Here is a 340116-nt window from a genome sequence, read left to right as displayed (position 1 = left end):
GCGGGTTCGTCCGCGAACACTTCTTCGGCAAGGACCCCGCCACCAAGGACCTCGTCGCGGACCTCACCGATGACCAGATCTGGAACCTCAAACGCGGCGGCCACGACTACCGCAAGGTCTACGCCGCATACAAGGCCGCCACCGAATTCAAGGGCAAACCCACCGTCATCCTCGCCAAAACCGTCAAGGGCTACGGACTCGGACCCCACTTCGAAGGCCGCAACGCCACCCACCAGATGAAAAAGCTGACCCTGGATGACCTGAAGAAGTTCAGGGATCACCTGCGGATTCCGGTCACCGACGAGCAGCTTGAGAAGGATCCGTACCAGCCGCCGTATTTCCACCCGGGTACGGACGCGCCGGAAATCAAGTACATGATGGAACGCCGCGCCGCTCTCGGCGGGTCTGTTCCGGAGCGCCGCTCGAAGCACCAGGACATTGCTCTTCCGGACGCGAAGACGTATGAAGTGGCCAAGCGCGGTTCGGGCAAGCAGCAGGCGGCCACCACCATGGCCTTCGTGCGTTTGCTCAAGGACCTTATGCGGGATAAGAACTTCGGCAAGCACATCGCCCCGATCATTCCCGATGAGGCCCGGACGTTCGGCATGGACGCGTTCTTCCCCACGGCCAAGATCTACAACCCCAAGGGCCAGAACTACCTGTCCGTGGACCGGGACCTCGTCCTGGCCTACAAGGAATCCGCCCAGGGCCAGCTGATCCACCCCGGCATCAACGAAGCCGGCGCCGTCGCAGCCTTCACCGCCGCCGGCACCGCCTACGCCACCCACGGCGTACCCCTGATCCCGGTCTACGTGTTCTACTCCATGTTCGGCTTCCAGCGCACCGGCGACGCCTTCTGGGCAGCCGCGGACCAAATGACCCGCGGCTTCATCATCGGCGCCACCGCAGGACGGACCACCCTCACCGGCGAAGGACTCCAGCACGCCGACGGCCACTCCCCCATCCTCGCCGCCACCAACCCGGCAGTAGTCACCTACGACCCCGCCTACGGCTACGAAATGGGCCACATCATCCGCGACGGAATCGAACGGATGTACGGACCCGACTCGGCTGACCGGAACCTGATGTACTACATCACCGTCTACAACGAGCCGATCAGCCAGCCCGCCGAACCCGACGAGCTTGATGTTGAAGGCGTCCTCAAGGGCATCTACCTGCTGGCTCCGGCCAAGATCGACGGTCCCCGGACCCAGGTCCTGGCGTCCGGTGTCTCGGTGCCCTGGGCACTGGAAGCCCAGCGCCTCCTCGCGGAGGACTGGGGCGTTTCGGCCGACGTCTGGTCTGTCACGTCCTGGAACGAACTGCGCCGCGACGGCATGGCCGCCGAGGAAGACGCGTTCCTGAACCCGGGCCAGCCCGCACGGGTTCCGTTTGTCACCCAGCAGCTTGCTGGTGCCACCGGACCGATTGTGGCGGTCTCGGATTATATGAAGGCCGTCCCGGACCAGATCCGCCAGTTCCTCCCGAACGAGTTCGCCTCGCTCGGCGCGGACGGCTTCGGCTTCTCCGACACCCGGGCAGCAGCACGCCGCTTCTTCAAGAACGACATCCACTCCATCGTGGTCCGTTCCCTGGAGATGCTGGCGCGCCGCGGCGAAGTGGACGCCCAGGCTCCGGCGAAGGCAATCGAGAAGTACCGCCTGCACAACGTCAATGCCGGTTCCACCGGCAACGCCGGCGGGGATTCCTGATCCACCCCCGCTGACTGCTCATGGCAATTGGTCCGACGACGGCGGCCCTCACCTTTTGGTGGGGGCCGCCGTCGTTGTTCCTGGCTGGCCGTTGCGGCCGGCGGGGAGGACTGTGACCCACAACCTCGCCCGTTGTAGCCTTCGCACAAATGGAGCTTGCGGGGCAGGCACCGTATGCTCAAAGGATGCCAGAGCCAAGTTCCCCGCCCGTGAAGCGCAAGCCGTCCTCGCGCAGCATGACTCCGGAGAAATCCGAAACCCTGAAAAAGCTCCGGGCGAGCGTGGGCCAGCTGTCCACCACAACCCTTCGGCAGCTCGAAAAATCACTGCCATGGTACAGCCGGCTCAGCTCAGACGAACGGTCCGCGCTGGGCATGGTGGCGCAAAACGGCATCGCTGCCTTCGTCACCTGGTACGAACGTCCCAGCTCGCCGTCGTGGATCCTGTCCGATGTCTTTGGCACTGCCCCGACGGAACTGACACGCTCCATCAGCCTCCAGAAAGCGCTCCAGCTCATCAGGATCGTGGTTGAAGTGGTGGAAGACCAGGTTCCTGTCATTGCGCCCGAGGCCGACCAGCCCTCGCTCCGCGAAGCTGTTCTGCGGTATTCGCGCGAGGTTGCCTTCGCTGCCGCCGACGTCTACGCCAGGGCGGCTGAATCCCGCGGCTCGTGGGACACCCGGCTGGAAGCGCTGATCGTGGACGCCATCCTCCGCGGCGAAAACACCGATGCCCTGCGCTCACGCATTGCAGCCCTGGGCTGGAAAGCCCAGGAGCGGTTCACTGTAATGGTGGGCAATTCGCCGTCGGAACCCAGTGCCAGCTACGTCAGCGAACTGCGGCGACTCGCCGGGCGCTATGCCGAGGACGCCTTGGTGGGGATCCAGGGTGACCGGCTGATCCTGATCCTGGGCGGCGTGCACGACCGTGAAACGGCTTACCTCAAACTCAGCGAAATGTTTGCCCCGGGGCCCGTGGTTTACGGGCCCGAGGCGAGTTCGCTCCTGGAGGCCAGCGGATCCGCACAGTCCGCCTTTGCCGGCCTGACGGCAGCCCGGGCATGGCCGTCGGCTCCGCGTCCTGTAGCCGCCGACGATCTGCTTCCCGAGCGGGTAATTTCCGGCGACGACGCGGCCCGGCGGTCACTCGTCAAGAACATCTACCGTCCGCTCGTGGCTGCCTCCAACGGGCTCGTGGAGACGCTGGGAACGTACCTGGAGCTGGGCCATTCGCTGGAGGCGACCGCCCGGGAGCTCTTTGTCCATGCGAACACCGTCAGGTACCGGTTGAAGCGCGTGTGTGACGTCACGGGCTGGGATCCGCTGCTCCCCCGGGAGGCGTTTGTGCTGCAGGCCGCGCTGGTGGTGGGCCGCCTCGCGGCGCCCCCGAAAGCACCGGCCGAGCGTCATCCGGCGCGGAATCAGACCTGAGGCGTTGTAGACTTCCTACAACCTGACCCCGTGAGCTTGGTGCAGAGAAACACCGCTGGATCACACAGTAATTTGGAAAGCTGGATACGTGCTTGCAATAGTCTGCCCTGGACAGGGCTCACAGACCCCGGGTTTTCTGGCCCCCTGGCTGGAACTGCCTTCGGTAGCAGGCCAGCTGGCCTCCCTGAGCGAAATCGCAGGCATCGACCTGACAGCCCATGGGACCACCTCGGACGAGGAAACCATCAAGGACACCGCCGTGGCGCAGCCGCTCATTGTGGCGGCCGGCCTCGTGGCTGCGAAGTCCCTCTTCGACGTCGAACTCAGTTCCCTCCCGGTGATCCTCGCCGGCCACTCGGTCGGTGAAATCACCGCTTCCGCGCTGGCCGGAGTCCTCACCGAGCAGGAAGCCATGGCTTTTGTCCGGGAGCGCGCCAACAGCATGGCCGCCGCCGCGGCCGTCACCCCCACCGGCATGAGCGCCGTGGTGGGCGGCGACCCGGCCGAGGTCCTGGCCGCGATCGAAGCGTCCGGCGCCACCCCGGCCAACGTCAACGGGGCGGGCCAGACCGTGGCCGCAGGGACCTTTGACCAGCTCAAGGCGCTGGCCGAGAACCCGCCGGCCAAGGCCCGCGTTATTCCGCTCAAGGTTGCCGGGGCGTTCCACACCTCGCATATGGCGCCCGCGGTCAGTGCCCTTGAAGTGCTCAAGCCGACGCTGAAGCCGCAGAATCCGCAGGTGCCGCTGCTCTCCAACTTCGACGGCAAGGAAGTTACAGGCGGAACCGCCGGCGTCGAAAGCCTGATCGCCCAGGTCTCCCGTCCTGTCCGCTGGGACCTCTGCATGGATACCATGGTGCAGCGGGGCGTCACAGGCGTCATTGAACTGGCACCCGCCGGCACGCTTGCAGGGCTCGCAAAGCGCGGCATGCCCGGAGTCAAGACGGTTGCCGTCAAGACGCCGGACGACCTCTCGGCCGCACTGGCACTCTTCGCAGAATTGGAGGGCAACGCATGAGCGTTCCCACACTGAAACAGGCCCCGGTCCAGGAGAACACCCGCATCCTGGGCCTCGGCGCCTACCGCCCGGACATCATTGTCACCAATGACGACGTCTGCCAGTGGATTGACTCCTCGGACGAATGGATCCGGCAGCGTACCGGCATTGTGACCCGCCACCGCGCGCCGGCTGACGTCAGCGTCATCGACATGGCAGAAGGGGCTGCACGGGAAGCTCTGGCGAAGGCTGGCATCGAGGCCTCCGAGCTCGGCGCGGTCATCGTCTCCACCGTCACCCACCCCTACGCCACGCCGTCGGCGGCGGCCAGCCTGGCTGACCGGCTGGGCGCAACCCCGGCCCCGGCCTTTGACATCTCGGCTGCCTGCGCCGGCTACTGCTATGGCATCGCCCAGGGTGACGCCCTGGTCCGCTCCGGCGCGGCCAAGTACGTCCTGGTCGTTGGGGCGGAGAAGCTCTCCGACGTCATCGACAACCATGAGCGGACCATCTCCTTCCTGCTGGGCGACGGCGCCGGCGCCGTCATTATCGGCCCCTCGGATACGCCGGGCATCGGCCCGTCGGTATGGGGTTCAGACGGCAGCAAATGGGACGCCATTGGCATGACCCGGTCGATGCTCGACGTCCGGGCCCTAAGCCAGGCGGCACGCCAGTCCGACGAGTCCGGCGATTTCGCGCTGATGGAAGAAGCCCAGGACCTGTGGCCGACCCTGCGCCAGGACGGCCAGACCGTCTTCCGCTGGGCCGTCTGGGAAATGGCGAAGGTGGCACAGCAGGCACTGGAGGCCGCCGGTGTGCAGGCCGAAGACCTGGTGGCGTTCATCCCGCACCAGGCGAACATGCGGATCATCGACGAAATGGTGAAGAAGCTCAAGCTTCCCGAAACCGTCACCGTGGCCCGGGACATTGCCGACGCCGGCAACACCTCGGCCGCCTCCATCCCCCTGGCCACGCACAGGCTGCTCCAGGAGAATCCGGGCCTCAGCGGCGGTCTTGCGCTGCAGATCGGCTTCGGAGCCGGCCTGGTCTTCGGTGCCCAGGTAATCGTCCTTCCTTAGGAACACCCAACACGGACAGCATCCGCTGTCTGAACCATTTCCGGCAGCCCCTGCCGGCAATAACAAGAAAAGGAGCCATCAATGGCTAGCAACGAAGAGATCCTGGCCGGCTTGGCTGAAATCGTCAACGAAGAGACCGGCCTCGCCCCCGAGGCTGTGGAGCTGGACAAGTCCTTCACCGAGGACCTGGACATCGACTCCATCTCCATGATGACCATCGTGGTCAACGCTGAAGAGAAGTTCGGCGTTCGCATCCCGGACGAAGAGGTCAAGAACCTCAAGACCGTCGGCGACGCAGTCAGCTTCATCGCCGGCGCGCAGGCTTAGCCTAAGCTCCAGCCGCTTACGGCTTGGCTGGGCTGCCGGCCCGGATTCCCGGACCGGCAGCCCAGCCGCATTCACCCGGCAGCCACCTGCCTACACCCCACACGCGGGACCCCGCCGGAGAAAACCGGAGCCGGGCTGCCCACCGACAGAGAGTGATCCCATGACACGCAAAGTAGTCATTACCGGTCTGGGTGCCACCACGCCCATCGGCGGCGACGTACCCACTATGTGGAAGAACGCGCTTAAGGGGGTCTCCGGTGCCCGCACCCTGGAAGACGACTGGGTTGCCAAGTACGAACTTCCTGTACATTTTGCTGCGCGCTGCAGCACCCCCGCCCTTGAGGTCCTGAGCCGCGTCGAAGCCAAGCGCATGGACCCTTCCACGCAGTTCGGCGTCATCGCCGCGCGCGAGGCCTGGGCCGACTCCGGCATTACCGAGATCGACCACGACCGCCTTGCAGTTGCCTTCGCAACCGGCATCGGCGGCGTCTGGACCCTGCTGGACGCGTGGGACACGTTGAAGGAAAAGGGGCCGCGCCGTGTTTTGCCGATGACGGTTCCCATGCTGATGCCCAATGGCGTCGCCGCGGCCGTCAGCCTAGACCTTGGCGCCCGTGCCGGCGCCCACACCCCGGTTTCCGCCTGCGCGTCCGGCACCGAGGCCCTCCACCTTGGCCTGGACCTGATCCGCTCCGGTAAGGCCGACGTGGTTATGTGCGGCGGCGCCGAAGCTGCCATCCACCCGATGCCTCTCGCGGCGTTCGCCTCCATGCAGGCACTCTCCCGCCGGAATGACGACCCGCAGGGCGCTTCCCGCCCCTACGACCTGGGCCGCGACGGTTTTGTGATGGGCGAAGGCGCCGGCGCGCTGGTCCTCGAAGCCGAAGAGCACGCCCTGGCCCGAGGCGCCCGGATCTATGGCGAACTCGCCGGCACCTCCGTGACTGCCGACGCCTACCACATCACTGCACCTGACCCCGAGGGCCTGGGCGCCACCCGCGCCCTGAAGGCAGCCATGTTCGACGGCCGCATCCAGGCCGAGGACGTCGTGCACGTCAACGCGCACGCAACGTCGACGCCCGTTGGTGACAAGCCCGAGTACACGGCACTCCGTGCCGCCCTGGGGAACCACCTCGACAGCGTGGCAGTGTCAGCCACCAAGTCGCAGATGGGCCACCTCCTGGGTGCGTCCGGTGCCGTGGAAGCCGTCCTCACGGTGCTCGCCGTCTACGAACGCAAAGCCCCGGTGACCATCAACCTGGAAAACCAGGACCCGGAAATCCCGCTCGACGTCGTCACCTCCGCACGTGACCTCCCGGCCGGCAACATTGTGGCGCTGAGCAACTCCTTCGGCTTCGGCGGCCACAACGCCGTGATCGCTGTACGCAGCGTCTAGCACCACCGTTTGTGAAACAGCAGGGGCCCCGCCGGTTGGCGGGGCCCCTGCTTTGCTATGGAGACAACTGGTACTGCCCGGCCGCGGACAGTGCATGACGGCGGCGGTCAGCCCACCTGATGGAGCCAGCGCACCGGGGCGCCTTCGGCGGCGTGCCGGAAGGGCTCCAGTTCCTCGTCCCACGCCTCACCAAGTGCCAGGGACAGCTCGTGATAGACCGCGGAGGGATCACCTGCGCCGGATTCGTAGGCATACCGGATCCTGTCCTCTGAGACCATGATGTTGCCGTGCACGTCAGTCGTTGCATGGAAGATCCCCAGTTCGGGGGTATGCGACCAGCGGCCGCCGTCGACGCCCTGGCTCGGTTCCTCAGTGACCTCGTAGCGGAGATGGGCCCAGCCGCGCAGCGAAGAGGCCAACGACGCTCCGGTCCCGGGCGTGCCGGTCCAGGAGAGCTCCGCCCGAAACATTCCGGGCGCGGCAGGCTGAGGGGTCCACTCAAGATCCGTCCGCTTGTCCACGACGGATCCGATGGCCCACTCCACGTGCGGGCACAGTGCGGTAGGGGCCGAGTGTACGAACAACACACCGCGGGTCATTGCAACAGACATTCCATCCTCCATAGCTGTAGGTACGTCTTCCCCAACGACCTCTGCCCGGATGAAATGCGCTGTGCCGTGTTCCTGACGGCTGCGGTTATCCCTGCCTGAATATGTAACTGTGTCCGGACTTGCTGGTACGCGCGAAGCAGTGAGCTTCAAGCGAAACTTGAAAGTTGCCGGACTTGACTCTTATTGTGCCGCACGCCGCCTAATTACGCCACTGCAATTCCCCGATCCCGCACCAAAGGTCTCTTGTTGTTCGAAAGTTACAGGCGCCGCCGGCGGACGGCAGGCTCAAGCCCTTGGATGTGCCTGCTGGTAGCTGTTCCGGAGCCTTTCCACGGAGACGTGGGTGTAGATCTGGGTCGTGGCCAGGCTGCTGTGCCCCAGGATCTCCTGGACCGCCCGAAGGTCCGCACCGCCGTCCAGCAGATGCGTAGCGGCCGAATGCCGGAGCGCATGCGGACCCGTGGCCGACGTGTCCCCCAGGGCTTCGAAGAGGTCCTTCACCACGGCGCGTACCTGCCGCTGGTCCACCCGGCTCCCCCGTGATCCCAGGAACAGTGCAGGACCGCTTTGTTCCCGGGCCAGCCGTGGCCGTCCCCTGCGGAGCCAGTCATCGACCGCAACGGCTGCGGGGACGCCGTAGGGTACGGTTCGTTCCTTGTTGCCTTTGCCGATGACGCGGAGTGTGCGGCGGTCCGGATTGAGGTCGTCGATGTCCATTCCGGCCAGTTCACCCACACGAAGGCCGGTGGCATAGAGGAGTTCCACCATGGCCCGGTTGCGTATTGCCAGCGGCGCGCCGTCCGCGGCTGCTTCCTCAAGCGTGGCCAGCAGCCTTGTCAGTTGCTGGGCCTGCAGGACGCCCGGCAGGGACTTGTCCTTTTTCGGGGCCTTCAGCCGAAGCGAGGGATCCGTGCTGAGGAGTTCTTCCCGGAGGGCCCAGGCAGTGAACGAACGTGCTGTCGCCGATCTCCGGGCGAGGGTTGACCGGGAGGCTCCTGCCTCGCTTTGGGCACCCAGCCAGCGCCGCAGGGTGCCGAGTTCAAGGCCGGGCAGGTCAGTGACTCCTTCAGATGAGCAGTATGCCAGCAGGCTCCGCACGTCCGAGAGGTAGGCACGCACCGTGTGCTCCGACCTGGCCCGCTCCCCTGCCAGATATTTGCCGAACGCTGCGGCAGCCCGGTCAAGGGCCGGGGGCAATTCTTGGTTCTCCACATCCCTACTCTCCCAGCATTTGTCCGCAGTCAGGGCCCGGACACAGCGGCCTAGGCTGACGCTTTGGACCTCTTCCACCCGCCCCGTTCCGAAACGGCCAGGCCAAGGAGCCCCAGCCTGCCCAGACCCGCACGCACCGATTCCTGGCTGAGCCCGGCAACGGTACACAGTTTGTCGACAGAACTTGTGGACCTGAGCGGCAGGGCGTCGAGCAGGATCAGGTCCTCAAGGGTCAGGCCGTCGTGCTCCGCTGCGCGTGCCGCCCGGGTTTCGGGAAGGGCTTCTCCGCTCGGTGAAGCCAGCTCAGCGATCTCGCCGGCATCGGTCACGCAGACTGCGCCGCCGTCCCGGAGCAGGCGGTGGCAGCCCGCCGAATTGGCACTGTGCACCGAACCGGGGACCGCTCCGACAGCCCGGCCCAGGGTTTCTGCGTGATGGGCTGTGTTCAGGGCACCTGACCGCCAGCGGGCTTCGACCACCACCGTCACGGCGGACAGCGCCGCGATGAGGCGGTTGCGCTGCAGGAACCTGAACCGGGTCGGCGCCGACCCGGGCGGGACCTCAGCCAGCACGGCTCCCTGATTACAGACCGCCCGGAGCAGGTCCTCGTTCCCCGACGGATAAAACCGGTCCACACCGCCGGCCATGACGGCGATGGTGGGCACTGCGGCGGATCCGCCGGCCAGGGCCGCGCGATGGGCGTGGGCATCTATGCCGTACGCACCGCCGGACACGACCGTAAAGCCTCGCTGGGCCAACGAGTATGCCAGGTCACCGGTGACCGATGCGCCGTAGCTGGTGCTGTCCCTGGACCCCACCAGGGCCACGCACCGGGAAGCGCCCGGGAGTAGCTGCTCCAGGCCGCGCCACCACAGGCAGATCGGCTCCTGGATTCCGAGGTCGGCAAGTTGCGCGGGCCAGAGGTCATCAGAGGGGACAAGCAGCCGGCCACCGAGGCGCGCCATGGTGGCGAGGTCCCGCTCGGGTGCGAGGTCCGGAATCCTCGGGGCCCAGCGTTTGAGCGCGGCCCCGATCCCTGCCCAGCTGGTTCCCGCTCCGTTGTCCGCCAGGAGCGCCGTGATCTCCTGCTCCAGTGCCGGTCCGGCGCTCAGTTGTCCGGTGGCGATCCGCAGCGCGTCGGCTGCTCCTGCAGCTTTGACCAGGGCGAGCCCTGCCGCGTCCTGCGGTTCCATCAGCCGCGACAATGAGGCGCGGGCTATCCGTTCGTTGTCCATGTGTGGTCCTTATGCCGCGGCCGAGGCGGCCTGCCGGAGGCCGAGGGCCTGTCCGATGTCGTTGGGGTCCGGCCTGTCGCGGTGTGCAAGGTCGGCCAGGGTCCAGGCCAGCCGCAATACCCTGTCATAGCCTCTGGCCGTCAGGACGCCCCGTTCCAGGGAGTGGTCAAGGATGCGCGTCGAGGACGCCGGGAGGCGGAGTTCGCCACGCAGGATCCGGCCGGGAACCTGCGAATTGGTTTCAAGGCCTAAGGGGTGCAGCCGTTCGGACTGCCGGCGGCGGGCGGCACGCACACGCTGCGCCACCGCGGCGGTGTCCTCTTCCATCCCGGCCTGGCCGAAGTCCGCCAGGGACACACGCTCGACCTGCAGCTGGATGTCCACGCGGTCCAGGAGCGGCCCGGACATCCTGGCGAGGTAACGGCGACGCATCATGGGAGTGCAGGTGCAGTCCAGGCCCTTTCCGGATGCCTTGCCGCAGGGGCACGGGTTCGCGGCCAGGACCAGCTGGAACCGGGCCGGATACGCTGCCGTGCCGGCCGAGCGGTGGATCACCAGTTCGCCGCTCTCCAGCGGCTGGCGGAGGGCGTCCAGGACCCGGCGTTCGTATTCGGGGGCTTCGTCCAGGAACAGGACACCGCGGTGGGCCCGCGACGCGGCTCCCGGGCGCGGCAGACCTGAGCCGCCTCCGATGATTGCCGCCGCGGTGGCGGAATGATGCGGGTTCTCAAAGGGCGGCCTGCGCAGGAGCTGAACTGCCGTGGAGGGGAGGCCGCAGAGCGAATGGATCGCGGTGACTTCCATGGCCTCATTGTCCGCAAGGTCCGGCAGCAGGCCGGGCAGCCGTTCAGCCAGCATCGTTTTCCCGGCCCCCGGAGGTCTATGTGAGGAGTATGTTTTTGCGCTCATAACGAAGAAGAAGAAATCCCTGCTAAATCAGCACAATCAGCCCCCTCCTACTGCGATCACCACATGCTCACTAATTCTCGAGTTCCGACAGCGCACGCCGGCCAAACTCGCCGTCGAGGGTGAGGGAAAGAGTTGGTGGTGCGTCCGCGTAGGTTCCCGGCACTGTAGGTTCGTTCCTGGTTCGCCGCCGGTCGGACTTCAGTGGTGGCCACCGGAGGCTCACGGGCAGAGCGCTCCGATGCCGTTGCCTGCGGTTTTCCACATACTCAACGACTCCCCTACCGGGCAGCCGGCCGCTGATGCTGCACTGGAGCCATGCTCAGCTACGAAGACATCATCCTGCTCGGCGAGGAACGGGTCCTCGTCATCCAGGAACACCAGGAGTGCCGCTGTTGGTGCGGCCAGACCTGGCAATAACGGCACCGGCGTAGCTGTAGGCTGGTGCTTCCTGGTGCTGGATTGGTTGCTTCAACCAGACCAGACTCGTGCTGGGAAGCGGCCACTTCATGATTGTGGAATCCAGCAACCCTGAGACGACCGCGGGCCGCCCTCGCTCACAAGGCGAACGCAGATGCTGGGCACACACCATCATCGAGAAGCGAGTCTGCTTCCTCAGGAGCCTGTCCAGTGCCGACTTCGCAGCTGAAGAACCTCGGTGTCGCGCTGTTCGGGTCATGATTGGCGCAGCTTCCCCGGCGCCATACTCGCTTCATGGGGTGAGAGAATCTTCGGAAGTGTATATCCAGTTTTTGAGTGGAAATCCCACCTTGGTGGTTTGAGCAGAATCCGGCGCTGCACTGTCGCAAACCTTGGTGCTTGCCCGAATCACAATGAAGCCAGGACCCGGCCCGTCTGGGCACCCGTAGAGCTTCCGTACACCTGTCCGATGAAGCGCACCGTGACGGAACGTGTTCCGGCACGGGGTCCGGCAGTCGCCGTGGGCGCGGCCACGCCGGCAATAGGCAATCGAGCGATATGGTTACGTTCAAATCGAGCCGTCGCGACGATCGTGAGAAACCGCCCTTCTGCCTAGGCTTCTGCGGTGTCCGGTTCGATCCCCGCGCCTTCCATTGAATGATTCATCATCATGTTCAGCGGCACGTTTCGGGCTGAGCCGATCTTGGCATCCGTCATGATGCGTTTGCGGCCGCCGATCCGTAATGGACGGCCATGGCCGCATACCAGTCCCGCTCCTCGCCGGTGGCTGCTTTGTCGGGAATCGTGCGGATGTGACCCCATGGCAAATGTGCCACAAGCTGTGGCACTTTTTCTGTCGGTCCCAAGCCCGGACCATCGCGGTCATGTACTGCATGTTCCGGCATGGCACGCCCTTCATATCGGGAAGGAAATCGCGAGATCGGCGGCTAGCTGCCTGATAACGCCAGACGCCAGGCCTGGCTCGCCTGGCGGGCGATATGTCCTTGCCCAATGCCCAGTAAAGCTCGATAACCAGGGTCCGCTGCGCTTGGATTCGCGCACCTGCGATCCGGAACTTCAGAGGTATCAGCCAGTACCCGATTCACAACGGGAATTGCAGGAACGCAGGGTCAAATGGTGCATCCTAGCCGGTTAGATCGGCCGCTCATGCGGCTGTCCGTTGTTGTCAGAATGCGCGGAAGAGTATGGCAGGGCACTCCTCATTGCTTTATGCCCCCAGCCCCAGCTATCGCGTCGGCTTCACCGGTATACGCACTGCGAGAATCTGTCCTCCCGAGGATTGAGTCGTGTGCATTGCCGACGGGCCAACCGAACTCATGAGTACCAGCCCCGACGTTACGGCTTAGGCCCTCTACCTGAATCACCGCCTCCGTGCCCGGCGGGGCGGTAAGGGAGAGGAATGCGCTGGTATCTGAACGCTCCCATTTCGCCGAGACGTTGCCGTATGGAGTAGAGATGTTCGTGGATGCGTAGGACAAGGGGCCGAAGGTGGGTGCGACGAGGAACTTCCGGTAGCCGGGTTCGAGAGGGCGCACCCCGGCGACATATTCGTGGAGCCACTGGCTGACGCTGCCGAACGCGTAGTGATTGTGCGAATCGGCAGGTCGTCCCTTCTTGTCATGTCCGTCCCAGGTCTCCCATATCGTCGTTGCCCCTTGATCTATCTGTGCAAGCCATGAGGGTGCAGAGGGGTTGAGAAGCACCCGCCACGCGATGTCCTCCCTTCCGTGGTCGCAGAGGACGGGAAGCAGGAGTGCCGTGCTAAGGAAGCCCGTGTCCAGATGGCCGTCGTTGTTCTCTATCAACTCGACGAGCCTGTCGGTGGCGTCGGGGCGGGCCGATTCAGGCAGGAGGTCGAACGCGAGGGCGCGCACATAGTCATCTTGCCGATCGGCACCGATTCGGGAGCCACCTCGGCGTACGAAAGCCGCGTTGTAGGCTTCCTTCGCGTTCACACCCACTTCGGCGAAGTGCTCACCATCCCTCACACGTCCCAGCACTCCAGCTATACGGCTAAGCAGCTGTGCAGAGTGGGCGAAGTAGGCTGTCGCGACCTCGGGCCGGCCGGTAAGGAGATTTCCGCCCATCTGTGATGCTGGGCCCTCGCCCGGCCGGAGCCACTCACCCCAGTTGAAACCGGTGTCAAGAATGTAGTCCTCGAGTGGTCCAACGCGGCGTCCGATACGGCGGGCGACCCCTCGCTTCAGGCCCCGACGCTCGAGGAATCGCACCCAGGATTTAGCACTTTCGTATTGCCGCTCGAGCACTTGGACGTCCCCAAAGTATTGGTAGAGGGTCCACGGAAGCATGACGCTCACATCTCCCCAGCCCACCGATGTTCGCGCCAATTCCTGCATCTTGTCTTTCTTCGGCACGAATGCCGAAGTCTCTGCCGGAATTACCGGAGGGATGGTGCCGTCGTCGAACTGGTCGGCAGCAAGGTTACGAAGGTAACGGCGCAGGTAGGTGTCAGTGTCTCCGAGGACCGCCGCTGTGGGACCAAATATTTGGATGTCCCCGGTCCAGCCCGATCTTTCACGAGTCGGGCAGTCCGTGGGAGTGTCAGCAAAGTTCGATATCATCGACCACCGTGAGTTGCGCCATAGCCGGACAAGACGGGGGTCCGAGCAGTCAAAATGGCCGGTCAGCTGAAGGTCCGTGGACACGACAACACCTTCGGCATCTCCGTCGGCAAGAGGTGAAATGTCACCCTCAATAGCGATGTAGCGGAAACCCCGAACGGCGAAGGTCGGTTCGTATTCAATGGCCCCTCCGGGGAGGATCACCTCGTCACGCTGGAACCATCCGTCCTGCTGCTTTGAGCCCGGAAAGTGCAGGTATTCGGTGTTCAGCTCTCCCTCCGGTGTAAGCACTTCACTGTAGGAGATCATGACCTTCGTTCCGGGAGTCCCGGCCAGGCGGACCCGGGCGTGCCCGTTGAAATTTTGGTCGAAATCAATGAGTTGCACTCCGGCCGGGGTTGTCGTGACGCGGCCAGGGATACGGCCTACCTCCGTGACACGTTCGACCTCCTCCGCGATAAGGCGTCGAGGATTGGGGGGAAGCGGGTCCACGGCACGGGCGCGCTGGGGTTGAGCTCCAGGCCGGGTCCAGTCGACGGTGCTGACACGGAGGTCCGCGCGCTCTCCGAATTTCGGATCGGAAAGCGAGATCGGCCCGTCTCCAACAGTCCAGGCCAGGTCGCTGCCATGCCGCAACCGTCGGCCGTCCTGCAGCTCGACCTCAAGCTGCACAATGGCGGCGAGTTGGTCCCCGAAGCGGGCGGGCTTGGAAAACGCCCCCAGACGTCCCCTGAACCGGCCCTCTGAGACTACGACGCCGACCGCATTGGTACCTGGCTGAAGGGCTTCCGTGATGTCATATGCCTGGTATTCCACGTAGTCATCAAATGGCGTGAATCGAGGGACCAGAGCCCTTTCGGTGATGTTCTCACCATTCAGCCACAACTTGTACCAGCCCAGAGCGCTGACATAAGCGCGCGCCTTTGCCACACCGGACGGCAACTCCACGTCGGAGCGGAAGTAGAGTGTGCCCGACGAATCCGGCTTGCTGTCGGTGATCCACTGTCCAACCCAATCGTCTTTATGGAGCAGACCTGTCTCGAACCACGCCGGGGGGCTCCAGGATGATTCGGTTCCGTCGGCCCTGGTCCTTACCCGCCACCAGTATCGCGTCGCGGAGTTAAGCTCCGGACCTGCATAGATGTGTCCAAATGGAACGGGATCCTGAAGCCAGCCCGGCTGCCAAATGACGCTCTCGGACGTGAAATCCCCGTCCAGTGAGACCTCAAGTTCAAACCACTCCTGCGCATCCCCGAGCACCTTCCAGGCGAACTCCGGGCACGGGGAGTCGATGCCTAGGGGACAAACACGTTTGTTCAAGGTCAATGACGACACGGCGATGGGCATGGGTCTCCTTAGCATGAGGATGGGGCTTCGTTTAGCCAGCCGCTGGACCAGCAGCGACTGATGACTGTCCTGAGGCGGGAGCATCGGCCAGCCGGTCGGTTTGCGCCTCTGCCTTGAACTCGCTGTGGCGGTCTCGTGTGCGGAACACCACCCATGCCCAGGTAACGCCGACCAGGGAGAGGGCCGTCAGTATGCCGTACATAATGCTGGGCCCGGCTTGCAGCAGGAGCGGCGTGATGGATGCAACAGCAGCGGCCGCGAAGCGGGCCACAGAGATGATCACGCCCTGGGCCGTGGTCCGCAGCAGGGTCGGGAAGGACCGCTGAGTCCAAACCTTCATGATTCCCTCAAAAGCGAAGGCGCTGCCCACTGCCGCGAACACGGCCTGTACAAGGTACGTGGCAATACTCACGCCAAAAATTGCGAAGACCAAGGGCGTTGCTACTTGGCAGGCGGCTCCAATGGTGAAGTACCGGAAGCGCGAGGGCTTATCCGCAATCTTCATGAACCACAGGAACCCGGCAATTGAAAGGGGAAGCAGGGGCAGCCCGAGGGTGGCGGCTGTCTCCAGCGGTATACCGCCATAGTTCACCAGTACGTAGTTTCCGTACTGGCCGGTGGTGTTGGCGACAAGGTTAGTCAGCGTGTAGAAGACAACCAGAGCGGCCAAGGGAGCAATGTATGGAGCTTTGAAAAGCTCCTTCACGGCTGCTCGATCCGCGCGAACGGTGTCAACGCCGGCATCGCGTTCCTTTTTCGCGGCTTGCCACACAGAGGACTCGGGAATCGTCAACCGGGCGAGCATGGTCAGCAGCGCGATTACTCCAATGATTCCGAACAGGATCTGCACTCCCGGGATTCCCCGAGCGGCCAGCTGCGACCCGAGCAGCGAGCTGATGACAATGCCCGCGATCCAAAGCAGGTTCGAGAAGCCGAGCATCCGGCCACGGTTCTGTTCCGTCGCTGCTTCGGAAATCGTGGAGAGTGAGACTGGCAAATCCGCACCGGTTCCCAGACCCAGCAACAACGCCGCGGCAAAGAGTACGGCAAAACTTGGGGCGAGGATCAACCCCAAAAGAGCGACGACAATCACGATCATCGTCAAGGTGAATATGGGACGGCGTCCATACCGGTCACCCAGGCGGCCTCCCACCAAGGCCCCGACGGCGATGCCAAAAGTAAGCGACCCTGACGCGAGCCCGAGCTGGAGCGAGTCAAGCCCGAGGCTGCGTTGGAATACGACGATGGCTATCCCAAAGCTGATAATGGCCGCGGCGTCAATGTAGGACGCCATTCCTGATACAACTGCAACCCACCAGGGTCGTACAAGTTTCCGCTGCAACATCCTTCTCCTTTGAAGCCAGCGCAGTGAATCGTTTCACGGCATAGAAGGAGTATAGGAAAGATACTGTCCTCACGCCAGTATTTTTTTAGAGGTTTCTCCCCTTCGGGCCAAGAGAGACCCCGGAGGCCGTTGAAAGAGGTGCACCCGGCAATGCATCCAAGGAGCGAACGAGCTTCAACATGAGACTCTCCAGCAGCTTGAACTCCTCCGAGGTCCAGCCGACAGTGGCAGGAGCGCTTACCCGGTCGATGGCGTCGCTGATTCGCTGGGCGACGGCCCGGCCCTCCGCGGTCAAGACGATGACAACGGCACGGTCGTCCCGTGGATCCGGCATTCTTCGAACGATCCGCGCTTCTTCCAGGCGCCGTACAATCTTGCTGATGTTCGAGGTTCCGGTCTGGATGGCGTCGGCAACGTCAGAAGGTCGAACCGCCCCCCGATAAATAAGCTGATTGACAAGCAGGAACGCCGGCAGGTCACCGGGCAGGGGAAACCCGCTCTCGTGCATCAACCGCTCGCGCGAACTGGTTGCGGTTGACCAGGTTACGAGGGCGTGCATGGCAACGCGTAATCCGGCGTTGTCCGGCCCCAGGATCGGGCTCATCGCCGCAGGCGACGGGACGGTGTCCGTATGCAATGTGCGAGCCAATTGGGGTCCTCCCCTAAGACGATATAAACCTACTTTGCGACTCCGCAAGGGGAGTTCCCACCCATACTACGATCTGGACTCGGGACCAGCCTTGTCTGGTCCCCAGAACTGATCTCTCTGTCACGTCCTCCATCCGCGGCATCCCTTCGCTGGATGCACGGGGGATGTATTGAAGCTCGACGTCGATGGGTAGTAATCGCCGCCCGCCCGACAGACCGAGGGGTTCCTCTTCACCAGGCAAATAGGCTGCACCGCCGAGTTCCCGCTCCCGTCCCAAATCAGTACCAGACCATGCACGACCCAGCGGAGCATGCCGATATGGCCTTAGCCGACTTACTGGTAAGCGTGCATATTCGATTTCGAACTAATCGCGCTTTCTGAGGCGCGAGATCGTCCGACTGGCCGCACCTCAACCTGACGTCGGGCAAGTGGCCAAGGGCCGTCAGAATAGGGTCCGAATCGTCTTTCATTGACAGTTGCTCAAGGAACTCTTAGTACGCAATCTGCCACCCTGACTCGCCCCTGACGGCAGGGCGACATGTGGTCCGTTATCGGCTCTAATACAAAGGGAGCAGAAGTAGCCGCGAGAACTCGCGTCCCCAAGACTAAATCGGCATTTCAGCATGTCAGTGCGCCTTTGTAGCGACGACTGCATTCGGACGCCAGAACATGAATTTGCTCTGGATCGGTTGCCGCTGTAGGTTTCCTGCGTCTAATGCATGATTCCTTGGTTTAGTGGTAACGCCCAGTATCGTACCGGCGCGGACGCGGGTGTGTTGCTGTAGTTCGGGCGAATTACGCCCGCATTGGTTGGTCAGTCGGTTCAGTGGCGTGTGTGTGCCATGCCGGCGCTCTCGCCACCGTCGGCAATGAATTCCGAACCGGTGGAGAAGGACGCCTCGTCGCTCGCCAGGAAGACGACGAGCTTCGCGATCTCGCTCATCTCTCCCATCCTGTGAAGGGCGACATGATCTTGAGGGAATTCCATACCTTCAAGCAGGGGCGTGCGTATGAGTCCAGGGTGCACAGTGTTGACGCGCACGTTGTAGGGGCCGAGGTCGAGGGCAGCACTCTTGGTAAGCCCGCGAAGGCCGAACTTGGATGCGTTGTACCCGGTGATCCCCCCATATCCCTGCAGGCCCGCGTCGGAGGAGATGTTGATGATCGAACCACGTCCGGATGCCTTGAGCGCCGCCGCGGCGGCCCGGATCCCATAGAAGGAACCGGTCAGGTTGATATCGATGACCAGGTTCCAGTCTTCCGGCGAGTGTTCATCGATCGGTGCGCTCCGCACCACACCTGCATTGTTGACGAGAATATCGAGCCGGCCGAACGTGTCTTGAGTGAGCGCGACCGCCGCTGTCCACTCGTTATAGTCGCGAACGTCAAGGTGCACGAAACGTGCATCCTTCCCGATTTCGGCTGCAAGCTGGCGGCCATCTTCGTCGAGGATGTCGCCGATCACTACAGAGGCTCCTTCGGCGGCTAGTTGTCGGACGAACTCAGCGCCGAGACCTCGCGCGGCGCCGCTGATGAGTGCGACCTTGTCAGTAAGACGGTTCATGATTTGAAACTCGTTTCGTAAGTGGGGCGGACTGGAGGACAGGAGATCCTGAAAGGAGTTCGTTTTCGGGGGTGCTTCTTAGCGCTTCAGGAGTGGCGGGGCCCATACATTTCCGGACGTCGCCGTAGCTTGACGGAATCTTCATTACCGGCGGCGCGGGCGTGCTGGTTCTAGTGCCCCTCAGTTGAAGAGCTGGCCGCCTGAATCTTGTAGGTACCGCCAGCCCGAACCCATTGCCGGGAACGGGAGCTCCAGTAATCCACATCGGTGAGCCGGATCCGCGTCATCCGTGCTGGGGTGGTAGATACACCGAGAGCTGCTTATGGGACAGGACAGTTGTGGCTCTGCTATCCCAACCCAACCTGCGTAACGATCCCACGGGGAACGTTGCGCTATTCGAGTGCGTCGCGAAGAGCAGTGACGACGCTGATGCCACGCCCCATGTCGACGAGCCGATTTGTCACGTACGCGAACCCGATGCGGGAGTCTGGGTCGGCGAATGCCACCTGTCCACCGGCGCCGTCGTGCCCGAACGAGGCCGGGGTCAGGTAAGGATCCCATCCCGAGGAGATCATCACTCCCGCCCCCCAGGACTGGTACGGCGGCGGACCGCTATCGAAAAATGGGGTTCCCACGCTGCGAGGCCGAGCAAGGGCTCGAGCTGTCGCCGTGTTCCACAGCCGCACTCCGCAGGTCTCCACCACGGTCGCCGACCAGATGCGAGCGAGTCCTGTGGCGCTCGAGATCCCTCCTGCTCCGCCGATCTCTGAGGCGTGCAGTTCAGGCTCGTTGAATCCCAGCCCTGGTCCGAGCAGGTTCGGAGGGATCGCGCCGCCGAGGGTGATCGCCCTCGTCAGCCATTCCAGGTCGGGATTCCCGTCGGCGTCCGGCGAAGGCGGGGCGGGCTGGCCTTCGATTATGTGAGCCACCCGGGGCTCGTGCTCGGCGGGAAGACCGATCCACGCATCGGCCTTTAGCGGACGCGCTATTTCAGAAGCGAAGTAGTCACCAAGTGAACGACCGGCGATACGAGAGACGATCTGTTGGCTGATCGCTCCAACCGTCACTGCGTGATACTGGTGGGCGCTTCCCGGAGTCCAGAACGGCTCCTGCTCCGCGATGATGCGAGCGAATGAATTGCCGTCCAGCAACTGGTCGAGCGGCACGTCGACTCTGGGCGCTGGAACCCCCGCGCGATGGGCGAGTGCATCGCCGACCGAGACTTCGCCCTTGCCGTGCGCGGCGAACTCGGGCCAGATGTCCGCGAGCGGCATGTCGAGCGAGCTCAGGGCTCCCGACTGCAGTAGATGGCCAATGGCGATCGCCGCCAGCCCCTTCGTGCAGGAGAAGACGACCGCCAGCGTATCCGGTTGCCAGGGCGCCCCGGTGCGCGCATCGGCGGTGCCGCCTCGTGCCTCGATCACTGGTTGCCCGTCCAGCCACACCGACAACGCGGCACCGCTGCGATCTGTTTCGTCGAGCGTATTGGCGAACGCGTCGATGACCGGTGAAAATCGGCTCTCCGCGAGTAGGTCCACTGTTGTCCCGTGCGTCATCTGCACTTCCCTTTCACTTTCAATGGCGGTTCATGTGGAGACGGCGTGCAGGGCGAGGGTGACATCCTCGAGTCCCTCGCCTGCCACCGCCAGGGGTTGTCGGCCCTTAGCCGGTAGGTCGAACGATCGCGAGAGCCCGGCCTTCGAACGTGTTTGGCGGGCCCGTTCGATATCCTTCGGCTGTGGTGGGGCGCACTGCCGAAACCCTGCAGGACTCCGGCTCTGCTCACAGTTGTGGTCAGCTCGCTGTCATCGCAGGTGATCAGCGTTCCTGCGGCGTCGCGCAGCTCGAGGGTCCCCAAGGCGAGGTCTATGTGATCGGCGACGAGTCGGATGCGGTCGGGCCAAGCGTGCAGTTGTGCCGGGCCTGTCGCCGATCACAGTGACGGCATCGTGCAGCAGAGTGACGGCTACAGCGGGCGACCTGCCACGGCCGAGAGCCGCGAAGATACTCACCCACGAACGCACGCCCCATCCATCGTTGAATGAGACCTGGACCATAGCGCTCCTCTGCGTCATCGTGAGCCTGTTGCGCGTCCGGACTTCCGCGTAGAGACGCTCGCGCGACATCGGCACTTGCTCACTTGATTCATTACATGCAACGAATCAAGTGTAAACGGAATTTCGTTCTAATAGATGAAATTATTTCTTTTGATGTCGCGTTCTGCGTCGAGCTCATCAACCAGGAACTCGAGGCCCGAGCGCACCGCCTAATAGATCACCACCGAACACATCGGCATTCAAAGACCCCCACGCGTCTTACACGCTTACTGATTGCACTACAGCGGTGCAGCGAACACGGAGATGCCATGCCCGAGACGGACTATTCCTCGGCACGGTGGCGTATCCGGTTCTTTGCGGGCTTCGGGTGAACTTTCCTGCGAGCAGGCCCGCTGTAGATCTCCCAGATACCGGCCGTTACTAAGGCAAGGAACATGCCGCCAGCAGCCCAGTAAGGCAAAACGGCCAAGGAAGTTTCCTCCAAGGCGAGGCCGCCGAAGAATGCCCCTCCGCCGATGCCGACATTGAATGCGGTGGTCTGAAGGGCCGCGGCCAGATTACGCCTGCGCGGAGAAGCCGACCACATCATCCGGGTTTGAAGCATGACCGGTATGCCTCCGAAAACGGCCCCCATCAGGATGATGAGAATCCACACGCCAGCCTTTGAACCGGTGGCCGCGGCCACCGGAACTGCGCAAAGCATGGCAACCATGACTGCCATCCCACCGAGGAACAACCTCCGCGGGAACCGGCCGTAGAGGCCACCCACCAAGGCGACTCCGACCGCGCTTGCGATTCCTCCGGCCAGGAGAACAACCGGGATGGCACCGGGGGCGAAATCAGCGACGTCCAGCAACCACACCACCTGAAAGGTTCCGAATCCGTTTTGCGCCGCAACGACAAGCAGGATGAGCAGGCAAACCATGAGGACGGCGGGCAATGTGCTGTCCTGCCCGTCACGGACCTTTGCTTTCCTGGCCGGGGCGGGCAATTGCCCGGCTACTGCCGGCAGGAGGCGGATCATCAACACAAGAACGATCAGCACGAGAGCGGCGAGCACGGCGAAGGACACGCGCCATCCGAAGGCCTGTCCCAAGGCGTTTCCGAGAGGGATCCCGACTACACCGGAGACAGAACCCCCGGCCGCCGTGACCGCTGTGGCCTTTCCCAACTGTGAGGGGCGAACGAGATGCGCCGGATAGGCCGCCACAACGGACCAGAACGCACCGTGCGCTACTGCACCCAGCACACGCGCGACAAGCAGCACCTCAAACGTCGGCGAAACTACAGTCATAAGATTGGCCACGCCTATGATGGCAAACGAGCCCAGGACCATTCCCTTGCGCGGAATCCGGCGGGTGAGAATGGCCAGAGGTGCGGCCGACACAATGACCGTCAACGCGAAGACAGTGATGAGGTTCCCGACTTCGGATACCGAGCGGTCAAAATCCGCGGATAGCTGTGGGATGAGTCCGGCCGGCAGGAACTCCGTCGCCATCGAAATGAAGATGGCAGCAGAAAGGACCACAAGCCCGACGAGCGGGAAGTTGTCCTTGCTGCGGTGGGCCTGAAGTTGTCCTGCGTCCTGGCCGTGTTTCAGTTTTGGCGCCATGCCGGTTCCTCACAACAGATTGATGTTTCTGCCGCGAAGTGGTGCGGATCAGAAGCCCAACGAGGGCTATCGGGATTTCGAAATTTTGTGCCAATGATTCATGCGCGACGGATTCGGATGGCGATGTACTCCCGCCCTGGCAGATCGACCACCACCCGCCCTTGCACGGCATCCGGCAATGTATCAGTTGTCATGTTCCAGGTGTCAATGACGGCCACATGCCAGGCAGATCCGACCGGTACAACGAGTGAACGGAACCGGGGCGGCCCAACCCGAGGTAGATGACCCTGTGATCGTCGTCGCCTCTCATCCGGGAGGATGCCTCCCTTGGCCCACCAGATCACGTCATCCTCATCGAGGTACGTCTCGGCCGTGGTTGACGTAGCCGCCTCGGACGGCGCCCTCCCAGCAACGGCGGACCAGAGAGGAGTTCCCGGCTTTTGTGAGGGCCGTCATGAACGCGGCTCAGCGAGGATTTCGGCCACGCGCGCCCGCAGCGGGATCCGTGCTTCGACCCACGGTTCGGGCGCTAGCACGGTTCCCAACGTGTTGGCCGGCTCATTGAGGTACCTGCTGATTTTGTCTGCCGCCTGTGCTTCCCCCTCGGGTGTGATGCCGGTTTCGACGGCGGCAGCCACCACCGCCGACCACGCGTGAGGCATGTAATCAAGCACGTCGCGGATGGTTTCGGCCGCCAGGCCCTCCGAGCCTGCCGTGGGATCGGAAACGTCCCATGCGTGTTCGCCGTGGGCAACCGTTTCCGGCTCGGGGAAACCAGGGACATGAACCTGGGCTGTCGCGCCCACCGGCACCTTCACGTCCAGCTTCAACCGTCCGTCCGAACGCTCCCACGCCACGACAGCCTCCCCATACGGGGTCAGGTGAACGGCGGACGCCGACGTAAGAGCCGCCGTCGGATACGGACGAATGGCCAGTTCGCGGTAGCCGGCTGCGGCAGGCGCCAGGCCGGCCAGGCTGCGGTGCATCCAGTCCGCGACCGCGCCCAAGGCATAGTGGTTGAAGGATGTCATGCCGCCAGGGTTGACGCTGCCATCCGGCCGCATGCTGTCCCACCGTTCCCAGATCGTGGTCGCCCCCATGGTGACCGGGTACAACCATGAAGGGCAGCCTGTCTGCAAAAGGAGCCGGTAGGCAGTCTCCACATGTCCCGTAGACGTAAGGGCGTCGCATACGAGAGGAGTGCCGACGAATCCGGTGCTGATCCGGAATCCGCTCATGCGCACCAGATCGGCCAGGCGGCGGCCGGCTTCCGCCCGCTGTTCCTCAGTCGGAAGCAACGCCCATTCCAACGACATAGCATAAGCCGTCTGGCTGTCGGAAAGGATTCTGCCGGCAGGGGTCACGAAAGTCCGGGCGAAGGCGGCCCGGACTTCGTCGGCCAGTTTGGCGTACCGTGCCGCTTCTTGGCCTCGTCCAAGCACGCCCGCTGCTTTGCTGAGCACCTCTGCGGAGCGCGCGAAGTGGGCCGTTGCGACGACGTCGGGATCTGTTTGGGCGCGAGCGGGATCCTCGGGTGGTGCGCTGGGATCCAGCCAGTCGCCGTACTGGAAACCGCCCGCCCACAGGTGGTCGGGGCCTGCCAGCCTGGCGATCTTGTCCACCCATGCGCACATGCTCGCAAACTGCCGCTCAAGAACCTGCTGGTCGCCTGTCCGCTGGTAGAGCGTCCAAGGAACGAGCACTGCTGCGTCACCCCACGCTGCGGTGGGGGCATTCGTGTAGTCCGAATGGATGACGTCGGGAACGACGTGGGGTACTGATCCGTCCGGCAGCTGCTCGGCGGCGAGGTCAGCTAGCCAGGAGTTGAGGAAACCGGTGGTGTCGAAGAGGAACGAGGCCGTGGGAGCGAAGATCTGGATATCCCCTGTCCAGCCAAGGCGCTCGTCCCGCTGCGGGCAATCGGTCGGTACGTCCACAAAGTTGCCCCGTATGCTCCACACAACGTTTTCGTGGAGCCTGTTGAGCAGTTCGTTCGAAGAGGAGAACCACCCGGTGCGTCGCAGGTCCGATCCAATAACAACGGCTTCGATGTCTGTGGCCTTGAGACCGGGTACACCCGCAACCTCCGCGTAGCGGAAGCCATGAAGGGTAAGTGAAGGCTCGAGTGTTTCGTCAGCCATGCCGGCAACGATGTAGGAGTCCGTTGCCTTGGCCGAGCGCAGTGGTTCGGTGCAGAGCTCGCTGTTCTCCAGGACCTCCGCATGGCGGACGACAACTTCACTTCCTGCCGGCAGGTCGCGTACCCGCAATCTGATCCAGCCGACAAGGTTCTGGCCAAAGTCCACAAGCGTCTGTCCTGAGGGTGAGGTGAACACGGACTGCGCCGGGATGACTTCGGTCGGGCGCACAGTAGGCCCTTCGGGAGCTACGAGCCGCGAAAGGTCAGCATTGATCACTTCGACCGTTCCTGCTGCCGGGGTCTCGCCGGGGGTGGCGATCCTGAGATCGGTCCGCTGTCCGTCGTACAAGTCGTCGGCCAGGATGTTGCTCTCCCGTGCCGTCCAGGAGCCGTCTGACAGCAGGACATGAGTACCGCCGTCGACCGTTGTGACTTCGAGTTGGGCGAGCACTGCAAGCCGGTCCCCGTAGAGGGCGCGCTTGTTTTCAAAGCCGAGCCGCCCGCGGTACCAGCCGTTACCAAGCAGCATGTCCAAGTTATTGGTGCCCTGGCGCATCAAGGCTGTCACATCGTAGGTGTGGTAGCGAAGGCGGTTGTCGTAGGAGGTCCACCCGGGAGCCAGGACGCTGTCGTCGATGGGCTGGCCGTTCAACGTGCCGGCGTAGATTCCGTGTGCAGTTGCGTAGAGGCGGGCTTTACTGATTTCGGCCGGCACTTCGAATGACCCGGTCAGGATGGGCGCGGGCATGTCCTGTCCTCCGATGCCAACGGGGCTGATGAAATCGGCTGTCCAGTCCCTGGCGTCGAGGAGTCCGGCTTCCACGACAGACGGCTCGCTCCATTCGCTCCAGTCCTGGCCGTGCGCGACCCGGACACGCACACGCGCCTGTTCACGCGAGACCAGGGCTGGCGCCGGCCATGGAACCAGGACCTGATCGTGGCTTTCGATCGTGTAGACCTCTGCCGCACCATCACGGCTTACTTCAATCTCGTAGGTTGTCTGTGAGTAGCCGGCGTCGGCGTTTGGCACTGACCATGAGAGCCGGGGCGCCCCCGATCCAAGTCCGAGTACAGGACCCGAGTCAGTGCGGTGCTCAAAGCGGGGGGCGTCGGGAGCGGCAGCCATTGCCATAGAAGTCTCCATTGTGGGTTGTTTTCGAATGCAGTCCCTTGATGTCAAAGGTTCCACGGTGGTTGCCGGAATTTGGAAGCTGGCCGGAACCCAGCTGGTGCCCGGGCCCTAGGAGGGGGTCGGTGTTGAGGCGGCATGCAGAACGGCGCTCAAGCGGTTTAGCGGCGATGCCGAGTGTGCGTCGTATGCGTAGAAGCCCTGCCCCGATTTTGCGCCCAGTTCGCCTTGCGTAACCCGGGACGAAATTTCCTCGGGAATGGACGTCTCGACGCTGAGCAGCGGAAAGAGGCGCTCTGTTACCGCCTGCCATATGTCAAGCCCTCCGCGGTCCATGACCTCAAAGGGACCTGCAAGCGCCCACCGGGGTCCGAGGCCATGCACAACGGCTGCGTCAATTTCTTCAGCCGACGCTATTCCATGTCGAAGCAGCCAAACTGCTTCACGGATGAGTGCGGCCTGCAGCCGATTAGCGATGAAACCGTCAACTTCGTGGCTCAGGGGCACGACCACCTTGCCTGCCTCTTCAATAAGCGACCTTGTCAAGGTCAGCGCAGATGAAGCAGTCGTTGCATGTGGCACCAACTCCACCAGCGGGACGATGTCTGCCGGGTGGAAGAAATGGGCGACGAGTATCGCCTCCGGGTGAACCAATCCCTCAGCCAGCTGGCCGGGACGGAAGGTGGAGGTGTTGGATGCCACGGGGACCGCACCCACGAATTCCTGAATTTGACGGAGGAGCGCCTGCTTGGCGTTCAGTTGCTCGGTAATGGCCTCGAAGATGATTTCTGCGCCCACGAGGCAGGATGGCAGGTCTGAGCAGGCTTCGATGCCGGAAAGTTCCGGCAAATCCGCAACTCGCTCATCGTAGATGCGTACGTTGCGCCCGTTGCCCGCGAAGAGCCGGGCGATGGCCAGGCCCATGGTCCCGGCGCCGATTACTGCAATCGTGCTCACAGGGGGTTGGGCCAGTTCTTCCTTCGCCATCCGAACCTCTTTCGTTTTTCAAAGTCGTTGTTTTTTTCATTTGGATCACCCGCGGGCGGGGGTGTCATTGGGTCAGGGCCTGCCCGGGTATCGCCTGTTGAGACGTCGAACCTGGAAGGCTGCCGCATGGTCAGGTCAGGGCGCGCCGCAACGCTTCCGTCACTGATTTACCGCGTTCCCAGTCGCCAGCCTGGTTGGTGACGTAGGCGAAGCCGATTTTGAAGTATGGGTCCGCGAAGGCCACTTGTCCCAAGGCGCCGTCGTGGCCGAAGGAGTATTCGGTCAGGTAGGGGTCCCAATGTGACGCGATCATGACGCCTGCGCCAAAGGCCTGATAGGGCGGGGGGCCTCCAAAGACCGGCATCCCTTTGCTGCGGGGCTTGCGAAGCTCGTCCACGCCCGCATCCGAAAGTAAGCGGACCCCTTCGGTTGGCACGACGGCGGCAGAATAGATCTTCGCGACGGCATCAGCAGAAGCGAAACCATTGACGCCGGGCAGCTCCGCGCGCCGGCCCTCTGAGGACTCCACCAGGGCGGGAAACCCGACTCCCGAGCCAAGATTCACGGCCCGTTCCAACCAGTAGGAATTGGGGTCGGAAGTAGCGGGGGCAGGGGGAGATGGCTCGGGCACAATCGAGGCGACCCTTTCGTCATACACCTCAGGAAGCCCGATCCAAGCATCGGCGGACAAAGGCCCCGCCATTTCTTCGGCAAACAAACTGCCAAGAGATTGGCCGGTTGCCAGGAGTGCGAGCTTTGCGGTGAGGGCGCCGTGGGTGATGTTGTGGTACTGGTGACCTTCGCCTGGTGTCCATAGTGGTTCCTGGGCGGCAAGGACATCCGCAGTGGCAATAGAGTCCAGGTAGACGGCCTTGGGCAAGGCCTCCCGTGGTGCAGAAAGACCGGACCGGTGAGCTAAAACATCGCCGATTGACAGTCTGCCTTTGCCGTGGGCGGCGAACTCCGGCCAGAACTCGCCGATCTCCGTGTCGTAGGAAGGCATCCTCCCCAACTCGACCAGTCGACCGATCACCAGAGAAGCCAGACCCTTAGTCACAGAAGCAACGGGAATAAGCGTTTCACTAGTGAAGAGGCGGTTACTCCCGTCAGCCGTGCCGGCCGACAGCGAGACAACAGGAACTCCGTCCTTCCAAACAGAGAGGGCCGCGCCCGCGCGACATCCGTCCGGAATAGTGGCAAAAAACGCTGCGGCTACGGCTTCGAAGCCGGGCGTTACATGGTTTGAGGGGATAGTCATGGCTCCCTAGTAGGTTATTTCAAACAATTGAAAATTAGTATCACTAATTGGAATATTGGGATTATATCCGACCGTAAGCGCCGCCGGTCAACAGCCGCAGAGTCTGTTGCCCGGGATGTGATCTCATTGACGATACGGCGGCGATGGGAGTCTTGCCTACGAAATCATGTGATTTTCCAACGGGGGTCCAGCCCTGATCCGGGAACCAAACGGCCGAGCTTCCCTTGGCCGTGGTACGGCCGGCGTAAAAGCACGCGTCGTATGACAACCAGCTGTTGGTCCACTCTCTGATTAGTCGAAATCCTCTATCCGCCACTCGTCCTGCCATCTCAGCTCGGGAAAATCTCCATCAAACGTAAAGGGCAGCCAAACGTAGTCGGATTGCGAGGTGTCGATGACGCTGAAGTCTTCTTGTACGTCATCGGGGGATGGAGTACCGGCAAACTGCCGTTCAAACATTCCGCGGGCGTCAGAATCTTCGGGACTGAGATCCGGCCTCCACCTGTCGGCCATGGCAATGTAAAGGTCCGATTTGTTGGGGTGCTTGAAGACGCAGCTGATCTGGCTCCGAAAGGACGTTTCGCTCTTGTCCTCAACATGGGGGTTGCCGAGAACCGTCCACGGGCCGTGATAGGACGGAGCGCTGGCCAGCTCCGAGGGATTTGGAAAATATCCAGTTGTTCCTGAGGTGACCAGATAGTGTGTGTTTCCACGCTTGAAGTGAGCCGGTGCCTCCCGAACATACGGTGGCGCCGGGTGATGGAAATGCGTTGAATAGTAGCCCGTGACTCCGGTGTAATCCTCGGTAAGGTCTGCACATATCATCTCGCTGTGTACGCGCTCAAAGTAGTAATAAGCTTTCCCATCTGTCGGCTCAATAACCAGGTCGAAGTCGCCGGCGTTCATGCCGAGGGGCCTGACGCCGCTTTTCACTATTTCGTATGGTCCCAGGAAGGAATCGGCGGCTAGGATAGTGGACCGCTGGGCACCGTCTTCCATGATCTTCAGCCAGCAGACGTACTTCTTGGAGTACCGGTTGTAGATGATGTGGGGCCGATCCATGAAGCGCGTGGGATGCAGTGGTGATCCTGTATCGTCCTCGACGGGCGGGATGATCAGGCCCCTGTCTTCCCAGTTATAGAGGTCGGTGGACGAGTAGGCACGAACCCCCCAATGCCAGATGCCGCTCCCTGGCAGTGTCCGCTCTTTGTTCTCGCCGTACCAGTAGAAGACGCCGTCCTCCACATGCATCGATCCGCCGTGTGCCTGGATGCGGCTACCGGTTGTGTCAAGCCAAGGTTGACCTGGGCGGATGCTGTCATATGACGCCATCGATACTCTTTCCGTTGTTTTCCTGGGCCCAAAGAGTTGCTAAAGGAGGTGGCGTGGCCTAAGTGGTGATTCGATGTGCGGCACTTGGCCGTTCCAAGCGCCGCTCGTGAGACCGGGCGTAAAATTCCCGGGTCCGTCCGTCTATGAGAGCGTCCGAGGTGACGGAAAGGGTCTCGGTAAGCCGTAGGTCGTTCGAGGAGCTTCCCACCATGATGTCCACTTCTCCGGCTTCAACCCGCCAGCGCATGTTGTCGTCGAGGAAGGCCAGTTGGCTGATATCGAGATGGAATTCGACCTGAGCAGTCTGCCCCGGCTCGAGTTCGAGCCGGCGGAAGCCGGCGAGCTCCAGAACGGGCCTCGAAACCACGGCGAACCGGTCGCTGATGTAGAGCTGTACGACCTCGGTCCCGGCCCGGTCACCGCTGTTTGTCACTGTGAGGGAAATGTCGACCGTATCGCCCCTTCCGACCTCATGTTTCGACAGGGTCAGATCGGCGTAGTCGAAGGTGGTGTAGGACAGCCCATGCCCGAACGGATACCGCGGGGTGTGCGGTGCATCGACGTAGTCGGAAAATCCGATACTGGAGCCTTGGTGCCAGGCCGACCCATGTGGGTGGTTGTAGTAGACAGGGACCTGGCCAGCGTTATGAGCTATGCTCACCGGCAGTCGGCCGCTGGGATCATGGGCGCCGGTGAGGACGTCGACGATGGCTTCGGCACCGCCTTCGGCCGGGCTCCATGCCTCGAGGAGGGCGGCCAGATGGGTGTCTGCAGCGTCGCTGGACACCGGTCGGCCATCCAGATGCACGCCTATCATCGGCTTGCCCAAACTAGCGAGCTTGACGATCAGATTGTCCTGGCAGGGCGGCAGGTTGATGTCCGTCGCATCAATGCCTTCACCCATCGAGGCGATGGAGGCCGTGCCGTGTTTTCCTCCGAGTGTTAGGAGCACGACGTCGGCCTTCTCGGCGAGGGCGATCGCTTCGTTATGTCCGGAGTCGTCGTCGCCGGCGATTGGGTAGCCGTAGGCCCAGCTCACTTCCGTTTCGGGCATCCGGATGCGGAGTTCCTCGAGCAGGCTCCGGATGCCGGGCTGCTGGTGCTGCAGCAGTTCCTCGAAGGCGGGGCCGTCGGAGGCCTCAATGGTGGTGCCTGGAACGGTGTTGGTCACGGTCTGATGGTTTTCGCTGCTTGTGGTGAGGCCGGCCATTGAGGAGTTTGCGGCGAGTTTTCCCTCCGCCATGGAGTAGTGGGTGTAGCCGCCGAAGAAGTACCGGGCTGTCGCTGCATGGCAGCCGATAACCGCGAGTGTTCGCACATCCGGCCGCAAAGGCAGCCCGCCATCATTGCTCAACAGGACAAGGGACTCCCTGGCTGACTGCACAGCGACTTCCCTGTCGGTGGACGACTGGAATGCGGACTCTCGCTCAGCCGGGTCGGGGGCGAAGGGGTGTTCGAAGAGTCCCATCCGGAACTTTGCGGTCAGCACCTCGCGGACCGCCCGGTCGAGGAGGGCCACATCGGCGCGTCCGTCTGCGAACCACTCCTGCAGTTCTCGCCCGAAGCCCTGCGGCACGTGGAGCTCGACATCCATTCCCGCGCGCAGGGCGGCCAGACCGGCATGGGCTGGGGACTGCGCTACGTGCTGGACGGTGTGCAGGTTCCCCACTGCGCCGTAGTCAGAGACCAACAAGCCGTCGAAACCCATCTGTTCCCGAAGCAGGGTCTTCAGCAACCGGACGGAGGCGGACATGGGCTCGCCGCCGACGGAGTTGTAGGAAGGCATCACGCCCCGCAGCCCTCCGACGGTAATCGCTGCCTGGAAGGGTTTGCCGTACACCTCCACGAGCAGGCGATCAGGGACATTGCAGTGGGCTCCGTGGATGCCGCCTTCGGTGTGGTGCGAGCCGAGGAAGTGCTTTGCCACCGCTTCTGTGCGCCGGCCAGCTGCGTCCTCGCCCTGCAACCCCAGGGTGCAGGCGACACCGAGAGCGGCTGCGAGGCTTGGGTCTTCGCCGTAGGTCTCACCCTGCCGTCCCATCCGCGGGTCGCGGGAGACATCCAGCACGGGCGCCAAGGTATGCGTTATGCCAAGGGCCCGTTCCTGCTTCCCCACGATCTGCCCCACGGCGTACTCCAGATCGACGTCAAAGCTCGCTGCGCGTCCAAGCCCGGAGGGGAATGCCGTCGCTCCCGGAATGTACGCGCCACAGAGTCCTTCCATGTGGAAGATTGCAGGGATCCCGTGCCCGGAACCTGCCATGGCTTCCGCCTGAACTGTCCGCTGGAACGCCGTTACCTCGTCTCGTGTGAGGGCGGATCGGGCCTCGAGGCACGATACTTCACCGATGCCGAACGGGAAACGCTCCGAGAAGTCGCCCGTCTGCGTTATGTCGGTCGGAAAGTAGCAGGAGACCTGGGCCATCTTCTCGTCAAGGCTCAGCTTGTCCAAGAGCAGGTCGGCGCGTTCGCCTGCGGTTAACCGCTTGTCCATCCATGGTCTCGTCACGTTTGTGCTCATGTTCATACCTGAGTCCTTCATTTACCAGTGGTTGTACTCGGAAGGCGCGCTTCCGCCACTGAGGGCTGGAACGGCGGGCGTACCGCCGCGCCGGACGACAGGGCGCCGGACTTCGAGTTCACACTGCACGCAGCACACGGGCAACGACGTGTGGCAGCGTCGGAACGTCTCACAACGTTGGGAAGACTTATTGACGAACCGGTTCCCTAATCCTAGGCTGAATGCAACAACTATCGCAATAACGTTTCAATAAGTGGAACGCCAATGCTGATGGGTCTAGTCGCCGGCCGCAGAAGCAGCGAGGTGCCCCTTCCAAATCGTCTCAAGATTCCGGAGATTTTCCTTGATACCACTTTCCCCTCCTCAGGACCTGCGAACGGACGGGGACGTTTTTCCTCTGGGAGTGGGGGAGGTTCCACTGCTCTCATGGGCTCCAGCTTCAGGTCAAGAGCAACTCAGAATCGTCGTCATGGACGAAACGGGGGCCATTGTCGGCGATTCGGGAACCGTGGTCTCAAGAGCGCCGAAACTGCGCGTTGATCTGGTGCTGCGGAGCCGGGCGAGCTATAAGTGGATGGTCCGCATTGCCGATACGGATGGGCACTGGTCTCCGTGGAGCGCGTGGGCCTATTGGGAAACGCCGCTGCTTGTCGATTCGGACTGGCAGGCCAAGTGGGTGTCGCGTTGGACGCCCAGGGAAACGCGTGTCATCGCATCGATTCATTCGGACACGGTCGACTGGATGGGACCGGGGAGCACCCTGGATCAGTCATTTCAAGCAACAGGTCCTGTGGCGGCCGTCAGCGTCGACCTGGACGGTGACATTCCCTCCGATGTCATTGCCCGCATGCAGCTGCGGAACAGCGCAGGTGACGTCGTCGCTCAGCGGGAGGTGGACGGAAGCTGGAACATCTGGGCGCGGTTCATGTGCTATCTGGAAGTCAGCCCCCCGGCTCCTCCCGGTACGTACACATTGTCGATCGCATGCGTGCGGGGACGGCTTGGCTGGCGTCGAGCCACAGCAGCGCCGGGTCTTCCTGATGATGACGGCGTAACGCCCCTCCCGGTGCTGGGTCAAGCAACGGTGGACGGCGTCCTAGTGCCCGGAGTCCGGACCTTGGCTGTGGAAACGCTCCCCGCCCCAAACCCCGTACTGAGAACCAGCTTTATCACCCCGGCAGGGGTAACTACAGCCCGTCTTTATGCGGTTGGGATTGGCTACGGCTCCTTCAGCATTAATGGCAGATCTCTTGGCAATGAACTAGAACCCGCAACGACAGACTTCACGAAAACGGTTCTTTATAGAACCTATGACGTCACCGCCGATCTGAAAGCCGGAGAGAACACCCTCGTAGTGGAGTTGGGACGTGGCTTCTTCTCCGCGCGGGGTGCAAGCATCTGGGGCTGGCACATAGCACCGTGGTCTCGAGAACCCATGGCAATCGCACAGTTGGAGTACGTAGACCAAGAAGGACAGCGGCGGGTTATTTCCTCAGGTTCGCACTGGGAAGCGTCAACAGGACCGGTGGTGAGTGAGCTCCTCTATTCCGGAGAAGTTTGGCAGATGGAAACGGACAGGAAACCCACTTGGGAACCCGCTGTGCTGGTCCACCCGCCAACCGGCACCCTGCGCCCGGCAGCCCTACCTCCCGTCACACTGGGATCACCAAAATCGGCAGTCTCAATGCACTCCGCAGGAACGGCCGAGGTATACGACTTCGCTGACATGGTAGCCGGTCGGATCCGATGCACGCTCAGTGTTCCAGGCCCGACGGAAGTCTGGGTGAAGTACGGGGAAACTCTTGATGACAAGGGAGCAGTATTTTGCGAGAACATACTCGCAGCTGGCCCAATACAGACCGACCGCCTGCTTTTTGACACCGCTGCGGACCGTATCTACTGGGAACCGAAGTTCAGCTACAAGGGGTTCCGATACGTGTCGATCGAGGCCGATGGACCAGTGACCGTGCACGACATCGTTGCGATTCCCATGCACACCGATGTACCGAGCGTGGGCACCTTTGAATGCAATGAAGAAACGCTTTCTTGGCTTGACCGAGCCTTGGGCAAGACCTTCCTGAACAACCTGCACGGCATCCCGACGGACACTCCCGTTTACGAAAAGAACGGTTGGACAGCAGACGCCCACCTGGCGGCCGAAGCCCTGATCCACCAGTTCGACTTGAAAACAACCTTCGGCAAATGGCTCGATGACCACGCCGATGCCCAGGACGACGCCGGGGTCGTGTCAAACATCGTTCCCACTCCAGGCTGGGGACGTGCCCCGGATCCGGCGTGGAGCGCCTCCGCTGTTCTCATACCTTGGAACCTTTACTGGGAATACGGCGACCTCAAGCTGCTGGAACGACACCACGAGATGGTGATCAGGTACGCGGACGCCATGTACGCCCTGTCCGAGCAGGGCATTTGGCGGCATCCCAGCTACGGAGACTGGCTCGCCCCGGGTCATGAACGTGCCCCCGAGGGATCTGCGCCAACTGCCACCATGATGCTGATGAAGGTCCTATCGACAGCAGCCGACATTTCGACGGCGCTGGGCGAGCATGGGATTGCGGCGCGATTCAGCGAACAATCCTCACAAGTAGGAGCCGCTTACCATCAGTCCTTCTTCAACGAAGAGCTCGGTTTTTACGGCAATACGGCGTCTGGATACCGCCAGACTATGAACGTGCTGCCCCTGGCCTTCGGCGCCGTGCCGCAGCAACACCGGGCTACCGTCTTTCGCTCACTCTCCACCGATATCCTTGAACGGACAGCACGGCACCTGGACTGCGGTGCGGTTGGGGCAAAGTACCTGCTTCCCGTGCTTTCGAACGGGGGTCGGGATGATATTGCGGTCAGCGTTGCCACTCAAAACACTAGGCCAGGCTGGGGAGTCTGGCGCGCAGCCGGCGAGACTACGCTACTTGAATCATGGGACACCTCAGCGAGGTCACACAACCACTACTTCCTGGGCAGCGCGGCAGCCTGGGTTCAGCAAAAAGTTGGAGGCATTCGGTCCACCACGCCAGGGTGGGAAGAATTCACCATCGCACCGGCAGTCGATCCCCGGATAACGAGGGGAGCATTTTCACACGTGACGCCACGCGGGCAAGCAGCTCTCAGCTGGACGCGGGAGGCCGGCACCTGGCACCTGGATGTCACGGTTCCATGGGGCGCCTCCGCCACGATCGGAATCGGGACAGCCGCCGGGACCAAGCTCTCCGGGGGCTTCCACAGCTTGGAATTTGATGAAGCCCCGCCTGCCCTCTCATCTCACGCGCCAACGAATCCCACCGATCTATTCGCCCAGTGACTTTAGATCTCCGGGCTCCGGACTTCCCGGCTTCCCCAACGAAGGACCAAGGCACATTGAGAACTACGAACAGCACCTTGACCGGTCAAAACGCGATGGGAGAATGGCTCGTTCATCCGGTCGGCGCCCCACTGTTCGTGGAACTGCTGGCACAGCATGGCCTCGAAGCCTTGCAGCTGGGCCTGGGTCTGGGCCGTCCGCTGATTGAACTTGGGCAGCTGACGAACGGCAGGATTCCTGCGTCAGCTATAGATGACATGCTCCAGGTTGCGACTGAAAAGTTGGTAGCCGAAAGTTTTGGCACCCCAGGTGAAGAAGGTGTCTTCCTTCCCGTTCCGGTACGCAAGGAAATGACCTTGGATGAGATCCAGATAAGGGATCCATTCATCCTCAGCGACAGCACAACCTCCACCTACTACCTTTACGGAAGTACGGACAAGAACGTGTGGTCCGGTGCCGGCACGGGCTTTGACACCTATCGAAGCGGTGACCTGGTCTACTGGGAAGGTCCCTTTGCAGCATTCCGGCCGCCTTCGGCTTTTTGGAGTCGGGGCATGTACTGGGCACCTGAGGTCCATGAATACCAAGACCACTGGTACATGTTCGCCACGTTCACTGCCCTGAACGGCCATCGGGGAACACAAGTTCTTATAGCGGACCACCCTCTCGGCCCATTTGAGCCATGGAGTGATGGCCCGGTTACGCCGCATAAATGGCAGTGCCTTGATGGAACTTTTTTCCTTGATAGTGGTCAGCCTTGGATCGTCTACTGTCACGAATGGACTCAAATCCATGACGGGGCAATGTACGCGCAGCGTCTCAGTGCTGACTTAAGGTGCCCGGAGGGCGCACCGGTGTTCCTGTTCAGTGCATCGGACGCTGATTGGTCAAGGCCCATGCAAGGCCTCCCCCCCAGTTTCATCTTTCCCGCTCACGTCACCGACGGACCATCTCTTTTCCGTTTGGACAATGGGCACTTGATGATGTTGTGGTCAAGCTTCGGGGAGCATGGTTACGCAATGGGCATCGCCCACTCCACATCGGGGAATCTCGAGGGCCCATGGATACAGGAGCAAGACGCTTTGTGGTCCGAGGATGGGGGGCACGGCATGATTTTCAGGCCCCACGATGGAGGGCTGGCCCTAACGCTGCATCAACCCAACAACACGCCCCATGAGCGGGCAACCATCTGGATGCTGGCTGAGCATGAACGAACAGTGTCACTCGAAAGGCGTCGATAACGTACCCGCCGCCAGGACGGACAGGCTTACAACGAAGGCTGAACCTCAACCTTTTGACATGACGCCGCCCAAGCCGGCTCCTTTGATCCCAGCAGGGCAACGCGCTTGAGCCGTTGCTGCTGCGATCAAGGGCGTTCGCTTCCGTTCGTATCGGCGCAGGACCAGCCCTCGTGCGCGCCCAGCCAACTGGCAGAAGGCCACTCCCCCGTTCCCGGGCCGCCTGCTTTTGGTGCCTCGGATCAAGAGGAAGACCGATATCCATTGTCGACGGTCTACCTTGTAGATAAAATGGCATTTGGAAGATCTTTCCAATTAATAAAATTAATGAGCGTGGGGGCGCGTAAACAAGGGACAACGAGGTGCCATGTCATTTCCTAATTCAGTCAGGCCGGTAGGTCCACAAGCATTTGCCCGGCAGTTCGCCACAAAGTCCAAGTTGCTGCGACTCACGGCCGCAATTGGGGCTGTTGCCATCGGAGGCGGTTTGCTCACCGCGGCCCCAGTCTCAGCGGCGCCGGAAGCCTGCCACTACCTGAGCACAAGTCCCGTCGGGGACACTGAGCCACCCCTCGGGGTAGACGGAACCTGCATCGATCCCGACTACAACGAAAACACATTGGTGATCGATAGCAGTCAGCAACTGGTGTATACAGACGCCACAGGCCGGGTTATCCCATACACCGAAGTGAAGGGCCACTTTCCCGCCACGAACACCCGGGCCACGCTACCTCCGGGCGTACGCAATAGCGCGACTCTTAACCAGCACGACATCACGTGGCGATTCCCGGCCAAGGAATTTTGGCAGAACCGTTCCTTCCAGCAGACCTATCCGATTCCCGGCACCGGCCCCCTTGACCTTAACGAGGTAGATCTCGGGTTCGCTTTCTCCAGCGGGGCCTTCACCGTGAGAGTCAATCCGGGGAACCCGAACGGGGGCTATCGCGTGAACGCGGCAGCGACGAAGCTGGCTAAAAATTATGCCAATCAGCTCTACGGGAACAGTAGTCCCATCAACAGCTATCTTTGGGGGCAAAGCGGCGGATCGGCGCAGGCATTGGGTGCTGCCGAGGGCACGACCGGGGTATGGGCTGGAGTAATACCGTGCGTTATCGCTACAACCGGTCTGATCGTGCACTCGTTCCAGTGGCAGGCCCTTTATGCACTGGCAGTCCCTCTGGACAAGCGTTCAGAGGTTCGTCAAGCCGCTGAAGTCGGTAGTGGCCGCAGCATCTACGAGGGACTGGACACCGAGCAACGCTCCGTACTCGACGAGCTTCTCCAAGGCGGCTTTCCACGCGCGGGCTTGGGGACGGCCTTGACCCTGGATCTTCCGACGGGAGGCGAAATCCCTGTCGGTGATGCCACCGTCGGCTCAGCCGTCGGGCCCTTCCCAGGGGTCGCTGGTCCCAGCCTAGTATTCGGACCAGGCGGGCAAAATATCCGCGTGGTGGATCCAACGTACGAAGACGACTTCTGGGCCAAGCCCGGCTACGCGGGCGCCAATCCACCCAACTACCTTAAAGCCGCCAAGGTGGATGGGTTTGCCACCGTTACCGACGTTGTCCGCGATGCGCAGGGCGTCCCCACCGCGCTCAAATTCGATCCGGCAACGGTTCCAGCACTCGGATCCATTGGCGCTTCCCATCTGCAGTACTACGTCTATGACGCCGCCGGCACCACCCGGACCATCGACAACTCAGATCCCTCCAACCCGGTCTTCACCTTGACGGGCACTCTGGACACGACAACAGGCACGTTGGCGCTGCCAGTGAACACCAATGTCCTGTCCGCCACCACACCAAACAGCAAAGTTCTTCTTGATGCCTTGGACGTGGGCGACAAAATCCGTATCAACAACCGGTACTTCCTCTCGCAGGTGTACTACCCCCGCCACTCCATTTTGAACAACGGCAACCCCGCCTACAACCAGTACAAGGACAACACCGGGAAACCGATATATCCCCAACGGGACGTCCAATTCGTGCCCCTCAGCAGTGCCGGGGCCATGGGCGGGATAACGGAAACCGGAAATATCAAGACCAAGGTCATGGTCATGGAAAATCTGGCCGATGCGAATTCCTACCCCTACGTTGCGGGGTTCTACCAACAGCAAGTCCAGAAGTCCCTGGGCAAGCGCAAGGCCGACGAGATGTTCCGCGTCTATTTCCAGGAAAACGGCGGCCATTCGAATACCGGCCTGGTGCAAGGTATTTTCAATCAGATGGTCCTCGACCTTGTTGACTGGGCCGAAAAGGGCATCACGCCCAAGCCCTCCTCAAACTACACTATCGACACCATGAATCAGATTGTCCAACCGATCGGTGCAGTCGACCGAAAGGGCCTCCAGCCGGTGATTCACCTTTCAGCAAACGGCGGGGAACGGGCTGAGGCTGGTCTGCTCCAGCCGGTCAACATCTCCGCAACAATTGAGATGCCTCCCACAACAGGCAAAATCGTCCAGTACAACTGGACCATCGAGCGCCAAGGCGTCCCCGCAATCAATGAACCGGCGACCGTGCTCGCCAGTCCCAATGAAAAGGTCACCCTCAGCCGGCAAATGACCTTCGCCATCCCGGGAGAATACGTCATCAGCCTGAACACCACAGCTGACCGCAACGGAACCTCAGGAACAAGTACACCGCTGCAAAATCTCGACCGCGTCCGCGTGGTCGTGCACTAACACCGACGGCGGGCGTTCGGCAACCCCGAACGCCCGCCAGAACGGTCTAATTTCTGGGCCTGGACGAGCAATTACCAATGATTTTGGGGGGTTAGCGGTCGTAGGCGGTAAGTAACGTTTGCGTCGGGTGATCGTGTGTCAGTTGGCCCGATCCCGGCGTGGATCAGCTGTCGCCCGCGCTCCAGCAGCGCCTGGATACCTTCGCCTTCCCGAGTTTGGGATTCGCGAGTCCCAGGTCACGGACATGCCTTCCGGGTGCTGCTCAGGTAGAGCCGGAATCCCCAGGGGAAGCGCGAGTGCGGGGCGCAGTACTCCAGCCAGGCGTGACCGGACAAGAAGGAGCGTTTGACCGTTTCACCCGTCATGCCGCGCAGCGGACTGGAGTCAGGAAGGCGCAGGTGCTCCTTGGCATAGCGAATACAGCAAGGGCTTCGGGGGACCAGCCGTGCTGCAGGTGCTGGGCTACGACCGGGCACAGCAGTCGGCATGATCGAGTTGCACCTTCCGGCCTGGGCGGTGATCCAAGCTATGACCTTCCTTCGGGACACTGTCCGGCAGAAAGTCATGGAGTGTGGCCAGGAGGGTGTTCAGTTCATGGTTCACCACCCAGTGTTTTAGCTTACTTATCTATAAAGGGCGGCCCATGAGCTGGCAGAATGAACAGACTTTGCGTGCGCCTGCAGCTGACCCGCGCCTGCGCCGGAGGTTGATTCAGCCCTGGCGGCCGTCTGCACGAATTTACGGCTGTGCTCCATTAGCGATCCGGGACCTGCCAGGAGGGTGATAAACCCGGCTGCGGGTCCTACCGGGGAAGTTCCGGTACACCCTTCCCATGCGTCTGTGATGCCCGTAATTCAAGACCGTCATGGCTATGGATCAGACGTCGTCCGCCTCCGCAGTCCATCCAAAGCCAAACAGCGGACCCATCTGTCATGCTCGCATCAACAATGCCGCTTCCCACTACCAGCCCCTCCGCGACGATTTCGGCGCGGGTTCCAGGGCTCAGGCAGCCCGGCGGATACGGGGCAGCGACTACCTCAGCCTTTGGAGCCTCGACACGCGTCGCGGTGGTGCCAGAATCGGTTGCCGGGGTGACGCCACCGGCGCTGGAACGGCTTGGTTTGGCGCGCTTTCCACGCCTGAGCTTAACCGCCTCTTCTGAACGCTGGAAGTCCAAATCAGCTATGGCCTGCTCGACCCTCTCCCGGGTAGAGGGTGCAACTTTGTGGGGATGGTTCAGTACATTGGAAACGGTCGCAGTGGCCACCCCTGCGGCGAAGGCTACATCGGACATCGTAGCCTCGAATTTCATTTCGCGCCCCTGCCGTCTTGGTCATGGTGGCTCTTTACCCACGGCCCGTCGGGCTTTCCCTCCTTGAGAGTTTCCACGAAGAAATCGAGCGAGCGGCTGACTTCGTCTATGGATGGGCCATGGTTGAGATGACCGTGCAGCATTCCTGCGGCCATGTAGGTTTCAACCGGTACACCTACTTCGGAAAGTTGCGTGACAATGAGTTCGGCGGACGGCCGCAGATCGTCGAGTTCCGAAACCACAACCCTGGTAAGAGGCAGACCGGTGAGATCGGCAGCACCGGGCATCGCCTCAATCGGCAGGTCAGAGATCCGGCCGACATAGTTCCGGACCATATCTGCGATGGATTCAGGGGTGAACCGCATCATGGCAGGCAGCTTCTGGACTTCCACGGCAGTCACATCATTGAGAGCGGGGACGGGGAAATGGAGGAAGGGATATGCGAGCAGAAGCTCGGAGGGCTGCACTGAACCCAATCGCTGGAGCCTTAAGGCAGTGGACAGTGCGATGGCCGCTCCCGCGCTTGCCCCGCCCAACGCTATTGGCCCGCAGCCCGCTTCCGGCAGTCCCGTCAGCCAGGACCACACCGCTTCGGCATCGTCCACCGGCGCCGGGTAGCGGATGCCGTTTTTGGCAAGGCGGTAGTCAACGGAGACGACGAACGCATCAGCCCTATCGGCAATTTCTGCAGAGACCATATGGGCTTCAGGCATGTCCAGATCCCCATACGCGAATCCACCTCCGTGCAACCACATCACACGTGAACGAATTGGCCTTCGCGGACGGTAGATGCGTACAGGTATTTGCCCTTCCTTGCCGGGGACAGTGGTGTCCTCAAACTCGATGTCCGGAACTGTCCATTGATTGGCTGCCGCGAAGTGCTGCGCTAGGCGTGAGGGCAGGGTTGGATCGGTCACTTCCTCAGCTGCCAGCCCCAGCAAAAATTCGACCCCCGAAGTGAAGTAAGGATCAAGTGGCATGATTTCGCTCCTGTCTAATTCCTAGCACCGGTCAATGATTCGTGCTCAACGGGTCGGACACACGAGCTGCTCCACATCGAGCGGCTGTATCTATTCGCAGGCCTGCAGAAGGGTCCGCCCGCCGGGCTATCCCAGGGTTTTCGCTAATGCCCGTATGACGGACTGCCCGCGTTCGAAGTCGCCCATGCGGTTTGTTACATAGGCGAACCCGATTTTTGCCGTCGGGTCGGCAAAAGCGGTTTGACCGCCCGCTCCGTCATGACCGAAGGATTTGGGGGAAAGGTATCTTTGCCAATCCGAGGGAATCATGACGCCTGCTCCCCAGGCCTGATAAGGCGGGTCGCCACGGAAGTACGGAGGGCCTTCGCTCCTTGCGACGCTGAGTCCACGTAGAGCTTCGTCGCCGATCAGGCGGACTCCATCGGTTTCCGTCACCGTCGCGGACCAGATCTTGGCCAGGCCGCGCGCAGTGGATATGCCGCCGGCCCCTGGCAGTTCGAGCCTATGGACCTCTGGCCGGTTGTATACGTGCGGGCCTATTGGGCCGTTCAAATTCGAGGCGCGTTCTAGCCAGTACCTGTCGTTGCGCTCTTGATCGGTGAGGGCGGAGGTGTCCGGTTCCTCCTGTGGATCTTCGATGAGATGGCTTACGCGTTCCTCTTCAGATTCTGGAAGACCTATCCAGGTATCAGCGTCCAGGGGCCGGGCAATCAGGTCAGCAAAGGTCTTTCCCATAGACTGTCCAGCTCCGAGTAGCGCCATCTTCGCGGTGAGTGCACCGTGGCTCACCGTGTGGTACTGATGATTCTTGCCCGGACTCCACAGCGGTTTCTGGGCTGCAAGAATGTCCGCAAGAGCCAGACTGTCCCAAGCGACATGCGGCGGAACATCCTCCCGCGTCGCGGAAAGTCCAGCCCGGTGCCCCAAGGCGTCTCCAATGCTTACGTGCTCTTTGCCATGGACTGCAAACTCAGGCCATAGCTGCGCCACAGGGGTCTCAAGCGAAGGAATCTGCCCACGTTCAATCAGCATTCCGATCAGGATGGAGGCAAGGCCCTTGGTACAGGAGAAAACTACCGACAGCGTGTCAGGAGCGAATTCTCGGCCGGTACGATAATCAGCAACTCCGCCCCACAGTTCTACTACCTGCCGGCCGTCTTTCCAGATGGATAATCCGGCGCCGCTTCGCTGGTCGTCCGGTACCGTGGCGAAAAACGCATCGGCCACCGCCTCGTAGCCCAAGGCCACAATACCCGTTTGCTCTATCATGGTTTTCCTTCAGCAGCCGCTCACCCTGGATATCCTTGCCGCCCGGCCGTTTTCTAAGACGGCAATTTTCGACACCGTCCTAAACGATACGGCTCCACTCCGCTGGGAAGGACGGGACAGGCCTGGAAGGATATTGCAAAAGCACCGATCGGGCCACGCATATGCGGAGCCCGATCGGCGGCCTTAGTTATTTCTTGTATACAGAATCCAGCTTTTCAGCGACTTGGCGCGGCGTGCTTTGACCGAGGATCAGCGACTGAATGGTCTGATTGAGTTGGGCCTGGACTTCGGCCTGTACGGCGCCCAGCGGCTGGTAGGCTCCGCGCTTAATGAGGTCAGCGAACGCGGTGAGCTCCTTCGGGGCCGTGTAAGCGTCGTTCGGGAGCACAGGCACAGAGGCGAAGCCGTTGGCGTAGGTTACCGATGGCTCAGCCTCGCCCATGAAGGCGAGGAACGCCTGTGCGGCCGTGGGGTTCTTTGCCTTGGCGTTGATGGTATTGACAAAGCCTGGCAGCGCGACGACTTTCGTGTCCGCAGCATTATTCGTCGCCGGCATAGGCGCTACTTCGAAGCTGCTGCCGGGTGCGCTTTTCTGAATCGGAGCCATCGCCGCGCCAACGTCTACAGTGGCAAGCGCGCTGCCCTTTGCCACTTCCTCGCCGGCCTGGTCGCGGGAGCGGCCAAGCGCGCCCTCACCGAAGCAGCCCAGGTCGCCCATCTTCTTATAAATCTCGAACTGGTCGACCCACACGGAATCAGCGTATTTCGTCTTCCCGGCGGCCATGTCGGAATCAAACTTTGCGGGGTCTGATTCGAGAGTTCCGAGCTGGCTGTATGTCAACATCTGCGGACCGGCAGGATCGCCGAGGCCGAGCGAGTAGGCGTACACACCTTTGCCCTTCGCGGCTGTGCAGAGTTGATAGACCTCGTCCAGGGTCGTCGGGATCTTCAAACCGAGCTCGTCGAGTTTTGACTTATTGAAGATCGCAGCGAGCGGCTGAAGAGCTCCGGGGTAGGCATAGGTTTTGTCTTCGTAGTTCACTGATTGCTTCCAGGCATCCGGGACATCCTTCGTCCAGGGCGCTTCGAGAGCAGCGATGCGACCGGAGGCGGCCAACGAGACGACGGTGTCGGCGGGATCATTTTTGTTGCCGCCGGGGAACGAAGTCAGGATGTCAGGGGCCGTGCCGCCCTGCAGCTGCGTCATAACCAGAGCGCCGACGTCGCCACCTTGGTAGTCGAACTTCACGTCAACGTTCGGATACTTCTTCTCGAAGTCCGCCGCGATCTGTTCATAGGTGTCCTTGAAAATCGACGAGAACAGACCGGTCAAGGTGCCGGTGGGCTCCCCGCCGCTGGCCTGGCTATTTGTGGCGGTGCTGCCGGTGTTACCGGAGCCGACGCATCCGGCAAGGCTGATTGCCGTGAGGGTAGCGATGGCGGCTGTGGTGATGCGGTTGTGGATCTTCATCGATCGTTCTCTTCCTGTGAAGTGGGTGTTGTGATGAGTGGTGCAGTGATTAGTGGAACTACCCGGTGATGGCACCGGACCTTATGCGCCGGCAGGCTGGGGATCATCCCTTCAGCCCACCAGCGAATCCCTGGATTACGTACCGCTGGAATAGCAGGTAGAGCGTCAGAACGGGGACCATCGAGATCAGCAAGGACGCGAAAATCAGTGGCCAGTTCGTGGTGTATTGCCCGACGAACTGGAAAATTGCCATGGGAATGGTCACCTGACCGCTGCCCGAGAGGTAGATCAGGGGCGTGAAGAAGTCGTTCCACACCCCAACGCTATTGAGGATGACACAGGTGCCCAGGGCCGGGCGAAGCAGCGGGACGACCACGTGCCAGAAGGCCATCAGCGGACTGCATCCGTCGATCTGGGCGGCTTCCTCATAATCAAGTGGGACGCCTGCCCTTAAGAAGGTGGTTATCAGGAAGACTGTAAACGGCAACTGCACGCCGCTGTAGACGATGACGAGTGCCCATACCGTGCCGAGAAGACCCAAATCCCGCATCTGGATATAGAGAGGTATGAGCGCCAGCTGGAACGGCAGCAGTAAGCCGATCATAAAGAAGTAGAAAGTTCCGGTGGAGAGGCGCGAGGTTGACCGGGCCAGCGGGTACGACGCCATCGTACCGATCACGAGCACCACGAGGCACGAGATCGACGTAACGATCAGGCTGGTGACGATTGATCCCGGCAGGGGCGAAGTGGTCCAGGCAGTGATGAAGTTGTCGAATGTGGGGCGGGAACTCGGGATGACTGGCGGTGTCAGGTCGTCAGCGGGCCGGATCGACAGGTTGATGAGGACGTAGACCGGGAGAAGGAAAATGAGCGTCGACCCGTAGGCGGTGAGGTTGGCACCGAAACGGCTCCAAAGGCCTGTTGTTTTCATGAATTGCGCTCCTGGCGGCGTAGGACCGAGAACTGAATGATGGAGAGGATAGCGATGCCGACGGCGAGGAGAAGGGCGAGAGCGGCCGAACGTCCGTAGTCGGCGTACTGGGAGAAATAGGCGTAAATGAGCGTCGCGATGGTCTGCGTCTGATTACCGGGCCCGCCGTTGGTAAGCGCAAAGATCTGGTCGAAAATCTTCAATCCGCCGATGAGTCCGAGCATGAGGTTGATGGTGATAGCAGGGGCGAGCAGCGGGCGAACTACATACCAGAACCTCTTCCAATACCCTGCGCCGTCCAGGGCAGCTGCCTCCTCGAGTTCAGAGGGCACGCCTTGGAGTCCAGCCAGGTAGATCACCATGTTGCCACCGATTGACTGCCAAAGAATGGTGACGATGATGATAACCATTGCCGTCGTTGGATTGCCGAGAAAGTCGACGGGATCCTGACCGAGAGCAGCCAGGACCTGGTTGACTCCACCTACACCGGGTGGACCGAATATGTACTTGAACAGGTAGCCAACAACGAGCGACGAGACGACCATGGGGGCGAAAACGATGGTGCGCAACACGTTACGTCCAAACACCCGTCCGTTGAACAGAAGCGCGAGGGCTAAACCGATGATGTTCTGGAGAACCACGACGACGAAGGCCAATTGGAGCGTACGGAACACTGCGGGGCCCGCGTCGGAGGTGAAAATGCGGGTGAAGTTTTCAAGTCCCGTAAAATTCGGTGCGCCCACGGTCGCGAACGACCAATCAGTGAAAGCAGCTTGCAGGCCCTGAACGGTGGGCACAACGACCACGTAGAGGTAAACAGCCGCGCCCGGCAGGATCAACCACCAAAGATCGCGTCCTACAGAACGAATACGGCGGCGTTTGCGAGGAGAGTTCCCTAGTTCCTTAGCCACCGGGGGAACCCCGCTACGCGTGGGAACTTCGACACCACTGGACGACATGACACTCCTTCGTGCTCCTGTGCGATCTCCCGCAAGCTGCCGAGATGGAAGCTTCGGCGTAGCTATGGGGAGCCGCGTAAAAAAGCTATGTTTCGTGAATTTCTAAATTAAGTGGAACGTATCAATTACTTGCAATGACCAAGTCATGCTCGCTCATGAGGCTCCCTGCTGCTTCAGGATTAGTTTACATCAGTTCCGCTTATTGGAGTATAGTTCCAACCAGCTGAAAATGGCCACCCCCACGCGGGTACTTTTTTCGGGCAACTTCTTTGGTTTTGGGCCTGCGCGCGAGGTCAGGCGACGCCGTGTCCGCGACAAGATCGTCTCCGTTGATGCCCCGCCCATTCTCGGAAGATTCGTTCGGGAGATGAAGGTAGCCAGGGTTTTAGCATCCGAAACCGCCCCTAGTACGTGGCGCGACCACCCGAGATGTCGTAAACGGCACCTGTTGAGAAGCTGCACTTGTCAGAAGCCAGCCAGGCTACGAGTTCAGCTACCTCTTCGGGCCGGCCCACGCGGCCCATGGGTATCAGGCTGGTGATGTGCTCAAGGACGGCGGGGGCGGTTGACGAGTTCATCGGGGTCGCAACGACCGCCGGCGCGATGGCATTGACCAGTACGCCGCATTTGGCCAGGTCTTTGCCCATGGTCTTGGTCAACCCTATGACTGCGGCCTTCGTAGCCGAGTACGCCACCATGTTTGGGTTGCCGTCTTTCCCTGCCATGCTGGCGAAGTTGATGATGCGTCCCCACCCCTTCGCGACCATGTCGGGGGCAAAAGCCCGGCAGAGGTTGAAGGTGCCATCCACGTTCACGGCGAAGGTGCGTTTCCAGTCCTCATCGCTTACCTCCCAGAAGGGCTTGTTGGGGCCCACGATGCCGGCGCTGTTGATGAGTATGTCAACTGGTCCGATAGCATCTGCGGCACGTCCGACCGCCGCGGAATCGGCGATGTCCAGAACGACGTCGGCTCCCTCACTGATGTCGACAGTGATGACCTCGATGCCGTCGGCTGCCAGGCGTTCTGCGCAGGCTGCGCCGAGGCCGCTGATGCCTCCTGTAATGACTGCTTTGCGCGCCATGATTTGTCCTTTGTCCTGGACCCTCTGCCCGGGCAGGGATCACTTAGTTGTTGTTTTTGAGGTTGTTGATGCCAAAAGTTCGAGTATGTGGCGGTATTCGTGCCCCGTTGCCCGGGTCATGCCCATCTCGCAGGTTCTGTTGACAGATGCATAGGCATCAAAAGGGCGCGCATTGACCGAGCGCGCTTCCCTTACGGTCGCGGAGGCTGTGAGTTCAGGACGGAGCATTCCCCTGTCCCCGGCAAAGGCGCAGCAGCCCCAGTCTTCGGAAATGACTACTTCGTCAGCCACTGCTGCTGCCACACGGGTCAACGCAGGGTTAAGACCCATTCGTGTCGAGGAGCACGTCGGGTGTAATGACAGGCTGGCCAAGGGGCTGCCCTTTGGCAGATTCGCGAGCACGTGTTCATCGACGAAGGCAACCGCATCCAGGGTGTGCAAGCGGGGCTCTTCTCCCACGACGGCGAGGAGCCTTTCGAGCCCCTCGGTGCAGGACGCAGCGTCACACACGATGGGCAACTCCCCGTTGCGGGTCGCCTCGAGCAGCACCGGCAACACTTTTTTGCGCATCACGTCGTATCCGTCTGTCATGCCCTTCGACTTCCAGGGCGTGCCGCAGCACAGGTCGGTGATTCCCGCCGGAACCGTGACTTCAACCCCTGCCCGGCTGCACAGCTCCAGGAATGCAGATGCCACTCCTTGGCTTCCGGATGCTGGACCAAACATGGTGCTGATGCATGCCGCCAGGTAGACCGCCTTCGGTTCCGTTGCAGCCAGAGGGCGGCGAACAGAACCGCCGGCGGGCAGGTCTGCGTCCCACCTCGGAATCTGCTCGCGGCCGATGACGATCCTTGCTGCTTCGGAAGCCCCCGTTACCAACGCTGGCGGAAGATGTTTTACTGCTGTCAGAGCCAAGCCGCCAAGTTTGGAAACAGCCCCCCAATTCCCGGCAGCTGCCTTCCAAGCTGTCTGCTCAACGCGGGAACGGCTTTCGGAGCGCAGGCGTTTAACCAGCTCGCCTGTGTCAATGAGGACGGGGCAGGCTGTCTGGCACATGCCATCCACGGCGCAGGTATCGATTCCGTCGTACTCGTATTCCTTTTCCAGCTGTGCTTTCAGCTGGCTTTGGCCTAGTAGTTCTGCGCGGGCAATTTCGCGGCGCAGAACTATCCGTTGACGTGGTGTAAGAGTTATGTCTTTGCTGGGACAGACGGGCTCGCAGTAGCCACACTCGACACAGCGGTCCACTTCTTTTTCCACCGGCGGGGCAGTCTTTAGATGCGAGAGGTGAAAGGTCGGGTCGTCGTTTAGAAGGATGCCCGGGTTCAGGATTCCTTCTGGGTCAAACAGGCTTTTGACGTCCCGCATGAATTGATACAGCTGTTCCCCATACTGGCGGCGTACGAAAGGAGCCATGATCCGGCCCGTTCCGTGTTCGGCTTTCAAAGTTCCCCCGTTGGAGAGCACCAGGTCAACCATTTCCTCAGTGAAGTCGGCGTATCGCTGAAGGGTTGAACCTTCGCCGTGCTCTTCGAGCCTTTCATTGAGCAGGAAGTGGATGTTGCCGTCCTTTGCGTGCCCGAAGATCACGGCGCTGTCGTACCCGTACTTTTCGAAGAGCGCCACCAGCCCTTGACAGGTAGGCAGCAGTTTGGGGACTGGGACTGCGATGTCCTCCAACAGGGCTGTGGTTCCTGATGGCCGGTTTCCAGCCACGCTCGCGTACAGACCTTTACGGATATTCCACAGAGCGGCACGGCGCTGGGAGTCAGTCGTCAGCCGGGCCGGGATTTCCAAGGGAAGGGCCGCAAGTACGGCTTCGCTGCCGTTGATTGCTTCTTGAAGTTCTGCCGGGCTTTCCTCCTGGAACTCGACCAGCAACGCGGCATGACCTTGTACCCGAAGTTTCTGGAGCTCTTCATCTGCTCCCGGGTCCTGCTGGGATACCAGCAGTGATGTGGAGTCAAGCAACTCGATGGTGGCGAAACCAGACTCGACCAATGCCGGGAGCGAGCCGGTAGCGTCTGCCAAGCTTCGGAAATACAGCAGGCCCGTGGCTGTGTGCGGCTTCAGGGCAATGGTGCGGAACGTCGCTTCTGCGATGAAGGCAAGGGTCCCTTCACTTCCCACTGCCAGATGCAGGAGGATGTCCACCGGGTCATCAAAGTCCAGGAATGAATTGATCCCGTATCCCATGGTGTTCTTGATGGCGTAGAGCTCTTCGATCCGCCTGACATGGCCAGGGTCGCTTCTGATCTGGTCCCGCAGGCGCAAAAGGCCGGAGTGAAGTTCTGGTTCTGCATTCTGGAGCGCCATGCAGGCGTCAGGAGCCGCCGTATCCACGACGGTCCCGCTCGCCAGCACCAGGACTGCGGAGTCCAGGGTGTGGTAGGTGTTGTTCTCGGTTCCGCAGGCCATGCCGCTGGAATTGTTGGCCACAATACCGCCAACGGTGCATGCAGACTCACTGGCAGGGTCTGGTCCCAGCTTCCGCCCATGGACGGCGAGTCTGGCGTTCACCTGCCGCACGGTCGCACCGGGTTCGCACCTGATCCTCGCCCCGCTTTCGAGGACCGAGAGACCGCGGAAGTTACTCCGGGTGTCGACAAGGACGCCGTCGGTTGACGACTGGCCGCTCAGGCTGGTGCCGCCTGACCTGAAAGTCAGTGGCACACCATGCAGCGACGAGACCTTAAACAGGTCCCCAACCTCACGGGCGGATGCGGGTGTGACCACGGCCAGCGGTGTCAGAAGGTAATGCGACGCATCATGGGCATAAGCCAGCCGGTCCGATATCCGCGCACGCACCTTTCCCTGGACCGCCTGATTCAACGATTCCATCAACGCACGGTCCGCCCCGGACGGGGACCCCAGCGCAGACCTAATGGGATTCACGGGACACCTCCGGGCCAGATGCGCCAGTCAGGAAATCAAGGTCGACGCCGGTGTCAGCCTGAAGAACGTGGTCCACATAGAGCCGTTCCCAGCCACGGACGGGTTTGGCGTAACCCTCCGCTGCGGCATCGCTAGGGCGGCGCCCTGCCAGTTCTTTCGGCTCGGCTTCAATGTCCAAAGTCCGGTTCACGACGTCAAGACGGATCATGTCACCCGTCCGCACGATAGCCAGTGGGCCGCCGGCAGCGGCCTCCGGTGTCACGTGCAGCACCACGGTCCCGTAGGCGGTTCCACTCATTCGGCCATCACAGATACGGACCATGTCCCGAACGCCCTTCGCCAGCAGCTTCTTGGGCAGCGGCATGTTGGAAACTTCAGGCATTCCCGGATAGCCCTTAGGACCACAACCGCGCAGGATCAACACGGAGTTCTCGTCAACGTCGAGATCCGGGTCATCGATGCGGGCATGCATGTCTTCAATGCTGTCGAAGACAACTGCCGGCCCACGGTGCTCCAGCAGATGCGGCGAGGCGGCAGCTGGTTTGATAAGGGCACCGCCGGGGGCGAGGTTGCCGCGAAGGATGGCGATGCCGGCCTCCGGCAGCAGCGGGTTCCCCCTTGGGCGAATGACCTCTTCGTCCCAAATTCTGGCATCATCAAGGTAACTGACCAGCGGTTCTCCCGTAACAGTCAGTGCTTCAGGGTGCAGCAGGTCCTTGACCTCCCGCAGGACGGAAAGGAATCCACCGGCGCGGTGCAGGTCATCCATCAGATACCGTCCAGACGGCTGCAGGTTAACCAGCAAAGGAACTGAGGAGCCGACGCGGTCGAAATCATCAATGGACAATTCAACCCCCAGTCTTCCGGCAATCGCCAATAGATGCACGACGGCGTTGGTGGAACCGCCAATGGCGGCAAGTGCCACGATCGCGTTCAGGAATGACTCCCTCGTCAGCAGTTCCTGCGGAGTGCGTCCCTGGGCGACCATTTCCACAATCAACCGGCCGGTTTCATGGGACCCGGACAGGAGATTGCTGTCCACCGCCGGAGTTCCGGCCAGGCCGGGAAGTACCATTCCCAGTGCCTCAGCCACCAGCGCCATCGTGGAGGCAGTACCCATGGTGTTGCAGTGGCCGCGGCTTCTGATCATCGAGGACTCGGACTTCATAAAGTCCCTGTTGGAAAGTTCACCGCCACGGACTTCCTCGCTGAGACGCCAAACGTCCGTGCCGCAACCCAAGGCCTGGCCCCGGAAGGTGCCCGTGGCCATCGGCCCCCCGGGTACGACCACAGCAGGGATCCCTACCGAAGCGGCTGCCATAAGCAGCGCAGGGATGGTCTTGTCACAGCCGCCCAGGAGCACAACGCCATCAACAGGGTTGGCCCGAAGCATCTCTTCGGTGGCCATCGCTGACATGTTCCGCCACAGCATGGCAGTTGGCCGGACCTGGGTCTCCCCCAGGGACACAACAGGCATGTTGAGGGGAACGCCGCCAGCTTCCCAAATTCCCATCTTTACGTGCTGTGCCACTTCATCCAGATGTGCGTTGCAAGGGGTTAGATCCGATGCCGTGTTGGCGATAGCAATCTGGGGTTTTCCCTCAAACGAGTCTTCAGGGGTTCCTCTTCGCATCCAGGCGCGGTGGATATAAGCATTCCGGTCATTGCCGGAATACCACTGTGAGCTGCGTAGCTCGCCCATGAGCCTACTTTCCACTTGATGGATCTGCGTTCAACTATTCTGAATAGTAGAGACTAGCGCTCGTGACGGCAACCCACAGACTACAGCTTTCCAATTGGTGGATCATCAGTCTAATATTTTGAATAAGAGCCAGGGCGGGCCTGCCTCTTAGAGCAGAGAGGACGCCCATGGGAGAAGAGAAGCGGCTTGTAGGGTCTGATAGAGTGCTGGCCGTGCTCCTTGAGCTGGGTAACCACCCTCACGGGATAAGTCTGGAAAACCTGTCACGTCTCATCGACAGCCCAAAGCCGACCATCCACAGGGCGCTCGCATCCCTCCGCCGCAGCGGCCTGGCCACACAGGATTTCCACGGCCATTATCTCTTGGGCGACGAATTTCTGCGGATTGCGTTCACTCACCACGAGGCACGCCCTGATCATCTGCGCGCCCAGCCCATTCTGCAGCAGCTCTCGGACCACTTCGGCGAGACCGTTCATTATGCGGTCCTGGAAGGACGGGACGTTGTATACCGCTCAAAAGTGGACCCTCCCAGCGGCGCAATGAAACTGACTTCAGTCGTGGGAGGCCGCAACCCGGCCCATGCAACCGGGGTCGGAAAACTGCTGCTGGCTTATGCCCTTCCCGACGTCGATTCCATTACACAATGGATAGGTGACCGCCCCCTGGCTAAGCCGACGCGCAAAACACTGGCAACGCCGTCGGAACTGCACGCAGCCTTCAAGCAGATTCGTGAGCAGGGATACGCCGTAGATGATCAGGAAAACGAGCCGGGGCTGAACTGCATAGCACTGGCTGCGCATTTTTCGTCACCGACGAAGCCAAGCGGTGCCATCAGTATCAGCGCTCTCGCTCACCGGACACCCCTGAAGCGTCTTGTGGACGATCTTGATGCCATCCGGGCGATTGTTTCCGGCCGACCGCAGACCGGCACCGCCGCCTAACAACTGAACCAGCCCCAATTTGCCCTACTAAACCAGGAGTTTGTTGACATGTTCCTCATGCGCATCGGCCCAGCCGGCCGAGAGAAACCCATTGTCCGCGTCGACGAGAATACTTATGTAGATGTCTCTGATGTCGTTGTTGATTTCAACGAGGAGTTCTTCAGACAAAACAGGCTGCCGGAGTTGGCCCGCCTGGTCGCCGACAGGACGGCAGCAGGCGCTATTGCTGCCTTCGCCGGGGAAAGAATTGGGTCCCCCATTGCCCGCCCGCATCAAATCCTCTGCATCGGCTTGAACTACAGCGATCATGCGGCCGAGACGGGCCAGGCAGTTCCCGCCGAGCCCATCCTGTTTACGAAGTCACCCAATACGTTGGTGGGACCCTACGATGATGTCCGGATTCCGCGGGGGTCGACCAAACCTGATTGGGAAGTGGAGCTGGGGATTGTCATCGGCCAGCGCACGAGCTATCTGGACTCGGTTGAAGACGCCGCGAACGCTATTGCCGGCTACGTCCTGGTGAACGACGTCAGTGAGCGTGCGTTTCAGATGGAACGAGGCGGTCAATGGGCCAAGGGGAAGTCTGCCGAGACATTCAATCCTTGCGGCCCTTGGCTGGCCACGGCAGACGAGATCCACGACGTGAAGAATCTGGACATGTGGCTGGACATCAACGGAATTCGGCGCCAGACCGGATCAACATCGACCATGATTTTCGATCCGCACTTCATCGTGCATCACCTCAGCCAATTCATGGTGCTCGAGCCCGGAGACCTTATTAATACGGGCACTCCGCCAGGTGTGGGCATGGGCTTCACGCCACCGGTCTGGCTCCAGCCAAATGATGTCATGGAGCTCGGTATCAGCCAGCTGGGACAGCAACGCCAGCAAGTCATCGGCGCACGCTGACAATGCGGGCATTTATCGTCACCGGGCCAGGTGAAGCCGAAGTCCAAGACGTTGCATCGCCCAAGGCCGGGCCGGGCCAGGTCGTTGTTGATGTCAGCCGTGTCGGAGTTTGCGGCACCGACATCGAGCTCTTCACCGGCGAAATGGCCTATCTCAAAGAGGGCTTCGCAGCCTACCCCATCCAGCTAGGCCACGAGTGGTGCGGAACCATCGCCGCCGTCGGTGAAGGGGTAAGTAAGCAGCTTGTAGGCAAGAGAACCACCGGCGATACCATGCTCGGCTGCGGTTCCTGCCACCGATGCCTGACGGGACGGCATCACGTCTGCGACCTCCGCTACGAGGTAGGAGTCCGGAACGGATGGCCGGGGGCCTTGGCGGAACAGCTTGTCGTCCCTGCCAATTCCCTACATCTGTTGCCTGATTCTGTTGATGACGCGTCCGGGGCAATGGTCGAACCAGGCGGAAACGCCCTGCGCGCGGTCCAGGCCGCCAACCTTCAGCCCGGCGACCGCGTGCTTGTCACCGGTGCCGGTACCATTGGCCTCTTGGCGGCGATGTTTGCCAAGGCGGAGAAGGCAGAAGTTCACCTTCTGGGACGGTCTGCATCATCACTCGAATTCGCCCGGACCTTCGGCTTCGCCGGAGTCTGGTCAGGAGACGACCTTCCTGCCCTGCCCTTCGATGCCGTGATCGACGCCTCCAATGCGCCCTCGCTGCCCGCTGCGGCTCTGAGGCTCGTTGAACCGGGCAAACGCGTGGTTTACGTGGGTTTGTCCGGCACCCCAAGCCTCATCGACACCCGGGACTTGGCTCTGAAGGACGTGACCGCCGTCGGAATCCTCGGGGCATCCGGCGGTCTTGCAGAAACTATCCAGCGATTCGCTGACGGCTCACTCGACCCGCGGCCCCTGGTGCACTCCACAGTCGGACTTGAAGGGCTCGCCGATGCATTCGCCGGGAAGAAGACACCCCAGGCGGGCCCCGGCCCCAAACTCCAGGTCGATCCACGCCTCCCCTAGCAGAGGCGCCCGTGCCGACGAGCGCTAAGAAGGAAACCATGACACTATACGCGCGTGCAGCGACCGCAAGCCGGGACCTTCTCGGGGAAGGCGTCCTGTGGGACGACCGCACCCAGGAAATCGTCTGGGTGGACATCCTCAACGGAAAAATCAACCGGGGGATGCTTTCGAATGATGAAGTCATAGTGACGTCAACACTGACCCTAGGCGGCTTCGTGGGAGCTGTAGCGCTCTCCGAGGACGGCGGCATGCTCGCTGCCGGAAAGCGTTCATTGGTGTCAATTTCACCTGAGGGAGAAGTTTCGACCGGACCTGATCTTTTCGGTGACCGAACTGACGTCCGCTGGAACGACGGCGCGGTAGATCCTCAGGGCCGATTCATTATCGGCTCCCTGTCCCTGAACGACCCGGAAAGAAAGGAAATTCTTCTCCGGATTGATCCTGATGGCCGCAGCCAGGTTCTTCGCTCACGCATTTCCCTGTCCAACGGAATAGGGTTCTCCCCTGACGGCGGAACCGTTTATCATGTTGACAGCCTCGTCGGAACGGTCAGCTCGCATTCCTACGGGCCAGGCGATTTTGACCACGAGGAAGCATGGACCGAGGTAATTACTGGTTTTGAAGGCACTCCCGATGGGCTGACAGTTGATGACCAAGGCAACCTTTGGATTGCCTCGTGGGGCGCCGGCGTCGTGCGTCAATACACGGCGGACGGCACCGCCCTGCAAACAGTGAAAGTCAACGCCCCTCAGACGACGTGCCCGGCCTTCGTCGGAACGGACCTGGATGTTCTTGCCATCACGTCAGCAACCACGGGGCTGGCCCATCCCGAACGGGATGAATCCGGTTTCCTGCACCTGGCCCGCCCAGACGCCACGGGCCGCCAAACACTTCGATGGGCAGGGTCGACGCGTTCCCCCTACTGGAGCTCTCAACAGGCAGCCACTGTACCGAACGTCCCCTCGCCCAAACACTAGGAACGAATGACCCTGGACGGCTTGGAAGATCCTCAGCTGCAGCCAGTGTGTCTCCGGGACATTCCTAGGCCGCGGGGATTGCCTGTGTCTCGGCGATGATTGCCCGAATGGTTGGAACCTCGTCGATCAGTTTTTCGAGCGGAAGGCGGAAAGCGAGAGCACTTACGCTGACAGCTCCAATTTGGGGAGTTCCCAGGTCAGCCAGTACTGCGACGCAGTTCAACCCGATCTCATTTTCCTGGTCGTCGATGGCATAGCCTCGGTCGCGGGTCGCTTCCAGCTCCGCCCAGAGTGAAGGAATTGTCGTGATGGAGTTGGGCGTTCGGGCTTCCAGTGGCTGCCCTCCCAGCCACTCGACCAGTTCCGCCTCGCTGTTTACCTCACGGCTGAGAAGCATCTTTCCCACCGCTGTTCGATGGGCTGGATTGCGTCCTCCCACTTCCGAGGTCAGACGGACGGAACCCACAGGTGGGTCAACTTTGGCACGATAGACAACCTCGGTTCCTGCCAGAACTGCGTAATGGGCTGTCTCCCCATACTGCTGGGCCAGCTTTTGGAGAGCAGGTTCGATGCGTATCGCATCGGGTTTGGCAGAGTGGTGGCGGAAAGCCAAGCGAATAAACTCATCCCCCAATACGTAGACTCCGCGGGATACCTGCTCGGCAAGATGCGCGCGGCGAAGGGCGGAGAGCGCTCGATGAACGGTCGGTTTTGAGCTCTGCAGCCGCTGGGCCATCTCGTCCAACGTAACCCCTTGGGGATGGCCTGCTAGATCTATGAGTACGGCAAGCACCCGGTCAGCACCAACCAGCTTCTCATCCTCGTGTTGCTCGCTCATCTCAGCTCTCCATGCCTTTTGTCGTTTATTGGAACAGCTTACCGCGCCTTCGTTCCGGGGGGCGATGGCGAACGGGAGTGGGGATTCCAATTATGGGAACTTTATTCCAAAGATATTGACCGTAGCCGGGCCGACCCATAAAGTAGCTTCGGCGCCTGATGACTAGCGACAGGGAAACCTTATGTATTACGGCGGAGACTACAACCCTGAGCAATGGCCAGAGGAAGTCTGGAAAGAAGACGTACGACTCATGCGTGAGGCCGGTGTTACAGTCGTCAGCCTCGGCATTTTCGCTTGGGCACGCATTCAAGAAGACGAAGGGGCCTTTGATTGGGAATGGCTCGATCGCGTCGTCGACCTGCTTCATGAGAACGGCATCCAGGTCAATATGGGAACCGCCACCGCGTCACCACCGCCCTGGGCGACAACCAAATATCCTGAGATGTTGCCGAAGGATGCTAATGGAGCCATCTACGGCCCCGGAAGCCGCCAGCACTTCGCTCCCACGTCGCCGGTGTACCGGCGTCTGGCAGTAGAGTTGGTCCGTGAACTGGCAGCCCGGTACGCGCACCATCCGGCGGTAGTCATGTGGCACGTCAACAATGAGTATGGCTGCCACGTGAACTATGACTACTCGGACAACGCCCGTGATGCGTTCCGGGTGTGGTTGCAGACAAAATACGGGACGATCGATGCCTTAAACGAGGCGTGGGGAACAGCGTTCTGGTCACAGATCTATACCTCCTTCGATCAGGTTTTTCCGCCACGAAAAGCACCTTATAGCCTCAATCCAGGCGGTGCGCTTGATTTTAAGAGATTCACATCCGACGCCGCGCTTGAGCTTTACGTTATGGAACGGGACATCATCAGGGCTGCAGGAGCAACACAGCCCATCTCTACCAACTTCATGGGTCCCTTCCATCCGTTGGACTATTGGCGGTGGGCGGACGAGATCGACATCATCACCAACGACAATTATCCCGACCCCAACGATCCTGAGTCTTTCCGTTCATCCGCCTTTGCGCTGGACCTGATGCGTTCGCTCAAGCCTGGGGTGCCTTGGCTACTGATGGAACAGTCAACGGGTGCGCTCAGTTGGCGCCCTTCCAACGCCCCTAAAGCTCCAGGTCAGATGGAAGCACTCTCGGCCCAAGCCATCGGACATGGCGCAGACGGAGTCCTGTTCTTCCAGTGGCGGCAGTCACGGCGAGGAAGCGAGAAGTTTCATTCCGCCATGCTTCCCCAAGCGGGGACGCAGACACGGACTTGGCGTGAAGTAACCAGGCTGGGTGAGACGCTCAAAGAATTCCCCCAGCTTGCCCCCGAAAGTCACGCCAAGGTGGGCGTGGTTTTTGACTGGGAAAACTGGTGGGCCTTGGCACATACGGACCAGCCCGTAGCACTGGACTATGGCCGCCTTGTTCAACGATGGTACGCGGCACTACACGCGCAGCATGTGTCGATCGACCTCGTAAAGCCGACGGGAGATCTGTCGTCATATTCCCTCGTTGTTGCCCCGCAGCTCTACCTGCTAAACGATGCAGGTTCCGAGAACCTTTCTTCTTACGTCCGCCAGGGCGGTCACTTGCTCGTGTCCGCATTTACGGATGTTGTAGACCAGAATGATGCTTTTCGGGAGGGTGGCTACCAGGTCGGACTACGGCAAGTGTTGGGAGTGACCGTGGAGGACTTCGGAGCACTCGTGGCTCCTTCCAGTGACACTGGACTGCGGTCCGTTGGAGACTCAACCAAAGGCGGATCCGGTATCGGTCCAGGGCAATCGCATGCGTCGGTCACGGGACCCTTCGGCACTCTCCGCGGAGAGTACTTTTGCGAGGAGCTGCGTGTTTTAAGTGCGGACGTTATCGGCACCTTTACCGATGGCCGTCTGAAAGGAGCGCCAGCATTAACGCAGCAGGCATACGGCGCCGGTCGAGGAACTTACTTGGCAACCATCCCGGATGACGCAGGGATGCTCTCGGTCACGTCATGGGCCCTGGCGGAGGCTGGGGTGCAGCCAGAACTCAGCGGTCTATCTCCCTGGGTTGAAGTAGCACGGCGGGGCGATGTGCTGACCCTAATCAACCACGGCACCGAAACCGCAACTGTCAGGGTGACCGGGGAGAACGTACTTTCCGGGAATCCAGTGAACGGCATCGAGCTGGAAATGTTTGAGTGGGTTATGGTCCGCCTCTCCAATAAAACAGTCTCTGGGGCCGTTCGGTAAGTGAGATTCAGGAACGGCGGCACGTGTTCGCCCTTGGCCACCCCCATATCCGACAAATGAGTGAGCGGTGGAACAGAGGCAAACCTGAAGCAGGTAAATGACCGGGCTTTCTCGTATCCGTTATTCGGTCAGCTTCAAACGAATGATTGAAATGAGACTGCGGCCCGGTGCGAGGATGTGGGGCCCCAGACCGACAGGTGGATGGCCTGAGGGGTGCGAGGCGGGTTCAATTCCCACCCCGTCAACGCGACCGTACCAAGGGCTGCCAGCCATGTGTTGTCGTTCCTGCCAAACATAGGCATGCGGCAGCACTGAAGCATCCCAGCTCAGCTCCAGCGTCTGGCGCAGAAGCGGCAGGGCGACTACACATCGCCCGTCGCTCCCGTCGATGTCCGAAAACCCTGATGCTTGCGAAGGCATTACAGGCCGTCGATGATTTGAGGCCGCCCCAAATCGGAGTTCTTGGCCGCTTAGAAACTCTCCATTCAGGACAGGATGTTCTACCCATCCGAATCGCACTGGAGCATCAACCAGGTTCTTTACCTCCTGCCTCACGGACACGGTCGATGCATCGATTCGGGTTGTCCGGATTAGCCGCAGAGGTACGGATTCCAGGTCGACCGTCGCCTGTATGTCGGTGCCGTCGGATTTGATGGACCAGTGTCTACGAGGCGCCTCTCCGTGGAATGGGTGCGCGACACCGTCGACGACCAGCGGCTCCCCAGCGTGAGGGATCAAAACGTGCCAACCGCTTGCGAATCGGCGAAGCCATTGTTCTTCCTTGCGATCCTCGTCCGTGTCAGCCTCTGGGGCACCCGTCCAATCCGCCAGTGCGAGCAATTCAAGACCTGATTGCCGGTGAAAGATGGAGGAAATGCGGGCGCCGACATCCTCGACGCGTACCTTGAGGGCATCACTGCTTAGTTCGAAGCTCCGAGGCGTTGGCGTTGTACTCTGCATAAATCTTTCCTTCCGATAGGTCTAGTTAGGTGCCCTCGATCCGCCATCCGTGGAATCCATTGAACTCACCTTGGAGAGCTACAGGCAACCATTTCAATATACGGAACTTCTTTCCAAATCCGTTGACGAATCACCCCGAGGTGGTTATGGTCTTCCTCAGGTGTAACACCACCGGCCCCTCAGCAATGGCTCGACCATTGAGCAATAACCGGAAACCAGTCGCTCCTGCGCGGCGCGCTGAATGACGTTCCGGACGAATGCTCGCGAAATGGCACGACCCTGAATCTTCGGGATGCAACCACCAATGAAGCTGGAGAAGCTATGAAGCCACTCATCACTGCCGCCTTAACCGGCGTCTTAGTCCTGGGAGCCGCTGCACCGCTGGCAACCGCGGCCGAGCCTGTCGCGCAGTGCTCAGCAAGTAGGCCAGGAGGCCCGTTTGCCGTCGACGCTATATGCGTTGACCCCACTTACAGCAATCCCGTCATCGACAAGAGAACCAGTAGCGGTGGCCTGCTACTGGTCGAGGGACATTTCGAGGGACCGGGGACAACGTTCAAGATCTTCCTGCCTCCGAAAGGCGAGTGGGAGGGGCGGTTCTTTCAGTTCACTTATCCCGTTAATGGCCAAGAACCGGTCGATAACGTTCAATTCGGCGCCGCTCACGGCGGCTACACGGTCCAGACTGATGGGGCGCTGGGTTACCGGCACAGTGCGGCAGCGGCCAAGTTTGCCAGAACAGTGGCAGCGGAATACTACGGCGTGAAGTCCGAGAATATCTATGGATATCTCTACGGCTGGAGTGGCGGCTCGTACCCGACGGTCGGTGCCATCGAGAACACCCGCGATGTTTGGCAGGGTGCTGTTCCGATTGTTCAGGGCATCCCGACATCATCGGCAGCCAACTTCACCAGCAGGGCATTCGCGGCTTTCGTCCTTCAGGACAAGAAGGATCAGATCGTTGACGCTCTCCGCCCGGGTGGCAGCGGGGACCCCTACGTGGGACTGGATGCGGTCCAAAGAGCCGCGCTCGAAGAAGTCACTCGACTGGGCCTTCCGCTGGAGTCGTGGGAAGACTTCGACTACGTCGCTAATCCTGGGGGCCTCCCATCGACCGCGGCCTTCGTTCAGGGCTTCGACACGTCGTATGTCGAAGACTTCTGGACGAAGCCCGGCTATCTCGGAACGGAGGATTCGCCCCTCGGAGACCTTTTCCGCGCCGCCCTCGCCCAGGATCCGAGTCGGCGGAGTCATCTCGCTCTCATTGCCAACCACCGCTACACGCTTCCTGAACAGGAGAGCGCCATCCCAGGGTTTGATCAGTATCGGAGCCCAGATGGCACCCCGCTGTATCCCCAGCGACCGTTCTCTCCAGGCCCCTTCCTAGCGAACCTTTTGACAGGCGGTGGTTCGTTCAGCGGCAAAATAACAGGAAAGGTCATTGCCCTGGACTCGACCCTGGATTCGGACGCCTTCCCGGTACATGCTGCATGGTACGCCAACCGCGTGGCAGCCGCCATGGGCAGTGAAGCAAAAGATTCGTATCGTCTCTGGTACACCGATAACGCCGACCACGGTCCGTTCAACAGGCCCGGGCAGACCAGTCGCCTTGTGGGTTACATGCCGGTCATCTATCAGGCGCTCGAAGACGTCGCCGCTTGGGCCGAGGAAGGCATAGCACCCCCGAACTCAACCCAGTACAAAGTCACCGCGGACAGCCAGATAGTGCTCCCCGGAAACGCAGCCGCCCGTGCGGGCATTCAGCCCGTTGTAGAACTTTCCGGCCGCGGGGGAAGCGACCGCATTGAGGTCGTAGAAGGTGCCGAAACCGACCTTCAGGCGAAGATCCAAGTGCCCCCGGGCACGGGAAAGGTTGTGTCAGTCGAGTGGGACTTTGAAGGCGATGGGACCTTTGAGCCGGCAACATTTACGGCGGACAAGGACACGCTGGTAGTGCGAGCCACCCATAAGTTCAATACGGCGGGTACCTACTTTCCGAGTATTCGCGTGGGCTCGGAGCGTGAAGGCAACGCAACGGACAAATTCAACATCATTCAGAACGTAGACCGAGTTAGGGTTGTCGTCACCCCGGCACAATGAGACTCAACACTTGGGAGGTTGGAAATAGGCGCGAGGAGAGGCGCGCCGGCCGGAAGAGCGGGGCCGGATAAGGCTGGTCCTGCGTGAGGACGCGCAACGGGTATTAGTGTACGTAAAGGCGCTGGCCGGAGACTTGTTAGCTCCGGGCAGCGCCTTTGCTCTTCTGACCTAACATCCAGGCGCACGTTTGCGGATTCGATGACGGATCTCTTCCGTTCGTGGCGGGAACGGGCTGGCCGGCGCCCGTCACGGAACTTTGTTGATCTTGCAAACACTGCGCTGGCTCTCCGGTAGGGGCAGCCCATGTTGCGAGCGTTGCTCTGCGACGCCTTGCAAGCTTTCTTGGCTCCAAGAGTTCGGGGGCCATGTGTTCTGCATACGCGAATTTTGTGGAACGAACAGAATTAGTCTGGTATTAGTACCGCTATCTGGCGCCGGATCTCGTCGACTAGCCCAGGTGGATCTAGCGCGAGATTCCTGGCGGCGGCGAGCGTAACGAACATGACCGATGAGATGTTCTCGGCAAGCGTGGCGGGATCGGCGATCCTCTCGCTTCGTCGCAGCACGGTGGCGATCGCATCTTCCATGACGGCAACGACACTGAGGGCCTCCGCATGGTGGGGCTCGTTGGCATCTCCGAAGAGCATCTCACGGAGGTAACTTCGGCCATTGTCGATCCGCTCGCGGTTGAATGCCACGACAGGTCGGACAATGGCCAGGAGGCCATCCATAGTTCCGGTGACACCTTCTGACGCCGCTCTGCCCTCCTCCACTGCGGTCCGGAAACGAGCGGTCTGCACCAAAAGGAGCAGTTCACCCTTGTTCCTGGCGTAGAGGAAGAGCGTGCCTGAGCCGATACCGGCTTCGGCGGCTACCTGGTGGGTTGTGACGTCGTCAAGGCCATGGGCATCAAACAACCTACTGGCCGCGGCCATGATCCGAGCCAGTTTTTGCTGCTTGTTCTGCTCACGCCGACCGACCGGCTGGGGCGCCTCGGGCATGGTTGCCATTCTACTGTAGAACATGACCATGGTCAGTTATCGGAATAAAACCTGACCATGGTCAGTTATTGGATGACAGCACCGCCTAAGCGATCCCGCAATTACCCTGCGGGCACATCCGCTCCGAAAGCCGTGGTGTCAGCCGTTCAATCCAAAGGACCCTTCCTCATGACCTCTTCATCAGCCCTCTGGCAGCCATTCACCCTCGGTCGGGTGGAGCTCCCCCACCGCCTGGCGATGGCACCGATGACACGCAACCGCGCCAACGCAGACGGCACACCTGGCGACCTGGCCGCCGAGTACTACGGACAGCGCGCTTCCCTGGGACTGATCATCACCGAAGGCACCCAGCCTTCCGAAGACGGCCAAGGCTGGTTCCATACTCCAGGCATCTACACACCCGAACAGGTGGAGGGGTGGCGCGGTGTTGCCGATGCGGTCCACGCCGGCGGCGGAACGCTCTTCATCCAACTCATGCATGCCGGCCGGATGTCGCATCCCGACAACACTCCTCATCGCCGCCAGCCCGTGGCGCCGTCTGCCATCAACGCCGGCCAGGACATGCCCACTGCGACCGGCATGCAGAGGACCCCGACTCCGCGGGAACTGAGCACGGACGAAGCCCAAGGGATTATTGCCGAGTTCCGCCACGCCGCAGCTTCGGCGATCGCAGCCGGAGCCGACGGCGTTGAACTGCACGCAGCCAACGGTTACCTACTTCACCAGTTCCTCGCCCCGAACTCCAACCAGCGCAGCGACCAATACGGCGGATCCGTCGAAAACCGGTCCCGGTTCGTCGTCGAGGTGGCCCGCGCAGTGGCCGACGAAATCGGCGCCGACCGGACCGGCATCCGCATCTCCCCCAGCTTCCCCCTCGGAGGCCTCGAGGAGGGCGACACAGACACGGTCCGTACACAGTACCTCCACCTCGTGGGCGAACTCGCGCCGTTGAACCTGGCGTACCTGCACGTGTTCCACGCCGGGGATGATGAGATGCTCCGCTCGATCCGCTCCGCCTGGCCCACTGCCATCCTGATCCTCAAGTACGGACGCACAGTGGAGCAGCTCGCCGACTACATCGAAGCAGGGCTGGCAGACATCGCCCCGGTAGGGCAGTTGGCACTGGCCAACCCCGACCTCGTTGACCGGCTGCGCTATGACGCTCCACTGAACGAAGCAGACCCCACCACGTTCTACGGCGGAGACGCCACCGGCTACACCGACTATCCGGTGGCAGAACTCGTCTAAGCCCCTGAGCGCATGGGCCTTCCGCTCGGCGAAGACATCGCCGGGCGGGAGGCTTTCGTCCCCGGGAGAAAACATTCTGCCATTGCAGCCGTTCATACCAGCCCCGAGAACCGGCCAGGTGGCAGTTACCCAAGCCTGCGATAAGTCCTACAACATCCGGCCCGTCGCTGGTCCACTGACATCGGCATAGTTCGAGTATCACCAAAGGGCCGGTCGTCGTCGTTCGGCATGTTGCGTCGGACCATTGAGTCCGGGGCGACGGACGTCCCCAGGGTAGTTACTCAGAAGGCTTGGTGGATCCTGACGGGGACCAGAGAGGGGTGTCAATTGGGGAGAAGTTGGTGTCGAGCCCGTCGATACGCCGCATTCGGGTGCCGTTGACTGATGCCAGGATCTCTTCGGGAAGTGGAGTGGTGAACGCGTTTTCAACGTACGTGTATTCGGCGGCGAGCCGGCCTATCGGCGAGAGCGCGGCGGTGTCGATGCGTCCGCGTTCGAGGTAGAGGTCGTCTCGTACGTGGAAGCGCACTATGGTCCCCCAAACCACATTTTCCGTTTCACTGACTGGGATGATCCTGTTTACCTTGCATTCATAGGCAATCGGGGCCGTCGCTACGCGCGGCACGGAGATGGCCTCGCATTCAGCTTTTTCGAGGCCAAGAAGATCGAACTCGTCCTCTTCCGGTGCGAACTCATATGCAGAACGGTGCACGGCATCGGAATTGGGAACGGTGGCCATGTTGACCACGAATTCCCCGGTATCGCGGATATTCGTGAAGGTGTCTTTGAGGGACACGCCGTCAGCGCGGGGCTGCAGGGAAATCGAGATCATGGGCGGGCGGCGGCCGACAGCTGTGAAAAACGATATGGGGGCGATGTTCGCGATCCCTTGGGGGGAGATGGTGCTCACCCACGCGATGGGGCGAGGCAAGATCGATCCGATCAGCAGTTTGTAGGCCGCTTCTTCGGAGAGGGATTCGGTGGAGATGATCATGGTCAATGGCTTTCTAGCTAGACGGCGCAGAGCAGCGCCTGCTTGGAATTGGCAGAGCAGGGTGCGTGTGAATGTTGATGTGTCAGCTGTAATGGGAGCGCCCAACGGAATGGATGCAACAGATGCAGGGAAGATCAGGGATCGCCTGGTTGGGTCTAGTTGGCTGCTGAGCGTTCCCTGAAGGCTCGTACGTTGGCGCGGTTGCCGCAGAGCTTGACGTCATGCCAGACGGCGCTGTTGTTGTTGGAGCGGTCGAAGAAGACGGCGTCACACGTCTCGCTCTTGCATGACTTCATGCGCCGTAGGATGCCTTCGAGTTGACCTTGGTGGCAGATCAGCAGCAGCGCCGTCTCGAAGTACTTCCAGCCCTCCCCGTCGGGGCGGAGCTCGATGCCTTTGGCGGAAACGGTCATGAGGGGACGGTAGGTGTGGTTGTCCCGGCCGGGTCCGCTGACTGTTTCGGAGTGGGAGTGACCGAAGAGGCCTTCAAACAGGTCGTCTCTGAAGGCCAGCAGAGCTTTCCGGTCCCTTTCGGTCAACCTTGGCAGGGTTTTCGCCCAGCCCAGGTCGTCGATGGAGATCCACTGCTCGATCACCTTGTCGGCCCATTCCTGGGCGGAACTCAAGGTGGCCAGCAGATCAGGCGGGGCTACAGTTCCCTCTGTAATGGTGTTGAGGAAGTCCTGAACGAGACCAAGGTTTCCGGGCGCGACAGACAGCCCGTATCGGGTTGTAGCGGGCCAAGCCATGTAGCGTCCGGATCCTTGGGGCATGATGAGCAGTTCTCCTTAGTCTACTTGTCCGGCATTAGGTGCTTGGTAAACCATTGCAGGGCTGCAGTGGAGGTTGCTTCGAATTCTCCGAGGTAGGCGTCAAAGTGTCCTCCGGGAAAGACCAGCAGTTCTTTGGGTGGGAGGGCGCGTTGGTAGGCCTCCAGGGCTAGGTCAGTGGGGGTCACCGTGTCGTTGTCCCCGACGATCATGAGAAGAGGGGTCGGTGAGATGCGTCCTATGTAGATCCCAGGCTCGTAGGCTCGGGCCGCTCTCGTTGAGCGTACGGTGACGTTGTTCTCCCAGAGTCCGTCGGGGATGGGTTGCAGGTAGAACGATACGGCTTCCGGATCCGTGTAGCTTGCAGGAACGGATCCATCGGAGACCAAGGCAATGCGGTGTGGTTCCTCGCCTGCGAGTTGCGCCCGGTCATCGGCCGCGAACGAGGCCTCCAATGCTGCAAGGTTGGTTGGGTTCACCCGCCGGAGTCCTTGCTGGTAGCCGCTAATGGTGGGGACCTGTGAGACGATCGCTTTCAACCGGGGCTCGGTGGCGCCGAGGACGAGTGCGTGGCCTCCCGAGTAGCTTGAGCCCCACAGGCCGATCCGTTCCTGGTCGACTTCCGGCCGGGATTGGAGGTAGGTGATGGCCCTGCGCCAATCTTCGACTTGCTGCCAGGGGTTGATGTCCTGGCGGGGTGTTCCGTCGCTTTCTCCGAATCCCCGGTGATCGTGGAAGAGCACGACGAAACCGGCGTTGGCGAAGGCTTCAGCATAAGGCAGGGCGCCCTGTTCTTTGACCCCTCCGTACCCCATGGACAGTGTTAGTGCCGGATGCGGGCCGTCACCTGTGGTGGGGATGTAGAGGTTGCCCCGGAGCTCAACGTTGCCGTCGGCGCGGAAGCCGACCCGTTCGATCGTGAATTTGTCCTGGGCTTTAGTCATCGGCACGGAAGTGTCCTGATTCGAGCTTGCCCTGGGTTCGGCGGTTCATTTCACCCGAGAACTCCAGGAGTGCCGCGAGGGGGCGGTGGCTGATTGAAATGTGTTGGATGAGTCCTTCGTCGTTCCGGGTAAGTACCGTCACGCCGGAGAACTGGACTCCGGAGGCGCCGGTGGCTTTCCATTCCACGTAGGTCCGGGGACCGTTCGTGGCCTCGTGGGTGAACTGAAGCGCTTGGTAGTAGTTGCTGGCTGTGGACATCACGGTCTTTACGTCGGAGCGGCCCTTGACGGGGACCAGGAGGGCCGCTGCCTCAAGGACAACGTCATCTGCGAACGCTTCTCCGAAGGCTTCCGCGGATTTGGCTGCGAACGCGCCGGTCCAGCTTTCCTCAGTGACTTCGTCTGTTTTGATGTTGTTTGTCGGGGTCATTGTTCTTGATTCCTTTTCTTAGAGTGCGGTTAGAGTACGGTGCGTGGTCGGTTCCTGTAGCCCAGCCAGGCGAAGCCGGCCACGGCGATCAGGAGCGGGATTGCCATGCTGATGAAGATCGCTCCTATGGCCCAGCCTGCGGCGATCATGACGCCTCCCAGGAGCCCCGAGAGAATTGCGCCGAGCTTTCCTGCTGAGTGCATCCAGGAAACTCCGGTGGCGCGGGCGGTGGGAGGGAACACTTCCGAGGCGAAGGCGTTCATTCCCCCGTTTGAGCCGGCGTTGAGGATGCCCCAGACCAGTCCGAGCACGAGTAATCCGGAGAGCTGCCAGTCCCCGAAAGCCACGGCAGAAATTGAGACGGCGGTGAGCGTGAGGGCGACGATCAGTGTGCGGTAGTTACCGAACCTGCTCATCGCGTATCCGATCAGCAGGGACCCCATCACTCCGCCCCAGCCGGCCATGCCGACAATTTGGCCGGAGCCTGAGGCGTCCATGCCCATTTGGGCCATGATCAGTGGCAGATAACCGATCAGCATGTACGTGACAGTGCAGTTGACCAGGTAGGCGAACCAGACGATAAGGCTGGTGGGGAGGAGCTGGCGGGATAGAACCAGACCCACTCCCCCCTCGCGGCGGGACGGAGAAGCCGGGATGAGGTCCACCGCAGTTATCGTGACTGGGCGTGCTTCGCCGACCGACCGGGCGATGGTGTCAACGATCCGCTCCACGCGATGTTGCTGGTTGGGCCGCCTTAGAAGCAGGGCCAGTGATTCCGGCAGGACTGCAGCGGTGAGGGGAATGAGGGCGAGGCCCGCGACGCCGCCAACAATAAGAAGGGAGGACCAGCCGAAATTGGGCACGATGAAAGCGGCCATATATCCCACCACCGACTGTCCCAGCGGGAACCCACAAAAGACGATGGTCACCAGGAAGGACCGCCGCTTCAGGGGAAGGTACTCCGAAACGAGTGTGATCACCGCAGGCATGACTGCCCCGAGGCCCGCGCAGGCGACGGCCCGGCAGATCCCGATGGTCTCGATATTCGTCGCAAAACCTGCAACGAGGAGGCCGCCGCCGAACAACGCTATGCTCGCGAGGAGCGTTGGCTTACGTCCGAAACGATCGGCCAGCGGCCCGGCAATCAGCGCTCCCAACGCAAGAGTGACGTAGCCGACTGTGGCCACCACCGTCACCTGTCCGACAGTAGCTCCCCAGTCCGCGATGAGCCGCGGATAGACGAAACCCCACGCGCCGATGTCGATTCCGTCCAACAGGACGCAGAGGAACCCAACGACGATGATTGACATCCGCCGGCGGCCGAGAGTGCTGGAGTCAATGAGCTTTCGGATCGTCAGGAGGGGCGCGGTTGTATCAGTTCGCGACGCTACCCCGGACATCTAGGCTTCCACCCGGTCCAGGGAGCGGGCGAAGTCGCTGACGATCCGCGAAACATCTTCCGGCTTTTCGAGGTGTGGGAAGTGTCCGGCGTCGGCGATGCCGACCAGCCGGGCGTTTGTGAAGCGCGGAAGCACGCCGGCGTCGATCACTTCTTCGGTGACGAAGGGATCGGCAATACCTCGCGCAATGAGGGTGGGTCCGGCATAAGCTGAGGAAGTGGTCCCGGCAGCATCACCGTCGTTCCAGGCATCGAACACCTGGGCGACAGAGGCGGGGTGCATGGCTGTGCCTGAGGCGAGCAGGACTTCAAGAGCCTGTGGGGTGAGGGACACCGAGACGCCGAGCCGTCCCTGCTGCTGCGCTTCGGCGTCGCCTCCCAATGAGCGGAAGGAGTTGGCGGCGTCCCCCGTGAGGTGTACACCCGCCAAGGGGACCGGCGTCAGCAGCACCAGGCCTGCAACCTTTCCCGGACGTGCGGCGGCTGCGAGTTCGCTCAGCTGGGCTCCCATGCTTTGACCCACGAGGACCACTGGCCCGTCGGACCGGTCGATCTCAGCGATGACTGACTCCGCAAGTCGCCGGAGCGTGAAGGGTCCTTCGTCGTTCACGTGGGCGCCGGAACCGGGCAGGTCAAGGGCAACCGCTTCGAAGTCCTCGCCTAAGAAGGATAGAACGTCGTTCCAGGCCGTCCGGTCATCGAGGAATCCGTGAACGAAGACGACTTTCGTCCGCGACGTTTGGTGCTGATCATTGGACATGGCATGACTCCTTTGTCATTAGCTGAGTATTTGGGGTTAGGGGGAAGCTTCCCGGGAAAAAACTGTTGAAACCCCGGGTTCTAATGCGTGCGGCTCAGAAGTCCTACTGCCCCATACCAGACGGGTCCTGGATTCATTCGGAAGGGATAACGGCGCATGATCGCGTCGTAGTACTCCTCCGGGCTGGATACCGTTGCCAGAAGGTGCTGTGCGTCCTTGAGATAGGCACGTGTTTCTTCGATACTTGCGGGATCATCCGATGCGCCGGGGGCTTTATGGCCCGCGACGACAAATTTGGGCTTCAGCGCTTCGATGGTGTCAAGCGCCGCGAGCCAGGAGGCAAATCCTTCTTCGGAAGATTCGAGCACATACTGGTGCACACCGCTGTAGACCGAGTCGCCTGCTACAACGAGCTCCAGCGACGGAACCCACAGGGCGGTTGTGTCATCGGTATCGGTGTGCCCGAGCTCAATCGGAACCAGCCGATTCCCCTCAAGTTCGAAGCCGTTGGCGGGAACCGCCTCGGCGATCAGGGGCGACGGCGGGACAAGCCCCGGGAAGACTGCATCCCAGACCTTCTCCCGGCCGACCGTTGCCTCGCGCTCCATGCGGCCCAGGGTGCCCGGTGTTGCATAGACAGTCACGCCGGGGAAGCTGGAAAGCAGCTCTCCAACGCCCAACCAATGGTCTCCGTGAGCGTGGGTGATATAGACGTGACGAAGGGTCTTGCCGGAGTCTTCGATCCAGTTCCGCACTCGCTCGATCTGCCCGAAGGTATAGGGGGCATCAACGAGTACAGCGTCGTGTTCCCCCGAAATCAATGTGATCGACAGCGGCGAAGAGACTATTGCCTCGCCGCTGGGAAGCCGCTGGTCTCCGGCACGCGAAGTGCCATCGAGCACCAAAACTTCATAGGACAGAGTTGCCATGCGTTTCTTTTTCCGTTCCATATCCGTTGGAAAATCGCGGTGTTGTAATAATCACATGGACGATGCCTATTACACAAGCCCTTGCGTGCGATTTCTTGGTGTTGATGCCGGCCCGTCGAAGAGCCGTTACCCCTCGAGGGCTTCAAGTCGCCGCTGGCGGGTACATCTGGTCAGGGATTGATTACGCACCACCTGGCGCTGTTCCGGTGAGGCTACCGGCGAGACGCCTTAAGAGCGTCCGGGCGAGGGGAACGGATGGTGCAGAATTTATGAATCAGCGGGACATCAACGTATTCATCCAGGCCTGGAGATTGATTCATCAGTCTGGACCTCGCGGAATCTGGCCACCACACCGCGGCCGCTGTCGCCTCGTTTCCTCCATTGCCCGGCCAGCGTGTCTGACGAGAAGATTCGCCCTGCGCCGCCGCCCACGTACAAGCGCACCGAGACGTCGAACCTGAAAATCACCGCCGGCCGCTTTTGGAGGATCAGCATCGTGGCCCTGCAAGGCGTGAAGAGTTTTGACGGCAGCTTGCCGATGACGGAGTCGGCAATGATGTGCTCCACTACGGGGCCCGGCCACGGCGCGGACCTTCGCCCATGACGTGTCATCGAACATCGCGGTCGTTCGGTATGGATCGGACAGAGACCTTCTAATCAACGACAGTGGTGTCTACAGTGGCACGGTGGTCTGGGCACCGGGCTCTACCAGCCAGCGACAGACCGGTACTGGTCCGCAACCCTCAAATAAGGGCGAGGAGAATGACGGCACCGGGCCGATGAACCGGAAATGCGGGCAGAAATTCCAATTGCCACACCGTCACCGGTTACCTCGGCCGACACCAACGCCGGCAGCATGCTCTTCGCCGTGCACACCTCGAATCCGATAAACACGGGCCAACCATTTAGGAGCGGGAGCCGCCAATCCTCGATCTGGATCCAGGGGTTGACCTCTTGACGAGGCTCTCCATTGCTCGCCCCGGAGGACCGATGATCATGGAGCAAGACCACGACGCCGGCTGACAAACGGCGTCAGCGAATCCGTCCAGCCGCCCCTTCTTGACGCCGTGTAACCGTGGCCATCAGGATCCCTGGATTGGGCCCGGGCCGCTTTGGACGTACAGCCTGCATCACTCCCCCGGCGGCCTCGAACTCGACGTCTTGGCCCTCAACCACGTTGCTTTTTCTTCGTTGGAGATCACTTCGACCCGCAGTGCCTTCAACCAGTCACTGATCGCGGTCCAGGGCTGTTCCCACCCGTGGTCGAGCATCATGTCGTGCCCGATCCCGGCCAGCTCCCGTGCCTCGGCGCCATGGTGTCGTGCGGTTGAGCGGGCCGATCGCACGGGCACCATCCGGTCGTGCGTACTGTGGACGCACAGCAACGGGTATGTAGGCTTCATCATCGACGGCCGGTGGAAAAGAAGCTGGAACTGAACCCTGCTTCCGCGCGCATGTTTGACGGTAAGCCGGCCACCGCCCCAATGCCTTCACGAATACATGGTTAAGGACATAGACCCGGAGGTCCGGTGAGCAACAGATGGTGCGCGCCGGCGGCTGCCACTTCGAGGGCCCTCCGCGCGTCACCCTGGCCTGATACATCGGCCATGTCGGGTACGGTTTCGTGGCCCGTCTCTGCCCCGTTCGCGTCAGACTCGTCCTCGGGTTCGAAGTCCAGGGCCAGTTCCTGCGGATCGGCGCCAAAATCCAGGGCCAGCCTGGCAAGCGTCCGGTAGCCCCTGACGCTGGCGCCAGGTACCAGTGCCGCCTCGGCCAGGTTTGCCTGTGCCACAACGAGGTCCGGGTACCCTGCCTGCACGGCAGCCATCACTGCCGGGAGGATGCCCCGCACGGGCCGCAGCCGGCCATCCAGCCCCAACTCGGCGATGAAGACCGTGCGCTCGGTGGGTTTGATGTCATTCGCGGCCCGCAGGACCGCCATGGTGACGGCGAGGTCGAAGCCGGAACCGCGCTTGGGGAGCGAGGCTGGAATCAGGTTGGCGGTGATTTTCCGCCGGCTCAGCGGAATTCCGGAGTTCTTGGCTGCCGAACGTATGCGCTCCTTCGCTTCGTTGAGGGCAGCATCGGGCAGACCCAGGAGGACGAACGCCGGAAGGGTCTGGCCAATGTCCGCCTCGACCTCAACGATGTACCCGTTCAACCCCACGAGGGCAACCGAGTAGGTCCGGCCCAAAGCCATCTACCCCACCCCCTTGAGGTGCTCCACCAGAGGGTCGCCGCCGCCGTCGTCCACTACCGCAATGACGTCGACACGCCGCAGCGGCATCCGCAGTTCACGGTCCCGGCACCAGGCCGAGCCCAGGCGGTGCAGCCGCGCCAGCTTGGCGGTGCCGACGGCCTCAAAGGGATGCCCGTAGTCAAGGGTGCGCCGGGTTTTCACCTCGGCAATCACCAGGGCGTCGCCGTCGAGGGCCACAATATCGATTTCGCCTTCGGTGCAGCGCCAGTTCCGCTCCACCACCAGCATGCCCAGCGATTCCAGATACAACGCGGCGAGCTCCTCGCCGCGCCTTCCCAGCAGGTCTTTGGATTTCATTTCTACCTCCGCAACCAGCCTGCAGGGGCAGGACAGCGGAGGACAGGGAATGATTGGCCTATGTGGGCAACCCGGCCGGATTCCGGGGGTGTTGGGGACTAGTGGCGCTCAGGGGCCTCAGTTACCGAGGTCAACATCCTTGGGCAGCGCCAGTTCCTCGTTGCGTGGAAGCTCCTCGACGTTGACGTCTTTGAACGTGAGCACGCGGACGCTTTTGACGAAGCGGGCGGAGCGATAGACGTCCCATACCCAGGCGTCCTGCAGGGTCAGGTCAAAGTAGACTTCGCCGTCTGCGCTGCGTGCCTGGAGATCCACATGGTTTGCGAGGTAGAAACGCCGTTCGGTCTCGACAACATAGCTGAACAGCCCGACGACATCGCGGTATTCACGGTAGAGCTGGAGCTCCATGTCGGTTTCATAGTTTTCAAGATCCTCGGCACTCATGCTTCCATCTTGCACCATTGAGTGCGGCACTGGCGCCACGGCGGACGGCAGTGGTCAGAGTTCGCCGCCCAGCAGCCGCCAGCTCACACGGTGGTACGGGGTTGGACCGGCCGCCCGGAGCACGTCACGGTGCAGGGACGTGGCGTAACCCTTGTTGATGTCCCAGCCAAAATCAGGGAACTCGGCGTGCAGCTCGCGCATTTGCTGATCCCGTTCGACCTTGGCAATCACGCTGGCGGCCGCAACGCTCAGGCACTGCATGTCCGCCTTCACCCGGGTGTGGACGGGGGCGTCGCAGCCGGGGCCACTGGGCGCCTCATCAAACAGGGACAGCTGCCCCTCCGGTGAGAGCCAGTTGTGGCTGCCGTCGAGGAGGACGATGTCAGGGGTGATCCCGGCAGCCAGGACGTCAGTCCACGCGCGGGTGCCGGCCAGCCGCAGGGCGGCGATGATGCCAAGCGCGTCGATCTCCGCAGCCGAGGCATGCCCCACCGACGAAGCGACGCTCCATTTGCGGACCAGCGGTTCCAGCCGCTCCCGTTCGGCGGGGCTGAGCAGTTTGCTGTCGCGCACCCCCGTGAGCGGCTTTTGGGTCAGCAGGTCCACGACTGCGATTCCCACGCTCACCGGGCCGGCCAGCGCACCGCGCCCCACTTCGTCGACGCCGGCAAGATACCGGGCGCCGAGCGCCTTGAAAGTGCGTTCGTGGCGCAGGGTCGGGGCTTTGGAACGCGGGCCCGTAGCAGGCCGCGCGGCAGCCTTGGCTGGCGCGACGGGCGAGGCTGCGGACATCGTCATTCTCCGGCGGGCACGTTCTTGAAAACGTCCGGGTAGTTGTCGAGGACCGTGAGCCGGTTCAGCGGCCACGCGATCACCGCAGCCTTGCCCTCGATGTCGGCCAGGTTGACGAAGCCTCCGTTGGCGTCCATGTGGGCGCGGGAATCAGCGGAATGGTTGCGGTTGTCACCCATGACCCAGACCTTTCCCTCCGGCACAACAACGTCGAAGTTGCGGATCTGCGGGACTTCGGCGCCGTTGACGTAGCCTTCGTCGAGCGGGGATCCGTTGATGGTCAGTTTACCGCCGGCGTCGCAGCAGATCACGTGGTCCCCGGGGAGGCCTATGACTCGCTTGACGAGATGCTGCTCCGAGTTGTCCGGCAGCAGGCCCACGAACGTCAGGCCGTCCTGGACCCACGTGAATGGTCCCTGGGTCTTTTCCGGCGCGGCAGACAGCCAGCCCTGGGTGTCACGGAAGACCACCACATCCCCGTGTGACAGGGCGAACGGTTCCGGCACGAGCAGGTTGACGAAGATGCGGTCGTTGACGTCCAGGGTGCTGACCATGGATTCGGACGGAATATAGAACGCGCGGAACAGGAACGTCTTGATCAGGAATGACAGCACCACCGCGATGACCACCACGGTGGCGATTTCCTTCAGCCAGACAAATACGGGACTGGGAGCCGAAGGCTCAGTGCGGGGAGCGGCTGAATGCTTTCCGGCGCCCGGACTGGCGGGAGCCCTGTCCTGGCCTGCAGCCGGTGCGGATTCCGAAGCGGCACCGGCCTCGTCCGTGTCGGCAGCAGCGTGGACGGTGGGTGCATCCGGGCCGCCCTCATGGCCGGAATCAGGGATCCTGGCGTGGTTCTCGGGCATCTACTGTCCGTCCTCTGTTGTTGGTCCTGCCGGCTGCGGCCGTGATACTGCAGCAAATCTATCAAGGGGCCAGACAATCTGGACCGGCCGGCCGATCACCCTGTCCAGCGGCACCATGCCGCCGCCGGGAGCGCCGAGCAGGCTGCGGGAATCAGCGGACAGGGACCGGTGGTCCCCGAGCAGCCACAGCCGCCCGTCCGGCACCACTGCGGTGAACGCCTGCCGGCTGGCGGCGTCCCCCGGGAAGACATACGGTTCGTCCAGCGGCGCACCGTTCACGGTGATCATTCCGTCCTGGTCACAGCAGACCACAGTATCGCCGGGAAGGCCGATGACCCTCTTGACGTAGGTGGTGTCGCTCCCGGCCAGCCCAAGCCACTGGGCGGCGGCCGCCCCAGCATCGGCCAGCGGACCCTTCCCGCTGTTCAGCGGCGCGAAAGTGCCCCGCCCGTCAAAGACCACAATGTCACCCCGGCGGACGGGTTCTGCCTGAAAGTCCGTCCTGGACACGAGGATGCGGTCCCCGCCCTGCAGGAGCGGCTCCATGGACTCCGAGGGAATGTAGTAGACGTCAAGCCACAGTGAGCGGACGAGTCCGCTGATGGCTACGGCGAGCAGGAGCGCCAGGAACGCAAAACGCCAGCCCATTCTTCTGGGCTGGCGTTTTGACTGGTCCATGAATCCGTATCCTGGGGCGCTGTTGCGAATGGCTCCGGCGCCGGCCTGGTACGGCTGTGGCCCTGCCTTGTAGGTCCGGGGACTTACTTCTTGGGCTGGAAGTCGCGCTTTTCCTTGATCTTCGCAGCCTTGCCGCGCAGGTCGCGCATGTAGTACAGCTTGGCGCGGCGTACGTCACCCTTGGAGACGACCTCGATCTTTTCGATGATCGGGGAGTGCACCGGGAAGGTACGCTCCACACCGACGCCGAAGGAGACCTTGCGGACGGTGAAGGTTTCGCGAAGACCGTCGCCGTGGCGGCCCAGGACGAAGCCCTGGAATACCTGGACACGGGAGTTCTTGCCTTCGATGATGTTCACGTGGACCTTGAGGGTGTCACCCGCGCGGAAGACAGGAACATCGGTGCGCAGCGAGGCTGCATCTACGGAATCGAGAATATGCATAATTGCACTCCTGGTGAACGCCACAGGTCATTCACTTTGGGTCACGGCGGGCAAGCCCGGAAGCACCGGAAATTACCGCCGAAAATTAAGTGGATCCGGTTCCCTCACTGATTGAAGGTCCCGGGGTGTCCGGCTGTTGGTTGCGCTCCCCCTGTAGCAGGTGCGGACCCAGCAGACACAAGGACTAATTTTGCCACATCCCGGGGCTTACAGCCAATCCCAGCCATGGGCGTGCACCCGTCAGTTGGGTGCGGCGGGCCGGGGACGGAGATGACCGTCGACGACGTCGTATCCCAGGTCCGCGAATGCCGTACGGTCCGCGCGGGGCAGCTTCCCGGCGTCGAACGTGTCCAGCAGGTCGGGACGGCGCTCGGCCGTCCTGCGGTACTGCTCATGGCGGCGCCACTGCGCGATCTTCCCATGGTTGCCGCTCAGGAGTACGGCCGGCACTTCGCGGTCCCGCCAGATGGACGGTTTGGTGTAGACGGGGTATTCGAGCAGCCCGTCCGAATGTGACTCCTCCACCAGGGAATCGGGGTTGCCGACAACACCGGGCAGCAACCGGCCAATGGCTTCCACCATGGCCAGCACGGCCACTTCGCCGCCGTTCAGGACGTAGTCGCCCAGGCTCATGGGCCGCACCGTAAAGTGTTCTTCCGCCCATTCGATGACGCGTTCATCGATGCCCTCGTAGCGTCCGCAGGCGAAGACGAGCTGTTCCTCCTCGGCCAGCTCGTACGCCAGCGCCTGGCTGAAGCGCTCCCCCGCAGGCGACGGGACGATCAGCACGGGCTTGGCTGCTTTGCCTTCGCTGGCCGCAGCCACGGACGCCAGGGCCTGGGCCCAGGGTTCGGCCTTCATCACCATACCGGCGCCGCCGCCGTAGGGGGTGTCGTCCACGGCGCGGTGCTTGTCCGTGGTGAAGTCGCGCAGGTCATGGACCTGCAGGTCCAGCAGGCCATCCTGGCGGGCCTTGCCGATGAGGGACAGCTCCAGGGGCGCCAGATATTCCGGGAAGATGCTGACGACGTCGATTCTCATCTAGGCGTTGTCCCCCGGTCCGGCGGCACCGGCGTCGTCGGCGTTGACGTCAAACAGGCCATCCGGCGGAGTCAGCAGGACAAACCCTTCGGCAACGTTGACCTCGGGGACGATCTGCTCCACGAACGGAATCAGGATTTCCTTGCCGTCCGGGGCTTCGACCACCAGCAGGTCCTGGACGGGCATGGTGTGCAGGGCTGCGATCTTGCCCACCACCTGGGAGCCGACCCGCGCCTCGAGGCCCACCAGCTCGTGCTCGTACCAGCCTTCGTCGTCATCTTCGTCCAGCTCTTCGGTTTCGATGAAGAGTTTGGCGCCGCGGAGGGTCTCAGCTTCGTTCCGCGTCTCGATCCCGTCGAAGGCGAGGAGCAGGATGTCCTTGTTCCAGCGGGCACTGACCACGGTCAGGGGACCAACTGAGGCAGGTTCCACCACGAACTCGGTGCCCGGAACGAACCGGTCCGCCGGCGCGTCAGTCAGCACTTGGACCGTCACTTCCCCACGGATTCCATGCGGTTTGCCGATTCGTGCCACCTGAAGCTGCATCTGTTCCTCTGTTCATGGTTGTGCCGGATTAGGCGTGATGGTGAAAGCACTCCGGCCCCTCCACCGTTGGTGGAAGGGCCGGAGCAAAAAACTGATACTGCCGAGCGCTTTAGCGGCGGCGGTCGGTGTCGACGACGTCGACCCTTACCGGCTCGCCGTCAGCCAGTGCCGCCACAACGGTGCGCAATGCGCGTGCCGTGCGGCCCTGGCGGCCGATCACCCGTCCGAGATCGTCCTGATGAACGCGCACCTCGAGGGTGTCCCCACGGCGGTTGTTCTTCGAGGTGACCTTGACGTCTTCCGGGGAATCAACGATTCCGCGGACCAGGTGTTCGAGCGCTTCAGCCAGCAATCTACTCAGCCTCGGTGGTCTCTGCTTCGGCCTCGGCCGGGGCGTCAGACTGCTTGGACTTCTTGGTGATCGCTTCCGGGATGATCACGGAACCCTTCTCCGGAGCAACAAAGGCAACCTTCGGAGCTTTGGTCTTCAGGGTGCCTTCCTGGCCCGGGAGGCCCTTGAACTTCTGCCAGTCACCGGTGATCTTGAGGATCGCGGCAACCTGCTCGGACGGCTGTGCGCCGACGCCGAGCCAGTACTGGGCACGCTCGGAGTCAACCTCGATGTATGAGGGCTCTTCGGTGGGGTGGTACTTGCCGATTTCTTCGATTGCACGGCCATCACGCTTGGTGCGTGAGTCTGCAACGACGATGCGGTAATACGGTGCGCGCATCTTGCCAAAGCGCTTAAGGCGAATCTTTACGGCCACTTTTGTGGTCACTCCTGTTTCAGAAAAGGGGTGAACCCGACGTTCTGCACCCGTGGGGCGGGCCATACTTGAGGGTTCGAAGGACAGGATCCGGACGCGGAGAGAGGGGCCACGCGGATCGAGTACCTGTTTATTGTGCCAGATCAGGGCCCGGATTTCGACTTGGCGCGGATCCGCCGGACCTGCGGCAGGGCAGCGGGAGCCTCAGGACGACCAGACGTACAGCCCCGTGCGGTCGGCGTCGTCAACTGCACCCGCCAGCTCCGCGAGCTGCTGCACGTATTTCCTGGCCTCTGAGGCATCAAACGGCATGTCGTCCTGGGCCGCCCATTGTTCGGCGACATCGTCCAGCACGTTGCCTTCGCCTTCGGTTTCGTAGCTGAGCAGTTCCGCCAGGGCCCTGACCATGGCAGGGGGAACCCCGAGCAGTGAATCACTGGCCACGTCAACCATGGCCAGCTCGTAATCCGCTCCCCCGGCGTGCACGGCGGCGCCGGCGAGATCCCCGAGCTGTTCAATCTCGAAGTCGCTGATCCCGGGGATCCGAAGACCGGCAGCGGCGGGGGAACCGCCGTCGTCCAGGATCCCGGCACGCTTCAGCGCGGCGTCGTGGGTTGAAACAAAGATCTCGGTGAAGCCCATGGGAATCGCCCTCATTCCGTCGACGGTGCGGCCCTGGCGGGCAGCTTCACGGGCTGCCCCGGCCGTTCGGGATCAGCCTAGTACACCGCCTGGCGCACAACCGGCAGCCGCACCTGGCTAGCGGACAGCGACCCGGATGCGGTTGCGCCAGGGATCTTCGAAGCGCAGCTCCGCTCCGGTGTGGTGGCTGGACAGGCCGGCGGCCTTCAGCCGGTCGGCAAGGGCTCCGACGTCGTCTCCGGACGGCACTTCGATGAGCACCTCACCGAGGCCGAGCGTATCTTTCCGGGGACCGGCGCCGCGGCTGTTCCAGACATTCATGGCCATGTGGTGGTGGTAGCGGCCGGCTGAAACAAAAAGCGCCTGCCCGTGCCAGCCCGCGGTCTTTTCGAACCCCAGCGTGCCCACATAGAAGTCCTGGGCGGTATGGACGTCGCCGACCTGGAGGTGGACGTGCCCCACTCCGGCGGCCGTCCGCTGCTGGCCCTCGACTGACTCCTGGGTGAGGTGCTGCTCCAGGTAGCGCCGGGGAGGCAGGGCCAGGCTGTCCATGACCACCTCAGTCCCGTTCCACGACCAGTTTTTGCGCGGCCGGTCCCAGTAGAGCTCGATGCCGTTGCCCTCCGGATCGTTGAAGTAGAAGGCTTCACTGACCAGGTGGTCCGCGCTGCCCGTGAAGGAGCGCGGCTCGTATTGGGCTGCGGACGCGACGGTGGCCGCCAAGGCTGCCTGGTCCTCAAAGAGCAGGGCCGTGTGGAACAGGCCGGCTTCTCCCCGGCCGGGAAGGTTCAGCCCGGGGGCGGCAGCGAGATGGACCAGTGGCTTTCCGAGCCGGCCCAGATAGAGCCCGCCGTCCTGTTCGGCCACCACCTCGAGACCAAGCGCGCGCTGGTAGTAGTCGGTCATGAGATTCATGTCGCCCACCTTTAGCATCACGGTACCCATGGTGAGCTCGGCAGGTAGAAGGTCCTGGCTGGTGGATTCTGCGGTCATCGAAAACTCCCGGTCCGGTGGCCGCCGGGTTTCGGTGGCCTCTACCAATCTAAATTACTTGAAGCTTCAATTTATTCCCAGTGGCGCCGGTGTGATCTTCAACCGTCAGCGGATCAGTTCTCCGCGCAACACAACGTTCGTGAGCGAGGCGACGGTAGTAGGCACCTCCCGCGGGTCTTCCCGGCAGACCACCACGTCCGCGCTGGCATCTTCGGAGATCCCGCCAGCACCCAGCCAACTCCGCGCGCCCCAGCAGGCTGCGTCCAGAGCCGCCGCCGGAGGCAGGCCTGCCCGGTGCAGCGCCAGGATTTCGTCGGCGATCCGCCCGTGCCGGATGACGCTGCCGGCGTCAGTCCCCGCATAAATCGTTACGCCGGCCTCAAACGCTTCCAGCACCCGTTCGGCCCGGCGCTCCCACAGCGCGCGCATGTGGGCGGCGTAGCGCGGGAATTTCGATTCCGCCTGGCGGGCGATGTCGGGGAAGGTGTCGATGTTGATCAGGGTCGGCACAATGGGCACGCCCTGCCCGGCGAGCCGCGGAAGGTGGCGGGGCAGCAGACCGGTGGCGTGCTCGATGCAGTCGATGCCGGCGTCGAGCATCTGGTCCAGGGTGTCTTCGGCGAAGCAGTGGGCGGTCACGCGGGCGCCCTCGTCATGCGCCGCCTGCACGGCGTCACGGACGACGGCGTCGGGAAACGACGGCGCGAGGTCGCCGGCGCCGCGGTCGATCCAGTCCCCCACGAGCTTGACCCAGCCGTCGCCGGCCCGCGCCTGCTTGCGCACCGCCTCCACCAGGCCATCAGGCTCCACCTCGACGGCGAAGTCCCGCAGATAGCGCCGGGAGCGGGCAATGTGCCGCCCCGCGCGGATGAGCCGGGGCATGTCGTGGCGCTGCTGCAGCCAGCGTGTGTCGCTCGCTCCGCCGGCGTCGCGGACCAGGAGGGTGCCGGCGTCGCGGTCGGTGCGGGCCTGTTCTTCGGCCACCTCATCCGGCACCGCGCCGCCGGGTCCCAGGCCGATGTGGCAGTGGGCATCAACGAACCCGGGGAGGACCCAGCCGTCGAGCACAACATCCGGTGTGGTGGCGGGCCGGTGGAACGTGAGGCGGCCGTCGACGGACCACAGCCCCTGCCGTTCCCTGTCCGGTCCGGTGAGCACAGTTCCGCTAAATTCGATGATTCCGGCCATGGCACCAGCCTAATCCGCGAAAAGACCGTGCGGTCGCGGCAGGGACGCCCCGCGCGGACCTGTGGTAGCTTCATCTAGACCACACGGGAGCCCTTGCAGGGGCTGAGATCGGGCTGACGCAGCCTGCGACCGTTGAACCTGTCCGGGTAATGCCGGCGAAGGAAGTGAGTATTCATTGAGTACACAAGAAACACAGCTGATCCCTGCCCAAAATGGGGCGGCCGCCTCTGAAACCCAGTCGCTGAAGTCCCACTCGCTGGCCTTCATCAACGACGAAGCCACGGGGATCCGGGTGCCGGTGACCGAGATCGCGCTGGAGCCGTCGCCCAATGGCGAGGCGAACGGTCCTTTCCGGACCTACCGCACCGCCGGCCCGGGCAGCGATCCGGTGGTGGGCCTCAACCCGTTCCGCTCCGAGTGGATCGAGGCCCGCGGTGACACGGAGCCCTACAGCGGCCGGGAACGGAACCTGCTCGACGACGGCAAGTCCGCCGTGCGCCGCGGCGCTGCGTCCGCGGAGTGGAAGGGGGCACAGCCGGTGCCCCGGCGCGCCGTCGAAGGCCGGACCGTCACCCAGATGCACTACGCGAAGCACGGGGTCATCACACCCGAGATGCAGTTCGTCGCCCTCCGCGAAAACTGCGACGTGGAGCTGGTCCGCAGCGAAGTGGCCGCGGGCCGTGCGATCATCCCCAACAACATCAACCACCCGGAATCCGAGCCGATGATCATTGGCAAGGCTTTCCTGGTGAAGATCAACGCCAACATCGGCAACTCGGCCGTGACGAGCTCCATCGCCGAGGAAGTGGACAAACTCCAGTGGGCCACCCAGTGGGGCGCCGATACCGTGATGGACCTGTCCACGGGGGATGACATCCACACCACCCGTGAATGGATCATCCGCAACTCCCCCGTGCCCATCGGCACCGTGCCCATCTACCAGGCGCTGGAGAAGGTCAACGGCGAGGCCAACAAGCTGACGTGGGAAATCTTCCGCGACACCGTGATTGAGCAGTGCGAGCAGGGCGTGGACTATATGACCATCCACGCCGGCGTCCTGCTGCGTTATGTGCCGCTGACGGCCAACCGCGTCACCGGCATCGTCTCCAGGGGCGGCTCCATCATGGCCGGCTGGTGCCTGGCCCACCACCAGGAAAACTTCCTGTACACGCACTTCGACGAGCTGTGCGAAATCTTCGCCAAGTACGACGTCGCGTTCTCGCTCGGCGACGGACTGCGGCCGGGTGCCACGGCAGACGCGAACGACGCCGCACAGTTCGCCGAACTGGACACGCTCGCGGAACTGACCCAGCGCGCCTGGGAGTTCGACGTTCAGGTCATGGTGGAGGGCCCGGGCCACGTGCCGTTCCACCTTGTCCGCGAGAACGTGGAACGCCAGCAGGAGCTGTGCAAGGGAGCCCCTTTCTACACGCTCGGGCCCCTGGTGACGGACATAGCACCTGGCTACGACCACATCACCTCGGCCATCGGCGCCACGGAAATCGCCCGCTACGGCACCGCCATGCTCTGCTACGTCACGCCCAAGGAACACCTCGGCCTGCCGAACAAGGACGATGTGAAAACCGGTGTGATCACGTACAAGATCGCCGCCCACGCCGCCGACCTCGCCAAAGGGCACCCCGGCGCGCATGAACGCGACGACGCCCTCTCCAAGGCCCGGTTCGAGTTCCGCTGGCGGGACCAGTTCGCACTGTCCCTGGATCCGGTGACCGCGGAAGCGTTCCACGACGAGACACTGCCGGCCGAGCCGGCGAAGACGGCCCACTTCTGCTCCATGTGCGGCCCGAAATTCTGCTCCATGCGGATCAGCCAGGACATCCGGGATGAGTATGGCTCAGCGGAATCACAGGCTGCCCTGGCGGAAATGGCGGCCGGGATGCGCGAGAAGAGCGAGGAGTTCCTCGCGGCCGGCGGAAAGGTCTACCTGCCTGACCTGGAGGTACCCGAAGCCGCCCGCCGCCAGCGGGCTTGAGGCTCCGTCCGGCCGGCATTTGGGGGCTGGCCGGACGGTTGCACCTCAACAAAATACGCGGGTCAGGACGCCCGGAGCTGCCGCCGCCGGCTGACGTCGGCTATGAATGAGCGGATGTAGCGGTCGCCTTCGGGGGAATCCTGGGGGCGGTGACCTCCCGCGGCGTGGCGGTGCAGGGCGCCTGTTTCCCTGAGGTACCCGGCGATCTCTTCGTAAAGGGGTTCCCAGCCGCCCGTCAGGACCAGGGTGGGGACACCGGGAACGATCTGCAGCGGCGCTTCCCAGGAGGGCGCCTGAAGCCGTAGCCGCCGCGCGGACCTTTTTTCCTCCTGTGTGGCCGGCTCCTCAAGGTCCGCCGCGTAGACGCGGCGGATAAACTCCCGCTGGAAATCCTCATCACCCAGTTGGTGACGGACATCAAAGAGCGGCTGCATGAGTTCCCGGTGCGCCGCCGTCGCCGGCAGCTCCGCCGTCAGGGACAGGCAGGCCGGCTCCACCAGCGTCAGCGAATACACCAGGTCCGGGCGTTCGACGGCGGCCATCATCGCCGAGATCGCGCCCTGGGAATGCGCCACAATGTGGCCACCGGCGGCTCCCCGGCCGTCGTCGGCAAGGGACCTCAGGACGATCGCGGTGTCCTCGGTGAAGGACGATTCCACCGGTTCTGCCACAGGATCGAAGCCGTGCCGCCGCAGGAACAGGGCGTCGTAGGCCAGTGCCATGCCGTGCTGCCGGGGCCAGGCAGCCGAGCCGAAGCTTCCGGCGCCGTGCACGAACACTACCCTCTGCTTGAACATGACCCAACCCTATTCCACGGCCCCCGCATCCCAACCAAGTAGCGCCAAGTGTCGTTTACACCGCTCAAAACGTCAGTTAGCGCGACCCGGTTGGGTACGTGGTTATTTGCCGAGGAACTTGTCGAAGCCCTTGGGCAGGTTGAGCTGCGAAGGATCGAAGTCGCCGGACTGCTGGCCAAAGGCCGCCCCTGTGGGGAGCGCCTTCGCTGCTCCGGCGCGCCGGGCCTCGGCGTCCCTGAGTTCCTGGGCTGCCTTGGCCGGGTTGCCGGACCGGGCCTTCTTCTTCGGGGTGTTCTTGGCGCCCTTGCGTGCGCCGCCGCCGGGGCCACCCATGCCGGGCATGCCCGGCATACCGGGCATGCCGCCGCCCTGGGCCATCTTCTTCATCATCTTCTGGGCCTGGGCAAAGCGCTCGAGCAGTCCGTTGACTTCTGAGACGTGCACGCCCGAGCCGCGGGCAATGCGTGCCCGGCGGGAGCCGTTGATGATCTTGGGGGCAACGCGTTCGTGCGGCGTCATGGACCGGACGATTGCCTCGACGCGGTCGATCTCCCGCTCATCGAACTGCTCCAGCTGCTGGCGGATGTTCTGCGCGCCGGGCATCATCATGAGCATTTTCTTCATGGAGCCCATGTTGCGGATCTGCTGCATCTGCGCCAGGAAGTCGTCCAGGGTGAAGTCTTCCTGGTCGGCGAATTTCTTCGCCATCCGGGCCGCTTCATCCTTGTCCCAGTTCTTTTCAGCCTGCTCGATCAGGGTCAGGACGTCACCCATGTCCAGGATGCGGGATGCCATCCGGTCCGGGTGGAACAGTTCAAAGTCGTCCACGCCTTCGCCGGTCGAGGCAAACATGACCGGCTTGCCGGTGACCGACGCGACGGAGAGGGCGGCACCGCCGCGGGCGTCGCCGTCGAGCTTGGAGAGCACGATGCCGGTGAAGTTGACACCCTCATCGAAGGCGACCGCCGTGTTCACGGCGTCCTGGCCGATCATGGAGTCGATCACGAACAGCACTTCGTTGGGAACGATGGCACGGCGGATCTGCCGTGCCTGTTCCATCATGTCGGCGTCTACGCCCAGGCGTCCGGCGGTGTCAACGATCACCACATCGTGGAGCTTCTGGCGGGCTTCCTCGACACCGGCGCGGGCCACGGCCACGGGATCGCCCGCGGGGTGCTCCAGCTCGTGCGTGGCGCCGGGGTGGGGTGCGAAGACCGGTACGCCGGCTCGCTTGCCCACCACCTGGAGCTGGGTGACGGCGTTGGGGCGCTGGAGGTCGCAGGCGACCAGGATGGGGCTGTGGCCCTGCGCCTTAAGCCATTTGGCGAGCTTGCCGGCAAGGGTGGTTTTACCTGCACCCTGGAGGCCGGCGAGCATGATGACGGTGGGGCCGGTCTTGGCCAGGCGGATCCTGCGGGTCTCGCCGCCGAGGATCTCAACCAGTTCGTCGTTGACGATCTTGACAATCTGCTGGCTGGGATTCAGCGCACCGGAGACCTCTTCGCCAAGGGCCCGCTCGCGGACACGGGCAGTGAATTCGCGCACCACCGGAACGGCAACGTCGGCGTCCAGCAGGGCGCGGCGGATCTCCCGGACTGTGGCATCGACATCGGCCTCGGTGAGGCGGCCCTTGCCACGGAGATTCTTGAAGGTTGCTGTCAACCGGTCAGAGAGTGAATTGAACACGCGCCGTGCACTTCTTTCAGTGGATGGACGGATGGCGGCCCTGCGGCACACCAGCGCCTCGGCTGTTGTTTCCAACTGCTTCGGCGACGGGACTCGACTATCTAGGGTACCAAGACGGACCTTCAAGATGGCATGCTGGCTAAGGTGACGAGCCTAACGACTGTAAAAACCCTGCTCATTCTTGGTGCTTCCGGCGATCTCACGGGGCGCCTGCTGCTTCCCGGGCTCGCCCGGCTTGTGGCGAAGGGACGCGCGGAGGGCCTCAAACTGGTGGGGGCCGGCTCCGATGCGTGGACTCCGGAACAGTGGCAGGCCCGGGTCCACGATGCCTTCGCCGCCTCCTCCGAGTCCGCCGACGCCGCCGGAAGGAAGGCTTTGGCGGCCATGGAGGCCGGCACCTCCTACCATCAGCTGGACGTCACAGCGGACGGGCCGCTTGCCTCCTTACTGGCTTCGCTGGACGCGCCGGCCGCCGTCTATTTCGCCCTTCCCCCGCAGGTCAGCCAACGGGCCTGTGAAACCCTCAAGCCTGGCCAGGTACCGGCCGGGACGCGCCTGGTGATGGAGAAGCCGTTCGGCTCGGGCGAGGCATCCGCCCGCTCCCTCAACCGGACACTCACGGCATTGGTCCCCGAAGACCACATCCACCGGGTGGACCATTTCCTTGGCAAGGCAACGGTCTTGAACATCCTGGGCCTGCGCTTTGCCAACAACTTCCTGGAACCGGTCTGGAACCGGGAGCATGTGGAGAAGGTGGAGATCATTTTTGACGAGGACCTCGCCTTGGAGGGGCGGGCGCGATACTACGATAATGCGGGTGCCCTGCGGGACATGATCCAGAGCCACCTGCTGCAGATCATGGCGCTGATGGCCATCGAACCGCCGGCCAGCGTCGGCGAACGCGACCTGCGCGACGCTGTCTCCACGGTGCTGCGTGCCAGCAGCGTCAAGGCACCGTACGCGCGGTCCACCCGGCGGGCGAGGTACTCCGCCGGGGAACTGTCCGGCAAGCAGGTTCCGGACTACGCCAAGGAGGAAGGCGTCGACCCTTCCCGCGGTACCGAGACGCTCGCGGAACTCACCGTGGAGATCGACAATTGGCGCTGGCGGGGCGTCCCGTTCATCCTGCGCTCCGGCAAGGCCCTGGGCGTGAAACGCAAGGAGGCGGTGGTGACGTTCCGCCCCGTCCCCCATCTGCCCGTCGGCTTCACGGGGGTGGACGCCCCCAACCGGCTGCGGATCGGCTTTGGACCGGACACCCTGGACCTCGACGTCGATGTGAACGGCCCCGGCGACATTTTCAGCCTAGACCGGGCGACCCTCCACGCGAGGCTGAATGCCTCCGAGCTGCTCCCCTACGGCGAAGTGCTGGAGGGCGTGCTGAACGGCGACCCGCTGCTGTCCGTCCGCGGGGACACTGCCGAGGACTGCTGGCGGATTGTGGAGCCGGTCCTCAAGGCCTGGTCGCGGGGCACGGCGCCTCTGCAGGAGTACGACGCCGGGTCGTCGGGTCCTGCGGACTGGCCCGGGTCGGAGCCGGAAGAGTAAGAGCGCAAAAGAAGAGCGGGCAGGTAACCTTTCCAGGTTCCTGCCCGCTCTTTGATTCTGGTTACGTGCCGGGTGGCTAGATTGCAGCTACGCCGCGTTCCCCGGTACGGACCCGGACTGCTTCGAAGACGTCCATGGTCCAGACCTTGCCGTCACCTGCGCGTCCCGTGTTGGAACTTGCGATGATGACGTCCAGGATGTCGTCGGCCTGCTCGTCGGTGGCCAGCACCTCAACCCTGATCTTCGGCAGGAGGTCCACGTTGTATTCGGCTCCCCGGTACACCTCGGTGTATCCGCGTTGCCGGCCGTAGCCGCTTGCCGCGCTGACCGTCAGGCCCTGGACACCATAGGCTTCCAGGCCTTCCCGGATGGATTCGAGCTTCTCCGGCCTGACGATTGCTGTGATCAGTTTCATGCCCCCACGCTTTCCTTACCTGTTGCTGATTCTGTCTTCTTGGCGCCGGCGGTTGCGCCCTCTGCCGGGGCTCCCTTGCCGGTGATCAGTTCGTGAAGGGGCTGGAAGCTGCCGCCGTGGCCGCCGACGCCGAACTCGTAAGCCGTTTCTGCGTGCAGGCTCAGGTCAACGCCCACTACTTCCTGCTCATCCGAGACCCTGAAGCCCATGGTCTTGTGGATGGCGAGGGCAATGATGGCGGTCAGGATGGCCGAGTAGGCGATGGCGATGCCGGCTGCTGCGAGCTGGGCCCACAGCTGGGTGGCTCCGCCGCCGTAGAAGAGGCCGCCGCCCACGCCGTCGGTGGGGAGGGCGATGAAGCCCAGTGCAACGGTGCCGATGATGCCTGACACGAGGTGGACACCCACAACGTCGAGGGAGTCATCGAAGCCCCAGCGGAACTTGAGGCCCACTGCCAGGGCGGACGCGACACCGGCGACGACGCCGAGGCCGAGCGCGCCGACCGGGCTGACGTTGGCGCAGGCCGGGGTGATGGCAACCAGGCCGGCAACGACGCCGGAGGCGGCACCGAGGGAGGTGGGGTGGCCGTCGCGGATGCGTTCGGTGATGAGCCAGCCGAGCATCGCTGCTGCCGGGGCTGCGAGCGTGTTGATCCAGATCAGGCCGCCCTGCTCAGCGGTGGTGGCGGCGCCGCCGTTGAAGCCGAACCAGCCGAACCACAGGATGGCTGCGCCGAGCATCACGAACGGGATGTTGTGCGGGCGGTGGTTCGGGTCCTTGCCGAAGCCGCGGCGGTTGCCGATGATGAGCACCAGCACGAGGGCTGCGACGCCGGCGTTGATGTGCACCACGGTGCCGCCTGCGAAGTCAATGGCCGGGCCGAGCGCCTGGCCCAGGGCACCTTCGGGGCCGAAGAGTCCGCCGCCCCACACCATGTAGGCAAGCGGGCAGTACACGAGCGTGACCCAGACGGGGACGAACACGGTCCAGGCGCCGAACTTGGCGCGGTCAGCGATCGCGCCGCTGATCAGGGCAACGGTGATGATGGCGAAGGTCGCGGCGTAGCCGACCTTGATGAGGCCGTCAGGAGTGGTGATCCCCTCGAGCCCGAATGTTGCGAACGGGTTCCCGACAATCTGCAGGAATCCTTCGCCGGAGCTCATCGATGCACCCCAGAGAACCCAGACAACACCGACCATGCCGATGGAGATGAAGCTCATCATCATCATGTTCAGTGCGGCCTTGGCGCGCGTCATGCCGCCGTAGAAAAATGCCAGACCCGGTGTCATAAACAGCACGAGTGCTGCCGCCACCATGAGCCATACGTGACCTGCGGTAAGTTCCATGGTGCACGTCCTCTCTCAGATCGATATTGCGGATCTCTCCGCCTGCCAACGCCTTATGCGTCCTAATAAAGAGTCTGGTCGCGCTGTGTTTCGCCCACGGAGGATTTAGATTGCGCGTTTGTTACAACAACCTCTAGGAAGTAAATGGTGCATATCTGGCTTGTTACGGTTATGTTTCATCCCTCTTGCAAGCCACCCGTAACCGAAAGTTCAAGGACACCGGCACCATGACCTCTACACCCCCTGTGAGCGGCGCCACGTCGCGGATTCCGGGCCTGAGGCGGCCGGGGCAGGACAAACTTCCGCGCGACATCAAGGTGATGCTGGCCGCAGCGTTCCTTATTGCCCTCGGATTCGGGCTTGTTGCGCCTGTGTTGCCACAATTCGCCACAACCTTCGGGGTCGGCAATACCGAGGCCGCTGTGATCGTGGCCATCTTCGCGCTGATGCGCCTGGTCTTCGCCCCGGCCGGAGGGGCCCTGATCGCCCGGTGGGGTGAACGCCCGGTCTATGTTGCGGGACTCCTGATCGTGGCGGCGTCCACTGCTGCCTGCGCCTTCGCGCAGGGCTACTGGCAACTGCTGCTGTTCCGCGGCCTGGGCGGCATCGGTTCGGTCATGTTTACCGTGGCGTCCATGGCACTGGTGATCCGACTGGCGCCGCCGGAGAGCCGCGGCCGGGTGTCCGGCGCCTATGCCTCGGCGTTCCTTGTCGGGAATGTCTGCGGCCCGATCGTCGGCGGCCTGCTCGCAGGCTTTGGCCTTCGGGTGCCTTTCCTCGCCTACGCCGCGGCGCTGGTGGTCGCCGCCGCCGTCGTCCAGACACAGCTCAGCCACGAGCGCAGGGAGGCCGGCCACGGGAAGGGACGGAATCCGGACATGCGGCTGGCAGATGCCCTCGGAGTCGGCGCCTACCGGTCGGCGCTCGTCTCAAGCTTTGCGAATGGGTGGGCAACGTTCGGCGTCAGGATGGCGACGGTCCCGCTGTTCGCTGTTGCGGCCCTCGGCGCGGGGCCGGAGGCGGCCGGACTTGCGCTGGCAGTGTTCGCCGCGGGCAACGCTTCGGCCCTGACTGTCTCCGGCCGTCTCGCCGATTCACTGGGCCGCAAGCCCATGATGGTGACAGGCCTGCTTGTCACCGGCGGGGCCACTGCCGCCATTGGCTTCACGCACGAACTGGGCTGGTTCCTGCTGGCCTCCACACTGGCCGGCATCGGTTCCGGTCTGCTGGGGCCGGCGCAGCAGGCCGCGGTCGCGGACGTGATCGGCTCCGGCCGCTCCGGCGGCAAGGTCCTGGCCGTCTACCAGATGACAGCGGACATCGGCGCCATTGCGGGGCCCATCCTGGCCGGTGTACTGGCGGACCGGCTGGGCTATGGCTGGGCGTTCGGCGTCACGGGCGCCATCCTGGTCGTGGCAGCGGCCAGCTGGTCCGTCACGCGTGAACCGCTTAAACGCATCGAGGGTGGGATCCCGCCGCCATAGCCTGCGGCGGGATCCCACCCCTCGATGGAGCGTCAGTTCAGCAGCGCGTCGACGAAGCCCTCAGCCTCGAAGGGGGCGAGGTCGTCGGCGCCCTCGCCCAGGCCGATCAGCTTGACGGGCACACCGAGCGATTTCTGGATGGCGACGACGATCCCGCCCTTGGCGGTGCCGTCCAGCTTGGTCAGCACGATGCCGGTGATGTTGACCACCTCGGAGAAGACCCGTGCCTGGTTGAGTCCGTTCTGGCCGGTGGTGGCATCCAGGACCAGCAGCACCTCATCAACCTCGGCGAGCTTTTCGATGACGCGCTTGACCTTGCCGAGCTCGTCCATCAGGCCCACTTTGTTCTGCAGCCGTCCGGCGGTGTCGATCATCACAACGTCGACTTCCTGGTCGATGCCTGCCTTGACCGCCTCATAGGCGACGGACGCAGGATCGGCGCCGTCGACGTCGGACTTCACGGTGGGGACTCCCACCCGCTGGCCCCACGTGGCCAGCTGCTCCGCGGCCGCAGCGCGGAAGGTGTCTGCCGCACCCAGCAGCACGTCCTTGTCTTCCGCGACGAGCACGCGGGCGAGCTTGCCCACCGTGGTGGTCTTGCCGACGCCGTTGACCCCAACCACCATCACGACGGCCGGCTTGTCCGCGTGGCGGGTGGTGTTCAGGCTGCGGTCCATGGTGGGATCCACCAGCTTGATGAGCTCTTCGCGCAGCAGCGCCTTGACCTGCTCCGGGGTCCGCGTGCCGAGGACCTTGACCCGCTCGCGCAGGGCATCCACCAGCTGCATGGTGGGTTCGGTTCCGAGGTCTGCCAGGAGGAGGGTTTCCTCGACTTCGTCCCAGACGTTCTCGTCGATCTTGTCGCTGGAGAGGAGGGCCAGCAGGCCCTTGCCCAGGATGTTGTTGGACCGGACCAGGCGTTCGCGCAGGCGGGTCAGCCGGCCGGCAACGGGAAGCGGGGTCTCCACCTGGATGGTTTCCAGGCCCGCCGCGTTGTCAGGGACATCGGTTGTTTCCAGCCCGTCGAGGTCAACACCGGCAGGGGCGGTACGTTCCGCCGGCGCCACGGGGGCGTCCTCCAGCAGGGTTCCGCCGCCTTGCGGAGTGACCGGGTCATTGGCATCGCGGGTGCCCGGGTACTGGGTGATGTTCTTCCGCGCCTTCAGGAAGACCGGGATCAACCCACCAATAACCGCCAGGGCAGCAACTATGGACAGAATAATGGGGAGGATGTCATTCACTCCCCTAGCTTCTCACAAGGTTTCACCCTGATGTTCTGCGCATCCGGCTCCCACGTGCGGGAACGCTACACCTCGGCACCGAGTCGCTGGCTGATGACGGTGGAGACGCCGTCGCCGCGCATGGTGACCCCGTACAGCGCATCAGCCACTTCCATGGTCCGCTTTTGGTGCGTGATCACGATCAGCTGGCTGGACTCGCGGAGTTCCTCGAAGATGGTGATGAGCCTGCCCAGGTTGGTGTCATCAAGGGCCGCCTCGACCTCGTCCATGACGTAGAACGGCGAGGGCCGGGCTTTGAAGATGGCCACCAGCAGGGCGACGGCGGTCAGGGACCGTTCGCCGCCGGAGAGCAGCGAGAGCCGCTTGATCTTCTTGCCGGCAGGACGCGCCTCCACCTCGATGCCGGTGGTGAGCATGTCTGAGGGGTCCGTCAGGACCAGGCGGCCCTCTCCGCCGGGAAAGAGGCGGGCGAAGACGCGGACGAATTGGGCCTGGGTGTCGTCAAAGGCTTCGGCGAAGACACGCTGGACACGGTCGTCCACTTCCTTGATGATATCCAGCAGGTCCTTGCGGCTGGACTTCAGGTCCTCCAGTTGGGTGCTGAGGAATTGGTGCCGTTCTTCCAGCGCGGCGAACTCCTCCAGTGCCAGCGGGTTGACCTTTCCCAGGGCGGACAGGTCCCTTTCGGCCTTCCGGAGGCGTTTCTCCTGCTCCTCCCGGACAAACGGTTTGCCTTCCATCACCGGAGCGCCGGTGTCGTCAACGGGTGCCCGGAGGGCTGCCCATTTGTCCTGGGTTTCATCCGCCGGGACGGGCACGGGTACGTCCGGTCCGAAGTCAGCCACCAGCAGGTCCGGGGTGATGCCGAGTTCCTCGATGGAGCGTGTTTCGAGCGCTCCGATCCGCGCCCGCTGCTGTGCACGCGCAAGCTCGTCCCGGTGGACCGAGTCCGTGAGTTCTGCCAGCTCGCGGGCGAAAGCGTCGTTGGAGGTCCTGATCTCCAGCAGGGCGCGGTCGCGCTGTTCGCGGTTCTCTTCGGCGAGGTCGCGTTCCTGCCTGGCCAGCTCCACGGACACATCGATGAAACGCAGGGCCAGTTCGACGCCCCCTTGCACCGCGGCGGCCCGCCTGGCCTGGATCCGGCGGCGGCGGGCCCGTTCAGCGGCTTCTTCCCGCGCCTTGCGTTCGGTGGCCGCGGCCCGTTCCAGCGACAGTGCCCGGTTCCGGGTGGCCGTCAGCTGTTCCTCCGTGCTGCGCAGCGACAGCCTGGCTTCCATCTCCGCCGAACGCGCCTGCGAGGCTGCCAGGGCCAGGGCATCCCGGTGTTCGGTGGACGGTTCCTCTTCGGCCGGCGCCTGCTGCGCCGCGGCCAGCCGTTCTGTGATGGCTGCGAGCGCTTGTTCCTCGTTGGCCACGTTGGTTTCGGCCTTCGCGAGGGAGGCGGCAAGCCTGTCGCTCTCCCCCACGGCGCTGCGCAGGACGGAATTCAAGTGGCCCAGCCGTTCGGCGACCGCGGCGAGCCGGGCGTCCGATTCATGCAGGCGGTCCAGGGCGGCATCAGCCCTCGCCTGCGCTTCGGTGCGCCGGGCTTCGGCGCCGGCCAGCGCGAACCTGTTCCGTTCCAGGTCCGCGGTGACGGCGGCGAGCCGCGTCCCGGCGTCGTCGACGGCGGCCTGCACCTCCAGCAGGGACGGTGCCTTCGCCGAGCCGCCGGTGACCGTCAGCGCCGTGAAGACGTCCCCCGCCCGGGTCACCGCCGTCAGGTCCGGCCTGTCGGCAACCAGCCGGCCGGCGCTGTCCAGATCCTCAACCACGGCCACCCCCGCCAGGAGCGCCGCCACGGCGGGGCTGCTGCCGTCCACCGCAGAGGCAAGGTCAACGGCCCAGCGCGCACCCGCCGGCAACGTTTCGCTCAGCGGGACGCCCGGGTCCTGCACGGCAGCTGCTGACGCCAGCAGCAGCGAGGCGCGACCGCCGTCGTCGTCCTTCAGGAACTGCATGACCTCGGCAGCCACAGCCGGGTCCCGGACCACAATCGCTTCGGAGGCGTCGCCGAGGGCGGCGGCAATCGCCGTCTCGTACCCGGGGCTGATGGTGAGGTCCGATGCCAGCGTGCCAACGACGCCGTCCAGTCCGGCGTTGAGCGCATGCGCTGTGCCGTCCTTGCGGTTGAGTCCGAGTTCGAGCGCATCCCGCCGGGCGGCCAGGGCGTCGCGTTCGCGGACCGCCTCCGCGCCGGCGGCGGTGAGGGCGGAGATCCCGTCACGGACGGCGTCGAGTTCGGCGCTGGCATCCTCATAGTCGGCGTCGAGGCTCTCCTCGCCTTCCTCGACCCCCGCCACCTGGGTCTCCAATGCGGTGAACTCCGTCTGGGCCTGCCGGCGGCGTTCCTGCCCCGCGGCGAGCGACTCACGGAGCCTGCCCAGCTCCGCCTGGGCGGATTCCACCCGCGACCGTGCGGCGCCAACCTGGCCGGCGAGCCGGGCCAGGCCTTCGCGCCGGTCCGCAGCGGCGCGGAGGACGGCGGTCAGCCGCTTGTCCTCGATTGCCGCTTCGTGTTCCGCCCCGGTCTTGGCGGCGGTCGCTGATTCCAGGGCGCTGCGCCTGTCCAGGATGTGTCGGTCAAGTTCCGTCAGTTCGTCCCGGACCCGGGCAGCCTGCCGTTCGAGCTGTTCAGGGTCCCGCCCGGAGTACGGCTCAGCGTCCACGGCTCCAAGCAGGCGGCCGCGTTCCCGGGCCAGCGAGCCAAGGGAACGCAGCCGTTCCCGCGCTGCCGACAGCCTGTACCAGGTGTCCTGCGCCGCGTTGAGCAACGGGGTGGCCTCTGCCGCAAGCTGTTCCATGGCGGCCTGTTTCCTGCGCCCGGATTCCAGTTCCTTCTCGACGACGCTGCGGCGGGCCTTCAGCGCCTCCTCATCCGCCACGTCCTTGTCGAGGGCCGCCTGCTGCCGGACCAGGTCATCGGCGAGCAGCCGCGCACGTGCGTCGCGGACGTCGAACTGGACGCGCTGGGCTCGGCGGGCCACGTCGGCCTGCTTGCCCAGCGGGGTGAGCTGCCGCCGGATCTCGCCGGTGAGGTCGCTCAGGCGCTGGAGGTTGGCCTGCATCGCCTCCAGCTTGCGGACGGTCTTTTCCTTGCGGCGGCGGTGTTTCAGGATTCCTGCCGCCTCCTCGATGAAGCCGCGGCGGTCCTCGGGGGTGGCGTGCAGGACCTTGTCCAGCTGGCCCTGGCCGACGATCACGTGCATTTCCCGGCCCAGGCCGGAATCGGAAAGCAGCTCCTGGATATCGAGAAGCCGGCAGCTGGCACCATTGATGGCGTATTCGGATCCGCCGGTGCGGAAGAGTGTCCGCGAGATGGTGACCTCGCTGTACTCGATCGGGAGTGCACCATCAGCGTTGTCGATGGTCAGGGAGACGTGTGCCCGCCCCAGCGGGGGCCGCCCGGAGGTCCCGGCGAAAATGACGTCTTCCATTTTGCCGCCGCGCAGCGTTTTTGCTCCCTGTTCGCCCATGACCCAGGAGAGCGCGTCCACCACGTTGGACTTTCCGGAACCGTTCGGCCCCACCACTGCGGTGACTCCGGGTTCAAAGTCGAAGGTGGTGGCTGACGCGAACGACTTGAACCCCCGGACGGTAAGGCTTTTGAGGTGCAAGGTGTTTCTGGTCTCCTGAGTGGCTGAAGCGGCTGCTCTGCTGCCCCAAATCTACTGCGTCACTGCGGGTTTCCACGGATTTAGAGCAGTTCCCGGCCGTGACGGCTACTGCCGCACCACTGCCGGAGACCAGGCATGTTCGATGAAAAGTGAGGGCTGCGCCGCCGGATCGATGGCCAGGGACCAAACGTCGCTGTCCTGGCCGGACTCATCCCGCGGAACGCCGTAGACCACAGTACTGGCGTCGAGCCACTCCAACTGGTCGTCAATATCGCGTTGTTCGGCGAGGACCGTTTCCGTTCCGGAGGCGATGTCCAGCACCGCGATGTTGCGATGGCCCACGAGCGTACCGGAAACACTCTTCTTGTAGGCGATCCGGGTTCCGTCCGGCGAGACCGATGGACACTCTATCCCTGCAGCGGTCACCGTCAGGGTCTTGTCCTGGAGGCTTCCCCGCACGAGCCAGATCTTTCCTTGGGATGAGGCTGTGGCATAGAACGCGTCCGGCTGGCCCGGGACGAAGGTCACGCCCCAGATATTGCGGTCCGACGCCTTGATCTGGGTTCCGCCGGAAATGAGGGCGAACTCCTCGAGGTTCCCGTGCACGGTGCCGTCCCGGCCGCGGATGACGGTCTCCGTGGAAAACCCTGCAGCGGCGTACGAGTGCCCGGACACAAACACTGTGCTAGCCAGCAGGGACCCGTCGGCGCTGATCCGGGTACGGCTGGGGATGCCTCCCAGGGCCCACGATTCGACGGGGTCCAGTGAGCTGTCGTAAACGGTGGCCTCAAATTTGGTGGGGATCTCATTCCTGGTACTCAGGCAGCTCACCAGGTTCATGACCGCATACACGCGGTCACAGCTGTGGCCGCTGAGCGCGCGCTGGCCTGTTGGGTCGGCCAACGGGACGGTTGCCGCCTGACCGAAACCCTGTCCGGGAGCCGTGTTCCGGAACATCACAAAGGGTGCGGCCGGCAGCCCTTGCGCCGCGACCGTGGCAACGGGCGAGTCCGCTTGCTGGCTGGTTTTGGCCGCCTGGAACGCTGAAACGGTGAACACGGACGCGCCCGCGGCCACCAGCACGACAATTGCCAGCAGGATGAGCCACCGCCGCCGCATGCCGGATTCCGGCAAGGCTGCGGCCGCCGGAGCGTCAGCAGGAACCGCCTCACGCGCGGGGAGGGTGGCCACGGATCCGTTGCCTGCATTCTTCGGTGGCCGCGGAGCCGGCTGTGGCCCCTTTCCCCGGCTCACGGTGCGGCCGCCCATCGGCGTGCCCCGCCAAGCAGGACCGTGCCGGCTGCAAGAGCTGCCGTCAGCAGGCCGGCCACGCACAGCACGGCAGTCACGGGCCCGACCAGGTACCACAAAACCCCGAACCCGGCGGTTGCGGCCATCCGGCTCAGGGCCACCACGGTCTGCGCGGTGCCAAGCGCCGTCGCCAGGTTCTCCGCCCGGGTCAACCGGCTGACCATGGCGGCGAGGACACCGTCGGTCGCCGCGTAGAACACCCCGAGCAGGAGCAGGCAGCCGATGGTGGAACCCAGGCCGCCGAAAGGCAGGGCTGCGAGGACGTAACAGGCCAGCAGGGCCAGGTGGCCGCCCAGGAAAACGGGGATCCGCCCCCACCGGTCCGCCAGCTTTCCCAGCGGAATGGCGAACAGGAGGAAAACAACGTTGGTTCCCACATAGAGCAGCGGGAAATACTGGACTGAAAAGGAACCCCGGTCATGGAGGATCAGGTAGATGAACCCGTCGCCAATGGTCAGGAGGCCCAGGAGTCCGGCTGTCAGCATGAGCCGGGCCAGGCCCTGCTCCTTCAGCGCGCCCCAGCGCAGCTGCGACCACTGGAAACGCGGACGGCGCGCTGAGGTGGCCGCGACGGCGGGACCGCGACGGCGGGACCGCGACGGCGGCCGGGGACGATCAGTACCAGCACGGCCACGCCGATCGCCGAGAAGGCCAACGAAACGATGAACACCGTGCTGAAGCCGTTGGGGATCAGCACCAGCACCAGGAACGCCAGCAGTGGCCCGGTGGCGGCACCCACACTGTCCAGCATGCGGTGGACCCCGAACGATCTTGCCAGGTGCTCCGGCTGCGCCGCTTCGGAGATCAGTGCATCGCGCGGAGCCGTACGGATGCCTTTTCCGATCCTGTCGCCGGTGACGATTCCGGCTATGGTCCAGAAGCCGCCCGCGAAGAGGAACCCGATCCTGGCCACCATGGAGAGGCCGTACCCGGCCACCGCCACACGCTTGGGCTGCCCTGTGCGGTCCGAGACCCATCCTGCGGCTATCCGCACGATGGCGCTGGCGCCCTGGTTGATGCCGTCGATGATTCCGAACGCGATGGTGGACAGTCCCAGGAAGCCGGTCACGTACAGCGGCAGGATGGCTGCCACCGATTCTGACGAGATATCCGTCATCATGCTGACGATTCCCAGCCAGATGATGACCGGGGACAGCCGGAACGCCGTCGCGGCGGCAGCGGGCATCTCGGATTGGGAGTCCTTCTGGCCGCCGGTGCGGTCCGACATCGAAAGGTACAAGGGCTGCCTGGTTCCTGCTGACGGGCTGGGACGTGGCGGCCGCCTTCAGGCGGTCCGCCGCTTCTTATGGCCCCAGTCTGTCAACGGAACCCACATTGCGGAACCGCAGAATCCGCAGACTTTGCCTGCCCGCTACCAGCGCCCGTTCCGGGGCCGCGGCTGGCAGACAGGACAGGTGTAGGAGGAGCGGTTCATGAACTGTTCCCTGCGGATCGGGGAATTAATTCCGACGGCGGCGCAGCGGTGGCAGGGCTGGCCTTCCCGCCCGTAGGCGTTAAGGGAGCGGTCGAAGTAGCCGGAGGCGCCGTTGACGTTGACGTACAGCGAATCGAAGCTGGTCCCGCCGGCGGCCAGCGCGTCCAGCATGACGTCACGGGCGCTGCTCACGAGCTGCGCCGCGTCGGCCCGCCGCAACTTGTCGGTGGGCCGGGCGTAATGCAGTTTCGCCCGCCACAGGGCTTCGTCGGCGTAGATGTTGCCAATCCCAGAAACCAGCCCCTGGTCCAGCAGGGCGCGTTTGAGGCCCGTCTTTCGTTTCCGGAGCCGGCTGTAGAAACTGTCGAAGGAAAAGGCCGGGTCGAGGGGGTCGCGGGCGATGTGCGATGCCTCGTCGGCGATCAGCGGGAGGGGTGATTCAGCGAGGCCGCCGGGGCCGCCGTCGTCCGTGGGAACCAGGGCGGTGACGAAGAGTCCGCCAAAGATCCGCTGGTCCACAAACCGGAGCTGTTCGGGCATGCCGTCGCGAGGACTCAGCCGGAGCCTGACTTTGAGGTGCTTTTCGTCCGGGGCCGTGGTGTCCTGCATCAGCAACTGGCCGCTCATGCCAAGGTGGGCCATGAGGGCGACGGCGGGAGCCGCGGGCGCGGGGGAAGTGTCCGTTGCGTCCTGCAGCGGCATCCAGAGGAACTTTCCGCGGCGGACGACATCCGCCACGGTGGCCCCTTCCAAGTTGCCGGCAAAGTCTTCCGTACCCAGGGCGTGGCGGCGGATGGACCGGGGGTCCAGTACGTCAACCGAGGTGATCGTGCGTCCGCGGACCCAGCTCACCAGTCCACGGCGGACCACTTCCACTTCCGGGAGTTCCGGCACAGGACAGCCTAGTAGGTCGCGGCAGAGTCCGCGGAGGCGTCCGCAGCAACTGCCCGGGGGGCTCCCGAGAGCACGCGCCAGGCGTCGGCCGCGGCTTCCTGCTCCGCTTCCTTCTTGGAGTGGCCGGAGCCTTTGCCATAGGCGTTGCCGCCGATCTCCAGGACGGCAGTAAACGTGCGCGCGTGGTCCGGCCCGGATCCTTCCACCACGTAGTGGATGCTGCCGAGCTGCCTGCTGGCCGCCAGTTCCTGAATGCTGGTCTTCCAGTCTGTCCCGGCGCCGAGGGCGGCTGCGTCCTTCAGGAGCGGGCCAATGAGCCGCATGACCAACTGCCGGGCGGTTTCGATGTCGTTGGAGACGTAGGTGGCACCGATCAGTGCTTCCATGGTGTCCGCGAGGATGGAGGCCTTGTTCTTGCCCTCCGTGAGCTTTTCGCCCTGGCCCAGGTAAATGTAGTCGCCGATGCCAAGGCTTCGGCCGATGCCTGCAAGGGCACGGGTACTGACGACAGCGGACCGCCGCTTCGCAAGGTCACCTTCGGGCAGGGAGGGGTTGTCCCGGTACAGGGCATCCGTCACGGAGAAGCCCAGGATGGAGTCACCCAGGAATTCGAGCCGCTCGTTGGTGGGGATTCCGCCGTTTTCGTAGGCGTAGGAACGGTGTGTGAGAGCAAGACGAAGCGTCCCGGCGTCAATGGAGACACCGAGACGCTTCAGAAGCTCTTCAGTTGAAGACATCATCTCAGCCTGAATGGCCAATTAGACGTCTGCGACCTTGCGGCCCTTGTACTCAAGGAACAGCGCAGTGCCAGCCGAGTCGGTGACGACCTTTGCCTGGTGCGGCAGGCTGTAAGTAACCTGGCCGTTCTCTACGGTCTTCACCAGGTGGGGGGCAGTTGCCTTCCACTGGGAGCGGCGGGCGCGGGTATTCGAGCGAGACATTTTCCGCTTCGGGACAGCCACGGCTAACTCATTTCTCTCTAGACAAACACGTACAAATCAGTTTTGCCGGTCAGGCTTAGCCAAGTCAGCTAGGGCAGCCCAGCGAGGATCAACGACCTCGTGGTGATGCCCCGGCTCGTCTTCCAGGCGTACTCCGCATTCGGAGCAAAGGCCCTGGCAGTCTTCCCGGCACACCGGCTGGAACGGCAGCATGGTGACAACTGCGTCCCGCAACACCGGCTCAAGATCGATCAGATCGTGCTCGACTCGACGTTGCTCTTCTTCGTCTTCTTCGTCCGAAAGCAGGACGCCCTCGTAGAAGAAAAGTTCTTGCACATTGACCTCGAGGTCATACGCAAGGGGATCCAGGCATCGGCCGCATTCGCCTGTAACTGCGGCGACCGCGGTTCCTGATACCAGAATTCCTTCGTGTACGGCCTCCAGCCTCAGATCCAGCTCGACATCCGAGCCTTCCTGAACGCCAATGAGCGCCACACCAAGATCACCTGGTGCGGGTACATGTTCCGTCAGTGTCCGCATGCTTCCCGGGCTGCGCCCGAGGTCCTTGACGTCGAACGCCAAGGGCGAACTAGCATCTCGCTTAATGAGAACTCCTGTTGAACATATGACCGACGTACCATCTTAGCCTGAAGTCCGGTTTGGACTCAAACCAGGCCACCGAAGGCCGCCGAGTACCGGACTAGCCTACCCTCTCGGCAGCTATTCGGACGAAGACTCGCCAGCCAGCAGCCTTTTCTGCACCGAGCGGGGCACATAGTCAGAGACGCTGCCGCCCAAACCGGCAACTTCTTTAATAAGGGTGGAGGACAAATGAAGGTAATGCGCCTCGGCGGGCAGGAAGACCGTTTCCACACCGCTGAGCTGGCGGTTCATGGTGGCCATGGGCAGTTCGTAGTCGAAATCGGATGAGGACCGGAGTCCTTTGACAATCGCGGAGACTCCGCGCTGGCGGCAATACTCTGCCAGCAGGCCCTCCCCGACAGGTTCCACCACGATCCCTTTCAGGGATGCGAGGGTCTCCCTGGCCATGTCGATCCGGTCACCCAGGCTGAACCTGTACTTCTTCGCATAGTTGGTGGACACGGCCACGATCACCTCGTCGAAGAGGCCGGCCGCCCGCGCGATGACCTCGAGATGGCCGTTGTGGATGGGGTCAAAGGATCCTGGGCAGACAGCGCGTCTCATGCTCCGAACCTACCGCATCCGGACGGCGGGATACCATGACTGGATGCATCCACCACGGGACCTTTTTACGCCCACCGCACCTGCTCCGTGGCAGCGCGCAGCCCTCGGAGCCAACCTTCTCGGGCAGGACGGCGAACTGGGGGTCACCATTTTTGAAGAGATGACCGCCCTGGCGGTGCAGACCGGCGCCATCAACCTCGGCCAGGGTTTCCCGGACGAAGACGGTCCGGCCGAGGTCAGGGAGGCCGCCCAGTCCGCCATCGCCGCAGGCGCCAACCAGTATGCCCCCGGCAAGGGCATCCTGGAACTCCGCGAGGCCGTCGCAGTCCACCAGGAACGCTTTTATGGGCTGGCGCCGGACCCGCAGACTGAGGTCATCGTCACGACGGGAGCCACGGAGGGCATCGCCGCTTCGCTGCTGGCCCTGACCGGTCCCGGCGACGAAGTCCTGACGTTTGAACCCTTCTATGACTCCTACGGCGCCATCATCGGGCTGTCAGGAGCCACCCACGTCACGGCCCCGCTGCTTGCCCCGGACTTCCTTCCCGACATGGAAGCGCTTGAATCCGCCTTCAGCGACCGCACCCGGGCGGTGCTGCTCAACAACCCGCACAACCCCACGGGCGCTGTCTTCCCGCGGGAAGTACTTCAGCGCGTCGTTGACCTGGCCCGGAAGCACGACTGCCTCATCATCACCGATGAGGTGTACGAGCACCTGACCTTTGGCGTGAGCCACATTCCGGTGGCCACGCTGCCCGGGGCCGCGGAGCGGACCGTGACCATTTCGTCGGCAGGCAAGACCTTTTCCTTCACGGGGTGGAAAATCGGCTGGCTGACCGGACCGGAGCACCTGGTGTCGGCCATCCGCACCGTGAAGCAGTTCCTGACCTACAGTTCGGGGACCCCGTTCCAGTCCGCCATCGCCACGGCCCTCGCCCTCCCCGATGACTTCTACGCCGGCGTTGCCGCCACACTGCGGCACAAGCGCGACATCCTCAGTGACGGGCTCCGCGCAGCCGGTTTCGATGTCTTCACGCCGCAGGGCACGTACTTCGTGGACGTGGACACCGCCCCGCTGGGGATCAGCGACTCGGTGGACCTGGCCCGCCGGCTTCCCGCACTCGTAGGGGTGGCCGCGATCCCCGTTCCCGTGTTCTGCCATCCCCACGGCGCCGAGCGGACGCGCAGCCTGCTCCGGTTCGCGTTCTGCAAAAAAGTGGAAGTCCTGGAAGAGGCGGCCGGCCGCCTTGCCGGCCTCCGCGGGAAACTGTGATGCCGGCAGACGGCAGGAACGCGGCAAGCAGGTTCCTGCGGACCAGCGGCCAACATGCCGCCATTGAGGCCGACGACCTTATCGACGGCGCGTATATCCTCAGCATCGGCGGCGCCGAACAGTCCCACGTCAACGTGGCGCATCCCGAGGAAATCTTCTACGAGTACCTGCGCCGCATCGGCCACCTGGTGGACCTCGCCGCTCCGGAAGGGCAGCCGATCAGGGCGCTCCACCTCGGGGCCGGCGCCCTCACCCTGGCCCGCTACATCCAGGCGACGAGGCCAGGATCGGTCCAGTACGCCGTCGAGCTGGAACGCGAACTGCTGGACTTCGTGCTTCAACAGCTGCCCTTGCCTGAGGGGACGGACCTGCATCCGGTGATCGGAGACGCCCGTGACGCCCTCGCCGGGCTGGCTCCGGAACTGCGGTTCGACGTCGTCATCCTGGACATCTTCTCGGGCCCGGACGCGCCAGGCCACATCGCGTGCATGGAGTTCTACCAGGAGGCCCGAGCCCGGCTCACGGCGAACGGGATCCTGATCGTGAATGTCGGGGACGAGCCTGGACTCACCCTGGTGCGCAGCCAGGCAGCTGCGTTGCGCCGGGCAATGGAGGACGTCGCCGCCTTCGCGGAAGCCGGGATGTTCGCCGGCCGCTATCCGGGCAACATCATCCTCGCGGGAACACAGGCCCCGTGGCCGGACAGCTGGTCAGTTGAACTGACCGCACGGGGACCGCATCCGGCCAGGGTGCTGTCAGGCGTTGACCTGGACGGACTGGCGGGCTGACGTCAGCTGACGGCGTTTAGTTGCTGCCCGCCCCCTCAGCCTGTCCGTCAACGGCTTCGTCGGCCTGAACAGCGTCCGGAACGGATGGCTCGGCGAACCACAGCCGCGTCTCGCCGTACTTCTTCTCGGCGAACCGCTCCAAGGCCTGCGGCCAGTCCGGTTCCGGCGAACGCGATGACCGCTCAACCACCACGACGGCGGCCGGTGCCAGGTGTGCGTTGAGTTTGGCGAGCACGGCGGACAGGGCGGGCTCATCCAGCGGGTAGGGGGGATCCAGGAAGACAAGGTCCCAGCTGGCATCCAGTGTGGCCCGTTCGAGGAACGACTCCACCTTGGAGCGGTGTACGGTGACGACCTTCCGCCCCACTACGCCGTTGACCAGGTCCGCGTTGCGCTGGCACACGCCGCTGGCCTTGGCGTCGAATTCGACGAGGTCAACGGTGCCCGCGCCCCTGCTGCCGCTCTCCACACCGAGCGACCCTGACCCGGCGTACAGGTCCAGGACCCGCGCGCCGGAAATGACGTCGAAGGCGTCCAACCGCGAAAAAAGTGCTTCCTTGACCCGGTCCGTGGTGGGCCGCGTCAGCGATCCCGGCACACTGGTCAGCGGGGTGCCGCCGGCGGCTCCGGCGATGATCCTGCTCATGCCGGGCACCTCCCGTGCCGTGCCGCTGTACCGGCTTGCGCGACGTTATCCGCGTTCAAGGAACGCCTCCTTTTCGGGATTAAGGTATCCATCGATGGCTTGTGCCAGCTGCGGATGCTGCTGCAGGGAGGGGTCCGAACCCACGATCTTCTGGGCGTCTTCCCGTGCCCTGGCAATGATGTCCTCGTGCTCCAGCACCCTGAGGAGTTTCAGGGTGGAACGGCCACCTGACTGTGAGGCGCCCAGGATGTCCCCTTCACGCCTCAGCTTCAGGTCTTCCTGCGAGAGTTCAAACCCGTCGGTGGTGGAGGCCACGGCGTCCAGCCGGCGGCGGCTCGGATGGCCGGGCTCCAGGGTGGTCACCAGCAGGCACGTGCCGGGGTGGCCGCCGCGGCCTACCCGCCCACGGAGCTGGTGGAGCTGGGAAATACCGAAACGGTCGGCGTCGAGGATGACCATCAGGGTTGCGTTGTGGACATCAACGCCCACCTCGATGACTGTGGTGGAGACCAGGAGTTTGGTCCTGTTGGCCGTGAAGTCCGCCATGGCCGCTGACTTGACCGCGGGGTCCTGGCGGCCGTGAAGGGGAGCCAACGGCACGCCGGCCAGGGCCGGCTCCTGCTGGAGCTGTTCGACGACGGCCGTTACCGACGCGAGTTCGCGGGCTGTTCCGTTCTCTTCCAGGTCCGCCGCGGTTGGTTCCGTTTCGCCCGGGCTGAAGTCGCCGTCGTCGTCGGTTCCGATCTTTGGGCAGACGACATACACCTGGTGTCCGGCGTCGATCTCCTCCCGCGAACGGGACCAGATGCGGCCGGCCCAGCCAGGGTTCTCGGCGAGACCCACCACATGCGTGGAAATCGGGGCCCTGCCCGCGGGCAGCTCATCAAGCACCGACGTTTCGAGGTCTCCAAAAACGGTCATTGCCACGGTCCGGGGAATGGGTGTGGCTGTCATAACCAGCAGGTGCGGGGGTTTGCTTGCCTTCGCGCGCAGGGCATCCCGCTGTTCAACGCCGAACCGGTGCTGCTCGTCCACCACGATCAGGCCGAGGTCGTAGAAGGACACATTGTCACTGAGCAGGGCGTGCGTGCCGATCACGATCCCGGCCGTTCCCGAAGCGGCGTCCAGCAAGGCCTGCTTGCGGGCGGCCGTGGACATGGACCTGGTCAGGAGGGTCACCTGCACGGCTGCGTTGCCGAATCCGCCCAGCAGCCCGTCGCGGGACAGGGGGCCCAGGGTGCGCCTGATGGATTCGAAGTGCTGGGCGGCGAGGACTTCCGTGGGCGCCAACAGGGCTGCCTGTCCCCCGGCGTCCACTACCTGCAGCATGGCCCGGAGCGCCACGACCGTCTTCCCCGAGCCCACCTCGCCCTGCAGCAGCCTGTTCATGGGGCCGTCCTGGGCGAGCTCGGTGGAGAGCGTTTTGCCAATGGCGGCCTGGCCGGCGGTCAGGGTGAACGGCAGCTGCCGGTCGAAGGCGGCCAGCAGGCCGTCCGCCACCGGGCGCCGTGCGGTGGCTTCCTCCGCGGCCAGCTGGGCGCGGCGCCGGGCGAGCGCCGCCTGCAGGACCAAGGCTTCCTGGTACCGGAAGCGGTCCCGGGCACGCTGCCAGTCCGCCGTCGACTCCGGTGCGTGGATCAGCCTGTACGCCTCAGCGACCGGCAGGAACTTTTCACGTGCCGCGACAGCGGGCGGAACCGGGTCCGGCAGGGCGTCGAGGTCGGCCGTTTGCAGCAGCGCCTCGACGACCTTCTGGATGGCCCAGCTGGTGAGTTTGCCCGTGGCCGGGTACACCGGGATGGGCATCAGGGCGAGGGACTCCGGATCCTTGCCCTGGACGAAGGGGTCCTCGTCCAGCAAAAGGAAATCCGGGTTGGTGAGTCCGAGCAGGCCCCCATAGCGTGTGACCTTGCCGGAGAACAGCGCCCGCCGCCCCTGCAGGAGCTCAGCCTTGGCGCGGTAGCCGTTGAAGAAGCTGACTTTGAGCGTGCCGGGGACTTTGCCGCGGTAGTCGCTGCCCCCGACCATCCGGAGCCCGGGCGTACCGTCGTCGTCGGAGATCACGACGTCGGTGATGGTGCCGCGGCGTGCCTTCATGGTCCGGGTGCTGCTGGACACGACCCTGGCTATCAGGGTGACGTCCTCATCCAGCGGGACCTCGCTGATGGGCGTCAGTTCACCCCGGTCCAGGTATCGGCGCGGAAAGTAGTTCAGCAATGCACCGACGGTGGTCAGGCCAAGGTGTTTCGCGATGACGCCGGCGGAGCGTTTGCCGACCAGGCGCCCGAGGTCCAGGTCGAGTTCAGCGCTCATGCCCACTGGAGTTCACCGGGTCGGCCTGGGGGTCGCGGGGCAGGGCGAGCTCACTAACCGTGATTTGCAGGGGTTCGCCCAGGGAACGGATGAGCCTGACGGCGGGTTCGGCGTCCGGCACGTGGACGTGGACACGCCAGCGGTAATTGCCGTCCGCCTCAGCGGCTGTGCCCACCTGGCTCATGATGACGGACTCGCCGATCTCGTCCAGCCGCTGCCGGAGGGTGGCCGCGTTCAGCGGTGAGAGGCTGATGGTGCACATGACCTCAACGCCGTCGTCGTCCGGCATGCTGGTGTGGATGTGCGGGTCCTGGACATCGTAGCCGTGCAGCCCGTCCAGGAGTTCGCTTTGGAGTTCCTCACCCAGGACGGCGGAGCGGAGGCAGTCAAGGATGAGCAGCATCCCCACGCCGCCGGCGTCCACGACGTGCGCCGCCTGCAGCGCGTCCAGCTGGCCCTCGGTGCGGATGACTGCGGCCAGGGCACCCTCAACCGCGGCGTCCAGCGAAAGACCCAGGGCATGGTTGCTGTCGTCACCGTTCTGCCCGGCATCAACTGCGGCGGCGGCACGGGCAGCAGCCTCCATAACGGAGAGCATGGTGCCCGGGACGGGGTCGCTCAACGCGGACCACGCCCTGATCTGGGCCCGGTTGAGCGCCGCGGCGAGCAGGGTGGACGTCAGCCGGGTATGGCCTGCCAGCGGCTCCGCGGCGGCGCACAGGAAGACGGCGAAAAGTGTGCCGGAGTTGCCCCTGGCCTGTTCCATGGCCGCCTGGCCGGCTGCCGCCAAAACTGCTCCGACGTCTGTTTGCGCGGCGTCAGGCTGGCGCGGGTCCACGCTGTGGCTGGCGCCGCCTGGTCCGTGGCCGTGGAGCGCCTGGGTTGCCGCGCGGACCGTGAGGTAAAGGTTGGTGCCGGTATCGCCGTCTGCCACGGGGAAGATATTGATTGCATTGAGGCGGTCGCTGTGGTTGCCGAGGGCCGTTTCAGCTTTGCCCAACCATCGCTTCATCGCTTGCGCGTTGGCGGCAACCTTAGTGTGCAAAGTGATCCCATCCCCCGGTGTCCGCGGTGTGGCCCGCAATTGTGATGCCCGGGCTTTCACTTTCTCCCGGGGCCTGTACTGAGCCTATCGCAGTGAATCCGGGAGGCAGCTGAATGCCGGGAGGGAATGTGGCCAGGAGCCCGTGGTCCTCTCCCCCGGCAAGTACCCAGCCCAGAGGGTCGGTGTTGAGCAGGCCCGACGCCGGTTCCAGCGCTTCGGCCAGCCGCTTGAGCGTCTGCGGATCCAGGTCAAGGATGACGCTGCTGGAACGTGCGAGCCGGGTGCCGTCGCGGAGGAGTCCGTCCGAGATGTCCAGCATTGCCGTTGCACCGCCGGCCCGGGCCAGCGGACCGGCGGCAAGCGGCGGCCACGGCCTGCACTGCAGGGTGACAAGTGTCCGCTGTTCCGGGCTGAGGGAGTCATGCGCTGCGTCCGATTCCAGAAGGGCGAGCCCCGCTGCAGCCCGTCCCACGGTTCCCGCGAGCGCCAGCACGTCACCCGGGCGGGCTCCGGACCGGAGCACGGGCGTTCCGCCGCTGAGTGTTCCCAGCACCGCGACGCTGACAGATATTTCCCGTCCCCGGCCAAGATCGCCGCCGGCCACGGAACAGTCCTTGGCACCCAGTTCCCGGATCCCGGCTGTCAGGCCGTCGGCCAGGTCCTCCACCCAGCGGACCGGTGTGTCTGGCGGGAGGGTGAGGCTGACCACCATGGACGTGGCCGTGGCGCCCATGGCGTTGATGTCGCTGAGGTTCTGGGCAGCAGCTTTCCAGCCCACGTCAAAGCCGGTGGCGCGGTACCCGCTGGGCCACTGGAGCCGGAAGTCCTGGTCCTGCACCTGGGTGTCGATGCTGATGACCGTCCGTCCGTCCGGTGCTGCAATGATCGCGGCGTCGTCCCCCGGCCCCAGCAACGTGGCTGCGGCATGGCGGCTGTCCAGCTCCAGCCTGGGGAAGATGCGGGCCAGCAGATCGGATTCGGACAGACCGCCGACCGTCAGCGCAGGTTCGGGCGCGGCACTCTGGCGCGGGGAAATTACAGGCACGCCACTACGCTACAGCGCAGCGCTGACATTCGGTGTCGGGCAACAGCCCTGGTTGGGTACCCGGCAGTCCGCAGCGATAGGGTTAACAGATGCCCAACCACTGTTTACGTCTGCCCGTCCGCGCCACCAGGGCTTCCGGTGCAGTGGCCGTCCTGGCCGTACTTGCCCTGACCGCGTGTTCGCCGGTGGTGGATGTCTCGGCCGCCCAGGATGCAGCCAACCCCGCCTGCGCGCCGATGATGGTGGCCCTGCCCGATGCGATCGGCGACGCGGGCCTGCGGAAAACCAACAGCCAGGCCACTGCCGCGTGGGGCGACCCGTCCCAGGTGATTCTGCGCTGCGGCGTCAACGTCCCGGGACCGACGACAGACCGCTGCGTCAGTGTGAACGGCATTGACTGGGTCATCAAGGAGGGCGACCCGGTCTACACCCTGACCACCTTCGGCCGGGAACCGGCCACCGAAATCCTGATGGACCCCGATAACATCAGCTCCGCGACCGTCCTTGCCGACCTGTCGGCCGCCGCCGCGAAGATCCCGGCCACCGGGAACTGCGTCGGCCAGGAGGAGCTCCAGAACCTGCCGTCCACTCAATAGGTCTCGACAGGCTCGATCACCCGAACCCTTAACGCAGCCCGGTCTTCCGGTTCAGTGCCAGGTAGATGAGTTCGTCAATGAGGTCTGCATAGTCCAGCCCGGACGCCGCCCACATCTGGGGGTACATGCTCTTCGGGGTGAAGCCTGGCATGGTGTTGATCTCGTTGATGATCAGCTCACCCTCAGGGGTGTAGAAGAAGTCCACGCGGCTCAGTCCCTCGGCCCCCACAGCATCGAACGCCGCGGCAGCCAGCTCACGGACACGGGCGATCGCTTCCTCGGGGATGTCAGCGGGGCAGCTGAGCGCGGCGGCGTCGTCCTCAACATATTTGGCGTTGAAGTCGTAGAACTCATGGCCGCCACCGGCCACGGAAATCTCGCCCGGCATGGAGGTCCGTGGCGCTGCCGTCCCGCGCCCTTCCAGGACGGCGCATTCGATTTCCCGTCCCACGATGCCGGCTTCGATGACCAGCTTGAGGTCATGGCGGCGGGCTTCCTCGACGGCGGCGTCCAGGCCCTCCAACGAGTCCACCTTGGAGATTCCCATGGACGATCCTGCGCGTGCGGGCTTCACGAACACGGGGAAGCCGAGGCGGTCCACCTGCTTCCGGACCGCTTCAGCGTCTGTGAGCCATTGCCGGTCGGTGACCGCAATGTACGGTCCCACGTGGAGTCCCGCCGCCTCAAAGACCACTTTCATGAAGTGCTTGTCCATGCCCACCGCAGAGGCCAGGACCCCAGCGCCAACGTAGGGGGTGTCGGAGAGTTCCAGCAGCCCCTGGATGGTGCCGTCCTCACCAAACGGTCCGTGCAGGAGCGGGAAAACGACGTCGACCGTTCCCAGCTCCTGGGGCACTTCGTTGGGTGCGGCAACGATGAGCTGATGCTCGCCGCCGATCTCCGCCAGCGTCACAGTCTCGGACGACGGCGGGACCTCCGGCAGTGCCGACGCGGACAGCGACCACTGGGCGGTGTCCCCGGACGCCAGAACCCACTGGCCCGACTTGGCGATGCCGATGGGGATGACCTCGTATTTGTCCTTGTTGATGGCGCCGAGCACGCCGGCGGCGGTCACGCAGCTCACCGCATGTTCGCTGGACCGGCCGCCGAACAGCACGGCCACCCGCGGCTTTGGTGCGGTGGACGGAGCCGCTGCGGTCAGGTTGTCTTCGGACATCGTCAGTAATCGCCTTCAGGTTTCAGGTCCCGGGCCAGCAACAGCGGCCCAAGTTGGTCAACGGAGAGTTTGCCGGCCAGGACGGCCACAACTGCTGCGGTAATGGGCATTTCGACACCGAGCTTGCCGGCCAGTTCGTGTACGGCCTGGCCGGACTTGATCCCTTCGGCGGTCTGCGTCATTTTCTGCGCCACCTCGTCGAGTGTCAGGCCCTGCCCCAGCAGCCGGCCTGCCGTGTGGTTGCGGGACAGCGGCGAGGAGCATGTGGCCACCAGGTCGCCGAGCCCGGCGAGGCCGGCCATCGTCTGGGCCTCGCCGCCGAGGGCCAGTGCCAGCCGCGAGGTTTCAGCCAGGCCCCTGGTGATCACGGAGGCCTTGGTGTTGTCGCCCATCTGCTTGCCCTCGCAGATCCCCACGGCGAGGGCAATGACGTTCTTGACGATGCCGCCGATCTCCACGCCCACGACGTCGGCCGTGGTGTAGGGCCGGAAATAGGGCGCAGTGCAGGTCCGCGCGATCCAGCCGGCAGCTTCCGGATCGGTACAGGCCACCACTGACGCCGTCGGCTCCTCGCGGGCGATTTCCATGGCCAGGTTGGGACCGGATACCACCGCGATGCGGTCGGCGGGGATCCCGAGCTCCTGGCTGATGACCTCGCTCATCCGGGCGTCGGTGTCGAGCTCCAGTCCCTTCATCAGGGACACCACTGTTGCCTGCGGGTCGATCAGCGGCTTCCACTCGCGGAGCTGGAGCCGCAGCGACTGGGCCGGTACGGCCAAAACCACGAGGTCTGCCCCTGCCAGCACCTCTTCCACATCCGTGGACGCGGTGATGCTCTCCGGCAGGGCAATGTCCTTCAGGTACTGGATGTTCCGGTGGATGGTGTTGATTTGCTCCACCACTTCGGGTCGCCGGCCCCACACGCGGATCTGCCGTTCGTCGCCTGCGGCGATGGCGGCATCGGCCAGGATCTTGGCGAAGGTGGTCCCCCAGGAGCCGGCCCCAAGGACAGCAACGGAGCGGGCCGAACCGGGGCGGAGTCCTGCAACCGTCACGTGGCGTCCGCCTCGTCGCCGGCCTGGCTGTCGGCCGCACCTGCGGTTCCGGCAGCCGTATCGGGAGCTGCAGCCTGCTGCCCCCGTTCAACAAAGCGGCCGTGCTTTGCCTGGTTGTGTTTGGCGGGATCCCAGCGCCCGGCGGGTGGCTCTTCGTTCCGGATGCCTGCCAGCAAGGCGGTGACGGCGTCCATGATCGCGTCGGTGGCCGCCGTCAGGGTTGCCTTGTCCAGCGGACGGCCCATGAAGGGGCTGAGGTCTACCGGATCGCCCACCACAACCCGGGACGTCTTGCGCGGAAAGATGTGGAACCGCTTGGCGTAGCGCGGGAAGACTTCGTGGGCGCCCCAGTGCGCGATCGGAACAACGGGAATGCCGCCCTCGAGCGCGAGCCTGGCTGCGCCGGTGTGGCCTTTCATCGGCCACAGGTCCGGGTCCCTGGTCAGGGTGCCTTCAGGGTAGATGATGATGGCCCCGCCCTCGGCGACGATCTCCTGGGCGACCTGCAGCGAGCGGTTGGCTCCCGCCGTCGACCGTTCCACGGGGACCTGCTTCGTGGCCCGCAGGACCCAGCCCAGCACGGGCACCTTGAAGAGTCCGGCCTTCGCCAGGAAGTGCGGAGCACGCTTGTGGTTATAGAGCAGGTGGCCCACGATGAGCGGGTCGATCTCGGTGCAGTGGTTGGGGGCAGCGATGAAGCCGCCGGCGGGCAGCCGGTCCGTGCCCTCCCACTTCTTGTTCATCAGCAGGTTCATCACCGGCCGCACAATACCGGCAACAACCACAAACGTGGCCTGGCTCTTGGCCGATTCCTTCACGTGCCCCCCGCTACTTTGCCGTGGTGATGTCGAAATCGGCGCCGAGGCCTGCCAGCTTTTCCGTGAACCGCTCGTAGCCGCGGTTAATGATGTCGATCCCGGTCACACGGGACGTGCCGGTGGCTGCGAGGGCCGCGATGAGGTGGCTGAAGCCGCCGCGCAGGTCAGGAACGTCGATATCGGTGCCCTTGAGCTGGGTGGGTCCGGAGATGACTGCCGAATGGAGGAAGTTGCGCTGGCCGAAACGGCACGGCACGCTGCCCAGGCATTCGCGGTGCACCTGGATGCTGGCCCCCATCCGGATCAGCGCGTCGGTGAAGCCGAAGCGGTTCTCGTAGACGGTCTCGTGCACAATCGACACGCCTTCAGCCTGGGTAAGCGCCACCACGAGCGGCTGCTGCCAGTCGGTCATGAAGCCGGGGTGCACGTCGGTTTCCAGTACCAGCGGGTTGAGCTTGCCGCCCCGGTGGTAGAAGCGGATGCCGTCCTCGCCGATGTCCATGCCGCCGCCCACCTTCCGGTAGGTGTTGAGGAAGGTCATCATGTCCCGCTGCGAGGCACCTTCAACAAAGATGTCGCCGCGCGTTACGAGCGCCGCTGATGCCCACGACGCCGATTCGTTGCGGTCCGAGAGCGCGCGGTGGTTGTAGCCGCCGAGGTCGCGGACGCCTTCGATGCGGATGGTGCGGTCCGTCTGGACGCTGATGATGGCGCCCATCTTCTGCAGCACGGCGATGAGGTCGATGATTTCCGGTTCCGTCGCAGCACCTGAGAGCTCGGTGATGCCTTCGGCGCGGGTAGCGCTCAGCAGGACCTGCTCGGTGGCTCCCACGGAAGGATAGGGCAGGGAGATCTTGGCCCCGTGCAGGCCCTTGGGCGCGGAGATGTGGATGCCGCCGGGGCGTTTTTCCACGACCGCACCGAACTGGCGCAGCACATTGAGGTGGTAGTCGATGGGCCGGTCGCCGATTTTGCAGCCGCCCAGGTCCGGAATGAAGGCCTCGCCGATGGCGTGGATCAGCGGTCCGCACAGCAGGATCGGAATCCTGGAGTCCCCGGCATGGGCGTCGATGGCGGTGCTGGGGGCGGTCTTGGCCGCCTTGGGATCGAGCGTCAGGTCACCGTTGACGGGATCCTTGGCCACGGTCACCCCGTGCAGCTGCAGGAGGGAGGTGACGACCTCCACGTCCTTGATCTCCGGAACGTTCCGCAACACCGAGGGTTCGTTGCCCAGCAACGCCGCCACCATGGCCTTGGGGACAAGATTCTTGGCCCCGCGGACGGTGACGCGGCCTGTAAGCGGGACTCCGCCGCGGATTGTCAGAACACTACTCATATACCGGTTTCCTTACGATTACTCGCCCCCAAGTCCTTGCAAAGGCTCCAGCTAAGCATAGGAGGTCGCGTTACCGAACCGAAATACGGCGTGCCCAAGCGCGTTGCTGGCATCCTCCGCCGGGCCTGACACGGCAGAAGCAACGCGGGGTCACTTAACGCCGCTCAAGAGGCTTGGGGGCGGCCTTAAGTGACCCCGCGTTGCTTCAGCGGGTCTCAGGAAAGCCGGGCCGGGAGCGTTTTCGGCTTGAAGGCGGGGCGGGTGGCCTCGTAGGCGGAGATGTCCTCTTCGTGCTGGAGCGTCAGGCCGATGTCGTCGAGGCCTTCGAGCAGGCGCCAGCGGGTGTAATCGTCGATCTCGAACGGTGCCACGATGTTGCCGCAGACCACTGTCTTGGACAGCAGGTCAACGGTGACTTCGGTGCCGGGGGCGTTCTCGAGCTCTTTCCAGATCAGCTCGATGTCGTCCTGGGCCAGTTCGGCTGCCAGCAGGCCCTGCTTGCCGGAGTTGCCGCGGAAGATGTCGGCGAACCGGGAGGAGAGGACGGTCTTGAAGCCGTAATCCTTCAGCGCCCAGACGGCGTGCTCGCGGGACGATCCGGTGCCGAAGTCCGGCCCGGCCACCAGGACGGAACCGGCGTTGAAGGGCGCCTGGTTCAGGATGAAGGAGGGGTCCTTGCGCCAGGCGGAAAACAGCGCGTCCTCAAAGCCGGTCCGGGTGATCCGCTTGAGGTAGACCGCCGGGATGATCTGGTCCGTGTCAACGTTGCTCTGGCGCAGCGGGACGCCGAGGCCCGTGTGGGTGGTGAACTTTTCCATGGCGGTCTCCTAGGTTGCGTCGGTGCGGATGGCGGCGGATTCGGGGGCCGGATCAAGGTCCGACGGCGAGCTCAGGGTGCCGCGGATGGCCGTGGCCGCGGCCACCACCGGCGAGACGAGGTGCGTGCGTCCGCCCTTGCCCTGCCGGCCTTCGAAGTTCCGGTTCGAGGTGGAGGCGCAGCGCTCCCCCACTTCCAGCTGGTCCGGGTTCATGCCCAGGCACATGGAGCAGCCTGCGAAGCGCCACTCGGCACCGAAGTCCTTGAACACCTTGTCCAGGCCCTCGGCCTCGGCTTCCAGCCGGACGCGCGCCGAACCGGGAACCACCAGCATGCGGATGTTCGGGTCTTTCTGGCGGCCGCGGACGATGTCGGCGGCGGCGCGCAGATCCTCCATCCGCGAATTGGTGCAGGAGCCCAGGAAGACGGTGTCCACCCGGATCTCCTTCATGGGCGTACCGGCGGTCAGGCCCATGTACTGCAGGGCGCGCTCTGCGGCAGCCTTGGCGTTCTCGTCGCCGAAGTCCTCCGGGGACGGAACGGAGGACGAGAGCGATACGCCCTGGCCCGGGTTGGTCCCCCAGGTGACGAACGGCTCGAGCGTGTCGGCGTCCAGGTCCACCTCGACGTCGAAGGTCGCGTCGTCGTCGGTGCGCAGGGTGTTCCAGTACTCGACGGCGGCGTCCCACTCTGCGCCCTGCGGGGCGTGCGGGCGGCCAAGCATGTAGTCGTAGGTGGTCTGGTCCGGCGCGACGAGGCCGGCACGGGCCCCTGCTTCGATGGACATGTTGCAGATGGTCATGCGGGCATCCATGGACAGCGCACGGATGGCTGAGCCGCGGTATTCCAGGACATAGCCCTGGCCGCCGCCGGTGCCGATCTTGGCGATCACGGCGAGGATGATGTCCTTGGCCGTCACGCCCGGACGCAGGGCGCCCTCGACGTTGATGGCCATGGTCTTGAACGGCTTCAGCGACAGGGTCTGGGTGGCCATGACATGCTCCACCTCGGACGTTCCGATGCCCATCGCGAGGGCGCCGAACGCGCCGTGCGTGGACGTGTGCGAGTCGCCGCAGACCACGGTCATGCCGGGCTGGGTCAGGCCCAGCTGCGGTCCGACGACGTGGACGATGCCCTGCTCGGCGTCCCCCAGCGAATGCAGCCGGACGCCGAACTCGGCGCAGTTGTTCCGCAGGGTCTGGATCTGGGTACGGCTGGTCAGGTCAGCAATGGGCTTGTCGATGTCCAGCGTGGGAGTGTTGTGGTCCTCGGTGGCAATGGTGAGGTCCGGGCGCCGCAGCTTCCGCCCCGCCAGCCGCAGGCCCTCAAAAGCCTGCGGGGAGGTCACCTCATGGACGAGGTGCAGGTCGATGAAGAGAAGGTCGGGCTGGGCGTTGGCTCCTTCGCCGTCGCCTTTGCGCACCACGTGCGCGTCCCAGACTTTCTCGGCCAGTGTCTTTGCCACGGCCATCTCCCTTCACTGCTGTTTGGCTGTCAAGCTCCACTGAATCAGGGCGGCCGGGCAAATCGCCAGCCGAAACATTTGCATCTCAGATAATGAGACGGCAATATCATTACATGGACAATTCTAGTGGAGTCGGTGTCATTGATAAAGCGGCCCATGTGCTTGACGCACTTGAGGCCGGGCCCACCACCCTGGCGCAGCTTGTGGCTGCCACAGGCCTCGCCCGGCCCACTGTCCACAGGCTTGCCCTGGCCCTGGTCCACCACCGGCTGGTCAGCCGCGACATCCAGGGCCGGTTCGTGCTTGGCAGCAGGCTCGTTGAGCTGGCCTCCGCCGCCGGCGAGGACCGACTGATCGCCTCCGCGGGACCGGTCCTGATGCAGCTTCGTGACGCCACCGGCGAGAGCGCCCAGATCTTCCGCCGCCAGGGTGACTGGCGTGTCTGCGTTGCCTCTGCTGAGCGCCCCATCGGTCTCCGGGACACCATCCCGGTGGGTACCCAGCTTTCCATGAAGGCCGGCTCCGCGGCCCAGGTCCTGCTCGCGTGGGAAGACCATGACCGCCTCCTCGAGGGCCTCCAGTCCGCACGCTTTACGCCCACTGTCCTGGCAGGAGTCCGACGGCGGGGCTGGGGCCAGAGCCTCGGCGAACGCGAGCCTGGGGTCGCGTCAGTGTCCGCACCGGTCCGTGGTCCGTCCGGCCGCGTCATTGCGGCAGTTTCGATCTCGGGCCCCATCGAGCGCCTCACCCGCCAGCCGGGCCGGCTGCACGCCGAAGTGGTCTGCAATGCAGGGCGGATCCTCACCGAAGCGCTGCGCAAGAACAACGACTAGGACCTCCCTCCGGTCCCCGGAGTCCCGCCGCCGCTAGGCTTTCGGCATGAACAGCTACGCAGTCTTCCTCCGCGGCATCAACGTGGGCGGAATCAACATCAAAATGGCGGATCTTAAGACGGCGCTGGAACCCACGGGCTTCGACGGCGTCAAAACCCTGCTGGCCAGCGGCAACGTGGTGCTGGCCAGCGGGCTGGCCCCCGCCGCGGTGAAAAAGACGTTCGAGGACTGCCTCCGGAAATCCTTCGGCTATGACGCCTGGGTGGTTGTCCTGTCTGCACGGCGCGTGTCGGAGCTCGTGGACGCCTGCCCTTATCCGGACGACGACAAGTCGACCCACACCTACATCACGCTGGCGTCAGACACGGCCGCACTTGATGAGCTGGACGCGGCCGGGGCGGCGCTCGAAGGATCGGAACAGAAACGGCTCGGTCCCGAAGCACTGGCCTGGCTTGCGCCCGCCGGCGGTACCCTGGACAGCCCCTTCAGCAAGATCTCGTCCAAGGCAAAATACAAGGCAACCACCACCACGCGGAACCTGCGGACCCTGGTCAAAGTCCGCGACGCGGCAGCAGCCCTTTAGTAGCCGGCAGCTTGGCGGAGGGGCGGACCTGGGCCTCAGGCTTCTGCGGCAGGGTCCCTACTTTGCACCTGCCTTATCCAGGGAGGTATTAAATGACCTGAGCCGGGCCACCTCCACTTCGACCGGTTCGACCACAAGCTCCTCGGCGACGTTCCCGACGGCGGTCCTGAGCCGTTTCCTGGCGGTGGCTGCCCGCCCACGGGCGGCCGCGGCCCCGATGAACTTCCCTGTCAGCGCCAGGAAGATTCCAAGAACCGCTCCCCCGGCGATCATCAGCGTGGGGACCGGCCAGCCTTCAACCCGCGGCACGTCCGGGACGGGCAACTGGAGGTATCCGAGTCCGGCCAGCACTCCGAGCCATCCGAGGCCGCCGAGCACTGTCAGCAGCGCAAGCCACTGGACAAGGTTGAAGAGTGGCCACCACCAGGACTTCCGAGCCGCCGACAGGTCCGTACCGGCTATCGCCTGGTCCAGGGCGTCAGGGAGGCGTTCCCTGCCTTCACGGGCGGCACCACGGATCGCAGCCCGCCATGGGCCCGGCGCACCGGCGCTGGCGTCGTCGGCGAACTGTCGGACGGCGGCATCCGTCCGGGCGCGTTCGGGAGCGCCGGCCGGGGGCAGTGACGTGCGGCTGAGCTCGGCCGGAGACGTGCTGCGAAGATTCAGCCGCCGGAGCGGGTCGGGCCGGAACTTCAGCAGCCAGCGCGTCACCGGCCACCCGGTGCGGTGGGCTGACTCCAGCCGGTAGGAGCGGTCCACGGCCGCTACCACCAGGGGCACGTTGGCGGCTGTGGCCAGCTCGTCCGCAAGCCGCGCCTTTGAACCGGCCCTGACGCCGGCGGCCTCCCCGTCCCCCGAGACCTCCCGCAGCTGCCGGGATGCGCGCGCCACATCGGCGGTGAGCCGTTGTGCAGAGGCCTGGCGTTGCAGGACCACGTGCCGGATGGCGGCCCTGACCCGGTCCACCCCCGCGCCCGTCACCGCCGAGGCGCCGATGACCTGGACTGAGCCCAGGCCGTCCCTGGCGAGGATCCCCTGCAGCGATTCCAGCACCGGCCGGACGTCACGGTCGGGCAGCCTGTCGGTCTGGTTGAGCACCACCAGTGTGACGGCGCCGTGCGCCGCCAGCGGAGCCAGGAAGTCGTTGTGCACGGCGGCATCGGCGTATTTCTGCGGGTCGAGCACCCAGACCAGGACGTCCACCAGGCCGACCATCCGCTGCACGATGTCACGGTTGGCGGCCCTGGTGGAGTCAAAGTCCGGCAGGTCGAGAAGTATCAGCCCGGTTTCGTCATCCGCGAGGCCGTCCACCGGCGTGGCATGGTGCCGGCTGCGCACGTCGAGCCAGTCCAGCAGGGGGTCGCTGCCGTCCGCTCCCCAGACTCCCGCAAGGGGTTCCGTGGTGGTCGGCCGGCGGACGGCCGCCGTCGCAATCTCCGCGCCGCTGACGGCATTGAACAGGGATGATTTACCGCTGCCGGTGGCGCCGAAAAACCCGACCACCGTGTGGTCCGCTGACAGGGAACGCCGGGACGCCGCGCGTTCCAGCAGCCGGAGCACGTCCTCCAGCACGTCGTCGGGCAGGACGCCTTCGGCGAGTTCGCGGGCATCGTTGAGGGCTTCAAGCCTGCCGTCCAGCTGCGAGGACACCCGGGCGCTGCCGTGGCGGCTCATGCAGCGTCCGCAAGACGGGTCAGCGCGGCCGCCTGGCCTGCCAGCACGCCGGGGTCCGGGGGCCCTTCAGGCAGCCGGTCAAGGAACTTGCGTTGCTCGGCCTGCAGCAGCCGCAGGCACCGCTGATGGAGGTCCTCCCGCGCCGTTTTGGCCAGCCGGCGGACCGCGTCCTCACCGAAGACCGCTTCCAGCAGTTTCTGGCCCACAACGGCGGTGCCGCCGGCCACGCCAACTTCCAGGCCGGTGAGCCCGGCTGTCATCGAAAACACCACAATCATCAGCGCCGCGCCCAGGCCATTGATGCCGAAGGACAGCCACCTGGCCTGCGTGCGCTTCCCCTGCCCTTCGGTGCGGATCAGTTCCATCAGGCCTGCCTGCCACGCCCGGATCTCCGCGGCAACCGTGGCAGCAAAATCCGGGGCTGTCCCGGAAAGGTCCGCGGTTCCCAGCAGCTGCCTGCCTGCGGGGTCCGTACGCCACCTCCGGTCGACTTCCTCGGCAGCATTGGCGGCTTCATCGAGGATGACTGCCTGCAGCCCGGTTTCGATGGCAGCCTCAACCCTGACGGCGGGCGGAGGTTCGCCGCGGAAGAACGCGCCCGCCCGGTCGCGGAACCGTCCGATGCCCTGTTCAAGGCTGCGGAAGAACTCACCGGTGCCCACAAAGTCCTGCCAGCGGGCGAGCACCTCCCCACGGAGCAGGGCGCCGTCCTTGGTGGCATCGAGGATGCGGCCCGCCGCTTGTTCGTAGGCATCAACGGCGCTGGCCTGGAGCATTGCTCTGGCCTCCCGCTGCTCCTCCTGGGCCCGCGCCATGCTGCCTATCCGGCCCGCCAGTGCCTTGATGCTTCCGTTCAGGGTCCGGCGGGCAATTTGCGACCGTCCCGTGGCGTCCGCGGCCAGGTCCTTCAGCCACGTCCGCAGGGGCTCTACCGCGGCCCGCGGCAGCATGCCCAGGGGGTCAAGCTCAGCCTCCGCTACGAGGAACAGGCGGGCTGAGCCCAGGCCCTCCCTGCGCAGCAGCGCCTGCAGGTCGGCGCTGACTTCCGCCTCTGCCCCCGCCGGTACGCGGTCCAGCACCACGGCCACCAGGATGTCGCGGGACGCGGCATCCAGGAGCAGCTTCCAGGGAACGGCGTCCGCATAACGGTTCGCAGTGGTGACGAACACCCACAAATCCGCGGCGGCAAGCAACTGCCCGGCCAGCCTGCGGTTGTCATCGGCGATGGAGTCGACGTCGGGTGCATCAAGCAAGGCGATGCCCTGCGGAACGGCCCCATCCGCGACCAGCACCAGGGACGAGATCGCGGCTGCGTCCGGCGTTGCGCCGGCCCTGCCGGCCGGGAGGGCATCCGCGGACGCGGCGCCCCTGACACGGCTGAGGCCGGGCAGGACGCGCAGCCCTTCGAACCAGCCGGCATCCGCCGGATGGTGCAGCAGGATGGGTTGCCGCGTGGTGGGCCTGATGGCGCCCGTCCGGGTGACGGCGTGCCCTGCGATTCCGTTCACGAGGGTCGACTTCCCTGCGCCGGTGGAACCCCCGACGACGGCAAGCAGGGGTGCATCCAGGCTGCGGTACCGGGGCAGGATGTAGTCATCCAGCTGTGCGATGGCGTTCCGGACGTCGAGCCGGGTCTGTTCAACCCCCGGCGTCGACAACGGAAGGGTGACCCGGGACAGCTCCAGACGCACGGCCTCCAGCAGGTCAACCGCAGCTGACGCGGCCGCGGGCGGGTCGTGCTGGCGGCGTGTTGGCTGCCCGGGCTCGTTATCGGTGGTCACAGCATCATCATGCCAGTTCAAGGACGGGCAGGGCCGGGAAGTGCCGGAAACGAAAAACGGCCCCGGGCTGATGCCCGGGACCGTCTTATTCTGTGACCCCAGCGGGATTCGAACCCGCGTTACCGCCGTGAGAGGGCAGCGTACTAGGCCGCTATACGATGGGGCCGCGTACTTCCTTCAACAGCATTTCTGCCGTTCAGGCTAAGTGAGTATTTCATACACTCGGCCGGTGTTTCAAATCGGACGAACCGGCTTGAAACCCCTGATTTTCCGCGGAAATCCGTGGATTTATCAGAGCTGGGATACCAGGACTCGAACCTAGAATGACGGTACCAGAAACCGTAGTGTTGCCAATTACACCATATCCCAATGGAACTTTCGGGCCGGATCCGCAGGTCTAAACCAGCGCTCCCGGCGCCTCAGCACGAGTAATTACTTTACCCGAGACTTTTCCAGCGCACAAATCGATCGGCCGTTAGGTGGGTCACACCGGCCTGTGGCGCCTTCCAACGCCTCCCACGTCAGGCCAAAATCCCCGCCAGGGAGCTGACCTCGTAGCCGGCAAAGCCCTCCCGTGGCTCCCCCACCCTGTTGAGCCAGACACCCAGCAGGCCGGCCGCCGTCGAACCTTCCGCATCCAGCATCCGGTTGTCGCCGACATACAGGGTGTCCGCGGGGCGGGTGCCAAGGAGGCGTACGCCCTCGAGGTAGATGGCCGGCCCGGGCTTGGCCACCCCCACGGTGTCGGTGCCGACCAGGCGCTTGATCCGGTCCAGCCCGGCGCCGTCAAGTTTGGCCCGCTGGTAATCATGGACGTTGTTGCTCACGGCGCCATAGGGAACTCCGGCAGCATCCAGGGCGTCAAGGAGCGGTACAACGTCCTCGAACGCCCTGACGTAGCCCGGCTGGATACGCCCGTAGTTGGAGAGCCACTGGTGGGCCTCCTCGCCGTCGGCCAGGTCCACGCCGAAGTGCCCCAGGGCTGCGCGGCCGCGCAGCAGACGCTGGTCGTTGAAGGTGAGCTCACCGGCCAGGTACCGGTCGTAGTAGTGCGTGGTTTCGTGGGTGAAGATCCTGCCGAACCTCTCCCACCCTGTCTGGTCCAGGCCGGGCAGGAGGTGTTCGCTGACCTCGCGCAGGGCGGTGGTCATGGCGTATTCGAGGTCCACCAGGGTGTCGTCTATGTCGAAGAGAATCCCCCTGATGGTCCCGAACGGCGTCTTCAGGAATCCGTCAGCCGGCTGGCTGGTGTCTTTCATCAGCCGCGGAAGGTGCGGAGGCGGGCAAGGGAGGAGTCCTTGCCGAGGATGACCATCGATTCGAACAGCGGCGGCGAGATCCGGCGCCCGGCGATCGCCGTACGGACGGGACCGAAGGCCAGCCGCGGCTTGATGCCGAGGTCCTCCACGAGGGCCTGCTTCAGGGCCGCCTGGATGTTCTCCGGGTTCCAGTCCTCAACGGGTTCCAGTGCCGCGATGGCAGCGTCGAGGACCTCGGTGAGGTTCTCCGGCAGGCCCTTCTGGGCGTCATCGGCAACGTCGATGGCGTCGTCGGATTTGAACAGGAAGCCCAGCATCTCGGGTGCCTCGCCGAGCAGGGTAATGCGCTCCTGGACCAGGGGCGCGGCTTCGGTGAGGATTTCCTCCTGGCGCGTGCTCAGCTGTTCCCCCACGAACCCGGCTGACTGCAGGTACGGGACAAGCCGGTTCCGGAAGTCTTCGGGGTTGAGCAGGCGGATGTGCGTGCCGTTGATTGCTTCCGCCTTTTTGATGTCGAACCGTGCCGGGTTCGCCAGGACGTCCTTGACGTCAAAGAATTCAATCAGCTGGTCCACGGTGAAGATGTCCTCATCGGCAGACAGGCTCCAACCCAGCAGTGAGAGGTAGTTCAGCAGGCCTTCGGGAATGAACCCGCGGTCGCGCAGCAGGAACAGGTTGGACTGCGGGTCACGCTTGGACAGCTTTTTGTTGCCCTCCCCCATCACGTACGGGAGGTGGCCAAAGAGCGGCAGGTAGCTGGCGACGCCGATCTCCATGAGGTAGCGGATCAGCACAACCTGGCGGGGCGTGGAAGACAGGAGGTCCTCGCCGCGCAGCACGTGCGTGATCCCCATCAGGGCGTCGTCCACGGGGTTCACCAGCGTGTACAGCGGCGAGCCGTCAGCGCGGACGATGACGTAGTCCGGGATGCTGCCGGCTTTGAACGTGATCTCGCCGCGGACCAGGTCGGTAAAGACGACGTCCTCGTCGGGCATGCGGACGCGCAGCACGGGCTTGCGGCCCTCGGCCTTGAACGCGGCGAGCTGCTCGTCGGTGAGTTCGCGGTCAAAGTTGTCGTAGCCGAGCTTCGGGTCGCGGCCGGCAGCACGGTGGCGGGCCTCGACCTCTTCCGGCGACGAGTAGCATTCGTAGGCGAAACCGGCCTCGAGGAGCTTGGCGACAACGTCCTTGTAAAGGTCCAGCCGCTGCGACTGCCGGTACGGCTCGTGCGGACCACCGACCTCCACGCCCTCTTCCCAGGTGATCCCCAGCCACTTCAGGGCTTCCAGCAGCTGCTGGTAGCTCTCTTCCGAGTCGCGTGCCGCGTCCGTATCCTCGATGCGGAACACAAATGTGCCCTTGGTGTGCTTGGCATGGGCCCAGTTGAACAGGGCGGTCCGGATCAGGCCCACGTGCGGTGTCCCGGTCGGTGACGGGCAGAACCGGACGCGCACCGGAGTATCGGCAGTGACGGTCGGGATGGAGGCAGCAGAAGACGCAGAAGCAGTAGTCATAGTGGCTCCAACTTTACCGCTTGCCGGAGGATGCGCCCGCCCGGATCGCGCCGACCGTCAGCGGCGCACGATGGGGTTGGACAGGCGCCCGATCCCTTCGATCTCCACTTCAAAGCGGTCGCCGGCCTGCACCAGGCCCACGCCTGCCGGCGTTCCGGTCATGATGACGTCGCCGGGCAGCAGGGTGAATGCCTGCGACACGATGGACACGAGTTCGCGGACGCCGCGGATCATCTGGCTGGTGCTGCCGTCCTGCCGGAGCTCGCCGTTCAGCCTGCCCTGGATCTGGAGGTCTTCGGTGTCCAGTTCCGTCTCGATCCACGGGCCCAGGGGCGCTGAGGTGTCGAAGCCCTTGGCCCGGGCCCACTGGAGGTCCGTTTTCTGGACGTCGCGGGCGGTGAGGTCGTTGCCGCAGGTGTAGCCGAAGATGACGTCGTCGACGCGTTCTTCCGGGACGTCCTTGCAGATCCGGCCGATGACCACGCACAGCTCGGCCTCGAAGGAGACTTCCTCGGAGAATTCGGGCAGAACGATGGGGTCGTTCGGGCCCACCACGGATGTGTTGGGCTTCAGGAACAGCAGCGGCTGGGCGGGTACTTCGTTGCCCAGCTCGTGGGCGTGCTCGACGAAGTTGCGCCCGACGCCGATCACCTTGCTGCGGGGAATGATCGGCGCGAGTAGGCGGACGTCTTCGAGCTTGTGGTGGACCGCAGTGCGCTCCACGCCGTTGAAGAACGGGTCACCGTGGATGACAGTGATTTCCTCACTGCCTGGCTGGCCCTCCACAATGCCGTAGAGGGGATCAGAATCGACTACAAACCTGGCAATACGCATGGTTCCCAGCCTACCGTCTCCGGCCGCCGCGGCTGTCGCGCTCAGCCGGGCCCGGCTGCTCCACGGAGGTAGTCGAGCTGGGCTGCTACCGACATTTCGGCAGCGCGCCGGACGGAAGGCCCGACGTCGGAATACACGGCGTCGGTCACGTCACCGACGGCGGCGTCCCGGCCCAGCCGGTCCAGGGCGGCGCGGATCTGCGACAGCCGTTCCTGGCGGTGGTCGCGGTAGGCACGGACGATCGCTTCGAGCGAAGGCAACACCGGACCGTGGGCGGGAAGGACCATGGCCGCCCCCAGCGACTCCAGTGTGTCGAGGGAGGCAAGGTAGTCCCCGAGCGTCCCGTCGGGGTAGTCCAGCATGGTGGTGCCGCGCCCCAGGATGGTGTCGCCGGTCAGGACTGAGCCCTGCGGGCCGTCGCCAGGGAGGTGGAAGCAGGCGGAATCGGAGGTGTGGCCGGGGGTGGCCAGGACCCGGATTTCCAGGCCGGCCGCCCGGACGGTCTCACCGTCCAGCAGCGGAGCCCCGCCGCCGTCGCAATGGGCGGGGTCGACAGCACGCACCGGGGCTCCCGTCAGCTGGTGCAGGATGGCTGAGCCGGCTGTGTGGTCAGCGTGCCGGTGCGTGATGAGAATGAGTTCAACCGGTCCGGCGTCCGCGAGGGCCCGGAGGTGGGCTTCGTCCAGCGGGCCGGGGTCCACCACAACGGCGCCCGGGTTGCCATCTGCCTGTAATACGTAGGAGTTGGTGCCCTCCAGGCTCATGGGTCCCGGGTTGGGGGCCAGGATGAACTGCGTCAGCGCTGAGCTGCGCTGCAGGAAGGATCCGGAAGCTGAAGTCACCATCCCATCTTTGCATCCTCTCCTCCACAGCCGCCCCCTCCGGAATAGAAAGACGCACAGGCAGGGTTGAGCACCAGTGAAGACCACACCCCCCTCCATCAGGAAGCCTGAACCAGACATCATGAGCACCACAACCACACTTGCCGATCTCCTCGCCGAGGCCGACTCTGCCGGCCATGACCACGCTGCAACGGAGAAGAACAGCGGACTCCTCCACATCCACAACCATGAAACCGGCGCCGTAGTGTGGTTCCCCACGTGGCAGAAGTTCCGCGAGACCTCCGACTGGCGCGAGGCGGTGGATGACTATGCCGGGGATCTCAGGGCTGGTTCACAGTTGGTGGAAAAAGTGGCGGCCCGATCGCTGGCCCGAGGGCTGGAGTCACTCCTGAAGCGCGCCGCGGCAGCGAGTGATGCGAATATCTTTGTCCAGGAAAACCTGACCAGGCACTTGACCCGGACCTGGGCTATTGCCGACGCCGTCGCCGAGGTAACTGGGACGGCACTGCCAACCGGGCGCACCGTGCCAACCATCTTTGCCGACTACCCCTATGACGTGTACGCGCAGGACGGCGGCGTGTTCGCCACGACGCTGTGGAACGACGTCATCGACGCCCGCCGCAACCAGGCCCTTGCTGACGAAGCCGCCCGCAAGGCCCTGAAACCGGTCTCCCGAAAAGCCCTCAAGAACGCTGCCCGGAAGGCCGCCCGGCGCTGAGCCACCCAAAAACAGCGACGCGGGGTCACTTAAAGCCCATCCCCGTGGCGGGAATGGGCCATAAGTGACCCCGCGTTGTGGTTGGTCAGGCCGAAAAAGTGGGCCTACGCGAGGCGGGTCAGCCAGCCATGGGTGTCCGGGACGGTGCCGGTCTGGATGCCCAGGAGCTGCTCGCGGATGGCCATGGTGGTCTCCCCCGCTTTGGCGTCCTCGGAGCCGATGAATTCGGTGGCGTCCTTGAGCACGCCGATGGGAGTGATCACGGCCGCGGTTCCGCAGGCGAACACCTCGGTGATGTCGCCGGAGGCAACGCCGTCGCGCCATTCGTCCAGGGTGATCTTGCGCTCGGTGACGTCGCGGCCCATGTCCTTGGCCACCTGGATGACGGACAACCGGGTGATGCCCTCAAGGATGGTCCCCGTGAGCGCGGGCGTGACCAGCGAACCGTCCTTCATCACAAAAAAGACGTTCATGCCGCCGAGCTCTTCAACGGCGTTGTCGTTGAACTGGTCCAGGAAGAGAACCTGCTTGCAGCCGTTGGCTTCGGCCTCCTGCTGGGCGATCAGCGATGCGGCGTAGTTGCCGCCGCACTTGGCTGCACCGGTGCCGCCGCGGCCGGCGCGGGCGTATTCACGGGAGATCCAGATGGAGACCGGCTTCAGCTCGCCGCCGAAGTAGTTGCCGGCCGGCGAGGCGATGACCCGGAAGGACACCTCGCGTGCTGCGCGGACACCCAGGAACGCCTCGGTGGCGATCATGAAGGGGCGCAGGTAAAGGGCTTCGCCGTCGCCGCCGGGAACCCATTCCTTGTCCGCAGCCACCAGTTCACGGATGGCGCCGAGGAAGTACTCCGCCGGAAGCTCCGGCAGGGCCAGCCTGCGGGCTGAACTGTTCAGCCGGGCGGCGTTGGCTTCCGGACGGAACGTCCAGACGGAGCCGTCCGCGTGGCGGTAGGCCTTGAGGCCTTCGAAGATCTCCTGGCCATAGTGCAGCACGGCTGCCGACGGATCGAGGCTGATGGGTCCGTAGGCTTCAACGCGTGCGTTGTGCCAACCGCCGTTGCCGCTCTCGTCGACGCTGTAGTCGACGACGGCCGTGTGGTCGGTGAAGTAGTTGCCGAATCCCGGGTTGGCCAGGATGGCTGCACGCTCTTCAGCTGACTTCGGGGTTGCCGAGGGCTGCTGGTTGAATTCGACGCCAGGGGCAGTCTGAGTCATGGTTCCTCCACGATCGGCTGCCCGTGGACGTGGTTCATCCTTGAACCTCAGGGCAGCATTTGGTGATTCGAAACTAGCTTACGCCGGTTAACCGAGTCTCAAGAGCACGGCCTAGAGCGCGGCGGCGATGGCATCCCCGATGGCACTGGTGGTGCGGGAGCCGCCGTCGCGGTTTTCGACGTCGGTGATGACCGCCGCTTCGATCTTCCGGGCCGCTTCGGTGTAGCCGAGGTGGTCCAGCAGGAGGACCGCCGACAGGATGGCGGCAGTGGGATCCGCCTTCTGCTGGCCGGCGATGTCCGGGGCCGAGCCATGGACTGGTTCGAACATGGACGGAGCTGTGCGGTCCATGTTGATGTTGCCCGAGGCGGCCAGCCCGATGCCGCCGGTGATGGCCGCGGCGAGGTCGGTCAGGATGTCGCCGAACAGGTTGTCCGTGACAATGACGTCAAAGCGTGACGGGTCGGTGACCATGAAGATCGTGGCGGCGTCGACGTGGAGGTAGTCGTGGGTGACCTCCGGGAACTCCTTGGCCACGGCCTCGACGGTCCGCTTCCACAGATGGCCGGCGAAGACCAGGACGTTGTGCTTGTGGACCAGGGTGACATGCTTGCGTTCGCGTGCGCTGGCGCGGCGGAAAGCGTCCCGGACCACACGCTCCACGCCGTGCGCCGTGTTCAGTGAAACCTCGGTGGCCACTTCGTGCGGCGTACCGCCCCGCAGCGTGCCGCCGTTGCCGACGTAGGGCCCCTCGGTCCCTTCGCGGACGACGATGAAATCGATGGTTCCGGGGTTGGCCAACGGGCTGCCCACGGTGCCAAAGAGCCGGGACGGCCGCAGGTTAACGTAGTGGTCCAGGCTGAAGCGGAGCTTGAGCAGCATCTCCCGTTCGATGATGCCGGACGGGATCCTGGTGTCGCCCGGGGCAGCACCCACAGCGCCGAAGAGGATCGCGTCACGCGTCCGCAGGTCCTCAAGGACTTCGTCCGGAAGGGTCTCGCCGGTGGCCAGCCAGTGCTCGGCGCCGAGCTTGTAGTGGTGCAGCTCGAGGTCAACGCCTTCGGCGGCGACGGCCTTTTCGAGGACCTTCAGTGCCTCGGCAATGACCTCGGGGCCAATGCCGTCACCGGGAATGACAGCGAGATTGATGGTGGATGCGCTCATGGTCCAAGAATATTTAGGGAATCCGCATGCCGGACAATCAGTCTCAACTATTGAGACGTCCGCTCCGGTCAGGCCGTGGTCGAACGGCGCCTCTTGGTCCTGCCAGCTGTGGCCGGCCACAGTACGTGGTGCTGGTTAAGCCGGCCGCCGGCACCCCGCAGGGCCTATATTCTAAGCCTCGGCCGGTTCCTCGTACTTGGGGAAGACGGGTGCCGGCGCCGGCAACGGCGTTCCGGCGGCGATCGGTGTGGTGAGCGCGGAGAACTGCCGGGACGCGCCGTCGGGCTGGCCCAACGTCCCAAGCAGCGCCGCCGTGGCAGTGGGCATGACGGGCTGCGCGAGGATGGCCACGATCCGCAGCACTTCAAGCGTCACGTACAGCACCGTGTTCATGCGTTCGACGTCGGTCTTCCGCAGGACCCAGGGTGCCTGGTCGGCGAAGTAGGCGTTGGTGTCCCCCAGCACCGACCAGATGGCTTCGAGGGCGCGGCTGAACTCCTGCTTTTCAAAGGCAGCCCTGGCGGCCCCCAACAGTCCGTTGGCCTGCTCAAGGATCGCAGTGTCCGCGGCGGTGAAGGCTCCGGGTACCGGGACTTTGCCATCGCAGTTCTTGGCCACCATGGACAGCGACCGCTGCGCCAGGTTTCCGAAGTTGTTGGCCAGGTCAGAGTTCATGCGGCCCACGATGGCCTCATGGTTGTAGCTTCCGTCCGCGCCGAACGGTACCTCGCGGAGGAAGAAGAACCGTACCTGGTCCAGGCCGTACTGCGCCACGAAGTCCGCAGGTGCCACCACGTTGCCGAGGGATTTGGACATCTTCACGCCGTTGTTGTGCAGGAAGCCGTGGATCATCACGCGCCTGGGCAATTCGAGCCCGGCGCTCATCAGGAAGGCCGGCCAGTAGATCGCATGGAACCGTGAGATGTCCTTGCCGATGACATGGACGTCAGCGGGCCAGAACTTCCTGAACGATTCCGAGTCGACGTCCGGGTAGCCGACGCCCGTCAGGTAGTTGGTCAGCGCATCCACCCACACGTACATCACGTGCTTGTCGTTGCCGGGAACGGGAACGCCCCAGTCAAACGTCGTGCGGCTGATGGACAGGTCTTCGAGGCCGCGCTTGACGAAGCTGATGACCTCGTTGAATCGGGACTGCGGTGCACCGAATTCGGGCTGCGCCTCGTACAGCGCCAGGAGCCGGTCCTGGTAGGCGGACAGCCGGAAGAAGTAGCTCTCCTCCGCCGTCCACGTCACCTCGGTGTCCGTCTCCTTCGAGTAACGCACGCCGTCGTCCTTGACCACGGTGTCGTCCTCGACGTAGAAGGCTTCGTCGCGGACGGAGTACCAGCCCTCGTACTTGGACAGGTAGATGTCGCCGTTGGCTTCCATCTTCTTCCAGATGGCCTGCGATGCGGCGTAGTGGTCCTCATCCGTGGTGCGGATGAACCGGTCGTAGCTGATGCCCAGCGCGGAGTGCGCGGCCTTGTAGACTTCCGCGTTCCGGTCCACCAGCTCCTTGGGCGTGATGCCTTCCTTTTCGGCCGTCTGTGCGATCTTCATGCCGTGCTCGTCCGTGCCGGTCAGGAACATCACGTCATGGCCGTCCAGCCGCTTGAAGCGCGCCATGGCATCGGTGGCGATGTACTCGTAGGCGTGGCCGATGTGGGGCACCCCGTTGGGATACGTGATGGCCGTGGTGATGTAGAACGGGTTTTTCTCTGGAGCAGTCACGTTCGGACGGTACCTTTGGTGCGGAGGGACGGGCTAGATAAGTTCAGTCAGCGTATCGCTCAGGCGGACCAGTTCGTGGTCGTGTGAAGCGACCAGCACTGCGATTCCGTCGTTGGTGGTGTCTTTGAGGATGCTGATAATGCGGTTGGCGGATGCCCTGTCGAGGCTGGCCGTCGGCTCGTCAACCACCAGGACGCGGGTGCCCAGGATCAGTGCCCGGGCAATGGCCACCCGCTGGCGTTCGCCGCCGGAGAGCTGCGCCGGGCGGTGCCGCATGCGGCGCCCCAGCCCCACGAGGTCCAGGAGGTCCTTGGCCATGTCGCGGCGCTGCTCCACCTCGCCGTCGGGCACGGCGGGCAGCAGGACGTTCTCCAGTGCGCTCATGCCGTCGATCAGAGCACCGCCCTGGTCCACGTAGCCGATGAGGGCACGGCGGCGGTCGGCGATTTCGTCGTCGCCCATGCTTTCAAGGGAGTCGCCTTCCCAGAAGACACGGCCCGACGTCGGCAGCGTCAGTCCCGCGCCCACGGTCAGGATGCTGGTCTTGCCGGAACCGCTTCGGCCGGCGACGCAGTGCATCTCGCCGGCGTGCAGCGTCAGGTCAAAGCCCTCGACGACGCTGACCGCCTCGGCACCGCCCTTGCCGCCGCCGTAGCGGATGGTGATGTCGCTCAGTTCCAGCGGGGTGCCGTGGTCCGAGGCCTTGACGATGGTGTTGGCACGGGTCTGCAGGGGCGCCTCAACCGAGCCGGACCTCCGGCTCCGGTGAACATTCGTCTCGTTTGTCATTGGACCACTTTCGTTGCAATCGGTATCCAGCAAATTACAGCCACGAGGCCGGCGACTCCGGCCCACAGGGCGGCATACGGGGCAAGGAGGAGCCCGATGCCCAGCGCGCCCAGGACGCCCAGCGGCAGGGCCACCGTGCCCACCAGCGCGTTTTCGAACAAGCGGACCTGGCGGAGCATGTCCGGGTTCCAGCCCATGGCCTCAAGGATGCCAAGGTACTGGCGTTTCGCATTGAGCTCAAAACGTCCGGTCACCAGGGTCAGCACGAGCCCCACGATTACGCCTGAAAGCGCCAGGAGGATACTCGGGAAGGCGACGCTGGCAGCGGCGAGCCCGCTGAGTGCGCTGGCGCCGGCGGCCCGCGGGATGTCGATCAGCAGTGCGATCAGCCCGCCGACAGCGGCCCCGAAGACGCCCACTGCAACAGCCAGTGACAGGGTGTTGAACTTGTTTGTGCTGAGCTGCCGGTTGGCGAACGTCAGCGGGGAATCCACCGGGATCAGGCGCTCGTCATGCTGCGGTTCCTGGTCCACCTCGTCGCGGTGGCGCAGCTGCTGCGCCGCGAAGAAGGCCGCTGCCGCATACAGGACGAGGACCGACGCCGACACGATGACCGTCGTCAGGCTCCAGCTCACAATGCTCAGGGCGGTACCGGCGACGGCGAGCAGCGCCGCTCCGACCGCGAATTCCTCCAGCACCCAGCTTCGGATCCTTCGTTGGGTCCAGCCCATGGCGCGCAGTGTGCCGGCCTCGGTCTTGCGTTTTCGGATATAGCTCACGGTCGAGGCTCCGGTCAGCAGCGCGGCGCCGCAGAGCGTCAGGAAGAGCAGGGTGACGTTGGTGCCGGTGAGGGACCCGGAGACGGCGTCGGCGGCGTTCTGCCGGACCCAGGACTGCTGCACGGTGCCCAGTGCGGATTCCTTGCCTGCGCCGTCCTTGGAGTAGCCGGGAACAAAGATGCTGGCGTCCTCGCGGGCTGACCCGGCCACGACGGTGGCTTCCAGGCCCATCTCGCGGATTTCGCTGGCCAGCTTTTCGACGTCGGGCTGTGCCTGCTTCCAGCTTCCGGGCGCCTTGGCGCGGACGCGGACGGCGTCAATGACGGAGGCGTTGTCCTTGTAGCCGCGGGCGGCAGCGAGGCCGTAGTAGTCGGTGATGGCACCGGCGGACTGGCTGGCCAGTCCGGTGGCGCTCAGGGACGGCTCAAGCTGGGTGGCTGTGACGTCCTTGCCCTCGGCGTCCTTGGTCAGCGTGAAGGGGGTGGGATCGTAGCCGCCCAGCGGGAGGCGGTTCACGTCGCCTGCGGCCTCCGCGACAGCGGACGGGTCAAAGGTTCCGTAGACCATGGCCAGCGGTGCGGCCAGCTTCTCACCTGTGGCGAGGTCTTCGCGGTACGAGCGCTCGTCCACGGGTTCGCGCTGGGTCTGGTCTACCGGTCCGCCGGAAGGAGTCTTCTCGGGCAGCCGGTTGACTGTCACCCACTCCCCGGGGACAGCAGTTTTTCCAACGGCGCCGTTGGCCGCGGTGTCGCCGTCGGTGTATTTCGGTGCGGCGGCAAAGTCAGTGCTCCAGGTGGCCGGGGTGTAAAGCCCCTGGTTGAAATTGCCCTGGCTGCCAAGCAGCGATGAGTGGTCGGTTGAACCGGGCCAGGACAGCGCGAACGGATCCTTCGAAACGAACGGCAGGTAGTCCTTGTCCAGCGACCGCGATGCGGTGCCGACTTCCTTGACCACTTTGCCGGAGGCGTCGATCTCTTCGATCTTGACGTTGTACTTCAGGTCCAGTGAGGTGCCGGAACGGACAATCAGTGGGATGGCCTGCGAGTCCGCGGTGAGCTGTCCGTTGCGCTTTGCCTGCTGGTACTGCGTCATCAGGGGCGCCCAGTACTTGAGCTTGACGCCCAGGAAGTCGGGGCCTTCGGACAGCTCTTCCATGCTGATGCCGTTGGTGAAGAGGCTCTCGAAGTGCCGGCCGATTGCACCGGCGTTCCGGGCGTCGGCGGGCGGCGCCTTCTCCAGCGGGGCCAGGAAGTCACCTGCCGAGCCCAGCAGCGCGCGTTCCGCCACGGGGTCGACGGCGACGACGGACTCGGTCACTTCGGGCGACAACGGCAGCGAGACGGAAAGGTTAAACAGGTTGTGTTCGGAGCCACCGGCCGGGTCCGGGAACTTGATGCCGGTTTCTCCGGCGGGCGCGGCAATGCGGATGCTGCTTCCGCCGGCGGCCTGTTCCTCGACGAGCTTGGCCTTGCCGAGGCTGCCTTCTGCAGTCGATTTGAAGAGGGTCTGTTCGGAGACGCCGTCGGAGCTGACTGCACTGGCCGTGAGCCGGTACTTCTTTGCGGTGTCGCTGAGGACTGACTCGGCGGCCGGCCACTGGGCGGGGGCCGTGGCACCTGCCGCCTGGTCCGCCGTGGCGGTCCCCGCGAGGCCGGCGTTGTAGCCGAGGTAGTCCATGGCGTCGAGCCGCGGGGCTTCCAGGTTCTGGGTCACGCGCGAAACCAGGCTGATGGGAGCCGCCACCGAGGTGCCGGTCAGGTCCCGGATGGATTCCAGCTGCTCAAAGCTGATACCGCCGCTGCCACTGGCGATTTCCGGCTGCATCAGCGCGCCGGAACCTGCCTTGGCCTGGACCAGGACATCGTAGAGTCCGCGTGAATTTTCATCCACCGTCCGGTTGAGTGCTGCCTGCGACTGACCTTGGACGAGGACCGACAAGCACATGGCTGCGATCAAGATGGCCGCGGTCAGCAGCAGCACTTTGCTTCTGATGAACCTCTGGACGGCGTTCATTGGGCTCCCTGAAACCTGGATTGCGTGCGCACACCATCATCCGCGTTTGACGGACGTGAGGGTTGGTTTCCTGCCTGGTGTGCAAAAAGTATTGGCCGGCCTGCCGGCCCGGTCCTGAAACAGGACCTAGCCATTGTAAGCAGACCGGCCAATCATACGTGGCCGACGTTAAGTCGCGGTCACGCGTAGTTCACGATGCAGGGGATGCTAGTCCTCAAGGTCCACTTCGCGGACCATTTCCGCGCCGATGCCTGCCTTGATTGCATCCAGGACCTGCTGCGGCACGGAACTGTCGATCGTCAGCAGGGCCAGGACCTGGCCACCCTCAGCCTGCCGGGCAACCTGCATGCCGGCGATGTTGATGTTGTTCATGCCCAGGATGTGTCCGATGGTGCCGATCACGCCGGGCCGGTCCGCGTAGGCCACCACCACGAGGTGCTCGCTGATGGGGATCTCGACGTCGTAGCCGTTGACGCCCACGAGCTTCTGGATCTGCTTCGGGCCCGTGAGCGTACCTGCCACGGAGATCTGGCTGCCGTCGCTCAAAGCACCCCGGATGGTCAGGACGTTGCGGTAGTCCTCCGCTTCCGCCGTCGTGATGAGGCGGACGTTGATGCCGCGCTGTTCGGCGATGACCGGGGCGTTGACGTAGGAGACCTGCTCGGTCACGACGTCGGCGAAGATGCCCTTCAGTGCGGCGAGTTCGAGGACCTTGACGTCCAGGGCTGCGATTTCGCCGGCAACCTCGACATCGATCTGGGTCAGAGAGGCGTGGGTCAGGGCGGTGAAGATCCGGCCAAGCTTTTCGATCAGCGGGATGCCCGGCCGGACGTCGGGGGCAATCACGCCGCCGGCGACGTTGACGGCGTCCGGAACAAGTTCGCCGGCCAGCGCGAGGCGCACTGACTTGGCAACCGAAACGCCGGCCTTCTCCTGGGCTTCATCGGTGGAGGCGCCCAGGTGCGGGGTCACGATCACGTTGTCGAGGGTGAAGAACGGCAGGTCTGTGCTGGGTTCCTTGACGAAAACATCCACGGCTGCGCCGGCGATCTGGCGGTCCTGCAGGGCCGCGAACAGGGCTTCTTCATCAACGAGGCCGCCGCGGGCAACGTTAATAACGTAGGCGGTGGACTTCATCTTCGTGAAGGCGTCTGCGCCGAGCATGCCGACGGTCTCCGGCGTCTTCGGCATGTGGATGGTAACAAAGTCGGCCTGGCTCAGCAGTTCGTCCAGGCTGACCAGCCTGACGCCCAGCTGCGCGGCACGGGCCGAGGTGATGTAGGGGTCGTAGGCGAGGATCTCGGTGTCGAAGCCCTGGAGGCGGGCAGCGACCAGTGCACCGATGCGGCCAAGGCCGATGATGCCGATCTTCTTTTCGAAGAGTTCGATGCCCGTGTACTTGGAGCGCTTCCATTCACCGTTTTTCAGGGCGGAGCTTGCCTGCGGGATGTGCCGCGCCAGGCTGAGGATGTGGCCCACCGTGAGTTCTGCGGCGGAAACGATGTTCGAGGTGGGCGCGTTGACCACCATCACGCCTGCCTGGGTAGCGGCCTTGATGTCCACGTTGTCCAGGCCCACGCCGGCACGGGCGATGACCTTGAGGTTCTTCGCGGCGGCGATGGCTTCGGCGTCCACCTGTGTGGCGGAGCGGACCAGGATGGCGTCCACGTCCGCGATGGCCGAAAGCAGCTGGGACCGGTCGGCGCCATCCGTCTGGCGGATCTCGAAGTCCGGGCCCAGGGCCTCGATCGTGGCGGGCGAAAGTTCTTCGGCGAGCAGTACTACGGGTTTTGACACGGCTGATCCTCTGCGTTGCAGTCCTGGGGATAAATCAAGTCTAGGCTGACGGAAAGGCCGGGCTCACATTGTTAAGTGTGAACCCGGCCTCACTGACGCACCGTAAAGGGCGCCTGGGGAGCAGCCTTAGCGGGCTGCGGAGCCCTCTACGTAGTCCTCGTCCTGCTGCTGCCAGGAGAACAGACCGCGCAGTTCACGGCCGACAGCTTCGATCGGGTGCTGTTCTGCCTTGGCACGCAGCGCCTTGAACTCAACGCCGCCGTTGTCCTGGTCCTCGATGAAGCGCTTGGCGAAGGCACCGCTCTGGATGTCCGCGAGGACAGCCTGCATGTTTTCCTTGACCTCGGGGGTGATGACGCGCGGGCCGGAGACGTAGTCGCCGTACTCGGCGGTGTCGGAAACGCTCCAGCGCTGCTTGGCGATGCCGCCTTCCCACATGAGGTCAACGATGAGCTTGAGCTCGTGCAGGACCTCGAAGTAGGCGATCTGCGGCTGGTAGCCGGCTTCGGTCAGGGTTTCGAAGCCGTACTGGACCAGCTGGGAGACGCCGCCGCAGAGGACAGACTGCTCGCCGAACAGGTCGGTTTCGGTCTCTTCGGTGAAGGTGGTCTTGATGACGCCCGCACGGGTGCCGCCAATGGCCTTCGCGTAGGACTTCGCCAGGTCCCAGGCAGCGCCGGAAGCGTCCTGCTCGACGGCGATGATGTCCGGGATGCCACGGCCGGCTTCGAATTCGCGGCGCACGGTGTGGCCGGGAGCCTTCGGGGCGATCAGGATGACGTCGACGCCCTCCGGTGCCTCGATGTAGCCGAAGCGGATGTTGAAGCCGTGTGCGAAGGCCAGTGCCTTGCCCGGGGTCAGCTTGTCCTTGATGGAGTCGTTGAAGATCGAGCGCTGGTGCTGGTCCGGCGCCAGGATCATGATGACGTCGGCCCATTCGGCGGCGTCTGCCACGTTCTTGACGGTGAAGCCGGCGTCCTCGGCCTTGGCGATCGAGGAAGAGCCTTCCTTGAGGGCGATGGTAACTTCGACGCCGGAGTCGCGCAGGTTCAGCGCGTGGGCGTGGCCCTGGGAGCCATAGCCGACAATCGCAACCTTGCGACCCTGGATGATCGACAGGTCGGCGTCGTCGTCGTAGAACATTTCAGTCACTTTTGTAACTCCTCTTGAGTGGATTCTCGGGGTAATTAGTCTGGGTGTTGCGGCACTGCACGGGCATTGCGCTGCTGGTGGGGCGGTGCCCCGCCGTCCTAAGCGCTGCGCAAGGCCCTGTCACTCATGGAGCGGGATCCCCGTCCAACGGCCAGGGTGCCGGACTGCACAATTTCGCGGATGCCGAAGGGCTCAAGCACTGAGAGCAGTGCCGTGAGCTTTTCGGGGTGGCCGGTTGCTTCAATGACTACGGAGTCTGTGGAGACGTCAACCACTGAAGCTCGGAACAGGTCTGCAGCCTGGGTCACCTGCAGACGAGTCGCGGCATCCGCACGTACCTTGACCAGGATGTGGTCTCGCTGTACGGAAGATTCGGAGGTCAGCTCAACGATCTTGATCACGTTGACCAGTTTGTTGAGCTGCTTGGTGACCTGCTCAATGAGGTCACCGTCGGCGTCGACGACGACGGTCATCCGGGACATGCCCGGGACTTCCGTCGGGCCGACGGCCAGGGAGTTGATGTTAAAGGCGCGGCGCGCGAACAGGCTCGCAACGCGGGTCAGTACACCGGGCTTGTCTTCAACCAGAACGGACAGTGTGTGACGGCTCATGATCAGTCCTCCTCTTCCCATTCCGGGGTCATGTTGCGGGCAACCTGGATCTGGTCGTTGCTTACGCCGGCGGGCACCATCGGCCACACCATGGAGTCGGGGCTCACCACGAAATCGATGACCACCGGGCGGTCGTTGATCTCGAGGGCCTTCTGGATGGTGGCATCAATGTCTTCGTCACGTTCGCAACGGAACGACGCACAGCCGTACGCCTCCCCCAGCTTGACGAAGTCCGGGATGCGGACGGTCTCGTGGCCGGTGTTCAGGTCGGTGTTGGAGTAGCGGCCCTCGTAGAAGAGGGTCTGCCACTGGCGCACCATGCCCAGCGAGGAGTTGTTGATGACGGCAACCTTGATCGGGATCTTGTTGATGGCGCAGGTGGCCAGTTCCTGGTTGGTCATCTGGAAGCAGCCGTCGCCGTCGATGGCCCAGACCACGCGGTCCGGTTCGCCGACTTTGGCGCCCATGGCAGCCGGAACCGCATAGCCCATGGTTCCGGCACCGCCGGAATTGAGCCAGGCGTGCGGGCGTTCGTACTTGATGAACTGCGCCGCCCACATCTGGTGCTGGCCCACGCCGGCAACGTAAATGCCTTCGGGACCGGTGAGCGCGCCGATGCGTTCGATGACGCGCTGCGGGGCCGAAAGCCCGTCCTCCGGTTCGGTCCAGCCCAGCGGGTAGGTTTCCTTGAGGTTGTTAAGGAAGGCCCACCACGTGGTCAGGTCCGGGGTGCCGGCGGCTTCGAACTGAGTGCGTACCGCTTCGGTGAGCTCGGGGATGATTTCCTTGACGGATCCCACGATTGGCACATCCGCTGTGCGGTTCTTGGAGATTTCGGCGGGATCAATGTCCGCGTGGATCACCTTGGCGTGCGGCGCGAAGGACTTCAGGATGCCAGTCACGCGGTCATCGAAGCGTGCTCCGAGGGTGATAAGCAGATCGGACTGCTGCAGCGCCGTGACCGCGGACACCGTGCCGTGCATGCCGGGCATGCCGACGTGCTGCGGGTGGGAATCCGGGAACACACCGCGCGCCATCAAGGTGGTGACTACGGGCGCGCCGGTCAGTTCGGCCAGCTCGCGGAGTTCCACGGAGGCGTGCGCTTTGACCACGCCGCCACCCACGTAGAGCACCGGCTTGGTGGCCGCAGCGATCAGCTTGGCTGCTTCGCGGACCTGCTTGTTGTGGCCGCGCGTCACCGGGCGGTAGCCGGGGAGGTCGATCTTCGGCGGCCAGGAGAAGGTCATCTGCCCCTGCTGGGCGTCCTTGGCAACATCCACCAGGACCGGGCCGGGGCGTCCGGACGAGGCCAGGTGGAACGCCTCGGCCATCACGTGCGGGATGTCGTTGGGGTCGGTCACCAGGAACGAGTGCTTGGTGATCGGCATGGTGATGCCAACAATGTCGGCTTCCTGGAACGCGTCGGTGCCGATCACACCGCTGGACACCTGGCCGGTGATGGCCACCAGCGGAACGGAGTCCATGTGGGCATCCATGATGGCGGTAACGAGGTTGGTGGCACCCGGGCCGGAGGTGGCGATACAAACGCCCACCCGGCCGGTGACCATGGCATAGCCTTGCGCGGCGTGGCCGGCTCCCTGTTCGTGACGGACCAGTACGTGATTCATCCTGGAGGCCATCAAGGGGTCATAGGTAGGCAGGATCGCGCCACCGGGCAAACCAAAAATATCGTCCACGCCGAGTTCTTCGAGCGAGCGGACAATAGCTTGCGAGCCGGTCATCACCGTTGGGGGTACAACGTTGTTCGGCCCAAGGACAGGAGAGACAGCAGCAAGATCAGCGACGACACCGGCGTGGTCAGCCGTTCGGTCGGCGCGTTCCGGAGCCTTGGGGGCTCCAGCGGACTTAGTAGCCATCAGCGAGGGGCTGATCGGCGATCCTTTGCTCATCGGACTCTTCCTTGTGGATCATCTGTATTTTTGGAAACTGCGGGAAATAAAAAAACCCCTCAGCCTGGTGGCTCTTTGAGGGGTTTGCGCGTGACGGTTCGTTACCAGTCGGGCTATTGAGCCACGCGCCTGGTAAGGACGACGACGGCGCCGGCGGTAACGAATGAGATCATGCGTTCAGTTTTCCCTCTGCGTGAGATGCATGTCAACGACGACGGCGCGCATCTCACAGTGTGGACGTCATTGTCCACGAATTGGTAGCGCTCCACCAACGTAGCGGAAACGCATGCCTACTACTTTAGGCGGCAGGGCTTAATAAGGGTGATACCGAGGGGCCCCTTGGGTGAGGCGCTCAGCGCCTCACCCAAGGGGAAGGTATCACCCGCAGTATGCGCCGGTGGAGGCGCTGTGCACCAGCTTGGCGTACTTGGCGAGCACACCCTTGGTGTACCTGGCCGGGAGCGGCTCCCAGCCCACCTTGCGCGACTCCAGCTCTGCTTCGTCGACCAGGAGGTCGAAGGAGCGGGCGGCGATGTCCACGCGGATCCGGTCGCCGTCCTTGACGAAGGCGATGGGGCCGCCGTCGACAGCTTCCGGAGCAACGTGGCCGATGCACAGGCCGGTGGTTCCGCCGGAGAAGCGGCCGTCGGTCAGCAGGAGCACGTCCTTGCCGAGGCCGGCACCCTTGATGGCGCCGGTGATGGCGAGCATCTCTCGCATGCCCGGGCCGCCCTTGGGTCCTTCGTAGCGGATGACGACGACGTCGCCGGCCTTGATCAGGCCCTTGTCGAGGGCGTCCAGTGCGCCCTGTTCACGCTCGAACACGCGGGCGGTTCCTTCGAAGACATCGGCGTCGAAGCCGGCGCTCTTGACGACGGCGCCTTCCGGTGCCATGGAACCGTGCAGGATGGTGATGCCGCCGGTCTTGTGAATCGGGTTGTCCAGGGCGCGCAGGATCTTGCCGTCGAGGTCCGGCGGGTTGATGGACGCGAGGTTCTCGGCCAGGGTCTTGCCGGTGACGGTGAGGCAGTCGCCGTGCAGCAGTCCGGCGTCGAGCAGTGCCTTCATGATGACCGGCACGCCGCCGATCTTGTCGACGTCGGTCATAACGTAGCGGCCGAAGGGCTTCAGGTCACCGAGGTGCGGGATCTTGTCGCCAATGCGGTTGAAGTCGTCCAGTGTCAGCTCAACCTCGGCTTCGCGGGCGATGGCCAGCAGGTGCAGCACGGCGTTCGTGGAGCCGCCGAAGGCCATGGTCACGGCGATGGCGTTCTCGAAGGCCTTCTTGGTCATGATGTCCCGGGCAGTGATGCCGAGGCGGAGCAGGTTGACCACTGCTTCGCCGGACTTGCGGGCGAACTCATCACGACGGCGGTCTGCCGAGGGCGGAGCGGCGGAGCCGGGCAGGGACATGCCCAGGGCCTCGCCGATGCAGGCCATGGTGTTGGCCGTGTACATGCCGCCGCAGGCGCCTTCGCCCGGACAAATCGCCTTTTCGATGCGTTCGAGGTCGCCGAGGCTCATCTTGCCCGCGGCGCAGGCGCCGACGGCTTCGAAGGCGTCAATGAGGGTGACTTCCTTTTCGGAGCCGTCCTCGAGCTTGACCCAGCCGGGCATGATGGAGCCGGCGTAGAGGAAGACGCTGGCGAGGTCCAGGCGGGCGGCGGCCATGAGCATTCCCGGGAGGGACTTGTCACAGCCAGCCAGGAGCACGGAGCCATCGATCCGCTCGGCCTGCATGACGGTTTCCACGGAGTCGGCGATGACCTCGCGGGACACCAGGGAGAAGTGCATGCCTTCGTGGCCCATTGAGATGCCGTCCGAGACGGAGATGGTGCCGAACTGCATGGGGAACCCGCCGCCTGCGTGGACGCCTTCCTTGGCGCCCTGGGCGAGCCGGTTCAGGGAAAGATTACAGGGAGTGATTTCATTCCAGGAGCTCGCGACGCCGATCTGCGGCTTGGCGAAGTCGTCGTCCCCCATGCCGACTGCGCGGAACATGCCGCGCGCGGGGGCGGCGTGGATCCCGTCGGTGACCACCCGGCTGCGGGGCTTGATGTCAGGCTTGTTTTCGGTTGCGATCTGGGTGTCCTCACTCATGCGTCAAAGTCTATGACTCAGATGAGGGGGCCAACGACACTGACGGGGTGCGTGAAGCCCAAATCCGTGAATATTTCGATCAAATAGTGGACTCTCGTCTCATATATTGAGATAGCTGCTCGCCGTAGCGGCGAAAAACGTGTCAGAAATCACCGGGACCGCGCCCGGCCGCAACCGCCTCGGCCTCCTGCCGAAGCATCTCCAGCACCTTCCGGATGGTGGTCCGGGCGGCAATGTCGGGCCGGGCCAGGGCCACGATGCTGCGTCGGGCGGTCACGCCCACCAGGGGCCTGAGCACAAACCCGCGGCCCTGGTTGGCCGCCGCGGTGTACCGGGGCAGCAGGGCGAGGCCGTGTCCGGCGCTGACCAGTGCCTCGAGCACCCTCAGGTCCGGGAACAGCTGCGCCCGGACCGCCGTGGAGCCGGCCTGTTTCTCGATCTGCCGCAATACGGCGTCGAACGGAAATCCCTCCGGAACCCCCATCCAGGGGTAACCCACGACGTCCCGGGCGGTCAGCCGGGATTTCGACGCCAACGCATGGCCTGCCTGCATCGCAACGTCCAGGGGCTCGTTGAGCAGCGGGACCACCACCAGCCCGTGGGAGGCGAACACCTCCGGGCCATCCACGCTGTGGGCCAGGACAATGTCGTAGTCCGCCGCGAGGCCGGCGAACCCGGCCACACCCGGGTCCTCGAAATGGGCTTCAAGGTGCAGGCCGTCGATGGCCTGTACCCGGTGCAGGAGTCCTGGCAGGAACATCTCCGCCGCACTGGGGAAGAAGGCGGCCCGCACATGGGCCTGCCAACCGTGCCGGTACGTATCGATGGTCGCCTCTGCGCGGGCCATTGCCGTTGACACATCCGCAGCTGCAGAAGCCATCGCCAGGCCGGCTTCGGTGAGGCGGACGCCACGCCCGGCCTTCTCGATGAGGACAACGCCAAGCTCATCCTGCAGCGTTTTGAGCTGCTGGGACACCGCTGACGGCGTGACGTGCATGGCTTCGGCGGTGGCACCCACCGTGCCCCGGTCGGCAAGTTCGCGCAGAATCCGCAGCCGCTTGAAGTCCATGTAGAGAGGCTACTGGACGGCCCCTGCCTTGTTCGGGCCTGCTTCAGGGTCCGCCGGGCACTCGGACCAATCCCCGTGACCTAGACAGCCCCGTTTGCCCCGACGTACCGTCAGGGAACGGCAACCCTGCCATCTGGACTGAAAGGCCCTGATATGGATTTTGTCTTCTGGATCATTCTCATCGTGCTGATTGTCGGTGTTGTGTGGTGGCTGCTGAACCGCAGCAATTCCAGCAAGGCCACCGGCGACGACGGCAGGACCGGAGCTGCTCCGGCGGAAGGAATCCGGGCGGACGGCGCCCTGTCAGGCGGGAGTGCCGCCGCTTCCGCCGCAGCAGCAGGCACCGCCGGGATCGCCACGGCTGCAGGCTTCGGCCGGCCGTCGGAACCGGTTCCCCCCACGACGGCGGACGAGGACATTTCCGAGCCGGCCGGTCCATCGGATGCCGGACGGGTTGCGGAACGCAATTCGGCAGTGCCGGAGCGGACGGAAGCAGAACCTGCACTTTCATCGGCCCCGGCTCCCGCGGGGCCAGCGGGGCCAGCGGAAGCACCGGCACTACCCGCCCCTGCGGAGCCAGTGGTAGCACCGGCACCACCCGCCCCGGCGGAGCCAATGGCAGCCCAGGAATTGCCGCCTGCCGGAAACGAGGACGCAGCAGCGCCTGCTGCCGGCCCGGCTCCGGACAACGAGGTCGAGTGGGAGACCCAGTGGTCAGAGGCCGGCGGATCGCCGGTTCCCCATGCAGCCGCCGCAACCGCGGCTCCTATGGATGCGGCAGGCACCGGTACAGCGGGTACTGCTGACGCAGACGCCACCGCGGCCACTCCGGTCCATCATCCCGAGTACACCGGCCCACATTCCCCCACCCTGCCTGGGGCTGAATCAGCCGCGGCCGAGGCCGGAAGTGACGGGCCCACCATCGCTGAGCCCGTCGAGCCCACCCCGGTCGACTCACAGACAGTTCCCGAACCTGCCGGCCATCTGGCGGCGGACCGGCCATACGGCGACGGGTCGGCATCGCCGTCTGCGGACGGGAGCGGTCCTGCCGACCACACGGTGAAGGGTGACGCCGGCTCCATGGTCTACTACGAAGAGGGGCATCCGGAGTATGAGCAGACCCGCGCGGGAGTCTGGTTTGAATCACCGGCCCATGCCGAAGCAGCCGGTTTCCGCGCCCCGCGGCGGACACGGCTCCAATAGCCTCCGGTTCCGGCACACCGCCGCGGCCTGGACCGCCGCCTTTTCCCTGATCCTTACGGGATGCACAGGCGACGGCGCCGGGCCCCCCACCGGTGGCAGCACAAGCTCGGGAACGGGCACCACGGGCGTGGGAACGGGCACTCCCGGAACGCCTGCCGTCGTGGAACGGCTGGACCTCGGACTACAGATTCCGTGGGCCGCCGTGTTCCTGCCGGACGGTACAGCAGTCATCTCCGAGCGTGACTCCAGGCTGCTCAAGGCAGTCCGCGGTGGCCGGCCTGCCACCATCGGAGAGCTCCCCGGAGTGGTTCCCGCCGGGGAGGGCGGGCTGCTCGGACTCGCGCTCTCCCCTGCTTTCGCCTCGGACAACTTGCTCTACTTCTATTTCACGGCAGAACGGGACAACCGGATCGCCCGGGCGGTCCTCACGGACGACGGTGACGGGACCTACACCATCGGCCCCCCGGAGGTCATCTTCACGGGCATCCCGAAGGCCTCCACGCATAACGGCGGCCGGATCCGCTTTGGACCCGACGGCCTGCTCTATGTGGGGACCGGCGATTCACAGCGCCGGGAGCAGCCTCAGGACCCGAATGCGCTGGGCGGGAAGATCCTGAGGCTGACACCAGAGGGCCGCCCGGCGCCCGGGAACCCTTTTGGCAATGCCGTCTACAGTCTTGGCCACCGCAACGTCCAGGGACTGGCCTGGGACAGCGCGGGCCGGCTGTGGGCGAGCGAGTTCGGGCCCGACGTCAATGACGAGCTCAACCTCATTCTTCCGGGCGCCAACTATGGCTGGCCCTCGGTCACCGGAGCGCCGCACCGGGAAGGATTCCGGGACGCGAAGGTGGTCTGGCCGTCAACCGCTGAATCCTCACCCAGCGGGCTGGAGATTGTTGGTTCCACTGCGTACCTGGGTGCGCTCCGTGGCCAGAGATTATGGACGGTTCCCCTGGACGGCGAGGAAGCCGGAAATCCTGTGGCCTATTTCACACAACAGTATGGGCGGATCCGCGACGTCATCAGGGCGCCGGACGGCCGGTTTTGGCTGCTGACGAACAATCAAAACCCTGATTTTGTGCTGATTTTGGCCCCTTCTGGATGAGGCAGCCTCCCGCCTGCTCCGTCGATTTCACATGGGCAAAAAGTTCGTGTAGAGTTTCATGTCGTTGCGGAGATCAACCGGGAAAGAAAAAGCCCCGGGAGATCAAAACACAAGATGCACCTCTAGCTCAATTGGCAGAGCAATTGACTCTTAATCAATGGGTTCCGGGTTCAAGTCCCGGGGGGTGCACCAACCGAAACCCCGTCTTCATGGCCACAAGCCAGGAAGGCGGGGTTTTGCTTTGCCCAAGTAACCACCCACAAGGCTGGCCCCTGGCAGCAGCCCTACGCGGGCCTAGCTGCAGGCGTCCAGGATTCCTGCGATCGCATCATGCTCGGCCGGGGTGACCCACAGCTGGTACTTGGCCTTCACGGCCGTCTGGCGGGCCACGTATTCGCAGCGGAACGCCTTATTGGGCGGGAGCCACGTAGCTGCATCCTTATCCCCCTTGGCGCTGTTGGTGGGACCGTCGGCCGCCATAAGGTTCAGCGGGTCGTTGGCCAGCTGCCTGCGCTGGTCTGCGCTGAGCTGCCGGGCACCCTTCTGCCACGCGTCCGACAAGGCGACGATGTGGTCGATCTGGACGTCCGAGCTGGTGGTGTTGCCTCGGACGAAGCTGATGGTCGTACCCGTGTACCTGTCGGCCAGTGTGCCGGTCAGGACAACACAGTCCTGTGTCCCGGGCTTGAACGTTTCGGACTGGAGGTCCCTGGCAAGGATGTCGTTCCGTGTGTCGCAGCCGTTGCGGTCCACATCGGCCCACGCAGGACCGAACTCGTCGCGGCTGTAGCCGGTCTTGGGGCCCCGACCCTTCACCGGGAGGGTTTCCAGCTGGGCGAGTGCGGCCGCGGCTTCGAAAGTCCTTGGTTCGGCATGGGCTGCGGTGTCGCAGCCGGCGAGGGAACCGGCAAGGAGCAGCCCTGTCAGCAGGGCAAAGGTCGTGGTGCTGGCGGCGCGGTTGATCAACAAATTCCTTCTTGGGCACGGACCGGGGCTTCACGGCCGCGCGACGGGACTCGGTCACAAGCGACCTGTTGGCGATTAAAGAAAAGCGCGCAACCACTGTCGAGCCAGTGATTGCGCCTGCTGGGCGGTGATGCAGTCAGCCTACCGGGGAACCGTCCGGCAAAGCCTTGGACTCAGGGGAAGCAAATTGGCTTGCCAGTTCGCGGACCACGGCCTGGAGCTCCTGGCGCAGGACATCAGGATCAATCGAAGCGGCCGCCAGGACCGAACGTTCCATCTCAACTGCGGCCGTCACGGCCTCGCGTCCACGGTCCGTCAGGGAAACGACGTGGCTCCGGCGGTCCGATGTGCTGCGGACACGGGCAATGTGTCCGTGTGTTTCCAGCCTGCTCAGCGTCTTGCCCATGGTCTGCGCCTGGACGCGGACGTACTGGGCCAGTTGCGCCTGCGTCATGGGGCCCTGGGCCGCCAGGACTTCGATCGCGATGACACCGGCATGGGTCAACCCAATGGCGCCGAGCTTTTCGTTCCACGAGTGTTCTACGAGACGGGCCGCGGTGGACAGTAGGCGCCCAGTGGGCCAGTGATCCATATCAGGCATACCAGCAGTATAGCCAAGTGCCGATTCGCCCCGGTCCAGCACGCTTACTAAGCTGGAATGTCCCGCCTTCAACAAGGAGATTAACAGTGGCTGACAGACTTACGACCGGTACGGAAGCACCGGGCTTCACTTTGAAGGACTCGCACGGAAAGGACGTCAGCCTGGCTTCCATGCGCGGGCGCAACACCGTTGTGTACTTCTATCCCGCCGCGTCCACCCCTGGCTGCACCAAGCAGGCCTGCGATTTCCGTGACAACCTGGCCTCCTTGCAGGCGGCCGGTTACGAAGTCCTGGGCATCTCCCCCGACCCCGTGGAAAAGCTGGCAAAATTCGCCGCCGCAGAAGGCCTCAGCTTTCCGCTTCTCTCGGACGAAGACCACGCCGTGGCCGAGGCCTACGGCGCGTGGGGCGAAAAGAAGAATTACGGAAAGACCTACCAGGGCCTCATCCGCTCAACCATCGTGGTGGACCCCGATGGCAACGTGTCCATAGCGCAGTACAACGTCCGCGCGACAGGCCATGTGGCCAAGCTGCGCCGTGACCTCAAGCTTGATTCCTAAAGGTTCCGGCGGCTGACCGAACCCCTCGCCGGCCGGCGCTACAATGGAACCTGGCATCCGCCGTCGCAGGTTTTTGCGGGGGCAGCCAAGCGCGAGTGGTGAAATTGGCAGACACGCAGGATTTAGGTTCCTGTGCCTTCGGGCGTGGGGGTTCAAGTCCCCCCTTGCGCACAGCCAGATAAATAAAAAGACAAAATCCCGGGCCCCGGCGGCCTGGGATTTTGTTGTTTAAGCCCCGTCGAAGCCCGGAATTCCGGGGATTTTGAGCCCACACGGCACCAACCGGAAAAAACTCCTTGAGATTCACCCATCCGCTTCACGGCAGCGCCCGAATACACAGTGAGACACCAGCCAAGGGCAGGTGCCCACCAAGTCGGAAAAGGCCACATGCGGCAGGCAAATTGCCCGCAGCAGGCAAAAATCGGCACTAACAAGGAGAATCGAAATGCAGTCAATCAAGCGCACAACTTTCACCGTTGCAGGTGTTGCAGCTGCAGCTCTGCTCAGCCTGACCGCTTGCGGCGGCTCCGCCACCACAGCGAACTCCTCTTCAGCACCGGCTTCCACACCGTCGGCTTCCAGCATGGCGCCGTCACCGTCGGCCAGCTCCGCTGCCCCCATGGACCCGGCAGCCAACCTGGTAGGCGCCGGTTGTGCAGGCTACGCCGAGAAGGTTCCCACCGGCGCAGGCTCCGTTGCCGGCATGGCACTGGATCCCGTAGCAGTTGCAGCTTCGAACAACCCCATCCTCACCACCCTGACGGCGGCTGTCTCCGGCAAGCTGAACCCCAAGGTTGACCTCGTGGACACCCTGAACGGCGGCGAGTTCACGGTCTTCGCTCCGGTCGATGACGCCTTCGCCAAGATCGACGCTGCCACCATCGAGACCCTCAAGACCGACGACGCCCTGCTGAGCAAGATCCTGACCTACCACGTGGTCCCCGGCCAGATCACCCCGGACAAGATCGCCGGCACCCACGCCACGGTCCAGGGCGGATCAGTCACCGTCACCGGCAGCAAGGATGCCCTCATGGTTGATGGCGCCAGCGTCATCTGCGGCGGCGTCCAGACCAAAAACGCCACCGTTTACCTGATCGACTCGGTACTGATGCCCAAGTAACCCTGGGCATCAGCACCGGGCTCCCCTGGAGCCGCCCGGCCTGACTCCCCCGGCGGCTCCGCGCACAACGTTGGACCCGGCCCTCACCGGCCGGGTCCAACTGCGTCCCCGGGACCTTCCGGGTCCGTCAACTAGACTGGGCTGGCGCCCGCAGACAGCGGAGCCGGCCAGCAGCCCAGAGGTGATCAACGAGTGCCCAGCAGTACATCGCGACGAACGGTGATCAAGACAGGCGCCGTTTTCCTGGCTCTGGGCGTGACGTCCTGCACCGGCGTCCCGGCCCCCTCACCGTCTTCCCCGAGCACGTCGACGCCATCTGCGGGCGACGGTCCCTCCGCCGCTTTCACGTTCGGCACGGCCTCCCAGCCGCTTGGGCTCGACCCGGCACTGTCCAGCGACGTGGAGTCCTACCGGATCACGCGGCAGATCCTCGAAGGCCTGGTGGGAGTGGACCAGACAACGGGCAAACCCACGCCGCTGCTGGCCACCGAGTGGACCGAATCAGATGAAGGCCGCTCCTACACGTTCAAGCTGCGCAGCGGAGTCATCTTCCACGATGGAACCCCTTTCAACGCGGATGCCGTCTGCGCCAACTTCAACCGCTGGTTCGCGTTCCCCGCGGCGCTCCGCCAGCAGGCCCCGGGAAGTTCGTTCAAGGGCGTCTTCAAGGCACATTCCGACGAGGCATCCCTTTCCATCTTCAAAAGCTGCACCGCCGTTTCTGCCGACACAGTCCGGATCGACCTGACGCAGCGCTTCACTGCCTTCCTCCAGGCCCTGACGTTGCCGGCTTTCGCCATGGCGTCACCGGCCGCGCTGGCCGCGGGGACTGCGGACGTGCTGAACCAGGTTCGGGGCGGGCAGCCCCTGTCAGCCTTCGCCACCAATCCGGTGGGGACAGGCCCCTTCAGCCTTGGCACGTGGGACGACGCCAGCGTCACCCTGGTCAGCAATAAGGACTACTGGGGCGAGCGCGGGCAAATCGCCACCATCAACTTCCTGACCTACGACCATCCGCAGACCCGCCTGCAGGCACTCCTCGACGGAAAGATCGACGGCTTCGACGCCGTCACGGTGGGAAACTTTGACCAGCTGGTCAAACGCGGCATGCAGATCGTGCAGCGGGACCCTTTCTCCGTGATGTACGTGGGCATCAACCAGGAAGTCCCGGTCCTCCAGGACGTGAAGGTGCGGCAGGCGATCGAGATGGCGATCGACAAGGACACGCTGATCCGTAAGTTCTTCATCGACAACACCGCCCAGGCCTCCCAGTTCGTTCCACCGAAGATCAGCGGCTTCAACAACGAAGCCCCGTCACTGGGCCATGACCCGGCCAAGGCAAAGACCTACCTGGAAGAGTCCGGCTATAACGGCGAAGAACTCAAGTTCTACTATCCGCTGAATGCCACCAGGCCCTACCTCCCCACTCCTGAAAAGGTCTATGCCGAGATCAGCCGGCAGCTGACCGCCGTCGGACTGAACATCAAACCCGTCCCGGTGGACTGGTCCGACGGGTACCTGCAGAAAGTCCAGTCCCCTGGCGACCATGCCCTCCACCTGCTCGGCTGGAACGGCGCCTACGCCGACGCCGACAACTTTGTCGGGCCGCTGTTCGGCGAGAAGAACGGTGAGTTCGGCTACCAGGACCCCCAGGTCTTCTCAAAGATCAACCGGGCCCGCAGCATGCCGCAGGGGCAGGAGCGGGATGAGCAATATCACACCATCAATGTCCAGATCGCTGCGTCGGTTCCGGCCGTTCCCATTGCGTTCCCCATCTCGGCACTGGCACTCTCGGACCGGGTGGCCAACTACCCGGCCTCCCCGGTCTTAAACGAAGTTTTCACCAAGGTCCAGCTAAAGCCTTGACGGGCACGTCCAATTTCAGTAAGAGGGTCACGCGGGGATATTCTGTGACAGCCAGAGCCGCTGCTATCGGAGACTCACTGTGACTTTTATTTCCAAGACCAAACATGCCGACGTCGTCCTGATCGGCGGCGGCATCATGAGCGCCACACTGGGGGCGTTCATCAAGCAGCTCGAACCCACCTGGACCATCTCCCTCTTCGAGCGCCTCGACGAGCCGGGACTGGAGAGCTCCGGTCCGTGGAACAACGCCGGAACCGGGCACGCCGCACTCTGCGAGCTCAACTACTCCCCCGCAGCCAAAGACGGCTCGGTGGACCCCTCCAAGGCGCTGCTCATCAACGAACAGTTCCAGCTGTCCCGGCAGTTCTGGTCGCATCTTGTGGAGAAGTCCCTGATCGGTTCGCCGAAGGGCTTTATCAACACCGTCCCGCACATGAGCTTTGTCATCGGCGAGGACAACACCAAGTTCCTGCGGACCCGGTACGAGGCACTGAAGCCCCACCCGCTGTTCCGCAGCATGGAATATTCCGAGGACCACGGCCAGATCGCCAAGTGGGCTCCGCTGATCGTCAAGGGCCGCGACCCGAAGCAGCGCATCGCCGCCACGCGGGCAGCCGAAGGCACCGACGTCGACTTCGGCGCACTGACCCGGGAGCTGACCACCTACCTCGGGAACAACGGCGTCGAGATCAACTACGGCCACGACGTGACCGGCATTTCCAAGGCGTCCGACGGCGGCTGGGACCTTTCGCTCAAATACCCGGCCTCCGGGGAACACGGCAGGATCCACGCGAAGTTCGTGTTTGTCGGCGCCGGCGGCGGCGCCCTGCACCTGCTGCAGGCCTCAGGCATCCCGGAAAGCAAGGGCTTTGGCGGTTTCCCCGTCTCCGGCCAGTTCTTCCGCTGCACCGACGAGAACCTCGCCGCCCAGCACAGCGCCAAGGTATACGGCCAGGCTTCCGTGGGCGCACCGCCCATGTCCGTGCCGCACCTGGACACGCGCTACGTCGACGGCAAGCGTTCCCTGCTGTTCGGCCCGTACGCCGGTTTCTCCACGAACTTCCTGAAGAACGGCTCCTACCTGGACCTGCCCCTGTCCATCCGGCCCGGCAACATCATTCCGATGCTCGCCGTGGCCAAGGACAACATGGACCTGACGGCCTACCTCGTGAAGGAAGTCGCCAAGCGCCACGGCGACAAGGTAGAGGCGCTCCGCGAGTACTACCCTGAGGCCAAGGACGGCGACTGGGAACTGATCACCGCCGGCCAGCGTGTACAGATCATCAAGAAGGATCCGAAGAAGGGCGGCGTGCTGCAGTTCGGCACGGAAGTCATTGCCGGCCGTGACGGCTCCATCGGCGCGCTCCTGGGCGCCTCCCCCGGAGCCTCCACCGCGGTGCCGATCATGATCGAACTGCTGCAGAAGTCCTTCCCCAAGAACTTCAAGGGCTGGCAGGGCAAGCTCAAGGACATGATGCCCGGCTACGGCACCAAGCTGGACAGCAACCCGGAACTCGCCGCGGAACTTGAGAAGGCAACCGCCACGGCACTCCAGCTGGAGAGCGTTTCGGCGACCCGCTGACCCTGCCGGGGTCGGCGGGCAGCAGTTCATCCCCATACCAGTCCGCCAACCCCGTCAGGAGACCAAGCGATGTTCCGGCTGGCACAACTTTCACTGGCAAACAGGGCACTGATCGCCCTGATCACCGTCTTCGCGTCGGTGTTCGGGGTGATCACCATGTCCTCGCTGAAGCAGGAACTGATACCCTCCATCGAGTTCCCGCAGATCACCGTGTTGTCAGCGATGCCCGGCGCTTCGCCGGAGGTGGTGGACAAGCAGGTCAGCGAGCCGCTGGAGAAGGCGCTGAACGGCGTCGAAGGGCTGGAATCGACGTCGTCAACATCCCGCACGGGCGTCTCACAGATCTCGATGACGTTCACGTACGGCTCCAACCTGGACCGGGCGCGGAACCAGATTGACCGGGCCATCTCCAATGCCAAACGCCAGCTGCCGGAAGACGTCCAGCCGCAGGCCATCGCCGGCAGCATCAGCGATTTCCCCATCCTGTTCCTGGCGGTCTCCTCGGACAAATCGCTGAGCGAACTTAATGCTGACCTGCAGCGGCTCAGCATCCCCCGGCTGCAGAAAATCGACGGCGTCCGCAGCGCCGATGTGACCGGCGGCGCCACCCAGCACATCCAGATCCTGCCAAGGGCTGACGCCATGGCGTCCAGCGGGGCAACCGTTACTGCGATCCGGGACGCACTGTCGAATAACGGGGCCCTGATCCCGGCCGGAACCATCGAAGAGGACGGCAAGATCCTCTCGCTCCAGATCGGCAGTCCGGTGGACTCCCTCGACGCCGTCCGGGCCCTGCCGCTGGCCGGCACGAAGCAGCCTTCCACCATCGGCTCCGTGGCGGACGTCTCGCTCAAGGATGACGAACGCACCTCCATCTCCCGCACCGACGGCAAGGAAACACTGGCGGTTTCCGTCACCAAAAAGCCCGAGGGCGACACGGTGGCCATCTCCCACGCCGTAACCGGCATCATCGGCGACCTTGAAGCCGAATTAGGCTCCAACGCCACGTTCACGCCGGTCTTCGACCAGGCACCCTTCATCGAGAAATCCATCAAGGACCTGACCACCGAGGGCCTGCTGGGCCTGGGCTTCGCCGTGGCGGTGATCCTGGTGTTCCTCATGTCGTCCCGCTCCACGCTGGTGACGGCGGTGTCCATCCCCCTGTCGCTCCTCATCACGTTCATCGGACTGTCCGCGACCGGCTACTCCCTGAACATCCTGACGCTGGGGGCACTGACCATCGCCATCGGCCGCGTGGTGGACGACTCGATTGTGGTGATCGAGAACATCAAGCGGCACCTCGCCTACGGGGAGGACAAGGTCACCGCCATCCTGACGGCCATCCGGGAAGTAGCCGGGGCGATTACCGCCTCCACTCTGACCACGGTGGCCGTGTTCCTGCCCATCGCGTTCGTTGGCGAACTCGCCGGCGAGCTTTTCCGCCCGTTCGCGCTCACTGTCACCATGGCGCTGCTGGCATCCCTGCTGGTGTCGCTGACCATTGTTCCCGTGCTGGCGTACTGGTTCCTGAAGTCCCCGTCGGCCGCTGCCCCCGGGTCCGCTGCCGCCCGCGAGGCCGCCGCGGCCGTGCGGGCCAGGGCACTGGAAGCCGAGCAGAAGAGCCTGCTGCAGCGGGGCTACCTCCCCATCCTGACCAAGACCCAGAAGCATCCCGTGGTGACGCTGATTGCCGCCGGGCTGGTGCTGGCCGCCACCGGCGCCATGACCCCGTTATTGGCCACAGACCTGCTGGGCCAGTCCGGGCAGAACAGCCTCACCGTGCGCCAGGTCCTGCCGGGCGGCACCAGCCTGGCCGAAACCAGCGCCGCCGCCGTCCGGGTGGAAGGGGTGCTGCGCAGCATCGACGGCATCAAGACCGTCCAGGTCACGTCCGGCAACGCCCAGGCGGGCTTCGCCGCGCTGATATCCTCAGGGGCTTCCAATTCGACCTTCACCGTGGTCACGGACGAAAAAGCGGACCAGGCAGAGCTCCAGGAAAAAGTCCGCACAGAACTTTCCGGCATCCCCGACGCCGGCAAGATCTCCGTGGGCACGCAGCAGGGCGGCTTCGGCACCTCGTCCACGGTGGACATCACCCTGCGGGCCGCCACCTCCGCCGACCTCCGCACCGCCAGCGATGCGATGGTGGACGCAATGGGCGGCGTGCCCGGCACCAGCGAGGTGGCCACAAACCTTGCAGCCAGCCAGAACGTTGTCCAGGTCAAGGTTGACCGGGCCAAGGCCGTGGCCGCCGGACTGAACGAGCAGCAGGTGGCCGGTGTGCTCGCCGCAACGATCAGTCCGGTCCCCGCCGGGACGGTCCGGATCGAAACCGACGACTTCCCGGTCCAGATCGGGGAGGGAACCCGGTTCACCAGTGTTGAGGCTGTGCGGAACATCCCGCTGCCGGGTGGACGGGCCACTCTCGGCACCATTGCCGACGTCGAGCAGGTGGAGGTCCCGATCTCCATCACGGCCAGCAACGGGCAGCGGACCGCGAAAGTCTCCCTCACGCCGTCGGGCTCCAACCTTGGCGCCGTGAGCGCCGAAGTCCAGTCCCGGCTGGACGATGTCCAGCTGCCTGCCGGGGTCACGGCCACCCTGGGCGGGGCCACCACGCAGCAGGCAGAGTCCTTCCGGCAGCTGGGTCTGGCCCTGCTGGCCGCCATAGCCATTGTGTACGTGATCATGGTGGCCACCTTCAAATCCCTTGTCCAGCCGCTGATCCTGCTGGTGTCCGTCCCGTTCGCGGCCACCGGGGCCGTCGCGCTGCTCCTGGTGACCGGCGTGCCGCTGGGCCTGCCGTCGCTGATCGGCATGCTGATGCTGGTGGGAATTGTGGTGACCAACGCCATTGTGCTCATCGACCTGATCAACCAGTACCGGAAGCCCGGCGACGGCAGGGCGGCGATGCCGGTGGCGGACGCCATCACGCACGGTGCGCGCCAGCGCCTGCGGCCCATCCTGATGACCGCACTGGCCACCGTGTTCGCGCTGACGCCGATGGCGCTGGGCCTGACAGGCGGTGGCGGGTTCATCTCCCAGCCGCTGGCCGTCGTCGTGATCGGCGGGCTGGTCTCCTCAACGGCCCTCACGCTGGTCCTGGTCCCGGTCCTTTACCGCCTGGTGGAGGGGCGCCGCGAGAGGAAGGCCCTGCTCAGGGCGCTGCACGAGCGCCCTGAACTGGGTCCCGCCAACGACGTCGACGACGAGTTCCGCGACTGGACCACCGGCAAGGTCCCCAAGGTCAGCGGCCGCCGCGCCGCACCGGGCGAGCCGGGCTAAACGAACGGGAATAATCCGGCCCGGGAGGCGTTGTATCCGTCGATAGATGCATATGCATCTAAATCGGGTATAGTGGTGGTAATCCCACCACGGACAGCCAGAACGGAAGGCACATCATGCAGATCGGCGTATTCAGCGTCAGCGACATCACCACGGACCCCACCACGGGACAGACCCCCACGGAGAACGAGCGCATCAAGGCCTCCGTGGCGATCGCCAAAAAGGTCGAGGAAATCGGCATGGACGTCTACGCAATCGGCGAGCACCACAACCGCCCGTTCTTCTCGTCCTCCCCCACCACCACCCTCGCCTACATCGCGGCGCAGACCGAGCGAATCACGTTGTCCACCGCCACGACGCTGATCACCACAAATGATCCGGTGAAGATCGCGGAGGACTTCGCGATGCTCCAGCACCTGTCCGATGGTCGCGTGGACCTGGTTCTGGGCCGCGGCAACACGGCGCCCGTCTACCCCTGGTTCGGCAAGAACATCCAGGACGGCGTGGAGCTGGCCATCGAGAACTACAGCCTGCTGCGCCGGCTGTGGGACGAGGACACCGTGAACTGGTCCGGCAAGTTCCGGACCCCGCTGCAGAACTTCACCTCCACGCCCCGCCCGCTCGACGGCGTCGCCCCCTTTGTCTGGCACGGTTCCATCCGCACGCCGCAGATCGCCGAAGTGGCCGCCTACTACGGCGACGGCTTCTTCGCGAACAACATCTTCTGGCCCAAGGAGCACTACCAGCAGCTGATCGGGCTCTACCGCGAACGCTACGAGCACTACGGCCACGGCACGGCGGACCAGGCGATCGTGGGGCTCGGCGGCCAGTTCTTTATGCGGAAAAACTCCCAGGACGCGGTCAAGGAGTTCCGGCCCTACTTCGACAACGCCCCGGTCTACGGCCACGGCCCGTCGCTGGAGGACTTCACCTCGCAGACCCCGCTCACCGTGGGCAGCCCGCAGGAGGTCATCGAAAAGACCCTGACGTTCCGCGAGTACTTCGGCGACTACCAGCGCCAGCTGTTCCTGATCGACCACGCCGGCCTGCCGCTGAAGACCGTGCTGGAACAGCTGGACCTGTTCGGCGAGGAAGTCCTGCCGGTCCTGCGCAAGGAGTACGCGGCACTGAAGCCCGCGCACGTTCCGGACCCGCCCACCCACGCAGGCCGGGTCGCGGCGCTGCTGGCTGCGCAGAGTGCCGAAACAACCCCGTCGGAGGCGTGATGGCCAGCGACGGCGAATCACCGGTACGGCTTGCCGCGGAGACCTGGGAGTCCCTGTTCCGGGCCCAGGTGGCGGTGATGCGGAAGCTCCAGGCAGGGCCTGCCTTCAAGAAGGTGGCACTGAACGAGTACGACGTCCTGTTCACGCTCTCCCGCTGCCCGTCTGGCTGGCTGCGGCTGAATGAGCTCAACGACCATGTCCTGCTGAGCCAGTCCAGCCTCAGCCGGCTGGTGGAGCGGCTCGAAAAGCGGGGACTGGTGGCGCGGATGGCGGCCCCCGAGGACGGCCGCGGGGTGCTGCTGAAGCTGACCGACGCCGGCGCCGAGCTGCAAAAGGACATCGGCCGCGAGCACGTCCGGGATATCTCAGGGCTCCTGGGTCCGGCGCTGACGGCGGCTGAGCAGAAGGAACTGAGGCGGCTGACCGAGAAGCTTCGGAATTCCGTGGGCGCACGCCACTAAGCGGCCCGGCGCAGAGAGTCGCCCGGACTAGCGCAGCACGACGAGCTTGGCCGGGTCCTCAGCGGGCAGGTTGCCGTTCACAACGGCGGTGACGCGCATCTGGTGGAGGGTGAGGCTTCCGCCGACGGTGGAGAGGAAGGCGGTATCGGCCGAGTCGCGGCCGGCCGTGATCCTCAGCATCGACTCCCGCGGGGCGAGCCCCGTGGGGTCGATGACGTGCCAGGCCCCGTTGACGTGGGCTTCGGCCACGGCGTGGAAATCCATCGGGCTCAGTCCCGGCGCGTAGACGGCCGTCAGCCGCGCGGGGATGTCCTTGGACCGGAGCAGCGCGATGGCAAGGTGGGCGAAGTCGCGGCAGACGCCGCGGCGGTGCAGGAGGGTATCCACTGCCCCGTCGGTGCCCCGCGAGGATCCGCTGATGTACCTCAGCTCGCCGTAGACCCAGTTCCGCACGGCATGCAGCAGCTCTTCGCCATGGAGCCCGCCGAATTCCGCATAGGCCGTGGGCAGGAGCCGGTCCGACTCGGCGTACCGGCTGGGGCGGACGTAGCGGATAAGTTCCGCCAGCGGTGCCTCTTCGGGGACGGCCTGTCCGGCCACCGACGCCGAATAGTCGACCGTCACCTCGGCAGGGTCCGGGAACTCCATGTAGTGGATCCGGCCCCCATGGTGGTCCGACAATTCAGTCAGCGGAACCTGCGCGCCTTCCACCGTTACCGACAAGGATTCCTCAAACGAGGAGTAACCGGGGTTCCTGGCCACGGAAATGGCCAGCGCAACCTTGGTGTCGGCAACGGTCCTGAAAACCAGGCGGGCGGAAACAGAGCGGTCCATTGATCTCCGGGGTGGGAAGTGGTTTGCCAGTCTCCGCTCTCGCCCGGCAGGGGGTGGGCCGGCAGCAGGACTAGTTCTTGATCTCCAGAGACATTAGCATCCGTTGGACGTTGGCGAATTCGGTGCCCTCGTCCACATACTTCGCAGCCTGGTCCAAGGTGTCAAAGGCCTTGGCGGGAGCCACCTTTTCATCCGGCGCGAACGCCTTGAGCGCCGGGAGGTCCCCGAAGGAGTAGTCACCCTTGCCGGCCGGGCCGCGGACCACGTTGCGCAGTTCGCACGCCTGTCCGTCGGCGCCGCCCACGATGTTGGTAATGCCGAAGGACCCGAAGTACCGGTAGCCCTGGATCACCCTGAACACGACATGCGGGGCGATGGTTCCCTCTCCTGCAAGTGCCGGAAGGTCCACGGGCACGCTGCTGATCACGGTGTAGGGCCTGCGCGCCGCCTCCGCACATTCCGGAGCCGACGGCGGCAGTCCCGTCCGCAGCGAGGCAATGACGGTTCCATCCGGCTTCTTTACCTCGACCTTCAGCGCACCTGCCATCGTCCCTTCCTCGGGCGTCACGGACTGGGCGATCCATTCCTCCGGCAGGTCGAAGCTCACCGTCTTGCCGGGGTCCGAGAAAGTCTTCCACGCAGCCGATGTGGCCCCCGCACCTGGCGTCGGCGAACCCTGGCCGCCGGACGCCGCCGGATCCGCCGACGCCGTGGCCGTCCCCGTCGGGGCAGCGGTTGACGCAGTGGCGTCCGGCTGCGCGGTCCAGGACGGTTCGGCCTGACCTTGGGCGCTGCAGCCGGAGGCCACGCCTCCGCACACGAGCACGGCCATGATCCGGAACCCCAGCACTGCTGTCTTGCGCGTCATGCAGCCAGCGTAGCGCCGGGCGCCGCCGCCGCAAGGTAAGCGCGCTCCGAGGGGCTAGGCTGGTGGCTATGGCGGAAGAGCAGTATGGCGTGGCGGACGACAGCCTGGCGGACATCTCCGCCATCGACATTGCGGATTGGCGCCTGCGGACGTTTTCCCTCTATGAGATGGTCCGGAAAATTTCGGTGGAGAGCCCCGCGGAGGCCCATTCCTATTGGCGGCACGAGCGCGACCGGATGTTCGCCACCCATCCCGCGTCTGCGCTGACCAGCCAGGACAAAGCGCGTTTTTCCGGTCTCAGGACCGCTGACTACGATCCCATCTACCGCTTCCATGTGCCGCTGACCGGGGAAGGCGCGGGACGGGAAATGTCGGTGGAAACCGCCACCGACGGCGTGGTCAACTTCGTCCGCCTCGGTACCTTCGACCTTCCGGAGATGGGGCAGCTCGCCGTCTGGAAGCTCCAGGGGTACGGCGGCGGCATCTTTGTGCCGTTCCGGGATGCAACGGCCGGGCAGCCAGGTGGCAGCTACGGTGCCGGACGCTACCTGATCGACACGATCAAGGGCGCCTTCCATGGCGTGCACGGCACCGGTCCCGGCGCCGAATTCGTGCTTGACTTCAACTTCGCGTACAACCCCTCCTGCGCCTACAACGAGGCCTGGGCGTGCCCGCTGGCCGGCCCCTCGAACCGTCTCGCCGTCGAGATCCCTGCCGGCGAACTGTACTGACCGCCCGGCAACCGGGCCCCCGCCGCCGTCGCACGTCCTGAAGGAAAACCTATGACCACCCCGCTCCGCCTTGCCCGTGTCCGTCCCGTCTCCCCCGCGGCGCCCGGGGAACAGTTCTTTGTGGCCAACAGTGCCGCCGACTTCGCCAGTGACGCCGGCACCACTTGGACCGTGGTGGACACGCCCTTCCCCGGATCCCGGGCCAACGCCGCGAGCCCTGCCCGCGCCGGCTGGACGCCGGGCGACAGCGTGCACCAGCGAAGCTTCGAGTTCCTTGCCCCCAGCGTCCCGGCCAACGTCCTGGGCATGGCCCACAACACGGGCGAGGCCGGCCGAGCCCTCCCGCCCCAGGCATTCCACAAGGCCGCCACCAGCGTGATCGGGCCGGGCGACGCCATTGAGCTGGGGTCAGACGCCGGCCAGGTTGACCCGGAAGCGGAACTGGCCATCGTGATCGGTCGGAAGGCCCGGGGCCTGACTCCGGACACTGCGCGCAGCGCGGTGCTGGGATTCACCATCGGAAACGATGTGACCTCCCGGGACCTGCAGAAGTCGGACGAGCTGTGGATCAGCGCGAAGAGCCAGGACACGTTCACGCCTGCCGGGCCGTGGATCGTCACGACGCTCGATGTCACAGACCTGGCCATCGGCATCGTCCACAACGGTACTGCGCTGGCGCCTGCCAGCAGCGCGGACCTGGGCTGGAACGTGGACGAAATCCTGGTCTATCTCACGTCCTTCATGACCCTGCACCCCGGGGACCTGGTCCTGACCGGATTCCCGGCCGAGTGTGCGCCCATCGGCCCCGGCGATACGGTCACCTGCCGTGTGGAGGGCATCGGCGAACTCACCAACCCGGTGAAGGCAGCGTCCTGGGAGGGATCCGCGGCCTGATGTGTCAGGCTTGACCCATGGATTCCCCTGCTGCGCCCGCCGAACAGCTGACGCAGCAGCCAGGCGTCCACCAAGGCCGCCGGGCACCATCCACCCGGCACCACCGCGGGATCCTGAAGTTCCCGGTGGTCCGCCAGCTCATCCGCTTCACCGGCGTGGGCATCGTCTGTACCGCCGCATCGCTGGGGCTCTACGCGTTGCTTCGCCCCTGGCTGGGTCCGCAGCTGGCCAATGCGGCGGCACTGGTTGTGACGTCATTCCTGAACACCGCCCTGAACCGCAGGCTCACGTTCAAGATCTCAGGGCAGCACCGGATGGCCCGGGACCACCTGCATGGGCTGCTGGTGATCGCCGTAGCCCTGGTCATCACCGGCAGCAGCCTGGGCATCCTGCACTGGCTGAAGCCCGACGCCAGTGTTGCCGACGAGCTCTGGACCACCACGCTGTCCGGTTTCCTGGCCACGGCCGTCCGGTTCACCATGCTCCGGCACTGGATCTTCCGCCGCGCCCGGCACATCTAGGACAACGGGGCCCGCTATGCCCGGCCGAGGGTCCGGACGCTCGCGACGGCGGCCAGCACGGCCTGGGCAGCGGCGTCCAGGTCCGCGGCACCGACGGATGAATCAAAGCTGAACCGCACCGCCGTCTGCGCCACCTCGGCGGGGATGCCGAGCGCGGTCAGGACCGGTGAGGGTGCGTCCGAGCCGGCCGCGCAGGCCGAACCGCTGGAGCACACCACTCCTTGCCGTTCAAGTTCAAGAAGAACAGATTCCCCGCTGGTGCCGGGAAAGCAGAAGGACGCCACGGAGGGCAGCCGGTCAGTGGGGTGGCCGGTCAGGACGGCCCCGGGCACGCCGCCGAGCACCGCCGCCGTGAAGCTGTTACGCAGCGCCGCCACCCGGGCGCCCGAGCCGGCCTGGTCCCGTTGGGCCAGGGTGAGGGCGGTGGCCAGGCCAACGGCTCCGGCGACGTTCTCGGTGCCCGAGCGGCGGCCGCGTTCCTGTCCGCCGCCGTGGACCAGGGGTTCGATCCGGGTCCGTCCGCGGACGTAAAGTACGCCGCAGCCCTTGGGCGCCCCGAGCTTGTGGCCGGAAATGCTCAGTGCGTCCACGCCGAGCGCCTTGACGTCCAGAGGCAGCCAGCCTGCGGCCTGGACGGCGTCCGTGTGGAACGGGATGCCCTGCGCCCGGGCCAGCGCAGCCAGTTCGGCGACGGGCTGGACGGTGCCCACTTCATTGTTGGCGTACATCACGCTGACCAGGGCGGTCTCCGGGCGGAGCACGGCGGCGAGTGCCTCCGGCGTCACCAGCCCCGTCCCGTCAACGGGAACGACGTCCACGGCGAACCCGTGGAACCGTTCAAGGTAGCGTGCCGATTCCTCCACGGCGGGGTGTTCGATGGCGCTGACCACCACACGGTTAAGCCGCGGATCGGCGGCCTGCCGCGCCAGGGCAATGCCCTTCACGGCAAGGTTGTCGGCCTCGGTGCCGCCCGAGGTGAAGGTCACCTCGCCTGCCCTGCAGCCCAGCACGTTTGCGACGGCGGCACGTGCGTCGGCGAGCGCAGCGGCGGCGGCTTCGCCCAGGGAATGATGGCTCGACGGGTTGCCGAATTCGCCGGTCAGGTAGGGCCACATCGCATCCAGCACCTCCCGGCGGACGGGGGTGGTGGCCGCGGCGTCAAGGAAAATCACGGTGCGCTCATCCGACGCTCAGCTCAACGTCCAGGCCCAGGTCCAGTGCCGCGACGCTGTGGGTCAGCCCGCCGATGGATATGACGTCTACACCGGTGGCGGCGATTCCGGCCACGGTCTGCAGGTTGACGTTGCCGCTGGCCTCCACGCGGGCGCGTCCACCCACCAGTGCCACGCCGGTCCGGAGCTCCTCCAGGGTGAAGTTGTCCAGCATGATGGTGTCCACCCCCGCGGCGAGCACGGGTTCGATCTGGTCGATGCTGTCCACTTCCACCTCAAAATGCGTGGTGTGGCCCAGCTGCGCCTTGGCTGCCGCCAGGAGGCCGGTGAGTTTGGCGGGGTCGCCGCCGGTCATCACTGCCAGGTGGTTGTCCTTGGCCAGCACGGCGTCGGACAGGCTGTACCGGTGGTTCGCCCCTCCCCCGCAACGGACGGCAAAGCGTTCCAGGACCCGCAGCCCTGGAGTGGTCTTCCGCGTGTCGGTGATCCGTGCGGCGGTGCCCTCGGTGAGCTTCACGAATTCTGCCGTCTTGGTGGCAATGGCGGACATGCGCTGCACCAGGTTGAGGGCGACGCGTTCGGCCAGCAGGACAGAGCGTGCCCGGCCGCTGACGCGTGCGAGGTGCGTGCCGGCGTCGAACGCCTCACCGTCGGCCACCAGCAGCTCCACGTCGGTGTCCGGGTCAATGAGCAGCATGGCGTCCCGGAAGACCGTGGCGCCGCTGAAGACGCCGGGGACGCGCGCGTTCAGGACCGCCGTCGCCCTGGCCTCAGCCGGGATGAGCAGCTGTGAGGTGATGTCACCGGCGGGGGCGTCCTCGGCGAACGCCCGCTCCAGGATCTCCCGCACAGGCGCCGTGGGGAGGGCCAGGTCAAACACGGTGGATTCAGTCATGGACAAGGCTCGCTTTCGGGCGGGTTAGGCAGGTCTCTTCAAATTCTTCGTGGATGCCGGCGGTTTCGGCCGGGCTGTCGCTCCGGTAGTGGGCGCCCAGCGATTCGGTACGCTCCCGGGCCGCAGCCACCAGCAGCCGGGCCGCCAGCAGCAGGTTGGCATCTTCGTACCGGCGCGGGTCCCCCTCATCAGGAACCAGCCCAGGACGGACGACGCCGGACCACGCCTCAAGCACAGCCCCCGCCTCCCCCAAAAGCACCCCGTTCCGAAGCACCCCGGCCTTGGCAGTCATCAAGCGCCGCAAAGCGTCGCGGGAGAAGGGGCCCGGTGCAACAGTCCCCAACTCGGACGCGTCGGCGGGCTTAGTTGTTGGCGCGGCACCCATGGTGGGCCGTCGGTCGTCGGCCGAGGGTGTTCCGGAAGCGAGCGTCAAGGGGAGGCCGCCAGCGGCCGAGACAGCGAGCGGAGGAACAGCGTCGGACGACACCCAACCCGCCTCAGCTGCGAGGAACGCTTCGACAGCGCGCCGGCCAAAAACAAGACCTTCAAGGAGTGAGTTGCTGGCGAGCCGGTTCGCCCCCTGGACGCCGGTGCAGGCGACTTCGCCGGCGGCGTAGAGCCCGGGGACGGAAGTTCTGGCGTGGAGGTCGGTGGCGACGCCGCCCATCCAGTAGTGGGCGGCCGGGGCGACGGGCACCAGCCCGCGGGTCCAGTCGAGGCCGGCCGCACGGGTCCTGGCGCTGAGGGTCGGGAACCGGCGCGCCAGGAAACCTGCGCCCTTGGCAGCCTCGATGACGGTTGCGTCGAGGTAGACGTGGCCGTTGGGGTCGCCGAGCTTGGCCAGGTGGAGGGCGATGCTGCGGGACACGACGTCGCGGGGCGCCAGCTCGGCGTCCGGATGGTATTCGGGCATAAAGCGCCGGCCCCGGGAGTCCAGCAGGATGGCGCCCTCACCGCGGACAGCCTCCGAGATCAGCAGCGGGTCGGCATCGGAAGCGGCCTGCGTCGTGGCGGGCACCAGGCAGGTGGGGTGGAACTGGAAGAATTCAAGGTCGGCGACGGCGGCACCGGCACGCCACGCGAGGGCGAGTCCGTCAGCGGTGGCCACGGCCGGGTTGGTGGTCTGGGCGAACAGCTGGCCGGCGCCGCCCGTGGCCAGCAGCACGGCATCCCCGTGGATGCCCAGGCTGCGGCCGCCGTGGGTGTACCTGACACCGGTCACCCTGTCACCGGATTTCACCAGTCCTGTGGCCAGGGCATGCCCGATCAGCCGGATCTTTCCTGCTGCCTGCTGCGACAGCACGGCGCTGACCAGGGCGTGGACTACGCCCGCTCCGGTGGCATCGCCGCCGGCGTGGAGGATGCGCGGCGCGGAATGGGCGGCCTCCAGGCCGAGGGCGGGCCCGCCGTCGTGGTCCTGGTCAAAATGAACACCAAACCGCACCAGGCCGGCGATGTCGTGGCGCGCCTCGGTGCAGAGCACGCGGACGGCCTCGTAGTTGCAGTGCCCGGCACCCGCGGCGAGGGTGTCTGCGATGTGGGCAGCCACGGTGTCGCCCGGCGCGGGTTCGTCCAGCACGGCCGAGATCCCGCCCTGCGCGTAGAACGTGTTGCTGTCCGCGAGCGCGCCCTTGGTCAGCACCACCACATCGGCGCCCGCCTCCGCCGCCAGGAGGGCGGCGTAGAGGCCGGCTATGCCGCTTCCGACGACGATGAGCCGCTGAGCGGATGCGCTGCGGTCAGCAGCGGCACGGGTCTGTCCGACGGCTGGGACGGCGGTCATTACGGCCTTGCGGCGAGCATGCGCTCGAGCGCTGTCCTGGCATTCGCCTGCACGGCGTCCGCGACGGTGATGCGGTTGACCACGCGGCCTGCCACCAGCTCCTCCAGCACCCAGGCGAGGTAGCCGGGGTGGATCCGGTACATCGTGGAGCAGGGGCAGATCACCGGGTCCAGGCAGAAGATGGTGTGCTGGGGGTATTCGGCGGCGAGCCGGTTGACCATGTTGATTTCCGTGCCGATGGCGAACGTTGTGGGTTCAGTGGCGGCGGCGATGGCCTTTTTGATGAAGTCGGTGGACCCTGCGGAGTCCGCCGCGTCCACCACTTCCATGGGGCATTCGGGGTGCACGATCACGTTGACGCCGGGGAAGTCGGCGCGGGCCTTCTCGATCTGGGCCACGTTGAACCGCTTGTGGACCGAGCAGAATCCGTGCCAGAGAATCACGCGGGAATCCAGCAGGGCCTGTTCGTCGTTGCCGCCTAGCTCCTTGCGGGGATTCCACATGGGCATCTGCTCCAGGGGCACGCCCATGGCCTTGGCGGTGTTGCGGCCCAGGTGCTGGTCCGGGAAGAACAGGACGCGCTGGCCGCGTTCGAAGGCCCACTCCAGGACGGTCTTGGCGTTGGAGGACGTGCAGACGATGCCGCCATGCTCGCCGCAGAAAGCCTTCAGGGCTGCGGAGGAATTCATGTAGGTGACGGGGATGACCGGAACCCGGCCGTCGGCGTCGGGCTCGGTGCCGTAGATCTCTTCCAGCTGTTCCCAGCACTCTTCAACGGAGTCCGTGTCGGCCATGTCCGCCATGGAGCAGCCCGCGGCCAGGTTCGGCAGGATCACGGCCTGCTCGGGCCGTGACAGGATGTCCGCGGTCTCGGCCATGAAGTGGACACCGCAGAAGATGATGGCTTCCGCATCGGGCTTTGTCAGTGCGGCGTTGGCCAGCTGGAAGGAGTCGCCCACGAAGTCGGCGTATTGGATGACCTCGTCTCGCTGGTAGAAGTGGCCCAGGATCACGGCACGCTCCCCCAGGACGTCCTTCGCCGCGCGGATCCGCCGGTCCAGTTCGGCGTCGCTGGCCAGTTTGTATTCCTCCGGCAGCTGCCCCTGGCGGGGCGTGGCTGCCGGAGCAACATCGGCGCTGGACGCACCCGGGCCGTAGGCGGGAACGCCGGCGAGTGCTTCGGCGAGGTCGTAGTCCCAGGGGCCCTTGGCCAGCGCCGGGCTGCACGTGGCTGCTGCTTTGCCTGCAGCCGCGTTTTCGGCCTGTTCGCGCGTGATCAGCTGGATGGCTGTGTTGACGCTGCTCATGGTGTGCTCCTGTTATCTGGGTCAAGGCCGGGGCGGCCGGTGAAGCGGTAGAGGCGGGGCGGGCGGTGCTTCCCGCCCTGGAGGTATTCGCCGGTTTCTTCAATCTCCGGTGTGGAGGTGATCTGCCGGCGAAAATTCGCGGGGTCCAACTGGCGGTCCAGGACGGCTTCGTAGACTTCCCTGACCTGGGCCAGGGTGAAGTACTCGCCCAGGAAGTGGTAAGCGATGGAGCCGTACGCCAGCTTGTTCCGCAGCCGCCACAGGGCGTAGTCAACGATCGCGTTGTGGTCGAAGGCCAGGTCACCGACGCGGTCGGCCCGGAACCACGTGACGTTCTCTGATTCGTCGGCGAGGGCGGCCTCGGTGGGCTGCACCAGCGCCCAGTAGACGATGGAGACAACACGCTGGCTGGGCGAACGGTGCAGGCCGCCAAACGCGTAGAGCTGTTCCAGGTAGCTGGGCGCCAGGCCCGTGGTTTCCTGCAGGTTGCGCGACGCCGCATCCTGGAGGGATTCGGCATGGGTCAGGGGTCCCCCGGGGAGCGCCCACAGGCCCTTGTACGGTTCACGGATGCGGCGGACCAGCGGGATCCACAGCGTGGGGCGGCCGGACTTTTCACTGGGGCGCAGGGCAAAAATGACCGTGGAGATCGCGAGCGACGGCGGCGCGCTGCGGCGCTCCGCCACATTGGCTGCACTGGTGTACACGATGACCACCCCGCTCTCCCTGATTAGTTAAAGTCACATTGACCAAAACTAATTCTAAGCCCCGCCAGTCCCGAATCAAAATGTTTCTTTTCCTGCGACGCCGGCCGGGGTCCCCCGCGGACATGCTGACTGCGCGTTCAACCACCAAGGAGGCCCGCGGGACCATCCCAGCTTGGGCGCCGGTTGCCGAAGCGGTAAATTCGAGTGGTCCCACGAGGACAACTACCAACACCCCAAGAAGGTTCAAAGGCATGACAACGAAGTCCACGTACGTACGGCCGGAAACCCACCTCGGCCACAGCATGAAACCGCGCCAGCTCACCATGATGGGGCTGGGAAGCGCTATTGGCGCCGGGCTCTTCCTGGGCTCCGGCGCCGGAGTGCAGGCCGCCGGGCCGGCCGTGCTGGTTTCGTACCTGGTGGCTGGAACGCTCATCATCCTGGTGATGTGGGCGCTGGGCGAAATGGCCGCAGCCAACCCCACCAGCGGCGCGTTCTCGGTGTACGCCGAACGTGCCCTGGGGAAGACCGCCGGCGCCACAGTGGGCTGGCTGTGGTGGCTGCAGCTCGTCGTGGTGATCGCCGCCGAAGCCCTGGGCGCGGCGGGACTGCTGTTCTCCGTCTGGCCCGTCGTCCCCGTCTGGGCCCTCGCCCTCGTCTTCATGGTGGTCTTCACCGCCATCAACCTGGCCGGGGTCAGGAACTTCGGCGAGTTCGAGTTCTGGTTCGCTATCCTCAAAGTCGCCGCCATCGTCCTCTTCCTCGCGGTAGGCGCCGCCCTGCTGCTGGGACTCCTTCCCGACGTCGCGTCGCCGGGACTGTCCAACATCACCGAAGACTTCGCCCCGGCAGGCCTCGGCGGGGTTGCCACCGCCCTGTTTGTGGTGATCTTCGCCTTTGGAGGCACCGAGATCGTTTCCGTGGCCGCGGCCGAGACCGAGGACCCTGAACACAGCGTTGGCAAGGCCATCAAGACCGTCGTGTGGCGGATCCTGGTCTTCTACATCGGCTCGGTCTTTGTTATTGCTGCGGTACTGCCGGCCACCTCGGAAGGCCTCGCGTCGCCGTTCGCAGGAGTCCTCGACGCCGCCCGGATCCCGGGTGCCGGTACGGCAATCACCCTTGTCGCCGTCGTCGCGCTTCTCTCCGCCCTGAATGCAAACCTCTACGGCGCCTCCCGGATGGTGTACTCGCTGTCCGAGCGCGCCGAGGCGCCGCGCTTCCTGTCGCGGCTGAGCGGGGCGAGCGTGCCCCTGCTCGCCGTCGGTGTTTCGGTCGCCTTTGGTTTTGCTGCCACGGTCCTGGAACTGCTGTTCCCGGAGCGGATCCTGCCGGCACTCTTCCAGCTGGTGGGCTCCACCTGCCTGGTGGTGTGGGGCACGGCCCTCGTCTCGCAACTCATCCTGCGCCGCCGGGCAGACCGGGACGGAATTGCCCTGCCATTGAGGATGAAGGGCTATCCGGGGCTGACAATCCTCGGCCTGGTGCTGCTGGGCCTGATCTTCGCCGTCGGCTTCAGCGCCGAAAGCAGCCGCATCCAGCTGCTCAGCACCTTCGCCCTGGTTGCCTGCCTCGCTGCGGCGTGCTGGACCGGTGCGCGGCTCACGTCCCGCGGGCGCCAGCCCAAGTAGGTCGCAGTAAGTGTCGTTATGAGCCCTCATAACGACACTTACTGCGACCCAGTTGGGGCGGACTGGCGCAGAGCCAGTTCAGCGGAACCAGCCGCCGGTGGAGGTTGAAACCAGCAAACGCTCTGTTGAACCGCCCAGTCCGCAGGCAGGTAAAGTGGTGCGTACCTTCGGTGGGGCAGGCGACAGGATCAATGTCGGCGATCCCCTGATCGTGTTCGAGGTGCCGGGTCCGCCTGGGCGCCGTACTTGATGAGGACTGACACCATGAGCGGCAGGCACACCGGCGAGATCCATTCCCACACCGTTGAGGGCACCGACCCCCAGCTGTTCGTGCAGGTGCACGATCCCCAGACCGACGCCGGACTCCGGCCTGTCCTGCTGCTCCACGGCTTTTCCTCCTCGAGCAAGCTCAACTGGGAGGACACCGGCTGGGTGCCTGCCCTGCTGGAGGCCGGCCGGCGCGTCATCACCGTGGACCTGCCGGGCCACGGCCGCAGCGGCGCCCCGGAGGACAGGGACTCCTACTCCCCCAGCCGCATCCGCGCGGACCTGCTCCAGATCGTGTTCGACGCCGGCGTCCGGCCACTTCGCGACGGCGACCCGGCCAGCGGCCTCGACGTAGTGGGCTACTCGCTGGGCTCCCGGCTCGCCTGGGAATTCGGCGCCACCCAGCCGGAAATTGTCCACCGGCTGGTTCTCGGCGGCCCGAACGTCGCGGACCCGCTGGCCGCCTTCGACCTGGTGGCAGCCCAGCGGTACCTCGCCGACGGAACTCCCATTGCCGACGAGTCCACAGCCGGACTCCTGAAGATGGCCATGCTGCTGCCCAGCAACAATATCTTCGCGCTGCTTTCCCTGGTTGAGGCAATCAAGGACGAGCCATACGATCCTGCCGAAGCCGTCCCCCACATGCCCATGCTCCTGGTGGCAGGAGACAAGGACGAGCGGGCCGCCACCATGCCGCAACTGGCGGAACTGGGCACCAAGGCCGGCTCGATGCCCGAGCAGCTGCTGCTTCCGGGCCGCAACCACACCAACGCGATCACCAGCAGGGCATTCAAGCAGGGCGCCATCAATTTCCTTGCGGTCTGATCCCGGGCGGGCCGTGGCCTGACAGGGGTTTCATAGCTCCCGCATAGGTTCCGTTGGTTGGATCGGCAGATGCACGATTCTCTCCAGCAGCGCGCCCGCCGCACGCCGGCCGCCTTACGCCGCCGTTCCGTCCTGGTGGCCGCCGCAGGGTTCCTCGCCATTGTCCTCATCGCCGCCGCCTACACCCTGGCGCATGTCCTGCCCTGGCCTGGATCGGCGTCGCGCGCTGCAACCGGCGCCGACTCCCGTGCCGGCACTGCCCGGATTGATGCCGGCCTGGATACAGCCATCAATGGCATCATCGGCGCCAACGGCGAGTACCAGGGGGGGTTGCCCTGCTGGATACCGACGGCGGGGACCTGCACCAATATGGTGTGGAGGAACCGTTCGAGGCAGCGAGCACGGCGAAGATCCTGACCGCTGCGGCTTACTACAGCCTGGTGGAGGACGGTTCGGCATCGCTCGATAATCCGCTGGGCGCCTACACCTCGGGGTTCCAGATCCAGGCGATGGTCCAGGACAGCAACAACGATTCATGGAGCCTGCTGATGGACGCCGTTGGCCTGTCCCGGCTCTCGGACTACGCGGCTTCCCTCGGCATCAGCTACGACGCCGGGGTGAACACGCTCTCCACCGCCGACATGGCCCACCTCCTCGCGGAACTGTCCGAGGGCAGGCTACTCAACCAGGAGCATACGGAACAGCTGCTGTCCTACATGCAGGACACCAACGACGAAGACCTCATTCCGGCCGCAGTCCCGGACACCGTGACCGTGTTTCACAAATATGGACTCCTCGACGACGAACTCCACGACGCCGCCATCCTCTCCTCCGCCGAAGGCAGCTACGTCCTGGTGGTCTACACAAAGGGCGCCGACCTGAGCGATGTCCCGCAGCGGACGGCCGTGATCCATGAGATCACCGAGGCCGTCACCGCCGCCCTTTTCTGACCCTGAAGCCCCGTCCAGGACAGGCGCCGGCTTCCCGGCACGGCAGCGGCAGAAGGTAGGCTGGAAGCGGGGCGGATTCAGCCGGAGAGGGAACAATGAGCACGCGTTTTGAAGACCGCACGGATGCCGGTGAGCGTCTGGCCGCGGTACTGACGCAGTTCCGGGAACGTCCCGACGCCATCGTCCTGGGACTGGCGCGCGGCGGGATCCCGGTGGCCGCAGCCGTGGCGAAGGCCCTGTACCTGCCGCTCGGTGCAGTCCTGGTCCGGAAGCTGGGCATCCCCGGCCACGACGAGACCGCCTATGGCGCCCTGGCCTGGTCCAACGGGCGCGTTGTACGCCTGCTCAACAGGCCCCTGATGTCCCGCGTCCTGGAACACGGCGTCCGCCAGGAGTGGCTGGATGAGGTGGAGCACAGGGAACGCGCGGAGCTCCTCCGCCGGGTGGAAACGTACCCGGCCATCAGGCATGACCTCACGGGGAAAGCGGTGCTGCTCGTTGACGACGGCCTGGCAACCGGAGCCACCATGCGGGCAGCCGTCGAAGCTGCCCGTTCCGGCGGTGCAGCCCGCGTTGTGGCGGCAGCGCCTGTTGGTTCAGTGGAGGCTGAAGCCGCCGTTGCCGCCGTGTGCGATGCCGTCCTCTGCCTGCACCTTCCGGGCAAGTTCCGCGCCGTGGGCAGCTTTTACCGCCGTTTTGAGCAGCTCACGGACGAGGACGCCATCAGCCAGCTGGACCAGTAGGCACCGGCTCACCCGCACGTTAACGGCGACCAGGCACGGACCGAGGGGTCCGTGCCTGTCGTCTATGGTTCCGCGCAGTTGCCCGGCCGGTCCCTAGTGGTGGCTGATTCCCAGCGGGCGGCCCTTGGTTTCCTTGGCCAGCAGGACGCCGGCGGCCGAGATCACGCACAGGATCATGATGTAGATGCCGATCGACCCGGTCCACTTGGTGCTCTGCAGCAGCGACTCCGCGATGGTGGCCGCAAAGGCTCCGCCGAGGATGGCCCCGAAGGCGTAGCCGATGGAGATGCCCGAGTAGCGCACGTTGGCCGGGAACATCTCGGCGTACATCGCGGACATGGGTCCGTAGGACAAGCCGAGCCCGATGGTCAGGACAAACAGTGCCACGCCGTAGAGCAGGATGTCCTTGGTGTCGATCAGGGCGAACATCGGGATCATCCAGGCAAACACGATGCCGTAACCGATCAGGAAGGTCTTGACCCGGCCGATCCTGTCGGACAGCCAGCCGCCGACGAGGGTGAAGATGAGCCACCCGAAGGATGCCAGGGTGGTGGCCAGCAGGATCTGCGGGGTAGGCATCTTCAGGGTCCGGGTGGCGTAGGAGATGAAGAACGCGATCAGCAGGTAGCCGGCGGCGTTGTTGCCGATGAAGATCATGGTGGAGTAGAGGACAGCCTTCTTGTGCTTCCGGATGAGCTCGCCGAGGGGCGCCTTGCTGGCTTCCTTGCGGGCTGCCATCTCTTTGAAGACCGGGCTCTCAGCCACGGCGCGGCGGATCAGGTATCCGACCGCGATCAGCACGATGGACAGCAGGAACGGAACCCGCCAGCCCCACGCGGCGAAGTCCTCCTTGGACATGCTGCTGTTGAGGAAGAACAGCAGCCCGGTGGCCAGGATCATGCCCACCGGAACACCAATCTGCGGGTACGCGCCGAACAGGCCGCGCTTGTTCAAGGGTGCGTGTTCGACCGCCATCAGCGCGGCACCGCCCCATTCCCCGCCGGCGGAGAAGCCCTGGACGATGCGGAGGGCGATCAGCAGGATGGGTGCCCAGACGCCGATGTCGTTGTAGGTGGGCAGCATGCCGATCAGCGCCGTCGCGGCACCCATCATGAGGAGGGTGAACACCAGCATGGCCTTGCGCCCGAGGCGGTCACCGAGGTGGCCGGCGACAATGGCGCCCAGCGGGCGGAACAGGAAGCTGATGCCGATCAGGGCAAACGAGAGAATTTGTGCCAGTCCGGGGTTCGAGGCCTGCAGCGGGGTGAGGAACAGCGGGGACAGCAACGTCCCGGTCAGCTGGGCAAAGATGAAGAAGTCGTACCACTCGATGGTGGTGCCTACGAGGGTCCCGGCCAGGACCTTGCGTTCTTCCCTCCGGGTGCTGGGCCCGGCAAGTGAATCCACCAAAGAAGGTGTGGTCATTGAAACTCCATTGTTTAAGGCAGGGGTGCTGCCAGGTGAAACGCCTTCATGATTACCGACAGAACGGTCAGTTAGTTAGTAGGGTACTACGAAAATGTGAGGGAGGACACGCCCGCTGGGATTTTTCGGTCCGGTGCCGCGGCAGGGAGGCCTCAATCGTCCCGGGACAGGAACTCCCTGACCCTGGCACGGACAGGCCCGCGGTCGTAGGAACTGACGAGGGCGCCGGCCATCCGGACGGGATCGCCGAAGAAGAAGTACTCGTAGAGCGCCTGCCGTCCCGAGAACGAGGAGACACTGGCATCAAACGCCAGCTTGAAGAGCCTCACGCGTTCCGGGCCGGTGAGCGTCTTGGCCTGCAGGTACAGCTTGATGTCGTCCAGCGCCTCGCCGGCGACGTCGGCTTCGCCGGGAAGCGCCATCAGGCCGGAGGCGGAAAACTTCCGGATGATCTGGGGGAAGCGCTGGGCAACCTTGGGATACCAGTTCCGGGCGGCATTCAGGGTGGACCATTTGGGCAGCATCACGCCGTCGTCGTTCAGTGCCGCCTCCGCTTCCGAAGCGGTCATCAGCGCCTTGCCGAGCTCAACCGTCTGGATCAGCTCGGCGAGGTCCTCCTGGATGTGCTGGAAGCCATCGATGCCGATCGAGTCCGCAATTTCGGACGCAAGGCCCAGGTAGAACTCGCTCTTGGCGATGGTGCGCGTGACCACCTGGTGGGTCATGAGTGCGGCGGCACCGGTTTCGGAGTAGAAGACGTTGCAGAGTTCCGGATGCCCGAGCATAAAGATCCGCTCATTGGGGACGAACGCATTGTCAAAAACGACGACGGCGTCCATCTCCTCGAAGCGGCTGGCCAGCGGTTCGTCGTGCCTGCCTCCGCCGTGGTGCAGCGACGTGCGGCACAGGTACCGGACGCCTTTGGCGTCGTTCGGGACCGCGAAGGCGTACGAGTAAGGGGCGTCCTCGGGCGTCCCGCGCAGGATGGTGGACGGGAACACCAGGAGCTCATCCGCTATCGGCGCGATGGTGGCCAGCATCCGTGCGCCACGGACCACGATGCCGTCTTCGCGCTCTTCAACGACGCGGGCAGACAGCTGGCCGCCCAGCTGCTCGGATCCCGACACGGAGCGGTTGGCCTGCGGCGGGATCAGGGTGTGGGTGGCCAGGAGATCGTTTTCGCGGCAGTACTCGTAGTACCTGCGGATGTTTTCACCGAACATCGGATCCACCTGACCGAACCACTTTTCCGCGGCGGCGAGCGCGGTCAGGGCACTGTTCATGTAGTCCCCGGTGCGGCCCAGGAAGCCGTTGGAGTACTCCGCCCAGGTCCTGGTGGCAGCGCGGCGGTGGGCCAGGTCCTCTTTGGTCCGCGGGACCAGGAAGGATGCGCTGACCTTGTCACCGGTAGTGGGCGAATCGTAGGTCAGCGCCGCGGCGTGCCGGGGTTCGTGCTGCATGTCAAAGAGCCGGGCGTACGTGCGTGCCACGTTGGCGAAGGACGGGTGGTCGGCAATCCTTTCGGTGACCATTTCGCCGTCGATCATCACGTGGGGCGTCATGGAATTGAGCTTGTCCAGATACTGCTGGCCGGTGCGGATGCCCATCGTGATTTCTCCAGTCGTCGTTGAACTGCCACATGCTTTCCTTCGGCGGGCAGGGTCAGAGGAGGTTCTCCATCCCCAACTGGCTCTCCGGAATGATGGTGAAGCTGCTGTTCGCGAAGGCCAGCGCGTCACCGCTGCGGTAATTGAAGTCGGCCACTTCGCCCACGTAGAGGGTGTGGTCCCCACCGGGGTAGGCGGCCCAGGGCGTGCACTCGAACCAGGCCAGGACCCCTGACAGCCGCGGCGCCGTACCGCCTTCAACCCACAACGGTTCCGGTCCCGGACGGCCGGCGAAATGCAGGGCCAGCTGCCGTTGCTCAGCCCCCAGGATGTTGACCGTGAACGGCCGCCGCGCCAACTCATCATGCGCCCTCGCGCTGCGGGCAATGCTGACCAGGACCAGGGGAGGATCCATGGATACGGCGGTGAAGGAGTTGACCGTGATGCCGTGGCGCCTGGTGGCGCCGTCGAAGGTCACGATGGCCACTCCGGTGGCGAACCTGCCCAGGCTGCCGCGGAAATGGTGCGACCGCGGGGCCGACGTCCTGCGGGCGGCTGACGGATCGGCCGTGTTCCGTGAATCGGAAATCATCTTGATCCTCAACATCGAGCCTGTGATCGCCGCGGCGCTGGACCCTTTTCGGATTGAGTTCTATATTTGAACTAGTAATTCTTATATAGGACGCTACTCGGATGAGGGCGGCAGCACAAGAGCCGGCCGGACACTTGGCCGCAGCCATTTAGGATGGACACCATGAACCCCACAGCCGCCGCCCCCGCGGGAGCAGCTCCCGCGCAGGCGTCGCCGTCGCAGACCCTCTCGCGGGGCATCAGGGCGCTCGAAATCCTGGCCGCAGCCCAGAACCCGCTGACCATAGCCGAGCTTGCTGATGCCATGGGCGTGCACCGGTCCGTCGCGTACCGGATCCTGCGGACACTGGAGGACCACTCACTGCTGGTACGGGACGACGCCGGCCGCGTGCAGCCTGGTCCCGGTCTGGCGGTCCTCGCCCGGGGCGTCTCGCGCAACCTCCAGACCGCGGCACTGCCTGAACTCACCCACCTGGCCAACACCCTGGACATGACGGCCTTTGTGGCCGTGTGGGACCATCTCGACTGCATCACACTGGTGACCGTGGAACCGCGGCACTCCAGCGCGACGGTGGCCCAGCACCCGGGCACCCGGCACCCCGTCAGTGCCGGAGCACCCGGCATCGCCATTCAGTCAGCGCTGACCGAGGCGGAGTGGGCGCAGCTGGCGCCGGGGATCCCCTACCGGCCCGAGGCAGCCGACGCCCGCCGCGCAGGCTACTCCGCCAGCCATGACGAGGTCATCGCGGGCGTGTCCTCGCTGGCCGCCCCGGTCCGTGTTCCCGGTGGACGCCCGGCCGCGCTCGCCGTCGTCTACATCCGGTCGGCGCATGATCCCGGCACTGTGGGCGCTGCCCTCGCCGAAAGCGCGGCCCGGATTGAACGCCAGCTGGCCTGACCGCCGCTGATGCGGCGGGCGGCTTAGGCCGGCTTCCGGCGGAGCACGACGGCGGACGCGGCACCCAGCAGGACAAGGGCCGCCGCCGCGGCAACCGGCACCAGGAACGCCCCCGAATAGCCGTGCGCCTGCGCCAGCTGGCCGGCCACCGCGGCACCGGCGGCGGTGCCGGCCACAATGCCGCTGGCCAGTGCCGTCATCACGGTTCCCAGCCGGCCGGCGGGGGCGATGTGGCCGCCGATCGCGAAGACGGTCACCATGACCGGGCCCACCGGGATGCCCAGGACCAGGAGCACCAGCACCATGCCCGTCGCCGTCGTGGGGACAAACAGCAAAAAGGCCAGCGCCGCCATCAGCACAGCACCCAGCAGCCACCGCGCTGAGAGCGTGAGGCGCTGCGGCCAGTAGGCCACGGACAATGCTGCGACGGCGGAGCTCACGCCCATCACGGCATACAGCAAGCCGGCAATTTCCGAGGTGGCAAAGCCTGCCGAAAATGAGCTGAGCGCTGTCTGGGTCGCGCCAAAGAAGGTGCCCATGCAGACCATGGCCAGGACCGGCAGTGCCACTGCCAACGGAATCCTGGCTGGGATGGCCTTCGCCCCGCCGTCCTGCCTGGCGGGAACGCGGCGGTGGATGGGCACGGCCTGGTGCGTCCGGTGGACGGCAAACGCGGGAACAAGGGTGATGGTCAGGGCAGCGGCCAGGGCAAGGGGAAGCCAGGGCGCGACGAGGCTGGCGAGGATTCCCACCAGGGCAGGCCCCAGGACAAAGGTGAGTTCGTCCGCGGTGCTCTCGTAGGACAGTGCGGTGTCGAGGTCCTGTTTGTTCGCAGCTTTGTTGGTGGCGGCCGCACTGCTTTGCGGGCTTTGGGACGTCAATGCCATCCACCGGACCCGTGCCAGCGGGCCCACCTGCGGGCAGCTGGCCCCCGAGGCAAACGCGGCGGCGAGCAGGGCCGCGGGGAAGGCCCCGGCCGGGGTCATGGCGTAGGCTGCGGCGATCAGTACGAGCACAGCAAAGGCGTTGAAGGCGGCTGCGATCAGGAGGACCGGGCGCTGGCCCCTCCGGTCGGCCAGGGCCCCAAGCACAGGTGCGCCAATGGCAGAGCCGATTCCGACCGCACCTGCTGCGGTGCCGCCCACGGCGTACGAGCCGCTGACCGAGGTCACCAGGGTCAGGGTACCGACGGTGAGCATGGCCAAAGGCAGGCGGGCGAACAGTCCCAGCGGAACAAAGCTGCGTCCGGCCAGCTGCGGAAGCCGGGCAAAGCGGCCTTTTGCGGATTGCCGGGGAGCGTCAGGTCCAGCGACTTCAGGCCGGGGGTTGTCCTGCAGGGAGGGGGTTGTGGGGAGGGTTGAAGGATTCAAGGTTCCGGGCTCGTTCGTTCATGCGCATCGTCCCTCCTCCCGATGCGCGCAACCCGGTAACTGTTCGATTATAGCCCTGCCGGCCGGGCCAGGGGGCTGGCGTGCCGCTCTTATGAGAGCGGCGGTGCCGTGTCGGAGATGTGGAGCGTGGACCCGTTGCGGCCCTTGACCACCTGGAGCTGGACTCCGATGCGCTGCTTCATTTCGCCCACATGGCTGACCAGCCCCACCACCCGGCCGCCGTCCCGCAGGCCTTCGAGTGCATCCATCACCTGTTCGAGCGACTGCTCGTCCAGGCTGCCGAAGCCTTCGTCCACAAACAGCGTCTCAATCTGGATTCCCCCGGATTCGTGCTGGACCACATCGGCCAGGCCGAGCGCCAGCGACAGGGATGCCATGAATGATTCACCGCCGGAAAGCGTTGACGTGTCCCGGCGGTGCCCCGTCCACTGGTCCACCACTTCCAGTCCCAGCCCCGATTTGGCTCCGCGCGCGGCTTTGGCGTCGGTGTGCTGGAGCAGGTAGCGGCCGTCGCTCATGGCGACAAGGCGCTCAGATGCCGCAAGGGCCACCTGTTCCAGACGTGCAGCGAGGACATAACTGTTCAGGCTCATGCGGTAGGTGTTGTCGCCGCGTCCGCCCGCGGCTTCCGCCAGGGCGGTCAGCATCCGTGCGCGCTCCCGCGGAGCGCTGCCGGAGCCGGCAAGGTCCCGGTACTCGGCCACGATGGCATCCAAGGATTCCACGCAACGCTTCGCCATGCCCGCGGCCAGCCCCGCAGTGCGTGCCTCTGCCTCAGCCTGTGCAGCAGCTGACCGCAGCCCCGCGAGCTGAGCCTCGTCCGGGACCAGCTCCGAGGCCAGTTCCTCAAGAGCCAGGACGACCTCCTCAGACGCAAAGAGCTCGGCCACCCTCGCTTGTTCGTCGTGCCCGGCGCGGACGGTGGCCTGCAGCGAGGCGGCCTCGGCACCGCCCAGCAGTTCGGCCCGGGCCTCTTCGGCCGTACGGAAGCCCGCTTCCGGCAGGGCCAGGTCCAGCTGCTGCCTGGCGTCGGCCGACCGGAGCTCCGCCTGGTCCAGCTGGGTCTGCGCCTGCACGGTCTTTTCAAGCGTTCCGGCCGCATCCTTCAGCGCACGCAGCCGGTGCGTCAGATCGCGGTGGCCGGACCTGAGGCCGGACAGCGATTCGCTGAGGGCCGTTGCCTGGTCCAGGACCTCGGCCAGGGTGGACTCAACCTGGGCAAGGTCCGCACCGGCGCCGGACCTGCCCGTCTCCGCTTCAGCGATGCGGGTTTCGATTCCGGTGAGCCGCAGGCGCATCCCGGCCAGCTTGTCAGCCGCCTGCGCGGAGCGTTCGGCAGCGCGCCGTGCCTCATCGGCGGCCTCCCGGGCAATGTCTTCGGGGGTGTCCCCGCCCTGGCCTGCCAGGACGGCCACCAGCTGCTTCGCCGCTGCCAGCTCTGTGCCCAGCTCTGAGAGCCGGGCCTCGGCCGCTTCGAACTCCTCGCGGGCTTCTTCTTCGGCCTCGCCCAGCAGGAGGGCTGACTGGGCCGCCTTTGCCGGGGACGGGTGATCCGGGCTGCCGCACACAGGGCAGGGCACGTCGTCGGCGAGCTGCGCCGCGAGTTCAGCTGCCGCATTCGCCAGGCGCTCTTCGCGGAGGTCGAGCCAGCGGCGCTTTTTCTGCAGCTGGTCCTCGCGGCAGGCCTCGTAGTGCTCTGACGCCAGCTGCTGTGCCGCCACGGCAGTCCGGTAGCGGCGGACAACGTCCAGCAGTTCGTCGGCCGCGGCTGCTTCCTTGGTGTGCATGACGGCGGCTGCAGCGAGTTCGGCGAGTGGCTCCTGGCCCGCGGACAGGTCCGTGTACTCCGCCCGCAAGGCCTCGAGCCTGCCGCCAAGGTCAACCTCGATAACGTGCAGCTCTTCCTTCTTCCGGCCCAGGTCCGCCCGCCTGGCAGTGAGGGCCAGGAGCCGCTCTTCGTCCGGCAGCCGCGCTTCCACCACGGCGAGCAGCGAGCGCAGCCGGCTCAGTTCCGGGGCGGCATCGGGTACGTCCGGATCAAGCCACGCCAGCTCCGGGTCCCCGTCCGCTGCCATGCGCAGGAGCGTGAGGGCTGACTCGCGGGCTGCAGCCGCACTGCGGAGCCGGGCTTCTGCCTTGTCCACAGCCTGCAGCTGGCCGGTCAGTACTTCCGCCTGGCGGTGCCGGGAAAGCCGCGCGGCGTGCGCGTCCAGGACCGGGGCTGCCTCGTCGGCCGCCGCTTTGCGGGCTGCCGCGGCTTCCAACCGGCGCTGCCGCTCCGTCCTGGCAACGGCAGTGTCCAGCAACTGCCGGTGCTCACGGCTCAGCGAAGTGGCTGCCTCCGCCTCCCCGGCCAGGCCGGCGGCGCGGACGGCGAGGGCCGCCTGCAGCCACTCAATCCGGGCCTCAGCGTCCCCCGCCGGCGGCGTCCCGGTTTCGTCGAGGCCGACGGCGGATACCTCGGCTTCAGCCCTCGCTGCCAGCAGCTCAAGTTGTCCGTTCAGGCGTGAAACGTCGTTCCGTGCGGCCTGGGCCAGGAGTGAAAGCTCCTGTTCCACTGCTTCGAAACGCTGGGTGCCGAAGAGTTTCTGCAGCAGGTCCAGGCGGTCAGATGCCTTGGACCGCAGGAACGCGGCGAAGTCGCCCTGCGGGAGCATCACCACGCGGGTGAACTGTTCGCGGTCCATCCCCAGCAGGCCGGTGATTTCGGCGCCCGCTTCGTCGTTGCGGCCGGATTTTTCGATCCAGTCCCCGTTCACCCGTTCGCGCAGGAGGGTCTTGGCCTGCTGGGTGGTGTACCCGTTCTTCCCGCGCGCGCTGGGCTTGTCCCACGCCGGCGAACGGGTGACTTCGAAGTGCCGGCCCTGGGCCGAGAACTCGCAGCTGACGGCCGGTTCCGAGGCGGGGTCCGCATGGTCGCTGCGCAGGCGTTTGCCGTCCTGCCGCGCGCCGGGAACCGAGCCATACAGCGCGAAGCAGATGGCGTCCAGGACGCTGGTCTTGCCGGCGCCGGTGGGTCCGTTGAGGAGGAACAGCCCGTGGGCACTGAGCCGGTCGAAGTCGATTTCCTCGGTGCCGGCGAAGGGCCCGAACGCGGAGATCCGCAGCCGGTGGATCCTCACAGCGATGCCTCCTGGAGCCGCACGTTGTCCAGGGCCGCTGCGAGCGCGGCCCGTTCGGCGTCGTCGGCTTCCCGGCCGCGGACATGGTCGAGGAATCCGCAGCAGACGGAGAGGTCGTCCTCGGCCTCCGCCAGCCTGCTGCTGTAGCTGGCTGCCGGCTTCACGGCTCCGCCCTGGGGATCAAAGCCCAGCACCAGGGTGTCCGGGAAACGTGACCGCAGTCTTTCCATGGCCTGGGCGGGCCGCTGGGCATCCGTCACGGTGATCTGGCAGTAGGCGTCCTCTGCCCAGGCGTGGTCGCTGGATTCCAGCAGTTCCGTGATTCCGCCGCGGAGCACTGCAAGTTTCCGGGGAGCCTTCCAGGCCAGTTCCGTGACGCCGGCAACCCCGGCAGGGCCGACGTCGATCAGCCAGCCGCCTTTTTGGTGTTTGGCTTCCGAGAAGGAATAGGCCAGCGGGGACCCGGAGTACCTGACCTGGGGAGAGAGCGACTGGCGGCCGTGCAGGTGGCCCAGCGCGGTATAGCTGAAACCGTCGAACAGGTCCAGGGGGACGGCTCCCACTCCCCCGATGCTGAGGTCCCGTTCGCTGTCCGAGCTGATGCCGCCGCTGGCAAAGGTGTGTGCCAGCACTACGGAATGGACAGTGCCCAGGGCGCTGCGGCGCTGAAGATCCGCCCGGATGAGGTCCGTGGCTGCCCGCGTGACCTCGAAGTGGCTGGCCGTCTCCACGCCCAGCGGTTCCGCCACCAGGCGCGGTTCCAGCCACGGAATGCCGTAAATGGCCAGCATGGCGCCCTCAGCCCCGGTGTCCGCCGCAGCTGTCCCGTCCAGGGGCAGCAGCAGCGGCTGGTCCAGTTCGGCCAGCCTGGTGCGAAGGTGCACTCCGCCGCGTTCCAGCAGGCGTGAGGCAAAGCCCAGCCTGATGGCGGAGTCATGGTTTCCGCTGGTCAGGACCACTTTGGCGCCGGCTCCGGTCAGCCTGACCAGGGCGTCGTCCAGCAGGCCCACGACGTCCACGCCCGGCAGGGCGCGGTCGTACACGTCGCCGGCGATCAGGACCACGTCAACAGCGTCTTCCGTGACGGCGCTGACGAGCTGGTCGATGAAGGACCGCTGGGCGTCCAGCATCCCGACGCCGTGGAACGACCGGCCCAGATGCCAGTCCGATGTGTGCAATAACCGCATATTCCTACGCTATCGGCTGGCACTGACAGTTTGAGCCAGCCCCGCTGCGGGGCCCTTGCCCTCGCGCACGGCCGGGCCCCTGGCGGGCAGCTTAACCGCGCTTTCCGTCGAAGAACTCCTGCGCCTCGTCACCCTTGGCCGCCGGTACAGCTGCGGGGGCGGACGCAACTGCATCCCCGGACCGGTCGACGTCGTCGGCCTCAGCGATGTCCTCGGACCCGTCAACGTCGTGGTGCTCATCCAACTCGCCATCTGCAGCGTCTGCAGAAGCAGCAGCCGTGGCCGCGCCTGCAGCCTCCGCGGAGACAGCAAAGCCGCGGAAGACCAGCCCGGCGATGGCTGCGCCGACCAGCGGCGCCACCCAGAAGACCCAGAGCTGCTCCAGCGACCAGGAGGAGGAGAAGATGGCCGAGGCTGTGGCGCGGGCCGGGTTGAAGGGCGCATTTCCTACGGACTGGCCCAGCTGGAGCAGCACTGCGAAGGCCAGGCCCACGGCCACGGGCGCAGCAGCTTTGTTGACGCCGGTACGGGCGGTGGCACCGAGGAAGATGGAAACCAGGATCGCGGCGCCCAGCACTTCCAGCAGCAGGACCGCGGCCATCGGGGCCTGGATGATGGAGTGCTCACCAAAGCCCGCCGTGACGGTGTCGAACGCCGTCCGGCTGTCCTGGATGCTGGGAAGGGTGCGCAGGATCGCGAAAAGTGCCAGGGCACCGAGCAGGGCACCGACCAGCTGCGCGCCGATGTAGGCGGCGGCGTGGCCCAGCCGGATCCGCCCGGCCACGGCATGGCCGACGGTCACGGCCGGGTTGAAGTGCCCGCCGGACACGTAGCCGAATGCGAGCATGACCGCGGTGACCGCGAGGCCGGCGGCGAGCGCGGCAGGCAGCGGGCTGGACTGCGGGATGGTGAAAAGCGGCACGCCCAGGCCGGCGACCACCAGGAACAGGCTGCCGAACGCTTCGGCCGACAGCCTGGCCACCAGCCCGTAGCTGGCCGGGACAGCGCCGGCCCCGGAGGGCTGGGCGTTGTGTGCGTGGTGGACGGGCACAGGCGTGGTCATGTTGGGGCAGTCCTTTGCATAGGGTGTGGGCTCAGCGGCCGGGTGCTGCCCTGGGCTTTATGCACCAGGGAGCCCCTGCATTCTGCCAGCGGAGTCTGGACGTTGGCTGGATCCGAGCTTAGCGCCCCGTGCAGGCAACCCGCCGCGCCACGGTAAATTTACTGTCATGAGCAATGATCCGGGCGCCCCTGCCGTGCCCTCGCTGGAGTCCCGCATCCACGGCTGCCTGCTGGGCGGAGCGCTGGGCGACTCGCTGGGCTACGCCGTCGAGTTCGATTCCATCACGGAGATCCGCCGCCGTTTCGGTCCGGCGGGACTGACGGACTTTTCAGCGGTCGACGGCGGGAGCCACTTCTCGGACGACACCCAGATGACGCTGTACACCGTTGACGGGCTCGTGGAGGCGCTCGAATGGGCCAACTCAGGAGTGGGCGCCGACGCCAACGCCTGCCTCTGGCTGGCGTACCTCCGCTGGCTGGCCAGCCAGGGTGAGGCGGCACCGTCCTCCGCACCGGTGCCCCAGCCGCGCTGGATCGACACGCAGGAGGTGCTCCGGCACCGCCGCGCCCCGGGCGCAGCCTGCATCAGCGGACTCGCCACCGGCGAGATGGGAACCTCGTTCCGTCCCGTAAATCCGGACTCCAAGGGCTGCGGGACGGTGATGCGGTCCGCGCCGTTCGGACTGATACCCCACATCACGCCGGACGCCGTCTACAAACTGAGTGCCGACGCCGCCGCCCTGACGCACGGCCATCCGTCCGCGCGGCAGAGTGCGGGAGCCTTCAGCCTGCTGATTAACAGGCTGGTGTCCGGCGACACCCTGCGGGCAGCAGCGGCGACGGTCCTGGATGATGTGCGGGCACTGGTCGACGCCGCCCCGGAACTGCCGCTGCGGCTGGAGGCGGCGGTCCGCCTGGCCGAAACCGGCATCGTGGGCCCGGAGGAACTGGTGCAGCAGCTCGGCGAGGGCTGGGTCGCTGAGGAGGCATTCGCCGTCGGGCTTTACGCGGTCCTGGCAACGGCCCCGGACAGCACAGGATCCGGTGCCCCGGAAGACCACTTCCGCGCCGCCGTCGGCCTGGCCGTCAATCACAGCGGCGACAGCGACTCCACCGGTTCGATCGCGGGCAACATCCTTGGCGCCTACTACGGCGAGGCGTGCCTTCCGGCGGCCTGGCTGGAACAGCTGGAGGCACCGCACGTCATCCGCGGCATGGCGGACATGCTGGTGGGCGTCACAACCGCCTGAGGGAGATGTTGTTGCAGGCCTCGCAGACTTCCGCCGGGATGAGTCCGCGGCGCTGCAGCAGCCCGAAAATGACACAGCCCAGGCAGAAGCCCGCAAATGCTTCCAAGGACGCGGCAAGGATGAGAACTGCCAGCACGATCCACGCTGCGGGAGCGGCGCCCGCCGCGAAGAGGATCAGTGCCGTGGTGGAGACCACGGTGCCCATGCCCTGGGCGAACCGCTTGGGCGGCCCCGGGACGAGCTTAGGCCGCCCCAGCCGCGGCGCCAGGACTTTCACCGAGAGCAGGGCCAGCGGTGAAATCCGGGGGCCGAACAGCACGCGGAGCCAGAACCCGGCGGCAATGACCAGCAGCCCCCAGCCGGAACCGGTCAAGAGCGTGGCGCCGGCCAGCAGCACCACCAGCCCGGCAGTGATCCGGGCAGCGTAATCGTTGACCGGGTTGGGGAAGGCAAACACCGCACGCCAGTCGATCCCCGTCCGGGTGGCAGCGGGGGTGGTCTTAACGCCGGTGGATTTGCTCATGCTGCAAGGCTAGGAGCACGCCGGGCGGTGCGGAAGGTTTGTTGCGCCAGATGAATCAGGCGGTGTGTGCTGCCGCAGCCGCGCCGGCCGTGGCGTAGCCGCCCACCATCTGGAGGAATTCGCCTTCGGAGAGGACCTCGATCAGCTGGCCGCGTTCGTGCAGTTCCAGGACGCGCCGGGCCTTGCCCGTCAGCCTCCCGGAGCGCAGGTCCGAGGCCACAAATCCGTCGCCGACAACCAGCACGGTGGTCCGTGCCGTCACCCTGCTTTCGGGCCGGGCGCCGAACTCCGCGGAGCGGACCTTGGCTTCAGGCCGTGCCATGGAGAGCTCCCCGGTGAAGACCACCGTCTGGCCGTACAGCGGATGGCCGGGTTCGGCGTCGGCGTTGGGCAGCGGGTTGGCACCCTCCTCCGGCCACCCCGACCGGAACGGCAGGACCCGGGCCGGGCCACCGCCATCGGCGACGGCCACCGCGGCAAGGCTTTGCTTGGACAGCGCGTCCCGTGACGGGTCAAACGCCGGCTGGTGGGCAAGTGCGAGGCCCAGCGACAAGTAAAGTTCGGCGATGCTGTTGGCACCGTTGCGCGCTGCGATATCGATCAGGATTCCGGCGCAGGCCCGGGCATCCTCGCCGGCGTCGTGGTGGTTGACCAAAGGAACGCCGGCTTCTTCAGCGGCGAAGGGCAGGGAGTTCGAGACGAGCGAATAGCAGCGCCGGGACAGCATGACCGTGCAAACGTAGTCGTAGGCCGGCCCGGGAAGGCCCGACACCTCCAGGCCGGACCTGATGACGCCGAGGTCGAAGGCCGCATTGTGGGCCACCAGGATGTCGTCGCCGATGAAGGCGCCCATTTCGGGAAAGAGTTCACCGAACCGTGGAAGTCCGGCAACGTCCTCGGCACGGATGCCGTGGATCCGGACGTTGTGGTAATCGAAGTGGTCATGGTTTTCCGGGGGGCGCATCAGCCAGGACGCCTCGGCGACCACTTTGCCGCCCCGGACCTTCGTCAGGCCCACCGCGCACGGTGAACCCCGGAAGCCGTTGGCTGTTTCGAAGTCGATCGCCGTAAAGTCCAAACCCACGGCCCATACTTTACCGCCGGCCAAGGCCGTTCCTGTGTCACCGCGGCGGCCCTGTCGCGGATATCACCATGACAATCGGCCTGGCGTCGGGTCAAGTACCCTGAGTAGGTGAACTTTCTTGCGATCAGCGACCTTGCCGCGCCCATGCTGGGAGGTGCCGGACCGGTCCAGCCGCAGCTGGCATCGTTCCTGCCCGACTGGCTGAACCCCCAGGTTTTCCTGGCCGATCCCGCACTCGCCCCCTGGGTGGTGCTGCTGGTCTGCGGAATCGTCTTTGCCGAGACCGGCCTGCTGGTGGGTTTTTTCCTGCCCGGCGATTCAATGCTGTTTACGGCCGGCCTGCTGGTGGCCACGGACACCATCAAGTTCAATGTCTGGCTCCTGGCGCTGCTGATCACGGTCTCCGCGATTATCGGCAACCAGACCGGCTACCTGATCGGTTCCAAGGCCGGTCCTGCCATCTTCAACAAGCCCAATTCCCGCCTGTTCAAGCGTGAAAACGTGGAGAATGCCCATGCGTTCTTCGAGAAGCACGGCGGCAAGGCCCTGATCCTGGCCCGCTTCGTTCCGATCATCAGGACGTTCGTTCCCGTCATTGTGGGCGTAGCCCAGATGGACAAGAAGAAGTTCTTCCTCTTCAATGTGATCGGCGCAGTCCTGTGGGGCAGCGGCGTGACCCTCCTCGGCTACCTTCTGGGCGACAGGGTCCCGTGGGTCAGGGACAACCTGGACATCATCTTCATCGCCATCGTGCTGCTCTCCGTGATTCCGATCGGCATCGAGGTGCTCCGCGGCATCTCGGCCAAGCGCCAGGCCGCCAAGTACGGCACGGATCCGGTGGACGAGTTCATCGAGGAGCACGAACCCGCAGCCGAGCGGAAGACCCACCCGGAGCACTGAGCCCCACCGCAGCACCGCCGGCCCAACGCCGGAAACTGGAAGGGAGCCCTGCAGGTGCATGGCTCCCTTCCTTGTCTCCAGGCCGGTTCTTCCGGCCATCGCCTCCAGACCCGGCGCTACGTCCGGGCGAGTGCCTCGACGATGGCAGGCAGCAGTGCCCGGAAGGCCTGGCCCCGGTGGCTGATGGCGTTCTTCTCCTCGGCGGACAGCTCGGCGCAGCTGCGTTCTTCGCCGACGGGCTGCAGGACGGGATCGTAGCCGAACCCGCCCTCACCGCGCGGCTCGCGCAGCAGGGTCCCCTCAAGCTGCCCGTATTCCACCGTTTCGTGGGCCGTGCCAACCGCTGAGGGAACGGCCAGCGCGGCGGCGCAGACGAACGCCGCCCCGCGGTGCCCGTCCGGGACATCAGACAGCTGGTCCAGCAGGAGCCGCAGGTTGGCGGCGTCGTCCCCGTGCCGGCCGGCCCACCGTGCGGAAAATATGCCCGGCGCCCCGCCCAGGACGTCGACAGCCAGGCCCGAATCGTCGGCAATGGCCACCAGGCCGGTCGCTTCGGCTACCGCGCGGGCCTTCAGCAGCGAGTTCTCGGCAAACGTCACACCCGTTTCGACGACGTCCGGCGCACCGGCCGCCGCGGCGTCCACGACCTGGGTGTCGACGTCGAGCCCGGGAACCTGGCCGCGCAGCAGCTCCCGCAACTCGCGGAGCTTACCCTTATTGTGCGTGGCGAGGACGAGCCGGGGCCCTGCGCCGTCGGAACCTGTTCCGGCCTGGCTCACAGGGCGTCCGCGAGGGTTTCGCGCTGGATCGCCGCCAGCTGGGTGGTGCCCAGGAGGGCCAGATCGAGGAGCTGGTTGAGCTCGTCACGGTCGAAGGGAGCGCCCTCTGCGGTGCCCTGGACCTCAACAAACTTCCCGGAACCGGTGACCACAACATTCATGTCGGTCTCGGCCCGGACATCCTCAACGTAGGGCAGGTCCAGCATGGGGACACCGTCGATGATGCCCACGGAAACAGCCGCAATGGTGTCGATCAGGGGCTGGGCGTTCTTGGCGATCAGCTTGTTGTCGCGGGCGAAGCGGATGGCGTCGGCCAGGGCCACGTAGGCGCCCGTGATGGCGGCTGTGCGGGTTCCGCCGTCGGCCTGCAGGACGTCGCAGTCCAGCACGATGGTGTTCTCGCCCAGGGCCTTGGTGTCGATGATGGAGCGCAGCGAACGGCCGATCAGCCGGGAGATCTCGTGGGTCCGTCCGCCGATCTTGCCCTTGACCGACTCGCGGTCCGAACGGGTGTTGGTGGCGCGCGGCAGCATGGCGTATTCGGCGGTGACCCAGCCCCGGCCTTCACCCTTGAGCCAGCGCGGCACCCCGGCGGTCAGCGAAGCCGTGCACAGGACCCGTGTGTTGCCGAACTCGATCAGAGCAGAGCCCTCTGCCTGCTTGGACCATCCGCGGGTGATGCTGATGGGGCGGAGCTGGTCGGGGGTACGGCCGTCGGCGCGCACTACGGGCACTGCGGTTGCTTCTGAAGTCATGGCTTTAGCTTATCGACTCGCCGCCGCGCGCCCGGCCACCTCCGGAGGCACCGGTGCCTATTCGGGCTGATACGAGAGCAGATCGCCGACGCTGCAGTCCAGGACCTCGCACAGTGCAGTCAGCGTCGAGAACCTGATCGCCTTCGCCCGGTTGTTCTTCAGCACAGACAGGTTCACGAGGCTCACGCCTACCCGCCGGCTCAGTTCCGTCAGGCTCATGCCGCGCTCCGCCAGCAGTTCATCGAGCCGGCAGTGGATCGCCGAATAATCCTCGGCCGGCATCAGACAAGCCCCTCGGTATCCTTCTGCAGCCGGCGGCCGAACTGGAAAACGCCGGCGATGAGCACCAGGACGACGCCGGCCACCAGTGGCGTGAAATTGAAGCTGGCCGTGAAGCCGTCGCTTTGCCCGTTGGCGGCGATCAGGCGGGCAATGCGCGTGCGGGCGACCGCATCGAGAACCTGTCCGGCGCTGCCGGCGAGGGCCAGGACCACGCCGCAGGATCCCACAATCCATGCCGAAGCCGGAGTGAAGAGGTTCTCCCCGCGGAGCCGGAGGGCGAGCAGGAACAGCAGGGCCGCCACAGCCAGGACGCTGACCTGGCCCAGGACGCCGGCCCACGCCAGAAGCGCGGCCTCGTCCGAAGGAAGGGCAGGAATGGTTGCTTCCATGGCCGTGAAGCGTGCCGTGGCACCCAGTTCCAGCCCGGTGGGGTCCTGCGGCGAAGAGTGCAGGGGCAAGGTCAGCGTCACCGGTCCCGCAAACGTTGCAATGATTCCGGCGATGGCCAGAAAAGTCGTGGCGGCCGCCGCAATGGCAGCGACGGCCATGATCGCCACAGCATCCGTGCGCGACACCATTTTCCGCTGGCCTGACTGCAGGCGGTTCCCGATCTGTTCCACTGTTCCCCCAAGTATTATCGATGATCGTTATTAACGAATAACGATAAGCTATCGGAAGAACCTGTGCAGCACCAGTACGGGAACCGTAAAGGACCGAGTGGGCAGGGGGCCAAGCGTCCTAGATCGTGTAGTGCACTCCGGCCACGGCAACCGCCACGTCGCCGCCGAAGACCGGCCGGGCCTCGGCCATGACCGTGGTGGGTGAGGTCCAGACGGGAATGTGCGTGAGCAGGAGCCGGCGCGCCCCGGCAGCCGCTGCGGCCTCGCCGGCCCGCTTGCCGGTCAGGTGCACGTCCTTGATGCCGTCGTCGCGGCCTTCCTCGAAGGCCGCCTCGCAGAGGAACAGGTCGGCATCCTTGGCCGCCTCCTCCAGGCCGGCACAGGAATCGGTGTCCCCGGAATAGGTCAGCACCCGGCTGATCTGGTTGCCTTCCTTGTCCGGCTCCGTGACCTCCACCCGGAGGGCGTAGGCCTCCTCCACCGGATGGTTCACGGCGAACGGGGTGATGGTGAACGGCCCCAGGGTCACGGGCCCGCGTTCGGTCCAGTTGGTGAAGTCGAACTCCTCGTGCATGCCGGGGTCCAGGTCCAGGCCGTACGCGGTGGCCATCCGGTCGGCGGTGGCCGCCGGGCCCCAGACCGGAATCCTGCCGCGTCCCCAGCCGCCCGGCTTCCAGCGGACCGCCACGTGCAGGCCGCAGAGGTCCATGCAGTGGTCCGGGTGCAGGTGGGTCAGGAAAATCGCGTCGATGTCCTCAAGGTCGGTGTACCGCTGGATGGCGCCGAGCGCGCCGCTGCCCAGGTCCATCACGATCTTCCACGTCCGTTCGCCGTCGTTGGCGGTCAGGAGGTAGCACGACGCCGGCGATCCCGGGCCCGGGAAGGAACCGGTGCAGCCAACGATGGTGAGCTTCACTGGGCTGGACCTCCGGCCCGGCCGCTGTCCACGAAGTTCGACAGCCTCCGCTGCGGCCTGATGCTCCCGGAGGCGCCCTGTGCAGCGGCAATCATCTCGGGGGTGATCCGGGCGAGGCTGCCGGTGGGGTACTGGGCGGAGACGTGGTCCACGTGCCGGACGGACAGGACCTCGGGTCCGAGGAAGCGGCGGGCGAGGGCTTCGAACTGGCCGGCATCGCCGGTGGCGATGAAGTGGTGTTCCGGCGGCGACGCGGTGGTCCGCTGCAGGTCATGGGTGGCCAGTGCCCGGTAAACGTCCTTGGCTGTCTCTTCCGCGCTGGAAACGAGCGTCACGGACTCGCCCATCACATAGGAAATGACACCGGTGAGCAACGGGTAGTGCGTGCAGCCGAGGACCACAGTGTCCACCCCGGCAGCCTTCAGCGGGGCGAGGTATTCCTCGGCGACGGCCAGCAGCGCGGGCCCGGTGGTAATGCCCGCTTCGACGTAGCTGACGAACTCGGGGCAGGCCACGGACGTGATCTGCAGGTCCGGCGCCGCGGCGAACGTGTCCTCGTAGGCGCGGGAGCCGACAGTGGCGGACGTTCCGATCACGCCCACTCGTCCGGTCCGGGTGGCAGCCACGGCCCGCCGCACGGCCGGCTGGATCACCTCAATCACGGGAATCCCGTACTTGGCGGTGTACCGCTCCCGGGCATCGCGCAGGACCGCGGCCGACGCCGAATTGCAGGCGATGGTGAGCAGCTTGACGCCGGAGTCCACCAGTTCGTCCATCACACCCAGGGCGTTGGCCCTGACTTCGGCGATGGGCAGGGGTCCGTACGGCCCGTGGGCGGTGTCCCCGACGTAAAGGATCGATTCGTTGGGCAGCTGGTCGATAATGGACCGCGCCACCGTCAGCCCGCCGACCCCGGAATCAAAGATGCCGATGGGCCGGGATCCGAGGTGACCGCCGGTACTGCTGCTGGCTGGGGACGCCGCAGCAGCTGCTGACGGGTCCGTGCTCGAGGCTGTTGTCATGATTATTCGAGGATAGGTCTTCCCTGTGGTCGCGGCCATCACATTGTGGCGTCCGACTCATGTCTAATTTGTCACAGTGCAGCGCAGGCCACCGGCCCAGCGCAGTTCCGGCGGGCTTCCGGTGCGTGCCGGGTCAGGCCCGGGTGTCCAGGGACTGGAGCATCGCCTGCACCAGGGATTCCTGCAGCCACGTGGCGAAGTTGTACACCAGGGCAAGGTAGCTTTCCACGTCCTCCGCCTGCGACCAGTCCTGCATCAGGTGGACGTGCTCGGCGTCCTCCTCGTCCCGGATATCAAGCCGCTCGGCCAGCACCAGGCGGACATCGTTCAGCGCCATCGACCAGTGCCTGGCGCCTTCGGCAGTCAGGACGATGTCGTCCTTGTCCAGGTCCAGGGCGGCGGCCCGGAGGGCGCCGATCTTGGTTTCCCGCAGCGACCGTTCGGTGAGCTGGCGGAACTCCAGGGACGCGCCGTCGTCGTTTTTCATGACGTTGGGCAGGAGCCGCCTGACCGCACGGTCCGTGGGTTCCTGGACGTCCATGTCCAGCCCGATCATCGCGGCGAGCGGATCCTGGTTAGCACGTTCCTCCGGCTGGAGCATGGAGATGACGTCATCGATCAGGCTGCGGAGCAGTTCCCGTTCGGCCGGTTCCAGGAATCCGGTGATGCCCTTGAGCCCGTATTTGAATGCCTTAGCCACGCTTACCCTTGCCCTGCCCTGATCCGCCCTGCTTGCCGGAGTTGCCGCCCGGCCCGCCGGTTGCCTTCTCCACGGTGGCCCACAGCCCGAATCCGTGCATGGCCACGGCGTGGCGCTCAACCTGTTCCTTGCTGCCGTGGGCGACGATGGACCGGCCCTTTTTATGGACCTCCATCATGAGCTTGTTCGCCTTGGACTCGGTGTAGCCGAAGTAGCTTTGGAAAACATAGCTGACGTAGCTCATGAGGTTGACGGGATCGTTCCAGATCACCAGGTTCCAGGGGATGTCGGGGGCGGTCAGGGAGTCGGTGGACGCCTCTGTCCCGGTCCGGGTGCCCTCCTGTGTATCAGGGCCGAGCGCAACGCTTAAGGTCATCTGTCCATTCTATGGGGAGGGTGGGCCCACGCCGGCGAGGGCCCCGCGGCGAAGCGCAGCGAGACGCGGGAGCCGGTGGGGACTAGAGTGAATTTCGTGAGTACCTCTGCCGGCTGGGACCATCCCCGCACGTCCTTTTACACAGACCACTACGAACTGACCATGCTGCAGGCGTCGCTCCATTCGGGCGCCGCGCACCGCCGGTCGGTCTTCGAGGCCTTCGCCCGGCGGCTGCCGGACGGCCGCAGGTACGGGATTGTGGCGGGCACGGGCAGGCTGCTGGAAGGCATTGCCGACTTCCGTTTCGGCGAGGCGGAGCTGGATTTCCTGGGCCGGACCGGTGTGGTCAACCAGGACACCCTCGATTACCTGGCTAACTACCGTTTCTCCGGAGACATCTGGGGCTACCCGGAGGGTGAGGCCTACTTCCCCAACTCCCCCATCCTGATCGTTGAGTCCACCTTCGCCGAAGCCTGCATGCTGGAGACCTACCTCCTTTCTGTCCTGAACCATGACAGCGCCATCGCGTCCGCAGCGTCGCGGATGATCACGGCGGCCGGCAACCGGCCGTGCATCGAGATGGGCTCGCGGCGCACGCATGAGGAGTCCGCAGCAGCCGCGGCCCGCGCCGCTGTCATCGCCGGGTTTGACAGCACGTCGAACCTGGAAGCCGGCATCCGCTACGGCATCAAAACGGTTGGCACAGCTGCGCATTCCTTCACCCTCCTGCATGACACCGAGCGGGAAGCCTTCGAGGCGCAGATCGCCGCGCTGGGGCCGGGCACGTCGCTGCTCGTGGACACGTACGACGTCGAAGCGGCCGTCCGTGCCGCCGTCGAGCTGGCAGGGCCCCGGCTGGGCGCGGTGCGGCTTGATTCCGGCGACCTCGTCGCCCAGGCCCAGTGGGTCAGGCAGTTGCTGGACGAACTCGGCAACGAGGACACCAAGATTGTGGTCACCTCGGACCTGGACGAATTCGCCATTGCCGCGCTGCAGTCCGCCCCCGTGGATTCGTACGGCGTGGGCACGTCCCTGGTCACCGGCTCAGGCGCACCCACCGCGAGCATGGTCTACAAGCTCGTCAGCAGGACCGATGACGACGGCAACTTCGTCTCGGTTGCGAAGGCCGCCAAGAACAAGACCAGCATGGGCGGGCGGAAGTACGCGCTGCGGAAACTGAACGAACGCGGCGTCGCCACGCAGGAGATCGTGGGAATCGGCCACCGTCCCGAGGACGACGGCAACGACCGGCCGCTGCTGCAGCAGTTCATGAAGAACGGCGAACTCCTTCCCGGCTGGACCGGGCACGAAGGCGTGGTCCGCGCCCGCCAGCGGCACGCTGACTCCATGGCCGAACTTCCGCCAGTGGTCAACCGGCTCCAACGCGGCGAAGCCGCGATTCCCACGATCTACGAGGAGAACTGATGTCACGCGCCCTGATCATCGTCGACGTCCAGAACGATTTCTGCGAGGGCGGTCCGCTGGCCGTGGCCGGCGGCGCGGACGCGGCGGCGGCCATCAGCGAATACATTGATGCCCATCACCTCGAGTTCGACCACATCGTTGCCACCCAGGACTGGCACATTGATCCCGGCACGCATTTCTCCGAGGTGCCGGATTTCAAGGACAGTTGGCCGCGGCACTGCGTTGCGGGCAGCAAAGGCGCCGAACTGCATCCTGACCTGGACACCGAATACATCCAGGCCTACTTCCAGAAGGGCCAGTTCGCGGCAGCGTACTCGGGGTTCGAAGGCCTCCTGGCTCCTGAGGACGCCGTTCCCACCGGAGACCGCCAGCCCGGGACCCTCCCGGCCGGTGACCCTGAAGCGTACGCCGCGGCCGACGACGCCATCGGCCTTGATGACTGGCTGCAGAGCCATGACGTGGAGGACGTTGTGGTGGTGGGGATCGCCACGGACTATTGCGTGATGGCAACATCGCTGGATGCCGTCCAGGCCGGCTATTCCGTCACCGTTATCCGCTCCCTCACCGCCGGTATCGCGGACGACCTTGACGATGCGGTGGCCGAAATGGAGCTTGGTGGCGTCGACGTCGCCTGACAGCCGCAGCAGATCCGGTCAGACCAGCCAGCGCCACCAGCGTGACTTCTCCGGTTCCGGCGTCTGTTCCGGCTCCGGCTCCTCGCCCAAGGCCAGCGCCGCCTCGACGATGTCGTCCGCGGTGAGCGTCATGACGGCCTCACGATCGAGCGAGTCTAGACTTTGTCGCCCGTCGAGGGACAGCCGCAGCGCCTGACGGTTGAGCGACTGCTCGAACAGCGTGCGCGCAAACCGTGCGTTGCCGGAGTCCTCGCCCGCGTGCAGCCCGGCGAGGATGCGGCGCAGCATCTCGTCCGCCCCCGGTTCCAGCGTGTACTCGTGCTGGGCCAGCATCTGGTGGAAGATCGTCCGTAGTGCGTCGACGGAGTAGTCGGGGAACGTGATCTCGCGGGCGAACCGGGAGCGCAGTCCGGGGTTCGAGAGCAAAAAGGACTCCATCAGCCGCGGGTACCCGGCCACAATCACGACCAGGCGGTGGCGGTGGTCCTCCATCCGCTTGAGCAGGACCTCGATCGCCTCGGGGCCGAAGTCCATCCGGCCGTCCTCCGGGGCCAGCGCGTAGGCCTCGTCGATGAACAGCACGCCGTCCAGCGCACGCCGGATCACCCGGTCCGTCTTGATGGCGGTCGCGCCGACGTACTGCCCTACCAGGCCCGACCGGTCGACCTCGACCAGGTGGCCTTTCTGCAGCAGACCGACCGCGCGGTACATCTCTGCCAGCAGCCGCGCCACGGTCGTCTTGCCCGTGCCCGGGTTTCCGAGGAACACCAGATGCTGTGATGTGGCCACCTCCGGCAGGCCGTGCGTCTTACGGCGGGCCTGGACCCGGAGCAGTGCGACGAGGGCCCGCACCTGTTCCTTCACGGTCTCCAGTCCGACCAGCGCGTCGAGCTCGGCCTGAACCTCGGACAGCGGCCGGGCCGGGCCGGGCCTCGCACCGATAAGATCGCCGACCAGGTCATCGACGCGCTCCGAACCGTGCAGCCTGAGCTGATCGGTCAGATGGCCGATGGTTTCGCGCAGGTCGTCGAGCGGATTGCGGCCGGGAGCCATGCAACCACTGTAGTACTCGATTCCCGACCGGGATGGGGGTTGGCCTCACCAGGTTCAACTCCCTTTTGGTCCGTGGCGCAACGGTGCCGGTGAAACAGGATGGCCCGGTGCTCTGCACCGGGCCATCCTGTTTCTGAAGCTGTTATTTCCGGCCGATGAACCAGTCCTGGAGCTTCCGCAGCCTGGACTGCAGCTGCTCCTCGTTCGCCTGGGCCACCGGCGGGCCGCCGCAGACCGTCCGCAGCTTGGTGTGCACCACACCATGCGGGGTTCCGGTCCGCGCCGACCAGGCCGCCACGTTTTTGGCCAGTTCGTTGCGCAGATCCATCAGCATCCGGTGGTCCGGTATGGCCGGACCCGCGGGGGCCTGCTCAGCCGCCGGCGCGCGCCGGTTTTTCCGGTTGAGCTGGTCGTGCTGGCGCTGCCGGAGCAGGGTGCCCACCTGCTCCGCATCAAGAAGCCCTGGGATGCCCAGGAAATCCATTTCGTCCTCCGAGCCAACCTCTCCCCCGGTGCCGAACTCGCCGCCGTCGAACAGGACCCGGTCGAAGGAGGCCTGCGAATCGAGGGCCTCGAACTTGCCCTTTGTCAGGCTGTCCGACGCCTTGTCCTCCCGGTTGGCCTCGGCCATCAGGGAATCCTCGGGATTGAACAGGCCGTCGGCGTCCTCCTTCTCGGGGCGGTCCAGGGCGTGGTCGCGCTCGGCCTCCATCGAGTTGGCCAGCGCCATCAGCTGCGGCACGGACGGCAGGAACACCGAAGCGGTCTCGCCCCGCTTCCGGGCTCGCACGAAGCGGCCCACCGCCTGGGCGAAGAACAGTGGCGTGGAGGTGGACGTCGCATACACGCCCACCGACAGCCGGGGCACGTCCACGCCTTCGGACACCATCCGGACGGCAACCATCCAGCGCTTCTCGCTCGCGGTGAATTCCTCGATCTTGCTGGAGGCCTTCGCGTCGTCGGACAGAATGACTGTTGGAGACTCGCCGGTGATCCGCTTCAGCTGCCCGGCATAGGCCCTGGCATCCTCGTGGTCGGTGGCGATAACCAGCCCGCCGGCGTCCGGAACCGTGCGGCGCACCTCGCTCAGGCGCTTGTCCGCGCCGGCCAGGACAGCCGGAATCCATTCACCGGCAGGGTTCAGGGCCGTCCGCCACGCATGGGACGTGATGTCCTTCGTGACCGCGGCCTCGCCGAGGGACGCGGCCATTTCCTCGCCGGCACTGGTGCGCCAGCGCATCTGGCCGGAGTACGCCATGAACATCACGGGACGCACCACGTGGTCCCGCAGGGCGTTGCCGTAGCCATACGTGTAATCCGCCTTGGACCGCCGGATGCCGTCCTTGTCCTGGGCGTACTCCACAAACGGGATGGGCGAGGTGTCCGAGCGGAACGGCGTACCCGTCAGCGACAGCCGCCGGGCCGCGGGATCAAAGGCCTCGCGCAGGCCGTCGCCCCAGGACAGTGCCTCGCCGCCGTGGTGGATCTCGTCCAGGATCACCAGGGTGCGGGCGGCTTCCGTCTTGGCCCGGTGCAGCATGGGCTTGCTGGCAACCTGGGCGTACGTGACGGCCACGCCAACAAAACCGCGGCCATGCTGGCCGTCGGAGTTCTTGAAGTTGGGGTCGATGGCGATGCCAACCTTGGCGGCCGCGTCTGCCCACTGCCGTTTGAGGTGGTCGGTGGGCGCCACAATGGTGACCCGGTTGACGGCCCCGGACTCGATGAGCATCGACGCGACGCGCAGGGCGAAGGTGGTCTTACCGGCACCGGGGGTTGCTACCGCCAGGAAATCCCGGGGACCGGTGGTGAAGTAAAGGTCAAGGGCTTCCTGTTGCCAGGCACGGAGTTTCGGGGCGGTTCCCCAGGCTGCACGTTCCGGGTAAGCCGGAGGCAGGGTGGGGCCGCCAAAGAGCGTCTCCGTCACTACTTGTTGTTGCCCGAGTCCCCTCCGGGACCCTTGCCGCCGTCGTTGCCCGGGCGGAGGCCGTCATAAACCTCTTTGCACATGGGGCATACCGGGAACTTCTGCGGATCCCGGCCCGGCGTCCACACCTTGCCGCAAAGGGCAATGACGGGATCACCCGTCAGCGCGGATTCCATGATCTTTTCTTTGCGCACGTAGTGCGAGAAGCGCTCCCGGTCACCGGGCTCCACTTCCTGGCGCAGTTCCTCGCGCTCAATGGTGGCCGTGGACGTTCCAGCCCCGGAAAGCTCGCGCATCGGGTCGTTTTCGAGAGGGTCCGTCATGCTAGTCATGGCATCCATCTTAGCCTTTCCCGGACAGTGGCGTCCGACGGCGGGTGGACCGTTTCGCTTCCCAGGGCCCCTGCGCCTACAGTCCCTGCCAGGCCGGTTTGTTGTCGTAGGTGTGCCGGTAGAAGTCGGCAAGTTTCAGCGAGGACGCCGCCGCTTCATCCAGGAGGACGGTGGCGTGCGGGTGGAACTGCAGGACCGAGGCCGCGCAGATGGCCGAGACCGGACCCTCCACAAAGTCGCGGACGGTCGGTGCCTTCTGGGCCCCGGTGGCGATCAGGATGACGTGCCGGGCTTCAAGGATGGTGCCCAGCCCCTGGGTGACCACATGGTGCGGCACCTCCGCCAGGCTGCGGAAGAATCTGGCGTTGTCCCGGCGGGTCTGTTCGATGAGGCTCTTGATCCGGGTCCGGGATGCGAAGGACGAGCCGGGTTCGTTGAAGCCAATATGGCCGTCAGTGCCGACGCCCAGGAGCTGCAGGTCCACTCCGCCCAGGGACCGCATCCGGTCCTCATAGGCCTGGCATGCTGCCGGGATGTCCTCAGCGGCGCCGTCAGGGGTGTGCACGTTATCCGGGAGGATGTTGACCCGGTCAGTGAACTCGCGCCTGATGACCTCGCGGTAGGATTCCGGGTGCCCGGGCTCCAGCCCCACGTATTCGTCCAGCGCAAAAGCGTGCGCGCCGCTGAAGTCCAGCCCGCGCTCATGCCGTGCCGCGAGCTCGTCGTAGACAGGAAGCGGTGAGGAGCCGGTGGCCAGCCCCAGCACCGCATGGGGTTTGCGGCGGAGCAGCGCTTCGACCGCATCGGCCGCGAGCGCTCCGATCTGCCTGCTGCCTGGGAGGATGACAACTTCCACTACCGGCCACCTTTCTGGCGTACTGCGGATCTAGCGGTTAACATTCAGCTGGGCCAGGAGCTCCGGGCCGCGGGCGTCAAGCCATTTGCCGCCCAGCCTGACTCCGGCGCCAAACAGCGCGAGTCCCAGCATCAGGCCCACGGCCAGGTTGGTCCACCCGAATACAGGGTTTCCCGTGACCAGCTGCGCGATGAACAGTCCCACCTCGGGCAGGACCAGCAGGCTCAGGATCCCCATGCCGGCGAACTGCACCGCGAGGGTCTGGCCAACGTTGCCCGGCGGTTTCTTGAAAGGGCTGTCGCCCGGCAGCGGCACGGCCACGGTGTAGCGGGCCGACACCACGGACGACAGTCCCAGGCCGGTGAACAGGATTCCCAGGCTGAGGCCCAGCTGGCCCGGCAGGGCATCCCAGCTGCCCGTGAAGAAGCACTGGCCCACGGCAAAGATCAATACCACCGGCAGGGCGAAGGCGAGGCAGGCGAGCGCCCGTCCAAGCCGGTCGTCGGTCCCCTTCACCCCGGTTGCCAGATGCAGGGCAAAGGCTGTGTTGTCGTAGGAGACATCCGCCGAGATGGACCAGGCCAGCAGGAACGCCGCCAGCGGCGCCGCGAAGGCCAGGGTCCCGTAATCACCGCTTTGGCTGCCCTGGAACACCAGCAGGATGGGCAGCAGCGGGACCACCACCAGGGAACCTGCGTACCGGGGATCGCGCAGCCAGTAAATCAGCGCCCTCGCCGTCACGGCTCCGGCGGGTGTCGCCGGCAGCAGGCCAAGCAGCCCCAGCTTTCCGCCTTTGCGGCTCCCGCTTCCGGCGTAGGGCGGATTAACCAGGGCCCGCTCCAGGAGCAGCTTCCAGCACCACGCAAGGCCGGCGAGGGTGGCCAGGGCGATGAGGAGTTTGACCGCGGCCTCGGCCGGCCGTCCGGCGGCGACATCGCCGCCGAGGGACCACACCGCCCCCAGGGGCGTCCAGGACAGCGTTCCGGCCAGCTCCGGCAGGAAGTCCGTGGAGGCGGAAACACCCCGGCCCACCCCTGCGACGATCGGACCCATCAGGACCAGCGGAACCATAAAGACGATGGCGCTGGCATCCTTGAACCGGCGCGACGCCGCGAGGCTGGCGGTTGCCGTGGTCACCACCCGGGAGAGCACAATACAGCTCAGGACGCCGACGGCGGCACCCACCAGGGCGGCAACGGCCGGAAGGGGACCGCGGGCCCAGGTCCACACGGTAGCGAGTGCCACGAGTGCCGTGGCGATGCCGGGTATGCCAATCAGCCCGCCAAGGGCCAGCCCGGTCAGGAGCTGCCGCATGGGAATGGCGGAGGTGGTGAAACGTGCCGGATCCAGGGTCATGTCCACAGCGGATGCGGCCACGGGGACGATGCCCCAGCCCAGGAGGGCCGCCGAACCGCCGAGCACTACCGCCGTCTGCGCCAGTTCTGGGTCAGCGCGGCGCAAGAGGACCAGGGCCACGACCAGTGCCCCCACGACGCCAAGCGCGTACAGCCCGCCGAAGGCCATGCCCACCAGCTGCCAGGGACTGCGCCGCAGCCCGTTGCGGAGCAGGGTCAGCTTTAGCCTCAGAAGGTGCGCAACCATTCCAGGCCTTCCGTGTGGTTGCGTCCGCCCACCAGCTGGACGAACCTCTCCTCAAGGGACGCCCCGGCGCGGACCTCGTCCACGGTGCCGGCAGCGAGCAGCCGGCCTGCCGCAACGACGGCGACGTGGTCGCACATGCGCTGGACCAGGTCCATCACGTGGCTGGAGACGATGACCGTGCCGCCGGAGGCAACATAGCTGTCCAGGATGGACCGGATGTTCGACGCCGAGACGGGATCCACGGATTCGAAGGGCTCGTCCAGCACCAGCAGCCGCGGCGCATGGATCAGGGCCGAGGCGAGGGCGATCTTCTTGGTCATGCCTGCCGAATAGTCCACCACCAGCGTCCCTGCGTCCTGGCTGAGGTCCAGGGCGGACAGCAGCTCGCCCACCCGGGCGGCCACTACGTCCCTGTCCATGCCCCGCAGCAGCCCGGCGTAGGTGACCAGCTGCTCGCCGGTGAGCCGGTCAAAGAGGCGGACACCGTCGGGGAGGATGCCCATCAGTTTCTTGGCCTCCAGCGGCCGGGCCCAGACGTCCACGCCATGGACCACTGCCGTGCCGAAGTCAGGCCTCAACAGGCCGGTGGCCATCGACAGGGTGGTGGTCTTGCCGGCACCGTTGGGACCGACAATGCCAAAAAATGAGCCTGCCGGGACGTCGAGGCTGATGCCGTCCACGGCGATTTTTCCGCCGAAACGCTTGGCAAGCCCGCGGATGGACAGGGCAGGAACCGGGCCGGCGTGCGCCTCCGGATCAGGATGCGGAGCAGTCATAAGGCCAGAGTAGACCCACGGCCCTGCCGGAGGGGTCCTCCCGCAGGAGTAGGGACGCCTAGAACGAATGCCGCGGCACGGCACGTTCGTACTGCGGCGCCCAGGCCAGCTCATGGCCCAGTTCGAACGCCGCGCGCAGCCACCAGTGCGGGTCGCGCAACGCCGCGCGGGCGATGAACACGCCGTCGGCCTGGCCGGTGGCAACGGCATGCTCTGCCTGCCCGGGGGAGGTCAGGAGGCCCACCGTTCCGGTGGGTACACCGGCTTCGCGCCGGATCCGTGCAGAGAAGCCGGTCTGGTAGCCGGGGCCGGGCTGGATCTGTTGGTGCGCCACCGCTCCCCCGCTGGAGACGTCAATGAGGTCCACCCCGTGTTCGTGGGCCTGCGCGGCCAGGCGGACGGATGCCTCGATGTCGATCCCGCCCTCGGCCCAGTCAGTGGCGGAGATCCTCAGCAGCAGCGGCATGGACTCGGGAATCACGTCACGGACGGCGTCAATTACCGCGAGCATCAGCCGGTTCCGTCCCGCCTCGTCCCCGCCCCAGGAGTCGGTCCGGGTGTTGGTCAGCGGGCTTTGGAACTGGTGCAGCAGGTAACCGTGGGCGCCGTGCAGCTCGAGTGTGTCAAAGCCGGCTTCGACGGCCCGCACTGCCGCAGCGGCGAAGTCGCTGATCACGCCCTGGATCTGTTCCCCGGTCATCGCGGCGGGCTCGGCAAAGCCGTCGAACGCCGACGGCGACGGGCCCACCGTGGCCCAGCCGCCGTCGGACTCCGGCACGCTGCCGCGCTGGCCCGAAAACGGCCAGTACGTGGATGCCTTGCGCCCGGCGTGGGCCAGCTGGGCGCCGATCTTCGGCGCCGCGGCACCGTGGCGGTGCACAAAGGACGTGATCCGTTGCCAGGCCTCAGCCTGTTCGTCGTTGTACAGCCCGGCATCCCGCGGGCTGATGCGCCCCTCGGCGTTGACCGCCGCGGCTTCGGTGAGGATGAGTGCAGCGCCGCCGGCGGCGAACGAGCCCAGATGCATCAGGTGCCAGTCGTTCGGCACACCCGGGGCGCCGTCGGGCCCGCAGCTGTACTGGCACATGGGTGATACCCAGCCGCGGTGCGTCAGCTCCAGGGAGCGCAGCTTCAGCGGCCGGAACAGTGCCGGCACTAAAACAGCACCCGTGCCAGGTTCTGCCGGGCCTTCGCGACGCGCCCGTCGGAGGTGCCCACCACGTCGAAAAGTTCCAGCAGGCGGACACGGGCTGTTTCCCGCTCCGGGCCGAAGTTCCTGCCGATAAAAGTGACCACGCGGTTGAGGCCGTCTTCCACATGGCCGCCGGCGACGTCCAGGTCCGCAACGGCGAGCTGCGCCTCAAGGTTGTCCGGCGCCTCGGCAGCACGGGTCCGCAGTGCCTCGGTCTCCTGGGTGGACAGCGGCTGCAGCCTGGCCATCAGCTCCACCTGGGCCAGTCCGGCCTTGGCTTCGGCATCGGCGGGCATCTCCAGCAAGGCCTGGCGGTAGGCGGCGGCAGCGGCCTGGTAATCGCCTTCCTCGATGGCGTCGAAGGCCGCCTGGTGCAGCGGCGGCAGCGGCGGCAGCGGCGCCGGTTCGGCATCAGCAGGCGCCCCGCCGCCGAGGCTTCCGGTGACGCCGTTGGCTGCCGCGACCTTCAGCAGTTCATCGAGCAGTGCCCGCACCTGGGCTTCGTCCGCCCCGCCCTGGAAGAGCGGGACCGGCTGGCCCTTGACCACGGCAACGGCGGTGGGGACGGCCTGCACCTGGAAGGCCTGCGCGAGCTGAGGGAAGGCGTCGATGTCCGCGGCGCCCAGCACCAGGCGGCCGCCATAGCTGTTGACCACGCGTTCAAGTGTGTCCAGCATTCCGGCGGATTCCGGCGAATACGCGGCCCACAAGGCGAAAACCACCGGCACCTGGGCTGAGAGCTCCACCAGCTCCTGGAAGTTGCCTTCCGTGACGTTGACCCGCAGCGGTGCGTGGCCGGCGTCGGCGGTTCCGGCGGGGGCACCCTCGCCGGGAACCGGGGGGCCGGCGGGTGGGTTGCCGGGCGCGCTTCCGGGAACGGCGGCCGGCGCCTGGCGCTGTTTCAGGGCTGACAGGTCGACGGCGCCTCGCAGGTTAAGCAGGCTGGCAGCGGCTGGAGGGACTGGGCGGGAAGCTGGCGAACTCATGCTTTCCACTCTAGCCACTCCGTCCGCTGCCGGGGGTACTGCGCAGGCGGGGCGGTAGCCCTGCCGCCTGCCTACTTGAAGCTTGCTCCGACCAGTCCGCGGGTGGCGGCGACGAGCTTGATGGGGTCCGTTGAGCCGGCCGGCGGGATGTAGACGGCCATCGACTCGGCAAAGTTCAGCACCATGCCGGTGGTGGTTTCCTTGCCGCCGGCGAGCGCAGCAGCATCGTCACCGATGGTGAGCTTGTCGCCGGATGCCTTGGGCGTACCGTCGAACCCGAAGTTCAGGCGGCCCAGGACCAGCGCGCCGCCGTCCGCCGTGCGGTACACCACGGTGCTTTCCGGAACAACCTTGTGCGTGAACGAGAAGTTGCCGTTCTCGCCGGACTTGACCACTTCAGCCTGGTAGGAGAGTGTGTCGGCGATGTACGGCGAGGACTCCCCCTCCACCAGCTTGTCCTTGAAGCTCGAGTCCGCGGAGGTGAGGCGGTCCGCCAGGCCGGCGAGGGCCTCCTCGCCGCTGTAGAGCAGGCCCGTCTTGTCGTTGGCGGCCAGGGTTTCCGTTCCGCCCCTTTCGATGGACGGGAAGGTGGTGCCCGGCTGCAGTGGGGTGGTCTCGACGAGCTTGTAGTTATCACGCGGTGTCAGCTGTACCAGGGTCAGGAGCTGGGGCACGACGTTGCCGTCGCCCTGGGTTACGGCAAGAACGTGGCGCGGCCACTCCCGCTGGCTGGTGACCACAGTGGTCAGCAGCTTGGTGGAGCGGACAGGCATCCGGGCCTCGTAGGCACCGACCTGGGAGCGGATCTTGTAGTTCTGGGTCCGCACTTCGAGTTCGGTTCCCGCCAGACGCTCGGTCAGCTTGCCGGCGTCCTTGGCCGCATCGCCGGCGTCGGCAGCGCTGGAGACCTGCTCCAGGATGCGGCGGAACTGCGCGTCCAGGAGGACAGGCGAGGACGGAGCGGCGCCTTCGGAAGCGGTGGGTTCCGTCGTCGGCGCGGGGGTAGTGGTTGCGTTGGCGGCAACGCCGGTACCGGCAACGACGGCGGCCGTGACGGCCGCGGTAACCATGCCGGCGCTCACCATGCCCAGGCGGGTGGAGGAACGGCTCTCCGCACGGGCGCGGGCGCGCTTGGCGAAGAGGCTGCCCTCTCCGGTGCCGTCGCCGTTCCGGGTGCGGGCCGAAAGGACCGCCAGCGCAATGCCGGCAAGGATCAGCAGGACGCCGATGACCATCAGCGGGATGGCCCAGGGCGTGGCCGTGTCATTCGGGAACGTCATCGACACCTCGCCCGGAGCAGCCTTGGTGCCGTCGGAGGCCAGCAGCAGCGACCACTCACCGTCCGCTGGCGGGGTCCAGGAGTAGTCCAGCTCGCCGCTGGCGTTTTCGCTGGACACCCAAAGGTCAGAACCCGCAGGGCTGGGGGCCGTCGCTTCACCGTCGGCGTGTTCCACCTGGAGGGACTTGTTGTCTTCGGAGACCCCCGTGACGGTGTTGTGGGCAGTCTGGCCCACCCACGCGTCAACGTCGTCCGGACGGCCGGCAGCAAGGATGAAGTTGCCCTCACCCTTGATGTTGATCTTTACCGTGCCGCCGTGGAGCGTGCGGAGGTTCTGGTCAATGACGGTCAGCGGCGCCTCGGCGGCATCTGTGGGTACCGAAGCCGTAAAGGTCTCGGAGGGAGCCCAGATGGTCTTCTGGCCGATACCGGCCAGAAGGGTCAGGAGGCCGAGCAGCACGAGTGCGACTGCAGTCTTGAAACGCAAAGAATCACCTATCATCAGCGGGGGTTTACTTTCAATAGTAACCGTTTTGTTACCAATAGCTCAGTCGGAGGCCTTCCGCCGGCGCTTCCGGCTCCCCGTCGCGGGCTGCCCTCCCGGCTGTTGACAAGGCTGCTGATAGTGTTTGCGATGATCATCACACCGGCCCGCAGCCGCGGCGCCACGCACGGAACAGGCCCCAAAAAGCAGTGACTGACAAGACGGACGAATCCCCCACGGGACATGAAACTCCACCGGCCATTCCCGCCCAGCAGAGCGGAGCTTTGGAGCCCGTTCCGGCCCGGCGTTCGGGGGCCGCAGCTGCCCTGGGGTCCGTAATACGCCGGCTCCGCCAGCCGCTGCCCGGCGCCCAGCCGCGGCTCCGTTTTGAAATGCCGCCCGAGTACTCCCAGCAGGATGAGGCCCCCGACGCCGATTCCACGCAGACGCCGCCCCAGTTTGGCCAGCCCGGGCCGCGGATCTCGCCGCAGCACCCCCTCTACCTGGGCTTTATGGGCACCGTCGGCGTAGGGCTGGCCCTGCTGGTCTACTGGATCGGTTCCAACACCACCCAGCTTCTGCTCTGGATCGTTGCAGCGCTTTTCATCGCCCTTGGTCTGGACCCCGTTGTGGGCTGGCTGGAGGGACGGAAGATACCCCGCCCGGCGGGGATCCTCGTTTCGGTGACAGTACTGGTCACCGCGGTGGTGGGATTCTTCGCCACCCTGATCCCCACGATCGTTGAGCAGGTGACGCAGATCGTTGAGCAGGCACCCGTATGGGTGCGTGACTTTATCGATTCGGACTTCTTCCGCAGCCTGGATGACCAGTTCGGCGTCCGCGACCGCATTGAGGATGAACTGAATAAGTTCGTCAACAACCCTGAGGCCATGAGCGGCATCTTCGGCGGAGTGGTGGGTTTCGGCTCCACCGTGGCCAACGGGCTGTTCGGCACGCTGATCGTCCTGGTACTCAGCCTGTACTTCCTCGCGGCCCTGCCGGCGATGAAGAAATGGGGCTACCGGCTGGCACCCCGGTCGCGCCGTCCCCGGGTGGAGGCCCTGTCCGAGGAAATCACCAGGTCGGTGGGCAACTACGTGATCGGCCAGGCCTGCGTCGCGCTGCTGAATGCGACGTTCGCGTTTGTGGTGATGTCCATCCTTGGCATCCCGTTCGCCGTCCTGCTCGCCTTCGTGGTTGCCCTGCTCGCCTTTATCCCGCTGGTGGGCGGGATGATCGCGGCAATCGTGGTGCTCCTCGTGTCGCTGACGGAGGGCTGGCAGACGGCAGCCATCTACGCGATCTGCTACTTCGCCTACCTGCAGTTCGAGGCGTACTTCATCTCCCCGCGCATCATGCAGAAGGCAGTGGCCGTGCCTGGGGCGGTAGCTGTTATTTCCGTGATTGCGGGCGGCAGCCTGCTCGGCATCCTGGGCGCTCTGATTGCCATTCCCACGGCCGCCGCCATCCTGCTGCTGCTCAAGGAGATCTATATCGTCCGCCAGGACAAGCACTAGGCAACAGCCTCAGGCGGCCGCGGTGGCCAGCGGGCCGTCCCATTCCTGTGGCAGTCCCTCCGGACCGGAACCTGCCTCCGTTACCTCGTCCACGATTTCGTTGAGCACCCGGGCGGCGTACTTCTCGCCGACCCAAAGGTGCTTGGCGCCGTCGACCCCTACGACGCGAGCCTGCGGAACAATCCGGAACCGGTCCGCGGCAGCCTCTGGCCGCAGGTAATCGTCGTGTTCGGGAACCAGCACCGCCAGCGGTTTGCCGCTCTCCGCCCATACGCCGAGGTGGGAGTCCGTGGCCCTGTGCAGCGGCGGGGACAGCAGCACGGCACCTTCCACGCTCGAGGCCACCGGCTCCACGGCGCCGTACATGAGGGCGAGCTCGGTGCCGAAGGACCAGCCCACCAGCCAGCGGTTGGGCAGCTGGCGTTCGACGGCGAAGCGGACCGCGGCCTCCACGTCGTACCGCTCGCCGATTCCCTCCTCGAAGGCCCCGTCGCTGGTCCCCCGGGGAGAGGATGTTCCGCGGGTATTGAACCGCAGCACAGCCACGCCCGCCAGCGCCGGGAGCCGGTAGGACGCCTTCCGGTACACGTGTGAATCCATGAATCCGCCGTGCGTGGGCAGCGGGTGCAGGGTGATCAGGGTCGCCGTGATCTCTCCCGATTCGGGGAGCGCCAGCTCGCCCACGAGGGTGTGGCCGTCCGCCGTGCGCAGTTCCACGTTCTCCCGCTTCGCGGGGAGGACGGTGGAGGCACGGATCGCTGCGGGTCCATCAGGCTGGGTGAATTCGTACGACGCCGGATCAAAAGTCATGCCTGCCAGCTTAGCGACTTTGCGCGGCCGGGATTTGTCCGCGGCCGGCCGGCCGCCGCATGGCGGCTCAGCGGTAGCGGTAGCTGCGCGAGACCCAGCAGTTCGTGTGCCAGTGCCGGCGTTCGGCCAGGCCGGCGGCCGCCCCGAACAGGTGGTCGTCCTTCCACACCACAAGGTGCGCAAGGCCGGGCAGGACGGCCGTGGAGCAGCCAGGGCAGATGTACGTCTTTTCCGCGTTTTTGGCCGTCATGGTCCGGACCATCCATTCGCCGTCGGGCGCGGTTTCACGGCGGGCGATGCCGGCCCGGGCGCGTTCCAGGTCGAGTTCAGGGACGTCGCCGTTTCCCTTCCTGCCTGCAGCTGTGCCCGGTTTTCCGGAAGCAGGGCGGCGGGGGCGGTTGGAACGCGGCATGCCTCCATTCTGCCCCAGCCCCGGTAGTGTGTACGGCGTGCGACTTGTGATAGCCCGATGCTCCGTTGATTATGTTGGCCGGCTCAAAGCCCATCTCCCCCTTGCCACCAGGCTCCTGCTGGTCAAGGCCGACGGGTCTGTGCTGGTCCATTCCGACGGCGGCTCCTACAAGCCGCTGAACTGGATGAGCCCGCCGGCCACTCTCCGGGTGTCTTCTCCGGACGATGTCGACCTCGAACTCGGGGTCACGGAACAGTGGACCGTCCAGTCCGCCAAGACCGATGACCGGCTCATCATCAACATCCACGAGCACCTTCACGAGTCCTCCCACGACCTTGGCGTTGACCCTGGCCTGATCAAGGACGGCGTCGAGGCGGACCTCCAGCGCCTGCTCGCGGACCAGATCGAAACACTGGGGTCCGGCTTCTCGCTGATCCGGCGGGAGTATTTCACCGCCATCGGCCCGGTGGACATCCTGGCCCGCGACGCCAGCGGGGCCACGGTGGCCATCGAGCTGAAGCGCCGCGGCGACATCGACGGCGTGGAGCAGCTCACCCGGTACCTTGAACTCCTGAACCGGGACCCCCTGCTGGCCCCGGTCCGTGGCATCTTCGCCGCGCAGCAGATCAAGCCGCAGGCCAAGGTCCTGGCCAATGACCGAGGCATTGACTGCGTCACCCTGGACTACGACGCCATGCGCGGTGTGGACGACAGCGAATCCCGGCTTTTTTAAGCCCTCCACGCCGGGATTTTGCCGCGCCGCGGCGCTGGCAAGGGCGTTAACGCTTCTTTTACCCAAAATTTATCGGATTGGTTGTCTGGACCGTTGACCTGAGGGTAGGCGCATGAAATTCTTATATGAGTCTTTGTGTAGGTGTTTTTCATGCTCGCAAGACATGTTGCGAGCGCGAAGCTCCTGCAGGGCCGGTTCCCAGGAACGGGCAATCCAGGATTCTTCTCGCGGAGTGACCAAGGCCAGCACGAGGTGTGCTGGACTTAAAAGTTCCATTATGAGGAGAAATAAATGGCACAGGGAACCGTCAAGTGGTTCAACGCTGAAAAGGGCTTCGGCTTCATCACCCCGGATGACTCCGATGGCGATGTCTTCGTTCACTACTCCGAGATCCAGACCGGTGGCTTCAAGACCCTCGACGAGAACCAGCGCGTTCAGTTCGAAATCGGTCAGGGCGCCAAGGGTCCCCAGGCTACCGGCGTCACGCTGGTCTAGTCCCTCGCCAGCTGGCCGCACCCGTGCGGCCCCTGCGAATTAATGATCCCCGGCATTATTGCCGGGGATCATTTTTTGTTGTGCCGGAAATGCGAATTAGCCGCTGTAGCCCTGGGCATTCCTTCAGTAATTAACTGTCACTAATGTTTTCGCTGCCGGAATGGCGGCCTGTCAGTTCACCAGTTCCCGCAGAAGCCGGGCACCCTGCCGCAGGGACAGCCCCGGGAGGTAGGCGCGGGTGAGCGCCCGGCCGATGGCTGGCAGTTGCAGGGGGTCCTGGTAGTAGAGGTACAGCGTGCGGTACTCCGGCTTGAACCGTGATTTGAAGGCGGCCAGTGAGCGGAAACCGTAGACGGGTTCCAGTGCGTGGCCCACAACGTCCAGGATGCGCACCAGGTTTTCCGCCGGAACCGGTCCTTCCTGTCCGTCGTCAACGCCGTCCTCCTGTTCGTCCTCCGGGTGCCGTGCCAGCGGTGATCCGGACAGGGAGATGACCTCCACCGACTTCCTCAGTTCCAGCACCGCGGAGGCGATCAGGAACTCCATGACCCCGGGGAAACCCCCGGCACCCCGGCGCATGACGTCCAGTGTGCGGCTGACCAGCTTCCCGCCGTCGTACACGGGAAGCCAGCTGGTCACACCGTGCACCGTGCCCTCCCCGTCGACGGCGAGGCAGCACAGCACCCCGTCATCCATCAGCTCATCCAGACCGCCGAGGGTGAAGCCCATTTCGGGGACGGATTTTCCGGCCGCCCACTCCTCCGACACTTCACTAAGCTGGCCACGCAGTGCTTGCGGCAAACCGTGATAGGTCCCCCAGACGGCAGTGACGCCCATTTTGGCTGCACGGTTGAGCGCCGTCCGCACGTTCTGCCATTCCTTGCCGCGGAATTCCAGTTCCCGCACCGCCAGCCGTGTTTCCTGGGCAACCGCCACGCGGTGGAAGCCCCGGTCCTGCAGGAGCGGCCAGAGGCTGGAATCGCAGGAATAGAATGCCGGAATCAGGGCGTGCCGGCTGCAGTGGGCCAGGAACCCCTCGGCCACTCCGGCACGCGACGCCGACGCCCCGAAGGGGCCAGCCAGCGTGAGCGCCACGCTGCCGTGCTGCTGGTACGCCACGGCTCCCCGGTGGTCAGGACTGAACCAGTACATGTTTGGTTCCCAGAGCGCCATCCAGGACAGGGAGTCTCCGCCCTCATGCAGCAGGCGTCGCACAACAGTCCTGTCAGCCATGCCCGCGTCGCTGTGGTGGTGGCGTCCCAGGAGGACAAACCAGACGCCCGCCAGTGCGATGACCCAAAATACAGGCCCGGAGTAGGCGAAGATGAAGGATTCGACGCTATTGCGGTCGGCGAAAACCCTGCGGTAGAGGTTGGGGATCGGGATAGGCAGGTACTGCCGGGACAGTTCCGCCAGCAGTCCCAGCGGACCGCCGTCGCGCGTCAGGCCTCCCGCGCCAAGCCAGGCCAGGCTGTACGCGCCGGCCAGCAGCAGCCAGGCACCGCCCAGGACGAGGAGCAGCGTCCGGCGCGCGGCGGGCACGGTCTCCACCCTGAACTGCCTCCGGTTGAACCACAGCAGGGCGGTCAGCAGCAGCGGAACCGCCACCAGGGGCAGGATGTGCGCGAATCCGGACCCCATCGCCGCGGTGTGCGGCCGCGACGGATAGTGCGGGATCAGCGCGAACAGCGCCAAATAGACCGCGGCCAGGGCCGTGACAGCCAGCTGGATTGCCAGCGTGATGCGCAGGGCGGCCTGCCGGCCGCGGCGCATGCCGTCGGCACAGATGAGCAGCAGGATCACAGGCACAATCGCCACTGCCAGTCCCAGCGGCCCGGCGAAACCCTGCCGGCCGGCCTCAAGGCAGGACGCCTCCACCGTGGCACCGCAGTTGAATTCCAGCTGGCCCAGCGTGGGCAACGGATTCAATACCACATCGCGCAGCAACGCAAGCGGACCCGTCGGCGTCCTGGCAACGGCGGTGACGATGGGTCCGACCGCGAAAATGGCCACCATCAGGGCCAGGAGGTTTCGCGTTTCCCGGCCCGTGGACCGGTGCCGGTGGAGATTGCCGTGCTCACCCTGGATCCACCAGCCGGCCAGGAGGCCAAGCAGCGCCCCCAGCAGGCCGATGACCGTCTCCGCATGGCCCACGTACAGGACCAGCATCAGCGACACCGACAGCAGGGCGGTGCGCAGCCGCCGCTGCCACAGGACCGGCAGCCGGCCGCTGCCCGCCAGCCCGACAGCAAGCACGGCAGCGTACGGGCCGATCAGGCCATAGTCCACCATCAGGCCCAGCCAGCCGTCGCCTGCGTATCCGGCCACCTGGGTGATCAGGAGGAAGAGGGTCACTGCACCAAACTGGCCGGCGGCAAAGAAGGCTGCAGTCTGCGGCGCCCCGAGTTTCCGCTCCGCCAGCCCCAGCAGCACGAGGATCATCAGTGACGCGGTCAGGTAGGCCAGCGGGTTGGTGGCAAAAAACATCGACGTAAACAGCGACCACCACATGCCTGACCTCAGCCCCGGACCGCTGACACTGGCGATGTCGAGCATGCTTTCCGGCGGACCGGCAAGGTAGCTTCCCGTGACGGCGCCGGTCAGGAGGAAGACCCCAAGGACCGCCAGCGTGAAGGGAATGGAGATGAGCCGCGCTTTGGTACGCTGCCACGCCGGCCTGACCACGGTGGCCCAGGCGAGCGTGGCTGTGCGCACATCCTGTCCGGTCTTCACTGCTGGATTCCCCAGCGGGCAGCAAGGAAAGCCAGCCCCTCCTCCATTCCGCGGGACGGCGTGTCCCACGAGTGGCCGGCATGCTGGACCTGCGTGGCTGCAACAGTGAAGCCCGCTTTCCTGGCAGCGTCGGCGAGGGTCGCCATGTATCCAACAAATTCGGGGTCCCGCTCCCCTGCCGCAAAGTACACGGCGCTGGAATCGAACCGCTGCTGGTTCATCCTGGACAGCGGGGTTTCACGTTCAAAGGCAGCGGTGTCGCCCGCGTATGCCGCGTCGATGGTTTTCTGCCGCTCCTTGGCAAGGGCCGGTTCAAGTTCGCTGGAGAAGGCCAGCACCGAACTGTAGATGTCCGGGTGTCGGGTTCCCATTTGCAGGGCGCAGGTCGCTCCGAAGGAGAATCCGCCGGCCGCCCATTGCGTGTGGCTGGCGTCCACATCAAGGGTTGCGTTGATCCACGCCGGCACGTCCACGGCCAGATACGTGTCCGCCCGGGCTATCCGGCTGTCCAGGCACAGGGTGTTTGCTGACTGGGTTCCGTTGGGATCCGCCACCACAACGACCGGTGCAATACCGCGATGGCTGGACGCGAACTCATCCATGCGTGCCCGCAGCGCGCCGCCGGTGAGCCAGTCAGAGGGCCCGCCGGGCTGTCCCGAGAAAAGGACCAGGACCGGTAGTGCGGGACGGTTTTCCGCGAAGTAGGCCGGCGGCAGGTAGATGTATGCCTCACGCGTTGACAGTTCGGAGGCCGGACCGGGGATGGTCGCCTTCCGCAGGGCCCCTTCGCCGGGCAACTGTCCCTGCGGGGTCCAGCCTTGCAGGGAAACCGGAGCGGGGCCGCCGGGCTGGCGCATCAGTCCGGGCTCCAGCGCCTGGATCCTGGCCAGCGCAGTGCCCATGAGGTCGCTGACAGTCCGGTTCAGGCCAAAGTAGGCGTTGATCTGGACTGCCGAGAGCAGGAGCACCAGCAGGAAGGCCGTAATTCCGGCGCTCCGCTGGCCAACACTCGATCGCGGCAACCGGAACAGCATAAGGATGAGGGCGGCGACGGCCGGGACTGACCACAGCAGAACGTCGTCCGGAAGATCCTCCGGGAAGGTCGAAAAAACATCAATCAAGGCCCAGTGCACCAGGCCGATCAGTGCAATGCTGCCGGCAACGGACACCAGCACTGACAGCCACCATGGCCGCGGTCCGGCGGTGGCAGGCCGCCACAGCAGGTACAGGGCTCCTGCCGCCCCCAGTACGAAGGCGGTCCAGAATACCGGTCCGTCGGTCAGCCGGACGTCAGCGAGGAAGTCCACGCCGGCTAGCGCCAGGTCCCCACACCGATGACCGGCCCGGCTTCAAGCCACGAGGAGAGCCCGGTGTAGGCGTCGAATTTCATGGCGAGCCTCAGGTCCTGGCCCTCGTAGCGCAGCTCCACAATGACGACGTCGGGCTGGACTTTTACGGCTTCTGCTTCCGTCGGCTTGCGGCGGCCCAGCAGTTCCAGGGAACTCCGCTTGAACTTGTGCTTGGGACGGACGCTCAGGGAGAGCAGCCGGAACCACTCGAGGTCGTTGTCCTGGTAACGACAAACCCCCATCTGCCAGCTGTTTCCAGCTACGCAAATGGAGGCGTCCACCGTGCCCAGGGCGCGCCGCAGATTGAAGCGGCGCACCCCGGAAAGACACAGTGCAAATATCAGCAATCCAAAAGCGATTGCCATGGCGATGAACGGAAGACTCGGTGCGTCCATCAAGGTCGTGCTAGCGGATCCCAGCAGTAGCCGCGTCGCCCAGCTGGGCGTTGTCAGCAACAATAACCACGCGGTTGTTGTCGACGGAGAAGAATCCGCCGTCAACCACTACCGCAATTCGGTCACCGGAAACCGGCTGGATCGCCAGTTCACCTTCGGCCAGGATCGCCAGCAGGGGCGAGTGGCCGGGCAGGATTCCGATCTCACCATCGCTGGTGCGGGCCTTGACCATCGTGGCCGCTCCGGACCAGATGAAGCGGTCCGCTGCGACAATCTCAACCTCAAGCTCAGCCATATTACTTGGTCTGTTCCTGGATCTTGGCCCACTGGCGCTCAACGTCATCCAGGCCGCCGACGTTGAAGAACGCCTGCTCTGCGATGTGGTCGAGCTCGCCGTCGCAGATGGCGGTGAAGCCTTCAACGGTGTCCTTGATGGAAACCGTGGAGCCCTCGACGCCGGTGAACTGCTTGGCGGTGTAGGTGTTCTGGGACAGGAACTGCTGGATACGGCGTGCACGCGACACGACGATCTTGTCCTCTTCCGAGAGTTCGTCAACGCCGAGGATGGCGATGATGTCCTGGAGTTCCTTGTTCTTCTGCAGGATCTGCTTCACACGGACAGCCGTGTTGTAGTGGTCCTTGCCGATGTACTGGGGGTCCAGGATTCGGGAGGTCGACGTCAGCGGGTCAACGGCCGGGTACAGACCACGGGAGGCGATTTCACGGGAAAGTTCCGTGGTCGCGTCGAGGTGTGCGAAGGTCGTGGCCGGAGCCGGGTCGGTGTAGTCATCTGCGGGAACGTAGATGGCCTGCATCGAGGTGATCGAGTGGCCCTTGGTGGACGTAATGCGCTCCTGGAGGAGGCCCATTTCGTCTGCCAGGTTGGGCTGGTAGCCCACGGCCGAAGGCATGCGGCCGAGGAGGGTGGAAACCTCGGAACCTGCCTGCGTGAAGCGGAAGATGTTGTCGATGAAGAGCAGCACGTCCTGGTTCTGAACATCGCGGAAGTACTCCGCCATGGTCAGTGCGGACAGTGCCACGCGCAGACGCGTTCCAGGCGGCTCATCCATCTGGCCGAATACAAGGGCGGTGTCCTTGAGGACGCCTGCCTCTTCCATTTCAACCCAGAGGTCATTACCTTCACGGGTACGCTCGCCAACACCGGCGAATACCGAAGTACCACCGAAGTTGCGGGCAACACGGGTGATCATTTCCTGGATCAGAACGGTCTTGCCCACGCCGGCGCCGCCGAAGAGGCCGATCTTTCCACCCTTGATGTACGGGGTGAGAAGGTCGATCACCTTGATGCCGGTCTCCAGCATCTCGGTGGAGCCTTCCAGCGTTGCGAAGGCCGGAGCCTTGCGGTGGATCGGCCAGCGTTCGCTGATGTTCAGTTCCGACTCTTCAACGTCCAGCGGCTGGCCGAGGACGTTGAAGATGTGGCCCTTGACGCCGTCGCCAACGGGCACGGAGATGGGGGCGCCGCTGTCCACCACTGACGTGCCGCGGACGAGTCCGTCGGTAGCCTGCAGGGAGATGGCGCGGACGAGGTTGTCACCCAGGTGCTGGGAAGTCTCGAACGTGATGGTCTTGGTGACACCGTTGAGGGTGATCACCGTAGACAGGGCGTTGTAAATCGACGGGATTGCGTCAGCCGGGAATTCGACGTCGACAACCGGGCCAATAACACGTGCAATACGGCCGGTGGCACCGGACGTTGCGGCTACGTGTTCGGTAGCAGTGGCAGTCATCTCTCTCACTTCACTCAGTAGATGGCGTGGGGTTAAGTTTATCTGTTGTGGTGCAGGTCCCGCGGGAACCGAAAATGCCGAAGGCTAGGACGCGAGGGCGTCGGCGCCGGCAACGATTTCGGAAAGCTCCTGCGTGATCTCGGCCTGGCGGGCCGTGTTGCGCAGACGCGTGTACTTCTTGATCAGGTCCGTCGCGTTGTCGCCGGCGGACTTCATCGCCCGCTGGCGTGCAGCAAGCTCGGAAGCTGCTGCCTGCAACATGGCTGCGAAGATACGGGATTCGATGTAGCGCGGCAGCAGGGCATCGAGGACCTGCTCCGTTTCCGGTTCGAACTCGTACAGCGGCAGGAGCTCCGATTCCGAAGCGGCCTGCTCTTCCACGACCTCGAGCGGGAGCAGGCGGATGACCGTCGGCTCCTGGGTGACCATGGACTTGAAGCGGGTGTAAACAACGTGGATTTCGTCCACGCCGCCCTCTTCGTAGGCCGTTGCGAAGTCCGTCAGCAGCGCTTCTCCGACTTCGCGCGCGGTGGCGAATTCGGGGGCGTCCGTGCCGCCGGTCCAGACCCGCGCGTACTCGCGGTTCCGGAAATCGTAGTACGCCTGGCCCTTACGGCCGACGAGGTAGGTCTTGACTTCCTTGCCTTCAGCGTGGAGCAGCTCGTTGAGACCTTCCGCCTGCTTGAGCACACTCGCCGAGTAGGAACCTGCCAGGCCACGGTCCGAGGTAATTACCAGGACTGCGGCACGGCGGATCTGCTCCGGCTCAGTGGTCAGCGGGTGGTCGATTTCGCTTTGGCTGGCGACAGCAGAAACGGCGCGCGTGATGGCGTTCGCGTAAGGCAGTGAAGCTGCTACGCGCGCACGGGCCTTGCCGATGCGCGAGGTAGCGATCAGTTCCATCGCCTTGAAGATCTTACGCATCGACGTCGTCGAGCTGATCTTCTGGCGGTAGACCCGGATCTGGGCTCCCATACTTATCCTTTCCTAAGATTCCGAAGACCGGGTGCGCCGGACCCATTGGGTCCGGCGCACCCGTCCAGCGGAACTAGCGCTTCTGCTTGACGATTTTTTCCTGGTCGACTTCGGCACCGGAGATAGCATCGTGCTCCTCGTGGCCGGCACCTACCAGGTGGTTGTCACCCTCGCCGAAGAAGCCCTTTTTGAAGTCCACGATCGCGGTCTTCAGTGCTTCTGCGGTGTCGTCGTCCAGCACGTTGGTCTGAGCCAGCGTGGTGAGGATCGAGGACTTGTGCTTGAGGTGCTCCAGGAACTCGGACTCGAAGCGGCTGATGTCTTCAACCGGAACGTCGTCGAGGTAGCCCTTGGTACCTGCCCAGATGGACACAACCTGGTCCTCGACCGGGAACGGCGAGTACTGGCCCTGCTTGAGCAGTTCCATCAGGCGTGCACCACGGGTCAGCTGCTGGCGTGAAGCCGCATCCAGGTCCGAAGCGAACATGGCGAATGCCTGCATGTCGCGGTACTGGGCCAGGTCCAGCTTCAACGTACCGGAGACCTTCTTCATGGACTTGACCTGGGCGGCGCCACCAACGCGGGACACCGACACACCAACGTCAACAGCGGGACGCTGGTTGGCGTTGAAGAGGTCCGACTGGAGGAAGATCTGGCCGTCGGTGATCGAGATCACGTTGGTCGGGATGTACGCGGAAACGTCGTTTGCCTTGGTCTCAACGATCGGCAGACCGGTCATCGAGCCGGCACCGAGTTCGTCGGAGAGCTTTGCACAACGCTCCAGCAGGCGGGAGTGCAAGTAGAAGACGTCGCCCGGGTAGGCTTCGCGTCCCGGCGGGCGGCGCAGCAGCAGCGACACTGCACGGTAGGCTTCGGCCTGCTTGGACAGGTCATCGAAGATCACCAGAACGTGCTTGCCGCCGTACATCCAGTGCTGGCCGATGGCCGAACCGGCGTAGGGAGCCAAGTACTTGAAGCCGGCGGGGTCGGACGCAGGAGACGCCACGATGGTGGTGTACTCCAGTGCGCCGTGGTCCTCAAGGGTCTGCCGGACGGCTGCGATGGTGGAAGCCTTCTGGCCAACACCGACGTAGACGCAGCGGACCTGCTTGGTGACATCCCCGGAAGCCCAGTTGGCCTTCTGGTTGATGATCGTGTCAACGGCGATGGCCGTCTTGCCGGTCTGGCGGTCACCAATGATGAGCTGACGCTGGCCACGGCCGATCGGGATCATGGCGTCGATGGCCTTGAGTCCGGTCTGCATCGGTTCGTGGACCGACTTGCGCTGGGTCACGCCGGGTGCCTGAAGTTCAAGCGCACGGGTGGTCTCAGCCTTGATCTCGCCGAGGTCATCGATCGGCTGGCCCAGCGGGTCAACAACGCGTCCGAGGAACGCGTCGCCCACCGGCACGGACAGGATCTCACCGGTGCGGTGAACTTCCTGGCCTTCTTCGATGCCAGTGAAGTCACCGAGGATGATGACACCGATTTCGCGGACGTCAAGGTTCTGGGCGAGGCCCAGGGTGCCGTCCTCGAAGCGAAGCAGCTCGTTCGCCATGACCGAGGGAAGGCCCTCAACACGGGCGATGCCGTCACTTGCGGCGGTTACGCGGCCAACCTCTACGCGTTCTGCGTTTCCGGGTTCGTAGGACGCCGCGAACTCGTTCAACGCATTACGGACGTCGTCGGCGTTGATGGTCAATTCGGCCATCTGCAGTCCCTGCTCTCCTGTTTTCGTGATCATCGTTGCTCACGATGACCGGGGTTTCTATCAGTTAAGTTGTGCTTGTCCGGCTAGCCGGCCAGTTGGCGGTGAAGCTGGCCCAGACGGGAGACCACGGAAGCGTCAAGCACTTCGTCGCCCACCTGGACACGGATTCCACCGATCAGTGCAGGGTCAACACTGAGGTTGACCTTGAGCTCGCGACCATACAGGGAGTTGAGCCCTGTCTGGAGGCGGCTGAACTGCGTCTCCGTCAAAGGACGGGTGACGCTGACCGTTGCAATCCAGCGCTGCTGCCGCTTGGCCGCCAGTTCGGCGAACCGGGCCACAAGCCTGGTCGGCTTGAGGCCGCGGGGCTGGGAGACTGCCTGGCCGATGAGGACTTTGGCTGCCTCGCTTGCGCCAGGAACCAGCCTCTCCGTGAGGGTGGTCTTTGCAGCACCGCTTGCCTGTGGTTCGGACAGAGCACGTTGTACCTCGTGGCTGGAGGCAACGGCCTGGTTGAAGGAGAACAGATCGTTCTCCAGCTCTTCCAGCCCAGAGATTCCGGAGGCAGAAACGGCCGACTTGTTTTCAGCGACGGCGATGACCACCGTTGCGGCAAGAGTCTCGAGTGCATCGCCGATATCTCGTGCCGATGCCCAGCGCAAACTGGCCAGTCCGCCCGCGATATCCGCAGCATCAGCGGAGACTTTCCCGCCAACCAGCTGCTTGACCAGCGCCGACTTTTCGTCACCGCTGCGGGACGGGTCAGTCAGGGCGCGGCGCAAGCCAGCCGAGCTGTCCACCGTTCCCAGGATTCCGAAGAGTTCCTTAGCCAGCTGCAGCGAGGCGGTGGGAAGCTTGGCTTCCAACGCGGTCAGTGCTGTGGCCAGCGATTCGCTCGATATACCTGCCATTACTGAGCTGCACCTGCGTTCTGGTTCTCCAGATCTGCCAGGAAGCGGTCAACAACGCGGGCCGAACGCTCGTCATCGGTGAGTGCTTCACCAACAATGCGTCCTGCCAGGGTGGTGGCCAGCGTGCCCACCTCGGAGCGCAGGGACACAACAGCGGCCTGGCGCTCCGATTCGATCTGCACGTGCGCCTGCGCGGTGATGCGGGCGGACTCTGCAGCCGCCTTTTCCTTCAGATCGGCGAGGATCTGAGCGCCTTCGGCACGGGCTTCCTCGCGGATGCGGTTGGCTTCGGCGCGGGCGTCGTTCAGCTGCTGCTTGTATTCCTCGAGTGCAGCGGAGGCCTCAGCCTGGGCCTTTTCAGCTTTGGCGATGCCACCTTCGATGGCCTCGGCACGCTCTGCGAAAGTCTTCTCGAACATCGGGACAATGAACTTGACCACGATGTACATGAGGACAGCAAAGCCGACGAGGACGACGCCCATTTCCCAGACATTGGGCATCAGAGGGCTGGTTGCGCCCTCTGTGGCGGCTGAGATGATCAGCTGATTCATAATTCACCCGTCCTTATCTACTCGGTTCTGGATGTTCGCTTGGTTCGTCAGACTTAGAGAACGAAAGCGAAGACCAGGCCGAGGATGGCGAGGGCTTCAGTCAGCGCGAGGCCGAGGAATGCGATCGGCTGCAGGACGCGCTGTGCTTCCGGCTGGCGTGCGACGCCGTTGATGTAGGCAGCGAACACGAGACCAACACCGATACCACCGCCGATTGCGGACAGACCGTAACCTACGAGGTTGAGATTGCCTTCCATTTTATTCCTTTCAAGATGCCATCTGTGTGGCAGGTTGTTTGGTTTGCTTCATCCCCGCAAGGGGAAGATTTTGGGAGCCTAGTGGCTGTCCGCGTGCAGAGCGCCTTCGATGTAGATGGCAGTCAGCAGGGTAAAGACGTACGCCTGGAGCGCCATGATCAGCGCTTCCAGCATGTACATGGCGATGGCGCCAACCAGGACCAGGACCGAGGTGCCCTTCAGCAGCAGGTTTTCCTGCATAACGAGGTACTCGATGCCGGAGCCGGCAAGCATCACGATGAGGTGGCCGGCCAGCATGGTGGCGAACAGACGGAGGCTGTGCGTGACCGGGCGGACCAGGAAGTTGGAGATGATCTCGATCGGGACCACGATGGGCAGGATGTAGAACGGGACTCCGGACGGCACGGTGGCCAGCTTGAAGTACTTGATGCCGTTCTTCTTGATGCCGATGCCAATCCAGGTGAAGTAGACGATGCCCGCAAGGACATAGGCTCCGCCGACGTGCGAGAAGCTCGGAAGCTGGATCACGGGGATTGCGCCGTAAATGTTGTTCACAAGGATAAAGAAGAAGAGGCTGAACAACAGCGGGACGTACTTCATAAAGTCTTTGCCGCCGATAATGTCCTTGGCGATGCTGTTACGCACAAAGCCGTAGGCCATTTCACCAGCGAACTGGAGCTTGCCGGGGACAAGCTGCTGCTTCCGTGCAGCTAGCAGAAAGAATGTGGCGATAATGACGACCGACAGGATTACCAGCAGCATCTGCTTGGAGAATCCGTCTGCCGCCCCCCACGGCAGGATTGCCGGCAGGTGCATTTCTTCAATTCCAGGAGGAGTGAACTCTCCTGAATCTTGGGCCGGGAGCGCAAGCGCGATCAACGCGTTTCCTCTCTGCAGTGTCCATCATTGGGCGTTGGTCGGGGATCCGCGGATTTGCGCTCCGCTGTTCCCCGTGTGAAATTATTTGGCATTAGTGTTTCCGTCCGCGGACGGACCGCTGTCTGCGCCGCTCTTACCGGCTGTGTTTCTGTGACTGGTAAGGCCATGCATGTGGGAAAGATAAAATCCTCCGACAGCTCCAAGCAGAGCGCCTGCGAGCACGATCCAGCGGGTTCCCCACAGATTATCCAGACCCCACCCTATCAAACTCCAGACGATGATTCCGCCAATTATGTAGCTGAAGACAGCCATTCCGGCGTTGTATCCGCCGTCGTTGTTTTCAGTGGACACACCTGGTGCGGAACCGGTTACCCGAGGTTTGGAAGAGCCGCCGTTTCCTGCTCGCTTACGATCAGACATCGCGCGGTTCCTTGGTCTCGGGGTCGTTGTAGATTTGCAGCCGGGCCTTGCTGAAGCCGTAGATCTCCGCCGCCTGCCACAGCACGACGGCGACGACGGCACCGATCAGGAACCAACGGCCATCCAGCCATTCCGGAGCCCCGATAAGGAACAGGACGACAGCGAACCCCACGACTTTGATGAAGTACGTCGCGACGAAAACCCCGATGGCTCCCGAGGGATTGCTGCGTCCGACGAAGTGGCCCACCAGCAGGCTGATTCCGAAGAACAGCATCACCAGCAGTCCACCAAAGGCAGCCGACAGTGCGCCGTTCACGCCAACCATAAAAGCGGCGATGACGGAGCACAGGACCAGGCCGGCCGCGGCAGCCACCGAACTGAGTGCGAGGAGGCGAAGCCACAGGGACCGGGTGGGACCGGAAACACCAACGGGTCCGTTGCCGGACGCGGGTCCGGAGTCGGCGTTGGAGGTCACGTGATCCCAATCGTCGGTACCCTGGCAAGCAGCCAGGAGTGGGGTGGAGGGCAGCTTTGAGCTGCCCCTAAATTCTACACGAGATAGAAATATTTCCGAACGGCGTTACGCCGCCGGTTCCGAGCTCCGCCGGCTCAGGTACGGCCACGCCGTCACCAGGCCCATCACCAGGGTTGCGAAGATGTCGGCGGACAGCACGATCTGCCAGGGGAACACTGCAAAAGCCAGGCCACCGAACGACAGGACGCAGGTCCATAGGTACATCAGAATCACCACGGTCCGGTGGGAGTAGCCGATGTCCAGCAGCTTGTGGTGGAGGTGCCCGCGGTCCGCGGACCAGGGTGAGCGCCCGCGTGCCGTTCGCCGGATGACGGCAAGGCCCAGGTCCAGCAGTGGCAGGAAGAGCACGGCGAACGGAAGCAGGATCGGTATAACGGTGGAAATACCGTTTGCCCGGTCGTAAAGACCGGAGGTGATCTGGCCGGTGGAGACGATACCGGCCGATGCCATCAGCAGTCCGATCAGCATGGCACCGGAGTCGCCCATGAAGATTTTGGAGGGGAACCAGTTGTGCGGCAGGAAGCCGATGCAGCTGCCCACCAGGACCGCCGTCAGCAGCGTGGCCAGGTCCGAGTAATCCAGGAGGACGGCGTTCCGGTGTACCCAGTACGCGGTGAAGAAGAACGCGGTGCCGCCGATGATGGCCACGCCCGCCGCCAACCCGTCGAGCCCGTCGATGAAATTGAAGGCATTCATGGTGGTCACGATAAGTCCGGCCGTCAGGACCACCCGGAGCATCTCGTTCTCCAGGAAGATCGGCTCCGGAACCCACGGAACGATCGTCATCCGGACCCCCCAGATGGCCACCACCAGCGCCGCAGCGCTTTGCCCGATGAGCTTCACCCACCAGCGGATGTCCAGCAGGTCGTCGGCCACGCCCACCAGCACGATCACCACCGCACCTGCCAGGACTCCCCAGGGCGAGAAGTTGTTGCGGTAGATGTCCTTGACGAAGAAGGACTGGCTGGCGACGATCAGTGCCACCAGGACCCCAAGGAAGATGGCCACGCCGCCCAGCCGGGATACCGGCGTCGAATGCATGTCGCGGCTGCGGATTGGCATGTGGAGCTCAAGCCGGTTGCCGACCACCCGGGCACCCCAGGTGGCCGCGTAGGACACGACGGCAGCCGTCAGGCCCATAAGCAGGTACATGATCATGCGTTGGCAGCCGTTTCGTCGGTGCCCGGCGCTACCCGGGGTGTCACCACAGTGCAGGGTAGCCGCCGGGGCTGCCGGGCCTTGATTGTTGGGGTCACTTGCCGGGGATCTGACTTTCGATAAATGAAACTTCTCCGTCGCCGGGCGCGCAGCAGGCAGTGCTTAGTGCCTTACAGGGCTGTATTACAGTGGACTCTAGTCAAGATACTAGCGCCAACGGCTCCATGGCTTCGCGCCACACTGGCGCATTGCGAGCGGGGAATCCCCTGAAGGCCATGCTGAAAGGAATTCCATGCCCCTCCGGGTTGCAGTCGCCGCCGTGACATTTGACCGTCACAAAGAGCTGTCCGTCCTGCTGGACGCCATCAACGCCCAGTCCGCATCCGTGGACACCATCTGCCTGATTGACAGCGGCACCGTTCCGGCCCGTGAGGTCGCCTCGAAGCATTCCAACGTGGACTACGTGCGTTCGGAAGCGAACCTCGGCGGCGCCGGAGGCTTCGCCCTCGCAGCGCTCAAGGCCGTCGCCAGCGGTGCGGAGTGGATCTGGATGATGGACGACGACGCCGAGCCGGCGGACCCGGAATGCCTGGCCACGCTGCTGCGCGAGGCTGAGGCCCGCGGCCTCGAGGCCGTGGTCCCCCTCGTGGTGGCACCGGGCCAGCCGGACCGGCTCTCCTTCTTCTTCCGGCTCGACGGAAAAGTCACGCATGACCGTGCGGAACTGGAAAAGGTCGGCTTCCTCCCCGACGACGGACACTTCTTTAACGGTGCGCTGATCCGGTCTGACGTCTTTTTCAAGGTGGGCCTGCCGGACATGCGCCTCTTTATCCGCGGCGACGAAGTGGACTTCACCATCCGGCTCCGCAAGGCGGGCATCAGGTTCGGCACTGTCACCACCACCGCCATCACGCACCCTCATGCCTTCTCCGAGACCAAGCACGTCTATGGCGCCGGCTGGCATGTCATCGTCCCGGAGTCGGCCTTCAAGCGGTACTACTACTACCGCAACCGCGGCTACCTGATCCGCCGGTACTTCCGGGTCAAGTCCTTTGTGGCCGACGTCGGAGGTTACGTCGGCTATTTTGCGCAGCGCCGTGACCTCAAGGGCTTCCTCGACTGGGCCAGGTCCTTCAGCACCGGACTGCGTGCCAAGGGCTTCGCTCCCCTGGAGGACCAGAAGTTCTAGGGGGTTCCCCTGAAGCGGCGCCTGGCGAGGTGCCACAGCAGGACCCACGGCTCGCCGAAGACACGGTAGGCCACCCGGCGCGGATGCAGGAGCAGGCGCCAGGCCCATTCCAGCCCCAACCGGCCCAGCCAGCGCGGCGCCAGCTTCTGGATTCCGGCGAGCTGCTCGATCGCTCCGCCCACGGCGCAGTAGATGGCCGGCGGAAGGGAATCGAGCCTGCGCTGCAGCACTGACTCCTGCAGGGGCATGCCCAGTCCGAGCAGGACCAACTGGGGACGCTGCTCAGTGAGCCACTCCGCAGCGGCCGCTTCGACGTCGTCGTTCCATCCTTCGCCTGGAAAGCCTGTGACGGTGGCGGCGGGGACAATGTCCTCCAGCCTCGCTACGGCCTTGGCGTTTGCTTCCGAACCGGCCCCGACCACGGCGATCCGTTCCAGTCCTGCCAGTTGCCCGAGTGCAGGAATCCAGTCGGTTGAGCCGAGCCGGTACTCCATGACGGGTCCGGCGGCCTGGCCGGTCCGGCTCCAGAGCCACAGCACGGGCGCCCCGTCCAGGAGCACCACGTCGCTGTCCTCATAGAGCCGGCGGAAGCCGGGATCGGAATGCGTCAGTGTGACGCTGTGGAGGTTGTGGCCGACGACGGTCCGTGTGCCGCCGTCGTCAACGAACCGTTCAAGGACAGCGATCAGTTCGTCGACTTTCAGGGGCGTGGCGTCGACCCCCAGGACGGGGATGCGCTGGCGGAGCAGAGTCATCAAGGGCGCGGCTCCTGTGTGGGCGATTCGTGCGTCGAAGGGTCAGCCACGGGGGTTTCGTCCGTCGAAGCTTCGGTCACGGGCGCTTCAGCCACGGGGGTTTCATCCGGCGAAGCTTCGGTCACGGGTACTTCGTCCGCGGGCTCTTCCGCAGGTTCCTCGGCCATCGGGATTTCCCCGAGCCCCAGCACGCCGGGAACGTGCTCCCGCAGCTGCTGGAGCGAGACGGCGCCGTTCCGGACGACGCGGAGCAGCGGCCCGGTGGCATCAACAATCGTCGAGGGGACACCCTCGGTGCCCTCCAGCGGCCGGAATCCGCCTTCAAGGTAGACCTCGACGGACTCGGCGAGCTGCTCGCGTGCGTCGGCTGCGGTCTGCGCGGCGGCGTGGCCGGTGCGGTTGGCCGACGAAACCGCCAGCGGACCGGTCAGCGTGAGCAGTTCCTGGGCCACTTCGTCCGCGGGCATCCGCAGGGCAACGGTTCCCTTGGTGTCGCCCAGGTCCCAGTCCAGGGACGGCTGGGCGTGCAGGATCAGGGTCAGTCCGCCGGGCCAGAATGCCTCGGCGAGTTTGCGGGCGTCTGCCGAAACATCGGTGGCGAGCCCGTCGAGGGCGTTGATCCGCGGGATGAGCACCGGCGGCGGCATGCTGCGGCCGCGCCCCTTGGAGACCAGCAGCATGGTGACGGCCTGCGGCGAAAAGGCGTCCGCGGCGATCCCGTAGACCGTGTCCGTGGGGAACACCACGCATTTCTGTTCGCTGATGGCGCGCTGGGCGTGTTCCAGCCCCAGGGCGCGCTGGTCCTCTGACGTGCAGTTGTAGGTTGTGGTCACTGGCTTATTCTTTCATCACTCGTGGTCAGGGCCGGAAAGCAGTGCACTGGTGGCGCGTTCCTTGCCGTTGAGGTCCAGGTGGGTGGTGATTCCGGTCCACACGCCGGCCCGGGACAGCATGGCTTTGATCCAGCCGGCCTGTACTTCGGCGTGTTCCATCACGAAGTAGCCGCCGGGAACCAGCAGCCGCGCTGCCGAGGCTGCCGCCGCCGTCGGGAGTTCCATGCCGTCCGCTCCCCCGCCGTACAGCGCTTCCGGCGGATCGTGGAGCGCAACCTCGGGCTCGTTGGGGATGGCTTCGGCCGGGATATAGGGCGGATTGGAAATCACGACGTCGAAGGTTCCGTTGTACTCGGGCAGTGCGTCCCGGAGGTCCCCCAGGACGAGCCTGACGCCCAGGGGTGCCAGGTTCTTTTCCGCCCAGGCGTGCGCGAAGGGGCTGTACTCCACGGCGTGCACTTCCGCGCCGGGAACCTCGTGCGCAATGGAACCGGCAATCGCCCCCGAACCGGTGCCCAAATCCACGATCCGGGGGTGCGCCATTCCTTTGACGTGGTCAATGACGAGCTGGACGACGGACTCCGTTTCAGGCCGCGGGATAAAGACACCGGGTCCGACGGCGAGCTCCAGGTAGCGGAAATACGCCACACCGGTGATGTGCTGCAGCGGGGTCCGCTGGGCCCGTTCGGCCACGAGGTCGGCGTAGCCTTCCGGTGCCGGGGAATCCCCCAGCATCATCGCCCGGAGCCGGCCAAGGCCAACCCCGAGCAGATGGTCGGCGAGCAGCTCCGCGTCAACGCGCGGGCTGGGCACACCGGCTTGCGCCAGGATGGCGGTCGCCTCTGTGACGGCCGCCGCGAGAGTCTGCCCCGAACCAGTCATCTGTTCAGGCGGCTATTCGCCGATGGCGTCCAGGCGTGCCTGTTCGTCCATCTCGATGGCGGACTGGATTACGGGCTCCAGGTCGCCGTTCATGACCTGGTCCAGGTTGTACGCCTTGTAGCCGGTGCGGTGGTCCGCGATCCGGTTTTCCGGGTAGTTGTAGGTGCGGATGCGCTCCGAGCGGTCCATCGTGCGGATCTGCGATTTGCGCTGGGCCGAGTTCTCGGCGTCGATCTGCTCCTGCATGTGCGCGAGGATGCGGGCCCGCAGGACGCGCATGCCGGCTTCGCGGTTCTGCAGCTGCGACTTTTCGTTCTGCATGGCCACCACGATGCCCGTGGGCAGGTGGGTGATGCGGACGGCGGAGTCGGTGGTGTTCACGGACTGCCCGCCGGGACCGGAGGACCGGTAGACGTCGATCTTGAGGTCGTTCTGGTTGATTTCGAGCTCTTCGGGCTCGTCAACTTCCGGAAGGACAAGGACGCCGGCGGCCGAGGTGTGGATCCGGCCCTGCGATTCGGTGACGGGCACACGCTGGACGCGGTGCACACCGCCCTCGAACTTGAGCCGGGCGTAGACACCCTCGGCAGGATCGTTCGAGTTGCCTTTGACGGCCATCTGGACGTCCTTGTACCCGCCCAGGTCCGACTCCGTCGCGGAGATAAGTTCGGTCTTCCAGCCGCGTGACTCCGCGTACCGGGTGTACATCCGCAGGAGATCGCCGGCGAACAGCGCAGCCTCGTCGCCGCCTTCGCCGCCCTTCACCTCAAGGATCACGTTGCGGGCATCGTCAGGGTCGCGGGGAATGAGCAACCGGCGAAGTTTCGCAAAGGCATTCTCCAAGGCAGCCTCAAGTTCAGGCACCTCGGCAGCAAATTCAGGGTCCTCCCCCGCCATCTCCTTGGCGGCGGCCAGGTCATCCTGGATGGCCTCCCACTTGTGATACGCCTCAACAATGCCGTTCAGCTGGGCAGACCGCCGCCCCAGCTTCCGGGCCAGCCGCTGGTCAGCATATACAGCAGGATCACCAAGCTGCGCCTGGATAGCATCATGCTCATCAAGCAGGCCCTGTACGGACTCAAACATTTTCAAAACCTCTTTCGACTCTTACAAGTCTAGTTTCAGGGGACTTAACGACGAACCGCCCAAAATATGCCGGCCATCAGGCCGGCATATTTTGAGCGGTGGGCGCAGCTACTTGTCGTTATCCGACTTCGCACCAAGCGTCGTCTTCTGGACCTGCATGAGGAACTCGACGTTGCTCTGGGTCTCCCGGATCTTGTTGGTCAGCAGTTCAAGGCTCTGCTGCGTTTCGAGTCCGGAGAGGACGCGGCGCAGCTTCCACATGATCTTGACTTCCTCGGGGGAAAGCAGGTTCTCTTCACGGCGGGTACCGGACGCGTTGACGTCCACGGCCGGGAAGATGCGCTTGTCCGCGAGCTGGCGGGACAGGCGGAGCTCCATGTTGCCGGTGCCCTTGAACTCTTCGAAGATGACCTCGTCCATCTTGGAACCGGTCTCGACGAGCGCGGTTGCCAGGATGGTCAGCGAGCCGCCGTTTTCGATGTTGCGGGCTGCACCGAAGAAGCGCTTCGGCGGGTACAGCGCTGCGGAGTCGACACCACCGGACAGGATACGGCCGGAGGCCGGCGCTGCCAGGTTGTAGGCGCGGCCCAGGCGGGTCATCGAGTCCAGGAGGACCACCACGTCCATGCCCATTTCCACGAGGCGCTTGGCGCGTTCGATGGAGAGTTCGGCCACAGTGGTGTGGTCGTCAGCGGGACGGTCGAAGGTGGAGGCAATAACCTCGCCCTTGACGGTGCGCTGCATGTCCGTCACTTCTTCGGGGCGTTCGTCAACGAGCACCATCATGAGGTGGACCTCAGGATTGTTGGTGGTGATGGCGTTCGCGATGGACTGCAGGATGAGCGTCTTGCCGGCCTTCGGCGGGGAGACGATCAGGCCGCGCTGGCCCTTGCCGATCGGGGCAACCAGGTCGATGACGCGGGGGCCGATCTTCTTGGGGTCGGTCTCGAGGCGCAGGCGCTCGGACGGGTACAGCGGAACCAGCTTGGCGAATTCGACGCGGTCCTTGAGCTCTTCCGGCGTCTTTCCGTTGACGGAGGTGACGCGGACAAGGGCGTTGAACTTCTGGCGGGCAGTCTGCTGGCTGCGGTCTTCGCCTTCACGCGGTGCGCGGATGGCGCCCACAACGGCGTCGCCCTTGCGCAGGTTGTACTTCTTAACCTGGGCGAGGGAGACGTAGACGTCGTTCGGACCGGGCAGGTAGCCGGAGGTGCGGATGAACGCGTAGTTCTCCAGCACGTCCAGGATGCCTGCAACGGGCAGCAGGACGTCGTCCTCGGTGACCTCGACGTCGTCAACGTCAGGTCCCTGGGCACGGCCCCGACGGCGGTCGTTGCGGTCGCGGAAGCGGTCGTTGCGGGAGTTGTCCCGGCTGTCGCGGGTGTCCCGGCTGTCCTGGCCGCCTGAGCGGTCATTGCGGTCGTTCCGGTCCCGGCGGTTCCGGCGGTTCCGGCGGCTTCCGCCGTCTGCATCGTCGCTGTCGCGGGTGTTGTCGCGGGTGTCGTCCCGACGGGTGCCTTCGCGCTGGCCGGCGTCGCGGCTTCCTGCGTTGTCCCGGCCGCCGTCGGTGGTTTCGCGGACCGCGGTGTCGCGGGGCGCGGTTTCGCGGGACACGGTTTCGCGGGCGCCGCGGGTGCGGCCGCCTTCACGGCGGTCGGCACGCTGGCCTTCACCGGAGTCGGCACCCTGGGCGTCTGAGCGCTGGGTCTCGGTGCGCTGGGTTTCGGTGCGGTCTGCCTGGCGCTGTTCGGCGACGGGCTGCTCGGCCGGTACTTCAGCGGTTTCGGTGCCCTGGGGCGCCGAAGCTGCTGCTTCACCGCGGCGGCGGTTGCGGGTACGCGGCTGGCGGCGTTCGCTGGCGCCTTCGGCTGCCTCGCCGGACTCGGCAGGCGCGGCGGCCGGAGCTTCGGCGGGGGCTGCCACGGGGGCTTCGCCGGCTGTTTCCACCGCGGGGGCGGCGGCCACTACGCCGTCACTGACCGCACGGCGGCTGCGGCCACGGCCACGTGCCCGGGTACCCTCGGCGGCCGGAACCTCCGCGGTTTCGCTGGCGGCAGCCACCGGAGCGGCAGCAGCAGGAGCGATGTGGTTTTCGGTCGCCTTCCCAGCAGCCTTGGCCGGGGCCTTGGTGGCTGGTGTGCCTGCGCGATGGGCGGAGATGGCCGTGACCAGGTCCCCCTTGCGCATGCGGGAGCCGCCGGAAATACCCAGCTGGCTGGCAAGCGCCTGCAGCTGGGCGAGCTTCAGGCCGGCGAGGCCGCTGCTCTTGGCGGGTGCGGCCGTTGACGATCCGGCAGCAGAAGATGATATTTCCACAGCTGGAGACAGCTCAGTGGTTTCGGTCACGAAGGATCCTTCCCCCTCGACGGCGTCCAGACTGGGAGCTGGACGCGATGATTTGATCTGGGCTGCAGTTCAGATCTGCAGCCGTAAATTCGGCCTTGCCGGTTGGATTTCGGCCAGCAGGGCCGGATACTGATTCACCCACGCTCCGATTAATGGCGGAACGCTGGACTGACGGTTCAGGGGCAGACACTTCATGCTGCAGATTCCTGCGACAGACCAAGCAGGCGGCACCGGGAGATGTTGCGCAGTAGGAGATCAAGTAGCAACTGAGAGCAGTTGCAGATCAGATAGGCGGAATCACCGCCGGTGCAAGTCCACCTTAGCACCTTCAACGTCCACTGCCAGCTTCAGCACCCGCCAGGTGATGTCCGGCGTGTTTGACGCTGTAAACGCGTCGATAAAGTCCAGGACCACGGCAGCGTCAGCCTCGCCGTGGGCCAGCACCAGGACGGTGGGTCCGGCACCTGAAACTACGGCCGCGTGGCCAGCTTTTCGCAGGGCACTGATCAGGGCAGCGCTGGGCCGCATGGCCTCGGCGCGGTAGCTCTGGTGGAGGAAATCCTCGGTGCCGGCGAGCAGGAATTCAGGCTTCTGCGTCAGCGCGTGGATGAGCAGTGCCGCACGGCCGGAATTCATGGCTGCGGCGTGGTGGCCCACCGAGGCCGGGAGCAGCGCACGGGCGGCCTCCGTGGACAGCTCGTAATCGGGCACCGCGACAATCGGGATCACTGACCCGTCCACGGTGGCACACGTGCTGCTGTACTGGTCACTGTCCTGCCAGGACAGCGCCAGTCCGCCGAAAATGGCGGGTGCGACGTTGTCCGGATGGCCTTCAAGTTCACTCGTGAGCTGCAGGATCCAGTCCCGCCCGCGCTGCCCGGCTTCCGGAACCATGGCATTGGCTGCAGAGACTGCAGCCACCACAGCCGAGGCCGACGAGCCCAGGCCCCGGCCGTGCGGGTTGACGTTCTCGGCGGTGACCTTCAGGCCGCCGTGGCGGTAGCCCAGGCGCTCGAAAGCGGCTTCCATGGCCCGGATGACCAGGTGGCTGGCATCGCGCGGCAGCGTTTCGGCACCCTCGCCGCTGAGCTCGAACTGCAGTTCGTCGGTTTCGAGGCTCTCCACTGTCAGGGTGTCGTGCAGCGCCAGGGCCAGGCCAAGGCTGTCATATCCCGGACCGAGGTTGGCGCTGGTGGCCGGGACCCGGACGGTGACGCGTTGTCCGGCTTCGATGAGCGGCAGTCCAACAGTGGTGGGCGAGGTGGTTTCCACGGTTACTTTTCTTCCAGTCCCAATTCGGCCGCAACGGTCACAACGTCGTTGGAGACCTTGACCGGCTGCACTTCACTGCCGTCTTCGGTGCGCAGGGCCCACTGAGGGTCCTTGAGGCCGTGGCCCGTGACGGTGATGACGATCGTTTTTCCGGCAGGGACCTCACCGGCGGCGTGCTTCTTGAGCAGGCCTGCGACGCCGGCGGCGGAGCCGGGCTCCACAAATACGCCTTCGCGGGCGGACAGCCAGCGGTGCGCGTCGAGGATTTGCTCGTCGGTCACGGCGTCAATGAGCCCGCCGGATTCGTCGCGGGCGGCGATGGCACCGTCCCAGGAGGCGGGGTTGCCGATCCGGATGGCGGTGGCGATGGTGTCCGGCTCGGTGATGGGGTGGCCTGCCACGAACGGCGCAGCACCGGCGGCCTGGAAGCCCCACATCACGGGGGTTTTGGTGGAAACGGCAGGTAGGGTGCCGGCGGTCGCGGACTCGAACGGCGCCGAGTATTCCTTGTAGCCCTTCCAGTACGCGGTGATGTTGCCGGCGTTGCCGACGGGCAGGACGTGGATGTCCGGGGCGTCGCCCAGGGAGTCCACGACCTCGAAGGCGCCGGTCTTCTGGCCCTGGATGCGGGCGGGGTTGACGGAGTTGACCAGGAAGACCGGGTAGGACTCCCCCAGCTTCCGCGCGATGTCCAGGCAGTTGTCGAAGTTGCCGTCAACCTGCAGCAGCGTGGCGCCGTGTGCGATGGCCTGGCTGAGCTTGCCCATGGAGATCTTGCCCTCGGGGACCAGCACCGCGCACTTCAGGCCGGCGGCCGTGGCGTACGCTGCGGCGGAGGCAGAGGTGTTGCCGGTGGACGCGCAGACTACGGCCTTGGCGCCGGACTCGACGGCGGCCGTCATGGCCATGGTCATGCCGCGGTCCTTGAAGGAGCCAGTGGGGTTCATCCCCTCCACCTTCAGGTACACGGTGGAGCCGGTGAGCTCGGACAGCTTCTGCGCGTGGACCAGCGGGGTCCCGCCCTCGCCCAGGGTGATGACCCTGGTGGATTCCGTCACGGGCAGACGGTCAGCGTATTCGCGGATAACGCCGCGCCATTGGTGAGCCACTTAGACTCCTTCTACCCGCAGAACGGATGTAACTGAATTGATGACGTCCAGGCCCTTCACGGCCTCGACGGTGGCTGCAAGGGCAGCCTCTGATGCGCGGTGGGTGACGATCCGCAGTTCGGCTGATTCCACGTTGGACTCAGCGTCCTTGTGGATGGTCTGCCGCATGATTTCGATGGACACGCCGTGTTCGGCGAACAGCTGGGCGATCCGGGCCAGGACCCCCGGCTGGTCGGCGACGTCGAGGCCGATGTAGTAGCTGGTGGTTGCCGCTTCGATGGTCAGGGCAGGGACGTGGCCGGTGGTGGTTTCGGTGCGCTGGGGTCCGCCCAGGACCAGGCGGCGGGCGGCCGAGACGAGGTCACCCAGTACGGCAGACGCCGTCGGGGTGCCGCCGGCGCCCTGGCCATAGAACATCAGCTCGCCGGCGTTTTCCGCTTCGATGAACACGGCGTTGAACGCTCCGCGGACGGCGGCCAGGGGGTGCTCGCGGGGAAGCAGCGTGGGGTGCACACGGACGGAGACGCCTTCGTTGCCGTCGGCGTCGGTCAGCTTCTCGGCGATGGCCAGCAGCTTGATGACAAAACCGGCGTCCTTGGCCGCGGCGATATCGGCTGCGCTGACAGACGTGATGCCTTCGCAGTGGACATTCTCCAGCGCGAACCGCGTGTGGAAGGACAGCGTGGCCAGGATGGCAGCTTTGGCGGCTGCGTCGTGGCCTTCGACGTCGGCAGTGGGGTCCGCTTCCGCGTAGCCGAGGCGCTGGGCCTCGGCGAGGGCGTCAGCGAACTGGGCGCCGGTGGAATCCATCTGGTCAAGGATGAAGTTGGTGGTGCCGTTGACGATGCCCAGTACGCGGGTGATCCGGTCGCCGGAAAGGCTGTCGCGGATGGGGCGCAGGATGGGGATGGCGCCGGCCACGGCAGCTTCGTAGGACAGCTGCACGCCGGCCTTGTCAGCCGCCTCGTACAGGGTGGGGCCATCCTGGGCGAGCAGTGCCTTGTTGCCGGTCACCACGCACGCGCCGTTTTCCAGCGCCGAGAGGATCAGCGTGCGGGCAGGTTCGATGCCGCCCATCAGCTCGATCACGAGGTCTGCGTCCTTGACCAGGGTCTCGGCGTCGGTGGTGAACAGTTCCTGCGGAAGCTCCACGTCCCGTTTGGCGTTGACGTTGCGCACGGCGATGCCGCTCAGCTGCAGGCGCGCACCGGTCCGGGCGGCAAGGGCGTCGGCGTCCTCAATGAGAATCCGCGCAACCTGGGCCCCAACGTTGCCACAGCCCAGCAGGGCTACTTTCAGGGTTCGCAATTCAGTCATTCGGCACTCCCATGTCGCGGTTAAGCAGATCTTCTTCGGTTTCCCCGCGGACAATCAGCCGGGCAGATCCGTCGCGCACCGCGACAACGCCCGGCCGGGCCAGATAGTTGTAGTTGCTTGACAGGGCCCAGCAGTAGGCGCCGGTACCCGGTACAGCAAGCAGATCACCGGCTGCCACGTCCTCGGGCAGATATACATCTCTAACAACTATGTCGCCGCTCTCGCAATGTTTGCCCACTACGCGGGACAGCTGCGGGGACGCCGCGGAGGTGCGGGAGGCGAGAATCGCCGAATAATCAGCGTCATAGAGCACCGGGCGGGCGTTATCGCTCATCCCGCCGTCCACTGACACATAGCGGCGCGGATGCGTAACGTTCTCCTGGCCGTCTGCGTCGGCCGGGGCGTCGACGCGGACGGTTTTCAGGGTGCCCACCTCGTACAGCGTGAAGGTGGTGCTGCCCACGATGGCGCGGCCCGGTTCGATGGAGATCCGGGGTGCCGTGATGCCCAGCTCCGCGCAGGTGGAACGCACGACGGCGGCCATCGCCGTCGCGATGTCGGCTGCGGGGCGGGGGGTGTCAACGGGGGTGTAGGCAATGCCGTAGCCGCCGCCGAGGTCCAGCTCGGGCAGTTCGATGGAGTATTTCTCCTGCACGGCCGCGAGGAACCGCAGGAGTTTTTCGGCGGCCAGCGCGAAACCGTCAGGCTCGAAGATCTGCGAGCCGATGTGGCAGTGCAGGCCCAGCAGGTCGATGCCGGGGTGGGCAGAGGCTGCCGCCACCGCCTCCTCGGCCGCGGAGAGGCCCGCCTTGTCGGTGGAGTCGCCGGCCATGGACAGGCCGAATTTCTGGTCTTCGTGGGCCGTGGCAATGAACTCGTGCGTGTGGGCGTGGACGCCGGGGGTGAGCCGGAGCATGACCTTTGCCTGCTCGCCGCGGCCGTGCGCGATGGCGCCGACGCGGACCAGTTCGTCGAGGCTGTCGACGACGATGCGTCCCAGTCCCATGTCCAGCGCCCGGTTGATTTCGGCGTCGGACTTGTTGTTGCCGTGCAGGGCTACCCGCTCACCGGCGATCCCTGCGCGCGCGGCCACTGCCAGTTCGCCGCCGGAGGCGGTGTCCAGGCGCAGGCCTTCTTCCTCCACCCACTTAACAACGGTGGTGCAGAGGAAGGACTTGCCGGCGTAGTAGACGTCCACTCCCCCGCAGATGTCCTGGAAGGCGTCGTCGAAGGAGTCCTTGAAAGCCCGTGCCCGCGCACGGAAGTCGGCTTCGTCCATCACAAAAAGCGGTGTTCCGAACTGTTCCCTCAGGGCGGCGACGTCGAGGCCGCCCACCGTGAGGACGCCGTCGTTGTTGCGCTGCACGCTGCCGGCCCACATGGGTTCGTGGAGGGCGTTGAGGTCCGCCGGGACCGTCAGCCAGTCGGGGGCAAGCGGGGACGCTGCAGTTCCGGTCTGCACTGGCATGGGAATCACATCCGTTCCGGCGCGGAAACGCCAAGGAGGTCAAGGCCGTTGGCCAGTACCTGGCTGGTGGCGTCGTTGAGCCACAGCCGGGTGCGGTTGACGTCGGTCACCGGCTCGTCGCCCATGGGGGCGATCCTGCAGGCGTCGTACCAGCGGTGGTAGGCGCCGGCAATGACTTCGAGGTGGCGGGCCACCCGGTGCGGTTCACGCAGTTCCGCTGCCTTGGCCACGATGGAGGGGTAGCTGCCCAGGTAGGAAAGCAGCTCGTTTTCCGTGGCGTGATCCAGCAGGGAGGCGTCGAATGCGGTCCGGTCCACACCGGCCGCGACGGCGTTGCGGGCCGCGCCGCGGGTACGGGCGTGGGCGTACTGGACGTAGAAGACCGGGTTTTCGTTGCTGTGCTTCTTCAGCAGGTCCGGATCCAGGGTGAGCGGGGAATCTGCCGGGAAGCGGGCCAGGGAGTAGCGGACGGCGTCCTTGCCCAGCCAGGAGATCAGGTCCTTGAGCTCGATGATGTTGCCGGCACGCTTGGACAGCTTGGCGCCGTTGACGGAAACGAGCTGGCCAATCAGCACCTCAATGTTCACCTCAGGGTCGTCGCCCGCGCAGGCCGCGATGGCCTTGAGGCGGTTGATGTAGCCGTGGTGGTCCGCGCCCAGGAGATAGATCTTTTCGGTGAAGCCGCGGTCCTTCTTGGACAGGTAGTAGGCGGCGTCGGCGGCGAAGTAGGTGGGCTCTCCGTTGGCCCGGATCATCACGCGGTCCTTGTCGTCACCGAAGTCTGTGGTGCGCAGCCAGACCGCACCGCCGTCGTCGAACACGTGGCCCTGCTCGCGAAGGCGGGCTACGGCACTTTCGATCGCGCCGGCGTCGTGCAGTTCCTGCTCCGAGAAGTAGACGTCAAACGCCACGCCGAAGTCCGCGAGGGTGGTCTTGATGTCCTTCATCTGTGCCTTGTAGGCGGCCGAGCGGATGACGGGAAGGGCTGCCACCTCGGTGAGTTCGCGGATGTCGGGGTGCTCGGTCAGGACGTCATGGCCAAGGTCCGCGATGTACTGGCCGGGGTAGCCGCCGTCGGGCACGGGGCGTCCGTGCAGCCGGGAGTAAACGGAGTTGGCGAAGACGTTCATCTGCGAGCCGGCGTCGTTGATGTAGTACTCGGCGGTGACGTCGGCGCCGGAGGCACGCAGGACGCGGGCGATCGCGTCGCCCAGGGCTGCCCAGCGGGTATGGCCGATGTGCAGCGGTCCGGTGGGGTTGGCGGAGACAAATTCCATGTTGACCACGTGGCCGGCGAGCGCGGTGTTGGTGCCGTATGACCGTCCGGCTTCGACGATGGCCTTCGCCAGCGCGCCGGCTGCGGCGGCGTCCACGGTGATGTTCAGGAAGCCGGGACCGGCAATGTCCACGGCCGAGACGCCGTTGATGGACTTCAGCCGGGCGCTGAGGATTGTGGCGAATTCGCGCGGGTTGGTGCCGGCCTGTTTGGACAGCTGGAGGGCGATGTTGGTGGCCCAGTCGCCGTGGTCCCGGTTCTTCGGTCGCTCCACGCGCACCTCATCAGGGACAGCTGATGCGGAAAGCGCGATTTCGCCAGCGGCGACGGCGTCTTTCAGGCAGGCGGATATGGCGAGGGAGAGTTCTTCGGGAGTCACCCCTCTAGCCTACCGGGGGGCGCCACGTGGACGAATTTGAGCGTTGGCTGTGACCGGCCAGCCGGGCCGGTTCAGGGGTTGATCATGCCACAGGAGGTGCAAGGCTGAATCACAGGGTGAACCATTACGCTGAATCCGACGTTGAGAACACCGTAAGCACCCAGCCCACGAAACGAGACCCTTCATGAGACCGTCAGTCCGCAAGAGTGTTTTCGCCGGAATCGCCGGCCTTTCCCTCGCAGGAACGGTGGCCGGCTGCGCGCCGTCCGCCACCCAGACCACGCCGGCAGCCACCGGCAGCAGCTCCCCTGAAACATCGGCCGCGCCGTCCACGGCCAGCCCCACAAGCACGTCGTCGTCGCTCGCCAGCAGCGGTTCCGTCTACCAGGACGGCACGTACAGCGCCGATGGCACCTACGTCTCCCCGAACGGCACCGAAACTGTCGGCGTGGAACTGACCCTTGCCGCAGGCACGGTCACCGCCGTCAACATCACGCAGCATCCCTCCAACCCGAACACGCGCAAGTTCCAGGGCGAATTTGCCGGCGGCATCGCGGCGCAGATCGTGGGAAAAAGCATCGACGAGCTGAACGTCTCCAAGGTGGCGGGGTCCTCGCTCACCAGCGGCGGCTTCAACAAGGCCGTGGAAAAGATCAAGGCGGAGGCCCAGTAGGCCGTGCCGCAGCCGGACCAGGCCGGGTTTAGTTTCGAAGGGATAGGCACCCGTTGGGAAATCTCCACGCCCCGGCCCCTTGATGCCGCCCTCCGCGGACGGCTGCTGGCCGTCGTGGAAAAGTACGACGGCGACTGGTCCCGATTCCGGTCCGATTCGCGGGTAAGTGCCATGGCCCGCCAGCCCGGCCGGTTCCAGCTTCCGGCCGAAGCCGCGGCCCTGGGCCGGCTGTACCGGCGGCTGTACGACATCACGGCCGGGGCCATGACCCCGCTGATCGGCGGCAGCCTGGAACGGCTGGGGTACGACGCCTCGTATTCCCTTAAGCCTGCGGGCTCACCGGTTCCGGCGCCCCGCTGGGAGGATGCCCTGGACTGGGACGGCAACGAGCTCACCACTTCCGTCCCGCTGGTCCTGGACATTGGAGCCGCTGGCAAGGGCCAATTGGTGGATCTCCTGGCAGCCGAATTGCGCTCCCATGGCGAGGAGAGTTTCCTGATCGATGCCAGCGGGGACCTGCTCCACAGCGGCCCCGAACCGGTGACTGTGGCGCTGGAACATCCGTACGATCCGTCCAAGGCCATTGGCACGGTGTCGCTGGCGGGCGGTGCGTTGTGTGCGTCGGCGTCGAACCGCCGGGCGTGGGGTGACGGCCTGCACCATGTGCTCGACGGCACCACAGGGCGTCCTGTCACAACGGCTGTGGCCACCTGGACCATGGCAAACAACACCATGGTGGCCGACGGGCTGGCCACTGCACTGTTCTTCGCACCGGGCGCTGTGCTGGAAGAGTCCTTCGACTTTTCCTGGCTGACGGTGTTTTCTGACGGTAGTGCCGCCTATTCGGCCGGATTTGAAGGGACACTGTTCACATGAGCCCCGTTGACGCCCCAAAGCAAGGCACAGCCGTTTCCCCTGCCGGCCGGCTGGACACCCTGTTGGGCAAGTACACGATGTACCGCCTCATCCTGCTGGTGCTGGCCGCTCTAGCTGTGTACAGCCTCATCCTCAACGCCCTGGGCTGGCTCACGTTCGGCATCCCGCAGATGATGGTCCACCTGGCGCTGTGCCTGGGCCTGACTTATGTCTCCAACAGGGGCCTGGCCGCCCTGTTCCATGTGCGACCGCATTCGGAGTCTTCACTCATCACCGGCCTGCTCCTCTACTTCCTGTTCTGGCCCACTTTTGCGCCTATGGACATGGCCGGGGTGGCGCTCGCGTGCGTACTGGCCTCCGCCTCCAAGTACGCGCTCGCCTGGCGTGGCCGGCACATCTTCAACCCCGCGGCGGCGGGCGCGTTTGTCACCGGGCTGACCGGCTTGAACATCGCAACCTGGTGGGCGGCGACCCCAGCCATGCTGTGGCTGCTGGTGCCCGGCATCCTGCTGGTGCTGTACCGCACCCGCAAATTTCTGATGGCCTCCGTGTTCCTAGTAGTGGCCACCGCGATCATCAGCGTCGAACTACTGCAGGCCGGGCTGTCCTTCGGCAGCGCACTCTGGCAGGCCCTGGCGCAGCGCCCGCTCCTGTTTTTTGTGGGCTTTATGCTGACGGAGCCGCTGACCCTGCCGCCGCGCCGCTGGCAGCAGCTCGCGCTGGGCGCGGCGGTGGGCGTGGTGTTTGCGGTGCCGTACAACTTCGGGTTTATCGCCAACTCCCCGGAGCTGGCCCTGCTGCTCGGGAACCTGCTGGCATTCCTGCTGGGCCAGCGGGGCGGGCTGAAACTGCGCTTCACCGGTTCCCGGCCGTTGACGCCGAGCACTACGGAGTTTGTTTTTGAGCCGTCCCGGCCCGTGCGATTTGTGCCGGGCCAGTTCATGGAGCTCGATCTTCCGCATGCCAAGTCAGACGGGAAGGGACGACGCCGGACGTTCAGCCTGACCAGCACCCCCGGGTCTTCCTCCGTGAAGTTCGGGGTCCGGACGGCTGAGCCGTTGTCTGCCGCCAAGAAGGTGCTGCTGGCCCTGAAGCCGGGCGATCAGGTGAGGGCCACGTCCGTAGGAGGCGACTTCGTCCTGCCGCGGGATCAGGCCAAGCCGCTGCTGCTGATGGCTGCCGGGATCGGCATCACGCCTTACCTGGCACATCTGGCCTCCGGGGCAGCGCAGGACCGCGATGTGGTTCTCCTGCTGATGGCCAGAAATGCTGAAGAGATTGCCTACGCCGAGGAGCTCCGCACGTCTGGGGCCCGGATCATTGCCCGCCTCGCCGACGGTTCCGTCCCGCCGTCGTTCATCACGGCGGCCGGAACCGGGGTTGGCGGGACGGTTGCGGCGGGCGCCCGGCTGGATGGTGCTTCGTTGCAGGCCCTCGTGCCCGACATTGCCGAACGGTCCGTCTATGTCTCCGGATCTCCCGCCAGCGTGGCTTCGCTGCGCCGCGCGGCCAGGGCAGCAGGGGCCCGCCGCGTACATGTGGACTCTTTTTCCGGCTACTGAGGCGAGCCGTTTTTCATTGCAGGCCACCTTCCTGCTAAGCTCTAGGACGTCCCGCTGGCAACGGCAGGAACCCTGAATTGCCCTCGTAGCTCAGGGGATAGAGCGTCTGCCTCCGGAGCAGAAGGTCGTAGGTTCGAATCCTATCGAGGGCACAACGAAACCCCCGCCGCTTGGAAAAGCGACGGGGGTTTTTGCGTCCCATCCCTTACCCCTGGCGCGAACGTACATTTGCGGCCCTCGGCTTCGGATCTATGGGACCGACGGCACTCCGGGGCAGCCTTGGCCTTGGGGATTCTGGTTGCAGTCGTCGGCGTAATTGCGCGTGATGGACCGCCAGACGCTGATAGTCTGCGGCGGAGCGCTGAACTGTCCCTGTCCCGGGATCGGCAGGGGCGGCCCGCTGTTCACGGAATACGTCCCTTGAAATGAAGTGGTCAGGACGATCTGGAAGTCGCCAGTTGTTGCATAGGCGTGGCTGGTCCGCGTCTTCTCGCCCCAGCGCTCCTGCGGAAGCGGTCCGCCCATGGACGGCTGGGGGCCGAGGACTGTGCCGTCGCCGTAGGTCCAGGTGTACTGGGCGGGAGTCGCGACAACGTGGACCTTCTGGCCGAACATCGTGACGTCGAACTGCTGCTCTGCCGCGTCAGCGTAGAAGTTTGTTTCAGCTCCGCGGAGCGTGTGTGGGCTCGGCTGTGCAACTACCGAGCCGGCGTTGACCGGCAGACTTTCGAACTGGCGTTGGATGTCAGCAGCGATTTGTTCAAGAACGTCAACGGGCTTTTCGTCGTAGATACAAGTCGGGCCAGCAAAGAAGGAATACGCGTCAAGCGCCTTCAGCGATCTGTACCAATTTACGGCTCTGCCATTTTCTCCTGCTGTGCATTCAACATCCGGTCCCGAACAGTTGGAACCGTCGAGCACCGGGTCCGTTCTGCAGACGTGTTTTGAACGGTATTTGAACGGATCTTTGGGGAGGCCCACGGGGATCGACGACCATTTCTTCGTATCTGGATCTTGAAACCAGCCCACAGCCGTCGCACCGTTCCCATCCCACCCGCTTCCGATATCCGGCGAGTCAGCTAGGGCCGCTGGTAGCGGAAGAATCCACAAGGATAGTCCCGCCAGCACTGCAGTCACAGTCCGCGCCACTGAAGCTTGGCCAGCCATTACTTAACCAGGTGTTCGACCGTGCTGGCTTTCCACCCAGCGCTGTCAAAAACAGCCACGACGAGGTCCCCCACCGCCGGCTTTCTGGGCAATGTTCCTTTAAGTGTGGAATCTGCGAGGTAGTAATCAATGGTTTCCTGGTACACCTGAACGACCACTTGATACTCTGCTGGGCCAGACGCTACGAAATCCGAGTGGACACCTTCCACGTGCAACTTGCCACCGGCCAGCCAGCGACCTTCGGCGTGCCACTCAGTGACTTCTGTTTTCACTTTTGCGCAGCTAGTGCAAGCCGGGCCTGACACCGCTTCCATTGGCTTGGTGTCACCAGTCTCATACGCGTAACTGAGGGTGGAGTACCAATATCGGGCGAACGCTTCCAGCCCCTCCTTCGTCTCCGTTTTGGCGACCTCCGGAAGGACCGGGACGGGGACATTCTGGGCCCGCCCCGTCGCGTCGGCCTGTTTATAGACGGCGGTCGGCGTCGGCGTCGCTGTGGCGCTCGGCGTTGCCGATTCCGTCGAAGTTGAGGTTGGCGACGTTGTGCCGCCGCCGTTGGGATCGCCGCCCGAATTGCAGCCAGTGAGCGTCAGAGCAGCCGCCACGACAACTCCAAGGGCGGTGACGCGTAAGGGCCGGGAAGCAAACAAATTGTGCGATGTCATGGGCAGCTAATCCCCCGATAGTTTCAAGGAGCCTCGCTCCGAACAATTCCTTAAGGGTAGCCCAGGTCACATTTCAGCGCTAAAAGTTATCCACAGCCACCGGGATCGGTTGTATCACCGACCTATTCAGATTGAAAGTCACATCCACAAGGACGAAAGCAGTTATTCGCCGTGCGAATGCAGCGTCCAATTCGTCGATTCACGCCAACAGGCAAGAGCCAACACGAACGCGAATCGAACCAGGGGATGAGAGCACGGCGATGCCACTCCCTCAAGACAACACCTGGTACGAACGAATTCACGTCCTGGCGACTGACCTATCGCCGGCCGGCAAAGGCGCAGATTGCTCGTGTTGGGTGGCGCTGCACCCGCCGTGAGCTACGGGGGTGCCGCGTTCCATCCCACTGTTGTTAACTGGGCCGGCCAGTGTGGTGGTTCCCAGTCGTGGTGTTCGCTTTGGTAGTGGCGGCCGGTGGGTGAGGTCCAGCCGGGTGGTTCGTTGGTGCTGGCGTTTGTGGGTGTCCAGGCTGTGGTGTGTTTGAGCCGGTGGTGTTTGCGGCATAGTGACCCGAGATTGGATATGCCGGTGGTGCCGCCGTCGGCCCAGGCGAGGATGTGGTCGGCTTCGTTGTCCAGGGACTGGTTGCTGCAGCCGGGGAAGGAACACTTCCCGTCCCGCATGCGCAGCCATTGCCGCATGGAGGCGGGGATGCGGTAGCTGGCCCGTCCGGTCTCCAGCGGCGCCCCATCCCGCGGGTCTATGAGGACCCGGCGGAACGAGGATGCCCCGTCCGCCACGAGTTTGCGGGCCATCGAGGCGGGGATCGGTCCGTAGCCGTCGAGGTCGGCCGGTTCGTCGGTGAGGCCCATCAGAGCGAACACCGGCACGGTCACGAGGACCTGCGCCGCCGGCGACGGAACACGGCCCGCATCGACCCCGCCAGGGGCCGGAACCAGGCCGGCAACGGCATCATCGATCCCGTCCGTGACCGGAACGCCTCCAGGCCCACCATCAGTGCTGGTGCTGGTGCTGGTGCTGGTGCTGGTTCTGGTGGTCGCTAAACCTGTCCTGCTGTCGGCGGCCGCTTCTGTGCTGCCGTCCATTGGGCTGCTCGTGGTGAAGCCGGCGCTGAGGAGTACTTTGGCGGCGACGTCAGCCCGGAGCTGGGTCAGTGTCCTGTCCTCGGCGGGGCCCTGGAGTGCCCGGGCGGTGGCGGTGACGCCGTTCCAGATCCCGGCCGCCTGGTCCGCAGGCAGGTAGGCGGAGAGCCAGGCCATCCCGTCACGGTCCGGGGCGTACTCCAGCCGCCGGTCCAGGAAGCTTCTGGCGTGGCGTTTCTCGATGCTTACCGGGTGGTGGCGTTCCCGCCAGACCCTGGCACTGTGCCGGAACCGCGCCGGAACCATGTCCCCGGCCGGGCACCACCGGGCCGGGTGCGGCGCATCCGGGTCCAGGAAATGCGCCTCCAACACCGCCGCACCCGCTGGATCAAGGCTGGCCGCCTCGTCGACCATGACCCGGGCGTGCTGCCACGACATCAACCCCTGCTCCAATGCGGCCTGGGTCAGGGGCAGGGTGGTGGTCAGTTCGTGGGATTCGGCCAGCAGGGCCGAGGCCGAGCGTTCGCTGACCGTCAGGGCACACGCGACCTCGGCGACGACGCCCATCTCGCGGGCCAGGCGCTGATGCGGCTGATCATCCGGCGGCGACATGGCCCGGGTTGCCTCGGCAAACCCTGAAGCCAGGCGCACCGTCAAGCCGGCCACCATGGCATCAACCCGCGCCGATACGCCAAGCCCGTCCAGGCACGCATCCGCCTGCTCCCGCAGCGGATCCGGACCGCCGGAACCCGGCCTGCCTACCCCGCGGCGCACACAGTCAGCCAACTCCGCAGCGGACACCAAAAAGGCCTCCACCGCCTCGTCCACTGCCACGTTTTCCATACCCAAATCATCCCGCGAGGGACCGACAAAAACGGCGAAGCAGAAGACCTATGTGGATAACCTCGGACCAACCGGTTCTCCAGCTCGGTCAGGCGTTTTCAGGCAAGGGCCACAAGTGTACGTTCGTGCCAGGGACGTGTGGCTCCAGTACTTTGTCAGTGGCCCCTCGTAGGCTGTTTCAACCAACTCAAGGGGGTAGGCCGTGCATACTTCAGCCACATTCTGTTCCATCATTCCGCCCTACATACTGCGCCGGCTGGCCCGCCAGGACGCGCCGCAGTTTTCCGCCGCTGCCCGGGCAGCGAAAGAGGCCCTGAGCCATGTCCGCTCGGTCCAGGCGTCCCGTGCGCAGCCGTCCGCGGTCACTCCCCCGGGACTCCGGCAGGTCCAGCCGGGGCCGCCCAGCCGAAGCATCTACGACACAGCCGGGAGCGAGAACCTTCCCGGCCAGCTTGTCCGCAAAGAGGGCGAACCAGATTCGGGCGACGCGTCGGTGGATGAGGCCTACGACGGACTGGGCCACACGCACCGGCTCTACGCAGAAGTCTTCGGCCGGAATTCTATCGACGGATTGGGGCTTCCCCTCGACGCCACAGTTCATTTCGGAAAGCTCTACGACAACGCGTTCTGGGACGGCAACCAGATGGTATTCGGCGACGGCGACGGCGAAGTCTTCGAGCGCTTCACCCGGTCACTGAGCGTTATCGGCCATGAACTGGCCCACGGCGTCACCCAGCACTCGGCGGGGCTGGCCTACCGCAACCAGGCCGGAGCCATCAACGAATCCATGTCGGACGTCTTTGGCGCATTGGTGGAACAGTACTTAAACCAGGAGTCCGCCAAAGAGGCCAGCTGGCTCATTGGCGAGGGGCTCTTCACGGAGCAGGTGGAGGGTTCAGCCCTCCGTTCCATGAAGGCTCCCGGCACCGCGTACGACGACGACGTCCTCGGCAAGGACCCGCAGCCGGACTCCATGGACTCGTACGTGCGCACAAGCGCCGACAACGGCGGCGTCCATATCAACTCCGGCATTCCCAACCGGGCGTTTTATCTCCTCGCGGAGGCCCTCGGAGGCAACGCCTGGGAGTCCCCCGGCCGGATCTGGTACGAGACGCTCACCGGCGGCTACTTGCCGCCCACGGCCACCTTCAGTGTTTTCGCGAGGGCGACGGCGGCATCCGCCGTCGAGCTTTTTGGCACCGGTTCCCCGGAGCATGACGCCGTGCGACTGGCGTGGGAAACTGTGAAGGTCAAGCTTTAGTTGAACGCCTGGCCGCTGTCCACCCAGCGGCCAGGCTGCAGGAAAGCCCGGGACCCGGCCATGAAGATCAGCGTGGAGCGCAGCGGCGGCGTCGCCGCCCTGACTCGAGTATGGACAGTGCACGCCCAGTCCGAGAGCGCCAAAAACCAGTGGCAGCCCATTGTCGAAGCGTGCCCGTGGGACGCCGTGCCCAAAACCGTCAGGGCCGCAGCCGCTGAGGCGGCGGGGAACCAGGCTGACCGTTTTATCTACGCGATCAAGGCCGGCCAGAGAAGGGCGGCGCTGCCGGAGCAGGCCGTTACCGGTCCTTGGCGTGTGTTGGTGGACAGCGCCCGGGCAGCCTCCGAGGACCACCCGGGCCAGTAGGAACCGGCCGCCACTAGAGCTCCAAGCCAGGCTAACCCGCCGTTGCCAGCTGCCCCCGGAATGCACGGCGGTAGGACTGCGGGCTGGTATCAAGTACCTTGGCGAAATGGTGCCGAAGCAGCACAGGATGGCCAAATCCGGCCTCCCGGGCCACTTCGTCGATATTGAGGTCCGTGGACTCCAGCAGTTCCTGGGCCCGGAGGACGCGCTGGGAGTTGAGCCACGCGGCCGGTGTTGCCCCCGTCTCGGAACGGAAGCGGCGCGCAAATGTCCTGGCCGACATGTGCACGCGTGCCGCCAACTCAACAACAGTGTGCTCCTGCTCCAGGTTCTGCACCATCCAGCGCAGCAGAGCCTCCATCGGCGCAGATCCGCACGTGGGCATGGGCCGGTCGATGAACTGCGCCTGGCCGCCGTCACGGTGCGGCGGAACCACCATGTCCCGCGCGATGGTGGCCGCCACGTTTGCACCAAGCTCCACGCGCACCAGATGGAGGCAGGCGTCGATCCCCGCTGCCGTGCCGGCGCTGGAAATGATGTTCCCGTCCTGGACATAAAGGACGTTTTCGTCCACCTGCACGTCCGGGTACCGGCTCGCGAGCTCATGCGAGTAGTGCCAGTGCGTGGTGCAGCGCCGGCCGTTGAGCAGGCCGGCGCGGGCCAGCGCAAATGCTCCGGAGCAAATGGACATCACCCAGGCACCCCGGGCGTCCGCGGCGCGCAGCGCCTCCATCACGGACTCGGGAACGTCATTGTCCCGCCCGTACGGCGCCATGATCACCAGGTCGGCGTCCGCCGCGGCCTCGAGCCCCAGGGGAACGTTCATGGACAGGCCTGATTTCATCCGGACGTCCCCAGGCTCGGGCGTGCAGACCCGGAAGTCGAACGCCGGCACATTGCCGCCGCGTCCGGATCTGTCGATGCCAAACACCTCGCAGGCGGTGGCGAACTCGAAGATCGAGAAGTTGGGAACCACGATGACTGCCACTGATTTCAGCATGCTTCCATTATGGCAGGAATTAGAGCTTTTTGGGCATTTCTGCCACTGTTTGTTGAACCTGCACCGGAGCAGCATTGAGGCATGGAAATCTTCGGAATCATCATCGCGGTACTGCTCCTCCTCGTCCTCGCCGCCACCGTCTCCGCGGTCCTGCGGGACGGCCTCGGCCACACCCCTCCTGTCGACTCCCACCAGGCCTGGTCCGCCCTGGACCTGCCCAGCACCAGCTACACCCTCCGCATCTTCTGATCAGCACCCCAACCAGCACCGTCCACCCGCAAGGACCCGGCCCGCCAGGGCCGGGTCCTCTTATGTGCGGCGGTGGCCAGCCCCGAAGACAGCATGCGGCGACACCCGGGGGCGGGGAACGGGTGCCGCGCGGCAAGTCCGCAAGGAGATTACGACGGCGTCATCCGCGCCCGGGTGCCTGGCGTAACAGCGTCACAACGGCCGGCGCGGCCCACAGTAGACTGGTTCAAGCCATGACCTTTCACATCTCCTACCCCGCAGAGCTGCCCGTTTCCGAGCGCCGCGAGGACCTGATGGCCGCCATTGCCGCCAACCAGGTGACCATCATTGCCGGCGAGACCGGCTCCGGTAAGACCACCCAGATCCCCAAAATGTGCCTGGAACTGGGCCTGGGCGAGAACGGCCTCATCGGGCATACACAGCCCCGGCGGCTCGCCGCGCGCACGGTCGCCGAGCGCATCGCGGAGGAACTCGGCGTCGAAATCGGCCAGGAGGTGGGCTTCCAGGTCCGGTTCACGGGCGAAGTCAGCCGTTCCACCAAGGTCAAGCTCATGACCGACGGCATCCTGCTGGCCGAGATCCAGCGCGACAAGCTGCTGCGCAAATACAACGCCATCATCATCGACGAGGCCCACGAGCGAAGCCTGAACATCGACTTCATCCTGGGCTACCTCAAGCGCATCCTGCCGCAGCGGCCGGACCTGAAAATCATCATCACCTCGGCCACGATCGATCCGCAGCGTTTCGCCAAACACTTCGGCTCCGAGGATGAGCCCTCCCCCATCATCGAGGTCTCCGGGCGGACGTTCCCGGTGGAAATCCGCTACCGGCCGCTGTCCCAGCCTGCCGGCGGACCCGCCGACAGCGAAGATGCAGACGCCTCCGACGACGAACTCGAAGAGGACCGCGATCCGCTCGACGCCGTGTGCGACGCCGTGGACGAACTCGCCACCGAGGCTCCGGGCGACATCCTGGTCTTCTTCTCCGGCGAGCGCGAAATCCGCGACGCAGCGGAGGCGCTCAACGCCAGGATCCAGTCAAACCGGCGGCTGGCCGGCACCGAGGTCCTCCCGCTGTTCGCCAGGCTCAGCCTGCAGGAACAGCACAAGGTCTTCCACCCGGGCCGCAACCGGCGAATTGTGCTGGCCACCAACGTGGCCGAGACGTCCCTCACCGTGCCCGGCATCAAGTACGTCATCGATACGGGCACCGCCCGCATCTCCCGCTACTCCCACCGCACCAAGGTCCAGCGGCTGCCGATCGAACGCGTTTCGCAGGCTTCCGCGAACCAGCGCTCCGGCCGGTGCGGCCGCGTCTCCGACGGCATCGCCATCCGGCTGTACTCGGAGGAGGACTACGAGTCCCGCCCGCAGTTCACGGACCCCGAGATCCTGCGCACCAACCTCGCGGCTGTCATCCTGCAGATGACAGCCATGGGCGTGGCCCGCGGGCCAAAAGACGTGGAGAACTTCCCGTTTGTGGAGCCGCCAGACTCGCGCGCCATTAACGACGGCGTCACGCTCCTGCGCGAGCTCGGCGCCTTGAGTGCCGTCCGCCCAGGTGACGCGAAAAGTGGTGGCCTGACCGCCGTCGGGCAACAGCTTGCGCAGCTGCCGGTCGATCCCCGGCTCGGCCGGATGATTGTGGAAGCCGGCAAACGCGGCTGCGTCCGCGAGGTGATGATCCTGGCAGCGGCGCTGACTATCCAGGACCCGCGCGAACGTCCCACGGACAAGCAGCAGCTGGCCGCGGAGAAGCACGCCCGATTCCGCGATGAGAACTCGGATTTCACCGGCTTCCTGAACCTGTGGAACTACCTGCAGGAGAAGCAGCAGGAACTCTCCTCCACCCAGTTCCGCCGCCTGTGCCGTACCGAGTTCATCAACTATCTGCGCGTCAGGGAATGGCAGGACCTGTTCGCCCAGCTCCGGCAGCTGGCCCGGCCGCTCGGCATCAGCCTGGACAACAAGCGACTGGCCGACCCCGTGGGCAACCACGAGGGCATCCACATCAGCCTGCTGTCCGGCCTGCTCAGCCACATCGGCATCCTGGACGAGCGCAAGCGCGAGTACGCGGGCGCCCGTGGCAGCCGTTTCGCGATCTTCCCGGGCTCGGCGCTGTTCAAGAAGTCCCCTACCTTTGTGATGGCTGCCGAACTTGTGGAGACGAGCCGGCTCTGGGCACGCGTGGCGGCAAAGTTCGATCCCGTCTGGGCCGAGCAGGTGGCGCCCGACCTCGTTAAGCGCACCTACAGCGAACCGCACTGGTCCACCAAGATGGGCGCGGTGATGGCGTACGAGAAGGTCACGCTGTACGGCGTGCCCATCATCCCGCAGCGCCGGGTCAACTACAGCCGAGTGGACCCTGTGCTGGCCCGCGAGATGTTCATCCGGCACGCCCTGGTGGAAGGCGACTGGAAGACGCACCACAAGTTCTTCCACCGCAACCGCGCCCTGCTCCTTGAAGTCGAGGAGCTCGAAGCCAGGATGCGCCGCCGCGACCTCCTCGTGGACGACGAAACACTGTTCGAGTTCTACGACGCCAGGATCGGGCCCGACGTGGTGTCCGAGCGGCACTTCGACAAATGGTGGAAGGACGCGCGGCAGAAGAATCCGGACCTCCTGGACTACGACAAGTCGCTGCTGCTCAATGACGACGCCGATGACCTGGACGAGGCCGCGTACCCCAAGACGCTGCTGCACAAGGGTTTCGAGCTGCCGCTCAGCTACGAGTTCCACCCGGTGGCGCCCGGCTCACCGCCCAACCCGTCCGACGGCGTCACGGCCGAAGTGCCCGTGCTCTTCCTCAATCAGCTCGATGATGCCGCCTTCCGCTGGCTGATCCCCGGCCAGCGCGCCGAACTGGTGGCAGCCCTCATCAAGTCCCTGCCCAAGCAGGTCCGGAAAAATTTTGTTCCGGCCCCGGACGTGGCCCGGCAGGCCGTGGCTGCGCTGGAAACCGACTTCGACCCTGCCAGCGACGAGCTGGAAGCATCGCTGGAACTGGCCCTGCGCCGGATCCGCGGCCACGTCATCCCGCCCGGGTCCTGGAACTGGGATGCCGTGCCGTCCCATCTGCGCGTGAGCTTCAAGGTGGTGGACAGCAAGGGCAGGGTGCTGGACGAGGGCAAGGATCTGGCCGCCCTGCAGGAGCGGCTCGCTCCGGCGACTCGCCGGGCCATCGCGGAATCCCTGGGCGCAACACCCGGCACCACCGCACTGAAGTCGGCCGGGAAGGCTCCCGGCAAGGCCTCCGGAGCCTCCGCTGCGACGCCGGAAACAGGAAACGCCAACGGCGCAGCCCCGGGCTTCCGGGAGCAAAACGGACTGACCGCCTGGACCTTCGGCACCGTGCAGCGGCAGGTGAGCAACACCGTCAAGGGCCACACCGTGACGGGCTACCCGGCGCTGGTGGATGAAGGGACCACGGTTGCACTTCGCGTCTTCCAGACCTCCTCGGAACAGCTGGAGGCCATGCGGGGCGGCGTGATCCGGCTCCTGGCCCTGCGGGTTCCGGCACCGGACCGCTACGTGCTGGAGCACCTCAACAACACCGAAAAACTAACCTTCAGCCAGAACCCGCACGGTTCCGTGTCAGCCCTCATCGCCGACTGCGCCCTGGCCGCCGTGGACAAACTGACCCCGGCCGAACTCCCCTGGGACCAGGCATCCTTCGATGCACTCTATGAGCAGGTCCGCGCCGAACTCATCGACACGGTGTTCAGCGTGACGGCCGTAGTGGAGCGCATCCTGGCCAGCACGAGGCGCATCGAGAAGCAGTTGAAGGGCACCACGAGCCTTGCCCTGATCAGCGCCCTGAACGACATCAAAAGCCAGCTTGAGCAGCTGGTCTTCCCAGGCTTTGTGGCCAGCACCGGCTACGCCCAGCTGAGCCAGCTGCCGAGATACCTCTCCGCCATCGAAAAGAGGATGGAGCGGCTGCCGGGCAACGTCCAGCGCGATGCCCTCAGCATGGCCGCCGTCCAGCGCCTTGAAGACGATTACGACGACGCCGTGTCGGCCCTGTTGCCGGGCCGGCGGGCGGGTGCGGAGCTGGCGCAGGTGCGCTGGATGATCGAGGAGCTCAGGGTGAGCCTCTTCGCCGTCGAACTCGGAACCGCGTACTCCGTGTCCGAAAAGCGCATCCGCGCCGTGCTCAACAAGGCACTCGCACCGGTCTAGCCAGCGGCACAGGTGCAGGTGCGGGTCTAGGCGCTTTCCGGCACGAACTCCGCGTATCCGGCGGTGCGCAGCCCTTCGCGCAGCTTTTCGGCGTTGGCGTCCAGCACGGCAGGATCGGGGTGCTGGTCGGCCGAGGCGAAATCGAAGTCGGCCATGCTCCTGGACGGCCACACGTGGACGTGGAGGTGGTTGATTTCGTACCCCGCCACAATCAGCCCTGCCCGCTCGGCCGGGAAGATCTCCAGCTGCACGGCGCCGATCCGGCGCGCTACCTCCATGACCTTGGCGAGCGTCTCCGGCCGCGCATCGGTCCAGCGGTCCACTTCCTCAGTGGGGACCACGAGGGTGTGGCCGTCAGCCAGGGGCCCGGTGGTGAGGAACGCGGCAACGTCCGGCTCGCGCCAGACAAAGCGTCCCGGGATCTCGCCGTTGATGATCTTCGTGAACAGGGTGCTCATGCGTCTGCCTCCTCGGCCGCGGCCTGCAGGGTGCTGGTGTCCAGCACAAACCGGTATTTAACGTCGCCTGCCACCATGCGGTCATAGGCCTCATTCAGCTGGTCAGCCCGCACCAGTTCGATATCCGCCACCACACCGTGTGCGGCGCAGAAATCAAGCATCTCCTGGGTCTCGGCGATTCCGCCGATGAGCGAACCTGTGTAGCTGATCCGCCGCCGGATCAGGGCCCCCGGATTCACGGCAGGCATGGCGTCCGATGGCAGCCCGAGCTGAAAGAGGGCCCCGTCCCGGCGAAGCGTGCGGAAGAACGGGTTCAGGTCGTGCGGAGCAGCCACGGTGTCGATGATGACATCGATGCTGCGGTCGGCGGCTTCCATCGCCTCAGCGTCGCGGGACAGAACCACTTCGTCGGCGCCCAGCTCAAGCGCGGCGGGGACCTTTGACTCGGAGGTCGTGAACACCACCACCCGCGCGCCCATGGCTTTGGCCAGTTTTACCGCCATATGCCCCAGGCCGCCGAGGCCCACAACCCCTACCGTGTCGCCTTTCTTGACGCCGAAATGGCGGAGTGGCGAGAACGTGGTGACGCCGGCGCACAACAGAGGCGCTACTGCCGCGGGGTCGAGGTTTTCCGGCACCCGGAGCACGTACCTGCGGTCCACCACCACCGACGTCGAATAGCCGCCCTGGGTGATTGCTCCCCCATTGCGCTGATCCCTCGCCCCGTAAGTCCCGGTCAGGCCGTTTTCGCAGTACTGTTCCTGGCCGTCCAGGCAGCTCCGGCATTCCCGGCAGGAATCGACCATGCAGCCAACACCCACCAGGTCCCCCGGTGCAAAATCATCCACAGCGGAGCCGACGGCGCTGACCCTGCCCACGATCTCGTGCCCGGGAACCAGGGGGTAGTGCTGGGTGCCCCATTCGCCGCGGGTGGCGTGGACGTCCGAGTGGCAGAGGCCGCAGAATTCGATGGCAATCTCGACGTCGTCCGCCTTGGCTGCCCGCCGGGCTACGGTCAGCGGCACGAGACCGCTGTGCCCGGACGTTGCGCCGCAGGCGGCCGCCAGCCGGTCAGTTCCAAGGGCTGCGGGGGCTGGCGGGAGGGGGCGGGCAAGGGGCGGTGGTACGGGTCGTCCAGGGGTCATACTGCGACGCTACCCCCGCGCTGCCGGATATTTCCACTTGGCGGCGTTTCCACCGGGCAGGCTCAGCCGGGCTGGCCGCCCGTCACCACAGGCAGTCCGGGTTTGTTGGACCATTCGGAGAACGAGCCGGGATAGAGTGCGGCCCGGATACCGGCGATCTCCAAAGCCGCGACTTCGTGGGCGGCCGTGACACCGGAACCGCAGTAAACCGCAACGGGAGCGTCTGTGGTGACTCCCAGCTTCTCGAAACGGCGCCGCAGTTCATCGGCCGGCAGAAACCGCCCCGATTCGTCAACGTTCTCCGTTGTCGGGGCGCTGACGGCGCCGGGGATGTGGCCTGCGCGTGGATCCACGGGCTCGAATTCGCCGCGGTACCTTTCGCCGGCCCGCGCGTCGAGGAGGATTCCGGTGCCGGCCCAGCTGCCGGCGGCTGCCGCATCTATGGCAGGCATTGCGCCCTCACGAAGCGAGACATTGCCCGGGACTGCCTCGACGTTGCCGCCCTGCACCGGTAGTCCGGCGGCGCGCCAGGCGGCCAGGCCGCCGTCGAGCAGGTAAACCTCCGGGAAGCCGGCGTTGCGCAGCATCCACCAGAGCCGGGCCGCTGCCATGTTCCCGCTGTCATCGTAGGCAACAACGACGTCGCCCTCGTTGATCCCCCAGCCCCGCGCGGACGCCTGGAACTGGTCAAGGGGCGGCAACGGGTGCCTGCCTCGTTCCGGCGCGGCGGGGGCAGCCAGTTCCGAAGCCAGTTCCACAAAGACGGCCCCCGGCAGGTGTGCCTCGAGGTAGTGGTCCCGGCCATGCGGATCGCCCAGTTTCCATCGGACGTCCAGCAGCACCGTGCGCTGTCCGGCCTTGACCCGGGCGTCCAGTGCGGCCACATCGATAAGGGGTCCCATGAGGCTCCTTGGGGTTGGTCTTGATCGGGCCTTTGCCCCGTTTACTCTAGCCCTTGCCAGGAGGCCGGCGCGGGTAGGCTGGTGCGGTGAAGAACGCGCGCGCGGACAGGGCCTGGGCTGACCGGGCCATCAGGAAGATCACCGCTGAAAACAACAGGTCCGCCGATACGCATCTGTACTCGGTGCCGCTCCCGGAACACTGGGGCGTCCAGCTTTACCTCAAGGACGAGTCAACCCACCGTTCCGGCAGCCTCAAGCACCGGCTGGCCCGTTCCCTGTTCCTCTTTGGCCTGGTTAACGGCTGGATCCGGGAGGACACCACCATCGTGGAGGCGTCCAGCGGCAGCACCGCCGTCTCCGAAGCGTATTTCGCGCAACTGCTGGGCTTGCCCTTCGTAGCGGTGATGGCACGGACCACCAGCCCGGAAAAGATTGCCCTGATCGAACAGTTCGGCGGCTCGTGCCTGCTGGTGGACCATGCCTCCGAGGTTTACGCGGCTGCGGAGGAAGTGGCCGCCACAAGCAACGGGCACTATATGGACCAGTTCACGTATGCGGAGCGGGCTACGGACTGGAGGGGCAACAACAACATCGCCGAGTCCATCTTCGACCAGCTGGCCATGGAGGAGCACCCCGTCCCCCGCTGGATCGTGGTCGGCGCCGGGACGGGGGGAACCAGCGCCACGATCGGCCGCTACCTCCGGTACCACTCCCATGACACCGCCTTGGCAGTGGTTGACCCGGAAAATTCCGCTTTCTACCCCGGCTGGCGGGACGGCGTACCGGGATTCGCCACCGGGATGCCGTCGCGGATCGAAGGCATCGGGCGGCCGCGGATGGAACCCAGCTTTGTCCCGTCCGTCATCGACCACATGATCCAGGTGCCCGACGCCGCCTCCATCGCCGCCATGCGGCATTTGCGCGAGCTCACGGACCTGCACGCGGGTCCCTCCACCGGCACCAACCTGTGGGGCGTCTGGCAGCTGGTCGCGGAGATGGTCGCCGAAGGCCGGCGCGGCAGCATTGTGTCGCTGATGTGCGACGGCGGCGAGCGTTATGCAGGCAACTACTACAACCCTGAGTGGCTGGCCGGCCAGGGTCTTGACCCCGAGCCGCACCAGGCAGTCATCGGCCGGTTCTTTGAAACGGGGGCATGGCCGGCCTAGAAGCCGGGGATCAGACGTCGACTGTTTCGCGGACCGCCAGGTGGGTGAATTCGGTGCCGTACTTGGCCCCGATCCGAATCACATGCGATTCCACGATCTTCAGGCCCATCTCGTTGAGGAGCCCGTCATGGATCTGGAAGGCCCGCGGTGACCGGACGCCGATGACAAAGTCGACCACTTCACTGGCCTTGTTCCACGGTGCGTGGATGGGAACCAGCAGGGTCTTCACGCTGATCCCGTCCGGGACGATGAAGGAGTCGCCCGGGTGATAGACGTTTTCGTTGATGAGGTAGCCGACGTTTGCCACCACGGGAACCTGGGGATGGATCAGGGCATGCTGGCCACCGAAGCTGCGGACGCTGAACCCTGCCGCGTCGAAAGAAGACCCGGGTTCAACCGTGTGGATCCGATCCGCCGCCTGAGGCGCTTCTTCGCGCAGGTGGCCCGCCACCCCCGCGGGAGCGAACACAGCCAGATCACCGTCACCCCGCAGGGCATTGACCATGGCGGCAACGTCGATGTGGTCACCGTGCTCGTGCGTGATCAGCACGGCCTGCGCGCCGTCCAGGGCTTCCTTCGTTTCGGAGAACGTGCCGGGGTCAAGGACCAGCACACGCCCGTCTTCTTCGAGCCGGACGCAGGCGTGGGTGTATTTAGTCAGCTTCATAGCGCCAGCCTAGGGTCCGGTCCGTGGAGGTGTCCACGCAACTCCTGCCAGCCCGGGTCCGGCTGGTAATCTGGATCTTTGCCACCATCCCTTAGGGAAGCGAGTCCATCCATGCCGTTAGGCACCAAGGCTGACGAGTCCACACCGTCAACCCCTGCGCCGGGTTCAGGCACCGGAGCGGTCAAGGAGCAGCGCGTCACCAAGCAGCGCCTGGCCGTGAGTGCTGCCCTGGATGAACTGGATGACTTCGTCAGCACGCAGGAGCTCTACCGCATCCTGCAGAACCAGGGTGTGTCCGTCTCCCTCGCGACGGCGTACCGGATCCTGCAGTCGCTGGCAGACGAGGGGCTGGTGGACGTGCTCCGGAACGGCGAGGGCGAGGCCGTCTACCGCCGTTGCGCGGTGACCGGCCATCATCACCATCTCCTGTGCCGGAGTTGCGGGAAGGCAGTGGAGGTCGAGGCTCCGGCAGTGGAAACCTGGGCTGCCAGGACGGCGAAGGAGCATGGGTACACCGAAGTGGCACACACCGTGGAGATCTTTGGCCTGTGCCCCGACTGCACGGCACGCAAGGCAGCCGGCCTCCTCTGACGCGGCCCGCCGTCGAACGCTGACCGGAGCCTGCGCGGGCCAGTCAGGCCGCGTGCAGCAACCTTCCGTTGAGCCCGCGTTTGGCGCGGACCGTGCCGATGACGCGGCACACCACGTAGATCAGGAACGACAGCGTGGTGACGTAGGGGCTGATCGGAATGCGGCCTCCGAGGGCCAGCAGGATTCCGCCCACGGTCGCCACCATCGCAAATGCCACGCTCAGCACCACCACAATTACGGGTGAGGACGTCACCCGCAGGGCGGCTGCCGCCGGCGTAATGAGCAGGGCCAGGACCAGCAGGGCACCAACCACCTGGATGGACAGCGCCACGCTGACGCCCAGCAGGACCATAAACACCAGGGCCAGCGTCCGCACCGGAACCCCGCGGGCTTCCGCCAGTTCAGGGTCGACGCTGGCAAAGTTCAGCGGCCGCCAAATGATCACCAAAGCCACCATGACAACCACCGCGGTCCCGGCGAGGGCCTGCAGCTGGACGGTGTCAACGGAGACGATCTGGCCCGTCAGCAGGCCGAACTTGTTGGCGGCCCGGCCTTCATAGAGGGACAGGAACAGGATGCCCAGCCCCAGTCCGAACGGCATGATCACGCCGATGATCGAATTCTTGTCCCTGGCCCGCACGCCCATCAGCCCGAGGAGCAGCGCGGCCGCGACGGACCCGATGAGCGAACCGAAGACGATGTCCGCGCCGATGAGCAGCGCGAAGGCCGCCCCGGCGAAGGAAAGTTCCGAGATGCCGTGGACTGCGAAGGCGAGGTCACGCTTCATCACGAACGTCCCCACGAGCCCGCCCAGCAGTCCCAGGACAGCCCCGGCCCAGATGGAGTTCTGAACCAGGACGAGGAGTTCGCCGTAGTTTTCGAAGCTGAAGATTGACCCGATGATGCTGTCGGCGTCCATCACGCCACCTCGCCGGCGGTGGCGTGGACATCGGCATGGTGGTGCGTGGTTGCGTCCGGGAGCCCGACGACGACGATGCGTCCGTTCGCGTGGATGACTTCCACGTGGCTGCCGTACAGGTCGGAAAGGACTTCCGTGGTCATGACTTCCTGGGGAGTTCCGACGCGGAACCTGCCTCCGGCCAGGTACAGCACGCGGTCCACGTAATCGATGATCGGATTGATCTCGTGGGTAACAAAGACCACGGCGCTGTTCTGTTCACGGCACTGCTTGTTAATCAGGGCACTGACCGCTTGCTGGTGGTGGAGGTCCAAGGACAACAATGGTTCGTCGCACAGCAGTACCTTCGGGTCCGTCGCCAATGCCTGGGCGACGCGGAGGCGCTGCTGTTCACCGCCCGAGAGCTGCCCCACCGGAACCTTGGCGTAGTCGGTGGCACCGACGAGTTCCAGGAGCTGATCGATCCTGCGGTTTGCCCTGCCGGCCCCGAGCCGCATGCCCCAGCGGTGGCCGTCGACGCCGAGGCCCACCAGGTCCCGGGCCCGCATCGGCGTATCCGGGGCAAACGACTTCTGCTGCGGGATGTAACCGATCATCCGGCTCCCCCGTTCCACCGGCTGGGCTCCGAGGCTGGCGGTGCCGGAGTGCAGCTGCTGGAGGCCGAGCAGTACTTTCAGGAAACTGGTTTTGCCGCTTCCGTTGGGCCCAAGCACGGCAAAGAATTCACCGGGCCGGATGTCCAGGTCGAGATCCTCCCAGAGCGCCCTCTTACCGAACTGCAGGGACGCCCCGCGGAGGCTCACAACCGGTTTCAACTACTTTTTCTCCAAAACTTTGCTGATGTTCTCCACATTGTCCGTCATCCACTGCAGGTACGTCTTGCCCTCCGGCAGTGTTTCGCTGAAGTCAACTACCGGGACGCCCGCTGTTTCCGCTGCTTTTTTCAGTGCCTCGGTCTGGGCGCCTTCAGTCTGCAGGTTGTAGGCCAGGAAGCCCAGGTCCTTGGAACCGGCAAGGTCGGTGGCCGCCTTCAGCACGGCGGGCGGCACGTCAGTGCCTTCCTCGATCGCAGCAGTGTAGTCCGCGGGCGTATTGTTCTCGAGCCCGGCCGCCTCAAGCAGGTAGAGCGGAACAGGCTCGGTGACCGCGACGGGAGTTCCGGCCCCCGCCGCCGACACGGCTGCCAGCTTGCCGGTGAGTCCCTCCAGGCCGGACTTGAACGTGGCGGCGTTGGCCTCGAACGTGGCCGCTGAACCCGGCTCCGCTTCGCCGAACTTGGCAGCGAGTTCATCTGCCAGTTTTCCCATCGCCGGAAGGCTGTACCAGACGTGTTCGTTGAAGTCACCGTGTTCATGCGTATGTCCGTGCTCGTCGGCCGGCGCGCTGGATGCAGCTGTGGAGGACGCCGAAGCCTCCTCCTCCGGCGCCAGCCCCGATATTTCGACGGCACTGACAATGCTGCTGTGCGGGATGTTGCTGTCGTCTGCCAGCGTGTGGATGAACCCGTCGTACCCGCCGCCGTTCTCGATCACCACTTCGGCCTTGGACACCAGCAGCCGGTCCTGGGCCGTGGCCTCGTAGGAATGCGGATCCTGGCTGGTTTTGTTGATGATCGCCGTGACGTTGACCTTGTCGCCGCCGACGGCTTTGGCGATGTCGCCGTAGACGTTCGTTGAGGCAACAACGTTGATTCCGTCAGTCGACGAGGAGGTGCCCGAGGGCGCACCCTCCGCGGAACAGCCGGACAGCAGCAGGCCCAGTCCAGCGAGGGCGGCCAGGGATGTTCGGACGGCAGGACGGCGCACGGAAACCTCAGATCATTTCAGGAATGGAAGCAAAGCAACTCCGGAAAGTCTAACCCTAAATGGGAATGATTCCTATTTAGAAAAGTCCCGGACGCCGTCCCCACGTCGAATTACCCACCGTTGGGCTGGCCGAGCCGCCGTATGCCGGTGGCCTGCGTGGCGTCCCGGATTTCACCGACCAGCTGCTCGATCACATCCTCCAGGAACAGCACTCCCTGGGTCTGGCCGTCCGGGCCGATGACCCGGGCGAGGTGCGAACCGGTGCGTTGCATCACGGACATCGCCTTCTCGATCTCGTCCCCCAGGGCAAGGTTGGCCAGCGAACGGATCCGGCTTTCCGCGATGGGATGCTGATAGTCCGTATCAGGGATGGACAGCACGTCCTTCACGTGAAGATAGCCGTAGAGCATGTCGTCGTCATCCAACATCGGGAACCGGGAAAACCCGGTTCTGCTGACTGCCTTCTCGAAGTCCACCGGCGTCGTGGCGGCCTTCAGCATGACCAGCTTGTCCAGCGGCACCATGATGTCGGAGGCCGTGTGTTCGGAAAATTCCAGCGCACCGGTGATCAGCCCGGCGTCGTCGTCCACCAGCCCGTGGCGGGTGGACTCCTGCACGATCGACTGGACTTCCTCGAGGGTGAACGAAGAGTTCACCTCGTCCTTGGGCTCGATCCGGAGGAGCTTGAGGATGTGATTGGCCGACCAGTTCAGGGCAACGATCACAGGCCTGACAAGGCGGGCAACAAACATCAGCGGCGGCGCCAGGAAAAGTGCCGCCTTGTCAGCCACTGATACCGAGATGTTCTTCGGCACCATCTCCCCGAAGGTCACGTGGAGGAAGGTCACCACCATCAGGGCAACCGCAAACGCCGCCACATCGGCAATTTCCATCGGCAGTCCGACGGTCTCCAGCGGAGCAGCCAGCAGGTGATGGATGGCCGGCTCGGCCACCAGCAGGATCAGCAGCGAACAGACTGTGATGCCGAGCTGGGCGCACGCCAGCATCAGCGACACGTTCTCCATGGCCCGCAGGGTGGTCTGCGCCCGCTTCGAACCGGCGTCGGCCAGCGGTTCAATCTGGCTGCGCCTGGCCGACATCACCGCGAACTCGGCAGCGACAAAAAACGCGTTGCCCAGCAGAAGGACGATCAGCCAGAAAATTCCGGCCCAGTCACTCATCGTTCGGTCCTGTCATTCGGGGCAGATTCAGAGTCTGCGTCGGGCGCGGCCGGGCGGAAACAGATCCTGTCGATCCTGCGCCCGTCCATACGGGTGACACTGAGTGTTCCGCCGCCCACCGCAACGGCATCTCCGACGGCGGCGATGCGGCCCAGTTCGCTCATGACGTAGCCGCCCACCGTCTCGTAGGCCGCTTCGTCGGGAACGGTCAGGCCTGGAATCTGCTCTGACAGTTCGTCCGGACGCAGGAGCCCGGGGAAGTACCAGTCCCCCGACGCGCTCTGCAGGAGTCCGGGCCGGACTTTGTCATGTTCGTCCGCGACCTCGCCCACGATTTCCTCGACAAGGTCTTCGAGGGTTGCAATGCCGGCGGTACCGCCGTACTCATCGAGCACGACGGCGAGCTGGAGGTTTCCCTCGCGCAGTTCCGCCAGGAGGGCGTCCAGGTGGATGGTCTCCGGGACCCTGAGGACGTCGGTCATAATGGCGCCGGCTTCCAGGTTGGGTCGGCGGTCCGAGGGGACCGCCACCGCCTTCTTGACGTGGACCAGGCCCCTGATGTCGTCGGCCGATTCGCCGATGACCGGGAACCTCGAGTATCCCGTGCGGCGGGCGGCTTCCACGATGTCCGAGACGGGCTGGTCGGCGTCGATGGTTTCCACGCGGATCCGCGGGGTCATCACGTCCGCCGCCGTCCGGGCCGAGAAGTTCAGTGTCCGTGCCACGAAGTTGGCAGTGCCGGCGTCGAGCGTTCCCATGGCAGCGGAACGCCGCACCAGGGAGGCGAGCTCGGCTGGGGTCCGGGCGCCGGAGATCTCTTCCTTGGCTTCAAGGCCGAAGACGTTGAGCACCTTGTTGGAGAACCCGTTGAGGACCACAATGGCCGGTTTGAAGATGGCCGTGAACATGAGCTGCGGCCTGGCGAGGGCGCGTCCCACACGGAACGACAGGGCGATGGCCATGTTCTTGGGCACCAGTTCACCCAGCAGCATGGACAGCAGGGTGGCCAGCACCATCGCGATGACCAGGGAAACGGACGCGGCCGCCGTTTCAGGAATCCCGACGGCGGTCAGTGGCCCCTCGAGGAGCTTGCCGACGGACGGTTCCATGACATAACCGGTCAGGAGGGTGGTCAGGGTGATGCCAAGCTGGCAGCTGGAGAGCTGGGTGGAAAGGGACTTCAGGCACTTGAGCAGCGCAACGGCACGGGTATCACCGTTGTCGATCGCGCGCTGGACGGTGGCCTGGTCCAGGGCAATAAGGGAAAATTCGACGGCGACGAAGAAGCCGGTGCCGGCGATCAGCAGGAGCCCTGCCGCGAGGAGCAACCATTCCATTCAGCATCCCGCCCGGTGATGCTGGGGCGGATTGCTTGCGCAGGTCACTGTTGCAGGATGGATCCGGAGCAGACTGCCCGGCGGAGGATGGTCCGCCGAAGCGGACGCTGTTTCCTTGAAGGCTCCGGCTGCGTGGAGCGATGGAGTGTGATGGGCGCGTGTTCGGGGTTTGCCGGCTCGGCGGGTCGGCTGCGCGGTGCTGTACTTCATGCTCCGCTGACAGCCCCCAGGCCGGCACCTAGATTTACTGTCCATAAGAAGTTCAGTCTACAGGAGCAGATCCCGGCCGCCGGAGGGGCTGCCAGGCACAGGCATGTGCCCGCCTCCGGCAAGGGCCACCGCCGCCATATTTGGCATTCTGCGCGTCACTTCATGATTTGGGTCACCCTTATTGGCAGTTAATACAGAATGCTCATTAGACTGGCAAAGGTCTGGGTTCAGAGGACGCAGAGACTGGTTCGGATGTTGTGCTGAGGCACCGTGGCGGCCAGAGAGAAATCAAACTCATGGAAGAGGCGTATTTCAAGTGCCAGAGCAGCCTAGCCACCGTCTACCAGAGGAATTTGGCGGAAACGAGTGGCTCGTTGACGAACTGTACGAGCAGTATCAGCAGGACAAAAACGCGGTGGATGCCAAGTGGTGGCCCCTGTTCGAATCCTTCGACTCGGGCAGCGGTTCTTCCTCCAACGGGAATTCGGCCCTCGCGGTTGCCCATCCCGCAACCCGCGAAATGCCCGTCGTAGCCCAGGCGCAGGCCACCGCAGCTCCGGCAACGTCGCCGGCAGCGCAGCCGGCCGCACCTGCCTCCGCGGCACCTGCTCCCGCCGCTCCCCCGGCACCGGCGCCCGTGAAGAAGGCACCGGCAACGGTGGCGCGCGACGGCGCGAAGAAGACCGAACCTGGAACCGGATCCCAGCCGATCCCCGCACAGCTCCCCAAGAACGTCAAGGCACCCACCGCGCCTGAGGAAGACGTCATCTCCGTCCTTCGTGGCCCGGCCAAGGCCATCGCCACGAACATGGTGACCAGCCTCGAGGTTCCCACGGCCACCAGCGTCCGTGCGATCCCGGCCAAGCTGCTGATCGACAACCGCGTGGTCATTAACTCCAACCTGGCGCGTGCCCGCGGCGGCAAGGTCTCCTTCACGCACCTGATCGGCTACGCCGTCATCCGGGCCCTGTCCCAGTTCCCGTCCATGAACGTGTACTACGACGAGGTGGACGGCAAGCCCGTCGCCGTCCAGCCGGCCCACGTGAACTTCGGGATCGCCATCGACATGCCCAAGCCCGACGGAACCCGCCTGCTGATGGTTCCCAACATCAAGAAGGCGGAGACCCTCAACTTCTCCGAGTTCTGGCACACGTATGAGGACCTCATCAAGCGTGCCCGCAACGGCAAGCTGACCGCTGACGACCACCAGGGCACCACCGTCTCCCTGACGAACCCCGGCGGCATCGGCACCGTCCACTCTGTGCCCCGCCTCTCCAAGGGCCAGGCCGCCATCATCGGCGTCGGCGCGCTGGACTACCCGGCCGAGTTCCAGGGTGCGAGCGAAAAGATCATCGCGCACAACGCGATCAGCAAGGTCCTCACACTCACCTCCACGTATGACCACCGCGTCATCCAGGGAGCCGGCAGCGGTGAGTTCCTGAAGCTCGTGCACCAGCTGCTGCTCGGTGCCCAGAACTTCTACGACGAGATCTTCGAAGCCCTGCGCATCCCGTACGAGCCCGTCCGCTGGAGCCCGGACCTGCAGGTTGACCCCGCCGACCAGATCAACAAGGTCGCACGCATCCAGCAGCTGATCCACTCCTACCGCGTGCGCGGCCACCTGATGGCTGACACCGATCCGCTGGAGTACGTCCAGCGCAAGCACCCCGACCTTGACGTCCTCACCTATGGCCTCACCCTGTGGGACCTGGACCGCGAGTGGCCCACCGGCGGGTTCGGCGGCAAACCGATGCTCAAGTTCCGCGACATCCTCGGTGTCCTTCGCGATGCCTACTGCCGCACCACAGGCATCGAGTACATGCACATCCAGGAGCCTGAGGAACGCAAGTGGTTCCAGGACCAGCTGGAGCACGCGTACTCGAAGCCGAGCCGCGAAGAGCAGCTGCGCATCGTATCCAAGCTCAACGCTGCGGAGGCCTTCGAGACCTTCCTGCAGACCAAGTTCGTGGGCCAGAAGCGCTTCTCGCTGGAAGGCGGCGAGTCCCTGATTCCGCTGCTTGACGCGATCATCTCCGACGCCGCTGATGACGGCCTGGACGAGGTCGCCATCGGCATGGCCCACCGCGGCCGCCTGAACGTGCTGACCAACATTGCCGGGAAGACCTACGCCCAGGTCTTCCGCGAATTCGAAGGCACCCAGGACCCCCGCTCCGTGCAGGGCTCCGGCGACGTGAAGTACCACCTCGGCACCGAAGGCACCTTCACCTCGGACAACGGCAAGGAAACCAAGGTTTACCTCGCCGCCAACCCCTCGCACCTCGAGGCCGTGGACTCCGTTCTCGAAGGCATCGTCCGCGCCAAGCAGGACCGCCTGGACCAGGGCGAGGCCTTCCCGGTCCTGCCCATCATGGTCCACGGTGACGCCGCCTTCGCCGGCCAGGGCGTGGTTGCAGAAACCCTGAACCTGTCCCAGCTGCGTGGCTACCGGACCGGTGGAACCATCCACGTTGTGGTCAACAACCAGGTCGGCTTCACCACGGCTCCGTCGTCCTCGCGCTCGTCCACGTACTCCACGGACGTCGCCAAGATGATCCAGGCCCCTGTGTTCCACGTGAACGGTGACGACCCGGAGGCAGTGGTCCGCATCGGCCAGCTCGCCTACGAGTTCCGCCAGCGCTTCCACAAGGACGTTGTGATCGACATGGTGTGCTACCGCCGCCGTGGCCACAACGAGGGCGACGACCCCTCGATGACCCAGCCGCTGATGTACAACCTGATCGAAGCCAAGCGCTCCGTCCGCAAGCTGTACACCGAGTCCCTGATCGGCCGTGGCGACATCACCGAGGAAGAAGCGGAGCAGCTGCTCCGCGACTACCAGGAGCGCCTGGAGCGGGTCTTCGCCGAGACCCACGCCGCTCAGACTTCCCCGATCCCGATCATCACGGCGGACTCCGCAGCCGTGTCGGACATCGAGCGTCCCATCGCCCAGCAGTCCGATTTCGGCACCAACGCACCGGCGTCCACGGCCATCTCCCCGGAGACCCTGGCCCGGATCGGCCAGGCGCACCTTGAAATTCCGGAGGGCTTCACCGTCCACTCGAAGCTCAAGCAGCTCCTCGAGAAGCGTGAACAGATGTCCCGTGAAGGCGGCATCGACTGGGGCTTCGGCGAGATCGCAGCCTTCGGTTCGCTCATCATGGAAGGCGTTCCCGTCCGCCTCGCCGGCCAGGATTCGCGCCGCGGAACCTTCGTGCAGCGCCACGCAGTGTTCCACGACCGTTCCAACGGCAACGAGTGGCTGCCCCTGGGCAACCTCTCGGACAGCCAGGCCAAGCTGTGGATCTACGACTCCCTGCTGTCCGAATACGCGGCCATGGGCTTCGAATACGGCTACTCCGTGGAGCGCCCGGACGCACTCGTGCTCTGGGAAGCGCAGTTCGGCGACTTCGTCAACGGCGCACAGACCATCATCGACGAGTTCATCTCCTCCGCCGAGCAGAAGTGGGGCCAGCGTTCGTCACTGGTGCTCATGCTGCCGCACGGCTACGAGGGCCAGGGGCCGGACCACTCTTCAGCCCGCATCGAGCGGTTCCTGCAGATGTGTGCCGAGGAAAACATGATCGTGGCCAACCCGACGACGGCTGCATCGCACTTCCACCTGCTGCGCCGCCAGGCCTACAGCCGTCCTCGCAAGCCGCTGATCATCTTCACGCCGAAGCAGCTGCTCCGCCTTAAGGGAGCCGCATCCTCGGTTGAGGACTTCACCACCGGCAGCTTCCGCCCGGTCATCGCGGACCACGAGCAGCTGGCGGCAGACGCCGTCGAACGCGTGCTGCTGGTGTCCGGCCGCCTGTACTACGACCTCCTGTCCACCCGGCAGAAGACCGAGGACAAGACCACGGCGATCGTCCGCGTGGAGCAGCTCTACCCGCTGCCCGCGGCGGAAATCGCCGCAGAGCTGGCCAAGTACCCGAACGCGGAGGTTGTCTGGGCACAGGACGAGCCCGCCAACCAGGGTCCGTGGCCGTTCATGGGCCTCAACCTTCCGGGCGAGCTTGACCGCAAGGTCCGGCTGGTGTCCCGTCCGGCGTCGGCATCCACTGCCGCCGGTTCCATGAAGCGGCACGCCGCCGAGCAGGACACCCTCCTGAAGCAGGCATTTGCCCGTTAGTGACCACCATGGCTGCCCGGCCGGACGTCGAAATACCAGACTCCGGCCGGGCAGTTCTGTTTAATGGGGTGCGAGGGTATCCAACGGGCAGAGTGCCCGGCCCGTCCCGCGCTGCCGGCATTGCCACCGGCACGGGACGCCATTCAGTACGGAAGTAAAGAGGAACTTGTGGAAGACAGGAAGCTGCGCATCGCAGCTGTTGGAGATGAACTGCTGGCCGGGCTGGGCGACCCCAGGGCCCTCGGCTGGCTGGGCCGCGTCCTGGCCCGCACTCCGCAGGACGGCATGGCGTTGGAAAGTTATGCCCTCCCCTGCCCGCAGGAAGGAACCGAAGGCCTTGCCGCCCGCTGGCTGGAAGAAGCCGGCCGCCGCTTCAGCGACCACCACGAGAACCGGCTGGTCATCGGGCTGTCCGGCCGCGATATTGAGTTCGGCCTCTCCACCGCACGCAGCCGCCTGAACCTGGCCAACATCCTGGATTCAGCGTCCCAGAACAGGATCGAAGTGTTTGTGGTCGGCCCGCCGCCAACCCTGGATCCCACCCAGAACCGCAGGCTGGGCGAGCTCAACACCGCCTTCGCCGACGTCACCACCAGGCGGAAGCACCTTTACGTTGACACGTTTTCACCATTGCTGAACCACGAGCAGTGGCGCCAGGACCTTGCGGCGAACGGCGGTACACCCGGCCAGTCCGGCTACGGCCTCATGGCCTGGCTGGTCCTTCACCGGGGCTGGTTCCAGTGGCTGGGGATGGACGCCCCCGAATAATCCCCGCTCCCGTCATTCGCGATATATCTTGACCATCCCGGCGCGCCGTTATACCGTGAGGTATCAATCACGATATATCGCGATCTTGGAGGATCCATGGCAGAGACCAGCTGGACGGTCACCGACCCCCGGGTTATCGACGTTGACGGCGTCACGTCGCTGAAGCTGGGAATGGTCCGCGGACGGTTCGACATCGTGACCCACTCCGACGCCGTTGCCAGGGTTGAGGTTTCCGAGGTCCAGGGCGACCCCGTCGCCATCAGCATCGTGGACGGCCGGCTGGAGGTCCGCCATCAGCTGCACGGGCCGCAGGGATGGTTCAAGAACCTCATGGGGACCGTCAACCACAACAGCCACAATTCCGCCGTCATCAGCATCGCCCTGCCCGAGGGCGTTGACGTGGAAGCCGGGACGGTCAGCGGTGACGGCCTGGTATCCGGGATCAGCGGGCACACCCGGCTCAACACCGTATCCGGCTCGGTCATGGCCGATGGAACCGCGGGCGACCTCCACGTCAACACCGTCAGCGGCGAAGTGATCGCACGCAACCACGACGGCGTCCTGACCGCCAAGAGCGTCTCCGGCGAAGTCACTGCTTCGGGCAGGTTCACCAACGTCCGGGCGAACACCGTCAGTGGCGAGATGAGCTTCGACCTCCTGGGCTTCACCCGCGACTTCGGCGCCAACTCCGTTTCCGGCGACCTGACCATCCGGCTGCCGCACGACGTCGGCGTGGACATCGTGGCCAAGTCGGCCAGCGGGACCCTGATCATCGACAACCAGCAGTACTCCCAGCCCGGCGGCAAAGTGGAAACGATCGCCGGCCCCGACGGCAAGCTGATGATCGTCCGGACCAACTCAGTCTCCGGCAAGACGTCGATCTTCCACAGCCAGCCGGCCGGGACCCCGGAAACAGGGCACTGATGCCCCCTGTCTTCGCCCACGGCGCCCTCCGCCTCTACCTCCTGGCCCTCCTCGAGTCCGGGCCGAAGCACGGTTATGAGCTCATTAAGGCGCTGAACGAGCGGTTCGGCGGCACCTACTCCCCCAGCGCCGGGACCATCTACCCGCGGCTGGGAAAGCTGGAAGAGGAAGGGCTTGTGGCCACGGAATCCGCTGGCCGCCGCACCAACTACCACATCACCCCGGCCGGCCTCGCTGAACTGAACACCCGCCGGGATGAGCTCGCCGGCGTCGAAAATGACATCTCCGCCTCCGTCCGGCGGTTGGCGGACAACCTTCGCGACGATATCCGGACCAACATGCGCGGCCTCAGGGCAGACCTCGCCGCAACGGCCGAGGCAGCGAGGGCATCGGTCCGCAACGGCGAGTTCAGCACAGCAGGCGCCCGGCAGTCCCCCGAGGGACACCGGACGCTCAAGGAGGCCGAGATGCTGCTCCAGGCGTTCCGTGACGACCTCCGCGTCGAGCTGCGCCTCCAGGCAGGCAGGCAGCCGCTCAGCCCGGTGGCGCTCGAAACGGTCAGGACCGTGCTGGACCAGGCCCGCATTTCGATCCGGAATTCCCTCCCCGGCTGAGCCGCTGCTTCACAGGCGGTTCCGGTTCGCGGCCTGTGCCTTCATGTGGGAGACTTGAGGGCAGCTCTTTTGAGTACCAACATTAAGGAGGCCAGCTATGAGCAAGCGTGCACGTAAACGTCGTGACCGTAAGCGTGGCGGCGCGAACCACGGCAAGCGCCCCAACGCCTAAGCAAAAGCTTTGGTATGACGGTTCAAACGAAGAACCCCGGAAGTCACATGGCTTCCGGGGTTCTTCGTCTCTTACGGCGTGTTGCCTGTTGTCGGCCCTCAGGCCTCGACCGGGCGGATTGAGTGGATCCGGTCCAGGATGGCGTTTTTCAGGTTCTCAGGAGCGGCCTCCGTGCAGGAGCGCTTGACCATGTTACGGATGACACATTCAAGGTCGTACTGCTGGGTACACTCCGGGCAGTCATCCAGGTGGTGCTTGATGTCCGTGATGTCCTCACGGGTCAGTGCTCCATCAAGATATTCGTAGATGCGTTGCATCCGGGCGTCGTCGCAGTCGCCCAATCCCTGGCAGTCGCTCATTTCCTGTTCTCCTGTTGTGTGCTTCCGGCCGCGTCCTGAGGATCAACGGCGGTTTTGAATCCCCGCTCGGCGGCATACTCCGCCAGCATGTCCCGCAACATTTTCCGGCCGCGGTGGAGCCGGGACATCACGGTGCCGATGGGCGTATTCATGATGTCTGAAATTTCCTTGTACGCGAAGCCCTCCACGTCGGCGAAATACACCGCCAGCCTGAACTCTTCGGGAATGGCCTGCAGCGCCCTCTTAACGTCAGTGTCCGGCAGATGGTCCAAAGCCTCGGCTTCGGCTGACCTCAGCCCGCTGGACGTGTGGGACTCCGCCCTGGCCAGCTGCCAGTCCTCGATGGTGTCCGAATTCGACTGCAGCGGCTCGCGCTGCCGCTTGCGGTACAGGTTGATGTAGGTGTTGGTCAGGATGCGGTACAGCCACGCTTTGAGGTTGGTGCCGGGCTTGTACTGGTGGAACGCAGAAAAAGCCTTGGTGTAGGCCTCCTGGACGAGGTCCTCGGCATCAGCCGGGTTCCGCGCCATCCGCATGGCCGCCGAGTACAGCTGGTCCACATACTGCATCGCATCGCGCTCGAAGCGGATCCGGCGTTCTTCGGTGCTTTCCGTGGCAACGTCCACCGCCTGCTCAGCCTGCGGCGCGCCTGGCTCCACCGCGTCCGATTGCACGTTGGTGGTCTTGGCTTCGCTTCCGGAGGCCTCATACATGGCCTCGAGGGCCGGATCCAGGGTGCTCATTGCCCTCAAGTCTACTGTCAGGCCTTGCGCACGCACGGACCCATACTCCGGGGCACCGGATTCCAACGCGTCCATCGCCACGGGTCCTGCCACATCCATACCGTCCTTCACCAACCCCAAAAGCCAACTCCGTTCCCTGTCCTGTTCAGCGCATCCGGACCTGCCGCCGCCGAGGGGGCGCGCCGTGCGCCGCATTTGTCCAGCATCGCCGGACCCGCAATCCATAACCCCTGGCGGCAGGCAAATATTCCCCAAAAGTGCAAGACTAGAACCGACTCCGCCGCATTCGACGCGGTTCGTCCACCCAGGAGGAAATCCATGTCCTTTGTCCGTACTCTCGCCCGGCCCATGCTGGCATCCAGCTTCGTACTCGCCGGACTGGACAAGCTCAGGAACGCCGACGACACTGCCCAGCAACTGTCGCCGCTCCTGCGCAAAGCCACAGCCTCACTGCCTTTCCGTACCGAGGAGAAGACACTGGCGCGGGTCATCGGCGGAGTGCAGGTGGGCGCCGGCGTGCTGTTCGGCCTCGGAAAGTTCGCGCGCCTCTCGGCAACGCTGCTCACTGTCATCTCGGCCCTTAATACTTTTGTGGAATGGCGCAGCGCGGACATCAGCACCAAAGACGCCCGCCTGGCACGGCGCAACCAGCTCCTGAAAAACCTCTCCCTGAGCGGCGGGGCCCTCCTGGCCTCGGTGGATACGGCCGGCAAGCCCGGCCTGGCCTGGCGCGCGGAACACCTCGCCGCCGACGCCAGGAAGGGTGCTTCACACCTGGCGGCGGACGCCCGGAAGACCACCGGCAAAAAGCTCCACAAAGCTGACAAGGCCGTGCGCCGTGCAGTGGACCAGGCAACGGGGGCATAAGGACGCATGACCGGATCCACCACCGCCGTTTCGCAGCCCGACGCCGTCGAAGCAGTCCCGAACTGGCCCGCCCCGTTCGCCACCACGCCCATCAACGCCACCGTCACCGTGCCCGGCTCCAAGTCCCTGACCAACCGGTTCCTGGTACTGGCAGCGCTGGCTGACGGCCCGTCCAGGCTCCGCGCTCCGCTCCATTCGAGGGACTCCGCCCTGATGATCGAGGCCCTGCGGCAACTGGGCGCCACCATCACGGAAGTCCCCGGGGACGGCGCCTTCGGCCCGGACCTTGAGGTCATTCCGCTCAGCCAGGACGCGCCGCCGTCGCGGACTTCGATTGACTGTGGCCTCGCAGGTACGGTGATGCGCTTTGTTCCGCCGCTGGCTGCGCTGCGGAACGGCGTCAGCACGTTCGACGGCGACCTGCACGCCAGGAAGCGTCCGATGGGGACGATCATCGAGGCGCTGAAGGCGCTTGGCGTGGATGTAGCCGCGGAGGACGGCGGCACGCCGGCTTCCCTGCCGTTTGAGGTTGCCGGGACCGGCGAAGTCCGGGGCGGCCACCTGGTGATCGATGCCAGTGCTTCGTCGCAGTTCGTCTCGGCGCTGCTGCTGGTGGGCGCGCGGTTCACCGAGGGGCTGCACCTGGAGCATGTGGGCAAGCCGGTGCCAAGCCTGGACCACATCAACATGACGGTGGCCGTCCTCCGCGGAGTGGGCGTCTCGGTGGACGATTCCGTCCCCAACCATTGGATTGTGGCGCCGGGAACCATCCGGGCGTTCGACCAGCGCATTGAACAGGACCTCTCCAACGCGGGACCGTTCCTAGCTGCAGCGCTGGCGTCCGGCGGCACAGTCCGGATCCCCGACTGGCCCACCCACACCACCCAGGTGGGCGACCTCTGGCGCAGCATTCTGGCCGACATGGGCGCCACAGTCAGCCTGGCCGACGGCGTCCTCACGGTCACCGGTGGGGCGGAGATCAAAGGTGCAGACTTCGCTGAAACCAGCGAACTCGCCCCTACCGTCGCGGCCCTCTGCGCCCTCGCCAGCGGCCCTTCCCGGCTCACCGGCATCGCCCATCTTCGCGGCCACGAGACGGACCGGCTCGCCGCCCTGGTCACCGAGATCAACAGGCTCGGCGGAGACGCCGAGGAAACCAGCGACGGTCTGGTGATCCGCCCGGCCAAGCTGCATGCCGGCGTCGTGCACAGCTACGCGGACCACCGGATGGCCACCGCGGGCGCCATCCTGGGCCTGGCAGTGGAAGGCATTGAGGTGGAAGACATCGCCACCACGGCCAAGACCATGCCCGACTTTCCGCAGCTGTGGGCAGACATGATCGCGCAGGGCCAGGAAACCGGCACCACGGTGCCGGCCGGTGCCGAGTAGTGGCACGCAGCACTGATTCGTGGGACGAATCCGACGTCAGGATCCGTCCGAGCAAGAAGGGCTCCCGCCCCCGCACGAAGGACCGCCCCAGCCACGACGACGCAGTGACCGGGCGGATCATCACCGTGGACCGCGGCCGGTACACGGCGGTTGTCGGCGAGGATTCCGGTGAAGAGCGGATCATCATCGCCGCCAGGGCGCGGGAACTCCGCCGGAACCCCGTCGTCGCCGGCGACTTCGTCTCGCTGGTGGGCGACGTCTCCGGCGAACCGGACACCCTGGCCCGACTGGTCCGGATCCAGGACCGCAGGACCCTGCTGCGCCGCAGCGCTGACGACACCGACCCGATCGAACGGGCCGTTGTGGCCAACGCCGACCAACTGGTGGTGGTGGTGGCTGCCGCCAATCCCGAGCCCCGCACCGGCTTCATCGACCGCGCGCTGGTGGCCGCATACGACGCCGGCATCGAGCCGCTGCTGCTGGTCACCAAGGCGGATGTCAAAGACCCCGCCGAGCTGTTGTCCAACTACGAGCACCTGGACTTCCCGGTCATCATCAGCCGCACGTCGGACTCCGAGGCCTCCGGTATCGATGCCCGCTCCGATGACGGCCTCTCGGCTCGACTGGACAGTGCTGCCGTGTCCCAGCTCCGCGCATACCTTGAGGGCAAAGTCTCGGTAATGCTTGGTCATTCCGGGGTAGGCAAATCCACCATGGTCAACGCGCTCACCGGTGCCGAACGGGCCACCGGTGGGGTGAACGCGGTGACGGGCCGCGGCCGCCACACGTCGTCGTCGGCCCTTGCCCTGAAACTGACCGGCGCCCCCGCCGGAAGCTGGATCATCGACACCCCCGGCATCCGTTCCTTCGGCCTGGCCCATGTGGACCCGGACCGCATCCTCCGGTCCTTCCCCGACCTGGAACCGGGCACAGATGCCTGCGAGCGTGGCTGCAAACACACCACAGGCGCAGTCAACTGCGGCCTCGACCCGTGGGTCGCCGACGGCCAGGCCGGGCCCACAGGACCTGCCAGGCTCGGATCCCTGCGGCGCCTGCTGGGCACGGATCCCCGGATGGCGGGGCAGGAAACCAAGGAACTGGGCAGCGTCAACTGACCCTGTCCCGCCCGGCTGGAGCGGCACCGGGCGCTTTCCGGACCGTTCTGATAGCCGGGGTCCCCAACCACGCGGCGCTTTGACGGTAGTTTGGAACCATGATCCAACCCGCTTCGAGCTACAACGATGACCTGCGCCTGGCCCACGTGCTGGCCGATTCCGTGGACGACCAGACCATGAGCCGCTTCAAGGCCCTGGACCTCCACATCGAGACCAAGCCGGACCTGACCCCGGTCACCGATGCGGACAAGGCCGCCGAGGAAGCCATCCGCGGCCAGCTGTCCCGTTCCCGCCCCCGTGACGCCGTCCTGGGCGAGGAATTCGGCAGTTCAGGCCACGGCTCCCGCCGCTGGATCATCGACCCCATCGACGGCACCAAGAACTTTGTCCGGGGCGTCCCGGTCTGGGCGACCCTGATTGCCCTGGTTGACGAAGGCGAGCCCGTCGTCGGCGTTGTCAGCGCCCCTGCACTGGGCAAGCGCTGGTGGGCTGCCAAGGGCGCCGGCGCGTACATGGGCCGGTCACTGGCCGCTGCCACCCGGCTGAAGGTATCCGACGTCTCGAAGCTCTCGGACGCATCCCTGTCCTATTCCAGCCTGAGCGGCTGGAAGGACCGCGGGAACCTTGATGACTTCCTTGGCCTGACCGAAGACGTCTGGCGCACCCGCGCCTACGGCGACTTCTGGTCCTACTGCATGGTGGCCGAAGGCTCCGTGGACATCGCGTGCGAACCGGAGCTCAATCTCTATGACATGGCGGCGCTGGTGCCGATTGTGGTGGAGGCAGGCGGCCGGTTCACATCCCTCGAAGGAGAGGACGGACCATTCGGCGGCAACGCCCTGGCCACCAACTCCATCCTGCACTCGGAAGTTCTCAAGCGGCTCAACCCCGGGCTTGACGACCTGCTCTAGCGGCCACCTTTACCGAATTATCAGCGGCGGACGCCTCCGGACGGGGGCGTCCGCCGTCGTATCTTCGGACAAACACGGCAATTTCGTGCCCGGCGTAACAAAAGCCTTAACATTCGGACCGGCTTCCTGCCCGCCCCGCCCATGTTCTACGCTCTTAACAGGTCACGAGTGCCAGCGCGAAACCCCGGTTTGCTGGCCGGCAACCCTCCATTCGCGGTGGGGTGCCCCGGGTGACGACCAGGCCGGTCCGGAACGGACCCGGCAAGCGCGGATTCCCGGGACAGGGAGTCCCTCTGAAGTGAGGTCTCTGTGACAACAGCCACCGTCTCCCCCAACACCGCCGTCCGCCTGCAGTCCGCAGCCGGGCACGACACCGCCGCCCTTTTCAGCGAACGGCTTGCCGTGGCCGGCAGGCCGCTCTCCGCCGTCACCGGCGCCGAAATCCAGGCACCGCTGATCCAGGGCGGACACGTCCGCTACGCCAACCTTGACTACGGTGCCTCCGCCCCGGCCCTCTCGGTGGTTTCCGCGTACCTCAACGAAATCCTGCCGTTCTACGCCAGTGTCCACCGCGGCGCAGGCTACGCATCCCAGATCAGCACGTCGGTCTACGAGAACGCCCGGAACATCGTGCGTGACTTTGTGGGCGGACGGGCCGGTGACTCCGTCATCTTCACCAGGAACACCACAGATTCGCTGAACCTCCTGGCAGGCTGCCTCCCGACGGTGGACGGCCGGCCGGCCGGCGACGTCCTGTACCTCGACATCGAGCACCACGCCAACCTCCTTCCGTGGCAGGGCGTCCCGCACCGCAGCGTCGTTGCCGCCGACACCCTGGCCGGCACCGTTGAGGCCCTCCGTGCCGAGCTCGAACAGGGCGGGGTCAGCCTGCTCGCCGTCACTGGTGCCTCCAACGTCACCGGCGAAATCCTGCCCATCCGGGCACTCGCGGCCCTGGCGCACGAACACGGCGCCCGGATCGTCGTGGACGCGGCGCAGCTCGCGCCCCACCGCCGCATCAACATCAGCGCCGACGACGTCGACTACCTCGCCTTCTCCGGGCACAAGCTCTACGCGCCGTTCGGCGCAGGCGTCCTCGTGGGCCGGCCGGACTGGCTCGACGCCGGCACCCCGCACCTTGCCGGCGGCGGCGCGGTCCGTGAGGCCAGGCTCGACGGCGTCAGCTGGGCCACCGGTCCTGCCCGGCACGAGGGCGGTTCCCCTAACGTCCTGGGCGCCGCCACGCTGGCCCGCGCCACCCAGGTGATCGCCGCACTGGACCCGGACCGCTGGCACGCCCACGAATCAGCCATCCGTTCCTTCCTGGTGGAGGGACTCCACAAAATCGACGGCGTCACCGTGCACCAGATTTTCCAGGACACGGACCCGGACACGGACACCATCGGCGTCGTGAACTTCTCTGTCGAGGGCTACGACGCCGGTTTGGTGGCCGCCTACCTGTCAGCTGAACATGGAGTTGGCCTCCGGGACGGCCGTTTCTGCGCCCACCCGCTGCTCAAGCGCCTGGGACTTCCGTCCGGCTCCCTGCGGGCGAGCTTCGGCCTGGGGTCACGGCTCGAGGACGCCCAGCGGCTCCTGGCCGGCATCGAGGAACTCCGCCGGACCGGCCTGGGCTGGGACTATGTGGTGGATTCCGGCCGCTGGGTTCCGGCCAACGACACCCGCACCTACCCGGACTGGGCACCTAATACGCCCGGCACGGCCGGCGCGGCTCCCTGCACCGACGACTGACGCGGGTGGCCCTGTCCATGCGGTAAATTCGAAGGATACCCAAGGGCATCTGGCGAAGGAGACCGCACGTGGCACGGGGTGGCCCCAAACTTGACCACGGGCGCCGTCAGGAGCTCGGACAGAGCTTCCAGGACGGCGGCGAACACTACGAACGCGTCCGTCCCGGATACCCTGCCGAATCGGCCGACTGGCTGATTCCTGCCGGGGCGCGCGACGCCCTCGATGTGGGCGCCGGCACCGGCAAGTTCACAGCCCTGCTGCTTGACCGCGGCCTCGCCGTGGCCGCGGTCGACCCTTCCACGGACATGCTCGACCAGTTGCGGGTCCTGCTTCCTGGTGTTCCGGCGACCGAAGGGACGGCCGAGGCGACCGGACTCGGCGACTCTGCCTTCGACGTCGTGAGCGTGGCGCAGGCCTGGCACTGGTGCGATCCGATCGCTGCAAGTACGGAACTTTCGCGGGTCCTCCGCACCGGCGGCACGCTGGGGCTGATCTGGAACCAGCTGGATACTTCCGTTCCGTGGGTCCACCGGCTTTCCCGCATCATGCACGCAGGGGACGTCTACCGGCCGCACTTCCGGCCGCCCGTGGGGCCGGAGTTCGAAGGGCTGGAAAGCCATGTGACCCACTGGGAGGACGCGCTCACCACCGAGGAAATCATGGAGCTCGCGAAGTCGCGGAGCTACTACCTGCGCTCCGGTGAGGCCACGCGCGCCAAAGTCCGTGCGAACCTGGACTGGTACCTCCACGACCATCTGGGGCATGCGCCCGGCGCGCGTTTGGGACTCCCCTATCTGACCCTGACATGGCGGGCTGTCAAGGCATGACCCCGTCCGCCCACCGGGTAGGCTTGGTGTCGTGAAGACCAGCGCGCCCTCCTCCTCCATCGAGGACTACGTCAAGGTCATCTACTCCTTCACGGAGTGGCAGGACAAACCCATCACGTCCTCACAGCTGGCCCAGCGGCTGGGTGTGGCCAACTCCTCCGTGTCCGAGATGGTCCGCAAGCTCAAGGACCAGGGCCTGGTGGACCACAAGCCGTACAGCGCCATTACCCTCACCGGCGACGGTGTGCGGCTGGCGCTGTCCATGGTCAGGCGGCACCGGCTGATCGAAACCTACCTGGTGCAGCAGCTCGGCTACAGCTGGGACGAGGTCCATGATGAGGCCGAACAGCTGGAACACGCTGTCTCGGACACCTTCATCGAGCGGATGGCGGCAAAACTGGGCAATCCGCTCCGGGACCCGCACGGCGATCCCATTCCCGGCGCCGACGGCACAGTCCGGATGCCGCACGCCCACCTGATGAATGAACTGGACCAGGGGCACACCGGCCGGATCACCAGGATCAGCGACGAGAACCCTGACTTGCTCCGGTACCTGTCGGCGGAGGAAATCGACCTCGACTCCGAAGTCGAGGTGGTTGGCCGCAAGCCCTTCGGCGGTGCCCTGGTGGTGCGGATCAGCTCCGAAGGCAGGACCCGCGAATATGACCTCGCCGATGAGGTCACCTCCGCCCTGTGGGTCGACAGCGACACCCCGCACGCCGGCTGCGTCCTCGGAAACGGCTGAGTGGCCACCTCCGGGGCACCCGGTTGGCGTGCCTGGCTGGCCGTGGCCGCCGGCGGACTCCTCGGATCGGAACTGCGGTACGGCCTTGGCCTGGCGTTCCCTGACCACGTGGGATCGCTGCCCTGGACCACACTGTGCATCAACGTCTCCGGCAGCTTCATCCTCGCAACCCTGACCACGTTCTGGATCGCCAGGCCACGCACCGTCTTCTGGCTCCGGGCGGGCCTGGGCCCGGGACTCCTGGGTTCCTTCACCACGTTTTCCGCTGTAGTGTTCTCGGTGGACCAGCTATGGCGGGCCAACCACCCGGTCTGGATCGCCTATCTCGGACTGTCGCTGCTGCTGGGGCTGGGCGCAGCCGCCGCCGGCTGGCGGCTCGGCAAGATGGTGGCCGACCGCTCAGGGGCCGACGCGTGAGCGCCGCGGTCCTGGTTGGCGTCTTCGGCGTGGCCGGTGCCTTGCTGCGTTTCGCCGTGGACAGCTGGTTCGCCCGAAGGCCGGACGCCCTCCCGGGCCGGCGCGCCAGGGCGGCGGCCGGGCATGCGCCGCGGCACTGGCCGTGGGCCACGCTGGTGGTCAACGTTGCCGGCTGCCTGGTCATCGGGCTGTCCGTAGGGATTTCCGGGCGCCTCGGGCTGCCGGAAGAACTGCACACCGCCGTCGCGACCGGCCTTGCCGGCGGCCTGACCACCTTCAGTTCGTGGACCACCGCCACCATCAGGCTGCTGAGTGAGTCACGGTTTGGCGCGGCAGCCCTGAATGTTGCAGCCAACCTGCTGGTGGGATTCGCCGCGGCCGCAGCGGGCATCGCCGTCGTGTCCTGAGCTGCGGCGGCCGCCATGGGTGCAGTCCCGTATCGTTGACTGTGATGATTAGCAGACGTGACGCGGCAATTGCCCTTGATGTACCCATGGAAATGGCGCAACGCCACGGCATCCCCAAGAGGCTGACGGAGGCCGAGTTGGGTGAGATCCTGGACAACCCGCCGGCGTGGCTCGTCCAGTCCCGGGCAAACCGGACTGGAAAGCGCCCGGTGTGGGTCCACCTGGAGTGCGCAATCTGCGGCTATGAGGAAGCGGCGCGGCCGAAGAAATGGTGGCCCGACTTTACCTATGTCAGCTGCGGCCACCATGCCCCGGGTGAGCTGCCGCCCCCTCGCCCGGGTTTTGTCCGCAGCGAGTTCGACGGCGTGGGGACGCGTTTTGTGGGCATCGCGGACGTCCCGGTCCCCGACTGAGTCCGGCATTTCTTTAAGGGCGAATCAGGCGTAATTTACGAGGTGGGACGCATGCCGTCCCGCTGAGTAAAGGGAGCACGCTATGCCGGACAAAACACCCCACCACAATCTGTCCAAGAAGCCGGTGAAAACCATCAAGGAGAAACGCGCCGAAAAGAAGGCCAAGAGCCCGATTGACGGCCCGCAGGATCCTGTCGCGCACCTGAAGAAGCGCCGGTAGCGGGGTTTACCCGCCAGCAGCCATCTCTTCAGGTACGGCCACGAGTTCCGTTTCCTTGCCGTCCCTCAGCACGTCGATCCGCAAGGGCTGCCCGATAGCATCGGCAAACAGCAGCTTCTGCAGGCTTTCGGCGTTGCTGACGGGGCGGTTTCCTGCTGTCAGGATGATGTCCCCTGCCAGCAGGCCTGCGCGGTCTGCGGGTGAACCGGCCAGGACCTCCACAACGCGCAGCCCGTCCCGCTGGCCTGTCCGGACCACGGCACTCGCGTTCAGGCGGATGGGCGTGCTGACCACGCCCAGGTAGGCCCGGCGGACCCGCCCGTCAGCCAGCAGCGCGGCGATGATCCTCCGGGTGGTGGTGTTGATCGGCACTGCAAGTCCCAGCCCGGCCCCGGCAACGGCCGTGTTGATGCCGACGATCCGGCCGTGGGTGTCCGCCAGCGCACCGCCGGAACTCCCGGCGTTCAGTGCCGCATCGGTTTGGATGACGTCCTCGATCACGCGCCGGTTGCCGCCTGCCCATACCGGGATAGCCCTGCCGAGGCCGCTGACGACGCCGGCTGTCACGGACCCGGCCAGCCCCAGCGGATTCCCGACGGCGACAACAAGCTGTCCCACACGGAGAGTCTCGGCGTCGCCGAATTCGGCGGGCGGGACTTTCGGCGCGCGGCCGTGGACAACGGCGAGATCCGACAAGGCATCCGCACCTACAAGTTCGAGGTCGGTGCGGCTGCCGTCCGCGAAGACAGCGTGGCCCTGGTGGGTGCCGGCTACTACATGGGAATTTGTCAGGAGGTAGCCGTCCGATGTGAAGAGCACCGCCGACCCTGCGCCCACGCGGAACCGGCCGTTGCGGCGGTTCCCCGTCATTTCAATGGCGGCAACATGCGGTGTGACCGTCTCAGCCACGCGCATGACCGTCTGCGAGTACGAGTCCAGCGGCCCGTCGTCGGACGCCGGCGAACCGGGCTTCAGCACCTGGTCCATGGCCCACCTCCTGGTGTTAAGGCAGCCTCCGGCTTCCAGACCTTGTGCTGCACCGGAGCTTACTGGCGACAACCACGCGACGGCGTCCGGTAGTCCCGGACCGGCTACGCCGTGGGTGAACAAGGGAAACCGGGAAGGTCTAACGTCTCTGGTGATTCAAGTAATGTTCGAGCGCCTCCGCTGAGGACCGGGGACGGAAGCCCGTGGCCTTGATCTTGTTGAGGTCCAGGGTGCTCTTGAGTGGGCGCGGCGCGGCGGCCAGGTCCTTGAAGTACTCTTCAGTGGTTACTCCGGTGACGTCTTCACGCCGGGCCCCGGTCAGACTGTAGACGTCGGCCGCAATGTCCGCCCATGTCTGGGGTTCACCTTCGTTGGTAAGGTTGTACGCGCCGTACGGTGCCGAAACATCGAGGAGATGCTTGAGGCCTTCGGCTATGTCCTCGGTAAAACTGAGGCGGCCCGTCTGGTCGTTGACGACGGAGGGTTTGACGCCACGGGCCGCCAACGACGCCATGGTCCGGACGAAGTTTTTTCCATCGCCAATCACCCAACTGGTCCTCACGATGTAGTGCTTGGGCACCACGCTCACCACGCTGTCTCCGGCGGCTTTGCTCTGGCCATATGCACCCAGGGGGGTCGGCAGCTCGTCTTCGCCATGGATGTCCCGCGTTCCGTCAAAGACGTAGTCGGACGACACATGAACCAGCGTCAGGTCGTATTCGACGGCGGTTCGGGCCAGGTGAGCCACTGCCACAGCATTGATCTGCCAGGCAGCGGCACGCCCTTCGGTTGTCTCGGCCTGGTCCACGGCGGTGTAGGCGGCGGCATTGATCACCGTTGAGTAATTCTTCCAGTTCTTCTGGGTATAGGCCTGTGCGCTGGTGATGTCGAAGTCGCCGCGGGCGGCGAACTCAACTGAGGCATCGCCGTCGAAAAGTCGGCGCAGTGCTCTCCCCACCTGCCCATCAGCGCCAAGCACGAGCGTCCTCTTGGGCGCCATGGGGACAACGCCGCCCAGCCTGGGGTGGGCTTTGTCTTTGTCCGAGAGCTCTGCCTGGTGGAGCGGGACGGGCCACTGGATGGCAACGGTCTCGTCTGCAAGGTTCAGGAAGGTGTACTGATCCTGCGCATCGGCGGACCAGTGGTCGTTGACCAGGTAGGTGTAGGAGGTGTCGTCTTCCAGCGTCTGGAAGGCATTGCCCACTCCTCTGGGGATAAAAATGGCCTGGCTGGCGTCAAGTTCCGTTGTGAACACGGCCCCGAACGAGGGCCCTTCGCGCAGGTCCACCCAGGCGCCGAATATCCTGCCCGTGGCCACGGAGATGAATTTGTCCCACGGTTCCGCATGGATCCCGCGGGTGGTGCCGGCTTTCTCGTTATAGGAGACGTTGTTCTGGACCGGCTTGAAATCGGGCAGCCCCAGGGCCACCATTTTCTCCCGCTGCCAGTTTTCCTTGAACCAGCCACGGTTGTCGCCGTGGACCGGAAGGTGATAGAGGACGACGCCGGGGATCGGGGTCTCGTGCGCAGTCAGCTTCTTCGCGAACTCGATGGACATCGTCTATTGGCCCTGTTCCGTGTACTTGGCTTCAGTCTGGGCTTTCTGCGGCCGCCACCAGTTTTCGTGGTCCCGGTACCAGGCGATGGTGTCCTCGATACCGGCGTTGAAGTTGGAGAACTGCGGTTCCCAGCCGAGCTCGTCGCGGAGCTTGGTAGAGTCAATAGCGTAGCGCAGGTCATGACCGGGCCGGTCCACCACGTGGTCGTAGGCCTCGCGGGGCTGGCCCATGTGCTCCAGGATGAGCTCGACGACGTCCCTATTGTTCCTTTCGCCGTCGGCACCGATCAGGTAGGTCTCACCGATGATGCCCTTTTCGATGATGGTCAGCACAGCCGAGGAATGGTCGTTGGCGTGGATCCAGTCCCGCACGTTCTCACCCTTGCCGTACAGCTTGGGACGGATCCCGTCGATCACGTTGGTGATCTGGCGCGGGATGAACTTCTCCACGTGCTGGTACGGGCCGTAGTTGTTCGAGCAGTTGCTGATGGTGGCCTGCAGGCCAAACGACCGGACCCAGGCACGGACCAGAAGGTCGGAGCCGGCCTTCGTGGAGGAGTACGGGCTGGACGGGTTGTACGGGGTTTGCTCCGTGAACCGAGCCGGATCATCAAGTTCCAGGTCCCCGTAAACCTCGTCGGTGGAGATGTGGTGGAACCGCTTGCTGTGCTTCCGGGCAGCCTCGATCAGCGTGTACGTGCCGACGATGTTCGTGTCCAGGAAAGGGCGCGGGTCATGCAGGGAGTTGTCATTGTGTGACTCAGCCGCGTAATGAACCACCACATCGCATTCCGCGACGAGCCTGTCCACAACCATCGCGTCGGCAATGTCGGCCATGACAAAGGCGAACCGACCTTCGGGCAGACCCTCAAGGGACGCCAGATTGCCCGCATAAGTCAGCTTGTCCAGCACCGTTACATGGTTGTTCGTGTAATCCAAGACGTAGCGGACAAAATTCGAGCCAATGAAGCCGGCACCCCCGGTTACCAGTAATTTCTGCATAACGTTCATCGTTCCATAGCGACATTGAATTGCTTGTAAGTCAGGATGTTCATATGCGCGGAATTATCCTGGCCGGCGGGACCGGTTCACGACTTCATCCGATTACGTCGGGGATCAGCAAGCAGCTGGTCCCGGTTTACGACAAGCCGATGATCTACTACCCGTTGTCCACCCTTATGCTTGCCGGGATCAGGGATATCCTCGTCATCACCACACCTCATGACGCAGAGCAGTTCAAGCGTCTCCTCGGTGACGGCAATCAGTTCGGCATCAACATCACCTACACACAGCAGCCGTCACCGGACGGACTGGCCCAGGCCTTTGTCCTGGGCGCGGAACATATCGGCACCGGCCCAGTTGCACTGGTACTGGGCGACAACATTTTCCATGGCCAAGGGCTTGGAACTCAATTGCGCCGGTTCAGTCAGATCGAGGGCGGAGCCATCTTCGGGTACCGTGTGGCCGACCCGTCCGCTTACGGCGTCGTGGAATTCGATGCCGGTGGAAAGGCAATTTCCCTCGAAGAAAAGCCGGCAAAACCGAAGAGCAACTACGCAGTTCCAGGTCTTTACTTTTATGACAATAGTGTGATCGACATTGCACGGGAACTTAAGCCGTCTCCCCGAGGCGAACTCGAGATCACTGATGTCAACAGGGTATATCTGGAACGCGGAAAGTTGCAGGTGAACATACTCCCCCGTGGAACAGCCTGGCTGGATACGGGAACCTTTAACGACCTCAACGACGCTTCAGATTTTGTCCGAACCGTACAGAAACGACAAGGACGCTCCATCGGATGCCCGGAGGAAATCGCGTGGCGCCTGGGGTTTCTGGATGATGATCAACTCCGCGAAAGGGCGCAGCCTCTCGCCAAGAGTGGCTACGGCAAGTACTTACTGGACTTACTCGATGACGACGGCCCCAGGGATGGAGAGACTGCCTAACTTTCTCCGGGCACCCACAACCCAGACAAAGAAAAGCACCCCGGTCCGAGGACCGGGGTGCTTTCCCGTGAATCGCTTCATCCACAGAGGACGTCTCGACCCATTCGAAATGTGGAGATGGGGGGAATTGAACCCCCGTCCGATGTCGTGTTGTCAGGGCTTCTCCGGGCGCAGTTTGCGTCGGATTTTCTCGGCCCCGGCCATGCTGCAAACAGCTGGCTGATCCGGGCCCAGTCATCTAAGAGTCCCGTTTACCCCGATGACGGAGGCAAACAGCAGTGGCTATCTAAATGACGCCAGCATCCGGGGCAATAGCAACCTCGGGCTGACGGACTGTCTTACTGCTTAGGCAGCGAGAGCGAAGTCAGTGCGGTTTGATTTGGCACTTATTGTTTTGCAGACAGCGTTTACGAGATAATTCTGCATCCTCGGCCCGCTTCACCTGTCGCGACTAACATCGTCGAAACCGATCATCCCCGTATTTTGTTACCAACCCGGCAGGTCAGGTTTTGCGTCCCAATGCCCGCCGGACTACCAATCATAACGCATGGCAGGCGGAAATGATTCCTACCTGCGGTTGCGTTCCCGGACCTCGCGCAGGGCCTCGCGCGTGTCCTGCTGCTCACGCAGGGTCTGGCGCTTGTCGTACTCCCGCTTGCCGCGGGCGACGCCGATCTCCACCTTCGCCCGGCCGTCAACAAAGTACAGCTGCAGCGGCACGATGGTGAAGCCGGATTCCCTGACCTTGTGGGAAATTTTGATGAGCTCTTCCCGGTGCAGCAGCAGCTTCCGGCGCCGGCGGGCTGCGTGGTTGGTCCAGGATCCCTGGTTGTACTCCGGGATGTGGATGCCCTCCATCCACAACTCGTCGTTGTAGAAGGTGCAGAAGCCATCAACCATGGATGCGTGGCCCTCCCGGAGCGACTTGACCTCTGTGCCCATCAGGGCAATGCCCGCCTCATACGTATCCAGCACGTGGTAGTCATGCCGGGCCTTGCGGTTGGTGGCCACCACTTTACGGCCACTTTCTTTGGGCACGGTGGAACTCCTCGGTTCTTGGATCGTCAGTGGCTCCGGCCGGTCCGGCGCGAAGTCATACCAGTGTACGGCAGGCGCGGAGCGGTGTTACAGCAGCCGCATCGGATCAACGGCCCCGCCGTTGAGCCACGTCTCGAAGTGTGCATGGCACCCCGTGGAATTGCCGGTGTTGCCCGAGTAGGCAATGAGCTGGCCCTGGGAAACGCGCTGGCCATTCGAGACGACGATGCTGCTGTTGTGGTAGTAGATCGTGGTCAGCGAGTTGCCTTCCACAACGCCGTGCGACAGCTTGACCCGCCACCCGCCGCCGTCGGCCGAGTTCCAGCCGGAGGAAAAGACTTCTCCGGCAGCGGCTGCGTAAACAGGGGTTCCGCAGGCTGCTCCGAAGTCGATGCCGGTGTGCAGGTAACCGCCGGTGCCGTAGAAGTCGATGGTTCCCGGAGGAGTGGCACGCCAGCCGAACCCGGAAGTGATGGGCACGTCACCCGAGAAGGGATGGCGCAGGCCAAACGCCGACGGCGACCCGGTCACCGGAGCGTACGGCTGCACAGCCCGTCCCGCCGCGGCTGCTGCAGCGGCTGCCGCCTCAGCGAGACGCCGCTGTTCTGCTTCCCAGGCTTCCCGCAGCCTGCGGTCCCTTTCGGCGATTTCGTTGGCGACAGCATTCTGGCTGGCCTCAACGGCTGCCAGCTGGCTCTGGATTCCCGGCTTTGCCGCCTGGAGTTCGGCGTCGAGGCGGATGGTGTCCGCGATCAGCTGGTCAACCTGTGCCTTTTTGGCCTCCGCTTCGTCGCGGGCAGCTTTTTCACGTTCGAGGGCGGCGTCGGCCTTGGCCTTCAGGTCCTGGATCTCCGCTTCAACGGCAGCGAGCCGTGCCTGCGAGTTGACGTTCGTGGCGCTCTGCTGGGACAGCTTGTCCATGGCCGCGTTCTGGCTCCGCATCGCCTGGTCGGCGAGGTCCATCGTGTCGGTGAGGCTGCCGCCCGCGTTGGATCCGAAAAAGAGCGTGAGGTTGGAGGGGACGCCGCCGGACTTGTACGCCTGGGTGGCAATCTGGCCGATGAGCTTCTTCGTGTCGGCGATCTTTTGCTTGTCCGTCTCTAGCTGCTGCGTGATCTTGGCCTTGTTCTGCTGCGCAAGGTCCACGCGCGCCGAGAGTGCCTCGACCTCCTTGACCGCAGTTGCAACCCTGCCCTGGGCTTCGAGCAGTGCCTGCTGGGCGCCGGGAAGCTGACCCTGGTAAATTACCAGGTCGCCTGCGGCTTTGGCGATCCGCGAGTCAACAAATTCGAGGGATTGCTGGACCCGGGCGGCCTCGGCTTCGAGGGCTGCCTGCTTGTCTTCCAGTTCATCGGCGAAGGCCACCGGCGTTGAGGCGCCAAGGCTCGCTGCAAGGACCAGCGCCAGGACACCGCTGATGATGCCTGTACGGCGCGCCTGGCGGGTGCGGCTCTTGCGGGGCAGGCGGGAAGTTCGATCGAGACCAGTCATAAGCTTTCCTTGTTCGGTTTGCACAGCCTAGACCCTCAAATATCTGCGCAAGGTCAAGAGAGACGAAATTCCTGCCAAAGATCCGCCAAGGATTAGCAGGGCAGGCGCAAGGATGAGTGTCTGCCCTGGCGAGATGAAGGCTGTGTCCGGGTACTGCTTGGACAGGTATTCACCGAGGAAGAAGTGCGCCACCGCCCATAAGGTGCCGGACGCCAGCGCTGCACCGATGACAGCGGCAATGACGCCTTCAAGGATGAACGGCAGCTGGATCACTGTTTTCGAGGCGCCCACGAGGCGCATGATGCCCGTTTCGCGGCGGCGGCTGAAAGCGGAGAGCCGGATAGTGGTGGCAATCAGGAGGATTGCGCAGACAATCATGACGCCGGCAACGCTGACAGCCACGAGGGAAGCGGCATTCATGGCAGAGAAGAGCCGTTCCAGCAGCTGGCGCTGGTCAATCACGGTCTCGACGCCGGGCTGCGATGAAAACGTCTCGCTGATGATCTGGTACTTCTCGGGGTCCTTCATGTTGATCCGGAAGGAGGCCGGGAGCTGGTCAGGCGTGACCGAGTCAACAATCGGGGAATTCGAGAACTGGTCCTTGAAGTGCTTGTAGGCCTCGTCTTTGGACTCGAACTGGAAGTCGTTGATGTACTGCGAAACTGCAGGTGACTCCAGGAGGCTTTGCAGGTTGTCCTGCTGCTCCGGGGTGACCGGGCCGGTGGCGCACCCGGTCGCCGTCGAACCGTCACTGCACAGGAAGATCGCCACCTGGACTTTGTCGTACCAGAAGCCCTTCATCTGGTTGATTTGCAGCTGAAGCATGCCCGCGGCGCCAACAAAGGTCAGGGACACAAAGGTCACCAGGATGACCGACACGACCATCGAGACGTTCCGGCGGAGTCCACTGCCAATCTCACCGAGGATAAAAGCGAGCCTCATCGCTGGTCCTCCCCTGCGCCATCGCCGCGGCCTTCAGGGCTGGCAGGCGGTATCTCTTCCCGGCCGCTGGCGTCCTTGAGCCGCCGCGACTGCCCGACAATTGGAATCATGGAGGTGTACAGGGCCTTCGCTTCGTCGCGGATGACCACACCATTCTTCAGCTCAACCACGCGCTTGCGCATTTCGTTGACAATGTCGTCGTCGTGGGTGGCCATCACCACTGTGGTGCCATTCTGGTTGATCTTGTCCAGCACGCCCATGATGCCCATTGAGGTGGTGGGGTCCAGGTTTCCCGTCGGTTCGTCGGCGAGGAGAATGCCGGGCCGGTTGACCACCGCCCGGGCGATGGCCACGCGCTGCTGCTCACCGCCGGAAAGCTCGTGTGGGAGCCGGTTTTCTTTGCCTTCGAGACCAACCGTCTTGAGTACCTCGGGCACCGTGTCGCGGATGACGCTGCGGCTCTTGCCGATGACCTGCATGGCGAAAGCGACATTGGCGAAGACGTTTTTCTGCGGCAGGAGCCGGAAGTCCTGGAAGACAACCCCGATGCCGCGCCGAAGCCGGGGCACGCGCCAACTGGAGATTTTGGCGACGTTCTGGCCTGCCACGTACACAGCACCGGAGGAGGCCCGGTCCTCTTTGAGCACAAGCCGCAGGAAGGTCGACTTTCCGGACCCGGAAGCGCCTACAAGGAAGGCGAATTCGCCGCGGTCTATCTCAAGGTTGACGTCGTCCAGCGCCGGCCGTGCCTGCTGGTCGTAGACCTTGGTGACATTTTCGAATCGGATCATGACCCTAAGTACCCTGCAGGCATGACTGATGGTACGCAGCCCAGATCTGCAGCCGGTGCGCGGGCTTCTGTTTGGGGGAAGTAGAGCTCCGGCTCCTCGACTATACGCAGTCCCTATGCCTTATTTACGCCGCTTCCGGGGGCGTGTCGCGGGATCAGTCCCGCGGGGACGGCCGGACGTTTACTTGTCAGCGTTGCGGTTGTCAGTACGCCAGCGGATGCCGGCGTCGATGAAGTCGTCGATCTCGCCGTCGAAAACCGCTGAGGTGTTGCCGACTTCGTGGTCAGTCCGCAGGTCCTTGACCATCTGGTACGGGTTGAGCACGTAGGAGCGCATCTGGTCACCCCAGGATGCCTTGACATCCCCGGCAAATGCTTTCTTTTCGGCGTCCTCCTGCTCCTTCTTCAGGAGCAGGAGCCTGGACTGGAGGACACGCATGGCAGCCGCACGGTTCTGCAGCTGGGATTTCTCGTTCTGCATCGACACCACCGTGCCGGTGGGGATGTGCGTCAGGCGCACGGCGGAGTCCGTGGTGTTGACCGACTGTCCGCCGGGGCCCGATGACCGGAACACGTCGACGCGGATCTCGTTGTCAGGAATGTCGATGGAGTCCGTCTGTTCGATCAGGGGGATCACCTCGACGGCGGCAAAGGAGGTCTGGCGGCGGCCCTGGTTGTCGAAGGGGCTGATCCGGACGAGGCGGTGCGTTCCGGCTTCCACGCTCAGTGTTCCAAACGCGTAGGGCGCTTTGACCTCAAAGGTGGCGGACTTCAGGCCCGCTTCCTCAGCGTAGGAGGTGTCCATAACGGTGGTCGGGTACCCGTGCCGTTCCGCCCAGCGCAGGTACATCCGCATCAGCATCTCGGCGAAATCAGCGGCGTCGACCCCGCCGGCGCCGGCACGGATGGACACCACGGCTTCACGTTCGTCGTATTCGCCGGAGAGCAGGGTGACAATTTCGAGGTCCTTCAGCGCCTTCCTGATGGACTCCAGTTCCGCGGCGGCTTCGCCCATGGAATCGGCGTCGTCCTCATCCTGGCCGAGCTCCACCAGGACTTCGAGGTCGTCGATCCGCGCGGTCAGCTTGTTGAGCCGCTCCAGTTCCGACTGGCGGTGGGAGAGCCTAGACGTGATTTTCTGGGCTGTGGCGGGATCGTCCCACAGGTTCGGCTCGCCCGCCCGCTCGCTGAGTTCAGCGATGTCCTCCTTCAGGGCCTCAACATCGCTCACTTGCTCGATGGAGATGTAGGTAGCGCGGAGGGCGCGGATTTCTGCGGAAAAATCAATATTGGCCATGGTTGTTTAAGCCTACGCTATCCAGCCGGAGCCCGGACTCCCCGTTGTCGGTCACGCCCGTCACCCCAGGTGTCGCTCACCGCGTCAGGCGGGAACGGGCCGTGGATGAAGCTTCGATCCTGATTCCGTCGGGCACCAGGAAATTCACCACCGGCGGATGGACAGCTGCGGTCAGGACAACGACGGCGGTGGAACCGTCGGGACTGCCTGTTGCCATGGAGACCTCCAGGCGGTCGAGGCGCTGGGCTCCCGGATTCCTGCGGACGAAGTCGGTGGCGACATTCCTGACGCGCTCGGAGCCGAGAACGGCGGCAGGACTGCCGCCGCCGGATCCGACATCACCCAGCGTGAAGCTGTCGGCTGCGGCCAGTGACGCTCCGTCGGCCAGGGACAGCAGCCGCTTGTGCTCAAGGTAGACGCTTGATATGCCGACGACGACGGTAGTCACCAAGAGTGCCAACAGGACGTAGCCGATGATCAGGACAAGCATCTGGCCTTCCTCTGCGGCCTCGTTGGGCTTCACCGGAACCTGCCCACCAGTTGGGTGGACGAGGCTTCTACTTCGCTGGCATTAAGCCGGAACCCGTCGCCGAACGGCACAAACGGCAGCGGCACGGTGAGGTTGACTGTCACCGTGACCGCGGTTCCGGCCGCCTGACAGTCGGAGGGCTCACAGCTCGTGGAGATTTGTGCGTTTCCGGCAGGATGGCCGTAATCCGCGAGCGCAATGAGGGCCGCCTGCTCGGCTGCGCGGTGGGCTGACTGCGTATCCGCTTGGGCCACATATACTTTCGCGGCCTGGTCGGCTGCCCCCACGACGGCAAAGGACCCGCCCTGGATCTGGCCCATAGTGATGATGAAGTACACCAACGGAACCATCAGGAGCAGTGCGAGGAACGTAAACTCCACGACCGCACTCCCCTGTTCCCCGGTTGCCGGTCCGGCCTTGCCGGGAGCCGGACCGGTATCGACCTGGAGGCACAGTACCTCCCGAAACCTCTTGAGGAGCGGCTGCATGGCGTTAGGGCTGGACAGCTGCATGGCCCTTTACCTCCAGCATGTCCCGGGGCCCGATCAGCCCGATCACCGGCATCGGCGCCTTGATGGTTACTTCCAGCGTTCGAAGTCCCTGGAAAGTCACTTCCGACGTGCTGATGTCCTGGGCGAAGTCCGCGTTGAGGGCCATTCCAACCAACGCCCCGGCGCGCTCCTCCGCATCTGCTGCTCCCCGGTCGGCCAGCGTCCCGTACCGTGCACCCGAAGCGGCGGCGTCGATCAGCGTGTTGCGGACGTGGAGGACAAGCGTGAGCTGGATGATCGCGAGGAAGAACATGGTGAGCAGGCCACCCACCATAACGAAGTCCACCACGGCGGATCCGCGTTCCCCTGTTGCTGCTTCGCCCAGGACGCGGTTCCTGCCTGTGACGGGATCGCCGTCGTGGAGGAGACGCCGCCCGCGGCACTGAGGCATTGCTAGTTTCCGACCTTGTCCATTGCCTGGTTGAACATCGACTCCAGTGCTGGGCCCGCCAAAGCCAGCAAAGCCGCAACGAGGACCGCCGACATCAGGGTAATCATGACCCAACCGGGGACATCACCGCGCTCCGGGTGGTCTGCAGGCCGTGTGCCAGGCCTCGTGCCAAAGCTGATCAGGGCGCCGGCAGTGGCCCACAGGCTCGCCAGTGTCACCGACCAGATGGCTGCCACCATGCCAAAGAGCTTCATTCCGCTCCGTAATCCCAAGTTTTTCATTTTCTGTCCCATTCACTAGTCGCGTTCTCCATGCCGGCGGTCCGGCTGGTTGTCTCTGCCAATCACGTTCGCCTAAAGACCCAGGCTGATTGCCGCTATGCCGGGGTAGACGGCGAAGACAACAGTCAAGGGGAGGACACCGAAAACCAGTGGCACCACAATGGTTCACCATTACCAGTACTAGGTGACTTACCTCACCAAGCAAAAGGAATGAAGAGAGACAAAAGGAATCATCGCCATGAACAAGCAAGCAGCAGCCTCCTACGACGCGGCCGAGCCCACCCAGGACATCGCCGGACTCTTCGACGGCAACTTTTACCGGCAGCGCAACGGCCGCCCGGGGCTGTACCTGGAAGGAACCATCAGCGCGGACCTGGGGAGCGTGGAGGACATCGCCCGCGTCCAGGCCCAGCTGCGCCAGGCCGAGCAGCAGCTGGCCGGGATCGCCACCGAAATGGGAGCCGTCGCGGACCGACCCGCCGCCCTGGTCCCAGCTTTCAAGGCGGGTCAGCGGGTCAAGTACGTTGGCATGCACGGCAACGCCGACGGGCCCGTCGTGAGGGTCTGGCGCGCCACCCGCCACGGCGTTTGGGTGACGATGCCCGACGGCTCTCGGCAGCAGTGGCACCCCGAAGACGTCCGGGCGGCCGCAGACCGATAACCAAAGGCCCCCGCCCCTCCAATCCGGGGGGCAGGGGGCCTTGCACTATTGGTTCCAGTCATCCCAGGCGACGTCGACGACGTCGTCGCCCAGGTTTGCAGCCCGGTCGCTTGCCGGAAGATCACGTAAAGTCACACCATGGGCACGGCCGGTCGGAGGCCCTGACTCCAGCTTTATGGACCCCTCCACGACGTCAGGATAATCCGAGCCAAGGGCGGCGAGCGCAGTCAGAACGTAATTTCTCGTCTCAGCGCCAGTCGATAGGTTTACTTTGAGCGTCTCCGCAACTGTGGCCTGGACCCGGCGGCGGTATAGGGCCGCTAGTTCATCCTGCAAGCCAGGATCTGCTTCCAGCAGGATCCTGGTGCTGTCGTCCAGGAGCAGCCCCTGACGGTCAATTTCGCTGACGGTAATCAACTGACCGTGAAGTATTCGCTCATGAGTAGTCGACGCACTCTTCGTTGCCAGTTCCTTCAAGTAGGCGGCGGACCGCTGACTGACTCCGGCGCAGCTAATCTTGCCCTCCGGTGATTGCCACTCTACGTCCAGCGACAGGTGTTCACTGAGCAGCACCTGAGCGAGGTCAAATAGATGCTTTGACGTCCGTGGTCCAAAACTCACAAGCTGATCATTGACCGCTTTAGGTGACAGATCATCGTCCGCAAGGCTGGTGAAGAGTGCCAGAAGGGCGGTCAGGGACTGGTCAAAAAGGGATGACTTTTCCTTTTCCAGCGTGAAGAGGGCCTCGGTTTCTTCTGAAGGTGCGGTATGCACCAGTGCAAACTCAATGGAGCCGGGTAGGACCCGTGGCGTGAACTTCAATTCGGTTGCTGCCAGCACCTCGGCCGGCCAGCGTCCAGCTCTTCCAAAGTGGTCCACGATGCTTGCACCGACGGAACTCAAGGATTCCTGTACTGCGAGGAGCCCCTTAGAAGCGGTCCTTACGGCCAGCCTGTGATCATTGGTCGACTGGCCCGAAAACCGAAGTTTCATCCGATCCATGAGTTCCGGCTCGTCCGTCATTCCGGCGAGCCGGGCGGCACTCTGTTGGTTAATCTGAGAGGAGGTGATGAGGCGTGTTTCATCCACCTCAGGCTCATCCTCCATGAGGGCAGCCCAAAGAGCGTCGACGTCCCGTTCACCTTTCATTTCCAACTCACCTCCAAGTATCCCCGTTTCGGTTCAGCATCCTCAAGGACTGGGGCCGCGGACTTGTCGGGGTTTGTTCGGACCCTCATCCACCAGTCATCCCATGCACCCCTGACACTGAGGTAAGCAACGGCATCAGGATGGAGACCATCCTTTAGCCACGGATTGGCTATAGGCTCGCGAACCAGCAGGAACGTCTCAACCCGAAGAAAAGCTTTCTTCCTAACCCACCCCTTCTTATTGAACGCCATGACCTTGGCGCGCAGGCCATTAGTGTCCAAAGCCCGAAACGCCGGTCCACTTATCACGAAGGTGCAATCTAAGTCGTCCGGGTCAGTCAACCCCGTTACAAAGCTTCCCCCGACCCAGACCTTTTCAATGAGGTCCGGGGAGATCGCGTCGAGCATTTTTCGTGCAGCCAGAAAGTCGTCGTAAATCGCAGCTCGCGTTGTTGAACCTGTAAACCTTGGGTCGTCAACGTACTGCTGCTTCAGTTCGTCGAGGGTACAGGCGTACCTACCGAGCGGCAGAAAGTTAGTTGTCGTGTCCAGGGCCGGGATCATCTAGTAATTATGCATTCATAACGTCTAAGACGCCCTTCCTATCCCATGCGAACTCGGGCGGCGTCCGAGGGTAAGCGATTCCAGCCCGGGAAACACCGCTACGCCCCTTTGACCCAGCCCGCCAGGCGAGGGCGTCATAACGTGGCTCGGGAAGTCCAAGGACTTTAGTCCCAGCCCTTGATGGCTTCAATGACGAACGGGGCTACGACGGCCAGTGCCGCAAAGATGAACGAACCCAGCGCCACCCAGTAGTTCTTTGCTGCCGCGCTTTTGGCTTCCCTGTCACGGGATTCCGCGACGACGGCTTGTGCATGCATTGTGGCTAGCATGTCGCGCATAACCTCGGCCGTGAGCTCAATGTTCTCGCTGTTGCGCTCTTCGCGCTCGTGTTCCAGCTGTTTCGCCTCAGCCATATTGTCCAGCGTTTCCTGACTAATACCCGAGTAGGAGGCGATGCTCTCGACGTTTCGACGCATGGCCTCAACTGCACCGTTCCTCGTGATGTCAGCCGCGGGCGTTGCAAAGGGGGTCCTCTTCGGTACCGTTATCCTGCCCAACTTCTGAAACGCCGCCTTGTACGTGCCTGTCAAAGATTCTCGAAAACGGCCCATCGTTTCAAGCAATGAGGCGCGCTCGTCTTCGTATTTGGCTCTTTCCTCGTCGCTGACATCCAGCGGACTTCCATCCCTGTCTGCCTTCTCAATCTCTGCGAACCGTTCGATAGACATACCGTCCCCAGTTTTCTCCGGAGGCCTGAACACGTGGCTATCATCGGTCGACTCTTCTTCACCCATAGAAGGCATCATAGAGTGGGGCTCCATCGTCGATCCCTCAAGAATGCCGCACTATTTTGAACCGAGCTGAAGACCAACGCCCCGGGCCAATTCGTTCTGGGAGACAGGATCCGCCGTACGGTATCCGACCATCACTTCATAGGGGCCATCATCCCCCGGGATATTCGGGACCTCATAACTGAGGATGCAGGTTGTTTCGCCGTCCAGTTTCCCGGAGACAATGCCCCCGGTGAGGACCAGCTTTGAGGCAGTGGTTATCGTGGCTTTGCTGTCGCCGGAGAGATCCTTCATCAGGCTGCTAGGCGAAACGTTGCACTCCATCGCTGTCCCTGGCTTGAGCTTCTGAATGCCTGGTTTCAATGGACTGGTCACGTGGAATTCGATGCGACCTTTGAAAAGCGTCGGGGCTTTGACGATAGTGCCGCCGAGCTTCTCTTTAATGTCGTTCTCGCGCCCGCCGGCGGCCCAGACAATCCAGTTTGGGCCCTCTACTATGACGGAATCTGCATCGGTCGGGTTTTTTGCTTTCACTTCGCGCTGAGTGGCGTCATTAGTGAACACGCCAATGACAGCCCGGTCTCCGCACGTGTCCTGGTCCCAGCCGTGCTCGGCTGAGTTTCCCGTACCCTGTCCGCAGTCGACTTCCACGACGGTTTTCACGGCACGCCCCAGCTCTTCGACGGTCCCATAGGTCGCGTCCTTCTCCACTGGAGTGCCGCATGATGTCAGACCCAACACCAAGGCACCGGCCATCACTGCCACTGCTGTCTTCTTCAATTTTTCCCCCACTGATCCTGACGACGCCCAGCCCCAGCGCTGACGTGTTCCTTAGCTTACTTCTGCGCGGTGTCCCCACCTGTTCCCCAAACCTCGGGTGGGCCTGCTCTATGATGCGGGAATGTGGCTGGGGATATCTGAAGACTGGTGGATGCAAATATGGAGCGGTGTGATAGGTGCTGGAGTCTCGGCTGGCGTGAGCGTCGTCGTGGCCTTGCTGGTCGTAACAAGGACCAATGCGCACCAATCCACTCTTGCTGAAACTGCCCGCAAGTTACAGCGAGAACGCGACGATGAGGCGCTAGAGATTCAGCGGGCCGGCATGCAGGAGCGGTTAGATGAACAGCGCCAGGAGGCGGACAGGTTAAGGATGATGGATATCCGGGCCGACGTCATATCTGCCGCTGCCCACATGGTTGAGGTGGCAAGCGTGGATCTGCAAGCCGTGGAGGCGGCAGCGCCCCACTTGGGTAAGGCCCTTACTCGATGGCGGGTGGAAACCGAAGATGCGGCTCTAGTCGAGGAGCTCTCTTATTGGCCAGCGCATATACGGCTCCTAGCCATGGAGCATGTCATAGCGCGTCATGAGAGCGAACCTGCCGCCCGCGTTGCCACGTTCGACAACCTCAACGATGCCGTCTCACTTCTGACAGTCGTGGCGCTCCACCTTCGCCGGGATGACTTCGTGCCAGCAAATAGCGTGACAGGAATCCTGCGCAGGGGAAGACTCGACATCGAAACATCCCGCTCTGGCCGAGGAGGCACAGTTGTCGGCCAATAGTCCCAAACGACGGTTTCTAACCGTCGAGCAAGTAGCCGAGGAACTCAATGTTGGGATTCCACTCGTACGAAGCCTGCTGCGGACCGGCGATCTCCGCGGGATTCAGATTGGGGGCCGCGGCCTATGGAGAGTCGCCACGGCCGATCTTGAGGACTACATCAGCCAAGCTTATGAGGAGACTGCGACCAAGATTGCCTCCGGCCAACTGGCCGATGACAGCGACCTCGAAGCATAAAAAGCAGCCGCCGGGAACCGGACTGAATCAACACTCAAGGTCCTTTGCATCCGCGAGCCGCTGCGCACGACGGGCCGCCAACTGGTCGAGTACGCTGGCCCCCGGCTTCCTGCGCTTCTCCTCCTTGGCTTGCAGTTCACAGATCAGGGTAACGAGTTCCTGCCGCCGTTTGGATAGGGAGGCCATGGAAGCAGGCGGCGAGGCCACCATGGCGGCAGTTACGAGCTCCAGGTTCTCCCTGGCCTCGGCGAGTTCATCGAGCGGCGCATCCGCGGGCGGCAGCGGGGGCCGGGATTCCGTGCCGCGGATCCGCACGAGGGCCAGTTGCACGGCCCTGGCCGACGCCTCCTGCCGGCGCGCCGTCCGTGCCGTCCCCTCATCGCGGGAGGCCTGCCGGCAAGGTTCATCAACCGGCTCACCCCGCCGCCTGTGACGGCGGGCGGCAGCAGGCGTTCCGCAGGGCTTGAGTTCGCGTGCCACGGCCTTCCCCTCCCCTCTCCCAAAATTGTCCCAAAGCGTCAGAATGTCCGGAATGTCCGTTGAGCCCGTCTTCCCCGGGGAGAGAAAATCGCTAGGCGCGGGAGGCGAGATTTTGCCCCCGGGGGGAGGGGGTCCTACCCCCTGGGGGCCGCGAGGGGGCGAAGGCACCATGCCAAGGCCTGCTACCCCTCGCGGCCCGGTCATGGGGCCAGTGCGGGTTTAGTAGACGTCGCGGAATTGAGACTTGTGCCCGTCGCCTTTGGGCAGCGCCTCTTTCGGGGTCAGCTCACTGTGGTGGGCAGTTGTCTCCTCCAAGAGGCGCAGAGCTTTAACAGAGCGCTCCGCGTCGGCCTTGGTTGACGGGGCGGTCGTGGCTACCTTCGCGAAGTTCCAAGCATTCAGCATTGACTGGATGCTTGGAACCCAGGGCTCGGCTGCGGTGACGAGGTGTAACAAGGCGTTGATGCGGGCGCTGTCCGGAAGATGATCCCGCCAGGCCGGAGCGGAAAGAACAGGGTCTCCTGCGGCATCTCGCCATTTGGTGAGGGCTGGGGACGCGGCGGCGTCCCGATGGTCGAGGGGTTCGCGGCGTGGCGCCAACCAGTACGCCTCCGCGTCGATGCAATCTCGAACCTGCCCGCAGGCGAGGAGAACGCGGCGCCCTCCGTCCGGATGCTCGTTGGAGTGTGCGAGCGCCTCACGGACGATCGCGTTCTGGGCATCCCGAATGGCGTTGTAGCGTTCCAGAAGCTGGGCGCGGAGCCGGTGTTGAGCCAGGGCGTGGTCGTCCGGGTGCTCTGCCAGCTCCTCAAAGGTGGGGAGCGGTGTAAGGGACTCGAGGCCTCGGATGTCGTTGACCAGGAGTTGAAGCTGGCTATCCAGGACGGCGAGGCCGTTATCCGCACCTTGCTCGGCCGCAGCTGCGCGCTGGGCCTTCGCGTCCTCCAGAAAGGTTTTGACCTCTTGGATTTCGCGGCGGCGGTCTACGGCCGCGTTCTCGGCCTCCCGGATGCGGGAGCCGAGTCCGGCCGGGAACTCGGCGGCCTCGGAGGCGGCGGCACTGGCCAGCTCGTCGACGGCTGGGTTGCGGACTACATAACCCAGCGTGTTTGGCCTATTTCCGGCCCACGTGGATTCCAGTTCACGGAGCCAGCGGCCCGCGAGCGTGGCCTCTCGGTCATGGCGGGTCCAGTTCGGGATCGCTGCGCGGGCTGCCTGTAGGATCTGGCCGGCGGGGATGATGGTGGTTTGTGCTTCTGACGTCATTTCGGGGGTTTCTTTCTCTTTGTCTGCGGGTGGTTTTTCAGGCGGCGGCGTCTGGGCCGTCGTCGTCGGCTGATCGTCCGTGGGCGAGTTTCCACCGTTCCCTTCCGGCGGCGAGGCCGCGGGAGTGTGTCGAGGCCGTGCCGTGGATGGAGTCCACGGCATTCGTGTCGGCCCCCAGAACGTGATCGGGCTCGGGGGCTGCGGGGGTGGTCTTCTCTGCTGCGTGGCGCTCGGCCCATCTGCGCCGGCCGTCAGCGACGGATCCGCCGCCATTTTCGGTGGTCATGATTCTCTCTCCTCAGTGTTGGTGTTGTGCGTGTGGTCCGGTGCGCCATCGATGGCGCGGATTTCCTCATCCAGGCGCACGGCTTTCGCCGCCTGGGTGCGCGCATATTCCTCCTGACCGGAGTGGAGGGCATCCGCGCAGCGCAGGGCGGCGGTGTTCCGCTGCTCGTGCAGCTGCGCGATGGCGTCTTCGCTCACGCCGCCTCACCACGCCATGACCGCAGCTGGTTCTCCGTTTTTTCGATGGCTGCCTGGTATGCGTCGAGGATTGCCCCCAGGCCGGCCATGGCGTCGTACTGGCCCCTGGCCTCCAAGCGGCGGCTTGCATCCACTGTGTGGGCGAGGAGCCGGTACTGGGCGGCCGCCAGCGCGTCGGCGTCCTCCGGTTGGACCTGCTGCTCAAGTGCCGCGAGCGCGGCCCCGTCGCCCAGCTTCGCGGCGCGAAACATGGCCACAGCCATGCGGTCGGCGTCCAGGATCTTCTGAATCTGCTTCACGTCCATTGTTGGGGTGGGTTTCCTTTCGTTGGTTGGGTTTCTTGACGTATACGTGTCAATGGCCGGGGGTGCGCTGTCAGGTTTCATCCTTTGGGCAGAATGATCAGCGGGAGCTTGCTGTACCTCTCGGTGAGGACTGCGCGGAGGTCGTCCTTGCCGTCGCCGGCTGAAGGGCCGATCTGGTGCTGCTCGTCGTACACGGGAGCCCAGAGTGGACGGACCAGGTGCCGCATGCGGACGAGCTGCCCGGAAGTCCTGTCTGTGCCGAGCACCTCGATTTCGCCGCTGCCCGCGCCGAGATTGATGCGGCCGAGCGGCTGGAAATTTTCCCAGGCGTGGAAGTCGAGCTCGTCCAGCTGTCTGGCGATGTCCTTGGTGACGACTAGGCCAGCGACGTGAAGGGTGTTGATGGGGGCTAGGACCAGGCGGGGTCCGGTGCTGTCGTTCATGGGGCTTGGATCATCTCCTGCGGTGCGAAAGGGTCTGTCTCCGGGTTGCGGGGTAGGTCGATGGTTTGGTGGGTTGAGTTACCCTCCCCACCTACCCCCCCTCTTAAAGGGGGGGTCGGGGTAGGTGGGACATACCCCGGTTGGGGTACGTCGGGGTACGTCGGGGTAGGTGAGTTGACGTAGTAGTGTTTGGCTCCCCTGGCACCGTCTTCCACGCGTAGAATTCCTTGCCGGAGGGCCATGGCAAGCGCCTTGCCCGGGTCACCCTTCTGATGCCCCACGCCCTGGGCCTTCAGCGCCCTGGTCACATCTGACGTGTTCCATCCGCCGTGGGTCCGGAGCATGTCCACTATGATTTCGGAGAGCTCCTGCAAGTGTTTCTCCGTGGCGGCCTCCTTGCGGCCGCCCAGCCCGGTAAGGAACGGCCGGCGGGTCTGCTGGTCGAAGTCGAGCTGGGCCTCTTCGATGTCGACGTCCCGGCCGATGGCCCGGATGTAGCGACGGGCGTCGTCATTGTCACTGCCTCGGGTCATGGTGATGATGGCGTCGGCCCAGTCCTCCAGAGCGGTTGAGCCGCGGGAGCGTTCCCCGTTCCAGCCTGCGTGGGCGGTCAGGATGAGGTCGGTTGCTCCGACCTCAGACCGGGCGAACATGTCCAGGTCGGTCAGCCAGGCCCCCACTTCGCCGGCATCGTTCTGGGACTGGCCGCTGTAGGCCCTGCCGAAGGGGTCCACGATGAGCGTTTCGATGTCCCAGGCCCGCAGCTGGGCGGCCAGCTCGGCACGGTCTTCCGGGACGGGGAGTGGATTTCGCCGGCCACGGAGGTTGACCTGGAACAGCCGGTCGCCGGGGACTCCGACTTCTTGGGCCCAGCGGGCCAGCTGGGCCGCGCTAACTTCGAAGTTGAGCAGTGCGATGTTGCCGTCGACGGGCCGCACCGGGTACCTGCCCAGAAACGGGAAACCCGTCAAAAGGCAGAAGCAGATATGCAGGAGAAGCGTGGTCTTCCCGACTTTGCGTTGAGCGACGAGCAGGAGGGCAGCTTCCCAGGGCATCCAGTCGGTGATTCGTGCCGGTGGCGGCGTGGGGCGGGCGAGGATCTCGTTTAGGCTCCCTGCGTCGAAGGGCGGGCTGTGGGGGACTTTTTCGGCGTCGACGAGTTTGCGGGCGGCGTCACGGTTGCGGAGGTCCCGGGCCTTGGCTTCGATGTCGTGGGCGTCGAGGGCGGCCTGGTATTCGAGCGGGTCCAGGCCGCCCGGCTGCCTGCCCTGTTCGAGGGCTGTGATGATCCAGTCCTCGAACTGTTCTTCCATGGCTGTCGGCAAACTTCTGCCGCCGTTGCGGGTCTCAGCGTGGGTGAGCCAGGCTCTCCGGATCTCCCGGAACGAGGCCAGGGCTTCCGTTGGCAGGGCGTCTCGCCTCTGTCGCAGCAGCAACGCCCGGTGTGTGGCGTACGGGTTGCTCAAGGCGTGTCGCCCCCTTGCCTACGGCGCGAGGGGCTGCTGTTGGTGCTAGCGTTGAGGTGTCGAGTCCGTCCGCACCTTCCCTGAAGGGGCGGACGGTTTCTTTTTTGCTTCACGCGGCTTGACCGCCTGCCGTAGTGGATTCATCAGCGGCGTTGGGCGCAAGCAGTGAAGCGATCCTGTCCCGCTGCTCGCGGGTGAGCGGCGGCGCCTCGTTGACGATTTTTTCCACGTATGCGGCGAGCTTTTCCGCTGCCAGGTCGCGGCGGGCGGCCGTAATTGCTTCTGGATTGTGGCGGCGATGGGCGACGCCGAGTTGCGATTTTGCCTTGAGGATTGCCTGAGACATTGTGAACGGGGGCTTTCCGGGTGGGCAGAGTTGACTGCCAGGTTCACACCGGGGAGCTAATTGGCTACTTCCCCCTGATGGGGGCCCCTACATGATGCGCAGTACGGCTAGCTGCGCGGCCCGTTCGTTGGTACAAATCTTACCTGTACTAGTGGTTCAGGTAAGAGAAATCCTGTATTTCGATTTTGGATTTCCTAGGGCTTTCAGGGCCGCGCCAAGAACGCGGGCGTCCCGCTGTTTCGTAGGTTTGCCGCAGTCCTTGCAGGTGAAGACCCACGCGCCTCCGGGGACGGGTGGGCCTTCAGCCTTGCCGCCATTCACGCTGAGCTCCAGATGCCAGGACATACAGAACGGATCGTTTGGTTGGTCGGGGGCGGCCGTTACCCTGATAGCCACGCCGGTGTCGTGGCCCTTAGTACACCAGACGGGGATGCGGGGCGGACCAACGATATCCGGCCACGCGTCGCCGCTGGTCCGGGCCCGTACCAGCGCGACGGCAGCGGCGTCCCTGGCCAACTTCCAGTACTCGGCCGCCCGTGCCTCTGCGTCCATCAGGAACCACCTTTCCATTCGATCTGAACCTGTTCCGGCGAGAATCTGACGCCCTTACCGGCGGACAGCACGGTTACGTCCATAAGGGCCCGGATGATCTGCCGGCGGGCTCCTAGGTCCAGTGCGGCCCACGCAGCTGATACATCGTCGGCAGCAATGACGGCTGCGGCCGGATTGAAAGTGTCCAGCGCAACGAGGGAACTCTCGACGGCATGGAGCTCTGAGGCCAGTTTCCCGGCCTGCTCCCGCACCGCCACCGCCGAGAGCAGGCCATCGGCGAGGAGCGCGGCCAAGGCGTCGCGGCGGCCGCGGAGATCCGTTGCCTTCCGGCGCAGTGCCGTCGCGTCTACCGTACTGGCGAACAGCGAGGCGGCATCGGGCCGGGATAGGCGGGCGGTAACAACGGTGTTCACGACATCGTCAACCGCCTCCAGCCCGCGCTGCACGCAGTACCCGCTGTAGCACCGATACACCATCTGCTGTCGTCCCTTGACCTTCACTGGGGAAGCGAACATTTTGCCGCCGCATTTTCCGCATAGGCAGATCCCGGACAGGAGATATTTTGAGTTGAGATCGTCCGGGGCGGTGCGGCGCCGCGGATCGGTCAGGCGTTCTACCAGGGCCTGGTGTGTGTCCTGGTCCAGGATCGGCTGCCAGAGGCCGCCGGAGGCCATTTCTTCGCCGTTGTAGACCTGTTTTCCGGCGTAGCGAGGGTTCATGAGCAGCCGCCGTACTTGGGTCACTCCCCACAGCCCGCCGGCTGTGGTGGAAAAGCCGGCAGCGTTCCACTGTTTGGCGATCGCGGCCAAGGTGGATCCTGCGAGCGCTGCCTCCGCGCCGACCCGGATCAGTTCCGCTTCAGCTTCCACTACGAACACCGCCCCGTCAGCGTCCCGGTCGTAGCCGAATGGGCGCCGCGTCCAGAAGGCACGGCCAGCGGTCGCGCGTTGCCGGTTCGCCTCCCGTTGCCGGCTGCCCTTGTGCTGGACCTCCATCGCGGCGATGGCAGTAAGGATCGTTGCCACGGCCACGCCGGTCGGGTCTCCAAGGTCGAGCGAAACGCCGTGGACCGAGGCGATGTTGACCCGGTGGGACTTCCCCGCTTCGATCGTGCGCGTCAGGTCCCGGATGGTCCTGGTGAGCCGGTCCAGGTGCCATACGACGACGGCGTCGACACAGCCGGCCTCGATGTCGCGTAGCAGCCGCTCGAAGTCGGGGCGTTCCTTGCCGGTCGTGGCGCTACGGTCGTTGTCCCTGTAGAGGACGAGGTCGGCCCAGCCCTTGGCATCGGCAAGCTTCCGGCAGGCGGCTTCCTGGCGTTCGACGGCGGCTTCCTGGCCGGTCTTGTCCTCAGATTGACGGACATAAATGGCGACGCTTTGGTGCTCCATAAGAGAAACGGTAGCACTTGACAAGCGGCACCATTATCCCTATCTCTTTCTTGCCGGCTGACTCCATCAGGTCCCTTTTGGCGGTATCCCTGACGTCCTGGGCCTGTGAGCGGAGCACATCCGCCAACGGGGTACCGCGCTCGACGGCAACGATGATGCCGTCGACGAACCGGACCAGCGGACCCAGGTCTGTCCGGGCGGAGAAGTCCTGCAAGGCCTCCACGAGCGGTTTGCCGGCCCTGGTTTCGGCCAGGATTCTTGAGAATTCCTTGGAGAGCTCGCCCCGCGCGCTGCGGCAGACGCGGTCCAGGGCGCCCGTGGCGCTTTCACCGGCGCCGACCGCGAGCGCCATCAACTCGGCCAGGCTCGGGAACTCGGCCATCATCCGGGCTTCACGGTTCCTGATCTGGACACCCAGCCAGTAGTCGCGGAACAGGAAGCCGCCGAACGCGCTGCCGATGACCGAGGCAACAGCCAGCAAAGGACTGAACCGTCCTGCAAAGGCACCGATGACCACCAGTGCCAACGACACAGTAAATCCGGCCGCGGCCCAGAGCAGCTGTTCCGCCCGGAAATCGATCGGCGACTTGTGGATGCCGGCCTGGGCAAGCCGTCGTGCCAGGCCTTTGGAGCCCCGGTTCAACCTGCCCAGCGCGGTTACACCGTCGCGGATCATCGGCCTCATGATGCGTTCCAGCGCGCCGAACGGCGTGACGTTCTGGATTCCGCCGGCCCGCAGCAGCCTTGACTCAAGGTTCTGTGACTTCAGTTGCGGTTCGATGCGCTCGGCCAGGGTGGTGGCGCGCATCACCGGCAAACGGACAAGGATCAGCCAGAGCCCCACTCCGAGGACGATTCCGCAGACAGTGGCGGCAGCCTGCGTGCCTGTCACCGGAGCACCCTTTCGTCCTGCGGAAGGGCGCCGATCCGCAGCATGATCGAGTAGCAGACGAGGGAAACCACCAGGCCGCCCAGCAATACTGCGGCACCCACCGGAGTGTTGTATGCCTGGACCGCTTCCGGCCTCGTGGCAAGAAGGACCATGACGATCCACGGAGCCGCGACGGCAAGCCTGGCGGCGTTGATGGTCCACGACTGGCGGGCTTCAAGCTCGCTCCTGGTCCGAGCGTTTTCGCGGAGGAAGTCCGCGAGGGTTCCAAGCAGCTTCCCTAAGTCGGAGCCTCCGACTTCACGTGTCAGCCGCAGGGCCTCGACGATCCGGTCCGCCACAGGATCGGCCAGACGGTCCTTGAGCTTGTTAAGGGAGGCATCGAACTGGCCGCCGGCGCGGTAGTCCGAGCCGAAGTCCCGGAATACTTGCCGCAGTTCTTCCGGCCCCTTCTCCCCCAGCTGGATGAGGGCCTCCGGCAGCGAGAGTCCTGCCCGGATGGCTGACCGGAGATGGTCCACCACATCTGGCCACAGCTGGCGCAGCATTGCCGTTCTCTTTCTGGCCCGCCACCTCAGCACGCTGACTGGAAGCCAGGCCCCGAAGAGGCCGAAGCATGCCGCCATCGGCCACGAGCGGCTGACCGCGAAGAATACGAGGGCCACAAAAAGACCGAGTCCCAGGCAGCTGGCAATCAGACCCGTCGCTGTGACTTTTTCGATTCCGGCGGAAGCCAGAAGGTCTTCCAGCCGGTTTGTTCTGACCGGCCGGTCAGCCCGTTGGGGATTTTCCCAACACGACCACCAGATAAGGAAGAACCCGGTACCGGCAAGTACCCCCATGAGCGGTGCCATCAGCGCGGTTCCAGCAACGCCGCGACGTCGTAACCTGCACGGCCAAATTTTTCCGCGGCAGGCATGGAGTTGGCCCGCGGTTGCAGTTGCCCGTCATCCATGGCGAAGACCATTGACGACTCGATGATGCCGTTCTCGACTCTCCGCCCCAATGAAAGCACTTCGGTGACCTGTCTGCGCCCGTTATTCTGGCGGCTGCAGTGGACCACGAGGTCAATGCAGGAGGCGACGGTAGGTACGACGAAGGCAGAGGAGATGTTTTCGCCGGCGAGCAGCGGAAGCGTGCAGATCTTGGTTACGGCGTCGTGTGCTGAGTTTGCATGGACCGTGCACATCCCTGGGAGCCCGGAATTCAAGGCTATTAACATGTCCAAACTTTCGGCTTCGCGGACTTCCCCCACGACCAGGCGGTCGGGCCGCATGCGGAGGGCCTCCTTCACCAGCCGGCGCAGCGGAATCTCGCCTTCCCCCTCCAGGTTGGGTTGACGGCACTGGAGGCCCACGACATCCCGCAACGGAAACTGGAGCTCGAAGATCTCCTCCACTGTGATGACCCGTTCCCGGCTGCCAATGCTCGCGGCCAGGCAGTTCAGCATGGTGGTCTTTCCGGCTTGGGTGGCACCGGACACCAAAATGTTAAGACCGCTGGCAACTGCCGCACCGAGGAACCGGGCGGACTGCGGCGTCAGCGTACCGAGCTCCACGAGGTGCTCGAGCCGGCTCGCCTTCACCACGAATTTCCGGATATTCACGGCCCAATGGCGGCGTGTGACATCCGGGATGACCACGTGCAGCCTGGATCCATCCGGCAGTGCTGCGTCCACAAAGGGCGATGACATGTCCAGGCGGCGGCCGGAGCTTTTGAGCATCCGTTCCACCAGGTCACGGACTTGCTGGTCGGTGAGGCTCAGGGACGTCAGTTCGGATTCGCCGTTCCGTGCGACGTAGATTTCGTTCGGGGCATTGAGCCAGATTTCCTCAATGGTTGGATCGTCCAACAGCGGCTGAAGCACACCGAAACCGGCCACAGCATCAAAGACGAACCGGCGCGCAGCCTCCAACGGACCGATCGGAGGGAGGGGCCCCATCAGCGCCCGCTCGTCGTAGTCGGTCACGGCGGCTTCAACCAGCCGCCGGACCTCTCCGGCCTGCCGCGATGGGTCCAGTCCACGACGACGGATCAGCTCACGGACTTCGTCTTCCACGATTTGCACAGCGTCCATGTATCCCCCAAATACAACTGCCGCCCCCGGCGGAGGCAGTGCAACTGGGATACAGCCTAGGGACCGAAAGGCACGCCGCCAAGTCAAAGCAACTGGCCTGTGGATATTCGAAAGTAATGCCCGACCGCTGCCCTTATTCGCGGCTAAACCGAGTCACCCTTGTGGAGGTTCCGCGTTCGCTGTGCCCTCCCGAATACCCGAGGCCATGCAACGCTGATGCCATCTCCGATTTATCTGCCTTCTCAACGAGAACGACGGCAGGACACAATGCGATCTTCGCCGCTGAACTCGAAATATCAAAGCGTTGGTTGAAGATTCGTCGCCATTGCGCCGCAGTCAGGCCGATAGTCGGATCGACCAGGTATTGAAAGCTCTGAGGGTAGGCCTGCAGCGCCAGATCGACGTCGGAATTCATGACAAAGCAGTCCCCGCGATTTGCAAGGCGCTCAACGGACGTCGCGATAAATCGAAAATCATCTTGGATGTCCCGACCATACTGGGTCCGTTGACCCAGATAGGACGGAAGGCATAAGCCAAGAACTGCGGCCGCCGTCATCATCAGTGCGGGCTTGGCTGCACGACCGAAGGAACGGGATAGCAATGCCGACGCTAGCGGCAAGGCTGCCAGAAATGCCATGGCCGGCAACACAAACGTCAGGTACCGCGGCAGGTAGTAATTGCCCCCAAGAATTAGCGACGCGGCTACCACCGCGATCGTGGGCACTAACAGCCAAGGCAGCGCAAGGCGGACCAGGAAATGACGCCTGAACAACACGGCGCACGCAATAGCCAGTGGCCAGCAAAGAAATGCCAAGGCTAACATAGTGAAGTCTTCGCCAGGTGTGGGCGCGGGGAAGACCTGTCCGTCCACGGAGAAGTATCCATCTGCAAAGAATTGCAGAAAAGCGATTTCGTATGGAAAAGCAGGTCCAACTTCCCTGATCCAAGAAATCTGAAACTGCTGCTGACTCGCAGCGACTCCTATGTACACCGCGGGCGCGAGCCACGCGGTTGCCGCGCTGATCATCCCTAGCCACTGGCTGCGTAGTCTCTGATCCCAGATTAAAGTGAGGGCATGCGAGGCCAAAAGAAAAACAGTATAGAAAGAAAGGCTCACTGTGACGAGACCGATAACTGCGTATACCACCCACTTGTAACTTCTCGATCTTTCACGGATGGAAACCAAAACATAGGTGGCCGCAACGGCACCCAAAATAGTTAGGGCGTAAGAACGCCCGTCAGTAGCGGCGTACTGTGTCCTGGGCAACAGCAACAGGAGCACTGACGCCAAAACGCCTAAGTGGACACCAGCGATCTTCTTCCCCAGTTCCACAATTAAGAAGGACGTTGCCACGACAGCCATGATGCTGGGAAACCGTAGGGACGCTTCGGAAAAGCCAAATGCCCGAGACCACACGAACATGATGAAGTAGTAAGCGCCGTGTACTGCATCAACGCTGCTGAGCATTGCCGTAAGCTCAGGAAATTCACGCCTGACAGCACTCAAAGTTGCTGCTTCGTCGGTCCAGAAGCTCGGGCGCCAACTGCCCAATCCTGTGTAGGCAAACGCAATCACTGCCACGACGATCGAAGGCCTGGGGAGTCTAGTCACGCCACAATCCTATGTGCCCAGGGTTACCCACTTCGCCTACGGCGTAGGAGCCCCACCCGCCCAACCACCACAGCAAGCGGCTGTAAAAAAACGTCAACAGGTCCTCGCCGAGTAACGTTGCCGCATCATTCACTCTGGGAACAGCAGAAACACTGGTAACGTTCAAACCACCGGTGTTAGGGTTGGCCCGCTAGGTCTCATCAAGTCCAAATACCGCGCTCGCGTCGGGCCCTCGAGCCTCTAAAGCGCGTATCCTGATGGCGCGCTTCTGGGGAGCCGCCTGAACCGGAGCTCACATGAAGTTTTACTCGTCGTCGCCGGTCTCGCGACCATCCCGTCTGCCCCTTGCAGTCCTCGCACTGGCCGTATCCCTCATGGCCGGACCCGGAATAGCTTCGGCAACCTCTACTTTGCCGTTGGAATCTCACGACGACTCAGGCACATCATCGGAACTGCTCCCGACAGACACGTCCACCGCGAGTACACCCCTGCCTCCCTCCACGTTTGCGCCATCCGAGTCGGCCCCTCCAGCAACTACAGGCTCGTCGCAACCGACGTCCAGCGTGGCGGTACCTGCAACCGCAGACATCCCCCAGCCCGACTCAACGACAGCATCCTCAATGGCGGACGCAATTGGACCAGGCGGCGCAGAAATGGGACAGCGGTCAACTCGCGTGCTAAGTAAGAGCCTGCGGTCAACACTGCTTGAGCCTGCTGCGCCCTCAACAGAAGGCACGTGGATGCCTACCTTCGGTGTTCAAGGACTCGATGTCAGCGGGCACCAGTCTGGAGTTGACTGGCTCCAACAATGGAAGATGGGCGCTCGCTTCGCGTATGTAAAGGCAAGTGAGGGGAACTACTACACGAACCCACTGTATGGCTCGCAATACCAAGGGGCACGAAACGTCGGAATGATACGCGGTGCATACCATTTTGCGATCCCCAATTGGTCTTCAGGCGCCGACCAGGCCCGCTACTTTGTGGATTCCGGCGGCGGATGGACACCCGACGGGCACACCCTGCCCCCCGTGTTGGACTTCGAGTTCAATCCCTACGAAGGTCGGACAATTGGCGGCTTTTACTTCGGTAATACCTGCTACGGCATGTCACCATCCCAACTGACGGCGTGGGTCAAGGATTTCGGTAACACAATGCAGGCGTTGACGGGGCGCCTTCCCGTGATTTATACGAATACTTCCTGGTGGCGGCAATGCCTGAGTGATCCTGAAGGTTTTGGCGACTATCCCCTGTGGGTCGCCGCCTACCCTGGTGTGCCCACAAATGACGCCGGCCCAGTTCCCTCAAGCTGGGAAACATACAGTATGTGGCAGTACAGCAGCACAGGGCCGTTCGCCGGCGATTCAAACGTATGGAACGGCACATACGAAGGGCTTGTCGCTTTCGCTAAGAATGGCGTTCCGCCAGCCGCCATACGAGCAATCGCGGAGCTGAGGGCAGTCACACCGGCACTGGGGTCAGCCACCTCTGACATATCATGCGGATTACCTGGCGGTGGTTGCTATCAAGGGTTTACCTTCGGCGCAGCAGTCTGGCATCCGGCAACAGGCGCGCAACCCAGTTTCGTGGGTCCGATCCGTGACGCTTGGGCTAAAACAGGTTTCGAAGGCGGCAGACTCGGCTATCCCACAAGCAGCGAAATCTGCGGCCTCCGCGACGGAGGCTGTTACCAGGCCTACCAACGCGGCGAAATCCTATACACAAGCACGACGGGGGCACAGCCTTCGCCATTCGGCGAGATCAGGACGAGATATCGTTTGGCGGGAGCCGAAAACGGTGTCCTGGGCTACCCAACCAGCGCCGAAATCTGCAGCGTCACCAACGGGGGCTGCTACCAGTCCTACCAAGGCGGCGAAATCATGTGGTCGGGCGCCACAGGAGCCCAACTGACAGAAACCGGTCCAATCAGAACAACTTACCGCCAAGCAGGCGCGGAAACCGGCGTTTTGGGTTACCCCACCAGCGCAAAAATCTGCGGCCTGCGCGACGGAGGCTGCTACCAGGCCTACCAACGCGGCGAAATCCTCTGGACAACAGCCACAGGCGCCCACATCAGCCGCAGCGGAGGAATCCGCGACCTCTACCGCCGCACCGGAGCCGAAAACGGTGCCCTGGGCTACCCAACCAGCGCCGAAATCTGCAGCGTCACCAGCGGGGGCTGCTACCAGTCCTACCAAGGCGGCGAAATCATGTGGTCGGGCGCCACAGGAGCCCAACTGACAGAAACCGGTCCGATCAGAACAACTTACCGCCAAGCAGGCGCGGAAACCGGCGTTTTGGGTTACCCCACCAGCGCAAAAATCTGCGGCCTGCGCGACGGAGGCTGCTACCAGGCCTACCAACGCGGCGAAATCCTCTGGACAACAGCCACAGGCGCCCACATCAGCCGCAGCGGAGGAATCCGCGACCTCTACCGCCGCACCGGAGCCGAAAACGGTGCCCTGGGCTACCCAACCAGCGCCGAAATCTGCAGCGTCACCAGCGGGGGCTGCTACCAGTCCTACCAAGGCGGAAGAATTATCTGGTCAGCCGCAACCGGCGCACAGATCGGCTAGCCTCAATTTTCATAAGGGTCAGTGATGGTCGTTTGTTGTTATGGTTCGGTTCTCGGGCCTGCCCTGGGGCGTGGAACCCGGCGGCCAGGAATGGTCCAGGCTACCGCGGTGAGTTGGTCAGCAGCGCGGCGGCACGGCGCCCGTCAGTATAGAACAGGGTCGGCTACTCGCCGGGAATCCTTGAGTGGGATGATGATGTCGGTGGCGTTGATGACCCATACATCGGTCCGGCGTCTAACCGGTGAGGACCAAAACGCCTGCGTGTAAATCATCGACTGGCCGGTGAAACTGACCGGCAAGGACGGGAAGATACGACTATTTTTGCTTAGGAAAAGGTGCTCCTTCGCAACGGCAAATAACGCTCTCGACACCACTATTTCCACAGCTCAGACCACCCCTTAGCTGCTTGTACCGCCTGGCGGACGGCGCCCCGCGAAAGCCCAGGGCTAGCTGTTCAAGTCCATTATTTATCTGGCATTCCGCCCAGGGCCGGGGGCGCAAAGTCCCAAGCCCCTGGACGTTGAGTATTTGAAGCTTTGAGCGCCACCTGTTCGTGCGGTTCAGCGCCGGGGTTCGTGCGGGAGAGCGCCAGCGGTCGCGTGGCCTGGCGCCGCTGACGCCCTCCGTGACGGTTGCTAGGCGGTTACGAGTGCCGTGTGCTCGCGCACGTTGTAGCTGCCTGTCTCAACCCAGATCGTGTTGTGAATGATCCGGTCCATGATCGCGTCGGCGTGAACGCCGGAGCCGAGCCGCTGGTGCCAGTCCTTCTGCGAGTACTGGGTGCAGAACACTGTTGACGTCTCACCGTAGCGGCGTTCCATCAGTTCCAGCAGCATGGTGCGCGTCGATTCCGTGGGTCGATCCAGCAGCCACTCATCAATGACCAGCAGGGTAAACGCCGCATATTTGCGCAGGAACTTGCCGGATCCGCCAGGGGTGTCTTGGGCTGCTACCCAAGCTTCCTCGAGGTCGGGCATGCGGACGTAATGTGCGCGGATGCGGTGCTCGCAGGCGCGTTTAGCAATCGCGCATCCCAGGTAGGACTTCCCCGACCCGGTGAACCCTTGGAAGACAACGTTTTGCTGCCGGGCCACGAACGAGCAGGTGCCGAGCTGGCTCAGCAGCGGCCGGTCAAGACCTCGCTCGTCAAGGAGGTCGATGCGGCGCAGGTCAGCGTTCGGGTAGCGCAGCCCCGCCCGCCGGATCAGGCCGCTGACTTTGGCATGGGTGAACGACGCGTAGGCGTCATCGACGACCAGCCGGAGACGATCTTCGAACGGCAGGCTAATGCTCAGCGTCTCATCCTGGGTATCGATGGCCTCCAACAGCTCGCCCGCGTTCATCTCCCGCAGCTTGCGTTTGGTTTCCGTGTCCAGGCGGCTCATCGGGTCCCTCCTGCGTAGTACGAGCTGCCGCGCACGTATCCGCCATCTTCGTCATCAGGGTCCTCGACGTGCCCGGTTTTGTCTTGCCCGGTGTCCAGGATCGGCCGCAGGTGGGCGTAACGGGGCGATCGTATCGGCCCGCGCAGCGCGAGCTGGCATGCGGCTTCGACCCGGGCTGGTGAGAACCTGCGAGACAGGCGCAGGACCGCCAAGGCCGGGTCGTAGCCGGCTTCCTCGATGCGGACGGACTGGAAGATCTTCTCGATCACGGTCCCGGTCGCCGGTCCCATCCGTAAGGCCCAGGCGTCGATCCGGGCCCGGTCCCAGGCTTGCCAGCTGTGCCCCTCAGGAAGGTCGGCTTCGTTCGTCCGATACTGGTTCGTCATCGTCACGGGCAGAAGCAGGTGGCTGGTCAGGCGCTCATCACCCCGATAGATCTCGAGCATGGTGTCCGTGACGCGAAGATCAACATGTGCGCCGATGTGGGTGAACGGGACGGAGTAGAAGTTCTTTGCCCAGACTAGGTGTCCGTTCCGGCCTACTTTGCGCCCATAGGTCCAGGTGCTGATCTCAAACGTCACCGCCGGCAACGGTTGCAGCAGCGGTTTCTCCTCGGCCGTGAACACGCTGAGCCGGGAGCCCTCCCGCTTCTGGAACGGCTGTCGGTTGTAGGCATCGATCTGCTCCCGAATCCGGGCCCGCAGCTGCACCAGGCTGGTGAACTGCTCCTGCCTCAGACCCGCAATCACCCAGGTGGCGATGTGCGAGACAGTGTTTTCGACGCTGGCTTTGTCTTTCTTATCCCGAATTCGGGATAAGAAAGACTATCCCGAGGATTCTGTTATCCCGAGTCGTGCCCGTCATGCGCGGTCTGGCGCGGGTTCAGGAGGCCATTTCTCGGGATAACTATTTGAGTCCGGCGAGCTGGAGGATGAGATCGTCACTACCTTTCCAGATGGGGGCGAGGTCGGGTGTGGTGCTTGCGGCTTTCTGGATTGCCTCGCGGACCATTTGGTTGTCTGCCGATGCGTAGATGCTGGTGGTGGTGATCTTGGCGTGACCGAGGAATTCCTTGATGTGGGGCAGCGGCACGCCGGCGCGTAGCATCTGCATGGCGCGGGCGTGCCGAAGCTGGTGAGCATGGATCCTCCGTTCGGGAAGATCCGGACAATGCTCTCGTGCGACCGTGGCGTGCTTGTTCAGCAGGTAGGAGATGTTGTCCTGGCTCATCGGTTGGTGTTGACCAGACCGGATCGTATAGAACAGGAGCGCGTCCGGTTCGGGTATGCCGGGGTGGAACGCGCTCAGGTATTGGTCGAGGTGGCGACCGGTCTTGTCCATGATGGGGACAGTTCTGCTCTTCCGGCCTTTCCCCGTGAGTGTCACTCGCCCGCGGCCGGGGGTGGTGTCGATGTCTGCCCGCGTCAGGTCTAGGACTTCCTGGACGCGCGCGGCGGCATCGAAGATGAGCAGGATGATGGTGGTGTCTCTCAGGCCACGGCTGGTGTGTTGTCCTGGCGCCCGGATCAGCGCGTCGACGGCGGTCATGGTCAACGCGTCGGGCGCATGAGCCGGTGCGCGGGCCGGCCGGGCTTGTTTGACGTCCAGCCAGATCGCGACGAGCGCCGGTTCTTCTCCTGCGCAATAGGAGAGGAAGGACTTGATCGCGGCCAGCCGCTGGTTGGCCGACGAGGGCGCCAGGTTCTTGGTCTCGAGCAGCCAGGTGGTGAACCCGGTGATGGTGGCACGGTTGATGGCATCGAAGGTGATCTCAGCCAGCTCCAGGTGCCGGGTTTCGCGAAGATAGGCCAGCAGTGCGTTCAGCGCGGTCTTGTAGGAGCGGATGGTGTGCGGGCTGAGCCTGCGTGCCCGGGGAAGGTGGACGGTCAGCCAGGCGCGGACGAGGCGGAAGAAATCATCAGAAGTCATGGGATGCCTCCGGGAGAATGGATTCGATATCGGTGTTGGCGAGCCGGCGCAGGTCGGGGTGGAAATCGGCGGCGAGGTGGAAGTAGTACCAGGTGTCCTCGGTGTTGCTGTGCCCCAGGTGCAGACTCAGGTAGGCAACCAGAACCTCCGGGTCACGGCCGGCACGCGCCCACCGGTTGATGTTCTCGATCACATGGGCGTGGCGCAGGTCGTAGGGACGCGGCGGTGAGCCGATGCTGGCCACGACGGCCGGGCCGGCGGCGGTCAAGAGCTCGTGAAACCAGCAATTGAGGGGTGACGGACTGTAGAAACTCCCCCATTGGTTGGGGAAGAAAGCCGTCCGGTCTGGGTGAAAGGCACTGATTGCGGCGTCGTAGCTCCGGCAGTACTCGTGCAGATCGGGCGACATAAACACGATGCGGTCCTTGTGCCCTTTGGACTCACGAATACTGACGGTGCCCCGGGTCAGATCGACGTCATTTCGGTGCAGTCTCTTGGCTTCGCCAGGTCGTAGGCCTAGGCAGTAGATCATACGGAAAATCGCAGGGATGAGCAGCTGGCGTTGCCCGCCATAGGGCGAGACCGGAATTTGGTCGGCCGCATCAAAGATCGCTCGTAACTGCTCGTGCGAGAAAATGTGAGGGCTGTAGTGGATCTGCCTGCCCGGGATTCCTGACGGGATGACATACGCGGGGACGCCGACACTGCTCATGTGTTTGGCCAGCTGTCTGACCGGGGTGATCCGTCTCATCTGGCCGTTGACGTGCTCACCGGGCCGGGCAACAGCCCAGGTCATAGCCATTTCCCGGGTCAGCGTTCTCTGCCCAGGGTAATCGCGAGCACACAGCGCGTCGAAAGCACGCAGGTGCCGCTCGGACGATAGATAGGGCAGCCCCAGAGCGTGCTTGACGTCGAGTAGAGCCTGGATATGGGCGGCCAGGCTGCTGACGAGAGTGTTCATAGCCGGGCCTATCTTGGCTCAATGCCGGCGAAATCGAGACAGCACTCCCGCATGCGCTTCTCGTCGGCGGCGAGATAATGCTTTGCGGAGTCGATTCCTTGGTGACCGAGTGCACCGGAGATCACCGGAAGGCTCGTGTCGCCCTCGAGCATCCTGGTCGCGAACGAGGCTCGTAACACCCGAAAGCCCTGACCCTTGCCGTTTCGCGGAGATGTCTCGGTGCGGGCGAACGCGCCCGCGGTCACGTTATAAAGGCAGGACGAAGTCGACAGGCCAACGTGGGGTGCCTGGGATCGCAGGAACACCTGGTCGTCGGCGACACCGTCAGGCCTGCCGTGCAGGAGATAGTCAGCGATCGCTTCACCGAAATCAGCCAGGAGCGGCAACGTCAGCACGGCCCCCGTTTTGTGCTGAGTCAGGGTGATCTGTCCCTGCGCCCAATCGATGTTCTGCAAACGCAAATTCACAATGTCGACAGGCCGCAGGCCCGTCCTGGCCGCCAACAGCAGCACCGCCTTGTCCCGGCGGCCTGTCGAGGTGGCCATGTTGGTTGAATTCGTCAGGGCATCAACATCGCAAGACGTCAGCACATCCACGGATCTGAGGCGCCTCGAAACTTGCCGAGGGACTGCTCGAGCCAGGCCAGTGCAGCAGCCGGTTTCCTCAAGAAAGCGACACAACACCCGCACCGCAGTGACGACTGCTGCCGGGCTGATAGCGTCGGCCAAGGAAGATCACCGCCGCCGCAACATCCGCGCCAGACAGCGCCCGAGCGTTTGTCACACCTCGTTCAGGCAGCCACGCCAAAATCGTGCGGCTCACCGTGGCATAGAGTTCCCTCGTGGCGACGGCCAGGCGCTGGCTTTCCAACCACGTCTCGAACTGTTCCTGAACCGGACGAAACACCGCATCGAGCGCATCATTCGGATGCGTCTGACGAGACAGCGCCCATCGGTAAGAACCTGTCCGTGCCACCTCAACGAGCACCAGGGTCGACTTACGCAGCAGCTTGCGCTTCCACCCCCTTCATCTGGCCGTCCCTGTGTCCTGCGGCAACGACCTGCAAATAGGAAGCCACAACCTCATCCGTGAGGGCCGCCACGGCCTTCTCAGAACAGAACGACGCGAACTGGGACCACGCCCACCGATATTGCATGCGCGTTGAGGGCGCATTACCCAGCCCGTTCATTGCAGCGTCCGCCTGCACGATCAGCTCAGCGATAGAAACATTCATTTCTTGCTCACCTCCAAGTGAAAATCAATAGAGATGAGCCAACGAAAACACGCGATGGTTATCCCGAGGAATGCCGCCCTGCGGCCGCTCCCGCAGGCGCATGACGGCAACGACTCGGGATAACAGAATCCTCGGGATAGTCTTTCGGGTGCCGCACCCGGCCCGGTAGTACCGCCGCCGAATAATGCGCCGCCATCTCCCGGTAGGCGTCGTTGAGGACGACTTCGCCCTCGCGCGGGTGAGAGATCACCCCGGTCTTCAGGTTGTCCGGGACGAGCCGCGGGACCGTGCCGCCGAAGAATGCGAACATCGCCGCATGCGCGCGCAGCCACGACTCCTGCCGCATATCCAACGTCGCCTCCACGAACGCATACCTGCTGAACGGCAGGCAGGCGACGAACAGATACACCTTCGAGATCTCTCCCGTTGCCGGGTCAACGAGCTGCATCGTAGGCCCGGACCAGTCGACCTCGACGCTGCGGCCGGCCTTATGGCCGACCCGGGACGACGCGCCAGTGACGTTCGCGTAATCGCCGTAAAGCCTGCAGAACCGGTCATAACTCATCGCCGCCTGCCCGGCCCGACTGCACCCGTCGAGATACTCCTGGTGCAGCAGCTTCAACGTCACCCCGACCCTGGCCAGCTCACGGTGCACCTGGACCCAGTCCGGCTGGGCGAACACGCTCTCCCGCACCCCGCGGCCGGGAAACAACGTCAGATACACATCGCCCTCAGATTTCTCCGCAACGTCGTCCCAACCGAGCCCGAGCTGATCCGCAGCGTCGATCACCGCCTGAATGCTGTGCCTCGACATGCCCTGAGCAAGCGAGATCGCTCTGCCGGACAGGCCCTGGTTGCGCAACTGCAAGACGAGCTTCGCCCTGATCTTCCGTACCATTACCGGTACTCCTTCCACCACGTGGCCGTCACGCGGTGGAAGGAGCCTTACAGGTGGCGCTCAACCACACCAACACCGGCGCTGACCAGCGCAAATCATGGGCTGGGACCCCGGCGCTAACCCGCACCACACATGGACCCCTCAAGAACGAATATTCAGGACGTCACATCCAACCGACTACTTCAACGGATTCGAGGCCCATCGCCGGTCGATAATTTGGTTTCGGAGACACCTCGAATATAACTAACGTTCCTTGCAGCCCCTTCAGGCCGCTGAGGGCCGGACAATTTCCCACTTTGGAGCAGTCCCGTCAGCCGTGCTCGGACCTTCGCCTAGCCGATCGCAGATACAGCCCGACGAGCAGAAGCAGGACTCCTGCGCTAGCGACCTGCAAAGAGCCTGCCAGGAGGGTGACGGGCAAGGGACTTAGCACCGCAACAGCAACGACGTGAATGGCGGCAAGCAAGGCGAAGAGCCCAACCGGCCACGAGCCATGGGTCGTCGTCCGGACAACCAGCCAGTACGCGACGCCTAAGATAAAGAACCCAGCGCCTTGGATACATGCAACCGCAAGCAAGTCTCCGGCGGCAGCGAATGGCACGGCAGCCGAAGCCATCGCAACTAAAACCAGTGGGGTAATGAAGGCCATCGACCGCGTCTTGTCCAAAATGTAAACCACGTTAGTGACGATAAGGAAAAGGCCGTACCCCAGCGAAACCAACGGAAGAATCCTTGCCACCGGAGCCAGCTCGTCCGGGAGGGGGGTCAAGATAATGCTGCCCGCGGAAGCTGCAGAAGAGGCGAGAATGCCGATCGCAGCAGATGCAAGCAGAGCCTCGGTTGCTACCGCACGCAAGACTACGGGTAGTTTATCTGCCGCTGATTCCATCAGACGCGTCGACCACGCATTGTTAAGGGCGTTTAGCAGCGTAAGCGGACCAAGTGCAAATATCAGTACTGCCCCAAATTGGCCCGCGGGTACCGCCCCCGAAAGAGCAGCCAGCAGGAGAACGGCACCTTGAGTAAGAAGCATGAGCGCACCTGTGTGAGGCAATAGCGGCAAAGCGATGGAGAGTGACTCACGCATGACGCCCCTAACACGCCAAGGGATCACCGGTGGAACAAGAACAAGGGCAACTGCCGCACCTGCGCCGACGACGCATGAATAAGCAGTGAGATAGGCCGTGGCGCTTGGCGTAGCGAATAAGATTGCGGCCAGTCCGGCCAGGTTCGCTCCTACGGATGAGATTAGACTCAGAACCACGAACGCCAATGGCCTGTTTTCGGCGCGCAGGACAGCCTGCGCGCCGAGAATGGCTCCGAGGAGGCCAATCGATAGCATAGCCAACAGAGTCGGCCAGGGGACCTGCACCCCTGACACTTGGGAGCCTGCGACCACGCCACCGGCAAAAATAAGACCGAGCAACAGTGCAGCCATAGCAAGGAAGCTATGCATACCATGAGCCCTGGATCGACCATTATGCGCGTCGAACCAGACTCGGGTGATTGCCAGGGGCAGGCCCGCTGAGATTAGGACAACTAGAACCTGAATCGTGACCACTGAAGTGGACACAAGACCCCACTGTTCGGCGTCAAGGACACGAATGGCGAACGGCTGTATTAGAAGCAGTCCCACGCCCTGAACCAAGGAACCGAGCAGATAGAGAAGAGCCGCTCGAGGTCCGGTCATAGTGCGTGCCGTGCCCGTTTTGGACTCTGCGATCATTTGGAGCTACTACGGCCGCACTACGTGCGTTGCAAGCTTCAGCAGACCAGGCCACATGCGCTTCTGAATCACCTTCGGCGCAAGAGTCAGCGCATGCAGCCGCGAAGAGATGTGCAACTTTGCTGCCGCCGCGGCGTCTGTCCAACCCAGGCGGGCGAAATCGCGGGCAGATTCGTCGAAGAACGCACGTTCCTCAGCGAACCTGCGCCCATCCAGTGCCTGAATAGAAGAATCAGACTCGCGATGACGGCGGTATTGGAAGCAGATCGAGTTGGACACCATCATCTTGCCGCCATCCATGATGATATCCATAGCGAGCCCTAGATCCTGCACCACGTTGTACTGCTCGCGGAAGCTGTGCTTCTTGATTGCCTCTGATCGCCAAGCGACGGAAGGGAAATAAAGCCAGTCTCCTGTGATCAAGCTTTTTGCTACAGGTTCACCTGCGAGAACTGCATCAGTGCTGTGGCCAACGATCCGCTTCCTCAGGACATTCTTCACCTTGTCACCTAAAGGAGAGTAGACGACTCCATCCTCGTCGATGACGTCTACGCCCGGCTGGACAATATCCACGTCGGCATTACTAAATGCTTTGCGGATGGTCTCAATATAGTTGGGCAGCATGATGTCGTCAGCCCCCATAATGACCGTGAACTCATGTTCAATGAGGCCGAGGCATTTGCGATAGTTGCCGTTGGCGCCAAGGTTGACTTCATTGCGGAGGTAATGGACGCGGCGGTCACCAGCGACCAGGGCTTCAAAGTAGACCGGGAGGCTCTCGTCGGGATAGCCGTCGTCGACGATTGTCAGTTTGAAGTCGGTATCGTTTTGTGCCAAAACAGACTCGACGGCCGCTTTCATCATCGCGACATCGCCGTAGTAAGGCAGCATTACATCAATGGTCATTAGACTCTTTCCGTGTGGGTTGGCCCAGTACGGCGTGGCCGTCGAGCTTCTTGGCCGGAGGCTCAGCGGCACGACGCTCCAGCGCCTCCACTGACCCCCGAAGAATGGAAACTTCCTCGGCAAGAATCCGAGTTTCGTCTTCGAGGATTGTCAATTCTCGGGAAACATGCAACCCGACGCCAACTAGGAGAACGATGGCTAAGGCAAATAGAAGATTGGCTGGGACCCGGATGCCTACTACCGACGCCGCCCAATCAAGGAGTTCTGGGAATATCCCCAAAATTATCGTCAGCCCACCGACTACGAGCCACATCACTGTGTACTTCTCGCGCAACTTACCTTGCCGCAGCATCTGCAGCACGGTCAGAACCATGGCTACAGCAATCACCAATGCCGACGCAACACTCATGATCAAATACTGCTTTCGCCTGCTATGGAGCCCAACTCGGGGCTAACTATGGTGTGAGGTGCCGGCGTCTTGCGCCGGGCTAACGCGAAACAGAGTACCAAGCCCGAGCGAGCCAAGTAGATGGCTGACTTCAGGGGACCGGTACTAGGGGTTCCTGCCTGGCGGACCTTCATTTCTACCGGCACTTGGGTAACGGTACACCCCGATTTGATGGCGACAACGAGAGAGTCGATGGTGTCGCCGAGATACTCGGCCGGAAAGTGGTCAATGTACTGATGCAGCGCTCGTTCGTTTGCGGCGCGGAATCCAGAAGTCACGTCGGTCAACTCTGCGCGTGCGACCATCGATATGACCCTGGCGAGAACTGACATCGCCCAACGCCGTGGACCTTTAACGTCGTAGCTCCCTCTGCCGGCAAAACGGGCCCCAATGGAGATGTCCGCCGTCTCCAGCCCGGCAATAACTCTGTCGATGTCGAGTGGGTCGTGTTGCCCATCCGAATCAACTTGGATGGCTGCCGAATACCCATTGCGAATGGCGTACTTGAAACCAGTCCGCATGGCACCGCCAACTCCGAGGTTGAACGGAAGTCGAAGGACCACAGCGCCAGCCTCACGTGCGACGCGGGCTGTGTCATCTTTCGAACCATCATCGACAACGAGGACGTCATGACGAACGGTCCTTAGCACGTCCCTGATGGTGTCTCCAATGGCCTCTGCTTCGTTCCAAGCTGGCATGATGATGAGGACGCCGGAAGTATTCGAGTTGACCATGGTGCCTAACTATATCAAGAGCTGAAGGCCTCGGACCTCCACTGAGAGTAATCGGCGGCGAGGCCGCGCCGAGATAAACAAGGCATACTTGAACCGTTCGAACGGCATTTGAGGAGATTCAGTTCATGACCTGGTGGCAATCCGTCCCTACACTTCTTGGGACTATCTTGATCTTCTTCGTTCCAGGATTGGCCGCACTTGCTGCAGCAGGAGTTCGGCGCGTGAACCTCATCACCCTCGCAGCTCCTGTGTCCTTCTCCATGGCTTCCGTTCTCGCTGTGCTCCTGGACGTACTCAACGTGCCATTTGGTCCCTTCACTTATCTAGCTTCGTGCTTCGTCACAATACTGGCGGCACTCGCTGCCCGAACCCTGTGGATACGCCGCTACTCCGACTCGCGGACCGCAGCAACGTGCGGCGTCCTAGGAGCCAACGGTCCTGTTCCTCTCAGCACTAAACTCCAACGTTTGTGGCCGCTGGTCGTGTTTGCTGCTGTGGCCATCCCGGCCGCCATCATCGCCTACCGGTATGTCCGAGGCTTCGGCCAGCCAGACAATTTGTCGCAGACGTTTGACAACGTCTATCACCTCAATGCAATCCGTCATATCGCTGAAACCCAGAATGGGTCGTCACTGACGCTCGGAAACCTTACAGAAGCTTCCGCAGGGTTCTATCCGGCTGCCATGCACGATCTGATGGCCCTCGTATTTATGCTTGGCGGTTCGTCTGTGATGGAGGTTGTCAACATTGGAACCGTCGTTATCGGCGCCGTCATCTGGCCTTTGTCTTGCATCTTCCTGATCACACGCATCGTGGGTAACCAGGCAACGGCCATTCTGGCTGCAGGCGTTCTATCAGCCGGCTTCAGCGCTTTCCCCTACTTGATGGTTGCCTTCGGCGTCCTATATCCCAACCACGCTGCTATCGCGATCCTTCCGGCGGCCCTTGGGCTTGGCATCGAGGCCCTCGGGCTGTCCCCCTGCAAGCCTTCATCGATCTGGCCTCCACTAATAGGGCTGGCCGTCGTCGCGCCCGGGCTGGCACTGGCGCACCCGAGCGCCATCGTTGCACTAATCGGCTTTGGTGCGGCTCCGGTCCTCGCCGCCCTCGTCCGCTCCTGGCGCTTGTTTCGACGCCGCAAAACGACTGCTCGACGACTCCAGATATGGCTTGTATTTACAGTTGCCTATCTTGCAGTTGCGCTCCTTGTCTGGGTGACGATACGCCCAAGCCTCGCTGCCGCACCCTGGACGCCATTTCAATCGAACGCACGCGCAATTGGTGAGGTGCTCACCAGCGCGCCAATGGGCACCACCGCTGCGTGGGTAATGATGGTCCTCACGGTGATCGGCATTTATGTGTGCGCCAGGCGACTCGGACAGTTCTGGTGGGTGCTGGCGATGTACGCCTTCGGCGGCGCTCTCTACCTGATCGTTTCTTCTTGGGCCTTGGGTGATTTTCGGACGTTCTGGACAGGAGTCTGGTATAACGACAGTTTCCGGTTGGCAGCCCTGCTTCCCGCTGTCACTTTGCCTCTTGCAGTCATGGGCACGCAGTGGCTCACGTGGCGGCTAAGGGCACTATGTGACTCTCTGGCCGCGCGCGGAAAGGTGAATCCGCAGAAATTGCCGCCTGTCATTCAGCCGATAGCTGCTCGCCTACCCTCCTACACAGGAGTGGCAGCCGCAGTAGCAGCAGTTCTTGTCCTTGGCGCTGCTGCGCAAGGAGGAACATTGTCGAATGTGCAACAGCGGTTGGACACCATTTTCGAAACGAAACAAGATTCGTACCTGCTAACGACAGACGAAACCTCAATGCTGGCGATACTGCCTGACTTGGTTCCGCGCACCGATGTGGTGGTGGCAAACCCCCGGACTGGGGGGTCATTGGTATATGCCGTCTCAAACCGTAAGACCCTGGCCCCACATATTTTTGGCGATAGGACACCGGATGAGCAATACCTTCTTGACCATTGGGCCGAGGCAGCCTATAACAACAAGGTGTGTCCCATAGTCAAGGAACTACACGCATACTGGGCTCTCGACTTTGGTGACTTCGAAGTAGTACCGGGCGATGAACCCTTTATTGGACTCCGTGACCTTTCAGATGGCAGTGCCCCAGGGATGAGGCTCGAAAAGTCCATCGGCAAAGTCAATCTGTATCGTGTGACGGCCTGCGATTGACCAGCTGCGAGTCCCCGGACGGCGTTCGCCACGTCACCCGGTCTAGGCAGGCCTTATCGAAAACGTATCGACATTGGCAAGTGCGGGTTCCACGCCGTTGCAATGGACCGGCCGGGGAAGAACTATACGAACACCGCCTTTCGTAACGGCCAGTTCAGGCTGCCCCAGATCCTGATCGTAGTTGACCAATTGGCCACCGGCCTGGCAATGCGCCGGATCGCCAACCCGCACCTTGGCGAATGGAAAACCGATGCCCGGGAAACATTCATCACCACCGACGCGGCAAGGCCGCCAAACCCCGCGCCGATGTGGGCGAACGCCCTGAGGCGGGATTATCGAGGCCCTGCGACGCCCTGCGCCAGCAAACTGTCACAGCGATAGGAACGACCGCTGCGATGATCTTATGCCCTACTGGTGATGGTGTCCTCGCATTCTCGGTTCATCCTTGCCTGGATGCTCCCGTCCCCGATGACCGGGGACCCGTTGGCCGGGATGTGGAACCTGGTCGGCTCTCTGGGGGCGGTGCCGCGGCGGCTGACATGGGACAACGAAACAGGCATCTGGCGGCGATACAGCTCTGCCAAAGGGGTCGCTGCGATCGTGATCGTCCCGACCAGAATAGTGCAAGTCAAGTCCAACGATCCGGAGAGCACGGGCGTGGCGGAGCGGGCCACCTAGGAGCCTGCTGAAATAAGCGGTGAATGGGCGCGTCGGCTGGACTCACGTGCCTGGTGGTTAAGACTGGTCTTATGCAGGGACGCGAGGACGCGCAACGAGGGTTTTTGGATGTGGAGGCGCTGGCCGGAGAGTTGTTGGCTCCGGGCAGCGTCTTCGCTTTTCTGGCCACACATCGGGGGCGTCTGTTTCCGGATTCGATGATGGAGGACCTCTTCCCATCGCGGCGGGGCCGGCCTTCAGTTCCGGCGCCGGTGATCGGCTCGGTGCTGGTGTTGCAGGCATTGCAGGGCCTCTCGGACCGGGAAACCGCCGAGGCGTTGACCTTTGACCTGCGCTGGAAAGCCGCGTGCGGATACGGGCTGACCGACACGGCGTTCCACCCGAGCACGCTGACGTACTGGCGACGGCGTCTGGCCGGATCGGGAAACCCGCACCGAATCATGGAGGCCATCGCCGAAGTCGTCGCCGAGACGGGGGTCCTGAAGGGCAAGCGCCGGAGGGCGGTGGATTCGACGGTCCTGGACGACGCGGTCGCCCGACAGGACACCATCACGCAACTGATCGTCGGGATCCGCCGCTTCGGCCGTGACGTCCCTGACGGCCAGGACCTGCTGAGCACCCACGCGGTCGGGTATGACTACACCCGCACCGGCAAACCGGACATCGCCTGGGACGACCAGGACGCCAAGGACGGGCTGATCTCCGCGCCGGTCACCGACGCGCTGGCGCTGCTGGCCGCGGTCGATCCCGAGACGTTGGACGGCAAGGCCGCCGATTCGTACGCGCTGCTTGCACTCGTCGCGGGGCAGGACGTGGAACCGGCCGAGGACTCGGACGGGACCGACGGGCGGTGGCGTATCGCCCGCAAAGTCGCCCCGGACCGGATGATCTCCACCGTGGATCCGGACGCCCGGCACGCGCACAAGACCCAGTCCCGGCAACAGGACGGATTCAAGGCCCACATTGTCATCGAGCCCGACACCGGGCTGATCACCGCCGCGGAACTGACCAAGGCCTCAGGACCGGAGAACAGTGACGGGGCCGTCGGCGCCCGGCTGATCGGCACGGATCCCACGATCGCCGGCACCAGCGTGGACGTTCTGGCCGACTCAGCCTACGGTTCCGGGGAAATGCTCGCCGCTCTCGCCGGCACCGGCCATACCCCGGTGATCAAACCATGGCCGCTGCGCCCAGCCGTCGAGGGCGGGTTCACCCTCGATGACTTCACCGTCGATGAAGCAGCCGGCACCGCGATTTGCCCGAACGGCATCACCAGGAACATCACCGCCAAGCGGCGGGTTACGTTCGGCGCGGTATGCGCGGGCTGTCCTTTCAGGGACCGGTGCACCGCCTCACCGCGGGGGCGCAAGCTTGTTCTCCACGAACACGACGCGTTACAGCGCGAACACCGGCAACGCGCCACGGATCCGGCCTTCAGGGATACTTACCGCACGCACCGGCCGATGGTCGAGCGGTCCATCGCCTGGATCACCCGCGGCAACCGCCGCGTTCCCCACCGCGGCATCAGCCGGAACAACGCCTGGCTGCAACCTACGGATCGCGGGACTAAACCTGCGACGAATGCTCGCCCTCGGACTGACCGTGAAGCAGGGATCCTGGGCGCTGGGATAAACCCCCGCTAGAACCCGGACCATCGATAAAACCACTGGATGACGCCTCAGATCTGAGGCAAAATGAAGGCACGCGGGCGGAATGACCCCGTTGTCGCACCCTAGAGTGCTGACCTGAACACGCCGTTTGACGGCCATTGGTGGCGTTCCGCCCGCCCCGACACCCCTTTTTCAGCAGCCTCCTAGGGCGTGTCTCCTTATTGGCGTAGCCAGATGACAACGGCGTAGAGGACGACGCCGGCTCGATAGGTCAGTGCGAGTTTGTCGTAACGGGTGGCGATGCCGCGCCATTGTTTGAAGAGACTGAAGGATCTCTCCACAGTGTTGCGGCCTTTGTAGGTCTCGGCGTCGAAGTTCACGGGGCGTCCGCCGCGTGAACCGCGGCGTTTGCGGTGTCCTATTTGGTCGGAGGGCTCGGGGATGACGGCTTTGATGCCCCGTCCTCGCAGCAGTGCCCGGTTTGCCCTGGACGAGTAAGCCTTGTCGCCCATGACGGCATCCGGGCGGGTCCTGGCGCGGCCTCCGCCGAGGCGGGGAACCCGTACTGCTTCCATGACGACCGGAAACATGGGCGAATCGCCGCCCTGGCCGGGGCCAAGAATCATCGCCAATGGTCGGCCTTTGCCGTCACAGGCGTGATGGATCTTGGTGCTCAGCCCGCCGCGGGAGCGGCCGATGGCGTGATCCGGGGGTTCAGCAAACAGTTTCTTGTAATTCGGCAGTTCCCCCTGTGGCGCGGGGAAGGTTCGTCCCGTGCTGGTGGCTCGATTGATGGTCGAGTCCACCGAAACCGTCCAGTCGATCACTCCGGCGGCGTCTGTCCGCTTCGGCCAGAAGCTGTCCGTGGACCCGGTCCCACGTTCCGTCGGACGCGTATCGGCGGTGCCGTTTCCAAACCGTCTGCCACGGACCGAACTCCGCGGGAAGGTCCCGCCAGGCAATCCCACACCGGTACCGGTAAATGATGCCTTCAACGACTTTGCGATTGCTCCGGAACGGACGCCCACGCATCCCGTCAGAACTCGGCAACAACGGCTCGATCCGGGACCACTGATCATCACTTAAGACAGAAGTTCGCGACACCCCTCAAGCATTCCAGCCAGCCACCCCCGGATTTAGGAGACACGCCCTAGGTCCTGGAGACCTGGTTCCTGCCCGGCCGGACCGTCGCCTCGCCGGAGGATTTCAACGCCCAGCTTGGACGGGCGCTGCGTGGGAAGCCATCCCCGGTCCTGGGGCGCCGGTCTGACGATCACAGATCCGGAGCATGTCGAGGCCGCCCGGACGCTGCGGAAAGGCCCTCCCAAACCCCGCACCATTCTTGGACACGGCCTGTCTGCGGGACCTGGCCGATTTTCGACCGGGCTTCTGTGTCGTCCTTGATAACGGGCAGGTCGCCTGATGACCAACGCCAAGGAAACTGCCCGGCGAAATCGAGTACTGTTCCCGGGCTATGAAGGCATCCCGGATCCAGTAAGCAGCAGCCCGGCCCGCGAAACCGGCAGGACCCTTGAGGAATACCCCACCGCGGTCCTCTCCCGTGAAGTTGCCGCCCGCGAAGCCTCCGACGCCAAGATGGGTGCCCGGGCAGCCGGTTCCCTGCCCTCAAATCGCTCAAGGACTTCAGCTTCTGCGGACTTGTGAGCGGCCGACGATCAGCGCCGCTCGGCAGAGTCCTACTATCTAGACGCAGATTTGAAACGCTCGGCGAGCACGGGAACTGTGGAATGTATGTAGCTTCTGGACGCATGATCCGAGTCAAAGTAGACCTGCAGGCCACCGATGACGGCGTGACAAGTCCGTTCGTTACAGAACTGGTCCGATAGGTCAAGGACATTCACATTGGGGTTGTTCATCTGCTTGGCTGCGTCGGCCAATGGATCCGCGACCAGCGCATCTTCGCGTTTATTGGCGCACGCCAACGGGTTTGACTGATTCAGCGCCAGACATTCGGGCCCACTCCTGTCAAGCGTCAGCGGCGTGTCACGCAGCACGAAGACACGCGTTCCAGAGGCGGTCCATTCTGAGAACCGCTTCGTCGCGCTGTCCCGGTACTGTTCGGTCTGCGAGCGGTTCGTACCGTCGTCGATCTCTTCGCCGGCGCCGAAAGATGAGGCAAATACCATGTCTGGCTCGTCTAGCATGATGCGTCTGGTTAGCTGGTCACCCCATTCGAGACACCTCCGCTGAATTTCGGGCTCAGCACTGGGGTTGCCCATAAAGGCTACGCGCTTTACATCGACGAAGGGGCACCCACCTAGCAGCGACTCCTTAAGCTTCCACTTGTGAAGTTTCGCGAGTTCGTAAACTGCCGTCTTCCACTGCTCCGCGTGGGAGTCCCCCACCAACCAGACAGTAGGTGCATCGGCGACACCACCAGCGAAGTCACATTCCGAGAGAAGTTTCTGGTCGTGGACAATGATCGGGTCAGGTGACTGCTTGCACTCAGGCGCATCGAACCAGGGAGCCTCGTTGTCCCCTACGTTCGCAACCTGGGCGGCCGCAAAGGGCTCAGGGCAGCCGTTACTGGGATCAAGGCTGCGTGCGCCATAGCAGGGTTGACCGGCAAGATCCCCGAGTTTTCCTGCCTCAGCGCGTTGTGCCTGGCCGAGGCCTATAAGAAGAGTCCCTGCCAATGCGCATACAACTACGACCGCCACCACCATAGCAATAAAGACTTTGCGGGGCTTTGCTCCAACGAGTAGCTTGGTTCGTCCAGGGTCCTCGATTAGCTTCTTTGAAAGATAGGCAAGGCCTACAGCGAGAATAAGAACGCCTAGTTTGTCCAGAGCTCCCGGGGTGCGGCTTAGAGCGGCCGGGGCCAGAACAATCAGCGGCCAGTGCCAGAGATATAAAGAATAGGAGACATCGCCGATAAACTGCACCGGACGGCCGGAGAGGAGCCTGTTTGGCGACCATATCGGCGCTGCCGGTCCGGATGCTATCACAAGTAGTGTGCCGAAAACGGGGACAGCCGCGGCAATTCCCGGAAAAAATGTCTGTTCACCATACGCAAAGGCCGATACAGCGATTAGTCCATAGCCGAGCCACTGCGCAACCCCAGAGACCATGCGGCGCTTGAGGGCCACGGCCCGTGTCGTCTTGTCGTTGAGGGTCGCTGCACAGATAGCGATCAATGCACCCACCCCGAATTCCCAAACTCGAGCCGGCGTCACGAAATACGCCTCACTCCTGCTGGCGTACGTGAACCAGATGCAAAACGCGAATGCCGCAATGCTGACGGCGGCCACGCCCGTCCCAAGAACCCGGCGGCCCCTGAGTTTGTGTCTGGACGCCAACTTGAACAGAACTACCAATAGCAACGGCCACACCAGATAGAACTGTTCCTCCACTGAAAGGGACCAGTAGTGCTGGACAGTCGAGGCCGCATCGTTATGCGCCGAGTAGTCTACTGACTTCGCTGCAAGGACCCAGTTTTCAACGTACATTACGGAGGCCATGGTCTCCTGCGCGATGGCCAGCCATCTGGGAAACGGGAGAAGGAGCCAGGAGGCCGCTAAGGCTACAACCGCGACCACCGTGGCGGCCGGAAGTAGGCGTTTGATGCGTCTCGAGTAGAACTGACCCAGCTTGATACGCCCAGAACGTTCCAATTCGCCCAGTAGGTGTTTGGAAATCAGGTAACCGGATATGACGAAAAAGACGTCCACACCTACGTACCCGCCCGGGAGGCTCTCCGGCCACAGGTGATTGATAACCACGAGCGTCACGGCCAACGCCCGAAGTGCCTGGATGTCTTTGCGGGTGCCAGTGGATGCATCTGCTAACATTCGTGTCGCCCGGGTCACTATGGGCGCGGGAGATGCACTAGCGTTTTCGACGAGATTCTGTTTCATGTGACTAAACGCCTTGCTTCGCCTTGAAAGCGGACTTGGCTAGCTCCGGAAGCATCGTGCGCGAGAGCCACTGGCTTGAGAGGCACGACCCTGTATCCAACGCCAGTGCCCCATCCTTAGAGTCGGCCATCAAATAAGTGTCGCGCATATGTGCGGGAATAGTCCCCAGAACTCCAGCTGCTTCGATTTGTCCACTTTCCTTGTGCATGACCGAGATCACGGCGATATCGCTGAATAGATCAGCCCCGCGACTCTCTGGCCAGGAGTAGCTTGTTGAAGCCATCTGACTCACGCCCAAGGCGCGTCCCTCTTGCCCCACCAGTGATACGGACGGCGAAAGCCTGAGACCCCATTCCTCGATCATGCGGACGGCGCTTGATTCTGCGCCCATTACTTCGAGATCCGCGCCGATTGCTGACCGGGCTTTCACGACGACAAAAGTTGTGCCCGCAAGATCTGGATAGCTATTGAGATCACTCGTGATGCGCGCTTCAGTCTCCAAACGAACCCTCTCCGACTCGTCCTGCCGTCCTAAGGCTTTCCCAATGAGGGCCAACGACGACCGCCAGTCCGCGATGGAAGACGCATCGGGGCTCACAACGACCGGCGCTATCGTCGACAACTCGTCATATTGAGCCCGTGTAATCTGCGAGTTCACCGCGAGGATAAGGTCTGGCCCCATCCCTCTAAGTTCGTCGACGGGAAGGCCCTTCGACACATCGAGGAGAAGCGGCAGGTCCACACCGAATTTTTTCCATACGGAGTCGAACCACGGAGTTGAACCATTCGGCTGCGCCTCAGAAAGAGGCATTGCTAGTGGCACGACACCGAGAGCCAGACAAGTGTCATTGCTGACTGGCCCCAATGTGGCAATGCGCCTGGGGTCGGACTCTATGACAGTTTCCCCAAACGCATGCTGCACGCTCACAGGGAAAGCATCATTATCGGCTTTTGTGGCGGGGGTGGGCGCAGATTTCGTGAACTGACAACCTGCCAGACCCCAAGGAACAACGGCCAGGGCCGCCAAGAACTGTCGCCGCCCTGTCGTGACATCGCGTCCACGTCCAATGTCAGCCATAGTGAAGGGTCCAATCTTATGTACTAGACGCCAGCGATGGAGCATTTCCACTCGACATCACGGCCTTGAAGGATCTTGGGGCACCCCGTGAACGGGGATGCGGGCCTTGCCAGTTTACCCAATCACGGGCGTTACTCCGAAGTCACGGGCACGGACCGGTTATTTGCATGCGTCCAGCCTGAAAAGCTTTGCCTCCCCGTGCTCCGAGAGCTTAGTAACGATGCCTGTGTCCTCTAAGTTCTCAAGGCCGGGCGCCGGATGCGAGCCGTTGTTGATCTCCTGCTTTCCGAAGTCAAGAACAAAGGTCACGTTCAATGCCCGGACAGCTAGGCAAACGTCCGGATCGTCGCCGGCTTCTCGCAGTCGGTCTAATAGAATCCGGTCATTCAAGGTGGCGTTGTCATTCAGAACGTGGAAAAGAATCGGGGTTCGATCTGCCAGGGCGTAAGAAAGTGCACTGCCGTTCCAAGGATTCGCGACCACAACTGCGTTTTTGGGTACGAGATCCTGCATGTCATTCAGGACGGCCATTTCGTCCGCTGTGAGTAAGGGTGAGCTAACACCGAGTTCATAACTCGTGCGTGCCTTGTTCGCGGAGTACGAGACCCCACCTAACTGTGAGAGCACAGCGATCGCAATGACCGTCGCAGCTCCAACCCAAACAGGCCCCCGGGTCGTCCGCACTCGTGAGCCAGCGCCGCGGGCGGCAACTGGTCGCCTGTTCTCAAAATCCTGCACTACTTCCTGCATCCGGCGAGCAACCCAGAAAGCTCCGCAGGTTCCGACCAACACGCCGGCGACAGGAACGAGTGCGGCGAGCCTGTAACTATCGTTGTACCAAATTGCCGTGAGGAAGTCGCGCACACGTCCAGGCCGGAAAGATGAAACTGCCACGAACAGCATGCACGCCATTGCAAGCATCCCAGCGGCCCACCAAAGTTTCGGTTTGCGCAAGATAAGGACGGTGCCGATCGCAACAAAGGCGGACACCACAACTGCGGGCGGACGATCCATCTGGGCGTTTAAGGCCAGCTCAGCCAAGGCGCCAAGGGGTGATTGGATGGGTGGCCAGAAAGCCGCTTCCGCGGGAGGGCGGACTATCAGCCACGCAACCACGGAGGCTAGCATCCCTGCCAGGAGGATCGAGGTCCATGAGCCAGCGCGGATACGTGATTGCGGCCACTCCAGGCGCCACTGGCGCCAGGAGCCGAAAAATACCATCAAAACTGCTGGCGCCAAAAAGGCGAGGAAGGCCATCAAGGTGCTTGGATGGGCCAACGCCACACCAGGGGCGGCGAGGAGAAGCACGACTCCGCACAGGGCAGGAGGGAAATCCGGAGCAACAGACAGTTTGAGCAGTTGTATACCCAAGGCCAAGAGCGCCGGCAGCAGCGATATGGACAGCAGGTTTGGATATAGGACTCCGAAATCCACCATCATGATAGGAAAGGCGCCAAAGCCCGCCGACATCAGCCCAGCCAAGGCCGACGCCAACCTGGACTGTCCCAGGACCTGCTGGCACAAGAAAATGCAGGATGCTGGCCACACAACAGCGCCGATGACCAAGTTTGTTGCGTTCACGGCCACAGGGATACTAGTACCCGCCAACTGGCTGGTCAAGGACACCACCGCGTGCCAGCCCGCAGGATAAAACGGTATACCGGTCATCCCTCCGACTGTGAAGGACGACGCTTGATGGGTCTCAAGGATGTACCTAATGGCATTCAAATGAAATATGTTGTCGTAAGTTTGAGAAATGCTGTCGGGCCGTCCGAAAACGTAGATTAGACGGGCGCCAATAATTCCTGCTGCCAGAAGCGTTCCAAGCAGGCCATATAACGCCCGGTAATCTCCAACCAGCCGGTTCGCCTTTGGCCTTCCCCGCCATCTGGAAACGGTGAAAGCCGCCCCGGACACCATCAAAGAAAGCAGGAAAACAGCCAAGGAAGACCATGGCATTCCCACAAAAGCACTGACTATGGCTGCGACCACAATCAGCGACACAGAAAGTAACGGCGTAAGCGCGACCAGAGCAAAGCTTCTCGTACCAACGGACCACGCCAGCAGGAGACCCGGTCCGATCAGGACCAGTGCTGCAGCCAGAATGGCTGGCGCAGCATCAAGCCATTGCACTTTGCCAACCCCTTTTCCGTGGATCGGCCAGTTTGGCTTCAGTTCCGCTCCTCGCTGCGTTCAGCGTCGCCGTTATCACTTGAGATTTGAGGATCGTTGCCTGAGCGCGGCTACAACCTCATGCACTTCTCCGTCCATGAGGACTTTGCCGTGTTCGAGGAGGATTCCGCGTTCGCAGACGGTGGAGACCAGGTCCAGGTCGTGGCTGACTACAAACAGGGTTTTGCCCTTGTCTGACAGTTCCTTGATCTTGGCGATGCACTTCCGCTGGAACGGCTCATCGCCCACCGCCAGGATCTCGTCGATGAGGAAAACTTCCGGGTCAGTGTGCACGGCGATGGAGAACGCCAGCCGCAGGTACATTCCGGACGAGTAGAACTTGACCTCGGTGTCGATGAACTCGCCGATCTCCGAGAATTCCACGATGGAGTCGAACATATCGTCGATCTGTTTCTCGGTCATCCCGAGGATCGCCCCGTTGAGGTAAACGTTGTCGCGCCCGCTGAGGTCGTGGTGGAATCCGGCACCGACCTCGATGAGACCTGCAACTCGGCCGCGGGTGTGGACCGTGCCGCCGTCGGGCTGCAGAACGCCTGAGATCAGTTTGAGGAGCGTGGACTTTCCGGAGCCGTTGAGACCCAGCAAAGCCACCGTCTCACCCTGCTTCACTTCAAGGGATACGTCGGTCAACGCCATGAATTTCTTGGACAGGTCGCCCTTCCGCCCCTTGACCAGCCAGACCACAGCTTCTTTCATGGACCGGGTATGGCGCAGGACGAACTGCTTACGCAGCTTCTTGCAGCTGATGGCTACATCGCCTCGTGCGGTCACGTTAGAGCTCCTGTGCAAAGTGGACGGCCGAGCGCCGGAAGGCCAGTTGGCCTACAAACAGCACAGCGATGGAAATAAGGAAAGCGACTGGAAGCCACACCGTCATGAGATCCGGCGGCATCGAGGCGAGCCCCACCTGGTCCTCCTTGAGGGTGGGGAGCCAGAATGCCCAATGGAAAATTTCAACGGCCACGGTCATGGGGTTGAGCTGGTACACCCAGTACCAGGAGCCCATTACTTTCTGCACCATCGTCCAGACGTAGAGCACCGGCGAAGCCCACGTCACTACCATGAGGATCATGTCGACGATGTTCTCCGAGTCACGGAAGTAGACGTTTGCGGCACTGAACAGCAGACCAAGTCCGGTTGCCAGGACGGAGACCAGCACAAAGGCCAGGATTGCAGCGGCCAACTGAAGGACTGTCGGCGTCCACCCCGAAATGAGGCAGGCACCGATGAGCACCACCACTTGAGGCAGGAAATGTGCCGCCGAAACCCACACTGTCGCCACCGGAAACAGCTCACGGGGCAGGTAGATCTTTCGGATGAGGTCGCGGTTGTCCACGATGGACCTGGTGGCGTTGCCCAGCGATTCCGTGAAGAAGTTCACCAGCACGATGCCCGCGAACAGGTAGATGGCGTAGTTGGGGGTCCCACGCTGGAGATTCAGGAAGATCCCCAACGCCACGAAGTAGATGAGAAACTGCATAAGTGGCTTGACGTAAGACCATAGGAGGCCAAGAACCGACCCCCGGTAACGGACCTTGATCTCTTTCCGCACCAATAGCTTGAGCAGGAACCGATGATCATATACGTCAAGCAGGCCCCGCCCCTGGCCTGGGCGGATCATTTCCTCAGTGGTGCCGGCCATCTACTTCGAATCCTCCGACGCAGCATCAAAGGTCTTCTTCCACGACTCCATCGAGCTGACCTCGTGCACAGCGCTGCGGTACTGCTCTGCCAGCCGGTCCCACTCCCGAAAAAGCCGGATGTGGAGGCGGGTTGCTTCCGTCAGCATCGACTTCAGCTTCCCCGGGTCGCGCTGGTACCAGGATGCTCCTGTTCCTTCGGCGTTGGAGACCACCACGCTGTCGTAGTGGGCGACACGGAACCAGCGATTGTCCCGATGGGCAAGATAGCCTTGGGGCCGCTCGGCGCTTTCCGGTCCCGGCGCCTTGATCAGCTGCCGGGCTACAGTCTTGATGCCCCAGGGGATAAGTTCCTTCTTACTGGGCATCCCGACGACGGTGCCGCCCATCGGACCGCGGCCCAGTTTCGGAGCGGGGAAGTCATCGACGTCATCCTTGAGCTGCGCGTCCGGGTAGGAGGACTTCAGGGCATTAATCTCAGGCAACTTGGTGCCGAGCACCCGGTGGAGTTCCTCGGGCCCCTTGAAGAGATCCTTCAGCGCCTCAATTCGACCATGTTCGGTGAAATACTGCATGGAGACTAGGTGTTTGACGTCCGACTGCACGGATTCGCGCAGGACTCGTCCGCCCTTCGGGTAGGGGCTGTGGATCAAGGTGGTAATCAAGCGGTTGCGTTCGTGGAAGTACGCCTGCCATCCCACGAGGTCGTCCTTATCGATCCACGAAACATGCCACACCGCGGCGCCTGGAAGGGACACCGTCGCGAAGCCGGCTTCCCGCGCCCGAAGCCCATATTCGGCGTCGTCCCACTTAATAAAGAGCGGCAGCGACAGGCCGATTTCCCTGATGACCTCGGTGGGGATCAGGCACATCCACCAGCCGTTGTAGTCCACGTCCACGCGCCTGTGCAGCCACGCCGTCTGGCGGAGGTTTGCGATGCTGAAATCATGCCGTACTTCCATGTCCGCGTGCGGCAGAGCCGGGACGATCCTGAACGGGTCAACAACCTCGCCAAAGGTGTGGAGCACACTGCGGTTGTAAAGGTCGAACATGTGGCCGCCGACGATAGTCGGTTTCTTGCAATGGTCGGCGAAGGTCAGCAGTCGGACGATGCTTTCCGGCTCCACGACTATGTCGTCGTCAAGTAGCAGCACGTAGTCGCTGCCATTCTCCACTGACTCGTACATCCCACGCGCGAAGCCGCCGGACCCGCCCAGGTTCGCCTGGTTGATGACCCGGAGCTTTCCGCCCAACGATTCCTTGACAGCTGCGAAGCCATCCTGTGCTTCGACCTTCTGTGACCCCTGGTCCACGATCAGGATCTCTTTGACGTTCTCGAGTACGTCGGAATTCTCTGCCAGGATGCGGGCGTTGTTCAAGCAGAAATCGGGCTTATTCATTGTGGTGATCTGAAGCGTGACCTGACCCTTGGATCCATCGCTGCCCTCGGCCTGCCACTCTCCGTTCTCCAACAGGAGTTCTCCCGAACTTGCGGCCAGGTCAAACCAGTACCAGCCGCCGTCGCCAAACGGCTTTAGCGTCAGGTCAAAAACAGACGTGGCGGCGCCGTCGACGTGTTTGCCGTCAACGCGCTGCACCGACCCGCGCGCGTTGGACTTGTACACGGTGACAGTTCCGGAGCCGCTCGTGCTGACCACCAGGCGTACGTCACGGACCGAGGTCCAGCGTTTCCAGTAGCTGGCAGGAAACGCGTTGAAGTAGGTGCCGAATGACATCTGCTCACCCGAACGGACGCGCATTGACTGCCTCGTCAGCAGGTCCTCAAAATGCGCCTCACGGCTGCCGGAGCTGAACATCTGCAGCTTCTGTTCCGGCAGTTTGGGTGTGCGCGCCAGTTCGTCATTTTCCCGAAGCCGAATGCCGCTGGCCGTTCCGGCGTCTACGTAAAGTGACACGGTGTCCATCTGGTCTGCGGATGGAAGGATCACCCTTTGGAGCGTCGCCCAGCCCGGCGCTGCACTCACGCGTCCACGCCTCCGCTTTCGATCGCTGCGCCGCTTTCGAAGTGCGGGCGGATCTTGTTGTCGAACATAGACAGCGCGGAGCCGATGGCCATGTGCATGTCGAGGTATTTGTAGGTACCAAGTCGTCCGCCGAAGAGAACGTCCTTCTCGGCAGCTGCGAGATCACGGTACTTGAGGAGCTTCTCGCGATCTTCGGCGGTGTTGATCGGGTAGTAAGGCTCGTCGCCCTCCTCCGCGAAGCGCGAGAACTCCCGCATGATGATCGTTTTCTCTGTCTGGTAGCCGCGCTCGGGGTGGAAGTGGCGCGGTTCGATGATGCGGGTGTACGCAACGTCTTCGTCGTTGTAGTTGACGACCGATGTGCCCTGGAAGTCCGCAACGTCGAGGATCTCTTCCTCAAAGTCGATGGTGCGCCAGGACAGATCGCCGGCAACGGAATCGAAGTAGCGGTCTACTGGTCCGGTGTAAACAACGGGAATTTTGCCAACCACTTTGTCCTTGGAGTACTCGTGCGACTCGTCAAAGAAATCGGTATTCAAGCGAACTTCGATGTTGGGGTGTTCCGCCATCTTTTCGATCCAGGCCGTGTAACCGTCTGTCGGCAGGCCCTCGTATTTGTCGTTAAAGTAGCGGTTGTCGTAGTTGTACCGCACCGGCAGGCGGGAGATGATGCCCGCGGGAAGGTCCTTGGGATCGGTCTGCCACTGTTTGCCGGTGTAGTGCTTAATGAACGCCTCATAGAGCGGCCGTCCAATGAGCTGGATTCCCTTATCATTCAGGTTCTGCGGATCGGTGCCCGCGAGTTCGCCTGCCTGTTCCTGAATGAGTGCCTGTGCCTGGCCCGGTGTCAGGTTGGCGCGGAAGAACTGGTTGATTGTGGCGAGGTTGATCGGCAGGGAATACACCTCGCCCTTGTGCACGCCGTAGACCTTGTGGACGTAGTTCGTGAAGGACGTGAAGCGGTTCACGTACTCCCATACGCGCTCGTTGGAAGTGTGGAACAGGTGCGCACCGTAGCGGTGCACCTCGATCCCCGTCTGCTCTTCCTTTTCGCTGTAGGCGTTTCCACCAATGTGGTGGCGGCGGTCGATGACTACGACCTTCAAGCCGAGCTCAGTGGCGGCCTGTTCTGCGATTGTCAGGCCAAAAAAGCCGGACCCTACGATGACGAGGTCAGCGGTCACAAAATCTCCTGGTTCGAAAGCGGGCAGCGCAATGTTGCGCATTGTCTGCTGCACCAGCCTACCCGAGACCCCAACGTGACCTACTAATCTCGTGAACCACCCCTCCTTCCTTTCGGCACGAAAATGCAGCTAGGTGGCGAGCTCCCGCCGATAACGGAGTCCTCCCCCCGCACGGCTCCGTTGCGGAGTTGGGCCAGATGCCCGACGTTCGATCCGTCCCCGATGTCCGAACTGGCCGAACATCGGCGGTTATTTCCACTGAAATCACGGGGGTGGCCGCGTCCCGAAAAACCTGGTCGTTATCCACATGGGACAGTTCAGCCGGGACAGGGCAACGGTCCGGTAATTAGCGTGGACATGTAGGCCAGCCAACCGTTAGGAACTCAACATCATGCCGCTGGAGTGTACGCTCGTCCGCAGCCCCGGCACTGGGCTGGTCCAGACACCACTGGAACTCACGGTGGACGCGTCCATTGGCACCGGCGGTGCGGACCTGCAGGCCGAGCTCGGGGCCAGGTTCGGCACCGGCGTTCTGTCAGTGGACGGCCTCCAGCTCGCTTCCCTGACGGTCGGCGAACCGCCGCTGGTGAACGGTGCGGTAATCGTCGACGGCGGGAGGCGGAGCCTGGGCTGCAGGCCGCGGTTCGCTGCCGACCTGCCAGCGCCGTTGGCCCTCGCAGTTCTGAGCGGTGCCGGCGCCGGGACAGTGGTTCCGCTGCGGCGCGGAACGTACAGCATCGGCCGAAGTAAAGCTGACATCGTCATCCCGGATCCTGAACTGTCCAGGCAACATGCACGCCTTCTTGTTTCCGAAACTGCCATCACCATCGAGGATCTGGACAGTGCCAACGGCACGGAAGTCGACGGCGAGCATGTGAGAAATACGGTTGTGGCCACCGGAGCCGTCATCCGCTGCGGCAACTCCACGATGACGCCGATCTTCGTGGATGCTCCTGGCGTGAAGCTGGAAGACGCAGGATCAGACGTCCACGAGCCCCTGCTGATCCAACGGCGCACGGACCCCGTTAACCGTGCCGCACTCGTGCTGACGGCCGTCCTGCCGCTGGTCATCGGCGTCGGGCTGGCTGTCATGACGGGGATGTGGATGTTTCTCGCCTTCACTGCGGTCTCTGCGGTCTCCGTCCTCGTGCCGGTCGTCTCCGCGAGGCGTCAACGCAGAGACTTGGCCACAGCGGTGGCAGCGGCGCTCCGCCAGGACCAGGAGCGGCGGCGGCGCGCTGCTCCACCGCTGTCCACTCTTGTGGTTGGCGGCCCGCCGTCCGCCGCTTCGCATGAACGGGCTCCCGGCGAACAGAGGATCTGGCTACGCCTGGGTTTGGCAGCCCAACGTGCAAATATCCGATTCGAGCCGGCCGCGCCTGGACTGGAGGTCCCGTCGGCCGGAGTTGTTCCACTGGTCCTCGACCCGGTCAATTCCTTGACCACAGTCAGCGGCCCGGCTGAGTCCCTGGACGGTCTGATGCGGTCGCTCATCATGCAACTTGCGGGTTACCCGCGGGCCGTCCGCACCCGCGTGGTGGTCCATGGTCCGGCCAGTCAACTTCCACTCAGCGCCCGGTTCCTGTCCAGTGTCACGCTGACGGCCACAAAGGCCGCAGCGACAGCTGCGCTGGCAAGGGAATATGCCCCCGCAACCAGACCAGGCGTGCTGCTGATGATCAGTGCCGGCGACCCGGCGGACGACGCGATCAAGTCTCTCGCGGCGGAAAACCACTGGCAGGTCATCGATTTCCGGTCCCGGCCTGGTTCCACGGCATCACCGGACATCGCACTGGGTGAACGGGTGGCCGAGCTGTACGGACCGGAGGGGTCCGTTCGTTTTGTGCCGGACCTCGCTCCGGAAGAGGTCTTCGGCAGCTTTTGCCGCATGCTTTCCCGTGATGCTGCGCCCGTTAACATCAGTGCGACAACTGTGCCGCAAACTTGCCTGCTCCGCGACCTGCTCAACCCCGGCAAGTCTGAAACGTCGGCGCGCTGGGCCGCATCCCGCGACGAGCCGGGGCTCGCCGTGCCCATCGGTCAAACCGCTGACGGCAACCGCTGTCTGGACCTCCAAACCGACGGTCCCCATTTCCTGGTGGCCGGGACCACCGGCTCAGGCAAATCCGAACTACTGCGCAGCATCACCGCGGCGTTGGCGCTCAGCCACCCGCCGGACCGCATTAATTTCCTGTTTGTCGATTTCAAAGGCGGCTCGGGGCTGGCGCCGCTGCAAGGCCTTCCGCATTGTGTAGGGATGCTCACCGATCTGGCCAGCCACGAGCTCGACCGGTCGCTGGTATCCCTTCGCGCGGAAATCCGGCTCCGTGAGGAAATACTGGCGTCCGCCCGGGCGCCGGATCTGACTGCGTATCGGGCTTCCCGCACGGATCGGGATGCCCAGCTCCCCCACCTGGTGGTGGTCATTGATGAATTCCGGATGCTGGTTGATCAGGCGCCGGCGGCCCTGACCGAACTCATGAGGATCGCCGCCATCGGGCGCTCCCTGGGCATCCACCTGATCATGGCGACGCAGCGGCCGCAGGGCGCCCTGACGCCTGACATTCGAGCGAACGTCACAACCAGCATCGCCCTCCGCGTCCAGTCCGACACGGAGTCGATGGACATCATCAATGCAGCGGCCGCTTCAGCCATCAGCCTGCATACGCCAGGGAGGGCTTTCCTGGCGCGGGGCACTGAAGAACCAGAGGAGTTCCAGGCCGCCTCCCTGACGGAACCGACTGACAGGAGCACTCCAGGCCGCCTGCGCGTACGTCTAGCCTCGGAATCGCTCAAGGACCCCACCGGAAAACCGCCCGCTGCGTACGACCACGAAGACCTGACACCTGCGATGGCCGCCGCGCCCATGGTCGACATGATGTCGGGCCTCTGGGTCTGCATGGATGGGCAGCCGGCAAGGCCACCCTTGGCTGCGCCGCTCCCGCACGTCCTGCAACGCCCGGTGGCGCCCGTTGCCGTCCCCGCGTTCGAGCACGGGACGGGGAATCCACAAGGATGGGCCATAACCCTCGGAATGATGGACCTGCCGGATGAACAACGGACAGCACCGCTCGACTGGCACCCCGCCCAGCACGGGCACTTGGGGCTCGTTGGCACTCCAGAGGCGGGAGTGCCTGACGCCCTGAAGGTTACCTTCAACGGCCTCGCGTCCCATCAGTTCGAAGCGCATTTCTACGTCCTCGACGCCGACGGTTCGTTGGAAGGCATCGAGTCGAACTGCCGCGTTGGCGCCAAGGCCGGTCCGCAAGACCTTCGACGCGCCGTCCGAATCCTTGAACGCCTCAAACAGGAGCTGTCACTTCGGCTGGGGAGCTCCCCCAACCAGCACCGGACTCCCCTGCTGCTGATCATCTCGGGTTGGGGAACGTGGGCTTCGTCCTTCCGGGCCGGACCGCTGGCCTGGGCGGAAGACCTGGTCCACGATCTCCTACGGGATGGCAGCCGCGCAGGAATCATTGTCGCCATTTCGGGACAAAGAGAGCTGGTGACCGCCAGGTTCTATGCCTCCGTGCCCAACCGTTTCTACTTTCCGTGCGGCTCAAACGACGACAGCCGCCTCGCGTGGCCGAAAATGCCCGCCACGGCTGAAGTTCCTGGCCGGGCAGTGGCCTTCGGAGCGCTCGCGGCAGGCAAATCTGCCGTCTGCCAGTTCTTTGCCGAGTCCGGTGACGAAGATTCTCTGTGGACTGGCGCAGGAAAAGCTGGCGGGCATGCGGTTATCAGACGGCCCTTCCGGGTGGATTCGCTGCCCGCCAGGGTATCGATAAGAGAACTAATGGAACGTGCAATGCCGGACAAGGGAGAAGCACCGGACAAGGGAGAAGTGCCGGCACAGCCGGGAACCGACGGCCCGAAGGTTCATCCAGGCCCTCCTGGACCACGGACCTTTGTCATAGGGCTGGGCGGCGACGAACTCGCGCCCGTCTCCGTCCGGATTCCTGCAGGTGGAGTTCTCGCCGTGCTCGGAGGGCACGGCGGTGGCAAGACCAGCTTTCTGCGCCTGTTACCGGAACTGAACGCCGGGAGGGCCGAGTGGCTGGCACCGGGTGCAGGTAATGACGCCTGCGAATACTGGTCCGGTGCGCTTCAGAGGGCTGCTGCCGGCACAGTGGGCCGATATGCCATCGCTCTGGTGGACGACGCAGACCTTCTGCCCCAGTCAGCACACCAAGACCTTGCAGAACTGAACAGCAGGGGGATCTGCGTGGTTTTTACTGCCGGGTTCAGTCCGCTGCTGGTCCAGCGCGTGCCCCTGGCGCTCAGCGCCCGGGGTTCGGGGACCGGGCTGCTGATCGCACCGCGCAGCCTCATGGACGGCGACCTGTTTGGCATCAGGTTCGACGCCGAGCCAAATCCGCCCCCGGGCCGCAGCGTCCTGGTGACGAACGGCCGGCCGACGGCGGTCCAGCTGGGCTGGGTGCCTGACACGTCGAAAGCCCCTGCCCATCAACAGGACGCGGCCGGACCTCAAACAGCCGGCGGGGAACCGCCCGTCCGTGACACATAGGCAACAACACGTTTGTCGAACAGCAGGACAATGGCGAGGAGCGCGGGAATGAGCATTGCGAGCCCGGCCCAGACGAGGCCCCCCGTCAGGGTGGGGACTCCCACTATCAGGACAAACAGCTGGGCCACCAGGGAGGCGGACCGTGTCCAGCGGTATCCGCGGAACAGAAAGTGCCCCACCGCAAACAACCACGCCGCGAAGGCGAGGAGCAACGCCATCGTGAACACGGCGCCCCAAAAGGAGAGGACAGGCGCACCCGTCGCAAGTTCATATCCGTACCAGGCGGCCGCGCCAAGCAAAGCTGTGGCTTCAGCGGCGACAACCAGGGCAATGACGGTTACGCCGCGCGGTCGTCCGGCCCGCTGGCCGGTGGGAACTTCCTGGCCATTCTGCGGCCCCGATCCGCCCGGAGAAGGGTCCGGGGAACCGTCAGGGGAAGTGTTCGAGGGGGGTACGGAGGGTCTTGACACACTGGCACCCTACCGGACATAGTCGGACAGTGGTGAGGGCCACCAACGCCGATGTGATGTATCGCTCAGCTTTCCGGGGATTTCAAGCCTTATTACCCCTTGTTTACACAGCGTTAACATGACAGGCTTAATTCAGATGACCAAGGGGGCCCCGCAGGGCCCCTTTCCTTTGTAGCTACTAGTGAATAATTTCACAAAGAGCTCTTCCCAGAAATGGAGCAACTGATCAGCATGGATTGGCGTAACCGCGCGGCGTGCCTTGACAAGGACCCGGAACTGTTTTTCCCGGTCGGAAACACGGGCCCTGCCCTCCTCCAGATCGAGGAAGCCAAAAGCGTTTGCCGCCGCTGCCCCGTCGTTGATACCTGCCTCCAGTGGGCGCTGGAGTCCGGCCAGGACGCCGGCGTGTGGGGCGGCATGAGTGAGGACGAGCGCCGGGCCCTGAAGCGCCGGGCAGCACGCGCACGCCGGGCTTCCTAACCCGGGCTAAGGCATAACAGACGGCAATGGCCGCAACCCAACGGGTTGCGGCCATTACTTTTTGCCAGGGTTCGGATGATTCCGCCGGTGCCGGATTACCCGGCTACTTGGGCATAAGGCTCAGCCGGATCCGGACGGCCGTTCCCCCGCCTTCCCGGGGCTGCCACGCTATGGTGCCGCCGAGCTCGCTGGTAACCAAAGTGCGGACAATCTGAAGACCCAGGCCCTCGACATGGGGAGTCTCAGGCAGGCCCACCCCGTCATCGGCCACGGTGACCGTCAGGAGCTCTTCGCCATCGTCCTCCTCGGACCGGTCGGCCAGGAGCCATACCGTGCCGGTGCGTCCCTCGAGACCGTGTTCGACGGCGTTAGTCACCAATTCATTGATCACCAGCGCCAGCGGGGTTGCGAAGTCGCTGGGAAGTTCGCCGAACAGTCCCGCCCGTTCGGTCTTGACCTGTTGCGAAGGCGAGGCAACCTCCGCTGACAGCCTGAACTGGCGGCCGATCAGTTCGTCGAAGTCGACGCTCTGTGCCAGCCCCTGGGACAGAGTTTCGTGGACAAGGGCGATCGTTGCCACGCGGCGCATCGCCTGTTCCAGGCCCTGCTTGGCTTCATCGCTGACCATGCGGCGCGACTGCATCCTCAGGAGCGCCGCCACGGTCTGCAGGTTGTTTTTCACCCTGTGGTGGATCTCGCGGATGGTCGCGTCTTTTGTAACGAGCTCCATCTCCCGCCTCCGCAGCTCGGACACATCGCGGCACAGGACCAGGGCCCCGAACCGGTGCTGCTCATCACGGAGCGGAATTGCCCGCAGGGAAAGGCTCACGCCGCGTGACTCGATCTCGCTGCGCCATGGCATCCGGCCGGTTACCACCAGTGGCAGCGTTTCGTCGACCATGCGCCGGTCCTTCAGCAGGCTCGCGGTTACTTCGGCCAGCGACCGTCCCTCGAGGGACTCGCCGTCGCCGAGCCGCCGGAAGGCGGATACACCATTGGGGCTCGCGTACTGCACGATGCCCTCGGCGTCGAGCCTGATGAGGCCGTCCCCCACACGGGGCGCGCCCCGGCGTGAGCCCGTAGGCGAGGCAAAGTCCGGCCACAGCCCCAGCGTGCCCATGCGCAGCAGATCATAGGCACACTGCCGGTATGTGAGTTCCAGCCTGGAGGGCATACGGGAGCTGGACAGATCCATGTGCGTCGTCACGACGGCGAGCGTCCGGCCGTTGCGGACCATGGGAACGGCCTCGACCCGCAGCGCCATGTCGCTGCTCCAGTTTGTTTCGCTGGACCGTTCGATGGCACGGCTGGCCCAGGCCTTGTCAACCAGCGGCTGCAGGTCCGACCGGATGCCCTCACCCACAAAGTCCCCGTGGAACACGGTGTGCGTGGTTGAGGGCCGGACGTGCGCCAACGCCACGTAGCCGTACTCCGGGTGGGGGAACCACAGAGCGAGGTCGGCAAACGCGAGGTCGGCAACCATCTGCCAGTCCCCCACCAGGAGGTGCAGCCATTCGGCATCACCCGGCCCAAAATCAGCATGTTCCCTGATGGGGTCCGTAAAGATTGCCACTGCACCTCCAGTTACGACGCCGGTATCCCTAGCGTCGGACGATTGACCTCAAGAGCCTCAATGCTACCGACAGTGACGCCATATCGTCCGCTTCGAGGGAATTGACCTCGTCGAACATGCTCTTGGCCCGGCCGAGCTGTTCAGCGTTCTGGCTCTCCCAATCCTTCAGCCTGTCCGCCGGGGAGAGCCCTGAATCCGTGGATTCGAGCACCGCCATCGT

General features: G+C 64.3%; 298 protein-coding genes, 5 tRNA genes, 1 other RNA gene, 9 pseudogenes and 2 riboswitches (1 of these 315 running past the window's edge). Of the genes and pseudogenes, 89 read left to right on the top strand and 224 right to left on the bottom strand.

What is annotated here, in order from left to right:
- The 6 genes and pseudogenes from EYS21_RS03955 to EYS21_RS03930 form a co-directional block, all read left to right on the top strand.
- Window positions 1–1712 (top strand): annotated as a pseudogene (locus EYS21_RS03955) (pyruvate dehydrogenase (acetyl-transferring), homodimeric type); the annotation flags it as partial.
- 185 nt (window positions 1713–1897) lie between these two features.
- Window positions 1898–3142, top strand: coding sequence for a helix-turn-helix domain-containing protein (locus EYS21_RS03950; protein WP_131131849.1), 1245 nt, complete (start codon window positions 1898–1900; stop codon window positions 3140–3142).
- An 88-nt stretch (window positions 3143–3230) separates the two neighbouring features.
- Window positions 3231–4160: an ACP S-malonyltransferase gene (locus EYS21_RS03945; protein ID WP_207307661.1), complete on the top strand. Its 930-nt coding sequence runs from the start codon at window positions 3231–3233 to the stop codon at window positions 4158–4160.
- Window positions 4157–5218, top strand: coding sequence for a beta-ketoacyl-ACP synthase III (locus EYS21_RS03940; RefSeq protein WP_131131847.1), 1062 nt, complete (start codon window positions 4157–4159; stop codon window positions 5216–5218). The genes EYS21_RS03945 and EYS21_RS03940 overlap by 4 nt, the downstream gene beginning before the upstream one ends.
- Before the next feature lie 81 nt (window positions 5219–5299).
- On the top strand, window positions 5300–5545 hold the full coding sequence (locus EYS21_RS03935) for an acyl carrier protein (protein WP_009359314.1): 246 nt from the start codon (window positions 5300–5302) through the stop codon (window positions 5543–5545).
- A 160-nt stretch (window positions 5546–5705) separates the two neighbouring features.
- Window positions 5706–6941 carry a beta-ketoacyl-[acyl-carrier-protein] synthase II gene (locus EYS21_RS03930; RefSeq protein ID WP_131131846.1) on the top strand — a complete coding sequence of 412 codons (1236 nt, stop codon included), beginning with the start codon at window positions 5706–5708 and terminating at the stop codon, window positions 6939–6941.
- A 107-nt stretch (window positions 6942–7048) separates the two neighbouring features.
- Here EYS21_RS03930 and EYS21_RS03925 read toward each other — a convergent pair whose 3' ends face one another.
- The 16 genes and pseudogenes from EYS21_RS03925 to EYS21_RS03850 all read right to left on the bottom strand — a co-directional run bounded on the left by EYS21_RS03925 (window position 7049) and on the right by EYS21_RS03850 (window position 31875).
- A complete protein-coding gene (locus tag EYS21_RS03925) occupies window positions 7049–7552 on the bottom strand; it encodes a DUF3145 domain-containing protein (protein ID WP_131131845.1) in 504 nt (167 codons plus the stop codon).
- Between the two features lie 285 nt (window positions 7553–7837).
- Window positions 7838–8764 carry a tyrosine recombinase XerC gene (locus EYS21_RS03920; protein WP_131131844.1) on the bottom strand — a complete coding sequence of 309 codons (927 nt, stop codon included), beginning with the start codon at window positions 8762–8764 and terminating at the stop codon, window positions 7838–7840.
- 50 nt (window positions 8765–8814) lie between these two features.
- Entirely contained in the window at window positions 8815–9999 is a 1185-nt protein-coding gene (gene dprA, locus EYS21_RS03915; RefSeq protein WP_131131843.1) for a DNA-processing protein DprA, read from the bottom strand.
- A 9-nt stretch (window positions 10000–10008) separates the two neighbouring features.
- Window positions 10009–10878 (bottom strand): annotated as a pseudogene (locus EYS21_RS03910) (ATP-binding protein); the annotation flags it as partial.
- Between the two features lie 249 nt (window positions 10879–11127).
- Window positions 11128–11331, bottom strand: a complete 204-nt coding sequence (locus EYS21_RS03905; protein WP_131131842.1) for a hypothetical protein — start codon at window positions 11329–11331, stop codon at window positions 11128–11130.
- Between the two features lie 1214 nt (window positions 11332–12545).
- Window positions 12546–15275, bottom strand: a complete 2730-nt coding sequence (locus EYS21_RS03900) for a family 78 glycoside hydrolase catalytic domain (protein WP_165478249.1) — start codon at window positions 15273–15275, stop codon at window positions 12546–12548.
- A gap of 31 nt (window positions 15276–15306) precedes the next feature.
- Complete coding sequence (locus EYS21_RS03895) at window positions 15307–16620, bottom strand: MFS transporter (RefSeq protein WP_131131840.1); 1314 nt, start codon at window positions 16618–16620, stop codon at window positions 15307–15309.
- 85 nt (window positions 16621–16705) lie between these two features.
- Entirely contained in the window at window positions 16706–17224 is a 519-nt protein-coding gene (locus EYS21_RS03890; RefSeq protein ID WP_131131839.1) for a winged helix DNA-binding protein, read from the bottom strand.
- 868 nt (window positions 17225–18092) lie between these two features.
- Window positions 18093–18833 carry an SDR family oxidoreductase gene (locus tag EYS21_RS03885; protein ID WP_207307660.1) on the bottom strand — a complete coding sequence of 247 codons (741 nt, stop codon included), beginning with the start codon at window positions 18831–18833 and terminating at the stop codon, window positions 18093–18095.
- 392 nt (window positions 18834–19225) lie between these two features.
- Window positions 19226–20389, bottom strand: a complete 1164-nt coding sequence (locus tag EYS21_RS03880) for a serine hydrolase domain-containing protein (RefSeq protein WP_131131837.1) — start codon at window positions 20387–20389, stop codon at window positions 19226–19228.
- 823 nt (window positions 20390–21212) lie between these two features.
- Window positions 21213–22502 carry an MFS transporter gene (locus tag EYS21_RS03875; protein WP_131131836.1) on the bottom strand — a complete coding sequence of 430 codons (1290 nt, stop codon included), beginning with the start codon at window positions 22500–22502 and terminating at the stop codon, window positions 21213–21215.
- 452 nt (window positions 22503–22954) lie between these two features.
- Window positions 22955–25774: an alpha-L-rhamnosidase gene (locus EYS21_RS03870; RefSeq protein ID WP_131131835.1), complete on the bottom strand. Its 2820-nt coding sequence runs from the start codon at window positions 25772–25774 to the stop codon at window positions 22955–22957.
- Window positions 25775–25882: 108 nt separating this feature from the next.
- Complete coding sequence (locus EYS21_RS03865) at window positions 25883–26758, bottom strand: 3-hydroxyacyl-CoA dehydrogenase family protein (protein WP_131131834.1); 876 nt, start codon at window positions 26756–26758, stop codon at window positions 25883–25885.
- Window positions 26759–26888: 130 nt separating this feature from the next.
- Window positions 26889–28016 (bottom strand): serine hydrolase domain-containing protein, encoded by a 1128-nt coding sequence (locus EYS21_RS03860; protein ID WP_131131833.1) that lies wholly within the window; start codon window positions 28014–28016, stop codon window positions 26889–26891.
- Window positions 28017–28307: 291 nt separating this feature from the next.
- Window positions 28308–29348 (bottom strand): family 43 glycosylhydrolase, encoded by a 1041-nt coding sequence (locus tag EYS21_RS03855; protein ID WP_131131832.1) that lies wholly within the window; start codon window positions 29346–29348, stop codon window positions 28308–28310.
- Between the two features lie 58 nt (window positions 29349–29406).
- Window positions 29407–31875, bottom strand: coding sequence for a glycoside hydrolase family 3 N-terminal domain-containing protein (locus tag EYS21_RS03850; protein WP_242633264.1), 2469 nt, complete (start codon window positions 31873–31875; stop codon window positions 29407–29409).
- A 463-nt stretch (window positions 31876–32338) separates the two neighbouring features.
- Between EYS21_RS03850 and EYS21_RS03845 the strand changes: the two genes are divergently transcribed.
- The 3 genes from EYS21_RS03845 to EYS21_RS03835 all read left to right on the top strand — a co-directional run bounded on the left by EYS21_RS03845 (window position 32339) and on the right by EYS21_RS03835 (window position 39106).
- Window positions 32339–35185, top strand: coding sequence for a family 78 glycoside hydrolase catalytic domain (locus EYS21_RS03845; RefSeq protein WP_131131831.1), 2847 nt, complete (start codon window positions 32339–32341; stop codon window positions 35183–35185).
- A 77-nt stretch (window positions 35186–35262) separates the two neighbouring features.
- Complete coding sequence (locus tag EYS21_RS03840) at window positions 35263–36426, top strand: glycoside hydrolase family 43 protein (protein WP_242633263.1); 1164 nt, start codon at window positions 35263–35265, stop codon at window positions 36424–36426.
- A 616-nt stretch (window positions 36427–37042) separates the two neighbouring features.
- Window positions 37043–39106: a hypothetical protein gene (locus tag EYS21_RS03835; RefSeq protein ID WP_131131830.1), complete on the top strand. Its 2064-nt coding sequence runs from the start codon at window positions 37043–37045 to the stop codon at window positions 39104–39106.
- Window positions 39107–39369: 263 nt separating this feature from the next.
- Here EYS21_RS03835 and EYS21_RS23650 read toward each other — a convergent pair.
- The 10 genes and pseudogenes from EYS21_RS23650 to EYS21_RS03790 form a co-directional block, all read right to left on the bottom strand.
- Window positions 39370–39587, bottom strand: a pseudogene (locus tag EYS21_RS23650) (IS982 family transposase); the annotation flags it as partial.
- A 321-nt stretch (window positions 39588–39908) separates the two neighbouring features.
- Window positions 39909–40400: a LacI family DNA-binding transcriptional regulator gene (locus tag EYS21_RS03830; protein ID WP_242633280.1), complete on the bottom strand. Its 492-nt coding sequence runs from the start codon at window positions 40398–40400 to the stop codon at window positions 39909–39911.
- Between the two features lie 14 nt (window positions 40401–40414).
- The gene (locus EYS21_RS03825; RefSeq protein ID WP_131131828.1) at window positions 40415–41398 is read right to left on the bottom strand and encodes an alpha/beta hydrolase fold domain-containing protein; all 984 of its coding nucleotides are present in this window, start codon (window positions 41396–41398) and stop codon (window positions 40415–40417) included.
- A 126-nt stretch (window positions 41399–41524) separates the two neighbouring features.
- A complete protein-coding gene (locus EYS21_RS03820) occupies window positions 41525–42667 on the bottom strand; it encodes a serine hydrolase domain-containing protein (RefSeq protein ID WP_131131827.1) in 1143 nt (380 codons plus the stop codon).
- A gap of 187 nt (window positions 42668–42854) precedes the next feature.
- Window positions 42855–44138 carry an extracellular solute-binding protein gene (locus tag EYS21_RS03815; protein WP_131131826.1) on the bottom strand — a complete coding sequence of 428 codons (1284 nt, stop codon included), beginning with the start codon at window positions 44136–44138 and terminating at the stop codon, window positions 42855–42857.
- Between the two features lie 103 nt (window positions 44139–44241).
- Window positions 44242–45069, bottom strand: coding sequence for a carbohydrate ABC transporter permease (locus tag EYS21_RS03810; protein ID WP_131131825.1), 828 nt, complete (start codon window positions 45067–45069; stop codon window positions 44242–44244).
- Window positions 45066–45980: a sugar ABC transporter permease gene (locus tag EYS21_RS03805; RefSeq protein ID WP_242633262.1), complete on the bottom strand. Its 915-nt coding sequence runs from the start codon at window positions 45978–45980 to the stop codon at window positions 45066–45068. The genes EYS21_RS03810 and EYS21_RS03805 overlap by 4 nt, the downstream gene beginning before the upstream one ends.
- Before the next feature lie 452 nt (window positions 45981–46432).
- Window positions 46433–47110 (bottom strand): SDR family NAD(P)-dependent oxidoreductase, encoded by a 678-nt coding sequence (locus EYS21_RS03800; protein WP_131131823.1) that lies wholly within the window; start codon window positions 47108–47110, stop codon window positions 46433–46435.
- A 39-nt stretch (window positions 47111–47149) separates the two neighbouring features.
- Window positions 47150–49951 (bottom strand): FAD-binding and (Fe-S)-binding domain-containing protein, encoded by a 2802-nt coding sequence (locus EYS21_RS03795; RefSeq protein ID WP_131131822.1) that lies wholly within the window; start codon window positions 49949–49951, stop codon window positions 47150–47152.
- 40 nt (window positions 49952–49991) lie between these two features.
- Window positions 49992–51707, bottom strand: coding sequence for an IlvD/Edd family dehydratase (locus EYS21_RS03790; RefSeq protein WP_131131821.1), 1716 nt, complete (start codon window positions 51705–51707; stop codon window positions 49992–49994).
- Between the two features lie 167 nt (window positions 51708–51874).
- On the opposite strand from EYS21_RS03790, the gene EYS21_RS03785 reads away from it, so the two are divergent.
- The 4 genes from EYS21_RS03785 to EYS21_RS03770 are packed head-to-tail and all read left to right on the top strand — an operon-like array spanning window position 51875 to window position 55553.
- A complete protein-coding gene (locus EYS21_RS03785) occupies window positions 51875–52648 on the top strand; it encodes an IclR family transcriptional regulator (RefSeq protein ID WP_131131820.1) in 774 nt (257 codons plus the stop codon).
- Window positions 52649–52696: 48 nt separating this feature from the next.
- Window positions 52697–53557: a fumarylacetoacetate hydrolase family protein gene (locus EYS21_RS03780; RefSeq protein WP_131131819.1), complete on the top strand. Its 861-nt coding sequence runs from the start codon at window positions 52697–52699 to the stop codon at window positions 53555–53557.
- 2 nt (window positions 53558–53559) lie between these two features.
- Window positions 53560–54576: an alcohol dehydrogenase catalytic domain-containing protein gene (locus EYS21_RS03775; RefSeq protein WP_131131818.1), complete on the top strand. Its 1017-nt coding sequence runs from the start codon at window positions 53560–53562 to the stop codon at window positions 54574–54576.
- Window positions 54577–54614: 38 nt separating this feature from the next.
- Window positions 54615–55553 carry an SMP-30/gluconolactonase/LRE family protein gene (locus EYS21_RS03770; RefSeq protein ID WP_131131817.1) on the top strand — a complete coding sequence of 313 codons (939 nt, stop codon included), beginning with the start codon at window positions 54615–54617 and terminating at the stop codon, window positions 55551–55553.
- 64 nt (window positions 55554–55617) lie between these two features.
- Here EYS21_RS03770 and EYS21_RS03765 read toward each other — a convergent pair whose 3' ends face one another.
- A complete protein-coding gene (locus EYS21_RS03765) occupies window positions 55618–56391 on the bottom strand; it encodes an IclR family transcriptional regulator (protein WP_131131816.1) in 774 nt (257 codons plus the stop codon).
- A 181-nt stretch (window positions 56392–56572) separates the two neighbouring features.
- Here EYS21_RS03765 and EYS21_RS03760 point away from each other — a divergent pair, with 181 nt between their 5' ends.
- Window positions 56573–58618: a beta-galactosidase gene (locus EYS21_RS03760; protein ID WP_131131815.1), complete on the top strand. Its 2046-nt coding sequence runs from the start codon at window positions 56573–56575 to the stop codon at window positions 58616–58618.
- A gap of 120 nt (window positions 58619–58738) precedes the next feature.
- Here the strand turns inward: EYS21_RS03760 and EYS21_RS03755 are convergent, their stop codons facing one another.
- Complete coding sequence (locus EYS21_RS03755) at window positions 58739–59578, bottom strand: hypothetical protein (RefSeq protein ID WP_131131814.1); 840 nt, start codon at window positions 59576–59578, stop codon at window positions 58739–58741.
- 321 nt (window positions 59579–59899) lie between these two features.
- On the opposite strand from EYS21_RS03755, the gene EYS21_RS03750 reads away from it, so the two are divergent.
- Entirely contained in the window at window positions 59900–61678 is a 1779-nt protein-coding gene (locus EYS21_RS03750) for a Tat pathway signal sequence domain protein (protein ID WP_131131813.1), read from the top strand.
- 404 nt (window positions 61679–62082) lie between these two features.
- Here EYS21_RS03750 and EYS21_RS03745 read toward each other — a convergent pair whose 3' ends face one another.
- On the bottom strand, window positions 62083–62679 hold the full coding sequence (locus EYS21_RS03745; protein WP_131131812.1) for a TetR/AcrR family transcriptional regulator: 597 nt from the start codon (window positions 62677–62679) through the stop codon (window positions 62083–62085).
- A gap of 168 nt (window positions 62680–62847) precedes the next feature.
- Between EYS21_RS03745 and EYS21_RS03740 the strand changes: the two genes are divergently transcribed.
- Window positions 62848–63927 (top strand): alkene reductase, encoded by a 1080-nt coding sequence (locus EYS21_RS03740; protein WP_131131811.1) that lies wholly within the window; start codon window positions 62848–62850, stop codon window positions 63925–63927.
- A gap of 277 nt (window positions 63928–64204) precedes the next feature.
- Here the strand turns inward: EYS21_RS03740 and EYS21_RS03735 are convergent, their stop codons facing one another.
- From EYS21_RS03735 to EYS21_RS03620, 23 genes and pseudogenes are all read right to left on the bottom strand, one after another.
- Window positions 64205–64921 carry a flavin reductase family protein gene (locus tag EYS21_RS03735; protein WP_131131810.1) on the bottom strand — a complete coding sequence of 239 codons (717 nt, stop codon included), beginning with the start codon at window positions 64919–64921 and terminating at the stop codon, window positions 64205–64207.
- A gap of 155 nt (window positions 64922–65076) precedes the next feature.
- Window positions 65077–65694, bottom strand: a complete 618-nt coding sequence (locus EYS21_RS03730; protein ID WP_131131809.1) for a CGNR zinc finger domain-containing protein — start codon at window positions 65692–65694, stop codon at window positions 65077–65079.
- Between the two features lie 20 nt (window positions 65695–65714).
- Entirely contained in the window at window positions 65715–66635 is a 921-nt protein-coding gene (locus EYS21_RS03725; protein ID WP_131131808.1) for an alpha/beta hydrolase, read from the bottom strand.
- Complete coding sequence (locus EYS21_RS03720) at window positions 66628–67065, bottom strand: nuclear transport factor 2 family protein (RefSeq protein ID WP_131131807.1); 438 nt, start codon at window positions 67063–67065, stop codon at window positions 66628–66630. The genes EYS21_RS03725 and EYS21_RS03720 overlap by 8 nt, the downstream gene beginning before the upstream one ends.
- A gap of 29 nt (window positions 67066–67094) precedes the next feature.
- A complete protein-coding gene (locus EYS21_RS03715; RefSeq protein WP_165478247.1) occupies window positions 67095–68375 on the bottom strand; it encodes an MFS transporter in 1281 nt (426 codons plus the stop codon).
- 90 nt (window positions 68376–68465) lie between these two features.
- Window positions 68466–69224, bottom strand: a complete 759-nt coding sequence (locus tag EYS21_RS03710) for an alpha/beta hydrolase (RefSeq protein WP_131131805.1) — start codon at window positions 69222–69224, stop codon at window positions 68466–68468.
- 80 nt (window positions 69225–69304) lie between these two features.
- On the bottom strand, window positions 69305–70153 hold the full coding sequence (locus EYS21_RS03705) for an MBL fold metallo-hydrolase (RefSeq protein ID WP_131131804.1): 849 nt from the start codon (window positions 70151–70153) through the stop codon (window positions 69305–69307).
- Window positions 70154–70447: 294 nt separating this feature from the next.
- Entirely contained in the window at window positions 70448–70720 is a 273-nt protein-coding gene (locus EYS21_RS03700; RefSeq protein WP_131131803.1) for a hypothetical protein, read from the bottom strand.
- 563 nt (window positions 70721–71283) lie between these two features.
- Window positions 71284–71559 carry a hypothetical protein gene (locus tag EYS21_RS03690; RefSeq protein WP_131131802.1) on the bottom strand — a complete coding sequence of 92 codons (276 nt, stop codon included), beginning with the start codon at window positions 71557–71559 and terminating at the stop codon, window positions 71284–71286.
- Between the two features lie 110 nt (window positions 71560–71669).
- Window positions 71670–72353: pseudogene (locus EYS21_RS03685) on the bottom strand (magnesium chelatase domain-containing protein); the annotation flags it as partial.
- Window positions 72354–72710, bottom strand: coding sequence for a YraN family protein (locus EYS21_RS03680; protein ID WP_131131801.1), 357 nt, complete (start codon window positions 72708–72710; stop codon window positions 72354–72356).
- 117 nt (window positions 72711–72827) lie between these two features.
- Entirely contained in the window at window positions 72828–73154 is a 327-nt protein-coding gene (locus EYS21_RS03675) for a DUF2469 domain-containing protein (RefSeq protein WP_056335405.1), read from the bottom strand.
- A 54-nt stretch (window positions 73155–73208) separates the two neighbouring features.
- The gene (locus EYS21_RS03670) at window positions 73209–73946 is read right to left on the bottom strand and encodes a ribonuclease HII (RefSeq protein ID WP_207307672.1); all 738 of its coding nucleotides are present in this window, start codon (window positions 73944–73946) and stop codon (window positions 73209–73211) included.
- A gap of 2 nt (window positions 73947–73948) precedes the next feature.
- Entirely contained in the window at window positions 73949–74812 is an 864-nt protein-coding gene (lepB, locus tag EYS21_RS03665) for a signal peptidase I (protein WP_131131799.1), read from the bottom strand.
- Window positions 74813–75490: a signal peptidase I gene (gene lepB, locus EYS21_RS03660; RefSeq protein WP_131131798.1), complete on the bottom strand. Its 678-nt coding sequence runs from the start codon at window positions 75488–75490 to the stop codon at window positions 74813–74815.
- Between the two features lie 83 nt (window positions 75491–75573).
- Window positions 75574–75933 (bottom strand): 50S ribosomal protein L19, encoded by a 360-nt coding sequence (gene rplS / locus EYS21_RS03655; protein WP_131131797.1) that lies wholly within the window; start codon window positions 75931–75933, stop codon window positions 75574–75576.
- A 240-nt stretch (window positions 75934–76173) separates the two neighbouring features.
- Window positions 76174–76974, bottom strand: a complete 801-nt coding sequence (gene trmD, locus EYS21_RS03650) for a tRNA (guanosine(37)-N1)-methyltransferase TrmD (RefSeq protein WP_131131796.1) — start codon at window positions 76972–76974, stop codon at window positions 76174–76176.
- A complete protein-coding gene (gene rimM / locus EYS21_RS03645) occupies window positions 76975–77520 on the bottom strand; it encodes a ribosome maturation factor RimM (protein WP_131131795.1) in 546 nt (181 codons plus the stop codon).
- 109 nt (window positions 77521–77629) lie between these two features.
- Window positions 77630–77872, bottom strand: coding sequence for an RNA-binding protein (locus tag EYS21_RS03640; protein WP_066292169.1), 243 nt, complete (start codon window positions 77870–77872; stop codon window positions 77630–77632).
- A 1-nt stretch (window position 77873) separates the two neighbouring features.
- Window positions 77874–78287: a 30S ribosomal protein S16 gene (gene rpsP / locus EYS21_RS03635; protein WP_131131794.1), complete on the bottom strand. Its 414-nt coding sequence runs from the start codon at window positions 78285–78287 to the stop codon at window positions 77874–77876.
- Window positions 78288–78491: 204 nt separating this feature from the next.
- Window positions 78492–78929: a hypothetical protein gene (locus EYS21_RS03630; RefSeq protein WP_207307671.1), complete on the bottom strand. Its 438-nt coding sequence runs from the start codon at window positions 78927–78929 to the stop codon at window positions 78492–78494.
- Between the two features lie 117 nt (window positions 78930–79046).
- On the bottom strand, window positions 79047–79922 hold the full coding sequence (locus EYS21_RS03625; RefSeq protein ID WP_131131792.1) for a VOC family protein: 876 nt from the start codon (window positions 79920–79922) through the stop codon (window positions 79047–79049).
- 105 nt (window positions 79923–80027) lie between these two features.
- Window positions 80028–81110, bottom strand: coding sequence for an amidohydrolase family protein (locus tag EYS21_RS03620; protein WP_131131791.1), 1083 nt, complete (start codon window positions 81108–81110; stop codon window positions 80028–80030).
- A 73-nt stretch (window positions 81111–81183) separates the two neighbouring features.
- Window positions 81184–81291, top strand: a riboswitch (TPP riboswitch).
- Here EYS21_RS03620 and thiC point away from each other — a divergent pair.
- Window positions 81286–83103 carry a phosphomethylpyrimidine synthase ThiC gene (gene thiC, locus EYS21_RS03615; RefSeq protein WP_131131790.1) on the top strand — a complete coding sequence of 606 codons (1818 nt, stop codon included), beginning with the start codon at window positions 81286–81288 and terminating at the stop codon, window positions 83101–83103. (Overlaps the previous riboswitch by 6 nt.)
- Window positions 83104–83165: 62 nt before the next feature.
- Here the strand turns inward: thiC and EYS21_RS03610 are convergent, their stop codons facing one another.
- Window positions 83166–83900 carry an alpha/beta hydrolase gene (locus tag EYS21_RS03610; protein WP_131131789.1) on the bottom strand — a complete coding sequence of 245 codons (735 nt, stop codon included), beginning with the start codon at window positions 83898–83900 and terminating at the stop codon, window positions 83166–83168.
- 102 nt (window positions 83901–84002) lie between these two features.
- A complete protein-coding gene (gene ffh, locus EYS21_RS03605) occupies window positions 84003–85586 on the bottom strand; it encodes a signal recognition particle protein (protein ID WP_131131788.1) in 1584 nt (527 codons plus the stop codon).
- 144 nt (window positions 85587–85730) lie between these two features.
- Between ffh and EYS21_RS03600 the strand changes: the two genes are divergently transcribed.
- Entirely contained in the window at window positions 85731–87134 is a 1404-nt protein-coding gene (locus EYS21_RS03600) for a glucose-6-phosphate dehydrogenase (RefSeq protein ID WP_131131787.1), read from the top strand.
- Between the two features lie 76 nt (window positions 87135–87210).
- Here the strand turns inward: EYS21_RS03600 and EYS21_RS03595 are convergent, their stop codons facing one another.
- Window positions 87211–87549, bottom strand: a complete 339-nt coding sequence (locus EYS21_RS03595; protein ID WP_131131786.1) for a P-II family nitrogen regulator — start codon at window positions 87547–87549, stop codon at window positions 87211–87213.
- The gene (locus EYS21_RS03590) at window positions 87546–88895 is read right to left on the bottom strand and encodes an ammonium transporter (RefSeq protein ID WP_131131785.1); all 1350 of its coding nucleotides are present in this window, start codon (window positions 88893–88895) and stop codon (window positions 87546–87548) included. Before EYS21_RS03590 ends, EYS21_RS03595 begins: the two co-directional genes overlap by 4 nt.
- A gap of 227 nt (window positions 88896–89122) precedes the next feature.
- Here EYS21_RS03590 and EYS21_RS03585 point away from each other — a divergent pair, with 227 nt between their 5' ends.
- On the top strand, window positions 89123–90379 hold the full coding sequence (locus tag EYS21_RS03585) for an MFS transporter (protein ID WP_131131784.1): 1257 nt from the start codon (window positions 89123–89125) through the stop codon (window positions 90377–90379).
- Window positions 90380–90411: 32 nt separating this feature from the next.
- Here EYS21_RS03585 and ftsY read toward each other — a convergent pair whose 3' ends face one another.
- The 9 genes and pseudogenes from ftsY to coaD form a co-directional block, all read right to left on the bottom strand.
- A complete protein-coding gene (ftsY, locus tag EYS21_RS03580; protein WP_131131783.1) occupies window positions 90412–91620 on the bottom strand; it encodes a signal recognition particle-docking protein FtsY in 1209 nt (402 codons plus the stop codon).
- A gap of 65 nt (window positions 91621–91685) precedes the next feature.
- Window positions 91686–95276 (bottom strand): chromosome segregation protein SMC, encoded by a 3591-nt coding sequence (gene smc / locus EYS21_RS03575; protein ID WP_131131782.1) that lies wholly within the window; start codon window positions 95274–95276, stop codon window positions 91686–91688.
- A 105-nt stretch (window positions 95277–95381) separates the two neighbouring features.
- The gene (locus EYS21_RS03570) at window positions 95382–96467 is read right to left on the bottom strand and encodes a hypothetical protein (RefSeq protein ID WP_347559523.1); all 1086 of its coding nucleotides are present in this window, start codon (window positions 96465–96467) and stop codon (window positions 95382–95384) included.
- Between the two features lie 59 nt (window positions 96468–96526).
- Window positions 96527–97704 (bottom strand): annotated as a pseudogene (locus EYS21_RS23950) (MFS transporter).
- Between the two features lie 255 nt (window positions 97705–97959).
- Window positions 97960–98916 carry a bifunctional DNA-formamidopyrimidine glycosylase/DNA-(apurinic or apyrimidinic site) lyase gene (mutM, locus tag EYS21_RS03560; protein WP_131131781.1) on the bottom strand — a complete coding sequence of 319 codons (957 nt, stop codon included), beginning with the start codon at window positions 98914–98916 and terminating at the stop codon, window positions 97960–97962.
- Between the two features lie 8 nt (window positions 98917–98924).
- Complete coding sequence (gene rnc / locus EYS21_RS03555) at window positions 98925–99653, bottom strand: ribonuclease III (protein WP_131131780.1); 729 nt, start codon at window positions 99651–99653, stop codon at window positions 98925–98927.
- Between the two features lie 21 nt (window positions 99654–99674).
- Window positions 99675–99878, bottom strand: a complete 204-nt coding sequence (rpmF, locus tag EYS21_RS03550; protein ID WP_009356569.1) for a 50S ribosomal protein L32 — start codon at window positions 99876–99878, stop codon at window positions 99675–99677.
- 36 nt (window positions 99879–99914) lie between these two features.
- Window positions 99915–100439: a DUF177 domain-containing protein gene (locus EYS21_RS03545; RefSeq protein ID WP_131131779.1), complete on the bottom strand. Its 525-nt coding sequence runs from the start codon at window positions 100437–100439 to the stop codon at window positions 99915–99917.
- A gap of 138 nt (window positions 100440–100577) precedes the next feature.
- Window positions 100578–101063, bottom strand: coding sequence for a pantetheine-phosphate adenylyltransferase (coaD, locus tag EYS21_RS03540; protein WP_131131778.1), 486 nt, complete (start codon window positions 101061–101063; stop codon window positions 100578–100580).
- A 43-nt stretch (window positions 101064–101106) separates the two neighbouring features.
- On the opposite strand from coaD, the gene EYS21_RS03535 reads away from it, so the two are divergent.
- Both EYS21_RS03535 and EYS21_RS03530 read left to right on the top strand, forming a co-directional pair.
- Window positions 101107–102336: an aminotransferase class I/II-fold pyridoxal phosphate-dependent enzyme gene (locus EYS21_RS03535; RefSeq protein ID WP_242633257.1), complete on the top strand. Its 1230-nt coding sequence runs from the start codon at window positions 101107–101109 to the stop codon at window positions 102334–102336.
- On the top strand, window positions 102336–103124 hold the full coding sequence (locus tag EYS21_RS03530; protein WP_207307659.1) for a fused MFS/spermidine synthase: 789 nt from the start codon (window positions 102336–102338) through the stop codon (window positions 103122–103124). Before EYS21_RS03535 ends, EYS21_RS03530 begins: the two co-directional genes overlap by 1 nt.
- A gap of 16 nt (window positions 103125–103140) precedes the next feature.
- Here EYS21_RS03530 and rsmD read toward each other — a convergent pair whose 3' ends face one another.
- The 4 genes from rsmD to EYS21_RS03510 are packed head-to-tail and all read right to left on the bottom strand — an operon-like array spanning window position 103141 to window position 108173.
- Window positions 103141–103770 carry a 16S rRNA (guanine(966)-N(2))-methyltransferase RsmD gene (rsmD, locus tag EYS21_RS03525; RefSeq protein WP_131131776.1) on the bottom strand — a complete coding sequence of 210 codons (630 nt, stop codon included), beginning with the start codon at window positions 103768–103770 and terminating at the stop codon, window positions 103141–103143.
- A 45-nt stretch (window positions 103771–103815) separates the two neighbouring features.
- Complete coding sequence (locus EYS21_RS03520) at window positions 103816–106083, bottom strand: ATP-dependent DNA helicase RecG (RefSeq protein WP_131131775.1); 2268 nt, start codon at window positions 106081–106083, stop codon at window positions 103816–103818.
- On the bottom strand, window positions 106073–107095 hold the full coding sequence (locus EYS21_RS03515; protein WP_131131774.1) for a DAK2 domain-containing protein: 1023 nt from the start codon (window positions 107093–107095) through the stop codon (window positions 106073–106075). Before EYS21_RS03515 ends, EYS21_RS03520 begins: the two co-directional genes overlap by 11 nt.
- Window positions 107096–107117: 22 nt before the next feature.
- Window positions 107118–108173, bottom strand: coding sequence for a thiamine-phosphate kinase (locus EYS21_RS03510; RefSeq protein WP_242633256.1), 1056 nt, complete (start codon window positions 108171–108173; stop codon window positions 107118–107120).
- 89 nt (window positions 108174–108262) lie between these two features.
- On the opposite strand from EYS21_RS03510, the gene EYS21_RS03505 reads away from it, so the two are divergent.
- Entirely contained in the window at window positions 108263–108769 is a 507-nt protein-coding gene (locus EYS21_RS03505; protein ID WP_131131773.1) for a DUF3515 domain-containing protein, read from the top strand.
- Window positions 108770–108797: 28 nt separating this feature from the next.
- On the opposite strand, the gene EYS21_RS03500 is transcribed toward EYS21_RS03505, so the two are convergent.
- The 6 genes from EYS21_RS03500 to leuC form a co-directional block, all read right to left on the bottom strand.
- Window positions 108798–109946, bottom strand: coding sequence for a D-alanine--D-alanine ligase family protein (locus EYS21_RS03500; RefSeq protein ID WP_131131772.1), 1149 nt, complete (start codon window positions 109944–109946; stop codon window positions 108798–108800).
- A 2-nt stretch (window positions 109947–109948) separates the two neighbouring features.
- Entirely contained in the window at window positions 109949–111001 is a 1053-nt protein-coding gene (locus EYS21_RS03495; protein WP_131131771.1) for an NAD(P)H-dependent glycerol-3-phosphate dehydrogenase, read from the bottom strand.
- On the bottom strand, window positions 110998–111819 hold the full coding sequence (locus EYS21_RS03490) for a lysophospholipid acyltransferase family protein (RefSeq protein ID WP_131131770.1): 822 nt from the start codon (window positions 111817–111819) through the stop codon (window positions 110998–111000). The genes EYS21_RS03495 and EYS21_RS03490 overlap by 4 nt, the downstream gene beginning before the upstream one ends.
- A 10-nt stretch (window positions 111820–111829) precedes the next feature.
- On the bottom strand, window positions 111830–113155 hold the full coding sequence (murA, locus tag EYS21_RS03485) for a UDP-N-acetylglucosamine 1-carboxyvinyltransferase (RefSeq protein ID WP_131131769.1): 1326 nt from the start codon (window positions 113153–113155) through the stop codon (window positions 111830–111832).
- Between the two features lie 215 nt (window positions 113156–113370).
- Window positions 113371–113973, bottom strand: a complete 603-nt coding sequence (leuD, locus tag EYS21_RS03480) for a 3-isopropylmalate dehydratase small subunit (protein WP_131131768.1) — start codon at window positions 113971–113973, stop codon at window positions 113371–113373.
- A gap of 9 nt (window positions 113974–113982) precedes the next feature.
- Window positions 113983–115437 (bottom strand): 3-isopropylmalate dehydratase large subunit, encoded by a 1455-nt coding sequence (gene leuC, locus EYS21_RS03475; protein WP_131131767.1) that lies wholly within the window; start codon window positions 115435–115437, stop codon window positions 113983–113985.
- Between the two features lie 113 nt (window positions 115438–115550).
- On the opposite strand from leuC, the gene EYS21_RS03470 reads away from it, so the two are divergent.
- Both EYS21_RS03470 and EYS21_RS03465 read left to right on the top strand, forming a co-directional pair.
- The gene (locus EYS21_RS03470) at window positions 115551–116270 is read left to right on the top strand and encodes an IclR family transcriptional regulator (RefSeq protein ID WP_066292257.1); all 720 of its coding nucleotides are present in this window, start codon (window positions 115551–115553) and stop codon (window positions 116268–116270) included.
- A 46-nt stretch (window positions 116271–116316) separates the two neighbouring features.
- On the top strand, window positions 116317–116853 hold the full coding sequence (locus EYS21_RS03465) for a DUF1697 domain-containing protein (protein WP_131131766.1): 537 nt from the start codon (window positions 116317–116319) through the stop codon (window positions 116851–116853).
- A gap of 57 nt (window positions 116854–116910) precedes the next feature.
- Here the strand turns inward: EYS21_RS03465 and EYS21_RS03460 are convergent, their stop codons facing one another.
- The 8 genes from EYS21_RS03460 to EYS21_RS03425 all read right to left on the bottom strand — a co-directional run bounded on the left by EYS21_RS03460 (window position 116911) and on the right by EYS21_RS03425 (window position 124760).
- Window positions 116911–118527, bottom strand: coding sequence for a GTPase (locus EYS21_RS03460; protein ID WP_131131765.1), 1617 nt, complete (start codon window positions 118525–118527; stop codon window positions 116911–116913).
- Window positions 118524–120308: a dynamin family protein gene (locus EYS21_RS03455; RefSeq protein ID WP_131131764.1), complete on the bottom strand. Its 1785-nt coding sequence runs from the start codon at window positions 120306–120308 to the stop codon at window positions 118524–118526. Before EYS21_RS03455 ends, EYS21_RS03460 begins: the two co-directional genes overlap by 4 nt.
- Window positions 120309–120401: 93 nt before the next feature.
- Window positions 120402–120474 (bottom strand) — tRNA-Glu (locus tag EYS21_RS03450).
- Between the two features lie 131 nt (window positions 120475–120605).
- Window positions 120606–120677, bottom strand: a tRNA-Gln gene (locus EYS21_RS03445).
- A gap of 152 nt (window positions 120678–120829) precedes the next feature.
- Window positions 120830–121567, bottom strand: a complete 738-nt coding sequence (locus EYS21_RS03440) for an HAD family hydrolase (RefSeq protein WP_131131763.1) — start codon at window positions 121565–121567, stop codon at window positions 120830–120832.
- Window positions 121567–123081: a glutamate--tRNA ligase gene (gltX, locus tag EYS21_RS03435; RefSeq protein WP_131131762.1), complete on the bottom strand. Its 1515-nt coding sequence runs from the start codon at window positions 123079–123081 to the stop codon at window positions 121567–121569. The genes EYS21_RS03440 and gltX overlap by 1 nt, the downstream gene beginning before the upstream one ends.
- Before the next feature lie 57 nt (window positions 123082–123138).
- The gene (locus EYS21_RS03430) at window positions 123139–123915 is read right to left on the bottom strand and encodes a fumarylacetoacetate hydrolase family protein (RefSeq protein WP_131131761.1); all 777 of its coding nucleotides are present in this window, start codon (window positions 123913–123915) and stop codon (window positions 123139–123141) included.
- A 41-nt stretch (window positions 123916–123956) separates the two neighbouring features.
- Entirely contained in the window at window positions 123957–124760 is an 804-nt protein-coding gene (locus tag EYS21_RS03425) for an MBL fold metallo-hydrolase (protein WP_131131760.1), read from the bottom strand.
- A gap of 118 nt (window positions 124761–124878) precedes the next feature.
- Here EYS21_RS03425 and EYS21_RS03420 point away from each other — a divergent pair, with 118 nt between their 5' ends.
- Window positions 124879–125475: a hypothetical protein gene (locus EYS21_RS03420; protein ID WP_131131759.1), complete on the top strand. Its 597-nt coding sequence runs from the start codon at window positions 124879–124881 to the stop codon at window positions 125473–125475.
- 104 nt (window positions 125476–125579) lie between these two features.
- On the opposite strand, the gene EYS21_RS03415 is transcribed toward EYS21_RS03420, so the two are convergent.
- The 11 genes from EYS21_RS03415 to EYS21_RS03365 all read right to left on the bottom strand — a co-directional run bounded on the left by EYS21_RS03415 (window position 125580) and on the right by EYS21_RS03365 (window position 141807).
- The gene (locus tag EYS21_RS03415; RefSeq protein WP_131131758.1) at window positions 125580–126692 is read right to left on the bottom strand and encodes a branched-chain amino acid aminotransferase; all 1113 of its coding nucleotides are present in this window, start codon (window positions 126690–126692) and stop codon (window positions 125580–125582) included.
- 111 nt (window positions 126693–126803) lie between these two features.
- On the bottom strand, window positions 126804–127856 hold the full coding sequence (locus tag EYS21_RS03410) for a 3-isopropylmalate dehydrogenase (RefSeq protein WP_131131757.1): 1053 nt from the start codon (window positions 127854–127856) through the stop codon (window positions 126804–126806).
- Between the two features lie 171 nt (window positions 127857–128027).
- Window positions 128028–129587 carry a methionine--tRNA ligase gene (gene metG / locus EYS21_RS03405; protein ID WP_131131756.1) on the bottom strand — a complete coding sequence of 520 codons (1560 nt, stop codon included), beginning with the start codon at window positions 129585–129587 and terminating at the stop codon, window positions 128028–128030.
- Between the two features lie 33 nt (window positions 129588–129620).
- Window positions 129621–130376: an ATP-binding cassette domain-containing protein gene (locus tag EYS21_RS03400; RefSeq protein ID WP_131131755.1), complete on the bottom strand. Its 756-nt coding sequence runs from the start codon at window positions 130374–130376 to the stop codon at window positions 129621–129623.
- On the bottom strand, window positions 130373–133168 hold the full coding sequence (locus EYS21_RS03395; protein ID WP_131131754.1) for an FtsX-like permease family protein: 2796 nt from the start codon (window positions 133166–133168) through the stop codon (window positions 130373–130375). Before EYS21_RS03395 ends, EYS21_RS03400 begins: the two co-directional genes overlap by 4 nt.
- Window positions 133169–133375: 207 nt before the next feature.
- Window positions 133376–134965: a phosphoglycerate dehydrogenase gene (serA, locus tag EYS21_RS03390; RefSeq protein WP_131131753.1), complete on the bottom strand. Its 1590-nt coding sequence runs from the start codon at window positions 134963–134965 to the stop codon at window positions 133376–133378.
- Between the two features lie 126 nt (window positions 134966–135091).
- Window positions 135092–136117, bottom strand: a complete 1026-nt coding sequence (ilvC, locus tag EYS21_RS03385; protein ID WP_131131752.1) for a ketol-acid reductoisomerase — start codon at window positions 136115–136117, stop codon at window positions 135092–135094.
- Between the two features lie 98 nt (window positions 136118–136215).
- The gene (gene ilvN / locus EYS21_RS03380; protein ID WP_055796055.1) at window positions 136216–136728 is read right to left on the bottom strand and encodes an acetolactate synthase small subunit; all 513 of its coding nucleotides are present in this window, start codon (window positions 136726–136728) and stop codon (window positions 136216–136218) included.
- A 2-nt stretch (window positions 136729–136730) separates the two neighbouring features.
- Entirely contained in the window at window positions 136731–138638 is a 1908-nt protein-coding gene (locus EYS21_RS03375) for an acetolactate synthase large subunit (protein WP_131131751.1), read from the bottom strand.
- Window positions 138639–139016: 378 nt separating this feature from the next.
- Entirely contained in the window at window positions 139017–140738 is a 1722-nt protein-coding gene (gene ilvD / locus EYS21_RS03370; protein ID WP_131131750.1) for a dihydroxy-acid dehydratase, read from the bottom strand.
- 142 nt (window positions 140739–140880) lie between these two features.
- Window positions 140881–141807, bottom strand: a complete 927-nt coding sequence (locus EYS21_RS03365) for a LysR family transcriptional regulator (RefSeq protein WP_131131749.1) — start codon at window positions 141805–141807, stop codon at window positions 140881–140883.
- 153 nt (window positions 141808–141960) lie between these two features.
- Between EYS21_RS03365 and EYS21_RS03360 the strand changes: the two genes are divergently transcribed.
- From EYS21_RS03360 to EYS21_RS03350, 3 genes are all read left to right on the top strand, one after another.
- Window positions 141961–143010 carry a hypothetical protein gene (locus EYS21_RS03360; RefSeq protein ID WP_131131748.1) on the top strand — a complete coding sequence of 350 codons (1050 nt, stop codon included), beginning with the start codon at window positions 141961–141963 and terminating at the stop codon, window positions 143008–143010.
- The gene (locus EYS21_RS03355) at window positions 142961–144115 is read left to right on the top strand and encodes a PQQ-dependent sugar dehydrogenase (protein ID WP_131131747.1); all 1155 of its coding nucleotides are present in this window, start codon (window positions 142961–142963) and stop codon (window positions 144113–144115) included. The genes EYS21_RS03360 and EYS21_RS03355 overlap by 50 nt, the downstream gene beginning before the upstream one ends.
- Before the next feature lie 116 nt (window positions 144116–144231).
- Window positions 144232–144307 (top strand) — tRNA-Lys (locus EYS21_RS03350).
- Window positions 144308–144409: 102 nt separating this feature from the next.
- On the opposite strand, the gene EYS21_RS03345 is transcribed toward EYS21_RS03350, so the two are convergent.
- Together EYS21_RS03345 and EYS21_RS03340 are read right to left on the bottom strand one after the other, a co-directional pair.
- Window positions 144410–145084, bottom strand: coding sequence for an HNH endonuclease family protein (locus EYS21_RS03345; RefSeq protein WP_131131746.1), 675 nt, complete (start codon window positions 145082–145084; stop codon window positions 144410–144412).
- A 133-nt stretch (window positions 145085–145217) separates the two neighbouring features.
- On the bottom strand, window positions 145218–145673 hold the full coding sequence (locus EYS21_RS03340; RefSeq protein WP_131131911.1) for a MarR family transcriptional regulator: 456 nt from the start codon (window positions 145671–145673) through the stop codon (window positions 145218–145220).
- A 95-nt stretch (window positions 145674–145768) separates the two neighbouring features.
- Here EYS21_RS03340 and bcp point away from each other — a divergent pair, with 95 nt between their 5' ends.
- From bcp to EYS21_RS03300, 8 genes are all read left to right on the top strand, one after another.
- Window positions 145769–146242, top strand: a complete 474-nt coding sequence (gene bcp / locus EYS21_RS03335) for a thioredoxin-dependent thiol peroxidase (protein WP_131131745.1) — start codon at window positions 145769–145771, stop codon at window positions 146240–146242.
- An 89-nt stretch (window positions 146243–146331) separates the two neighbouring features.
- Window positions 146332–146413 (top strand) — tRNA-Leu (locus EYS21_RS03330).
- 274 nt (window positions 146414–146687) lie between these two features.
- Complete coding sequence (locus tag EYS21_RS03325; RefSeq protein ID WP_131131744.1) at window positions 146688–147362, top strand: fasciclin domain-containing protein; 675 nt, start codon at window positions 146688–146690, stop codon at window positions 147360–147362.
- Window positions 147363–147554: 192 nt separating this feature from the next.
- Window positions 147555–149228, top strand: a complete 1674-nt coding sequence (locus EYS21_RS03320; RefSeq protein ID WP_207307658.1) for an ABC transporter substrate-binding protein — start codon at window positions 147555–147557, stop codon at window positions 149226–149228.
- A 79-nt stretch (window positions 149229–149307) separates the two neighbouring features.
- A complete protein-coding gene (locus tag EYS21_RS03315; RefSeq protein WP_131131743.1) occupies window positions 149308–150810 on the top strand; it encodes a malate:quinone oxidoreductase in 1503 nt (500 codons plus the stop codon).
- 69 nt (window positions 150811–150879) lie between these two features.
- Window positions 150880–154095 carry an efflux RND transporter permease subunit gene (locus EYS21_RS03310; protein WP_131131742.1) on the top strand — a complete coding sequence of 1072 codons (3216 nt, stop codon included), beginning with the start codon at window positions 150880–150882 and terminating at the stop codon, window positions 154093–154095.
- 116 nt (window positions 154096–154211) lie between these two features.
- Complete coding sequence (locus tag EYS21_RS03305) at window positions 154212–155321, top strand: LLM class flavin-dependent oxidoreductase (RefSeq protein WP_131131741.1); 1110 nt, start codon at window positions 154212–154214, stop codon at window positions 155319–155321.
- Window positions 155321–155782: a MarR family winged helix-turn-helix transcriptional regulator gene (locus tag EYS21_RS03300; RefSeq protein WP_131131740.1), complete on the top strand. Its 462-nt coding sequence runs from the start codon at window positions 155321–155323 to the stop codon at window positions 155780–155782. The genes EYS21_RS03305 and EYS21_RS03300 overlap by 1 nt, the downstream gene beginning before the upstream one ends.
- Window positions 155783–155809: 27 nt before the next feature.
- Here EYS21_RS03300 and EYS21_RS03295 read toward each other — a convergent pair whose 3' ends face one another.
- Both EYS21_RS03295 and EYS21_RS03290 read right to left on the bottom strand, forming a co-directional pair.
- The gene (locus EYS21_RS03295; protein ID WP_131131739.1) at window positions 155810–156616 is read right to left on the bottom strand and encodes a transglutaminase family protein; all 807 of its coding nucleotides are present in this window, start codon (window positions 156614–156616) and stop codon (window positions 155810–155812) included.
- Between the two features lie 70 nt (window positions 156617–156686).
- A complete protein-coding gene (locus EYS21_RS03290) occupies window positions 156687–157484 on the bottom strand; it encodes a hypothetical protein (RefSeq protein ID WP_242633255.1) in 798 nt (265 codons plus the stop codon).
- A gap of 68 nt (window positions 157485–157552) precedes the next feature.
- Between EYS21_RS03290 and EYS21_RS03285 the strand changes: the two genes are divergently transcribed.
- From EYS21_RS03285 to EYS21_RS03275, 3 genes are read left to right on the top strand one after another with little or no spacing between them, the layout of a single operon-like run.
- Window positions 157553–158215 carry a DUF1684 domain-containing protein gene (locus EYS21_RS03285; protein WP_131131738.1) on the top strand — a complete coding sequence of 221 codons (663 nt, stop codon included), beginning with the start codon at window positions 157553–157555 and terminating at the stop codon, window positions 158213–158215.
- A gap of 51 nt (window positions 158216–158266) precedes the next feature.
- On the top strand, window positions 158267–159109 hold the full coding sequence (locus EYS21_RS03280; RefSeq protein ID WP_131131737.1) for a fumarylacetoacetate hydrolase family protein: 843 nt from the start codon (window positions 158267–158269) through the stop codon (window positions 159107–159109).
- A gap of 17 nt (window positions 159110–159126) precedes the next feature.
- On the top strand, window positions 159127–159630 hold the full coding sequence (locus EYS21_RS03275) for a GtrA family protein (protein WP_131131736.1): 504 nt from the start codon (window positions 159127–159129) through the stop codon (window positions 159628–159630).
- A 14-nt stretch (window positions 159631–159644) separates the two neighbouring features.
- On the opposite strand, the gene EYS21_RS03270 is transcribed toward EYS21_RS03275, so the two are convergent.
- The 5 genes from EYS21_RS03270 to EYS21_RS03250 are packed head-to-tail and all read right to left on the bottom strand — an operon-like array spanning window position 159645 to window position 165503.
- Window positions 159645–160802 carry a cysteine desulfurase family protein gene (locus EYS21_RS03270; RefSeq protein WP_131131735.1) on the bottom strand — a complete coding sequence of 386 codons (1158 nt, stop codon included), beginning with the start codon at window positions 160800–160802 and terminating at the stop codon, window positions 159645–159647.
- Window positions 160803–160809: 7 nt separating this feature from the next.
- Window positions 160810–161697, bottom strand: coding sequence for a carboxylating nicotinate-nucleotide diphosphorylase (nadC, locus tag EYS21_RS03265; protein ID WP_242633254.1), 888 nt, complete (start codon window positions 161695–161697; stop codon window positions 160810–160812).
- Window positions 161690–163480 (bottom strand): L-aspartate oxidase, encoded by a 1791-nt coding sequence (nadB, locus tag EYS21_RS03260; RefSeq protein WP_131131734.1) that lies wholly within the window; start codon window positions 163478–163480, stop codon window positions 161690–161692. The genes nadC and nadB overlap by 8 nt, the downstream gene beginning before the upstream one ends.
- Complete coding sequence (gene nadA / locus EYS21_RS03255) at window positions 163480–164787, bottom strand: quinolinate synthase NadA (RefSeq protein ID WP_131131733.1); 1308 nt, start codon at window positions 164785–164787, stop codon at window positions 163480–163482. Before nadA ends, nadB begins: the two co-directional genes overlap by 1 nt.
- Window positions 164784–165503 (bottom strand): NUDIX domain-containing protein, encoded by a 720-nt coding sequence (locus EYS21_RS03250; protein ID WP_131131732.1) that lies wholly within the window; start codon window positions 165501–165503, stop codon window positions 164784–164786. Before EYS21_RS03250 ends, nadA begins: the two co-directional genes overlap by 4 nt.
- Before the next feature lie 242 nt (window positions 165504–165745).
- On the opposite strand from EYS21_RS03250, the gene EYS21_RS03245 reads away from it, so the two are divergent.
- From EYS21_RS03245 to EYS21_RS03225, 6 genes are all read left to right on the top strand, one after another.
- Entirely contained in the window at window positions 165746–167125 is a 1380-nt protein-coding gene (locus tag EYS21_RS03245; RefSeq protein WP_131131731.1) for an amino acid permease, read from the top strand.
- 52 nt (window positions 167126–167177) lie between these two features.
- Window positions 167178–167375: a biotin/lipoyl-containing protein gene (locus EYS21_RS03240; RefSeq protein WP_278184707.1), complete on the top strand. Its 198-nt coding sequence runs from the start codon at window positions 167178–167180 to the stop codon at window positions 167373–167375.
- Window positions 167376–167389: 14 nt separating this feature from the next.
- Window positions 167390–168217 carry an alpha/beta fold hydrolase gene (locus EYS21_RS03235; protein ID WP_131131730.1) on the top strand — a complete coding sequence of 276 codons (828 nt, stop codon included), beginning with the start codon at window positions 167390–167392 and terminating at the stop codon, window positions 168215–168217.
- Between the two features lie 69 nt (window positions 168218–168286).
- Window positions 168287–168634 (top strand): hypothetical protein, encoded by a 348-nt coding sequence (locus EYS21_RS23635; RefSeq protein ID WP_242633252.1) that lies wholly within the window; start codon window positions 168287–168289, stop codon window positions 168632–168634.
- Entirely contained in the window at window positions 168592–169167 is a 576-nt protein-coding gene (locus EYS21_RS03230; protein WP_242633251.1) for a serine hydrolase, read from the top strand. Before EYS21_RS23635 ends, EYS21_RS03230 begins: the two co-directional genes overlap by 43 nt.
- A 95-nt stretch (window positions 169168–169262) precedes the next feature.
- Window positions 169263–169910 (top strand): phosphoribosyltransferase family protein, encoded by a 648-nt coding sequence (locus EYS21_RS03225; RefSeq protein WP_131131729.1) that lies wholly within the window; start codon window positions 169263–169265, stop codon window positions 169908–169910.
- A gap of 93 nt (window positions 169911–170003) precedes the next feature.
- Here EYS21_RS03225 and EYS21_RS03220 read toward each other — a convergent pair whose 3' ends face one another.
- The 3 genes from EYS21_RS03220 to EYS21_RS03210 form a co-directional block, all read right to left on the bottom strand.
- Window positions 170004–171335: an MFS transporter gene (locus EYS21_RS03220; RefSeq protein ID WP_131131728.1), complete on the bottom strand. Its 1332-nt coding sequence runs from the start codon at window positions 171333–171335 to the stop codon at window positions 170004–170006.
- Between the two features lie 152 nt (window positions 171336–171487).
- A complete protein-coding gene (hpaB, locus tag EYS21_RS03215; RefSeq protein WP_131131727.1) occupies window positions 171488–172942 on the bottom strand; it encodes a 4-hydroxyphenylacetate 3-monooxygenase, oxygenase component in 1455 nt (484 codons plus the stop codon).
- 55 nt (window positions 172943–172997) lie between these two features.
- Complete coding sequence (locus tag EYS21_RS03210) at window positions 172998–173534, bottom strand: flavin reductase family protein (protein ID WP_131131726.1); 537 nt, start codon at window positions 173532–173534, stop codon at window positions 172998–173000.
- A gap of 162 nt (window positions 173535–173696) precedes the next feature.
- On the opposite strand from EYS21_RS03210, the gene EYS21_RS03205 reads away from it, so the two are divergent.
- Entirely contained in the window at window positions 173697–174431 is a 735-nt protein-coding gene (locus tag EYS21_RS03205) for an IclR family transcriptional regulator (protein WP_131131725.1), read from the top strand.
- A gap of 23 nt (window positions 174432–174454) precedes the next feature.
- On the opposite strand, the gene EYS21_RS03200 is transcribed toward EYS21_RS03205, so the two are convergent.
- The 4 genes from EYS21_RS03200 to EYS21_RS03185 all read right to left on the bottom strand — a co-directional run bounded on the left by EYS21_RS03200 (window position 174455) and on the right by EYS21_RS03185 (window position 181194).
- Window positions 174455–175768, bottom strand: coding sequence for an MFS transporter (locus EYS21_RS03200; protein WP_242633278.1), 1314 nt, complete (start codon window positions 175766–175768; stop codon window positions 174455–174457).
- 143 nt (window positions 175769–175911) lie between these two features.
- Window positions 175912–178944, bottom strand: a complete 3033-nt coding sequence (locus EYS21_RS03195) for an SMC family ATPase (protein ID WP_131131724.1) — start codon at window positions 178942–178944, stop codon at window positions 175912–175914.
- Window positions 178941–180131 carry an exonuclease SbcCD subunit D gene (locus EYS21_RS03190; RefSeq protein ID WP_131131723.1) on the bottom strand — a complete coding sequence of 397 codons (1191 nt, stop codon included), beginning with the start codon at window positions 180129–180131 and terminating at the stop codon, window positions 178941–178943. Before EYS21_RS03190 ends, EYS21_RS03195 begins: the two co-directional genes overlap by 4 nt.
- 91 nt (window positions 180132–180222) lie before the next feature.
- Window positions 180223–181194: an aquaporin gene (locus EYS21_RS03185; protein WP_131131722.1), complete on the bottom strand. Its 972-nt coding sequence runs from the start codon at window positions 181192–181194 to the stop codon at window positions 180223–180225.
- A gap of 166 nt (window positions 181195–181360) precedes the next feature.
- Here EYS21_RS03185 and EYS21_RS03180 point away from each other — a divergent pair, with 166 nt between their 5' ends.
- The gene (locus EYS21_RS03180) at window positions 181361–182443 is read left to right on the top strand and encodes an ADP-ribosylglycohydrolase family protein (protein WP_131131721.1); all 1083 of its coding nucleotides are present in this window, start codon (window positions 181361–181363) and stop codon (window positions 182441–182443) included.
- On the opposite strand, the gene EYS21_RS03175 is transcribed toward EYS21_RS03180, so the two are convergent.
- Together EYS21_RS03175 and EYS21_RS03170 are read right to left on the bottom strand one after the other, a co-directional pair.
- Window positions 182430–182966 carry a DUF4395 domain-containing protein gene (locus tag EYS21_RS03175; RefSeq protein WP_131131720.1) on the bottom strand — a complete coding sequence of 179 codons (537 nt, stop codon included), beginning with the start codon at window positions 182964–182966 and terminating at the stop codon, window positions 182430–182432. The genes EYS21_RS03180 and EYS21_RS03175 overlap by 14 nt on opposite strands.
- Window positions 182967–183021: 55 nt before the next feature.
- Window positions 183022–184050 (bottom strand): exonuclease domain-containing protein, encoded by a 1029-nt coding sequence (locus tag EYS21_RS03170; RefSeq protein WP_131131719.1) that lies wholly within the window; start codon window positions 184048–184050, stop codon window positions 183022–183024.
- Window positions 184051–184173: 123 nt separating this feature from the next.
- On the opposite strand from EYS21_RS03170, the gene EYS21_RS03165 reads away from it, so the two are divergent.
- Complete coding sequence (locus tag EYS21_RS03165) at window positions 184174–184950, top strand: VTT domain-containing protein (RefSeq protein ID WP_131131905.1); 777 nt, start codon at window positions 184174–184176, stop codon at window positions 184948–184950.
- A 116-nt stretch (window positions 184951–185066) separates the two neighbouring features.
- On the opposite strand, the gene rdgB is transcribed toward EYS21_RS03165, so the two are convergent.
- From rdgB to clpS, 8 genes are all read right to left on the bottom strand, one after another.
- Window positions 185067–185729, bottom strand: a complete 663-nt coding sequence (gene rdgB, locus EYS21_RS03160; protein ID WP_131131718.1) for an RdgB/HAM1 family non-canonical purine NTP pyrophosphatase — start codon at window positions 185727–185729, stop codon at window positions 185067–185069.
- Window positions 185726–186484, bottom strand: a complete 759-nt coding sequence (gene rph, locus EYS21_RS03155) for a ribonuclease PH (RefSeq protein WP_131131717.1) — start codon at window positions 186482–186484, stop codon at window positions 185726–185728. The genes rdgB and rph overlap by 4 nt, the downstream gene beginning before the upstream one ends.
- A 57-nt stretch (window positions 186485–186541) precedes the next feature.
- Window positions 186542–186766 carry a helix-turn-helix transcriptional regulator gene (locus EYS21_RS03150; protein ID WP_131131716.1) on the bottom strand — a complete coding sequence of 75 codons (225 nt, stop codon included), beginning with the start codon at window positions 186764–186766 and terminating at the stop codon, window positions 186542–186544.
- Complete coding sequence (locus EYS21_RS03145; RefSeq protein WP_242633250.1) at window positions 186766–187386, bottom strand: hypothetical protein; 621 nt, start codon at window positions 187384–187386, stop codon at window positions 186766–186768. The genes EYS21_RS03150 and EYS21_RS03145 overlap by 1 nt, the downstream gene beginning before the upstream one ends.
- Window positions 187387–187504: 118 nt before the next feature.
- Window positions 187505–188302, bottom strand: a complete 798-nt coding sequence (locus EYS21_RS03140) for an MBL fold metallo-hydrolase (protein ID WP_131131715.1) — start codon at window positions 188300–188302, stop codon at window positions 187505–187507.
- The gene (murI, locus tag EYS21_RS03135; RefSeq protein WP_131131714.1) at window positions 188299–189363 is read right to left on the bottom strand and encodes a glutamate racemase; all 1065 of its coding nucleotides are present in this window, start codon (window positions 189361–189363) and stop codon (window positions 188299–188301) included. Before murI ends, EYS21_RS03140 begins: the two co-directional genes overlap by 4 nt.
- Window positions 189364–189457: 94 nt before the next feature.
- The gene (locus EYS21_RS03130; protein WP_131131713.1) at window positions 189458–190024 is read right to left on the bottom strand and encodes a DUF2017 domain-containing protein; all 567 of its coding nucleotides are present in this window, start codon (window positions 190022–190024) and stop codon (window positions 189458–189460) included.
- Window positions 190017–190400: an ATP-dependent Clp protease adapter ClpS gene (gene clpS, locus EYS21_RS03125; RefSeq protein WP_131131712.1), complete on the bottom strand. Its 384-nt coding sequence runs from the start codon at window positions 190398–190400 to the stop codon at window positions 190017–190019. The genes EYS21_RS03130 and clpS overlap by 8 nt, the downstream gene beginning before the upstream one ends.
- Before the next feature lie 96 nt (window positions 190401–190496).
- On the opposite strand from clpS, the gene EYS21_RS03120 reads away from it, so the two are divergent.
- Both EYS21_RS03120 and EYS21_RS03115 read left to right on the top strand, forming a co-directional pair.
- Entirely contained in the window at window positions 190497–191825 is a 1329-nt protein-coding gene (locus tag EYS21_RS03120) for a nicotinate phosphoribosyltransferase (RefSeq protein ID WP_131131711.1), read from the top strand.
- Window positions 191825–192460, top strand: coding sequence for an isochorismatase family protein (locus tag EYS21_RS03115; RefSeq protein ID WP_131131710.1), 636 nt, complete (start codon window positions 191825–191827; stop codon window positions 192458–192460). Before EYS21_RS03120 ends, EYS21_RS03115 begins: the two co-directional genes overlap by 1 nt.
- A gap of 18 nt (window positions 192461–192478) precedes the next feature.
- Here EYS21_RS03115 and EYS21_RS03110 read toward each other — a convergent pair whose 3' ends face one another.
- From EYS21_RS03110 to EYS21_RS03070, 9 genes are all read right to left on the bottom strand, one after another.
- Window positions 192479–193513, bottom strand: coding sequence for an AAA family ATPase (locus EYS21_RS03110; protein ID WP_131131709.1), 1035 nt, complete (start codon window positions 193511–193513; stop codon window positions 192479–192481).
- A gap of 142 nt (window positions 193514–193655) precedes the next feature.
- Complete coding sequence (locus tag EYS21_RS03105; RefSeq protein ID WP_131131708.1) at window positions 193656–195440, bottom strand: DEAD/DEAH box helicase; 1785 nt, start codon at window positions 195438–195440, stop codon at window positions 193656–193658.
- Window positions 195440–195781 carry a DUF3039 domain-containing protein gene (locus EYS21_RS03100; RefSeq protein ID WP_056349372.1) on the bottom strand — a complete coding sequence of 114 codons (342 nt, stop codon included), beginning with the start codon at window positions 195779–195781 and terminating at the stop codon, window positions 195440–195442. Before EYS21_RS03100 ends, EYS21_RS03105 begins: the two co-directional genes overlap by 1 nt.
- 67 nt (window positions 195782–195848) lie before the next feature.
- On the bottom strand, window positions 195849–196628 hold the full coding sequence (gene nagB / locus EYS21_RS03095) for a glucosamine-6-phosphate deaminase (RefSeq protein WP_131131707.1): 780 nt from the start codon (window positions 196626–196628) through the stop codon (window positions 195849–195851).
- Between the two features lie 30 nt (window positions 196629–196658).
- Window positions 196659–198230, bottom strand: a complete 1572-nt coding sequence (locus EYS21_RS03090) for a transporter (protein ID WP_131131706.1) — start codon at window positions 198228–198230, stop codon at window positions 196659–196661.
- Complete coding sequence (locus EYS21_RS03085; RefSeq protein ID WP_131131705.1) at window positions 198212–199006, bottom strand: ABC transporter ATP-binding protein; 795 nt, start codon at window positions 199004–199006, stop codon at window positions 198212–198214. The genes EYS21_RS03090 and EYS21_RS03085 overlap by 19 nt, the downstream gene beginning before the upstream one ends.
- A 58-nt stretch (window positions 199007–199064) precedes the next feature.
- Window positions 199065–200162, bottom strand: a complete 1098-nt coding sequence (locus EYS21_RS03080) for an NADH:flavin oxidoreductase/NADH oxidase (protein WP_131131704.1) — start codon at window positions 200160–200162, stop codon at window positions 199065–199067.
- Window positions 200162–201184: a tetratricopeptide repeat protein gene (locus EYS21_RS03075; RefSeq protein ID WP_131131703.1), complete on the bottom strand. Its 1023-nt coding sequence runs from the start codon at window positions 201182–201184 to the stop codon at window positions 200162–200164. The genes EYS21_RS03080 and EYS21_RS03075 overlap by 1 nt, the downstream gene beginning before the upstream one ends.
- Before the next feature lie 71 nt (window positions 201185–201255).
- Window positions 201256–202965, bottom strand: a complete 1710-nt coding sequence (locus tag EYS21_RS03070) for a hypothetical protein (RefSeq protein WP_131131702.1) — start codon at window positions 202963–202965, stop codon at window positions 201256–201258.
- A 266-nt stretch (window positions 202966–203231) separates the two neighbouring features.
- On the opposite strand from EYS21_RS03070, the gene EYS21_RS03065 reads away from it, so the two are divergent.
- Window positions 203232–204464, top strand: coding sequence for an AI-2E family transporter (locus EYS21_RS03065; protein WP_242633277.1), 1233 nt, complete (start codon window positions 203232–203234; stop codon window positions 204462–204464).
- Between the two features lie 9 nt (window positions 204465–204473).
- Here EYS21_RS03065 and EYS21_RS03060 read toward each other — a convergent pair whose 3' ends face one another.
- Both EYS21_RS03060 and EYS21_RS03055 read right to left on the bottom strand, forming a co-directional pair.
- On the bottom strand, window positions 204474–205274 hold the full coding sequence (locus tag EYS21_RS03060) for an alpha/beta fold hydrolase (protein WP_131131701.1): 801 nt from the start codon (window positions 205272–205274) through the stop codon (window positions 204474–204476).
- Between the two features lie 67 nt (window positions 205275–205341).
- Entirely contained in the window at window positions 205342–205686 is a 345-nt protein-coding gene (locus EYS21_RS03055) for an ATP/GTP-binding protein (protein ID WP_131131700.1), read from the bottom strand.
- A 37-nt stretch (window positions 205687–205723) separates the two neighbouring features.
- On the opposite strand from EYS21_RS03055, the gene nucS reads away from it, so the two are divergent.
- Both nucS and EYS21_RS03045 read left to right on the top strand, forming a co-directional pair.
- The gene (nucS, locus tag EYS21_RS03050; RefSeq protein WP_131131699.1) at window positions 205724–206419 is read left to right on the top strand and encodes an endonuclease NucS; all 696 of its coding nucleotides are present in this window, start codon (window positions 205724–205726) and stop codon (window positions 206417–206419) included.
- Between the two features lie 291 nt (window positions 206420–206710).
- Window positions 206711–206914: a cold-shock protein gene (locus EYS21_RS03045; protein ID WP_011692441.1), complete on the top strand. Its 204-nt coding sequence runs from the start codon at window positions 206711–206713 to the stop codon at window positions 206912–206914.
- 171 nt (window positions 206915–207085) lie between these two features.
- Here EYS21_RS03045 and EYS21_RS03040 read toward each other — a convergent pair whose 3' ends face one another.
- From EYS21_RS03040 to EYS21_RS02975, 14 genes are all read right to left on the bottom strand, one after another.
- Window positions 207086–209647 (bottom strand): DUF2156 domain-containing protein, encoded by a 2562-nt coding sequence (locus EYS21_RS03040; RefSeq protein WP_131131698.1) that lies wholly within the window; start codon window positions 209645–209647, stop codon window positions 207086–207088.
- On the bottom strand, window positions 209644–210954 hold the full coding sequence (locus EYS21_RS03035; protein WP_131131697.1) for an alpha/beta hydrolase-fold protein: 1311 nt from the start codon (window positions 210952–210954) through the stop codon (window positions 209644–209646). The genes EYS21_RS03040 and EYS21_RS03035 overlap by 4 nt, the downstream gene beginning before the upstream one ends.
- A gap of 5 nt (window positions 210955–210959) precedes the next feature.
- Complete coding sequence (locus tag EYS21_RS03030; protein ID WP_131131696.1) at window positions 210960–211391, bottom strand: DUF2550 domain-containing protein; 432 nt, start codon at window positions 211389–211391, stop codon at window positions 210960–210962.
- Between the two features lie 10 nt (window positions 211392–211401).
- Entirely contained in the window at window positions 211402–211686 is a 285-nt protein-coding gene (locus EYS21_RS03025; protein ID WP_131131695.1) for a F0F1 ATP synthase subunit epsilon, read from the bottom strand.
- Window position 211687: 1 nt separating this feature from the next.
- Entirely contained in the window at window positions 211688–213142 is a 1455-nt protein-coding gene (atpD, locus tag EYS21_RS03020) for a F0F1 ATP synthase subunit beta (RefSeq protein WP_131131694.1), read from the bottom strand.
- 84 nt (window positions 213143–213226) lie between these two features.
- Window positions 213227–214117: a F0F1 ATP synthase subunit gamma gene (locus EYS21_RS03015; RefSeq protein WP_131131693.1), complete on the bottom strand. Its 891-nt coding sequence runs from the start codon at window positions 214115–214117 to the stop codon at window positions 213227–213229.
- Window positions 214118–214190: 73 nt separating this feature from the next.
- Window positions 214191–215828, bottom strand: a complete 1638-nt coding sequence (gene atpA / locus EYS21_RS03010) for a F0F1 ATP synthase subunit alpha (RefSeq protein WP_131131902.1) — start codon at window positions 215826–215828, stop codon at window positions 214191–214193.
- Window positions 215829–215911: 83 nt separating this feature from the next.
- Window positions 215912–216739: a F0F1 ATP synthase subunit delta gene (locus EYS21_RS03005; RefSeq protein ID WP_131131692.1), complete on the bottom strand. Its 828-nt coding sequence runs from the start codon at window positions 216737–216739 to the stop codon at window positions 215912–215914.
- On the bottom strand, window positions 216739–217290 hold the full coding sequence (locus EYS21_RS03000; protein WP_131131689.1) for a F0F1 ATP synthase subunit B: 552 nt from the start codon (window positions 217288–217290) through the stop codon (window positions 216739–216741). The genes EYS21_RS03005 and EYS21_RS03000 overlap by 1 nt, the downstream gene beginning before the upstream one ends.
- Before the next feature lie 53 nt (window positions 217291–217343).
- Complete coding sequence (atpE, locus tag EYS21_RS02995; protein ID WP_009356484.1) at window positions 217344–217547, bottom strand: ATP synthase F0 subunit C; 204 nt, start codon at window positions 217545–217547, stop codon at window positions 217344–217346.
- 78 nt (window positions 217548–217625) lie between these two features.
- Window positions 217626–218426, bottom strand: coding sequence for a F0F1 ATP synthase subunit A (gene atpB / locus EYS21_RS02990; protein WP_131131687.1), 801 nt, complete (start codon window positions 218424–218426; stop codon window positions 217626–217628).
- Window positions 218427–218507: 81 nt separating this feature from the next.
- Window positions 218508–218846 carry an AtpZ/AtpI family protein gene (locus EYS21_RS23630; RefSeq protein ID WP_131131686.1) on the bottom strand — a complete coding sequence of 113 codons (339 nt, stop codon included), beginning with the start codon at window positions 218844–218846 and terminating at the stop codon, window positions 218508–218510.
- Window positions 218839–219321: a hypothetical protein gene (locus EYS21_RS02980; protein WP_131131684.1), complete on the bottom strand. Its 483-nt coding sequence runs from the start codon at window positions 219319–219321 to the stop codon at window positions 218839–218841. Before EYS21_RS02980 ends, EYS21_RS23630 begins: the two co-directional genes overlap by 8 nt.
- Before the next feature lie 105 nt (window positions 219322–219426).
- Window positions 219427–220539 (bottom strand): MraY family glycosyltransferase, encoded by a 1113-nt coding sequence (locus tag EYS21_RS02975; protein ID WP_131131682.1) that lies wholly within the window; start codon window positions 220537–220539, stop codon window positions 219427–219429.
- Window positions 220540–220831: 292 nt separating this feature from the next.
- Between EYS21_RS02975 and EYS21_RS02970 the strand changes: the two genes are divergently transcribed.
- The gene (locus tag EYS21_RS02970) at window positions 220832–221728 is read left to right on the top strand and encodes a glycosyltransferase (protein WP_131131680.1); all 897 of its coding nucleotides are present in this window, start codon (window positions 220832–220834) and stop codon (window positions 221726–221728) included.
- Here the strand turns inward: EYS21_RS02970 and EYS21_RS02965 are convergent.
- The 10 genes from EYS21_RS02965 to argS form a co-directional block, all read right to left on the bottom strand.
- Window positions 221725–222483: a WecB/TagA/CpsF family glycosyltransferase gene (locus EYS21_RS02965; protein WP_131131678.1), complete on the bottom strand. Its 759-nt coding sequence runs from the start codon at window positions 222481–222483 to the stop codon at window positions 221725–221727. The genes EYS21_RS02970 and EYS21_RS02965 overlap by 4 nt on opposite strands.
- Window positions 222483–223316: an L-threonylcarbamoyladenylate synthase gene (locus EYS21_RS02960; protein ID WP_131131676.1), complete on the bottom strand. Its 834-nt coding sequence runs from the start codon at window positions 223314–223316 to the stop codon at window positions 222483–222485. The genes EYS21_RS02965 and EYS21_RS02960 overlap by 1 nt, the downstream gene beginning before the upstream one ends.
- Before the next feature lie 15 nt (window positions 223317–223331).
- A complete protein-coding gene (gene prmC, locus EYS21_RS02955; protein WP_131131674.1) occupies window positions 223332–224198 on the bottom strand; it encodes a peptide chain release factor N(5)-glutamine methyltransferase in 867 nt (288 codons plus the stop codon).
- A gap of 12 nt (window positions 224199–224210) precedes the next feature.
- Complete coding sequence (gene prfA / locus EYS21_RS02950; RefSeq protein ID WP_131131672.1) at window positions 224211–225284, bottom strand: peptide chain release factor 1; 1074 nt, start codon at window positions 225282–225284, stop codon at window positions 224211–224213.
- Between the two features lie 108 nt (window positions 225285–225392).
- Complete coding sequence (gene rho / locus EYS21_RS02945; RefSeq protein ID WP_131131670.1) at window positions 225393–227630, bottom strand: transcription termination factor Rho; 2238 nt, start codon at window positions 227628–227630, stop codon at window positions 225393–225395.
- A gap of 297 nt (window positions 227631–227927) precedes the next feature.
- Window positions 227928–228902 carry a homoserine kinase gene (gene thrB / locus EYS21_RS02940; protein ID WP_131131668.1) on the bottom strand — a complete coding sequence of 325 codons (975 nt, stop codon included), beginning with the start codon at window positions 228900–228902 and terminating at the stop codon, window positions 227928–227930.
- 2 nt (window positions 228903–228904) lie between these two features.
- Window positions 228905–230011, bottom strand: a complete 1107-nt coding sequence (gene thrC, locus EYS21_RS02935) for a threonine synthase (protein WP_131131667.1) — start codon at window positions 230009–230011, stop codon at window positions 228905–228907.
- Window positions 230012–231328, bottom strand: coding sequence for a homoserine dehydrogenase (locus tag EYS21_RS02930; RefSeq protein WP_131131665.1), 1317 nt, complete (start codon window positions 231326–231328; stop codon window positions 230012–230014).
- The gene (gene lysA / locus EYS21_RS02925) at window positions 231321–232796 is read right to left on the bottom strand and encodes a diaminopimelate decarboxylase (protein ID WP_131131663.1); all 1476 of its coding nucleotides are present in this window, start codon (window positions 232794–232796) and stop codon (window positions 231321–231323) included. The genes EYS21_RS02930 and lysA overlap by 8 nt, the downstream gene beginning before the upstream one ends.
- Window positions 232797–232801: 5 nt before the next feature.
- Window positions 232802–234451 (bottom strand): arginine--tRNA ligase, encoded by a 1650-nt coding sequence (gene argS / locus EYS21_RS02920; protein ID WP_131131661.1) that lies wholly within the window; start codon window positions 234449–234451, stop codon window positions 232802–232804.
- Window positions 234452–234635: 184 nt separating this feature from the next.
- Between argS and EYS21_RS02915 the strand changes: the two genes are divergently transcribed.
- The 4 genes from EYS21_RS02915 (at window position 234636) to EYS21_RS02900 (ending at window position 237714) form a co-directional block, all read left to right on the top strand.
- Window positions 234636–235124 carry an FMN-binding protein gene (locus tag EYS21_RS02915; RefSeq protein ID WP_131131659.1) on the top strand — a complete coding sequence of 163 codons (489 nt, stop codon included), beginning with the start codon at window positions 234636–234638 and terminating at the stop codon, window positions 235122–235124.
- 3 nt (window positions 235125–235127) lie between these two features.
- Complete coding sequence (locus EYS21_RS02910; protein ID WP_131131657.1) at window positions 235128–236000, top strand: FAD:protein FMN transferase; 873 nt, start codon at window positions 235128–235130, stop codon at window positions 235998–236000.
- On the top strand, window positions 235997–237562 hold the full coding sequence (locus tag EYS21_RS02905; protein ID WP_131131656.1) for an oxidoreductase: 1566 nt from the start codon (window positions 235997–235999) through the stop codon (window positions 237560–237562). The genes EYS21_RS02910 and EYS21_RS02905 overlap by 4 nt, the downstream gene beginning before the upstream one ends.
- 79 nt (window positions 237563–237641) lie before the next feature.
- A tRNA-Arg gene (locus tag EYS21_RS02900) sits at window positions 237642–237714 on the top strand.
- A gap of 97 nt (window positions 237715–237811) precedes the next feature.
- On the opposite strand, the gene EYS21_RS23625 is transcribed toward EYS21_RS02900, so the two are convergent.
- The 3 genes from EYS21_RS23625 to EYS21_RS02885 all read right to left on the bottom strand — a co-directional run bounded on the left by EYS21_RS23625 (window position 237812) and on the right by EYS21_RS02885 (window position 241338).
- The gene (locus EYS21_RS23625) at window positions 237812–238699 is read right to left on the bottom strand and encodes a hypothetical protein (RefSeq protein WP_242633249.1); all 888 of its coding nucleotides are present in this window, start codon (window positions 238697–238699) and stop codon (window positions 237812–237814) included.
- Between the two features lie 29 nt (window positions 238700–238728).
- On the bottom strand, window positions 238729–239394 hold the full coding sequence (locus EYS21_RS02890; RefSeq protein ID WP_131131654.1) for a DUF6318 family protein: 666 nt from the start codon (window positions 239392–239394) through the stop codon (window positions 238729–238731).
- Window positions 239395–239772: 378 nt separating this feature from the next.
- Window positions 239773–241338: an HNH endonuclease signature motif containing protein gene (locus tag EYS21_RS02885; RefSeq protein WP_131131652.1), complete on the bottom strand. Its 1566-nt coding sequence runs from the start codon at window positions 241336–241338 to the stop codon at window positions 239773–239775.
- Between the two features lie 202 nt (window positions 241339–241540).
- Here EYS21_RS02885 and EYS21_RS02880 point away from each other — a divergent pair, with 202 nt between their 5' ends.
- Both EYS21_RS02880 and EYS21_RS02875 read left to right on the top strand, forming a co-directional pair.
- A complete protein-coding gene (locus EYS21_RS02880; RefSeq protein WP_242633248.1) occupies window positions 241541–242599 on the top strand; it encodes a M4 family metallopeptidase in 1059 nt (352 codons plus the stop codon).
- 60 nt (window positions 242600–242659) lie between these two features.
- Entirely contained in the window at window positions 242660–242965 is a 306-nt protein-coding gene (locus EYS21_RS02875) for a protealysin inhibitor emfourin (RefSeq protein WP_131131650.1), read from the top strand.
- 31 nt (window positions 242966–242996) lie between these two features.
- Here EYS21_RS02875 and EYS21_RS02870 read toward each other — a convergent pair whose 3' ends face one another.
- Window positions 242997–243965, bottom strand: coding sequence for a helix-turn-helix domain-containing protein (locus tag EYS21_RS02870; protein WP_131131648.1), 969 nt, complete (start codon window positions 243963–243965; stop codon window positions 242997–242999).
- An 81-nt stretch (window positions 243966–244046) separates the two neighbouring features.
- Here EYS21_RS02870 and EYS21_RS23325 point away from each other — a divergent pair, with 81 nt between their 5' ends.
- Both EYS21_RS23325 and hrpA read left to right on the top strand, forming a co-directional pair.
- A complete protein-coding gene (locus EYS21_RS23325; RefSeq protein WP_165478246.1) occupies window positions 244047–244214 on the top strand; it encodes a hypothetical protein in 168 nt (55 codons plus the stop codon).
- Window positions 244215–244276: 62 nt separating this feature from the next.
- Window positions 244277–248395 (top strand): ATP-dependent RNA helicase HrpA, encoded by a 4119-nt coding sequence (gene hrpA, locus EYS21_RS02865; RefSeq protein ID WP_278184704.1) that lies wholly within the window; start codon window positions 244277–244279, stop codon window positions 248393–248395.
- Between the two features lie 26 nt (window positions 248396–248421).
- Here the strand turns inward: hrpA and EYS21_RS02860 are convergent, their stop codons facing one another.
- The 3 genes from EYS21_RS02860 to EYS21_RS02850 form a co-directional block, all read right to left on the bottom strand.
- The gene (locus EYS21_RS02860) at window positions 248422–248853 is read right to left on the bottom strand and encodes an HIT family protein (RefSeq protein WP_131131646.1); all 432 of its coding nucleotides are present in this window, start codon (window positions 248851–248853) and stop codon (window positions 248422–248424) included.
- Window positions 248850–249998 carry an NAD(P)-dependent alcohol dehydrogenase gene (locus tag EYS21_RS02855; protein WP_131131644.1) on the bottom strand — a complete coding sequence of 383 codons (1149 nt, stop codon included), beginning with the start codon at window positions 249996–249998 and terminating at the stop codon, window positions 248850–248852. Before EYS21_RS02855 ends, EYS21_RS02860 begins: the two co-directional genes overlap by 4 nt.
- A gap of 62 nt (window positions 249999–250060) precedes the next feature.
- Window positions 250061–250900 carry a sulfurtransferase gene (locus EYS21_RS02850; RefSeq protein WP_131131642.1) on the bottom strand — a complete coding sequence of 280 codons (840 nt, stop codon included), beginning with the start codon at window positions 250898–250900 and terminating at the stop codon, window positions 250061–250063.
- A gap of 86 nt (window positions 250901–250986) precedes the next feature.
- Between EYS21_RS02850 and EYS21_RS02845 the strand changes: the two genes are divergently transcribed.
- A complete protein-coding gene (locus EYS21_RS02845) occupies window positions 250987–252066 on the top strand; it encodes a PLP-dependent cysteine synthase family protein (RefSeq protein WP_131131641.1) in 1080 nt (359 codons plus the stop codon).
- 10 nt (window positions 252067–252076) lie between these two features.
- Here EYS21_RS02845 and EYS21_RS02840 read toward each other — a convergent pair whose 3' ends face one another.
- Window positions 252077–252733 carry an MBL fold metallo-hydrolase gene (locus EYS21_RS02840; RefSeq protein WP_131131639.1) on the bottom strand — a complete coding sequence of 219 codons (657 nt, stop codon included), beginning with the start codon at window positions 252731–252733 and terminating at the stop codon, window positions 252077–252079.
- Window positions 252734–252844: 111 nt separating this feature from the next.
- Between EYS21_RS02840 and EYS21_RS02835 the strand changes: the two genes are divergently transcribed.
- On the top strand, window positions 252845–253324 hold the full coding sequence (locus tag EYS21_RS02835; RefSeq protein ID WP_131131637.1) for a Fur family transcriptional regulator: 480 nt from the start codon (window positions 252845–252847) through the stop codon (window positions 253322–253324).
- A 43-nt stretch (window positions 253325–253367) separates the two neighbouring features.
- Here EYS21_RS02835 and EYS21_RS02830 read toward each other — a convergent pair whose 3' ends face one another.
- The 5 genes from EYS21_RS02830 to EYS21_RS02810 all read right to left on the bottom strand — a co-directional run bounded on the left by EYS21_RS02830 (window position 253368) and on the right by EYS21_RS02810 (window position 258566).
- Window positions 253368–254243: a metal ABC transporter permease gene (locus EYS21_RS02830; RefSeq protein WP_131131635.1), complete on the bottom strand. Its 876-nt coding sequence runs from the start codon at window positions 254241–254243 to the stop codon at window positions 253368–253370.
- Entirely contained in the window at window positions 254243–255058 is an 816-nt protein-coding gene (locus EYS21_RS02825) for a metal ABC transporter ATP-binding protein (RefSeq protein ID WP_207307657.1), read from the bottom strand. Before EYS21_RS02825 ends, EYS21_RS02830 begins: the two co-directional genes overlap by 1 nt.
- The gene (locus EYS21_RS02820) at window positions 255059–256048 is read right to left on the bottom strand and encodes a zinc ABC transporter substrate-binding protein (protein WP_131131634.1); all 990 of its coding nucleotides are present in this window, start codon (window positions 256046–256048) and stop codon (window positions 255059–255061) included.
- Between the two features lie 110 nt (window positions 256049–256158).
- Window positions 256159–257229: a hemolysin family protein gene (locus EYS21_RS02815; protein WP_131131633.1), complete on the bottom strand. Its 1071-nt coding sequence runs from the start codon at window positions 257227–257229 to the stop codon at window positions 256159–256161.
- Entirely contained in the window at window positions 257226–258566 is a 1341-nt protein-coding gene (locus tag EYS21_RS02810) for a hemolysin family protein (RefSeq protein WP_131131632.1), read from the bottom strand. Before EYS21_RS02810 ends, EYS21_RS02815 begins: the two co-directional genes overlap by 4 nt.
- 526 nt (window positions 258567–259092) lie before the next feature.
- On the opposite strand from EYS21_RS02810, the gene EYS21_RS02805 reads away from it, so the two are divergent.
- From EYS21_RS02805 to EYS21_RS02790, 4 genes are all read left to right on the top strand, one after another.
- The gene (locus EYS21_RS02805) at window positions 259093–262908 is read left to right on the top strand and encodes a multifunctional oxoglutarate decarboxylase/oxoglutarate dehydrogenase thiamine pyrophosphate-binding subunit/dihydrolipoyllysine-residue succinyltransferase subunit (RefSeq protein ID WP_131131631.1); all 3816 of its coding nucleotides are present in this window, start codon (window positions 259093–259095) and stop codon (window positions 262906–262908) included.
- 168 nt (window positions 262909–263076) lie between these two features.
- The gene (locus tag EYS21_RS02800) at window positions 263077–263676 is read left to right on the top strand and encodes a GDSL-type esterase/lipase family protein (protein WP_131131630.1); all 600 of its coding nucleotides are present in this window, start codon (window positions 263077–263079) and stop codon (window positions 263674–263676) included.
- Between the two features lie 96 nt (window positions 263677–263772).
- A complete protein-coding gene (locus EYS21_RS02795; protein WP_131131629.1) occupies window positions 263773–264600 on the top strand; it encodes a DUF4097 family beta strand repeat-containing protein in 828 nt (275 codons plus the stop codon).
- Window positions 264600–265214 carry a PadR family transcriptional regulator gene (locus EYS21_RS02790; RefSeq protein WP_131131628.1) on the top strand — a complete coding sequence of 205 codons (615 nt, stop codon included), beginning with the start codon at window positions 264600–264602 and terminating at the stop codon, window positions 265212–265214. The genes EYS21_RS02795 and EYS21_RS02790 overlap by 1 nt, the downstream gene beginning before the upstream one ends.
- 270 nt (window positions 265215–265484) lie before the next feature.
- On the opposite strand, the gene rsrA is transcribed toward EYS21_RS02790, so the two are convergent.
- Together rsrA and EYS21_RS02775 are read right to left on the bottom strand one after the other, a co-directional pair.
- Window positions 265485–265745, bottom strand: coding sequence for a mycothiol system anti-sigma-R factor (gene rsrA / locus EYS21_RS02780; protein ID WP_131131627.1), 261 nt, complete (start codon window positions 265743–265745; stop codon window positions 265485–265487).
- Complete coding sequence (locus EYS21_RS02775) at window positions 265742–266569, bottom strand: sigma-70 family RNA polymerase sigma factor (protein ID WP_278184711.1); 828 nt, start codon at window positions 266567–266569, stop codon at window positions 265742–265744. The genes rsrA and EYS21_RS02775 overlap by 4 nt, the downstream gene beginning before the upstream one ends.
- Before the next feature lie 237 nt (window positions 266570–266806).
- Between EYS21_RS02775 and EYS21_RS02770 the strand changes: the two genes are divergently transcribed.
- From EYS21_RS02770 to EYS21_RS23320, 11 genes are all read left to right on the top strand, one after another.
- Window positions 266807–267355, top strand: a complete 549-nt coding sequence (locus EYS21_RS02770) for a DoxX family protein (RefSeq protein WP_131131624.1) — start codon at window positions 266807–266809, stop codon at window positions 267353–267355.
- Window positions 267356–267361: 6 nt separating this feature from the next.
- Window positions 267362–268744 carry a 3-phosphoshikimate 1-carboxyvinyltransferase gene (gene aroA, locus EYS21_RS02765; RefSeq protein WP_131131622.1) on the top strand — a complete coding sequence of 461 codons (1383 nt, stop codon included), beginning with the start codon at window positions 267362–267364 and terminating at the stop codon, window positions 268742–268744.
- Window positions 268744–269859, top strand: coding sequence for a ribosome small subunit-dependent GTPase A (gene rsgA, locus EYS21_RS02760; protein WP_131131620.1), 1116 nt, complete (start codon window positions 268744–268746; stop codon window positions 269857–269859). The genes aroA and rsgA overlap by 1 nt, the downstream gene beginning before the upstream one ends.
- Window positions 269860–269957: 98 nt before the next feature.
- Window positions 269958–270770, top strand: a complete 813-nt coding sequence (gene hisN, locus EYS21_RS02755) for a histidinol-phosphatase (protein ID WP_131131618.1) — start codon at window positions 269958–269960, stop codon at window positions 270768–270770.
- A gap of 160 nt (window positions 270771–270930) precedes the next feature.
- Window positions 270931–271044: riboswitch (SAM riboswitch) on the top strand.
- A gap of 128 nt (window positions 271045–271172) precedes the next feature.
- Window positions 271173–272522, top strand: coding sequence for an aminotransferase class V-fold PLP-dependent enzyme (locus EYS21_RS02750; protein ID WP_242633276.1), 1350 nt, complete (start codon window positions 271173–271175; stop codon window positions 272520–272522).
- A gap of 68 nt (window positions 272523–272590) precedes the next feature.
- Complete coding sequence (locus EYS21_RS02745; protein WP_131131614.1) at window positions 272591–273349, top strand: class I SAM-dependent methyltransferase; 759 nt, start codon at window positions 272591–272593, stop codon at window positions 273347–273349.
- A 31-nt stretch (window positions 273350–273380) separates the two neighbouring features.
- The gene (locus tag EYS21_RS02740) at window positions 273381–274094 is read left to right on the top strand and encodes a metal-dependent transcriptional regulator (RefSeq protein WP_131131612.1); all 714 of its coding nucleotides are present in this window, start codon (window positions 273381–273383) and stop codon (window positions 274092–274094) included.
- Window positions 274095–274511, top strand: coding sequence for a CrcB family protein (locus tag EYS21_RS02735; protein ID WP_131131609.1), 417 nt, complete (start codon window positions 274095–274097; stop codon window positions 274509–274511).
- On the top strand, window positions 274508–274918 hold the full coding sequence (locus tag EYS21_RS02730) for a CrcB family protein (RefSeq protein ID WP_131131607.1): 411 nt from the start codon (window positions 274508–274510) through the stop codon (window positions 274916–274918). The genes EYS21_RS02735 and EYS21_RS02730 overlap by 4 nt, the downstream gene beginning before the upstream one ends.
- A 44-nt stretch (window positions 274919–274962) precedes the next feature.
- Window positions 274963–275331 carry a hypothetical protein gene (locus EYS21_RS02725; protein WP_131131606.1) on the top strand — a complete coding sequence of 123 codons (369 nt, stop codon included), beginning with the start codon at window positions 274963–274965 and terminating at the stop codon, window positions 275329–275331.
- Window positions 275332–275413: 82 nt separating this feature from the next.
- On the top strand, window positions 275414–275551 hold the full coding sequence (locus tag EYS21_RS23320; protein ID WP_165478245.1) for a hypothetical protein: 138 nt from the start codon (window positions 275414–275416) through the stop codon (window positions 275549–275551).
- A gap of 6 nt (window positions 275552–275557) precedes the next feature.
- Here the strand turns inward: EYS21_RS23320 and EYS21_RS02720 are convergent, their stop codons facing one another.
- From EYS21_RS02720 to rfbB, 3 genes are all read right to left on the bottom strand, one after another.
- Entirely contained in the window at window positions 275558–276538 is a 981-nt protein-coding gene (locus tag EYS21_RS02720) for a trypsin-like peptidase domain-containing protein (protein ID WP_131131604.1), read from the bottom strand.
- Between the two features lie 139 nt (window positions 276539–276677).
- Window positions 276678–278096: a bifunctional dTDP-4-dehydrorhamnose 3,5-epimerase family protein/NAD(P)-dependent oxidoreductase gene (locus tag EYS21_RS02715; protein ID WP_131131603.1), complete on the bottom strand. Its 1419-nt coding sequence runs from the start codon at window positions 278094–278096 to the stop codon at window positions 276678–276680.
- A 3-nt stretch (window positions 278097–278099) separates the two neighbouring features.
- Entirely contained in the window at window positions 278100–279098 is a 999-nt protein-coding gene (rfbB, locus tag EYS21_RS02710) for a dTDP-glucose 4,6-dehydratase (RefSeq protein WP_131131601.1), read from the bottom strand.
- A gap of 53 nt (window positions 279099–279151) precedes the next feature.
- On the opposite strand from rfbB, the gene rfbA reads away from it, so the two are divergent.
- Window positions 279152–280042 carry a glucose-1-phosphate thymidylyltransferase RfbA gene (gene rfbA / locus EYS21_RS02705; RefSeq protein ID WP_131131599.1) on the top strand — a complete coding sequence of 297 codons (891 nt, stop codon included), beginning with the start codon at window positions 279152–279154 and terminating at the stop codon, window positions 280040–280042.
- A 109-nt stretch (window positions 280043–280151) separates the two neighbouring features.
- Here rfbA and ssrA read toward each other — a convergent pair.
- From ssrA to EYS21_RS02655, 10 genes are all read right to left on the bottom strand, one after another.
- Window positions 280152–280520: a transfer-messenger RNA gene (gene ssrA / locus EYS21_RS02700) on the bottom strand.
- Between the two features lie 89 nt (window positions 280521–280609).
- Window positions 280610–281080: an SsrA-binding protein SmpB gene (smpB, locus tag EYS21_RS02695; RefSeq protein ID WP_131131597.1), complete on the bottom strand. Its 471-nt coding sequence runs from the start codon at window positions 281078–281080 to the stop codon at window positions 280610–280612.
- A gap of 87 nt (window positions 281081–281167) precedes the next feature.
- A complete protein-coding gene (locus tag EYS21_RS02690) occupies window positions 281168–282571 on the bottom strand; it encodes a M23 family metallopeptidase (RefSeq protein WP_131131596.1) in 1404 nt (467 codons plus the stop codon).
- 27 nt (window positions 282572–282598) lie between these two features.
- Window positions 282599–283513 carry a permease-like cell division protein FtsX gene (ftsX, locus tag EYS21_RS02685; protein ID WP_131131594.1) on the bottom strand — a complete coding sequence of 305 codons (915 nt, stop codon included), beginning with the start codon at window positions 283511–283513 and terminating at the stop codon, window positions 282599–282601.
- Complete coding sequence (ftsE, locus tag EYS21_RS02680) at window positions 283510–284304, bottom strand: cell division ATP-binding protein FtsE (protein WP_131131593.1); 795 nt, start codon at window positions 284302–284304, stop codon at window positions 283510–283512. The genes ftsX and ftsE overlap by 4 nt, the downstream gene beginning before the upstream one ends.
- 180 nt (window positions 284305–284484) lie before the next feature.
- A complete protein-coding gene (prfB, locus tag EYS21_RS02675) occupies window positions 284485–285600 on the bottom strand; it encodes a peptide chain release factor 2 (RefSeq protein WP_131131591.1) in 1116 nt (371 codons plus the stop codon).
- A gap of 76 nt (window positions 285601–285676) precedes the next feature.
- The gene (locus tag EYS21_RS02670; protein ID WP_131131897.1) at window positions 285677–286090 is read right to left on the bottom strand and encodes a pilus assembly protein TadG-related protein; all 414 of its coding nucleotides are present in this window, start codon (window positions 286088–286090) and stop codon (window positions 285677–285679) included.
- Between the two features lie 29 nt (window positions 286091–286119).
- The gene (locus EYS21_RS02665; protein ID WP_242633246.1) at window positions 286120–286641 is read right to left on the bottom strand and encodes a hypothetical protein; all 522 of its coding nucleotides are present in this window, start codon (window positions 286639–286641) and stop codon (window positions 286120–286122) included.
- A complete protein-coding gene (locus tag EYS21_RS02660) occupies window positions 286622–287071 on the bottom strand; it encodes a TadE family protein (protein WP_131131589.1) in 450 nt (149 codons plus the stop codon). Before EYS21_RS02660 ends, EYS21_RS02665 begins: the two co-directional genes overlap by 20 nt.
- 2 nt (window positions 287072–287073) lie before the next feature.
- Entirely contained in the window at window positions 287074–287325 is a 252-nt protein-coding gene (locus EYS21_RS02655; RefSeq protein ID WP_242633245.1) for a hypothetical protein, read from the bottom strand.
- A 265-nt stretch (window positions 287326–287590) separates the two neighbouring features.
- Here EYS21_RS02655 and EYS21_RS02650 point away from each other — a divergent pair, with 265 nt between their 5' ends.
- Window positions 287591–288013: a hypothetical protein gene (locus tag EYS21_RS02650; RefSeq protein WP_131131585.1), complete on the top strand. Its 423-nt coding sequence runs from the start codon at window positions 287591–287593 to the stop codon at window positions 288011–288013.
- Window positions 288014–288058: 45 nt separating this feature from the next.
- Here the strand turns inward: EYS21_RS02650 and EYS21_RS02645 are convergent, their stop codons facing one another.
- From EYS21_RS02645 to EYS21_RS02630, 4 genes are all read right to left on the bottom strand, one after another.
- Window positions 288059–289162 (bottom strand): hypothetical protein, encoded by a 1104-nt coding sequence (locus EYS21_RS02645; RefSeq protein ID WP_131131583.1) that lies wholly within the window; start codon window positions 289160–289162, stop codon window positions 288059–288061.
- The gene (locus tag EYS21_RS02640) at window positions 289159–289725 is read right to left on the bottom strand and encodes a hypothetical protein (protein WP_131131582.1); all 567 of its coding nucleotides are present in this window, start codon (window positions 289723–289725) and stop codon (window positions 289159–289161) included. The genes EYS21_RS02645 and EYS21_RS02640 overlap by 4 nt, the downstream gene beginning before the upstream one ends.
- A gap of 164 nt (window positions 289726–289889) precedes the next feature.
- Window positions 289890–290519: a hypothetical protein gene (locus EYS21_RS02635; protein ID WP_131131580.1), complete on the bottom strand. Its 630-nt coding sequence runs from the start codon at window positions 290517–290519 to the stop codon at window positions 289890–289892.
- A 51-nt stretch (window positions 290520–290570) separates the two neighbouring features.
- Window positions 290571–291296 (bottom strand): hypothetical protein, encoded by a 726-nt coding sequence (locus tag EYS21_RS02630; protein ID WP_131131578.1) that lies wholly within the window; start codon window positions 291294–291296, stop codon window positions 290571–290573.
- A gap of 97 nt (window positions 291297–291393) precedes the next feature.
- Between EYS21_RS02630 and EYS21_RS02625 the strand changes: the two genes are divergently transcribed.
- Window positions 291394–292077, top strand: coding sequence for a hypothetical protein (locus EYS21_RS02625; RefSeq protein ID WP_131131576.1), 684 nt, complete (start codon window positions 291394–291396; stop codon window positions 292075–292077).
- Window positions 292064–292312, top strand: coding sequence for a helix-turn-helix domain-containing protein (locus EYS21_RS02620; RefSeq protein WP_131131574.1), 249 nt, complete (start codon window positions 292064–292066; stop codon window positions 292310–292312). Before EYS21_RS02625 ends, EYS21_RS02620 begins: the two co-directional genes overlap by 14 nt.
- A gap of 27 nt (window positions 292313–292339) precedes the next feature.
- Here the strand turns inward: EYS21_RS02620 and EYS21_RS02615 are convergent, their stop codons facing one another.
- The 14 genes and pseudogenes from EYS21_RS02615 to EYS21_RS02550 form a co-directional block, all read right to left on the bottom strand.
- A complete protein-coding gene (locus tag EYS21_RS02615) occupies window positions 292340–292792 on the bottom strand; it encodes a hypothetical protein (protein ID WP_131131573.1) in 453 nt (150 codons plus the stop codon).
- Window positions 292793–293011: 219 nt separating this feature from the next.
- Complete coding sequence (locus EYS21_RS02610) at window positions 293012–294058, bottom strand: hypothetical protein (protein ID WP_131131571.1); 1047 nt, start codon at window positions 294056–294058, stop codon at window positions 293012–293014.
- Window positions 294059–294095: 37 nt separating this feature from the next.
- Window positions 294096–294344 (bottom strand): hypothetical protein, encoded by a 249-nt coding sequence (locus EYS21_RS02605; protein WP_131131570.1) that lies wholly within the window; start codon window positions 294342–294344, stop codon window positions 294096–294098.
- Window positions 294341–294541 (bottom strand): hypothetical protein, encoded by a 201-nt coding sequence (locus EYS21_RS02600; RefSeq protein WP_131131568.1) that lies wholly within the window; start codon window positions 294539–294541, stop codon window positions 294341–294343. The genes EYS21_RS02605 and EYS21_RS02600 overlap by 4 nt, the downstream gene beginning before the upstream one ends.
- Complete coding sequence (locus tag EYS21_RS02595) at window positions 294538–294840, bottom strand: hypothetical protein (RefSeq protein ID WP_131131566.1); 303 nt, start codon at window positions 294838–294840, stop codon at window positions 294538–294540. Before EYS21_RS02595 ends, EYS21_RS02600 begins: the two co-directional genes overlap by 4 nt.
- Before the next feature lie 83 nt (window positions 294841–294923).
- Window positions 294924–295289 carry a hypothetical protein gene (locus EYS21_RS02590; RefSeq protein ID WP_131131564.1) on the bottom strand — a complete coding sequence of 122 codons (366 nt, stop codon included), beginning with the start codon at window positions 295287–295289 and terminating at the stop codon, window positions 294924–294926.
- Window positions 295286–296602: an AAA family ATPase gene (locus tag EYS21_RS02585; RefSeq protein ID WP_131131562.1), complete on the bottom strand. Its 1317-nt coding sequence runs from the start codon at window positions 296600–296602 to the stop codon at window positions 295286–295288. Before EYS21_RS02585 ends, EYS21_RS02590 begins: the two co-directional genes overlap by 4 nt.
- A gap of 262 nt (window positions 296603–296864) precedes the next feature.
- Entirely contained in the window at window positions 296865–297101 is a 237-nt protein-coding gene (locus EYS21_RS02580; protein ID WP_131131560.1) for a hypothetical protein, read from the bottom strand.
- Between the two features lie 156 nt (window positions 297102–297257).
- Complete coding sequence (locus tag EYS21_RS02575; protein WP_131131559.1) at window positions 297258–297653, bottom strand: hypothetical protein; 396 nt, start codon at window positions 297651–297653, stop codon at window positions 297258–297260.
- Window positions 297653–299044 carry a recombinase family protein gene (locus EYS21_RS02570; RefSeq protein ID WP_131131557.1) on the bottom strand — a complete coding sequence of 464 codons (1392 nt, stop codon included), beginning with the start codon at window positions 299042–299044 and terminating at the stop codon, window positions 297653–297655. Before EYS21_RS02570 ends, EYS21_RS02575 begins: the two co-directional genes overlap by 1 nt.
- A gap of 8 nt (window positions 299045–299052) precedes the next feature.
- Window positions 299053–299936 (bottom strand): annotated as a pseudogene (locus EYS21_RS02565) (type II secretion system F family protein); the annotation flags it as partial.
- Window positions 299933–300787, bottom strand: a complete 855-nt coding sequence (locus tag EYS21_RS02560; RefSeq protein ID WP_131131554.1) for a type II secretion system F family protein — start codon at window positions 300785–300787, stop codon at window positions 299933–299935. The gene EYS21_RS02560 and the pseudogene EYS21_RS02565, both read right to left, overlap by 4 nt.
- Window positions 300787–302010 (bottom strand): ATPase, T2SS/T4P/T4SS family, encoded by a 1224-nt coding sequence (locus EYS21_RS02555; protein WP_131131553.1) that lies wholly within the window; start codon window positions 302008–302010, stop codon window positions 300787–300789. The genes EYS21_RS02560 and EYS21_RS02555 overlap by 1 nt, the downstream gene beginning before the upstream one ends.
- A gap of 133 nt (window positions 302011–302143) precedes the next feature.
- Entirely contained in the window at window positions 302144–303622 is a 1479-nt protein-coding gene (locus EYS21_RS02550) for a glycosyltransferase family 39 protein (RefSeq protein ID WP_131131551.1), read from the bottom strand.
- A gap of 740 nt (window positions 303623–304362) precedes the next feature.
- On the opposite strand from EYS21_RS02550, the gene EYS21_RS02545 reads away from it, so the two are divergent.
- Window positions 304363–306195: a GH25 family lysozyme gene (locus EYS21_RS02545; protein ID WP_131131549.1), complete on the top strand. Its 1833-nt coding sequence runs from the start codon at window positions 304363–304365 to the stop codon at window positions 306193–306195.
- Window positions 306196–306830: 635 nt separating this feature from the next.
- Here the strand turns inward: EYS21_RS02545 and EYS21_RS02540 are convergent.
- The 12 genes and pseudogenes from EYS21_RS02540 to EYS21_RS02485 all read right to left on the bottom strand — a co-directional run bounded on the left by EYS21_RS02540 (window position 306831) and on the right by EYS21_RS02485 (window position 316416).
- Window positions 306831–307580, bottom strand: coding sequence for an ATP-binding protein (locus tag EYS21_RS02540; RefSeq protein ID WP_131131547.1), 750 nt, complete (start codon window positions 307578–307580; stop codon window positions 306831–306833).
- The gene (locus tag EYS21_RS02535; protein WP_131131545.1) at window positions 307577–308329 is read right to left on the bottom strand and encodes a hypothetical protein; all 753 of its coding nucleotides are present in this window, start codon (window positions 308327–308329) and stop codon (window positions 307577–307579) included. Before EYS21_RS02535 ends, EYS21_RS02540 begins: the two co-directional genes overlap by 4 nt.
- Window positions 308330–308486: 157 nt before the next feature.
- The gene (locus EYS21_RS02530) at window positions 308487–309509 is read right to left on the bottom strand and encodes a tyrosine-type recombinase/integrase (protein ID WP_131131543.1); all 1023 of its coding nucleotides are present in this window, start codon (window positions 309507–309509) and stop codon (window positions 308487–308489) included.
- Complete coding sequence (locus EYS21_RS02525; RefSeq protein ID WP_131131541.1) at window positions 309499–310470, bottom strand: tyrosine-type recombinase/integrase; 972 nt, start codon at window positions 310468–310470, stop codon at window positions 309499–309501. The genes EYS21_RS02530 and EYS21_RS02525 overlap by 11 nt, the downstream gene beginning before the upstream one ends.
- An 8-nt stretch (window positions 310471–310478) precedes the next feature.
- A complete protein-coding gene (locus tag EYS21_RS02520; protein ID WP_278184710.1) occupies window positions 310479–311060 on the bottom strand; it encodes a tyrosine-type recombinase/integrase in 582 nt (193 codons plus the stop codon).
- A gap of 73 nt (window positions 311061–311133) precedes the next feature.
- A complete protein-coding gene (locus EYS21_RS02515) occupies window positions 311134–311457 on the bottom strand; it encodes a hypothetical protein (protein WP_131131538.1) in 324 nt (107 codons plus the stop codon).
- Window positions 311458–311467: 10 nt separating this feature from the next.
- Window positions 311468–311704 carry a hypothetical protein gene (locus tag EYS21_RS02510; RefSeq protein ID WP_131131536.1) on the bottom strand — a complete coding sequence of 79 codons (237 nt, stop codon included), beginning with the start codon at window positions 311702–311704 and terminating at the stop codon, window positions 311468–311470.
- 139 nt (window positions 311705–311843) lie between these two features.
- Window positions 311844–312602, bottom strand: a pseudogene (istA, locus tag EYS21_RS02505) (IS21 family transposase); the annotation flags it as partial.
- A 310-nt stretch (window positions 312603–312912) separates the two neighbouring features.
- Entirely contained in the window at window positions 312913–314292 is a 1380-nt protein-coding gene (locus tag EYS21_RS02500) for an oligosaccharide flippase family protein (protein ID WP_347559527.1), read from the bottom strand.
- Between the two features lie 45 nt (window positions 314293–314337).
- A complete protein-coding gene (locus EYS21_RS02495) occupies window positions 314338–315234 on the bottom strand; it encodes a glycosyltransferase family 2 protein (protein ID WP_131131532.1) in 897 nt (298 codons plus the stop codon).
- Complete coding sequence (locus EYS21_RS02490; protein ID WP_131131530.1) at window positions 315224–315643, bottom strand: DUF2304 domain-containing protein; 420 nt, start codon at window positions 315641–315643, stop codon at window positions 315224–315226. The genes EYS21_RS02495 and EYS21_RS02490 overlap by 11 nt, the downstream gene beginning before the upstream one ends.
- A gap of 2 nt (window positions 315644–315645) precedes the next feature.
- Window positions 315646–316416 carry a glycosyltransferase family 2 protein gene (locus tag EYS21_RS02485; protein ID WP_242633243.1) on the bottom strand — a complete coding sequence of 257 codons (771 nt, stop codon included), beginning with the start codon at window positions 316414–316416 and terminating at the stop codon, window positions 315646–315648.
- Window positions 316417–316541: 125 nt separating this feature from the next.
- Here EYS21_RS02485 and EYS21_RS02480 point away from each other — a divergent pair, with 125 nt between their 5' ends.
- Complete coding sequence (locus tag EYS21_RS02480) at window positions 316542–318599, top strand: DUF6541 family protein (RefSeq protein WP_347559520.1); 2058 nt, start codon at window positions 316542–316544, stop codon at window positions 318597–318599.
- Window positions 318600–319348: 749 nt separating this feature from the next.
- Window positions 319349–320909, top strand: a pseudogene (locus tag EYS21_RS02470) (IS1182 family transposase).
- Window positions 320910–321105: 196 nt separating this feature from the next.
- Here EYS21_RS02470 and EYS21_RS02465 read toward each other — a convergent pair.
- Window positions 321106–321991, bottom strand: a pseudogene (locus EYS21_RS02465) (IS5 family transposase).
- Window positions 321992–322309: 318 nt separating this feature from the next.
- Between EYS21_RS02465 and EYS21_RS02460 the strand changes: the two are divergent.
- Entirely contained in the window at window positions 322310–322552 is a 243-nt protein-coding gene (locus EYS21_RS02460) for a hypothetical protein (protein WP_131131526.1), read from the top strand.
- A gap of 35 nt (window positions 322553–322587) precedes the next feature.
- On the opposite strand, the gene EYS21_RS02455 is transcribed toward EYS21_RS02460, so the two are convergent.
- From EYS21_RS02455 to glf, 7 genes are all read right to left on the bottom strand, one after another.
- On the bottom strand, window positions 322588–324765 hold the full coding sequence (locus EYS21_RS02455) for an acyltransferase family protein (RefSeq protein ID WP_242633242.1): 2178 nt from the start codon (window positions 324763–324765) through the stop codon (window positions 322588–322590).
- A 4-nt stretch (window positions 324766–324769) separates the two neighbouring features.
- Window positions 324770–325576 (bottom strand): ABC transporter substrate-binding protein, encoded by an 807-nt coding sequence (locus EYS21_RS02450; RefSeq protein ID WP_165478243.1) that lies wholly within the window; start codon window positions 325574–325576, stop codon window positions 324770–324772.
- A 426-nt stretch (window positions 325577–326002) separates the two neighbouring features.
- A complete protein-coding gene (locus EYS21_RS02445; protein ID WP_131131524.1) occupies window positions 326003–327976 on the bottom strand; it encodes a DUF6541 family protein in 1974 nt (657 codons plus the stop codon).
- 75 nt (window positions 327977–328051) lie between these two features.
- The gene (locus EYS21_RS02440; RefSeq protein WP_242633241.1) at window positions 328052–328807 is read right to left on the bottom strand and encodes an ABC transporter ATP-binding protein; all 756 of its coding nucleotides are present in this window, start codon (window positions 328805–328807) and stop codon (window positions 328052–328054) included.
- 1 nt (window position 328808) lies between these two features.
- A complete protein-coding gene (locus EYS21_RS02435) occupies window positions 328809–329678 on the bottom strand; it encodes an ABC transporter permease (protein WP_131131522.1) in 870 nt (289 codons plus the stop codon).
- Window positions 329679–331601: a glycosyltransferase gene (locus EYS21_RS02430; RefSeq protein ID WP_131131892.1), complete on the bottom strand. Its 1923-nt coding sequence runs from the start codon at window positions 331599–331601 to the stop codon at window positions 329679–329681.
- A gap of 56 nt (window positions 331602–331657) precedes the next feature.
- On the bottom strand, window positions 331658–332845 hold the full coding sequence (glf, locus tag EYS21_RS02425) for a UDP-galactopyranose mutase (protein ID WP_131131521.1): 1188 nt from the start codon (window positions 332843–332845) through the stop codon (window positions 331658–331660).
- A gap of 391 nt (window positions 332846–333236) precedes the next feature.
- Between glf and EYS21_RS02420 the strand changes: the two genes are divergently transcribed.
- Entirely contained in the window at window positions 333237–337373 is a 4137-nt protein-coding gene (locus tag EYS21_RS02420) for an FtsK/SpoIIIE domain-containing protein (RefSeq protein ID WP_131131519.1), read from the top strand.
- Here the strand turns inward: EYS21_RS02420 and EYS21_RS02415 are convergent.
- Entirely contained in the window at window positions 337334–337705 is a 372-nt protein-coding gene (locus tag EYS21_RS02415; RefSeq protein WP_242633274.1) for a hypothetical protein, read from the bottom strand. The two genes, EYS21_RS02420 and EYS21_RS02415, sit on opposite strands and share 40 nt — an antisense overlap.
- A gap of 369 nt (window positions 337706–338074) precedes the next feature.
- Here EYS21_RS02415 and EYS21_RS02410 point away from each other — a divergent pair, with 369 nt between their 5' ends.
- Window positions 338075–338323 (top strand): WhiB family transcriptional regulator, encoded by a 249-nt coding sequence (locus EYS21_RS02410; protein ID WP_003804966.1) that lies wholly within the window; start codon window positions 338075–338077, stop codon window positions 338321–338323.
- 103 nt (window positions 338324–338426) lie between these two features.
- Here the strand turns inward: EYS21_RS02410 and EYS21_RS02405 are convergent, their stop codons facing one another.
- Complete coding sequence (locus tag EYS21_RS02405) at window positions 338427–339896, bottom strand: PAS domain-containing sensor histidine kinase (protein ID WP_131131515.1); 1470 nt, start codon at window positions 339894–339896, stop codon at window positions 338427–338429.
- 28 nt (window positions 339897–339924) lie between these two features.
- Window positions 339925–340116 carry the 3' portion of an NAD-glutamate dehydrogenase gene (locus EYS21_RS02400; protein WP_131131514.1) on the bottom strand. 4662 nt of this gene lie beyond the right edge of the window, so 192 of the gene's 4854 nt are visible here — the last part of the coding sequence; its start codon lies off the right edge, out of view; it ends in the stop codon at window positions 339925–339927.

The organism is Arthrobacter sp. S39 (assembly GCF_004320525.1).
Taxonomy (GTDB): Bacteria; Actinomycetota; Actinomycetes; order Actinomycetales; family Micrococcaceae; genus Arthrobacter.
This window is presented reverse-complemented; position numbering and strand designations above follow the sequence as displayed.

Bases quoted from the DNA above. Each gene is read 5' to 3' on its own strand.
- EYS21_RS03800 (WP_131131823.1), bottom strand. From the start codon at position 47,110: ATGGCGCGCAAAGCAGTCATTACAGGAGGCATCAGCGGCCTCGGCGCA.
- EYS21_RS03075 (WP_131131703.1), bottom strand. From the start codon at position 201,184: ATGAGTTCGCCAGCTTCCCGCCCAGTCCCTCCAGCCGCTGCCAGCCTG.
- EYS21_RS02555 (WP_131131553.1), bottom strand. From the start codon at position 302,010: ATGGACGCTGTGCAAATCGTGGAAGACGAAGTCCGTGAGCTGATCCGT.
- EYS21_RS02715 (WP_131131603.1), bottom strand. From the start codon at position 278,096: ATGTCCATCGAGTTCGCGAAGAAGCTGACTGCGCACGAGACCCCGATC.
- EYS21_RS03440 (WP_131131763.1), bottom strand. From the start codon at position 121,567: ATGAAAGACACCAGCCAGCCGGCTGACGGATTCCTGAAGACGCCGTTC.
- EYS21_RS03460 (WP_131131765.1), bottom strand. From the start codon at position 118,527: ATGAGCCGCCACGGCAGCGCCCGGGTGTCCTCGCAGCTGGACGGCAGG.
- EYS21_RS03785 (WP_131131820.1), top strand. From the start codon at position 51,875: ATGGGAGAAGAGAAGCGGCTTGTAGGGTCTGATAGAGTGCTGGCCGTG.
- EYS21_RS02610 (WP_131131571.1), bottom strand. From the start codon at position 294,058: ATGACGTCAGAAGCACAAACCACCATCATCCCCGCCGGCCAGATCCTA.
- EYS21_RS02575 (WP_131131559.1), bottom strand. From the start codon at position 297,653: ATGGACGCAGAGGCACGGGCGGCCGAGTACTGGAAGTTGGCCAGGGAC.
- hpaB (WP_131131727.1), bottom strand. From the start codon at position 172,942: ATGGGCATCCGCACCGGCCAGCAGTATCTGGACAAGCTCAATTCCATG.
- lepB (WP_131131799.1), bottom strand. From the start codon at position 74,812: ATGCCCGAGAACCACGCCAGGATCCCTGATTCCGGCCATGAGGGCGGC.
- prfA (WP_131131672.1), bottom strand. From the start codon at position 225,284: ATGTTTGAGTCCGTACAGGGCCTGCTTGATGAGCATGATGCTATCCAG.
- EYS21_RS03595 (WP_131131786.1), bottom strand. From the start codon at position 87,549: ATGAAACTGATCACAGCAATCGTCAGGCCGGAGAAGCTCGAATCCATC.
- EYS21_RS03750 (WP_131131813.1), top strand. From the start codon at position 59,900: ATGAAGCCACTCATCACTGCCGCCTTAACCGGCGTCTTAGTCCTGGGA.
- EYS21_RS03085 (WP_131131705.1), bottom strand. From the start codon at position 199,006: ATGACTGCTCCGCATCCTGATCCGGAGGCGCACGCCGGCCCGGTTCCT.
- nadA (WP_131131733.1), bottom strand. From the start codon at position 164,787: ATGAGCAGCGTCAACACAGCCATCCAGCTGATCACGCGCGAACAGGCC.
- EYS21_RS03625 (WP_131131792.1), bottom strand. From the start codon at position 79,922: ATGACCGCAGAATCCACCAGCCAGGACCTTCTACCTGCCGAGCTCACC.
- EYS21_RS02530 (WP_131131543.1), bottom strand. From the start codon at position 309,509: ATGACTTCTGATGATTTCTTCCGCCTCGTCCGCGCCTGGCTGACCGTC.
- EYS21_RS02635 (WP_131131580.1), bottom strand. From the start codon at position 290,519: ATGGGTGAAGAAGAGTCGACCGATGATAGCCACGTGTTCAGGCCTCCG.
- lysA (WP_131131663.1), bottom strand. From the start codon at position 232,796: ATGCCAGTGCAGACCGGAACTGCAGCGTCCCCGCTTGCCCCCGACTGG.
- EYS21_RS03375 (WP_131131751.1), bottom strand. From the start codon at position 138,638: ATGAGCAAAGGATCGCCGATCAGCCCCTCGCTGATGGCTACTAAGTCC.
- coaD (WP_131131778.1), bottom strand. From the start codon at position 101,063: ATGAGACGCGCTGTCTGCCCAGGATCCTTTGACCCCATCCACAACGGC.
- EYS21_RS02840 (WP_131131639.1), bottom strand. From the start codon at position 252,733: ATGAAGCTGACTAAATACACCCACGCCTGCGTCCGGCTCGAAGAAGAC.
- EYS21_RS03505 (WP_131131773.1), top strand. From the start codon at position 108,263: ATGCCCAACCACTGTTTACGTCTGCCCGTCCGCGCCACCAGGGCTTCC.
- EYS21_RS02725 (WP_131131606.1), top strand. From the start codon at position 274,963: ATGATTAGCAGACGTGACGCGGCAATTGCCCTTGATGTACCCATGGAA.
- EYS21_RS03925 (WP_131131845.1), bottom strand. From the start codon at position 7,552: ATGTCTGTTGCAATGACCCGCGGTGTGTTGTTCGTACACTCGGCCCCT.
- EYS21_RS03620 (WP_131131791.1), bottom strand. From the start codon at position 81,110: ATGGCCGGAATCATCGAATTTAGCGGAACTGTGCTCACCGGACCGGAC.
- EYS21_RS03300 (WP_131131740.1), top strand. From the start codon at position 155,321: ATGGCCAGCGACGGCGAATCACCGGTACGGCTTGCCGCGGAGACCTGG.
- EYS21_RS03205 (WP_131131725.1), top strand. From the start codon at position 173,697: ATGAACCCCACAGCCGCCGCCCCCGCGGGAGCAGCTCCCGCGCAGGCG.
- EYS21_RS03855 (WP_131131832.1), bottom strand. From the start codon at position 29,348: ATGGCGTCATATGACAGCATCCGCCCAGGTCAACCTTGGCTTGACACA.
- EYS21_RS02495 (WP_131131532.1), bottom strand. From the start codon at position 315,234: ATGACCATTGATGTAATGCTGCCTTACTACGGCGATGTCGCGATGATG.
- EYS21_RS02850 (WP_131131642.1), bottom strand. From the start codon at position 250,900: ATGGGACCCCTTATCGATGTGGCCGCACTGGACGCCCGGGTCAAGGCC.
- EYS21_RS02670 (WP_131131897.1), bottom strand. From the start codon at position 286,090: ATGCTTGTCCTGATCATCGGCTACGTCCTGTTGGCACTCTTGGTGACT.
- EYS21_RS03890 (WP_131131839.1), bottom strand. From the start codon at position 17,224: ATGAGCCCGATCCTGGGGCCGGACAACGCCGGATTACGCGTTGCCATG.
- trmD (WP_131131796.1), bottom strand. From the start codon at position 76,974: ATGAGAATCGACGTCGTCAGCATCTTCCCGGAATATCTGGCGCCCCTG.
- EYS21_RS03090 (WP_131131706.1), bottom strand. From the start codon at position 198,230: ATGGTTGCGCACCTTCTGAGGCTAAAGCTGACCCTGCTCCGCAACGGG.
- EYS21_RS02655 (WP_242633245.1), bottom strand. From the start codon at position 287,325: ATGAAGCTCTTTGGCATGGTGGCAGCCATCTGGTCGGTGACACTGGCG.
- dprA (WP_131131843.1), bottom strand. From the start codon at position 9,999: ATGGACAACGAACGGATAGCCCGCGCCTCATTGTCGCGGCTGATGGAA.
- EYS21_RS02690 (WP_131131596.1), bottom strand. From the start codon at position 282,571: ATGACTGGTCTCGATCGAACTTCCCGCCTGCCCCGCAAGAGCCGCACC.
- EYS21_RS02500 (WP_347559527.1), bottom strand. From the start codon at position 314,292: ATGACCGGACCTCGAGCGGCTCTTCTCTATCTGCTCGGTTCCTTGGTT.
- EYS21_RS03295 (WP_131131739.1), bottom strand. From the start codon at position 156,616: ATGGACCGCTCTGTTTCCGCCCGCCTGGTTTTCAGGACCGTTGCCGAC.
- EYS21_RS03180 (WP_131131721.1), top strand. From the start codon at position 181,361: ATGAGCAATGATCCGGGCGCCCCTGCCGTGCCCTCGCTGGAGTCCCGC.
- EYS21_RS02795 (WP_131131629.1), top strand. From the start codon at position 263,773: ATGGCAGAGACCAGCTGGACGGTCACCGACCCCCGGGTTATCGACGTT.
- EYS21_RS03355 (WP_131131747.1), top strand. From the start codon at position 142,961: ATGCCGAAGCAGCCGGTTTCCGCGCCCCGCGGCGGACACGGCTCCAAT.
- EYS21_RS02665 (WP_242633246.1), bottom strand. From the start codon at position 286,641: ATGCAGCTGTCCAGCCCTAACGCCATGCAGCCGCTCCTCAAGAGGTTT.
- EYS21_RS03810 (WP_131131825.1), bottom strand. From the start codon at position 45,069: ATGAAAACAACAGGCCTTTGGAGCCGTTTCGGTGCCAACCTCACCGCC.
- EYS21_RS23635 (WP_242633252.1), top strand. From the start codon at position 168,287: ATGCACGATTCTCTCCAGCAGCGCGCCCGCCGCACGCCGGCCGCCTTA.
- rsrA (WP_131131627.1), bottom strand. From the start codon at position 265,745: ATGAGCGACTGCCAGGGATTGGGCGACTGCGACGACGCCCGGATGCAA.
- EYS21_RS03115 (WP_131131710.1), top strand. From the start codon at position 191,825: ATGTCACGCGCCCTGATCATCGTCGACGTCCAGAACGATTTCTGCGAG.
- EYS21_RS03185 (WP_131131722.1), bottom strand. From the start codon at position 181,194: ATGACCACGCCTGTGCCCGTCCACCACGCACACAACGCCCAGCCCTCC.
- rimM (WP_131131795.1), bottom strand. From the start codon at position 77,520: ATGCAGCTTCAGGTGGCACGAATCGGCAAACCGCATGGAATCCGTGGG.
- EYS21_RS02810 (WP_131131632.1), bottom strand. From the start codon at position 258,566: ATGGAATGGTTGCTCCTCGCGGCAGGGCTCCTGCTGATCGCCGGCACC.
- EYS21_RS03420 (WP_131131759.1), top strand. From the start codon at position 124,879: ATGAGCACCACAACCACACTTGCCGATCTCCTCGCCGAGGCCGACTCT.
- EYS21_RS02915 (WP_131131659.1), top strand. From the start codon at position 234,636: ATGAGACCGTCAGTCCGCAAGAGTGTTTTCGCCGGAATCGCCGGCCTT.
- EYS21_RS03670 (WP_207307672.1), bottom strand. From the start codon at position 73,946: ATGTCCGCAGCCTCGCCCGTCGCGCCAGCCAAGGCTGCCGCGCGGCCT.
- EYS21_RS03470 (WP_066292257.1), top strand. From the start codon at position 115,551: ATGGACAATTCTAGTGGAGTCGGTGTCATTGATAAAGCGGCCCATGTG.
- EYS21_RS02435 (WP_131131522.1), bottom strand. From the start codon at position 329,678: ATGGCCGGCACCACTGAGGAAATGATCCGCCCAGGCCAGGGGCGGGGC.
- EYS21_RS03410 (WP_131131757.1), bottom strand. From the start codon at position 127,856: ATGAGCGCATCCACCATCAATCTCGCTGTCATTCCCGGTGACGGCATT.
- EYS21_RS03190 (WP_131131723.1), bottom strand. From the start codon at position 180,131: ATGCGGTTATTGCACACATCGGACTGGCATCTGGGCCGGTCGTTCCAC.
- lepB (WP_131131798.1), bottom strand. From the start codon at position 75,490: ATGGACCAGTCAAAACGCCAGCCCAGAAGAATGGGCTGGCGTTTTGCG.
- gltX (WP_131131762.1), bottom strand. From the start codon at position 123,081: ATGACTACTGCTTCTGCGTCTTCTGCTGCCTCCATCCCGACCGTCACT.
- EYS21_RS03415 (WP_131131758.1), bottom strand. From the start codon at position 126,692: ATGACTCAGACTGCCCCTGGCGTCGAATTCAACCAGCAGCCCTCGGCA.
- EYS21_RS03310 (WP_131131742.1), top strand. From the start codon at position 150,880: ATGTTCCGGCTGGCACAACTTTCACTGGCAAACAGGGCACTGATCGCC.
- EYS21_RS03530 (WP_207307659.1), top strand. From the start codon at position 102,336: ATGCCGGCAGACGGCAGGAACGCGGCAAGCAGGTTCCTGCGGACCAGC.
- EYS21_RS02970 (WP_131131680.1), top strand. From the start codon at position 220,832: ATGCCCCTCCGGGTTGCAGTCGCCGCCGTGACATTTGACCGTCACAAA.
- nadC (WP_242633254.1), bottom strand. From the start codon at position 161,697: ATGACTGAATCCACCGTGTTTGACCTGGCCCTCCCCACGGCGCCTGTG.
- EYS21_RS03275 (WP_131131736.1), top strand. From the start codon at position 159,127: ATGGATTCCCCTGCTGCGCCCGCCGAACAGCTGACGCAGCAGCCAGGC.
- EYS21_RS03395 (WP_131131754.1), bottom strand. From the start codon at position 133,168: ATGAACGCCGTCCAGAGGTTCATCAGAAGCAAAGTGCTGCTGCTGACC.
- EYS21_RS03005 (WP_131131692.1), bottom strand. From the start codon at position 216,739: ATGGCAGGTATATCGAGCGAATCGCTGGCCACAGCACTGACCGCGTTG.
- EYS21_RS03110 (WP_131131709.1), bottom strand. From the start codon at position 193,513: ATGGCTCCCGGCCGCAATCCGCTCGACGACCTGCGCGAAACCATCGGC.
- EYS21_RS03000 (WP_131131689.1), bottom strand. From the start codon at position 217,290: ATGAATCAGCTGATCATCTCAGCCGCCACAGAGGGCGCAACCAGCCCT.
- EYS21_RS03875 (WP_131131836.1), bottom strand. From the start codon at position 22,502: ATGGCGCCAAAACTGAAACACGGCCAGGACGCAGGACAACTTCAGGCC.
- leuD (WP_131131768.1), bottom strand. From the start codon at position 113,973: ATGGAAAAGTTCACCACCCACACGGGCCTCGGCGTCCCGCTGCGCCAG.
- aroA (WP_131131622.1), top strand. From the start codon at position 267,362: ATGACCGGATCCACCACCGCCGTTTCGCAGCCCGACGCCGTCGAAGCA.
- EYS21_RS02790 (WP_131131628.1), top strand. From the start codon at position 264,600: ATGCCCCCTGTCTTCGCCCACGGCGCCCTCCGCCTCTACCTCCTGGCC.
- EYS21_RS02855 (WP_131131644.1), bottom strand. From the start codon at position 249,998: ATGACCCCTGGACGACCCGTACCACCGCCCCTTGCCCGCCCCCTCCCG.
- EYS21_RS03880 (WP_131131837.1), bottom strand. From the start codon at position 20,389: ATGACGCACGGGACAACAGTGGACCTACTCGCGGAGAGCCGATTTTCA.
- EYS21_RS03015 (WP_131131693.1), bottom strand. From the start codon at position 214,117: ATGGGAGCCCAGATCCGGGTCTACCGCCAGAAGATCAGCTCGACGACG.
- EYS21_RS03610 (WP_131131789.1), bottom strand. From the start codon at position 83,900: ATGTTCAAGCAGAGGGTAGTGTTCGTGCACGGCGCCGGAAGCTTCGGC.
- EYS21_RS03795 (WP_131131822.1), bottom strand. From the start codon at position 49,951: ATGGAATCGTTGAATCAGGCGGTCCAGGGAAAGGTGCGTGCGCGGATA.
- EYS21_RS02540 (WP_131131547.1), bottom strand. From the start codon at position 307,580: ATGAGCCGCCTGGACACGGAAACCAAACGCAAGCTGCGGGAGATGAAC.
- EYS21_RS02485 (WP_242633243.1), bottom strand. From the start codon at position 316,416: ATGGTCAACTCGAATACTTCCGGCGTCCTCATCATCATGCCAGCTTGG.
- EYS21_RS03770 (WP_131131817.1), top strand. From the start codon at position 54,615: ATGACACTATACGCGCGTGCAGCGACCGCAAGCCGGGACCTTCTCGGG.
- EYS21_RS02585 (WP_131131562.1), bottom strand. From the start codon at position 296,602: ATGGAAGAACAGTTCGAGGACTGGATCATCACAGCCCTCGAACAGGGC.
- EYS21_RS02580 (WP_131131560.1), bottom strand. From the start codon at position 297,101: ATGTCTCAGGCAATCCTCAAGGCAAAATCGCAACTCGGCGTCGCCCAT.
- EYS21_RS03070 (WP_131131702.1), bottom strand. From the start codon at position 202,965: ATGATAGGTGATTCTTTGCGTTTCAAGACTGCAGTCGCACTCGTGCTG.
- EYS21_RS03220 (WP_131131728.1), bottom strand. From the start codon at position 171,335: ATGACCACACCTTCTTTGGTGGATTCACTTGCCGGGCCCAGCACCCGG.
- EYS21_RS02660 (WP_131131589.1), bottom strand. From the start codon at position 287,071: ATGCCTCAGTGCCGCGGGCGGCGTCTCCTCCACGACGGCGATCCCGTC.
- EYS21_RS03825 (WP_131131828.1), bottom strand. From the start codon at position 41,398: ATGCCACTTGATCCTTACTTCACTTCGGGGGTCGAATTTTTGCTGGGG.
- EYS21_RS03930 (WP_131131846.1), top strand. From the start codon at position 5,706: ATGACACGCAAAGTAGTCATTACCGGTCTGGGTGCCACCACGCCCATC.
- EYS21_RS02870 (WP_131131648.1), bottom strand. From the start codon at position 243,965: ATGCTGAAATCAGTGGCAGTCATCGTGGTTCCCAACTTCTCGATCTTC.
- EYS21_RS03025 (WP_131131695.1), bottom strand. From the start codon at position 211,686: ATGGCTGAGCTTGAGGTTGAGATTGTCGCAGCGGACCGCTTCATCTGG.
- EYS21_RS03725 (WP_131131808.1), bottom strand. From the start codon at position 66,635: ATGACTAAAGCCCAGGACAAATTCACGATCGAACGGGTCGGCTTCCGC.
- murA (WP_131131769.1), bottom strand. From the start codon at position 113,155: ATGAGTAGTGTTCTGACAATCCGCGGCGGAGTCCCGCTTACAGGCCGC.
- EYS21_RS03245 (WP_131131731.1), top strand. From the start codon at position 165,746: ATGACAACGAAGTCCACGTACGTACGGCCGGAAACCCACCTCGGCCAC.
- EYS21_RS02860 (WP_131131646.1), bottom strand. From the start codon at position 248,853: ATGAGCACCCTGTTCACGAAGATCATCAACGGCGAGATCCCGGGACGC.
- EYS21_RS03760 (WP_131131815.1), top strand. From the start codon at position 56,573: ATGTATTACGGCGGAGACTACAACCCTGAGCAATGGCCAGAGGAAGTC.
- EYS21_RS02890 (WP_131131654.1), bottom strand. From the start codon at position 239,394: ATGACATCGCACAATTTGTTTGCTTCCCGGCCCTTACGCGTCACCGCC.
- EYS21_RS02605 (WP_131131570.1), bottom strand. From the start codon at position 294,344: ATGACCACCGAAAATGGCGGCGGATCCGTCGCTGACGGCCGGCGCAGA.
- rfbB (WP_131131601.1), bottom strand. From the start codon at position 279,098: ATGCAGAAATTACTGGTAACCGGGGGTGCCGGCTTCATTGGCTCGAAT.
- EYS21_RS02480 (WP_347559520.1), top strand. From the start codon at position 316,542: ATGACCTGGTGGCAATCCGTCCCTACACTTCTTGGGACTATCTTGATC.
- EYS21_RS03290 (WP_242633255.1), bottom strand. From the start codon at position 157,484: ATGACGCGCAAGACAGCAGTGCTGGGGTTCCGGATCATGGCCGTGCTC.
- EYS21_RS02885 (WP_131131652.1), bottom strand. From the start codon at position 241,338: ATGGAAAACGTGGCAGTGGACGAGGCGGTGGAGGCCTTTTTGGTGTCC.
- EYS21_RS23630 (WP_131131686.1), bottom strand. From the start codon at position 218,846: ATGTCTGATCGTAAGCGAGCAGGAAACGGCGGCTCTTCCAAACCTCGG.
- prmC (WP_131131674.1), bottom strand. From the start codon at position 224,198: ATGACTGGTTCGGGGCAGACTCTCGCGGCGGCCGTCACAGAGGCGACC.
- rph (WP_131131717.1), bottom strand. From the start codon at position 186,484: ATGACTTCAGAAGCAACCGCAGTGCCCGTAGTGCGCGCCGACGGCCGT.
- EYS21_RS03705 (WP_131131804.1), bottom strand. From the start codon at position 70,153: ATGGCAACTCTGTCCTATGAAGTTTTGGTGCTCGATGGCACTTCGCGT.
- EYS21_RS03060 (WP_131131701.1), bottom strand. From the start codon at position 205,274: ATGACTTTTGATCCGGCGTCGTACGAATTCACCCAGCCTGATGGACCC.
- rfbA (WP_131131599.1), top strand. From the start codon at position 279,152: ATGCGCGGAATTATCCTGGCCGGCGGGACCGGTTCACGACTTCATCCG.
- EYS21_RS03680 (WP_131131801.1), bottom strand. From the start codon at position 72,710: ATGAAATCCAAAGACCTGCTGGGAAGGCGCGGCGAGGAGCTCGCCGCG.
- EYS21_RS03675 (WP_056335405.1), bottom strand. From the start codon at position 73,154: ATGAGTGCCGAGGATCTTGAAAACTATGAAACCGACATGGAGCTCCAG.
- EYS21_RS03935 (WP_009359314.1), top strand. From the start codon at position 5,300: ATGGCTAGCAACGAAGAGATCCTGGCCGGCTTGGCTGAAATCGTCAAC.
- EYS21_RS03280 (WP_131131737.1), top strand. From the start codon at position 158,267: ATGACCACCCCGCTCCGCCTTGCCCGTGTCCGTCCCGTCTCCCCCGCG.
- EYS21_RS03730 (WP_131131809.1), bottom strand. From the start codon at position 65,694: ATGCCCCAAGGATCCGGACGCTACATGGCTTGGCCCGCTACAACCCGA.
- EYS21_RS03150 (WP_131131716.1), bottom strand. From the start codon at position 186,766: ATGCCGGCCGAGGATTATTCGGCGATCCACTGCCGGCTCGATGAACTG.
- EYS21_RS03630 (WP_207307671.1), bottom strand. From the start codon at position 78,929: ATGGGCTTCACCGAGATCTTTGTTTCAACCCACGACGCCGCGCTGAAG.
- hrpA (WP_278184704.1), top strand. From the start codon at position 244,277: ATGTGCGGCGGTGGCCAGCCCCGAAGACAGCATGCGGCGACACCCGGG.
- rnc (WP_131131780.1), bottom strand. From the start codon at position 99,653: ATGTCTTCAACTGAAGAGCTTCTGAAGCGTCTCGGTGTCTCCATTGAC.
- EYS21_RS03885 (WP_207307660.1), bottom strand. From the start codon at position 18,833: ATGAACCGTCTTACTGACAAGGTCGCACTCATCAGCGGCGCCGCGCGA.
- atpE (WP_009356484.1), bottom strand. From the start codon at position 217,547: ATGGAAGGCAATCTCAACCTCGTAGGTTACGGTCTGTCCGCAATCGGC.
- EYS21_RS02450 (WP_165478243.1), bottom strand. From the start codon at position 325,576: ATGCCTCTTTCTGAGGCGCAGCCGAATGGTTCAACTCCGTGGTTCGAC.
- EYS21_RS02570 (WP_131131557.1), bottom strand. From the start codon at position 299,044: ATGGAGCACCAAAGCGTCGCCATTTATGTCCGTCAATCTGAGGACAAG.
- EYS21_RS03235 (WP_131131730.1), top strand. From the start codon at position 167,390: ATGAGCGGCAGGCACACCGGCGAGATCCATTCCCACACCGTTGAGGGC.
- EYS21_RS23325 (WP_165478246.1), top strand. From the start codon at position 244,047: ATGGAAATCTTCGGAATCATCATCGCGGTACTGCTCCTCCTCGTCCTC.
- clpS (WP_131131712.1), bottom strand. From the start codon at position 190,400: ATGACCTTAAGCGTTGCGCTCGGCCCTGATACACAGGAGGGCACCCGG.
- ftsX (WP_131131594.1), bottom strand. From the start codon at position 283,513: ATGAGGCTCGCTTTTATCCTCGGTGAGATTGGCAGTGGACTCCGCCGG.
- rsmD (WP_131131776.1), bottom strand. From the start codon at position 103,770: ATGAGCAGGATCATCGCCGGAGCCGCCGGCGGCACCCCGCTGACCAGT.
- EYS21_RS03430 (WP_131131761.1), bottom strand. From the start codon at position 123,915: ATGCGTATTGCCAGGTTTGTAGTCGATTCTGATCCCCTCTACGGCATT.
- EYS21_RS02650 (WP_131131585.1), top strand. From the start codon at position 287,591: ATGAACAAGCAAGCAGCAGCCTCCTACGACGCGGCCGAGCCCACCCAG.
- ftsE (WP_131131593.1), bottom strand. From the start codon at position 284,304: ATGATCCGATTCGAAAATGTCACCAAGGTCTACGACCAGCAGGCACGG.
- EYS21_RS03360 (WP_131131748.1), top strand. From the start codon at position 141,961: ATGGATTTTGTCTTCTGGATCATTCTCATCGTGCTGATTGTCGGTGTT.
- EYS21_RS03950 (WP_131131849.1), top strand. From the start codon at position 1,898: ATGCCAGAGCCAAGTTCCCCGCCCGTGAAGCGCAAGCCGTCCTCGCGC.
- EYS21_RS03400 (WP_131131755.1), bottom strand. From the start codon at position 130,376: ATGACAAACGAGACGAATGTTCACCGGAGCCGGAGGTCCGGCTCGGTT.
- EYS21_RS03815 (WP_131131826.1), bottom strand. From the start codon at position 44,138: ATGAAGATCCACAACCGCATCACCACAGCCGCCATCGCTACCCTCACG.
- EYS21_RS02460 (WP_131131526.1), top strand. From the start codon at position 322,310: ATGACCAACGCCAAGGAAACTGCCCGGCGAAATCGAGTACTGTTCCCG.
- EYS21_RS03865 (WP_131131834.1), bottom strand. From the start codon at position 26,758: ATGGCGAAGGAAGAACTGGCCCAACCCCCTGTGAGCACGATTGCAGTA.
- EYS21_RS02420 (WP_131131519.1), top strand. From the start codon at position 333,237: ATGCCGCTGGAGTGTACGCTCGTCCGCAGCCCCGGCACTGGGCTGGTC.
- EYS21_RS02930 (WP_131131665.1), bottom strand. From the start codon at position 231,328: ATGACTGAATTGCGAACCCTGAAAGTAGCCCTGCTGGGCTGTGGCAAC.
- EYS21_RS02645 (WP_131131583.1), bottom strand. From the start codon at position 289,162: ATGAAAGGTGAACGGGACGTCGACGCTCTTTGGGCTGCCCTCATGGAG.
- EYS21_RS03585 (WP_131131784.1), top strand. From the start codon at position 89,123: ATGACCTCTACACCCCCTGTGAGCGGCGCCACGTCGCGGATTCCGGGC.
- EYS21_RS02720 (WP_131131604.1), bottom strand. From the start codon at position 276,538: ATGGACCAGGTGCTGAAGCCCGGTTCGCCGGCGTCCGACGACGGGCCG.
- atpD (WP_131131694.1), bottom strand. From the start codon at position 213,142: ATGACTGCCACTGCTACCGAACACGTAGCCGCAACGTCCGGTGCCACC.
- EYS21_RS03710 (WP_131131805.1), bottom strand. From the start codon at position 69,224: ATGTCCAATGATCAGCACCAAACGTCGCGGACGAAAGTCGTCTTCGTT.
- EYS21_RS02830 (WP_131131635.1), bottom strand. From the start codon at position 254,243: ATGGACGCCGACAGCATCATCGGGTCAATCTTCAGCTTCGAAAACTAC.
- EYS21_RS03055 (WP_131131700.1), bottom strand. From the start codon at position 205,686: ATGCCGCGTTCCAACCGCCCCCGCCGCCCTGCTTCCGGAAAACCGGGC.
- ilvD (WP_131131750.1), bottom strand. From the start codon at position 140,738: ATGAGTGAGGACACCCAGATCGCAACCGAAAACAAGCCTGACATCAAG.
- EYS21_RS03045 (WP_011692441.1), top strand. From the start codon at position 206,711: ATGGCACAGGGAACCGTCAAGTGGTTCAACGCTGAAAAGGGCTTCGGC.
- EYS21_RS03820 (WP_131131827.1), bottom strand. From the start codon at position 42,667: ATGATAGAGCAAACGGGTATTGTGGCCTTGGGCTACGAGGCGGTGGCC.
- EYS21_RS03325 (WP_131131744.1), top strand. From the start codon at position 146,688: ATGCAGTCAATCAAGCGCACAACTTTCACCGTTGCAGGTGTTGCAGCT.
- EYS21_RS03790 (WP_131131821.1), bottom strand. From the start codon at position 51,707: ATGGGCGAGCTACGCAGCTCACAGTGGTATTCCGGCAATGACCGGAAT.
- EYS21_RS03850 (WP_242633264.1), bottom strand. From the start codon at position 31,875: ATGAACATGAGCACAAACGTGACGAGACCATGGATGGACAAGCGGTTA.
- EYS21_RS02430 (WP_131131892.1), bottom strand. From the start codon at position 331,601: ATGGACACCGTGTCACTTTACGTAGACGCCGGAACGGCCAGCGGCATT.
- EYS21_RS03895 (WP_131131840.1), bottom strand. From the start codon at position 16,620: ATGTTGCAGCGGAAACTTGTACGACCCTGGTGGGTTGCAGTTGTATCA.
- EYS21_RS02410 (WP_003804966.1), top strand. From the start codon at position 338,075: ATGGATTGGCGTAACCGCGCGGCGTGCCTTGACAAGGACCCGGAACTG.
- EYS21_RS03845 (WP_131131831.1), top strand. From the start codon at position 32,339: ATGGACGAAACGGGGGCCATTGTCGGCGATTCGGGAACCGTGGTCTCA.
- EYS21_RS03030 (WP_131131696.1), bottom strand. From the start codon at position 211,391: ATGGACGCACCGAGTCTTCCGTTCATCGCCATGGCAATCGCTTTTGGA.
- EYS21_RS03765 (WP_131131816.1), bottom strand. From the start codon at position 56,391: ATGAGCGAGCAACACGAGGATGAGAAGCTGGTTGGTGCTGACCGGGTG.
- EYS21_RS03100 (WP_056349372.1), bottom strand. From the start codon at position 195,781: ATGGATGCCATGACTAGCATGACGGACCCTCTCGAAAACGACCCGATG.
- EYS21_RS03365 (WP_131131749.1), bottom strand. From the start codon at position 141,807: ATGGACTTCAAGCGGCTGCGGATTCTGCGCGAACTTGCCGACCGGGGC.
- EYS21_RS03225 (WP_131131729.1), top strand. From the start codon at position 169,263: ATGAGCACGCGTTTTGAAGACCGCACGGATGCCGGTGAGCGTCTGGCC.
- EYS21_RS02905 (WP_131131656.1), top strand. From the start codon at position 235,997: ATGAGCCCCGTTGACGCCCCAAAGCAAGGCACAGCCGTTTCCCCTGCC.
- nadB (WP_131131734.1), bottom strand. From the start codon at position 163,480: ATGACCGCCGTCCCAGCCGTCGGACAGACCCGTGCCGCTGCTGACCGC.
- EYS21_RS03715 (WP_165478247.1), bottom strand. From the start codon at position 68,375: ATGTCAATCATCGTCGTTGGGTTCCTCTGCGTCCTGTTGGACGGAATC.
- murI (WP_131131714.1), bottom strand. From the start codon at position 189,363: ATGGCCGCGACCACAGGGAAGACCTATCCTCGAATAATCATGACAACA.
- EYS21_RS02560 (WP_131131554.1), bottom strand. From the start codon at position 300,787: ATGGCACCGCTCATGGGGGTACTTGCCGGTACCGGGTTCTTCCTTATC.
- EYS21_RS02965 (WP_131131678.1), bottom strand. From the start codon at position 222,483: ATGACTCTGCTCCGCCAGCGCATCCCCGTCCTGGGGGTCGACGCCACG.
- EYS21_RS03780 (WP_131131819.1), top strand. From the start codon at position 52,697: ATGTTCCTCATGCGCATCGGCCCAGCCGGCCGAGAGAAACCCATTGTC.
- EYS21_RS02510 (WP_131131536.1), bottom strand. From the start codon at position 311,704: ATGAATGTTTCTATCGCTGAGCTGATCGTGCAGGCGGACGCTGCAATG.
- atpA (WP_131131902.1), bottom strand. From the start codon at position 215,828: ATGGCCGAATTGACCATCAACGCCGACGACGTCCGTAATGCGTTGAAC.
- EYS21_RS03590 (WP_131131785.1), bottom strand. From the start codon at position 88,895: ATGGAACTTACCGCAGGTCACGTATGGCTCATGGTGGCGGCAGCACTC.
- EYS21_RS02590 (WP_131131564.1), bottom strand. From the start codon at position 295,289: ATGAACGACAGCACCGGACCCCGCCTGGTCCTAGCCCCCATCAACACC.
- EYS21_RS23320 (WP_165478245.1), top strand. From the start codon at position 275,414: ATGCCGGACAAAACACCCCACCACAATCTGTCCAAGAAGCCGGTGAAA.
- EYS21_RS03690 (WP_131131802.1), bottom strand. From the start codon at position 71,559: ATGATGAAGCCTACATACCCGTTGCTGTGCGTCCACAGTACGCACGAC.
- EYS21_RS03860 (WP_131131833.1), bottom strand. From the start codon at position 28,016: ATGACTATCCCCTCAAACCATGTAACGCCCGGCTTCGAAGCCGTAGCC.
- EYS21_RS03745 (WP_131131812.1), bottom strand. From the start codon at position 62,679: ATGCCCGAGGCGCCCCAGCCGGTCGGTCGGCGTGAGCAGAACAAGCAG.
- EYS21_RS03500 (WP_131131772.1), bottom strand. From the start codon at position 109,946: ATGTCCGAAGACAACCTGACCGCAGCGGCTCCGTCCACCGCACCAAAG.
- EYS21_RS02545 (WP_131131549.1), top strand. From the start codon at position 304,363: ATGCCTACCTTCGGTGTTCAAGGACTCGATGTCAGCGGGCACCAGTCT.
- EYS21_RS03755 (WP_131131814.1), bottom strand. From the start codon at position 59,578: ATGCAGAGTACAACGCCAACGCCTCGGAGCTTCGAACTAAGCAGTGAT.
- EYS21_RS03210 (WP_131131726.1), bottom strand. From the start codon at position 173,534: ATGATTTCCGATTCACGGAACACGGCCGATCCGTCAGCCGCCCGCAGG.
- EYS21_RS03870 (WP_131131835.1), bottom strand. From the start codon at position 25,774: ATGGCAATGGCTGCCGCTCCCGACGCCCCCCGCTTTGAGCACCGCACT.
- EYS21_RS02975 (WP_131131682.1), bottom strand. From the start codon at position 220,539: ATGATCATGTACCTGCTTATGGGCCTGACGGCTGCCGTCGTGTCCTAC.
- EYS21_RS03175 (WP_131131720.1), bottom strand. From the start codon at position 182,966: ATGAGCAAATCCACCGGCGTTAAGACCACCCCCGCTGCCACCCGGACG.
- EYS21_RS03535 (WP_242633257.1), top strand. From the start codon at position 101,107: ATGCATCCACCACGGGACCTTTTTACGCCCACCGCACCTGCTCCGTGG.
- hisN (WP_131131618.1), top strand. From the start codon at position 269,958: ATGATCCAACCCGCTTCGAGCTACAACGATGACCTGCGCCTGGCCCAC.
- EYS21_RS03900 (WP_165478249.1), bottom strand. From the start codon at position 15,275: ATGCCCATCGCCGTGTCGTCATTGACCTTGAACAAACGTGTTTGTCCC.
- EYS21_RS03740 (WP_131131811.1), top strand. From the start codon at position 62,848: ATGACCTCTTCATCAGCCCTCTGGCAGCCATTCACCCTCGGTCGGGTG.
- EYS21_RS03720 (WP_131131807.1), bottom strand. From the start codon at position 67,065: ATGACCCCGACAAACAACATCAAAACAGACGAAGTCACTGAGGAAAGC.
- prfB (WP_131131591.1), bottom strand. From the start codon at position 285,600: ATGGCCAATATTGATTTTTCCGCAGAAATCCGCGCCCTCCGCGCTACC.
- EYS21_RS02875 (WP_131131650.1), top strand. From the start codon at position 242,660: ATGAAGATCAGCGTGGAGCGCAGCGGCGGCGTCGCCGCCCTGACTCGA.
- EYS21_RS02770 (WP_131131624.1), top strand. From the start codon at position 266,807: ATGTCCTTTGTCCGTACTCTCGCCCGGCCCATGCTGGCATCCAGCTTC.
- EYS21_RS02815 (WP_131131633.1), bottom strand. From the start codon at position 257,229: ATGAGTGACTGGGCCGGAATTTTCTGGCTGATCGTCCTTCTGCTGGGC.
- EYS21_RS03465 (WP_131131766.1), top strand. From the start codon at position 116,317: ATGAACAGCTACGCAGTCTTCCTCCGCGGCATCAACGTGGGCGGAATC.
- EYS21_RS03425 (WP_131131760.1), bottom strand. From the start codon at position 124,760: ATGGTGACTTCAGCTTCCGGATCCTTCCTGCAGCGCAGCTCAGCGCTG.
- EYS21_RS03940 (WP_131131847.1), top strand. From the start codon at position 4,157: ATGAGCGTTCCCACACTGAAACAGGCCCCGGTCCAGGAGAACACCCGC.
- EYS21_RS03520 (WP_131131775.1), bottom strand. From the start codon at position 106,083: ATGAGCGCTGAACTCGACCTGGACCTCGGGCGCCTGGTCGGCAAACGC.
- EYS21_RS03515 (WP_131131774.1), bottom strand. From the start codon at position 107,095: ATGAAGCGATGGTTGGGCAAAGCTGAAACGGCCCTCGGCAACCACAGC.
- EYS21_RS02490 (WP_131131530.1), bottom strand. From the start codon at position 315,643: ATGAGTGTTGCGTCGGCATTGGTGATTGCTGTAGCCATGGTTCTGACC.
- EYS21_RS03775 (WP_131131818.1), top strand. From the start codon at position 53,560: ATGCGGGCATTTATCGTCACCGGGCCAGGTGAAGCCGAAGTCCAAGAC.
- EYS21_RS03830 (WP_242633280.1), bottom strand. From the start codon at position 40,400: ATGTCCGATGTAGCCTTCGCCGCAGGGGTGGCCACTGCGACCGTTTCC.
- EYS21_RS02640 (WP_131131582.1), bottom strand. From the start codon at position 289,725: ATGATCCCGGCCCTGGACACGACAACTAACTTTCTGCCGCTCGGTAGG.
- EYS21_RS03285 (WP_131131738.1), top strand. From the start codon at position 157,553: ATGGCGGAAGAGCAGTATGGCGTGGCGGACGACAGCCTGGCGGACATC.
- EYS21_RS02455 (WP_242633242.1), bottom strand. From the start codon at position 324,765: ATGAAACAGAATCTCGTCGAAAACGCTAGTGCATCTCCCGCGCCCATA.
- EYS21_RS02835 (WP_131131637.1), top strand. From the start codon at position 252,845: ATGCCGTTAGGCACCAAGGCTGACGAGTCCACACCGTCAACCCCTGCG.
- EYS21_RS03340 (WP_131131911.1), bottom strand. From the start codon at position 145,673: ATGGATCACTGGCCCACTGGGCGCCTACTGTCCACCGCGGCCCGTCTC.
- ilvN (WP_055796055.1), bottom strand. From the start codon at position 136,728: ATGAGCCGTCACACACTGTCCGTTCTGGTTGAAGACAAGCCCGGTGTA.
- EYS21_RS03305 (WP_131131741.1), top strand. From the start codon at position 154,212: ATGCAGATCGGCGTATTCAGCGTCAGCGACATCACCACGGACCCCACC.
- EYS21_RS02525 (WP_131131541.1), bottom strand. From the start codon at position 310,470: ATGAACACTCTCGTCAGCAGCCTGGCCGCCCATATCCAGGCTCTACTC.
- EYS21_RS03735 (WP_131131810.1), bottom strand. From the start codon at position 64,921: ATGATCATCTCCACCGAATCCCTCTCCGAAGAAGCGGCCTACAAACTG.
- rplS (WP_131131797.1), bottom strand. From the start codon at position 75,933: ATGCATATTCTCGATTCCGTAGATGCAGCCTCGCTGCGCACCGATGTT.